Below are 377305 nucleotides of genomic sequence, written 5' to 3' on the forward strand. Positions count from 1 at the left end.
GACCTTCGGGATCAGGTGGTAGAGCGAGCCGATGGAAACCATCGCGACCCAGCCGAGGGCGCCGGCGTGTACGTGGCCGATGGTCCAGTCGGTGTAGTGGGAGAGGGCGTTGACGGTCTTGATCGCCATCATCGGGCCTTCGAAGGTGGACATGCCGTAGAACGCCAGGGACACCACCAGGAAGCGCAGGATCGGGTCGCTGCGCAGCTTATGCCAGGCGCCCGAGAGGGTCATCATGCCGTTGATCATGCCGCCCCAGCTCGGCGCCAGGAGGATCAGCGACATCACCATGCCCAGCGACTGCGCCCAGTCCGGCAGCGCGGTGTAGTGCAGGTGGTGCGGGCCGGCCCAGATGTACACCGCGATCAGCGCCCAGAAGTGGACGATGGACAGGCGGTAGGAGTAGACCGGACGCTCGGCCTGCTTGGGCACGAAGTAGTACATCATGCCGAGGAAGCCGGCGGTGAGGAAGAAGCCCACGGCGTTGTGCCCGTACCACCACTGGACCATGGCGTCGGTGGCGCCGGCGTACAGCGAGTAGGACTTGGTGAAGGTCACCGGCAGCTCGAGGTTGTTCACCACGTGGAGCATGGCGACGGTGAGGATGAACCCGCCGAAGAACCAGTTGCCCACATAGATGTGCTTGACCTTGCGCTTGACCAGGGTGCCGAAGAACACCACCGCGTAGGCGACCCAGACCACCGTGATCAGGATGTCGATCGGCCATTCCAGCTCGGCGTACTCCTTGGACGAGGTGTAGCCCAGCGGCAGGCTGATGGCGGCCAGCAGGATCACCAGTTGCCAGCCCCAGAAGGTGAAGGAGGCGAGGGTGTCGGAGAACAGTCGCACCTGGCAGGTGCGCTGCACCGCGTAGTAGCTGGTGGCGAACAGTGCGCAACCGCCGAAGGCGAAGATCACCGCGTTGGTGTGCAGCGGGCGCAGGCGGCCGAAGCTCGTCCACGGCAAGCCGAAGTTCAGGTCGGGCCATACCAGCTGGGCGGCGATCAGGACACCGACGGTCATGCCGACGATGCCCCAGACCACGGTCATGATGGCGAATTGGCGGACCACCTTGTAGTTATAGGCGGACTCTGGGTTAGTGGTGCTCATGCTATGGGCTTCCATCCACGGTTATACGCTATGGCTTTTTCCGGCAGTTGGGATGCCGGGCGTCCCCCCATTGGGGCTGGTCTAATTGGCGTAATTAGCGAGAGGAAGCATGGATAATGGGGCGTTATGAAATATTGATCGGGATCAATTGGCTTCCCGACCCCCACTGCATACGAGGTGTGGCAAGTTGTCGCTGAAATGGAACCGCCCGGCCGGCTCGCTGTCGGCCACCCTGATTCTCGCCCATGGCGCCGGGGCGCCGATGGACAGCCCGTTCATGGAGCGCATCGCCGAACTGCTCGTCGCCCAGGGCATCGCCGTCGCGCGCTTCGAGTTTCCCTACATGGCCCAGCGCCGCGAGGACGGCCGCAAGCGTCCGCCGAATCCGCAGGCGCAGTTGCTCGACTGCTGGCGGCGAGTCCATGCGCAGGTCCGCGAGACCCTGGACGGGCCCTTGGCCCTGGGCGGCAAGTCGATGGGCGGGCGCATGGCCAGCCTGCTGGCCGACGAGCTGGGCGCGGATGCCCTGGTCTGCCTCGGCTACCCGTTCTACGCCGCCGGCAAGCCGGAGAAGCCGCGGGTCGCGCACCTCGCCGGGCTGCGCACGCCGACCCTGATCGTCCAGGGCGAGCGCGACGCCCTGGGCAACCGCGAGGCGGTGGCGGGCTATGCGCTGGCGCCGACGATCCGCCTGCACTGGCTGGCCGCGGCGGACCACGACCTCAAGCCGCTGAAGGCCTCCGGCCTGACCCACGAGCAGCACCTGGCGGCAACGGCGCGGGAGGTGGCCGGCTTCCTTCGCGGGCTCCAGGGCCATTAACGGTTCCTTAAGGCATCCCCTCATAAGCTGCGGCGCAACCACCCTCGCATCGAGGCGTGGGCGACTGACTTCTCTGAGGGGGGAAGACATGAACATGCATGCCGACGGTGAGCAGATCACCGCTATCGATACCCGCGAACGCATCCTGCTGACGGGGGCCACCGGCTTTCTCGGCGGTTCGGTCGCCGCCCAGCTGATCGCCGCCGGGCACGGCGCCAACCTGTCCTTCCTGGTCCGCGCCGAATCCCGCCAGCAGGGGCTCGAACGCCTGCGCGGCAACCTGCTGATGCATGGCGTCGACGAAGCCGACTGCCTGGCACTGCGGGCGGAGCAGATCCTCTGCGGCGATTTCCTCGACACCTCCTGGCTGGCCCGCGAGACGCCGCGCCTGATGCAGGTGGAGCGGGTGATCAATTGCGCCGCCGTGGCGTCGTTCTCGAAGAACCCGACCATCTGGCCGGTCAACGTCGACGGCACTTTCGCCTTCGCCGACGTGCTGAGCCGTTCGAAGCGACTGAAGCGTTTCCTCCACGTCGGTACCGCGATGTGCTGCGGACCGCAGCGAGAGTCGCCGATCAGCGAGTCCTGGGAATTCCCGGCGGCGGAGCAGCAACTGGTGGACTACACCGCGTCCAAGGCGGAAATCGAGCGGCGCATGCGCGAGGAACTGCCGGGCCTGCCCCTGGTGGTGGCGCGGCCATCCATCGTGGTGGGCCACCGTACCCTTGGCTGCCAGGCCTCCGGCAGCATCTTCTGGGTCTTCCGCATGGGCTTCGCCCTGGAAAGCTTCACCTGCGGCCTGGACGAGCAGATCGACGTGATTCCGGTCGACTACTGCGCCGAGGCGCTGATCGGCCTGGCGCTGAAGCCGTGCCTGGGGCACAGCCTCTATCATATCTCCGCCGGCCATCGCGCGGCCTGCACCTTCGGCGAGATCGACGAGGCCTTCGCCCGCGCCAACGGGGCGGCGCCGGTAGGCGAGCGCTACCGCAAGGTGGAGGTGGACGACCTCAAGGAACTGGCGAAGAGCTTCGAGTCGCGCATCGGCCCGGCCAATCCGCGTCTGGTCCTGCGCGCGTTGCGCTTGTACAGCGGCTTTGCCGACCTCAACTACCTGTTCGACAACAGCCGTCTGCTGGAGGAGGGGATCTCCGCGCCGCCGCGCTTCACCGACTACCTCGACGTCTGCGTGCAGTCGTCAAGCGCGGTAAGCATCCCGGCGCAGATGCAATGGGACTTCAAGTGACGGCAGGTGCGGGGAGCTTCCTCCCCGCGGCCTGATCTCAGCGGTTGAAGCGCTCGACCAGGGAATACTGGCTCTGCGCGGTGGTGGTCAGTTCCTCGCTCAGTTTCGCCGTGCGCAGCGCCTCGTCGGAGGTCTGCTCGGCCAGGGCGGCGATGGTGCTGATGTTGCGGTTGATTTCCTCGGCCACCGCGCTCTGTTCCTCCGCGGCGGCGGCGATCTGGGTGGTCATCTCGGTGATGTTGCTGACCGCCTCGCTGATGCCGACCAGCGCGCTGTCGGCTTCCAGCACCCGCTGGACCCCGGCTTCGGCCTGCTGCAGGCCGCTCTCCATGGTATGTACCGCATCGTTGGCGGTGTTCTGCAACTTGGCGATTAGGTGGTGGATCTGCTCGGTGGAGGCCGCGGTGCGTTGCGCCAGCGAGCGCACTTCGTCGGCCACCACGGCGAAGCCGCGTCCCTGGTCGCCGGCCCGCGCCGCCTCGATGGCGGCGTTGAGGGCGAGCAGGTTGGTCTGGTCGGCGATGCCCTTGATCACATCGACCACGCCGCCGATCTCGTTGCTGTCCTGGGCCAGGCGACTCACCGCGGCCCCGGTCTCGCCCACCGACTCCGACAGGCGCTGGATGGCGTTGCGCGTCTCCGCGGCGATGTCGCGGCCGCGCGAGGTCAGTTCGTTGGCCTTCTGTGTCGCGTCGGCGGTCAACTGGACATTGTTCGCCACTTCCTGGGTGGTGGCGGCCATCTCGTTGACCGCGGTGGCCACCTGTTCGGGCTCTGCGCGCTGCTGTTCCAGACCGGCGGAGCTGTGGTGGGCCAGGGTGTCGGCCTGGCGCGCCTGTTCGGTGAGGTATTCGGCGGTGTCCTGCAGGCGCGTCAGGCAGGTCTTCAGGCGCGCGTCCTGGCTGAGGATGGCCATTTCCAGGCGCGCCTGGTCGCCGCGGCTGTCGGTGTACATCTGCGCGATCAGCGGGTCGGAGGTGGTCTGTTCGGCGAGCCGCATCAGGCGCTTCAGCCCGCGCTTCTGCCAGCGCAGTCCGGCCAGGCCGAGCGGAACGGCGAGCAGGCCGGCGAGGATGAAGCCCCACCAGGAGTTCAGCCAGATACCGATGAGGAAGCCGATCTGGCTGATCAGGATGAACGGCAGCCAGTCGAGCAGTACCGGCAGCCAGCGGTCGCGCCGGGGGATCGCCGGCTTGCCGGCGCCGAGGCGACGGTAGAGGGCCTCGGCGCGCTGGATCTGTTCGGCGGTCGGCTTGACCCGCACCGACTCGTAGCCGACCACCGCGCCCTGGTCGTAGATCGGCGTGACATAGGCGCTGACCCAGTAGTGGTCGCCGTTCTTGCAGCGGTTCTTGACGATCCCCATCCACGGGCGGCCGGCTTTGAGGGTGGTCCACATGTGGGCGAACACCGCCGGCGGGACGTCGGGGTGACGGATCAGGTTGTGCGGCGCGGACATCAGCTCCTCGCGGCTGAAGCCGCTGATGTCGATGAAGGCTTCGTTGCAGTAGGTGATGATGCCTTTGAGATTGGTGGTGGTGATCAGGCGTTGTTCCGCCGGATAGACGCGCTCGTGCTGGGTGATGGGCTGATTGTTGCGCATGGGCCTTCCAAAACAAGTGAAGCATTTACCTCTGCATCGGCGAAAACGCCTTTCACATGAGGGATTTGTGAATGCTTTCACGAGGAAAAACAGATAGCTATTGACCCAAAGCATGAGAACCGACCACGTGGTCGGATAGATGGCGGATTCGCTGATGGAGGTCAATGCGTTACGGTTTCGTGTCGTTCCCGGCGGCGCACATGGGTTGGGGGTAGCGCGGGCGGACTGGTGCGAGGCGGCCATCCGCCGGTCCTGCGGGGTATCGGCGGATGACGCCGGGGCGTCGTTCGCCCTGCGAAGCGCTCGCGGCCCCGGGCGCCGGAATGAAAAAGGGGTGGCCGAAGCCACCCCTCCGCGCGTACCGCCGCTGCCTCAGAGCATGCTGCGCAGCACGTAGTGGAGGATGCCGCCGGCCTTGAAATACTCGACCTCGTTGAGGGTGTCGATGCGGCAGAGGACCTTGAAGCTGTCCTGGCTGCCGTCCTCGCGGGTCACTTCCACGCTGAGCGGCATGTGTGGTTTGAGTTCGCCGCCGAGGCCGCGGATGTTCAGCACCTCCTTGCCGGTCAGCTTCAGGCTCTTGCGGTCCTGGCCGTTCTCGAACTGCAACGGCAGCACGCCCATGCCGACCAGGTTGGAGCGGTGGATGCGCTCGAAGCTCTCCGCGATCACCGCCTTCACGCCCAGCAGGTTGGTACCCTTGGCCGCCCAGTCGCGCGACGAGCCGGTGCCGTATTCCTTGCCGGCGACGATCACCAGCGGGGTGCCGTCCTCCTGGTAACGCATGGCCGCGTCGTAGATCGCCAGTTTCTCGCCGCTGGGCACGTACAGGGTATTGCCGCCTTCCTCGCCGCCGAGCATCTCGTTCTTGATGCGGATGTTGGCGAAGGTGCCGCGCATCATCACCTCATGGTTGCCGCGACGGGAGCCGTAGGAGTTGAAGTCCTTCGGTTCCACGCCGTGCTCGCGCAGGTAGCGGCCGGCCGGGCTGTCGGCCTTGATGTTGCCGGCAGGGGAGATGTGGTCGGTGGTCACCGAGTCGCCCAGCACCGCCAGCACCCGCGCCTGCTCGACGTCGGCGATGGCCGGCGGCGCCTCGGCGATGTGTTCGAAGAAGGGTGGATGCTGGATGTAGGTGGAGTCGGCCTGCCACTCGTAGGTGTCCGACTGCGGCACCTGGATCGCCTGCCATTTCTCGTCGCCGGCGAAGACCTCGGCGTACTCCTTGTGGAACATCTCGGTGTCGACCTTCTGGATCGCCTCGGCGATTTCCTTCTGGCTCGGCCAGATGTCCTTCAGGTAGACCGGCTGGCCGTCCTTGCCGGTGCCCAGCGGTTCCTCGCTGAGGTTGATCCGCACGCTGCCGGCCAGGGCGTAGGCCACCACCAGCGGCGGCGAGGCCAGCCAGTTGGTCTTCACCAACGGGTGCACGCGGCCTTCGAAGTTGCGGTTGCCGGAGAGTACCGAGGCGACGGTCAGGTCGGCCTGCTGGATGGCTTTCTCGATCGGCTCCAGCAGCGGGCCGGAGTTGCCGATGCAGGTGGTGCAGCCGTAGCCGACCAGATCGAAGCCGAGTTCGTCGAGGTAGCGGGTCAGGCCGGCGGCCTTGAAGTAGTCGGTGACCACCTTGGAGCCCGGCGCCAGCGAACTCTTCACCCAGGGCTTGCGTTGCAGGCCTTTCTCCACTGCCTTCTTCGCCAGCAGGCCGGCGGCCATCATCACGCTGGGGTTGGAGGTGTTGGTGCAGGAGGTGATGGCGGCGATCACCACCGCGCCGTTCTTCAGGCGGTGGGTCTGGCCGTCGTGCTGGTAGTCGATCTCGCCGAAGGCGGCGTTGGCGCCGACCGCGGTGCCGCCGCCGCCCTCGCTGAGCAGGCGGCCTTCTTCGGTGCTGGAGGGATGCAGTTGCAGGCCGAGGAACTCGTTGAAGGCGCTGGCGACGTTCTGCAGGGCCACGCGGTCCTGCGGGCGCTTCGGTCCGGCCAGGCTGGCCTCGACTTCGCCCATGTCCAGGTGCAGGGTGTCGGTGAACACCGGCTCGTGGCCCTTCTCGCGCCACAGGCCCTGTTCCTTGCTGTAGGCCTCGACCAGCTTGACCGTGCTTTCCGGACGTCCGGACAGGCGCAGGTAGCCGAGGGTGATCTCGTCCACCGGGAAGAAGCCGCAGGTGGCGCCGTATTCCGGGGCCATGTTGGCGATGGTGGCGCGGTCCGCCAGGGGCAGGTCGGCCAGGCCGTCGCCGTAGAACTCGACGAATTTCCCCACCACGCCCTTCTTGCGCAGCATCTGCGTGACGGTCAGCACCAGGTCGGTGGCGGTGATGCCCTCGCGCAGCTTGCCGGTGAGCTTGAAGCCGATGACCTCGGGGATCAGCATCGATACCGGCTGGCCGAGCATGGCGGCTTCCGCCTCGATGCCGCCGACGCCCCAGCCGAGCACGCCGAGACCGTTGATCATGGTGGTGTGGGAGTCGGTGCCGACCAGGGTGTCGGGGAAGGCGTAGGTCCTGCCATCCTCGTCCTTGGTCCAGACCGTGCGGCCCAGGTACTCCAGGTTGACCTGGTGGCAGATGCCGGTGCCCGGCGGTACCACGCTGAAGTTGTCGAAGGCGTTCTGGCCCCAGCGCAGGAAGGCGTAGCGTTCGCCGTTGCGCTGCATCTCGATCTCGACGTTCTGTTCGAAGGCCGATTCGCTGGCGAACTTGTCGACCATCACCGAGTGGTCGATGACCAGGTCCACCGGCGACAGCGGGTTGATCTTCTGCGGGTCGCCGCCGGCCTTGGCCATGGCCGCGCGCATGGCGGCCAGGTCGACCACCGCGGGCACCCCGGTGAAGTCCTGCATCAGGACCCGCGCCGGGCGGTACTGGATCTCGCGGTCGGAGCGGCGCTCCCTGAGCCAGCCGGCGAGGGCCTTGAGGTCGTCGCCGGTGACGGTGCTGCCGTCCTCCCAGCGCAGGAGGTTTTCCAGCAGGACCTTCAGCGACATCGGCAGCTTGCCGAGATCGCCCAGGGTCCGGGCGGCTTCCGGGAGGCTGTAGTAGTGGTAGGTCTTGCCGTCCACAGCGAGACTGCGAAGGGTTTTCAGGCTGTCCAAAGCAGGCATTTCTGATTTCCTCACGGCGGGCCCGGGGGCGGCGGGCCTGGCCTCGTCCTGACGCCAGGCCCGTCGTCGAGCCGATAGTGCCTGGCTTCGCCCGGGACCCGCGGCGTCCGCGGACGCCAGGGTGCCGTTACCTCGGTAATGCGCGGTGGCCCGATCCCATCGGTACCGGCCGCTGGCGAGAGTCAGACTTTGGGATAGCGTTGTTCGAAACCTTCAAGCTAGACCGGCTCGAGGGCTCCTGCCATATACACTGGACCGACGAACGGTCGCTGCAGTTCCCTTGAGGCATGCCCGGCACTATAGTGCGCGGCCAAGGAGACAACCCCATGAATACCCTGTTGATGCACTGCCGGCCAGGCTTCGAAGGTGAAGTCTGCGCCGAAATCGCCGAGCATGCAGCCACTCTCGAGATTCCCGGCTACGCCAAGAGCAAGCCGGCCAGCGCCCACGTCGAGTTCGTCTGCCAGGACGCCGACGGCGCCGAGCGCCTGATGCGCCGCCTGCGTTTCGCCGACTTGATCTTCCCGCGCCAGTGGGCGCGCGGGCCCGGCTTCATCGAATTGCCGGAAAGCCAGCGCATCGAGGTACTGCTGGCGGAACTGGCGAGTTATCCGGTTTGCGGCAGCCTCTGGCTGGAGGTGCTGGACACCAATGCCGGCAAGGAGGTGTCGACCTTCTGCCGCAAGTTCGAGAAACCGCTGCGCGCGGCGCTGGTGAAGGCCGGGCGGTTGCAGGAGGACCCGGCGCTGCCGCGCCTGCTGCTGACCTTCCGCTCTGGCCGGGAAGTCTTCGTCGGCCTCGCCGAGCCGCGCAACAGCGCGCTCTGGCCGATGGGCATCCCGCGCCTGAAGTTTCCCCGCGAGGCGCCGAGCCGTTCGACGCTGAAGCTGGAGGAAGCCTGGCACCAGTTCATCCCGCGCAGCGAATGGGACAAGCGCCTGGCGCCGGACATGCTCGCCGTGGACCTCGGTGCGGCGCCGGGCGGCTGGACCTGGCAACTGGTTAACCGGGAGATGCGGGTGACCGCCGTGGACAACGGGCCGATGGCGGAGAACCTGATGTATTCCGGGCTGGTCGACCACCAGAAGGTCGACGGCTACCAGTACCGCCCGCGCCAGCGGGTCGACTGGATGGTCTGCGACATCGTCGAGAAGCCGGCACGCACCGGTGCGTTGATCGAGACCTGGATCGGCGAAGGGCTTTGCCGCGAGGCGGTGGTCAACCTCAAGCTGCCGATGAAGCAGCGCTACGCCGAGGTGCGCAAGATCCTCCAGCGCCTGCGTGAGAGCTTCGACGCGCGCGGCCTGAAGGTAGCGATCGGCTGCAAGCAGCTGTATCACGACCGCGAGGAAGTGACCTGCCATCTACGCCGCCTCGAACGCTGAGGGGCGGCGGCATTCCGGCCGGGGACAGGTGACCGGCCGCGCCGCATGCGCGACAATGCGCGGATTCTGTTGCGGAGTTTCCCGATGACCCATTCTGTCGACGCCATTCTCGACGCCACCGGCCTGAACTGTCCCGAGCCGGTGATGATGCTGCACAACAAGGTCCGCGACCTGGCGCCCGGCGGCCTGCTCAAGGTGATCGCCACCGATCCCTCGACCCGCCGCGACATCCCCAAGTTCTGCGTGTTTCTCGGCCACGAGCTGGTCGAGCAGCAGGAAGAGGCGGGCACCTATCTCTACTGGATCCGCAAGAAGGCCGACTAGGCCTTCCGCGGACCCCGCCATCCCTCGCGCTTCAGCGCAGCTTCTCCATGAGCTGGTAGTACCACATCCCGGCGGCCAGCATCGGATTGCCGAAGAGGTCGCCCAGCGGCACCCTGAGGTGCTTGCAACGGGCGAAGGTGTCGAACTGCTCCAGGCTCCCGCTCATCGCCTTGGCCATGATCTCGCCCATGATGTGGCTGGTGGCCACGCCATGCCCCGAGTAGCCCTGGCAGTACCAGACGTTGTCGGAGAGCTTGCCGAGCTGGGGGATCCGGTTCATCACGATGCCCATGGCGCAACTCCACTGGAACTCGATCTCCACGCCCTTCAGGCGCGGGAAGGTGCGCTCGATGCATGGCCGCAGCTCGGCGGTGATGTCCCGCGAGTCGCGGCCCGAGTAGTTGGCGCCGCCACCGAACAGCAGGCGGCCGTCGGCGGTGGGGCGGTAGTAATCGAGGACGAAGCGGCAATCGTAGACCGCCAGCCCCTGCGGGTTGATCTCCCGTGCCAGCTCGCCCAGCGGCCGGGTGGTAACGATTCCGCCCATGGCCGGGAAGATCATCCCCTTGAGCTGCCTGCGTTCGAGCTTGTGGTAGACATCGCCGGCAAGCAGGATCTGCTGCGCCTCGATCCTTCCCTCGCGGGTAATCACCGCCGGCCGCGGGCCGTGGACGATATCCAGCACCTCGGAATGTTCGAAGATCAGCGCGCCGAGGCCGGCCGCCGCCCTGGCCTCGCCGATGCACAGGTTGAGCGGGTGCAGGTGCATGTTGCGGGTGTTCTTCAGCGCGCCGCAGTACAGCTCGGTCTCCAGGTGGGCCTGGACGCCGGCCTTGTCCAGCAGGACCACCTGGTCGCCCATGCCGCGGCGCACCGCCTCCTCGTAGGAGGCCTGCAGCTCGCCCATGTGGCTGGCCTTCATCGCCGCGTGCAGGTGGCCATGGCGAAGGTCGCAGGCGATGCCGTACTTCTCCACCCGCTGGCGGATGATCTCGTGGCCGCGCCAGCGCAGGTGCCAGATGAAGTCCTCGACCTCGGCGCCCAGCCATTGGCGCATCTGCTTGTGCATCGCCGCGTCGCCGGACAGGCTGCCGGTGACCTGGCCGCCGTTGCGCCCGCTGGCGCCCCAGCCGATGCGATGGGTCTCGACCAGGGCTACCTTGTAGCCACGCTCGGCCAGTTCGACCGCCGTGGCGACGCCGGTGAAGCCGCCGCCGATGATGGCGATGTCGACCGTCACCGCGCCCAGCAGGGTCGGATAGTCGGTTTCCTCGTTGAGCGTGGCGGCGTAGTAGGACGGCGCGCGTTCCGCGGCCGGACGGGGATGGATTGCTGCGTTCATCGGGTATTCCTTGTTCCAGTGCGGCGCGTCCTGCCGGCGCGCCGCCGTATGCGGGCGGGTCCGGGATCTCAGGCCTGGGTCAGGTACCAGCGCCAGTCCTGCTCGCCGACCTCGCCCATGAATTGCCGGTATTCCGCGCGCTTCACCGCCAGGTAGACACCGAGGAACGGCTCGCCGAAGGCTTCCCGCGCCCACTCGGAGCCTTGCAGGGTATCGAGGGCGGTCAGCCAGTCGGTGGGCAGGCGCTTGCCGGCCTGGGCGTAGCCGTTGCCCTCCACCGGCGCACCCGGATCGATGCCTTCGCGGATGCCGCGGTGGACCCCGGCGAGGAGCGCCGCGGCGGCCAGGTAGGGGTTGGCGTCGGCGCCGCAGATGCGGTGCTCGATATGCCGACTGGAGGCCGGGCCGCCCGGCACGCGCAGGCTCACGGTGCGGTTGTCGACGCCCCAGGTCTGCGCCAGCGGCGCGTAGCTGTTGGCCTGGAAGCGCCGGTAGGAGTTGGCGTTGGGACAGAACAGCAGGAGCGAGTCGAGCAGGCTGGCGAGCATGCCGCCGACCGCCTGGCGCAGCAACGGCGTGCCGGCGGGGTCGTCGCTGGCGAACAGGTTGTGGCCTTGTTCGTCGGCCAGGCTGACGTGCAGGTGCATGCCAGTGCCGGCCAGGTCGTCGAACGGCTTGGCCATGAAGCAGGCGAGCATCCCGTGCTTGTGCGCGATGCCCTTGACCAGGCGCTTGTAGCGGATCGCCTGGTCCATGGCGGCGAGGGCGTCGCCGTGGTCGAGGGTGATTTCCACCTGGCCCGGGGCATATTCCGAGATCGCCGTGCGTGCCGGCAGGCCCTGCGCCTTGCAGGCGGCATAGAGGTCGGCGAGGAACGGCTCGATCTGCTCCAGTTCGCGCAGGCCGTAGACCTGGGTCGCCCGTGGGCGGCCGCCATCGGCGTCGCGGGCCGGTTGCGGGCGGCCGTTGGCGTCGCGCTCACGGTCGAGCAGGTAGAACTCCAGCTCGGCGGCCATCACCGGGTGATAGCCCTCGCTCTTCAGCGCGTCGATGGTGCGCACCAGGAGGTGCCGCGGATCGGCGACGCTGGCGGGCAGGCCCTCGCTCGGGTGCATGCTGACCTGCACCGCCGCCGTCGGGATCTGTCGCCAGGGCAGGCGCACCAGGCTGCCGGACAGGGGGTAGGCGCGGCAGTCGATGTCGCCGACGTCCCAGACCAGGCCAGAGTCCTCGACGTCCTCGCCGTTCATCGTCAGCCCGAGGATGGTGCTCGGCAGCGGCCGGCCGCTGCGGTAGACGGCCAGCAGCTCGTCGCGGTGCAGCAGCTTGCCGCGCGGCACGCCGTTGGCGTCGAGAATGAACAGTTCGAAGAGTTCGATGTCGGGGTTGGCGGCCAGGAAATCCTGGGCTTCTTGTTCGCAGGCGAAGTTCATGGGGCTCTCTTGTCGGTCTTGTCCGGTAGCGTCGCGACGCTCGCAGCGGCGCTCCGGCGACGGCAGCGTCGCGGAACGGCATGCAAGCGGCAGGCCGGCCCCGCCGTTGCGCGGGGCCGGAGGGATATCAGGCGTGACGAGCGTCCGGCGGACGCGCGTGGCGGCAATGCCAGAGCGCCCAGAAGGCCAGTTCGAAAGGGAGGGAGAGCGGCTCCAGTTCCAGCCAGCGGCTGTGCTTGCGGGGTAGACGCGCGGGCGTTCCGACCGGGTTGGCGGAAGGCTGGTAGGGCAGGGTGCGCGTCGTCGGTAGGTGCATGAAGGAAAACTGGGCCAGGGGTTGGAACAGCCTCGCACAGGCTGACGGGTGAATTAAATGCGCTTTTTACGACCTTTGCTTGAGCGAAATCGAAACCGAAGGAAAAAGAAGGGCGCCCCCGAATGGGCTGAAGAGACGCCCGGAAAGCGGCTCAACCCTTGTCGGCCTTGCCCGCGGCGGCGGCGAACCTGGCCAGGCGTACGTCGAGATGACGCGGGCGCCGGCCGGCGTCTTCGGCGTGCTCCTTGCGACGGATCGCGTTGCGCACCATCAGCGAACCGACATAGCGGATCGGCTCCGGCGGGAAGCGGCCGAGCGGCCCCTGGGTCAGCGGCGAACGGGTCCAGGGATTGTCCAGGCCGAGCGCCAGCGAAGAAAGGATCTGCCCGCCCATGTGGCATGGACCGACGCCGCTGCCGGAGTAGCCGAAGCCGTAGAACACATTGTCGCGGCCGTCGAGCCGGCCGAAGAACGGCAGGCCGGTCACCGAGCGATCCGACGGACCGTTCCAGCTGGCCTCGATGGCGACCTCGGCGAACTCGGGGAAGAACTCCCGCAAGCTGCCACGCAGTTGTCCGAGATACGGCGAGGGGCGGTCGAACACCGGCAGCATGCGTCCGCCGTAGGCGAAGGTGTTGCCGCCCTTGCCGAGCATCAGCCGGCCGTCCGGGGTGTTGTGGTAGTAATGCACGAAGATCCGTGAGTCGAGCACGCTGACCCCGCTGGTCAGGCCGATCTCCTGCAACAGGTCCGGTCGTGGCTCGGTGATGAGCATGTCGCTGGAGACGATCGCCACGCTGCGTTCGAACTGCGGGAAGGCCCTCGCCATCCAGGCGTTCAGCGCCAGCACCACGCGGCCGGCGACGACCCGCCCGTGGGGGGTGACCACTTCCGCCGGGCGGCCGTGCTCCAGTCCTCGCATCGGCGTGCCTTCGTACAGGCGTACCCCCAGTTGCAGGGCGACCCGGCGCAGGCCGCGAACCAGCTTGCCTGGTTGCACCGTCGCGGCAGCCGGTGAGAACCAGCCCTCCAGGTGCCTGCGCGAGCCGGCCAGGCGCTGCACGTCGGCCAGCGGGCGCTTGGCGAAGGAGTTGATGCCGTGGCGCTCCAGAGCGGCGATCACGCTGTCGGTGCTGCCGACCTGGGCCGGGTTGGTGGCGGTATAGAGGGTGCCGTCCAGCCGGTAGTCGGCCTCGACGTCGTAGCGCTGGCAGAAGGCGCCGATGGCCCGGATGCTGTCCTCGGAGGCCTTGACCAGGCGGATCGCCTCGGTTAGTCCGAACAGCCGTTCCAGGGTGAAGAACTTGGCCGACCAGGACAGCGCGCAGCCGCCGTTGCGGCCGCTGGCGCCGGCGCCGCAGAGATCGGCCTCGACCAGCACCACGTCGAGCCCGGGATCGTGCTCCTTGAGCATGATGGCGGTCCACAGGCCGGTGTAGCCGCCGCCGACGATGCACACGTCGGCGCGGGTATCCCCGGCCAGCGGCGGGCAGGGTGCCGCATGTTCGGAGCGTAGGGCCTGGTCCAGCCAGAAGGGTCGGAAGGTCATGGCTGTGCTCTCACTGCGGGCGGGCGGCGACGACGATCATTTCCACCCGCCAGCGCGGGTCGATCAACTCGGCCAGGCTACAGGCGCGGGTCGGCGCCCGGCCTTCGGGAAACCACTGGTCCCAGACCTGGTTGAGACCGGCGTAGTCCTCCCGGTGGGCTAGCAGTATGCGTACCGAGAGCACCTGGCCGCGGTCGCTGCCGACGCTCTGGAGCAGCCGGTCGATGTTCTCCAGAATCTGGCGGGTCTGGTCCTGGATGTCACCGCTGGGGTCGTCTGCGACCTGGCCGCCGATGTAGACCGTGTTGCCGTGCAGGGCCATCTCGGCCCGACGCTTGACGACTTCGAAACGTTCGATATGCATGAGGGGGTTCCCGGTTCGTGGAGAAGGACGCGGCGGAGGTTCCCGCCGCGGACGGTCAGGAGCGGATGGGACGGAAGTCCGCCAGGCTGGGGATATTCCGCAGGCTTTCCCGTGCGCCGCCGGGCCGGCTGTTCCAGTGCGGGAGGAGCACCGCGGTGGCGATCAGGGCTGCGATGGTGAAGCCGATGAACACCGTGTAGGTGTCGAAATAGCCGGGCAACAGACCGCCGAGGATCGCGCCCACCGAACCGCAGCCATTGACGAAGCCGGAGGCGGTGCCGGCGGCCTCGCTGGTGCCGAAGTCGATGGCGGCGGAGCCGCAGATCATCGAGTCCGGGCCGTACAGGGTCAGTCCCATCATGAACAGCAGGCCGACCACTATCGGAATGCTGCCGGTGGTCATCGCCGGGACGAACAGCGCCAGGCAGACGGTCAGCGCCAGCAGGCTGATCACGCAGGCCGGCATGCGCCGTGCGCCGAACAGCTTGTCCGAGGCGAAGCCGATCAGGATCGGGCCGAGCAGGCCGGCTACCTCGAAGGCGGTGGGAACGATCGCCGCGCCGACCTTGCCGAGCGCCGGCATGCGTTCGTAGACGATCACCGGTCCCCACAGGAGGATCGCGTAGCGCGCCGGCTTGAGCAGGAAGTAGGCCAGGCCGAGGCAGAGCACCGTGCGGTTGCGCACCACCTTGGCGAGCACCTGCAGGCTGCCGCCGTTGCCGCCTTCCGGCCTGAAGCCGGCATAGCGCACGGCTTCGCTCGCGGCCTGCGGTTCGACGGGAGGATGGCCGACGTCTTCCGGGCGGTTGCGCTGCAACAGCAGGAACAGCAGGGCCACGCCGCCGACCACCGCGGCGCTGGAGTAGAACGCCGCGTGCCAGGTACCGAACACGCTGTACGCCCACCAGCCGGCGAACGGCGAGGCGACCAGGCCGCCGAAGGCGTAGCAGGTGCTCCACAGGCCGAGCACCCGACCGCGTTCGTGGGTGGCGAAGAAACTGCCGATGTTCTTGCACAGCCCCGACCAGCCGGTGGACTGCGCCAGTCCCTGGACCACCATGCAGGTGGCGAAGATCGGCAGGGTGGCGAAGGTGCCCATGACCAGCGCGGCCAGTGCGGAGATCAGCAGGCCGCCGAACACCACGATGCGCGGGCCGAAGCGGTCGGCCAGCACGCCCCAGGTGAACTGGCCGACGGCATAGGCGGCGAGATAGATGGCGTCGAGATCGGCCATCGCCATCTTGTCCAACTGGAAGCCCGGATCTTCGGCGATGCCGAGCTTGGCGACGGAAAAGGCCTTGCGGGTGAAATAGAAGGCGGCGTAGGCCAGCCAGGTGATCGCGAATATCTGCAGGCGCCAGCGCTGGAAGCTGGACACGGGAGAGGACGGCAGCGCCGTCCCGGGACGTTGATTCATGGTTCTGACCTCGATCTTGTTATCGGTGCCGGCAGGTGTGAGGGGAACACGCCTTGTTGTTGTTCTGATGAGCACTTCCGCACCGCCATGTCGCGGTGCCTGGTCAGAGGGATCTGGAGTCGGCTTCACCTCCTGGGTAAGGGTTGCGGATGCCCAGGCAGGGGCTGGCTGCCGAGGCGCTGGCGCGCTGTGGTGAAGCGATGGAAACAATTCCGGATAAATAAATGAAATCGATTTATCAAATTTTAAATATAAGTTTTACTTGTTTGTCCGTAGGCCTGGCGCGGCGTGGGTCGAGGAAGTTGACCGAACGGTCATTCCCGTGTGCGCCGCCCATGGCGCGGAACCCCTTGTCCTGCCTGGAGTGGTGAAGGTCCATGTCGGTATCCCATGCGCAGTTGAAGGCTTTCCATGCAGTCGCCGTGTACGGCAGCTTCACGCGCGCCGCCGAGCGCCTGTTTCTCACCCAGCCGGCGGTTTCCGACCAGGTGCGCAAGCTGGAGGAGCGTTACGGCGTGCTGCTGTTCCACCGTAACAAGCGCTCGGTGCGCCTGAGCGAACTGGGCGAGCGCCTGCTCGCGGTGACCCAGCGGCTGTTCGCGATCGAGGCCGAGGCGGAGGAGCTGTTGTCCGCCTCCAGCGCCCTGCAGACCGGCACCCTGACCCTGGCGGTGGATGCGCCGGTGCACGTATTGCCGCAGATCGCGCGTTTCTGCGAGCGCTATCCGGGCATCGCGGTGCGGGTGGAGACCGGCAATACCGACGAGTCTCTGCAGCGACTGTTCAGCTACCAGGCCGACCTGGCCCTGTTGGGCCGGGACGTCAGCGACGAGCGGTTGCTTTCGCTGACCCTGCGCAACGATCCGATCGTCGCCTTCGTTTCGCTCAGCCATCCGTGGGCCGGGCGCGAGTCGATCCGCCTCGCCGATCTCGACGACATGCCGCTGGTGCTGCGCGAGCAGGGCTCGGTGACCCGCCAGACCCTGGAGGAGGAGATGAGCCGCGCCGGCCTGCGGATCCGTCCGGCGATCCAGGTCGAGGGCCGCGAGGCCTCGCGCGAGGCGGTGGTGGCGGGGATCGGCGTGGGGGTGGTGTCGGCCGCGGAGTTCGGCGCCGACACGCGGGTCCATGCGCTACCCATCGTCGATTGCCAGCGACGCCTGACCGAGACCCTGGTGTGCCTGCGCGAACAGCGTTCGCGGCGGATCGTCGAGACCTTCCTCGACCTGGTCGGCGAGGACCTGCCGGCGCCGAGCTAGGGCGCGGCTTCGCGCAAGCGAAAAAAAGCCCGGCGGATGCCGGGCTTCGAAGTCGTGCTGGCGGGCGCTCAGGCCTGCTTCTGTTCCTGCTCCAGGGACCTGTCCAGTTCGCGGCAGGCGCGCTGGATCATCACCTCGGTGATCGGGATCTCCCGGCCCTGGGCGTCGATGATGGCGCCACCGGTGTGCTGCTGCGTATTGAAGGGGATCACGCGGCGCTTGGCGGTATCGGTGTGTTGCGAATTCATTGCCCGTCTCCTCATCAGGTTTATCGGCAGTCTAGGGAGCGCAGATGAAACCGCCGTGACAAACGGCGGATGTCGTGCCGCTCCAACGCGAAAGCCATGGACCATAGCAATCTTGCAGTCGGCGTGCCAGCTTGCCGGCTACCGCTGGGTTTTTCTGGTTATAGTGGTCCGACCGGTGTGGGCGTCCTGGAGTTCGCCCGAGGATGAGTATGGACATGTTTCGCCTGGGGTTGGTGGTCAATCCCCTGGCCGGGCTGGGTGGCCCGGTCGCCTTGAAGGGTAGCGACGGGGTGGCCGCCGAGGCCCTGGCCAGAGGCGCCGAACCACGTGCGCTGGAGCGCACCCGGGTAGCCCTGGAGTGCCTGTTGCCGCTGGTCGAGAAGATCGAGTTCCTGACCTTTCCCGGGGCCATGGGTGGCGAGTTGCTCGAGCGCATGGGCTTCCGCCATCGCCTGCTCGGCGAGTGGCAGGGAGCGGTCAGCAGCGCGGCGGATACCCGGTTGGCGATCGAGCGCCTGCAGGAGGCCGGTGTCGCCCTGATCCTGTTCGCCGGTGGTGATGGCACAGCACGGGATGTTGCCGGGGTGGTGCGCGAGCAACAGCCGGTGCTCGGCATTCCGGCCGGGGTGAAGATCCACTCCGGGGTCTATGCCATCAGTCCGCGCGCGGCCGGCGAATTGGCCAGGCGCCTGGTCGAGGGCGGCCTGGTGCGCCTGGCCAGCGGCGAAGTGCGCGACCTCGACGAAGAGGCGCTGCGCGCCGGCCGCGTCGCCGCGCGTTGGTACGGCGAGATGACAGTGCCGGAGGAGGGCCACTTCATGCAGCACGTGAAGCAGGCAGGGATGGAGTCCGAGGAGCTGGTGCTGGTGGACCTCGCCGACTGGCTGGCGGAAAACTGGGAAGACGGCGTGCGCTATGTGCTCGGACCGGGCTCGACCTTGCATGGCCTGGCGCGCAACCTCGGCCTGGAAACCACCCTGCTGGGCGTCGACGTGCTGGAGAATGGCGCGGTGATTGCCCGCGACGTCGACGAGGCGCGGCTGTTCGAACTGGTGGACGGTCATCCGGCGTACCTGCTGGTCACCGCCATCGGCGGCCAGGGCCACGTGATCGGTCGCGGCAACCAGCAGATCAGTCCCCGGGTGTTGCGCGCCATCGGCCTGGAGCGCATGCGGGTGGTCGCCACCAAGCGCAAGCTGGGGACCCTCGGGGGCCGGCCGTTGCTGGTCGACAGCGGCGACCCGGTGCTGGACGACAGCTTCCCGGACGCCATCCGGGTCTGGGCCGGCTACAAGGAAGAACTGCTGTATCCGCTGGGATACGCGAAGGACCAGGACGCGCCCGCGGGCGCTTAGGAGGAAAAGAATGGACAAGGACGTATCCGGCGCGCTGCGCCGCCTGTTGCTGCTCGCCATGCTCGGACTGCCGCTGGTGGCGGCCGCTGCGGTCGAACCGCAGCGACTGGTGGATGCGGCGCGTGCCCAGGTGGGCGTTACCCTGGGCTACGACCCGGCCTACCGGCAACTGGACTATCCGGGCGGCGACGTGCCGCTGCAGACCGGGGTCTGCACCGACGTGGTGGTCCGTGCGCTGCGCGGACAGGGGCTGGATCTACAGAAGGCGGTGCACGAGGACATGCGTCGCCACTTCGCGGCCTACCCGCAGCAATGGGGAATGAAAGGTACCGACCGCAACATCGATCACCGCCGCGTACCGAACCTGATGACCTGGTTCGGCCGCCAGGGCCTGGCCCTGGCGCCTAGCCGCGACGCTTCCGCCTACCGGGCCGGAGACATAGTCGCCTGGCGCCTGGACAACGGCCTGCTGCATATCGGCGTGCTTTCCGATCGCAGGCTGGAGGGCAGGCCGCTGGTGTTGCACAACATCGGTGCCGGCGTGCGGGAAGAGGACCTGCTGTTCCGCTACCAGGTCATCGGCCACTACCGCTTCCCGCAGGGCTGAATGGGCTGGGCAAGCCGTTCCAGCGGCGGATGAGCGCAGCTCGATTCCTCCGCCGCAGCCGCTGGACGACGGGCAAGAAAAAACCGGCCTGCGGCCGGTTTTCCTGTCTGCCCGGGCTCAGCGATATTCGCAGAGGTAGGCGGTGTCCTGGGCGACCTTGAGCTGGAACTTGCTGTTCGCCGGGACGGTGAACTGGCTGCCGCTGGCGTATTCCTGCCACTCGTCGCTGCCCGGCAGCTTGACCGTCAGCGCGCCGGCGACCACATGCATGATCTCCAGCTGGCTGGTGCCGAACTCGTATTCGCCTGCCGCCATCACGCCGATGGTGGCCGGGCCGGCGGTCATGTCGAAGGCGATGGATTTGACGGTGCCGTCGAAGTATTCGTTGACCTTGAACATGGGCTTCTCCTGAAGGGGTGAACAGGCGGGTTTGAAAAGGCCCGCCAGTATGCCCAAGCCTCGGAAAGGCGTCACTAGGCGGCGCGGGCCTCGTTCAATGCTCCACCGGCAATACCAGCGGCAGCAGCCGTGCGGTATTGCGGGCATCCTCCAGGGCGCGGTGCTGCTGGCCCTGGAAACTCATCCCGGCCAGTTGCAGGGCCGCGTTCAGGCCGACTGGGCGGGGCAACTGGCGGACTTCGCCGAAGCGTTGCTTGAGATTGACGTGCGGCACTTCGCTGAGCTGGCTGGTCAGCCCGTGCTGGCGCCATTCCTGCTCCAACTGGCGGCGGTCGTAGTCGCCCCAACTGGCCCAGCCGGCCAGTCGCGGACGATGCTGGGCGAGCCAGCGCTCGAAGGCTTCCCAGACCGTATTGAGATGGGCTGCGCCATCGACGTTGGCCTGGCTGATATGCGTGAGGTCGCGGCAGAAGTGGGTCAGCAGCGGCCGCCTGACCGGCCGTACGAAACGCTGGAAGTGGTCCAGTTCGCGGGCGTCCGCGGCGGCGACCAGGGTGGCGCCGATCTCGATGATTTCCATTTCCTCCAGGGGCCAGCCGCCTTCCGCGGTGGTGGCCTCCAGATCGATTACCAGCCAGTGAGGCATCGGAGCTATCCATACCAGGGTCCGCGCTGAGTATGGCGGGGCTTCCGGACCTCGGCAAACCGCTGTGCTAGGCTGCGGGATCGGATTTCGAGGAGATGACGGAATGACTGCGGTCGCATTTCTCGGCCTGGGCACGATGGGCTACCCGATGGCCGGGCACCTGCAACGAGAGGGCTACGACGTCTGTGTCTACAATCGCTCGTCGGCCAAGGCGCTGCGCTGGGTCGAGGAGTACGCCGGACGGCGCGCCGATACGCCGCGCGAGGCCTGTGCTGGCGCCGAGCTGGTGTTCTGTTGCGTCGGTAACGACGACGACCTGCGTGCCGTGGCGCTGGGCGAGCAGGGCGCCTTCGCCGGAATGGCGCCGGGCAGCCTGTTCGTCGACCACACCACCGCTTCGGCGGAAGTCGCCCGCGAGCTGTCGCTGCTGGCTGCCGAGCGTGAGCTGGGCTTTCTCGACGCGCCGGTCTCCGGCGGCCAGGCAGGCGCGGTCAACGGCGCCCTGACGGTGATGGTCGGTGGCGAGGAGGCCTTCTATCGACGCGCCGAACCGCTGTTGCGCAGCTATGCGCGGATGGTCCGGCGAATGGGCGACGTGGGTAGCGGGCAATTGACCAAGATGGTCAACCAGATCTGCGTCGCGGGGCTGCTCCAGGGCCTGGCCGAGGCGCTGCACTTCGCCCGGTGCGCCGGTCTCGATGGCGAGGCGGCGATGCAGGTGATCGGCAAGGGCGCGGCCCAGTCCTGGCAACTGGAAAACCGCCACCAGAGCATGCTGGCCGGAGAGTTCGACTTCGGCTTCGCCGTGGACTGGATGCGCAAGGACCTGTCGATCCTGCTCGCCGAGGCGCGGCGCAACGGCGCGCAGTTGCCGGTCACGGCGCTGGTCGACCAGTTCTACGCCGAAGTGCAGGCGATGGGCGGCGGTCGTTGGGATACCTCCAGCCTGATCGCCCGGCTGCGTTCGTGACGCGGCTCAGGCGCGGAAGATGAAGTACACCGCGCCGAGCAGGCACAGGCCGGCCCAGAGGTAGTCCAGTTTCAGCGGCTGCTGCATGAAGTAGACGCTGAACGGGACGAAGATCGCCAAGGTGATGACTTCCTGCATGATCTTCAGTTGGCCGACCGAGAGTTCGGTGTAGCCGATGCGGTTGGCCGGTACCTGCAGCAGGTATTCGAACAGCGCGATACCCCAACTGATCAGGGCGGCGATGATCCAGGGCTTGCTGTTGAGAGTCTTCAGATGACCATACCAGGCGAAGGTCATGAACAGGTTGGAACAGGCTAGCAACAAGGCGGTTTGCAGCCAGACGGGCATGATGGGTGGGCTCCGGGGGATTGGGACGGCGCCGCAGCCTAATTGGCTGCGGCGATAAATCCAAGTGGGCAGGCATCGACCGGTAGGGGCTGGTGCTCGGAAAAGGATGAAAGGTATGCGGTTGCACAAACGCTCGCTGGTCTGGGGGCTCGCCTTGAGCGGGCTGGCCGTCGTGCTGGCGGCCGCCTGGTGGGCGAGCCAGGCGTCGCGGGAGCCGGCTCTGTGGAGCGAGCTGCGGGTGCCGCCGGCGTTTGCCATCCCGCGCGATTTCGACCTGGGCGAATACCGCTTGAGCTGGGGCGGCAAGAGCCTCGCCCTGTCAGTGGCGGGTAGCGCTCGGCCGCCGTTGTGGGAGAGCGAGGGCGGTTTTCTCGGGGCCGGGCGGGAAAGCGCCGGTCGCCTGCAGTTGCGCTGCCAGGAGCAGAGCCTGGAGAGCTTCGAACTGGTCGGTCGACGCTTGTCCCTGAAGGGGCACCTGCGCTGCGCCGATGGCCGGCTCAGCGTCTACGAGCTGTCGTTCGAGCCGCGCCAGGGCGGCGTGGAGGTGCGCGTCGCGCTGGCGGACAGCGAGCTGAACCGGGTCGCCCTGTCCTGGCGGCGTGGAGCGGGGGAGCGCTTGTCCGGTATCGTCGATGACGAGGCGGAAGGTCGCTCCTGGGTCTTGCCGGCCGGGATCGCCGGCTACTGGAGTTCCGCTGGCAACGCCTTCCTCGGCCACTCGACGGCGGCGCAATCCCTCGACCTGCGCGAGCCGGGCCGCGTGCAATGGCGGGCAGCGACGGAGTCGGCCAGGGCCTGGCTGTTCGCTGCCGGCAACCGCGAGCAGTGGCAGCTTCGCAGCGCGCGTCTCGAGGCGGAAACGCGCCGCTGATCCGCCGGGCTTGGCGGCGGCCTGGCCGGTCCGTATTCTTTGCGCCCGTTTCGGACGGCTGTCCTGGCCGCTCCTCTGCCAACTTTCGGGCGAGATCCTTCCCATGCAATGTAGAGCCGGCTGCGGCGCCTGCTGCATAGCACCGTCGATTTCCTCTCCGCTGCCGGGTATGCCGGCCGGCAAGCCCGCGGGCGTACGCTGCCTGCACCTGGACGAAAACCATCTCTGCGGGCTGTTCGGCCGACCGGAGCGACCGGCCGTATGCGGCCAGTTCGGCGCCGATCCGGAAATCTGCGGCGACAGCCGTGAGCAGGCGCTAGCCCTGATCGCGGAGTGGGAAGTCATCACTGCCGCTTGAACGGGTTGGAAGTCTGGCTGTCTCACGCCATACTGCTGCGCATCCTGCGCCGAAGGCTCAGGATCGCGGCTTGCAGGGCGTCGACCGCCCGGCCGGCGAACCGAAAATAACCATAAAGAGAGGAACAGGAACGATGCGTGGCATTTTGCGTATGACCGTGCTGGCTGCCGCAGTGTTCGGGGTGGCCGGCAATGCGCTGGCCGAAGACTGGAAGCTGGCCAAGGACGAGGATGGCGTGAAGGTCTACCTCAGCAGTGTCCAGGGCTCCAAGTACAAGGCTTATCGCGGCGTTACCGACATCAAGGCCGACGTGGCGACCATCGAGGCGCTGCAGGAGGACGTCAAGGGTTCCTGCAAGTGGATCCATGCCTGCGCCGAGATGAAACTCCTGAAGCAGGAAGGCGCCGACGCCTGGACCTACTCGAAGATCGACATGCCCTGGCCAGTTACCGGTCGCGACGTGGTCATCCATGTCACCACCGAGAAGACTGCGGATGGCACCGTGATCCGTCACCTTAAGGCCGATCCGACCTATATCCCCGAGGAAAAGGGCCAGATCCGCGTGCCCAAGCTGGTCGGCGAGTGGAAGTTGCAGCCGAAGGGGCAGGGCGTGACGGAAGTGACCTACCAGGTGGAAACCGAGCCGGGTGGCAGCATTCCTTCCTGGTTGGCCAACAGCTTCGTGGTCGACGCGCCGCTGAACACCCTCAAGGGCCTGCGTAGCGCTGCCGAGAAGCGCTGAGCGCGCCTTCCCTGCAAAAAGACCGCCTCCGGGGCGGTTTTTTTGTGTCCGGCGGAAAGGGGCGGGCACAAAAAAGGCTGCCGAAGCAGCCTTTCTCGCCGGACGTGACGGGTTTCAGCCGCGATCCTTGAGGGCGGTGAAGTCGCGCTGGGTGTGGCCGGTATAGAGCTGGCGCGGGCGGCCGATCTTGTAGGGGCCGGAGAGCATTTCCTGCCAGTGCGAGATCCAGCCGACGGTACGCGCCAGGGCGAAGATCACGGTGAACATGCTGGTCGGAATGCCGATCGCCTTGAGGATGATCCCCGAGTAGAAGTCGACGTTCGGGTACAGGTTGCGTTCCACGAAGTAGGGGTCGTGGCGGGCGATTTCTTCCAGCTTCATCGCCAGTTCCAGTTGCGGGTCGTTGATGCCCAGCTCCTGGAGGACCTCGTCGCAGGTCTGCTTCATGACCTTGGCGCGCGGGTCGAAGTTCTTGTAGACACGATGGCCGAAGCCCATCAGCTTGAACGGATCGTTCTTGTCCTTGGCCTTCTCGACGAACTTGTCGATGTTGGACACGTCGCCGATCTCGTCGAGCATGCGCAGCACCGCTTCGTTCGCGCCGCCATGGGCCGGTCCCCACAGGGCGGCGATGCCGGAGGCGATGCAGGCGAACGGATTGGCGCCGGAGGAGCCGGCCAGACGCACCGTGGAGGTGGAGGCGTTCTGCTCGTGGTCGGCGTGGAGAATGAAGATGCGGTCCATGGCCTTGGCCAGCACGGGGCTGATCGGCTTGGTCTCGCAGGGGGTGTTGAACATCATGTGGAGGAAGTTTTCCGCGTAGTTCAGGTCGTTACGCGGATACATCATCGGCTCGCCCTTGGAGTACTTGTACACCATGGCGGCGATGGTCGGCATCTTGGCGATCAGGCGATGCGCGGAGACTTCGCGATGCTTCGGGTTATTGATGTCCAGGGAGTCGTGGTAGAAGGCCGAGAGGGCGCCGATCACGCCGCACATCACGGCCATCGGATGCGCGTCGCGGCGGAAGCCGTTGAAGAAGGTCTTCAACTGCTCGTGAACCATGGTGTGGTTCTTGATGGTGCCGACGAACTGTTCCTTCTGCGCGGCGGTGGGCAGCTCGCCGTTCAGCAGCAGGTAGCAGGTTTCCAGGTAGTCGGATTTCTCTGCCAGTTGCTCGATGGGGTAGCCGCGATGGAGGAGGACGCCTTTGTCGCCGTCGATATAGGTGATCTTCGACTCGCAGGAGGCGGTCGACATGAAGCCAGGATCGAAGGTGAAGTGGCCCGTGGCGGTGAGGCCCCGTACATCCACTACATCGGGACCCATGGTACCGGATAGGACGGGCAGTTCGACGGGGGCTGAGCCCTCGATGATCAACTGCGCTTTTTTGTCAGCCATGATGGCCTCCTATTTATGCTTGAAATCATCAGTACCCCCCACGCAGGGCCCGCACCACTATAGAGGGATAAATTCGAAAGTCAATTTGCGCGAATCCATGCCGTAGAGCCTTCCGTGGCGGGGTTTTCGCAGAAAAAGGGGGCTATTTACGCCTTTTATAAAAGGCCCGCAATCAACCATTTGGCGATGGGTGTTTTCGTTGTCATTAGTAGCCTAACTGTCTATACTCGGCGTCCGACCGCAAGGGGTATTCCTGGCCCGCTTTCATAGACGGTCGCCACTCCCTGGTGATGGGTACCTGACAAGTGCACTTCCCGACAACTAGCCCTGTTCGTTAGGGCTCTCAGTGTGAAAAAAGCCGTGAATAGCAAACGACCTGTAAACCTAGACCTAAGGACCATCAAACTCCCTGTCACCGCTTACACGTCCATTCTCCACCGTATCTCTGGCGTCATCCTGTTCCTCGGTATTGCCGTGCTGCTGTTCGCGCTCGACAAGTCGCTGAGTTCGGAAGAAGGCTTCGAGCAGGTGAAGGCGTGCCTGACCAGTCCCCTGGCCAAGCTGGTGATCTGGGGCCTGCTGTCTGCGCTGCTGTACCACCTGGTGGCTGGTGTTCGCCACCTGGTCATGGACGCTGGCGTCGGCGAGACGCTGGAAGGCGGTAAGCGTGGCTCCAAAATCGTCATCGCCATCGCGGTGGTGCTGATCGTTCTGGCGGGGGTATGGGTATGGTAACTAACGTCACAAACTTCTCGCGCTCCGGCCTCTACGACTGGATGGCCCAGCGCGTTTCCGCGGTCGTTCTCGCGGCTTATGTCATTTTCCTGCTGGGCTACCTCATTGCTCACCCCAACATTTCCTACGCGGACTGGCACGGCCTGTTCTCGCAGGGTTGGATGCGCATCTTCAGCCTGTTGACCCTGGTTGCCCTGAGCGTCCATGCGTGGGTCGGTATGTGGACCATCTCCACCGACTACCTGACTTCGATGGCTCTCGGCAAGGCGGCGACAGTCGTGCGTTTCCTCTTCCAGGCGGTTTGCGGCATGGCGATGTTCGCATTCTTCGTCTGGGGTGTGCAGATTCTTTGGGGTATGTGATCCATGGCTAGCATTCGTACACTTTCCTTTGACGCCATCATCGTCGGTGGCGGTGGCGCCGGCATGCGTGCCGCGCTGCAACTGGCCCAGGGCGGCCACAAGACCGCCGTGGTGACCAAGGTCTTCCCGACCCGTTCCCACACCGTATCCGCACAGGGTGGCATCACCTGCGCGATCGCTTCGGCCGACCCGAACGACGATTGGCGTTGGCACATGTACGACACCGTCAAGGGCTCCGACTACATCGGTGACCAGGACGCGATCGAATACATGTGTTCCGTCGGCCCCGAGGCCGTGTTCGAGCTCGAGCACATGGGCCTGCCGTTCTCCCGTACCGAAACCGGTCGCATCTACCAGCGTCCGTTCGGCGGCCAGTCCAAGGACTTCGGCAAGGGTGGCCAGGCCGCCCGTACCTGCGCCGCCGCCGACCGTACCGGCCACGCGCTGCTGCACACCCTGTACCAGGCCAACCTGAAGAATGGCACCTCGTTCCTCAACGAGTGGTACGCGGTCGACCTGGTGAAGAACCAGGACGGCGCGGTGGTCGGCATCATCGCCATCTGCATCGAGACCGGCGAGACCGTCTACATCCGTTCCAAGGCCGTGGTCCTGGCCACTGGCGGTGCCGGCCGTATCTACGCCTCCACCACCAATGCGCTGATCAATACCGGTGACGGCGTGGGCATGGCCCTGCGTGCCGGCGTGCCGGTGCAGGACATCGAGATGTGGCAGTTCCACCCGACCGGCATCGCCGGCGCCGGTGTACTGGTCACCGAAGGTTGCCGCGGCGAAGGCGGTTACCTGATCAACGCCCACGGCGAGCGCTTCATGGAGCGTTATGCGCCGAACGCGAAGGACCTGGCCGGTCGCGACGTGGTCGCCCGTTCCATGGTCAAGGAAGTCCTGGCCGGCAACGGCGTGGGCCCGAACAAGGACCACGTGCTGCTGAAACTCGACCACCTCGGCGAGGAAGTCCTGCACAGCCGCCTGCCCGGCATCTGCGAACTGTCCAAGACCTTCGCCCACGTCGACCCGGTCGTTGCGCCGATCCCGGTGATCCCGACCTGCCACTACATGATGGGCGGCGTTGCCACCAACATCCATGGCCAGGCCATCACCCAGGACGCCAACGGCAACGACCAGATCGTCGAAGGCCTGTTCGCCGTGGGCGAAGTGGCCTGCGTATCGGTACACGGCGCCAACCGCCTGGGCGGCAACTCGCTGCTCGACCTGGTGGTATTCGGCCGTGCCGCCGGTCTGCACCTGGAAAAAGCGCTGAAAGAGGGCATCGACGCCCGCGGCGCTTCCGAGAGCGACCTGGAAGCCTCCTTCAAGCGCCTGAACGGCGTGAACGAGCGCACCAGCGGCGAAGAAGTCGCTCCGCTCAAGCGCGAGCTGCAAAGCTGCATGCAGAACTACTTCGGTGTGTTCCGCACCGGCGAGTACATGCAGAAGGGCATCGCCCAGCTGGCCGACCTGCGCGAGCGTATCGCCAACGTCAAGATCAACGACAAGAGCCAGGCATTCAACACCGCGCGCATCGAAGCGCTGGAACTGCAAAACCTCCTCGAGGTGGCCGAGGCCACCGCGATCGCGGCCGAGCACCGCAAGGAGTCCCGTGGCGCCCACGCCCGTGAAGACTTCGAGGAGCGCGACGACGAGAACTGGCTGTGCCACACCCTGTACTTCCCGGGTGAGAAGCGCGTATCCAAGCGTTCCGTCAACTTCGCGCCGAAGACCGTTCCGGCATTCGAACCCAAGGTTCGGACTTACTAAGGGTGCCCGCCATGTTGCAAGTGAGTGTTTATCGTTACAACCCCGACAAAGATGCTGCGCCGTACATGCAGGATTTCCAGGTCGACACCAACGGCAAGGACGTGATGGTCCTCGACGTGCTGGCGCTGATCAAGGAACAGGACGAGGGCTTCTCCTACCGTCGTTCCTGCCGTGAAGGCGTCTGCGGCTCCGATGGCATGAACATCAACGGCAAGAACGGCCTGGCCTGCATCACCCCGCTGTCGGCCGCCGGCCTGAAGGGCGGCAAGCTGGTGATCCGTCCGCTGCCCGGCCTGCCGGTCATTCGTGACCTGGTCGTGGACATGAGCATCTTCTACAAGCAATACGAGAAGGTGAAGCCGTTCCTGCAGAACGATACGCCGGCCCCGGCCATCGAGCGTCTGCAGACCCCGGAAGAGCGCGAGAAGCTGGACGGTCTGTACGAGTGCATCCTGTGCGCCTGCTGCTCGACCTCCTGCCCGTCCTTCTGGTGGAACCCCGACAAGTTCCTCGGTCCGGCCGCACTGCTGCAAGCCTATCGTTTCCTGGCCGACAGCCGTGACACCAAGACCGAAGAGCGCCTGGCTTCGCTGGACGACCCATTCAGTGTGTTCCGCTGCCGCGGAATCATGAACTGCGTGAACGTTTGCCCGAAGGGTCTGAACCCGACCAAGGCGATCGGCCACGTGCGTAATATGCTGCTGCAGAGCGGAACCTGATCCTCTCGCAGTTGTTATATGAGTTGTACCTAGCAACACCTGTGGCGCCGGAGTTCTTCCGGCGTCGCAGCAACTAAGCGGGCCAAGCTCACAAAGCCATGGCCCAGATTTGAAAAATATGACCAGCAGGGGCATCCGGGCTGGTACCCGGACTATCTGCGGGATCTGTAGTGGCCATACCGATGTCGCTGCCTGAGGACTTCGGAGCCTTCAAGGTTTCGCCAGGTGGTTGTCCCCTTACCGAGGGTGACCTAGCATGCACGAAAGCGTAATGCAGCGGATGTGGAACAGTGCCCATCTATCCGGTGGTAACGCTGCCTACGTCGAAGAGCTCTACGAGCTCTACCTGCACGACCCTAACGCTGTGCCAGAAGAGTGGCGCACGTATTTCCAGAAGCTTCCCGCCGATGGCAATCCCGCCCCCGACGTCTCGCACTCCACAGTGCGCGATCATTTCGTCCTGCTGGCCAAGAACCAGCGCCGTGCCCAGCCGGTTTCCGCCGGTAGCGTGAGCAGCGAGCACGAGAAGAAGCAGGTCGAAGTCCTTCGTCTCATTCACGCTTACCGTCTCCGCGGCCACCAGGCTTCCACCCTCGACCCGCTCGGCCTGTGGCAGCGTCCCGCGCCTGCCGACCTGTCGATCGACCACTACGGTCTGACGGGTGCCGACCTGGACACCACTTTCCGCACCGGTGAGCTTTACATCGGCAAGGAAGAGGCGACCCTGCGTGAAATCGTCGACAGCCTGAAGAGCACCTACTGCGGTACCTTCGGCGCCGAGTTCATGCACATCGTCGATTCCGAGCAGCGCAAGTGGTTCCTCCAGCGCCTGGAAAGCGTGCGTGGTCGTCCCGGCTTCTCCGCCGAGGCGCGTGCGCACCTGCTCGAGCGCCTGACCGCGGCCGAAGGCCTGGAGAAGTACCTGGGCACCAAGTACCCGGGCACCAAGCGTTTCGGCCTGGAAGGCGGCGAAAGCCTGATCCCGATGGTCGACGAGATCATCCAGCGCTGCGGTTCCTACGGCGCCAAGGAAATCGTCATCGGCATGGCTCACCGCGGTCGCCTGAACGTCCTGGTCAACACCCTGGGCAAGAACCCGCGCGACCTGTTCGACGAGTTCGAAGGCAAGAAGATCGTCGAGCTGGGCTCCGGTGACGTGAAGTACCACCAGGGCTTCTCCTCGAACGTGATGACCAGCGGTGGCGAAGTCCACCTGGCGCTGGCGTTCAACCCGTCGCACCTGGAAATCGTTTCCCCGGTGGTCGAGGGTTCCGTTCGTGCTCGCCAAGACCGCCGCAAGGACAGCTCCGGCGACAAGGTGGTACCGATTTCCATCCACGGCGATGCCGCCTTCGCGGGACAGGGCGTGGTCATGGAAACCTTCCAGATGTCGCAGACCCGCGCCTACAAGACCGGTGGCACCATCCACCTGGTGATCAACAATCAGGTCGGTTTCACCACCAGCCGCCAGGACGATGCGCGCTCCACCGAGTACGCCACCGACGTGGCGAAGATGATTCAGGCGCCGATCTTCCACGTCAACGGCGACGATCCCGAAGCCGTGCTGTTCGTCACCCAGCTGGCCGTCGACTACCGCATGCAGTTCAAGCGTGACGTGGTCATCGACCTGGTCTGCTACCGTCGCCGCGGCCACAACGAGGCGGACGAGCCGAGCGGCACCCAGCCGCTGATGTACCAGCAGATCGCCAAGCAGCGTACTACCCGCGAGCTGTACGCCGACGCCCTGGTGAACGCCGGCGTGCTCAGCGCCGAGCAGGTTCAGTCGAAGATCGACGACTACCGCGACGCCCTGGACAACGGCCTGCACGTGGTGAAGAGCCTGGTCAAGGAACCCAACAAGGAACTGTTCGTCGACTGGCGTCCGTACCTGGGTCATGCCTGGACCGCGCGTCACGACACCCGCTTCGACCTGAAGACCCTGCAGGAACTGTCCAGCAAGATGCTGGAAGTGCCGGAAGGCTTCGTGGTTCAGCGCCAGGTTTCGAAGATCTACGAAGATCGCCAGAAGATGGCGGCCGGTGGCCTGCCGATCAACTGGGGCTTCGCCGAGACCCTGGCCTACGCGACCCTGCTGTTCGAAGGCCATCCGGTACGGATGACCGGCCAGGACGTCGGCCGTGGCACCTTCTCGCACCGTCACGCGGTGCTGCACAACCAGAAGGATGACTCGGTCTACGTACCGCTGGCCAATCTGTTCGACGGCCAGCCGCGCCTGGATATCTACGATTCCTTCCTTTCGGAAGAGGCCGTGCTGGCGTTCGAATACGGTTTCGCCACCACCACGCCGAACTCGCTGGTGATCTGGGAAGCCCAGTTCGGCGACTTCGCCAACGGCGCCCAGGTGGTTATCGACCAGTTCATCACCAGTGGCGAAAGCAAATGGGGCCGACTCTGCGGCCTGACCATGCTGCTGCCGCACGGCTATGAGGGGCAGGGCCCGGAGCACTCCTCCGCGCGCCTGGAGCGCTACCTGCAGCTCTGTGCCGAGCAGAACATCCAGGTCTGCGTGCCGACCACCCCGGCTCAGGTCTACCACATGCTCCGCCGTCAGGTGATCCGCCCGCTGCGCAAGCCGCTGGTGGTGATGACGCCGAAGTCCCTGCTGCGTCACAAGCTCGCCATCTCGACCCTGGAAGATCTGGCCAACGGTTCCTTCCAGACCGTGATCCCGGAAATCGACAGCCTGGATCCGAAGAAGGTCGACCGCGTCGTGCTGTGCAGCGGCAAGGTGTACTACGACCTGCTGGAGAAGCGTCGCGCGGAAGGCCGCGAAGATACCGCGATCGTCCGTATCGAGCAGCTGTATCCGTTCCCGGAAGACGACCTGGCGGAAGTTCTGGCTCCGTACAAGAACCTCAAGCACATCGTCTGGTGCCAGGAAGAGCCGATGAACCAGGGCGCCTGGTTCTGCAGCCAGCATCACATGCGTCGTGTCATCGCCGCGCACAAGAAGGGCCTCAATCTCGAGTACGCCGGCCGCGAAGGCTCCGCTGCTCCGGCTTGCGGCTACGCCTCGATGCACGCCGAGCAGCAGGAAAAACTGCTGCAAGACGCCTTTACTGTTTAACGCCTACGCGCTGAAGAAACCGAATTTAAGGAAACGCACACAATGGCTATCGAAATCAAAGCCCCAACCTTCCCGGAATCGGTCGCCGACGGCACCGTCGCCACCTGGCACAAGAAGCCGGGCGAAGCAGTCAAGCGCGACGAACTGATCGTCGACATCGAGACCGACAAGGTGGTCATCGAGGTTCTCGCCGAGGCTGACGGCGTGCTGGCCGAGATCATCAAGAACGAAGGCGACACCGTTCTGAGCAACGAGCTGCTCGGCAAGCTGAACGAAGGCGGTGCCGCCGCTCCGGCCGCTCCGGCTGCCGCTGCGCCCGCCGCCGCTCCGGCTGCACAGGCCGCCGCTCCGGCCGCCGCTGGCGGCGACGACGCCATCCTGTCCCCGGCCGCGCGCAAGCTGGCCGAGGAAGCCGGCATCGATCCGAACAGCATCGCCGGCACCGGCAAGGGCGGTCGCGTGACCAAGGAAGACGTGGTCGCTGCGGTCGAAGCGAAGAAGAACGCCCCGGCCGCCCCGGCCAAGCCTGCCGCCCCGGCTGCCGAGGCGCCGATCTTCGCCGCCGGCGACCGTGTCGAGAAGCGCGTGCCGATGACCCGCCTGCGGGCCAAGGTCGCCGAGCGCCTGGTCGAGGCGCAGTCCGCCATGGCCATGCTGACCACCTTCAACGAGGTCAACATGAAGCCGATCATGGACCTGCGTTCGAAGTACAAGGACCTGTTCGAGAAGAAGCACAACGGCGTGCGCCTGGGCTTCATGTCCTTCTTCGTCAAGGCCGCCACCGAGGCGCTGAAGCGCTTCCCGGGGGTCAACGCTTCCATCGACGGTAACGACATCGTCTACCACGGCTACCAGGACATCGGTGTTGCCGTTTCCAGCGACCGCGGCCTGGTGGTTCCGGTACTGCGTAACGCCGAGTTCATGAGCCTGGCCGAGATCGAGGGCGGCATCGCCAACTTCGGCAAGAAGGCGAAGGAAGGCAAGCTGACCATCGAAGACATGACCGGCGGCACCTTCACCATCTCCAACGGTGGCGTGTTCGGTTCCCTGCTGTCGACCCCGATCGTCAACCCGCCGCAGACCGCTATCCTCGGCATGCACAAGATCCAGGAGCGCCCGATGGCCGTGAACGGCCAGGTGGTGATCCTGCCGATGATGTACCTGGCGCTGTCCTACGACCACCGTCTGATCGACGGCAAGGAAGCGGTGAGCTTCCTGGTGGCGATCAAGGACCTGCTGGAAGATCCGGCTCGCCTGCTGCTGGACGTCTGATTTAGCGTTTCTCTTCACGGCGGCCCCCTCGTGGGGCCGTCCGGTTTCACCCGAATAAGGATTGAGATATGAGCCAGAAATTCGACGTGGTAGTGATTGGTGCCGGCCCCGGCGGTTACGTTGCCGCCATCCGCGCTGCCCAGCTGGGCCTGAAGACCGCCTGCATCGAGAAGTACATCGGCAAGGAAGGCAAGGTGGCGCTCGGCGGTACCTGCCTGAACGTTGGCTGCATCCCGTCCAAGGCGCTGCTGGACAGCTCCTACAAGTACCATGAGGCCAAAGAGGCCTTCAAAGTCCATGGTATCGAAGCCAAGGGCGTCACCATCGACGTTCCGGCGATGGTTGCGCGCAAGGCCAACATCGTCAAGAACCTGACCGGCGGCATCGCTACCCTGTTCAAGGCCAACGGCGTGACCTCCTTCGAAGGCCACGGCAAGCTGCTGGCCAACAAGCAGGTGGAAGTGACCGGTCTGGACGGCAAGACCCAGGTCCTGGAAGCCGAGAACGTGATCATCGCTTCCGGCTCCCGCCCGGTGGAGATCCCGCCGGCCCCGCTGACCGACGACATCATCGTCGACTCCACCGGCGCCCTGGAATTCCAGGCCGTGCCGAAGAAGCTGGGTGTGATCGGCGCCGGCGTCATCGGCCTGGAGCTGGGTTCGGTATGGGCCCGCCTGGGTGCCGAGGTGACCGTGCTGGAAGCCCTGGACAAGTTCCTCCCGGCTGCCGACGAGCAGATCGCCAAGGAAGCCCTGAAGGTCCTGACCAAGCAAGGCCTGAACATTCGCCTGGGTGCCCGCGTGACCGCTTCGGAAGTGAAGAAGAAGCAGGTCACCGTGACCTTCACCGACGCCAACGGCGAGCAGAAGGAAACCTTCGACAAGCTGATCGTCGCGGTCGGCCGTCGCCCGGTGACCACCGACCTGCTGGCCGCCGACAGCGGCGTGACCCTGGACGAGCGTGGCTTCATCTACGTCGACGACCACTGCAAGACCAGCGTTCCGGGCGTCTTCGCCATCGGTGACGTGGTTCGCGGCGCGATGCTCGCGCACAAGGCCTCGGAAGAGGGCGTGATGGTCGCCGAGCGCATCGCCGGCCACAAGGCGCAGATGAACTACGACCTGATTCCGTCGGTCATCTACACCCACCCGGAAATCGCCTGGGTCGGCAAGACCGAGCAGACCCTCAAGGCCGAGGGCGTCGAAGTCAACGTCGGCACCTTCCCGTTCGCCGCCAGCGGTCGTGCGATGGCGGCCAACGACACCACCGGCCTGGTCAAGGTCATCGCCGATGCGAAGACCGACCGCGTCCTGGGCGTCCACGTGATCGGCCCGAGCGCCGCCGAGCTGGTACAGCAAGGCGCGATCGGCATGGAATTCGGCACCAGCGCCGAAGACCTGGGCATGATGGTCTTCTCTCACCCGACGCTGTCCGAAGCCCTGCACGAAGCTGCCCTGGCAGTGAATGGCCATGCCATCCACATCGCCAACCGCAAGAAGCGCTGAGTGATCCGACGCCCCGGTTCACGCCAGGGGCGTCACAGCGACGCGGGACGCGTCGTCCGTCAGGCCAGGACAGGTTCCTGGCCTTGTCGGGTCCGGGTTCTGTAGAATCCACGGTTTGCCGCCTGCGTCGGGATGCCGCAGGCGGCAGACTTTCAGAAGAACCACGGCGGGTGAGCGCCGGCGACCGTTGCGAGGTGGCCGCGGGCGTATGCCGCCGGACTGTTTTTTCGCGAGCCGGGTGGTTCGCGAAACGACGGTCACAGGTGGTGGGGCGCCACGAGCGCTCCGCCGAAATGCGCAATACCTAGACGAATAACGGTAGACAAGCATGAATCTCCACGAATATCAGGGTAAGCAGCTGTTCGCTGAATACGGCCTGCCTGTATCCAAGGGCTTTGCCGTAGACACCCCCGAAGAGGCCGCAGAAGCCTGCGACAAGATCGGCGGCAGCGAGTGGGTCGTCAAAGCTCAGGTGCACGCCGGCGGCCGCGGTAAAGCGGGCGGTGTGAAGCTGGTGAAGAGCAAAGAGGACGCCAAGGCGTTCGCCCAGCAGTGGCTGGGCAAGAACCTGGTGACCTACCAGACCGACGCCAACGGCCAGCCGGTCAGCAAGATCCTGGTGGAGTCCTGCACCGACATCGACAAGGAGCTGTACCTCGGCGCCGTCGTCGATCGTTCCAGCCGCCGCATCGTGTTCATGGCTTCCACCGAAGGTGGCGTGGACATCGAGAAGGTCGCCCACGACACTCCCGAGAAGATCCTCAAGGCTACCATCGACCCGCTGGTCGGCGCGCAGCCGTACCAGGGCCGCGAGCTGGCCTTCCAGCTGGGCCTGAAGGGCGACCAGATCAAGCAGTTCACCCATATCTTCGTCGGCCTGGCGAAGCTGTTCCAGGACTACGACCTGGCCCTGCTGGAAGTGAACCCGCTGGTGATCAAGAAAGACGGCAACCTGCACTGCCTGGATGCCAAGATCAACATCGACAGCAACGCCCTGTACCGTCAGCCGAAGCTGCGCGCCATGCACGACCCGTCCCAGGACGACGCCCGTGAAGCCCATGCGCAGAAGTGGGAGCTGAACTACGTCGCGCTGGAAGGCAACATCGGCTGCATGGTCAACGGCGCCGGCCTGGCCATGGGTACCATGGACATCGTCAACCTGCACGGCGGCAAGCCGGCCAACTTCCTCGACGTTGGCGGCGGTGCGACCAAGGAGCGCGTGACCGAAGCGTTCAAGATCATCCTGTCCGACAGCAACGTGAAGGCTGTCCTGGTGAACATCTTCGGCGGCATCGTGCGTTGCGACATGATCGCCGAAGGCATCATCGGCGCCGTCAAAGAAGTCGGCGTGAAGGTTCCGGTTGTCGTCCGCCTGGAAGGCAACAACGCTGAACTGGGTGCCAAGGTCCTGGCCGAAAGCGGCCTGAACATCATCGCGGCAACCAGCCTGACCGACGCTGCCCAGCAAGTCGTCAAGGCCGCGGAGGGTAAGTAATGAGCGTCCTGATCAACAAAGACACCAAAGTCATCTGCCAAGGCTTCACCGGTAGCCAGGGCACCTTCCACTCCGAACAGGCCATCGCCTATGGCACCAAGATGGTCGGCGGCGTGACCCCCGGCAAGGGCGGCACCACCCACCTCGGCCTGCCGGTGTTCAACACCGTCAAGGAAGCCGTGGAAGCCACCGGCGCCGAAGCCTCGGTCATCTACGTTCCGGCTCCGTTCTGCAAGGACTCGATCCTGGAAGCGGCATTCGGCGGCATCAAGCTGATCGTCTGCATCACCGAAGGCATCCCGACCCTCGACATGCTGGACGCCAAGGTCAAGTGCGACGAGCTGGGCGTACGCCTGATCGGCCCGAACTGCCCGGGCGTGATCACTCCCGGCGAGTGCAAGATCGGCATCATGCCGGGTCACATCCACCTGCCGGGCAAGGTAGGCATCGTGTCGCGTTCCGGCACCCTGACCTACGAAGCCGTGAAGCAGACCACCGACGCCGGCTTCGGCCAGTCCACCTGCGTGGGCATCGGCGGCGACCCGATCCCGGGCTCCAACTTCATCGACATCCTGAAGCTGTTCCAGGAAGATCCGCAGACCGAAGCCATCGTCATGATCGGCGAGATCGGCGGTTCCGCCGAAGAAGAAGCCGCGGCCTTCATCAAGGCCAACGTGACCAAGCCGGTGGTGTCCTACATCGCTGGTGTGACTGCCCCTCCGGGCAAGCGCATGGGCCACGCCGGCGCCATCATCTCCGGCGGCAAGGGCACCGCGGACGAGAAGTTCGCCGCCCTGCAGGACGCCGGTGTGAAGACCGTGCGTTCCCTGGCCGACATCGGCAAGGCCCTGGCCGAGCTGACCGGTTGGGAAGTGAAGAAGGCCTGATTTCCCGGGTTTTCTGAGTTCCAGGACGAAGGCCACCGCCTCACAGCGGTGGCCTTCGTCGTTCTATCGCATCCGTCAAACGAATGTTGCCGCGATGCGCTATCATTGCCAACGGTTCGTGTCCGACAAAACCCCGGGCGCGCCACGCATCATCCCGCAGGCCAGTGCGCCTGCAGCTATAACGCCACATGGCCCTCAAAAGGGGTCGGGCGGCTTGACCGGTCCTCCTCATCCGGAAGGACGTTGTTTCCTAACACCCCCAAAGGGAAACCCCGAACAACCGAGACTTCTGCCAGTGGTACATCCTCCTATGACTCATTTGAAAGGGTTCGACCTGCTCGCCCTTGGCTTCATGACGTTCGCGCTTTTTCTCGGCGCGGGTAACATCATCTTTCCTCCCAGTGCCGGCATGGCGGCGGGCGAACACGTATGGAGCGCGGCTTTCGGCTTCCTCCTTACCGGTGTCGGCCTGCCGTTGCTGACGGTGGTCGCCCTGGCCCGGGTCGGAGGCGGTATTGGCCGCCTGACCCAGCCGATCGGGCGGCGCGCGGGAGTGGCGTTCGCCATCGCCGTCTATCTTGCCATCGGCCCGCTGTTCGCCACCCCGCGTACAGCCGTGGTGTCCTTCGAGATGGGCGTCGCGCCCTTCACCGGGGACGGCGGCGTGCCGTTGCTCATCTATACCGTCGCTTACTTCTCCGTGGTTCTGTTCCTGGTGCTGAACCCGGGTCGCCTTGTCGACCGGGTCGGAAAGGTCATCACGCCGGTGCTGCTGTCGGCCCTGCTGGTCCTTGGCGGCGCGGCGATCTTCGCGCCGGCGGGAGAGATCGGCAGCAGTTCCGGCGAGTACCAGAGCGCGCCCCTGGTGCAGGGCTTCCTGCAGGGCTACCTGACCATGGATACCCTCGGTGCGCTGGTCTTCGGTATCGTCATCGCCACCGCCATTCGCGACCGCGGCATCAGCGACAGCCGGCTGGTCACGCGCTATTCCATGATCGCCGGGGTCATCGCCGCCACCGGCCTGTCCCTGGTCTACCTGGCGCTGTTCTATCTTGGCGCCACTAGCCAGGGCATCGCCGGCGACGCCCAGAATGGCGTACAGATCCTCACCGCCTATGTGCAGCAGACCTTTGGCGTTTCCGGCAGCCTGTTGCTGGCGGTGGTCATCACCCTGGCCTGCCTGACCACGGCGGTAGGGCTGATCACGGCGTGCGGCGAGTTCTTCAGCGACCTGCTGCCGGTTTCGTACAAGACGGTGGTGATCGTGTTCTCGCTGTTCAGCCTGCTGGTCGCCAACCAGGGACTGACCCAGTTGATCAGCCTTTCGGTACCGGTTCTGGTGGGACTCTATCCGCTCGCCATCGTGCTGATCGCCCTGAGCCTGTTCGACCGGCTCTGGGTGTCGGCCCCGCGGGTGTTCGTGCCGGTGATGATCGTCGCGCTGCTCTTCGGCATCGTCGACGGGCTGGGGGCGGCCAAGCTGAACGGGTGGGTGCCGGACGTCTTCGCCAAGCTTCCGCTCGCCGATCAGAGCCTTGGCTGGCTGCTGCCGGTATCCATTGCGCTGGTCCTGGCAGTCGTTTGCGATCGGCTGCTGGGCAAGCCGCGCGAAGCGGTCGCCTGAGACGTCAGGCGAACCCCAGGAAGGCCGCCTCCGGGCGGCCTTTTTCATGAGCCGACGAAAGTCGTGTCCTGGCCGCGGCGAGCGGCGTCCCAACGGCGCGAAACAACGGCGGGGCGATTCCCGGCCGGCTCAAGAGGGAGTTTTCATGACCGCCGAACTCGGCATTTTCAACGGGCACCTGCTGCAACACCTGCTGGCGGCGCTCTGGTTCCTGTTCTGCTGGGTGGGCTACACCCGCTACGCCACCTGGAAGGGTCGCGACACCGCCTGCCTGGCCAGCGTCCTGCACCTCTACCGGGAGGACTGGATGCGCCGGTTGCTGCTGCGCGACAACCGTATCGCCGACGCCAGCGTGATCGGTAACCTGGAGCGTAACGCGTCGTTCTTCGCCTCCAGCACGCTGATCATCCTCGCCGGCATCCTCACCCTGCTGGGCTCCACCGATCGCGCCGTCTCGGTACTGGCCGACCTGCCGTTCGTGGAGGAGGCCAGCCGGGGACTATCGGAACTGAAGCTGCTGTGCCTGGCAGTGGTCTTCGTCTATGCCTTCTTCACCTTCAGCTGGTGCATGCGCCAATACAACTTCGCGGCGATCTTGGTCGGCTCGGCACCGATGATCGGCGAGCGCAACGTCGGCGAGCTGGAGCGCAAATCCTTTGCCGAGCGTGCCGCCCGGGTCATCTCGCTGGCGGCCAACCAGTTCAACTTCGGCTTGCGCTCGTACTATTTCGGCCTGGCCATGCTCGCCTGGTTCATCAATTCCTGGTTCTTCATGCTGGTGACGGCCGGCGTGGTGCTGGTCCTGTATCGCCGCGAATTCCATTCGGACGTGCTGGAGGTGATGGTCTACACCGAGACCGCAATCGCCGAAAGCCCGCGGGAAGGCGAGGGCGAGGTGCCCAGGGGCTGAATCCCGGGCATGAAAAAGCCCGCTTGCGCGGGCTCTTTCAGGGTACGTCAACGAGAACTTATTGCTGGTTCTGTTGCGGTTGCTCCGGAGTCGGTGCCGGAGTCTGCGGGGTTGCCGGAGTGTCGCTCGACGGCGCCGGGGCGCTGGGCTCGGCAGGGGGAGTAGCCGGAGCGCTCGGCTGGGTCTCGGTAGCCGGAGCTGCCGGGGCCGCTGCCTTGTCTTCCTCTTTCTTGTCGCAAGCGGCCAGGCCAAGGCTGGCAGCGAGCAGCAGGGCAAGAGTTACGGTCTTTTTCATCGTTTAGCCTCCATGTGCGGCTTTCCTCGTTGTAGCCCTTTGAACATTTGCGCTGGCGTGAAGTTCCACACACTTCGACTATTTCGATCGTTATGTCCAAAACCCCGGCTGCCGGGGCTTTGGCGGCAGGGTATGATTCGCCCTCCAGAAAACTCCCAGCAAGGTCGCCGTCATGTCGGAAAATCCTCTCCTCGAGCGCGCCCGGCGCTTTCTCTCGGCCTTGCGTCATTGCCAGGTGCTGGGGTTGACGGTCGAGGCCGCCGACGAGAAAGGACTGACCCTGCGCCTGCCCTACAGCCAGGCGATCATCGGCAACCCGGAAAGCGGGGTCGTCCACGGCGGCGCGATCACCACCCTGATGGACACCACCTGTGGTATTTCCACGGTCTGCGTGCTGCCGGACTTCGAGATCTGCCCGACGCTCGACCTGCGCATCGACTACATGCATCCCGCCGAACCGCACAAGGATGTCTATGGCTTCGCCGAGTGCTACCGGGTCACGCCGAACGTGATCTTCACCCGCGGCTTCGCCTACCAGGACGATCCGGGCCAGCCCATCGCCCATGTCGTCGGCGCTTTCATGCGCATGGGCGGTTCGGCCCGCGCCGGGGCGGCCAGGCCGGCCGCGCAGGGAGGTGCGGCATGAGCCCGACCAGCCTCGAGCAACTGGTCCGCGACGCGCGTCGGAACAACGACTACAGCCCGCTGGTGGAGCTGATCCCGTACGCCAAGCTGCTCGGCATCGAATGCCTGCGCCTGGGCGACGACATGGTCTTCCGCCTGCCGGCGAACAAGGACAACATCGGCAACCCGACCCTGCCGGCCATCCATGGCGGCGTGATCGCCGGCTTCATGGAGCATGCGGCGATGTTGCACCTGCTGACCTTCATGAGCATTCCGCACCTGCCGAAGATCATCGATTTCTCCATCGATTACCTGCGTGCCGGGCACTTCCGCGATACCTACGCGCAATGCCAGGTCTGGCGCCAGGGGCGGCGGGTGGCGAACGTCGCGATCAACGCCTGGCAGACCACCCAGGGCGAGCCCATCGCCACCGCGCGGGCGCATTTCAAGGTGGACGAGCCGTGAGCCGTACGCTGCGGAAAGTGGGCTGAGGATATCGCGATGGATGCCTTGCTGATTCTGGGCGGCCTGCTGCTGATGGTCGCCGGCTATATCTGGGTCATCGTCCTGGCCTTCGGTACCGGTCTGCTGTGGGGTTACGGCAGCCTTTTCCCGCCGGTGGCGCTGGCCTATATCGGCGTGCACTGGCGTACGGCGCGCAAGGGCGTCGGGCTGGCCGCGCTGGGTTGCATCCCGCTGGTGGTCGGCCTGGCGCTGCTGGCCAGTCACGACGCTGCGCGGCTGGAGGCGATCCTCAGCCTGCGCTGGCTGAAACCGGAGGCCAGGCCGCCGGCAGAACTGTCCATCGCGCTCAGCGGGGAGTTCAACGGCAAGCCTTTCGCGCCGCAGAGCGGCGAGTTGATTGGCGGCGTGCTGAGCCTGCGCCAGGGGCACGATTTCTACGCCCAGCGCGAGCTGCAGATCCGCCTTCCGGCACAGCCGCTCGGGGCGCTGCGCCTGGACGTGCTGCCCGAGGACGGCGGCGCGTTGCCAGAAGTCGAGCTGAGCTGGCTGCAACCGGATCAGGACCTGCCCGAGGCGCGTCGTCTCCTGCGTGGCTATACCTTGCACCTGGACCTGCGGCCCAAGGCGCCGAACCGCCTGGAGGGCGAGTTCCACCTGAGCCTGCCGAGCGACTACCGGACCACCCTCAGCGGCCACGTCGAGCTGTATACCGACCGGCTGCGCTATCGGCACGGCAAGGTCGACCTGGGCTACGACTCCGACGATACCCTGGCCCTGGTCTTGCGCGACTATCTGCAGCGACGTTTCGCCAGCCGCGACGTCAGCCTCGTGCGGGCGCCGTCCTGGCGCGCGGCCAGCCATGCGCGGCCGCTGCGTATCGAGGCCCTGGTGGCCGGCCAGGCTCAGGTGCTGGAGCTGACGCTGGAGAAGAACGCCCGGCGGGAGTGGACGGTGCGCGGCGACGCGTTCCCCGCCTTGCCGGCGGAGCCTGCGACCGTGGCCGCGGCGGCGGCGCCGCCCGAGCCGCAGGCGCTGCCGGCGCCGGGTAACGCCACCCTCGACCTGGAGCTGGTCCAGGTCGAACCGCAGCGCTACAGCCAGCGCCTGGTCAAGGCCACTACGGTACGCGGGCGTATCGCCGAGGGCCGTTTCACCGGCCTCGACAGCGAGGGGCGCCTGGTGATCCGCCGGGAAATGCCCGGTGCGGGGGAGGCGAGCTACCTATTGCGCCCGGCGGAGATCGCCCGTCTCGAACTGCTCGAACGCTAGTCGTCGCACGATGGTGCGCGGTTTTTTCGCATAAGCGCTTGAAAAGCCGGAAGAAGGCCCCACCTAGGGGACATCCGCCGTGGTACGCGGCTTATGTCATTGATGGAGCTTGGAGCGATGAGCGTGGAAACCCAAAAAGAGACACTGGGCTTTCAGACTGAAGTGAAGCAACTGCTTCACCTGATGATTCATTCTCTCTATTCGAACAAGGAAATCTTCCTCCGCGAACTGATTTCCAACGCCTCGGACGCCGCCGACAAGCTGCGTTTCGAAGCCCTGGCCAATCCCGAGCTGCTCGAGGGCGGCGCCGAGCTGAAGATCCGCGTCAGCTTCGACAAGGAAGCCAACACCGTCACCCTGGAAGACAACGGCATCGGCATGAGCCGCGAGGATGTGGTGACTCACCTGGGCACCATCGCCAAGTCCGGGACCGCCGACTTCCTGAAGAACTTGTCTGGCGACCAGAAGAAGGATTCGCACCTGATCGGTCAGTTCGGCGTCGGTTTCTACAGCGCCTTCATCGTCGCCGACAAGGTCGATGTCTACTCCCGTCGCGCCGGCCAGCCGGCCAGCGAAGGGGTGCACTGGTCGTCGAAGGGCGAGGGCGAGTTCGACGTCGCTACCATCGACAAGCCCGAGCGCGGCACCCGCATCGTCCTCCACCTGAAAAAGGGCGAGGAGGAGTTCGCCGATGGCTGGCGCCTGCGCAACGTGATCAAGAAATACTCCGATCACATCGCTTTGCCGATCGAGCTGCCCAAGGAATTCCACGGCGAAGAGGCCGACAAGCCGGCCGAGCCGGAATGGGAAACGGTCAACCGCGCCAGCGCGCTGTGGACCCGTCCGCGCGCCGAGGTGAAGGACGAGGAATACCAGGAGTTCTACAAGCACGTCGCCCATGACTTCGAGAACCCGCTGAGCTGGAGCCACAACAAGGTCGAAGGCAAGCTGGAATACACCTCGCTGCTCTACGTGCCGGGCCGCGCGCCGTTCGACCTGTACCATCGCGAAGCGCCGCGGGGCCTGAAGCTGTACGTACAGCGCGTGTTCATCATGGACCAGGCCGACGAGTTCCTGCCGCTGTACCTGCGCTTCATCAAGGGTGTGGTCGACTCCAACGACCTGTCGCTGAACGTCTCCCGGGAAATCCTGCAGAAGGATCCGGTGATCGACTCGATGAAGTCGGCGTTGACCAAGCGCGTGCTGGACATGCTGGAGAAGCTGGCGAAGAACGAGCCGGAGCAGTACAAGACCTTCTGGAAGAACTTCGGCCAGGTCCTCAAGGAAGGCCCGGCGGAAGACTTCGGCAACAAGGAGAAGATCGCCGGCCTGCTGCGCTTCGCCTCCACCGGCGACGATTCGGGCGAGCAGAGCGTAGCGCTGGCCGACTACATCGGTCGGATGAAGGAAGGCCAGGACAAGATCTACTACCTCACCGGCGAGAGCTACTCGCAGGTGAAGAACAGCCCGCACCTGGAAGTCTTCCGCAAGAAGGGCATCGAGGTGCTGCTGCTCACCGATCGCATCGACGAGTGGCTGATGAGCTACCTGCCGGAGTTCGACGGCAAGCAGTTCGTCGATGTCGCCCGCGGCGACCTGGACCTGGGCAGCCTGGACTCGGAAGAGGACAAGAAGGCCCAGGAAGAAGTCGCCAAGAGCAAGGAAGGCCTGATCGAGCGCCTGAAAAAGGTGCTCGACGAGCAGGTCAGCGAAGTCCGCGTTTCCCACCGCCTGACCGATTCGCCGGCGATCCTCGCCATCGGCGAACAGGACCTTGGCCTGCAGATGCGCCAGATCCTCGAGGCCAGCGGGCAGAAAGTGCCGGACTCGAAGCCGATCTTCGAGATCAACCCGCAGCATCCGCTGATCGAGAAGCTGGATGCGGAGCCGGACGAGGACCGCTTCGGCGAGCTGTCGCATATTCTCTTCGACCAGGCCGCCCTGGCCGCGGGGGACAGCCTCAAGGATCCGGGCGCCTACGTACGCCGACTGAACAAGCTGCTGGTGGAGCTGTCCGCTTAAGCAGTAGCCCCGACAAAGCCCGCTTCGGCGGGCTTTGTCTTTTCCAACTCTCGCAGGAGCAGTACCCATGAGTGAGATTCGTGTAGAGCCGGTCGCCTACGACATCGATGGGCAGCCGTACGAAGGTCAACTGGTGTACGACGCCAGCCACGCGGGGCCGCGCCCGGGCCTGCTGATGGCGCCGAACTGGATGGGCGTGAGCGCCGCCGCGCTGGACATCGCCCGGCAGGTCGCCGGCCGTGGGCACGTGGTGCTGGTGGCGGACCTCTACGGCAGGGACGTGCGTCCGCAGAACGGCGACGAGGCGGGCGCGGCGATGATGCCGCTGAAGAACGACCGGGCCCTGCTGCGCAAGCGCATGCAGGCAGCGCTGGCGGCCTTGCGCGGACAGGCGCTCGCGGCTGTCGATACGACCCGCCAGGCTGCCTTCGGTTTCTGCTTCGGCGGTTGCTGCGCGCTGGAGCTGGCTCGCGACGGCGCCGAGCTGAAGGCCTTCGTGTCCTTCCATGGCACCCTGGATACGCCGGACCCGGCGCATGCCAGGAACATCAAGGGCGCGGTACTGGTCCTCGACGGTGCCTCCGATCCGCTGGTGCCGCGCGAGCAGTTGCCGGCCTTCGCCAGGGAGATGACCGATGCTGGCGTCGACTGGCAGCTCACCAGCTACGGCGGCGCGGTGCATTCCTTCACCGATCCGAACGCCAAGGTGCCGGGCAAGATGCACTATGACGCCAGGACCTCCCGGCGTGCCTTCCAGGCGATGGACGACCTGCTGGCGGAAGTCTTCGCCTGAGACCGCCGGCTCACTCGCGCATGGCGAAGCAGTGCCTGGCCTCGGGGAAGCGCCGTTCGCGCACGTCCTCGGCGAAGCGCCGGGCCGCCTCGTCGATTTCCCGGTCGAGGCGCGCGTAGCGTTCGACGAAGCGCGGTACCTGTTCGCCGCTTAGCCCGAGCAGGTCCTCGCTGACCAGTACCTGGCCGTCGCAGGCCGGCGAGGCGCCGATACCGATGCAGGGGATCGCCAGTTCTTCGCTAAGGCGACGGGCCAGCGGCTCGCCTACGCCTTCGATGACCACCGCGAAGGCGCCGCCGCGCTGCATGGCGAGGCCGTCGCGGCGTACCCGTTCGGCGCTTTCCGGGTCACGCCCCTGGGCCTTGAAGCCGCCCATGGCGTTGACCTGCTGCGGCATCAGGCCGATATGGGCGAGCACCGGTATGCCACGGCGTACCAGGAAGTCCACGGTTTCTTCCATTTCCTCACCGCCTTCCAGCTTCACCGCCTGGGCGCCGCTGTCGGCCAGCAGGCGTGCGGCGTTGCGGAACGCCTGTCGGGGCGATTCCTGGTAGCTGGCGAACGGCAAGTCGGCCACCACGCAGGCGCGCCGACTGCCGCGCATCACCGCCAGGGTGTGGGCGACCATCATCTCCAGGCTCACTCCCAGGGTGCTGGGCATGCCATAGAGCACCATGCCCAGCGAATCGCCGACCAGCAGCAGGTCGGCATGCGGATCGAGGAGGCGGGCCATGGGCGTGCTGTAGGCGGTCAGCGCCACCAGGCTGCCGGCACCCTTGCGGCGCTGGATATCGGGAACGGACAGGCGATGTTGCGGGCGATGACTGCTCATGGCGTGGCTCCGGTTTGTCTATGGGGAGCCACACGCTACCATCGGCCGCGCACCGCTCACTCGACGGATGGGGACAACCGATGCCGCAAACGGGACAAGAACGCGACCTGCCGCGATTCCGCAGCCTGCCCTGCGCGGTGTACCTGCGCGCCTTCGAGATGCCCGCCGGGCACCGGGTGGAGATGCACGAGCACCCCTGGGGCCAACTGATGTACGCCGCCAGCGGCACCTTGCGCGCCAGCACCGAGCGGCACAGCTATCTGGTGCCGGCGCAGCGGGCGCTGTGGATTCCGCCGGGCGTCCGGCACGCCGCGGAGGCTTGCAACCCTGTGCTGTTCCGCAGTCTCTACCTGGATCGTTCGCTGCCCGGCGGTTGCCGGGTACTGGAGGTGTCCGGCCTGCTGCGCGAACTGTTGCTGCGGGCGGCGGAGTTTCCCCGTGAATATCCGCCGGGTGGCGAGGCCGAGCGTCTCATGCAGGTGGTCGCCGATGAGGTCGGGCGCCTTCGCGAGGCGCCGCTGAACCTGCCGTTGCCTGGCGACCCGCGCTTGCGCCGGATCACCGACGCGCTACAGGCGGATCCCGCCGATCCGCGCGGCATCTCGGATTGGGCGGGACTGGTGGGGGCGTCCCGACGGACCCTGGCGCGGTTGTTCCGCGAGCAGACCCAGTTGTCGTTTCGCGAGTGGCGCCAGCGCCTGCGTCTGCTCAACGCGGTCGCCGCGCTGGAGGAGGGCGCCAGCGTGACGCGGGTGGCCAGCGACCTTGGCTACGACTCCACCTCGGCGTTCATCAGCCTGTTCCAGCGTCATTTCGGCCAGACCCCCGGTTGCTTCGCCCGCTCCCTGCGCTTGCCCAACTGAGCCGCATGCTTCAGGGCGCCGCCTGTCGGCGCAGGCTTGCCGCCTTGGCCGCGAGGTCCGGCCAGGCGGGCTTGCCGGCGAAACGCTCGCGCAGGTAGTTGGCCAGGGCGGCGACTTGCCGGTCGTCGAGGCTGTGGCGGAAGCCGGGCATATAGCCGAGGTCGCCGGTGGCCGGGCTGTGGATGCCGTCGAGGATGATCCGCAGCAGGTTGTCCGGGCTGTCCGCATGCACATTGCTGTTCAGCGCCAGGGATGGACGCACGCCGAAGAAGCGCGGTCCGTCGCCGTCATGGTGGCAGGCCAGGCAGGCCCCGGCGAACAGGCGCGCGCCGCTGCCGCTGGGCGGTTGCACGCGGCCGTAGCCCTGCCGGTCGAGGCGTTGCGCCTGTTGCTGATCGGTTTCCCCGGCCGGGGCAGCGGCGTAGGACGCAAGGTAATGGGCCAGGGCCCGCAGGTCCTCGTCCGACTGCTTGGCCAGGCCTTCGCCGACCACTGGCGCCATCGGCCCGCTGGCGACCCCGTGGTAGGCCGAATAGCCGTGGCGGAGGTAGGCGTAGAGGGCCTCCTCGCTCCAGGCGATGGGCGCCGGCGAACTGGCGTTCAAGGCTGGCGCGGTCCAGCCCTCCGCCTCGCCGCCGGCGAAGTGCGCGCTGCCGGACTTTTCCGCGCCGAGCGCATTGCGCGGCGAGTGGCAGGCGCTGCAATGGCCGAGGCCTTCGGCGAGATAGGCGCCGCGGTTCCATTGCTGGTTGCGCGTCGGCTCGTCGCGGTAGGCGCCGGGCTCCAGGAACAGCAGGTTCCAGCCGGCCATCAGCTGGCGTTGGTCGAAGGGGAACGGCAGCTGGTTGGCAGGCGTTTCGCTGTGCACCGCCGGCTGGCTCATCAGGTAGGCGTACAGGGCCTTCAGGTCTTCGTCGCGAGTCCTGGTGAAGGCGGTGTAAGGGAACGCCGGATACAGGTAGCTGCCGTCGCGGGCCACGCCATGCCGCATGGCCCGCTCGAAGGCGGGGTAGGACCAGCCACCGATGCCGCTCGCGCGATCCGGCGTGAGGTTGCTGCTGTAGATCGTCCCGAACGGCGTCGGCAAGGCCCGTCCGCCGGCGTTGCGCGGGCCGCCTTCGCGAGTGTGGCAGACCGCGCAGTCGCCGAGGGCGGCGAGGCGTTCGCCGCGGGCGATCTGCTCGGTGCTGAAGGGACCGGGTGTGCCTTCCAGTGGCCCGATGGCCGGTTGCCAGGCGTAGCCGAGGGCGATGGCGGCGAGCGCGACGAGGCTGCCGGAGGCCCAGAGGCCGATGCGTGTTGCCTTCTTCATCTGTCAGTCATCCACTGCGCGGGGCGCCGCGGCGCCCCGGGGAAAAGGATCAGGCCTGCGCGCTGCGCAGCGCCGCGAGTACGCGTTCCGGAGTGAACGGCACCTGTCGCAGGCGCGCTCCGGTAGCGTCGAAGATCGCATTGACGATGGCCGCGGCGCTGGGCACCGAGGCTGACTCGCCAGCGCCCATCGGTGGCTGCTCGGGGCGGTCGAGCAGCAGTACGTCGATCTCCGGCAGTTCGGGGAAGCCGAGGATCGGGTAGCCGCCCCATTCCAGGCTGGTGACGCCACGGCGGTCGAAGGTGGCGAACTCCTTGAGTACCCGGCTGGTGGACTGGATGACGTTGCCGTGGACCTGGTGCCTGACCCCATCGGGATTGACCATCTGCCCGCAGTCATGGGCGACCCAGACCTTGGCGACGCGCACCGCGCCGTTCTCCGGGTTCACCTCGACGTCGACGATCCAGGCGGCCCAGGCGGCGCCGAAACCGGGAAACTTGCTGTGGAAGTAGCGCGCATAGGCGAAGCCGCGTCCCTTCAGCACGCCGTCCCGGCGCGCCTCTGGGTTGGGGGAGGTGCGTGGCTGCCAGCCGGCGCGGGCGACCAGGGCGTCGATCAGCGCCAGGGCGCGCTGGTCGTCCAGGTAGCGGCGGCGGAAGGCGATGGGGTCGATGCCGGCCAGGTGCGCCAGTTCGTCGGCGTAGGACTCATGGGCGAACACGTTCGGCAGCGCCGAGACGCCGCGCATCCAGGACGCGCGGACGATGGGGGCGGCGTCGTTGGCCACCACCCGCATCCGCGGGTAGCGGTATTGCGGGATCGCGGTGCGGTCGCCCATGTCGGCCACCTGCGGGGTGGCCTGGATCCGCCCGGTGAGGAGCAGGGCCAGGGTCGGCGCACCGTTGGAGGGGTAGCAGGTGGCGAAGTCGTAGGCCGCCACCCGGCCTTGCTCGTCGAGGCCGCCGCGGACCTCGATCAGTTGCGCGGTGCCTTTCGGTTCCCAGCCATGTTCCTGTTCGCGCATCAGTTGTACCCGTACCGGTCGGCCCACTGCCTGCGCCAGGAGCACGGCGTCGGCGCTGACGTCGTCGGCGCCGTTGCGTCCGTAGCAGCCGGCGGCTTCCATGCGGATCACCTCGATGTCCCCGGTCTCGCGCTGCAGCAGCCTGGCCAGGTCGTTGCGCAGGTCGTGCGGGTTCTGCGTGCCGGACCAGACGCGAGCGCGCTGCGCATCGACCTCGGCGAGGGCGCAGGAAGGGCCGATGGAGGCGTGCAACTGGTAGGGCCAGACATAGGTGGCCGACAGCGGCCGGGCGATGCCCGCGAGGTGCTGCTCGAGACCGGGTGAGTCGTGCAGCGTGCGTGGCTTCTTCGGATGCCGGCGAAGCGTGTCCTCGAGCCGGTCGGGTTCCAGCGGCGGCAGGCCCTGCCAGTCCTTCCAGCGCACCTTGAGCTGGCGCGCGGCGCGGATCGCCTGCTCCTCGCGTTCGCAGACCACGCCGACGAAGTCGCCGATCACGACCACCTTGACCAGCCCCGGCAGCCCGGCGACCGAGCTTTCGTCCACCGCCAGCAGGCCGCTGCCGAGCGGGGCGCTGACATCCGCGCCGGTATAGGGCGGGCGTACCACTCGCCCATGCAGCATGCCGGGCAAGCGCATGTCGTGGACATAGGTCAGTTGACCGGTCAGCTTCGCCGGGATGTCCACCCGACGCACCGGCTTGCCGACCAGACGGTACTCGCTGCGCGGCTTGAGCGGCGCCTTGCCGTCGATGTTCAGGTTGAAGCGCTGGCCTCGCAGCAACTCGCCGTAGCCGATCCGTCGCTGCGGATTGGCGGCGGCGAAGACCTGGCCGTTTTCGCTGCGCAGGCTGTCCGGATGCACCGGGAAATGGCTTCCGGCCTGGCGCAGGAGGAAGCGCCGGGCTTCGGCGGCGGCCTGGCGCAGCGGCACGGCGCTGACCTGGATGCTGGCGCTGGCGATGGTCGGCCCCTGGTCCGGTGTACGACGGGTGTCGCCGAGGATCATCTCGACCTGCTCGAACGCGACGTCCAACTCTTCGGCGACGATCTGCGCCAGTGCCGTGCGGATGCCGGTACCAAGGTCGACGTGGCCGCAGAAGGCGGTGACCTTGCCGTCCGCGGCAATGGCGATGAACGAGTCGACCTGGTCCAGCGGCAGGTCGGTGGCGCCCTGCTCGGCAAGGGCGAGCAGCGGGGCGGGCAGGTTGACGGTGACCAGCAGCAGGCCGCCGGCCTTGAGGAAGCCGCGTCGCGAGGGATTGGCCAGGCTCATGCCGGGTGCTCCTCCTGATGCTCCTTCAGGCTCTCGGCGGCACGCCGCACGGCCTTGAGAATCTCCACATGGGTGCCGCAGCGACACAGGTTGTAGGCCAATTCCTGGCGGATCTCGCCGTCGCTGGGGTTCGGGTTGCGATCCAGCAACGCCTTGGCGGTCATCACCATGCCGTTGATGCAGTAGCCGCATTGGGCGGCCTGTTCGTCGATGAAGGCCTGTTGCAGCGGATGGGGATGGGCGGCATCGCCGAGTCCTTCGAGGGTAACCACCCGGCGGCCTACGGCGGCCTCCACCGGGGTGATGCAGGAGCGGGTGGCGACGCCATCCATCAGCACGGTGCAGGCGCCGCACTCGCCGAGGCCGCAGCCGAACTTGGGACCGTTCAGTTGCAGGTCGTTGCGCAGGACATAGAGCAGGGGGGTATCGGGGGCGACATCGAGGCGCAGGGACTGACCGTTGACGGTCAGGGCAAGGGCATCGCTCATGGCGGTTTCTCCCCATGCCGGCGGCATGGCTGTTCATCAGGCGGATATCCCGTCAGCCGTGCCTGGTAGCATGCGGCTATGCGGGAATTTGTTTGTATACAAACATGTTATGAACGCCTGCGGTGAACTGTCAATGGCAGGCCGCTACGACGAAAGGCGCAGCTCCGGGCGACGCAACGCGGACAAAAGGATAGACCGCAATGGCCTCAGGTCAGGCGAGCGAGCAACCCGCGCAGGGTTTCCTGTTCTTGCGGGGAGAGGGGGGCCAAGGCCTGCCGGTTGATCTCGCGGGCGGCCGCCAGGCCGGCCTCGAGTTCGGCGCGTCCGGCAGGACTGAGGCTGACCAGCAGGCGCCGGCCGTCGTCCGGATCGGCGCTGCGCTGGATCAGTCCCCGTTTGTCCAGGCGCTCGACGACGCCCTTGATGGTCGCGGCGTCCATGGCGGTGAGTCGGCCGAGCTGGTTCTGCGGGCAGGGTCCGGTCTCGCCGAGGCGGACCAGGGCGGCCCACTGGGTGGGGGTCAGGCCGTTGCCGATGCCATTGGCGAACAACGCCGCATAGCGCTGGTTGGCTTGGCGCAGGATGAAGCCGATCTGGTCGTCGAGGCGGTACGGGGCGTTACGGGACATGCTGGACATCGGTGGTGGCGTGAGGGCTTCATTCTAGCTCACGGCCGGTACCAGAGCGCCTCGCGCTGAAAAGGAGTTTTTCCTGGAAGATAGGGGTTTTTCAGCTCGATTATTCTCCGCTGCCGAAGGGCAAGCTTGCCCAGCCGCGTCTTGAAATGTCGCTCGAACAGCCGTTCGAAGCTACCGTCGGCAATCGCCTTCTCCAGGCCCTGGCGAATGGCCTCGGCCAGTTCCGGGCGTTGACGCGAAACGAAGAAATAGAAGGCCGCGGGGTAGTGCAGGGCCACGTGCTGGTCGATCGCCAGGTGCAGCCCGGCGCGGGAGGCGTCCTCCAGTTCTCCGTCGATCACTACGACCTCGCGGGGGAAGACCTCGAAGCGGCCGGCATCGAGCATGCGGAACAGGCTCTCGTAGTTCTGGCTGGTCTTCACCTCCAGGCCGTTGGCGCGCAGGATCGGTGTGTCGGCCCAGTCCTGGCGCTGGCCGAAGCGCAGGCGGCGGAGATCGTCGAGGGTCCGCGCCGAGGCCAGGATATCCTTGTTGGCGGCGCTGACCAGGGGAATGCGCCAGCCGATCAGGCCGCGATAGATCGGAATGCGGATCGGCAGCAGGGTCTCTTCCAGGTCGTCGCGGGACTGCGCCCACATCACCTGCAGGCCCGGATCGTCCTGCTCCAGGCGCAGTTGCGCACGGGACTGCGGCATGGGCTGCGCGCTGGGCTCCAGGCGGTAGTCGCCGCCGCTCCTGGCCAGCGCCAGTTGCAGCAGCTCGACGACGTAGGGTTCGGGGTTGCGCCCTTCGGAGTGGCGCGGATAGATCACCCGTTCGCCAGCCCCGGCATGCCAGGCCAGCAGGCCGAACAGCAGGGCCAGCCAGCGGAGCGGCGAACCCTGGCCGAGCGGCAGCGGTCTATGTTCACTCAGGCCTATCAGGAGGAATGCCATGGCTGGCCCCCGTACGCGTGCCCTGTTTTCGACATTGTTCGCCCTGTCCCTGGTGACATCCTTGACCCATGCCAGGGATTATCGCTACAGCGACGCTCACGTGCACTATGTGGATTTTTTCCAGGAAAGCGAAGGCATGCCGCGGCTGCTGGAGGCGATGGACAAAGGCCGGGTCGACCATGTGATGCTCAGCGGCGTCGCGGTCGCCAAGAAATGGCACGAGGACGAGCCGAAGCGGCCGCGCTACTACGCTGGTGACGATGCCGGAGCCTATTGGTACAGCGCCACCGACGTGATCGTGGCGGCGGCGGTGAAATCCCTGCCAGCCGAGCAGCGGCGGCGCGTGCATCCGTTCCTGACCGGTTTCAACCCGACCGACAAGAACGCCGACGCGCACATCCGTCGCATGCTGGAGCTGGACCCGGGACTCTGGCAGGGCATCGGCGAGATCTTTACCCGTCACGACGACCTCACCGCGCTGACCTACGGCGACGTGCCGAGGGCCAACAACGAGGCGCTGGCGCGGGTCTATCACCTGGCCGCCGAATTCGACCTGCCGGTGTTGCTGCACGCCAACGTCACTTCCAAGCGCGAACGCAACCCGCTGTACCTGGCGGAAATCGAGGAGCCCCTGCGCAATCACCCGCATGTGCGGTTCATCTGGGCCCATGCCGGGACCAGCATGGAGATCCATCGCCACCAGAAGAAACTGGACTTCCTCCTGCCGACCCTTCGGCGTCTGCTACAGCGCTACCCGAACCTCTACATCGACCTGTCCTGGTCGGTGTTGCGCCCGTACCTGCTGGACGAGCAGGGCAAGCCGGATCCGCAGTGGCTGGCACTGGTCGAGCGGTTTCCGCAACGCTTCATGCTCGGTTCCGATGTGGTCGGCCAGTTCGACAGCCTGCCCGAGTTGATGGCGAGCTTCGATCCGTTCCTCGACGCCTTGCCCGAGCAGGTCGCTCGCCAGGTGGCGCGGGACAACTTCCTGGCGGTGCTGCCGCGCCAGCCCGCCGATCCGCGAGGCGAATAACCCGGATTCGTCATCAGTCTGTCATGCCGGCGTCATAGGCTCGCGCCAGTCCCATCCAGGAGTGAGTCATGTCCTTCATCCGTTCTTGCATCAGTCGTTCCGTCTTCCTGCTCGGCGCCGGCGTCGCCGTGGCGGCGCAGGCCGAGGTGCGTATCGACGGCCCCATCGAATATGGCGTGTTCGAAAGCCGCTACCAGGATTTCCAGCCCGGCGAACGGGTATTGACCCGTGGCGAGCAGAACATCCAGCAGACCACCGAAGTCCCGGCCAAGCTCGGCACCAAGTTCGGCATGCGTTATCAACTCAGCGGCAAGCAGGAAGGCGATACGCCTTTGACGCTGCTCTACCTCACCCCGGGCGTGGTCACTCCGGATGGTCAGCGGCATGACAAGTTCGAAGTGGTGCAGAAGCTGGTGCCGGGCGCGCCGACCGATGTCATGGCCTACGAATTCACCGAGCCGCACGAAGTGGTGAAGGGCGAATGGCGGTTGATGGTGTTCCAGGGCGATCGCCTGCTGGCGGAGAAATCCTTCGACGTGCGCTGAGCGCGAGCCATGCAAAGCGCTGGTTTTCTTGTGTGGCGTGGATAACGCGGGGGCGCCATTCGCTCTACCGGGCAAGGGTTGCCTGCGTGCGGTAGGGCGAATAACCGCCTGCGGTTATCCGCCGTTTGGGCGGCGTACGAACGGATGCCGTCGGTAGCCTGTTCGTCCTTCGATCAGTCCCTGCTGACCCGGGTATCTTCCGCGGCGAGCGGACTGCCGTCGCCGGCGCGTACCTGCAGGCGCGGCACCGGCTGGCCGCTGTCGCGCTCGACCAGGCGGACATGGGATTCGTCCGGGGCGAAGAAATAGTCCTCGCCCCACTGCCGAATCGCCACCAGCAGGGGGAAGAGCGCGCGTCCCTTGTCAGTCAGACGGTATTCCTGGTGACTGCCGCTTTCGGCCGGGACCGCCACCATCACGCCGTGCTCCACCAGGTTGCGCAGGCGCGCCGCCAGGATGTTCTTGGCCAGGCCGAGGCTCTTCTGGAATTCGCCGAAGCGCGTCAGTCCTTCGAAGGCATCGCGCACGATGAGCATCGACCAGCCGTCGCCGATCACGTCCAGCGGGCGGGCGACTGGACAACTGGCTTGCTTGTGGCTGGTGCGCTTGACCATCTGGGCGGCTCCGGAGGGGGAGAGGATCGGGTTTCATGGTAAAACCCGGGCTTCACGCTGGGCAACCGGAGGAAGTGCGCCGCCGTGAGACGGCGCACGGCATGGTCAGACGACGAAGCGGGTGACCATGTTGTTCAGGTCGATGGCCAGTTGCGACAGTTCCTGGCTGGCGGCGGCGGTCTGGTTGGAGCCGGCGGACGTCTGCAGCGAGATGTCGCGGATGTTCACCAGGTTGCGGTCGACCTCGCGGGCCACCTGGGCCTGCTGCTCGGAGGCGCTGGCGATCACCAGGGTACGCTCGTTGATCTGGCCGACCCGCTCCGCGATCTCGTTGAGCGCCAGGCCGGCGGCTTCGGCGATCTCCAGCATGTTGCGGGCGCGTACGCTGCTGCTGTCCATGGCGCCGACCGCGGCGCCGGTGCCTTCCTGGATGTTGGCGATCATCTGCTCGATCTCGCGGGTGGATTCCTGGGTGCGATGGGCGAGGGCGCGAACCTCGTCGGCGACCACGGCGAAACCGCGGCCCTGCTCGCCGGCGCGAGCCGCCTCGATGGCCGCGTTGAGCGCCAGGAGATTGGTCTGTTCGGCGATACCGCGGATCACGTCGAGGACCTTGGAAATGTCCTGGGCCTTTTCCGCCAGGCCGCCGACCAGCGCCGAGGTATTGTCCACTTCTTCGCTCATCAGGCGGATCGCCTGGACCGTCTCCAGTACCCGCTGGCGTCCGTTCTGCGCCGATTGCTCGGAGGCGGACGAGGCGTCCGAGGTGGAGCTGGCGTTGCGCGCCACTTCCTCGACGGCGGCGGTCATCTCGTTGACCGCGGTGGCGGCCATCTGGATTTCGTCGTTCTGCTGGGTCAGCGAGCGGTTGCCCTGCTCGGTGACGGCGCTGAGTTCCTCCGCGGCGGAGGCCAGTTGGGTCGCCGAGCTGCCGATCTGCTGGATGGTCTGGCGCAGTTGTGCCTGCATGCCCTGGAGGGCGACCAGCAGCTTGGCCGGTTCGTCGCGGCCAGAGGTGTCGATGCGGCTGGTGAGGTCGCCGGAAGCGATCACCTCGGCCACTCGCAGCGCCTCGCCGATCGGTTGGGTGATGCTGCGGGTGAACAGCCAGGCCAGTACCACGGTAGCGAGGCCGGCGACCAGCAGTACGCCGATCACTGCGGCGAAGGCGCTGTCATAGACCTCATCGGCCGTGTGGCTGGCCTGGCTGGCGCCCTTGACGTTGAAGTCGATCAGCGCCTGCAGTTGCTGCTGGGTGGCGCGGTACTGGTCGAGCAAGGTGCTTTCGGTGTACTGGCGGGTCTCTTCCAGCGGCTTGCTGCGCGACATCTGCACCAGGGTCTGCTGGCTTTGCAGGAGCGTCTGCCGGGTAGCCAGGTAGCGCTCGTAGATCGAGCGCTCGTCGGCACCACTGATCAGCCGTTGGTAGGCGCCCTCGCGATCGGTCAGTTCCTTGCCGATTTCCGTCATGCGGCTTTCCAGGAAGCGCTTGCTGCTATCGTCCGCCGCCAGCACATGGGCCAGTTGCACCTGCCGCAGTTCGGCGAGCAGAACGTTCAACTCGGCGCTTTCGCGGACGCTAGGCAGCCAGTTGTCGCTGATGTCCGAAGAGGCTTCGTTGAGCGAACCCATCCGGTTCAGGGAAAAGATGCCGGTGATGACCAGCAGAGCGGTGATCAGGGCGAAACTCAGGGCGGCACGGGTCGCGATGGGCATACTGCGCAAAGACATGATGGCGGATTCCAGGGGGCAGGAAGAGGGACGGGGCTGACCAGTACTATCGGCAGGCAGGGCGGGAGGTTTAGCCCGTTCATGCAGTCCGGGTAAAGAAACGCTGGGTACAAAAAAGCGCCCCGGAGGGCGCTTCATGCGGCGATGGAGGGAATCAACCCTGCCAGCGCTTGAGGACCAGGGTGGCGTTGGTGCCGCCGAAGCCGAAGCTGTTGCTCATGACGGTATCGAGCTTGGCGTTCTCGCGGGTCTCGCGGAGAATCGGCAGGTCGGCCACTTCCGGGTCGAGTTCGTCGATGTTGGCGGAGCCGGCGATGAAGCCGCCCTCCATCATCAGCAGGCAATAGATCGCCTCGTGCACGCCGGCGGCGCCCAGCGAGTGGCCGGACAGGCTCTTCGTCGAGCTGATGGCCGGCGCCTTGTCACCGAACACTTCGCGCACGCCTCGGATCTCGGCGACGTCGCCGACCGGGGTGGAGGTGCCGTGGGTGTTCAGGTAGTCGATCGGCGCGTCGACGGTGGCCAGCGCCTGCTGCATGCAGCGGATCGCGCCTTCGCCGCTCGGGGCGACCATGTCGTAGCCGTCGGAGGTGGCGCCGTAGCCGACGATCTCGGCGTAGATCTTGGCGCCGCGCTTGAGCGCATGCTCCAGCTCCTCGACCACCACCATGCCGCCGCCGCCGGCGATGACGAAGCCGTCACGCTTGGCGTCGTAGGCGCGGGAGGCCTTTTCCGGAGTGTCGTTGTACTGGGTGGAGAGGGCGCCCATGGCGTCGAACAGGCAGCTCTGGCTCCAGTGTTCCTCTTCGCCGCCGCCGGCGAAGACCACGTCCTGCTTGCCCAACTGGATCTGTTCCATGGCTTGGCCGATGCAATGGGCGCTGGTGGCGCAGGCGGAGGAGATCGAGTAGTTGACGCCCTTGATCTGGAACGGTGTGGCCAGGCAGGCCGATACGGTGCTGCCCATGGTGCGGGTCACGCGGTATGGGCCGATGCGCTTGACGCCTTTCTCGCGCAGGGTGTCGATGGCTTCCATCTGGTTCAGGGTGGAAGCGCCGCCGGAGCCGGCGATCAGGCCGGTGCGGGGGTTGGAAATCTGTTCCGGAGTCAGGCCGGAGTCCTTGATCGCCTGCTCCATCGCCAGGTAGGCGTAGGCGGCGGCATCGCCCATGAAGCGGAAGACCTTGCGATCGATCAGCTCTTCGAGGTTCAGGTCGACCGAACCGGAAACGTGGCTGCGCAGGCCCATCTCGGCGTAGGACGGATTGAAGCGAATGCCGGGCCGACCCGCACGGAGGTTGGCGGAAACGGTGTCTTTGTCATTGCCGAGGCAGGAAACGATGCCCAGACCGGTGATAACGACGCGACGCATGCGGATAACCCTTAGAAGCTGTCAGTGGAGGTGAACAGGCCGACGCGGAGGCCTTCGGCACTGTAGATTTCGCGGCCATCGACGCTGACGGTGCCGTCGGCGATGGCCAGGACCAGCGAACGATTGATCGTGCGCTTGATATGAATGTTATACGTGACCTTCTTCGCTGTCGGCAGAACCTGACCGAAGAACTTCACTTCGCCCGAACCCAGGGCGCGGCCGCGGCCGGGGTTGCCCTGCCAGCCGAGGTAGAAACCGACCAGCTGCCACATGGCATCCAGGCCCAGGCAACCGGGCATGACCGGATCGCCTTCGAAGTGACAGGCGAAGAACCACAGGTCCGGGTTGATATCCAGCTCGGCGACCAGCTCGCCCTTGCCATACTTGCCGCCGACATCGCTGATGTGAACGATGCGATCGATCATCAGCATGTTGGGGGCGGGAAGTTGCGCGTTACCCGGGCCGAACAGCTCGCCGCGACTGCAGCGCAGCAGGTCTTCTCGGGTGAAGGCGTGTTGTTTGGTCATGCGAGCTCCTCAAAAATCCCTGAACTGCAGGGTTGTGGCGGTTCGTCCAGCGGCCGTCGCGCCGGGTTATTGTATCGGCGTCGCAGCGGCAGCCTAGTCATAGACTGTTGCGTTGCGGTGAAAGTCACAGTGTCCGGCGAACAGATGTTCACTTTATTCCCGCGTCCGCTTGCCGCCCTTGTCGTAGATCATTCCGGCTCCCCTCGTCCGGTTTCGTTCGATGTCACGGGGAGTTCCGGCTGCGAGCCGATCCAGCGTTGCAGTATGCGTTGCAATTCCGCCCGTTTGAATGGCTTGGCCAGGTAATCGTTCATTCCCGCCTGCAGGCAGTTCTCCCGATCGCCCTGCAGGGCGTTGGCGGTCAGGGCGATGATCGGTACCTGCCGGCCGTTCTCCTGGGCCCTGATTTCCCGTGTCGCCGAGTAGCCGTCGAGCACCGGCAGGCGGCAGTCCATCAGGATCGCGTCGTAGCGCTGGCGCTCGGCGCTGCGTACCGCCTGGATACCGTCGGCGACCAGGGTGACGCGATAGCCGAGGCTGCGCAACATGGCTTCTATGACTGTCTGGTTCACCGGATTGTCCTCGACCAGGAGGATTTCCTGACCGGCGGCGACCGGGGCGGCGTCGCCGGCGGCCTGCTGCCGGTGCGCCGGCGACTGCTGGAAGGGCAGCGGAATCTCCAGGGTGAAGGTCGATCCCGAGCCTTCCTTGCTCTCTGCCTGCAGGGTGCCGCCCATCCGTTCCGCCAGGGTCCTGGCGATCGCCAGGCCGAGCCCGGTGCCGCCGTAGCGTCGGGAAATCGACGAATCCGCCTGCTGGAAGGCGTCGAACATATGTTCCAGGCGTTCCGGCGAGATGCCGATGCCGCTGTCGTGCACCGCGCAGGTCAGCCACAGTACGTCGTGATCGAGAGCCTGCCACTCCAGGCTGAGATGGATGGCGCCTTCCTCGGTGAACTTCAGCGCATTACCCAGCAGATTCACCAGGATCTGTCGGATCCGCGTCGGATCGCCGCAGACCTCGATATTCTCCAGGCCGGCCTGGATCTGCAATTCCAGCGCCAGTCCGCGTTGCTGGGCGCTGTGCTGGAACACCAGGGCGGAGCCTTGCACCAGTTCCAGCAGGTTGAAGGGGATGCACTCCAGTTCCAGCGCGCCGCGTTCGATCCTTGAGAAATCGAGAATGTCGTTGATGACCTTCAGCAGGTGTTCGGTGGACTCGGTGGCCAGCGCCGTGTACTCGGCCTGTTCGCGGGTCTGCTCGGTGGTTTCCAGCAGTTGCAGCATGCCCAGCACGCCATTCATCGGGGTGCGAAGCTCGTGGCTCATCATCGCCAGGAAGTCGGACTTCGCCCGGTTCGCCTGCTCCGCTTCCTCGCGGGCGCTGATCAATTGGCTGATCGCCTGTTCCTGTTCCCGGCTCGCGCGGTCCAGCCCGCTGGCGAGATTGTTGATGTGACGGGCCAGGTCGCCGATCTCGCCGTCGTCGAGGATCGGCAGGCTGGTCTTGTAATCGCCGCTCTGGATCGCCTCGACCGCCTGGCCCATGGTGCTGATCGGCGCCGACAGGCGCTGCGCCAGGCGGCGCGCGACGAGGAAGGTGAGGATCAGGGCGAAGGCGGCCAGCAGGGCGGCCTTCAGGAGGATTTCCTGTTGCCGCTGGCTGAAGGCGTCGTTGGACATGCCGACCACCACCCGGCCGAGGTAGTCCTCGCCGGACTGGCCGTCGCCTTCGCTGGCGCCATCCAGCAGCGGGTCGCTGGCCAGGGCGATACGCTGGCGCTGGATGGTGGAGTGGAAGATGTCGATCGGCGCGGCGTTCTGCAACGCGCCGGGCAACTGTTCGACGTACACCAGGATATTGTCGTTGCGGTCGCGTACCTCGATGAAGCGCACATGCGGGGTGTCGAGGGTGGCCTGCAGCAGCTTCTGCAGCACGGGCGTGTTGCCGGCGATCACGCCGTATTCGGCGGCCGGCGCCAACTGGTCGGCGATCAACTGGCCGGTATGGGTCAGTTCCTGGCGCAGGTCCTGCAGGCGCGAGTAGGTGAAGTAGGCGGTGAGCAACAGGGTCAGCAGCAGCGCCGGGCCCAGGCTGATCGCCAGCATGCGGGTACGGATGTCCCAGCCGTGGCGCTGGCTCATGGTTCTTCTCCTTCGGCGAGGCGCCGGCCGAGGTCGGCGTCGCTGGCCAGGTCGATACCCAGGGAACGGGCTACCTGCCGATTGCCGAGCACCTTGAAATGCCCTGGATAGAGGCTGAGGGGCCAGTGCCTGGGCGCCTGGCCGAGCAATTCGTCGAGGGTGTCCAGCCAATCCTCCTGGTCGCTGTAGCTGCTCGCCAGGCTGCCGGCCTTGACGAAGGCTGCGGTGGGGCCGAGCAGCGCGCGGTTCTTGGCGTAGCTGCCGAGCAGCAGGCTCTTGATGCTCTGCGAGTTGTACAGCTGTTTGTCGTCGATGCCGAGCAGCAGGTCACTATTGCCGAGCAGGAACTGCAGCGGGCGCGGGTCGTCGTTGCCGCTGCTGCTGGCGACGAACAGCTGGAGCCCCTGGCTGCGGGCCTCGCGGCGAAGCTCGTCGAGGAGGAATTCGCTGTCCTTGCCGTAGAGCACGCCGATGCGCTGGATGCCCGGCAGGATCAGGCGCGCCAGGCGGAGCTGGCGGGACGCCGGCGGGTCGCTCCAGAGTACGCAGAGACCTCCGACGCCGTGTCCGCCATGTCCGTTGGCGCCTGGCAGCAGGCGCTGGCCATCGACCCGGTTGAGCAGCAGCGCCAGGGTCGGCGGCGCCCGGTGCTGGCGCAGGCGCCAGGCCAGGGCCTCGGGGCCGAGCAGGAGCAGGCGGGTGTCGTCGGCGAAGACCATCCCCTCCGCCAGGGCCGCGGGCGTGCGCAGTTCCACCTGGTCCTGCGGCCGTCGCTGCGCCAGGGCATCGCGAAAGGCGTTCACCGCGGCCCCCTGGTTGGCGCTGACCAGGACCAGTTGCGCGGCCTCGCCGACATGCGGGAGACAGCAGAAGACGAGCGCGAGCAGCGCCTGGAAAGCCCGGCGGGCGGGGCGCAAGCGACGCATCTAGAACGTCACCTCGGCGCTGAAGTAGAGCAGGTGGCGGCTGTCGTAGCGGTTGTCGGGAAACGTCAGCGGTTCGTCGTCGAGACGCTGCTGGAGCACGCCGGCCAGTTCCAGGGCGGCCTTGCCCAGGGGAATGCGCTTGGCCAGGCGCAGGTCGACGCGTTCGAAACGATGTCCATTGAGCGAGTCGTCGCCATAATAGAAGAGGGCGCTGGACCAGCCTTGGCCCCAGTCGTGCATCCAGCCGGCCGAGCCGCCGTGGCGGGCGGTCAGGCGCCGGTCGTAGCGACTGGTGGCGTCGTAGTCGAGATAGGCGTAGGTGGCGCGCAGGCGGTCGCGTAGGCCCAGGCGCCAGTCGAGCTGGCCTTCCGCGCCGGAGAAGCGGATGCGATCGCCGTTGTCGGGACTGAAGTCGACGACGCTGAGCGGATCGCTGATCAGTCCGGTGATTTCCTCGTGGAACAGGCGTACATCCACGGCCAGCCCGGTCTCGCGGAAAAAACCGTTGTAGCCGATCTCGCGCGAACGGGTGTGTTCCTTGCCCAGGTCGCCGGGGCCGTGGGCGCTGGCGAAGTAGTAGGCTTCGCTCTGCCCATAGGGCGCCGGTGTCAGGTGGCGGACCCGGTAGCGCCAGTCGACGTCGTTTTCGTACATGCCCGGTGACCGCACTGCCTCCGAATAGACCGCGCGCAGGCTGTGCTGGGGGTTGAACAGGTAGTTCACCGCCAGCCGCGGGCTGAACGAACTGCCGGAGCCCTCGACGTCTTCGAGCATCCCCCCGCCCTGCAGCAGCCAGTGTTCGCCGGCATGCCACTCCAATTGGCTGAACAGCCGCCAGATCTGGCTGCTGACCCTGCCGCCGTAGAAGGTCTCGGAGTTTGCCTGGTCGTAGCGGTAGCTCAGGCCGTTCAGCAGGCGCAGGTTGTCGCCCAGGCTGAGGGTGTCCTGCATCTCCAGGTCGTAGCGGCTTTCCCGGATGTTGCGGTCGACCCGTCCGCAGACCGGACGCAGTCCGCCATTGCGTAGCTGGTCGAGGACCTGGGTCGCCAGTTGCAACTCCTGGGCGCTGCCGGGCGGCAGCCGGGTCGGATCGTCGGCGAACCTGCGCAGGTAGTCCGGGTTCAGTTCCCAGAGCTGCGCCAGTTGCGGGCTGAAGGCAATGGCCGCCTCGCAGGCGTTCCATTCCTGCCGGCGCTCCCAGTGCTGTGCGTAGCCTTGTATATAGAAGCTGTGGCGCGGGTCGAGGTCGACATTCCAGCGCAGCGAACCGGCATAGTCGTGGGCGAGCGTATCGGAGTTGTCGATGTCGTCGGGAACCTGGGGAAACGGCGAGCGATAGGCGTAGGGGTGCTGGTTCGAGCCTTCCTTGGCCGCCAGTTGCCACTCCAGGCTCTGGTTCGGCGCCAGGCTGTGGCTGGCGTTGAGGTTGAAGCGGCTGAGCCGGCGGCCGTCGCGCAGGGCGTGACCGTCGTGGTCGCGGTCGAAGCCGTCGTCTTCCTGGCCGGACAGCGACAGGCGGAAGTCGCTGTCTTCCAGGGCGATGCTCTGGCTGGCGTACCAGTCGCGGATGCCGCGCTGGCCCGCCGTGTACTTCAGGCGCGTGCCGGGCGACTCGCCGGGGGCGCGGGTGATGATGTTGATCACCCCCATCAATGCGTTGGCGCCGTAGCTGACGGTATTCGGCCCACGGAACACTTCGATCCGCTCGACATCCTCGAGGGCCAGCGGCAGGTCGCTCCAGTCGACGCTGGCAAGGCCCGGGCGGTACACCGAGCGGCCGTCGATCAGCACCTGCAGGCGCCGCGCCCCCGACATGCTGGTGCCGTGGTAGTTGACCGTGGGCTGGTTGCCGGACAGGTAGCCGACCATCATGCCCGGGACCAGGCGCATCAGTTCGGGAATGTCGCGGGCGCCGCTGGCGACGATCAGCTCGCGGTCGAGCACGCTGATGCTGCCGGGAACTTCCGCCGGGGATTGTTTCAGGCGTGTCGCGGTCAATACTTCGGGAACGCCGCTGGGATCGTTGAACAGGTCGGCGGCCGCGAGCTTGCCGCCGAACAGCAGGGCCAGCAGGGTCAGGGAGGCGGGAGCACGTGAAGCGATGGGCACGGAACGACCTTGTTCTCGATAGGTATTGTCTGGCCCGGGCATGGTAAACGAGGCGCGGGCTTTTGCCAGCGCCGGCGTCAAGACTGGTCGGCCGGCTGGCCGACCGTATAATGGCGTGATTGCCGCGTGGCGGCCAGAAATGGATGAATCATGACAGAGCAGCAACCGATTGCCGTGCTCGGCGGCGGCAGTTTCGGCACCGCCATCGCCAACCTGCTGGCCGAGAACGGCCAGGCGGTCCGCCAGTGGATGCGCGACCCGGAGCAGGCCGAGGCGATCCGCAGCCGACGCGAGAACCCGCGCTACCTGAAAGGGGTCAAGGTGCATCCCGGGGTCGAGCCGGTCACCGACCTGGAGCGCACCCTGGCCGATTGCCAACTGATCTTCGTCGCCTTGCCCTCCAGCGCCCTGCGCAAGGTGCTGCAACCACACCAGGCGGCATTGACGGACAAGCTGCTGGTGAGCCTGACCAAGGGCATCGAGGCGCACACCTTCAAGCTGATGAGTGAGATCCTCGAGGAAATCGCCCCGCAAGCCCGCATCGGGGTGATTTCCGGCCCGAACCTGGCGCGCGAGATCGCAGAGCACGAGCTGACCGCCACGGTGGTCGCCAGCGAGGACGACGAGCTGTGCGCCCGCGTCCAGGCGGCCCTGCACGGCCGCACCTTCCGCGTCTACGCCAGCCGCGACCGCTTCGGAGTGGAACTCGGCGGTGCGCTGAAGAACGTCTACGCGATCATGGCCGGCCTGGCCGCGGCGATGGATATGGGCGAGAACACCCGCAGCATGCTGATTACCCGCGCGCTGGCGGAAATGACCCGGTTCGCCGTCAAGCTCGGTGCCAACCCGATGACCTTTCTCGGCCTCGCCGGCGTCGGCGACCTGATCGTCACCTGTTCCTCGCCGAAGAGCCGCAACTACCAGGTCGGCCACGCCCTCGGCGAGGGACTCAGCCTGGAGGAGGCGGTATCGCGCATGGGCGAGACCGCGGAGGGTGTGAACACTCTCAAGGTACTCAAGGAAAAGTCCGACGAGATGCAGGTGTACATGCCGCTGGTCGCCGGTCTCCATGCCATCCTCTTCGAAGGCCGCACCCTGGCACAGGTCATCCAGCTGCTGATGCGCGGCGAGCCGAAGACCGACGTCGATTTCATTCCCACCACCGGCTTCTGACGAGGAGACCGCCATGTCCGCAGACCCGCAAGCACGCGAATCGATCGCCATCCGCATCCTCTGGATGCTGCTGTTCGTCCTGGTCTGGCAGGTCGCCGAACTGCTCCTCGGGGCGGTGGTGGTGATCCAACTGGTCTACCGACTGATCTACGGCGCGCCGAACGGCAGCCTGATGGCTTTCGGCGACAGCCTCAGCCAGTACCTGGCGCAGATCGGCCGTTTCGGTACCTTCCACAGCGACGAGAAACCCTGGCCGTTCGCCGACTGGCCGAGCGCCCGCGCCGCCGAGGGCGAGGCCGCCCACAGCGTGCCGCCCGCCGCGCACCCGGCGCGCGACGAAGAGCCGAAGTTGTGAAACTCTGGCTGTTGCGCCACGGCGAGGCCGAACCGCACGCCAGCCGGGATTCCGAGCGGCGCCTGACCGCCCATGGCCGCAAGGAGGTGCTGCAGAGCGCCGCGCGGCTGGCCGGGTTGCCGCTGGACGGGATTCTCGCCAGCCCCTACGTGCGCGCCCAGCAGACCGCCGAGCTGGTGCGCGAGGCACTGGGCCTGGTCGAGCCGGTCGGCACCGCGCCCTGGTTGACCCCCGACGACGATCCGCGCGAGGTGCTCGGTTTCCTCGACGAGCGCAGCGAGCGCAATCTCCTGCTGGTCAGCCACCAGCCCCTGGTCGGGGCGCTGGGCGGTCTGCTGGTGCATGGCAACCGGCGCGATCCGTTGCCGATGAGCACTGCCTCGCTGGCCGAGCTGGAAGGCGACTTCGCCGCCGCCGGGCTGATGACCCTGGTCTCGCTGCATCACCCGCGGCACGGCTAGGAAGCGCCTGGCACAACGACTACAAACCGAAACATTTCCCGGCTTGCCTGCGGTTGGCTGTGATGGAATATTCGACCAAGCAAGTGCTTGGTCGATCTCCCAGAACAACAACAACGGAGGCGGTACGTGGTCACTGCAAATCGTCTGCCGCTCGAAGTCTTCTTCGAGCGCGAAAAGCGTCATCCGCAACGGCGTTACCTGGTGCAGCCCATCGGTGGCGGCCGGGTCGAGGAGCTGAGCTGGGGCGAGGTGGGCGACCAGGCGCGGCGTGCAGCCGCCTGGTTGCGCAGCCTGGATCTCCCCGCCGGCAGCCGTATCGCGATCATCTCGAAGAACTGTGCGCACTGGATCGTCACTGACCTGGCGATCTGGATGGCCGGGCACGTTTCCGTCCCCCTCTATCCCAATCTCACCGCCGAGTCGGCGCGCCAGGTGCTGGAGCATTCCGAGTCGGCGGTGGTCTTCGTCGGCAAGCTCGACGATTGGCCGGCGATGGCGCCCGGAGTCCCCGAGGGCATACCGACCGTGGCCATGCCGTTGCACCCGGAAGGGCGTTTCGACCGCCAGTGGAGCGACCTACAGGCCTGCGCGCCGCTCGAAGGCGACACGCCGACCGCTGCCGAGCAACTCGCCACCCTGATCTACACCTCCGGAACCACCGGCGTGCCCAAGGGGGTGATGCACAACTTCAGCAGTTTCGCCTTCGCCGCCAGCCGCGGCGTGGAACTGTTCGGCACCCGCGAAGACGACCGGATGCTCTCCTACCTGCCGCTGTGCCACGTGGCGGAGCGGATGTTCGTCGAGATGGGGTCGCTCTACGGGGGAACCACGGTGTTCTTCGCCGAAAGCCTGGACACCTTCGTCGAGGACATGAAGCGTGCGCGGCCGACCCTGCTGTTCGGCGTGCCGCGCATCTGGACCAAGTTCCAGATGGGGGTGTATTCGAAGATGCCGGCGCAGAAGCTCGACCGCCTGCTGAAGCTGCCGATCCTCGGCCGCATCGTCGGTCGCAAGGTGCTCGCCGGGCTAGGCCTGGACGCGGTGCGCTACGCGCTCTGCGGCGCGGCGCCGGTACCCGAGGCGCTGCTGCTCTGGTATCGCCGCCTGGGCCTGGATGTGCTCGAGGTCTACGGGATGACCGAGAACAGCGGTTACTCCCATGTCTGCCGGCCCGGCAGGCAGAAGACCGGCTGGATCGGCCAGAACAGCCCCGGCGTCGAGGTACGCATCAGCGACGAGGGCGAGGTGCAGGTGCGTAGCGGCGCGACCATGGTCGGCTACTACAAGGAGCCGGAGAAGACCGCAGAGGTGCTCACCGCCGATGGTTTCCTGCGCACCGGCGACAAGGGCGAGCAGGACGCCGAAGGCAACCTGCGCCTGACCGGGCGGATGAAGGAAATCTTCAAGACCAGCAAGGGCAAGTACGTGGCGCCGGCGCCGATCGAGAACCGCCTGGCGGTACACGATCGCATCGAGCAGGTCTGCGTGGTCGGCGAGGGCCTCAGCGCGCCGCTGGGGCTCTGCGTGCTCTCCGAGGTCGGTCGCCGGGAGGCCCTCAACGGTACCCGCGGGGCGCTGGAAAGCAGCCTGCGGGCGCACCTGGAACAGGTCAACGGTGCGCTCGACAAGCACGAGCGCCTGGTCGGCCTGGTCCTGGTGCAGGAAACCTGGGCGGTGGACAACGGTTTCCTCACACCGACCTTGAAGATCAAGCGCAATATGGTGGAAGGTGCCTATGGCTCGCGCTTCCACGAATGGGTGGAACGCCGCGAGGCCGTGCTCTGGCACGAATGACTCCCACCGACGGGAAGCCCTTGGCTTCCCCCTTGCGCAAGGAATTCCCATGAGCCTCTGGCGACAAACGCCCGACCTGGAGCAACTGAACGCCTCGCAGAAGAACAGCATCGGCGACCTGCTTGGCATCCGCTTCGAAGCCTTCGACGACGAGTCGCTGACCGCCAGCATGCCGGTCGACTCGCGTACCCACCAGCCGTTCGGCCTGCTGCATGGCGGCGCCTCGGTGGTCCTCGCGGAAAGCCTGGGCTCGATGGCCAGCTACCTGTGCGTCGATACCAGCCAGTACTACTGCGTCGGCCTGGAAGTGAACGCCAACCACCTGCGCGGCCTGCGCAGCGGCCGGGTCACTGCGGTGGCTAGGGCGATCCACCTGGGGCGTACCACCCATGTCTGGGACATCCGCCTCAGTGGCGACGACGGCAAGCCGAGCTGCATCGCCCGCCTGACCATGGCGGTGGTGCCGCTGGCGGGCAGGGCGGGCTGAGCGCGGTCCGCAATTTTGTCCAAGATCGTTCCGTCCCGCTGGCGGTAGAGTAGCGGGATGGAGCAGATCACCCATCTCAGCAGCGGGATTCCCGGCGTACGCCTGATCGACGCCGAGCACAACCGCTTTTCCTTTCCCCGGCACTTCCACCTGGAGTACCACATCGGCTTGCTGCTGCAGGGCCGGCATCGCTATGCCGCCGGCGGCGAACGGCGCCTGGCCGGGGCCGGCGACGCGTTGCTGATGGCGCCGGAAAGCATCCACGACGGCAGCAGCGCCGGCGAGGAGGGCTACCGTATCCGCGTCCTGGCGCTCGATGCCGACTGGCTGGAGCGCGCCAGCCGCGACTTCAGCGACGGCCGCCGGGGGGCGCCGCGCCTGACCAGCAGCCTGGTCCGCGACGAGCGTCTGCAGCAGCGCCTGCGTCAGTTGCACCTGGGCATGCTCGGCGGAGCGGCGGCGCTGGAGAACCGTCTGGCCCTGGAAGAGCACCTCTGGCAGGCGCTGGCCTGCCTGCTCAGCCTGGGCAGCAGCCTGCGCCTGGAGGAGGGCGACCGGGAAGGCTTCGGCCAGCGCGACTGGACGCGGCTGCGCGACTGGCTGGAGTCGCGCCTGGAGTACCCGCCGAACCTGGAGGAACTGGCCGCCTTCTGCGGCCTGAGCCCCTGGCAGGTGCTGCGGCGCTTCCGCCGTCACTGCGGCCTGCCGCCCCACCAGTGGCTGACCCAACTGCGCCTGGAGCGCGCCTTGCCGCTGGTACTGCGCGGCGAGCAGCCGTTGAGCCAGGTGGCCCAGCAGTTCGGTTTCTACGACCAGGCGCACTTCAGCCGTCTGTTCCGTCGCACCTACGGGTTACCGCCGGCGCGCCTGCGCCAGCGCTGAATCGCGTTTTCCTTTCCGATCCCTTTTTCGTGGAGTAGCCATGCAGGAATTGTCTGTCTTGCTGACCCTGGCGGCGGTGTTCGCCGTCGCCCTGGTCAGCCCCGGTCCCGATGTCGCCCTGGTGGTGCGCACGTCCCTGCACCAGGGGCGGCGGGCCGGCCTGGCCAGCGCGCTGGGGCTGGCCTGCGGGATTCTCCTGCATACCACCCTGGTGCTGACCGGCGTGTCGCTGCTGCTCAGCCGTACGCCTGTGCTGTTCGCCATCCTGCAGGCGCTCGGCGCGCTGTACCTGGCCTGGCTCGGCGTCGGCGCGCTGCGCGCCTGGCTGCGGCGCGGCGACGGCCAGCCGGGCCGGCTCGACGGGGCACTGCCGCCGTCGCCCCTGGGGCCCTGGCTGCGCGGAGTGGCGACCAATCTGTTCAATCCCAAGGCGCTGGTGTTCTTCATCGCCTTGCTCGGCAGCCTGATTCCCGCGCAGATGTCGCTCGGCGGCAAACTGGCGGTGGCGGCGCTGCTGTTCGGCATGGGCGCCTGCTGGTTCGGCCTGCTCAGCCTGACCCTTACCCGCCCGGCCCTGCAGACCCGCCTGTTGCGCGCGGTGCCCTGGCTGGACGCGGCCTGCGGGGTGGTGTTCCTGCTGGTGGCGGCGGCGATCCTCGAGCATCTCGTCCGCTCTGCCTGAGGTTTTGGCCGCTTCGCCGTGCAAGGCAGCCGGCAAAGCCATTGCCGCCTCGGCGAGGCTGCCGGAGAATCCCTGGCATCAGCCCTGTCGAGACGTCGCGCATGTCGCAATCGGTTTTCTTCGCCCACGCCAACGGCTTCCCGTCGGCTACCTACGCCAAGCTGTTCGAGGCGTTGGCGCCGGAGTATCGGGTGGATCACCTGGAAATGCACGGGCACGACCCGCGTTTTCCGGTGAACGACAACTGGGACAACCTGGTGGACGAACTGCTGCACCACCTCGCCAGCCTGGAACAGCCGGTCTGGGGCGTCGGCCATTCCCTCGGCGGCGTGCTGCACTACCACGCGGCGCTGCGCCGGCCGGAACTCTACCGCGGCGTGGTGATGCTCGATTCGCCGGTGCTGACCCTCGCCGACCGCCTGGTGATCCGTGCCGCCAAGCGCTTCGGCTTCATCGACCGGATCACTCCGGCCGGGCGCACCCTGGGGCGTCGCGAGGCGTTCCCCGACCTGGAAGAGGCGCGGGCGTACTTCTCCGGCAAGGCGCTGTTCCGCCGCTTCGACCCCGATTGCCTGGAGGCCTACGTACGCCACGGGCTGGCCGACAGCGGCGGCGGTTCCGGCCTGCGCCTGCGCTTCGATCCGGCCACCGAGATCAGCATCTACCGTAGCGTGCCGCACAGCAGTCCGGGGCGTCCACGACAGTTGCAGGTGCCGCTGGCGATGGTGCGCGGGCGACACAGCAAGGTGGTGTTGCCGCACCACACCCGGCTGATCCGGGCGATGCCGCGCGGCGAGTTCATGTCGCTGCCCGGCGGCCACATGTTCCCGCTGGAGCGCCCGCGGGAAACCGCCGAACTGCTGAAAGGCGTGTTCGATCGCTGGTCGCGGGCGACCGAGGAGCGTTCGGCATGAGCCTGCAGGTCGAGGAAGTACGCATCAGCCTGCCGCACATCGAACTGGCCGCGCATCTGTTCGGTCCGCCGGACGGCAAGCCGGTGATCGCCCTGCATGGCTGGCTGGACAACGCCATGAGCTTCTCGCGCCTGGCGCCGAAGCTCGCCGGGCTGCGTATCGTCGCCCTCGACTTCGCCGGCCACGGGCATTCCGCGCATCGTGCCGAGGGCGCCAGCTACCTGCTCTGGGACTACGCGCTGGACGTGCTGATGGTGGCCGAGCAACTGGGCTGGGAGCGTTTTTCCCTGTTGGGGCACTCGATGGGCGCCATCGTCTCGGTGCTGCTCGCCGGGGCCTTGCCCGAGCGCATCGAGCGGCTGGCGTTGATCGATGGCCTGATTCCCTACACTGGCGAAGCCGACAAGGCGCCGCAGAAGCTCGGCGAAGCGCTGAAGGCGCAACTGGCGTTACGCCACAAGCGCAAGCCGGTCTATGCCGAGCTGGAAAAAGCCGTGGAAGCGCGGATGCGCGGGGTTGGCGAGATCTCCCGGGAGGCCGCCGAACTGCTCGCCCAGCGCGGCCTGGAACCGGTGCCCGGTGGCTATACCTGGCGCACCGACGCGCGCCTGACCCTACCGTCGCCGCTGCGCCTGACCCAGGCCCACGCGCTGAACTTCGTGCGCAGCGTGGAATGCCCGGTCAGCCTGGTGCTGGCCGAACAGGGCATGCTGGCGGTGGAGCCGCGCATGCGGGCGCTGCTGGAGACCCTGCCGTTCGAGCGGCACCACCTGCCGGGCGGGCATCACCTGCATCTGGACGATGAGGCCGGGGCGCAGGCGGTGGCCAGGGTCTTCGCGGCCTTCTTCGCGCGCTGAAACACCGGCTTGCCGTTGTTTCCTTGACTATTCCGGGTCCAGCCGTAAGGCTGGACGGATCGTTACGGAGAGTCACCGCATGATCGATCTCTACACCGCCGCCACGCCGAACGGCCACAAGGTTTCCATCGCCCTCGAGGAAATGGGCCTGCCCTACAGGGTGCACGCGCTGTCGTTCGACAAGAAGGAGCAGAAGGCTCCGGAATTCCTCAGGATCAATCCCAACGGCCGCATCCCGGCCATCGTCGACCGCGACAACGACGACTTCGCCGTCTTCGAGTCGGGCGCGATCCTCATCTACCTCGCCGAGAAGACCGGGCAACTGATGCCCGCCGACGTCAAGGGCCGCTCGCGGGTGATCCAGTGGCTGATGTTCCAGATGGGCGGGGTCGGCCCGATGCAGGGGCAGGCCAACGTGTTCTTCCGTTATTTCCCGGAGAAGTTGCAGGGCGCCATCGACCGCTACCAGCATGAGACCCGGCGCCTCTACGAAGTTCTCGACGGTCGCCTGGGCGAGGCCGAGTACCTCGCCGGCGACTACAGCATTGCCGATATCGCCACCTATCCCTGGGTGCGCATCCACGACTGGTCCGGTGTCGCCGTCGACGGGCTGGACAACCTGCAGCGCTGGATCGCCGCCATCGAGGCGCGTCCCGCGGTGCAGCGCGGACTGCTGGTGCCGCGGCGGGAGAAGGAGGGCGACGACGCCATCCGTACCGCCCAGTCGATGCTGACCCGTTGAGGGCCGGTATGCGAGGGTTCCTGTTGCTATCCCTGGGCGTTTTCAGCTTTTCGGCGCTGGCCGCCGACCTTCCCGGCAGCCATGACCTGGACATCCTGCCGCGCTTCCCGCGCGCCGAGATCGTCGACTTCCGTCAGGCGCCGAGTGAGGAACGGATCTACCCGCTAGGGGCGATCAGTCGCATCAGCGGTCGCCTGCGCATGGAGGGCGAGGTGCGCGCCGAAGGCGAGCTGACCGCACTGACCTACCGCTTGCCGCCCGAGCACAGCAGCCAGGAGGCGTTCGCCGCGGCGCGCACCGCGCTGCTCAAGGCCGACGCCACGCCGCTGTTCTGGTGCGAGCGACGCGACTGCGGCTCCAGCAGCCTGCTGGCCAACGCCGTGTTCGGTAATGCCAAGCTGTACGGCCCGGACGAGCAGCAGGCCTACCTGCTGGTGCGTCTGGCGGCGCCGCAGGAGAACAGCCTGGTGGCGGTCTACTCGATCACCCGTGGCAATCGCCGCGCCTACCTGCAGGCCGAGGAACTCAAGGCCGATGCGCCGCTGGCGGAACTGCTGCCGAGCCCGGCGACCCTGCTGCGCCTGCTCAAGGCCAACGGCGAACTGACCCTCAGCCATGTGCCGGCGGAGCCGGCCGGCTCCTGGTTGGAGCTGCTGGTGCGGACCCTGCGCCTGGATACCGGGGTGCGGGTCGAGCTGTCCGGCAAGCACGCCCAGGAGTGGCGCGACGCCCTGCGCGGGCAGGGCGTGCTGAACAGCCGCATGGAGCTGGGCCAGTCGGAGGTCGAGGGCCTGCACCTCAACTGGCTGCGTTGAACGCGTTCGCCCGGGCCTGCGGGCCCGGGCGATGGCGAAAATGCCTTCGGCAAGGCCGCCCGCCAGAGTAGACTGCCTTTCCCCCGCGCCCCACGCTCCGGCTGGAAACGGCGCACGCCGAGCGCTGTCTATCGGTGTATCCCCCTTTGAGGAAGGCCTGCCTTGATGTTCGATAACGATCGGCTGTTGCTTCGCGTGCTGCTGTTCGGTCTGCTCGGTGCCAGTCTCTGGGTGCTGGCGCCATTCTGGTCGGCGCTGTTCTGGGCCGCGGTGCTGGCTTTCGCCAGTTGGCCGCTGATGCGCATGCTCACGCGCCTGCTCGGTGGCCGCGAGTCGCTGGCGGCGGGCCTGCTGACCCTGGGCTGGATCGTCCTGGTGGCATTGCCGCTGATCTGGCTCGGCTTCGGCCTGGCGGACAACGTTCGCTCGCTGATGGAGCTGCTGAAGAATCTCCAGGTCGAGGGCCTGCCGCCGCCGCCTTCGTGGATGGCCGGCGTACCGCTGATCGGCGACCGCCTGATCGGCTGGTGGGACTCCATCGACCAACAGGGCGTGGCGTTCTTCTACGTGCTCAAGCCCTATGTCGGCGAGGTCGGCAACTGGCTGCTGGCGCGCAGCGCGAAGATCGGCGGAGGGATCCTGGAACTGGTCCTCAGCCTGATCCTGATCTTCTTCTTCTACCGCGACGGGCCGCGCCTGGAGTCCATCGTCCACCGTGCCCTGGAACGCCTGATCGGCAACCGCGCGGAGCACTATCGCGACCTTGTCGCCGGCACCGTACAGCGGGTGGTCAACGGGGTGATCGGTACCGCCGCGGCGCAAGCCCTGCTGGCCTGGATCGGCTTCATGATCGCCGGCGTACCGGGAGCCATGCTGCTCGGCCTGCTGACCTTCGCCTGCAGCCTACTGATGGTCCCGCCGCTGGTCTGGGGTCCGGCCACCGCCTGGCTGTTCTTCAAGGGCGACTATGGCCACGGGGTGTTCCTCGGCCTGTGGGGCTTCTTCATCATCAGCGGGGTGGACAACATCCTCAAACCCTACCTGATCAGCCGTGGCGGCAACCTGCCGCTGGTGGTGGTGCTGCTCGGGGTATTCGGCGGCCTGCTGGCGTTCGGCTTCATGGGCCTGTTCCTCGGCCCGATCCTGCTGGCAGTGGCCTACAACCTGCTCAGCGACTGGATCGCCAGCACGCCGCGGACGCCGCCCGCCGAAGGGCGCGGCCCGGATGCCTGAGTGACGAAGGAGAAAAAGCCCCGCGATGCGGGGCTTTTTGCGTCTGCGGGGCTACAGGTGTTCGCTGCGGGCCCCCACGTACTGGCTGCGCCCGGCGCCGAGGCCGAACAGGGTGGCGGCGATGGCGACGCCGATGAAGATATAGCCGACTGCGTTCCAGCCGCCGGTCAGGTCGTGGACCACGCCGACCATGAACGGCCCCATGGCCGCCAGGGTGTAGCCGACGCCCTGGGCCATGCCCGACAGATGCGAGGCGACGTGGGCGTCGCGCGAGCGCAGGACGATCAGCGCCAGGGCGATGCTGAAGGTACCGCCCTGGCCGAGGCCGAGCAGGACCGCCCAGCCCCAGATGGTCTGCAGCGGCGCATAGAGGAAGCCGAGCAGGCCGGCGAGGGTGGTCGCCATCACCAGCACCACCGCCAGGCGCTGGTCCCTGGCGCGAGCGGCGAGCCAGGGCGCGAGCAGGGCGGTGATCAGTTGCAGCATCACCGAGCCGGACAGCACCAGGCCGGCTTCCACCGCAGTCATGCCGCGGTCGATCAGGATCGACGGCAGCCAACCGAAGACGATGTAGGCCAGGGACGATTGCAGGCCCATGTACAGCGTGACCTGCCAGGCCAGCGGGTCGCGCCACAGGCCGATGACACGGAAGGCCTGGCGATGGGCGTGCTGGCCCTGGCGGGTCTGCGGCAGCCAGAAGGCGGCGGCGAGGATCGCCGGCAGCGACCAGAACGCCAGCGCCAGTTCCCAGTTGCCGAAGAGCTTCTCCAGCGGCGCGGTAGCGCCGGCGGCGAGCGCTGCGCCCAGGCACAGGGCCATGGTGTAGACCCCGGTCATCACCCCGGCCTGGCGCGGGAAGTCGCGTTTGACGATGCCCGGCAGGAGCACGCCGATGATGCCGATGCTGGCGCCGGCCAGGACGCTGCCGGCGAACAGGCCGAACACCGGGAACAGGCTGCGCAGGACGATGCCGCCGGCCAGGCAGAAGAGGATCAGCAGCACGCTGCGCTCGGCGCCGATACGCCGGGCCAGGCGCGGCGCGAGCGGCGCGAACAACCCCAGGCAGAGTACCGGCGCGGTGGTCAGCAGGCCGGCGGCAGCGGCCGAGAGGCCGGTATCGTCGCGCACCTGGTTGAGCAGGGGGGCGAGGCTGGACAGCGCCGGGCGCAGGTTCAGCGCCACCAGCACCAGGCCCAGCAGGAGCAGCCAGGGGCGTAGTGGCGGCGCCGGCGGAACTGGTTCGTCGTCGACTTCGGCATCGATCAGCAGTTCTTCCGGAGGATGGCCGGGGTGCGCTCCCGGCCGGGCATTCAAGGCGTGAGTCATGGGTCTGTCCCGGGTTCAGATCAGCAGTGCGCGGTTGGCCGCGGCGGCAGCGTCCGGGTCTCCGCGTTCTATGGCGTCGAGCAGTTGCTGGTGCAGCTCGAAGCAGGGCTGGGCCCTTTGTGGGTCGGCCATGGTGCGTTCCAGCGAGGTCCGGATGACCTGCGAGAAATAGCGGTAGAGTTCGCTGAGCACCGGATTGTGGGCGGCATCGACCATCCGTTGGTGGAAGCGGACGTCGTGCTCGATGTAGTCCTGCAGGTCGGCGCTGCCGTAGCGCTGGCGCGAAGCGTCGAGATGTTCGCGCAATGCGCTCAGGTCGCTGTCGTCGCGGCGAACGGCTGCCAGGCGCGCCGCCTCGATCTCGATCATCCCGCGTGCCTCCAGGGAGTGCTGCACCGCGCTGCGCGCCAGCACCAGCATGGTTTCCAGCGGATCGGCGCAGGCGCGCACGTAGGTGCCGTCGCCCTGGCGGACTTCCAGCACGCCGGAGAAGGTCAGCACCCGCACCGCTTCGCGCACGGTGTTGCGGCTCATGCCGAGCAGCTCGGCGAGTTCCGGCTCCGGCGGCAGGCGCTGGCCGAGCGGCCAATGGCCGGCGTCGATGCGCTGGCGGATCTGCTCCAGGGCGATGTCCACCAGGGAGCGCTTGAGGGGAATGGTCACGGAAGAAACATCCAATCATCGGATGAATTTGCGCGCAGGATACCTCGGCAGCTGCAAGCCCGGAAAGCGTCGCTCGGGGAAAAAGCGTTGGCCTGGCGGCGAGACGCATGACGCTGAGCCGCCAGGTCGCCGATGCGTCAGCCTACGGCGGCGGTTTCGCCGGCGCGCAGGGACATGCCCAGTTGCGCTCGTCGGCGCAGCCAGGGACTGGGCCGGTAGCGCGGGTCACCGGTAAGCGTCTGCAAGCGCTGGAGAATGCTCAGCAGGCGCCGCGGGCCGAGGCGGTCGCCCCATTCCAGCGGGCCGTGAGGATAACCGAGGCCGAGGTGCACCGCCTGGTCGATATCCTCGACGCTGGCAATGCCCTGCTGGGCGATGTCGCAGGCGAGGTTGACGATCATCGCCAGTACCCGCTGGACGACGAAGCCGGGACTGTCGCGCAGCACCGTGACCCCGACGCCGTCGCCAGCCAGTAGCGCGTGGGCGGCGTCGCGCATGGCCGGGGTAGTCAGTGGCGAGAGCATCAGGCAGCGCCGGCGCTCGAGGTCGCAGAGCAGGTCGATGCCGACGCTGCGCTCGGCGGGACAGGCGAAGCGCTGCACGGCGCTGCTCAGGTCCTCGCCCCAGGCGGCCAGCAGGCAGAGCGCTGCGGCGGAAGGGCGTTCGCCGGTTTCCGGCTCGACGCCGAGGCGATGCAGCAGTTCGGCGAGCGTGCGGCGGTCGTCCTCGTTTTCGCAGCCCAGCCACACCGGGGGCCGGATGGCGGCCTGCGGCACCGGTTGCGGACCGGGCTTGTCCTGCGGCTGGCCGTCGACGTAGCGATAGAAGCCCTGGCCGCTCTTGCGCCCGAGACGGCCGGCGGCGAGCAACTGGCGGGTCAGCGGGTGTGGGCGGTAGCGCGGTTCCTGGTAGTACTGCTGGTAGATCGATTCCATTACCGGGTGCGACACGTCGAGGCCGGTAAGATCGAGCAGTTCGAACGGCCCCATGCGGAAGCCGGCACACTCGCGCAGCACACGGTCGATCTCGGCGCATTCGGCGACGCCTTCGCCGAGGATGCGCAGGGCCTCGGTGCCATAGGCGCGGCCGGCATGGTTGACGATGAAGCCGGGGCTGTCCTTGGTCCGTACGCCGCGGTGGCCCAGGCGCGCGGCGAGGGCGAGCAGGGCGTCGCCGACTTCCGGAGCGCTGGCCAGGCCGTCGACCACCTCGACCACGCGCATCAGCGGCACCGGGTTGAAGAAGTGAAAACCGGCGACCCGCTGCGGCCGCTCGCAGGCGGCGGCGATGGCGGTGATCGACAGCGACGAGGTATTGCTGGCGAGGATGGTCTCCGGCGCGACTATGGCTTCCAGCCGGCGCAGCAATTCCTGCTTGGCCTCCAGGCGCTCGACGATGGCCTCCACCACCAGTTCGCAGTCGCCCAGTTGTTCCAGGTGTTCCGCCACCCGCAGCCGGTTTTGCGCGGCCGCGGCGTCGGCGGCGCTCAGCTTGCCTTTGTCGCACAGGCTCTCGAAGGTCTGCTGCAGGCGCTGGCGTGCCTCGGCGGCGGCCTCGGCGCGGCTGTCGAACAGCCATACGGTCAGGCCGGCCTGGGCGGCGATCTGGGCGATCCCGGTGCCCATCGCACCGGTACCGACCACGGCGATACAACGAATATCGGGCATCGTCTATTTCCCCTGGTAGTTCGGCGGGCGTTTCTCCAGGAAGGCCTGCATGCCTTCCTTCTGGTCCTGCGAGTCGAACAGCAACTGGAACGCCTTGCGTTCCAGGGCCAGGGCACTGTCCAGCGGCAGGTCGGCACCGGCCAGGACCACCTCCTTGATCTGCGCCAGCGCCAGAGGGGGCAGGCGGGCGATCTCCATGGCCAGTTCCAGGGCGCGCGCCAGCGTCGACTCGTCCGCCACCACTTCGCTGACCAGGCCCATGGCCAGCGCTTGCGGAGCCTTCACCAGGCAGCCGGTGAACAGCATGCGCAGCGCCTGGAACTTGCCCACCGCCCGTACCAGGCGCTGGGTGCCGCCGGCACCCGGCATCACCCCGACCTTGATCTCCGGCTGGGCGAACTGTGCCGACTCGCCGGCGACGATCAGGTCGCAATGCATCGCCAGTTCGCAGCCGCCGCCCAGGGCGAAGCCGTTGACCGCGGCGATCACCGGCTTCGGGCAGCGCGCGATGGCTTCCCAGTAGCGCTCGCCGTGGCGGCCGTACAGGCCGATCGCCGTGCTCGTCGAGAGATCGCGGAGATCGGCGCCAGCTGCAAAGCAGCGCGAGTCGCCGGTGAGCACGATGACGCGGATCGCCGGATCCGCGCCGAGCGTCTGGAAGTGGCTGGCGAGGCGCTGGCGCACTTCGTCGTTCAGCGCGTTCCTGGCTTGCGGACGATTGAGGCGAAGCAGGGCTATATCGGCTGCGGGAAATTCGAGCAGGACCACGGGCGAAGGATCGGCGGACATGGAAGCTCCGATGAATTGATATTTCGCTATGCGAAATATAGTTTCATGATTTATCGAAAATAATCAGCGCCAGCCGTGGCGTTGTAAATACTCGCGTCGGATTTCGGACGATCTACTTATACAATTTACTGTTTTAAAAGGATTTTATTTTCGTTGTTGAAAGTGCATGGGTTCTTCTATTAGTTTCGCTATGCGAAATATGATTTTGTTTTATTGATTTTTTGAAAAAGAGGTCCCTACTATGCGCGGCAACGACGAGCGCCGGAGTCCGGCGGAAGGTGCCAGTACGGAAGCGGAAGTGTCCGCCTTCGAAGCTGTGCTGATCGACCCGATGCAGGAGAAAGACGAGGAACTCAAGGACCGCCAGTTCGTCACCGCGCTGGCCCGCGGGTTGGAATTGCTGCGCTGTTTCACGCCACGGGAAAGCCTGCTGGGCAACCAGGAACTGGCGAAGAAGACCGGCCTGCCGAAGCCGACGGTGTCGCGTCTGACCCACACCCTGACCCGGCTGGGCTATCTGCGTCACCTGCCGCATAGCGGCAAGTATCAATTGGAAGTGGGGGTGATGTCGTTCGGCTACGCGATGCTCTCGAACCTGTCGATTCGCGCGCTCGCCCGCCCGTTGATGGAAGAGATGGCCGGCTACGCCAAGGCCGCGGTGGCCATGGCGGCCCGCGACCGGCTGAGCATGGTCTACCTCGACGTGGTGCATGGCGAGGCCAACCTGACCATGCGTCGCCAGGTCGGCAGCCACCTCTCGCTGCACCGCAGCGCGATCGGCCGGGCCTGCCTGGCGGCGATGCCGGAGGACGAGCGGGAATTCATCCTCGGGCACATCCGCAAGCGCCACCCGGAAGACTGGCCGGAAGTGCGCAAGGGGCTGGAGCGGGCCTTCCGCGACTGTGCCGACTACGGCTTCTGCCTGTCGCTCGGCGAGTGGCAACGCGACGTCAACGCGGTGGGCGTGGCCTTGCACCATGAGAGCCATGGGCTGCTGGCGTTCAATTGCGGCGGGCCGAGTTTCCATCTCAAGCGCGAGAAACTGGAGGACGACATCGGCCCGCGCCTGCTGCACATGGTCCACAACATCGAGGCCGCCACCCGCTGACCGAGGCCGGTGACGGAATCATGGCAACCGGCCTAGTGGCCTATTGGAGTGAGCATGATTCGTGATCCGGAAACCCTGAACCTGCTGCTGGACAGCATCCGCCAGTTCGTCCGCGAAAGCCTGGTGCCTCATGAGCAGGAAGTGGCGGAAACCGACCGCATCCCCGAGGCGATCATCGCCCGCATGCGCGAGATGGGCCTGTTCGGCCTGTCGATCCCGGAGGCCTACGGCGGCCTCGGGGTGACCATGGAGGAAGAGGTGAGCATCGCCTTCGAGCTGGGGCGGACCTCGCCGGCGTTCCGTTCGCTGCTGGGCACCAACAACGGCATCGGCTCCCAGGGCATCGTCATCGACGGCACCGAAGAACAGAAGCGGCGCTACCTGCCGCGCCTGGCGTCGGGCGAACTGCTCAGTTCGTTCTGCCTCACCGAACCGGACTCCGGTTCCGACGCCGCCTCGCTGAAGACCACGGCGGTGCGTGACGGCGAGCACTACGTGCTCAACGGTACCAAGCGCTTCATCACCAACGCCCCGCAGGCCGGCATCTACACCGTGATGGCGCGCACCGACCCGGCGATCCGTGGCGCCGGCGGAATCTCCGCTTTCGTCGTCGAGCGCGGTACGCCCGGGCTGTCCCTGGGCAAGCCGGATCGCAAGATGGGACAGAAGGGCGCGCATACCTGTGACGTGATCTTCGACGACTGCCGGGTGCCTGCCAGTCAGTTGATCGGCGGGGTCGAGGGCGTCGGCTTCAAGACCGCGATGAAGGTGCTCGACAAGGGCCGCCTGCACATCGCCGCGGTCTGCGTGGGGGTCGCCGAGCGGATGCTCGAGGATGCGTTGCGCTATGCCCTGGAACGCAAGCAGTTCGGCCAGCCGATCGCCGAGTTCCAGTTGATCCAGGCGATGCTTGCCGACAGCAAGGCCGAAGCCTACGCGGCGCGCTGCATGGTCATCGACGCCGCGCGGCAGCGCGACGAAGGCCGCGATGTCGGTACCGAGGCGTCCTGCGCCAAGCTGTTCGCCTCGGAAATGTGCGGCCGCGTCGCCGACCGCGCGGTGCAGATATTCGGCGGCGCCGGCTATATCGGCGACTACGGGATCGAGCGCTTCTATCGCGACGTGCGGCTGTTCCGCATCTACGAGGGCACCACGCAGATCCAGCAACTGCTGATCGCCCGCAACATGATCCGCGCCGCCCAGGGCTAGCGTCGATCCTTCGCCTTGTCACCGGCCGTGGCGCAGTCCCCGGCCGGTTGCTCTCCCAGGCGCTGTCCGCGCCACTCTTTACGCTTTCTTTATGCCGTCCGACGCGGCCCTGAATCGCTTCTTTACGCCCCCTTTGCGGAGACTTTCCCTCAAGCGGCAGAGGCCGCTCGAAGGAGAGATCGCACACATGACCGTTCTGGATTGGTTGTCCCTGGCCCTGGCCACGGGATTGTTCGTCTATTTGCTGGTGGCGCTGCTACGCGCCGACCGTGCCTAGGGGAGGGCACATGAACAGCCACGAGATTCTCTTGATCCTGGCCTTTTTCGCCCTGGTCCTGGTGCCTGCACCGTTCCTCGGGCGCTACTGTTTCAAGGTGATGGAAGGCCAACGCAATCTCCTCAGTGCGCCGCTGGCGCCACTGGAGCGCGTCTGCTATCGCCTGTTCGGCGTCGATCCGGCGAGCGAGCAGGACTGGAAGACCTACACCCTGGCGCTGCTGGCATTCAACCTGGCCGGCCTGGTCCTGCTGTTCTCGATCCTCATGCTGCAGGGCAGCCTGCCGCTGAACCCGCAGCACCTGCCGGGCCTGGAATGGACACTGGCGTTCAACACCGCGGTCAGTTTCGTCACCAACACCAACTGGCAGGCCTACAGCGGCGAGGCCTCGCTGAGCTACTTCAGCCAGATGGTCGGCCTCACGGTGCAGAACTTCGTCAGCGCGGCGGTCGGCCTCTGCGTGCTGGTGGCCCTGGCGCGCGGCATCAGCCGCCGCTCCACACGACAGCTGGGCAACTTCTGGGTCGACCTGACCCGCGGCACCCTCTACGTGCTGCTGCCGCTGTGCCTGCTGCTGGCGTTGCTGCTGGTCTGGCAGGGCGTGCCGCAGACCTTCTTCGACTATGTCCATGCCACCACCTTGCAAGGCGCCGAGCAGACCATCCCGCTCGGCCCGGCGGCCAGCCAGATCGCCATCAAGCAGCTGGGCACCAATGGCGGCGGCTTCTTCGGCGTCAACTCGACCCATCCGTTCGAGAACCCGAGCGCCTGGAGCAACCTGTTCGAAGTGGCCTCGATCATCCTGATCCCGGCGGCGCTGGTATTCACCTTCGGCCATTACGTGAAGGACCTGCGCCAGAGCCGCGCGATCCTCGGTTGCATGCTGCTGCTGTTCTGCCTCGGCCTGGGCCTGTCGCTGTGGGCCGAATACCAGCCGAACCCGGCGCTGGCGCAGTTGCCGATCGAGCAGGGCGCGCCGATGGAGGGCAAGGAGAGTCGCTTCGGCACCGCCGCCAGCATGCTCTGGGCGATCACCACCACCGCCGCCTCGAACGGCTCGGTGAACGCCATGCACGACAGCCTGAGCCCCCTGGGTGGCATGCTGCCGCTGCTGAACATGATGCTCGGCGAGGTGATCTTCGGCGGCGTCGGCGCCGGCCTCTACGGCATGCTGCTGTTCGTCCTGATCGCGGTGTTCCTCGCCGGCCTGATGGTCGGGCGGACGCCGGAGTACCTGGGCAAGAAACTCGAGGCGAAGGAGGTCCGCCTGCTGGTCTTCACCCTGCTGGTGATGCCTGTCGGCGTGCTGGTGCTCGGCGCCATCGCCGCCAGCCTGCCGGGGCCGGCCTCGGCGGTGACCAATCCCGGCCCGCACGGCTTCAGCCAACTGCTCTACGCCTACACCTCGGGGAGCGCCAACAACGGCTCTGCGTTTGCCGGTTTCGGTGCCAACACGCCGTTCCACAACCTGATGATCGGCCTGGCCATGCTCATCGGCCGCTTCGGCTACATCCTGCCGATCCTCGCCATCGCCGGCAGCCTGGCGGCGAAGAAGGCCAGCCCGGTGGGGCCGAACAGTTTCCCGACCCATGGTCCGCTGTTCGTCAGCCTGCTCACCGTGACCATCCTGCTGGTCGGCGGCCTGACTTTCCTGCCGACCCTGGCCCTCGGCCCGATCGCTGAACAACTGAGCCTCGGCTTCTGAAGGAATCGTACATGAACGCTCAGACCCAGGCGTCCAAGAACGCCTTGCACAAATCGCTCGAACGTCGCCACAACGCGTCCACCAGCCTCGCCGCCTTGTGGCGGCCGGCGCTGCTGCAAGCCTTCGTCAAGCTCGACCCGCGCCAGTTGCTGCGCTCGCCGGTGATGCTGGTGGTCGAACTGACCGCCGTGCTCACCACCTTGCTGTGCTTCGTCTCCGACCAGGCGGTGCCGACCTCGGTGGCGCTGCAGATCGCCCTCTGGCTGTGGTTCACCGTGCTCTTCGCCAATTTCGCGGAAGCGCTCGCCGAGGGACGTGGCAAGGCCCGCGCGGACAGTCTCAAGGCCGGCAGCCAGGGCCTCTCCGCCAATAAGCGGCGCGCCGACGGCAGTTTCGAGAGCGTCGTTGCCAGCAGCCTGCGCAAGGGCGATGTGGTACGGGTCCAGGCCGGCGAGATGATTCCCGGCGACGGCGAAGTCATCGAAGGCGTGGCGGCGGTCAACGAGGCCGCCATCACCGGCGAATCGGCGCCGGTGATCCGCGAGTCCGGCGGCGATCGCTCGGCGGTGACCGGCAACACCCAGGTGGTGTCCGACTGGCTGCTGGTACGGATCGGCGCCAACCCGGGCGAGTCGACCCTGGACCGGATGATCGCCCTGGTGGAAGGCGCCAAGCGGCAGAAGACCCCCAACGAAGTGGCGCTGGACATCCTGCTGATCGGCCTGACCCTGATCTTCCTGCTGGTGGTGGTGACCCTCAAGCCGTTCGCCCTGTTCGCCGGCGGCAACCTGCCGCTGGTGTTCCTGGTGGCGCTGCTGGTGACGCTGATCCCGACCACCATCGGCGGCCTGCTCTCGGCCATCGGCATCGCCGGCATGGACCGCCTGGTGCGCCTGAACGTGATCGCCAAGTCCGGTCGCGCGGTGGAGGCGGCCGGCGACGTCCACGTGCTGCTGCTCGACAAGACCGGCACCATCACCTTCGGCAACCGCCGCTGCAGCGCGCTGTACGCCGCGCCGGGGGTGAGCGGCAAGGAACTGGCCGAGGGCGCGTTGCTGGCCTCGCTGGCCGACGACACCCCGGAAGGCAAGTCGATCGTCGAATACCTGCGCATCCTGCATCCGATCGAGGAGCCGCGCCGCGAGGAGCTGACGCCGATCGCCTTCAGCGCGGAAACCCGCTTGTCCGGGGTCGACTGGAACGGCCAGGTGTACCGCAAGGGGGCGGTGGATGCGGCGCTGCGCTTCATCGACCTGCCGCGGGAGAAGATGCCCGAGGTGCTTTCGCGGGAGGTGGACAAGATCGCCCAGAGCGGCGGCACCCCGCTGCTGGTGGTAGCCAACGGCCGGCTGCTCGGCGCCATTCACCTGAAGGACGTGGTCAAGCCGGGCATTCGCGAGCGCTTCGCCGAACTGCGCCGGCTGGGCATCCGCACTGTGATGGTGACCGGCGACAACCCGCTGACCGCCGCTGCCATCGCCGCCGAGGCTGGGGTCGACGACGTGATCGCCGAGGCTACCCCGGAGAAGAAACTGGCGCGGATTCGTCAGGAGCAGGGCGAAGGTCGCCTGGTGGCGATGTGCGGCGACGGTGCCAACGACGCCCCGGCGCTGGCTCAGGCCGACGTCGGCATGGCCATGAACGACGGCACCCAGGCCGCCCGCGAGGCGGCCAACCTGGTCGACCTGGACAGCGATCCGACCAAGCTGCTCGACGTGGTCCAGGTGGGCAAGGAGTTGCTGGTCACCCGCGGCGCGCTGACCACCTTCTCCATCGCCAACGACGTGGCCAAGTACTTCGCCATCCTGCCGGCGCTGTTCGTCGGCATCTACCCGCAGCTCGACGTGCTCAACGTGATGCGCCTGCAAAGCCCGCAGAGCGCGATCCTGTCGGCCATCGTGTTCAACGCGCTGATCATCGTCGCGTTGATCCCACTGGCCTTGCGCGGCGTGCGGGTGCAGGCGGCGGACGCTTCGCAACTGCTGCAGCGCAACCTGCTGATCTATGGCGTCGGCGGCCTGGTGGCGCCGTTCCTCGGGATCAAGGCGATCGACCTGCTGCTGACCGCCGTCGGCCTGGCATGAACAACGGCCCTCGCCGTCGGGCGAGGGCCTGGGACTGAAGAGAGGATCTGCACATGTTCAAGCAACTCCGTCCGGCACTGGCGTCACTGCTGGTGCTGAGCATGGTCACCGGCGTGGCCTATCCGCTGCTGGTCACCGGTATCGCCCAACTGGCGTTCCCCGAGCAGGCCAATGGCAGCCTGCTGCGCGACGCCGAGGGCAAGGTGCTCGGCTCGCGGCTGATCGCGCAGAAGTTCGACGGCGAGGAGTGGTTCCATTCGCGGCCTTCGGCGGGCGACTACGCCACCGTTTCCAGTGCCGCGAGCAACCTGGCGCCGAGCAACCCAGCACTGGCCGAGCGCATCGCCAGGGACGCCGCCCAGGAGCGTATCGCCGACCAGGGGCCGGTGCCGCTGGCGCTGGTGACTACCTCCGGTAGCGGACTCGATCCGCAGCTGCCGCCGCAGGCCGCGCGTTACCAGGCGCTGCGGGTGGCCACGGCGCGCGGGCTGCCGCTGCGGCTGGTGGAAGACCTGGTGGAAAGCCACACCGAGCGGCCGCTGGTGGGGCCGGCGGTGGTCAACGTGCTGGCGCTGAACATGGCGCTGGCGGGGTTGAAGCGCTAGGTTTCCCCAGAGACCCACGCAAGGGCTTGCAATATCGCCGCATCGGCGGATGATCGCCGGCGATCGTCCGCCCTGCGCGGCGCAGAGCAACGGAGTACGACCGATCCATGACCGACACCGCACGCGCCGACGCGCTGCTGGCCGACCTGCCCGCTGACGGGCGCGGCCGCCTGAAAGTCTTTCTCGGCGCGGCGCCGGGGGTGGGCAAGACCTTCGCCATGCTGCAGGCCGCCCAGGCCCAGTTGCGCCAGGGCGTGAAACTGCGCGCCGGGGTGGTCGAGACCCACTCGCGGGCGGAAACCGAGTCCCTCCTCGCAGGCGTGCCGCAGCAGCCGCTGCGCAGCCTCGAGTATCGAGGGATGAAACTGCAGGAAATGGACCTCGACGGTCTCCTCGCCGACCCGCCGGCGCTGGCCCTGGTCGACGAACTGGCCCACAGCAACGTTCCCGGCAGCCGCCACGCCAAGCGCTGGCAGGACATCCAGGAGTTGCTGGCGGCGGGAATCGACGTCTACACAACGGTCAACGTCCAGCACCTGGAGAGCCTCAACGACCAGGTCCGCGACATCACCGGCGTGCAGGTCCGCGAGACGGTGCCGGACTGGGTGTTGCAGGAGGCCTACGAGATCGTCCTCATCGACCTGCCGCCGCGCGAGCTGCTGGAGCGCCTGCGCGAGGGCAAGGTCTACGTGCCGGAACAGGCGCGGGCGGCGATCGATGCGTTCTTCTCGCAGACCAACCTCACCGCGCTGCGTGAACTGGCGATGCAGACCGCCGCCGCGCGGGTCGACGCCGACCTCAACCACCGCTACCGCCAGCGCGGCGAGGAAGCGCCGGCGTTGCGCGGGCGGCTGCTGGTGGGCATCGACGGTGACGAACAGGCCGAACGCCTGGTGCGCCACGCCTGCCGGGTCGCCGAACGTCGGCACCTGCCCTGGAGCGTGGTACACGTCGATACCGGCGGCTTGCGCGGCGAGCAGGCGCGGATGCGCCTGCAGGGTGCGCAGCAACTGGCCGAGCGGCTCGGCGGCGAGATCGTCGTGCTGCGCGCCGGCGAGGTGGCGCGGACCCTCCTGCAACATGCCCGCGAGCGCCGCGCCAGCCTGGTCCTGGTTGGCCAGTCGCGGCGCCGCTGGTACCGCCGGGCCTTCGGCGGTGGTCTCGCCGGGCGTCTGCTGCGCGACGGCCAGGGCCTGGAGATCAGTGCCCTGGACAGCGAGGCCGACCTGCGCCCGGCGGAACCGCGGCCACGCTATCCGGTGGTGTGGAACGACTATCTGCTGGCGCTGCTGGCGACCGCCCTGGCCAGCGGCCTGGCCTGGATCGTGGCGCACCTGCTGGAGCTGCCGAACATCTCCCTGGTGTTCCTGATGGCGGTGCTGCTGGTGGCAGTGCGCAGCAGCCTGATGCCGGCACTGCTGTGCGCGGTGGCGTCGTTCCTGGCCTATGACTTCCTGTTCATCCCGCCGCATTTTTCCTTCGCCATCCATCGCCACGAAGACCTGCTGAGCCTGGCGTTCTTCCTATTCATGGCCGGCCTCACCGGCAACCTGGCGGCACGCCAGCGGCGCCAGCTGGAGGCGCTGCGCGATACCCAGGAGGAAACCAGCCTGCTGCTGGAGCTGTCGCGCAAGCTCACCGCCGCCACCGACCGCCAGGCGGTGCTGGCCGCCGCCGCCCAGCAGTTCGACGACTGGAAGGACGTCGAGGTCTGCCTGCTCGGTCAGGTCAATGGCGAGTGGAAGACCGAGGCCGGCGTGCAGCGGCAACTCGCCGACCAGGAACGGGTCGCCGCGGACTGGGCCTGGGCCCACGACCAGCCGGCCGGCCTCGGTACTGGCACGCTGCCCGGAGGACGCTGGTGGTGGTGGCCGCTGTCGGCGGAAGAGGGACCGCTGGCACTGCTCGGTGTCGCGCCGCTTGACGGCCAGCCGCTGAGCCCGCAGCGCCGGCGCCTGCTCGCCGCCCTCGGCCAGCCCCTGGCCCAGGCCCTGGCGCGGGCTCGCCTGGCCGAGGACCTGGAGGCCGCGCGCCTGCACGGCGAAACCGAGCAACTGCGCAGCGCCTTGCTCGCCTCGGTCTCCCACGACCTGCGCACGCCGCTGACGGCCATGCGCGGCTCCATCGACAGCCTGCTGGCGCTGGGCGAGGCGATCCCGCCGGCGGATCGTCGCGAACTGCTGGAAAGCACCCGCGACGAGGCCGAGCGACTGGACCGCTATATCCAGAACCTGCTCGACATGACCCGTCTCGGCCACGGTGGCCTGAAGCTGGCGCGCGACTGGGTGGCGCCGGGCGACATCGTCGGCAGCGCGCTGAACCGCCTGCGCGCGGTGCTGGCGCCGTACCGGGTGCAGGCGATCGTGGCCAACGACCTGCCGTTGCTCTACGTGCATGCGGCGCTGATCGAGCAGGCGCTGATCAACGTGCTGGAAAATGCCGCGCGCTTCTCGCCGAACCACGGCCGGTTGCGCATCGAGGTCAACCAGGATGCCGCCGAGCTGCGTTTCGCGGTGAGCGACGAGGGGCCGGGGATTCCCGAGGCCGAGCGGGAGAAGATCTTCGACATGTTCTACACCGCTGCCCGTGGCGACCGCGGTGGCCAGGGCACCGGCCTGGGCCTGGCGATCTGCCAGGGCATGATCGGCGCCCACGGCGGGCGCATCAGCGTCGGCGAAGGCCTCGACGGTCGCGGCACCACGCTGGTCCTGCACCTGCCGCTGCATCCGCAGCCGGACCTCGGGCAACTGGAGGGCGACGAATGAGCCCGGCGCACTTGCCTGGCGCCTGCGCTCGCGCTATTCCTGCCGTTTCCGCGACGCCGCCGCTGGCCTGTCGCCGTGTTCACCTGCCGTGCCGAGTGCCATGACCCAATTGCAGAACAGCATCCTGCTGATCGACGACGAACCGCAGATCCGCAAGTTCCTCCGTATCAGTCTCAATGCCCAGGGCTACCGGGTGCTCGAGGCCGGCACCGGCGAAGAGGGGCTGGCCCAGGCCGCGCTGAACCGACCGGACCTGGTGGTGCTCGACCTCGGCCTGCCGGACCGCGACGGCCAGGACATCCTTCGCGACCTGCGCGAATGGTCGCAGGTGCCGGTGCTGGTGCTGTCGGTGCGCGCCAGCGAGGGCGAGAAGGTACTGGCCCTGGACGGCGGCGCCAACGACTACGTGACCAAGCCGTTCGGCATCCAGGAGTTCCTCGCCCGCGTGCGCGTCCTGCTGCGCCAGGCGGCGCAGGGCGAAAGCCCGGAGGCGTCGGTGGCGGTCGGCCCGTTGCAGGTGGACTTCGCCTATCGCCGAGTCACCCTGGAGGGTGCGGAAGTGGCGCTGACGCGCAAGGAGTATGCAGTGCTCGCCGCGCTGGCACGCCATCTCGGACGGGTAGTGACCCAGCAGCAACTGCTCAAGGATATCTGGGGTCCGACCCATGTCGAAGACACCCATTACCTGCGGGTCGTGGTCGGCCACCTGCGCCAGAAGCTCGGCGACGATCCGGCCAGCCCGCGCTTCCTGGTGACCGAGGCGGGTGTCGGTTATCGCCTGCGCGACAGCTGACGCGCAGCGCAATTCTGCGCGAGGGGCATGCCTCCCGTGCGTTCATCGCCTATGATGCCGCGCATTCGCGCTGGCCCGGATGCGCCCGGGTCGGTGCCCCGGTGTCACCACGAAGGTCATCATGCAGCAACTGTTGAACGAGATTCTCGATGAAGTCCGCCCGCTGATCGGGCGCGGCAAGGTCGCCGACTACATCCCCGCGCTCGCCGGCGTCGAGCCGAACCAGCTGGGGATCGCCGTGTACAGCCGCGACGGCGAGCTGTTCCATGCCGGCGACGCCCTGCGGCCGTTTTCCATCCAGAGCATTTCCAAGGTGTTCAGCCTGGTCCAGGCGATCCAGCATTCCGGCGAGGACATCTGGCAACGCCTCGGCCACGAGCCCTCCGGCCAGCCTTTCAACTCCCTGGTGCAGCTGGAGTTCGAGCGCGGCAAGCCGCGCAACCCGTTCATCAATGCCGGCGCCCTGGTGATCTGCGACATCAACCAGTCGCGTTTCGCCGCGCCGGCGCAATCGATGCGCGATTTCGTCCGGCGCCTGTGCGGCAACCCGGAAGTGGTGTCGGACTCGGTGGTGGCGCGCTCGGAGTACCAGCACCGCTCGCGCAACGCGGCGGCGGCCTACCTGATGAAATCGTTCGGTAACTTCCACAACGACGTCGAGGCGGTGCTGCTCAGCTATTTCCATCATTGCGCGCTGCGCATGAGCTGCGTCGACCTGGCGCGGGCGTTCTGCTTCCTCGCCGACAAGGGCTTCTGCAAGCACAGCGGCGAGCAGGTACTCAACGAGCGGCAGACCAAGCAGGTCAACGCGATCATGGCCACCAGCGGGCTCTACGACGAGGCCGGCAACTTTGCCTATCGGGTCGGCCTGCCGGGCAAGAGCGGTGTCGGCGGCGGCATCATCGCGGTAGTGCCGGGGCGCTTCACGGTCTGTGTCTGGTCGCCGGAACTGAACGCCGCGGGCAATTCGCTGGCGGGTATCGCCGCGCTGGAGAAACTCAGCGAGCGGATCGGCTGGTCGATCTTCTGAAACCGCCGCCCGTCGTGGCGGCGCTCGAATTCCCGGCGCCGCTGCGCTATGTTCTGCGGCTACCGCTTGCCGGCGCCGGATGCGCCGGTCCACTCGCCAGGAAGGTCGCCATGTCCCGTCCGATCCCCGTTTCCCGTGTCTTCGCCTGCCTCACCGTTCTCGCCGCCTGCGCGCATGCCGGCGCCGCCGAACCGGACTGGCGTGGCTACACCAGCGAACAGCAGCAGCGCAGCGTGCTGGCCGTCGAGCAGGACGCCGAGGCCATCAACAAGCGCTACTACGACAGTGCCTTCGAGGAATTCCTGCCGGAACTGGAGCAACTGGAACTCAGCCTGGCGCAGCCCGTCGTCGCCGTCGACGAGAAAGGCCTGCTGGGCGACTGGAAGTGCCGCTCGACCCAGGCCGACCAGTACGGCATCTATCGCTATCCGAACTTCCAGTGCCGCATCCGGCGTACCGACCGCGGCCTGTTCCTGGAGAAGACCAGCGGTTCGCAGCGGGTCAGCGGCTACCTGTTCCGCGAAGGCACGCAGCGCTACGTGTTCCTCGGCGGCGCCACGGTCAACGACGAGCCCCAGGTGGCCTTCAGTGGCCTGGCCCACGGCGCGCCGGCTGAGTCCGACGTGGTCGCGCTGCTGCGCCCGCACGCCGGTGGCTTCCTCCTGCTGTTCCCGGAACGGCGCGGCGGCTACGAGGTCCTCGAGTTCAGCCGCTGAGGCTCAGGCGTTGTCTTCCTCGTAGCGGTCCAGGGTGTCGCTGGCGATCTGCCGGCCGAGGGCGATCAATTCCGGCGCCTTGTAGAACTCGAAGAAGCGGCAGACCCGCTTCGGCACGTTGATCAGGATGTCCGGCGGGTAGCCGGCGATCTTGTACTGCGCCAGCGAGGTCTGCATCACCTCGAAGCTCTGGTTGACCAGTTCCAGCAGCGATGCCGGACCGCTGCTTTCCACCACCGTGGTGCCGCTGGCCGACTTCGGCGAGTCCTTGCCTTGCGGCGCCGCGGCCGGCTGTTGCAGTTGCGGCTCGGCGGGCTCCTCGGATTCCGCCGGAACCGGATGGAGCAGGGCGTCGGCGCTCAGCTCCGGCGGGGTATTGTCGTCGCCGTGGCGGCGGAAGAACGAGAGTTTGTGACCGAGGCTCTCGATCATGCTGTCGAAGCGCCCCTTGAGCGCGGCCGGACGCTCGATCACCGGCAGGTGGTACTGCTTCTGGTTGGTGGCGTTGAGATTGACCGCGATGATCAGGTCGCTGTGGGCCGACACCACCGGCACGATCGGCAACGGGTTGAGCAGGCCGCCGTCGACCAGCATGCGGCTGCCCTGCATGACCGGTGTGAACAGGCTGGGGATTGCCGCCGAGGCGCGCATGGCCTGGTGCAGGCAGCCTTCCTGGAACCAGATTTCCTGCTGGTTGGTGAGGTCGGTGGCAACCGCCGTGTAGGGAATCGACAGGTCCTCGATGTTTACCTCGCCGAGGATCTCGTGGATCTTGCCGAACACCCGCTCGCCGCGGATCGCGCCGAGGCGGAAGCTGACGTCGAGCAGGCGCAGCACGTCGAGGTAATCCAGGCTTTCCACCCACTCGCGGTACTCGCGCAGCTTGCCGGCGGCGTAGATGCCGCCGATCACCGAGCCCATGGAACAACCGGCGATGCAGGTGATCTCATAGCCGCGTGCCTCGAGTTCCTCGATCACGCCGATGTGCGCGTAGCCGCGCGCACCGCCGGAGCCCAATACCAGGGCGACCTGTTTGCTCATCTGCAACCCCTTGCCAATACTGCGTGACGAAGCGAAAACGATACGCGTGTCGCCCGGCCGCCGCCAAGTGCGTCGCGGCGATGCGCGGCCCTTTCCCTGTCCGGAGATCGTTCGATGAAAACCTGGATCGTTCTGCCCGTCCTTGCCCTGACCCTGGCCGGCTGCGCCGGCAAGACCGCCTACCGGGAGAACTGCGCCGACCAGCTGGACGCGGCCTGGAAGGAACTCGACCTGGCCAAGGCCGAAGGCTTCGCCGGCACCGTCAGCTACTCGAAGGCCCTGACCCTGCTCACCGGGGCCAAGACCCAGCAGCAGTTCGAGGCCTACGAGGGCTGCACCAGCAAGGCCGAGAAGGCGCGCTTCTATATCCGCGAGTCGCGCGCCGGGCGCTGAGCCGGGCGCGGCGATCGGTCCTCTGGCGGCGGCGCCGGCTTTGCTAGAATGGGCACTTTTCCGACATCCACGGGAGTACACCGATGAGCGAGGCGATCCGCCTGACCCAGTACAGCCACGGCGCCGGCTGCGGCTGCAAGATTTCGCCCAAGGTACTGGAGGTGATCCTCGCCGGCAGCGGCGCGCAGAACCTCGATCCGAAGCTCTGGGTCGGCAACGCCTCGCGCGACGACGCGGCTGTCTACGCCCTCGACGAGGAGCGCGGGGTGGTCTCCACCACCGATTTCTTCATGCCGATCGTCGACGACCCCTTCGATTTCGGCCGTATCGCCGCGACCAACGCCATCAGCGATATCTACGCCATGGGCGGCGACCCGCTGATGGCCATCGCCATCCTCGGCTGGCCGGTCAACGTGCTGGCCGCGGAAGTCGCCCGCGAGGTGATCGCCGGCGGCCGCAAGGTCTGCGAGGAAGCCGGCATCCCGCTGGCCGGCGGACACTCCATCGACGCCCCCGAGCCGATCTTCGGCCTGGCCGTGACCGGCGTGGTGGAGAAGCGCTTCATGAAACGCAACGACACCGCCGAGGCCGGCTGCAGGCTGTACCTGACCAAGCCGCTGGGCATCGGCATCCTCACCACTGCCGAGAAGAAGGCCAGGCTGCGCGCCGAGGACGTCGGCGTGGCGCGTGACTGGATGTGCACCCTGAACAGGCCCGGCGCGCGCTTCGGCCGGTTGGCGGGGGTCAAGGCGATGACCGACGTCACCGGTTTCGGCCTGCTCGGCCACCTGGTGGAAATGGCCGACGGCAGCAAGCTCACCGCACGCGTGGAGTACGCCGCGGTACCGCGCCTGGCCAGTGCCGAATATTACCTGGAGCAGGGCTGCGTGCCTGGCGGCACACTGCGCAACTTCGACAGCTATGGCGAGCGCATCGCGCCACTGCCGGAAGTGCAGAAGCTGTTGCTTTGCGATCCGCAGACCAGCGGCGGCCTGCTGGTGGCGGTGGCTCCGGAAGGCGAGGCGGAGTTCCTCGCCGTGGCGGCGGAACTCGGCCTGCAACTGGCGCCGATCGGCGAGCTGGTCGAGCGACAGAGTCTCGCGGTACAGGTGCTGTAATGCGCGACAACACCCAGCACTACCGCGAACTGTTTCTCGACGATATCCCCCTGATGGATGTGCGCGCCCCGGTGGAGTACCACAAGGGCGCCTTTCCCAACACTGTCAACCGGCCGCTGATGAACGACATCGAGCGGCAGAAGGTCGGCACCAGCTACAAGCAGCACGGCCAGCAGGCCGCCATCGCCCTTGGCCACGAACTGGTCTGCGGGGCGCTCAAGGCCGAACGGCTGGCGGCCTGGAAAGCCTTCGCCGAAGCCAACCCGAACGGCTACCTGTATTGCTTCCGCGGCGGCCTGCGCTCGCAGATCGTCCAGCAGTGGCTGAAGCAGGACGCCGGCATCGACTACCCACGGGTGATCGGCGGCTACAAGGCGTTGCGCAACTTCCTTTTCGAAACCACCCGCGCGGCGGTCGACGAGTGCGATTTCGTGCTGGTCGGCGGCCTCACCGGTTGCGGCAAGACCGAGGTGATCGCGGCGCTGGACAACAGCCTCGATCTCGAAGGCCACGCCAACCATCGCGGCTCCAGCTTTGGCCGGCGAGCCACGCCGCAGCCGGCGCAGATAGACTTCGAGAACCGCCTGGCCATCGACATCCTGAAGAAGCGTCATCGTGGCGTCGGCCAGTTCGTCCTCGAGGACGAGGGGCGGATCGTCGGCAGCTGCTCCTTGCCGCTGGAGCTGTACCAGGGTATGCAGGGCTACCCGCTGGTCTGGCTGGAGGATGCCTTCGAGCAGCGTGTCGAGCGTATCCTCAGGGACTACGTGATCGATCTGCGCAGCGAGTTCGAGCGCGTGGTGGGCGTGGAGGAGGGCTTCGCCGCCTTCTCCGCCTACCTGCAGAAGAGCCTCGCCGGCATCGTCAAGCGCCTCGGCGGCGAGCGCTACCAGCGGCTGGCGGCGATCCTCGTGCAGGCGCTGGAAGAGCAGGGCCGCGACGGCTCGGTGGATACCCATCGCGGCTGGATCGAGGGGCTGCTCAAGGAGTACTACGACCCGATGTACGCCTTCCAGCGGCAGAGCAAGGAAGACCGCGTCGAGTTCCGCGGCAACCAGGCCGAGGTGATCGGCTACCTGCGCCAGCGTCAGGCGTTGCGGCCATCGTAGTGCTGTACCGGGAGCGCGCTGGCGTCGATGTCCTCCAGGCAGCGCGCGTTGACCGCGGCCATCGCCTGGCCGTCCGGGCCTATGCCTTCGCTGAACGGCGCGCAGCCGCAGGTGGGGCAGAAGTGATGCTGCAGGCGGTGGGTGTTGAAGGTGTAGGTGTGCATCGCGCTGGCCGGCGTCTTCAGCGCCAGACGGTCGCGCGGGACGAACCACAGCAGCCAGCCGCGCCGGCTGCACAGTGAACAGTTGCACTGGATCACCTGGTCGAGGTCGCCTTCGACTTCGTAGGCGATGGTTCCGCAGTGGCAGCTTCCTCGATAGTTCATGGCAGGGCTCCTGGGTGAGGGTAGGGCAAGTCTAGCCGCTGCCTCCAGGTGGCGCAGGGCTGCGGCGCAGACGGTCGCGAGAGCTGCGGGGCTGCGGCATAATCGGCGTCCCCTCCGTCGATTTCCGCGAGACCGCCATGCAACTGGACTTCACCACCATCGCTCCCGCCGAGGCCTATCGCTGGTTGGCTTCCACCGTCACCCCGCGACCGATTGCCTGGGTCTCGACCCTGTCCGCCGAGGGCGCCAGCAACCTGGCCCCGTTCAGCTTCTTCCAGGTGATCAGCGACGAGCCGCCGACCCTGATGGTCAACGTCAGCCTGCGCGACGACGGCAGCCTCAAGGACACCCTGCGCAACGTCCAGGCCACCGGGCAGTTGGTGATCCACCTGGTCGGCGCCGCCCAGGCCGAGACCATGAACGCCACCTCCGCCTGGCTGCCCCATGGCGTGAGCGAGATCGAGACGGTCGGCATCCCTACCGTGTCCAGCGTACGCGTGGCGCCGCCGCGGATCGCCGCGGCGGCGGTGGCCTTCGAGTGCGAGGTGGCGGAGATCAAGCCGTATCCGGCGGAGAACCCCAATTGCCACCTGATCTTCGCCCGCGTGCTGCTGGCCCATGTCGACGATGCCGTGCTGGCCGACGAGCGCCATGTGGATAGCGCCCGGCTCGACCTGGTCGGTCGCCTGGGCGGCAGCCACTACAGCCATACCCGCGACACGTTCAGCATGATCCGGCCCAGGTAGCCGGGCTCAGTCCGGCGCCCGCAGGCACTCGTCGACCGTGCGCCGGCACACCGGCGCCTGGCCCGCGGCCTGGCGTTCCTGCCACTGGCGATAGGCGAACTGGTAGCTTTCCGGATACACCCCGCCGCGCTTCAGCGGCGCCACGATACTCGCGCGCAGCGCCTGTTCGGTCAGCGCCAGGTGCGCGGCCAGGCGCTGGAACTGCCAGGGCTGCTGGCCCTGGCGGCGCTCCAGGACCTCGACGTGGTACAGGCCGTCGGCCGCCGCGCTCGACAGGTTGTGCACGATCAGCCAGCGCGACAGGCCCGGCGCCGCCGGCAACGACCAGAGCGGCTGCTCGATCGGGCCGCTCCAGTCGGCCAGGGTGGGGGCGCACAGACTCAGCGACAGCAACAGCGGCAATACGGGACGCATGGCAAGCTCCTTTTTCCATGGGGCGCCCAGTATGGCTCCGCGCTCGACCGACGTCAGCCCGGATATCCTGGAAACGACCTGCGCATATCTCTCCTGGCCATTATCGTGCCACTACCTTGCCCGGCCGCTCAGGTTCGGCGAAAAACGCGCGACACAGCGGGAAATGCGCACGCAGACGGCGCGTCACGGGGGAGGGGAGTCATGCTGGGGTTGCTGCGCAGGCGTCTGGCCGATCTCGGCACGGCGAAGAAACTGGCCATCGGTTTTACCCTGGTCCTGCTATTGACCGCGCTGGTGGCCGCGCTCGCGGTGCTCTCGCTGCATGCGCTGGGGCAGCGCTTCGCGCGCCTGCAGGAGATGAGCGCGATCAATCGCGACGTGCTGGAGGTTCGCCAGGCCGAGAAGGACTTTGCCCTGCACGGGGAAAAGAGCGACGCCGAGCGCTTGCGCCAGCGCCTGGCCGCGACCCTTGAACGGGTGGGCCGGCTCAAGGCCGACGGCGACGCCGATCAGGCGCTTGGCATGGCCGAGGTGGAGCAGGTGCTGGCGGCATACCTAGAAGCGTTCGGCCGCTTCGAGCAGTCCATCCAGGGACGCCAATTGGCTTGGGAAAGCGCCAGCTGGTCGCTGAACGGCGCCGCCAACAGCCTCGATATCCTCCAGTCCAGCCTGGCCGAGGATGGCGCCTATGCGCTGAAGGAGAGCCAGGGGCACGACGGCGAGCCGCTGTTGCAGCAGGCGGCCCAGGTCGCCCAGGTCAATCGCCTGGTCCTTCAGGGGCTGGACGAGGCCCGCTCGCGTCTCGAAGCGCGCGCCGCGGATGCGCAGGAGGGGCCGCCGAAATCGCTGCGCGAGGCGCTGGAGCTGGCAGCCCGGCTGGAGCAGGCGATCACCGACGATGCCTACGTGTCGGTGGTCAAGGACGTGCTGACCAATATCCGCGGTTTCGCCGACAAGCTCGCCGAGTACCGCGCCAGTCAGCTCCAGGAGCGGCAGATGTACGCCGCCATGGGCGAGCGCGCCGGGCAGGTGATGGCGCGTGTTGACCGTAGCTGGGAGGCGCAGCAGCAGGCCATGCTCCACAGCCTGCGGACAAACTCCCTGCTGATCGTCGGCGCCGCCGTGCTGGCGCTGCTGGTGGGCCTGGGCGCGGCCTTCGGCATCAGCCTGCTGATCGTCCGTCCGCTGCGCCAGGCGATGGGTGTGGCGCAGCGGATCGCCGAAGGCGACCTTGCGGTACGGGTCGACAGCGAGCGGCGCGACGAGGTTGGCCAACTGATGGCCGCGATGCGCGCCATGACCGGCAGCCTGCGCGGTATCGTCAGCCAGTTGCAGGACGGCGTCGGGCGGATTGCCGGCGCTTCCGAGGCGCTGTCCGGCGTTACCACGCGCACCCGCCTGGGAATCGACAGCCAGCGGGCGGAAACCGAACAGGTGGCCACGGCGATGAACCAGATGGCCGCCACCGTCCATGAAGTGGCGCACAACGCCGAGGAAGCCGCGGGGGCGGCGGAAAGCGCCGACGGCAAGGTCAGCGTCGGCCAGGAGGTGGTACGCCAGACCCTGGAGCGGATCGAGCGACTGGCCGAGGCGGTGCGCGCGGCCACCGCCAGCGTCGAGGCGCTGAGCGCCGACAGCCAGCGCATCGGCAGCGTGCTGGACGTGATCAAGAGCGTGGCCGAGCAGACCAACCTGCTGGCGCTGAACGCCGCCATCGAGGCGGCGCGGGCCGGCGACCAGGGTCGAGGCTTCGCCGTGGTCGCCGACGAGGTGCGGGCGCTGGCGCGGCGCACCCAACAGTCCACGGCCGAGATCGAGACCCTGATCGGTGCCTTGCAGAATGGCACGCAGCAGGCGGTGCAGCGTATGCAGCGCAGCCACCAGTTGGTGGACCAGAGCGTCGACGACGCGTTGCAGACCGAGGCGGCGCTGGGCAACATCGCCACGGCGGTGGCGCTGATCCAGCAGATGAACCAGCAGATCGCCGCGGCCTCCGAGCAGCAGAGCGCGGTCGCCGAGGAGATCAACCGCAGTGTCACGGCGATCCGCGAGGTGGCCGATCAGTCGGCCCAAGCCATGCAGTCGACGGCTTCGTCCAGCGAACAACTGGCGGAGCTGGGCCGCGAACTACAGGGCATGGTCAGGCATTTCCGCTTGTAGCCGCGGCCTGGGCGGCGAGTCTTTCCTGCTGGCGCAGCCAGTAGCGATAGGCACTGACCCCGGAGCGCACCGAGCTGAACACCAGCGGCGGCTTGATCTCGCCGAGCATGCTCGAGCGTTGCAGCAGGTCCAGCGTCTGCCCGGTCACCCGCGCCAGCGACAGGTGCACGCCCTGGGCCTTGAGGATCTGTTGCACCTCGTGGAGGGTGGCCAGGCCGCTGATGTCGAGGTTGGTCATGGCTTCGGCGTTGAGCAGCACCGCATTCGGCCGCTCGCTGCCGTCCACCACGGCAAGCACCCGCTGCTTGAAGTAGTCGGCGTTGAAGAACAGCAGGGGGGCGTCGAAGCGGTAGATCACCAGGCCGGGAAGAGTGGTGGCCTGCGGGTACTTGGCCAGCTCGACCTGGCCGTCGATGCCGTGCATCCAGCCGAGCACCGCGTCGCTCGGGCGATAGGTGTAGTAGAGCAGGCGCAGTACGGCGATGCTGACGGCGACGAAGATTCCCGGCAGCACGCCGACGCTGAGCACGCCGACGGTGGTCAGCAGGCAGAGGCTGAACTCGAAGCGGCTGAGCTTCCAGAAGCCCTTCAGCGCCTGCACGTCGATCAGGCCCCAGCCGGCCAGCAACAGGACCGCACCGAGCGCCGGCATCGGCACCCAGCCCAGGGGCTTGTTCAGCAGCAACAGGGTGGCGGCGATCACCAGCGCGGCGACCACGCCGACCAGTTGGGTCTTGCCGCCGACCATGTCGTTCACCGCGGTGCGTGAGTCGGCGCCGCTGATGGCGAAGCCCTGGGAGACCCCGGCGCCGATGTTGGCCAGGCCGAGGGCGACGAATTCGTGGTTGGGGTTGATGCTGTAGCCGTGACGGGCGGCGAAGCTGCGCGCGGTGAGCATGGCGCTGCAGAAGCTGACCACCGTGATGCCGGTGGCGTCGCGCAGCAGGCTTTTCAGTTCCTCCAGGCTGGTCTGCGGCCAGCTCAGTTGCGGCAGCCCGGCCGGTACCTCGCCAAGCAGTTCCACGCCGTAGCGATCCAGGCCCAGCAGCGCCGCGGCGAGGCTGGCCAGGAGGACGCCGCAGAGCGCCCCGGGCAACTGCGGGAAGCGCCGCGGCAGCAGCACCATCAGCAAGAGCGAGAGGCTGCCGAGGATCAGCGTCGGCCAATGGATGTGCAGCAGGTTCTCCAGCAGCGCGAGGATGCCGGCGACGAAGCCGCTGGTCGCCGCCTCGTAGCCGAACAGCTTGCCCAGTTGCCCGACCAGCAGGCTCAGGCCGATGCCGTTGAGGTAGCCGACCAGGATCGGTCGCGAGAGGAAGCTGGCGATGAACCCGGCGCGGGCCAGGCCGGCGACGATGGAGAACAGCCCGACCATGATCGCGACGATCATCGACAGGTCCACCAGGCGCTGCGGATCGCCCGCCGCCAGCGGGGTGATGGCGGCGGCGACCATCGCCGCGGTCGCCGCGTCGGGGCCTACCATCAACTGCCGCGAGCTGCCGATCAGGGCGTAGATCAGCATCGGCAGGATGCACGCATAGAGGCCTACCTGGGGCGGGAAGCCGGCGATCTGGGCGTAAGCGATGGCGGTGGGGATCTGGATTGCCGCTACCGACAGCCCGGCCTGGACATCCGGACGGAACCAGGCGCGGCGGTAGTGGAGCAGGCTATCGAGTCCGGGTACCCAGCGGGCGAGTGGCATGCGGCTGATTCCTTGCAGGCGCGGATGCCGCAGCTTAGCCCGAAGGACAGGCGGCAGGATTGCCGGGAATCATTATTTCTTCAGTGCACACGCTCTTCGAGGCGAGGCGCTATCCGCCGCTTCTTCGCGCCGGCGGCGGACCTCAGACCTTCAACACCAACTTGCCGAAGTTTTCCCCGCTGAACAGCTTGAGCAGCGTTTCGGGAAAGGTCTCCAGGCCTTCGACGATGTCCTCGCGCGATTGCAGCTTGCCTTCCGCCAGCCAGGTGGCCATCTCCTTCAGGCCTTCTGGGAAGCGCTGGGCATAGTCCATCACCACCATGCCTTCCATGCGCGCCCGATTGACCAGCAGCGACAGGTAGTTGGCCGGGCCGCGCACCGCTTCCTTGTTGTTGTACTGGCTGATCGCCCCGCAGAGGACGATGCGTGCCTTGAAGGCGATGCGGGTGAGCACTGTGTCGAGGATTTCGCCGCCGACGTTGTCGAAGAACACATCGATACCCTTCGGGCATTCGCGCTTGAGTCCGGCGGCGAGGTCTTCGTTCTTGTAGTCGATGGTGCCGTCGAAGCCCAGTTCTTCGACCAGGAAGCGACATTTCTCGGCGCCGCCGGCGATGCCCACCACCCGGCAGCCCTTGAGCCTGGCGATCTGCCCGGCAACGCTGCCCACCGCACCGGCGGCGCCGGAGATCACCACGGTCTCGCCGTTCTTCGGCTGGCCGACGTCGAGCAACGCGAAGTAGGCGGTCATGCCGGTCATGCCCAGCGCCGAGAGATAGCGTGGCAGCGGCGCGCGGGACGGGTCGACCTTGTAGAAACCCTTGGGCTCGCCGATGAAATAGTCCTGCACGCCGAGGGCGCCGTTGACGTAATCGCCGGCCTGGAAGCCGGGGTGCTTCGAAACCAGCACCTTGCCGACGCCGAGCGCACGCATCACCTCGCCGATCCCCACCGGCGGGATGTAGGAGCGGGCGTCGTTCATCCAGCCGCGCATCGCCGGGTCCAGCGACAGGTACTCGTTCTTCACCAGGATCTGGCCCTCGGCCGGTTCGCCGAGCGGGGTTTCGACGAAACTGAAGGTGTCGCGGCCGGGCAGCCCGCTGGGACGCTGGGCCAACTGGTATTGCCGATTGATCTGGGAGGTCATGGCAGGGCACTCGAATGTCGGGAAACAGGCCCCTAGGGATAGCTGGCGCCGGCGCCGGCGGCAAGCGAAGGCGAGTGCGGAAATGACCGGTCATCTATGCCGATGATTCGCCGCCATCAGTCTTATCAGCGGGCTGGATGGCCCATCCTCCAGTCCCCTGATAGTGCTATGCCTTGCGCCGGCCCTGGCTAGACTGGCGCGGCCCGGTTCCGTCGCGGTTGGCGGAAGGCGATTTTCCGAGGAGCAGCAGATGAGCAAACTTCTTTCCGGCCAGGTCGCACTGGTCACTGGCGGTGCGGCGGGCATCGGCCGCGCTACCGCGCTGGCCTTCGCCGCCGCCGGGGTCAAGGTGGTGGTCGCCGACCTGGACAGCGCCGGCGGCGAGGGCACGGTCGAGGCGATCCGCCAGGCGGGAGGCGAAGCCCTCTTCATTCGCTGCGACGTCACCCGCGACGCCGAGGTCAAGGCGCTGGTAGAGGGTTGCGCAGCGGCCTACGGCCGTCTCGACTATGCCTTCAACAACGCCGGTATCGAGATCGAGCAGGGCAAGCTGGCCGACGGCAACGAAGCCGAGTTCGACGCCATCATGGCTGTCAACGTGAAGGGCGTCTGGTTGTGCATGAAGCACCAGATCCCGCTGATGCTGGCCCAGGGCGGTGGCGCGATCGTCAACACCGCCTCGGTCGCCGGGCTCGGCGCGGCGCCGAAGATGAGCATCTACGCTGCTTCCAAGCACGCGGTGATCGGCCTGACCAAATCGGCGGCGATCGAGTACGCGAAGAAGGGCATCCGCGTCAACGCCGTGTGTCCGGCGGTGATCGACACCGACATGTTCCGCCGCGCCTACGAGGCCGACCCGCGCAAGGCCGAGTTCGCCGCCGCGATGCATCCGCTGGGTCGGGTCGGGCGGGTCGAGGAAATCGCCGCCGCGGTGCTCTATCTGTGCAGCGACAACGCAGGCTTCACCACCGGTATCGCCTTGCCGGTGGACGGCGGGGCGACGGCGATCTGAGCGGGCGGCGATACAACCGGGATGCCCCGGCGCGGGGCATTCGCATTCTGTTACAGGTCGGCGCGCGGTTTGGCGCGCCAGGCCACTGCCGGGGGACTAACCTGGGTCGAGAATCCGGGGCCTGAGCCCGTCTCCATCGCATCGGAGCAATAACAATAATGACCGCCGATCCCATCCTGACCCTGTTCCTCCCCATCGCCCTGGGCATCATCATGCTCGGTCTCGGACTGTCCCTGACCCCGGCCGACTTCCTCCGCGTGGTGCGCTACCCGAAGCCGGTGCTGGTCGGCCTGGTGTGCCAGATCGTCCTGCTGCCCCTGGCCTGTTTCCTGATCGTCCAGGGCTTCGCCCTGGAGGCGGCCCTGGCGGTCGGCATGATGTTGCTGGCGGCCTCGCCCGGCGGCACCACCGCCAACCTCTACAGCCACCTGGCGCATGGCGACGTGGCACTGAACATCACCCTGACCGCGGTGAACTCGGTGATCGCCATCCTCACCATGCCGCTGATCGTCAATCTGTCGCTGCAATACTTCATGGGCGACGGGCAGGCGATTCCCCTGCAGTTCGGCAAGGTCGTGCAGGTCTTCGTCATCGTCCTCGGCCCGGTGGCCATCGGCATGCTGCTGCGCAACCGCCTGCCGGCCGTGGCGGATCGCCTGCAGAAGCCGGTGAAGATCCTTTCCGCGCTGCTGTTGCTGGTGATCATCCTGCTGGCGCTAGCCAAGGACTGGCAGACCTTCGTCACCTACGCGCCGGTGGTCGGGCTGGCCGCGCTGGCCTTCAACCTGCTGAGCCTGGCGGTGGGCTACTGGGTGCCGCGCCTGCTGCGCCTGCCGAAGGCCCAGGCGGTGGCCATCGGCATGGAGATCGGCATCCACAACGGCACCCTGGCGATCGCCCTGGCGCTGAGTCCGAGCCTGCTGAACAACAGCACCATGGCGATTCCGCCGGCGATCTACGGAGTGCTGATGTTCTTCACCGCGGCGGCCTTCGGCTGGTGGGTCAGTCGTGGCCACCAGGCCGCGCCGGCGCCCGTGACGGCGCCGGACTGAGGTCGGTCAGCCGCGCCGCCAGTTGAGCACGAACTGAGTCAGCAGGCCGGCCACCAGGCCCCAGAACGCCGAGCCGATGGACAGCAGGGTAAAGCCGGAGGCGGTGACCATGAAGGTCACCAGCGCGGCCTCGCGCTGGCGCTCGTCGGCCATCGAGTTGGCCAGGCCGTTCATGATCGAGCCGAGCAGGGCGATGGCGGCGATGGACAGTACCAGTGCCTTGGGGAACGCCGCGAACAACGCTGCCAGGGTGGCGCCGAAGGTTCCTGCGACGCAGTTGAAGAAGCCGCACCAGAGCGCCGCGGTATAGCGCTTGTGCGGGTCCTCGTGGGCCGAGGGACCGGTGCAGATCGCCGCGCTGATCGCCGCCAGGTTGATCCCGTGGGAGCCGAACGGTGCCAGCAGGATCGAGGCGATGCCGGTACTCGAGATCAGCGGCGAGGCCGGCACCTGGTAGCCGTCGGCGCGCAGCACGGCGATGCCGGGCATGTTCTGCGAAGCCATGGCGACGATGAACAGCGGGATGCCGATGCTGATGGTGGCGGCCAGGGAGAAGCTCGGCGTGGTCCACTCCGGTACCGCCAGTTCCAGGCGGAACCTGCTGAAGTCCAGTTGGCCCAGTATCCCGGCCAGCAGCACCCCCACCAGTAGCGCAGCGAACACCGCATAGCGCGGCGAGAAGCGTTTGCACAGCAGATAGCTGAAGAACATCGCCAGCACCAGCAGGGTCTGTTGCTCGGCGGCGTTGCAGATCTCGATGCCGATGCGGAACAGCACCCCGGCCAGCAGCGCCGAGGCCAGCGAGGAGGGAACCTGGCGCATCAGGCGTTCGAAGCTGCCGGTGACGCCGCACAGGGTGATCAGGAGGGCGCAGACGATGAAGGCACCGATCGCCTCGCTGTACGGCACTCCGGGCAGGCTGCTGATCAGCAGCGCCGCGCCGGGGGTGGACCAGGCGATCACGATCGGCACCCGGTAGCGCAGGGTCAGGCCGATGGTCGCCAGGCCCATGCCGATCGACAGGGCCCAGATCCACGAGGAAATCTGCGCGCTGCTGAGACCGGCGTTCTGCCCGGCCTGGAACATCAGTACCAGCGAGCTGGTGTAGCCGGTGAGCATGGCGACGAAGCCGGCCACCACGGCGGCGGGAGAGGAGTCGGCGAACGGACGCAGACGAGGCTGGGGCTGGGTGGTTTCGGTCATGCCGGGTACTTCCATGGAGTGTGCGGGACGACCGGGCACGGCGGTGGGCGGAGCCACGGGGCAGGTTGCGCGAGGCGCGGAGTGCCGATCATCTTTTTCTGTTTTGCGCAGCCTAAACAGCCGGCCAGGGGCTGTCCCGGTACAGCCGCGGACATAGTTGGCCATACAGTCGCAGCTGCCGGAAGCTGGCGGAGCTGGTAACTTCCCGGCATTTGCCGAGGAGCTTCGCCATGGATGCAAACCCCTACGCCACGCCGCGTGTCGAATTGGTCGAGCAGGGCATACCGGATGCTTTCCGCCGGCGCTGGACGCTCGCGCAACTGCGCATCCTCGCCTGGCTCTGCCTGGCCTCGATAGCCGGCGGCGTGGTGCTGATGGTGCTCAGCCTGCTGGAGGCATTCGGCGACGGCGCCGCGTTCAGGGTCTACGCCGACTGGCTGGGCCTGCTCCTCAGCCTGCTCGGCGCCTACCTGCTGCTGCGGCTCAAGCACCTGGTCGAGTCGCGCTTTCGCGGCCCCTCGCTGGCCTGGCCGGTATGGTTGTCGATTCTCCTGACCCTGCTGGGCGAGGGCTGGAGCCTGCTGGCGGTTACCGACGATGCGCTGCAGGGCTGGAACTGGCAGGCGCTGGTGTACTTCGCGCTGCTTGCGCTGATCGGCGCTACCACCCTCTGGCTGGGCCTGCGTCTGCTCAAGCAGGAAAACCTCTATCCGTCGCTGCGGATCATGGCCTGGCTGGACATCGCCGGCGGCGCGATGCTGGCTTCGGTGCTGTTGCTGGTGCTGGCGGTACTGCCGCTGCTGGCCGCCACCGTGGCCATGGCGCTGGCCTGCTGGCGCGCGGCGCGGGAGTTGGAGCGGAGCTAGCGGGCAGCCGGTCGGCTTGTCGAGCGTCCATGCGCCAGGCCCATGGGGCGTCAGTCGGCGGCCTCCGTCGCCGCTTCGCCGCGGCTGCCTGCATGCGCCCGAGCCAGGGTGCGATTGACCGCCAGCCAGCCGGAGACCGCTTCGCCGCCGGCTTCCTCGAAGCAGCGTTGGAGCAGCCGCGACTGCTCGCGACGCAGCGCCTTTTCCAACCGCACGCCCTCGGCGGTGAGGCCGAGGAGGCGTTTGCGCTTGTCGTCGTCGGCGGTGGCGCTGCCGATCAGGTTCATCTCCAGCAACTGGCGCAGCGGGATGTTCAGCGCCTGCTTGGTCACGCCGAGCAGGGCCAGCAGTTCCTTCACGCTGAGGCCCGGATAGCGGGCGATGAAGAACAGCACGCGGTGGTGCACACGTCCCAGGCCGCGGCGGGCGAGCATCTCGTCAGGCTTGGTGGTGAAGGCCTGGTACGCGAAGAAGAAGGCTTCCATCATGGCCTGCTGCTGGACGGCGTGGTTTTTCAGGTCAGGCATATTGACGCTTCCGGGTGCGGCATCGTAGTTTCGGTCAAGCAGTTTGACTCATTTTTCCCCGCCTACGCTACCGGTGATCCCATGGCCTTCTCTGAACGCATCTCCCGCCTGAAAAGCTCCTTGATCCGCGAAATCCTTGCCGCGGCGCAGCGTCCGGAGGTGATGTCGTTCGCCGGCGGGCTGCCGGCCGAGCCGATGCTGCCGAAGGTGCAGTGGGAGCAGATGCCGGCCTCCATGGGCCAGTACGGCATGAGCGAAGGCGAGCCTGCCCTGCGCGAAGCCATCGCCGCCGAAGCGCGTGCCCTCGGCGTCCCCTGCGAGGCGAGCCAGGTGCTGATCGTCAGCGGTTCGCAGCAGACCCTCGACCTGGCCAGCAAGCTGTTCATCGATCCGGGCACCGAGGTGCTGCTCGAGGCGCCGACCTACCTCGCCGCGCTACAGGCCTTCCAATTGTTCGGCGCCGATTGCGTGACCGTGCCGCTGGGTGCCGAGGGCCCCGACCTGGTTGCCCTGCGGCAGCGCCTGGAGCGACACAAGCCGGCCTTCGCCTACCTGATCCCGACTTTCCAGAATCCGTCCGGCGTGCGCTACAGCGAGGAACGCCGCGACGCGGTGGCGGCGCTGCTAGACGAATTCGGCGTGACCCTGATCGAAGACGAACCCTATCGCGAACTGGTGTTCGACGAGGGCCGCGCAACCCCGCTGGTCAGCCGCCTGCGCAAGTCCAGCTGGATCTATACCGGCACGGTGTCGAAGACCCTGCTGCCGGGCCTGCGCGTCGGTTTCCTGATCGCCACCCCGGACCTGTTCCCCCACCTGCTGCGGCTGAAACAGTCGGCCGACCTGCATACCAACCGGGTAGGGCAGTGGCAGGCGCTGCAATGGTTCGGCAGCGAGGCCTACCGCCAGCACCTGGCCGAACTGCGCGAGTTCTACCGGGTCCGCCGCGACGCCATGCAGGAGGCGCTGCTGGAGCACTTCGGTGAGCTGGCCGAATGGAATATCCCGGAGGGCGGGCTGTTCTTCTGGCTGACCCTCAGGCAGCCGCTGGATACTCGCACCCTGCTCCAGCCGGCGCTGGCCGCCGATGTCGCATTCATGCCCGGCGAACCTTTCTTCGCCGAGCCGGAGCAGAACCTCGGGCGTCTGCGGCTGAACTTCAGCCACGTCGCCCCGGAGCGCCTGCACGAAGGCCTGCGGCGCCTGGCCAAGGTCGTCCGCGACGCCCAGGCCGCCGAAGCGGCCTGAACCCTCATCGGCGCTCCTTCCGGGGCGCCGGCCATCCGATCCGAGGAGCGACACGATGTACAAGGTCTACGGTGATTACCGTTCGGGCAACTGCTACAAGATCAAGCTGGCCATGTCGCTGCTCGGCATCGACTACCAGTGGGTACCGGTGGACATTCTCAAGGGCGAGACCCAGACCCCGGAGTTCCTGGCGAAGAACCCCAACGGCAAGATACCGGTGCTGGAGCTGGAGGACGGCAGTTGCCTGTGGGAGTCCAACGCCATCCTCAACTTCCTCGCCGACGGCAGCGCCCTGTTGCCCAGCGAACCGCGCCTGCGCACCCAGGTGCTGCAATGGCAATTCTTCGAGCAATACAGCCATGAGCCCTATGTGGCCGTGGCGCGCTTCATCAAGCTCTACCTCGGCCTCCCGGAAGCCCGCCGCGCCGAGTTCGAAGAGAAGAAGATCGGCGGCTACAAGGCCCTCGACGTCATGGAGAAACAGCTGTCGCGCACGCCATTCCTGGTCGGCGAACAGTTCTCCATCGCCGATATCACCCTCTACGCCTACACCCATGTCGCCCATGAAGGCGGCTTCGACCTGACGGCCTACCCGGCGATCCGCGCGTGGATCAAGCGAGTGGGGGAGGTGCCGGGGTATGTGGGGATGCTGGATTGAGGGGAGCTTCGATCAGCGGTTGGCGAGGCAGTGATTTCTGTCATGAGCGGGAGTTTCGGGTAGAGCGAAATTTTTATGCATCGGGCTGGATGCGCGTTTTTCCTGATTATTCGTAGCTCGCTTTCCTGGCGCTGCTGTTGGTACCCGGCGCTGCGCTGGTGGCGGGTCAGTTACTGGCCGTTGAGGTCGATGCCCAGGAGGGCATCGACCGACTGGCCGCGCTAGCCGACCCGACTACTGTCGGGCAGCTTTCTCGCCAGTAGGCGCACAGCACTGTCGAGCGGGTAAGCGGTGCGCAATTCTCTGTCGTCGCCGTACGCGGCCTACCGCATAAGTTGGTCATCGAGGGCTTGGCGATAGGCGCTGCGGCGGTCATCGAATCCTGCTTTCCTGACTGCTCGGGTCGCTATCGATTTCCGCCCAGCCGGTGCGGTACGGGCGTGTCCAGGGTAAACGCAGCGGTGCGTCCCGCCTGCAGTCGGTCACGGCGCAACTTCCTCGCCGGTGGCCATGGGACCGCCCATCTCGATTAATTTCTCTAACAATTCCCGTGCCAGTCTTTTCGTGGCTCTTTTAATCAATCTCATTCAATGGCTTATTGTTATCCATGTCTCATTCTGAAAAGAAATATAACAAGTGAATTGAGCAAGAAGTTGCGCAGTGCTGTGCAACTTTTTGCGCAGTAGTGTTCAGGCCAGTATTTTCAAGGGCTGTGGACTTTTATTGGGGATGTTTCTTGGTTTTCATTGTGCAACTTCTTGCACAATCGCTATTACGCTCTAAATCAGCTGTTGGTCCGCTTGGAAGGCCTATGTTTCGAGGCTCTCCGGAGAAATCCATACTGCCTGCCTTATTTTTTATAAATTGTTAACTACCTGTTTTGGTAGGGTTTTCCAAATGGCCATCAATGTCGTTATGATGGCTATAGCCAAGCCGTAAAGGGCATGGACGCAGACGCCTGACGTTTGGCTGAAAATCTTTCATTGATTCGTATCAATGAATAGGAAAATTCCCAAAGAGGGAATGTCCTGTTGCTTGCCAGTTTTTATGTTGTTTTCATGGAAAAGGCAAAGAGCTCTTCAGACTATTGGGATTTTCGTTCGGTTTTTATGCCAACTAGTTGAATTGTTAAGATATTCATTGGCGCACATGGTGTGCATTGAAGGGTTAGGATGACCTATTCGAGCAAGCTCTCCTCGCATTATCTGGAACTCGCGGAACAGCCGATTTCAAAGGATGTCTTTGCGGGTGAGGATGTGCGTTTTTCCAGCGAATACGAGGCGCTGGAAAATGAGCTGGGCAAGGCGCTCTCGCTCCATGAGAACGGCCAGACCGACTGGTTGAAAATCCTGGAAAACAGCGAAGCGCTGCTTCGTGCCCAATCCAAGGACCTGCGTGTTGCAGCCTGGTTGACCTGGGCCCTCTACCAACGGGAATCCTTTCCCGGTTTGCTGGCCGGACTGGGATTGCTGGAACGTCTGTGCAGCCGGCATTGGGTCGAGATCCATCCGCTCAAGGCGCGCACTCGCGCCGCGGCCATTGCCTGGCTGGTGCCCCGGTTGGAGCAGGCGCTGAACGAAAACGTACCGATCAAGGAGCAACTCCCCCTGTTCCGGCGTCTCGCCGAGCACCTGGAAAAACTCGATACCGCGCTGACCGCGCAACTGGGCGACGACGCGCCCTTGTTGCTGCCGATCAGCCGACGCCTTTCGGGCATGCTCCAGCGCGCCGCCGACAACCAGCCCGAACCTGGAGTGGTCGGCGCCGTGGTGGCCCAGGTCAAGCAGGCGGCCAGCCAGTTGCTGGCGCCGGGTGCGCCCATCGACAACGAGCGCGACGCCCACAAGGCCATGCGCGCCCAGCAGGAGGCCGCACGCCCCCTGTGCGCCTGGTGGCTGAAGCAGAAAGCCACCGATCTGCGCGCGCTGCGCCTCAACCGAACGATGCTCTGGCTGCCCATCGAGTCCATGCCCGAGCGCAATGCCGAACAGGTCACCGCGCTAAGGGGAGTGCCGGCGGACAAGCTGAAAAGCTACCAGGAGCGTTTCGCCCAGGGCCTGTACGCCGATCTCCTGGTGGAGCTGGAGGCGAGCCTGGCACGGGCGCCGTTCTGGTTCGACGGCCAGCGCCTGGTCTGGGAGTGCCTGCAAGGGCTCAACGCCGAGCAGGCGATGCGGGAAGTCGAAATGCATTTCGCCTTGCTCCTGCAGCGTCTGCCGGGGCTGGTGGAGCTGCGTTTCCACGATGGCAGCGCATTCGCCGATGCGGCCACCCGCGGCTGGATCAGCGCCCATGTCATGCCCCATCTCCAGAACGACAGTGCGCCGCGCAAGGTCGAGACCGTGGCCCTGCAGGCCGAATGGGACGTCGCCCTGGACGAGGTCCAGCCGGTGTTGCGCAAGGACGGCCTGAAGGCGGCGGTACAGGTGTTGAAGCAGGGCATGAAGCGCGCCCACGGCGGACGCGCCCGGTTCTTCTGGCAACTGAGCCTCGCGCGACTGTGCTTCCTGGCGAAGAAGTACGAGCTGGCCAAGACCCAGCTGGAGAGCCTCGACCATCAGTTGCACGAATCGGGATTGCACGCCTGGGAGCCCGATCTGGCGCTGGATGTACTGCACCTGCTGCATAGCTGCTGCGAGCTGTTGCCGCAGAACCACGCCGTGCGAGAACGCAAGGAAGACATTTATCGCAGGCTGTGCCACCTCGATCTCGAGGTGGTGCTCGAATAGGGCTTCGCGCCCTCAATTCTCAAGGAGAAAAAGCCATGGCCAAAGAAGGCTCGGTAGCCCCAAAGGAACGCATCAACGTCACCTTCAAGCCCGCCACCGGCGGTGCCCAGGAGGAAATCGAACTGCCGTTGAAGCTACTGGCGATCGGCGATTACACCCAGCGCGGGGATGAGCGCAAGGTGGAGGACCGCAAGCCGATCGGCATCGACAAGATGACCTTCGACGAGGTCCTGGCCAAGCAGGAGCTGGGGCTGACGCTGAGCGTACCCAATCGTCTCCAGGAGGAGGGCGGCAGCGACGAGCTGGCGGTGGGGCTGCAGATCAACTCGATGAAGGACTTCAACCCGGCCAGCATCGTCGAGCAGGTGCCCGAGCTGAAGAAGCTGATGGAGTTGCGCGATGCGTTGGTGGCCCTCAAGGGCCCGCTGGGCAACGCCCCGGCGTTCCGCAAGGCCATCGAAAGCGTACTCGCCGACGACGAGTCCCGTAGCCGTGTGCTGGGCGAGCTGGGGCTGAGCGCCGCCCCCTCCCAGGACGCCTGAGCCACCCCCTAGCCAAGGAAGCAGATACATGAGCACCAGTGCCGCACAGCAAGGCCGGAACCAGAACGGCGAATACAACATTCTCGACAGCATCATCGCCGAGACCCGCCTGAGCCCGGACGACGAGGCCTACGACATCGCCAAGCGCGGCGTCTCCGCCTTCATCGAGGAATTGCTCAAGCCGCAGAACGACGGCGAGCCGGTGAAGAAGGCGATGGTCGACCGGATGATCGCCGAGATCGACGCCAAGCTCAGCACGCAGATGGACGAGATTCTCCATCATCCCGATTTCCAGGCGCTGGAGTCGGCCTGGCGCGGCCTGCAACTGCTGGTCGACCGCACCAACTTCCGCGAGAACATCAAGATCGAGATTCTCAGCGTTTCCAAGCAGGACCTGCTGGACGATTTCGAGGACTCGCCCGAGGTGATGCAGTCCGGCCTGTACAAGCACATCTACACCGCCGAATACGGCCAGTTCGGTGGCCAGCCGGTCGGCGCCATCATCGCCAACTACTACATGTCGCCCAGTTCGCCCGACGTCAAGCTGATGCAATACGTCTCCAGCGTGGCCTGCATGGCCCATGCGCCATTCGTGGCGGCCGCCGGTCCGAAGTTCTTCGGCCTGGAAAGCTTCACCGGCCTGCCGGACCTGAAGGACCTGAAGGATCATTTCGAAGGCCCGCAGTTCGCCAAGTGGCAGAGCTTCCGCCAGTCCGAGGATTCCCGCTACGTGGCGCTGACCGTACCGCGCTTCCTGCTGCGCACGCCCTACGATCCGGAAGAGAATCCGGTCAAGTCGTTCGCCTACAAGGAGACCGTGGCCAACAGCCACGAGCATTACCTGTGGGGCAACACCGCCTATGCCTTCGGCACCAAGCTGACCGACAGCTTCGCCAAGTATCGCTGGTGCCCGAACATCATCGGGCCGCAGAGCGGCGGTGCGGTAGAGGACCTGCCGTTGCACCACTTCGAGAGCATGGGCGAGATCGAGACCAAGATCCCCACCGAGGTGCTGGTGTCCGATCGCCGCGAGTACGAACTGGCCGAGGAAGGCTTCATTTCCCTGACCATGCGCAAGGGCAGCGACAACGCCGCGTTCTTCTCCGCCAGCTCGGTGCAGAAGCCGAAGTTCTTCGGCATCAGCGCCGAAGGCAAGGCCGCGGAGCTGAACTACAAGCTCGGCACCCAGTTGCCGTACATGATGATCGTCAACCGCCTGGCCCATTACCTGAAGGTCCTGCAACGTGAACAGCTGGGGTCGTGGAAGGAGCGTACCGACCTCGAGCTGGAGCTGAACAAGTGGATCCGCCAGTACGTCGCCGACCAGGAAAACCCCAGCGCCGAAGTGCGCGGCCGTCGCCCGCTGCGCGCTGCACAGATCATCGTCAGTGACGTCGAGGGCGAGCCGGGCTGGTACCGCGTCAGCCTGAACGTGCGCCCGCACTTCAAGTACATGGGGGCGGACTTCACTCTGTCGCTGGTCGGCAAGCTGGACAAAGAGTAAGCGGAGCTTTCCATGACCGGATACGGCAGCCTGTTCGAGCGCCTGAACGGCGACGCGGATAAGCGCGTCAGCTGGAGCCGCGAGGTTTCCGCCAGGGCGTCGGTGGCTGCCCATCTGGGCAAGATGCTCAGCACCCGGGCGGGCAGCGTGCAGACGCTGTCCGACTACGGGTTGCCCGATCTCAACGACATGCGCCTGAGCCTGCACGACTCCCTGAGCCAGGCCCGCTCGGCCATCGAAGGTTTCATCGAGGCTTACGAACCGCGCTTGAGCGACGTGCGTGTCGTTTCCCTGCCACGCGACAACGACCAGCTCCGCCTGGCCTTCAGCATCGAAGGGTTGCTGGAGGTGGAAGGTTTCAAGCGCCAGGTGAGTTTTTCCGCATGCCTGGATGGCAGCGGCCAGGTGAAGGTCAGCTAAGGAGGTTTCGATGTCCGGCAAACCCGCAGCCCGCGTTTCCGATCCAACCGCTTGTCCGCTCCCCCGGCACGGCAGCAATCCCATCGTCGTCGGTTCTGCCGACGTGTTCTTCGACGGCCTCGCGGCGGCCCGCCAGGGTGACGCCTCGGCCTGGTGCTGTACCGCTTCGATACCTGGTTCGTCCATGAGGTCTTCTGAGATGGGCGCGAATCGGGTCGATTACGGAAAGACAACGGACACCGTGGGTTTCCGATCTTCAGGCCAGAAATGTCATTGCGGTTTTGGCGGCAGCGGTCAGACGACTGCCATCAGTGAAACGATATCCAGCAGGTAAGCCGTGTCCTTCAATCATTACTACCAGAGCGAACTCACCGCACTGCGCCAGCTGGGGCGCCGTTTCGCCGAGCGTAGCCCGGCCCTGGCCCCGTTTCTCGGGCAGGTCGGACGCGATCCGGATGTCGAGCGCCTGCTCGAGGGCTTTGCCTTCCTGACCGGGCGGTTGCGGCAGAAGCTGGACGACGAGTTGCCGGAACTCAGCCACTCGATGATGCACCTGCTGTGGCCGAACTATATGCGCCCGCTGCCGGCTTTCAGCATTCTCCAGTTCGACCCCCTGACCCGCCCGGGCGGGGCGCTGCGCGTGGAGCGCGATACGCCGGTCGAGAGCCGGCCGGTGGGCGAGGTCGCCTGTCGCTTCCGTACCTGCTACGCCACCGAAGTCCTGCCGCTGGTGCTGGAGGCGCTCAACTATTCGGTGACCGGCGAGGGTGCGCTGCTCGGCCTGCGCCTGGCGATGAACTGCGACGGGCATCTCGGCGAGCTGGGCCTGAGTCGGCTGCGCCTGCACCTGGCCGGCGAGCGCTACATCAGCCAGATGCTCTACCTGTGCCTGCTGCGCAACCTGGAGAGCATCCAGCTGATTCCGCTAGACGCCCATGGGCGGGCGCTGGATGGCGTGGCCGGCAAGCCGATGTCGTTCCGCCTGACGGGCGAGCGGGTGCAGCCGGTGGGGTTCGCCGAAGACGAGGCGTTGATTCCCTATCCGCTGAATACCTTCCGTGGCTATCGCTACCTGCAGGAATACTTCGCGTTCCAGGACAAGTTCCTGTTCGTCGACGTGGATGGCCTTGACCTGCTCGGCGCTCTGCCCGAGGAAACCCTCAAGCAGGTCCGCGGCCTCGAGTTGCGCTTCGATATCCGCAAGAGCGGCATCCAGCGCCTGCACCCGACGCTGGAGAACGTCAAGCTGTACTGTACGCCGGTGGCCAACCTGTTCCGCCACGATGCGCTGCCGATCCGCCTCGACGGCAAGCAGGACGAGTACCTGCTGATGCCGGCCGAATACAGCCTGGAGGACTGCGGGGTGTTCTCGGTAGAGGGCGTCACCGGCTGGCGGCCGGGCGGGCTCGGCTACCAGGCCTATGTGCCGTTCGAGTCCTTCGAGCACGATCCCAGCTTCGACGTCCCGGAAGCACGGCCCCACTACAGCGTCCGGCAACGGACCTCGTTGCTGCACGATGGCCTGGACACCTACCTGAGCTTCGGCATCCGCCATCCCGAGCAGATCGAGACGCTGTCGGTGGAACTGACCTGCACCAACCAGAACCTGCCCCAACGGCTGCGCCTGGGCGATATCTGCGTCGCTTGCGAAGGTACGCCGGAGTTCCTCGGTTTCCGCAATATCACCCCGGCGACGCCGAGCTACGCGCCGCCGCTGAACCGCGATTTCCTCTGGAAACTGATCAGCAACATGTCGCTCAACTACCTGTCGCTGGCCAACGTCGACGCACTCAAGGTGATCCTCGAAACCTACGACCTGCCGCGCTACTACGACCAGCATGCGGCGAAGGTCAGCAAGCGCCTGCTGGGCGGGCTCAAGGCGGTCCGCCACGAGCATGTCGACCGCCTGCATCGGGGCCTGCCGCTGCGCGGCTTGCGTACCGAGCTGACGATCGATCCGGAAGGCTACATCGGCGAGGGCGACCTGTTCGTGTTCGCTTCGGTTCTGAACGAATTTTTCGCGCTTTACGCCAGCATCAACTCCTACCACGAGTTGCGGGTGAGGAGCACACAGGGAGACGTGTACCAATGGAAACCGCGCATGGGTTTGCAGCCCCTGCTGTAAGCGCGCTGGCCCGGGGCATTCGCGAGTACTCGCTGTTCCAGGCGGTCCTGCTGGTCATGGATCGCCTGCGCCAGGAACATCCCGGCCTGGGAGACGAGGCGCTCTACGATCAGTTGGAATTCCAGGCCAATCCTAGCCTCGGCTTCCCGGGCAGCGATGTCGATCGGGTGGAGTTCTTCGAAGAGCGCGGCATGCTGCGGGCGCGGCTGCGTTTCAACCTGATCGGCTTGTTCGGTGCCAGTTCGCCGTTGCCGGCGTTCTACAGCGAGCAGGCTCTGGGCGACAGCGAGGAGGGCAATCCTACGCGGAACTTCCTCGATCTCTTCCATCACCGCCTGCATCGGCTGCTGTTGCCGATCTGGCGCAAGTACCGCTACCGGGTGAGCTTCCAGAGCGGCGCGAGCGATGCGTTTTCCGCCCAATTGTTCGCCCTCGTCGGATTGGGCGGGGAAGAGATCCGCAAGGCCAGGGAACTGAACTGGAAACGCCTGCTGCCCTACCTGGGCCTGCTCAGCCTGCGGGCGCACTCGGCGGCCTTGATCGAGTCGGTGCTGCGCTACTACTTCAAGCATGCCGAACTGGTCGCCGAGCAGTGTATCGAACGGCGCGTCGCGATCCTCGAAGAGCAGCGCAACCGGCTCGGCCTGTTCAACAGCCAGCTTGGCGAAGACGCGGTGCTGGGCGAACGGGTCCGCGACCGCAGCGGCAAGTTCCGCATTCATATCCGCCAGCTCGACTGGCAGCGCTTCCACGAGTTCCTGCCGATCGGTCCCGGCTACCAGCCGCTTTGCGCGCTGGTTCGCTTCACCCTGCGCGACCCGCTCGACTACGACATCCGGCTGGTCTTGCGCCACGAGGAAATCCGTGAGTTCCGCATCGGCGCGCAGAACGCCTGCCGCCTTGGCTGGACCAGCTGGCTGGGCCGGGAGCGCGCGGATGGCGTGGTGACGCTGGGCAGCAAGATTCATTAAGGATGGATGAGCATGATCAACGTAGACCTGCAACAACTGATTCAGGCGCTGGATGCCGACACCCGGCGCGACCTCGAAGGCTCGGCCGAGCGCTGCGTAGCCCGTGGCGGCAGCAAGGTACTGGTGGAGGACCTGTTGCTGGGCCTGCTGGAGCGTCCCCAGGGACTGCTGGCGCGCGCCCTGCAGGATGCCGCGGTGGACGCCGGCGAACTCAACGCCGCGTTGCAAGCGCGGGGCGAGCATAGTGCCTCGCGCAATCCGGTGTTCGCGCCCGAGCTGGTGCAGTGGCTGCAGGATGCGCTGTTGCTGGCCAACCTCGAACTGGGCCGTAGCCAGATCGACCAGGCGGCATTGATCCTGGCCCTGCTACGCAACCCGTTGCGCTATGCCGGCAGCCGCTACCAGCCGCTGCTGGCGCGGCTCGACATCGAGCGGTTGAAGGATTTCGCGCTCTCGCAGCCGCTGGAGGGCGCGCCCAGCGGCAAGCCGGGCGGCGGCGAGTCCCTGTTGCAGCGTTTCACCCACAACCTTACCCAGCAGGCGCGCGACGGCAAGCTCGATCCGGTGCTCTGTCGCGACGGGGCTATTCGCCAGATGGTCGACATCCTGGCCCGTCGGCGGAAAAACAACCCCATCGTGGTCGGCGAGGCCGGCGTCGGCAAGACCGCCATCGTCGAAGGCCTGGCCTCGCGGATCGCCGCAGGGGAAGTGCCGCCGGCGCTGAGGGACGTCGAGCTGTTGTCCCTCGACATGGGCCTGTTGCAGGCCGGTGCCAGCGTGAAGGGCGAGTTCGAGCGGCGCCTGAAAGGCGTCATCGACGAAGTGAAGGCAGCGCTCAGGCCGACCATCCTGTTCATCGACGAGGCCCATACGCTTATCGGCGCGGGCGGTCAGGCCGGCGGCTCGGATGCCGCCAACCTGCTAAAGCCGGCCCTGGCACGTGGCGAGTTGCGCACCATCGCGGCGACGACCTGGGCCGAATACAAGAAGTATTTCGAGAAGGACCCGGCGCTGGCCCGGCGCTTCCAGCCCGTGCAGTTGCATGAGCCGAGCGTTGCCGAGGCGGTGACGATCCTGCGTGGCCTGGCCCGGGTTTACGAGGAAAGCCACGGTATCTACCTGCGCGACGACGCGGTGGTGGCCGCCGCCGAACTGTCCGCCCGCTACCTGGCGGGTCGCCAGTTGCCGGACAAGGCCGTCGACGTCCTCGACACCGCCTGTGCGCGGGTGCGCATCAGCCTGGCGGCGGCGCCGGAGAGCCTCGAGCGCCTGCGCGGCGAGCTGGCCGAAGGCGAGCGCCAGCGCCAGGCCCTGCGCCGCGATGCCGAGGCAGGCCTGCCGATCGACCACGATACCCTGCAGGCGCTGGAGGAGCGCCTGGCCCAGGCGGAAAGCGAGCGGCACGTACAGGAGGACCAGTGGAGCCGCCAGCGCGAACTCGCCGAGCGCCTGCTCGCCCTGCGCCAGCAATTGGCCAGGGCCCGCGAGGCGAACCGGGAAGAGCAGGGCGGCGAGGCGGACGCGGAGACTTTCCCGGCCGACGAGCATGGCGGTGTCGAAGCCCTGGAAAAGGCCCTTCACGAAACCCGCCAGGCGCTCGCCGATGCCCAGGCCCAGGGGCGGCTGGTCAGCTTCGAGGTCTGCCCGCGCCTGGTTGCCGAGGTGATCGGCGCCTGGACCGGCGTACCGGTGGAACAACTGGCGCGGGAACACAACGCCAAGGTGATGGGGTTCGCCGACGACCTGCGGGCGCGGATCCGTGGCCAGGAACAGGCGGTCAGCGCCCTGGACCGCGCGATGCGCGCCACCGCGGCCGGGCTGAACAAGCCCGATGCGCCGGTCGGCGTGTTCCTGCTGGTGGGCCCGAGCGGGGTGGGCAAGACCGAGACCGCGCTGGCGCTGGCCGACCTGCTGTATGGCGGCGAGCGTTTCATCACCACCATCAACATGTCCGAGTTCCAGGAGAAGCACACCGTCTCGCGCCTGATCGGCGCGCCGCCCGGCTATGTCGGCTATGGCGAGGGTGGCATGCTCACCGAGGCGGTACGCCAGAAGCCCTATTCGGTGATATTGCTGGACGAGGTGGAGAAGGCCGATCCGGACGTGCTCAACCTGTTCTACCAGATCTTCGACAAGGGCGTGGCCAACGATGGCGAAGGGCGCGAGATCGATTTCCGCAATACCTTGATCCTGATGACCTCCAACCTCGCCAGCGAGCACATCGCCGCGCTTTGCCAGGACGGCGCGCGGCCTTCCGCCGAACTCCTGGAGGAAACCATCCGGCCGGCGCTCAGCCGGCATTTCAAGCCGGCGCTGCTGGCGCGCATGCGCGTGGTGCCTTACTACCCGGTGGGCGGCCCGGTACTGCGCGAGCTGATCGAGATCAAGCTGCAACGCCTCGGCGAGCGCCTGGCGCGCCGTCAACTGGCTTTCGACTACAGCCAGGCGCTGGTGGGCCACCTGGCCGAGCGTTGCACCCAGAGCGACAGCGGCGCACGGTTGATCGACCACCTGCTGGACACGCACCTGCTGCCGCTGGTGGCCGACCGTTTGCTGGAAGCGATGGCGCGCGACGAGCGTCTCGAGCGGGTCCATGCGACGCTGGGCGAGCACGGCCGCGTGCTCTGCGAGTTCGCCTGAGGTGGGTGCGATGTTCAGCCGCGTACCGCAACCCCTGGCCTTCGCCGAAGCCCTGCTCGCTCAGTTCGGCGCGCTGTCGCGGGAAACCGACATCACGGCCCTGCTGGGCGGTTTCGCACGCGCAGTCGGCGAACTCAGCGGCTGCGAGCTGAGCCAGTTGTATCTGCTCGACCAGACCCATACCGCGCTCACCCTCAACGCCGAATGCCGGGACGGCCTGTTGCAGGCGCTGGAGCCGTCGAGCCTGCCGGCGGACTACACCGGCGAGCAGTTGCTGCAGTTCGCCCTGTGCCAGAACCGCGTGGTCAGTCTCGTCGACCTGCCGTCGCGGCTGCACGAGACCGGCTTCCTGCCGGCAGGGGAGCAGCCCTGGCTGTCCCTGCTCTGCGTTCCGCTGGTGAGCCCGGAGAAAACGGTCGAGGGCATGGTGGTCTGCGCTACCCGGCGCCCACTGGACCTGCAGGGATTCGCCCATCCACTGGGCCAGCTGGGCTCGTTCGTGCTGGCCCAGCTGCATCTGCTGCAACGCCTCTCGCAACCCTCCGGCGAGCCGCAGGGACCGTCCAGCGCACCGGTGGTCAGCGGCTACGGGCTGATCGGCAGGAGCGCGGCGATGCGTGAGACCTGCCGCCTGATCAGCAAGGTCCTGCACAACCCCTATACCGTGTTGCTGCAGGGCGAGACCGGCACCGGCAAGGAGGTGGTCGCACGGGCGATCCACGAGTACGGCCCGCGGCGTGCACAGGCGTTCGTGGTGCAGAACTGCGCGGCGTTTCCGGAAAACCTGCTGGAAAGCGAGCTGTTCGGCTACCGCAGGGGCGCCTTTACCGGTGCCGAGCGCGATCGTCCCGGGTTGTTCGATGCCGCGGATGGCGGAACCCTGCTGCTCGACGAAATCGGCGACATGCCCCTCTCGCTCCAGGCCAAGCTGTTGCGCGTGTTGCAGGAAGGCGAGATTCGCCCGCTCGGCGGCAACGACACGCACAAGGTCGATGTACGCATCATCGCCGCTACCCACCGTGACCTCGCCCTGCTGGTACGCGATGGCAAGTTCCGCGAAGACCTCTACTACCGGCTGGCGCAGTTTCCCATCGAGTTGCCGCCGTTGCGCCAGCGCGAGGGCGACGCCCTCGAACTGGCCCGGCATTTCGCCGAGCGCGCCTGCGTGTTCCTGCGCCGCGCGCCGCTGGGCTGGTCCGCGGAAGCGCTGGAACTGCTCGACGGCTATGGCTTTCCCGGCAACGTTCGGGAGCTGAAGGGACTGGTGGAATGCGCGGTACTGCTCTGCGAAGGCGAGGTGCTGCTGGCCGAACACTTTTCCCTGCGCGCGCCCCCGGAAGCGGAGGCGCCGCTCAAGCTGCGCGAGCATCTGGAGCAGATCGAACGGGACCTGCTGCTCGCCTGCCTGCGCAGGAACGCTGGCAACCAGACCCTCGCCGCGCGCGAACTGGGTCTGCCGCGACGAACCCTGATCTATCGCATGGGACGCCTGAACATTCATTTCGGCGATCCCCGGACCTGAAGCCCATGATCGAGATTTCCTTCCAACCAGCCCAGCCGGGCGCGCGCCTGGAGCGCGGCGTCCGCGGCCCTTCCATGGAGACTCCCTGATGCCTGTTCGTCACTGGCCCGCCGTGCTTCTGGCCCTGGCCGTCCTCTGCGGCCTCGCCGGTTGCAGCGGCAACTACAAATTCAACGACGACGACTATCGCCCGCTTGGCGATCCGCAGGCGGTCAATCGCGGCAAGTGACCGCAAGGAGCGATCTCATGGAACTGGTATTGGAAATGCTCAGCGCCAAGCAATTCGTACCGACGGAGCTATGCAGCAAGACCTTCGGCAGGAACGGCGGCCTCATCGGCCGCGGCGGTGAGTGCGATTGGGCGATTCCCGATCGCAAGCGGCACCTGTCCAAGCAGCATGCGCGGGTCAGCTATCGCAACGGCGCGTTCTACCTGACCGACACCAGCAGCAACGGCATCCGCGCCGGCAACGGCAGCCGCCTGCCGCATGGCGAGCCGCAGCGCATCGAGCAGGACAGCGTCTTCCTGCTCGGCGACTTCGAGATCCGCGCGCGGTTGCTGCGCGAGCCCGACGAGCTCGCCATGGACGTCGGGCGGCCGCAGCCGGCGGGCAGCATCATTCCGGACGATGCCTTCCTGGCCCTCGATCCGTTGCAGGCGCTCGACCAGGACGGTGCAGATGCCTACGAACTCGACGACCTGAGCGCGATCGCCCAGCCCAGCCAGGAGGCCGGGGCGCGTGCGGACTACGCGCGGATCGACATGGAAAGCCTGGTCGTACCGGAGCTGGTGCCCGCCCCGGCGGCTCCGCAGGAACCTGTGGAAAGTCCGCGTCCGGGTCGCGACGAAGCCTTCTGGCAGCGTTTCGGCCAGGCCCTGGGAATGGACCTCGAAGGCCTCGACGGCGCTGCGCGCGAAGCGCTGGCGATCGACGCCGCCGGTTTGCTGCGGCAGTGCATCGGCGGCTTGCAGCAGAGCCTGCGGACCCGCAGCGAACTGAAGAACGAACTGCGCCTGTCGCTGAGCACGTTGCGCGATACCGGCAAGAATCCCTTGCGCTTCAGCGCCGATGCCGGCGAGGCGCTGGGGCATCTGCTACGGGATGGCAAGCCTGGCCAGTTGAGTGGCGAACAGGCCGTCGCACGCAGTTTCCGCGACCTCCAGGCGCACCAGGTGGCGCTGCTCGGCGCCAGCCGGGCGGCGGTGCGCGCGACCCTCGAGCATTTCTCGCCGCAGCAGCTGGCCCTGCGTTTCGAGCGCGACGGTCGCCGGCCGTTGCTGGCCACCTCGGGCAGCCGCTGGCGTGCCTACGGTCGCTACCACCAGTCGCTATGCCAGGACGACGATTGGAGCGAGCGTCTGTTGGCGCGTGATTTCGCCCAGGCCTACGAAGAGCAGGTTCGCCTGATTTCCACCCTCTACACCGAGCACCAAGGATGATCGCCATGTCTCGTCGCCCGATCCCGCCAGCCAGGGCGCTGGCCATGCTCGCCGTCCTGGCGCTGCTGGCCGGCTGTTCCACGCTGTCGCCGTATTCCAGACTAACCAAGCTCGACCTCGCCCTGAGCGCCGGCGAGCGGGTCAATCCCGACCTCAATGGCCGGCCGTCGCCGGTGGTAGTGCGGCTGTTCGAGCTGAAGCACCCGGTGGCGTTCGAGAACGCCGACTTCTTCAGCCTCTACGAACGTCCCAAGGAGACCCTGGACCCCGACCTGGTGACCAGCGAGGAGCTGGAGCTTCGTCCCGGCGAGCGGGTCGAACTCAAGCTCAGCGTGGGGGAGGGGAGCCGCTACGTGGGCGTGCTCGCCGCCTACCGTGATCTCGGCGAGGCAAGCTGGCGCTACGTGGTGCCGGTCACGGCGAAAGAGCTGACCCGGGTAGAGCTGAAGCTGGGCCAGAAGGGCATCCTGAATGCCGGCGAACTGCTCGGCAAGGCGGGTGACGCGCGATGAACGTGCACAAGATCGTCTGGCAGGAAGGCATGCTGCTGCGCCCGCAGCACCTGCAACACAACGACCGCTACTACGACAACCAGATGAAGGCCCGGACCCAGTTGCTGGGCAGCTACAACTGGGGCTTCCTCGCCCTGGAGCTGGACCGCCAGTTCCTCAACATGGGCAAGCTGGTGATCAGCCAGGCCTCCGGCGTATTGCCCGACGGCAGCCTGTTCGAACTCGGCGGCAACACCGAGCCGCTCGCCCTCGACGTGCCGCCCAATACCTCGAACGTGCCGATCTACCTGGCCCTGCCGCTGGTCACCGGCAACCACATCGAGGCGCGCCGGCCGGAGCAGGCCGAGGTCCTGGCGCGCTATACCGCCTACGACCTGGAGGTGGCGGACTCCAACGCCGGCGAGGATTCCATGGTGCAGGTCAGCTGCGCGCGGCCGGATTTTCGCCTGCTGCTCGGCGAGCAGCAGAGCGACCAGGCCTACGTCAAACTGAAGGTGGCGGTGGTGCTGGATACCACGCCGGACGGGGTGATCAGCCTCGACCCCGACTTCGTGCCGAGCTACCTCCACGCCCACGCATCCGCCTACCTGCTGTCCTGCCTGAAGGAGGTGATCAGCATGCTCGGCCATCGCGGCGACACCATCGCCGAGCGTATCCGGTCCAATGGCAAGGTCGGCGGCGCGGAGGTCGGCGATTTCATGATGCTGCAACTGATCAATCGCACCGAGTTGCTGCTGCGCCACTACCTGGGATTGGAGCAGGTGCATCCGGAGCAGTTGTACCGGGTGCTGCTGACCATGCTCGGCGACCTCGCCACCTTCGGCAGCGAGAGCAAGCGTCCGCGCCTGGACAGCCGTTACCAGCACAGCGACCAGGGCGCCAGCTTCCGCAGGCTGATGGAGGCGATCCGCCAGGTCCTGTCGATGGTGCTCGAGCAGCATGCCATCGAACTGCCTCTCCAGGCCCGCCAGTACGGCATCCTGGTCTCGCCCCTGCACGACCACAAGCTGCTCGGAAGCGCCTCGTTCGTGCTCGCCGCCAGTGCCAATTGCGAGTCGGAGGAACTGCGCCAGCGGCTGCCCGCGCATCTCAAGGTGGGTGCGGTCGAGCACATTCGCCAACTGGTCAACCTGCACCTGCCGGGGATCCGGGTCAAGCCGCTGCCGGTGGCGCCGCGGCAGATCCCGTTCCACTCCAACAAGACCTATTTCATTCTCGAACCCAACGCCGAGGACATGGCCCAGCTGGAGCGCTCCGGCGGTTTCGCGTTCCACGTATCCGGCGAGTTCTCCGAGCTTGAACTGAAATTCTGGGCCATCAGGAACTGAACATGATCAAGGAAAGGGAATACCACGAGGACGAGAAGACCGTCCTCCTCGATCACCAGGGACAGGTACCGGCCCAGGGGCCGCTGACCGATTTCGCCGAACCGCCGCGCTTCGAGCAGCTCGAGGAGCGGATGATCTACGCGGCGCGCCTGCGTCCGGGCGAGGCCTTCAACGTCAGCCTGAACCCGCTGGTGGCGGCGGCTTCCGAACTGCTTTCGGAAGTGGTCCGGCTCAAGCACAGCACCGTGCTGGAGAACCTTGCGGCGCTCAAGGAGCGGTTGACCTCCGCCATGAAGCTCTTCGAATTCCGCGCCGTGCAGGATGGCGTGGAAAACAGCCAGGTCATGGCGGCGCGCTACGTGCTGTGCACGGTGGTCGACGAGGCGGTGGTGACCACCCCGTGGGGCAACGAAAGCGAATGGTCGAAGATCAGCCTGCTGAGCAGCTTCCATAACGAGACCTTCGGCGGCGAGAAGTTCTTCCAGTTGCTCGACCGGCTGTCGAAGAACCCGGTCAAGCACCTGCCGATGCTGGAGCTGATGTACCTCTGCCTGGCCCTCGGCTTCGAGGGCAAGTACCGGGTGATGGCTCGCGGCGTGCTCGACCTGGACGGTATTTCCGATGCGCTCTACCGGCAGATCCGCCAGTTGCGCGGCGACGTGCCGCGCGAACTGTCGCCGCACTGGCAGGGGCTCAGCGACCAGCGTCGCGGCCTGGTGCGGATCGTGCCCTGGTGGATGGTGGCGCTGTTCACCCTGGTCTGCCTGGTGGTGATGTATTCGGGATTCGCCTGGGTTCTCGGCGAACAACGCGACACGGTGCTGCAGCCTTACCAGTCGCTCGATGCGGCGGCAGGACAGCCCGGTTCGTAAACACAGGGACGCGAAATGAAAAACTTCTTCAAGAAAGTCGGCGCCTTCCTGCGCAAGACGTGGGTCTGGACGCTGTTGCTGGCACTCCTGGCGGCATTGCTGGTGTGGTTCGTCGGGCCGCTGCTGGCGGTCGCCGACTACAAGTTCTGGGAAAGCCCGACCTCGCGGTTGCTGAGCATCAGCCTGATGTTCCTGCTCTGGGGGCTGGCGATGGTCTTCGTCAGCTGGCGCGCCGGAGTGCGGCGCAAGGCCGTCGAGGACAGCGACGAGGGCCAGGAGCGCTTGCGCCGCGACGGTCTGATCGAAGACGAACAGAAGGAACTGCGCAGCCGCTTCAAGGACGCCTTGCGCACCCTGAAGACCTCCAGCCTGTACCGCGGTCGTAGCGAGCGCTGGCGCAACGAGCTGCCCTGGTACCTGCTGATCGGCCCGCAGGGAAGCGGCAAGACCAGCCTGCTGGACTTTTCCGGACTGGAGTTCCCGATCAACCGGATCGACCGCAAGCTGACCCGCGATACCGCCGGCACGCGCTACTGCGACTGGTACTTCGCCGACCACGGCGTCCTGATCGACACCGCCGGGCGCTACCTGACCCAAGCCGACGGCGAGGTCGACGGGGGCGCCTGGGCGACCCTGCTCGGCCTGTTGCGCAAGCGCCGCCGCGCACGGCCGCTGAACGGCGTGATGGTGTCGATTCCGGTGGAAACGTTGCTCAGCGACGACGAGATGGCGCTGGATACGCTGGCTCGCCAGGTGCGCGCGCGCCTGCAGGAAATCCAGCAGACCCTGCACCTCGATCTGCCGGTCTACCTGGTGCTGAGCAAGGCCGACCAGTTGCTCGGCTTCGACGAGTTCTTCGACCAGTTGAGCCGCGAGGAGAGCGACCAGGTTCTGGGCACCAGCTTCGGCAAGGAGCAGAACGGCACCGATGTGACGGTCCTGCGTCAGGCGTTCGAGGACCTTCTGCGACGCCTGAACAGCCAGGTGATCATGCGCATCCACCAGGAGCGCGATACCCTGCGTCGCGGTCGCATCCTCGACTTCCCGCACCAGCTTGGCCAGATCGGCGAGCGGTTGTGCCTGTTCGTCGAACTCGCCTTCACCGGCAATCGCTACCAGCGCGCCAGCCGCCTGCGCGGCTTCTACCTGACCAGCGCGCCGCACCTGGCCCAGCAGCTGGACGAGGACACCGCCGGCATCGGCGCCAACCTGGGGATCGCCAGCGGCCTGCTGCCGACCCTGCGCAACGGGCGCTCGCGCTTCATCCACCACCTGCTGAGCCAGGTGATCTTCCCTGAGGCCAACCTGGCAGGTCTCGATCGCCGCGAACGCACGCGCATCCACTGGGGCCAGCGCGCCCTGTACGTCGGTTCGCTGGCGCTCCTTCTGCTATTCGGCCTGCTCTGGGCTGGCGGTTTCTCGGCCAACCACGAGCGCCTGGAGCGGGTCCGCGAGCTGGCGCAGCAATGGGCCCAGCAGCGCCAGGCGCTTGGCGAGCGCGACGACGCCATGGCGGCGCTGAAGACGCTGGATAGCAGCTATGCGGCGACCACCGTGTTTCCGCCCAAAGGGGAAGTCTCGCTGCACGAGCGCGCCGGGCTGTACCAGGGCAACGAGGTCAACCCGCCGCTGGCCGCGGCCTATCGCCGCGAGCTGGAGACGCAACTGCTGCCGCGCGTGGCGCGGATGCTCGAAGCGCAGATCCGCGGCAACATGCAGAATCGCGAACGCCTGCTCAACAGCCTGCGGGCCTACCTGATGCTGAATCTGCGCGAGCGCCGCGAGAACGGATGGCTCAAGGACTGGGTGGCTACCGACTGGTCGCAGCGCTATGCCGGCAACGGCACCGTGCAGAATGGCCTGAACACGCATTTCGCCCGTCTGCTCGAGCAACCGTTCAGCTATCCGCTGAACGAGACCCTGGTGGCCCAGGCACGCCAGGTGCTGCGCAGCGAGTCCCTGGCCAACGTGGTCTACCGGGTGCTGCGCGAACAGGCGCGAAGCCTGCCCGAGTATCGCTTCGGCCAGCACCTGGGGCCGCAGGCCGGTCTGTTCGTCGGCACCGACTACGTGATCCCGGGCTTCTACACCCAGCAGGGCTACCAGCAGTACTTCGTGGTCCAGGGCGCCAGCCTGGTCAACGACATCCTTCGCGACAACTGGGTCCTGGGCGAGGGCAGCGGGATCAGCGACATGGACCTGCGGCGCCTGATGGTCGAACTCGAGCAGTTGTATTTCCGCGACTACGCGAACTTCTGGAGCGAGGCGGTCGGACGCCTGGGCCTGCTGCCGTTCAACGATGCCGGCGAGGGCGCCGACCAGGTTTCCGGGCTGCTCGCCGCCAACTCGCCGATCCTCCAGTTGTTGCTGGAGGTCCGTGAGAACACCCGTTTCCCGGTCCTGGCGGAGAGCGCCGAGGCGCTGGCAGAGGCCAGCGACAAGGCCGCGGAAAAGGGCGGCAAGCTGGGCAAGGCGGCCGCCGCGGCGGCCGGCAAGGCCAGGGACGCGTTGGCGAAGAACCTGCCGGATACCGCGAAGAAGTCCCTGCAACGCCGCTTCGAGCCCCTGCATCGCCTGCTCGACGATAACAACGGCCCGGCGGCCGACCTCACCCCGTTGTTGCAGGCGCTCAACGAGTTGCAGTTGCAACTCGCCGGACTGGCGCGCGCCAGCCAGCCGGAGCAGGCGGCTTTCGACATGGCGAAGAGCCGCATGGGCGGCCAGCGCGATGCCCTGAGCAACCTGCGCAACGCCTCCGCGCGACTGCCGCGACCGCTCGGCGGATGGTTCAGCGTGCTGGCCGAAGACGCCTGGCGGCTGGTCCTCGGCGATGCCTACCTGTACCTCAACCAGCGCTACCAGAGCGAGCTGTACGGTTTCTACAGCAAGGCGATCAACAAGCGCTACCCGTTCAACGCGCACAGCGCCAGCGATGTCGCGGTCAGCGATTTCCGCGAGTTCTTCAAGGCGCAGGGCGTCGCCGAACGCTTCTTCGAAACCTACATGCGGCCCTTCGTCAGCGGCGACCCGGGCAGTTACCGCCTGCGCAGCGTGGACGGTTACAGCCTGCCGATGTCCAAGGTCTATCTCGACCAGATGGGCACGGCCCAGGTGATCCGCCAGAGCTTCTTCGCCGAGAACCCGGCCGAGCCACAGGTGCGCTTCCGCCTGGAGCCCTATACCCTCGATCCTGGCGTCAGCCGCGCCGAGTTCCGTTTCGACGGTCAGTCCATGGAGTACCGCCACGGCCCGATCGTGCCGATGTCGTTCAAGTGGCCCAGCGACGCCGACGGCGGCCGCACCAGCCTGGTGCTGGAGAAGATGGCCGGACGACCGGTGGGAATCGAACGCAATACCGGGCCCTGGTCGCTGTTCAGGCTGTTCGACCTGATGCAGACCGAGTACCTCAGCGGGCGTGACGTGATGGTGCTCAAGGCCGACCTGGGCGGCCTGCGCGCCAACTACCTGCTGCTCGCCCAGCGCACGCCGAATCCGTTCGATCTCGCGGTCCTGCGCAGCTTCCGCATGCCGGTGCAGCTCTGATGCAACGCACCGAACCCTGGCGCAGCGCGGCACGCACGGATCGCGGCAAGGTCCGCGCGCGCAACGAGGATGCCTTCCTGGACTGCCCGGATCGCGGGCTCTGGGCGGTCGCCGATGGCATGGGCGGGCACCAGGCCGGCGACCTGGCCAGCCGGATGATCGTCACCAGCCTGGCGGAACTGCCGGCCCGGGCGGGATTCGACGAGCGCCTGAACGCGATGCGCCAGTGCCTGCACTGGCTCAACCGGCGCCTGGGCGAGGAACTCACCCTCAGCGCCGAACGCGGCGACAGGATCATCGGCAGTACGGTGGTGGCGCTGGTCGTGGAGGGTTCGCGGGCGGCCTGCGTGTGGGTCGGCGACAGCCGCTGCTACCTGTGGCGCGGCCAGCGGCTGTACCAGCTGTCCCGCGACCACTCGCTGTTGCAGCGACTGGTCGACGAACGGCGGATGGATATCGAGCAGGCCCGCGCCTATCCCTCGGCGCGCGCGCTGACCCGTGCCGTCGGCGCTAGCGAACAACTGGTGCTGGACGTGTTGGAACTGGAGGTGCATCCCGGTGATGTCTTCCTGCTCTGCAGCGACGGGCTCTACGAAGAGCTGAGCGCCGATGCGCTGGGTCGCGCGTTGAGCCTGGCATCGCCGCAGGTGGCGGTGGAGCGGCTGTTCGACGGTGCCCTGAGCGGCGCCGCACGGGACAACCTGACGGCAGTGGTGATCCGCCAATGAACGAACCGCTGTCGTCGCTGGAGCTGCTGCCGGAGGAGGAGGGCGGCGCGAACCTGACCTATTTCGCCTTCGCCGCCCCGACCGCCTCGGCGCCGGACCTGCCGGCGGTGTTGCCCGGTCCGCTGCCGGACGTTCTTTCCGGGCGCTACCGTCTGGAGCGGATGCTCGGCGCCGGCGGCATGGGGACGGTCTACCGTGCCCGGGACCTGCTCCATGAGCAGTTCGGCGACCCGGCGCCGCTGGTAGCGCTGAAGCTGCTCAACGAGTCGGTCGCCGAGTCACCCGACGCCAGCGCCTTGCTCTATAGCGAGTTCGCCCTGACCCGGCGCTTGCGCCATCCGAACGTCGTGCGTCTGTTCACCTTCGACGTCGACACCGCATGCCAGCGCGCCTACATCGTCATGGAACTCATGCCTGGCCTGCCGCTCGACCGCCTGCTCTGCGAGCGTCCCGAAGGCCTGCCCTGGTCCGAGCTGAGCGCGATCGCCCGGCCGTTGCTGGATGTTCTGGCCTACGTCCACGAACAAGGAGTACTGCATGGCGACCTGAAGCCGAGCAACGTGATGCTCGGCGAAGAGGGCGTGCGGCTCTTCGACTTCGGCCTCGGCCAGGCGCAGGCAGGCATCCTGGATGGCCTGCCGCAGCTCAGCCGGGGCCGCATCGACGCCTGGACTCCGGGCTACGCCGCTCCCGAACTGCTCGAGGGCGCGCCATTGTCGCCGGCGGCCGACCTGTATGCGCTGGCCTGCGTCCTCTACGAACTGGCCGACGGTCGCCATCCGTTCCGCCGCCTGCCCTCGAACCAGGCCCGGGAGCAGGGGCTGGAGCGCCAGCTGCGCGCGCCCGGACACCTGCCTCGGCGCTGCTGGCCGGCGCTGCGTACCGCCCTGAGCCTCGACCCCGAACGGCGCTGCATCGGCGTCCGCGAATTGCAGGAAGCGCTGGGCGCGCGGCGTTCCTGGCTGGCCGGCGTTCTTGCCCGTTGAGCCGGCGGCGCTCGGTTTGCAGGACCTCTACGGCCGCTCTCCGCAAGCGCTCCGCAGGGCGATACGATTGCCTTCGCTGTCCCTGATCTCGGCGATGAACACGCCGTCGCCAAGCGGCGTCTTCGGGAAGAGGATTTCGCTGCCTTCGCCGAGGGCCCGGGCAATGACGGCATCCAGGTCCGCGACATTCAGGTAGATGATCGCCCCATGTAGCGTAGGCACGTAGACGTCGCCCTCGGCGAGTGCGCCGCTGGCACCGTCACGGCCTTCCTCGAAGGGGAAATGCGCCATTCTGCTTCCGTGCAGGGTGGCTACCTCGCCGAACGCCACTCCGAACACCGAGGCGTAGAAACGCATCGCCCTCCCCAGGTCGGACACCGGTATTTCCACGTGCGCGATCAGGTTCATTTCCTTCCTGTCCTGTCGGGACCACTGGTGACGCCGCTTTCCGGCGACGATGGCGGATGTTCAGCCGCGCGAAACCGAGCGGATCGAGCGGGCATGCCGCCGCGAGGGGGGCGAATGAATTCATGCGAAATTCATTAACATCTTGTCCCGCTTGACCGGCGTCAATACCCGTACTGCGTCACAAAAATACCCTGGCCCCAGGCCGTTCGGAAAGGCCGTTCGCTGTTCGCTTGGGGGAAGTCATCATGGCGCATCTGGTCTGGCAGGATGACCTGAATACCGGTATTCAGGTCATCGACAATCAACACAAACGCATCGTCGAGATGATCAATCACCTGCACGACGCCCAGCAAGGCAAGGAACACGCGGCGATCGCCGAGGTGATCGAGGAGCTGGTGGACTACACGCTGTCGCACTTCGCCTTCGAGGAAACCCTGATGGAGGATGCCGGCTACCAGTTTTCCCGGGCGCACAAGAAGATCCACGAGCTGTTCATCCGCCGGGTCTCCGAATACCGGGTGCGCTTCCAGGCCGGCGAGGATGTCGGCGATGAACTCAAGGGCTTGCTCTCGCGCTGGCTGTTCAACCACATCCGCAACGACGACGCCGGATATGTGGATGCGGTACGCCACAGCATGTCCGAACTGGTCAAGGACAAGAGCGAGGGCGGTTGGTTGTCGCGCTCGATGAAGCGCTTCTTCGGCTGATCGCCGGGGAAGGAAACGCAAAACCGGCCCAGTGGGGCCGGTTCTTTCGCCAGCGGACCTGGCCTCAGCGGATCAGGCTGAGGAATTCGCTGCGGGTGGCGGCGTTGTCGCGGAATTCGCCGAGCATCACCGAAGTGACCATGGACGAGTTCTGCTTTTCCACGCCGCGCATCATCATGCACATGTGCTGGGCCTGGATCACCACCGCGACGCCGAGGGCGCCGGTGACCTGCTGGACCGCCTCGGCGATCTGCCGGCTCATGTTCTCCTGGATCTGCAGGCGGCGGGCGTACATGTCGACGATCCGCGCGACCTTCGACAGGCCGAGCACCTTGCCGTTCGGGATATAGGCCACGTGGGCCTTGCCGATGAAGGGCAGCAGGTGGTGCTCGCAGAGCGAGTACAGCTCGATGTCCTTGACCAATACCATTTCGCTGTTGTCGGAGCTGAACAGGGCACCGTTGACGACTTCTTCCAGGCTCTGTTGGTAGCCGCGGCACAGGTACTTCATGGCCTTGGCGGCACGCTTGGGCGTGTCCAGCAGACCTTCGCGGTTAACGTCCTCGCCGAGCTGGGTGAGGATCGAGGAGTAGTGTTGTTCCAGGGACATGGGCGTTCCAGTCAGACGATTACCAGCGCGGAGGGTAGGACGTCGCCGGGCCGCTGGCAAGACTCGGCGCTTGCCGGCTACTCGTCGCGGCCTTCGAGCATGGTCCTGCGCAGCATCACGTAGACCGAGCCGGTGCCGCCGTGGCGTGGCAGGCAGGAGGTGAAACCGAGCACCTGCGGGTGCTGGCGCAACCAGGTATTGACGTGGCTTTTCACCAGCGGGCTGCGTCCGTCCTTGCGCGCGGCCTTGCCATGGGTCACGCGCACGCAGCGGATTTCCAGGCGGGTGGCCTCGGCAAGGAAGTCCCATAGCGTCTGCCGGGCCTTCTCCACGCTCATGCCGTGCAGGTCGAGGCTACCGTCGAAGGGCACCAGGCCCTGCTTGAGCTTGCGCAACTGGCTTTCCTGGACGCCGTCGCGGGCCCAGGACAGCTCGTCCTCGGGGCCGACGTCGATGACGAACTGGTCGGACAGGCCATCGACGCGGATTTCGTCGTTGCGCACGCTGGCATTGAGCTGGCGCTGCTTGAGTTGCTGGCGGTCGTTGCGAGGTTTGCCGGTATCGGCTCGATCGACCGAGATGCGCTTGACGCCGCGCATCTCGCTCTTGAACAGGGAAAAGTCGTCGTCTTGCATGGGAGCCTCCGCGAAGCGGCGCAGTTTACCGGATCGGCCGGACGCCGGCAGCCCGCTCAGTCGCGCTTTTTCATTAGGTTCGGCGACAGGCTCAGGTCGCTGTTGCGGCGGCTGCGGCGGCGGCTGAAACGCCAGAAGAACACGCCGAGGCAGAGCGACAGCAGGCCAAGGGCCAGCAAGACGCCGCCAGCGGCGGGTTCGATATGCAGCATGCCGACAGCCGGCTGGCGGCCGATCAAGGCCGAGGTGCCGGCCAGCGACAGCAGCACGCCCAGGCTCGCCACCAGGGCCGCGAACGCCGCCGCCAGGCGCCAGCGCCAGACTCTCGGCCGGCGCGGGCGCAGCCGGCGCGCATCGAAACTATCGGACAACTTCATCCCGACTTCCTCGTGTGTCATCGGGGCTAGGACCGGAACCTTCCGGCCGGGTTCCCGGATTCCCGGGAGCCGTGGGCAAACCGTGCGCCACTCGTCTTCTCGCCGCAAGCCATGGCCCAGCAGGCAGACTAGTCCTCCGCAGGGCGGGACGGGAGGGCGGCTGGATGGGCGGTCAGAGCAGTTCCCGGGCCTGGGCGACGATCGCCGCGAAGTTGTCGCCGAGGGCGGCGATCTCGGCGCGTTGCAGGTCCGCGGCGCTCAGGACCCCACCGTTCAGGGTGGGTATGTCGCGGGTGGCGCAGGCGCTATCGGCGAGGGTGCAGCGGTAGCCGTAGTCCTTGGCCGCGCGCACGGTGGTGCTGACGCTGGAATGGGTCATGAAGCCGCAGACGATCAGGTCGAGACGGCCGTGGTTCTGCAGCAGGTCGTGCAGCTCGGTGCCGGAGAAGGCATTGGGCAGGCGTTTCTCCACGACCTTTTCCCCGGCTTCCGGTTGCAGTTCCGGGAGGAACTGGCCGCGCGGCCCTTGCGGATCGAACAGGCCGCCCTGGATACCCAGGTGGCGTACATGCACGATGGGCGTACCGCTGGCGCGGGCCGCCTGCACCAGCACGCCGATCTCCGCGGCGGCGGCGTCGAGGCCTGGCAGGCGCAGGGCGCCGCTGCGGTACTCTTCCTGGGCATCGATGATCAGCAAGGTGCTCTGCCGAAGGGGGGCTGGCGGGTAGCCGCGTCCGCTGATCTGCAAAAGGGTGAGCGGATGAGGCATGTCACTACTCCTGAGAAGGCACATGCCTTTCATTCTGGCCCCTATCGGCGAGCCTGTGAACCTTTGCCGCATGCGCACTAAAGTGGTATGGACTTCCCGCGCTGGAGGCCAGCTCCGGCGCGATCGGCTAGAATGTCGCCCTTTTGTGCGTTGCGAGGAGCAATTCCGTCATGTCCGAGTCCCGTCTGCTCACCCTGCGCGACTACATCCGCTGGGCTGTCAGCCGTTTCCACGCCGCCGGCCTGTTCTTCGGTCACGGCACCGACAATGCCTGGGACGAGGCGCGCCACCTGGTTCTGGGCTCCCTGCACCTTCCCTGGGAAATTTCTGACAGCTACCTGGATTGCCGCCTGGAAGACGATGAACGCGCCGAGTTGGCGGAGATCCTCCGGCGGCGCATCGAGGAACGGATTCCGGCGGCCTACCTGCTGGGCGAAGCCTGGTTCTGCGGGATTCCATTCAGCGTCGACGAACGCGTGCTGGTGCCGCGCTCGCCTATCGCCGAACTTATCGAACAGCGCTTCGCGCCCTGGCTGCCGGCCGAGCCGGCGCGAATCCTCGACCTCTGCACCGGTTCCGGCTGCATCGGCATCGCCTGCGCCTATGCGTTCGAGCAGGCGGAGGTGGTGCTCGCCGACCTGTCCTTCGATGCGCTGGAGGTGGCCAACGTCAATATCGAGCGCCACGACCTCGGCGAGCGGGTCTACACCGTCCAGGGCGACGGTTTCGCCGGGCTGCCCGGCCAGCGCTTCGACCTGATCGTGTCCAATCCGCCCTACGTGGATGCCGAGGATTTCGCCGACATGCCGGCGGAGTTCCATCATGAGCCTGAACTCGGCCTGGCCTGCGGCGACGACGGCCTGGACCTGGTGCGACGGATGCTCGCCGAGGCGGCCGACCACCTCAGCGAGAAAGGCCTGCTGATCGTCGAGGTGGGCAACAGCGAGGTCCATGTGCAGGCGCTGTATCCGGAAGTGGACTTCACCTGGCTGGAGTTCGAGCACGGCGGCCACGGGGTGTTCATGCTGTCCGCCGCGCAGTGCCGCGAGCACCGGGAACTGTTCCGTTCGCGCTTGGAAAAGTGATCGGAGGCGGCTGGTGCCGCCGGTTCAGTGAGTGGCGATCCAGATCAGCAGGCCGGCCTGGAACACCGCGAAGGCGGTCAGGCAGGCGATGGTGAAGCGCAGGCTGGTGTCGTCGCGGCGGTAGTGGTTGATGCGCTGTTCCAGTTGGCGGATCTCCGCATCCTGGGCCTGCAGGGTCTGCTCGGCCTGTTCCAGCATCGCCGCGGCGTCCAGCAGCGGCACGATCTGCACCTTGTCCTTGTGCCAATCGCTGTGCAGCTCACTGACCCGGCCGGCGCTGTAGCGGGCCTTGAGCAACCGCTGGTCCTCATAGCTGACGTCGAAGCCCTGGGCGCGGATGAAATGGTCGCGGCGCAGGCGTGCGTCTTCGGTCAGGCCATCCTTCAGCGCCAGTGCGCCGCCTTCCACCTTGTAGTGGGCCCAGCGTCGTTGCGCCCAGGCGATCGCCTGGGCCAGCAGGAAACGGCCCAGCCCGCGATTCAAGGGTTCCAGGCTGAGCCCGGCGTCCGAACCGAAACGCACTTCCTTGTTGCGATGATCGGCCCAGACCTCCAGCAGGTTCTGCTCCTTGCGCAGCATCAGGCCTGGCACCTGGATGCTCAGGCGCAGCAGGCTCTGGTCCGCGCTGTGCCGTTCGACCCTGCCGAGCTGGACGAAGCGCAGGGGGCGGGCGCCGGTCGCGCGGTCGGTGGGCAGTGGCGCCAGGCGGAGCAGGCGGAAATGCTCCGGCGCCAGTTCGGCCCAGGGGTGCGGCGGTTTCTTCTCGGCTTCTTCTGCGGCCGGTTGGGTATCGCTATCGATCATCGGACATCCTCTGGCCGGCCGCCTTCACGGGCCGGCTTTCAGAACTTGTCGGCGCGGGAAGCGATTTCTGTAGCGGCTCAGCGGCCTTTTTCCGCCTCTGCGCCGCGCAGGATGAAGCGGCTGACCGCCTCGACCAGTTGCCGGGCCAGCGGCAGGTTCGGGTCGTTGTAGGCGGAAAGCTGCTGGAGACCGGTGCTCGGGGCGATCCGCAGGATGTGGTTCATGCCGTCGATGAGCACCAGTTGCGAGTCGGGCTTGGCTCGCTGGAGCGCCTCGGCGTCGGCGACGCCGACCTGGATGTCATTGCGGCCCTGGACGATCAGGGTCGGGATGCGCAGGCTGCCGAACGCGCGTGCCGGGTCTTTGCGGAACAGCGAGATCAGGTACGGCTGCACGCTGGGGCGGAGCAGGCTGGCGAGCGCCGGCGGGATATCGCCGCGGGTCTCGCCGGCCTTCAGCGAAGCCAGCACCGAGTCGGCCTGGCGCAGTTGCGCCGGCGGCAGGCGACCGCGCAGTTGCTCGCGCAGCACCCGGTCGATGGGTTGGCCGCTGCCGGCGATGGCGATCAATTCCTCGGCCGGCGTGCGAGGCGCCGCCAGGCTGGCGATCAGCGCGCCTTCGCTATGGCCGACCAGGATCAGCCGGGAGAAGCGCGGGTCGCGGGCCAGCCGTTCGCTCCAGGCGACCACGTCGTCGACATAGACGCCGACGCTGAGGTCTTCCTCGCGCGGCGCCGCCGCCAGGCTGCGGGCGACTCCACGCTTGTCGTAGCGCACGCTGGCGATTCCGCGTTCGGCCAGGGCCTCGGCGAGACGCAACAGGTAGCGGTTGTTGCCGCCGAAGGGGTTGTTGCCGTCGCGGTCGGTGGGACCGGAGCCGGCGACCAGCAGGACCACCGGCGGCGGCACGGCGCTGCGCGGCAGCAGCAAGGAGCCGCGCAGCACGCCGTGCCCGGTGTCCAGGTCGTAGGGGCGGTGCAGGATGCTGTTGGGAGCGGCGTGGGCCAGGCTGGCGAGCAGGCAGAACAGGGCGAGGAGGGCGCGCGGCATGGAGGTCTTCATGGGCCGATGATAGCGCTTTGATCGCGTCCTCCGGGGAAGGTTCGCAGGCCCGTCCTTGACGGGTATACTCCGATGTCTTTCCCTCTCGTCCTCACGCGGAGCCTCGCATGTCCGGCAACACCTACGGCAAGCTCTTCACCGTCACCACCGCAGGCGAAAGCCACGGCCCGGCGCTGGTCGCCATCGTCGATGGGTGCCCCCCGGGGCTGGAACTGTCCGCCCGGGACCTGCAACGCGACCTCGACCGGCGCAAGCCCGGCACCAGCCGGCACACCACCCAGCGCCAGGAAGCCGACGAGGTGGAGATTCTTTCCGGGGTGTTCGAGGGCAAGACCACCGGCACGCCGATCGGCCTGCTGATCCGCAACACCGACCAGAAGTCCAAGGACTACTCGGCGATCAAGGACCTGTTCCGCCCGGCCCACGCCGACTACACCTACCACCACAAGTACGGCGTGCGCGACTACCGCGGCGGCGGCCGTTCTTCGGCGCGTGAGACCGCCATGCGCGTGGCCGCCGGGGCTATTGCCAAGAAATACCTGGCGGGCCTGGGCATCCAGGTGCGCGGCTACATGAGCCAGCTCGGGCCGATCGAGATTCCGTTCAGGAGCTGGGACAGCGTCGAGCAGAATGCCTTCTTCAGCCCCGACCCGGACAAGGTGCCGGAGCTGGAGGCCTACATGGACCAATTGCGCCGCGACCAGGATTCGGTCGGGGCGAAGATCACCGTGGTTGCCGAAGGCGTGCCGCCGGGCCTGGGCGAGCCGATCTTCGACCGCCTGGACGCCGAACTGGCGCATGCGCTGATGAGCATCAACGCGGTGAAGGGCGTGGAGATCGGCGCCGGCTTCGCCAGCATCGCCCAGCGCGGCACCGAGCACCGCGACGAACTGACCCCGCAAGGCTTCCTGTCGAACAATGCCGGCGGCATCCTCGGCGGGATCTCCTCCGGCCAGCCGATCGTCGCCCACCTGGCGCTGAAGCCGACCTCCAGCATCACCACTCCCGGGCGCTCGATCGATACCTCCGGCGAGCCGGTGGACATGATCACCAAGGGCCGTCACGACCCGTGCGTCGGCATCCGCGCCACGCCGATCGCCGAGGCGATGATGGCCATCGTCCTGCTCGACCAGTTGCTGCGCCAGCGTGGGCAGAACGCCGACGTGCGCGTCGACACGCCGGTCCTGCCGCAGCTGTGAGGGCTGTGGCAGGCCGCGGTGCGGGACGGGTGAACGGCGGATCGTGACCAGCGCGGTTCCCTACTGGCGCCTGTCCAGCTTCTATTTCTTCTATTTCAGCCTGCTCGGCGCCACGGCGCCGTTCCTCGCCCTGTATTTCCATCACCTGGGCTTCCCCAGCCCGCGCATCGGCGAGCTGGTGGCGATTCCCATGCTGATGCGTTGCGTCGCGCCCAACCTGTGGGGCTGGCTGGGCGACCGCAGCGGCCAGCGCCTGGCCATCGTGCGCTTCGGCGCGGTATGCACGGCGCTGGGCTTCTCGCTGATCTTCGTCAGCCACAGCTACGCCTGGCTGGCCTTGGTGATGGCGTTGCACGCGTTCTTCTGGCATGCCGTGCTACCGCAGTTCGAGGTCATCACCCTGGCCCATCTGCGCGAGCGCAGCGCCAGCTACAGCCGGATTCGCCTGTGGGGCTCGATCGGTTTCATCTGCACCGTGGTCGGTCTCGGCGCGCTGTTCGAGCGCCTGAGCCTGGATGTCTACCCGGCGACGCTGCTGGGTATCATGCTCGGCATCGTGCTGTGCAGCTGGTGGGTGCCCAATGCCCAGCCGGCCCATCGCGAACCGCGCGAAGGCGAGGGCGGCTTCCTCGCCCAGTTGCGCCAGCCGGGCGTGCTGGCGTTCTACCTGTGCGTGTGCCTGATGCAGCTGTCCCATGGGCCGTACTACACCTTCCTGACCCTGCACCTGGAATCGCTGGGCTACAGCCGGGCGCTGATCGGTCTGCTCTGGGCGCTGGGGGTGGTCGCCGAGGTCATGTTGTTCCTCGCCATGCCACGCCTGCTGCAACGTTTCAGCCTGCGCCAGGTGCTGGCCGCGAGCTTCCTGCTGGCGTCGCTGCGCTGGCTGCTTCTCGGCAACCTGGCCGACAGCCTGGCGCTGCTGGTCTTTGCCCAGACGCTGCATGCCGCCACCTTCGGCAGTTTTCATGCGGCTGCCATCCATTTCGTGCAGCGTAGCTTCGGCCCGCGCCAGCAGGGTCAGGGCCAGGCCCTGTATGCTGCGCTGGCCGGTACCGGCGGAGCCCTGGGCGCGCTGTATTCCGGCTATAGCTGGAACAGCCTGGGCCCTGCCTGGACCTTCGCCATCGCCAGCCTGGCAGCCTTGCTGGCAGCCGCTATCATCAGTACCCGTTTGCAAGAGGTGCGGGCATGAACGACAACCGTGAACAGCTGACCCAGCAGATCATCGACGCCGGCCGGTTCCTCTACGGCCGCGGCTGGTCGCCGGCGACCAGCAGCAACTACTCCGCGCGCCTGGACGAACAGCGCGCGCTGCTCACCGTCTCGGGCAAGCACAAGGGCCAGTTGGGCTTCGACGACGTGCTGGCCACCGACCTGGCCGGCAACAGCCTGGAACCGGGCAAGAAACCCTCGGCGGAGACCCTCCTGCACACCCAGCTGTATGCCTGGAACCCGGCGATCGGCGCGGTGCTGCATACCCACTCGGTGAATGCCACCGTGCTTTCCCGCCTGGTCCGCGGCGACCGCCTGGTGCTGCAGGACTACGAACTGCAGAAGGCCTTCGCCGGGGTCACCACCCACGAAGGCCAGGTCGAGGTGCCGATCTTCGACAACGACCAGGACATCGCCCGCCTGGCCAGCCGCGTGCAGCCCTGGCTGGAGGCGCATCCGCACTGCCCGGGGTATTTGATCCGCGGCCACGGGCTGTACACTTGGGGCGCGCGCATGAGCGATGCCCTGCGTCAGGTGGAAGCTTTCGAGTTTCTGTTCGAGTGTGAACTGAAAGTACTGAGTCTGAGCCGATGAGCAGCCTTACCGTCTATCACGAGAACCAGCCGGAGCAGCCGCTGAAGCTGCTGACCCATGCCGAGGACATCGCTTCGACCCTGGCCGAGGTCGGCGTCCGTTTCGAACGCTGGGAAGCCGCCGCGCCGATCGCCGCCGGCGCCAGCCAGGACGAGGTGATCGCCGCCTACGCCCACGAGATCGAGCGGCTCAAGCGCGAGCGCGGCTACATCACCGTGGACGTGGTCAGCCTGAACAGCGACCACCCGCAGAAGGCCGAATTGCGCGCCAAGTTCCTCGACGAGCACCGCCATGGCGAAGACGAGGTGCGCTTCTTCGTCGCCGGGCGCGGCCTGTTCGTCCTGCATATCGAGGAGCATGTCTACGCCGTGCTCTGCGAGCGCAACGACCTGATCTCGGTGCCGGCCGGCACCCGCCACTGGTTCGACATGGGCGAGCACCCGCATTTCGTCGCCGTGCGCCTGTTCAACAACCCGGAGGGCTGGGTCGCCCAGTTCACCGGCGACGACATCGCCAGCCGCTTCCCCCTGCTGGAAGACTGAGCGAGGCACCGTCCCATCCGTCACCATCCGCGCCCCCGGTCCTGCCGGGGGCGGTTTCATCCGGAGTCCGCATGACCATCAAAGCCATCCTCACCGACATCGAAGGCACCACCAGCGCGGTCAGCTTCGTTTTCGACGTGCTGTTTCCCTATGCCGCCCGGCACCTGCCGGACTTCGTCCGCGAACACGCCGGAGAGACCGAGGTAGCCGCACAGTTGGCGGCGGTGCGTGCCGAGAGCGGTGAGGCGGACGCCGATGTCGAGCGGGTGATCGCGATCCTCCTGCAATGGATCGCCGAGGACCGCAAGGCGACGCCGCTGAAGGCCCTGCAAGGCATGGTCTGGGCCCAGGGCTACCGCGACGGTCAGTTGAAGGGCCACGTCTACCCGGACGCGATGCAGGCGCTGCGCGAGTGGAAGGCCCGTGGGCTGGACCTGTACGTCTATTCCTCCGGCTCGATCCAGGCGCAGAAGCTGATCTTCGGCTGTTCCGAGGCCGGCGACCTGGGCTCGCTGTTTTCCGGCTACTTCGACACTACCAGCGGGCCGAAGCGGGAAAGCGCCTCCTATGCGCGGATCGCCGGGGCCATCGGCCTGCCGGCCGCGGAAATCCTTTTCCTTTCCGACGTGGTGCAGGAACTGGATGCCGCGCGCGACGCGGGCATGCGCACGCTCGGCCTGGCCCGCGAAGGCGGCAGCCTGGACGGCCATCCGACGGTGGCCAGCTTCGCCGACATCCTCGTGGAGTGAACGCGCCGGCTATCCTGAGGGAACACTCTTGCTCGGGAGCATCGCGCCATGGGTTCCACCCTCAGCGGGCTGATCAGCCTGGTCATCCTGGCCCTGGATATCTGGGCCATCGTCAACATCCTGAAAAGCGCTGCGGAAACCGGGATGAAGATCATCTGGGTCCTGGTGATCATCGTCCTGCCGGTGCTCGGCCTGATCATCTGGGCCATCGCCGGCCCGCGCGGCAACGTCAGGCTGTAGCCTCCCGCCGCGGCGTTAGCCGCCTGCGGCGTAGTGGTTCCACAGGTGGATCGCGGCGTAGGCGCGCCAAGGCCGCCAGGCCTCGGCGCGGGCCTTCAGGCTGCGCGCATCGATGCCTTGCGGCCCCCAGACCGTGGATTTCAGCAGGCCGAGGTCGGCGGCGGGGAAGGCGTCGGCTTCGCCCATGGCACGCAGGGCTATGTATTCGGCGGTCCAGGGGCCGATGCCGGGCAACGCGCAGAGGCGCTCCACCAGGGCCTCGGGGCCGTCCGCCAGGTCCAGGCTCAGCTCTCCCGAGGCGATCGCCGCGGCGAAGCGTTGCAGCGTCTGTACCCGCTTGCCGGGCATGCCGATGCCGTCGAGGTTGGCTTGCGCCAGCGCGGCGGGCGTCGGGAACAGGTGGCTGATGCCGTCGTAGCCGAGATCTTCCAGCGGCTCGCCGAGGCGCTGGATCAGGCGCCCGGTGATGGTCACCGCGGCCTTCACCGTGACCTGCTGGCCGACGATGGCGCGCACCGCCTGTTCGAAGGGATCGAAGGCCACCGGCAGGCGCAGTCCCGGATTGGCGGCCACCAGCGGGCCGAGCAGGGGATCCCCGGCGAAATGCCGGGCGATGGCGGCCGGGTCGCTGTCCAGGTCGAACATCCGGCGGACCCGTGCCTCGAGTTCGGCGGCCAGGGCATGGGCGGACGGGCTGAGGCTCAGCGCCAGGACCTGGCGTTCCGCCAGCGGTCGCACCTCGAACCAGGCCGGGCGACCGTTGGCCCGGAAGCTGCGGGCATAGTGGTCGTCACCCAGGCTTTCGACACCGGCGAGCAGGCGCAGGGCGAAATGCTGGTGGAACTGGCGCCATTCCCAGGGTGACTGGTAGGGCAGGTGCAGGACGAGGGGAGAGGTAGGCTGGCTCATGGGCAGACGATACCTGTCCGGCGCAGCCGGCGCCATCCGCCGGCGGGGTTCGACCTGTCATTGCCGCCAGCGTAGAATGCGCGCCTTTCTTCGCGGCGCGGGCAAGTCCCGCTGCCAGATTGCAGCCTTACCAGGGAGATCCCGGCCCATGAGCGATTATCAGGAAACTCTGTACCAGGGCTACGGCCAGCGCTTCAGCATCGACAACATGCTGCATGAGGTGCGCACCGAGCACCAGCACCTGGTGATTTTCGAAAACGCCCGGATGGGCCGGGTGATGGCGCTCGATGGAGTGATCCAGACCACCGAGGCCGACGAGTTCATCTACCACGAGATGCTCACCCACGTGCCGATCCTCGCCCACGGCGCGGCCCGGCGCGTGCTGATCATCGGCGGCGGCGACGGTGGCATGCTGCGCGAGGTGGCCAAGCACAAGAGCGTCGAGCGGATCACCATGGTCGAGATCGACGGCACCGTGGTCGACATGTGCAAGGAGTTCCTGCCCAACCACTCCCAGGGCGCCTTCGACGACCCGCGGCTGAACCTGGTGATCGACGACGGCATGCGCTTCGTGGCTACCACGGAAGAACGCTTCGACGTGATCATCTCCGACTCCACCGACCCGATCGGCCCTGGCGAGGTGCTGTTCTCCGAGAACTTCTACCAGGCCTGCCGGCGCTGCCTGAACGAGGGTGGCATCCTGGTCACCCAGAACGGCACGCCGTTCATGCAACTGGAGGAAGTGCGCACCACCGCCGCACGTACCGACGGGCTGTTCGCCGACTGGCATTTCTACCAGGCGGCGGTGCCGACCTATATCGGCGGCGCCATGACCTTCGCCTGGGGTTCGACCCGCGAAGGCCTGCGTCGCCTTCCGCTGGAAACGCTGCGCCAGCGCTTCCGCGACAGCGGCATCGCCACCCGCTACTACAACGCCGATATCCACCTGGGCGCGTTTGCTCTGCCGCAGTACGTGCTGCAGGCCATCGGCAAGCAGGACAACGACTGACGCTTCACCAAGAAGGGCCGCAAGGCCCTTTTTCATGCGTCGCTCCGACATCCCCTGTTACTGCCAGCTAACATTTTTTTCACAATCGATCCGGGAAAATCTGCGCGCTTTTTTCCGTTGCCATGGCTATAAATGGCAGTTTTGTCCTTGAGTGCATCGAATGCTGACCAAACGATTGCGCCAGAGCGGCGTAGTAGTCTCCTGCCTGCTCGGTAGCGTCCTCTTCATCGCCCTGGCCTTCCTCGGCTGGCAGCGTTTCGCCCCGGCAGCCACCGTATCCGGCTGGACCTACCGGGTAGTGCTCGAGGACATTCCCCACGTCAGCGCCCTGGCCCGCGACCCGGACGGCCTGCTCTACGTGAGCCAGGAGTTGCAGGACGGCAAGGGCCTGGTGTTCCGCATCGCCGCCGATGGCAGCCGCGATACGGTGCTCGACGGGCTGTCCAAGCCCGACGGCATGGCCAGCTTCCGCGACGGCATCGCGATCAGCCAGGAGCAGGGCGCCTCGCCGGTGTTCTGGTGGCATGCCCAGCAGGCCCGGCCGCTGTTCGACGGCATCCAGGTGGAGGGCGTCGCCAGCGACGGCCGCTACCTGTACGCCGCCGAGGATCGCGACCTGGACGGGCGGATTCTCCGCTACGACCCGGAGACCGGCGGACTGACGGTACTGCGCGAGGGTTTGCAGCGCTCCGAAGGGGTGGCCGCCTGCCCGGACGGAAGCGTCTTCTACACGGAAAAGAAACGTGGCCACGTCATGCGTCTGCATGAGGGGGCCGAGGACGAGGTGGTGCTGAACGGACTGAATGCACCGAGCTTTTTGCTGTGCGACAGCGAAGGCCTGTGGATCACCGAGGACTCGACGCATAACGCGCGAGCCTTGCTGCTGCCGCCCGACGGGCCGCTGCAGGTGATCGTACGGCGCCTGCGTTCCGCACAGTCCCTACTGCCCATCGGGCCCGGCCGCTACCTGCTGGCCGAGCAGGGGCGGGACCGCATTCTCGAAATCGAACGACAGAAGAGCGAATTGTAAAAATGGACCAAACGGAAGTCCGAACCACCCAATCGCCCCCACGGCTGTTCCAGCCCACCATCCGCAGCCACCTGGCGTTCACCGCGCTCAGCGCGCTGGTGCTGCTGGTCATGTTCAGCCTGCTGCGCCTGGCCTTGCTGATCTACAACCGCGAACTGATCGGCGCGACCCCGGCGAGCACCTTCCTCGAGGCGTTCGGCAACGGCGTGCGTTTCGACCTGCGGGTCGTCGTCTATGCCGTGGCGCCGCTGGTGCTGTCGTTGTTCGCGGTACGCGCGATGGCCGCTCGCGGCCTGTTCCGTACATGGTTGACGCTGTTCGCCAGCATCACCCTGTTCCTCGGCGTACTCGAACTGGACTTCTACCGCGAGTTCCACCAGCGCCTGAACAGCCTGGTCTTCCAGTACATGTCGGAAGACCCGAAGACCGTCATGAGCATGCTCTGGTACGGCTTCCCGGTGGTCCGCTACCTGCTGGCCTGGGCCTTCGCCACCTGGGTGCTGTACCGGGTGTTCAAGGCCATCGACCTGGCGACCCGCCCGAGCCAGCGCAAGCCGCGCGAAGACAGCGTGATCGCCCGGCCGAGCGCTGCCGCGCCCTGGTACGTGCGCGGCGTGGTGCTGTTCCTCTGCGTGCTGGTCTGCGTCCTCGCCGCCCGCGGCACCCTGCGCCAGGGCCCGCCGCTGCGCTGGGGCGATGCCTTCACCACCGAGTCCATGTTCGCCAACCAGTTGGGCCTGAACGGCACCCTGACCCTGGTCAAGGCGGCCAAGGAGCGCTTCTCCGAAGACCGCGCGAACATCTGGAAGGCCACCCTGGACGACAAGGTCGCCCTGGAGACCACCCGGCAGATGTTGCTGACCCCCAACGACAAGCTGGTGGACGCCGATGAGGCCGCGGTGCGCCGCGAGTTCACCCCGCCGGCGGCGAATACCCTGCCGATCCGCAACGTGGTGGTGGTCCTGCTGGAAAGCTTCGCCGGCCACTATGTCGGCGCCCTGGGCGCGCCGGGCAACATCACGCCGTATTTCGACAAGCTGTCGAAGGAAGGCCTGCTGTTCACCCAGTTCTTCTCCAACGGCACCCATACCCACCAGGGCATGTTCGCCACCATGGCCTGCTTCCCCAACCTGCCGGGCTTCGAATACCTGATGCAAACCCCGGAGGGCGGCCACAAGTTCTCCGGCCTGCCGCAGTTGCTCAGCGCCCGCCAGTACGAGGACGTCTACGTCTACAACGGCGATTTCGCCTGGGACAACCAGTCCGGCTTCTTCAGCAACCAGGGCATGACCACCTTCATCGGCCGCAACGACTATGTCGACCCGGTGTTCTCCGATCCGACCTGGGGCGTCTCCGACCAGGACATGTTCGCCCGTGGCAACGAGGAACTGGACAAGCTGGCGAGCACCGGCAAGCCGTTCTATGCGCTGTTGCAGAGCCTCTCCAACCACGTGCCCTATGCGTTGCCGAAGGACCTGCCGGTGGAGCGCGTGACCGGCTACGGTTCGCTCGACGAGCACCTGACCGCCATGCGCTATTCCGACTGGGCGCTGGGCCAGTTCTTCGAGAAGGCGAAGAAGTCGCCGTACTACAAGGACACCCTTTTCGTGGTGGTCGGCGACCATGGCTTCGGCAGCCCCGAGCAGCTCACCGAGATGGACCTGCACCGCTTCAACGTGCCGCTGCTGCTGATCGCCCCCGGCATCCAGGAGAAGTTCGGTACCCACCTGCCGACCGTCGGTACCCAGGTCGACATCGTGCCGACCATCATGGGCCTGCTCGGCGGCGAGACCGTCCACCAGTGCTGGGGCCGCGACCTGCTGAACCTGCCGGAAGGCGACAAGGGCTTCGGCGTGATCAAGCCGTCGGGCAGCGAGCAGAACGTCGCCATCGTCTCCGGCAACCGCATCCTGGTGCGGCCGAAGGACGGTGACGTGCGCGTCTACGATTACCAACTGGGCGGCGATGCCAAGGCGGTGATCACCAAGGAAGTGCCGGACCAGGCCGAGCTGCAGAAGAAGCTGGAGTCGTTCATCCAGACCGCGACCAAGAGCCTGCTGGAGAATACCGCGGGCGTGGTACACGGGATCCCGGACAAGGACTGACCCGTAGCAAGCATGTGAAAGGGGCCTTCGGGCCCCTTTTTTTCGGCGCCAGGTCGCAGCGTCTTTCGTCGCCGGTGCCGCGGCGGCTGCCCTGCCCGATAGCGATCAGGGCGTATCCGTCTGCTGGCTTTCCAGCCAGCGCAGGACTTCGGCGGTGGCCTGGATCAGGTCCGCCGGTATGTACTGGTCGACATTGCCGTCGCGCAGCAGCGCCCGTGCCAGCGGAACTCGTTGCAGCACCGGGATTCCTTCTTCCTCGGCGATGCGCCGGACCCGCAGGGCCAGGGCGTCGGTGTGCTTCAAGGTGACCAGCGGCAGGGGTGTTTCGCCGCGTCGATAGCGTATGCCGATGGCGACGTGGGTCGGGTTGGCGACGATCACCGAGGAACGCCGAACATCCGCGCGCAGGTTGCTCGATTGCAGTTCCTGATGGAATTGCCGGCGCTTGCTCTTGATCTCCGGGCTGCCCTCCATCTCCTTGTACTCGCGCTTCACTTCGTCCTTGCTCATGCGCAACTGCTTGTAGTGCTGGTGGCGTTCGAAGGCGTAGTCGGCGACGGCAATCGCCAGGAAGCCGACCGCGCAGACCAGCATCAGTTGCCTGAGCATCAGCCCGCTCACCGGTGCCACGCAGTCCAGCCCGCAGGCGGGAATCCGCAGGAGGCTGGCCAGGTTGCCCTGCAAGGTCAGCCAGACCAGCAGGGAGAGCAGGGCGACCTTCAGGGTCGACTTGAGGAACTCCACCAGGCTCCGGATCGAGAAGATCTTCTTCGCGCCCTCCACCGGGTTGATCTTCTTCAGGTCCGGCTTGACGCTGTCGAGGCTGAGCAGGAAACCGTACTGGCCGACATGGCTGAGCACCACCACCAGCGCCGCGACCAGCAGGACCGGCGCCAGCAGGTAGAGGAGCTCCTGGAGAAGGTTCTCCAGGATGGTCTCCAGCGCCTGGCGAAACGGCAGGTCGATGTACTCGGCGGGCAGCAGGAGCAGCTTGCCGAGATGCTCCAGGTAGTAGTCGGAAAAGCCCATCAGCAGCGCCACCAGCGACAGGATCAACGCGCTGGAGACAATTTCCTTGCTCTTCACCACCTGGCCTTGCCGGCGGGCGTCGCGCAGCTTCTTCGCCGTGGGCTGCTCGGTCTTCTCGGCGCTCATGGCGTCTCCAGCACGGGACGCAGCAGGCGCAGCGGGTCGACGGCGAGCAGCAGGGCATCGTAGGCGTGCTCCATGAGGATGCCCAGGTAGAGCACCAGCAGCAGGCTGGCCACCAGGCTCTTGATCGGCATGGCGAGGATGAACACGTTCAGCGACGGGGCGAAGCGGCTGACCAGCGCCAGACCGAACTCGGCGAGGAACATGGCGATCAGCAGCGGCGCGGCGAACAGCGCGCAGAGCATCAGCATCTGCGAGAATTGCGCGTAGAAGAATGCCACCCATTGGCTGCCGAGCTGCGGGAAGAAACTGCTCACCGGCCAACTGGCATAGCTCCTGAACAGCGAGCCGACCAGCGCGAGGAAGGCGCCGCCGGAGAAGAACAGGGTGATCAGCGTCTGCGTCAGCAACAGCCCGGTGGGGCTGGTCTGGCTGCCCAGGCTGGGGTTGAAGGTCGAGGCGAGTGCCGCGCCACGCTGGTTGTCGATGATGAAGCCGGTCGCTTCCATGGCCCAGAAGGGAATGGTGGCGACGAAGCCGATGAGCAGGCCGAGCAGCACTTCCTTGCCGATCAGCAGGGCGATGTCCAGCGCGCCGAGGGCCGGCGGCAGGCTGCCGGCGACGATCGGGTAGGCGAACAGCGCCAGCGAACAGGCCACGCCGTTGCGCACCAGGCCGCCGCCCAGGGTCTGCTTGGCCAGCACCGGCAGGACCACGAAGCAACTGATGATCCGCGGCAGCAGCAGGCTGTAGGTCAGCAGCAGTTGCTGCAGGTCCTGGACGCTCATCGCACCAGCGGCACCTTCAGCAGGGTCATTTCGGCGAAACGGTACAGCTCGCCGCCCAGCCAGCCGCTGGTGGCGAACAGTACCACCACCACGGCCACCAGCTTGGCGACGAAGCCGAGGGTCTGCTCCTGGATCTGGGTGAGCGCCTGGACCAGCGATACCAGGGTGCCGATCAGGGCCGCGACCAGTACCGGCGGCAGCGACAGGACCAGCACCAGCCACAGGGTCTGGTTGGTGAAGTGGAGGATGTCGGCGCTGCTCATGGTCAGCCTCCGTAGCTGATGACCAGGCCGTGGGTCAGCCGCGCCCAGCCGTCGAGGAGGACGAACAGGAGCAGCTTGAACGGCAGGGAAATGGTCATCGGCGACACCATCATCATGCCCATCGCCAGGAGGATGTTGGAGATGATCAGGTCGATGGCGATGAAGGGCAGGTAGATCAGGAAGCCGATCTCGAACGCACGGGTCAGTTCGCTGACTGTGAAGGCCGGCAGCAGGATCAGCAGGCTGTCCGGGTCGAGCCGCTCGGCGTATTCGCTGGGCCAGACCTGGCGGGTGCTTTCCATGAAGAAGGTGTGTTCGCGCTCCTGGATCTGCCGCTTGAGGAAGTTCCGGTAGGGCGCCATGCCCTCGTCGAGAAAGCGTTCCACCGATGCCGAGTCGCTCAGGCTGACGTCGTGGTTGCGCAGGTAGTCGCGGGTGGCGAAGCCGACCGGTGCCATCACGTACAGGCTGAGGATGATCGCCAGCCCGTACATCGCCATGTTCGGCGGAATCTGCTGGACGCCCAGGGCGTTGCGCAGCAGCGAGAAGACCACGGTCATCTTGATGAAGGAGGTCGCCATCACCGCGATGAACGGGACCAGCGCGAGCAGGGCCAGGCCGAGGATCAGGCCGAGCTCGTCGGGCAACTGGATCATGCTTCGTCGTGTCCGAACAGGCGGGTTACGCGCACCCCGAGCCGATCCTGGAGCCTGACCAGTTCGCCGATACCGAGGCAGCGCTGGTTGGCGAGGATGCGCACTTCGCCGTCCAGGGCACTGTCGAGATCGAGCAGCGAGCCTGGCTGCAGGGTGGAGAGGGTATGCAGGTCCAGGGTGCGGCGGCCGACCTCGAAGCTGACCGGGATCGGCAGTTGGTCGAGTTCGTGCAGGTCCTCGCCGTCGGCGAGGGAGGGGGTGTCGTGCATGTCGAGCAGTTCCAGTTGCGTGGAGTGGAGTTGGCAGCGCGCCCAGGGGCGTCCTTCGAGAACCCCCAGCAGCGCTGCGTCGGGGCGATGACCGGCAGGCAGCAGCAACAGGTCGCCGGGCTCCAGGGTGCGCAGCTCGCTGGCGTCCAGCGGCAGGCCGGGCCATTGCAGCGACAGGCGCAGCGGTATGGCCAGGCGTTGCGCCGAGGGGCGCGGCGGCAGGCGTGCCAGCAGCGTCGCGGGATCGCCGTCGAGCCAGAGCGCCAGGCGCTGGTCGTCGCGTTCCAGGCTCAAACGCAGGCCCATCGCAGCGCGTGGTTGCGCCGGGCTCAGGCCGTACCAGACCAGGCCGGGAAAGACGTTGCCTTCGCGCTCCAGCAAGGCCAGTTGCAGGGCCGCCGGCAGGCTGGCGAAGGCTGCCTCCTGCAGGTTCGGCGCGAGCCAGTGGGCGAGCGCCGGAGCCTGGCAGAGAAAGCGCAGGGGCAGGCCGTCCCACGCCAGGCTCAGTTCGAGATCGACGTCGGGGGCGGCCTGGGCGATGTCCAGGCGCGCTTGCAAAGCGTTGCCGGCATAGTGGCGACGGCAACGCGCGAGACGTCGCTGGAGATCCAGTTCGGCGCGGCTGGCGAGCGGCAGGTCGAGGTCCGTACCGTTCATTCGGCTTGCCACTCTTCATGCAGGTAGCGACGTTGCCGCGAGCGCTGGCCGCTGTCCTGCTGCTGGTTGAAGGTGAGTTGCACCGGTTGTTCCGGATGCAGCCGTTGCAGGCGTTCGAGCAACTCGCCACGGGCTTGCTGGAGAAACGCCAGGCTGCCGGGGCTGGCACTGATCTCGACCTGCAACTGGCCATGGCCATGCAGGACCTGCACCTCCACGGCGCCGAGCTGGGGCAGTCGCACCTGCAGGCGCGCCGCATGGCTTTCGGCTGCGCTGGCGACCTGGATGCGCCCCTGCACGGCATCGAGCAGGCGCGCGAGATCGGCCAGCGGCAGTGGCCGGCTCCCGCTCGATGCCAGCAGGCGTGCCAGCAGGCGGTCGCCGGGGGTTTGCATGGCGGGCAGTGGCATAGGCGCTTGGTCGTCGGGGGGCTGTGCGGATGGATCGGTTTCTCCGGGTTGCCGACGCTCCTCTCCGTGGCCTTCGCCGCCCGCTGTCGGCGCGGGCGGCGAAGCCTGGACACTGGCCTGCGCCGTGGGCGCGACCTCGGCAGCGGTTTTCGCCGGGAAGCCGGGGCCGGGCTGTGGCCGCTCATGCGTCCGACCTGCGATTTGCGGGTGGGAGGACACCGGCACCAGCGGCGGTTCGTCGACCGGAGGCGCCGAAGCGCTGGCCGGCTCCCGGCCTTGCGTGGACGCCGCGACGCGCGCGGTGACTGCCGGCGCTTGCCGTGCTACCGATCCGGACGGCGACACTGTTGGCGTTGGCGTTGGCGTTGGCGTTGGCGTTGGCGTTGGCGTTGGCGTTGGCGTTGGCGTTGGCGTTGGCGTTGCGTCCGCGGCAACTGGCATGGGGGGCTGCCGAATGGTCGGCGGCCGGTCGGCGGCAGGCGCCGCGGGCTGGTCGGCGAGAGGCGTCGAGGTCGGCGCGTCGGCTGTCGCGGCGGTCTCCGTCGTTTCGTCGCCCTTGTCGAACGGTGGCCTGGGCGCCGGCGGTCGGTGCGCGGGCAGGGCCTGTTCGAAGGCGATCTGCTGCGCGCGCAGCGGCGGAAGGGGGGCAAGGGTGTCGGACGACACGAGCGGAGCCGTATCCACGGCGTTCAGCTTGAGCATGGCCAGGTCTCGTGGCGGGTGAATTCTTCCAGTTCGCCTTCCTCGCTGCGTTCGCGCAGCCCCTGGCGCTCGGCGTCGACGTGGCGCTCCAGTTCGGCGAACTTCTCCAGTTGCCGCTGGCGTTCCAGCAGCTCTCGCCGGCACTGCCGCAGGCGCTCGCGCTCCCCTTCGAGGCGCTGCGCGGCCTCGGCGCAGTCCTGTTCCAGGCCGGCTTCCTTTTCCCGCAGCAGCCCTACCTGCTGCTGCCAGGCTTCCAGGCGCCGGCGGTCGAGCATGGCCGCCTGGCAGGCGAGAAACAGCCGTTGCTCTTCGGCCAGTCGCCAGTCGCGGTAGTCCCGTTGCGCCGCCTGGCGCTCGGTGTGTTCCTGCGCCGCGGCGCGAACCCGTAGCAATTGGCGGCCCTGGGCGCGCTCGGCCCGGTCCAGGCGCAGGCGTCGGACGCGCAACAGCAGCGCCAGGCTCATGCGCAGAGGCTCCGCAACTGCGCGCAGGCCTGTGCGTAATCGCTGGTTTCGTGGGTACCCTGGCGCAGCCACTGGCGGATCGCCCCGATCTTCTCGATGGCCCGGTCGGCTTCACTGTCCTGGCCTTTCTGGTATTCGCCGATCTTCAGCAGCAACTCGACTTCCTCGTACTTCGCCAGCCATTCGCGCAAGCGTCCGGCCGCATGGCGCTGATCGTCGTCGACGATCTGGTTCATGACCCGGCTCACCGAGTGCAGCACGTCGATGGCCGGATAGTGGTTGGCGGCGGCCAGCTTGCGCGACAGCACGATGTGCCCGTCGAGAATCGAGCGGGTCTCGTCGGCCACCGGCTCGCTCATGTCGTCGCCTTCCACCAGTACGGTGTAGAGCGCGGTGATCGAGCCCCGCTCGGATTGCCCGGCACGCTCCATCAGGCGTGGCAGCGCGGCGAACACCGAGGGCGGGTAGCCGCGGCGGGTGGGCGGTTCACCGGCCGCCAGGCCGATTTCGCGCTGGGCCCTGGCGAAGCGGGTCAGCGAGTCCATCAGCAGCAGGACGCGGCGACCCTGATCGCGGAAATACTCGGCGATGCTGGTGGCGACGAAACCGGCCTTGGCGCGCTCCATCGCCGGTCGGTCGGAGGTGGCGACCACCAGCACCGAGCGGCGCAGCCCCTGTTCGCCGAGGTCGCTTTCGATGAACTCGCGGACTTCGCGACCGCGTTCGCCGACCAGGGCGAGTACCGTCACATCCACCTCGGCATTGCGCACCAGGCTGGCCAGCAGGGTGCTCTTGCCGCCGCCGGCGGCAGCGAAAATGCCCATGCGCTGGCCTTCGCCGCAGGTCAGCAGGCCGTCGATGGCGCGCACACCCAGCGATAGCGGCCGCTCTATCAGGCGCCGGCTCATCGGCGGCGGAGCATCCCGGTAGACCGGATACCAGGCCGCCGGCTCGGCCGGCGGGCTGCCGTCGAAGGGGCGGCCGAGGCCGTCCAGCACCTGCCCGAGCAGGTGCTCGCCAACCGCCACGCGATGCATGCCGCCGGTAGGGCTGACTTCGGTGTTGGAGGAAACCCCGAGCATCTCGCCGAGCGGGGTGAGCAGCGCCTGGTGCTGCTGGAAGCCGATGACCTCGGCGAGCAGCGCCAGGCTCTGGTCGGGATTGCGCAACTGGCAGAGTTCGCCGATGCGCACGCCGGGCACCACGGCCTTGAGCAGGGTTCCAGTGACCTGGGTGACCCGCCCGCGGATCTGGATCGGCCGGCAGCCTTCGATGGCGTGGCGCATCCGGACGATGAGAGGAGAGAGAAGCGCGGGCATGGCGGGTCGGTTCGGCTGGAGTCGGCGCGCACTATAGAGAAAGCCTCGCGCGACGAATTTCAGTGCCAGCCGGGAGTTTTTAGAAATCGGTTGCCGCCGCGGCTAAAAAAAACCGGCCGATATTGGCATCGGCGGTACCGGACCGGTTCCTATACTGCGCCGCCTTTGCAGACCAGGAACCACAGCCACGATGGACATCCTCCAGAGTTCCTCCGCCGCGCCCCTCGCGCCGCGGGAAGCGGCCAACGCCCCCGCGCAGCAGGTCGGCGGCAGCTTCCAGGGCGAGCGCGTCCACTACGTTTCCGTTTCGCAGTCGCTGGCCGATGCCGCGGAAGAGCTGACCTTCGCCTTTTCCGAGCGCGCCGAGAAATCCCTGGCCAAGCGCCGCCTGAGCGACGCCCATGCGCGCCTGAGCGAAGTCCAGGCCATGCTGCAGGAGTACTGGAAGCGCATTCCGGACCTGGAAAGCCAGCAGAAGCTCGAGGCGCTGATCGCCCACCTGGGCAGCGGTCAACTGAGCAGCCTGGCGCAGCTCAGCGCTTACCTGGAGGGCTTCTCCAGCGAGATCAGCCAGCGCTTCCTGGCGCTGTCGCGGGCGCGCGACGTCCTGGCCGGGCGGCCGGAGGCGCGGGCGATGCTGGCGCTGGTCGACCAGGCGTTGCTGCGGATGGCCGACGAGCAGGGCCTGGAGATCGAACTCGGCCTGCGCATCGAGCCGCTGGCCGCCGAGGCTTCCGCCGCCGGTGTCGGCGATATCCAGGCGCTGCGCGATACCTACCGTGACGCGGTACTCGACTACCGGGGCCTGTCGGCGGCCTGGCAGGACATCCAGGCGCGCTTCGCCGCGACGCCGCTGGAGCGGGTCGTGGCCTTCCTGCAGAAAGCCCTGAGCGCCGACCTGGACAGTCAGTCGAGCCGGCTCGATCCGGTGAAGCTGGAGCGGGTCATGAGCGACATGCACAAGCTGCGCGTGCTCGGCGGCCTGGCGGAGCAGGTGGGGGCGCTCTGGCAGGTGCTGGTGACGGGGGAGCGGGGCCATGGCATACGGGCCTTCTGAATTGACCGGCGCAGTCATCGCCTTGCTCGAGAAGCGCTGGGTCGGCGTCGCCGAGGTGCAGGCGTTGCTCGAGCCGTTGCCGCTGGCCGACGTCGCCCGGCAGATCCATTTCTTCCGCGAACTGAAGCGTCTCTACCGCCTGTTGCCGGTCGAAGTGTTCGGCGACGACGAGCAGCGCCAGAATCTTTTGAATGCCTGCCAGATGGCACTCGACCTGGCGATCGAGCGCGAAGAGGAGCAGCAGCATGGACTGGGTTGAGCTGGCCGTCGCGCAGTTCTGCCAGGACCTGCGGGTGAGCGTACCGGCGCCGCTGGCGCGCGTGGTGCAACTGGATTTCGAGGACAGCGGCACCTTGCAGCTGGAACGCCATGGCGAACAGTTGTCGCTCTGGCTGGCCTGTGACCTGGCCTGGCACCAGGCCTATCGCGGCACCCTGCGGGCGTTGCGCCTGTGCCATGCGCGCGCGGCCGGGAGCCTGCCGCTGCGTTGCGCCTGGAGCGGCGAATCGCGCCTGCTGCTGTGCATCACCCTGGAAGCCCGGCAGGTCGGCATCCCGACGCTGCACCAGGCCTTGCAGGCGCTGCGCTCGGCGCGCAGCGAAGTGCTCGCCGCATGAGCCGGGTCGGTGCCTGGCACATCGGCATCGAACGACTCGACCTGGCGCATGCCGAGCCGTTCGCGCCGCCCCTGCCGGAGCGCCATCTGCTGGCGCCCGACGGCCGGCCGGTGGAGACCCACGTCGCCAGCCTGTATCCCGCGCAGCAGGCGCAACAGCGCCTGTTCGACTACGCCCGGCCCCAGCTGGAGTTCCACGGCCTGCTGCGCCCCGGCGACTTCCGCCAGGCGCTGCGCGATCTCCGCCTGGCCCTCACGCTGCCCCGCCAGCCGGCCCTGCAGGCCGCGGCCTGCCTGCTCGGCGAGCGCGATGAAGACGAGCGACTGCTGCAAATGGCCCTGAACCTGTTGCACAAGGTATGAATCGATGACGTTGAAACCGACGCAACAGCGCCTGTTGCTGATGCTGGGCTGGTTGCACCTGCAATGCGGGCAGCCGCGACGCGCCCAGGTGTTGCTGGAGGCCTTGCTGAGCGTTGCGCCGGAGCGCCGCGACGGGCGCCGCGCCTTGCTCCTGGCGTTGCTCCAGCAAGGCCTCGGCGAGCCCGCCGTGCGCCTGTGCCGGCAGTTGCAGGAGGATGGCGAGGAGGAGCCCGGTCTGTGGCGTTGCCTGAGCCGTGCCGAACAGCTCGCCGGGCGTCTCGACGCGGCGCGTGCCGCGCACGCCCGGGCGCTGGAGCTGGAGGCGCGGGAATGAACGACCTGAGCGGGCTTCTCGGCCGGGTCGGCGAGCGCAAGGACATCCTGCTGGTGGTGTTGCTGCTGGCGGTGGTGTTCATGATGGTGCTGCCGCTGCCACCGCTGCTGCTGGACATCCTCATCGCCGTCAACATCACCATCTCCGTGGTCCTGCTGATGATGTCGGTGTACATCGGCTCGCCGTTGCAGTTCTCGGTGTTCCCGGCGGTGCTGCTGATCACCACGCTGTTCCGCCTGGCGCTGTCGGTGAGCACCACGCGGATGATCCTGCTGCAGGCCGACGCGGGGCAGATCGTCAACACCTTCGGCAGCTTCGTGGTCGGCGGCAACCTGGTGGTGGGCATCATCATCTTCCTGATCATCACCATCGTGCAGTTCCTGGTGATCACCAAGGGTGCCGAGCGGGTCGCCGAGGTCAGCGCGCGCTTTTCCCTGGATGCCATGCCGGGCAAGCAGATGAGCATCGACGGCGACATGCGTGCCGGCGTGATCGATGTCAACGAGGCGCGGGCGCGGCGCGCGGTGATCGAAAAGGAAAGCCAGATGTTCGGCTCCATGGACGGCGCGATGAAGTTCGTCAAGGGCGACGCCATCGCCGGGCTGATCATCATCGTCGTCAACATCCTCGGCGGCATCGCCATCGGCGTCACGCAGAAGGGCCTGAGCACCGCCGACGCGCTGCAACTGTACGCGGTGCTGACCGTCGGCGATGGCATGGTCTCGCAGGTGCCGGCGTTGCTGATCGCCATCACCGCCGGGATCATCGTCACCCGGGTGTCTTCCGACGAGTCGGCGGACCTCGGCAGCGACATCGGCGAACAGGTGGTGGCGCAGCCCAAGGCGCTGCTGATCGGCGGCCTGTTGCTGGTACTGTTCGGCCTGATTCCCGGTTTCCCGACCCTGACCTTCCTGGCTCTCGCGCTGCTGGTTGGTGGCGGCGGCTACTTCATGCTCTGGCGCCAGCGGGCCCAGGCCAGCGCCGGTTCCCGCGACCTGCCGGCGTTGCTCGCGCAGGGCGCCGGAGCGCCATCGGCCAAGGCGCGTGGCAAGGCTGGCGGCGGCAAGCCGAAGGCCGGGCGTCTCGCCGAGCAGGAAGAATTCGCCCTCACCGTGCCGTTGCTGATCGACGTCGATGCCAGCCTCCAGGAACGTCTCGAGGCGATGTCGCTGAACGAGGAGCTGGTGCGGGTACGACGCGCGCTGTACCTGGATTTCGGCGTGCCGTTCCCGGGTATCCACTTGCGCTTCAACGAAGCGATGGGCGATGGCGAATACCTGGTGCAGCTACAGGAGGTCCCGGTCGCGCGCGGATGCCTGCGGCCGGGCTGGTTGCTGGTGCGCGAACGCGCCGCGCAGCTGGAACTGCTCGCGGTCCCCCACGAGCCGGCAGAGCTGCAGGTGCCGGGAGAAGAGGCGAGCTGGGTGGAGCAGGCGCACCAGGATCGCCTGGAGCGTTCCGGCTGTGCCTGCCTGGGCCTGGAGCAGGTGCTCACCTGGCACCTGTCCCATGTGCTGCGGGAGTACGCCGAGGATTTCATCGGCATCCAGGAGACGCGCTACCTGCTGGAGCAGATGGAGCAGGGTTACGGCGAGCTGGTGAAGGAGGCGCAGCGGATCGTTCCCCTGCAGCGGATGACCGAGATTCTCCAGCGCCTGGTCGGCGAGGACATCTCGATCCGCAACATGCGGGCGATCCTCGAGGCGATGGTGGAGTGGGGGCAGAAGGAGAAGGACGTGGTGCAGCTCACCGAGTACATCCGCAGCAGCCTCAAGCGCTACATCTGCTACAAGTACTCCAGCGGCAACAATATCCTTCCCGCTTATCTGCTGGACCAGGCGGTGGAGGAGCAGATCCGCGGTGGCATCCGCCAGACCAGCGCCGGCAGCTACCTGGCCCTCGACCCGGCGATAACCCAGGCCTTCCTCGAGCGCGTGCGGCAGACCGTCGGCGATCTCGCGCAGATGCAGAACCGGCCGGTGCTGATCGTTTCCATGGATATCCGCCGCTACGTGCGCAAGTTGGTGGAGAGCGACTATGCCGGGCTGCCGGTGCTGTCCTACCAGGAGCTGACCCAGCAGATCAACATCCAGCCGCTTGGCAGGATCGTGTTGTGAGCGCCGATCCGCTGATTCCCTGGTTTCTCGCCCGCGGCCTGGCGGTGCGTCCGCATTGCCTGCGCGACACCTCGATCGCGCTCGGCTGGCAGGTCCTGGCCCATGGCTGCGAACTGGCCTGGCGCTGCGACGGCGAGCGGGTCTGGATCGTGATGTTGCGTCGGCGGCAGGCGCGCAGCGGATTGGCCAATCCATTCGCCGCGCTGTACCTGCTGGCGGAGGCCACGCTCGATACGCTGGGGCCGCGCCAGCGTCTCTACGGCAAGGTCCTGGCGCTGGCCGGCAGCCCACTGCCTGGCGAGCGCATGGCGCGCTTCTATCGCCGCTGGACCGGCGCCGCCGAGCCCGCCGACGGCTGGTTCGAGCTGGAGGCCGGGCGGGTGGTGACGCAGCGAAGCCTGCGAAAACGACAAAAACCCGACCGTGCCTGACAGGCTCCGGCAACGTCGATCCCTACCATGGACGACATGAACGAATACACCGAAGACACCCTGCGGGCGACCGTCCAGGCCGCCGAACTGGCGATTCGCGACAGCGAGGAACGCGGCCGCCTGCTGGCGGAAATGTGGCAAGGCCTGGGGCTTGCCGCGGACGCCGGCGAGCTGCTGTTCCAGGCGCCGGAGCGAGAGCTGGCGCGAGCCGCCGAAGAGGAGCTGCTGGCCGAACTGCGGCGCATGCGCAGTTCCCAGCCGACGCAGGGCGAGCAGGGTACCCGGCCGCGGCGTCCGACGCCGATGCGTGGCTTGTTGATCTGAGGAATCACGATGGAAGTCAGAAACCTTAATGCCGCTCGCGAGCTGTTCCTGGACGAGCTCCTGGCCGCGTCGGCGGCGCCTGCCAGTGCCGAGCAGGAGGAACTGCTGGCCCTGTTGCGCAGCGAGCGGATCGTGCTGGCCCACGCCGGCCAGCCGCTGAGCGAGGCGCAAGTGCTCAAGGCGCTCGCCTGGTTGCTCGCGGCCAATCCGTCCGCGCCTCCGGGGCAGGGCCTCGAGGTACTCCGCGAAGTCCTGCAGGCACGTCGGCAGCCCGGTGCGCAGTGGGATCTGCGCGAGTTCCTGGTGTCGGCCTATTTCAGCCTGCACGGGCGTCTCGACGAGGATGTCATCGGTGTCTACAAGGATGTCCTGCAGACCCAGGACGGCAAGCGCAAGGCGCTGCTCGACGAGCTCAAGGCGCTGACCGCGGAGTTGAAGGTCTACAGCGTGATCCAGTCGCAGATCAACGCCGCGCTGTCGGCCAAGCAGGGCATCAGGATCGACGCTGGCGGTATCGATCTGGTCGACCCCACGCTATATGGCTATGCCGTCGGCGATCCCAGGTGGAAGGACAGCCCCGAGTATGCGCTGCTGAGCAATCTGGATACCTTCAGCGGCAAGCTGTCGATCAAGGATTTTCTCAGCGGCTCGCCGAAGCAGAGCGGGGAACTCAAGGGCCTCAGCGATGAGTACCCCTTCGAGAAGGACAACAACCCGGTCGGCAATTTCGCCACCACGGTGAGCGACCGCTCGCGTCCGCTGAACGACAAGGTCAACGAGAAGACCACCCTGCTCAACGACACCAGCTCCCGCTACAACTCGGCGGTCGAGGCGCTCAACCGCTTCATTCAGAAATACGACAGCGTCCTGCGCGACATTCTCAGCGCGATCTAGAGGTATCCATGAACCAGCAAGCGACCCCTTCCGACACCGACCAGCAACAGGCGCTGGAGGCCTTCCTGCGCGACGGCGGCACCCTGGCGATGCTTCGCGGACTCAGCGAGGACACCCTGGAGCAGCTCTATGCGCTGGGCTTCAACCAGTACCAGGCGGGCAAGTGGGACGACGCGCAGAAGATCTTCCAGGCACTGTGCATGCTCGACCACTACGACGCCCGCTACTTTCTCGGCCTGGGCGCCTGCCGCCAGTCCCTCGGTCTCTATGAGCAGGCCCTGCAGAGCTACAGCTACGGCGCGCTGATGGACATCAACGAGCCGCGCTTTCCCTTCCATGCCGCCGAGTGCCATCTGCAACTGGGTGATCTCGACGGAGCCGAGAGTGGCTTCTACTCGGCCCGGGCCCTGGCCGCGGCACAGCCGGCGCACGAGGCCCTGGCCGCGCGTGCCGGCGCCATGTTGGAAGCCGTAACCGCGAGAAAGGATCGAATATATGAATCCGATAACGCTTGAGCGCGCCGGACTGCCCTACGGGGTGGCCGACGCCGGGGATATCCCGGCGCTCGGCAGGCCGGTCGCGAGGGATGTCGAGAGTCTGCGGGTGGAGCGCCTGGCGGCGCCGGCCGCGGCTTCCGCGAGCGGCACGGGGGTGGCGCTGACGCCGCCGTCCGCAGCCAGCCAGCAGCGCCTGGAGGTCGCCAATCGTGCGGAGATCGCCAGCCTGGTGCAAGCAGTGGGCGAGGATGTCGGACTGGCGCGGCAGGTTGTGCTGGCCGGCGCTTCGACGCTGTTGTCCGCCGGCCTGATGTCGCCGCAGGCGTTCGAGATCGAGCTGGCGAAAATCACCGGCGAAGTCGAGAACCAGCAGAAGAAACTCAAGCTGACCGAAATCGAGCAGGCGCGAAAGCAGAACCTGCAGAAAATGGAGGACAACCAGCAGAAGATCAGGGAATCGGAAGAAGCCGCGAAAGAAGCCCAGAAGTCCGGTCTGGCAGCCAAAATCTTTGGTTGGATCAGTGCAATAGCTTCGATCATCGTCGGCGCAATCATGGTGGCAACCGGCGTCGGCGCGGCCGCGGGTGCACTGATGATCGCGGGCGGTGTCATGGGAGTGGTCTCCCAGTCGGTACAGCAGGCAGCCGCGGACGGATTGATCAGCAAGGAAGTGATGGAAAAGCTCGGCCCGGCACTGATGGGTATCGAGATCGCCGTCGCGCTGCTGGCGGCGGTGGTCAGCTTCGGCGGCTCAGCGGTCGGCGGGCTGGCCAGACTGGGAGCGAAGATCGGCGGCAAGGCGGCCGAGATGACCGCCAGCCTGGCGAGCAAGGTCGCCGACCTGGGCGGCAAGTTCGGCAGTTTGGCCGGCCAATCGCTGTCGCACTCGCTGAAACTCGGCGTGCAGGTTTCCGACCTGACCCTGGACGTCGCCAACGGCGCGGCCCAGGCCACTCATTCGGGATTCCAGGCGAAGGCCGCGAACCGCCAGGCCGACGTGCAGGAATCGCGTGCCGACCTGACCACCCTGCAGGGCGTGATCGAGCGCCTGAAGGAAGAGCTGAGCCGCATGCTGGAAGCATTCCAGGAAATCATGGAGCGGATCTTCGCCATGCTCCAGGCCAAGGGTGAAACCCTGCACAACCTGTCCAGCCGACCGGCAGCGATCTGAGGAGACGTCACATGATCGACACGCAATATTCCCTGGCGGCTACCCAGGCCGCGATCCCCTCCGAGCCGATCGCTCCCGGCGCCGCCGGGCGTTCCGTCGGCACGCCGCAAGCGGCTGCGGACCTGCCGCAGGTGCCGGCCGCGCGGACCGACCGGGTCGAACTGAACGCTCCGCGCCAGGTGCTCGACCCGGTGCGCATGGAAGCGGCCGGCAGCGAGCTGGACAGCAGCGTCGAGCTTCTGCTGATTCTCTTCCGCATCGCGCAGAAAGCGCGCGAGCTGGGCGTGCTCCAGCGCGACAACGAGAACCAGTCGATCATCCACGCGCAGAAGGCGCAGGTGGACGAGATGCGCAGCGGCGCCACGCTGATGATCGCCATGGCGGTGATCGCTGGCGTCGGCGCATTGGCCTCGGCGGTGGTCGGCAGCCTCGGCGCGTTGAAGAACGGCAAGGCCATCAGTCAGGAGAAGACCCTGCAGAAGAACATCGATGGGCGCAACGAACTGATCGACGCGAAGATGCAGGCGCTTGGCAAGACCTCCGACGAGGATCGCAAGATCGTCGGCAAGGTCTGGGCGGCGGACCAGGTGCAGGACAGTGTGGCGTTGCGTGCGGCGGGCCGTGCCTTCGAGAGCCGCAACGGCGCCCTGCAGGTGGCCAACACGGTGATCCAGTCCTTCGTCCAGATGGCCAACGCCTCGGTCCAGGTGCGCCAGGGCGAGTCGCAGGCGAGCGCCCGGGAAGGAGAGGTCAACGCCACCATCGGGCAGAGCCAGAAGCAGAAGGTCGAGGACCAGATGAGCTTCGATGCCGGCTTCATGAAGGACGTCCTGCAGCTCATCCAGCAGTACACCCAGAGCCATAACCAGGCCTGGCGTGCGGCGGCCGGAGTGGTCTGAGCCGTCTCCGCGCGGGAGGAAAAGGCCACAGCGATGTGGCTTTTTTCTTAAAAGAAAAGTCTCTCAGTGACAAAAGCGATGCATAGCCCGGTGCTAGCATGCGCTGAGCTTTAGGAGGCGCCCCCATGGATTTAACGAGCAAGGTCAACCGACTGCTTGCCGAGTTCGCAGGCCGTATCGGTTTGCCTTCCCTGTCCCTCGACGAGGAGGGCATGGCGAGCCTGCTGTTCGACGAACAGGTGGGCGTCACCCTGTTGCTGCTCGCCGAGCGCGAGCGTCTGTTGCTGGAGGCCGATGTGGCGGGCATCGATGTGCTGGGCGAGGGGATCTTTCGCCAGCTCGCCAGCTTCAACCGCCATTGGCACCGTTTCGATCTGCATTTCGGCTTCGACGAGCTGACCGGCAAGGTCCAGTTGTATGCGCAGATTCTCGCAGCGCAACTGACCCTCGAATGCTTCGAGGCGACCCTGGCCAACCTGCTCGATCACGCCGAGTTCTGGCAGCGCCTGCTGCCGTGCGACGGTGATCGCGAGGCGGTCGCTGCGGTCGGCATGAGGGTTTGAGCGGTCCCATGAAAATCGAATCGATTTCGCTGGTGCAGCCGTCCCAAGACGCTGGAACCGAGGCGGTGGGGCATTTCGAGGGGCGTTCGGTGACCCGCGCGGCCGTTCGCGGCGAGGACCGTTCCAGCGTGGCCGGGCTGGCGCGCTGGCTGGCGCGCAACGTGGCTGGCGATCCGCGTAGTGAGCAGGCCTTGCAGCGTCTCGCCGACGGTGACGGCACGCCGCTGGAGGCGCGCACGGTCCGGCGCAGGTGAGGTGCTGGATGCTGTTGCCGCTGGCGTTGCTGCTCGGCGGTTGCGTCAGCCAGCCCGCGCCGATGTCGCCGAAGGTGACGGTGGGTGGTTCGGTGGGCGGCGTTTCCCTGCAGGCGCGCCAGGCGCAACTCAGGCTGCGCCTGTATGCCGTCGTTCAGGGAAGGATGCAAACGATTGCCGAGCGGCGCTACCGGGTGTCCGGGTTGCCGTTGCGCTATGCCTTCGATCTGGAGGTCGACAGGTTGGAGGGCGAGGCATTGTACCTGCGTACCGAGCTTTCCTGGGTGGGCGTCGCGGCGGTCCAGGCGAGTGCCTGGCAACAGGTGGCGGCGGGCGTCGATGAGCGGGTCCGGCTGGTTCGGCGCGACTGTTCTCCGAATTGTACGGCCGCTCGCCCGGAAGAAAGATCTGGCAACGATTGATACATTGCCTGCTGTTTCGGAAAGTGCGTATGGAGATTAAAGAAGTGCAAGTCTCGTTCGTTTTCAGGGAAGGCCTCGAATAATAAAACTGGTACTTTTGTTCCGCTTCTAAAGAAGGCTGGATTAATTGGCGGAAGCCGACTCGCTCTGCGAATCAGCGCACGTCGGATAATCCTGATTATTATAAAATCGACTCCGTGCTCATGGCTTTGAAAATCAATAAAACGGAGCGTATTCATGCCTCTCCGCTCGGCGGGGCATTCAAGGTACGACGGGAAGTGTTGGGGTTCTTATAATATGCAAGGAGCCAAATCTCTTGGCCGAAAGCAGATAACGTCTTGTCATTGGAACATTCCAACTTTCGAATACAGGGTAAACAAGGAAGAGGGCGTATATGTTCTGCTCGAGGGCGAACTGACCGTCCAGGACATCGATTCCACTTTTTGCCTGGCGCCTGGCGAGTTGCTTTTCGTCCGCCGCGGAAGCTATGTCGTAAGTACCAAGGGAAAGGACAGCCGAATACTCTGGATTCCATTATCTGCCCAGTTTCTACAAGGCTTCGTCCAGCGCTTCGGCGCGCTGTTGAGTGAAGTCGAGCGTTGCGACGAGCCTGTGCCGGGCATCATCGCGTTCGCTGCCACGCCTCTGCTGGCCGGTTGCGTCAAGGGGTTGAAGGAATTGCTTGTGCATGAGCATCCGCCGATGCTCGCCTGCCTGAAGATCGAGGAGTTGCTGATGCTCTTCGCGTTCAGTCCGCAGGGGCCGCTGCTGATGTCGGTCCTGCGGCAACTGAGCAACCGGCATGTCGAGCGTCTGCAGCTATTCATGGAGAAGCACTACCTCAACGAGTGGAAGCTGTCCGACTTCTCCCGCGAGTTCGGCATGGGGCTGACCACCTTCAAGGAGCTGTTCGGCAGTGTCTATGGGGTTTCGCCGCGCGCCTGGATCAGCGAGCGGAGAATCCTCTATGCCCATCAGTTGCTGCTCAACAGCGACATGAGCATCGTCGATATCGCCATGGAGGCGGGCTTTTCCAGTCAGTCCTATTTCACCCAGAGCTATCGCCGCCGTTTCGGCTGCACACCGAGCCGCTCGCGGCAGGGGAAGGACGAATGCCGGGCTAAAAATAACTGACGTTTTTTGAAAGCCCGGTAGCGGCTGCATGAGTAGAATCGGCCCAAATTGCAGGCTCTGACGAGCGCGCAATGTAGTGAGGAAGCCAAGGCAGAGAATGGAGCAGGAAGACGATAAGCAATACTCCCGAGAAGCGGTGTTCGCTGGCAGGCGGGTATCCGTGGTGGGCTCGGACGCCCGCTCGCGGGGTCGGGTGCCGGGTTACGCATCGAGCAGTTTGTATCGTGAGTCCGGAATCATCAGTGCGCGGCAACTGGCGTTGCTGCAGCGGATGCTGCCGCGCCTGCGGCTGGAGCAACTGTTCCGCTGCGAGTGGTTGCAGCAGCGCCTGGCGCGCGGCCTGGCGCTGGGGCGCGAAGAGGTGCGGCAGATTCTCCTCTGCGCGGCGCAGGACGACGACGGCTGGTGCGCCGAACTGGGCGACCGGGTCAACCTCGCCGTGCCGCAGTCGATGATCGATTGGGTCCTGCTGCCGGTCTATGGCTGGTGGGAAAGCCTGCTCGACCAGGCGATCCCCGGCTGGCGCCTGTCGCTGGTGGAGCTGGAGACCCAGTCCCGGCAACTGCGAGTCAAGTCCGAATTCTGGTCCCGCGTGGCCGAGCTGGAGCCGGAGCAGGCCCGCGAGGAACTGGCCAGGGTCGCCAAGTGCCAGGCGCGCACCCAGGAACAGGTGGCCGAACTGGCCGGCAAGCTGGAGACGGCTTCGGCACTGGCGAAGAGCGCCTGGCCGAACTGGCAGCGGGGCATGGCGACGCTGCTCGCCAGCGGCGGGCTGGCCGGCTTCGAGCCGATCCCCGAGGTCCTCGAATGCCTCTGGCAACCTCTCTGCCGGCTGGACGACGACGTCGGCGCGGCGGACGCCGTCCAGGCCTGGCTGCACGAACGCAACCTGTGCCAGGCACAGGATCACTTCTACTGGCAGAGCTGAGCGGCCGGCGAAAGCCGGCCCTACCGAGGAATCATGGATCATCTGTTGAGCGGATTGGCCACTCGCCTGGGCCAAGGGCCCTTTGTTGCCGATCGGACGGGTTCGTACCACCTGCGCATCGACGGACAGAGCGTCCTGTTGCTGCGCCAGGGCGACGACCTGCTGCTGGAAAGCCCGCTGGAGCACGCCCCCCTGGATCCGCAGCGCGACCAGCTGGGGTTGCTGCGGGCGCTGTTGTCGCGGGTCGCCAGTTGGAGCCGGCGCTATCCCCAGGCCATCGTCCTGGACGCGGACGGGCGCCTGCTGTTGCAGGCGCGGCTGGGCCTCGACGGCCTCGATCCCGAGCGACTCGAACGGGCCCTGGCCGCCCAGGTGGGGCTGCTCGAGGCGCTGGCGCCGGAGCTGGAACCGCTGCCCCGCGGGTTGCCGCCGCAGGCTCCGGTGTGGCGTCCCTGATGCGCCGCCTGCTGATCGGCGGACTGCTGGCGCTGCTGCCTGGCGCGGTCTTGCGCGCGCAGCCGCTGGACTGGCCCAGCCTGCCTTACGACTATGTGGCGCAGGGCGAAAGCCTGCGCGACGTGCTGGCCAACTTCGGCGCCAACTACGATGCCTCGGTGATCGTCAGCGACAAGGTCAACGACCAGGTCAGCGGTCGCTTCGACCTGGAAAGCCCGCAGGCCTTCCTGCAGTTGATGGCCTCCCTCTACAACCTCGGCTGGTACTACGACGGCACCGTGCTGTACGTATTCAAGACCACCGAGATGCAATCGCGGCTGGTGAGGCTGGAGCAGGTCGGCGAGGCCGAGCTGAAGCGCGCGCTGACCGCCGCCGGCATCTGGGAGCCGCGCTTCGGCTGGCGTGCCGACCCTTCCGGGCGGCTGGTGCACGTGTCCGGTCCGGGGCGCTATCTCGAACTGGTCGAGCAGACCGCCCAGGTGCTGGAGCAGCAATACACCCTGCGCAGCGAAAAGACCGGCGACCTCAGCGTGGAGATCTTCCCGCTGCGCTATGCGGTCGCCGAGGACCGCAAGATCGAGTACCGCGACGACGAGATCGAGGCGCCGGGCATCGCCAGCATCCTCTCGCGGGTGCTCAGCGATGCCAACGTGGTTGCGGTGGGCGACGAGCCGGGCAAGCTGCGCCCGGGACCGCAATCGAGCCATGCGGTGGTCCAGGCGGAACCGTCGCTGAACGCGGTGGTGGTGCGCGACCACAAGGACCGGTTGCCCATGTATCGCCGCCTGATCGAAGCCCTCGACCGGCCCTCGGCGCGGATCGAGGTCGGCTTGTCGATCATCGACATCAATGCCGAGAACCTCGCCCAGCTGGGCGTCGACTGGAGCGCCGGGATTCGCCTGGGCAACAACAAGTCGATCCAGATCCGCACCACCGGCCAGGATAGCGAGGAGGGCGGCGGCGCCGGTAACGGGGCGGTCGGCAGCCTGGTGGACAGTCGCGGGCTGGATTTCCTGCTGGCCAAGGTCACCCTGTTGCAGAGCCAGGGACAGGCGCAGATCGGATCCCGGCCGACCCTGCTGACCCAGGAGAATACCCAGGCGGTGCTCGACCAGAGCGAAACCTACTATGTGCGGGTCACGGGCGAGCGGGTGGCCGAGCTGAAGGCGATCACCTACGGCACCATGCTGAAAATGACGCCGCGAGTGGTGACTCTCGGCGATACGCCGGAGATCAGCCTCAGCCTGCACATCGAGGACGGCAGCCAGAAACCCAATAGCGCCGGCCTGGACAAGATCCCCACGATCAACCGCACGGTGATCGATACCATCGCCCGCGTGGGCCATGGCCAGAGCCTGCTGATCGGCGGCATCTACCGCGACGAACTGAGCCAGAGCCAGCGCAAGGTACCCTGGCTCGGCGACATTCCCTATCTCGGCGCGCTGTTCCGCACTACCGCGGACACCGTGCGCCGCTCGGTGCGGCTGTTCCTCATCGAGCCGCGGCTGATCGACGATGGCGTCGGCCATTACCTGGCGCTGAACAACCGTCGCGACCTGCGCGGCGGCCTGCTTGAAATCGACGAGTTGTCGAACCAGAGCCTGTCGTTGCGCAAGCTGCTCGGTAGCGCCCGCTGCCAGGCGCTGGCGCCGGCCAGGGCCGAACAGGAGCGCTTGCGCCAGGCCGGCCAGGGTTCGTTCCTCACGCCCTGCCGGATGGGTGCGCAGGAGGGCTGGCGGGTGACCGACGGCGCCTGTCCCAAAGACGGCGCCTGGTGCGTCGGCGCGGAGCGCGGGAATTAGCATGGCCTGGAAGATCCGCTTCTACAGCGGGCTGAACCAGGGCGCCGAAGTCTCGCTCGGAGAGGGCCGGGTGGCGCTTGGCAGCGATCCGTTGCAGGCCGACCTGGTGTTGCTCGACGAGGGCATCGCGGCAGTCCACCTGGTGCTCGAGGTCGATGCCCAGGGCGTGCGCCTGCTGGAGTGGGCGGAGGGCTGCGAGCCTCGCCAGGACGGCCAGGCGCAAGTCGCCGGAGCGATCCTGCAGGCGCTTGCCGGGCAGACCTGCGGCCCGCTGCGCTGGGCATTCTGCGACCCGCAGCGGAGTTTTCCCGAGCGTTTCCCCGAAGCCGAGGTGCAGACCGCGCCAGTGCGCCGCAAGTCGTCCGCCCGTGCCGGCGGGGCCTGGCTGCTCGGCGTCAGCCTGGCGCTGGCGCTGTGTCTGCTGGGCATGCTCGTCGAACCCTGGTCGGCCCGCCAGCACGGCATGGCCGGCGAGGAGCCCCAGGCGAAGGTGCGCGCCTACCTGCGCGAGCAGGGCATGAGCGAGGTGGATGTGCAGCGCCAGGGCGACAGTCTCCTGCTCGGCGGCTACCTGGAGGACAACGCCCGGCGCCTGGCGCTACAGCGCTACCTCGATGGCAGCGGCGTGGACTACCGACTGGAAGCACGGAGCATGGAAGACATTCGCCAGGGCGTGGATTTCATCCTGCAGAAATTCGGCTATCGGCAGATCCTCAGCAGCAACGCGGACAAGCCTGGCTGGGTCCGGCTCAACGGCGAACTGGCGGAACAGGACGAACGCTGGGCGCGGATCGACGCATTGCTGGAGTCCGAGGTGCCGGGCCTGCTCGGGGTGGAAAACCAGGTCCGGGTGGCCGGCTCGCACCTGCGCCGCCTCGAGCGCCTGCTGGCGGACGCCGGCCTCGACCGGCAACTGAGTTTCCGCGAGCGCGGCGAGCGCATCGAGTTGAGCGGCACGCTCGACGAGGTCCAGCTCAGCGCCTTCTACCGCCTGCAGCGCGAGTTCCAGCAGGAATTCGGCAACCGCCCGAGCCTGGAGCTGCTCAGTCGCGGCAAGCGCGCCAGCGGCGACGAACTGGAGTTCACGATTCGCTCGGTGTCGCTGGGGCGGGTGCCCTATGTAGTGCTCGGCGACGGCCAGAAATACCCGGTGGGCGCCTCGACATCCCGCGGTGTGCGAATCCTCGCCATCGAGCCGGAGTCGATCCTGGTGGCCCGCGGCAAGCAGCGTTTCATCATCAATCTCAAAGGGGAGGTGCTCCATGATGACAGCCTTGGAAACGCGACTGTCGGTCGCTGACGGCACGCATGCCGCAGCGCTCCGGCAGCGTCTGCAGGCGGCGCTGGCGGAGTGTCGCCGGGAACTGGCCAGAGGCGCCGGCCCGGAGCGCTTCCAGTTCCTGCAACAGCAGGCCCGGGCCCTCGAAGGCGGTCTCGGCATTCTTTCGCAGCTCACAGAGGACTAAGCATGGCGCAGATATTCAACCCCAACCCGGGGAATACCCTCGATACCGTGGCCAATGCCCTGAAGGAGCAGGCCAACGCAGCGAACAAGGACGTCAACGACGCGATCAAGGCCTTGCAGGGGACCGACAATGCCGACAACCCGGCGCTGCTGGCCGAGCTGCAACACAAGATCAACAAGTGGTCGGTCATCTACAACATCAACTCGACGGTGACCCGTGCGCTGCGCGACCTGATGCAAGGCATCCTGCAGAAGATCTGAACATGGACACTTCACTGATACGCCAATTGGCGGAACTGGCGCTGGCCGGCAGCGGGCAGCACTGCCACGAAGAGGCGCTGTGCATCGCCGAGTGGCTGGAGCGCCTCGGACAGGACGAAGCGGCGCGGCTGATCCGGATTTCCAGCCTGGCCAACCAGGGGCGCTATCAGGAAGCCCTGGCCTTCGCCCATGGCAATCCCTGGCCGGCGCTGGAGCCCTGGTTCGCCTTGTGCGAGTGGCACCTGGGGCTGGGCGCCGCGCTGGACCGCAGGCTGGCCGGGCTGGGCGGCAGCAGCGATCCTGCCCTGGCCGACTTCGCCGCCGGCATGCGCGCCCAGGTGCGGACATGAGCCGCATCGACACGCCGCCGGGATTCGCCGTCTATCCGTCGGCCAGTCCAAAGGCGGCGAACCTGCCGGCTGTCGATCAGGTGCTGGCTTTCGAGCAGGCCCTCGGCGGCGAGCCGCCGGCGGCCGGACGCCGCCTGGCCGGGTTGGAGAACGGCGCTCTCGGCGAGCGCCTGCTGCAGCGCTTTGCCCAGCCGCTGCAAGGGTTGGAGGCGGACCGCCTGGAGCTGAAGGCGATGCTCCGTGCGGAACTGCCGCTGGGGCGCCAGCAGCAAACCTTTCTCCTCCAGTTGCTCGGTGCAGTCGAGCATGCGCCGGGCGGCGAATACCTGGCGCAACTGGCGCGTCGCGAATTGCAGGTGCTGATCCCGCTCAACGGCATGCTCGACAACCTCGTGCGCAACAGCCACAAACTCGACCTGGAGTCATGATGGATATCTCTCGGATGGGCGCCCAGGCGCAGATCACCAGTCTCGAAGAACTCTCCGGCGGCCCGGCCGGCGCGGCCCACGTCGCCGAGTTCGAACGGGCGATGGGCGGTGCCGGCAGCCTGGGCGGCGACCTGCTCAGCGAACTGGGGCAGATCAGGGAGCGTTTCAGCCAGGCCAAGCAGGAGTTGCAGGTGGAGCTGTCGACGCCCGGCGACGATCCCAACAGCCTGATGCAGATGCAGTGGTCGCTGATGCGCATCACCATGCAGGAAGAGCTGATCGCCAAGACCGTCGGGCGCATGAGCCAGAACGTCGAAACCCTGATGAAGACCCAATGAGGCGAACGGTGAAAGATCTGTCGCGCATGGCGCTCCTGGCGCTGGTCCTGGCGTTGGGCGGGTGCAAGGTCGAACTCTATACCGGGATCAGCCAGAAGGAAGGTAACGAGATGCTGGCGCTGTTGCGTTCGGAGGGCGTTTCCGCGGACAAGCAGGCGGACAAGGATGGCACCGTGCGCCTGCTGGTGGAGGAATCGGATATCGCCGAGGCGGTGGAGGTGCTCAAGCGCAAGGGCTATCCGCGGGAGAACTTCTCCACGCTGAAGGATGTGTTTCCCAAGGACGGGCTGATTTCCTCGCCCATCGAAGAGCGCGCGCGGCTCAACTACGCCAAGGCCCAGGAGATTTCCCATACCCTTTCCGAGATCGATGGCGTGCTGGTGGCTCGGGTCCATGTGGTGCTGCCAGAGGAGCGCGACGGACTGGGCAGGAAGTCCTCGCCGGCATCGGCCTCGGTGTTCATCAAGCACGCCGCCGACGTGCAACTGGATGCCTACGTGCCGCAGATCAAGCAACTGGTGAACAACGGCATCGAAGGACTCAGCTACGACCGCATCAGCGTGGTCCTGGTGCCGTCGGCCGGGGTCCGCCAGGTCCCGCTGGCGCCACGCTTCGAGAGTGTCTTCTCGATCCAGGTGGCGGAGCACTCGCGCGGACGCCTGCTCGGTCTGTTCGGCCTGCTGCTGGCGTTGCTGCTGGCGAGCAACCTGGCGCAGTTCTTCTGGCACCGGCAACGGGGCTGAGCGGCGCGATGCCATTGACGGCCTACCAGTTGCGCTTCTGCCCGGCCCGCTACATTCACGAGTCGCACCTGCCCGCGGTATTGCTGCGGTTGCTGCCGGCGCTGCCGGACTGGAGGCGACAGAGCGTTCTCAACGCCTGGCTGCTGGAGCAACTGGAATTGGACTGCGCGTTCCGCATGCCCGCGCAACTGGGCGGGCTGGCCCTTTACCCGCAGGCGGCGCTGGAACGGACCCTGGGCTGGCTCGGCGCGCTGCTGCACGGCCAGGCCTTGCGGCAGGTGCTGGACGGTGCGCGGGTTCGGCGCATCCGCGCGCAGATCGGCGAACAGGGCCAGCGTTTCTGCCTGGAACAGCTCGACCTGCTCATCGGTCGCTGGCCGCCCGGCTGGCAGCGGGCCTTGCCGGAAAACCCGGAAGAAGGCTATTTCCGGCGCTGCGGCCTGGCTTTCTGGCTGGCCGCCTGTAGCGATGCCGACTGCGGTTTCTCGCGGCGTCTGCGCCTGCGCCTGGAGGCCATGCCGGCCCCGGCGGACTGGACCTTCGACGAACAACGGCGATCCCTGGCGCGGACCCTGTGCCTGAAGGTCGCCCGACAAGCGAGCGATGAATGCTTCCATTTGTTGAACTAGACGCCAGTCGCGTACGGCTGGCCCCCGGGCAGGCCCTGTTGCGCGCCCGCGACTACCAGGACTACCTCAGCGCCAACCGCCTGGTGGAAGCGGCCCGCGAGCGTGCCGCCGAAATCGAGCGCGAGGCCCACGAGGTTTACCAGGAGCAGAAGCGCCTGGGCTGGGAGGCCGGACTGGAGGAGGCGCGTCTGCGCCAGGCCGGGCTGATCCAGGAAACGCTACTGCGCTGCAATCGCTACTACCGGCAGGTCGATCGCCAGCTTGGCGAGGTGGTGCTGCAGGCGGTGCGCAAGGTGTTGCGCCACTACGACGCTGTCGAGCTGACCCTGGCGGCCACGCGCGAGGCACTGGCATTGGTGAGCAACCAGAAGCAGGTGATCCTGCACGTCCAGCCGGAACAACTGGCCGCGGTGCGCGAGCAGGTCGCCCGGGTGCTCAAGGATTTCCCCGAGGTGGGCTACCTGGAAGTGGTCGGCGATGCCCGGTTGGACCAGGGCGGTTGCATCCTGGAAACCGAGATCGGGATCATCGACGCTTCGCTCGACAGCCAGTTGGCGGCGTTGCAGGCCGCATTGACGGAGAGCGTGGCGCGGAGCGGCGAGGAGGAAGGGGACGCCGGTTGAGGGAACCAGGCGCCGCCCCCGGCCCGGGCGTTGGCTCCGGGCCGAGGGCTGAGACGCTGCCGTTCGCCCGCGTCGGCGACGCTGGCGGTGCGGTCGGCGCCTTCAGAGCAGGGTGAAGCTGCGGCTTTCGGTTTGCGCCGAATCCAGGCCGACGAAGACCTTGAACTCGCCCGGCTCGGCCGTGTGCCTGAGCTGACTGTCGTAGAACTTCAGGTCTGCCTCGCCGAGGCGGAAGACGATCTCCCGCGATTCGCCGGGCTCCAGCATCACCTTGCGGAACCCGCGCAGTTCCTTCACCGGACGGCTGAGGCTGGCGACCGGGTCCTGCAGATAAAGCTGGACCACCGTGGCGCCGGCGCGCTTGCCGCTGTTGCTGAGCGTGACCCGCGCTTCCAGGGTAGCGCCGCGGGCCAGCCGTTCGCTGGACAGGCGCAGGGGCGAGAGACTGAACTCGGTGTAGCTGAGGCCGTAGCCGAACGGGTAGAGCGGGCCGTTGGCTTCGTCGAAATAGCGCGAGGTGTATTTGCCGGGGTTGTCGTGGTCCATCGGCCGGCCGGTGTTCAGGTGGTTGTAGTAGACCGGTACCTGGCCCACCGAGCGCGGGAAGGACATGGTCAGCTTGCCGCTGGGGTTGTGCTCGCCGAACAGCACGTCGGCGATGGCATTGCCGCCTTCGGTGCCACTGAACCAGGTTTCCAGGATCGCATCGGCGTTTTCCTGCTCCCAGCCCAGCGACAGCGGTCGGCCGTTCATCAGCACCAGCACCAGCGGCTTGCCGGTGGCCTTCAGTGCCTTCAGCAGCCGCCGCTGGCTGGCCGGGATGCGCAGGTCGGTGCGACTGGAGGCCTCGTGGGCCATGCCCTGCGATTCGCCGACCACGGCGACCACCAGGTCGGCGTCGCGCGCGGTGCGCAAGGCCTCCTCGAGCATCGCCTCGGCGGAGCGCGGATCGACCTCGACTTCCGGGTTGTAGCTGTTCAGGTAGTCGAGGATCGCCTGGTCGCCACTGACGTTGGCACCCTTGGCGTAGAGCAGGGTGGCACGCTCGCCGACGGCATTGGCCAGGCCCTGGTAGACGGTTACCGCCTGGCGTGGCACGCCGGCTGCCGACCAACTGCCGATGACGTCGCGCTGGCTCTTGGCCAGGGGGCCGATCACGGCGATCCGCCCCTGTTTCTTCAGCGGCAGCAGACCGTCGCGGTTCTTCAGCAGGACCAGTCCTTCGCGAGCCACCTCGCGGGCGGCCTGGCGGTGCAGGCGGCTCTCGGCGTTGGTGTCGAACGGCGGGTCGTCCGGCTTGCCCAGGCGCCGGTAGGGATCGGCGAACAGGCCGAGGTCGTACTTCGCCGCCAGCACGTCGCGGCAGGCGCGATCGATGTCGGCCTGGTCGATCTCGCCGGCCGCCAGCAGCTTCGGTAGCCAGGTCGAGTAGAGATCGTCGTTCATGTTCATGTCGACACCGGCCTGGATCGCCAGGCGCGTGGCGTCCCGCTCGTTGCCGGCGAGGCCGTGCTTGATCAGTTCCTTCACCGCGCCGTGGTCACTGATGGTCAGCCCCTTGAAGCCCCACTGCTGGCGCAACAGGTCGGTCAGCAGCCAGCGGTTGGCGGTGGCGGGCACGCCGTTGATGGTGTTCAGCGAGACCATCACCGCGCCGGCGCCGGCGTCCACCGCGGCCTTGTAGGGCGGCAGGTAGTCCTGGAACATGCGCGGCAGGCTCATGTCCACGGTGTTGTAGTCGCGGCCGCCTTCGGCCGCGCCGTACAGGGCGAAGTGCTTGACCGCCGCCATGATGCTGTCCGGGGCGGCCAGGTTGGAGCCCTGGTAGGCACGGACCATCACGCCGGACAGCAGCGAGGTCAGGTAGGTATCTTCGCCGAAGCCTTCCGAGACCCGCCCCCAGCGCGCGTCGCGGGTGATGTCGACCATCGGCGAGAAGCTCATGTCGAGCCCGTCAGCGCTGGCTTCGAGGGCGGAGATCCGCGCGCTGCGGGCGACCACCTCGGGGTCCCAGCTGGCGGCGAGGCCGAGGCTGATGGGGAAGATGGTGCGGTGCCCGTGGGCCACGTCGTAGGCATGGAACAGCGGGATCTTCAGGCGGCTATGGCGGACCTGGTCCTGCATGGCGCGAATGTCCGGGCGGGTCACGGTATTGAAGATGGCGCCGACCTTGCCGGCGCGGATGTCCGCCATCAGCGCTTCCTTGGGATGGTCGGCGCCGACGCTGACCAGGCGTAGCTGGCCGATCTTTTCCGCGTTGCTCATGCGAGCCATCAGGCTGGCGATGAAACGCTCCTTGTCGGTAGCCGGTGGATTGCCGGATTCGCCCTGGCCAGCCGCCAGTGCCGGGCTCCCGCTCAGCCCGATGAGAAGCCCCAGTACACACAGCCTGTTCATGCATGTTTTCTCGTTATTGGATAGACGCTCGTCGTGGCGGCGTGACATGTCGCGGCATGCCGCCCGGCGGGCGCGACATAAGGTGTTCGCAGCGCGGGCGGAAGTCAACGAGACGGCGATGGGCGAATCTGCCGGTTCTGACAGGTCCCGTGGCGCGCCGCTGGCGGCGCTCAGGCGACGCTGGCGAGCAACTGCTCGGCCGGCATCGGCCTGCCGAGCAGGAAGCCTTGCAGCGAATTGCAGCCGAGGCGGGTCAGGAACTCCTGCTGGGCCTCGGTTTCCACGCCCTCGGCGACGATCTTCAGGTTCAGCGTGCGGCCGAGGGCGACGATCGCCGAGACGATCGCGGCGTCGTCGCTGTCGTGGGCCAGCTCGTTGATGAAGCCACGGTCGATCTTCAGTTCGCTCGCCGGCAGGCGCTTGAGATAGAGCAGGCTGGAGTAGCCGGTGCCGAAGTCGTCGATGGAGATGCCGACGCCCATCGCCGACAACTGCTCGAGGATCACCAGGCTGGCATCGGCATCGCGCATGGCGGTCGATTCGGTCACCTCGAGGATCAGGTGGCTGGGCTCCAGCCTGTGGCGCAGGAGTGCGTTGCGCACCGAGTCGACCAGGCCGGCATGGGCGAACTGCAGGGCCGAAAGGTTCACCGCGATGTTCCACTCCGCATGCCCGCCGTCCAGCCAGAGGCGCATCTGCCGGCAGGCTTCGTCGAGCACCCACTCGCCGATCTGCACGATCAGGCCGGTTTTTTCCGCCAGCGGCAGGAACTGGTCGGGGGGGATCAGTCCGTGTTGCGGATGCTCCCAGCGCAGCAGCGCTTCCACGCCGACCATCGGTCCGTTCGGCGCCAGTACCTTGGGTTGGTAGTGCAAGACCAACTGCCGGCGCTCCAGGGCCTGGCGCAGGTCATGGAGCAGTTGCAACTGTTCCTGGGCGTTGGCGTTCATCGAACTCTCGAAGAAGCAGTAGCCGTTCCGTCCCTGGTCCTTGGCGTGATACATCGCCGCGTCGGCATTGATCATCAGTTCGTGGCGGGTCTGCCCGTCGCCGGGGTAGAGCGCGATGCCGATGCTCGCCGAGATCCGCACCTCGTGGCGGGATATCTGGTACGGCTGGCTGATCCGCTTCACCAGCTTCTCGGCCAGGGTCGCGGCGTCGGCGGGCTCGCGGGCCTCGATCAGCAGGACGAACTCGTCGCCGCCGAGGCGGGCGATGGTGTCCTGGGCGCGGACGTTGGCGCGGATACGCTCGGCGACTTCGATCAGCAACAGGTCGCCGAGGTGATGGCCGTAGGCATCGTTGACCGCCTTGAAGCCGTCCAGGTCCATGAACAGCACGGCGAACCGGCGATCGTCGCGGATCGCCTGCTGGATCGCCTGCTCCAGGCGGTCGTCGAGGAGCATGCGGTTGGGCAGCTTGGTCAGGTTGTCGTGCAGGGCCAACTGGATCAGCTCGCGGTTGGCTCGTGCGAGGGAGGTGGCGAGCACCGAGGTACGCGCCTCCAGGCGCGAGTCCAGCACCGAGACGATCAGGGCGATGGCGATCACCGCCAGGGTGATCACGATGACCAGCACCGCCAGCCAGCCGTTGTCGATGCCTCGGCCGGCGGCACCGCAGAAGCTGCCCAGGGGGAACTGCGCGGCGGCCATCCCGGTGTAGTGCATGCCGACGATGGCGCAGCCCATCACCAGGGCGGCGCCGGCCCGGACCAGGACGATGCGCCGGCTGCCATGGCGCAGGCGGAAGGCGATCCACAGCGCGGCGCCGGAGGCGATCACCGCGATCAGGATGGAGAGGCCGAGCCACAGCGGGTCGTAGACGATCCCCGGCATCATCAGCAGGGCGGCCATCCCGGTGTAGTGCATGGCGGCGATGCCGCTGCCCATCAGCAGGGCGCCCAGCGCCAGGCGTTGCCAGGGGAGTTCCGCCTGGCACACCAGCCAGAGGGCGAAGGCCGAACTGCCGACGGCCAGTAGCAGCGACAGCAGGGTCAGGCCCAGGTCGTAGCCGAGCGGGATCGGCAGGCTGAAGGCGAGCATGCCGACGAAATGCATCGACCAGATGCCGAAGCCCATGGCGAAAGCGCCGCCGATCAGCCAGGAGAGCGCCTCGCGGCCTTTCGCCAGGGTCACCCGGCCGGCCATGTCGAGAGCGGTGTAGGACGCCAGGATGGCCACAATCAGGGAAAAGGCGACAAGAACCTGGTTGTAGCTGCTGATAAGCATGAAAGCGTCCGAACGGGATAGCGGGAGAGAAGTGGTTGATATCAACCTGATATTATTGCACGAGTCGCTTTCGCCAATGCCATCGGGCAGGACCAACGGTCGCCGGCGCAGGCGGAATCTTGCTCAACGGCCGGGCCTTTTGTACAGCGCTTTGTCTGCCGCCGGTCGCCGCCCGCCGGGGCAGGCGGCGGAAAGCTCGGCAGCGCTGGCAGGTTGACGCTACCCTGAAAGAAGCCATGGTCGTCCGATCCTCCTCTGGCCTGATCACAAAACTCTCATGATCGCCGACGATGGCTTCAGCTGAATGGGGAATCGGTGAATTTTCTGAATGTCTCGACAGGAGGTGCGTCTCATGGAAAAGCCCTTCTCGGATGATGTCAGCGTGAATGTCCTGCGTCGCATGAAAGAAGGCGGCTTCGACTTCGCGCGCATCCATCCCATCGACTTCTTCGCCATCTTTCCCAGTGAGCGGGAGGCCCGCCAGGCAGCGGGCCAGTTTCGCGGCGAGTCGCTCAGGGCCCAGGTCGTCGCTCGCGACGATGGCTCCTGGAACCTGCAGGTCAGCAAGGTGATGTACGCCACCCATGCCGCCATCGGTGCCTTCGAACACGACCTGGAGGAAGTCGTGGTGCCGCTGGGCGGCGTGCTGGACGGGTGGGGCGTGACCCAGGAGGTCACTTCGCTGCGTCCGTGACGGCGGCGGGACCCCGGCCGCGATCCCGGGCCGGGGCTCCTGCGTCGGGCTTTCCTTCCTCGAAGGCTTTCCTTCAGACTGGGGAAGGAGGTAAGCCATGAGCGATATTCTGATCCTGACCCATGCCGAGTTCTGTCCGCCAGGCCATCTGGGTGCCGTGCTGGCGGAGCGCGGCCTGGACTTCCGCGTGATCCGCGCCGACCTCGGCGAACTCGCCGGTCTCGACGCCGAACGCCCGCGAGCGGTGGCGATCATGGGTGGGCCGATGAGCGTCAACGACGACCTGCCCTGGTTGCGCGACGAACTGGCGCTGCTGCGTCGCTTCATCGAGCGGCGCATCCCGCTGATCGGCCATTGCCTCGGCGGCCAGTTGCTGGCCCGCGCCCTGGGCGCGACGGTGCGGCACCAGCCCTACACCGAAATGGGCTGGCAGCCCATGCAGCGGGAAAGCCGCGACAGTCCATGGCTGGCCGGGCTGCCGGAGCGCTTCTCGATCTTCCAGTGGCATGGCGATGCCTTCGACCTGCCGCAGGGCGCCGAGCGCCTGCTGTCCAGCCCGTGGTGCGAGAACCAGGGGTTTTCCTGGGGTGGTCACGTACTCGGCCTGCAAGGCCATCCGGAAATGACCGAGGAACTGGTGCGGCGCTGGATCGCCGGCTGGCCGCACCTGCTCGATCCCTCCCAGCCCAGCCAGCAATCCGCCGAGGACATGCTGGCCGGGTTGCCTGCCAGGATTGCCGGGCTGAATCGGGTGGCCGAGGGTTTCTACCGTCATTGGCTGTCGCTGATCGATTGACCTTCCCGGCCGCGGGCGCCCCCCTGGCACTACCGCCGGTCCGCTTTATCGCTCGTTCGAGCGAGACGGCTGTCTGCATGGAAGGGAGGGGATAAGCCGTCTCCCTTCCGGGTCTGTTCTAGACTTATCGGTCCCACAGGTCGCTTCGCGATCGGCAGGTCGATGCCGGTCCGTGGCCGCGGGGCGCGCATGCCGTCGAACGGGGCGCCCTTCCTCTCCCTGTGGGCAGGATGCACCAGACTGGGGCGAACCCGCCGCGCCGACCCTGCGAATCGCCGACGAGCCGTGATCCGCGCGCTGGCACGGGCTTTGCGAGTTCCCCATCGTTCGTGACGACAAGGAGTCCGGCATGGCACGCATGTTTTACGACGAGATGCACGATGCTGGCGGCGAATGCCGCTCGCATTATCGGGAATTCGCTCGCTGGCTGGCCGACACCCCTGAAGAGCAACTGCTGCAACGCCGGCGCGAAGCCGACCTGCTGTTCCACCGCGCCGGCATCACCTTCACCCTGTACGGCGACGAGCAGGGCACCGAGCGCCTGATCCCCTTCGACACCATCCCGCGCAGCATTCCCGCGGCGGAGTGGGCGCACATCGAGGCCGGCTGCATCCAGCGCGTCCAGGCGCTGAACCTGTTCCTCGCCGACCTCTACCACGAACAGCGCATCCTCAAGGCCGGGGTGATTCCTGCCGAGCAGGTCCTGGCCAACGACCAGTACCAACTGGCGATGCAGGGACTGGACCTGCCGGGCAACGTCTACGCGCACATTGCCGGGGTCGACCTGGTCCGCGACGGCAGCGGCAACTATTACGTGCTGGAGGACAACCTGCGCACGCCCAGCGGTGTTTCCTACATGCTGGAAAACCGCAAGATGATGATGCGCCTGTTCCCCGAGCTGTTCGTCCGCCAGCGCGTGGCGCCGATCGACCACTACCCGGACCTGCTGCTCGACACCCTAAAGCGGGCCAGTGACGTCGAATCGCCGAGCGTGGTGGTATTGACGCCGGGACGTTTTAACAGCGCCTACTTCGAACACGCCTTCCTCGCCCGCGAGATGGGCGTGGAACTGGTCGAAGGCGCCGATCTGTTCGTCCGCGACGAGCGGGTCTACATGCGCACGACGGCCGGACCGCAACCGGTGGACGTGATCTACCGAAGGATCGACGACGCCTTCCTCGACCCGCTGGCGTTCAACCCGGATTCGCTGCTCGGCGTGCCCGGCCTGCTGGCCGCCTACCGGGCCGGCAACCTGGTGCTGGCCAACGCGATCGGTACCGGGGTGGCCGACGACAAGTCGATCTATCCCTACGTGCCGGACATGATCCGCTTCTACCTCGGCGAAGACCCGCTACTGCACAACGTGCCGACCTGGCAATGTCGCAAGCCGAAGGAACTGGCGCACGTCCTGGCGCACCTGCCGGAGCTGGTGGTGAAGGAGACCCAGGGTTCCGGCGGCTACGGCATGCTGGTCGGACCGGCGGCCAGCCGGGAGGAAATCGAGCTGTTCCGCGAGCGCCTGAAGGCTCGCCCGGAGGCCTATATCGCGCAACCGACGCTGTCCCTGTCGACCTGTCCGACCTTCGTCGAGAGCGGCGTCGCGCCGCGCCATATCGACCTGCGGCCGTTCGTCCTGTCGGCGCCGGATCGGGTTCGCCTGGTGCCTGGCGGGCTGACCCGGGTGGCGTTGCGCGAAGGCTCGCTGGTGGTCAATTCGTCCCAGGGTGGCGGCACCAAGGACACCTGGGTGGTGGAGGAATAAGCATGCTCAGCCGGACCGCTTCCGACCTGTACTGGATGTCGCGCTACCTGGAACGCGCGGAGAACCTCGCCCGCATGCTCGACGTCAGCTACTCGCTGTCGCTGTTGCCGCAGGACCGCAACGGCGGCGGCCTGGACGAACTGGCCATGCCGCTGCTGATCACCGGCACCCTCGACGCCTACCTGGAGCGCCACGGCGAACTGGCCGCCGAGCGCCTGCTGAGTTTCTTCGCCCTCGACCCGGACAACCCGGCGAGCATCTACAGCTGCCTGGCCGCAGCGCGCGCCAGTGCCCATGCGGTACGCGGGCGGATCACCCTGGACATGTGGGAGAACATCAACGCCACCTGGCTGGAAATGCGCGGCATCGCCGCCGAGGGCATCCTGCGCTATGGCATCAGTCGTTTCTGCGAATGGGTGAAGGACCGCTCGCACCTGTTCCGCGGCGCGACCTTCGCCACCAGCATGCGCAACGATGCGTTCCGCTTCATCCGTCTCGGAACCTTCATCGAACGCGCCGACAATACCTTGCGCCTGCTCGATGCGCGCTACCAGACCCAGGGCGAAGCGGCGCTCGCCGGGGCGGACGAGGGCACCGCGCGCGGCTACTACCAGTGGAGCGCGCTGCTGCGGGCGCTATCCGCCTTCGAGGGCTACACCGAGCTGTACCGCGCCTCGCCCAACGCGCGCAACATCGCCGAATTGCTGCTGTTGCGCGAGGACGTGCCACGTTCGCTGCTGTCCTGCATCGAGGAACTGAGCGAGATCCTTTCCGGCCTGCCCGGCGTCAACGGCCGGCCGGCGCAGCGCCTGGCCGCCGAGCTGGAGGCGCGGGTGCGCTACACCGGCATCGACGAGGTGCTGGAACAGGGCCTGCATACCTGGATCACCGACTACATCCTGCTGGTTCGCCAGTTGGCCAACGCCATTCACAGCTCCTACCTGGAGGCCGCATGAGACTCTCGATCACCCACGACACCACCTATCGCTACGAAGACCGGGTGCGCGCCAGCATCCAGTACCTGCGCCTGACCCCACAGGACAGCGAGCGCCAGCACGTGGTCGATTGGCGCCTGGACCTGCCGCGCCCGGCGCGGCCGCTGCGCGATCCGTACGGCAACATCCTGCACGTCCTGACCCTGGACGAACCGCATGAGTCGGTCCTGATCGCCGCCCACGGCCTGGTCGAGATCGACGAGGAGCGCGAGGTGGAGCACGATCGCCAGTCGCCGTTGCCGTTCCTGCGCAGCACCCGCCTGACCGGCGCCGATGCCGAGATGCGCGCCTTCGCCGAACGCGCCATGGGCGGCCGCAAGGACCGCGGCGGCCTGCTCGACCTGATGCATGCGCTGCACGAGCATATCCTCTACCAGCCGGGGGCGACCCGCGTCGACAGCACCGCCATCGAGGCTTTCGGCGCACGCGCCGGGGTCTGCCAGGACCATGCGCATGCCTTCCTCGCCTGCGTCCGCAGCCAGGGCGTGCCGGGGCGCTACGTCTCCGGCTACCTCTACACCGAGGACGATACGCACCTGGCCAGCCATGCCTGGGCCGAGGCCTGGCTCGGCGACGGCTGGTACAGCTTCGACGTGACCAACCGGCTCGGCCGTCCGGAGCGCCATCTCAAGCTGGCCGTCGGCCTCGACTACCTGGATGCCTGCCCGGTGCGCGGCTTGCGCCGTGGCGGCGGTTGCGAGCAGATGCATGCGAGGGTGCTGGTCAGCGCGCCGCTGCTGCAGGTGCAGCAACAGTGACGATCCATTGCGCGCCTGGCGTTATCGGCGATTGCCTTTACGCTTGAGGGGCGGGGACGGACGGAATAAGGAAGATTCGAGATGACCTACTGTGTCGCGATGCACCTGGCCGATGGGTTGGTGTTCGCCTCCGATTCGCGGACCAACGCCGGGATCGACCATATCGCCACCTTCCGCAAGCTGTTCACCTTCGGCACGCCTGGCGAGCGCCTGCTGGTGGTGCAGACGGCCGGCAACCTGGCGACCTCGCAATCGGTGATCAACCTGTTGCAGCAGCGCATCCGCCGGGACGGCGCCAGCCTGCTCAACGTGCCCTCGGTCTACGACGCCACGGCGCTGGTCGCCGAGACCACCCGCGAGGTGCTGGCCCGCGACGGCGGCAATCTGGCCGGCAATACCGACCTGAGCTGTTCCTTCCTGGTCGGCGGGCAGATCGCCGGCGGACCGCCGGCGCTGTACAGCATCTATCCCCAGGGCAACTTCATCCAGGCCACGCCGGACACGCCTTTCCTGCAACTGGGCGAAAGCAAGTACGGCAAGCCGATCCTCGACCGCAACCTGACTTTCGACACGCCGCTGGAGCAGGCCCTGCGCTGCGCGCTGGTGTCGTTCGACTCGACCATCCGCAGCAACCTCTCGGTGGGCATGCCGCTGGACCTGCTGGTCTACCACCGCGACAGCCTGATCCTGCCGGAGGGCTACCGGGTCACCGAGGACGACGCCTATTTCAGCGCCATCCGCCGCCAGTGGAGCGCCGGCCTGCACGACTTGCTGGAGCGCCTGCCGTCGCCGCCCTCGGCGTACAACATCTGACGCCGCTTCAGCCGGCCGCGCCCGCCTTGCGGCCGGCCATGTGGCGCAGGTAGCCGATCAACTGGCGCAACTCCTGGTCGTCGATCACCCGTTCCGGGAACGCCGGCATCTTCGCCTGCGGCCATTGCCGCAGCGCCTGCGGGTCGCGGATGTAGCGGGCGAGGAATTGCGGCTGGAAGTACTCGGTGGGGTTGTACGGCAGGTTCAGGTCCGGGCCGAACTGGGCGTCGCCGGCACCGTTGAGACGGTGGCAGGCCAGGCAGTTCTTCTGGAACACGGCGAAGCCGGCGCGCACCTCCGCGCTGGCGTCGGCGGCCGGCAGCAGGGCCGGGAAGCGTTCGGCCAGAGGGGACTGGTAGCGGATGCGGACGACCTGGAAGGGCCATTGCTCCGGACCGATGCGTTTTTCCTCGGGTTTGCTCCAGACCAGATAGAACGGCCCGGCGGACGGCTTGCCGGCGCCCAGCGGCGGCCAGGGGCGCTGCGGATCCTCTATCGCCAGCCAGGCTTGCGAGCCCTGTTCGGCGAGCAGCGGGGCGGCCGGCAACTCGGCGGCGAAGCCGTCGCTGGCCACGGCCTGCAAATGGTCTTCGGGATGCACGCCTTTCAACAACGCCGCCAGTGGCACGGCGCGGTAGCGCATGTTCCGGCGGTAGGCGACGTCGGCCGGGATGTCCAGGTCGCGGGCCTGCGGATGCCTGAGCAGTTCTTCGCTGCTCCAGGTCTGCGTGCCCCCCGGCAGTTCCAGGCGGAGCTCGGCGGCCCAGGCGGCAGCCACAGGGAAGAGCAGGGCACCTAGCAACGCCAGGCGCGGGAGAGTGACAGGCATGCGGGTTCCTCGTGCATCCGCCGGTTATGGCATGGAGCGAGAGATTGGCACGGAACGGGGGCCTCGCGGTAGCATGCGGGCCATTGCATAGCTGGCTAACCAAGGGGTTCCCGTGCTCGCCGAGTTGTTCGCCGTGATGGCGCCCGTGCTGTTCGGCGCCGGTGTCGGTTACGTCTGGGTCCGTCTCGGACACGCCTATCCGACCGAGTTCGTTTCGCGCATCGTGTTCAACATCGGTTCGCCATGCCTGATCCTCGCCACCCTGGCGCATACCCGGGTGGACCTGCACAGTTTCGGCCGGATGGCCCTGGCCAGCGCGCTGATCTGCGTCTGCATGGCTGCGCTGGGCTGGGCGGCGGCGCGCCTCGGGCGCCAGGAGTGGCAGGTGCTGGTGCCGGCCTACAGCTTCCCGAATGTCGGCAACATGGGCCTGCCGGTGTGCCTGTATGCGTTCGGCGAGGCGGGGATGACCCTGGCGGTGGCGTTCTACCTGATCATGTCGATCGGCAACTTCAGCCTCGGCGTGTTCTGGATGAGCGGCGAGCGCTCCTGGCGTTCGCTGCTGGGCAATCCGATCCTGCTCAGCGTGCTGCTGGCCTTGTTGTTGATGGGGCTCGACCTGCAACTGCCACGCTGGATGGCGAATACCGTCGACCTGATGGCCGGGCTGACCATTCCGCTGATGCTGATCACCCTCGGCGTGTCCCTGGCCAGCATCCGCCCGCGGCAACTGGGCAATGGCTTTTTCTATGGCGGCTTGCGTCTTCTGCTGGGGGCGCTGGTGGGCTGGTCGGTGGCGCTGGCGTTGCAATTGCCGCCGCTGGCGCAGGGGGTGCTGGTGGTGCAGTCGTCGATGCCGGTGGCGGTGTTCAACTATCTCTACGCCTTGCGCGGCAATCGTTCGCCGGATCAGGTCGCCAGCCTGGTGCTGTGTTCGACCCTGCTGTCGTTCGCCTTCATTCCGCTGCTGCTGACCTGGTGGCTGCCTGCGCTGCGCTGACCGCGAGGCGGTGCGCAGCGTGCAGGCAGCAGGTGCCCTAACGGATCAGACTGTTAAGGTTGGGAAGGATCAGGATGACTGTGGTGGCGAAGACGATGAGGCTCGCTTGCCGCCATCTTTTTGGCTGCTCGTTCAACATGGCCTGTCTGCCTTTCTTGTTGTCGGGTGGCTGCCTGCTCCGCGCTACGGCCCGGCGGAACGGCTTGCCACGCAGTGGCGTACTCTTCGGTCGGCCCGGCATCCCCGGCGTCGACCTCCCTTTCGAACGCTTGCATGAATCAGTCTAAGCCCCGGCCTGCGCGGGCTTAGACCACTTGGATACAAGCTGCTGCGGTCTAGACATATTCCCTCTATATGACAGCGTGGTGACGGCTCTGGCGTGCGTCTCGACCGTTCGTCCGGTGTCCGGGTTTCCGGTCGAAAGATGGCATGGTGCTATCTTCCCGGCGTTGCAGGCTGAGCTGGGCGGTCAATCAGCCTGAGCGGTTCGGTCATTGTCCCGCCGGCGAGCCTGTTTAAGGTAGGCGGAGGCCCGCTCGGCCGGACGAGAACAGGATAAGAGAGACCGCCATGACCGACGCATTCATTTACGACGCCGTGCGTACTCCCCGCGGCAAGGGCAAGAAGGATGGCGCGCTGCACAGCGTCAAGCCGGTGAACCTGATGGCCGGGCTGTTGCGCGCGGTCCAGCGGCGCAACGACCTGGATACCGCCCAGGTCGACGATATCGTGCTCGGCTGCGTGACGCCGGTGGGCGACCAGGGCGCCGATATCGCCAAGACCGCGGCGCTGGTGGCCGACTGGGACGAACAGGTTGCCGGCGTGCAGATCAACCGTTTCTGCGCCTCCGGCCTGGAGGCGGTGAACCTGGGGGCGATGAAGGTACGCTCCGGTTTCGAGGACCTGGTCCTGGTCGGCGGCGTCGAGTCCATGTCACGCGTGCCGATGGGCTCCGACGGCGGCGCCTGGGCACTGGATCCGGAAACCAACCTGCACACCAGCTTCGTCCCGCAAGGGATCGGCGCCGACCTGATCGCCACCCTGGAAGGCTTCAGTCGCGCCGATGTCGATGCCTTCGCCCTGCGCTCCCAGCAGAAGGCCGCCAAGGCCCGCGCCGAAGGGCTGTTCGGCAAGTCGCTGGTGCCGGTCGCCGACCAGAATGGCATCGTCCTGCTCGACCACGATGAGTTCATTCGCGCCGACTCCACCCTGGAAGGGCTCGCCGCGCTCAAACCGAGTTTCGAGATGATGGGGCAGATGGGCTTCGACGCCACCGCGCTGCGCAAGTACAGCCAGGTCGAGCGCATCGAGCACGTGCATACGCCGGGCAACAGCTCGGGGATCGTCGACGGCGCCAGCGCCATGCTCATCGGCTCCGAGGCCAAGGGCCGCGAACTGGGCCTGAAGGCGCGGGCGCGGATCGTCGCTACCGCGGTGACCTCCACCGACCCCACCATCATGCTTACCGGCCCCGCGCCGGCGACCCGCAAGGCCCTGGCCAAGGCCGGCCTGAAGGTGGAAGACATCGACCTGTTCGAAGTCAACGAGGCGTTCGCTTCGGTGGTGATGAAGTTCATGAAGGACATGGGCGTGGCGGAAAGCAAGGTCAACGTCAACGGCGGCGCCATCGCCATGGGCCACCCGCTCGGCGCCACCGGCTGCATCATCCTCGGCACGCTGCTCGACGAACTGGAGCGGCGCAACCTGCGCTACGGCCTGGCCACCCTCTGCGTAGGCGGCGGCATGGGCATCGCCACCATCATCGAGCGCGTGTGAAGGGAGAACCGGAATGACTGACGCTATCCGTTACGAAAAAGGCCAGGACAACGTCGTCGTCCTGACCATGGACATGCCCGGGCAGAGCGCCAACACCATGAACGGTGTCTACCGCGAGGCGATGGCGAAGACCATCGCACGGCTGGAGGCGGAGAAAGAGGGGATCGCCGGCGTGGTGCTGACCTCGGCGAAGAAGACCTTCTTCGCCGGCGGCGATCTCAACGAGCTGATCAAGGTCACCAAGGCCGACGCCCCGGCCTTCTACCAGGGCATCCTCGAACTCAAGGGCCAACTGCGGCGCCTGGAGACCCTCGGCAAGCCGGTGGTCGCCGCGATCAACGGCGCTGCGCTGGGCGGCGGCTGGGAGATCTGCCTGGCCTGCCACCACCGCATCGCCCTAGACAATCCCGGCGTGCAGCTCGGCCTGCCGGAGGTGACTCTCGGCCTGTTGCCGGGCGGCGGCGGGATCGTGCGCATGGTGCGCCTGCTTGGCCTGGAGAAAGCCCTGCCGTACCTCGCCGAAGGCAAGAAGGTGCGTCCGGCGGAAGCGCTCAAGGCCGGGCTGATCCACGAACTGGCCGACAGCCCCGAGGAAATGCTGGAGAAGGCCCGCGCCTGGATCCTCGCCAACCCGGCGGCGAAGCAGCCCTGGGACAGCGCCGGCTACAAGATTCCCGGCGGTACGCCTGCCAGTCCCAACGTGGCGCAGATGCTGGCCATCGCACCGTCGGTGCTGCGCGACAAGACCAAGGGTTGCTTCCCGGCGCCCGAGAAGATCATGTGCGCGGCAGTGGAGGGCGCCCAGGTCGATTTCGACACCGCGCAACTGATCGAGGCGCGCTATTTCACCGAGCTGACCACCGGCCAGGTGGCGAAGAACATGATCGGCACCTTCTGGTTCCAGCTCAACGAGATCAACGCCGGCAAGTCGCGGCCGCAGGGGTATCCGGTGCGGGCGACGAAAAAGGTCGGCGTGCTCGGCGCCGGGATGATGGGCGCGGGCATCGCCTACGTATCGGCGGCGGCCGGCATCGAGGTGGTGCTCAAGGACGTCTCGCTGGAAGCGGCGGAGAAGGGCAAGGCTTATTCGGCCAGGCTGCTGGATAAGAAAGTTGCGCGCGGGCACCTGTCCGCCGAGAAGCGCGACGCCTTCCTCGCGCGGATCGTGCCGAGCGTCAGCGAAGCCGACTTCGAAGGCTGCGACCTGATCATCGAGGCGGTCTTCGAGGACCGCGCGCTGAAAGGCAAGGTCACCGCCGAGGCCGAGAAGCATGCCCTGGCCGATGCGGTAGTGGCGTCCAATACCTCGACCCTGCCGATCACCGGTCTGGCCCAGGCGGTGGCGCGGCCGGAGAAGTTCATCGGCCTGCACTTCTTCAGCCCGGTGGACAAGATGCCGCTGGTGGAGATCATCCGCGGCGAAAAGACCAGCGACGAAACCCTGGCGCGCGGTTTCGACTACGTACTGCAGATCAAGAAAACGCCGATCGTGGTCAACGACAGCCGCGGCTTCTTCACCTCGCGGGTATTCGGCACCTTCACCAACGAAGGCATCGCCATGCTCGGCGAAGGCGTGAGCGCCGCGATGATCGACAACCAGGCGCGCCAGGCCGGTATGCCGGTGGGGCCGCTGGCGATTTCCGACGAGGTCTCCCTGAGCCTGATGACCCACATCCGCAACCAGACCGCCCGCGACCTCGAGGCCGAGGGCAAGGCTCTGCCGACGCACCCTGCGTTCGCCGTGATCGACCTGATGGTCAATGAGTACAAGCGCCCGGGCAAGGCGGCCGGCGCCGGCTTCTACGACTACCCGGCGAACGGCAGGAAACATCTCTGGGCGGAACTCAAGAGCCGCTTCGAGAAGCCCGATGCGCAAATATCCGCCGAGGACGTACGCGACCGCCTGCTGTTCATCCAGGCCATCGAGACCGTGCGTTGCGTGGAGGAGGGGGTATTGCACTCCACCGCCGACGCGAACATCGGCTCGATCTTCGGTATCGGTTTCGCCGCCTGGAGCGGGGGCGCCTTGCAGTTCATCAACCAGTACGGCCTGAAGGACTTCATCGCCCGCGCCCAATACCTGGTCGAACAGTACGGCGAGCGCTTCGAGCCGCCGGCGCTGTTGCTGGAGAAGGCGGCGAAGGGCGAGCTGTTCTGAGTCCTGGCGTCGCATGGAGAGCCGGCCTTCGGGCCGGCTTTCTCGTGGTCGCGTACCGCGGCGGATGACGCCACCCCGGTATCCCCTGGTTCTTGCCAGCCAGGCCGCCACGGGTAGGGCGAATAGCGCCATGGGCGCTATCCGCCGATATGCCGAGGTTCGGCGGATAACCGCGATGCGGTTATCCGCCCTACGCCGTGCGTCGATACAGGCCAGCCTCCATGCTTGCCTCCAGGCCGCCACGGGCGCTTCCGCCGATGTGCCTACGCGGGACCTGGGTGTTCCTCGCCGGGGTAGCGCAGCAGATCGATCACGGCGCTCAACGCCGCCGGGTGGTTGCGGCGGTTCGGATAATAGAGATGGAAACCGGGAAAGGGAGCGCACCAATCCGCCAGGACCCGTTCCAGGCGGCCGGCGGCGAGGTGCTCGGCGACTTCCTCCTCGATGGCGAAGGCAATCCCGACATCGGCCAGCGCCGCCTGTAGCATCAGGCGCGGGTCGTCGAGGACCAGCGGTCCGCTCACGGCCACCGAAAGCGCTTTCGTGCCCTTGCTGAATTGCCATTTGTACAGCTCTCCGGAAGACACCTTGCGCCAGCCGATGCAACGGTGGCCGAGCAATTCCTCCGGGCTACCCGGCCTGCCTTGCCGTCGGAAGTAGGCCGGGGTCGCGACGATGGCCAAGCGCAGGTCCGGGCCGACCCGCACGGCGCGCATGCCGTGCTGGAGGTCTTCGCCGAGGCGGATGCCGGCGTCGAAACCGGCTTCGACGATATTGGCGAAACCCTCGTCCGCCACCACTTCCAGGGTGATGCCGGGATAGTCGCGGGCCAGTTCGCCGAAACGTGGCGCGAGGACGAGACCGATGGCGTTTCGCGGTGCGTTGATTCGTACCAGGCCGTGAGGCGTTTCGCGAAAGCGGTTAAGGCTGTCCAGCGCGGCGGCGATGTCTTCGAACGCCGGGTCCAGGTGTGCCAGCAGGTGCTCGCCGGCCTCGGTCGGCGAGACGTTGCGAGTGGTGCGGTTGAGCAGGCGGATGCCGAGCTGGGTTTCCAGTTCGCGCAGGGTGTGGCTGAGCGTCGGCGGGGTTACGCCGAGGGTGGCGGCGGCGCGACGGAAACTGCGTTCGCGAGCGATGGCGACGAAGGCGGCGAGACCGGCGAGATCGGGCTTCTTCATTGGATTATTAAAATAACTCGATCAATGAAAGAGATTTTTCCAGAATAGTTAGCTATTCGGCAGCAATATAGCATCGTCGGGAAACCTGGCTCATGAACAGGGTGGGGCCGGGGAAACCGCTCTTTTCAGAGCCTTTCGACGAGGTCGTACGATGCAGCATGTCCGTCTTGGCAATAGCGGCCTGAAAGTCTCCCGACTCTGCCTGGGGTGCATGACCTATGGCGATCCGGCGTGGCGTCCGTGGGTGCTGGACGAGGAACGGGCGCGTCCGTTCATTCGCGAGGCGCTGGAAGCCGGGATCGACTTCTTCGACAGTGCCGATATCTATTCCACCGGCGAGAGCGAGCGGATCCTCGGACGCGCGCTCAGGGACTTCGCGCAGCGCGAGGACCTGGTAATCGCCACCAAGGCGTTCTTTCCCATGAGCGACAGGCCCAACGCCTGCGGCTTGTCGCGTAAGCACCTGCTTGCCAGCGTGGATGCCTCGCTGCGGCGGTTGGGTACGGACTACCTGGATCTCTTCGTGATCCATCGCTTCGATCCGGACACCCCGATCGCGGAAAGCTGCGAAACCCTCGACAGCCTGGTGCGTGTCGGCAAGGTCCGTTACCTCGGCGCCTCGTCGATGCCGGCCTGGCGCTTCATGAAGATGCTCGCCTTCCAGCGCCACCACGGCCTGGCGCAATTCATCTCGATGCAGAGCCAGTACAACCTGATCGTTCGCGAGGACGAGGAGGACCTCGTGCCGCTGTGCCGGGAAGAGGGGATCGCGTTGACGCCCTGGTCGCCGCTGGCGCGTGGGCTGCTGGCCGGAGCGCGAAGCGCCGGCACGCTGCGGACCCGGACGGACGAACAGGCCCCGCGCTGGTACGGCGGCAGGGAGGAAGTCGAGTCGACCCTTGGCGCGTTGGAGAAACTCGCCGCTGCCCGCGGGCTTCCACCGGCGCAACTCGCCCTGGCCTGGCTGCTTGGCCGGAACGGTGTCGCCGCGCCGATCGTCGGCCTGTCCAGGCCGCATCACCTCGAGGATGCCCTCGCGGCGCTGACGCTGGACCTCGCCGAAGAGGAGTGCGCCACGCTGGAGGCGCCGCTCACGGTGCGCGCCCGGACCCCGCGCTGGTAGGGCGCACATCGACGGAGAAAGCATGATGAGACGACAGGCTTCCGTGTTGCTGCTGGTATCCATGGTATCGGCGACCGTCTTGCCGGTTTTCGCCCGTGCGCCGGGCGAGCGCGAGCCGTCCTGCGCCGCGACGAGCATCGTCCTGCCAGCGGGGGCCCGGTATCCCAACGGCATCGCCCATGCCGCCGATGGAGCGCTGTACGTCGGCCTGGTCACCAGCGGGCGCATCCTGCGCAAGCCTCCCGGGGGCGAGTGGGAAACCTTCTTCGCCGGCAGCCTGGCGATCTTCGCTGCCACCGCGCTGCGGCTGGACGAGCCGCGTGGCCTGCTCTGGGGCAATTCGCCGGACTTCCTACCCGCTGGCCGGCGCCGGCCGCATGGGGTGTTCGCCCTGGATCTCGCGACCGGTGCCGTGCGCCGATATCTGACCCTGCCCGGCGACGGGATGGGCAACGATCTCGCGGTGGCGCCGGACGGAACGGTCTACCTGAGCGAAACCCGGGATGGCAGCCTGATGCGGTTGCGGCCCGGGGAACCGGCGTTCCAGGTGTTGCTGCGCGACAGCCGCCTGGCCGGCCCCGGCGGCCTGGGCGCGGCGGGCATCGTCCGGGTGGACGACGACACCCTGCTGGTCGGCAACTTCGGTAGCGGGGCGATCCATGTCGTCGAAGGGGTCGCCTCGCGTCCGCGGCTGCGCGAGATGGAGCTGCCCCGAACGCTGGAGAATCCGGACGGCATGGCGCTGGCTCCGGACGGCTCGCTGATCGTGCTGGAGAACGCCATCCGCAGCGGCGCCGGCAAGGTGCTGCGGATCGCCGAGCCGCTCGCTCCAGGGCGGCGCGGCATCGAAGTGATACGCGAGGGCCTGGAGTCGCCGGTCAACCTGACCGTCACCGGACAGGGTTGCGCCTATGTCAGCGAGTCCCGCATTCGCCACCGCCTGTTGCCGGGGCGCGAGGGCGAGGTGCCGGCGCGTTTCCTGATCCACCGGCTGCCCCTGGACGCGGCCGGGGGCGGTTGATCGGCCGCTCAGGCGTTGGCGAAACGACCTTCCAGATAGGCGATGATCTCGCTGGATTCGTACATCCAGCGCACCTGGCCGTTTTCCTCGATGCGCAGGCACGGCACCTTGACCTTCCCGCCGCCTTCCAGCAAAGCCTGGCGGGCCTGCGGATCGTTCATGGCGTCCTTGAGTTGCATCGGCAGGTTCAGCCGGTGCATGGCGCGGCGTGTCTTCACGCAGAACGGACAGGCGCGGAACTGGTAGAGCGACAGGTTCCGCAGCGCCCGCTCGACCTCGGCCTGGGCCTCGGCGCTGCGCTGCAGCTTGCGGGGGCGGCTGACGAAGTCGGCGAGGATAATCGCCTGACCCAGTCCGTTACGTACTGCCTTGAGCAACATGGCGTGTGCCTCGCGGGAAAACCGCCAGTTTACGTGGCGGTTCCGGGCATGGGGAGTCCTTCCGTCTCCTGTGCAGATTTCTTTACGGCTGGGCGTCTCGGGAATCTTTCTGCCGGCTGCTTGTTTTTTGGCGAATCGTCCGGATATTCCTTTCGAGGCCAGGGCGACGGTTCCCTTGCCCGCGCTCCTGTGTTAATTAAATCAAACGAAAACGACAATAACCCCACTTCTTCAGAGAGTCTTTATGTCGCTCCGCATCTGTATCCTGGAAACCGATATCCTTCGTCCCGAGCTGATCGAGCGCTACGAAGGCTACGGCCGGATGTTCCAGCAACTGTTCGCCAAGCAACCGATCGCCGCCGAATTCGTCATCTACAACGTGGTGGAGGGGCGCTATCCGGCGGACGACGAGCGCTTCGACGCCTACCTGGTGACCGGCAGCAAGGCCGACTCCTTCGGTCCCGACCCGTGGATCCAGACCCTGAAGACCTTCCTCCTGGACCGCTACGAGCGCGGCGACAAGCTCCTCGGCGTGTGTTTCGGCCACCAGTTGCTGGCCCTGCTGCTCGGTGGCAAGGCCGAGCGCGCCAGCCAGGGCTGGGGCATGGGCATCCACCAGTACCAGTTGAACGAACGGGCCGACTGGATGAGCCCGGCGCTGCCGGACCTGACCCTGTTGATCAGCCACCAGGACCAGGTCACCCGGCTGCCGGAAAACGCGCGGGTGATCGCTTCCAGCGACTTCTGTCCCTATGCCGCCTACGCCATCGGCGACCAGGTGCTGTGCTTCCAGGGGCATCCCGAGTTCGTCCACGACTACTCCCGCGAACTGCTCGAACTGCGCCAGCAGCACCTGGGCGAGGAACTCTATCGCAAGGGGGTCGATAGCCTGGCGGGGGACCACCAGGGCACCGTCGTCGCCGAATGGATGATGCGTTTCGTCGCGCGCCAGCCGACCGGCGCCTGAGCCGGCTCCGCGCCATGCGAGCGCCGCCAGCCTCCCGGGGTTGGCGGCGTTTTCGTTTCAGGCCGGGCAGTCGAGGATGAAGCGCTCCGGGATCCAGCGCTGCGGGCGTGCCGGCGGGGTGCCGCTCTGCAGCTTCAGCGCCAGGTTGGCCGCCAGCGCGCGGACCATCGCCTGGTTGCATTCGATGGTGCGCGCCAGTGCGCCTGCCGAGCCTTGGGCGAGGCCGAGTAGCGAGTAGCCATTGGTCAATATCGCCAGGGCGGCGACGATCCAGAATTTCCGTGTTTGCCTTCTCATGCTGTTTCCCGGGAAAGAAGCCGGCGTTCAACCGGCGCGTCGACTGTTCAACCCCGAGAGCAGGCCTGGCAGGGCCTGGCCGATCTGGTTGGAGAAGGTCGTGGCGGTGTCGTTGTCCGGTGTGGCGTTCCTGGCGCTTTCGGCGCCGGCGACGAGGCTCAGCACGACCAGCATGAGGATGGCGTACAGACCCAGGGTGGCCAGGGCGGTGTTGCGGGCGTAATGGCGGGGGCTGCGACGTTTCATGGCGGCTTCCGTGATCGATACCTCGGATGGGCATAGGATCGCGGAGAAGAATTCGATTGGATAACGAATTTTAGCGCTATTAACTATCGACAGAAATGATGCTTTGGCCGAACGACCGGTACGGGTTGCGGGGCCCGGGTTCGGGCCCGATGGATCAGGACGAAGTCGGCGCGAGCAGGCGATCGACCACCTGCCGGGCTCGCTCGAAGGAGGGGTAGCCGCTGCGCGCGACCGGCAGCTCGGCGTAGGCCTGGCGATAGGTCTCGGCCTTGGGAATGTCGGCGCGCGGCAACAGGAAGGGCTCGGCGTAGATCTTGTAGAGCATCGCGTTGGCCAGCGGGTAGCCTCGCTCGGCGGAACGTTCGAGGAGGCGGGTGATGCGCTCGCAATCGCTGGCCTGGCCGTCGCGGCGAGCGATCAGCACGGCCTGGTAGAAGTCCGCCTCGCCGCTGCGGTCGTCGCGCGCCGCGCGCTCCAGCAGGGCCTGGGCCAGCGGCAGGCGATCGCGGTCGTTGGCGACGATGATCAGTTTCGCCTGCAGCATGTCGTTCTCGTACAGCAGTTTTTCCCTGTCGCTGTCCTGGCGGCAGGTGGCGCAGCTTGCCAACAGCGGGATCAGGCAAAGTGCAATCCATTTCGGCATGGCGGTTGTTTCCTTGTCATGGATGAGACGGCACGAGGCTGGAATCCAATGGAGAGGCGAGGCGCCTCCAAGGTTCCCTCGCATGCAGTCTAGTCGGCCCGTAGCGGATGGGACCGGCCGTTCTTGATACGCATCAACTGGCGCCGGCGGGCAAGGCGTACGGTGAAAGATGCAGGGCGGCGCACGAAGCGCCTGTCCCGAAGCCAAGAAGGAAACGCTCATGATTCGTGAAGTTGAAGGTGACATTCTGCTTTCCGGGGCCCAGGTGATCGCCCACGGCATCGCGCCCCAGGACCATTTCGACAGCGGCCTGGCCCTCGCCTTGCGCGAACGCTGGCCGTCGATGGTTCGCGACTACCGGCATGCCGCCCATGCCAGGGCGCCCGAGCCGGGCGGCATCTGGGTCTGGGCCGGGGTCGACGAGCAGGGCAAGACCCAGTGCATCGTCAACCTGATCACCCAGGGCATGCTGCACAGCGGTCGCAGCGCCAAGCCGGGCAAGGCGAGCCTGGAGGATGTCGGCCATGCCCTGCGCGAGCTGGCCCGCTATGTGCGCAGCGAAGGGGTGAGCAGCCTGGCTCTGCCCTGCGTGGCGACGGGAGTGGGCGGGCTGGACTGGTCCGAGGTCAAGCCGCTGGTGGTTCGCCACCTGGGCGACCTGGAGATCCCGGTGATTCTCTACGAGGTCTATCGCAAGGGCGTGGCGGCCGAGGAAAAGCTGGCCTGAACGAGAAGCCCGGCGTGAGCCGGGCTTTTCAGGGTTGCGGGGAAAAGAAAAACGTTCCTGGCAGGCGGCGTTCAACCCTGCGCATCGGTGTCGCTCGCGGTTGGCGCCGTGGCCTGTTGCTGCTGGGCCTGCTCGATGGCGTGCTGGTTCAGTTGGACCATGCGGTTTTCCATCAGGCTGGATTCGTCGGCGAAGCTGGCTTGCACTGCGAGGGTGGTAGCCATGCCGAGGAGAATGGCGGCGAAGACGTTGCGTTTCATGATGACCTCCGGTTTTCCTTGGGAATGTCACCAGGATAATCCGTAATAATTTTTTAAAAATAGCAGTTAGGGAGAGTTACCTTTGCGTAATAAGTAATTATTGGGCGCAAAAAAGCCCGGTACCAACCGGGCTTTCGCTGGCGCGGGCCTTAGCCCAGGTGCTTCTTGTCCAGCTCGATCGCCTGGTCGAGGGTTTCCAGCAGTGCCTTGCGCACCTTGAGCTTGGTATTGCGATGCGCGGTCATGTTGAGTTTCTTCAACTGCTGGGCCGCTGCACGCGCGCTTTCCTGCAACTGGTCGGCGCTGACCAGGGTGTCGAGGAAGCCGGCATCCACCGCAGCGGCCGGACTGAACATCTCGGCATTGATGACCGAGCGGGTGAACGCCGACTTGCGCAGGCGATCGCGGGCCAGTTCGATGCCGACATGGTGCATGGTCATGCCGATGGCGACTTCGTTCAGGCCGATCTGGAACGGCCCGTCGACGCCGATCCGGTAGTCGGCCGAGAGCAGCAGGAAGGCGCCCTTGGCTACCGCGTGCCCGGGGCAGGCGACGATCACCGGGTAGGGATGGGAGAGCAGGCGGCGAGCCAGGGTCGAGCCGGCAGCGACCAGGTTGACGGCATTCTCCGGGCCGGAGGTCATGACCTTCAGGTCGTAGCCACCGGAGAGGATGCCCGGCTGGCCGGTGACGATGACCACGGCCTTGTCCTGCAAGGCCTGGTCGAGAGCCTGGTTGAAGGCGTCGATCACCGCCGGGGAGATGGCGTTCACCTTGCCGTTGTTGAGGGTCAGGGTGGCGATGCCGTCTTCGAACTGGTAGCTGATCAACTCGCTCATGGCAGGATTCCTTTTGGTGGAGTGGCGCAGACCTTACTGATGGCCGCCGTCGGCGTAAAGCGCTTTGGCTGACCCGCGGGTCATGCGCGATTGCGCTTGCGCGGCCTCCCGGCCAGGGCTCCAGCGACGCCTGCGCGTTCCTGCCAGAAGAAACGGTTGAGTCTGACCGGGGAAGACAGCAATATGGGCCCTATCGTTAGTCCGGCCTTGCATGCGGTGCAGGCCAGCCGTTTCGAGGATGTCCGCCAGGCGCGATCCGCCACCGGGACGAGAACGGACGAAGGTCTCCGGCGGTCCGCTGGAGGCCGGTACGCGGGGGCGTCCTCGCGAGGAACCTATCAATCAGGCGCGGGTCGGGTTACGAACCCGTTGAGGAGATCCAAAGTGAGCGAGTCCCTGTCCATCCATCATGACGTGGGCGGCCATCAATTCGAGACGACGGTGGATGGCCATCGTGCCTATCTGGCCTATATGGACCTGGGCAAGCAGACGCTGGATATCTACCGGACCTTCGTACCGGATTCGCTGCGTGGTCGCGGTATCGCCGCCGCGTTGACCGAGCACGCCCTGCAGTACGCCGACCGCATGGGCTACAGCGTGATCCCGTCCTGCTCCTACGTGGAGCGTTACATCGAGCGTCGCCAGCGTCAGGCCGATCCGGCCGCCTGAGCAGGCGCGCAATGAAAACGCCGGGCATCAGCCCGGCGTTTTCGTTTCCGCCTCGCTCAGCCGCGCTGGCGTTTCGGCAGCACGTCCTTGAGCTTGGCGTGCATGCTGCGGATGCTCTTCTCGGTGGTCGCCCAGTCGATGCAGGCGTCGGTGATGGAGACGCCGTACTGAAGTTGGTCGAGATCCTTCGGAATCGGCTGGCTGCCCCAGCCCAGGTGGCTTTCCACCATCAGGCCGACGATCGAGTTGTTGCCTTCGACGATCTGGTTGCTGACGTTGTCCATCACCAGCGGTTGCAGGGCCGGGTCCTTGTTGGAGTTGGCGTGGCTGCAGTCGACCATGATGTTCAGCGGGATTTTCGCCTTGTTCAGGTCCTGCTCGCAGAGCGCGACGCTGACCGAATCGTAGTTCGGCTTGCCGTTGCCGCCGCGCAACACCACGTGACCGTAGCGGTTGCCCTTGGTGGTGACGATGGATACGCCGCCCTGCTGGTTGATGCCGAGGAAGCGATGCGGGCTGGAGACCGACTGCAGGGCATTGATCGCCACGGTCAGGCTGCCATCGGTGCCGTTCTTGAAGCCGACCGCGGAAGACAGGCCGGAGGCCATCTCGCGGTGGGTCTGCGATTCGGTGGTACGGGCGCCGATCGCCGACCAACTGATCAGGTCCTGCAGGTACTGCGGGGAAATCGGGTCGAGCGCTTCGGTGGCGGTGGGCAAGCCTTTCTCGGCGAGGTCGCGGAGCAGTTGGCGGCCGATGTGCAGGCCATCCTGGATCTTGAACGAGTCGTCCAGGTACGGATCGTTGATCAGGCCTTTCCAGCCCACCGTGGTACGCGGCTTCTCGAAGTACACGCGCATCACCAGGAACAGCGTATCCGCCACTTCGGCCGCGAGCGCCTTGAGGCGGTCGGCGTATTCGTGGGCGGCCTTGATGTCGTGGATGGAGCAGGGGCCGATCACCACGAACAGACGGTGGTCCTTGCCATCCAGGATGTCGCGCACCACCTGGCGACCATGGGCCACGGTCTGCAGGGCCTTGTCGGTCAGGGGAATTTCACGCTTGAGCTGCTCCGGCGTGATCAGGGTCTCGTTGGAGGCAACGTTAAGGTCGTCGATCTGTAAATCAGCCATCGTGGTACTCAATCAGGTCACGGGCGCCGGCCGCCGGGAGGCCCCCTGCGAAAGGGCGCAGGCATGAAGTTCGCAAACGGGGAGACGAACCTTAACGTGTCGGGCCGGGCCTAGACAATGGGCGGGACGCGGTTCGCCGGTGTTTTCCCCGCTCTGCGCACGTTTTCTTCGTTGCTCCGGGCCAAGGCTGCCAGCGGAGTTGCAGGCGAGGCCGCCGCGGACGATATTGTGCAGGTGCTGCGGAGGGGCGCGCCTTGCGCGTATCCGCTGGCCGAGGAGGGCGCCAGCGCTATCGCAGGAGCCGAAGCATACGGATGATGGTCGGGCCCCATTTCTTCCTTTCTATCGAGGTCAGCAGCGTGCCGTCCCTGGAACTCACCGATCTGGACGCCGACCGGCAGTTGCTTGCCCTGGAAGGGGTTTCGCTGTTGGTATTCACCAGCGAAGGCTGCGCGTCGTGCCGCTGGGCCCGGCGCCATCTCCCCGCGATGGACCTGCCCATCGAGCGCCTGTGCTGGGTGGACGCCGGCCGCAATGGCGGCCTGGTGGAACGCTACGGCGTCTTTCACCTGCCGGCCCTGTTCATGGTCCGCGACGGCCGCCTCCATGGCGCACTGAACGTTCCGCTGCACCAGGAAGCCTTGCGGGGTGCGGTGCTGGCGAGGTCGACCGCTTTACCTGAGGAGTTGCCCTGATGGATTCAAAGCAGCAACGGATCGGCGTCATCGGTACGGGAGCCATCGGCGGCTTCTATGGATTGATGCTGGCGCATGCCGGTCACGACGTGCATTTTCTCCTGCGCAGCGAGTTCGAGGCGGTCAATCGCGCCGGACTCAGCCTGAATAGTGCGGTGCATGGCTTCCGGCGCCTGGCGCCGGTCCAGGCCTACCATTCGGCGCAGGACATGCCGCCCTGCGACTGGTTGCTGGTGGGCGCCAAGACCACCGGCAATCACGAACTGGCACCCCTGATCCGCGCAGCGGCGGCGCCGGGAGCCAAGGTTCTGCTGCTGCAGAACGGTCTGGGCGTGGAGGAGCGGCTGCGGCCGCTGCTGCCGGAAAGCCTGCATCTGCTGGGCGGCCTCTGCTTCATCTGTGTGCATCGCGGCGAACCGGGCGTGATCGAGCACCAGGCCTACGGCGGAGTGAATCTCGGCTATCATTCCGGACCGGCCGACGAGCGACGCCGGCGCGAGATCGTCGAGGAGGGTGCCGCGCTGTTCCGCGAGTCCGGGCTGGAGTCCACGGCGATGCCCGACCTGGAGCAGGCGCGCTGGCAGAAGCTGGTCTGGAACATCCCCTACAACGGGCTGTCGGTATTGCTGAAGAGCAGCACCGCGCCGCTGATGGCCAACGCGGACAGTCGGTCGCTGATCGAGGCGATCATGGAGGAAGTCATCGGTGCTGCCGGCGCCTGCGGCTTCATCCTGCCTGAGGGCTATGCGGACCAACTGCTGGCGGCGACCGAGCGGATGCCCGACTATCGGCCGAGCATGTACCACGACTTCGCCCATGGGCGGCCATTGGAGCTGGCGGCGATCTATGCCGCGCCCCTGGCCCGCGCTGCTGCTGCGGGCTACCGGATGCCCAGGGTCGAGGCGCTGTACCAGGCGTTGCGCTTCCTCGAAGCACAACCGCGCTGAAGGGCCGAGCGCGGCGACCAGCCGGCGCCGCGCTCGCAGGGAGAAAAGGGATTTACCCCAACGGGCCGGAAAAAGCCCGAAACAGCAGGGAACGCTAGGAGAATGGATGCTTGCTGCTAATCTGCTAATGAGGCCCGCCGCGCAGGCTGTCGAGGAGGCCGCATGATTCGTTCGATTCTCTACGCCACCGATCTGGGGCTCTATGCTCCCTATGTCCTGCAACACGCCCTGTCGCTGACCCGCGCCTACAACGCCGAGCTCTATGTCGTCCATGTGGTGGAGCCCCTCGGGCTGTTCGCCGAGTCGGTCCTGCAGACCTACCTTGACACCGAGCGTCTCCAGGACCTGCGGGCGCAAGGGCTGGACAACGTCATGGAAAGCATCGAGAAGCGGGTCCTGGAAGGGTTTCGCGATGAACTCGGCGAGTTGCCCCAGGATGCGGCGCTGGTCAAGAGCGTGCGGGTGGTGCAGGGCGACCCGCCGCAGATGATCCTCGATGAGGCGGAAAAGCTGGCCGTGGACCTGATCGTCGCCGGCAGCCATAGCCACGGCACTCAACTCGACACGCCGCTGGGCCGGACTGCCGCGCGTCTGGTGCAACTGGCGGAGGTACCGGTGTACCTGGTGCCGATGTTGCAGCACCGTAGTCGCGACCTGTAGGCCAGCGGTCGGCTGGTGAAAAAGCGTGCAAAATCAAAAAAAACGTCTAATTTTATTCCTCAAACCATTAATATGGTTATATACCTTCGGTTCTTGATCGCCGGTCGCGACAACCTTTTCGAGGAATCTCCATGAAGCTTCAGCAATTGCGCTATATCTGGGAGGTTGCGCACCACGACCTCAACGTCTCCGCCACGGCGCAGAGCCTCTATACTTCGCAGCCGGGCATCAGCAAGCAGATCCGCCTGCTGGAGGACGAACTGGGCGTCGAGGTGTTCGCTCGCAGCGGCAAGCACCTGACCCGGGTGACGCCGGCGGGGGAGCGGATCATCCATACCGCCGGCGAGATCCTGCGCAAGGTCGAGAGCATCAAGCAGATCGCCCAGGAATTCTCCAACGAGAAGAAGGGCACGCTGTCCATCGCCACTACCCACACCCAGGCGCGCTATGCGCTGCCCAACGTGATCAGCGGCTTCATCAAGCAGTACCCGGACGTCTCCCTGCACATGCACCAGGGCACGCCGATGCAGATCGCCGAAATGGCCGCCGACGGCACCGTCGACTTCGCCATCGCCACCGAGGCGCTGGAGTTGTTCGGCGACCTGATCATGATGCCCTGCTACCGCTGGAATCGCTGCGTCATCGTGCCCCACGGGCATCCGCTGACCAAGCTGCCGAAACTGACCCTGGAAGCCCTGGCCGAGCAGCCGATCGTCACCTACGTGTTCGGCTTCACCGGCCGCTCCAAGCTCGACGAAGCCTTCAGCCAGCGCGGCCTGGTGCCCAAGGTGGTATTCACCGCGGCCGATGCCGACGTGATCAAGACCTACGTGCGGTTGGGCCTGGGGGTCGGCATCGTGGCGCACATGGCGGTCGATCCGAAGCTCGACAACGACCTGGTGATCCTCGACGCCAGCCACCTGTTCGAGTCCAGCGTGACCAAGATCGGCTTCCGCCGCGGCACCTTCCTGCGCGGCTTCATGTGCGACTTCATCGAGAAATTCGCTCCGCACCTGACCCGCGAGCTGCTGGCCAAGGCCGTGCAATGCCACAACAAGGCCGAGCTGGACGAGTTGTTCGACGGCATCGAACTGCCGGTCTACTGATCGCCTCGGCCCATGAAAAAGCCCGGCCTGGTGCCGGGCTTTTTCATGGCTGGCCCTCAGAGCATGTCGAGATTGTCGCGTCCGGCCAGCCTGGCCAGCGCTTCGCGATCGGCGTCCGCGGCCTGCTCTGCTCGCGGTTCGAGGACTTCATGGAGGAAGCTCATGAACACGGTGTAGACCTGTTCGCGCCCGTCGTCGTGGCGAACCACGAAGAACGGCGCGGTCTCTACGCCATACTGGGCGGCGACCATCCAGCCTGCGCTGTTCGGGTCGCGTTCGTCGGCCACCAGGGTGCGATGGATGCGCGGCAGGTAGCCGCCTTGTTCCAGGCGTTGCCGGACTTCCTTGCACTTGCGGCAGTCCTCGCCGTTGGCGAGGACTTTCTTGACCATGGTGATGCGCATGCTGGGTCTCCGCTCGGGGTTCGACCCGCACTTTACCCCGATTGCATACGCTCTATCGACGGTTTCAGGCCTTGCTGATCAGGTTGCCGGCGTGCAGCCCGCACTCCTTGTGGGTGGCTTCCTCCCACCACCAGCGGCCCTCGCGCTCGTGCTGGTTGGGCAGCACCGGACGGGTGCAGGGTTCGCAGCCGATACTGATATAGCCACGTTCGTGCAGGCTGTTGTAGGGCAGTTCGAGCATGCGGATATAGCCCCAGACCTCCTCGCTGGTCATGGACGACAGCGGGTTGAATTTGTACAGCGGCTTTTCCGGCGTGGAAAAGGCACCGTCGATTTCCAGCACCGCCACCTGGCTGCGCGTGCCGGGGCTCTGGTCGCGGCGTTGGCCGGTGGCCCAGGCGCGCACGCCGGCGAGCTTGCGCTTGAGCGGTTCGATCTTGCGGATGCCGCAGCACTCGCCGTGGCCGTCCCGGTAGAAGCTGAACAGGCCTTTTTCCTTCACCAGGGGTTCGAGCAGGCGCGGGTCGGGGGAAAGCACGTCGATGGCTATGCCGTAGTGTTCGCGGACCTGGTCGATGAAACGATAGGTTTCCGGGTGCAGGCGACCGGTGTCGAGACTGAACACCTTCACGTTGCGGTTGAGCTTCCAGGCCATGTCTACCAGGACGACGTCCTCGGCGCCGCTGAAGGAGATCCACAGCTCGTCGCCGAAGTGCTCGAAGGCGGCTTTCAGGATGTCCTGGGGGGATTTGTCGGCAAGGCTGGAGGCGAGGGCGGGAAGGTCGAAAGGCTGGCTCATCGGGCTGGGGTCCTGGTGCTGGGCGGCGCTGTTGCGCTCTGTGGCGGGAATGGTAGCAAAGGGCGGCATATGGCCCTAAATAACCATTTACCCCTGTAGACCTTGATTCCAGGAATAAGCCGGCGTTGCCTTGCCCTCGGCGAGGGGCTAGAGTGCCGCGTCCGTCGTCACCCCATCGTTCAGAAAATTTCGAGGAGAGTCCTGTGGAAATTGCCTGTCTTGACCTGGAAGGCGTGCTGGTTCCGGAAATCTGGATCGCGTTCGCGGAAAAAACCGGTATCGACGCCTTGAAGGCGACCACCCGGGACATTCCGGACTACGACGTGCTGATGAAGCAGCGCCTGCGCATCCTCGACGAACATGGCCTGAAGCTGGGCGACATCCAGGAGGTGATCGCCACCCTGAAGCCGCTGGAGGGGGCGGTGGAATTCGTCGACTGGCTGCGCGAGCGCTTCCAGGTGGTGATTCTCTCCGACACCTTCTACGAGTTCTCCCAGCCGCTGATGCGCCAGCTGGGCTTCCCGACCCTGTTGTGCCACAAGCTGGAGATCGACGACAGCGACCGCGTGGTCGGCTATCAATTGCGCCAGAAGGATCCCAAGCGGCAGTCGGTGATCGCCTTCAAGAGCCTCTACTATCGGGTGATCGCCGCCGGCGATTCCTACAACGACACCACCATGCTTTCCGAGGCCCACGCCGGCATCCTGTTCCATGCCCCGGAAAACGTGATCCGCGAGTTTCCCCAGTTCCCCGCGGTGCATACCTACGAAGACCTCAAGCGCGAGTTCCTCAAGGCTTCCAGCCGTTCGCTGAGCCTGTAGCCGCGCCGCCGATGAAAGAGCCCGCGGAACGCGGGCTCTTTTCTATTCCGGGGACGCTGTCCCGGCCATTCCTTCCAGGGTTTCCAGCAGCACCCGGACCTTGTCCAGGGTTTCCTGGTACTCGTCCTCCCAGCGCGAGTCGGCGACGATGCCGCCGCCGCCCCAGCAACTGACCTGGCCGTCCCTGACCAGCAGGGTGCGGATGGCGATCGAGCTGTCCATCTCGCCGCGCACGTCGAGGTAGAACAGGCTGCCGCAGTAGATGCCGCGTCGGCTCGGTTCCAGCTCGTCGATGATCTGCATGGCGCGAATCTTCGGCGCGCCGGTGATCGAGCCGCCGGGGAAGCTGCCTTCCAGCAGGTCGAGGGCGTCCTTGCCCGGCGCCAGTTCGCCGGTGACGCTGCTCACCAGGTGATGCACGTTGGGATAGCTTTCCAGGGCAAACAGCTCCGGTACCCGTACGCTGCCAGGTTGGCAACTGCGTCCGATGTCGTTGCGCAGCAGGTCGACGATCATCAGGTTTTCCGCGCGGTCCTTGGGGCTGGCCAGCAGCGACGCCGCCAGCGCCATGTCCTCCTCGGGCGTCTTGCCGCGCGGGCGGGTGCCCTTGATCGGCCGGGTTTCCACCTTGCCCTTGCCGAGCTTGAGGAAGCGCTCCGGCGACAGGCTGAGGATCGCGCCGTCGGCCAGTCGCAGGTAGCCGGAGAACGGCGTCGGGCAGGCCTCGCGCAGGGCGCGATAGGCCGGCCACGGCGAGCCGCTGCAAGCGGCCTGGAAGCGCTGGCTATAGTTCACCTGGTAGCAGTCGCCTGCCTGGATGTAGTCCTGGATGCGGCGGATCGCCTGCCGATAGTCGGATGCGCTGATGCTCCGTCGGAATTTTCCCAGAAGCTTGAAGTTGCCGGCCGTGCCTTGCGTTTCCTCGCTGAACAGGGCGATCAGGCGCTGGCGTTCGCGCTCGTCCAATCGCGGGTGGAATACCAGTTGGCTGGTGCCGGCCTGGTGGTCGCTGATCAGCGCCCAGGCATACAGGCCGACGGAGGCCAGCGGCAGGCCCAGGTCATCGCGGGCGTGTTCGCCGATGCGCTCGATGCGCCGACCCAGGTCGTAGGATAAATAGCCCAGCAGACCGCCGGCGAAGGGCAGTTCGTACGGCGCTGGCAGCTGCGCGGGGCCCAGGCTTCCGGCCGCTTCGCGTAGGCGGGCGAAGAAGCGGTTGGCCGATTCGTCGGGCAGCGGCGCCAGTTCTGCCAATGGCCAGGCGCTCATAAGGTCATAGCGTCCACGGGTAGCGATGGGGCGACCCGAATCGAGCATCACCGCACCGGGCGCCTCATGGATGATGGCAAAGAGACAGCTTGGGTCGCTATGGTAGGGCAGGGGGTGAACATGACAACTGGGCATGGAAAGTGGGGGTAGTGGGACAGTCAGGAATTCTAGTTCGCCGGAATCGTCGATCCTAGAGCCATTTCTTCAGTTTACGTAAGAAGGGTGATCTGCTAATTATGGAAATATCCCACGGAGATTTGGCTCCGTACCACAATGATAATGACACAGGGATACAGGCCGTGGATGCAGTACAGGATCCAGCAGCCGGCAGCCTTTCGCGCTCCAGAATAGTGCCGCCTCAGGTGCCAGCCGAATATTCTCTTCGCCCCGCGATCCGCAACCTGCTGGATCGCAATCCCCATTCACGCGTTCTGATGTTTTCCGCACCTGCCGGCTTCGGCAAGACCTGCGCGCTCGCCGCCCTGGCCAGGGAGCGCACTGTAGCAGACCAGGCGGTGGCCTGGCTGTCGCTGGCCGAAGAAGACGACGACCCCGCCCGTTTCTGCCGGCAGCTGATCGAGGCGCTGGGCGAAGCCGTGCCGCAGCTTGGCGACGACGCCCAGACCTACCTGCAGAACACCATGCGGGTCCCGGTGGTGGCGGTGATCGAAAGCCTGCTCGGCGATCTCGATCGCTATGCGCGGCCGTTGCTGCTGGTGCTGGACGACCTGCACCTGGTTAGCAACCCGGACATCTTCACCGGCCTCAACCGCCTGGTGCAGTACGCACCGCCCGGGCTGGTCCTGGCCCTGGGCACGCGTTCGCAGCCGGCGCTGAGCCTGGCTACCTGGCGGGCCAAGGGACTGTTGCTGGAAATCGGCCTCGAGGAGCTGCGCCTCGGCTTCGAGGAAACCCGCGAATACCTCGAGCGCAGCGGTCTCTATCTGGACGAGCCCTGCCTGAAGGCGCTCTATGGCCAGACCGAAGGCTGGGTGGTGGGCGTGCATCTCGTCAGCCTGTGGCTGCGCCAGCAACCGCAGGTGCAGGAAATGGCCCTGCTCGACGGCGACAAGCAGGCGGTCAGCGCCTATCTGCTGGCGGCGGTCTTCGAACGCTTGCCTGGCGACCTGCAGGAAGCGCTGCTGGCCCTTGGCGTTGCCAGCCAATTGAGCGGCGACCTGGCCAACGCCCTGACCGGGCGCCAGGACGGCCAGGCGCTGCTGGAGCGCCTGGAGTCCATGCAATTGTTCCTCCTGCCGCTGGATCGCGAACGCCAGTGGTATCGCTTCCACCTGCTGTTCGCCGACTTCCTCCGCAACCGCCTGCGTGACTCCGATCCGGACCGTTTCAAGCAACTGCATTTCAACGCCAGCCTGTGGTTCACCAACCACCACATGCCGACGTTCGCCATCGAGCATGCCTGTGCGGCGGAAGACCCGGAGATGATCGCCGCGCTGGTCGACGGATGCGGACTGGAGCTGATCAACCGCGGCCAGCTCAGCCTGATCTACCGTTGGCGCAAGCATGTGCCGGACGAAATCGCCGAGCGCTATCCGATCCTGGTCCTTACCGATGTCTGGTCGCGGGCCAGCGACCTCAGCCTGGGCGAGGCCAACCGGATCATCGACGAACTGCTGGCGCGCTGGGGGGAGAGCCGCGGCGATGGGCCGATGGGCGACCAGTACCTCTCCGCGCTGGCGGTGAAGGCGGTGGTGGCGTTGCAGAAGGACGATCTGGAACTGTGCATCGCCCTGGCTCGCCGGGTCGAAGTCCAGCTCGGGCAGAACGCTGCCTTCCTCGAAGTGGCGGTGTTGATCACTGCCGCGCTGGCCCAGGTGGTCCGTGGCCAGGGCGACCAGGCGCGGCGCCTGCTGGGGCTGGCGCAGCAGCGCAATCATTTCCTCGAAGGGCGCTACCTGGACATGCAACTGGCCAACGTCGAGGTGATCCTCGCACTCGAGCAGGGCCAGGTGAAACAGGCGCAACTGCTCATCGAGCGGCTCCGCCAGCGCGCCCGGCCGCTGTTCGAGAAGTCCAGGAGCGCGCTGGCGCTGCCGACCATCACCGAGGCCCTGACCGCCTACTACAGGATCGAGCTGGACGGGCTGGAAGAGCGCCTGGGCTGGGCGCTCGGGCATGTGGATGTGATCAATCCGATCGATTTCTATGCCCAGGGACAGATCTGCCTGGCGCGCACCCAGCGCCTGCTGGGACGGCCGAAGGAGGCGCTGGCCAGCCTGGCGGCGATGCAGGCCCTGGCCTCGCGCAATCAGTCGTGGCGCTTCTTCGCCCAGGCCATGGCCGAAGAGATCAACCTGATCCTCCAGGACAGCGGCCCCGACCGCCTGAAGCGCGCCGAGCAGCGGTTGAAGAGCGTGGACTGGAACAAGATGGCGGCACACTACCGCAACATGGCCTTCAACCCGGTCAACTGGTCGCTGGGCGTGAGCCGCGTGCGCCTGTTGCAGGGGCGAGGACATTTCAGCGAGGCGCTGCACGAGATCACTCAGTTGCGCGGCACCTTGCAGCCCGGCTGGCACGGCCTGCAGCGCCTGCGCCTGGATATCCTGGCGGCGCTCAGCTATCAGCGCCTGGGCTACCAGGAACGGGCCAACAGCCTGCTCGGCGAATGCCTGATCAATGCCGAACGGGAAGGGGTGCGCAGCCTCTTCATCGAGGAAGGCGACGGCATTCGCCAGTTGCTCCAGCAACTCGAATCCACCGAGCGCCAGCCGGCGCTACAGACCTTCATTCGCGGCCTGCTCGGCATCTGGCCCGGGCAGGGCGTGCGCAAGCCCCAGGATGCGCTCGAGGAAGGCCTGACGGAGCGCGAGCGCGAAGTGGTCTGCCTGGCCGCACAGGGCCTATCCAACGAAGAAATCGGCCAGCGCCTGTCGCTGGCCCTGGGGACCGTCAAATGGCATCTGCACAACATCTACGAAAAGCTCAAGGTGCGCAATCGCACCCAGGCGATCCGGCGAGCCCGCGAGCTGAGCCTGCTCTGACCATGGGCCATCGCGACGGGGTTCCCGCCAGCACCATCCCGCTGTTGCAGACCAAGCTGTTCCCGCCAGGCGCCGGAGGGTTGCCGCTGCTTCCCCGCCAGGCGCTGATCGACCGCCTGTACGAGGCCCGCGGGCGACGCGCGATGGTGCTCAGCGCGCCGGCCGGCTTCGGCAAGAGCACCATCCTCTGCCAGTTGCGCCTGCGCCTGCTGGAGCAGGGCGCGGCGGTGGCATGGTTGTCCTGCGACGAGACCGACAGCGAACCGCAGCGTCTGATCCAGTACCTGCTGGCGAGCATCCAGCGAGTGGTCCCGGCATTCGGCGGCAATACCGCCAATCTGCTCGGCACCGACGTCGCGGTGCCGCTGGAGGGCATCCTGGATGCCTTCCTCGCCGACCTGCGTCGCCTGGAAGGCCCCTTGTACCTGTTCCTCGACGATTTCCACCGCATCCGCCACGCCGCCTTGCCGCATGGGGTTCGCTACCTGATCGAGAACCTGCCCGATCACGTGCGGGTGGTGGCCTCGACCCGCTTCCGCCCGCGCTTCCTGGTCGACGAACCGACCCTCAAGCCCTGGACCTTCTGCCTGAGCGCGGAAGACCTGCGACTTTCGCGCGAGGAGAGCGATGCGTTTCTCCTCGACCTCAAGGGGCTGGAGCTGGGCGAGCGCGAGCTGAAGCTGCTGTTCAAGCGCACCGAAGGCTGGATCACGGCGTTGCACCTGGCGGCCCTGGCCCTCAGTCGCAATACCGACCGGGAAGGTTTCCTCCGCGGGCTCTCCGGGACCGAACGGAACATCGCCGACTACCTGGCGGAAGACGTGCTGGCCAGCCTGCCCGCCGACCTGCAGCTGTTCCTCGACCAGACCTCGGTGCTCGATGAGTTCAATGCGGAACTGTGCAATGCGCTGACCGGGCGTCGCGACGGCCTGGACATGCTCATGCGCCTGCAGAACGAGCAGTTGTTCGTCATCGCCCTGGACGACCAGCGCGAATGGTTCCGCTACCACCATCTGTTCGCCGAGTTCCTCCAGGGGCGGCTGTCCCGGCATGCCGATCCGACCCCGTTGCTGCATGCGGCGGCGCGCTGGTGCGAGGGGCGCGACCTGGCCGACCGGGCGATCAAGTACGCCCTTCGCGCCCGCGACTACCTGTTCGCCGCCGAGTTGCTGGAGCGCCAGGGCGCGCGCCTGATCGCCGGTAACCGGGTGTACGGCATCCTCGGCATGCTCAACGGCATTCCCGCCGAGGTGATCCGCGAGCATCCGGTGTTCCAGATCTTCTACGCCTGGCAACTGGCGTTCGAGCAACGCTTCGCCGAGGCCGAGGCGTTGATCGAGGAGGTCAGCCACCGCCTCTTGCAGGGGCGCGGCAAGGTCATGCACTTCGGGCTCGGCGAGTTGCTCGCCGCCGCCCAGGTGCTCAAGGCCCTGGTGTTGCTCTACCAGGACAAGCTCGAAGCCTGCCTGAAGGTCGCCCGTCACTGGCTGTCCATGGTCCCGAGCAACCAGCCGGTGTTCCGCGCCAGCCTGCTCTGCGTGCAGGCTTCGGCGCATGCGCTGCTCGGCGACTACGCCGAGGCCGCCGGCGCCATCGGTTCCGCGCGGGAGGACCTGAAAGTCGCCGACAGCGAGTACCTGCAGGTGGTGACCAGCCTGATCGAATCCCTGATCTGCAAGGAGAGTGGCGACCTGGAGCGGGGCAGGGCGATAGCCGAGTCGGCGCGCAACCGGGTCGAGCAGGTATTCGGCCGGCGCAGCCGGGTCGGCGGACCCTTGTCGCTGGCCTATGCCGACCTGCTCTACGAGCAGGACCGGCATGCCGGCGTGCTCGCCGAACTACCGCTGGCGACGGTCTGGCGGGATGTCGCGACGCCGGTGGAACTGCTCAGTCGCGGCCAGTTGGTCATGGCCAAGGCTCGCTTCTTCTCCGGCGCCGCCGAGCAGGGGCTGGCGCAACTCGACGAATGGCTGAGCGGTCTGCTCTCGCCCGGCTACGAGCGTGTCTATGCTCACGCCATGAGCTGCAAGGTGCAGTTCCTGCTGTGGCTGCGCCGTCCGAACGAAGCCGAACGGGTCTGCCTGCAACTGGAGCGGCATCTTGCCGGGCTCTCCGGCGAGCGGCATGCCGACGCACAGACCGCCCTGGTCCTGGCGGAGGCTCGGCTGGCATTGTCCGAGCGTCACGCGGAACGCGCGCAGAGCAAGCTGGAAAGCTGTCTGGCCGGCTACTCTTCCGCTTACCAGAGGGATCGGCGGCTGCGTTTGTCCTTGTTACTTTCTGTGGCGTATTGGCAGAAAGGTAACAGCGAAAAAGCCATCGGCCTGTTCCTCGCCACGCTCGAGGAAGCCTGGAATCTCGGCTACCGCCGGCTGTTCCAGGACGACGCGTTGTGGCTGTTGCCGATGTGGGAAAGCTGGAGGGAAGCGGAGCCCAAGCGTGCCGCGGCCTGGCAGGGGCTGGCCGACCTGCTCCGCGAGCAGTGCCGGAAGCTCTCCGTGGACCCGGAAAGTTTCGATGAAAATCAGGATGTTAGCCATCGCGAACGGGAAATCCTGCGGCTGGTGGCGGCGGGCTTGTCGAACCGCGATATCGCGCAGGCGGTGCACCTGTCGGAAGCCACCATCAAGTGGCACCTGCACAACCTGTTCGCCAAGCTGGGTGTGAAGAGCAGAACGCAAGCCGTACTAAAGGGTAAAAGCCTGGGACTGCTGAGCGAGGCGTGAGCGGCAGCCGCCATCGCTCCATCCCTTGGATGGGCTGGCGGCGGAAGGGGTGGCCCAGTAGCTTGGAATCCAGGACGAGAGAGCATGAGGCTCTACCGAATCCATGTCCGGGACGCCTAGGGAAGCAGTACCGGACCTGGAGACCGGCGAGATGCCGGTCGATCTGCCGGGGACAGGATGCAAACGGCAGTGCCCTGGGGCAAACCACACCTGAACACTGGAGAAATAACAATGAAAAAGCACCTGTTCCTTGCAACTGCTGTTCTGGCTGCTCCCTTGCTGGCGCATGCCGACCTGAAAGCCATGGACGATGGCGCGCTGTCCGACGTGACCGGCCAGGCAGGCATCAGCATTTCCGGTACTTTCCAGGGCTCCGTCGGGGCCGTGACCTACACCGATACCGACACCAACGGCGGCTCCCTGCGGCTGGAGAACATCAGCCTGCCGGCGCTGACCATCGACGATACCAAGCCGCTGACCATCGACGTCGTCACCACCGATATCGGCGGCAAGTCGACCCAGCAACTGGCCATCGGCCTGCCGGCCATCACCGGCGACGTGACCGTTGGCGCCATCAAGGTGGGCGACACCAGCGCCGCCAGCATCGGCTCGCTGACCGTCTCCGGGCTGAACATGGCCGGTTCCACCATCAAGGTCTGGGGTCACTGATCCAGGAACCGAGTCGAGACGCGAAGACCTCGTCGAGGCATCGGCGGGGTCTTTCTCCGAAAGAGGTACGACGGGGCGATGTTCGAGATTTTGCTGGGAAGTCTGATCGGGCTGTTCGGGTTCACCCAGACGGTCGATACCAAGCCGCAACCGCAGGGCACGGTCAACCTCAGCCAGCCTCTGACCCCCAATGGACCCTACCGCGAATCGGTGCAGCTGGAGCCGATGAGCCAGTTGCAGTTCCGCAACGTCATCCGCCAGGCCTATGACTACAGCTGCGGCTCGGCGGCGCTTACCACGCTGCTGGACTACTACCTCGGGCGCAACCTCGAGGAACGCCAGGTCATGGAAGGGCTGCTGCGCTATGGCGAGGCCGATAAGATCGTGCAGCGCCGCGGTTTCTCGCTGCTCGACATGAAGCGCTACGCCGCTGCGCTGGGCTACAAGAGCGGTGGTTTTCGCGCCGAGTTCAGCGACCTGGACGCTCTCGAGCATCCGGCGCTGGTCCCCATCCACTATGCCGGCTTCAAGCATTTCGTGGTGGTGCGCGATGTCTACAACGATCACGTCTTCGTCGCCGATCCGGCCTTGGGCAACATCAGCTTCACCCGGACGCGCTTCGAGGAAATCTGGGACCAGAACGTCCTGTTCGTGATCTTCCCGAGTGGGCAGGAGCCCCGCAACGCGCTGGCGCTGAACGATCGCGACATGCGCCTGGTGGACGACCGCACCGTCAGCCTGCTGGCGTTCCGCGAGTTTCCGCAGATCAACAAGATCACTGAAAACCAGGTCCGTGAGCTGGGCACTGGTGGCGACGTCATACACCTGCGCACCAAGTAGCAGATACCCAAAAACAAGAACAATCTCTGGGGATAGCGCCATGAGAATCAGGGGGTACACATGCGCGGCGGCGCTGATGCTGTCTATCAGCGGTTTGTCCGTTGCCGAGGAAGCCTCGGTCGACCAGGCCCGTGACGCGCTGGCCAAGAAGAATGACGATGCCGACAGCGCCAAGGCGCTGGAGGAAGTCTTCCAGGCCGCCGAGAAGAGCTACACCTTGCTGAAGAAGGGCGAGCGGACCCTGACCTACGGTTTCGACTACGCGCTGGTGCGCGACCAGCGGCTGACCCTGGTGCCGCTGACCAAGACCAGCGGCGGCACGCAGATCTACGGCCTCGCCGGCCGGCAGAGCCAGTCCCAGCACACCTTCACCAACTCCTTCACCTTCGACTACGGGATCTGGGACAACCTCACCTTCAGTTTCCGCCTGCCGCTGGTAGCCAAGTACGACACCGAGATGGATACCCACGCCTACAGCCTCGGCGACGTTTCCGCGACCTTGCGCTGGCAGCCCTGGGCGGCGGTGCGCGGGCGGCCGGTCACCACGCTGTATACCACCATCGGCCTGCCGACCGGCGACAGTCCCTACAAGACCAACCTGGACAAGGACATCTCCACCGGCAACGGCTACTACAGCCTGGGCTTCGGCGCGAACATGTCCTATGTGATCGACCCGGTGGTCCTCTACGGCTCGCTCGGCTACACCTGGAACCTGCCGGTGGACGACGTGCACCAGACCCTGGCCGACAACTCCCAGCTGGAGAAGGTCTCGCCCGGCAACACGATCAACTTCAACATGGGCATGGCCTACGCGCTGTCCTACGACGTCTCGCTGGCGACCTCGTACCAGATGGCCTACACGCTGAAGAACCGCTACCACACCACTGCCGGTACGTTCGAGTCGTCCGAACAGACCAGTAGCATCATGAACTTCTCGCTCGGCTTGCGGACGTCACCGGACTACATCGTCAACGTCAACGCCGGTTTCGGCCTCACGGAAGACTCGCCGGATGTACTGCTGGGGTTATCCGTACCCCTCGATATCAAAGGGCTGAAGGCCCAGTAACCCGCGAGCGAGGCCTGTTATGAAGATGCGCATTGCGCCGCTCTGGCTGGCGCTGGCAGGGGTGTGCCTGGCCTGGATTCCGCCGGCCGGCGCGCAGATGGCCAACGACCTGACCATCGGCAACCCGAAAGCCATGGCCCTCGGCAACGCCGTGACCGCCGACGAGACCGGCATCGATTCGGTGCACTACAACCCGGCGGCGCTGACCAGGATGAAGGGCCGCCAGGCGACCGTGAAGCTGCTCACCGGGGTAATGGACATCCGCGCCGGCTTCAAGGCGCCGCCGAACTACGGCGAAGGCACCTTCGGCCTGCGCGACGACCCGGTCGCCAACAGCCACAGCCGGACCCTGACCCCGACCATGTACCTGCCCGGCCTCGGCGGCATGACCGACGTGCCGTTGCTGGTGGCGCCGCTGGCCGGGATCTCGATCAACCCGCCGGGTTCCAAGTTCACCTTCGCCACCAACGTCTACACCCCGCAAGCGCTGGGCTACAGCCGCGATTCCGATAGCGATCCGGCGCGCTACCAGGGACGCGAGGTGTCGTTGCAGCGGCTCACCTACTTCTCGCCGACCCTGGCCTACCAGGTCAACGACGAGCTGTCGGTCGGCCTGTCGGTGGGTTTCTCCCACCAGGCAGTAGCGTTGAACGAGGATTTCCGGGCGCCGAACCAGTTGCTCGGGCTGTTGCAGCAGACCAAGGAGATCGGTTGCCTGCCGGGAATGCAGGAGATCCTCGAGGTGTTCTTCAACGTCTGCGGCGGCAACATCGGTCCGTTCCAGAACCTGGCCAATATCGACCTGGACATGCAGCAGTCGCTTTCGCCCAGCTTCAACCTCGGCGTGCTCTGGGAGCCCACCGACTGGTTCGCCTGGGGCGCGACCTACCAGAGCGAGTCGCGGATGAGGCTCAAGGGCAAGTACCGGGTCGACTACGGCCAGGGCTGGCAGGGTTTCTGGACCGGGGTGCACAAGTCGCTCGGCGGTGCGATCCTCGGCCAGATGTTCCCCTACGGGAACGTCGACGAAGAGCATGGCAACGCCACGATGAACATGGTCTATCCGGATGCCTTCTCCACCGGCGTGAAGCTGCGCCCGTTCAAGAAGTGGCAATTCAACTTCGACCTGAAATGGAACGGCTACAGCGACTGGAACGAGTTCAAGATCGAGTTCGACCGCGAGCTCGACCTGTTGCGCATCGCCAAGTACCTCGACTCGAAGGACGCCACCAGCCACAGCATCACCCTCGACCGCGGCTACCGCGATACCTGGAGCTGGGCCATGGGCGTGCAGTACGACGTCAACGACCGTTTGCAGCTGCGCGCCGGCTACGAATACCGGCCTTCGGCGATCCCCAAGGGCCAGGCGGACATCCTGGTGCCGATCGGCGATGCCAATCTCTACGGCCTGGGGCTGGGCTACCAGTGGGACAAGGACACGGTGATCGATGTCGGTTTCAACTACTTCGTCACCAAGCAGAGCGTCAAGGCCGATACCAGCTGCAACCTGAACTGCACCGGGCTCGACAACCTGGTGTACAACCCCTACGCGGGACTGGACGTGGACACCACGGTGAAGGCCTATATTTTCGCCATGACCTACCGTACGACCTTCTGAGGGCTGGAGCTTGATGCGCGCATCCATCGTACTTTGCGTCTTCTCCCTGGCGCTGCCGGCATCTTCGCCGGGCTGGGCCTCCGGCGGGCGCTACCTGACCTGGGTGGACGACAATGGCGGGGTGCACAACACCTTCGTCGACGGCCAGTTCGACCGCCAGCAGCGCCAGGCGCGACAGCGCATCGGCCAGAGCGACCAGGCGCGGGTGCTGAACAAGGCGGACAACGCCACGCAGTGGCCGGGGAACAGCAGCGGAGGGGAGAGCAAGCGTCGCTACTACACCTGGATCGATGCCAACGGCAACGTGCAGAACAGCTTCTATGCCGGCGCCCAGGTCGCCGGCCAGCGCGCCGACTACGTCCTGCCCAACGGCGAGCACTCCGCCGAATACATCGACGCCGAGGCCTTCGAGGGCAAGGGTTTCGTTCGCAGCGAGAACGGCAGTCCCTACTACACCTGGGTGGACGAGAAGGGCCGCATGCACAACTCGCAGATCCCGCCCGAGGAGCGCGCGGCGCGCTTCAAGCGGGAGGCCGCGCCTTCGTCGCAGATCGCCTTCACCGAGGGCCGGCAGATCGAGTTCAAGCAGCGTCCGGCGGCGTTGCCCGGCCTGGATGGCGCCGGCCAGCAGAGCGATGCGCTGAAGGCTTTGCTCAAGGGCACCGAGATGACCATCGACGATCTCTACCAGGACCTGCAACGGCGCTGCTGCGAGCAGATCACCGAGAGCGACTTCACCGAACTGGATGCCGACGAACCGCGCTACGAGGAGTTGAACCGCTTCTCGCCGAGCTTCGACTTTCCCATGGGCAGGAGCTTCTACGCGGCGATCCGGCTGCCGCGCTCCCAGGGGGTCTACGGCCTGCGCATCCGCAGTTTCGCCAATCGCCAGGTGGTCTACCCGTCGCTGCTGTTCCTCGACGAGCACAAGCGGCCGACCCGGCTGGTCAGCGACGCGGTGTACAAGCTGAACCCGGAAACCTGGTATCGCTACGCTTTCATCGAGGGTACGGTGCCGGTGCGGGCCAATCGCGGCGAGCGCTACGTGCTGCTGCTGACCACCGACGAGGACCGCTCGCTGCAAACCCTCGACAACAAGCCGTTCAAGCGTCCGCTACAGGGCCTGGCGGTGAACGAGGCGGGTCTGCAGGTGCATGAGCACGCCCGGCAGGGCGGCTTCGAGCTGGCCGTGGTGCGTTGAAATCCGAGACATGAAAAAGCCCGGCCGGAGCCGGGCTTCTTCATACCGGAAGCACGTCAGCCCTGTTGCTGCTGGACGTGGCCGAACAGCTGCTGGGAGAAGCGTACGCGCTCTTCCGCGGACTCTTCGATGCCTTTCGCCTTGAGTTCTTCCAGTCGCGCCTCGACGGCGTGGCAGCGGTGCACCAGGCCGCTGTCGTTGGCGATCTGGATGTTCAGGCCCGGGCGGGCGTTGAGTTCGAGGATCAGCGGGCCTTTCTCCTGGTCGAGAACCATGTCCACGCCGATGTAGCCGAGGCCCGACAACTCGTAGCAACCGGCCGCCAGCTTCATGAAGCCGTCCCAGTTCGGCAGTTGCACACCGTCCACCGCGTTGGTGGTGTCCGGGTGCTTGGCGATCTTGTTGTTCAGCCAGGTGCCGCGCAGGGTGACGCCGGTGGCCAGGTCGACGCCCACGCCGATGGCGCCCTGGTGCAGGTTGGCCTTGCCGCCCGACTGCCGGGTCGGCAGGCGCAGCATGGCCATCACCGGGTAGCCCATCAGTACGATGATGCGGATGTCCGGCACACCTTCGTAGCTGATGCTCTTGAAGATCTGGTCGGGGGTCACCCGGTACTCGATCAGTACGCGGTCGCGATGACCGCCGAGGGAGTAGAGGCCGGAGAGGATGCTCGAGATGTGGTGCTCGATCTCCTCGTGGCTGACGATCTTCCCCGACACGGTCTTGTAGCGGCCCTCGAAGCGGTCGGCGATCACCATGATGCCGTCGCCGCCGGCGCCCTGCGCCGGCTTGATGACGAAATCGTTGTGCTCGCCGATGATCTCGTTGAGCTTGTCGATGCCTTTCTCGGTCTCGATGATGCCGTACATCTCCGGCACGTGGATGCCGGCCTCGAGCGCGCGTTCCTTGGTGATGATCTTGTCGTCCACCACCGGATACAGGTGCCGCTTGTTGTACTTCAGGACGTAATCGGCATTGCGTCGGTTGATGCCCATCACGCCTTTCGCGGTCAGGTCTTTCCAGGTCTTCCAGATCGACATGGTTCAGTCCTTGAGCAGGGCCTTGAAGCGGAACAGCTCGGTCAGGCGGTAGCCGCGGTAGCGGCCCATGGCGAGCATGAAGGCGACCAGGATCAGCAGCACGGCCGGGAAGGTGAAGATGAAGTACACCAGTTCCGGGATGCGCATGAGGATGTGCGCCAGCGATGCCGCGAAAAGGGTGCCGATGGCCACCTTCATCGCATGGCCGCCGCCGCGCTCTTCCCAGGTGATCGACAGGCGTTCGATGGTCATGGTCAGGATCACCATCGGGAACAGGGCGATCGACAGGCCGCTCTCGAAGCCGAGCTTGTGGCTGAACAGGCTGATCACCGCGATCATCACCACCACGAAGGTCAGCACCACCGAGAGGCGCGGCAGCATCTGCAGCTTCAGGTGCTCGAGATAGGAGCGCAGCGACAGGCCCAGGGCGGTGATCACGGTGAACAGGGCGATACCCCATTGCAGGCCGGTCTCGCGGAAGGCCAGGGCGATCAGAACCGGGGTGAAGGTGCCAAGGGTCTGCAGGCCGATCAGGTTGCGCAGGATCAGGATCACCAGCACGCCGATCGGGATCATGATCATGATCTGGAAGGTCTGCTGGGTGGACAGCGGCAGGCCGTACAGGGAGTACTCGAGGAAGGCCGCCTCGGTGTTCTCGTCGGACAGCTTGGCCAGGCGGATGGCGTTCATCTCGCTGCTGTTCAGGCTGAAGCTGACCTGGGCCTTCTTGCCGCCGTCGATGGTCATCAGCGGCTCATCGCCAAGCCACCAGATCAGGCGATCGGAGGGCAGACCCTGTTCGCCGGTGACCACGTTGAAATACAGCCAGTTCTCGCCGTTGAAGCTGCGCAGCCACAGTTCCGGGCTCTGTTGCAGGTCGGCGACCAGACGGATGGTGTGGACCCGCTCCATCGGCACGTGGGCGATGGACAGCAGGGTCTCGACGATATGCGCTTTCTTTTCCAGGCTGGTGTCGCCGGCCATCAGCAGCTTGACGTTGTCGTCGTTGCCGTTGTTGGCGCGCTTGATGGCTTCGCTGACGAAGGTCTCGACGTCGGCCGAGTGCTGGCGAATGGGGGCCAGCAGGGCTTCTGCGGCGATCTTCTCCGGGCCTTCCAGGGGCAGGCTGTCGCGGAAGATCGGGCCTTTCTCCTTGGTCTTCTCGCCGGTGTAGCGCTTGGTCAGCACCAGGCGGTAGTACAGGGTCTGCTTGCCGTTGGCGCGGCGGGCGGACCAGGTCACCTTGCGATTGCCGTCGGCGCGATTGATGCTGACGCCGTAATTGTTGGAGACGAAGCTTTCGTTGAGGCTGACGTAGTCCTGGCTCAACGGCGGAACGAACATCTGCACCTTGACCGGGGTTTTCGGCGTGGCGACGAAGTCGACCTTGGCATCGATGTTCCAGAGGTCATCGGTTTCGGCTTCGGTAACGGGAATACCCTGGACGAAAATCTGATAGGCGGTGATCGCCACACCCAGGGTCAGCAGGATGGCGATCAGGACTTTCAGATGCAGGTTGAGAGAGCGCATGTCGTTTACTCAGCAGGTTTTGCATCAGGTTTGCAGCCGGGTTTCCCGGCCGAGTATTTCAAACTCGGATCGACCAGTGCGTCGAATTTCTTCAAGGCCTCCGAGCCGATCAAAAGCGGGTATTGGAATGCACTTCGGTCGGTCAGGTTCACTTCGATGGTGCGAATCGCCTTGCCCATGCAGACCTGCAGCTCGATCACCGGACGGGCGGTATAGGCCTTGCCCTCGTCGGGGTTGAAGTCGCCGTGGCGGCGCTTGATCTTGCTGATCCGCGCCAGGGGCTTCTCGATCGGGGTGTCGTCGGCGTTGTCGGTGGCCAGGTAGAAGCGCACCCAGGTTTCGCCGTCGCGCTTGAAACGCTTGATGTCGCGGGCGCTGAGGGAGGCGGTCTTGGCGCCGGTGTCGAGCTTGGCGGCCAGCTGGATGTCCGGGTCGTTGATGCGCGCGTATTCGTTCAGGCCGTAGACCGTCTTTTCGGCGGCTACGCTCAGGCCTGGTACGGCGATGAATAGGCAGAGCAGGGGAGCTAAGGGCTTGAGTTTCATAAGTCCTGGTTGGTGTCGCGTTCGGCGGGTCGATCTTGCGATCGCTGTCCAGTCCGTGACGGAAAACCCTGCGTCATCGACCTGCGCTCGGCAGGCCGGGCATGCCGGGCGCCCCGCCAGGCGCATGCGGGCCGCATTCTATCACGCGGTTTTTCGGCAGCGACAGCCGCTTATACCACTTGGTCGGGGTTTTGCCCCTGGGATGAAACGAAATTCCATCCAGGGGCTCGAAGCGTTACCGGAAGCGGGCAAGGGACCTTGGCGGTGCCGAGCCGCTGGCCCCGGAGCGGTTATTTGAAGCGCCGTTCCACGCCTTTTTCGACGAGGATCTTTGCGGAAATCTCCTCCACCGAGAAATGCGTGGAGTTGATGTAGGCGATGTTTTCGCGGCGGAACAGGCTTTCGACCTCGCGTACCTCGAATTCGCACTGGGCGAAGCTGGCGTAGCGACTGTTGGGCTTGCGCTCGTTGCGAATCGCGGTGAGGCGATCGGGGTCGATGGTCAGGCCGAACAGCTTGTGCTTGTACTGCTTGAGGGCGTTCGGCAGTTGCAGGCGCTCCATGTCCTCTTCCGTCAACGGGTAGTTGGCGGCGCGGATGCCATACTGCAGGGCCATGTACAGGCAGGTGGGCGTCTTGCCGCAGCGCGAGACGCCGACCAGGATCAGGTCGGCCTTGTCGTAGTAGTGGGTGCGGGCGCCGTCGTCGTTGTCGAGGGCGAAGTTCACCGCCTCGATGCGATCCATGTAGTTGGAGTTGTGGCCGATGGAGTGGGACTTGCCGACCGAATAGGACGAGTCGGCCGAAAGCTCCTGTTCCAGAGGCGAAAGAAAGGTGGCGAAGATATCGATCATGAAACCGTTGGATTGCGCCAGGACCGCCCGGATGTCGCGGTTCACGATGGTATCGAAGATGATCGGGCGGGCCCCGTCCGACTCGGCAGCATTATTGATTTGCTGTACCATGGCGCGCGCTTTTTCTTCGGTATCGATGTACGGTCTCGTCAGTTTGACGAAGCTGATGTTCTCGAACTGTGCCAGAAGGCTTTGGCCCAGGGTTTCGGCGGTGATACCGGTGCCGTCCGAGATGAAGAATGCGGTTCGTTTCATTTGCACCGAAAGCCTTAAGGTAGGAACGATTCTTGGCTATGATAGGCCGCGCGTTGTCAGAGGCCTTTCTGTCGCAGCATTGTCACTTATTTCTAAGGGCCAGGCCAGAATCCAGCGGAGCTGCTCCTGGCCCCGCTTGAGCTTTTCCAATTCAATAGTGGAGAGATCACCTTGGTAGAGTACGTAGTTTCCCTCGATAAGCTCGGCGTCCATGATGTAGAGCATGTGGGGGGCAAGAACGCATCCCTCGGCGAGATGATCAGCAACCTGGCCGGTGCCGGCGTTTCCGTACCCGGCGGATTTGCCACAACCGCCCAGGCCTACCGTGACTTCCTCGAGCAGAGTGGCCTCAACGACCGTATCCACGCGGCCCTGGACGCCCTGGACGTCGACGACGTCAACGCCCTGGCCAAGACCGGCGCGCAGATCCGCCAGTGGGTGATGGAAGCCGAGTTCCCGGCCCGTCTCGACAGCGAGATCCGCCAGGCCTTCGCCGCCCTGGCCAACGGCAACGACAACCTCGCCGTGGCAGTGCGTTCCTCCGCTACCGCCGAAGACCTTCCGGACGCCTCGTTCGCCGGCCAGCAGGAAACCTTCCTCAATATCCGCGGCGTGGACAATGTGATCCGCGCAGCAAAAGAGGTCTTCGCCTCCCTGTTCAACGACCGCGCCATTGCCTACCGCGTGCACCAGGGCTTCGACCACAAGCTGGTCGCCTTGTCCGCCGGCGTGCAGCGCATGGTCCGCTCGGAAACCGGCACCGCCGGGGTGATGTTCACCCTGGACACCGAATCCGGCTTCCGCGACGTGGTCTTCATCACTGGTGCCTACGGCCTGGGCGAGACCGTGGTCCAGGGCGCGGTGAACCCCGACGAGTTCTACGTCCACAAGCCGACCCTGGAAGCCGGGCGTCCGGCCATCCTGCGCCGCAACCTGGGTAGCAAGGCGATCAAGATGATCTACGGCGACGAAGCCAAGGCCGGTCGCTCGGTCAAGGTAGTGGACGTCGATCGCGCCGATCGCGCCCGCTTCGCCCTGAGCGACGCCGAGGTCACCGAGCTGGCCAAGCAGGCCATGATCATCGAGAAGCACTATGGCCGCCCGATGGACATCGAATGGGCCAAGGACGGTGACGACGGCAAGCTGTACATCGTCCAGGCACGCCCGGAAACCGTGAAGAGCCGCGCCAGCGCCACGGTCATGGAGCGCTACCTGCTGAAAGAGAAGGGGACCGTCCTGGTGGAAGGGCGTGCCATCGGCCAGCGCATCGGTGCCGGTCCGGTCAAGGTGATCAACGACGTGTCGGAAATGGACAAGGTCCAACCGGGTGACGTCCTGGTCTCCGACATGACCGACCCGGACTGGGAGCCGGTGATGAAGCGCGCCAGCGCCATCGTCACCAACCGCGGCGGGCGTACCTGCCACGCGGCGATCATCGCTCGCGAACTGGGCATCCCGGCGGTGGTCGGTTGCGGCAACGCCACCCAGATCCTGCAGGATGGCCAGGGGGTGACCGTTTCCTGTGCCGAAGGCGATACCGGCTTCATCTTCGAAGGCGAACTCGGTTTCGATGTGCGCAAGAACTCGGTCGACGCCATGCCCGACCTTCCGTTCAAGATCATGATGAACGTCGGCAATCCCGATCGCGCTTTCGATTTCGCCCAGTTGCCGAACGAAGGCGTGGGCCTGGCCCGCCTCGAATTCATCATCAACCGCATGATCGGCGTGCACCCCAAGGCATTGCTGAACTTCGCCGGCCTGCCGGCGGACATCAAGGAAAGCGTGGAGAAGCGCATCGCCGGCTATCCCGATCCGGTCGGCTTCTACGTCGAGAAGCTGGTGGAAGGCATCAGCACCCTGGCCGCGGCGTTCTGGCCGAAGAAGGTCATCGTGCGCCTGTCCGACTTCAAGTCCAATGAGTACGCCAACCTGATCGGCGGCAAGCTCTACGAGCCGGAAGAAGAGAACCCGATGCTCGGCTTCCGTGGCGCCTCGCGCTACATCAGCGAGTCGTTCCGCGACTGCTTCGAGCTGGAGTGCCGTGCGCTGAAGAAGGTCCGCAACGAAATGGGCCTGACCAACGTCGAGATCATGGTGCCCTTCGTGCGCACCCTGGGCGAGGCGAGCCAGGTGGTCGAGCTGCTGGCCGGGAACGGCCTGAAGCGCGGCGAGAACGGCCTTAAGGTCATCATGATGTGCGAACTGCCGTCGAACGCCCTGCTGGCCGACGAGTTCCTCGAGTTCTTCGATGGCTTCTCCATCGGTTCCAACGACCTGACCCAGCTGACCCTGGGCCTGGATCGAGATTCCGGCATCGTTGCCCACCTGTTCGACGAGCGCAATCCGGCGGTGAAGAAGCTGCTGGCCAACGCCATCGCTGCCTGCAACAAGGCCGGCAAGTACATCGGCATCTGCGGCCAGGGTCCGTCGGACCACCCGGACCTGGCCCGCTGGCTGATGGAGCAGGGCATCGAGAGCGTCTCGCTGAACCCCGACTCGGTGCTGGATACCTGGTTCTTCCTTGCCGAGGGGCAAGACCAGGCCTGATCGGTCCTCGCTGTATCCGGAAAGGGCGGGTAACACCGCCCTTTTTCGTGCCTCCTGTACAAGACAAGCATGCAAAGCAGTAGTCGCCTCTTTCCTGTCGCCCTGGTCAGCGCCGAGTTGCGCGCCGACCTTACCGAAGACATCTATCGCCTGAAGCCCGGCAACAGCCCCGATGCCAGCGTCGAGCTGGTCGTAACCCGGCTCGGACAGCAGGCCGCCGGCGAGCGGCGCGGACCGCCTGTGATCCTCCTGCACGGGAGTTTTTCCAACCGCCGCTTCTGGTACTCGCCGCGTGCGCTCGGACTAGGTCCTTACCTGGCGCGGGCGGGGTTCGATGTCTGGCTGCCGGAAATGCGCGGCCATGGCCTGTCGATTCGCAACGATGGTTACCGGGACAACCGGGTCGCCGACTACGCGCGCTACGACCTGCCGGCGCTGGCCTCCTTCATCCACGAGCAGTGCGGGCAGCCGGCGCACTGGATTGGCCACTCCCTCGGTGGGGTGGTGCTGGCGGCGGGGCTGGGCGGGGGCTACCTGGACCAGGCACGGATCGCTTCCGTGGCGTTGTTCGGTAGCCAGGTCAGCACCGCGCACTGGCTGTTCAGGTTGCCCATGGCAGGCATCCTCGCGCGCCTGCTGCTGCGCCGCGTCGACGCGCTATCCGGAAGCCGTTGGCGGCAGGGCCCGGAAGACGAGCCGGTCGGCGTGGCGCTGGAGGTCCTGCGTTGGCATGGGCTGTTCGGCCGCTTCGGCGAGCCGGGCAACGACTGGTGGAAGGGGCTCGCCGCGGTCGACGTGCCGCTATTGGCGGTCGCCGGGGCTGGGGACCGGCAGGACCCGTCCTGGGCCTGTCGCAAGTTGTTCGAGCAGTTCGCCTCGTCCGAGCGCGAATACCTGTTGCTCGGACGCGAGGCTGGCTACGCCGAGGACTACGGGCATATCGAGATGCTGATCGGCAAGGCGGCCCAGCTAGAGGTCTGGCCCTTGGTGGAGCGCTGGCTGCGCCAGCGATCGCCGGCGGGCGACGAATCCGCGTGGAGCGAGGCGCTAGACGTATCGGAAGCCGGAATCAGCGGCTAACATGTGACGCAAATGGCGGCTCCGGTCACGCCGGCGCCGCCGGGGCGGGCGGCCGATGTTCCTCCGGAGCTGCCCGAGCCGATCCCTTCACCCACAGGAGCTTCCCATGCATTACGTCACTCCCGATCTGTGCGATGCCTATCCTGAGCTGGTCCAGGTCGTCGAACCCATGTTCAGCAACTTCGGCGGCCGCGACTCCTTCGGCGGCGAGATCGTCACCATCAAGTGCTTCGAAGACAACTCGTTGGTCAAGGAGCAGGTCGACAAGGACGGCAAGGGCAAGGTCCTGGTCGTCGATGGCGGTGGTTCGCTGCGCCGCGCCCTGCTGGGCGACATGCTGGCCGAGAAAGCGGCGAAGAACGGCTGGGAAGGGATCGTCGTGTATGGCTGCATCCGTGACGTCGACGTGATCGCCCAGACCGACCTCGGCGTCCAGGCCCTGGCCAGTCATCCGCTGAAGACCGACAAGCGCGGCATCGGCGATCTGAACGTCGCCGTGACCTTCGGCGGCGTCACCTTCCGCCCCGGCGAGTTCGTGTATGCCGACAACAACGGCATCATCGTTTCTCCGCAGGCCTTGAAGATGCCCGAATAGGGCTTTTTAACAGCCGTTCCGGCCCCGGTGACGCAGGCAGCGTCCCGGGGCTTTTTGCTGGAATGAACCCGGGGTGCGCATACGGGTCTCAGGACTGGCTTTAAGGTTGTGCCGCAAGTCCATGAATTGACTGGTACCGGACTTGTGTTTTTACTGTCGAAATGGTCGTTTTACCAAGGGAAGCGCAATGCAAGCGTACGAGTCGGGTGACGAGCGCGGCCTGATCTATGGCTACGTCCTCAACGGGCGCGGCGGCGGACGCCGTGTCGGACGCAACCAGATAGCGGTGCTCGACCTGCTGCCGGAGGAAAGCCTTTGGCTGCACTGGGACCGCGGCGTGCCGGAAGCGCAGGCCTGGCTGCGGGATTCCGCGGGGCTCAGCGAGTTCGCCTGCGATCTGCTGCTGGAGGAGGCGACCCGCCCCCGTTTGCTCGATCTCGGGGCCGAAAGCCTGCTGGTGTTCCTCCGTGGAGTGAACCTGAATCCGGGCGCGGAGCCGGAAGACATGGTTTCGCTGCGGGTATTCGCCGACGCGCGCCGGGTGATCTCGCTGCGCCTGCGGCCGCTGAAGGCGGTGGCCGATCTGCTCGAGGACCTGGAGGCGGGGAAAGGGCCGAAGACGGCATCCGAGGTCGTGTACTACCTCGCGCACTACCTGACCGATCGCGTCGACACGCTGATCAGCGGGATAGCCGACCAGCTCGATGCTGTCGAGGAGCTGGTCGAGGCGGACGAGCGCGCCAGTCCCGACCAGCACCAGTTGCGTACCCTGCGCCGCCGGTCGGCGGGGTTGCGGCGCTACCTGGCGCCGCAGCGGGACATCTACTCGCAACTGGCGCGCTACAAGCTGTCCTGGTTCGTCGAGGACGACGCCGATTACTGGAACGAGCTGAACAACCGGCTGACGCGGAATCTCGAAGAACTCGAGTTGATACGGGAGCGCATCAGCGTCCTGCAGGAAGCCGAGTCGCGGCGAATCACCGAACGGATGAACCGCACCATGTATCTCCTTGGTATAATCACCGGCTTTTTCCTGCCGATGAGCTTCGTCACCGGCCTGCTGGGAATCAATGTCGGCGGCATTCCAGGGGCGGATGCACCGCATGGGTTCTGGCTGGCCTGCCTGCTGATCGGCGGGGTCGCCACCTTCCAGTGGTGGGTATTTCGTCGGCTGCGCTGGCTCTGACGTGACCTGGAGTGAGGAGAGGGCGTCACTCCCTCGTACAGACATGAGGTGCGCATGCACGATCCGTTCGAAGAGTCCCTGCGGGACCTGCTCAAGGCTTCGGCTCCCCAGCCGGACGACGACGCGCGTCTGGGACGGGTGCTGAAGACCGCCAATCGCCAGGTCGGTGCCGGTGACCTGTTCAGCCTGATGGGGCACTGGCTGCAGGCGCTGATGATCGGCATCAACAACGGTTCGCCGCATCTGGCGCCGGTTTCCCGTATTTCCGCGAAAAACGCATCTTCTGCTGACAAGGCTGAGTGAACATGCAATTCGATATCTGGACCCAGAGCTTGCTGACCGCGATGAACACCCTGTGGGGCAAGCTGGCAGGCTTCATCCCCAACCTGCTCGGCGCCCTGGTGGTCGTTCTGCTCGGCTTCGTCATCGCCAAGCTGCTCGATGCGCTGCTTTCCAAGCTGCTGGCCAAGCTGGGCCTGGACCGGCTGATGGGTGGCACCGGCCTGACCAAGCTGCTGGCCCGGGTCGGCATCCAGGTTCCGGTCTCGACGCTGGTCGGCAAGATCGTCTACTGGTTCGTACTGCTCGTCTTCCTCGTATCCGCCGCCGAGTCGCTCGGCCTGCAGCGGGTATCCGCCACGCTGGACGTCCTCGCCCTGTACCTGCCCAAGGTGTTCGGCGCGGCCCTGGTGCTGATCGTCGGCGTGCTCCTGGCGCAACTGGTGAACAGCGTCGTGCGCGGCGCGGCGGACGGCGTCGGCCTCGAATACGCGAACGGCCTGGGGCGGATCGCCCAGTGGCTGGTCATCATCATCAGCATCTCGGTGGCGGTGGGGCAGCTCGAGGTCAAGACCGACCTGCTCAACTACATCATCGCCATCGTCCTGATCACCGTCGGCCTGGCCGCTGCGCTGGCCCTGGGCCTGGGCAGCCGCGAGGTCGCCGGGCAGATCATTGCAGGAATCTACGTCCGCGAGCTGTATCAGGTCGGACAACAGGTGAAAGTGGGTGACGTTGAAGGCACTATTGAAGAGATAGGTACGGTCAAGACCATCCTGCTGACGGAAGAGGGAGAGCTTGTGTCGCTGGCCAACCGTCTACTGCTCGATCAGCGAGTTACCAGCCGCTGATCCGGGAGAGATAATGGACGTGGCTGCTCTGCAGGGCGGCCCGGCTTACGATATGACTGGCCTGATTTCACTTGAATAAGCCTCACCCCCTGTCACAGCGGTATGACCCACGCCAGCTTTCCGATGAAGAGCTGGTCCAGCGTGCGCACTCGGAGCTGTTCCACGTGACGCGCGCCTATGAAGAATTGATGCGGCGTTACCAGCGCACGCTGTTCAACGTCTGTGCCCGCTACCTGGGCAACGACCGCGACGCGGACGACGTGTGCCAGGAGGTGATGCTGAAAGTTTTGTACGGGTTGAAGAACTTTGAGGGCAAGTCGAAGTTCAAAACGTGGCTATATAGCATCACGTACAACGAGTGCATCACGCAGTACCGCAAGGAGCGCCGCAAGCGCCGATTGATGGATGCGCTCAGCCTCGACCCGCTGGAGGAGGCTTCCGAGGAGAAGTCGCCGAAGGTTGAGGAGCGGGGCGGATTGGATCGTTGGCTCGTCCATGTCAATCCGATAGATCGGGAGATTCTGGTTCTTCGCTTCGTCGCGGAACTGGAGTTTCAGGAGATAGCGGATATCATGCACATGGGTCTGAGTGCGACGAAAATGCGCTACAAGCGGGCACTGGACCGCCTGCGCGAAAAGTTTTCAGATGCGACCGAAACATAGTTGGGTAAATATTGTCTCTCTATGCGGGAAGTTCTGATAAACTTGCCACCCAAGTTGTGCGGCTGATTGTTGGACAACTAACTGACCATCAAGATGGGGATTTAACGGATGAAACTGAAGAACACCTTAGGCGTTGTCATCGGCTCGCTGGTTGCCGCTTCGGCAATGAACGCCTTTGCCCAGGGCCAGAACTCGGTAGAGATCGAAGCCTTCGGCAAGCGCTACTTCACCGACAGCGTTCGCAACATGAAGAACGCGGACCTGTACGGCGGCTCGATCGGTTACTTCCTGACCGACGACGTCGAGCTGGCGCTGTCCTACGGTGAGTACCATGACGTTCGTGGCACCTACGAAACCGGCAACAAGAAGGTCCACGGCAACCTGACCTCCCTGGACGCCATCTACCACTTCGGTACCCCGGGCGTAGGTCTGCGTCCGTACGTGTCGGCTGGTCTGGCTCACCAGAACATCACCAACATCAACAGCGACAGCCAAGGCCGTCAGCAGATGACCATGGCCAACATCGGCGCTGGTCTGAAGTACTACTTCACCGAGAACTTCTTCGCCAAGGCCAGCCTCGACGGCCAGTACGGTCTGGAGAAGCGTGACAACGGTCACCAGGGCGAGTGGATGGCTGGCCTGGGCGTCGGCTTCAACTTCGGTGGTTCGAAAGCCGCTCCGGCTCCGGAACCGGTTGCCGACGTTTGCTCCGACTCCGACAACGACGGCGTTTGCGACAACGTCGACAAGTGCCCGGATACCCCGGCCAACGTCACCGTTGACGCCAACGGCTGCCCGGCTGTCGCCGAAGTCGTACGCGTACAGCTGGACGTGAAGTTCGACTTCGACAAGTCCAAGGTCAAAGAGAACAGCTACGCTGACATCAAGAACCTGGCTGACTTCATGAAGCAGTACCCGTCCACTTCCACCACCGTTGAAGGTCACACCGACTCCGTCGGCACCGACGCTTACAACCAGAAGCTGTCCGAGCGTCGTGCCAACGCCGTTCGTGACGTACTGGTCAACGAGTACGGTGTAGAAGGTGGTCGCGTGAACGCTGTTGGTTACGGCGAGTCCCGCCCGGTTGCCGACAACGCCACCGCTGAAGGCCGCGCTATCAACCGTCGCGTTGAAGCCGAAGTAGAAGCTGAAGCCAAGTAATCGGCTGAGCCTCTAAGGAAAAACCCGGCCCAGGCCGGGTTTTTCTTTGCCTGGAAAAAGACCGCTCGTCAGGCGCTCAGGGAAATCGGTTGCGACACGATGTCGCGGGTTACTTCGCCGATCACCAGGATCGCCGGGCTTTTCAAGGCGAAACGTCCGGCGTCCCGCAGTAGCTCGCCGAGGTTGCTGCGGCATTCGCGCTGGTTGCCCAGGGTGGCGTTCTCGATCATCGCCAGCGGCGTATCCTCGGCCATGCCTCCAGCCAGCAGCCCGGCCTGGATCTCCGCGAGTCGGGCGACGCCCATGTAGACCACCAGCGTGGTACCGCTGCGTGCCAGGGCTTCCCAGGCCAGCGGGCTGTCGTCCTGGGTATGCGCGGTCACCAGGGTCACGCCGCGGCTGATGCCGCGGTAGGTCAGCGGTATACCGCAGGCAGTGGCGCCAGCCAGCCCGGCGGTGATGCCGTTCACTATCTCGCTGTCTATCCCGTGCCGGGCCAGCCATTCGGCTTCTTCGCCGGCGCGGCCGAAGATGCATGGATCGCCGCCTTTCAGGCGCACCACGCTGCGTCCCTGGCGGGCATGCCGCAGCATCAGGCGCTGGATGAAGTCCTGCGGTGTGGAGCGGCAGCCGCCGCGTTTGCCGACCCGGACCAGCCGGGCGGACGGACAGTGCTCCAGTATGCTCGGGTTGACCAGATCGTCGACCATCACCACATCCGCGTCCTGCAGGGCGCGAACTGCCTTCAGGGTCAACAGTTCCGGATCGCCGGGACCCGCACCCACCAGCCAGACCTTACCGCTCATCGTCGTTCTCCTCAGGCATTCGCCGCCATGGGCCGGGGGCCGCCAGCAGTCTCTTGATTTCCGGTACGCAGGAGCCGCAGCCGGTGCCGCAGCCGAACTCGCGCTTCAATCCGTCCAGGTCCAATCCGCGGGCGATGCCGCCGAGCACCGTGTGCTGGCTGACGTTCTGGCAACTGCACAGGGTCTTGCCGCCCGCACCCTGGCTGGGGCGTCCCGGTGCCGCGCCGAGTGGCGCGAGCAGCCAGCGGCGTAGCTCGCTATCGGCCCGGCCGGTAAGCCAGAGTTCTTTCAACCAGTCGCGGGCGAGGGTTTCGCCGGCGAGCCGGACGGCGACGATGCGCCCGTCTTCGAGGCGCACGCGCTTGCCGATGGCGCGCCGTGGGTCGTCGTAGGCGAGGATCGGTCCGTCGAGCAATTCGAGTTGGCGATCTATCCGCTCCAGCAGGTCTGCGCCAGGTGCCTCATGGTGTGCGGCGCTGACCAGCAGGGCGGGGCGCTCGCGTCCGGCGAGACTGAAGCTGGCGTGGTCGAAGACTTCGCACAGCGCACGGAGGGCCTCGAAACGCGCCTGGATATCGGTTTCCACCAGCGCGAACAGGCGCCAGGGCAGTTCGACGGATTCGACCTGAACCCCGGCGTGCTTGAGTTCGGGTTGTTTCGACAGGGGGTCGAACGCCGGCAGGGTCAGGACATTGCAGCCCAGGCCCTTGAGGAAGCGATCGCCCCAGTGCATCGGCAGGAAGGCCTGGCCGGGGCGCACCGAGTCGTCTGCACTCACCGGCAGGATCAGGGCGCCACGCCGGCTCTTCAGGCGCACGAGCTGCCCGTCCCGCAGTTGGCGGCGGCGCAGTTCCTCGGGATGCAGGTGCACCAGGGCCTCCTCTTCATGGCCGAACAGGCGTGCGCAGGTGCCGGTCCGGCTCATGCCGTGCCACTGGTCGCGCAAGCGTCCGGTATTGAGGGTCAGCGGGTAGCGCGCGTCACGTTTTTCCTGGGCGGCGCGGTAGGGTTCGGCGACCAGTTGCGCGCGTCCCGAGGCGGTAGGGAAGCGGCCGTCTGCATAGAGCCGTGCGGTGCCTTGCTCCGCGCCAGTGGGAAATGGCCATTGCTGCGGCCCCAGGCGGTCGAGCAGTGCGTAGCTGAGGCCGGAAAGATCAAGGTCGCGGCCGGCGGTAAGCAGCTTGTATTCGTCGAACAGGCTGCGGCTGTCGGCAAAGGCGAACAGGCCGGGTTTAGCGGGACGCAGGTGCCCTTCCAGGCGGCGCGCGAAGTCGCAGACGATGTTCCAGTCCTGGCGCGCTTCACCGGGGGGCGGAACGGCCCGACGGACATGACTGATCCGCCGTTCCGAATTGGTCACGGAGCCTTCCTTTTCTCCCCAGGATGCGGCTGGAAGCAAAAGGTCGGCGTATTGGCAGGTTTCCGTGCCGGCGAAGGCTTCCTGGACCACCACGAAGGGACAGCGGGCAAGGGCCTCGTGGATCTTGCGCTGGTCCGGCAGCGATTGCGCGGGGTTGGTACAGGCGATCCAGAGCGCCTTGATCCGGCCGTCGTGGACCGCATCGAACAGCTCGATGGCGCTGAGACCGGGGGACGTGGGCAACTGTTCCACACCCCAGTAGTGTGCCACTTCGGCGCGATGGCCGGGATCGGCGGCTTCGCGGTGGCCGGGCAGCAGATTGGCCAGGCTGCCGGTCTCGCGACCGCCCATGGCGTTCGGCTGGCCGGTGAGGGAAAACGGCCCGCATCCGGCGCGGCCGATCTTGCCGGTGGCCAGGTGCAGGTTGATCAGTGCGCTGTTCTTGGCGCTGCCGGCGCTGGACTGGTTGAGCCCCATGCACCAGAGCGAAAGGAAGCGCGGCGAACGGCCGATCCATTCGGCGCAGCGCTGCAGGTCGGCGCGGTCGATGCCGCAGATGTCGGCGACGGCGGCCGGGGTGTAGTCGCGCACCAGTTCCTTCAGGTCGGCGAAACCTTCGGTATGCTCGGCGATGAACGAACGGTCGATCCAGTCCTCCCAGAGCAGGATATGCAGGATGCCGTGGAACAGTGCGACGTCGGTGCCGGGCAGCAGCGCCAGGTGCAGGTCGGCCAGCTCGCAGGTGTCGGTGCACCGCGGGTCGATCACGACGATGCGCATCTCCGGCCGAGCGGCCTTGGCGGCCTCCAGGCGTCGGAACAGGACCGGGTGGGCGAAGGCCATGTTGCTGCCGGCGATCAGCACGCAGTCGGCGCAGTCGAGGTCTTCGTAGCTGCAGGGCGGTGCGTCGGCGCCCAGGCTGCGCTTGTAGCCGACTACCGCCGAGGACATGCACAGGCGTGAATTGCTGTCGATGTTGTTGGTGCCGACCAGGGCCCGCGCCAGCTTGTTGAAGGCGTAGTAGTCCTCGGTCAGCAACTGGCCGGATATATAGAAGGCCACGCTGTCCGGCCCGTGTTCGCGAATGGTCTCGGCGAAACGCCCGGCGGCATGTTCCAGGGCACTCTCCCAGTCGCTGCGAGCCCGCGCCAGTTGCTTGCCGAGGCGCAGTTGGGGGTACAGCGCGCGGGCCTGGAGGTCGCCGGTCAGGTGCAGGCTGGCGCCTTTGCTGCAGAGTCTGCCGAAGTTGGCCGGGTGCCGAGGATCGCCTTGCACGCCGAGGATGCGTTCGCCGTCGTGTTCGATCAGGACGCCACAACCCACGCCGCAGTAGCAGCAGGTCGAAGCGGTGGTGCGCAGCGGGGAATCTGTCGACATGCTCGGCTCCTGTTATCGGCGAGAGATCAGGCGCACAGCGCCACGCTGTCCAGGCCGAGCAGCACCCGCCCGTTCTCCACCCGCACCGGGTGGCGATGGGCGCAGCCCTGGTCCGGGGCCACGGCTTCGCCGCTCTCCAGTTCGATCTGCCAGTTGTGCAACGGACAGGCCACTCGCTTGCCGTAGATCAGGCCCTGGGACAGCGGGCCGCCCTTGTGCGGGCAGCGGTCATCGAGGGCGAAGACCTGGTCGTCGGCGGCGCGGAAGATGGCGATGTCGCCTTTCGGGCCGGCGACCACGCGCGAGCCCAGCGGGTTGATTTCATCGAGGGCGCAGATATCCAGCCAGTTCATCGGTTCACTCCGGTAGGGGGAGGGCCGCCGTGGGACGGCCCGGACAAGGGATTCAGACGTTTTCCAGTTGCTTGAGCGGAATCCGTTCGAACTCCTTCTTCAATTGCGGCTGTTCGATGCGCTGCTTCCATGGGTCCTGCTCGAAGGACAGGGCGAATTGCAGGCGGTCGTTGAGCGCCTTGCGGTTTTCCGCGTCCTCGACCACCGCCTTGCGGATGTGCTCCATGCCGACCCGCTGCAGGTAATGCACCGTGCGCTCCAGGTAGAAGGCTTCCTCGCGGTAGAGCTGGAGGAAGGCGCCGTTGTATTCGCGCACCTCTTCGGCGGTCTTGAGCTTGACGAAGAACTCCGCGACCTCGGTCTTGATCCCGCCGTTGCCGCCGATGTACATCTCCCAGCCGGAGTCCACGCCGATGATGCCGACGTCCTTGATCCCGGCCTCGGCGCAGTTGCGCGGGCAGCCGGAGACCGCCAGCTTGACCTTGTGCGGCGACCACATGTTGAACAGGTCGTGTTCCAGATCGATGCCCAGCTGCGTCGAGTTTTGCGTGCCGAAGCGGCAGAACTCGCTGCCGACGCAGGTCTTCACGGTGCGGATGGATTTGCCGTAGGCATGTCCGGAGGGCATGTCGAGGTCTTTCCAGATGGCCGGCAGGTCGTCCTTCTTCACCCCCAGCAGGTCGATGCGCTGGCCACCGGTGACCTTGACCATCGGCACCTGGTACTTGTCGGCGACGTCGGCGATGCGCCGCAACTCGGCGGCGTTGGTCACGCCGCCCCACATCCGCGGTACCACCGAGTAGGTGCCGTCCTTCTGGATGTTGGCGTGGGCGCGTTCGTTGATCAGGCGCGACTGCGGATCGTCCTTGGCTTCTCCCGGCCAGGTCGAGATCAGGTAGTAGTTCAGGGCCGGGCGGCAGGTGGCACAGCCGTTCGGGGTCTTCCAGTCCATGAAGCGCATGGCGGCGTCGAGACTGGTCAGCCGGTGTTCGCGAATGGCCTTGCGGATCTGCCCGTGGTTGAGGTCGCTGCAGCCGCAGATGGCCTTCTCGCTCTTCGGCTTGACGTCGGCGGCGCCGCCGACGGTGCTGATCAGGATCTGTTCCACCAATCCCGCGCAGGAACCGCAGGAGCTGGCGGCCTTGGTGTGTTTCTTGACTTCGTCGACGCTGAACAGGCCGTGTTCTTGTATGGCCTTGACGATGGTGCCCTTGCAGACGCCGTTGCAGCCGCATACTTCGGCCGTGTCGGGCATGCTCGCGGCGCTGTTCTGGCCCTGGTGGCCGACATCGCCGAGGGCGTTCTCGCCGAACATCAGGTGGTCGCGGATCTGCGCGACGTTGTGGTTCTCGCGGATCTGCCGGAAGTACCAGCCGCCGTCGGCGGTGTCGCCGTAGAGACAGGCGCCGACCAGTACATCGTCCTTGATCACCAGCTTCTTGTAGACGCCGCCGATGGGGTCGGAAAGGGTGATGGTCTCGCTGCCTTCGCCGCCGATGAAGTCGCCGGCGGAGAACAGGTCGATACCGGTCACCTTGAGCTTGGTCGAGGTCACCGAGCCCTGGTAGCGGGCGTAGCCGAGATGAGCCAGGTGGTTGGCGCAGACCTTGGCCTGCTCGAACAGCGGCGCAACCAGGCCGTAGGCGATGCCACGGTGGTTGGCGCATTCGCCGACCGCATAGATGCGTGGGTCGTAGGTCTGCAGGGTGTCGTTGACCAGGATGCCGCGGTTGCAGGGGATGCCCGCGCTTTCGGCCAGCTCGGTATTGGGGCGGATGCCGGCGGCCATTACCACCAGGTCGGCGGGAATCACGTCGCCGTCGTTGAACTGCACGGCACAGACCCGGCCGCTGCCGTTGTCCATCAGTTCCTGGGTCTGGGTGTTCAGGCGGAAGCGGATGCCGCGGGCTTCCAGCGCGCCTTGCAGGAGTTTGCCGGCGGTGCGGTCCAGTTGGCGTTCCAGCAGCCAGTCGGAGAGGTGCACGACGGTCACGTCCATGCCGCGTTGCTTGAGGCCGTTGGCCGCCTCCAGGCCGAGCAGGCCGCCGCCGATCACCACCGCGTGGCTGTGGGTCCGGGCGCAGTCGATCATGGCCTGGGTGTCGGCGATGTCGCGGTAGCCGATCACGCCCTGCAGGCGATTGCCGGGTATCGGCAGGATGAAGGGGAGCGAGCCGGTGGCCAGCAGCAGGCGGTCGTACTCGGCCTCGCTGCCGTCCGCGGCGACCACCCTGCGGCGAAGCCGGTCGATCTGCACCACCTTGCGGTCGAGGAGGAGCTTGATGCCGTTTTCCGCATACCAGTTGAGGTCGTTGAGGACGATTTCCTCGAAGGTCTGCTCGCCGGCCAGCACCGGGGACAGCAGGATGCGGTTGTAGTTGGGATGGGGCTCAGCGCCGAACACCGTGATGTCGTAGAAGTCCGAGTTGAGCTTGAGCAGTTCTTCCAGGGTACGGACCCCGGCCATGCCGTTGCCGACCATCACCAGCTTGATCTTCTTCATGCGGAGGAGCTCCTGCATAAGGTTGGCGCAAACAAAAAAGGCGTCCCGCTGTTGCCAGCAGGACGCCTTTGTCCAGGTCCCGTTCGGTCGGGAAACGCCGCCTCGTCGTTGAGGCAGGCGCTTTGTTGTCGATTGTCGGGAGAACCCAAGCAGGCGCCGTGCCAACTTGCGCTATTGCCTATCTCCATGGCCTTGCAGGGATAACGCGGGGCCTCCCCGCGGTCTTTCTGCCCCGTGCCGGGGCGTATCGCACCGGGCTGGTGCCTCTCAGCCCTTCAGCCAGATCAGGAGTAGCGCCAGGTTGGCGGCCAGGGACAGCAGGGCGATGGCGCGCCAGGTCTGCAGCGGTTCGCGCTCCAGCAATGGGCGGGTTGCCGCGGCCGGCAACGCTTCTCCCTGTTGCAGCGAGAGCAGCCATTCCTCGGCGGTCTCGAAGCGCTGTGCGGGGTCGCAGGCGACGGCGCGCAGCAGCAGGTCGTCGATCCAGGCCGGCAGGTCGGGGCGATAGCGGCTGGGCGGGACGGGGCGACCGAAGCGCGGGTGCTGGAAGGCTTCGATCTCGCCATAGGGATAGCGCCCGGTCAGCGCCTGGTAGAGGCAGACGCCGGTGGCGTAGAGATCCTGGCGCACCGAGGGCGAGGTGCCGGAGAAGCACTCCGGCGCCAGGTAGCTGGGCGTACCCGGTAGCAGATGGGGGTCTTCGCGCGACAATCCCGGACACCAGGCCAGACCGAAATCCAGCAGGCGCAGCTCGCCGTCGCGGCCGAGGTGGAGATTTTCCGGCTTGAGGTCGCGGTGCAGCAGATTGCGTCTATGCAACTGGCCAAGCCCGCGCAGCAGCTGGTTGGCCAGCCCCAGCCACTCCGGCAGCGACAGCGGACCATGGTTGCGCAAGCGCTCGGCGAGAGTCTCTCCAGGGTGCTCGCGCATCAGGTAATACAGATGCTGGCGCTGCGCCAATCCGTGCAGCTCGGGGAAATGCCGGCCCTGGACGCGGCGCAGGAACCATTCCTCGAGCAGCAGGGCCTGGGTTGCCAGCGGATCGTCGGCACGTGCGGCGGGAAGGGTCTTCAGCAGCCAGGGTTGGCCCTGGCCATCCTCGACCCGGTAGAGCAGGGACTGGCGGGATTCGCCGAGCAAGTGCCGGACCCGCCAGCCTTCGAAGAGCTGGCCGGGCTTCAGCGGCGGCGGCAGTGGCCAGTGGCCCAGTTGCGCGAGGGCGTCGCCGAGGCTGCCTGCGGGCACGGCTTCCACGCGTACCAGCAGGGCGCTGGCGTTGTCCTGGCTGCCTGCCAGGTGGGCGGCGCGAACCAGGGCCTCGGCGCTGCGCTGCGGCTCCTCGGCGTTGCGCAGGATGCTGCGGATGCCGCTGTCGCCCAGCGTCGCCCAGACGCCGTCGCTGACCAGTAGCCACTGGCTGCCGGGCTCCAGATCGCCTTCCAGATAGTCGACCACCAGATGCTGGTCCAGTCCCAGGGCGCGGGTCAGCACGTGTTGCATGTGCGGCTGTTCCCAGACGTGGTCGCTGGTCTGCCGGAGCAACTCGCCGTCGCGCCACAGGTAGGCCCGGCAATCGCCGACGTGGGCCAGGGTGTAGCGGGTGCCGCGCAGCACCAGGGCGGTGAGGGTGGTGAGCAGCGGCTGGCCGCCGCCGTTGGCCTGTAGCCAGCGGTTCTGCGCCAGCAGCAGGCGGTCCAGGGATTGCACGATGGCCCAGGTTTCCGGAGTCGCATAGTAATCCAGGGCCAGCGCTTGCAGGCTGCTGCGCGCCGCCAGGCCGCCATCGGCGCACTGGCTGACACCGTCGGCGATGGCCAGCAGGTGTCCCTTGCTGGCGGCCAGGGCCGGCGCCGGGGTGACCACCCGCAGCGCATCCTGGTTTTCCGTGCGAGGCCCGCAGGCGCTGGCCTCGCCAATGCTCAGTCGCAGCCCCACGCTCAGACCCGCGCGGCGGTGACCGCGGCCGAGCCCCAGGTGGTGCGCCAGCGCCGCTTCACCCCGTGGAGGCCGAACCAGGCCAGCACGCCGAGACTGGCGAACAGCCACAGGCCGAGCTGGTAGTCGCCGGTGCTTTGCTTGATCGCGCCGAGGCCGGCAGTCAGGCAGAAGCCGCCGATGCCGCCGGCCATGCCGATCAGCCCGGTCATCACGCCGATTTCCTTGTGGAAGCGCTGCGGTACCAACTGGAACACCGCGCCATTGCCGGCACCGAGACTGAGCATGGCGACCACGAACAGGCCGAGGGCGGCCATCGAGCTGGACAAGTGGAAACCGACCGCGGCGATGCAGATGGCGGCCAGGGTGTACACCATCAGCAGGCTGCGGATGCCGCCGATGCGATCGGCGAGGGCGCCACCGAGCGGGCGCATCAGGCTGCCGGCGAAGACGCAGGCGGCGGTGTAGTAGCCGGCGGTCACCGGGTTCAGGCCGTACTGGTCGTGGAAATAGCCGGGCAGGGTGCTGGCCAGGCCGAGGAAGCCGCCGAAGGTGACGCTGTAGAAGAACATGAACCACCAGCTGTCGCGGTCGCCGAGGGCTTTCAGGTAATCGCCCATGGCCTTGGGCGCCGGCCGCTGCGGGGCGTTGCGCGCGACCATGGCGAACACCAGGAGGGTCAGGACGAGCGGCAGCAGGGCGAAGCCGAACACGTTGTTCCAGCCGAACGCGGCGGCCAGGCCGGGGGCGAAGAGGGCGGCGAGCACGGTGCCGGAGTTGCCCGCGCCGGCGATGCCCATGGCCTTGCCCTGGTGTTGCGGCGGGTACCATTGCGATGCGAGCGGCAGGGCCACGGCGAAGGATGCCCCGGCGAAGCCGAGGAACAACCCCAGCAGCAGTGCCTGCGCATAGCTGTTCACGCCCAGCAGCCAGGCGGCCGCGAGGGCGGCGATGACGATGACCTGGGCGAGGATGCCGGCGCTCTTCGGCGACCAGCGATCGGCCAGCAGGCCGAGCAGGAAGCGCAGTACGGCGCCGGCGAGGATCGGCGTGGCGACCATCATCGCGCGCTGCTGGGTGCTCAGTTGCAGGTCGCCGGCAATCTGCACCCCCAGCGGGCCGAGCACGTACCAGACCATGAAGCTCAGGTCGAAATAGAGAAACGCCGCGAACAGGGTCGGCGCATGGCCGGCCTTCCAGAAGCTGTTGTTCATCGAACACCTCGTATCCAGCGGAATCGGGGCGGAACGGCCGCCCGGCGGAAGTTGCATCGCTACAAGGTGAGCGTCCGACAGCGGACCACCCACCCGCCCCGACGCTGGGGCGAAACGACGAAGACGCCACGGGCCTCTGCCGGGAAGGAGAGGCCGCGCGACGTCTTTGTCGGGGATGGGTAACCGCCGTTGGCTACCGTCTGGCAGGACGTAGCAAGCTCTTTGCCAAGTTGTCGAAAGCGCGGCGTAGAGCGGTTGCAGGGACAACCATGGCGTCGGGCGTGCACGCCGCGGTGGCAGGCGTCGGGGGCTTGCACAGGGCTGGGGCGGCGCGTCCGTGCGCCGTCGGCGGTTCAGCGATGGGCGGTGTTCAGGTGGTAGATGGTCACGCGGCTGCCTTCGCCGCTGTCGCCGGCGTTGTCGTTCACGTAGGCGCCGGCCTTGAAATAGAGCAACTGGTCGTTCCAGGCGCTGCCGAGGGTCTGGTAGTAGGCGTCCTCTTCGCCGTCCTGGCTGCGCGCGCGCACCGCCAACTCGCCGCTGGAGGTGACGCGCAGGCTGTAGTTGAAGCGCTCGCCCAGGCGTACCTGCTCGAGGATCGACACGTTGCGGCTATAGGAATCGTCCGGGTGGTTGCGTACCAGCGCCTCGACCCGGCCGAGGCCTTCCTCGGGCTTGTAGTAGTACTGCAGCTTCACCAGAGGTTCGCCGTCGTCGGTCTGTGGCGACTTGCTGTGGATCTGGCCGATGATCACCTTGTTCTTCGAGGGGACCTTCTCGACGCTCATGGTCACCCGCAATTCGTTGTCGGCCTGCCAGTAGTACCAGTTGTCGAGGCTGCCGTCGGCCTGGGTTTCGCGCAGTTCGGTGCGAGGATAGGTGCTGTCCTCGGTGTGCGAGCCGTCGATGGGCACCCAGAAGACCAGGCCGCCATCGTTGCCTTGCTGGAAGTACCGGCTCTGGTAGCCGTTGTTGAGTTGCTGGGTGGTGATCACCTGCGGGGTGGGTTCGGTGGGAATGGTAAGGTTCCAAGTGCTGAGATCGATCATGCTGAGCATCTCCTGACCGCTGAGTCGGCGGTGCGGTTCGGGCGGACGCCTGCGGCTCCTAGCCCTGGGCGTCCACTGCGGGCCTCCCTGGTCATGCTAGTCGAGGGTGGCGAGGGGGTAGCTCCCAGAACGGATAGGGCCGTTCCGGGCGCACGAGCATAGCCGCGCCGCTCTGCGCCGGGGGCCAGCAGGGTGGCTGGCGATATGATCGCCAGCTGCCCAGCCGGATTCAGCCGCCGAGCATGTCGTGCATGGCGATGATCTGCTCGGCGACCTGGATCAGCTTCTGCTGGCGGCTCATGGCCTGGCGTCGCATCAGCGTGTAGGCCTCCTCTTCGCCGCAATGCTTCATCTTCATCAGCAGGCCCTTGGCCAGCTCGATGCGCTTGCGCTCGGCCAGCTGCGCCTCGCGCGCCTGCAGTTGAGCGCGCAGCGCCTGGTCGCTCTCGAAGCGCGCCATGGCCACGTCGAGGATCGGTTGCAGGCGGCTGGCCTGGATGCCTTCGACGATGTAGGCGCTGACCCCGGACTGGATAGCGCGGCGCATCACTCCCGGATCGTGCTCGTCGGTGAACATCACGATCGGGCGCGGCTGGTCGCGGCTGACCAGGCAGACCTGCTCCATCACGTCGCGGCCGGGAGACTCCGTGTCGATCAGGATCACGTCGGGACGCAGCGCTTCGACGCGCGCCGGCAGGTCGATGGTCAGCCCCGACTCGTCCACCACTTCGAAACCGCTCTCGAGCAGGGCGGCCCTGAGGCGTCCGACTTTCTTCGGCGTGTCGTCGATCAGCAGGATACGCAGCATGGCGGGCGCACCAGGGTCAGAGGTCGATGCCCTGGCCGGTTTCGGCCAGGGCGTGGATCGGGAAGCTGCGGGCGTAGCCGGCGGGGTCGCTGCCGTCCCAGGTGCGCCCGTCGATCAGTGTCGAGCGGCGCATGTCGGCGCCGTCCAGGCACAGGCCAAGGGCCGTCGCGGCATCGCGGTACAGCGCGGTCTGCTGGACCCTGCGGGCGATGCCCAGGTAGTCCGGGTCTTCGCGCAGCAGGCCCCAGCGGCGGAATTGAGTCATGAACCACATGCCATCCGAGAGCCAGGGCCGGTTGACTTCGCCGTCGGCGTAGAAACGCAGCGGATGCGGGTCCTGCCAGGCGTTGCCGAGGCCGTCCTGGTAGCGGCCGAAGAAGCGCGGCTGGATCGCGCCGAGCGGAGCGTCGACATAGTCGCGGCCGCTGATCAGTTGCGCGGTGCCCAGGCGGTTCTCGGCGTTCTGTTCGATGAAGCGGCTGGCGTCGAGGACCGCCATGACCAGCGCGCGGGCGGTGTTCGGGTAGGCGTCGACGAAGGCGCGGGTAGTGCCGAGGACCTTTTCCGGGTGGTCCGGCCAGATCGCCTGGCTGGTGGCGATGGTGAAGCCCTGGCCCTGGTCCACGGCCAGGGCGCCCCAGGGACCGCCGGCGCAGAACCCGTCGATGCGCCCGGCCTGGAGATGGCCGACCATCTGCGCCGGTGGAACCACCACGCTGTGCACGTCGTGCAGCGGATGCAGACCGATGCTCGCCAGCCAGTAGTTCAGCCAGAGCGCGTGGGTACCGGTGGGAAAGGTCTGCGCCAGGGTCAGGCGTGCACCATTCTGGCGCCGCTGCCGGAGCAGTGCCTCCGCACTGGTCACGCCAGCCTGCTTCAGCGGTTCGGAAAGATTGATCGCCTGGCCGTTCTGGCACAGTCCCATGAGCACCGCCATCTCGCTTGCCGCGCTGCCGCCGAGGCCGAGCTGGACGCCGTAGACCAGCCCGTACAGGCACTGCGCGGCATCCAGCTCGCCGCTGAGCAGCTTGTCGCGCAAGGCGGCCCAGGACGGTTGGCGCCTGAGATTGAGCGTGAGGCCGTAGGGCTGGGCGAAGCCCTGGGTGGCGGCCACGATCAGCGAGGCCGAATCGGTCAGCGCCATGAAACCGATGTCCAGGGCGCTCTTTTCCGGTGCGTCGGAACCGCCGGCCCAGGCCTGGCTGCGTATCGCTCTGTCTGTCATCACCACCTCGAGTGCGGGAGGGCGGCGCGGGCCGTCCCGTTTTCCAGTGCGCCGGCGCCGTCGTCGGCGCGCTTTTCCATAGCTGCCACAGCAAGCGCTATGCCAGGCGGCGCGGGGGTTTTCGCCGGGCAAGAAAAAGCCCCGCACGGGGCGGGGCTTGTTCGACGCGTCGCTGGATCAGGCCTGGACGACCGGGATCTTGGCGTTCGCAGCCGCTTCGCGGAACTCGGCGATCTGGTCGAAGCTGAGGTAGCGGTAGACGTCGGCAGCCATGCTGTCGATGTCCTTCGCGTAGGCCATGTACTCCTCCACGGTCGGCAGTTTGCCGAGGATCGAGGAGACCGCCGCCAGCTCGGCCGATGCCAGGAACACATCGGTGGCATCGCCCAGACGGTTCGGGAAGTTACGGGTCGAAGTGGAGACCACGGTGGAACCGGTCTGGACGCGAGCCTGGTTGCCCATGCACAGCGAGCAGCCCGGCATTTCCATGCGCGCGCCAGCCTTGCCGTAGATGCCGTAGTAGCCTTCCTCGGTCAGCTGGTGGGCGTCCATCTTGGTCGGCGGAGCTAGCCACAGACGGGTCGGGATACCGCCCTTGACCTTGTCCAGCAGCTTGCCGGCGGCGCGGAAGTGACCGATGTTGGTCATGCAGGAGCCGATGAACACTTCATCGATCTTGCGGCCCTGTACGCTCGACAGCAGACGCGCGTCGTCCGGATCGTTCGGCGCGCAGAGCACCGGCTCCTTGACGTCGGCCAGGTCGATCTCGATCACCGCGGCGTACTCGGCGTCCTTGTCGGCTTCCAGCAGCTCCGGCTTGGCCAGCCAGGTTTCCATCGCCTGGGCGCGACGCTCCAGGGTGCGCGGGTCGCCGTAGCCTTCGCCGATCATCCAGCGCAGCAGGGTGATGTTGGACTTCAGGTACTCGGCGATCGCCTGTTCCGGCAGCTTGATGGTGCAGCCGGCGGCGGAACGCTCGGCCGAGGCGTCGGACAGCTCGAAGGCCTGCTCCACGGTCAGGTCGTTGAGGCCTTCGATCTCGAGGATGCGGCCGGAGAAGATGTTCTTCTTGCCTTTCTTCTCGACGGTCAGCAGGCCCTGCTGGATCGCGTAGTAAGGGATCGCATGGACCAGGTCACGCAGGGTGATGCCCGGTTGCAGCTTGCCCTTGAAGCGCACCAGCACCGACTCCGGCATGTCCAGCGGCATCACGCCGGTGGCGGCGGCGAAGGCCACCAGGCCGGAGCCGGCCGGGAACGAGATGCCGATCGGGAAGCGGGTGTGCGAGTCGCCGCCGGTACCAACGGTATCGGGCAGCAGCATGCGGTTCAGCCAGCTGTGGATGATGCCGTCGCCCGGGCGCAGCGACACGCCGCCACGGGTCATGATGAAGTCGGGCAGGGTGTGGTGGGTCTTGACGTCGATCGGCTTCGGATAGGCCGCGGTGTGGCAGAAGGACTGCATCACCAGGTCGGCGGAGAAGCCGAGGCAGGCGAGGTCCTTCAGTTCGTCGCGGGTCATCGGGCCGGTGGTGTCCTGGGAACCGACGGTGGTCATCTTCGGTTCGCAGTAGGTGCCCGGGCGCACGCCCTGGCCTTCCGGCAGACCGCAGGCGCGGCCGACCATTTTCTGCGCCAGGGTGAAGCCCTTGCCGCTATCGGCCGGTGCTTCCGGCTTGCGGAACAGGTCGGAGGCGCCCAGGCCCAGCTCGGCGCGGGCCTTCTCGGTCAGGCCACGGCCGACGATCAGCGGGATACGGCCGCCGGCGCGGACTTCGTCGAGCAGGACCGGGGTCTTCAGCTCGAAGGTGGTGACCACTTCGCCGCTGTCGTGGCGAACGACCTTGCCTTCATAGGGGTATACGTCGATGACGTCGCCCATGGCCAGGTTGGTGCAGTCGAACTCGATCGGCAGGGCGCCGGCATCTTCCATGGTGTTGTAGAAGATCGGTGCGATCTTGGTGCCGAAGCAGAAGCCGCCGGCACGCTTGTTCGGCACGAACGGAATGTCGTCGCCGAAGAACCACAGCACCGAGTTGGTGGCGGATTTGCGCGAGGAACCGGTGCCGACCACGTCGCCGACGTAGGCGACCGGGAAGCCCTTGGCCTTGACCACTTCGATCTGCTTCAGCGGACCGACCGAACCCGGCTGGACCGGCTCGATGCCGTCGCGGGCCATCTTCAGCATGGCCAGGGCGTGCAGCGGGATGTCCGGGCGCGACCAGGCGTCGGGGGCCGGGGAGAGGTCGTCGGTGTTGGTTTCGCCGGGGACCTTGAATACGGTGAGAGTCAGCTTTTCCGGGACTTCCGGCTTGGCCTTGAACCACTCGCCATCGGCCCAGGATTGCAGCACGGACTTGGCCGCGGCATTGCCCTTCTTGGCGCGCTCGGCGACGTCGTGGAAGGCGTCGAACATCAGCAGGGTGTGCTTCAGCTGTTCGGCGGCGGTGTTGGCCAGTTCGGCGTCGTCCAGCAGCTCGACCAGGGTGGCGATGTTGTAGCCGCCCTGCATGGTGCCCAGCAGCTCGGCGGCACGTTGCTTGTCGATAAGGGGGGAGGTGGCTTCGCCCTTGACGATGGCGGAAAGGAAACCGGCCTTGACGTAGGCGGCTTCGTCGACGCCCGGCGGTACGCGGTTGGTGATCAGGTCAAGGAGGAATTCTTCTTCGCCGGCCGGCGGGTTCTTCAGCAGCTCGACCAGGCCTGCGGTCTGTTCGGCGTTCAGCGGTTGGGGCACGACACCCTGGGCGGCACGCTCTTCTACGTGTTTGCGGTAGGCTTCAAGCACAGTATTTCCCTCATCAGTGGTCCCGGGGGACACGTATCCAGGAACCGACGCAGATCCGCTCGTCAGGCCCAGGTGGACGGTAATCCACCAACCTACGAGGGCATCGGCAGGTTCCAGACAGAAGCTGTTTTCAAAGTTTTACGCCGGCGGGCTGGGGTGGGGCTGGCGAGACGCTTGAGGGAGGCGCCGTCGCCAGCGTACCTGCCGGAAACTGTGCTCGTGACGCTTTGAAAACAGCTTCTAACGGACATTGGCGCCTAAAAAGGCGGGCCAATGTTACTGGAAACTCGACGCAAAGTTAAGTCGGAAACCCTAGGAACCACGGGGTGAACTTGATTAGACAAAGGGCTAAGATGCCGCTTTGTTTTCGTTGTCCCGGCCATGTCTTCGCAAAGAATCAAAACCCCCTGCGTAGGGCTTTGCTCCACGGTATACGGCGACCTGGTATGCCGTGGCTGCAAGCGTTTCCACCATGAGGTGGTCAACTGGAACCTCTACGACGCCGAGGAAAAGCGGGCTGTCTGGAGTCGCCTTGAGCAGTTGCTGGCCCAGGTGATGGCCGCCAAGCTGGAAGTCTTCGACGCCGCGCGCCTGCGCCTGCAACTGGAGCAGCGGCAGATCCGTTTCGTCCCCGAGCAGTCCCCCTATTGCTGGGCCTACCAGTTGATCGCCCGCGGTTCCCGGCTGATCAACCAGATCGAAGCCTACGGCGTGGCACTGCTGCCGGAATTCCGCGACTGGAGCCTGCCGGACCTGCGCGATGCCATCGACCGGGAATTCTTCCTGCTGTCGGAAGCGCATTACCAGCGCTACATCGCGCCCTCGTTCCTGCAGGCGATCGACAGATAGGCGGTGTCTCCAGCGGAAAAGCCGCCCTTGGGCGGCTTTTTCGTCCGACCAGCGGTCACTCCTTGCTGGCCAGCTCCTCCAGGTGGGCGATGATGTCGTCCGGCTTCAACACCAGCACGTCGCTTTCCAGGGTATCCAGCACCACTTCCGCGGTATTGCCGATCAGCGCGCCGGACAACCCTGTGCGCGCCACGGTGCCGATCACGGTGACCACCGCGTCGAGCTTCTGCGCGGTGCGCGGGATCAGCACGTCGGCCGGACCTTCCTCGATGTGCAATTGTTCGTCGCTGAAACCGTACTCGGCCTGGAAGGTGCGGCAGGCCTCGCGATAGCGGGCCTCGATGGTTTCGCTGAGCTGGAAGGTCGGGTCGGCAGAGGAGAGCATCGGCGAGGGGTGGGCGCTGATCACGTGCAGCGTGGCCTTGGCCAGGCCGGCGATGTCGTAGGCATGGCTGATGATCCCGGCGTGCAGGGAGCGGTGCTCGCCGTCGTTGTTGCCGACGTCGACCGCGGCGAGGATCTTTCCGCCCGTCCAGGGCCGGGCGGTCTTGGTCATCAGTACCGGACAGGGCGCGAAGCGCAGCAGCTTCCAGTCGTCCGGGGTGAGGATGGCCTTTTTCAGCGGGTTGTCGGGAAAGTGCTGCTTGATGATCAGCCCGCAGCCTTCGGCCTGTTGCTCGGCGATGATGGTCTGGTGCAGGGAGTCCTTCCAAGCCTGGTTGGTCGAGACGCTGTAGCCTTCCTCGCGCAGCTCCTGGGCCAGGTCGTTGAGAGCGGCGCTGTGGTCGCGGCGCTTCTCGCAGACCAGCAGGTGCAGGTGCGACTGGGTCACGCCGGCGATCAGTTGTGCCCGTTTCAGGGCGAGACCTTCCAGCTGGTCCGGTTCAATCACCACGAGGATGCTGCGAATGGCTTGCATGATCGTCTCCCTGAGTGCTTGTGGTTATCGCTGAAACAACTCTAGACGCAATCCAGCCGCTGCTCTTGATGCATATCAAACGGGTCGGCCTGCCCGACCGCCGCAGCTTCCGTATAATGCTCCGCCTTTCCTGCCCCGACCAGCGTCATGGCAGGCCCTTTCCAGAATGAGTGACCTGCACCATGTTGCCCGAGATCGACCAATTCCTTGCCTGTTCCACTCCCGCCGCCTGGGTCGAGGCGGCCCTGGAGCGCCAGGACGTCATGCTGCTGGACCACAAGGCCTGCGAGATGAAGGCCGCGGCGACGGCGATGCAACTGATCGGCAAGTACTCCGGCCGCCTGGACCTGGTGAACAAGATGAGCCGCCTGGCGCGCGAGGAGCTGCGCCACTTCGAGCAGGTGCTGGCGATCCTGAAGAAACGCGGTATCCCGGTGGTCAATGTCAGCGCCTCCCGCTACGCCTCGGCGCTGCGCGACCTGGTGCGCAAGCAGGAGCCGCAGCGGCTGACCGATACGCTGGTGGTCGGCGCCTTCATCGAGGCGCGTTCCTGCGAGCGCTTCGCCGCCCTGGTGCCGCACCTGGACGCGGAGCTGGCGAAATTCTACGGCGGTTTGCTGAAGTCCGAGTCGCGGCATTTCCAGGACTACCTGAAGCTGGCCTACCAGTACGGCGACGAGGCCGACGTGGAGCGCACGATCGAGGTGGTGCGGGCCAAGGAGGCCGAGCTGATCAGCAGTCCGGACAACGAATTCCGCTTCCACAGCGGCGACCCGGTGGACCTGGTGGCCTGAGCCGGAAACAAGAAAGCGCCCCGCGGGGCGCTTTTTTTGCTGCCTGGATCAGTCCTTGACCTTGAGGTCGAGGGCCAGGTCGCGGGCGGCCTTGGTCGCCAGAACGCCCATCAGCTGGCCGATCTCGTCCTGGCGGCTCGCCGCGCCGTTGGCGCCGGCACCCATCATTACGCTGGGGACGGGGGCCTGGGCGGCGGCTTCGGCCCAGACCTTGTTGATCGCGATCAGCGCGTCGAGCTTCGGCTGCAACGCGCCGTCCGCCTTGATCACCGCTTCGCGGGCGTAAGCCTCGGCGTCGGCGGTGATCTTGGTGGCCTGGGCGGTCACCGTGGCCTTGTCGCGCAGCAGTTCGGCGGTCTGCTTCTCGATCTCGGCGCGCTGCTTCTCGCGCTCGGCGTTGATCACCGCCAATTGCTTGTCGGTTTCCGCCTGGGTGGTGCGTTCGATCTGGTCGCGCAGGGTTTCCTGGCGCTTGGCCTCGACTTCCTTCTCGCCGCGGGCGGTGACCAGCAGCTTTTCCTCTTCTTCCTTCAGGCGGTTCTGCCGCGCCACCGCCAGCTCGGCGAGCGCCTGCTGGACCTTGACCATGCGCTGCTTGTACTGCGGGTTGGGATCGACGTTGGTGATCCGCGCTTCCACCACCTCGACGCCGAACTTGCGGAACTGCTGTTGCTTGCGTACCGGGATGCCCTTGGCATCGGTGACCTTCTCGGTGACGAACTGGCTGGCGTTGTTGTCGCCGAACGCTCCCTGCTCGGTGCCGGCCTGGAGGATCGCGGTCTGGTGCGGAATGGCGCCGCGCGGCCCACGGACTTCCTTGCGCTTGATCAGGTACAGGCCGTCGTTGAGCTGGTTCTCGAACTCGGCGGCGAATTCGCTGCGGGCTCCGGCGTAGTAGTCGTCGGCGCTCATCAGCGAAGCGGTGGCCTGGAGGGTTTCCTTGATCGCCGGCACCAGTGCGGTGCGGATGAAATTGTCCGGGTTGCGGTATTCCTGGGCCATCTTCAGGAACGGCTCGCCGCCGGGCAGGCGAAAGCGCGCGGAAGATTCGACCTTGGCGTCGACGTTGCCGAGGAACACGATCGGGAAAGCCTCGATGGTGGCGCCGAGGCCGTCGTTGTCCGGATTGGTGTCGTTATCGTCCATGACCAGTACGGACTGCACGCTGATGGCCTTCTTCCAGGTGGTGGCGCGACCGAACCACTTGGTCGCGTAGCCGACGTCATCGACGATCTTCTCGTCGCCGAAGATGGTCCTTACGTGGGTCATGAAGCCGGCTTCGTTATAGAAGAACACGCCGTTGAACAGGCCGAAGCCGAGGGCGAGCATGCCGAGGGGGGCGGCGACGAACTTGATCAGGTTTCCCTTCGAGATGATCACGATCATTCCTTGATGCGGGGTGGGGGAGCGCGATCCTGCTGAAAGGTGGCCCGCGACGTCAAGATGGACGGCGGAAAAAATGCGAATCGCATAATGCTTCGCTGAAAGGCCCGCATGGCGGGCCTGGGGTGGGTCAGAGCGGGAAGGGCGCCTGGCGATGGCCGTTGGCGTCGATCTCCAGGGCCCAGCCCTGGCGGTCCCAGTCGCCGAGCACGATGCGCCGGGCGGGCTGGCCGTCGATGTCCAGCGGGTGTTCGGCCGGCCGATGAGTGTGGCCGTGGATCAGGGTACGCACGCCATGCCCGCGCATGACCCGGGGCACTTCTTCGGGCGTGACATCGATGATGTCGACGGCTTTCATGCGGGTCTGCGCGCGGCTTTCCTTGCGCAGCTTGCGTGCCAGCTTGTGCCGGGTGGCCAGCGGCAGGTGGCGCAGTACCCAGAGCGTGAGCGGGTTGCGCAGCCAGCGGCGCAGGCGCATGTAGGCCTCGTCTCGGGTGCACAGGCTGTCCCCGTGCATCAGCAATACCGGCTCGCCGTACAGGTCGATAACGCTCGGGTCGGGCAGCAGCGTGCATCCGGCCTCGCGGCAGAACGCCTTGCCAATGAGGAAGTCGCGATTGCCGTGCATCAGGTAGATGCGCGTACCGCCGTCGGCCACCTGGCGCAGGGACTGGGCGATGGAGCGCTGGAAGGCGTCCATGCCGTCGTCGCCGATCCAGGCTTCGAAGAAGTCGCCGAGGATGTACAGGGCCTCGGCCCGGCGGGCGCGCTCATCGAGGAAAGACAGAAACGCCCGGGTGATGTCCGGGCGTTCCGCTTCGAGATGCAGGTCCGAGATGAACAGGACGCTCATCGCTTCATTCTTCGACGATTTCGGCCTTCTCGATGATCACGTCCTCGGCCGGCACGTCCTGGTGGCCGCTGCGCATGGTGGTGGCCACGCCCTTGATCTTGTTGACCACGTCCATGCCCTCGACCACTTCGCCGAAGACGGCATAGCCCCAGCCCTGGGTGGTGGGGGCGGTATGGTTGAGGAAATCGTTGTCGGCGACGTTGATGAAGAACTGCGCGCTGGCCGAATGCGGGTCCATGGTACGAGCCATGGCGATGCTGCCGACCTTGTTGGTCAGGCCGTTGTTGGCTTCGTTCTTGATCGGTGCGCGAGTGGGCTTCTGCTTCATGCCCGGCTCGAAACCGCCGCCCTGGATCATGAAGTTGTTGATCACGCGGTGGAAGACGGTGTTGTCGTAGTGGCCGCTTTTCACGTACTCCTTGAAGTTCGCCGCGGTTTCCGGGGCTTTCTCTTCATCGAGCTTCAGGGTGATGACGCCATGGTTGGTATGCAGCTTGATCATGTGGGTAATCCGCTTTGTCGTGAAAATCGAAGGCCTGTCAGGGGGTTGACAGCTTCGGCTATGATAAGCGCTTTGATTTGCCCGGCCTACCCTGGTCGGGCGAGAGCATGACCAAGGATCCCATGAGCAAGCCAGAGACCACCGCCGCCCCGAACTTCCTGCGCCAGATCGTTCAAGCCGACCTGGATGCCGGCAAGCACGCGAAGATCGTCACCCGTTTCCCCCCGGAGCCCAACGGTTACCTGCACATCGGCCACGCCAAGTCGATCTGCCTGAACTTCGGCCTGGCCCAGGAATTCGCTGGCGATTGCCATCTGCGCTTCGATGACACCAACCCGGCCAAGGAAGACCAGGAGTACATCGATGCCATCGAGGCCGACATCAAGTGGCTGGGCTTCCAGTGGTCCGGCGAGGTCTGCTATGCCTCCAACTATTTCGACCAGTTGCATGCCTGGGCCATCGAGCTGATCAAGGCCGGCAAGGCGTTCGTCTGCGACCTCGGTCCCGAGGAAATGCGCGAATACCGCGGCACCCTCACCGAGCCGGGCCGCAACAGCCCTTACCGTGACCGTTCGGTGGAGGAGAACCTCGACCTGTTCGCCCGCATGAAGGCCGGTGAGTTCCCCGACGGCGCCCGTTCGCTGCGGGCGAAGATCGACATGGGTTCGCCGAACATGAACCTGCGCGACCCGATCCTGTACCGCATCCGCCATGCGCATCACCACCAGACCGGCGACAAGTGGTGCATCTACCCGAGCTACGACTTCACCCACGGTCAGTCGGACGCCATCGAGGGCATCACCCATTCGATCTGCACCCTGGAATTCGAAGACCATCGTCCGCTCTACGAGTGGTTCCTGGCCAACCTGCCGGTACCTGCGCAACCGCGCCAGTACGAATTCTCCCGGCTCAACCTGAACTACACCGTGACCAGCAAGCGCAAGCTCAAGCAATTGGTCGACGAAGGCCATGTCAGCGGCTGGGACGATCCGCGCATGTCGACCCTGTCCGGCTATCGCCGCCGCGGCTACACCCCGGAGTCGATCCGCAACTTCTGCGAGATGATAGGGGTGAACCGTGCCAGCGGCGTGGTCGACATCGGCATGCTCGAGTTCAGCATCCGCGACCACCTGGACGCCACCGCGCCGCGTGCCATGTGCGTGCTGAAACCGCTCAAGGTGGTGATCACCAACTACCCCGAAGGGCAGGTGGAGAACCTCGAGTTGCCGCGTCATCCGAAGGAAGACATGGGAGTGCGCGTACTGCCGTTCGGTCGCGAGCTGTTCATCGATGCCGGTGACTTCGAGGAAGTCCCGCCGGCCGGCTACAAGCGCCTGATCCCCGGTGGCGAGGTGCGTCTGCGCGGCAGCTACGTGATCCGTGCCGACGAAGCGATCAAGGATGCCGACGGCAATATCGTCGAACTGCGCTGCAGCTACGATCCGGACACCCTGGGCAAGAACCCGGAAGGCCGCAAGGTCAAGGGCGTGATCCACTGGGTGCCGGCCGAGGGCAGCGTCGAGTGCGAAGTGCGCCTGTACGATCGGCTGTTCCGCTCGGCCAATCCGGAGAAGGCGGAAGAGGGCGGCAGCTTCCTCGACAACATCAACGCCGACTCCCTGCAGGTACTGGCCGGCTGTCGCGCCGAGCCGTCGCTGGGCCAGGCGAACCCGGAGGATCGCTTCCAGTTCGAGCGCGAAGGCTATTTCGTCGCCGACCTGAAGGACTCCAGGCCGAGCAAGCCGGTGTTCAACCGTACCGTCACCCTGCGTGACTCCTGGGGACAGGGCTGAGGAAAGACCGTGCTGCAGATCTACAACACGCTGAGCAAGACCAAAGAAGTCTTCACGCCGCTGGTCGGCAACCAGGTACGCATGTACGTGTGCGGCATGACCGTGTACGACTACTGCCATCTGGGCCACGGCCGCAGCATGGTGGCGTTCGACGTGATCACCCGCTGGTTGCGCCACCGTGGCTACGACCTGACGTACGTGCGCAACATCACCGATATCGATGACAAGATCATCAATCGCGCCAACGAGAACGGCGAACCGTTCGATGTGCTGACCGAGCGCATGATCGCGGCGATGCACGAGGACGAGGCCCGGCTGAACATCCTCAAGCCGGACCAGGAGCCGCGCGCCACCGATCACATCGCCGGCATGCACGCGATGATCCAGACCCTGATCGACAAGGGCTATGCCTACGCGCCGGGCAACGGTGACGTGTACTACCGGGTCGGCAAGTTCGCTGGCTACGGCAAGTTGTCGCGGCGGCGGGTCGAGGACCTGCGCATCGGTGCGCGGATCGAACCGGGCGAAGCGAAGGAGGATCCGCTCGATTTCGTGCTCTGGAAGGGCGCCAAGCCGGGCGAGCCGAGCTGGTCGTCGCCCTGGGGCGAGGGGCGCCCGGGCTGGCACATCGAATGCTCGGTGATGTCCACCTGCTGCCTGGGCGATTCCTTCGACATCCATGGCGGTGGCAACGACCTGGAGTTCCCTCACCACGAGAACGAGATCGCCCAGAGCGAGGCCGCGACCGGCAAGCCCTACGCCAAGTCCTGGCTGCACTGCGGGATGATTACCATCAACGGCGAGAAGATGTCCAAGTCGCTGGGCAATTTCTTCACCATCCGCGAAGTGCTGGAGAAATATCACCCCGAAGTGGTGCGTTACCTGCTGATCGCCAGCCATTACCGCAGTCCGATCAACTACTCGGAGGAGAACCTGCGCGAGGCCAAGGCGGCCCTGGACCGTTTCTACAACGCGCTCAAGGGGCTGCCCGAGGCGGCGCCGGCGGAAGCGGCGGAGTATGTCGAGCGCTTCGCCGCGGCGATGGACGACGACTTCAATACCGCGGGTGCCTGCTCGGTGCTGTTCGAGCTGGCGCGGGAGGTCAATCGTCTGCGCGAAAGCGACCTGTCGGCGGCGGCCGCGCTGGCCGCGCGCCTGAAGCAGTTGGCTGGCCTGCTGGGGGTGCTGCAACTGGAGCCGGAAGCCTTCCTGCAGGCGGGCGCCGAGGGCAAGGTCGATGCGGCCGAGGTCGAGGCGCTGATCCAGGCGCGCCTGGAGGCGCGGGCGGCGAAGAACTGGGCGGAGTCCGACCGGATTCGCGATCGGCTCACCGCCATGGGCGTCGTGCTGGAGGATGGCAAGGGCGGCACTACCTGGCGCCTGGCCGACTGAACCCGCAGCGATAAATGAAAAGCCCCGCGAACGCGGGGCTTTTCATTACCGGCGACCTCAGTCGTGCAGGTGTTCGGCGGCGTGCAGGGTATTTTCCAGCAGGCAGGCGCGGGTCATCGGCCCGACGCCGCCCGGCACCGGGGTGATCCAGCTGGCGCGTTGCGCTGCCACTTCGTATTCCACGTCGCCGACCAGTCGGCCGTCGGCCTGGCGGTTGATGCCGACGTCGATGACGATGGCGCCTTCCTTGATCCACTCGCCCTTGACCAGTCCCGGCTTGCCGGCAGCGACCACCACCAGGTCGGCGCGCGACACATGGTCGGCCAGGTCGCGGGTGAAGCGGTGGGTCACTGTGACGGTGCAGCCACCCAGCAGCAACTCCAGAGCCATGGGTCGGCCGACGATGTTCGAGGCGCCGACCACGACCGCATCCATGCCGTACAGGTCGGCGCCGGTGCTGGCGAGCAGGGTCATGATGCCTTTCGGGGTGCAGGGGCGCAGGAGGGGCATGCGCTGGGCCAGGCGGCCGATGTTGTAGGGATGGAAACCGTCCACGTCCTTGTCCGGGTGGATACGCTCCAGCAGCAGGGAGGCGTCCAGGTGGGCGGGCAGGGGTAGCTGGACCAGGATGCCGTCGATGGCGGTGTCGTCGTTCAGGCGGTCGATCAGGGCCAGCAGGTCGTCCTGGCTGGTTTCGGCGGGAAGATCGTAGGCCTGGGAGAGAAAGCCGACTTCCTCGCAGTCCTTGCGCTTGTGCGCCACATAGACCTGAGAGGCCGGATCGGTGCCGACCAGGATCACCGCCAGGCCGGGAACGCGCAGGCCTTGCTGGCGGCGCTCGGTCACGCGTTGGGCTATCTGCTGGCGAAGGTTGGCGGCGATCGCTTTGCCGTCGATCAGTTGTGCGGTCATGTCGGAAGGGTAACCATCGAATCGGGTGGAAAAAGGACGCGCATTTTCGCATGGACGCCGCCCGGGGCAAAGGAGGCGACCCGTGGATTTGCCGTAACTCCTTTATATAGCTGAATTTTTTTAAAAAACCCGTTGACGGCCTTTCGCCCCCTGTATAACATGCGCCCCGCTTGCCGAGCACAGCCGGACGCAGGGTAAGAGGTAAAGCAAGTCGGTTGCTGACTTTGTGATTGCCAGAGCTTAAAGTTTGCGCTCAGCATTGAATGCAGATGAATAAAGCGCCCGTAGCTCAGCTGGATAGAGCATCCGCCTTCTAAGCGGATGGTCGCAGGTTCGAGTCCTGCCGGGTGCGCCATTCGGCGAATCGGCAAGAAGCAGGCGATGTTTTACCGCAAGTCGTAATATGGTGGGCGTAGCTCAGTTGGTAGAGCACAGGATTGTGGCTCCTGGTGTCGTGGGTTCGATTCCCATCGTCCACCCCATATTCCGAAGCGCCAGGCCCGGGGCCTGGCGTTTTCATTTCCAAGCAGTGTCCCGCGGACGTGGTGGAATTGGTAGACACACTGGATTTAGGTTCCAGCGCCGCAAGGCGTGAGAGTTCGAGTCTCTCCGTCCGCACCACCTTCAGGCTCGGCTTGTCCGGCCGCTGCGGTTGAAGCCGGAACGTCCGGCACGATTCACGATATGGTGGGCGTAGCTCAGTTGGTAGAGCACAGGATTGTGGCTCCTGGTGTCGTGGGTTCGATTCCCATCGTCCACCCCATATTTCGAAGCGCCAGGCCTTGTGCCTGGCGTTTTCGTTTGCGCTTCACGATCTCTTCTCCGTTTGCCTTTCCGGTACCCAATCCGCCCTCATGGGCGCGACGGCAGGTTGAACTTGTTCCGGGTCCGGCGCTCTTAAGCGAGCCTGTCGTTCCTGGCGGGTCCGTATATGCAGTCTGGGTGAAGCGACATGTCGATGAAATGGACCGAGCAGCGCTTGCGCAAGGCTCTCAAGCAGATGGCGAACAATCATGAATCGGCTGCGGTCGAGGTCATGCGCGCCGTCGAGCGGGCGAACGATCCGAAGCTGGCGCAGCGCCTGCTCGAGGTGATCGAGCAGATGCACCAGGATGCCGATGCGCTGCGCTCCATCGACGACGAAATCGCCAGCGGCGTGATCCGTTGCCAATGAGGCCGTAGACGCTCCGCAGTTCAGGACTTCCCGGCTGAAACCGGCGCATCCGGCCGGTTCGCCAGTTTCGGGCGCAAGGTCGCGCCCTGGGCTGTGTTCCGGCGAACGGTATAAGGTTGGCGGCCGCGGAAGGCGAAGGCGGTGAACATGTTCGTATTCTCTCTCGGTGTGTTTCAGAAACGGTATTCCACCAGGGCGCTCGGGCCGATGCTGTCATGCCACTCTTCGGCGACAGCGGCGGAGCAGAGGCTGGCGAGCGTGCCGGCGAGGCGCAGGGAGGGGCTTCTCATGGGGACTCCTTCCGTTGCAGCCAGGGACGTGCCTTGGTGTCTTGCTGGGCGAAGCGGTAGCCGAGCGCGTTCAGACCGTCGAAGTCGCGACTGAAGGTGTCTCCCAGGCCCTGGCCGCTGCCGGCCAGGACGGCGTGTGCGCTGTCGATGGGTTGCAGGATGAACTCGCCGGAGCGAGTTCCTCCGGCTTGCCCGCGCACCAGCAGGAAGCCGTCTTCGATCCTGATGCTCAGGCCGTTCAGGTAGCTGTGCCGGCCCGTGCTGGCGACGCGGTAGGTGCCGACGGCTTCGTTCCAGGCCTGGGGCAGGGATGTCGGCTCGATGCGCTCGCCGAGGTAGGCGGTCTGGTCGTGGCGGCGGGACACCAGGATTCGGCGTTGGCCGTAGCTGACCACGTCCAGTTGCAACTGTCCGGCGCTGTCCACGCCGACAGGCCAGAACCCCAGCAGTCTTTTTCTCATCTGCAGCCAGCCCGAGGTGTCGCGCAACAGTTCCACGCGTTGTTCGCCGAAATCCGCGTACAGGCGACCCCTGCGCTCGTACAGGCGAATCTGGCCTTGGCGGGTTGCGTAGCGACCGTATAGCTGTCGCCGGTCCTCCGGGCTCGGCACCTTCAGTGCGGGGGCGCGCGCGGGGGTGGGCTGTACGGCGGGGCGACGAGCGCCCTGTTTGACCTGCAGCATGAGCGACGCCGCTTGCCGGGCCAGGGAGGCAGTAAGCGACCCGCTGTCATCGGCGTTGCTCATGACAATGGCGGCGAGGCGCTGTTCCGGCAGCAGAATCAGATGGGCGCTGAATCCTCGGGTGGCGCTGGCGTACTCATAGTGACGGATGCCTCCTTCCAGCGGCGCGGAGCCGCACGGGCTGAGGAACCAGGCCAGGCCCACCTGGCAGTCGAAGTCCAGGGCATTGCCGGCGTTCTGCTGGCGGAACATCTCCTCGACGGAGTGTTTCCGGAGAAGCTGGCGCTCCTTGTGGCGCCCGTTGGCGAACAGCATGCGGACGAAGCGGCTGAGGTCGACCGGGCTGCTCCACAGGTCGTTGACCGGGAGGTCGCTGGCGGCGGCGGAGCCGGGGCGACCGCCGCCGCCGCCGCTGTAGCCGTGGGCGCGTTGCGTCTGGGGCAGGGCGTTCCTGGCGAAGCTGGAGCGAGTCATCTGCAAAGGGTCCAGCAGGTGCTCCCGCATGTGCTGCTCGAAGTGCTTTCCGGTGTTGCGCTCGATAGCCGCGCCGACCAGCTCGTAGCCAAGGTTGGAATAGGCGACCTGGGTTCCCGGCGGATTGCTCAGCCAGACGCCGGATACTTTCGCCGGCAGTTGGCCGAGTGAGCTCGGGCGTTCGCCGAACAGGGGCGGCAGGTGTTCGCCAGGAAGGCCGGACTGGTGGCTGAGCAGCCGGCGGAAAGTGATCGCGCGATCCGCCTCGCTCTGGTCGGCATGGAAGCGTGAGCGTACGTAGAACTCGCGCAAGGTGTCCTGGAGCGGGGCGTCGAGAGAGAGTTGGCCGCGTTCGGCCAGTTGCAGGGTCGCGCTGGCGATCAGTAGCTTGGACAGGTCGCCGGCGTGGAATGCGGTGTGCTCGCTGGCGTTGATCCTGTGCTGTCGGTCGGCATAGCCGAAACCGCGGGCCCAGACCAGTTGCTGGTCGTCGACCAATGCCAGGGCCAGGCCGGGCACGTCCTGCCTTTCCATTTCCCGGCGGATGTGGCGTTGCAGATAGTCGATGACCTCGCCGTAGTTGCCCACGGCGGCGCTCGGCGCTGGCGGGGCGGGCGGCAGTCCGTGGCAGCCGCTGGTGCCGAGCAGGCAGCCGAGAAGGGAAAGATGCATTGCACGAAACATGGAACACCTGGCGGAAAGGCGAGGTGTCCCATGCTAGGGCGGGCCTGGCTGGCAGTCCTTACGGCTTTGTCAGCAATCTGTGAAAGATTGTTAAGCCTCCGCTGTCAACGGGGTCGCTCCCAGGTCAGGCGGAAGGAGGCGCCTCCTTGCGGCGTTTCCAGCGCTTCCGCATAGCCGCCGTGCCATTGCGCGACCCGGCGGACGATCGCCAGGCCCAGGCCGAAGCCGCCGGTGCTGCGATCGCGGCTGTCGTCCAGGCGCGAAAAGGGTTCGAAGATCTTCTGCCGGGCGTCCGCCGGTATCCCGGGGCCGTCGTCGTTGACCCGTATCTGACAGCTGTCGCCTTGATCGAGGAGGGCGATTTCGACGCGCGAGTGTGCGTGGCGAATGGCGTTGCGCAGCAGGTTGATCACTGCGCGCGCCATGAAGCGAGGCTCTATGCGGATCTGTTCGACCTGGCAGGCGCTGATCTCGCAGGTGACTCCGGCGGCTTCGGCTTCCAGGGCGACGTCGGCGACGACGCTATCCAGCCAGCTCGCGGCGTCGACGATTTCCCGGTGGCTCCCGACGTTGCCGTGCTCCAGGCGGGCGTAGGTCAGCAGTTCGGAGACCATTTCCTCCAGTTCGCCGAGATCGGCGCGCATGTCCTCTATCAGGTCGTGGCGTACTTCGGCGTCGACCTGCTTGTTCAATTGCTCGAGTTCGAAGGACAGGCGGGAGATCGGCGTGCGCAATTCGTGGGATACCGCGTTGGTCAGTTCACGCTGGTTGCTGATCAGGCTTTCGATGCGGTCGGCCATCTGGTTGAAGTGCTGGGCCAGGGTGCGGATGTCGGAGCGTCGGAAAATGCGCGTGCGCGATGACAGGTCGCCGTCGCCGAAGCGTTGCGCGGCCAGGCGCAGGGTCTCGAGGTCGCGCCAGTGCGGGCGGACCCATACCAGCAGGGCGATGCCGACCAGCACGCCGAGCAGGATGTAGGCCAGCACGGTGAATAGTGGGGTCAGCGAGGGTTCCGGCGGCAGCTTGATGTCGAGCAGTTGCGGGCCCGCGTCGATGCGGCTGATGAATTCCGTGAAGTCCTCGCGTACCACCAGCAGGTTCTTGTCGAGGAGGGCCTGCTCTTCCTGCGTCAGCTTCGCCTGCCTGGCATCCGTCAGGCTCAGCTCGAGCCCGTAGTGGGGACGCCAGTCTTCGAGCTGTCGCTGGCGTCCGGCCTGGTCCAGCGGGGCCAGCTTTTCCACCAGCGAATAGGCCTGGCCGCGAACGGCGTCGCGGTGATAGTTCTCGACGATGCTGTCGTAGAACGCGTCGATGACATGGTCGACCACGAAGATCGCGGCGGCGAACCCCAGGGCCAGCAGCAGGTAGAGGCGCAGGAACAGGCGCAGCATTCAGAGCTCCCAGCCCAGCGGGTTGAACAGGTAGCCCTTGCCCCAGACGGTCTTGATCCGGACCGGTTCGCGCGGATTGTCCTTCAGTTTATTGCGCAGCTTGCTGATGCAGACGTCGACGCTGCGGTTCAGGCCGTCGAAACCGATGCCGCGGATCTGGTTGAGGATCTCGTCGCGGGAAAGTATTTCCCCTGCCTGGCTGGCCAGCAGCCAGAGCAGCTCGAACTCCATCGTGGTCAGTTCGATGCCGAGGCCTTCGAGTTCCGCTTCGCGCCGCCGTCGGTCGATGTTCAGCTTGCCGAATGTCAGGCTTTCCGGGGAGGCGGGAAGGGGCGCGTGCCGGCGCATCAGGGCGCGCAGGCGGGCGAGCAGCACCGGTGGCTCGATCGGCTTGATCACGTAGTCGTCGGCGCCGGACTCCAGGCCGAGGATGTGATCGAGATCGTCCTCCTGGGCGGTGAGTATGAGGATCGGCAGGTTCGCGACCCGGCGGATCTCCCGGCACACCTGCAGACCATTCTGTCCGGGGAGCATGAGGTCGAGAACCACCACTTGCGGCTTGAAGTCGAGGAAGGCGGCGAACGCGGCATCACCGCGATGCACCTGGCGCACTTCGAAACCATGCTGGGAAAGGAAACTGGCGATCAGGCGGGCGAGCTTCTGGTCGTCTTCGACGAGCAATACCTTGCTGAGGGTAGGGCAGTCCATAGGGTTTCATCGGTCGGAGCGGAATCGGCTGGCATTATATGCGCCCGCTTCCGGCGAAGCTCCAGCGACTCGTTCGAGATCGGGCTGCGATCGGCGGAAGCGGCCGGAAACACCCCGGGGATCCGCCTGCACCCTGGCGGGGTGACTTCTGCTTTTCCCTCTACTAGAATGCATGCCCTTGATTCTGGGAGCCGGAAGGACCGGCTTACGTCTGTGCAACGAGGAATATCCATGCAAGTTTCTGTTGAAAGCACTTCCGCTCTTGAGCGCCGCATGACCGTTGGTGTGCCTGCCGAGCGTATCGAGACCGAAGTCAACAAGCGTCTGCAGCAGACCGCCCGTCGTGCCAAGATTCCAGGTTTCCGCCCCGGCAAGGTGCCGATGAGTGTCATTCGTCAGCGCTACGAAGCTTCCGCGCGCCAGGAAGCCATGGGCGATCTGATCCAGGAAACCTTCTACGAAGCCGTGGTCGAGCAGAAGCTGAATCCGGCCGGTTCGCCGTCGGTAGAGCCCAAGTCCTTCGAGAAAGGCAAGGACCTGGAATACATCGCAACCTTCGAAGTCTTCCCGGAATTTACCGTTTCCGGCCTGGAAGACATCAAGGTCGAGCGCCTGCAGGCCGAAGTTTCCGATGCTGATGTCGACAATATGCTCGACGTCCTGCGCAAGCAGAACACCCGTTTCGAAGTGGTCGAGCGTGCCGCCCAGAACGATGACCAGTTGAACATCGACTTCGTCGGCAAGATCGACGGCGAAGCCTTCGCCGGCGGTTCCGCCAAAGGCACCCTGCTGGTACTGGGCTCCGGTCGCATGATCGCCGGCTTCGAAGAAGGGCTGGTGGGGGCGAAGGCCGGTGAAGAGCGTGTGCTCAACCTGACCTTCCCCGAGGACTACCAGAACCTGGACCTGGCCAACAAGGCTGCCGAGTTCACCGTTACCGTCAATAGCGTAGCCGAGCCCAAGCTGCCGGAACTGAACGAAGAGTTCTTCGCTCTGTTCGGCGTGAAGGAAACCGGTCTCGATGGCTTCCGCGCCGAAGTGCAGAAGAACATGGAGCGCGAGCTGCGCCAGGCGATCAAGTCCAAGGTCAAGAACCAGGTCATGGAAGGTCTGCTGCAGGCCAACCCGATCGAAGTGCCCAAGGCCCTGATCGGCAACGAAGTGAACCGTCTGCGCGTGCAGGCCGTCCAGCAGTTCGGTGGCAACATCAAGCCTGACCAACTGCCGGCCGAGCTGTTCGAAGAGCAGGCCAAGCGCCGTGTGGTGCTGGGCCTGATCGTCGCCGAAATGGTCAAGCAGCACGAGCTGAAGGCCGACGAAGGTCGCGTTCGCGAAATGATCGAGGAAATGGCCTCGGCCTACCAGGAGCCCGAGCAGGTCGTCGCCTGGTACTTCAAGAACGAGCCCCAGCTGAACGAAGTCCGTTCTGTTGTACTGGAAGAACAAGTCGTAGATACTGTCCTGCAAAAGGCCACTGTGACCGATAAGCAGGTATCCTACGAAGAAGCGGTCAAGCCGGCCGAAGCTCCGCAAGCGGCCTGATTCGTTCCTCTCGTTCGAATCCCACAAGCCAGCCTTAGTGCTGGCTTGTGCGTCTTTGAGGCTTCACTATCTGTTAGGGAGTGATCGCAAGACATGTCTCGCAACTCTTTTATTCCGCACGTTCCCGATATCCAGGCCGCCGGTGGCCTGGTGCCCATGGTGGTGGAGCAGTCCGCCCGCGGCGAGCGAGCCTACGACATCTATTCGCGCCTGCTGAAGGAGCGGATCATCTTCCTGGTCGGCCAGGTCGAGGACTACATGGCCAACCTGGTGGTTGCCCAGTTGCTGTTCCTGGAGGCTGAAAATCCCGAGAAGGACATTCATCTCTACATCAACTCGCCGGGTGGTTCGGTGACTGCCGGGATGTCCATCTACGACACCATGCAGTTCATCAAGCCCAACGTCTCGACCACCTGTATCGGCCAGGCGTGCAGCATGGGTGCCCTGCTGCTTGCGGGCGGTGCCGCCGGCAAGCGCTACTGCCTGCCGCATTCGCGGATGATGATCCACCAGCCGCTGGGCGGTTTCCAGGGCCAGGCCTCGGATATCGAGATCCATGCCAAGGAAATCCTCTTCATCAAGGAGCGTCTGAACCAGATCCTGGCGCACCACACCGGCCAGCCCCTGGACGTCATTGCCCGCGATACCGATCGTGACCGCTTCATGAGCGGTGACGAAGCCGTCAAGTATGGCCTGATCGACAAGGTCATGACCCAGCGCGACCTGGCCGTCTAAGGCTCCGCAATACTGGCGGTCGAGACATTCGGCCGCCTCGTGGGCTTGAAAATGCCCACAATTGCCTTCATCTTGTGTTTGAAGCTACCCATTGGATCGATCGAATGACTGATACCCGCAACGGCGAGGACAACGGCAAGCTGCTGTATTGCTCCTTCTGCGGCAAGAGCCAGCACGAAGTGCGCAAGTTGATTGCCGGCCCCTCGGTCTTTATCTGCGACGAGTGTGTCGACCTGTGCAATGACATCATCCGCGAGGAGGTGCAGGAAGCGCAGGCGGAAAGTAGTGGGCACAAACTTCCGGCGCCGAAAGAGATCCGCACCATCCTCGATCAGTACGTGATCGGGCAGGAGCGGGCCAAGAAGGTTCTGGCGGTAGCGGTATACAACCACTACAAGCGCCTCAACCAGCGTGACAAGAAGGACGATATCGAGCTCGGCAAGAGCAACATTCTGATGATCGGCCCAACCGGCTCGGGCAAGACCCTGCTGGCCGAGACCCTCGCACGTCTGCTGAACGTGCCGTTCACCATCGCCGATGCGACCACGCTGACGGAAGCGGGCTACGTGGGCGAGGATGTCGAGAACATCATCCAGAAGCTCTTGCAGAAGTGCGATTACGATGTGGAGAAGGCCCAGATGGGTATCGTCTACATCGACGAGATCGACAAGATCTCCCGGAAATCGGACAACCCCTCCATCACTCGCGACGTTTCCGGCGAGGGTGTGCAGCAGGCCCTGCTGAAGCTCATCGAGGGCACCGTTGCCTCGGTACCGCCGCAGGGCGGTCGCAAGCATCCGCAGCAGGAGTTCCTGCAGGTCGATACGCGCAACATCCTGTTCATCTGCGGCGGCGCTTTCGCCGGTCTGGAGCGGGTCATCCAGAACCGTTCCGCGCGCGGCGGCATCGGTTTCAATGCCGAAGTGCGCAGTCAGGAGATGGGCAAGAAGGTCGGCGAGGCGTTCAAGGAAGTCGAGCCGGAAGATCTCGTCAAGTTCGGTCTTATTCCCGAGTTTGTAGGGCGTTTGCCGGTGATCGCGACTCTTGATGAACTCGATGAGGCTGCGCTCATGCAGATCCTGACCGAGCCGAAGAACGCTCTCACCAAGCAGTACGCCAAGCTGTTCGAGATGGAAGGCGTCGACCTCGAATTCCGTCCGGACGCACTCAAGGCGGTTGCCCGCAAGGCGCTCGAACGCAAGACCGGTGCACGTGGCTTGCGTTCAATTCTCGAAGGTATCCTTCTCGATACCATGTACGAGATTCCCTCCCAGCAGGATGTCAGCAAGGTGGTCATCGATGAGAGTGTCATCGATGGCTCGTCGCAACCCCTGATGATCTACGAGAACAGCGAAAAGCCAGCCAAGGCTGCGCCTGAGGCATGAAAGAGCAGGGGCCTTCGGGCCCCTTTTCTTTTCCGACTGGCACGCTTGTTTTTTCCCGGGCCTAACCCCATCTTAGGCTGAAAGGTCTTCCTATCTGTTTCGTGGCCAAGTGCCGCTGTAGAGCCGACATTATGAAAACACTCGTCGAATTGCCCTTGCTGCCGCTACGTGACGTGGTGGTGTACCCGCACATGGTCATCCCGTTGTTCGTCGGTCGGGAAAAGTCCATCGAGGCCCTGGAGGCAGCGATGACCGGCGACAAGCAAATCCTCCTGCTGGCGCAGAAAAACCCCGCGGACGATGATCCGGGCGAAGATGGCCTGTACCGCATGGGTACGGTCGCTACCGTGCTGCAGTTGCTCAAGCTGCCGGATGGCACCGTCAAGGTGCTGGTCGAAGGCGAGCAGCGCGGCCAGGTCGAGCGCTTCATCGAGGAGGAAGGGCACATTCGTGCCGCGGTCCAGGCCATCGATGACGCCAATGTCGGCGAGCGCGAGGCCGAGGTCTTCACTCGCAGCCTGCTGAGCCAGTTCGAGCAATACGTCCAGTTGGGCAAGAAAGTCCCCGCCGAGGTGCTTTCTTCGCTGAACAGCATCGACGAGCCGAGCAGGCTGGTCGATACCATGGCCGCGCACATGGCGCTGAAGATCGAGCAGAAGCAGGACATCCTGGAGATCACCGACCTGTCGTCGCGGGTTGAGCATGTCCTGGCGCTGCTGGATGCCGAGATCGACCTGCTGCAGGTGGAAAAGCGCATCCGCGGCCGGGTCAAGAAGCAGATGGAGCGCAGCCAGCGCGAGTACTACCTGAATGAGCAGATGAAGGCCATTCAGAAGGAACTCGGCGATATCGACGAAGGGCACAACGAAGTCGAGGAGCTGAAGAAGCGCATCGACGCCGCCGGCCTGACCAAGGAGGCGCACACCAAGGCCACTGCCGAGCTGAACAAGCTCAAGCAGATGTCGCCGATGTCGGCGGAAGCCACCGTGGTGCGTTCCTACATAGACTGGCTGCTGAACGTGCCGTGGAAGGCCGAGAGCAAGGTGCGCCATGATCTCGCCAAGGCGGAAGACATCCTCGATGCCGACCATTACGGCCTGGAAGAGGTCAAGGAGCGCATTCTCGAGTATCTCGCCGTGCAAAAGCGGGTGAAGAAGCTCAAGGGCCCAGTCCTTTGCCTGGTGGGGCCGCCCGGCGTGGGCAAGACCTCCCTGGCCGAATCCATCGCCCGCGCCACCAATCGCAAGTTCGTGCGCATGGCGCTCGGCGGCGTGCGTGACGAGGCCGAGATCCGCGGTCACCGTCGTACCTATATCGGCTCCATGCCGGGCCGCCTGATCCAGAAGATGACCAAGGTCGGCGTGCGCAACCCGCTGTTCCTCCTCGACGAAATCGACAAGATGGGCAGCGACATGCGCGGGGATCCCGCCTCGGCGCTGCTCGAGGTGCTCGACCCGGAGCAGAACCACAACTTCAACGATCACTACCTGGAAGTCGACTACGACCTGTCCGACGTGATGTTCCTCTGCACCGCGAACTCGATGAACATCCCGGCGCCCCTGCTGGATCGGATGGAAGTCATCCGCCTGCCGGGCTACACCGAGGACGAGAAGGTCAATATCGCCGCCAAGTACCTGATTCCGAAGCAGGTCCAGGCCAACGGCCTGAAGAAGGGCGAGCTGACCTTCGAGGAAGGCGCCCTGCGCGACATCATTCGCTACTACACCCGCGAAGCCGGGGTGCGCAGCCTTGAGCGGCAGATCGCCAAGGTCTGCCGCAAGGCGGTGAAGGAGCATGCCAAGCTCAAGCGTATCCAGGCGGTGGTGTCCAGCGAGACGCTGGAGAACTACCTCGGCGTGCGCAAGTTCCGTTATGGCCTCGCCGAACAGCAGGACCAGATCGGCCAGGTGACCGGGCTGGCCTGGACCCAGGTCGGCGGCGAGCTGCTTACCATCGAGGCGGCCGTGGTACCCGGCAAGGGCCAGTTGACCAAGACCGGATCGCTGGGCGACGTGATGGCGGAATCGATCACCGCGGCGTTGACCGTGGTGCGCAGCCGCGCCCAGAGCCTAGGAATCGCGGCGGACTTCCACGAGAAGCGTGACATCCATATCCACGTTCCGGAAGGCGCTACGCCGAAGGATGGCCCGAGCGCAGGCATCGGCATGTGCACGGCGCTGGTTTCGGCGATCACGCAGATCCCGGTGCGCGCCGACGTGGCAATGACCGGGGAGATCACCCTGCGTGGGCAGGTGCTGGCGATCGGCGGGCTGAAAGAAAAACTTTTGGCGGCGCACCGCGGCGGGATCAAGACGGTGATCATTCCCGAGGAAAATGTTCGCGACCTGAAGGAAATTCCGGACAATATTAAGAGTGATCTGGTTATTAAACCGGTTAAATGGATTGACGAAGTCCTGCAAATTGCGCTGCAATACGCCCCGGAGCCCTTGCCCGATGCGGCTCCGGAGATGGTTGCAAAGGATGAAAAACGCGAGCCTGATTCCAAGGAGCGAATTAGCACGCATTAGTCGGTAGGTATTCTTGACACTGTTTTTGGGCCCTTGTTATAAAGCGGCACTTGCTGAGTCAGTTGGCCTACCAGCGCAGAATTTCCTTACACCTAACACATAGAAACATACTCAACAGAAATAAGGGGACTTAGAGTGAACAAGTCGGAACTGATCGATGCAATTGCCGCATCTGCTGATATCCCGAAAGCTGTTGCCGGTCGCGCACTGGACGCAGTGATCGAGTCCGTCACTGGCGCCCTGAAGGCTGGTGACTCCGTCGTGCTGGTTGGTTTCGGCACCTTCGCTGTCAAAGAGCGCGCTGCTCGCACCGGTCGCAACCCGCAAACTGGCAAGCCGATCAAGATCGCCGCTGCCAAGATCCCGGGCTTCAAAGCCGGTAAAGCCCTGAAGGATGCTGTCAACTAAGCGTCTTTTGGGACTCGTTCTACCCAGGTCGGCCAAGGCTGGCCTGGCTGCGGAGCGGTAGTTCAGTCGGTTAGAATACCGGCCTGTCACGCCGGGGGTCGCGGGTTCGAGTCCCGTCCGCTCCGCCAGTTACGAGAAGGCGCATCCTCGGATGCGCCTTTCTTATATCCGCATCTCTTACCCACGCCGCGCCGCCCAAGACGGCTGGTCGTGGCAGTTTTTGGGGGCTGCATGCTGCAGAACATCAGGGATAATTCCCAGGGCTGGATCGCCAAGACCATCATTGGCGTGATCATCGTTCTCCTGTCGCTGACCGGCTTCGACGCGATCATCCGGGCCACCGACCACTCCAACGTGGCCGCCAAGGTCAACGGCGACGATATCAGTCTCAATGAAGTCCAACAGGCCGTGGACATGCAGCGTCGCCAGCTGCTGCAACGCCTGGGCAAGGATTTCGATCCATCCATGCTGGATGACAAGCTGCTCAAGGAAGCGGCCCTGAAGGGGCTGATCGAGCGTACCCTGCTGCTCCAGGCCGCCAAGGACGACAAGTTCGCTTTCTCCGACCAGGCGCTGGACCAGTTGATCCTGCAAACTCCCGAGTTCCAGGTCGACGGCAAGTTCAACGCGGATCGCTTCGACCAGGTCATCCGCCAGATGAACTACAGCCGCATGCAGTTCCGCCAGATGCTCGGCCAGGAAATGCTCATCGGCCAGCTTCGCGCCGGCCTGGCGGGCACCGGTTTCGTCACCGACAACGAATTGCAGTCCTTCGCTCGCCTCGAGAAGCAGACCCGCGACTTCGCCACCCTGGCGATCAAGGCCGACGCCTCCAAGAGCAGCGTGAGCGAGGACGAGGTGAAGGCCTTCTACGAAGGCCACAAGAGCGAGTTCATGACTCCCGAGCAGGTGGTCGTCGAATACGTGGAACTGAAGAAGTCCTCCTTCTTCGACCAGGTCAAGGTGAAGCAGGAAGACCTCGAGGCGTTGTACCAGAAAGAAATCGCCAACCTCTCCGAGCAGCGCGATGCCGCCCACATCCTGATCGAGGTGAACGACAAGGTCGGCGACGAGCAGGCCAAGGCGAAGATCGACGAGATCAAGGCTCGCCTGGCCAAGGGCGAGGATTTCGCCGCGCTGGCCAAGGAGTTCTCCCAGGATATCGGCTCGGCCGCCACCGGCGGCGACCTGGGCTACGCCGGCCGCGGCGTGTACGACCCCGCGTTCGAGGAGGCGCTGTATGCGCTGAAGCAAGGTGAGGTATCCGCCCCGGTGAAGACTCCGTACGGCTACCACCTGATCAAGCTGCTGGGCGTGCAGGCGCCGGAAGTACCGAGCCTGGAAAGCCTCAAGCCGAAGCTCGAGGACGAACTGAAGAAACAGATGGTCGAGCAGCGCTTCGTCGAGGCTACCAAGGACTTGGAAAGCTCCGCCTACGAAGCTGCCGACCTGAGCCAGCCGGCGCAGGAAATGGGCCTGAAGGTCCAGACCAGCCAGCCGTTCGGACGTTCGGGGGGCGACGGCATCGCTGCCAACCGCCAGATCGTGCAGACCGCGTTCAGCGCCGAGGTGCTGGAAGAAGCCGCCAACAGTGGCGCCATCGAGCTGGATCCGGACACCGTGGTGGTGCTGCGGGTCAAGGAACACAACAAGCCGAAGGAGCAACCGCTGGAGCAGGTCGCGGCGAACATCCGCGAGCGCCTGGCCGCCGAAAAGGCCGCCGAGGAGGCGCAGAAGCGTGGCGAGGCCCTGATCGCAGAGCTGCGTGAAGGCCGTACCTCTTCCGCAGCGGGGGAGTCGTGGAAAGTGGTCGAGGCGGCCTCCCGCGGCCAGGAAGGCGTCGATCCGAAACTGCTCCAGGCGGTGTTCCGTATGCAGCGTCCGGAGGCCAAGGACAAGCCTTCGCTCTCTGGCGTGACCCTGGCCAATGGCGATTACGTGGTGATCCGCCTGAATGGCGTCAGCGAGCCGGAGGAGGCTATCTCCGACGACGAGAAGGCCATGTACCGCCGCTTCCTGGCTTCGCGCAGCGGACAGGCAGACTTCGCCGCCTTCCGCCGTCAGTTGCAGGACAAGGCGGAAGTCGAGAAATACTGAGACCGAGATGCAGAGAAAAGGCCGCTTACGCGGCCTTTTCTTTATTCCTCCCATGAAAAATGGCCGCTCGAAGCGGCCATTTTTCATGGGCGGGGTGATCAGTCGTCGTCCAGCGGGCCCATGGCGGTAGTGTTGAAGCCGCCATCGACGTAGAGTATCTCGCCACTGATACCGCTGGCCAGGTCTGAACAGAGGAAGGCGCCGGCATTGCCGACTTCCTCGATGGTGACGTTGCGCCGCAGCGGCGTCTGCCGCTCGTTGGCGGCCAGCATCTTGCGGAAGCTCTTGATTCCGGAGGCGGCGAGCGTTCGGATCGGCCCGGCGGAAACCGCATTGACCCGGGTGCCTTCCGCGCCCAGGCTGCCGGCCAGGTAGCGGACCCCGGCCTCCAGGCTGGCCTTGGCCATGCCCATTACGTTGTAGTTCGGCATGGTCCGTTCGGCGCCCAGGTAGGAGAGGGTCAGCAGGCTGCCGTTGCGGCCCTTCATCATTTCCCGTCCGGCCTTGGCCAGGGCGATGAAGCTGTAGGCGCTGATGTCGTGGGCGATGCGGAAGCCCTCGCGGGTGGTCACCGCGGTGAAGTCGCCGTCGAGCTGATCGCCTGGAGCGAATCCGACGGAGTGGACGATGATGTCCAGGCCGTCCCAGTGCTTGCCCAGGGCGGCGAACACCGCTTCGATCTGGCTGTCGTCGGCCACGTCACAGGGGAAGCACAGCTCCGGCCGCGAGCCCCAGCCACTGGCGAACTCCTCCACCCGGCCCCTGAGCTTGTCGTTCTGGTAGGTGAAGGCCAGTTCGGCGCCTTCCCGGTGCATGGCGGCGGCGATGCCGGAAGCGATGGAGAGCTTGCTGGCGACTCCGACGATCAGGGCGCGTTTTCCTGTGAGAAATCCCATTGTCCGTTCCTTGTCTGCTACTCAGTTTTCCGCGCTTGCCGGGGCCATGAAGGCAGCCTCCAGCAATTGCTGCGTATAGGGATGTTGCGGCGAGGCGAAAACCGCTTCGGCGCTGCCCTGTTCCACTACCTTGCCATGTCGAACCACCATCAGCTGGTGGCTGAGCGCCTTGACCACCGCCAGGTCGTGGCTGATGAACAGGTAGGTGAGGTTGTACTTGCCCTGCAGTTGCCGCAGCAATTCCACGACCTGGCGCTGCACGGTGCGGTCGAGCGCCGAGGTCGGTTCGTCGAGCAGGATCAGTGCCGGTTTCAGCACCAGTGCCCGGGCGATGGCGATGCGCTGGCGCTGGCCGCCGGAGAATTCGTGGGGGTAACGGTAGCGGGTCTGCGGATCGAGCCCGACCTCCACCAGCGCGTCGATGATCGCCTGCTCCTGTTCGGCCTCGCTGCCGATCCTATGGATGCGCAGGCCTTCGCCGACGATCTCGCCGACACACATGCGTGGGCTGAGGCTGCCATACGGGTCCTGGAACACCACCTGCATCTCGCGGCGCAGCGGGCGCACGTCATGTTGCGCGAGACCGTCCAGCCGGGTGCCTTCGAAGCGGATGCCGCCCTGGCTTTCCAGCAGCCGCAGGATTGCCAGGCCAAGGGTCGACTTGCCCGAGCCGCTTTCGCCAACGATGCCCAGCGTCTGCCCGCGGGGTAGTTCGAAATTGACCCCGTCGACCGCCTTGACGTGGTCCACGGTGCGGCGGAACACGCCTTTGCGGATCGGGAACCAGACCCGCAGGTCGTCCACCGCCAACAGGGTTTCACCGGGCGGGTTGCTTGCCGGCGCACCGCTGGGCTCGGCGTTGAGCAGCTCGCGGGTATAGGGGTGTCGCGGGGCTGCGAAGAGTTCCTGGCAGGAAGCCTGCTCGACGATCCGCCCTTGTTGCATGACGCAGACGCGGTGGGCGATGCGCCGGACCAGGTTGAGGTCGTGGGTGATCAGCAGCAGGGACATGCCCAGGCGTGCCTGCAGGTCCTTGAGCAGATCGAGGATCTTCAACTGGACGGTGACGTCGAGCGCGGTGGTCGGTTCGTCGGCGATCAGCAGTTGCGGCTCGCAGGCCAGGGCCATGGCGATCATCACCCGCTGCCGCTGGCCGCCGGAGAGTTCGTGTGGATAGGCTTTCAGGCGCTTGGCCGGCTCGGGGATGCCGACCAGCTCGAGCAGTTCGAGAATTCTCGCGCTGGCCTTGGCGCCACCCAGGCCCTTGTGCAGGGCGAGGACCTCGGCGAGCTGCTTCTCGATGGTATGCAGCGGATTGAGCGAGGTCATGGGTTCCTGGAAGACCATGGCGATGCGGTTGCCGCGGATCCCGCGCAGGCGCCGTTCCGGGAGCTTGAGCAGATCCTCGCCCTGGTAGTGGATGCTGCCTGCTGGGTGGCTGGCGACGGAGTAGGGCAGCAGGCGCAGGATCGAGTGGGCGGTCACCGACTTGCCCGAGCCGCTTTCGCCGACCAGGGCCAGGGTCTCGCCCTGGCGGATGTCGAAGCTGACGCCTTCGACCACCCGCTGGCGTTGCTCGCCGGAGAGGAATTCGACGGCGAGGTCGCGGATTTCCAGAATGTTCTCGCTCATCTCATTTCCTCGGGTCGAAAGCGTCGCGGGCGGCTTCGCCGATGAACACCAGCAGGCTCAGCATGACCGCCAGCACCACGAAGGCGGAAATGCCCAGCCAGGGTGCCTGGAGGTTGGACTTGCCCTGGGCGACCAACTCGCCCAGCGACGGCGCGCCAGGCGGCAGGCCGAAGCCGAGGAAGTCCAAGGAGGTGAGGGTGCCGATGGCGCCGGTGAGGATGAACGGCATGAAGGTCAGGGTCGAGATCATCGCGTTCGGCAGGATGTGACGGAACATGATGGCGCTGTTGCGCATGCCGAGGGCCCGGGCGGCGCGGACGTATTCCAGGTTGCGCCCGCGGAGGAACTCGGCGCGGACCACGTCCACCAGGCTCATCCAGGAAAACAGCAGCATGATGCCCAGCAGCCACCAGAAGTTCGGCTGGACGAAGCTGGCCAGGATGATCAGCAGGTAGAGCACCGGCAGCCCCGACCAGACTTCCAGGAAACGCTGGCCGAGCAGGTCGACCCAGCCGCCGTAGTAGCCTTGCAGGGCGCCGACGGTGACGCCGATCAGAGAACTGAGCACGGTCAGGGTCAGGGCGAAGAGGATCGACACGCGGAAGCCGTAGATCACCCGGGCGAGCACGTCGCGGGCCTGGTCGTCGGTGCCCAGCCAGTTTTCCGCCGACGGCGGGGCGGGGGCGGGAACCTTCAGCTCGTAGTTGATGGTGTCGTAGCTGTAGGGGATCGGCGGCCAAAGCACCCAGCCGTCCTTCTCGGCGATCAGTTGGCTGATGTAGGGGCTCTTGTAGTTGGCTTCCAGGGGGAATTCGCCGCCGAAGGTGGTTTCCGGGTAGCGTTTGAAGACCGGGAAATACCAGCCGCCGTCGTAATGCACGACCAGCGGTTTGTCGTTGGCGATCAGTTCGGCGCCGAGGCTGCCGACGAACAGGATGAGGAACAGCCAGAGCGACCACCAGCCACGCTTGTTGCTCTTGAAGCGGGCCCAGCGGCGCTGGTTGATGGGAGACAGGCGCATCGGATTACTCCCGGTTCTCGAAGTCGATGCGCGGATCGACCAGGGTGTAGACGATATCGCTGATCAGCTTCATGACCAGCCCGAACAGGGTGAAGATGAACAGCGTGCCGAAGACCACCGGGTAGTCGCGGTTCATCGCCGCTTCGAAGCTGAGCAGGCCGAGGCCGTCGAGGGAGAAGATCACCTCGATCAACAGCGAACCGGTGAAGAAGATCCCCAGCAGCGCAGCCGGCAGGCCGGCAATCACCAGCAGCATGGCGTTGCGGAATACGTGCCCGTAGAGCACGCGGCGTTCGGTCAGGCCCTTGGCGCGGGCGGTGACCACGTATTGCTTGCCGATCTCGTCGAGGAAGCTGTTCTTGGTCAGCAGCGTGATGGTGGCGAAGTTGCCGATCACCAGGGCGGTTACCGGCAAGGCCAGGTGCCAGAAATAGTCGAGCACCTTGCCGCCGAGGCTGAGCTGGTCGAAGTTGTTCGAGGTCAGGCCGCGCAGGGGGAACCAGTCCCAGTAGCTGCCGCCGGCGAACAGCACCACCAGCAGGATGGCGAAGAGGAAGGCGGGAATGGCGTAGCCGACGATGATCGCCGAGCTGGTCCAGATGTCGAAGACGCTACCATGGCGGACCGCCTTGGCGATCCCCAGCGGGATCGACACCAGGTACATGATCAGCGTGCTCCAGAGCCCGAGCGAGATCGACACCGGCAATTTCTCGATGATCAGGTCGGTGACCTTGGCGTCGCGGAAGAAGCTCTGCCCGAAGTCCAGGTGCAGGTAGTTCTTCAGCATGATCATGAAGCGCTCGGGGGCCGACTTGTCGAAGCCGTACATGCGCTCGATCTCTTTCACCAGCTCCGGGTCCAGGCCTTGCGCGCCGCGGTATTGCGAGCCGGCCACGGCGACTTCGCCGCCGCCGCCGGAGATGCGCCCGGTGGCGCCGCCGGAAGCGGCGTCGAAGCCTTCCAGCTTGGCGATCATCTGCTCCACCGGACCGCCGGGAGCGGCCTGGATGATGATGAAGTTGATCAGCAGGATGCCGAACAGGGTAGGGACGATCAGCAGCAGGCGCCGCAGGATATAGGAGAGCATGCGGCGTTACTCCCGTTCCGGCTCGGCGTCTTGCGTGGCTTCGGCTTGCGCCTTGCTCGGCAGCGCCTTGTCGCTGGTCTGCCACCAGGTCATCAGGCCCCAGTCGTAGAGTGGCGTCACCTTCGGCCGGCCGAAACGGTTCCAGTAGGCGACCCGCCAGGTATCGACGTAGTAGTTGGGAACCACGTAGTAGCCCCACGACAGTACGCGGTCGAGGGCGCGGGTATGGTCGATCAGGCTTTGCCGCGAGTCGGACTGGATCAGGCTTTCCACCAGGCTGTCGATGGCCGGGTCCTTGAGGCCGATGAAGTTGCGGCTGCCGGCCTTGTCGGCGCTGCTGGAATGCCAGAACTCTCGCTGTTCGTTGCCTGGCGAGTTGGATTGCGGCCAGGTCGCCGAGGTCATGTCGAAATCCCGCGAGCGCAGGCGGTTGACGAACTGCGAGACGTCGACGCGACGGATCTGCATGTCGATGCCAAGTTCGGCCAGGTTGCGCTTGAACGGCAGGATGACCCGTTCCATGTTGGCCTGGAACAGCATGAACTCGAAGCTCAGTGGCTGGCCGTCGGGACCTACCATGCGGTTGTTCTCGATCCTGTAGCCGGCCTCGGTGAGCAACTGGTAGGCCTTGCGCCGCTGCTCGCGGATCACCCCGCTGCCGTCATTGACCGGATTCTGGAAGACCTGGTCGAAGGCCTCGTCGGGAATCTTGCCGCGCAGCGGTTCGAGGATCTTCAGCTCGGCTTCGCTGGGCAACTGGTGGGCGGCCATCTCCGAGTTCTCGAAATAGCTGTTGGTGCGCTTGTAGGAGCTGAAGAACAGCTGCTTGTTCGACCATTCGAAGTCGAACAGCAGGCTGATCGCCTGGCGTACCCGGCGGTCCTGGAACACCGGGCGGCGGATATTGAAGGCGAAGCCCTGCATCCCCACCGGGTTGTGGTTGTGGATGCTGGCCTTGATGAAGCGCCCGTCGCGCAATGCCGGCGACTCGTAGCCGGTGGCCCAGTCCTTCGCCGAATATTCGAGGTTGACGTCGTACTGGCCGGCCTTGAAGGCTTCCAGGGCGACCGACATGTCGCGATAGGAGTCGATGGTGATGGTGTCGAAGTTATAGAGTCCGCGGGAGACCGGAAGGTCCTTGGCCCACCAGTCCTTGACTCGCTCGTAGCTGATGGAGCGTCCCGGATCGACCTTGGCGATGCGGTAGGGACCGCTGCCTACCGGGATTTCCATGCCGGTCTTGGAAAAGTCGCGGTCGGCCCACCAGTGTTTCGGCAGGATCGCGATCTGCCCGAGGATCAGCGGCAGTTCGCGGTTGCCGGCGTGCTTGAAGTCGAAGCGCACGCGAAGCTTGTCCTCGGCGACCACCTTGTCGACGTCCGCATAGTAGTTGCGGTACATCGGGTCGCCCTTGCTCACCAGCGTCTCGAAGGTGAACACCACGTCTTCGGCGGTGACCGGCGTGCCATCGCTGAAACGGGCCTGGGGGCGCAGGTAGAAGCGCACGTAGCTGTTGTCCGGTGCCTTCTCGATCTTCTCCGCGAGCAGGCCGTATTCGGTGAACGGCTCGTCCTGCGACTGGAAGGCCAGGGTGTCGTAGATCAGGCCCAGCGAAGGGGCCGAGACGCCCTTGCCGATGAACGGGTTGAGGCTGTCGAAGCCGCCGAAGTCGGCCTGGCGGAGGATGCCGCCTTTTGGCGCATCCGGATTCACGTAGTCGAAATGCTTGAAATCGGCGGGATACTTCGGAGGCTCATCGTAGAGCGTCAGTGCATGTTTCGGGGCGGCGAGGAGCGGGCCGCAGCAGCCGAGCAGCAGGGCTGCCAGCAGAGGGGTGAAGCGGGGACGGATCATCGGGACGTCTCCAGGTTTTTCTGCCACCACGCGCGCAGGCCCAGGGTGTAGGGCGGGGTGGCGACGAAGGCGAAGCGGTTGCGGTACGCCAGACGGTGCGAATTGAGGTACCAGTTGGGAATGCTGTAGTACTGCCAGAGCAAGGTCCGGTCCAGGGCGCGCGCGGCGGCGACCTGTTCGTCGCGGCTGTGGGCGCCGAGCAGGCGGTTGAGCATGGCGTCGACCACCGGGTTGGCGATGCCCGCGTAATTCTTGCTGCCCTTGACCTTCACCTGGCTGGAGTGGAAGTACTGCCACTGTTCCAGGCCGGGACTGAGGGTCTGCGGCAGGGTCATGAGGATCATGTCGTAGTCGAACTGGTCCAGGCGCTGCTTGTATTGGGCGCGGTCGACGGTGCGCAGGCGCGCGTCGATGCCGATGCTGGCGAGGTTTTCGCGATAGGGCTGGAGAATACGCTCCAGGCTCGGATTGACCAGCAGGATTTCGAAGCGCAGCGGTTCGCCCTTTTTATTCAGCAGTCGGTCGCCGGACAGCTTCCAGCCGGCATCGGCCAGTAGACCGAGTGCATGCCTGAGGGTTTCACGGGGAATGCCGCGCCCCTCGGTGGTCGGCAGGCTGAACGGCTGTTTGAACAACTGCGCCGGCAATTGCTTGCGGTACGGCGACAGGTACAGCCATTCCTGGCCCTCCGGGACGCCGCTGGCGGCGAATTCGCTGTTCGGGTAGTAGCTGCGCGAGCGCAGGTAGGAATTGCTGAAGAGGGCGCGATTGGTCCATTCGAAGTCGAACATCTCGCCCAGCGCCTGGCGTAGCGCGCGCTCCTTGAACACGGCGCGACGGGTGTTCATGAACAACGCCTGGGTCTGGCTGGGGATCTGGTGCGGGATTTCCGTGCGGATCACATCGCCGCGCAGAACCGCGGGGAAGCGATAGTTGTTCAGCCAGTTCTTCGCCTGGTGCTCGATGTAGAAGTCGAACTCGCCGGCCTTGAAGGCTTCGAAGGCGACGCCGTTGTCCCGGTAGAAGTCCACCACGACCCGGTCGAAATTGTATTTGCCGCGGTTCACCGGCAGTTTTTCGCCCCACCAGCCCTTCACGCGTTCGAACACCAGGCGGCGCCCGGGATCGACCTCGACGATGCGATAGGGACCGCTGCCCAGCGGCGCGGTGAAGGTGGTGGCGCGGAAGTCGCGATCCTTCCAGTAATGCTGCGGCAGCACCGGAAGCTCGCCCAGGCGCAGGATCAGCAGCGGGTTGCCGGAGCGCCGCAGGACGAAACGCACCCGGTGGGAGGTGAGGATATCGACCCGCTTCACCTCCTGCAGGTAGGTGCGGTACATCGGGTGCCCCTGCTTGACCAGGGTGCGATAGGAAAAGGCCACGTCGCTGGCGGTGATCGGCCTGCCGTCGTGGAAGCGTGCTTCCGGCCGCAGGTTGAATACCACCCAGCTGCGGTTTTCCGCGTATTCCACGCTCTTCGCGATCAGGCCATAGCTGGAGGCTGGTTCGTCGCCGGACGGGTCGTACAGGCCGGTGCCCACCATCAATGGTTCGTTCAGCTCATTGACGCCGTACTGGAGGAAATCGCCGGTGCCGATCGGGCTGGTGCCTTTCAGGGTGTAGGGGTTGAGCGTGTCGAAGCTGCCCGAGGCCATCAGGCGCAAGGTGCCGCCTTTGGGGGCGTCGGGATTGGTCCAGTCGAAGTGCTGGAAATTGGCCGGATACTTGAGCGTGCCGAATTGGGCATAACCATGGCTCTGGGTAATCGCGGCGAAGCTGGGCAGGCTCACGGCCAGGCCGAGGATCAGGAAGGAGAGGCGACGCATCAGGCGTGTGTCCGGGTCCTTGGCTATTTTTGACAACGAATCGTCAGGCAACAGTAACACCTTGCCCGCACAGGAAAAAAGAGGGAGCGCGGGCCTGGCCGGCCTAGGGTCTGGGGTTCTGGCCGCGCTTGCGAAAACGCCACGCCGGCAGGAGCGGGCGTGGCGTTTCGGGACGGCCTGCAATGGGCTGTCAGCGGCTCGCGGTGTCCAGGTACAGGGTCAGGGTCTGGCCGGGCTTGAGCGCCTGCTTGCTGCGCGGGTTCCAGCGCTGCAGGTGCTTCATCTCGACATTGAAGCGCTTGGCGATCAGGTACATCGAGTCGCCTTGCTTGACCTTGTAGTAGGTGGCGCTGTCGCGCTTGCCGGCGGCGTTTCCCTTGCGGGCCGCCAGGGCCTGGGTGCCGCCTTGCAGCTTGAGGGTCTGGCCGACCTTCAGGGCGTGCTTGTCCAGGCCGTTCCAGCGCTTCAGGTCGTTGACGTCGACGCCGTTGTTGCGGGCGATCTGCCACAGGCTGTCGCCGTTCTTGACCTTATAGGAGCGGGTCCTGGCCGGGGTGGAAGCCTGTCGGGCGAGTTGCTGGTAGACCGGCTTGACGGCGCCGCCGGCGATCTGCCCGGGGATGCTCAGTTGCTGGCCCTTGCGCAGGTGGTTGCTGGACAGGCGGTTGGCGCTCTTGAGCTCCGCTACGGTGATCCGATAGCGGTTGGCGATGCTGTGCAGGCTGTCGCCGCTACGCACCCGGTATTGCTGCCAGGTGGTGACTTCCTTCGGCTTGAGGGTGTCCAGCGAGGCGGTCAGGAACGCCGCTTTCTCCATCGGCACCAACAGTTGCTGGGGGCCGTCCATGGTCACGCGGCGCTTGTAGGCCGGGTTCAGCTGGTACAGCTCGTCCTCGTCCAGGTTCGCCAGCGCGGCGACGCTGGACAGGTCGATCCCGCGCTTGACCCGGACGGCCTGGAAGTAGGGCTCGTTGTTGATCGGGTTCAGGCTGATGCCGTAGGAATCCGGCGCCATGACGATCTGTGAGAGGGCGAGCAGCTTGGGTACGTAGTCCTGGGTTTCCTGCGGCAGCGGCAGGTTCCAGTAGTCGGTCGGCAGGCCCAGTTTCTCGTTGCGTTCGATGGCGCGGCTGACAGTGCCTTCGCCGGCGTTGTAGGCCGCCAGGGCGAGCATCCAGTCGCCGTTGAACATGTCGTGCAGGCGCTCGAGATAGGTCAGGGCGGCATTGGTCGAGGCGGTGATGTCGCGGCGACCGTCGTAGAAATTGGTCTGGCGCAGGTTGAAATGCTGGCCGGTGGCGGGAATGAACTGCCAGAGGCCGGCGGCGTTGCTGCGCGACAGGGCGAAGGGGTTGTAGGCGCTTTCGATGACCGGCAGCAGCGCCAGTTCGAGCGGCATGTTGCGTTCTTCCAGGCGCTCGACCACGTAGTGCATGTAGAGGCTGCCGCGCGCGCTCGATTGTTCGAGGAACGACTGGTTGCTGAGGAACCAGAGGCGCTGGCGTTCGATGCGCGGGTTGGTGCTGATCGCATCCTGGAGCTGGAAACCGTCGCGCATGCGGTCCCAGATGTCGTTGTAGGCGGCGTTCTGGCCGGGCTGGGTATGCAGCCAGGAGGGGTTGAACTGGACGTCGACGGCTCGGGCGCCGGGACGTGCTGCTTTGGCCTGGGCCTCCCCCTTGATCTGGCCGCTGCCCTGGCAGCCGGCGAGCGCACCGGCGATGAGCAGGATGGACACCCGAACGGCGCGAGCCAGGGCGTCTAGATCGGGGGTTTTACGTGTCTGTGGCGGCATCGGCTGAGTGCTGTTCCGGGCAAAAATTCAGCCGATTCTAGAAATGACCTCAAGAGTGGTCAAGATTTCGCCAACCTTCAGAACTGGTCCTTCCAGGCCCTCAGGACGGCGAAAACCTCCTCCGGGGTGCGGTTTTGCTGGCCGCTCCGCTGGTCGGCTTTTTTCTTAACAGAATTTTCCGAAACGCGAAGAAATGGATTGGTCGACAATTCCAGCGAGATTTCCGACGGCAGGGTGATGCGGTCCCGTTCGCGCAGCCGGGTCGCTTCCTCGAAGCGTTCCCGCAGCGCCGCGTTGTCGGGCTCCACCGCCAGCGCGAAGCGCAGGTTGCTCAGCGTGTACTCGTGGGTGCAGTAGACCCGGGTGTTGGCCGGCAGCGCGGCCAGTCGCGCCAGGGAATGATGCATCTGCGCCGGGGTGCCTTCGAAGAGACGGCCGCAGCCGGCGGCGAACAGGGTGTCGCCGCAGAACAGCAGCGGCGTCTCCGCCGGGTGGTAGTAGGCGATATGGCCGAGGGTATGGCCGGGCACGTGGAAGATCTCGAAGACCAGGCCGAGCACCTCGACCCGTTCGCCGTCTTCCAGCGCCAGGTCGCGGGCCGGGATCTTCTCGTTGGCCGGGCCGAGAACCCGCGCGCCGGTCAGTTCCTTCAGGGCCGCGACGCCGCCGACGTGGTCGTGATGGTGGTGGGTCACCAGGATATCGCTCAACCGCCAGTCGGGATGGGCGGCCAGCCAGGCTTCCACCGGCTTGGCATCGCCGGGGTCGACCACCGCGCAGCGACGGCTTGTCGCATCTTGCAACAGCCAGATGTAGTTGTCGTTGAAGGCGGGCAGGGCGTCGATCTGTATCATGGGTCGATGTCGCTAAGCAGAAGTCATTGGCGCATAGTATTGCTTATTTTCCCGTCGTGCCGGCGTCCGTCGCCGCGAAGGGGAAGACGCTGGAGGTACGCATGAACGAACCGCAAGCCTTCGCCCAGACCGATGCCGAGTGGCTGGCATCGATCAACCGGGCGCGCGACTGGTTCCAGGGCCCGCTGGGCAGCCTGATGCTGGCCGAGGAGCGACGCCTGTTGTGCGACGAGCTGACCCGTTACTTCGGTGGCTACCTGGTGCACTACGGGCCGCATGCCGAACTGCCGCCGAGCACCGGGCAGATTCAGCGCGGCGTGCGCCTGGGGCCGCCGCTGCCGGGCGTGGACATCGCCTGCGAAGAGGGCGCCTGGCCGCTCAGCGAACATGCCGCGGACGTGGTCCTGCTGCAACACGGCCTGGATTTCTGCCTGTCGCCTCACCGTCTCCTGCGCGAAGCCGCGCGTACCGTTCGTCCGGGCGGCCACCTGCTGCTGATCGGCATCAACCCATGGAGCCTGTGGGGCATCCGTCATTATTTCGCCGGGGATGCCTTGCGCCAGGCCCGCTGCATTCCTCCGTCGCGGGCCTGCGATTGGCTCAACCTGCTGGGCTTCGCGCTGGAGAAACGGCGCTTCGGGTGCTATCGTCCGCCGCTTGCGTCGGCAGCCTGGCAATCGCGCCTGGCTCGCCTGGAGCGCTGGGGCGACGCCTGGCAGTCTTCGGGCGCCGGCTTCTATCTATTGGTGGCACGCAAGCTGGTCGTGGGGTTGCGCCCGTTGCGCCAGAGCAAGCGCGAACCGCGCGGTCAGCTGGTGCCCATGCCGGTGGCGAAAGTCAGCCGGCGAGATTCCGAAATTTAGGCATGACAGATAAAGAACAGGTAGTGATCTATACCGACGGCGCCTGCAAGGGCAACCCTGGGCGCGGCGGCTGGGGGGCGTTGCTCCTCTACAAGGGCGCCGAGCGAGAGCTTTGGGGCGGCGAGCCGGACACCACCAACAACCGCATGGAGCTGATGGCGGCGATCCAGGCGCTGGCGGCACTCAAGCGTTCCTGTCCGATCCGTCTGATCACCGACTCGGAATACGTGATGCGCGGCATCACCGAATGGTTGCCGAACTGGAAGAAGCGCGGCTGGAAGACCGCCAGCAAGCAGCCTGTCAAGAATGCCGACCTCTGGCAGGCCCTGGATGAACAGGTCGCCCGGCACCAGGTGGAGTGGCAGTGGGTCCGCGGGCATACCGGCGACCCCGGCAACGAGCGGGCCGACCAGTTGGCCAACCGTGGCGTCGCCGAATTGCCGCGCTGAGCGGCCACACCGAAACAAGCGTTCAGCAGCCACGGCTGCAGCGAAACAGAGAAAGGCTCTATAGATGCGTAGCGTCGTACTGGATACCGAAACCACCGGCATGCCGGTGACCGATGGTCACCGGATCATCGAGATCGGCTGTGTCGAGCTGGAGGGGCGCCGCCTGACCGGTCGCCACTTCCACGTCTACCTGCAACCCGATCGCGAGGTCGACGAAGGGGCGATCGCCGTCCACGGCATCACCAACGAATACCTGAAGGACAAGCCGCGCTTCCGCGAGGTCGCCAACGATTTCTTCGAATTCATCCGCGGCGCCCAGCTGATCATCCACAACGCGGCGTTCGATATCGGCTTCATCAACAACGAGTTCGCCCTGCTGGGCCAGCAGGACCGCTCGGACGTGACCGAGTACTGCTCGGTGCTGGATACCCTGCTGATGGCCCGCGAGCGCCATCCGGGCCAGCGCAACAACCTCGATGCGTTGTGCAAGCGCTACGGCGTGGACAACTCCGGCCGCGACCTGCACGGCGCGTTGCTCGACGCCGAGATCCTCGCCGACGTCTACCTGGCGATGACCGGCGGCCAGACCAGCCTGTCGCTGGCCGGCAGCGGCGCGGAAGGCGACGGCAGCGGCCGGCCGATGGTCAGCCCGATCCGTCGGCTCGATCCGGCGCGGGTAGCCACCCCGGTGCTGCGCGCCAACGCCGAAGAGCTGGCTGCGCATGCGGCGCGGCTGGCGGTGATCGAGAAGTCGGCAGGTGGTCCGTCACTCTGGGCGCAACTGGAAGCGCCGGTCGGCGAATAGCCTGCCCATGCACCACGGGCGCCGCGTTCAGCGCGTCGCCCGCTCCACCAGCAAGGTGTCGCAGAACTGCTCGAAACGGCGGATCCTGCCGTCCTCCACCGTCCATACGTGTGCCACGCGCGCTTCGAACGACTTGCCGCTGCGACGGTGGGTCGCTGCATATCGACCGACGGCGACCACGCTGTCGCCGCCGTCGATCAGGCGCTCGATCTCGACCCTGAAGCCCTCCCAGTCCCGCTGCAAGGCCTGGAACACACCGGCGCCGATGGCGGCCGCGCCGACATAGGTGCCGGCCAGCGGGAAACCGGCCATTTCCGTCCATTCGGTGCGTTCGTCCATGTCCGCCAGCATTCCGGCGAGGTCCCCACGGCTAGAGGCCGCATAGTGATCGCTGACGATCCGATAAGCGCTGCGCATCGTTGTCGCTCCGTAGCAGGGCAGAGAGGTCCATGCTCCTCGCTGGCGGGAGCGGAGGCAAGCGCGGCGCGCCGACTTGTGTTGCCGCGACCTTTTCTTACAAGGGCAAGCCGCCGGGGGTTACGCGCGTGCCGGCAAGTCTCTACCCTGAGCCGACCGGCGGGGTTCGCCCGCCTGCTGCTCGGGATCAACAATGTATAAAGACCTCAAATTTCCCGTCCTCATCGTCCATCGCGACATCAAGGCCGACACCGTTGCCGGCGAACGCGTGCGGGGCATCGCCCACGAACTGGAGCAGGACGGCTTCAGCATTCTCTCCACCGCCAGCTCCGCCGAGGGGCGCATCGTCGCTTCCACCCACCACGGCCTGGCCTGCATCCTGGTCGCCGCCGAAGGTGCCGGGGAAAACCAGCGCCTGCTGCAGGATGTGGTCGAACTGATCCGCGTGGCCCGCGTGCGGGCGCCGCAATTGCCGATCTTCGCCCTCGGCGAGCAGGTGACCATCGAGAACGCGCCGGCCGAGTCCATGGCCGACCTGCACCAGTTGCGCGGCATCCTCTATCTGTTCGAAGACACCGTGCCGTTCCTCGCCCGCCAGGTCGCCCGGGCGGCGCGCAACTACCTGGCCGGGCTGCTGCCGCCATTCTTCCGTGCGCTGGTCGAGCACACCGCGCAGTCCAACTATTCCTGGCATACGCCGGGCCACGGCGGCGGTGTCGCCTATCGCAAGAGTCCGGTGGGACAGGCGTTCCACCAGTTCTTCGGGGAGAACACGCTGCGTTCCGACCTGTCGGTCTCGGTCCCCGAGCTGGGATCGCTGCTCGACCATACCGGCCCCCTGGCCGAGGCCGAGGACCGTGCCGCGCGCAATTTCGGCGCCGACCATACCTTCTTCGTGATCAATGGCACTTCCACCGCGAACAAGATCGTCTGGCACTCCATGGTCGGTCGCGAAGACCTGGTGCTGGTGGACCGCAACTGCCACAAGTCGATCCTCCACTCGATCATCATGACCGGGGCGATACCGCTCTACCTGACTCCGGAACGCAACGAACTGGGGATCATCGGGCCGATCCCGCTGAGCGAATTCAGCAAGCAGTCGATCGCCGCGAAGATCGCCGCCAGCCCGCTGGCGCGCGGCCGCGAGCCGAAGGTGAAGCTGGCGGTGGTGACTAACTCCACCTACGACGGCCTGTGCTACAACGCCGAGCTGATCAAGCAGACCCTCGGCGACAGCGTCGAGGTGTTGCACTTCGACGAGGCTTGGTACGCCTATGCCGCGTTCCACGAGTTCTACGACGGACGCTATGGCATGGGCACCTCGCGCAGCGAGGAGGGACCCCTGGTGTTCGCCACCCACTCCACGCACAAGATGCTCGCCGCCTTCAGCCAGGCCTCGATGATCCACGTGCAGGATGGCGGGACCCGGAAGCTGGACGTGGCGCGCTTCAACGAAGCCTTCATGATGCACATCTCGACCTCGCCGCAGTACGGCATCATCGCTTCGCTGGACGTGGCTTCGGCGATGATGGAAGGGCCCGCCGGGCGTTCGCTGATCCAGGAGACCTTCGACGAGGCCCTCAGCTTCCGCCGGGCCCTGGCCAACGTACGGCAGAACCTGGACCGGAACGACTGGTGGTTCGGCGTCTGGCAGCCGGAGCAGGTGGAGGGCACCGACCAGGTCGGCACCCATGACTGGGTGCTGGAGCCGAGCGCCGACTGGCACGGCTTCGGCGATATCGCCGAAGACTACGTGCTGCTCGACCCGATCAAGGTCACCCTGACCACCCCGGGCCTGAGCGCTGGCGGCAAGCTCAGCGAGCAGGGGATTCCGGCCGCCATCGTCAGCCGCTTCCTCTGGGAGCGCGGGCTGGTGGTGGAGAAAACCGGTCTCTACTCCTTCCTGGTGCTGTTCTCGATGGGCATCACCAAGGGCAAGTGGAGCACCCTGGTCACCGAACTGCTCGAATTCAAGCGCTGTTACGACGCCAACCTGCCGCTGCTTGACGTCTTGCCCTCCGTGGCCCAGGCCGGCGGCAAGCGCTACAACGGCGTGGGCCTGCGCGACCTCAGCGACGCCATGCACGCCAGCTACCGCGACAACGCCACGGCGAAGGCCATGAAGCGCATGTACACGGTGCTGCCGGAGGTCGCGATGCGGCCGTCCGAGGCCTACGACAAGCTGGTGCGCGGCGAGGTCGAGGCGGTACCGATCGCTCGGTTGGAAGGGCGCATCGCTGCCGTCATGCTGGTACCCTATCCGCCGGGTATCCCGCTGATCATGCCGGGTGAGCGCTTCACCGAGGCGACCCGCTCGATCCTCGACTATCTCGAGTTCGCGCGGACCTTCGAGCGCGCCTTCCCTGGTTTCGACTCCGATGTGCACGGCCTGCAGCATCAGGACGGACCGTCCGGGCGCTGCTATACCGTTGAATGCATAAAGGAATGAGGCCGACAGGCTAAGGGGTGTCGATGGCGGGGGGAGAGAAGGCCGGCAAGCGCGGCATGGGGTTCTGGACCTGCAGCGCGCTGGTGATCGGCAACATGGTCGGTTCGGGAGTCTTCCTGCTTCCCTCCAGCCTGGCGGCGTTCGGCGGGCTCAGCCTGTTCGGCTGGCTGGTGTCGAGCACCGGCGCGGTGCTGCTGGCGCTGACCTTCGCCCGCCTGGCGCGGGTCAACCCCGGCGCCGGCGGCCCCTACGCCTATACCCGCGACGGTTTCGGCAGCTTCGCCGGCTACCTGTGCGCCTGGACCTACTGGAAAGCCGCCTGGATCGGCAACGCGGCGATCGCCGTGACCCTGGTCGGCTACCTGCGGGTATTCATCCCGGCGCTGGCGGATCCGCTGCTGATGGTCAGCGTGGCCATCGCCGCGATCTGGCTGTGCACCCTGATCAACCTGCGAGGCATCGGCACCTTCAGCGTGGTGCAGAACCTGCTGACCATCCTCAAGCTGCTGCCGTTGTTGCTGGTCGGTATCCTCGGCTGGTTCCACTTCAATCCCGAGCACCTGGCGATCCCGGCGCGCAGCGAGCTGCCGAACATGGGCTATGCCCAGGCGATCGCCACCACCGCGGCGCTGACCCTGTGGTCGTTCATCGGCCTGGAGTCGGCCACCGTGCCGGCCGACGACGTCGAGGATCCGCGCCGCACCATTCCCCGTGCGACCCTGTTCGGCACGCTGGCCGCGGCGGCCCTCTACATCCTCTCGATCACTGCGGTGCAGGGCCTGATGCCGCCGGAGGTGCTGGCCCGCTCCACCTCGCCGTTCGCCGACGCGGCGCGGATCCTGATGGGCGACTGGGGCTACTACCTGGTGGCTGCCGGGGCGGTGATCGCCTGCCTGGGCGCGCTCAATGGCTGGGTCCTGTTGCAGGGCCAGATCCCGGTGGCTCCGGCGCGCGACGGGCTGTTCCCGGAGTCGCTCGGCCAGCTCAACAAGAACGGCGCGCCGGCCCACGGCCTGCTGGCCTCGGGGCTGCTGGTGACGGCGCTGGTGATGGTCGACGGGCATGGCGACCTGGTCGATGTGTTCAACGTGATCATCCTGCTCGGCACCATGACCGGGGTGGTCCCCTACGCGTTCTGCACCGCCGCGCTGTTGCAACTGCTGGCGGTGCGACCGGACGAGTTCTCGCCGCGTTCACGCCGGCAATTGCTGGTGATCGGCTCGCTGGGCTTCGCCTACTCGCTATGGGCGCTGTATGGCACCGGCCAGCAGGCGATCTTCTGGGGCTTCCTGGTGCTGATGGCCGGTATCCCAATGTACACCTGGCGGCAATGGCGCAACCAGGTCAACGGAGTGCCGACGCTCAAAGCCAATGACTGACCGCCCACCAGCCCAGGCCGCCCATCACCAGGGTGTAGGGTAGCGCCATCCAGACCATGCGGCCGTACGACAGGCGCACCAGCGGGGCGATGGAGGAGGTCAGCAGGAAGAGGAACGCCGCCTGGCCGTTGGGCGTCGCTACGCTGGGCAGGTTGGTGCCGGTATTGATCGCCACCGCCAGGGTATCGAAATGCTCGCGGCTCATGTGGCCGGCATCCAGCGCCTGTTTCACCTCGGTGATGTAGATGGTGGCGACGAATACGTTGTCGCTGATCGCCGAGAGCAGGCCGTTGGCGATGAACAGCATGCCCGGCTGGCGTTCCGCCGGCAGCGCCAGCACCGCCTGGATGATCGGGGTGAACAGGTGCTGCTGGTGGATCACCGCGACCACCGCGAAGAACACCACCAGCAGCGCAGTGAACGGCAGGGCCTCCTGGAAGGCGCGGCCGATCTGGTGTTCGTCGGTGACGCCGGTGAAGGCAGTGATCAGCACGATCACCAACAGGCCGATCAGGCCGACCTCGGCGACATGCAGGGCCAGCCCGACGATCAGTACCAGCGCCGCCAGGGCCTGCACCAGCAGCGCGGCCTTCTGCTGCGCTCCGCGTTTGCGGCTTTCGCTGGCGGCGTACTCGGCGAGCACCTGGCGCACCGCCGCCGGCAACTGGGCGCCATAGCCGAAGCGGCGGCTCTTCTCCAGCAGCACGCAGGTCAGCAGGCCGGCCGCCAGTACCGGCATGGATACCGGCGCGACCTGGCGGAAGAACTCGACGAAATGCCAGCCGGCCTCGTGGCCGATCAGCAGGTTCTGCGGCTCTCCCACCAGGGTGCAGACGCCGCCCAGCGCGGTGCCGACCGCCGCGTGCATGAGCAGGCTGCGGAGGAAGGCGCGGAATTCCTCGAGATGGGCCCGGTGCAGCTCGGGGACCTGGCGGTCGGTGGCGGGATCGTAGTCCTCGCTGGCGCGCTGCCCCGAAGCGACCCGGTGATACACGGCGAAGAATGCCACCGCCACGCTGATCACCACGGCGGTCACGGTGAGGGCGTCGAGGAAGGCCGAGAGGAGGGCGGCCAGCAGGCAGAACAGGAGCGATAGCAGGGTCTTCGAGCGCACGCCGAGCAGCAGGCGGGAAAACAGCAGGAGCAGCAGGTCCTTCATGAAGTAGATGCCGGCGACCATGAACATCAGCAGCAGGAGCACCGGGAAGTTGTGCTGCAATTCCGCATAGAGCGCCTCGGGGGTAGCCAGGCCAAGCAGCAGCGCCTCCAGCACCAACAGGCCACCCGGCTGTAGCGGATAGCATTTCAGCGCCATGGCCAGGGTGAAGATGAACTCGCCGACCAGCACCCAGGCGCTTGTCACCGGCCCGGCCAGCCATAGCAGCAGGGGGTTGAGCAAGAGGAAGGCGAGCACCGTCAGCTTGTACCAGCGCGGCGAATGCCCGAGGAAGTTCTGTGCGAAAGCCTGGCTCAGGGGACTGCTCACGATGGACTCCACGGCAAGGAAAAGACTGAAAATGCCAGCAGGACTTTCGTTGGATCAAGCGTTTAGCGCAATCATCGAAGAGATTGCGGTATCAATGGGCGTGCCGTGCATCACATAGTGCAGCATCGACATTTGGCTCGCCCTTGTTATAGTTGCGGGATTTTCCGCACAACAAAAATCTCTGCGTTCTGACAGCGCAGTTGCTCTGCCGAGGACTATCGCCGTGACCGAGTACAACGCATTCCGTGTGGAGCTGGCAGACAAGATCGCCCACGTCCAGATCAACCGTCCGGACAAGATCAATGCCATGAACCAGGACTTCTGGCGCGAGATCATCGAGATCTTCCGCTGGGTCGACGATACCGACGAAGTGCGGGTGGTCGTGCTGTCCGGGGCGGGCAAGCATTTTTCCTCGGGGATCGACCTGATGCTGCTGGCCCAGGTCGGCAGCCAACTGGGCAAGGACGTCGGCCGCAACGCCGACGCCCTGCGTCGCAAGATTCTCGAGCTGCAGGCCTCGTTCAACGCGGTCGACAACTGCCGCAAGCCGGTGCTCGCGGCGATCCAGGGCTACTGCCTGGGCGGCGCCATCGACCTGGTCTCGGCCTGCGACATGCGCTACTCGACCGCCGACGCGCAGTTCTCGATCAAGGAGATCGACATCGGCATGGCCGCCGACGTCGGCACCCTGCAGCGCCTGCCGCGGATCATCGGCGATGGCATGATGCGCGAGCTGGCCTACACCGGGCGCATGGTCGACGGCGAAGAGGCACGGAGCATCGGCCTGGTCAATCGTACCTACGCGGACCAGGCCGCATTGATGGATGGGGTCTTCGAACTGGCGCGGCAGATCGCCGCGAAGTCGCCGATCGCCATCCGTGGTACCAAGGAAATGATCCGCTATATGCGCGACCACCGGGTCGACGACGGCCTCGAGTACGTCGCTACCTGGAACGCCGCCATGCTCCAGTCCGCCGACCTGCGGGTGGCGATGGCCGCGCATATGGCCAAGCAGAAGCCGGAATTCGCTGATTGATGCCGTTGTATATTCTTGCGCGGGAGGCGCACTAGACCGATGGTCACAGGAGCCACGTCCCTCAGTCTGGTGCGCGACGAGTTGTTCGCCACCATGGAACAGGCCGAACAGGGTCTTGAGCAGTTCATTGCCGAGCGGCAGAACGGCAGCCTGCTGCAGCACGCCGTCGAATGCCTGCAACAGATCCGCGGCACCCTCAACCTGATCGAGCTGGCCGGCGCCGAGCTGCTGGCCCAGGAAGCCCTGCAGCTGGCGACCGACATTCCCACCGGCGTCAGCGAGGAGCGCGACGGCCAGCTGGCAGCCCTGGGCAACGCCCTGTACGTGCTGCGCCGCTACCTGGAGAACGTCGAGGCCAATCGCCAGGAGATCCCCGAGCTGCTCTTGCCGGCGATCAACGAAGTGCGCTGTGCCGCAGGGCAGCCGGCGCTGCCGGAAAGCTTCTTCTTCAGCGCCCGCCTGGATATCCCGCGGCCGCCGAGCACTGCCATCGACCACCTGCCTTCCGAAGCCGAACTGGGCGAGGAAAGCCGGCGGATGCGCCACATGTACCAGATCGGCCTGCTCGGCCTGATCCGCGAACAGAACCTCTATCCCAGCCTCAAGCTGATGGGCCGCGCGCTGGCGCGCCTCGACAGCCTGCACGGCGGGGTGGCCCGTTCGCGGCTGTGCTGGATCGGCGCCGCGGCGATCGAGTCGATCGTCGATGGCCAACTGTTGCCGCGCAAGTCGCGCAAGCAACTGTTCTCGCGCATCGACCGCGAGCTCAAGCAATTGCTGATCGGCCCGGCCTACGAGGCGCCGCGCCATCTGCTCAAGGAACTGCTTTACCTGGTGGCGCTGTCCGACGGCCAGGGCCCGCGTTCGCGCGAGGTCCGCGAACTGCATGGGCTGGCGCCGCTGCCGTTCACCGACCACCTGCTGGAAGAGGAATCGCAGCGCCTGTCCGGCCCCGGCCAGTCGGTGATGCGTTCGCTGTCCACGGCGATCCGCGAGGAACTCGCCGGGGTCAAGGACATGCTCGACCTGATCGAGCGCGGCGTGGCCCAGCCGGATAGCCTGACCAACCTGCATGCGCAACTGGGCAAGCTGAGCAAGACCCTCGGCATGGTCGGCCTGAACTCGGCCGGCACCGCCCTGCAGACCCAGCTACCCACCGTGGCCGCCTGGGCTGCCAGCGGCGTCGCCGATTCGCCGCCGGCGTTGCTGCGCCTGGCCGATGCGGTGCTCTACGTGGAAAGCATGGTCGGCAACCTCGAGCGCGGCGAGCGCCGCATCATCCGGCCGACTCCGGCGGAGCCCGGGCAGGAAGCCGATGCGTTCGCCGTGCACCAGTTGGCCGAGGCGCGCATCGTGGTGATCGAGGAGGCCAAGGCCGGCCTGGCCCTGGCCAAGCGTGCGATCACCGCGTACCTGGAATCCAATGGCGACAAGCTCAACCTGGCCAACGTCCCGGCCAGCCTGCAGGCGGTCCGGGGCGGTCTCTGGTTCCTCGGTCAGGAGCGCGCCGCGCTGCTGGTCGGCGGCTGCGCCGACTACATCCAGCAGCGCATGATCGAGACCGCGCAGATGCCTTCGGAACAGATGCTGGAAACCCTCGCCGACGCCCTGACCAGTCTCGAATACTATCTCGAGGGCGGTGCCGTGCTGCGTCCGCAGGGCCAGCCGGACGTCCTCGACCTGGCCAGCGCCAGCGTCAAGGCGCTCGGACTGCCGGTGGCCGCCTGATGGCCGGCGAGTTCCGCTGGCAGGCAGGTCGGCCGGCTACCGCCCAGGTCGGCGGCTGGGTGCTCGCGCACTGTCAGCAGCGCTTCCTCCAGGACGACAACGGCCTGCTGTTCCCCCGCGAATGGCTGAAGCGCCAGGAACTCCCGCTGCTCGCCGAACATGGGGTCGGCCATTGGCAGGGCGAGCCGGTCTACGTGCTGGAACTGGACGAGCCGATCGAGCTGCCGGGCATGGCCTGGGCGCCGTTGCGGCAGTTCATGCTGCACGGCGATTTCGATCAGTTCTGCATGCTCGGCTATGCCAGCCAGATCGGCATCTGGGCACGTCACAACCGGTTCTGCGGCAATTGCGGCACACGCATGCAGGCGCAGGACCACGAGCGGGTGATGCAGTGTCCGCAGTGCGGGCTGCACCAGTACCCGCGCCTGTCGCCGAGCATGATCGTCCTGGTGACCCGGGGCGACGAGGTGTTGCTGGCGCGTTCGCCGCGCTTCGTGCCGGGGGTCTACAGTACCCTGGCCGGCTTCGTCGAGGCCGGCGAGTCGGTGGAGCAGTGCGTGGTCCGCGAGGTGCGCGAAGAGGTCGGGGTGGAGGTCGCCAATCTCGAATACATCGGCAGCCAGAACTGGCCGTTCCCGCATTCGCTGATGCTCGGTTTCCACGCCGAGTACGTGTCCGGCGAGATCGTCCCGCAGGAAGACGAGATCGAGGACGCCCAGTGGTTCTCCCTCGATGCCTTGCCGCCGCTACCGGCGCAGCGCTCGATCGCCCGGCACCTGATCGACCTGTACCTGGCGCGCCGCTCAGGCGCCGCTGAACCAGTGCTGCCAGGCTAGCCGCGCGGTCAGCGCCAGGACCACCAGGATGAACACCGGGCGAATGAACTTCGCCCCGCCGCCGATGGCGGTGCGCGCGCCGAAATAGGCGCCGACCATCAGCGACGCACCCATGCACAGGCCGAGCAACCAGATCACCTGGCCGGAGGCGATGAACACCGCCAGCGCCACTATGTTGCTGACGAAGTTCATGCTCCGCGCCACACCGCTGGCGCGGACCAGGTCCAGCGGGTACATGAGCAGCGAGCTGACGGTCCAGAACGCTCCGGTGCCCGGTCCCGCCACGCCGTCGTAGAAGCCCAGGGCGAGACCCTGCGGCCACTGGCGCTTGCGTCCGAGCGGCGCATCGGCGTCCAGCGGCGCCTTCGGCGTGCCGCCGAAGAGCATGTAGAGGCCGCAGGTGAATACCACCACCGGGAGCATCCGGTTCAGCCACTCGGCGGGCAGCAGGTGAGCCGCCCAGGCGCCTATGGCGGCGCCGATCGCGGTGGCGAGCAGACCGTTGCGCCACTTCCCGGGATGGAACAGCTTGCGCCGGTAGAAGGTGTAGCTGGCGGTCGCCGCACCGAAGGTCGAGCTCAGCTTGTTGGTACCCAGCGCCAGGTGCGGCGGGACCCCGGCGGTGAGCAGCGCAGGGATGGTCAACAGGCCGCCGCCGCCGGCGATGGCGTCGATGAAGCCGGCGAGAAAGGCCACCACGGCCAGGATGATCAGGGTGCTGGGGTCTATCGCGAGTTCGAAGGGCATGAAAAACCGGACCTGCTTCCAATCGGGAAACGGCCTCGCTGGCCGTCGGGAGGAGGGGTGCGCATAATGCCCGCAATTTCACGCAGAAGGAATCGCTTGCATGCAGTACGACGGTCTGGCCTGGGCATTCGCGTTACTGGCCTTGCTGGCCGCCCTGGTCGCGGGGCGCATCCTCTTCGAACGCACCTGGTTCCTCGGCTGGCTGCGCGGCACCTGCGGCTTGGCCTTCGTCGCCGTGGCGGCGCTGCTGCTGGTGCTCGCCTGGGACCTGCGCAGCTATTCGCTGCTCAAGCCCGAGCAGCCGATGGCCACCCTGAGCTTCCAGGCCGAAGGGCCGCAGCGCTACCGGGTGCTGATCCAGGAGGGCGCCAACGAGCGCAGCGTGGTGCTGGACGGCGAACTCTGGCAACTGGACGCGCGGATTTTCCGCTGGAAGGGGCTGGCCGCGTTGATCGGTCTGGCGCCGGGCTATCGCCTCGACGCGCTCAGCGGCCGCTTCCTGGCCCTCGAGCAGCAGTCCCGGGGCCGCCGCCTGGGCTTGTCGCAGAGTCCGCTGGGGGTCGATCTCTGGCGCTGGCTGCGGGCCGGCGAGCACGACCTGTTCCTGTTCGAGCCGCTGGCGGGGCGGGTGACTTTCCTGCCGATGGCGGACAAGGCGGTGTTCGCGGTGAACTACGGCGTCGCCGGGCTGCTTGCCGAGCCGATGAACCTGGCGGCCGAGGAGGCGCTCAGGGACTGGCGCTAGGCCATGCGAAAAGCCGGGGCGGCGGCGATCGCCTGGGCGGTTTCGCGAAAGCGTTCGATGAGTTCCGACGGCGTGCGGTAGGCCAGCGCCAGCCGATAGGGAATTCGCGCCCGCCGCCCTTGCAGGGGACGAAAGGTGACCCCCGGCGGGCGCAATGGTTGTAGCAGCGAAGGCACTAGCGCGACGCCGATGCCGCCGGCCACCAGCCCGGCGATGGTCTGCATCTGCCGCGCCTCCTGCACCACCTCCGGGACGAAGCCGGCTGCCGCGCAGGCGGCGACGATCAGGTCGTGCATGCCCGGCCCATAGTGCCGTGGAAACAGCAGCCAGGGTTCTCCGGCCAGTTGTTCCAGGCGCAGGCGCGCATGGCGTGCCAGCCGATGCCCTTCGGGCAATGCCACGCGCATGTCGCCGTCCACCAGTAGATGTGTGTACAGGCCGGGCTGGCGGTCGACCGGCAGGACGATCAGGCCGGCATCGATGCGGTCTTCGCGCAGCGCCTCCAGTTGCCCTGCGGTGGTGTCTTCCTGGAGCTGGAAGTCCAGCGCGCCATGCTGTTGGCGGAACGCCTGGAGTATGCGCGGTAGCAGAATATTGATGGTGCTGTCGACGAACGCCAGGCGCAACGTTCTGCGTCCGCTGGCGGCGCTGCGCGCGGCCGCCAGGGTGCGTTCGGCCTGGGCCAGGGTGCGCCGGGCTTCGTCGAGGAACGCGCGGCCTGCCGGCGTCAGGCGGTGGATACGGTTGTCACGCTCCAGCAGGCTGGCGCCGACTTCTTCTTCCAGCCGCCGGATCGCAGTGGTCAGCGGTGGCTGGGCCATGTGCAGGCGCTCAGCGGCGCGGCGGAAGCTCAGCTCCTCGGCAACCGCGACGAACTGGCGGAACTGGCGTAAGTCGGCCATTGCGATATCTCCCGGATATGGTGAGTTAAGAAAGACAGTATTGGATATATCGCGGCGGATCCGTCGAAAATCCATCCGTACGCTCGCTCTGGCCAGACGAGGCGTTCCATCCATTACAGAGGAAGCCCGTCATGCACACTCATTCTCCAATCCCCCGTACCGCCCTGGTCACCGGCGGCTCGTCGGGCATCGGCCTGGCCATCGCCCGGCGCCTTCGGCAACAGGGTTATCGGATCGCCCTGGTGGCCCGTGATTCCCAGCGTCTGCAACGCGCTGCCGCCGAGTTGGGCGGTGTGCCCTGGATGGCCGCCGATCTTTCCCGTCGCGAAGCTGTCGAGGCGGTGGCCGCCTGGGTTGGCGACACCTTCCAGGGGCTCGACGTGCTGGTGAACAACGCCGGGTTCACCCGAAAGATCGCCGCCACCACTCCGCTGGCTGAGGCCGAGCGGGAATGGGATGCGCTGCTGGACGGCAACCTGAAAAGCGCGTTCCTCATGTCGCTGGCGGTGTTGCCGCATTTCGCGGAAGAGGGCGGGCGGATCATCCATATCGGATCGATCGCTGCGCAGACCGGTAGCGGCAGTCCTGGTGCGCTGGGCTATGCGGCAGCCAAGGCCGGCCTGCATGGCTTCGGCGTGGCCCTGGCGCGGGAACTCGGTTCGCGCGGGATCACGGTGAACAGCGTGGCGCCGGGTTACATCGCCGACACCCGGTTCTTTCCCGGCGGCCTCGATCCGCAACGGGTCGCCGCCATCGTCGGCGAGACCCCGCTGGGCAGGACCGGCCGGGTCGAGGACATCGCCGCGGCGGTGGCCTGGCTGGCCTCGCCCGAGGCGGGGTTCGTCACCGGAACGGTGGTGTCGGTGAACGGTGGCTGGCGGGTCGGCAACTGAAGTGGAAGCGGCGGGTAACGCCTATGGGGGTACTCGTCCGGCTACCCGAGAACGCAGGTGAATAGCCGTGGGGCGCCTGTCCCGCGCTGGTGCGAGGCATTGGCAATCCTGAAATGAAAAGAGGGAGCCCTGGCTCCCTCTTCGCGCGTTCGCCGTTCCGTCAGGAAAGGAAGCCGCCGTCGACGTTCAGCGCCACGCCGGTGGTGTAGCTGGACGCTTCGCTAGCCAGGTAGAGCACGGCGCCTGCCATTTCGCTCGGCTCGGCCACGCGCTTGAGCGGGATGCGCTGCAGGGCGAGGTTGCGGATCGCGTCGTTCTTCACCAGCGCCGAAGCGAACTTGGTGTCGGTCAACCCTGGCAGGAGGGCGTTGCAGCGGATGCCGAACTGCGCGCATTCCTTGGCGAAGACCTTGGTCATGCTGATCACGGCGGCCTTGGTCACCGAGTAGATGCCCTGGAACTCGCCGGGCGATACGCCATTGATCGAGGCCACGTTGATGATGCTGCCGCCGCCGTGTTCCTTCATCAGCTTGCCGCCCTCGATGGACATGAAGTAGTAGCCGCGGATGTTGACGTCGACGGTCTTCTGGAAGGCGCCGAGGTCGGTTTCCAGTACGTTGCAGAACTGCGGGTTGGTGGCGGCGTTGTTGACCAGGATGTCGAGGCGGCCGAACTGCTCGCGGATCTGTGCGAAGACGTTCTGGATCTGCTCCATCTCGCCGATGTGGCAGGCGATCGCGGTGGCCTTGCCGCCCTCCGCGGTGATCGCGTCGGCGACCGCCTGGCAGCCATCGATCTTGCGGCTCGAGACGATCACGTGGGCACCTTGCTGGGCCAGCAGCTTGGCTATCGCCTCGCCGATGCCGCGGCTGGCGCCGGAAACGAAGGCGATCTTGCCGTCGAGGTCGAACAGGTGGGTCTTGGACATGGGCTATCCCCTTGTAGTGGTCGGTTACAGGCGGGAGCGCTCGATGGCCTGCAGGCTCATCTGCTCCAGCAGCTTGTTCATCTGCACGAACTGGGCGAAACGCTTGTCCTGGGTCTGCCCGTGGTAGTAGCGGTAGTAGATCTGCTGGACGATGCCGGCAAGACGGAACAGGCCATAGGTGTAGTAGAAGTCCAGGTTGTCGATCGGCGGGATCCCGGCCCGCTCGGCGTAGTAGTCGGCGAACTCCCGGCGGGTCAGCATGCCCGGCAGGTGGCTGGGCTGGCGGCGGGTCAGTTGCACCGGAGCCGGGTCGCCGGCTTCCACCCAGTAGGCGAGGGTGTTGCCGAGGTCCATCAGCGGATCGCCGAGGGTGGCCAGTTCCCAGTCCAGCACGCCGATGATCTGCATCGGGTTGTCCGGGTCGAGGATCACGTTGTCGAAGCGGTAGTCGTTGTGCACGATGCCCGGCTTGTGGTGATCGGCCGGCTGCTTGTCCTTGAGCCAGGCCTTGACCGGTTCCCAGAGCGGCGCGTCGGGGGTCAGGGCCTTCTCGTAGCGGTCGGTCCAGCCGGCGATCTGGCGCTGCACGTAGCCGTCCGGGCGGCCCAGGTCGGCCAGTCCGCAGGCGGCGTAGTCGACGTTGTGCAGTTCGACGAACTTGTCGATGAAGCTCTTGCACAGGCTGCGGGTCTGTTGTTCGTCGAGATTCAGCTCTGGCGGCAGTTCGGCGCGCAGGATGATGCCCTTGACCCGTTCCATGACGTAGAACTCGGCGCCGATCACCGACTCGTCGGTGCAGTAGAGGTAGGCTTTCGGGCAGTAGGGGAAGCCTGCGTTCAACTGGTTCAGGATGCGGTATTCGCGGCCCATGTCGTGGGCCGACTTGGCCTTGTGGCCGAATGGCGGGCGACGCAGGACGAACTCCTGGCGCGGATACTCGATCAGGTAGGTCAGGTTGGACGCGCCACCGGGGAACTGGCTGATCTTCGGGGTGCCTTCGAGGCCGGGGATATGGGCTTTCAGGTACGGGTCGATGACGGCGGCGTCGAGTTCTTCGCCGGCGCGGATGCGAGTGGATTGGTCGGTCAGCGACATGGGGTTCCCTTCTCGTGGTGCCACGGCGGAGCCGCGGGAGCCGGTGCGCGCATCAGGCTGCGCAATGATGGTGACCGGCGATAATTGGCTAATCTAATGCCCTGTCCCGGCCCTCACAAGCCGCCGCCGGGCGTTATGGGCAAGCGTGTTGCCGCTCCATCACGGTCCCTGATCGTCGGCCTGGAGGAATGCCGGACGAAAAAAAACCGGAGCCGCGAGGGACTCCGGTTTTCCTTCTGGCATGGCGCCGGAAACGGTCAGACCGGGAACAGTTCGCCCAGCTTCATCGCCAGCATCATGTCGCCTTCGGCGCGCAGCTTGCCGGCCATGAAGGCCTGCATGCCGTCGGTCTCGCCGCTGGTGATGCCCTTCAGGGTTTCGCTGTCCATGATCAGGGTGACGTTGGGGTTCTCGGCGTCGCCCTGTACCACTTCGCAGGTACCGTCCTTGACGACCAGGTAGTGGTTGTCGCCGTCTTCGATGTTGAACTGGAACACCAGATCCAGGCCGGCGGCCGCGCTGGCGTTGAACTTGCTTTTCATGGTGGAGACGATGTCAGCAACGGTGGTCATGGGTTCTATTCCTTTCTTCTAGGGTTTTTTCGGCGACCGGAACGGTCGCGGTAGGCCGGCTCATCGATAGGTGATGAGTTCCGGCGCCTTCAACAGTTCCAGGTGCACGTGACTGTTGAAGGAAGCCAGGGACACTTCCTCGCCGCGGAATTTCAGGCGAGTCAGCGAGGTATTGACGATCTGCCAGTTCAGCTCGAAGGCCTTGAGCGGCGGAACGCCGACGATCAGTTGGAGCAGGGCGGTAATGGTACCGCCGGAGGTGAACACGGCGACCCTGTCCTTGCCGCTGGCCTGCGCCAGCAGACGACGAAGACCGTCATGGACCTTATCGAGGAATTCCTGCCAGCTTTCCAGCCCATCTTTCTCATGGTTGCCGGAAACCCAGCGCGCGATGATGGTGGAGAACAGGCGCTGGAACTCGGCCCGATGCTCGGCCGCATGGCGAAGGATGTGCAAGGCTTCCGGCTGCTCATCGAGCAGGTCCGGCAGGTGCGCGCGGATCACCGCGTCGGCTTCGAATTCGTTGAACGCCGGATCGACTTCCAGCTCCGGCGTGGCCAGCCCGGAGGACTCCAGGCGTTCGAGGGCGGCGCGGGCGGTGTGCTGCTGGCGGCGCAAGCCGCCGCTGAGGACGCGGTCGAAACGTACGCCGAGGTTCAGCAGGTGGTCGCCGAGGATTTCCGCCTGGCGGATGCCGGTCGGCGACAGCACGTCGTAGTCGTCGGCACCGAACGACGCCTGGCCATGTCGAATCAGGTAGATGCTGCCCACGGGCGGACCTCGGCGGGTGAAAGTTCCGCGAGGGTATGAGGATCACCCAGGGCTGTCAACGAAAAAACATACGCTTGTTTGAATGTCATTCGCTGCCTTTATCGGCTGCTCCGGGCGCGCCCTGCAAAGGCTCTCCAGGCAGTGGCATCGCTGGCCGCCCGTCGGTGGCCTGGGTATGCTTGCGCAATCGTGTCGCCCGTAGACGGGTGCGTCAACAGTAGAGAGGGGGTTGTGTGGAGTTCATTGCCGAATATGCGGGCTTTCTGGCCAGGACCGTGACCGTGCTGGCGGCGATCATCGTGGTGCTGGTGGTGATCGTCGCCCTGCGCGGCCGCGGCCGGCGCGGCGCAGGCGGGCACCTCGACGTGCAGAAGCTCAACGATTTCTACAAGGACCTGCGCGAGCGGGTCCGCCACAGCGTCCTCGACAAGGCCAGCCTCAAGGCCTTGCGCAAGGAGGAGAGCAAGGCGGCGAAGCAGGCGAAGAAACATCCTGAACAGAAGTCGCGGGTCTACGTGCTCGATTTCGACGGCGACATCAAGGCCTCGGCTACCGAGCAACTGCGCCACGAAGTGACTGCGGTGCTGAGCATGGCGGGCAAGGACGACGAGGTGGTGCTGCGCCTGGAAAGCGGCGGTGGCATGGTCCATGGCTACGGCCTGGCGGCCTCGCAACTGGCGCGCATCCGCCAGGCCGGCGTGCCGCTGACCGTGTGCGTCGACAAGGTGGCGGCCAGCGGCGGCTACATGATGGCCTGCATCGGCGATCGGATCCTTTCCGCGCCCTTCGCCATCCTCGGCTCGATCGGCGTGGTGGCGCAGTTGCCCAACGTCCACCGGCTGTTGAAGAAGCACGATATTGACTTCGAGGTGCTTACCGCCGGCGAATACAAGCGTACGCTGACGGTATTCGGCGAGAACACCGAGAAGGGCCGGGAAAAGTTCCAGGAGGACCTGGAGGTGACCCACGAACTGTTCAAGAACTTCGTGGCCCACTACCGGCCGCAACTGAACATGGACGAGATCGCCACCGGCGAGGTCTGGCTGGGCCAGGCCGCACTGGGCAAGCTGCTGGTGGACGAACTCAAGACCAGCGACGAGTACCTGGCCGAGCAGGCCAGGGAGCGCGATGTCTACCAGGTGCAATTCGTCGAGCGCAAGAGCCTGCAGGAACGCGTCGGCCTGGCCGCCAGCGTGGTTATCGACCGCGTGCTGGTGACCTGGTGGGGGCGGCTCAACCAGCAGAAGTTCTGGCAATAGGCCGGCGCCGACAGGGACGAACACGCTGTCTTCAGGGTTTTCACGAGAGGAGGTCGAAATGGCTGTATTCAAGGCGTTGTGGGTGACGGAAGCGCCCCACGGCGTTTACGAAACGCAGGTGGTCGAGCGCGATACCGGCGACCTGCCGGCGGGCGACGTACTGATCCGCGTGCAGTATTCCTCGCTGAACTACAAGGATGCGCTGTCCGCCAGCGGCAACCGCGGGGTGACCCGCAAGTACCCGCATACCCCCGGCATCGATGCCGCCGGTGTGGTCGCCGAGTCCTCGGTGGCCGAGTTCGCGGCCGGTGACGAGGTGATCGTCACCGGCTACGACCTGGGCATGAACACCGCCGGCGGTTTCGGCCAGTACATCCGCGTGCCCGCGGCCTGGGTGATCAAGCGCCCGCAAGGCCTGAGCCTGCGCGAGGCGATGATCCTCGGCACCGCCGGCCTGACCGCGGCGCTCTGCGTCGAAAAGCTGGAGCGCAGCGGCCTGCGCCCCGACCATGGCTCGGTGCTGGTCACCGGCGCCAGCGGCGGGGTCGGCAGTATCGCCGTGGAACTGCTGGCCAAGCTCGGCTACACCGTGGCGGCCGCCACCGGCAAGCTGGAGCAGGCCGAGTTCCTCAACCGCCTGGGGGCCAAGCAGATCCTCGATCGCGCCACCGTGGCCGATGGCGTCGACAAGCCGTTGCTCAAGGAACAGTGGGCCGGCGCGGTGGACACCGTCGGCGGCGACATCCTCTTCAACGTGGTCAAGTCGTTGCAGTACGGCGGCAGCGTCGCCTGCTGCGGCCTGACCGCCGGCGCCGGCTTCAAGGCCTCGGTGCTGCCGTTCATCCTGCGCGGGGTCAACCTGCTCGGGGTGGACTCGGTGGAACTGCCGCTGGTGGTCAAGGCATCCATGTGGGACAAGCTGTCGCTGCAATGGAAGCTCGACAACCTCGAAGAGGTGGCGCGCGAGATCGCCCTCGAAGAGCTGCCGGGGGCGATCAACCAGATCCTCGCCGGCAAGCTGGTCGGCCGGGTGCTGGTCAACCTCGGCTGAGGGCGTTGCCGGAGCCCAGCTCCGGCAACAGGTAGCCCGCCCATAGCGATTCGGCGAACTGCGGCCGGAAGAAGCCGAAATGGCCGATGTGGCGGGCGCCGATTTCCTCGGGAGCGATGCGCCAGGCGGTTTTCGGCGCTTCGCGGTAGAAGCCCAGCAGCGACTCGATGCTGCGTCGGGACATCATTTCATCGTCGGTGAACGACAGCGACACGATGGGCGTGCGTACGGCGGAGAAGGCGCGGCGGATGGCCTCGCCATCCGCGAGGGCGTACTGCGGATGCAGGCACCAGCGTCGCCATTGTTCGATCACCCCGCGCGGCAGGTCGCCGACCATGCCCAGGCGGCGCCCGGGAAAATAGCCGAGCAGCGGCGTCAGCAGGGGCGCGACGAGGTACCAGAACAACCAGACCTTGTTGCGCAACCGCGGGCTGTTTTCCTTCCAGTAGCCACTGCCGCTGGCGATGCTGAAGACCCTATCGATACGCTCGCGCCCTTCGACGAAGGGCAGGATCTGGCCGCCCAGGCTATGGCCGATCCAGTACAGGGGCTTGCTCCCGCTCTCGGCGAGCGCGGCGGCGAGCATGGCGCTGCAGTCATGACGGGCCCAGCCCAGCACATCGACCTCGAGACCGCGCAGCGAGCCGTTGCGCGATTGCCCCATGCCCAGGTAGTCGAAGGTGATGGCCAGGTAGCCGCGCTCTGCCAGCCAGGCGGCGAAGGGCGCGTAGAAGCGCTGTTCCACGCCCATCGCCGGGACGATCAGGAGATAGCCGCGCGGCTCCCCGGCAGGCCGGTACCAATGGCTGGCCAGCGGATGGCCGTTGCCGTTATCGATGAGGCGTGGTTGCGGAGGGTTCATGCCGGTCTCCGTGGTCTGCTCATGGCTTCGAGAATAGAGCTGGCCGCCAGGGCGCCTCCAGCCGGCCGAAAGCACGGCCGGGGCGCCTTGGCGGTCAGGCCTGGCTGACGTACATGGTGATCTCGGCGCGGAATACCGGCTTGTCGTCGACATAGGCGACCACCGGCACCACCAGGTTGCCGGTGGCTTGCCAGTCGATCTGGCTGCCGTCGGCCACCGCGCGCACGTCGCCAGTGGCCTTGGCCAGGTACTCGACGGTCATGCCGCGCGGAATCCAGCGATGGCCGGCGGGAATCGAGGCGTCGGTCATGGTCCCGGCGGCCAGTTCGGCGGCATTGCACAGGGCGATGGCATGCACCGTGCCGATATGGTTCAGCACCTCGCGGCGCTTGGGGAAGGTGACTTCGGCATAGCCGGGACGCAGTTCGACGAACTGCGGGGCGATGCTGGCGAAATAGGGTGCGAACTGGCCGATCATGGCGCTGAACTGGGCCGGGCCGACCTGCTGGTACATCTGCATCATCTGACTCATGGAAAACTCCGGGCGTTTCAGGATTGAAGATGTGTGCGCACCGGGGCAGTATACGAAGTTTAGAAATTTATTCTAGAAAAATATTCTAGTCAGCGTTTCGACGATTAACGACAAGGACCGACATGGGCCGTTCTTCCCGCAAAGACGAGATTCTCCAGGCCGCCCTGGCCTGCTTCAGCGAGCATGGCGTAGACGCCACCACCATCGAGATGATCCGCGACCGTTCCGGAGCGAGCATCGGTAGCCTCTACCACCATTTCGGCAACAAGGAACGCATCCATGGCGAACTGTACCTGGCCGGGATCGGCCAGTACGCGGCGTTGCTCGAAGCCGGCTTCGCCAGGGCGCGCAGCGCCGAGGAAACGGTCAGGTTGCTGGTCACCAGCTACATCGACTGGGTCGTGGCGAATCCCGACTGGGCACGCTTCATCCTGCACAGCCGCGGGCGGGTGGAGGCGGGGGAGCTGGGCGAGCGCCTGCGGGCCGACAACCAGGCGCACTTCGCACGGATCCATGCGGCGCTGGCGGGATATCGGGCCGAGGGCCTGTTCCGCGAGATGCCGGACGACTGCTTTGCTTCGGTGGTGATCGGCCCGGCCCACGACCTTGCCCGCCAGTGGCTGGCCGGGCGAACCCGGGTGGCGTTGGCCGACTGTCGCGAACTGCTGGCGCAGGTGGCCTGGGACAGCGTGCGGGCGGCCTGAGGCGTCCGTGACCTCGGGAATGAAAAAGCCCCGCGGCTGCGGGGCTTTTTCGTCAGGGCGGGGGTCAGCCGCGGCGGCGGAACAGCGGTAGCGGCTGCTCCACCGAGGTCTGGTAGACCTCGCTGAAGTCGTCCAGGCTGGCCAGGGCGTCTTCCGGGCTGCGGTCGGCACGGATGGCATAGGCGTCGAAGCCGCAGCGGCGCATGAAGAACAACTGGTCGCGCAGCACGTCGCCGATCGCGCGGATCTCGCCCTTGTAGCCGTAGCGCTCGCGCAGCAGGCGCGCGCTGCTGAAGCCGCGGCCATCGGTAAAGGCGGGGAAGTTCACTGCGATCACCTGGAACCTGTCGAGGTCGCCGGCGATGCTTTCCGGCTCCTCGTCCGCGTCCAGCCAGACCCCCAGGCCGCCGTCGCGGCCGCGCAGGGCCGGGCCGTGCTCGAGCCACAGGGCCAGCGGGATGATCACGTCGTCGCTGTTGGGGACGCTTTCCAGGGTCGCGTCCTTGGGCAGCAAGTGCCAGCGGTCGTCGACCACCTGGCGGTCCTTAATGATTCGCTGCATATACGCGCTCCTTGAACGGGTCGATACCGATACGGCGGAAGGTGTCGATGAAGGGTTCTTCCTCGGTCCGGCGTTCCACGTAGACCTGGATGATCTTGTCGATCACGTCGGCCATCTGCTCCTGGGCGAAGGACGGGCCGAGGATCTGCCCGAGGCTGGCGTCGCGCGCCGAGCTGCCGCCGAGGGAGACCTGGTAGAACTCCGCGCCTTTCTTGTCGACCCCGAGGATGCCGATGTGGCCGACATGGTGATGGCCGCAGGCGTTCATGCAACCGGAGATGTTCAGGTCGATGTCGCCGATGTCGAATAGATAGTCGAGATTGTCGAAGCGGCGCTGGATGGCTTCGGCGATCGGGATCGACTTGGCGTTGGCCAGGGAGCAGAAGTCGCCGCCGGGGCAGCAGATGATGTCGGTCAGCAGGCCGACGTTGGGGGTGGCGAAGCCCAGTTCGCGCAGTTCGCCCCAGAGGGCGAAGAGTTCGCCCTGCTCGACGTCGGCGAGAATGATGTTCTGGTTATGGCTGTTGCGCACCTCGCCGAAGCTGTAGCGGTCGGCGAGATCGGCGATGGCCTCCAGCTGTTTGTCGGTGACGTCTCCCGGCGCGGTGCCGGTGGGCTTCAGCGAGAGCGTCACGGCGACGTAGCCGGGCTTCTTGTGGGCGAAGGTGTTGCGTGCGCGCCAGCGGGCGAAGCCGGGGTGCTCCGCGTCGAGCCGGGCGAGGGACTCGTCGAGGTCGTCGAGGGCCTTGTAGGCCGGATCGACGAAATGCGCGGCGACGCGCTGGACTTCCGCCTCGGTGAGGGTGCTCGGTCCGTCCTTGAGGTTGGCCCATTCGGCCTCGACGCGCTCGGCGAAGACTTCCGGGGTCAGCGCCTTGACCAGGATCTTGATCCGCGCCTTGTACTTGTTGTCGCGCCGGCCATAGCGGTTGTAGACGCGCAGGATGGCATCCAGGTAGCCGAGCAGGTGCTGCCAGGGCAGGAATTCATTGATGAAGCTGCCGACGATGGGGGTTCGGCCCAGGCCGCCGCCGACCGAGACGCGGAAGCCGAGCTCGCCGGCCTCGTTCTTCACCGCCTCCAGGCCGATGTCGTGCACTTCGATGGCGGCACGGTCGCTCACCGCGCCGTTCACCGCGATCTTGAACTTGCGCGGCAGGTGGGCGAACTCGGGGTGGAAGGTCGACCATTGGCGGATGATCTCGCACCAGGGGCGCGGGTCCACCAGCTCGTCGCGGGCGACGCCGGCGAACTGGTCGGTGGTGGTGTTGCGGATGCAGTTGCCGCTGGTCTGAATCGCGTGCATCTGCACGGTGGCCAGCTCGGCGAGGATTTCCGGCACGTCTTCCAGCTCCGGCCAGTTGAACTGCACGTTCTGCCGGGTGCTGATGTGGGCGTAGCCCTTGTCGTAGTCGCGGGCGATCTGCGCCAGCTTGCGCAGTTGGCGCGAGGAGAGCAGGCCATAGGGAACGGCGATGCGCAGCATCGGGGCATAGCGCTGGATATAGAGACCGTTCTGCAGGCGCAGCGGGCGGAACTCCTCACCGGTCAATTCACCCGCCAGGTAACGGCGGGTCTGGTCGCGGAACTGCTTGACGCGGTCCTCGACGATCCGTTGGTCGTACTCGTCGTATACGTACATGAATATTCCTGCTGTCAGGCTATGCGGCTTACTGCGTTAACCAGCGCGCACGGCTACGCGCTCCACGCGGAGTGGGCGCACGATACCAGTTCATATTTATGCGTAAAAGTGATGTTTGAGTATATGGTAAGAACCAAAAAGACTAAGTCGCCAGGCAAGCATAACCGCTTCGCAACGGCGCCTTTCTTGAGCGATGGGCGGCGCTGGTCTTAACTGGAGAGTGCCTTTCGATGTCTTCGTCCCGATACCCACAAGAAACAGGGGGAGTCATGAGCGAGCCGAGCAAAACCCAGGAAAACCGCGACAGCGTGGTCGACGCCCGCGCGGCCTTCGTCCTGATCCTGCTGGTGGTGGCTACCGCGGTGTTCTGGGTCAGCCACCAGTGAAAGCCCGCCTCGGCGGCGCAGAGGTCACAGGCCGCTGAGGCTCAGCACCAGTTTCACGATCCCGGCCAGCAACAGCACGAACACCAGGGTGAAGAGCAGGCCCAGCATGATGAAGTGCACGGGCTTGCCGTGGGTGAAATCGCGGGCGCGGTTTCGCCCGCTCTGTACGCCGAAGGCGGCAGCCATCACGCTATGCAGCATCTGCCAGAAGGTCGGCGGCTTCTGGTTCGGTTCTTCCGTCTCGATACCCATCGGTGGTCCTCCCTTTTCCATACCTGCCCTGAGAGTCTAGACCCTTGGCGGGAGGAGGGTGGCTTCAGGCCTGGCGGGCGGGGATGCGCCGTTCCACCGTGGCCTGCGTGGCCCTGGCGCGCAGTTGCCCGCAGCCGCCGTCGATGTCCTGGCCGGCCGAGTTGCGCACCTTGGTCAGCACGCCGCGGCTGTGCAGGTAGCGCACCAGCTCGACGATCCGCTCCCCGCTCGGGCGCCGGTAGGCGTCGCCGTCCATGCTGTTGTAGGGGATCAGGTTCATCACCGCGAAGCGGCCCTTGAGCAGGCGCAGGATGCCGTCCATTTCCTCCAGGCTGTCGTTGATCCCTTCGAGCAGGGTCCATTGGTACTGGATCGGATAGTCGACCCGGCGGGCGTAGGCCTCGCCGGCTTCCACCAGTTCTTCCGGGCTCAGCGGCGGCGCCTTGGGCAACAGTTGCCGGCGCAGTTCGGCGCGGGTGCTGTGCAGGGACAGGGCGAGGGCGGGCTTCACCCGTTGCCGGGGCAGGCGCTCGAACACGCGGGGATCGCCGACGGTGGAGAACACCAGGTTCTTGTGGCCGATGCCGCCATCGGTGCCGAGCAGGTCGATGGCTTCGAGGACGTTGTCGAGGTTGTGCGCCGGCTCGCCCATGCCCATGAACACCACTTTCTTCACCGCTCGCCGACGGCGCGCCAGGACCACCTGGGCGACCATCTCCAGGCTGCCGACCTGGCGCAGCAGGCCGCTGCGGCCGGTCATGCAGAACACGCAGCCGACCGCGCAGCCGACCTGGGTCGAGACGCACAGCCCACCGCGCGGCAGCAGCACGCTTTCCACCATCTGCCGGTCGGCCAGTTCCACCAGCAGGCGCGACGAGCCGTCGCTCGCCGGATGCTCGCTGTGCAGGCGGGCGATGCCTTCCAGTTCCGCTGCTACCTGGGGCAGACCATGGCGTACGCCCAGCGGCAGGAAGTCCTCGGCCCGCTGGCGGGCGGTGCAGGCATCGAGGGCGCGGCCCTGCAGCCAGGCGCGGACGATCCTCCCGCAATGCAGGGGCTTGGCGCCGAGATCGGCGAGGCGCTGGTGGAGGTCTTGGCTACGCATGGGGCGCGCATCCTACCATTGCCCGTCATGAGGCGGTATGGCCGGCGCCGACGTGCTATCGTTGCGCTCCGCTCCACCGCAGCAACGGAACCGTTCCATGAAATTCGTCCACCAGCGCGAACACCTCAACGAAGACGACATCGTGGTCATCGAGTGCTCGCAGCAATGCAATATCCGCCTGATGAACGACGCCAATTTCCGCAGTTTCAAGAATGGCGGGCGGCATAGCTACCATGGCGGCGCCTTCGACCGCTTCCCGGCGAAGATCAAGGTGCCCAGCACCGGGTTCTGGAACATCACCATCGATACCGTGACCCGGCGCCCGATCAGCGTGACGCGCAAGCCGAACTTCAAGTGGTCGATCAAGTTCGTGCGCCGTTCCGGTTCGCAGTTCACCTGAGGGCGCGCGTCCCATGAGTGCGAAAATGGACGAGCAGGCGCTTCTGGCGTTGCTCCGCGAGCTGGCCATCGACAGCCAGCGGGTCGAGCATCCGGCGATCGCCTCCATCGAGGAATATTACGCGCAGGGCATCGAATTGCCCGACCAGGGCATCAAGAACCTGTTCCTGCGCAACCGCAAGGGTACTCGCCACTACCTGGTGCTGCTCGACGAGCGCAAGGAGGCCGACCTGCCGGGCATCCCCGAACAGATCGGCGAAAGCCGCCTGTCGTTCGCCTCGGTCGAGCGCCTGCGCGAATACCTCGGCGTCGAACTGGGCTGCGTGACGCCTTTCGCGCTGGTCAACGATCCGCAGCACAGGGTCGAGGTGTTGCTCGACGATGCCATCCGCCAGGACCAGTTGCTCGGTTTCCACCCGTTGGTGAATACCGCCACCGAGTGCATCCGCTACGCAGACCTGCTGGCTTTCCTCGCCCACACGGGGCATGAACCGCGCCTGATCCGGGCGTAGGTCGCAGCTTCGCGCCTGCCGGCGCCGGTTTCACTCGAAGAAGTTGTGCCAGCAGTCGCTCAACGGGCCGACCTCGAAGGTCTTGCACCAGGGTTGGGCTTCCAGCCACAGGCGGGCGCTTTCCCGGTCCGCCTCGTCCAGGCTGCCGACCCGCGCCAGGCACAGGTAGCCGCTGATCTCCGCCTGTTCCGGCGAGCCGCCACCGCCGAACACCCAGCCCTGGGCCTCGACGAAGTCGATCAGATGGTCCAGCGCATCGTCGTGGGAGAGGACGTTGCGGTCGTAGGTCAGTTCGAAGCTGAAGCCGAACTCCTGGAACTCGCCCAGGCGCAGTTTCTTGCGCAGGCGGCGCTTGCGCGGCTTTTCCATCTGCTCGGGAGTGAGGAATTTCATCGTCGCCTTCCTGGTCAGTCATCGTAGCCAAGGTTCGGCGCCAGCCAGCGCTCGCTGACGCTGGCTTCCTGGCCCTTGCGCTGGCTGTAGCGTTCCACCTGGTCCTTGTCGATCTTGCCGACCGCGAAGTACTGCGCCTGCGGGTGGGCGAAATACCAACCGCTGACCGCCGCGGCCGGGAACATCGCGTAGTGCTCGGTCAGGCTGACGCCGGACAGGCCCTGCGGATCGAGCAGTTCGAACAGAGTGCCTTTCTCGGTATGGTCGGGGCAGGCCGGGTAGCCCGGTGCCGGGCGGATGCCGACGTATTGCTCCTTGATCAAGGCCTCGTTGTCGAGGTGTTCGTCGCGGGCGTAGCCCCAGTACTCCTTGCGCACCCGCTCGTGCAGCCACTCGGCGCAGGCTTCGGCGAGGCGGTCGGCGAGCGCCTTGACCATGATGCTGTTGTAGTCGTCGCCCTTGGCTTCGTACGCCTTGGCCACTTCCTCGGCGCCGATCCCGGCGGTGGTGATGAAGCCGCCGATGTAGTCGCGCACGCCGCTTTCCTTCGGCGCGACGAAATCGGCCAGCGACAGGTTCGGCTTGCCGTCCGGCTTGATCGTCTGCTGCCGCAGGTGGTGCAGGGTGGCGAGGGTCTCGCCATCGGCGCCGTAGACCTCCAGGTCATCGTGCTCGACCTGGTTGGCCGGCCAGAAGCCGAACACCGCGCGGGCCTTGATCAGCTTCTCGTCGATCAGCTTCTTCAGCATCGCCTGGGCGTCGTTGAACAACGAGGTGGCGGCCTCGCCGACCACCTCGTCGGTGAGGATGCGCGGGTACTTGCCGGCCAGGTCCCAGGAAATGAAGAACGGCGTCCAGTCGATGTACTCGGCGAGCACCGCGAGGTCGATCTCGTCGAGCACCCTGACGCCGGTGAAGGAAGGCGTCGGCGCCTGGTAGCCGGCCCAGTCGAACGCCGGCTTGTTGGCGATCGCCTGTTCGTAGCTCAGCCGCTCGGTGCGGGCGCTGCGGTTGGCCGTGCGTTCGCGGACCACCGCGTAGTCGGCGCGGGTGCGGGCCACGTAGTCGGCCTTCAGCTCCTTGGACAGCAGGCTGGTGGCCACGCCTACCGCGCGCGAGGCGTCGGTGACGTAGACCACCGCGTCGTTGCTGTACTGCGGATCGATCTTCACCGCGGTATGCGCCTTCGAGGTAGTGGCGCCGCCGATCATCAGCGGCAACTGGAAATTCTGCCGCTGCATTTCCTTGGCGACGTGGACCATCTCGTCCAGCGACGGCGTGATCAGGCCAGACAGGCCGATGATGTCGCATTTCTCGGCGATGGCGGTCTGCAGGATCTTCTCCGCCGGCACCATCACGCCGAGGTCGACCACGTCATAGCCGTTGCAGCCGAGCACCACGCCGACGATGTTCTTGCCGATGTCGTGCACGTCGCCCTTCACCGTGGCCATCAGGATCTTGCCCTTGGCTTCCGGCTTGTCGCCTTTCTCCGCCTCGATGAAGGGAATCAGGTGGGCCACCGCCTGCTTCATCACTCGCGCGGACTTGACCACCTGCGGGAGGAACATCTTGCCGGCGCCGAACAGGTCGCCGACCACGTTCATCCCGGACATCAGCGGACCTTCGATGACCTCGATGGGACGCGCACACTGCTGGCGGCATTCCTCGGTGTCCTCGACGATCCAGGTGGTGATGCCCTTGACCAGCGCATGCTCGAGGCGCTTCTCGACACTGTAGCTGCGCCATTCCTCGTCCTCGGCCTCCTTGACCGCGCCGCCGCCCTTGTAGTCGTCGGCGATCGCCAGCAGGGCCTCGGTGGCCTCGGGCGTGCGGTTGAGCACCACGTCCTCGACCCGGTCGCGCAGCACTTTCGGAATCTCGTCGTAGATTTCCAGCTGGCCGGCGTTGACGATGCCCATGGTCAGGCCGTTGCGGATCGCGTAGTAGAGGAACACCGAGTGGATCGCCTCGCGTACCGGGTTGTTGCCGCGGAACGAGAAGGACACGTTGGACACCCCGCCCGAGCTCAGGGCGTAGGGCAGGTGGTCGCGGATGTAGGCGCAGGCGTTGATGAAATCGACCGCGTAGTTGTTGTGTTCCTCGATGCCGGTGGCGATGGCGAAGATGTTCGCATCGAAGATGATGTCTTCCGGTGGGAAGCCGACTTCGTCGACCAGGATGTCGTAGGAGCGCTTGCAGATTTCTTCCTTGCGCGCCTGGGTGTCGGCCTGGCCGTCCTCGTCGAAGGCCATCACCACCACCGCGGCGCCGTAGCGCTTGCACAGGCGGGCATGGTGCTTGAAGGCCTCGACGCCTTCCTTCATCGAGATCGAGTTGACGATGCCCTTGCCCTGGATGCACTTCAGGCCGGCCTCGATCACTTCCCACTTGGAGGAGTCGATCATGATCGGCACGCGCGAGATGTCGGGCTCGGAGGCGATCAGGTTGAGGAAGGTGACCATGGCCGCCTTCGAGTCCAGCATGCCTTCGTCCATGTTGATGTCGATCACCTGGGCGCCGGCTTCCACCTGCTGCTGGGCGACCTCGAGAGCTTCCGCGTAGTTTTCCTCGCGGATCAGCCGGGCGAACTTGGCCGAACCGGTGATGTTGGTGCGCTCGCCGACGTTGACGAACAGCGAGCTGCGGTCGATGGTGAACGGCTCCAGGCCGGACAGGCGACAGGCCCGGGGAATCTCCGGGATGGCCCGCGGCGGGTACTTGGCCACTGCCTTGGCGATCGCCTCGATGTGCGCCGGGGTGGTGCCGCAGCAGCCGCCGACGATATTGAGGAAGCCGGCGGCGGCGAATTCCTCGACCACCACGGCCATTTCCGCCGGCGATTCGTCGTATTCGCCGAAGGCGTTCGGCAGGCCGGCGTTGGGGTGGGCCGAGACATGAGTGTCGGCCTTGGTCGACAGTTCCTCGATGTACGGCCGCAATTCCTTGGCGCCGAGGGCGCAGTTCAGGCCTACCGAGATCGGCCGGGCATGCCGCACCGAGTTCCAGAAGGCCTCGGTGGTCTGGCCCGACAGGGTGCGGCCGGAGGCGTCGGTGATGGTTCCGGAGATCATGATCGGCAGCTCCACGCCGAGTTCCTCGAACACGCCCTGGACGGCGAAGATCGCCGCCTTGGCGTTGAGGGTGTCGAAGATGGTCTCGATCAGGATCAGGTCGGCGCCGCCTTCGATCAGGCCGCGGGTCGCCTCGACGTAGTTCTCCACCAGTTCGTCGAAGGTGACGTTGCGGTAGCCGGGGTTGTTCACGTCCGGGGAAATCGAGCAGGTGCGGCTGGTCGGGCCGAGCACGCCGGCGACGAAACGCGGCTTGTCCGGGGTCTCGGCGGTCTTCGCGTCCGCCACCTGGCGGGCCAGGCGCGCCCCTTCGACGTTGAGTTCGTAGGCCAGCGACTGCATGCCGTAGTCGGCCTGGGACACCTGGGTGGCGTTGAAGGTGTTGGTCTCGAGGATGTCGGCGCCGGCGTCGAGGTAGGCCTTCTCGATGGCCTGGATCACGTCCGGGCGGCTCAGCAGCAAGAGGTCGTTGTTGCCTTTCACGTCGCTCGGCCAGTCGGCGAAGCGCTCGCCGCGGTAGTCGGCCTCTTCCAGCTTGTAGCTCTGGATCATGGTGCCCATGCCGCCATCGAGGATCAGGATACGTTCCCTGAGGGCGTGCTGGAGGGCTTGCAGGCGGGCGCTGCGATCGGTGAGCGGGCTGGACATGGATGGACCTGGCGTCAGTGGGCGGAAAGGTGAAAAGCATAACAAAGGCAGGGGCTTTCCGGCCGGGGGTGGTCGGACCATGAATTTCATTCAAGTTGAAGGATGTTCATTCGCGGGCCGGAAAAATCCCTGGCGCCGTTTTGTCGCAGTATACGGGCGGAATGCGGAGGTCGGAGTGCGCAGGCGGGCGGCGAAGGGACGGCCGAGTGGAGTCGGGATGCTCGTGGGGAATCGTGCTGCGAATGAGTCTGGCTCATTCGCAGCACGGCCTGAATCAACTGGCCCTGGGCAGGCTGCAACTGGCCAGGGAGTAGACGTAGTAGTTGAGGCGGTCGCGGTCGGTGCGATTCCACACCTGGCCGACCGACTTCAGGCCCTGGCTCTGGCCGACCGCGCCGGCGATGCTGCCGCACCAGCACATCGGGTACTTCTGCCGATACAGCGGACCGCTGATGACCACCGCGACGTGCCCGTAGGTGCGGCCCTTCAGGCCGGCGATCACCAGGAAGCCCTGGGCCGCCTTCTGCGCGGCCTCGGCGCCGGAGGCGAGCTTGGTCCAGCTCTGCTCCAGGCCGTCGACCATGGCGTTGGCGTTGCCGCGGGGCATCGGTACGCCCAGCTCGGCGGCCACCGACTGGACGAAGCCGGAACAGTTGTCCTTGTTCGGGGTGCCGGCCAGGTAGCTCTTGTCCCAGCTGTTCTTGCAGGCGTTGACGATGCATTGATCGAGACTGTCCATGTATCACCTATGCGTGTCGATAAGGGGCGCTCCGGCCCGGATCATTTCTTTGCGGTCTGGCAGAACGGCGCGAGCGAACGCTTCACGATCTTCGCGCAGCTGTCGACGGATTCGCCCGAGCATTTCTGACCCAGGCGCAGCCCGTCCTTGTCCACCGCCCAGCGCTGGCCGGAGATGTCCTCGCGGTGCACCACCTTGCAGGTGGCGCTGTCGTAGGACACCAGCTCGGCGCTGGAGCCGCTGAATTCATGCATCAGCACGCGCCGGCCGTCCTGGCTCAGGAACACGCCGCCGCGCGACCAGATGCCGCCGTCCTCTATGCGGCAATCGTTGCCGCTGTCGCGGTCGGCCAGGTAGACCGGCGGTTCGGGAAAGGCATCGGGGTTGTCGTCGTTGGGATCCTCGTTGCTGAACATCACGCGGACGTGCTCGTCCTCGCCGCCGAACATGTTCGGCGAGCCGAACTGGGGCACGATTTCCAGCTGGGTGAAAGTACAGTCCGCCGCCTGGGCCGAAAGGCTCAGGAAGAGAGCGGCGAAGCTGCCGGCGAGCAGTTTCATGGGGCGGGTTCTCCGTTGGGCCGCCAGGGCGGCGAAAGGATGGACCAGGCCGCGCCGGGCGCGAACGGAAGCGCCGCCTGACGACAGCAGGCGGAAAGCGGCGAAGAGGGGACGTGGGGCGCACGCGAACCGGCGCGGATGGGGCGCGGCGAGTCGAAACATATCCCTGTTTCCTCGAAGTCATCGTCCTTGATCGCCAGGGCGGGCCTGGGAGCCCGGCTAGCATACGTGGCGGCCGAAGCCGGTGGAATGCTGGCGAAATGGCGGCTCATGTCCGGGGCGCGTTCGCCCGCCGTTGTGAAAGTGCGGCGTAGAGAGGCGGGTTTGCTAGAATCGCCCGTCGCCGAGTGAGGAGTGGTTCATGTTGCCAAGACCGTTGGTTGGGTTGGCCTTCGTTTTGTCGTCTTTTATCCAGTCTGTTTCCGCTGCTGAAATTTCCTATAGCCGTGACGTCCAGCCGATCTTTACCGCCAAATGCGTCGCCTGCCACGCCTGCTACGATTCGCCCTGCCAGCTCAACCTGAGCAGCGCCGAGGGCGCGCAGCGCGGCGCCAACCAACTGCCGGTCTACGACGGCACGCGGACCAAGGCGCAGGAAACCACCCGCCTGTACCTCGATGCGCACGGTGCCGACGCCTGGCGGCGCAAGGACTTCTGGTCGGTGCTCGAATCGCAGGATGGCCAGGCCGCACTGATGGCGCGGATGCTCGAGCTTGGCCACAGCCAGCCGTTGCAGCCGAATGCGAAGATCCCCGAAGGCCTGGACATTTCGATCAACCGCGCCAACCAGTGCCCGACGCCGGCCAGCATCGATGCGTTCATCCGCAAGAACCCAGGTTCCGGCATGCCTTTCGCGGTGGCCGGGCTGAGCGACGACGAATACGCCACCTTGCAGAAGTGGCTGGCCGCGGGCGCCCCGGTCGACCAGCAGCCGTTGCGGCCGACCGCCGCCGAGGCGCGCCAGGTGGCCAGCTGGGAGCGTTTCCTCAACCAGCCTGGGGCCAAGCAGAGCCTGGTCTCGCGCTGGCTCTACGAGCACCTGTTCCTGGCGCACCTGTATTTCCCGGAGCAGGGCGCGCCCGGCCACTTCTTCCAGCTGGTGCGTTCGCGCACGCCCAGCGGCCAGCCGATCGACCCGATCCCGACCCGGCGTCCCAACGACGATCCGGGCAACAGCTTCTATTACCGCCTCTGGCCGATCCAGGGCGTGATCGTACACAAGACGCACATCACCTATCCGCTGACGGCGAAGAAGCTGGAACGCGTCCAGGAGCTGTTCTTCGGCACCCAGTGGAACACCGACAAGGTTCCCGGCTACGGCGTGCAGAGCCGTGCCAACCCGTTCGCCACCTTCGCCGCGATCCCGCCACGGGCGCGCTACCAGTTCATGCTGGACAACGCCGAATACTTCACCCGTACCTTCATCCGCGGGCCGGTGTGCCGTGGACAGATCGCCACCGACGTGATCCGCGACAACTTCTGGGTGGTATTCCAGGACCCCGAGCAGGACCTGTTCGTCACCGACGCCAACTTCCGCGCGCAGAGCGAGCCGCTGCTGGCCTTGCCGGGGCAGATCGACGAGCTGAAGAACCTGCTCGGCCTGTGGAGCGCCTACCGGGACAAGCGCAACGAGTACGAAGACCTGCGCCAGGACGTCTACGCCGACGCGCCGCCGCCGACCTGGAACACGATCTGGCACGGCAACGACAACGCCCTGCTGAGCATCTTCCGCCAGTTCGACAGCGCCTCGGTGCGCAAGGGCCTGCTTGGCGAGGTACCGCAGACCCTGTGGCTGATGGACTACCCGCTGTTCGAGCGAACCTACTACGGGCTGGTGGTGAACTTCGATGTCTTCGGCAACGTCTCGCACCAGGCGCAGACGCGGCTGTACTTCGACCTGATCCGCAACGGCGCCGAGCAGAACTTCCTCCGCCTGATGCCGGTCGACGCGCGCCAGCCGTTGCTCGACGACTGGTACCAGAACAGCGGCAAGCTGAAGATGTGGATGGACTACCAGGCCTTCGACGACGACACGCCGAGCGCGCTGGGATTGCCGGAGAAGCAGCCGAAGAAGGCCTTCGCCGAAGAACTGCTGCGTCGCTACGGCGACCTCAATGCGCGTCCCGACCCGATCAACCGCTGCCTGGACGGTAACTGCTATCGACCGGGCATCGACCGCGAACTGCAGGACGCCGAGCAGGCCTTCAGTCGCCTGGTGAGCCGGCCGGCGGCCGGCCTCAAGGTCATCGAGCGCTTCCCCGAGGCGACCATGCTGCGGATACGTACGTCCAGCGGCAAGCGCGAGGTCTATACCGTGCTGCGCAACCGCGCGCACAGCAATGTCGCCTTCATGCTCGGCGAGTCGCTGCGCTACCAGCCGGGCCTGGACACCCTGACGATCTACCCGGGCGTGCTGTCCAGCTACCCGAACTTCATGTTCGATCTGCCGGCGACGGATGCCGAGTCCTTCGTCGGCGCCCTGGAGGCGGCGAAGAGCGGCGAGGACTTCGACAAGGTGGTCAAACGCTGGGGCGTGCGCCGCAGCAATCCGCAGTTCTGGAGCTACTTCCACGATCTCGAGGCGTACATCCGCGAAACCGAGCCGGTCGAGGCGGGCGCACTGGACATGAACCGCTACGAGAACCTCTGAGTCTCGCGACCCGCTCCACAAGGGGCGGGTCGGTTATCGCGAATTATTCCTACTAATTTACTAGGGCTTTATCCGCAAGTACCGATTGGCGTAAACTGTCGGCATATTTGCGAGGAGTTGCCATGAGCGCCATCACCATTACCGAAGCTGCCCAAGCGTATCTGGCCGAGTTGCTGGAGAAGCAGAGCACCCCGGGTATCGGCATTCGTATCTTCATCACCCAGCCGGGTACCCAGTACGCGGAAACCTGCATCGCCTACTGCAAGCCGGGCGAGGAAAAGGTCGAGGACACCGCCATCGCCCTGAAGGACTTCACTGCCTGGATCGATGCGGTCAGCGAGCCCTTCCTCGAAGATGCGGTGGTGGACTACGCCACCGACCGCATGGGCGGCCAGTTGACCATCAAGGCGCCGAACGCCAAGGTGCCGATGGTCAACGAGGACAGCCCGATCACCGAACGCATCAACTACTACCTGCAGACCGAGATCAATCCCGGGCTGGCCAGCCACGGCGGACAGGTGAGCCTGGTCGACGTGGTCGAGGACAACATCGCCGTGTTGCGTTTCGGCGGCGGTTGTCAGGGCTGCGGGATGGTCGACATGACCCTCAAGGATGGCGTCGAGAAGACCCTGATCGAGCGTATTCCCGAACTGAAGGGTGTGCGCGACGTGACCGACCACAGCAACAAGGAGAACGCCTACTACTGAGGCGTTTCCGTAAGGCAGAAGAGGCGACCGCAAGGTCGCCTTTTTCGTTGCCGGCGTTTCAGCGCGACAGCGTCCGCGTTCGCCGTACCGGCCAGAGCAGTGCCAGCGCCACCAGCAGCGCCGGCCAGACCAGCAGGTTCACCGCGTTCCAGCCAAGGCTGGTGATCAGGGCGCCGGAGCCGAACGACATCAGCGCCGCCACCAGGCTGTTGCCTTGCTCCATCAATCCTTGCGCGGCGCCGCGCTCGCTTTCGGCGTGGCCCTCGCCGAGCAGGGTGGTGCCGGCGATGAGCATCAGGTTCCAGCCGCTGCCCAGGGCCAGCGAACTGAGCAGGAAATGCGTGACCGACTGCCCGTCCAGGGCGATGCCGGCACTTGCGGCGAGCAGGAACGCGCCGAGCAGGGCGACGCGACGGTTGCCGATGCGGTCGACCAGCGGTCCGGCGAAGAACGCCGGAAGGAACATTCCCAGCACGTGCCACTGGATGACCCGACTCGACTGTTCCAGCGGCAGGCCGCAGAAGCTCATGGCCAGCGGCGTGGCGTTCATGATCAGGATCATCAACCCGTGTCCGGCCGCGGTGCAGGCGATGGCCGCGCGGAGCACCGGCCGCCGCAACAGGCCGCCTATGTCGCGCCAGGCGAGTCGTGCCGGGCGTGGCGCCTGGCCTTCGCGGAGCAGGGCCATCAGCAGCAGGCCGGCGAGGGCCAGCACGGCGATCAGCAGATAGGCGCCGACGAAGGGCTGGGCCAGCGCGTTGCGCGACCACAGCGCCAGGCTCGGCGCCAGCAGCGCGGCGAGTACTCCGCCGGCGAGCACATAGGCGCTGGCGCGGCCTTTCCGCCCGGCATCCACCGCCTCCAGCGCGGCGAACCGGTAGTACATGGCCGAGGCCTGGTAGACCCCGATGCCCAGCGCGCCGAGACAGAACCAGAGGAAATCGCCAGTCCAGACACCGGCGGCGCAGACCAGGCCGCCGAGCACGCCGCCGCCGGCGCCGAGCATCAGCCCGGGACGTCGGCCGTGGCGCTGCATGAAGTGCGACAACGGCTGCACCGCCAGCAGGTTGCCCAGCACCAGCAGGGCCAGGGGCAGGGTAGCCAGGCTGTTCAACGGCGCCAGGTGGACGCCGACCAGGGCGGTCAGGGTTATGCCGATCAGCGAGCAGGACCAGTACAGGGCCTGGCCGCAGAACAGCAGGAGCAGGGTCGGGTTGCGTAGCAGCATGGCGTCACTCCGGACAACCGCCGGGCCTGACGACGCGTCGGCTGGAGGCAGGCTGACGGACCAGCGCATCCCGCGGACGCCTTGGCCGGGCCAGCAGTTCGCCGCCGCAGTTCGGGCACTGGCCGCCCAGGCGGGTCGTCGCGCAATCGCGGCAGAAGGTGCACTCGAAGGTGCAGATCAGCGCGTCGCCGCTGTCGCCGGGCAGGTCGCGGTCGCAGCACTCGCAGTTGGGGCGCAGTTCCAGCATGGGAAGGTCCTCGGTGGGAGCGTCAGGCCAGCATGCCGAAGCGTTCGGCGTATTCCTGGGGGCTGACCGAAAGATGCTTGTGGAACGTCCGCCGGAGGTTTTCCGGATGGCCGAAGCCGCACAGCCGGGACACCGTGGCGATCGACGCCTGGGCGTCCTGCAGCAGGGCGCGCGCGGCCTCCAGGCGAACCCGCTCGACGTAGCGACCGGGCGCCACGCCCAGTTCCTGGAGAAATACCCGGGACAGCGTACGCGGGCTCATGCAGGCCTGGTCGGCGAGGGCTTCCAGGGACAGGTCGCCGGCGAGGTTGGCGGGAATCCACTCCAGCAGCGCGGCCAGGCGCGGGGTGCGGCTCGGTTCCGGGGTCAGCCAGGCGCTGAACTGGGCCTGGCCGCCAGGACGCTTGAGGAACATCACCAGGCGTCGCGCGACGCTGAGCGCCAGGCTGCGGCCGAGGTCGGCCTCGACCAGCGCCAGGGCCAGGTCGATTCCCGCCGTGACGCCGGCCGAGGTGAAGATGTGGGCGTCGCCGTCGCGGCACCGCGGGTCGTAGGTGTGCAGGCGGTCGCCTTGCACATGGACGCCGGGAAACCCCTGGCGCAGCGTCGCCACGTCGGCCCAGTGGGTGGTCGCCGGGCGCCCGTCGAGAACCCCGGCGGCGGCCAGGATCAGCGCTCCCGAACACACCGAGCCGAGCCGCCGTATGCACGGTTCGGCGGCTTTCAGCCAGGCGAGCAGGTCGGCGTTGCGGGTCTGCGCCTCGACACCGAGGCCGCCGGGCACCAACAGGGTGTCCAGGCTTTCCGGCGGACAGTCGCGCCAGGCGAGGTCGGCGCAGATGCGGATGCCCGCGGAACTGGGCACCGCTTCGCTACGCTTGCCGAGCACCTGTATCCGGTAGAAAGGCGGCAGGCCCTGGCGCTGGCGTTCGACGTTGGCCGAGGCGAATACCTGCAGCGGTCCGGTCACGTCCAGGCTCATCACGTCGGGATAGATCAGGCAGGCAATCAGGCGCGGTTCGGGCATGGCACAACCTCATGGCGATGGCGGCAGTCTGGCGTCCTTCGGGCCTGGCCGCAATGCCAGTCGGCCCACGGATCTTGCCATTCGCTCGCCGGGGCGTCCCGCTGCGCCGATGGTTGGTATCGCCTCGGCACGCCGCATGCCCTATTGTCTGGTAACGGGTGATGGCTTTTTGACTCATCGCTGCAGAGGCGCCAGGGTATTGTCGTCCCGGCCTGTTTCAGCGTTCGGTCCGAGGTAGGGGAGTCAGCATGCTTGCACGCGACAGCCTGGTACAGGCTGGTCTGCCGGATAATCCGTATGCGCGCCAGTTGCGCAACGGCTTTCGTTGGTTGCGGTTCGAAAAGGAGCTGGAAAACGAGTTTCGCGAGTTTCTCAGCTGGAACTCGCTGATGCAGCGGCGCGCTGCCATCGGGGTGGCGTTCCTGATCTGGGCGCTGTTCATCGTGGCCGACTGGATGATGGTGGACATCCGCCTGCACCCCAGCCTGTTCGAGCAACTGCTGGGCGTGCGCCTGGGAATGATCGGCCTGCTGCTGGTGGTCTGGCCGGCGGCCTTCCTGCCCAGCCTGCGCAAGGTCGGCGATGCCATCGCGCCCTACTGCCTGCTGCTGATCAACCTGGCGGTGCTGGCCTGCGACGTGCTGTTCGAGTGGCATGGGGTGCCGCGCTTCACCCAACTGGGCGCGACCCTGGGTATCCTCGCGGTGTTCTTCCCGCTCGGCCTGGCGTTCTGGGCCTGCGTGCGCCTGGCGTTGCTGTGCCTGGCCCTGAACCTGGCGGTATTCCTGCTTTTCGGCGGCGAAGAGAACCTGCGTACCAACCTGCTGAATACGCTCTACAACGGCCTGGTGGTGCTGATCTGTTCGTTCGCCCTGTACCTGCAGGACTACGCCCAGCGCGAGCAGTTCCTCGGCCGGCGGCTGCTGGGCATGATGGCCGAACAGGACAGCCTCACCGGCCTGGTCAACCGGCGCTACTACGAGCTGCTCGCCCAGCGGGCCCTGGAGCAGGGCGCCCGCGAAGAAAAGGGGGTGGCGCTGATCCTGGTGGATGTCGACGACTTCAAGGCCTACAACGACCACTACGGGCATCCGGCCGGCGATGCCGCCCTGCGCCAGCTTGGCGTCGTGCTCCGGCAGGGCGCGCGGCGGCCGCTGGATATCGCCGCGCGCCTGGGCGGGGAGGAGTTCGCCGTGTTGCTCTACGACAGCGAGGAGGGCAACACCCTGGCCATCGCCGAGCGCCTGCGGCAGGCGGTGGAGGCGCTGGGCATCGAGCACCTGGGCTCCAGCGCCGGCCCCTGCCTGACCATCAGCCTGGGGGTGGCCTATTCGACCTCCGGCATGGGCCTGGACGCGCTCTATCGCGAGGCCGACCGCGCGCTCTACGAGGCCAAGGATGCAGGGCGCAACGCGGTGCGCGTGGCGTTCCGGCAGCACGACCGCCTCGAATAGAGGAAACGAAAAAAGGCGCCCGTGGGCGCCTTTCGTCGTATGGAACGGCTCAGCCTTGGCTGGGCATACTCCAGTCCTGCAGGTTGTAGCCGTTGTGGCTGAGTTCTTCGCGTGCCTGTTGCAGCAGGCCGGCAAGCTGCTCCGGATCGGAGTAGGCGGAGCTCGGAATGCGTGTACGGCCCAGCAGGCGGGTGCCAGTGCGATCGACTACGGACAGGCTCAGGCCGCCGTCACTGCCTAGCTCGGACCAGGCAACGCACTGGTATGGCTGGAAGGCGCGCCCGGTGATCAGCAAAGCCTCGTTGAAACGGAGCGTAGCGTTCATGGGAGTCGGTCTCTCTCGTTCATGTCTGTGTGGAACATGGGTGGCGCTTCCCGGCTCCACCGTGTTCGGTCACGCTAACTGATGCTTTCGAAAGCGAAAAAGTCACGGCGTGGCGCGTTTGTGCAACAGGTTGTCGCTTTTTCGAAGGGTTTTAGCGTGCCGAAGCGGCTAGGCGCGGTGTTTTGTCGCAGATTTCCAGGAGGGCGGCCAGGCCGCCTTGCGCTCGCCGCCCGCGCCTGCACAGCCTAGAATGGCGGCCCACCTGTGGCCGCGGACCGCTTCGCATGGATATCGACCTCGCCCGTACCTTCCTGGAGATCGCCCGCAGCGGTAGCTTCGTCGCTGCCGCGGAACGCCTGCACCTGACCCAGACCGCCGTCACCGCGCGCATCCAGAACCTCGAAGGGCAACTCGGCTGCCGGCTGTTCGTGCGCAACCGCGCGGGCGCGCGCCTGACCGCCGACGGCGAGCACTTCCTCGGCTACGCCAGCCAACTGGTGCAGACCTGGGATGCGGCGCGACGCGACCTGCCGCTGCCGGACGGCTTCCGCAACCTGCTCAACCTCGGTGGCGAGGTCAGCCTGTGCAATCCGCTGCTGCTGAACTGGATGCGGCGCCTGCGCGAGGCGATTCCCGGCCACGCCGTGCGGGTCGAGATCGGCCAGGGTGCCGACCTGCTCAAGCAACTGGAGCAGGGCGCGCTGGACGCCGCGCTGGTCTACCAGCCGGAATACTGGCCGGGGCTGCAGGTCGAGCAGTTGCTGGAGGAAAAGCTGGTGATGGTGCGTTCCGTGCTATCCGCGGAGCCTTATCTGTATGTCGACTGGGGCCCGGATTTCCGCAGCCAGCACGATGCCGCGCTGCCGGACCGGGCCAAGGCCGCGCTGGCCTGCAACCTCGGTCCGCTGGCCCTGCAGTACATCATGCAGAACGGCGGCAGCGGTTATTTCCGTACCCGGGTGGTGAGCAGCTACCTGGATGGCGGCACCCTGCAACGGGTCGAGCAGGCGCCGGAGTTCGCCTACCCGACCTACCTGGTGTACTCCCGCGAGCGCCTGTCGCCGACCCTGCGCCATGCGTTCCAGTTGCTGCGCGAAGTGGTCCGCGAGGACAGCGACTGGTCGCAGCGCTGGGACTACGTGATCTGATCGGCCTGGCCCAGGTGCTGCAGCCAGTTGCGGTAGAGCGCGGCGATCAGGTCGGTCTGGCTGACGATGCCGACCAGGTAGCCGGCCTCGTTGAGCACCGGCAGGCAGTGCAGGCCTTCGTCGGATAGCAGCGAGACCAGTTCGACGGCGTGGGTGTCGGCCTGTACGCAGACCACCGGGGTGGTCATGATCGTCTTCAGCTTGGTCCCGCGCAGGAAGCGCAGGCGCTTGAACGGGCTGCCGTCGGGGCGGAAGTGCTTGAGCAGGTCGCTCTGGGTGACGATGCCGGCCAGCCGCCGATGCTCGTCGAGCACCGGCAGGGCCTTCAGACGGTGTTCCTGCAACTGCTTCCAGGCGTCGTCGATGAAGGTCTCGGTGCTGGCGGTCTGCACGTCGCGGGACATGATCCGTGCCGCGGTCAGCTCGCCCATGCGCCGGCGCAAGGCGTAGCGCTCGGTATGGTGGATCAGTCGCTCGAGGTCGTCGCGGGTGATGTCGACGTATTCGCCGAAGTCCTGCAGCGCCTGGTCCAGGTCACGGGCGGAAAAGTCCGTACGCGCGCTCGGCGCCAGGTCGCTGGTGCCATGGATATTGGCCCGCGGCGGCTGGTAGGGGCGCGGGTAGGGAGAGCGCATCAGGTTGTTGTAGAGCAGCGCGCAGCCGATCAGCACCAGGGTGGAGAGCAGGATCGGCCAGACCACGTCGATGCCGAGTTCGCTCAGGGACGGGTTGAGGGCCACGCTCAGGGCCAGCGCGCAACTCGGCGGATGCAGGCAGCGCAGGGCGAACATCAGCAGCATGCCGAGGGCCATGCCGACCAGGGCCGGGGCCAGATCGTGTCCGAACCAGTAGGCGCTGAGGCCGCCGGCCAGGGCGGCGACCAGGTTGCCGCCGAGCATCGACCAGGGTTGCGCCAGGGGGCTGGAGGCGAGGGCGAACAGTAGTACGGCGGATGCGCCGAGCGGCGCTGCCAGGCGCAGCGCCAGTTCGCTGCCGAACAATGCCTGGCAGGCGAATACCGCGGCGAGCGCGCCGATGCAGGCGCCGAGTCCGGCGCGCAGGCAGTCGCGCGGTCGGGCGTTCAGGGTCAGGGGGCGGAAGCCTTTCAGCCAGGTGCGTACGGCGGTGCTGGGGGAGTCGTTCATGGAACTCTTCGAAGCGAAAGAAAGGGGCCGTTGCCGGCCCCGTAAGGCACTTTCGTGCTGGAGGCATCCATCCCTGGATGATGGAGTCGGTTCAGGCGAGGAACGGCGGGCCGGCGGCCTCGCGGGATTCCTCGAGGGGGCGGACCACCTGCCGGCAGATCTTGCCGGTATCCCGGGCGACCCGGCGGGCGGCCTCGGGATCGTCGGCGAACGGCAGCAGGGCGGCCTGTTCGCGTTCCTCGCGGGTACTGCCGGCGAGGCTGAGGGCGAGGCCGAGCGCCAGGGTGGAGAGGCACAGCAGGGACAACAGCATGTTCAGGCCCCCTGGCCGGCCGCCAGGACCGGCTGCCGCTGGTCCTGCGCGCTGCGCAGGGTCCGCCAGGTGTTGTAGGCCATCAGCAGCATGCCGCTGGCGAAGGTGGCGCCGCCGAGCAGGCGCACCACGTAGCCCGGATGGCTGGCCACCAGCGCCTCGACGAACGAGTAGGTGAGCGTGCCGTCCTCGTTGACCGCCCGCCACATCAGGCCCTGGGTGATGCCGTTGACCCACATCGAGGCGATGTACAGCACGGTGCCGATGGTGGCCAGCCAGAAGTGCGCGTTGATCAGGCCGACGCTGTGCATCCGCTCGCGGCCCCAGAGTTTCGGGATCATGTGGTAGAGCGTGCCGATGGAGATCATCGCCACCCAGCCGAGGGCGCCGGCGTGGACATGGCCGATGGTCCAGTCGGTGTAGTGGGACAGCGAGTTGACCGTCTTGATCGCCATCATCGGGCCTTCGAAGGTGGACATGCCGTAGAACGCCAGGGACACCACCAGGAAGCGCAGGATCGGGTCGTCGCGCAACTTATGCCAGGCCCCGGAGAGGGTCATCATGCCGTTGATCATGCCGCCCCAGCTCGGTGCCAGGAGGATCAGCGACATCACCATGCCGAGCGACTGCGCCCAGTCCGGCAGCGCGGTGTAGTGCAGGTGGTGCGGGCCGGCCCAGATGTAGATCGAGATGATCGCCCAGAAATGCACGATGGACAGGCGATAGGAGTAGATCGGTCGCCCGGCCTGCTTGGGCACGAAGTAGTACATCATGCCGAGGAAGCCGACCGAGAGGATGAAGCCGACCACGCTGTGCCCGTACCACCACTGGATCATCGCGTCGGTGGCGCCGGAATAGGCCGAGTAGGACTTGCCCAGGCTCACCGGCAGCAATGCGTGGTTCACCATATGGACCATCGCGGTGACGATGATGAAGGCGCCGTAGAACCAGTTGCCGACGTAGATGTGCTTCACCTTGCGACGGGCGATGGTGCCGAAGAACAGGTAGGCATAGACCACCCAGACGATCGCCATCCACAGCGCCAGCGGCCATTCCATCTCGGCGTATTCCTTGGAGGTGGTATAGCCCAGCGGGTAGCTGACGATCATCCCCACGATCGCCGCCTGCCAGCCCCAGAACACGAAGCGCGCCAGGGCATCGGAGATCAGCCGCACGCCGCTGGTGCGCTGCACCACGTAGAAGGAGGTGGCGAACAACGCGCTGCCGCCGAAGGCGAAGATCACCAGGCTGGTGTGGATCGGGCGGATGCGGCCGAAGCTGGTCCAGGGCAGGTCGAGGTTGAGCGCCGGCCAGACCAGTTGGGCGGCGATGAACACTCCGAGGCCCATGCCGAGGATGCCCCAGACCAGGGTCATCAGGGTGAACTGGCGGACGACGTCGTAGTTGTAGCCGTCCGGATCTTTTCTGCTATCCGTATCGTTCATGGTCGCTGGCACGCCGGGCCCCGGGGTCCGGCCGGCTGGCGAGCAGGCGCGACCCTCGGGTCCTCGTTGGGTTATCGGTATTTTTCTGGGTATCCCGTTGCCGGGTCGATGGAGTGCGGAGGTCGGATCTTCGTCTGGAAGGCTCGGAACAGACGGCTCATGGCACTGGTGGCCATTCTAGGAGGGGAGCTTTATTCGTCTCCAACGAATAATGTTGCTATTACAGTGCAAAATTATTGAATTGAAACGGAGGAGGACTTCCGGGGCAGGGCGCACAACCGCTTCGTGGGATGTGCGCCAGGGCGGCTATCCGCCCTCCGCGATGGCGCTGCCGGCGATGGCAGGCTCAGCCAGTCTTTTTCTTCTTCGGCAGCAGGCGCTTGACCAGCAGCACCCCCGCCAGCACCACGGCGCCGGCGACGATGCCGAACAGGAAGTTCAGCAAGGTCGGGGTGATCGCCGCCAGCAGCGGGCCCAGCGTGGCGATGCCGGCGACGCTCTGCGCGGCCTGTTCGATGGCGTGGTGGACCACCGGGATACCGTGGGTGAGGATGCCGCCGCCGACCATGAACATCGCCGCCATGCCGACCACCGACAGGCCTTTCATCAGGTATGGCGCGGTGCGCAGGATGGCGCCGCCGAGCCCTTGGGCAAAGCCGCTGTCGCGCCTGGACAGGTAGAGGCCGGCGTCGTCCAGCTTGACGATGCCGGCGACCAGCCCGTAGACGCCGATGGTCATCACCAGGGCGATGCCGACCAGCACCAGTACCTGGGTGGTGAAGCTGGACTCGGCGACGGTACCCAGGGTGATGGCGATGATTTCCGCGGAGAGGATGAAGTCGGTACGGATCGCGCCGCCGATCTTCTGCTTTTCCAGGGCGGCCACGTCGACATTGGCCGCCAGCGCTGCCTCGTCGGCGTGCTCGTCGTCATGGGGCAGGTATTTGTGGGCGATCTTCTCGAAGCCTTCGAAGCACAGGTAGGCGCCACCGAGCATCAGCAGCGGGATCACCGCCCAGGGCGCGAAGGCGCTGATCAACAGCGCGGCGGGGACGAGGATCGCCTTGTTCCGCAGCGAGCCCTTGGCTACCGCCCAGACCACCGGCAGTTCGCGGTCGGCGTTGACCCCGGTGACCTGCTGGGCGTTGAGGGCCAGGTCGTCGCCGAGGACACCGGCGGTCTTCTTCGCGGCGACCTTGGTCATCAGCGAGACGTCGTCGAGCACCGCGGCAATATCGTCGAGGAGGGTGAGGAGGCTGGCTCCGGCCATCTTGGGTTTCCTTACTGGGTGGTGGGCACCGCCATCTTGGCGGGGTGTGTATTTGACACCGGATCGCGGCGGCGGAACAGTGCCTCGCGTTGGAGCGCGGGAGCCGCCGCACAGTTCATTGCGCAGGCGTTCGAGCGAGGTTTGCCAGGGCCTGGCGGGCGATGGCCAGCTCGGCTTCGGTCTCCTCGCGGCTGCCGTCCTCGTCGAACCAGGCCGCCGAGAGTCCGGTCCAGGCCAGGATCCATTGCAGCAGGCGGCGGCGCTGCAGGCCGCTGGCGGCGATTACGATCTCCAGCTGGCGCTCGAAACGGCCGGGCGCCTGGGCGGTCTTCGCGTCGGGATTGGTGAACAGGTTGGCGTAGTCGTAGCCGCGCTCGCCGTAGAGCCGCTTGGGGTCGATGACTTGCCAGCCGCGCTCGCCGAAGTCGAGCACATTGCCGTGGTGGATGTCGCCATGCAGCGGGCGCTGTTCGCGAGCGGTCTCCAGCAGGTAGCGGGCGGCATTCGCGCAGTCGACGTAGAGCCCGCCGTAGCGGCGCTCGGCGGCATACAGCGAGTCGAACCAGCGCTCCAGCGGGGTCAGCTCTGGCAACGGACCCGGGCGCGGGGCATGGATGCGTTCGATGGCCTGGCAGAGGATACGCGTAGCCTCGTCGTCGTCGCCGCGCCTGACCATCTCCAGCAGCGAGCGCCCGCCGGTGGCACGCTCCATCAGCAGCGCCTGGTGGTCGTAGGCCAGCACCCTGGCCGCGCCCTGGCCGTCCCACCAGTTGAGCAGTACGTGGCCGAAACGCTCTTCTTCGGCACTGGATATCTTCAGCATCGCCGCTGCGCCGCGATGGCGCACCGGCAGCAGGCGGCTGCTGTGGGTGGCGAAGGGCTCGCCGTCGGGTTGCAACGCCCAGCGCTCGAGGTAGGGCGAGAAATCGAGGGATTCGTTCACGGTCGGTCTCAGGCGCCCAGGCGCTGCTGGATGAAGTCGAGGAAGCACTGGATGCGCAGCGCCAGTTGCGAGTTGCGATAGTAGACGGCGTGGATCGGTTGCCGGTATTCGCTCATCTGTTCGGCGAACAGCGGCACCAGGCGCCCGTCCTGGATATCGCGGTCGGTCATGAAGCTGGCCAGGCAGGCGATGCCCTGGTGGCTCAGGACCAGTTGGCGGAGCGTCTCGCCGCTGGAGGCAGAGATATCCGGCTGGATCTCCAGGCGATCGCCGTCGGCGTGCACCACCGGCCAGCGGTTGAGGTGCTCGGGCTGGGTGAAGCCGAGCAGGGTGTGCCCTCGCAGCCCCTCGATGCTCGCCGGCGTGCCGTGGCGGGCCAGGTACTCCGGGCTGGCGAGGATGTGCAGGCGGCTGGCGCCCAGCGGGCGCGCGTGCAGGGTGGAGTCGCTGAGCGCACCGATGCGGATCGCCACGTCGGTGCGTTGCTCCAACAGGTCGATGATCAGGTCGTTGGTGTTGAGTTCGAGCTGGATGTCCGGGTACAGCCGGCGGAACTCGCCGATGTGCGGCACCACCGCGTGCAGCATGAAGGGCGAGGCGGCGTTGATCCGCAGGCGCCCGGCGGGGCTCTGCCGGCGCAGGGCCAGGCGTTCCTCGAGCGCCTCCATCTGCTGCAGGATCTGCCGTGCCTGGTCGAGGAAGTAGCGGCCTTCCTCGGTCAGCTCCATGCGCCGGGTGGTGCGGTTGAGCAGGGTGGTGCCGAGCTTGTGCTCGAGGCGCGAGAGGGTCCGGCTGACGGCCGAGGCGGTCAGTCCCATCTGTTCCGCGGCGGCGCTGATGGAACCGCTGTCGACTACACTGACGAAGCTTTGCAGTTCATCGGAGTTGGCTTTCATTCGTGACTCCAGGGCAATCATTGCCGAAGCATAGCGATGTTTTCGGCAAGGACTGAAGAGGCACGCGTGCCCGCAGGAGGTTTTCATGCCCGGCCACCGCATTACCCTCACCGGAGAAAAGCAGACGCTCCTGATCACCCTCTACGCCAAGGCGCTGGATAGCCGCCTGGACGATTCCATCCTCCATGACCGTTTCGCCGAGGAGGCGGTGCGGCAGATCGACTTCGACTTCTCCAGGGTCGCCCTCGGCAAGGGCAACGAACGGGCCCTGGCCATGCGCTCGCATTACTTCGACCAGGCCTGCCGCGACTTCCTCGGCCGCCATCCCGAGGGGCAGGTGCTCAACCTCGGTTGCGGCCTGGACAGCCGTATCTACCGGGTCGATCCGCCGGCCGAGCTGCCCTGGTTCGACCTTGACTATCCGGAAGTCATGGACCTGCGCGAGCGACTCTACCCGCCGCGCGCCGGCGCCTATCGGGCGCTGCGCCACTCGGTGGACGACGACGGCTGGCTGCAAGGGGTGCCGCGCGAGCGGCCCGCCCTGGTCCTGGCCGAGGGGCTGATGCCCTATCTGCGGGAGTCCCAGGTGCGACGCCTGGTGGAACGCCTGGTCGACCACCTGGGTAGCGGCGAGCTGCTGTTCGACGGCTACGGCCGCCTCGGCATCATGCTGCTGCGCCGGTATCCGCCGCTGCGCGAGACCGGGGCGCAGGTGCATTGGAGCATCGACGACCCGCGCGAACTCGAGCGGTGGCATCCGGCCCTGCGCTTCATCGAGGAGGTCACCGACTATGACCCGCAGGACGTTGCCAAGCTGCCGCAGTCGTCGCGGCTGATGCTGCCGATCTACAACGGCTTCGCCTTCCTGCGGCGGATGGGGCGGCTGATCCGCTACCGTTGGCCCAGGGTCTAGGCGCCGCAGGCGAGGCCGGGGTCAGGCGAGCACCGCCACCGACTTGATCTGCGCCCACAACAGCTGGCCGGGTCGTAGTTGCAACTGGTCCCGCGAGTAACGGGTGATCCGCGCCAGCAGCGGATTGCCGCCGGCATCCAGGCGCACCAGGACGTGGGCCGCGGTGTCGGTATCGACCAATTCCAGGACCCGTACCGGCAGGCGGTTGAGGATGCTGCTCTGGGCGTCGTCGCGCAGGTTCAGGCTGACGTCGCGCGCCTGTACCTTGAAGCGCAGGCGCTTGCCGGGGGCCAGCGGGGCGTGGGCGACGCGCATTTGCAGCGCGCTGCCGGGCAGGACCAGGGTCAGCAGGCCGTAGGCCGGGTCGTGGTCGCTGACCGTGCCCTCGATCACCACCCCGGCATCGTCGTCCAGCGCCAGCGGCAGGTCGACTCGCGCCAGGGTTTCGCCGATCGGCCCGCTGGCGCGGACCTTGCCGTTCTCCAGCAGCACCAGGTGATCGGCCAGGCGCGCCACTTCGTCTGGCGAGTGGCTGACATAGAGCACCGGGATGTCCAGTTCCTCGTGCAGGTGCTCGAGATAGGGCAGGATCTCGCCCTTGCGCTTCAGGTCGAGGGATGCCAGAGGCTCGTCCATCAGCAGCAGGCGCGGGCTGGTGAGGAGGGCCCGGGCGATGCCGACGCGTTGCTGCTCGCCGCCGGAGAGGCGTTCCGGCATGCGTTCCAGCAGGTGCTCGATGCCCAGCAGGGCGCAGGCCTGTTCCAGCTCGACGCGGCGTTCGGCGGCGGCGATGCGCTTGAGACCGAAGGCCAGGTTGCGCCGCACCGTCAGGTGGCGGAACAGGTTGGCATCCTGGAACACGTAGCCGAGGGCACGCCGGTGGGGCGCGACGAAGAGGTTGCGGCGGCTGTCCTGCCAGGTCTCGCCGTTGATCGTCACCTCGCCCTCGGCGGCCTTTTCCAGGCCGGCGATACAGCGCAGGCAGGTGCTCTTGCCGGAGCCTGAATGGCCGAACAGAGCGGTCACGCCACGACCGGGAAGAGCCAGGTCGATGTCCAGTTCGAAGCCGGGGTAGGCGCGGCGGAAGCGCAGGCGCAGGCCGTCCATCTCAGGCCCAGCCCGGCCGGCGGCGCCGGCCCGAATAGAGGGCGAGGAGGACGACGAAGGAGAACGCCACCATGCCGCCGGCCAGCCAGTGGGCCTGGGCGTATTCCATGGCTTCGACGTGATCGAATATCTGCACCGAGACCACGCGGGTTTTCTCCGGGATGTTGCCGCCGATCATCAGCACCACGCCGAACTCGCCGACGGTATGGGCGAAGCCGAGGATCGCGGCGGTGACGAAACCCGGCCGGGCCAGCGGCAGGACCACGCTGAAGAAACGGTCGACGGGGCTCGCGCGCAGGGTCGCGGCAGCCTCCAGCGGTTTCTCGCCGATCGCCTCGAAGGCGTTCTGCAACGGTTGCACGACGAAGGGCAGCGAGTAGAACACCGAACCGACCACCAGACCGGCGAAGGTGAAGGGCAGGGTGCCGAGACCGAGGCTCTGGGTGAGCTGGCCGATGAAACCGTTGGGACCCATGCTGACCAGCAGGTAGAAGCCGATCACCGTCGGCGGCAGCACCAGCGGCAGGGCCACCACCGCGCCGATCGGCCCCTTCAGCCAGGAGCGGGTGCGCGCCAGCCACCAGGCGATGGGCGTGCCGATCAGCAGCAGGAGGAGGGTGGTGAGCGAAGCCAGCTCGATGGTCAGCCAGATGGCCGCCAGGTCCGTACTGTCGAGTGGCAACGCCATGCAGGTCCCGCCTTAGAGTTCGTAGCCGTAGGACTTGATCAGCGCGACGGCCTTGGCGCCCTTCAGGTAGTCGACCAGGGCCTTGGCGGCGGCGTTGTCCTTGCCCTTGTTGAGGATGACCGCGTCCTGGCGGATCGGGTCGTGCAGCTCGGCGGGAACGATCCAGGCCGAGCCGGTTGCGACTTTACCATCCTTGTAGATCTGCGACAGGGCGACGAAGCCCAGTTCGGCGTTGCCGCTGGAAACGAACTGGTAGGCCTGGCTGATGTTCTGGCCTTCCACCAGCTTCGGCCCGAGCGTGGCGGCGAGGCCGAGCTTGTCCATCGCCTGGGTGGCGGCGAGGCCGTAGGGCGCGGTCTTCGGGTTGGCGATGGACAGGTGCCTGAAGCTGCCACTCTTCAGCACCTCACCCTTGGCGTCGACGTAGCCGGCCTTGGGCGACCAGAGTGCCAGGGTGCCGATGGCATAGGTGAAGCGCGAGCCGGGCACGATCTCGCCTTCCTGCTCCAGTTTCGCCGGAGTGCTGTCGTCGGCGGAGAGGAACACCTGGAACGGCGCGCCGTTCTTGATCTGCGTATAGAACTGGCCGGTGGCGCCGTAGGCGGCGACCAGCCTGTGCCCGGTGTCTTTCTCGAATTCCTTGGCGATGGCCTGGATCGGCGCGGTGAAGTTGGCCGCGACGGCGACCTGCACCTCGTCGGCGCTGGCGGCCAGGGATACGGCGCTGGCGAGGAGGGCGAGCAATAGCTGGGGCAGGCGGGTGGTCATGGAGTGCTCCTGTGGGGGCGAACGAAGTTGGCGGACGGGGCTGGCGCAAGCTTAGGGGTTCGCTATGGCTTTTGGAATATAGCGCTACGCGGAAATTGATCCGGCGCAAGTCGCTCAGCCGGCCAGCGCGCGGAAACGCCGACGCGGCGCGGCCTCGCCGGGGAGTGCCAGGCAGCCGGCGCAGACCAGGCGGACGATGTTTTCCGCCGCCTGCCGGTAGTCGCTTGCGTCCAGCCCGGCCTGGCCGGTGAGGCGCGCCAGTTGCCAACCGCCAAGGGCATAGGACTCGGTCATCGCCCACAGGTTGAGCAGCAGGTGGTACGGATCCAGCGGCGCCAGCAGGCCTTCGTCGATCCACTGGCGGATGCGCTCGGCGTTGCGTTCCGCCTGGGCGTCGAGGCGTTCCAGCAGCGGCGCCGGCATGCGCGGCGCGCCGCGCATGATCTCGCAGGAGAAGACTCTGGCCGCGTGCGGCCGCTCGGCGCCGATGCGCATCTTGTTGTCGACGTAGGCGCGTAGCGCCTCGGCGGGCGGCTGGTCGCCGGCGAATGGCCGGGAGGCTTCCAGCAGGGGCTCGACGATGCTGTCCAGCACCGCCTCGTAGAGTTGCGCCTTGGAGCGGTAGTAATAGAGCACGTTGGCCTTCGCCACGCCGGCGCGCTCGGCGACGTCGCTGAGCCGGGCGGCGCTGAAGCCGCAGTCGGCGAAGACTTCGCAGGCGGCGTCGAGGATCAGTTGCAGGTTGCGTTGGCGGATCTTCTTCATCGGGACCGATACGGGGCAGGTTTCGTTGTTAATATTTTTATATAACGAACATCTTGTGCCTGGATAGTCGTCGTCAGGCCGGCGACGCTTGATCGGATGCGCATTGCCAAGCCGTGGGGGCGCTGGTATCTGTATGCATGAACAGTACCAGGCTCCGCTTCCCGTGAATTCCCCAGCGCTTCCCGAACCCTTCTACTACCTGCACAACTTCCGCGCGGTGCTCGCCTGGATCGGCGAACGCTATGCCGATCTGCTCGACGATCAGGAACGTGCCTTCATCGCCGCGTTCGCCGAGCTGCCCGAGGCCAGCCAGGCCCTGCTGGTGCGCATGGTGATGCGCAAGGGCACGCTGTTCCGCGAAGGCAAGCTGGCCTATGCCGAGATCGGCGACACGCGCGCCGCCGTGCAACCGCTGTTGGCATTGGGCTGGGTGGACGCGCAGCCGACCCTGGAACTGGCGCAACTGTTCGGCTTGCTGAGGAAGGACGAATTGTCGCAGCTGTTCAGGGACCATCTCGGGCGCGCGAACCTGCGCAAGGATGCGCTGCTGGAACGGCTCCAGCCGTTGTTCCCCGAGGCGCGGCGGCTCGCCGAGTGGCAGGCCGACTTCGCCGAACCGGTCTACGAGTTGCGCTGCATGGCGCTCTGCGACCGGTTGCGGTTGATGTATTTCGGCAACCTGTGGCAGGACTGGTCGGAGTTTGTCCTTGCCGACCTGGGTATCTATCGTTACGAAAGCGTCGAGTTTTCCGCCGACTCCCGCGGCTTTCGCCTGCGCGCCGACGTCGACGCCTATCTCCACCTGTTCGACTGCCGCCAGCGCTTCGACCTCGGCGAGCCGCTGGAGGAACTGCTCGCCGGCCTGCCGGGCGAACCCTACGCCAATCCCTGGCTGGAAGGGCGGCGGGTCAAGCTGCTGTTCCAGTTCGCCCAGCACTGCGAAAAGCAGCGGGATTTCGACCTGGCCCAGCGGCTCTATCGCCAATCCAGCCACCCCGGCGCGCGCCTGCGGGCGATTCGCAGCCTGGAACGCGGCGAGCGCTTCGCCGAAGCCCATGCATTGGCGCGGGAGGCCAGCTGTGCGCCGGAAAGCGACGCCGAACGCCAGGGCCTGGCCCGATTGCTGCCGCGCCTGCAAGGCAAGCTCGGCCTGCCGCGACAGGCGCGGGCGGCGGCTCCTGAAATCGACCGCCTGGACCTGTGCCTGGCGTACCCGAGCGAACCCTGTAGCGTCGAGTGGGCGGTTCGCGAGCACCTGGAAGAGCCCGGTTGCGCGGTGCACTACGTCGAGAACGGCCTGATCAATTCGCTGTTCGGGCTGCTCTGCTGGGAGGCGATCTTCGCCGCCATTCCCGGGGCGTTCTTCCATCCCTTCCACAGCGCGCCGGCGGACCTGCACAGCGCCGACTTCCGCCAGCGCCGCGCCGCCCTGTTCGAGGCCTGCCTGGGACGGCTGGAGGACGGCAGCTACCGCGACGCGATCCGCTGTCGCTACCGCGACAAGTTCGGCATGCAGTCGCCCTTCGTCTACTGGGAACTGCTTGGCGAGGAACTGCTCGAACAGGCGCTCGATTGCCTGCCGGCGGCCCACCTGCGCGCCTGGTTCGAACGCCTGCTGGAGGATATCCCGGGCAACCGCGCCGGCCTGCCGGACCTGATCCAGTTCTGGCCGGCGCAGCGGCGCTACCGGATGGTCGAGGTCAAGGGACCGGGCGACCGCCTGCAGGACAACCAGTTGCGCTGGCTGCAATTCTGCCGCGAGCGGGAGATGCCGGTGGCGGTCTGCTACGTGCGCTGGCATGTCGATGACTGAGCAGGGCGGCGAGGCGCTGTACCAGGTGGCGGTGCGCGCGCTTTGCGAGTTCAGCGCCAAGCGCGGCGACCTCGACCTGCGCTTCACCCCGTCGCCCAGCGCCCTGGAAGGCATCGCCGGACATACCCTGGTGACCTCCCGGCGCCCCGCTCACTACCAGCGCGAAGTGGCGCTGGACGGACGCTACCGTCACTTGCAGGTGCGCGGCCGGGCGGATGGCTACGATCCGCAGGCGAACTGCCTGGAGGAAATCAAGACCCACCGCGGCGACCTCGCCCTGCAACCGGCCAACCACCGGCACCTGCACTGGGCCCAGGCCAGGGTCTACGGCTGGCTGCTCTGCGCCGAACGGAAGCTGGAGGAAGTCGAACTGGCGCTGGTCTACCTGGAGGTCGGCAGCCAGAAGGAGACCCGCTTCGTCGAGCGGGTGCGGGCTGACGAGCTGCGGCTGTTCTTCGAGAGCCAGTGCCAGGCGTTTCTCGCCTGGGCCGAGCAGGAACTGGCGCACCGCCAGCGGCGCGACCGCGAACTGGCCGCGTTACGCTTTCCCCACGCCGAATTCCGCCACGGCCAGCGGCAACTGGCGGAGGCGGTGTACAAGGCCGCCTCCGCCGGTTGTTGCCTGATGGCCCAGGCGCCGACCGGGATCGGCAAGACCATCGGCACGCTGTTCCCGCAACTCAAGGCGATGCCCGGGCAGCGCCTGGACCGGCTGTTCTTCCTGGCCGCCAAGACCCCGGGCCGGGCCCTAGCGCTGCATGCCCTGCGCAGCCTGGAAGGGGAGACCGGCGGACTGCCGGTGCGGGTGCTGGAACTGGTGGCGCGGGACAAGGCCTGCGAGCACCCGGACAAGGCCTGCCACGGCGAGTCCTGTCCCCTGGCCCAGGGCTTCTACGAACGCCTGCCGGCGGCCCGCGCCGCCGCCGTGGAGGCGCGCTGGCTGGACCAGGCGCGGTTGCGCGAGGTGGCGCTGGCGCACCGGGTCTGTCCCTACTACCTGGGCCAGGAACTGGCGCGCTGGTGCGACCTGGCGGTGGGCGACTACAACTACTACTTCGATCTCGGCGCCATGCTCCATGGCCTGGCCCAGGTCAACCAGTGGCGGGTGGCGGTACTGGTGGACGAGGCGCACAACCTGGTGGAGCGCGGCCGGCGGATGTATTCCGCCGAACTCGACCAGGGCGATTTCCTCGGTGTGCGCAAAACCGCCCCGGAGGCCCTGAGGAAACCGCTGGAGCGCATCCAGCGTGCCTGGAACGAACTGGCCAAGACCCAGGCGGACGACTACCAGGCCTACGACGAGCCTCCGCAGAAGCTGCTCCTGGCCTTGCAGAACGCGGTGGCGGCGATCAACGACCTGCTCGCCGAGCAACCGCAGGCGCTGGAGCCGGCGTTGCAGGAGTTCTACTTCGCGATCCTGCAGTTCGGCCGTCTCGCCGAGCTGTTCGGCGAGCATTCGCTGTTCGACATCGAGAAGCGCCCAGGCCGCAACGGCCGCAGCCTGGCCCGGCTGTGCCTGCGCAACGTGGTGCCGGCGGCGTTTCTCGCCGAGCGCTTCGCCGCCAGCCGCTCCACCGTGCTGTTCTCCGCTACCCTCGGGCCGCGCGACTATTACGCCGACCTGCTCGGCCTGCCGGCGGGCACGCCCTGGCTGGAAGTGGACTCGCCATTCAGCGCCGAGCAACTGGAGGTGCACATACAGCGTCGGGTTTCCACGCGCTATGCGCAGCGCCAGGCATCCCTGGCGCCCATCGCAGCGATTCTCGGCGAGCAGTTTCGCCAGCGGCCGGGCAACTACCTGGCCTTCTTCAGCAGTTTCGATTACTTGCAGCAGGCGCTGGACGTCTTCCGCCAGGCATACCCGTGGGTGCCGTGCTGGAGCCAGACGCCACGGATGGACGAGGCGGAGCGCCGAGGCTTCCTTGAGCGCTTCGTCGCGGGCGGCGAGGGCATCGGCTTCGCCGTGCTCGGCGGTGCCTTCGGCGAAGGCATCGACCTGCCTGGCGAGCGCCTGATCGGCGCCTTCATCGCCACCCTCGGGTTGCCCCAGGTGAATCCGGTGAACGAGCAGATCCGCCTGCGCATGCAGCGCCTGTTCGGTGACGGCTACGACTACACCTACCTGTATCCGGGACTGCAGAAGGTGGTCCAGGCCGCCGGGAGGGTGATCCGCAGCCGCAGCGATCGCGGCGTGGTGCACCTGATCGACGACCGTTTCGCCCAGGCCAGGGTGCGCCGGTTGCTGCCGGGCTGGTGGCAACTGCGTTGACCCGTGGCGATACGCCGGCAGGTGCTGCCGGACAGCCGGACAGCCATGTATAATCGCGTCCCCACGATTTCCCCCGATCCGGATACGCCATGGCTTCCGCTCCCGACGCTCTTCCCCAGGCCCTTTCCTCCGACGACGCTCCGGCCCAGGCCGCGCCGAGCGACGCCAGCGCGTTGCTGAAGGCCGCCCTGGCGAAGAAGAACCAGGCCCAGCTCTATCCGCAGCGGAAGATCCACGACAAGGGCCAGCGTCCCGGCATGGCGCCGCGCGGTACCCGTCGTTCGATGGGCAAGCGCTGAGGCCTTTCCCGCGCCTGGCGTTTTGTGGGCCAGTTCCCGCCACGAAGGATCAAAGCGGGCAGCCTTAACAGTTTTGCCCTTTCGCGGCCGTAGGCCGCAGCCCCATCCCTTATGCTCGCCGCCCCTGGGCGAGCCGCGTCGATGCAGCGCGCCCGTTTGCCGGAATCCGCCTGCTGCATGTCGCGTCACCTTCCATCGTCTTTCGTTTCCCTGCGCAGCCTGGCCGGGCATGCGCCCGCTGTGCTTTGCGTGCTGCTGCTGGCGTTGCTCAGCGCCAGCCTGGCCAGCCAGACGCGCTCGCTGCGCCGCGAGCTGGCGGAATTGCCCGCCGCAGCGGCCCCGGCGCCGCCAGCCAACCCTTCAGCGGCCCCGCGCGCGGCGTTAGCCGGCTTGTTCGGTGGCGCTCCGTCGCCGCGCGGCGCGACGGCGGGCGAGCGTCTGCAATTGCGCCTGCTGGCCTGCTTCCTGGCGCGTCGCGAGGACCGCTCGGCGGCGCTGATCGCGGTGGCCGGGCGCTCGCAGCGCTTCCTGCCGGGCGCCGAAGTGCGCCCCGGCACCGTGCTGCTGGCGGTTCATCGCGACCATGTGGTGCTGCGCGACCAGGGTTATGAAGAACGTCTGTATTTCCCCAAAGCCGAAGGGGCAGAAACCACCCATGCCACGTTGTAGTACCCGTTCCGCCCAGCGCCTGTCTCCGCTGTTCCTGGTCCTGTCGCTGGCCGTCCTCGGCCTGGCGCCGCCGGTCCATCCGGCACCTGCCGAGACTGCCGCCGCGCAAGAGGAAGAGCAGTGGACGATCAACATGAAGGATGCCGAGATCGGCGACTTCATCGAGCAGGTATCGAGCATCAGCGGCCAGACCTTCGTCGTCGATCCGCGGGTGAAGGGGCGGGTCACGGTGGTATCCCAGGCGCGGCTCAGCCTGGCGGAGGTCTACCAGCTGTTCCTTTCGGTGCTCGCCACCCATGGCTACGCGGTGCTGCCGCAGGGCGACCAGGCGCGTATCGTGCCGAACATGGAGGCACGCCAGGACGCCGCGCAGAAGACCGTCCGCGATGGGCCGGGCAGCCTGGAGACGCGGGTGGTCCAGGCGCAGCAGACCTCGGTGGCGGAACTGATCCCGATGATCCGGCCGCTGGTCCCGGCCCATGGCCATCTGGCCGCCGTACCGTCGGCCAACGCGCTGATCGTCAGCGACCGCCGCTCCAACATCGAGCGCATCGAGGCGATCGTGCGCAGCCTCGACCGGGCCGGCGAACATGACTACAGCATCTACGACATGCGCCATGCCTGGGTCGCGGAAATCGCCGAGGTGCTCGATCGCAGCGTCACCCCGGCCGCCGGGAAGAGCGCCGCCACCGTCCAGGTCCTTGCCGACAGCCGCAGCAACCGCCTGGTCCTGCTCGGTCCGCCGCAGGCGCGAGCGCGCTTGCTGCGGCTGGCGCAGTCGCTCGACGTCCCCTCGTCGCGGTCGGCGAACAGCCGGGTGATCCGCCTGCGCCATGGCGACGCCAAGACCCTTGCCGCCACCCTCGGGGAGATCGGCGAATCGCTGCACGGCGAGCGGGGCCAGGATGGCCGGGGAAGCGGCAAGCGCGGCCTGCTGGTGCGCGCCGACGAATCGCTGAATGCCCTGGTGATCCTCGCCGACCCGGAGGATGTCGGCCTGCTCGAGGACATCGTCCGCCAGCTCGACGTGCCGCGCGCGCAACTGCTGGTGGAGGCGGCGATCGTCGAGCTGTCCGGCGAGATCGGCGACGCCCTCGGGGTGCAATGGGCGCTGCGTAGCGGGCATGTCGCCGGCGGCGCTGGCTTCGCCGACAGCGGGTTGTCCATCGGCACCCTGCTGGGCGCGTTGCAGGCCGGCAAGCCGCCGGCAGAGCTGCCCGACGGTGCGATAGTCGGCCTCGGCAGTCGCGATTTCGGCGCACTGGTCACCGCGCTGAGCCGCAATAGCCGCAGCAACCTGCTGTCGACGCCGAGCCTGCTGACCCTGGACAACCAGAAGGCGGAAATCCTGGTCGGCCAGAACGTGCCGTTCCAGACCGGCAGCTACACCACCAGCGCCAGCGGTTCGAGCAATCCGTTCACCACTGTCGAGCGCAAGGATATCGGGGTGACCCTCAAGGTCACGCCGCACATCGGCGAGGACCGCATGCTGCGCCTGGAGATCGAGCAGGAAATATCCTCCATCGCGCCAACCGCCACCCTGGCGGCGAAGGCGGTGGACCTGGTGACCAACAAGCGCTCGATCAAGAGCACCGTACTGGCTGACGACGGCCAGGTCATCGTCCTCGGTGGATTGATCCAGGACGACCTGCAGCGCAGCGATTCGCGGGTACCGCTGCTGGGCGACATCCCCGGCGTCGGCCGGCTGTTCCGCTCGTCCCGCGAGACCCGGGTGAAGCGCAACCTGATGGTCTTCCTGCGACCGAGCATCGTCCGCGATGCCGCCGGCCTGGAGCGCATCAGCCATGGCCGTTACCGTTCCATCCAGTTGCTGCGCGGTGCCGCCGGCGAACCGGCGCGCCCGCTGTTCGAGGATGCCGGCGCCATCGACCTGCGTCCCGCCGCCCAGGTCGCACCGGCACCTATTGGCTCGCCGCGCAGCTATCCGGCTCCAGCCCCGGTGCTGATGGAGAAGCCGCGCCTGGCGGACCCGGCGTCCCTGGGCGACGGTCGCGGCGGCGAGGTGCTGGAGGTTCGCCAGGGCACGCACGCGCCGCAGCCGCCGTCACCCCAGCGCTACGCCGTGCGATTGGTCGAGGGCAGCAGCGAAGCCTTCATGCGCGCGCTGATCGAGCGGCATCCGGGCCTGTCGTTGCGTTTGCGCCGCGAACTGCGCGATGGCCAGGAGCTGTTCGCGGTGGAGCGGGGCGACTACCTCGACCCGGAGCAGGCACGCCGGGCCCTGGCGGAACTGCCCGAAAGCCTGCCGCGAGGGAAGGCGCGGGTGATTGCGCATACGCCGGGAAGCGCCCTGTGACGGACTTCGAATCCTCGCGTCGCGCTCCGTCCACCGGATTGTCCGGCGCGCTGCGGCGGCCGCGCTCCAGCGCAGCGCCACTGCCAGATCTGGCAGTTGTCGCTGGCGGGGACGGAGGCTTTAGTAGCCGCACTTTTTTCCAGGGCCGGGCAGTGGGACCGCAATGCATGGACGACATCGAGACCAGAGTGAGGAAACTGGTAGCCGCCCGGTTCGGCGTGGAGGAATGCGACATCCGGCTGGACAGCGACTTCCGTAACGACTTCGGTGCCGAGTCGCTCGAGGTAGTCGAACTGGTCATGGCCCTGGAAGCGGAGTTCGGCGTCGAGATCGCCGATGACGATGCGGAACGGATCGAGACCGTGCGCCAGGCCATCGACTATCTCGAGGAAGCCGTGCCGACCTGACTCCCCCTGGACCACCGGCCGATGCCGTGGTCATTCCCTGCGAAACGCTGTGCGCCACCTCCCGCCCGTGCCGGCGGCAAGGTGCGCGACGTCCCGCGCTTCGATTACGCCGGATCGTCCAGCCCGCCCCGGGCCGATCCGGCTTTTTTTTGCCCGCCGCCGCGATTGCGAGGCGGCCGCCGTCGGTTGGATTTCCTGAATCTTCCCGCGCCTCGCCGGTCGACCGAACAAGGGCAGCGTGCCATTCCCGGCGCGTGCCCGCCATTCGTAACGGAGGTCGTCATGGCTACACGACGGAAAACAACACCCCAGGAAATCGATGATATCCAGGACCGCATGGGTTCGATGCGCGAGCTCGATTTCGACGAGCGCCGCCAGGCGCGTAAGGCGCGGATCGGCGACGAGCGGCCCGAGGCCGAGGTGGAGGCCGAATTTTCCTCGCGGCGGGTACGCGAGGCGGGCCACGCTGGCGGGCAGCCGGACGAGGACGATGGTTACCAGGATAACGTCGGCATGGACGATCTGGCGCCGGAAACCCTGATCGACGAAAGCGGCGCCCGCTCGCCGGCCGAGCGCGGCGGCGAATCGCCCGCGGACAAGCGCCTGAGGGTCGTGCATGGCAACGAGATCGGAGCCGGCCACGGCCTCGACGAGGCCGAGCTGGCGCGTCGTGATCCGCTCGACGGTTCCTCCGACGAGGAACGCTGAGCGCGCAGACTGTATCGAAGTATTTCCGACGCCTGGCGTTCTGTGATCGATTCGGCTCGGTTGGAGTGCGCTGCCGCACGCTTTACAGCCGGACGGAGCGGGGCACCGGATCTACTGCAAAAGCTGATAGTTGTCTTCCCGGGTGACGGCGTTGCACGGTCCTGCGGCGTGCAACCCGGCCTGGGCGAAATACCGGCGGAGCGGACCAGGCTATCCCGTCGGAGGCGATGTCGCCGGGCTGCTGGCTTTCAAGGTTTCCCTTCGATGACCAGGAGCTACCCATGCAGCACAAAAGATCCCGCGCGATGGCGAGTTCGCGCTCGCCGTTCCTCTTCGTCTTGCTGGCGCTCGCCGTGGGCGGTACGGCCAATGCCCATGACGATGGCCTGCCGGCCTTCCGCTATTCGGCGGAGTTACTCGGCCAGTTGCAACTGCCCAGCGTGGCCCTGCCGCTGAATGACGACCTGTTCCTCTACGGTCGCGACGCCGAGGCGTTCGACCTCGAGGCCTACCTGGCCTTGAACGCGCCGGCGCTGCGCGACAAGAGCGAATACCTGGAGCACTGGAGCGGCTACTACAGCATCAACCCGAAAGTGTTGTTGACCCTGATGGCCATGCAGTCCGGGCCGTTGGGGGCGCCGGACGAGCGCGCCTTGGCGGCGCCGCTGGGACGGCTGTCGGCGAAACGCGGCTTCGATGCCCAGGTCCGCGACGTGTTGCAGCAGTTGTCGCGGCGCTACTACGGTTTCGAGGAATACCAGTTGCGCCAGGCGGCTGCGCGCAAGGCCGTCGGCGAGGACGGCCTGAACGCGGCATCGGCCGCGCTGCTCGGTCTGTTGCGAGAGGGGGCGAAGGCCTCCGCCGTGCAAGGCGGCAATCCGCTCGGCGCCTACGCGCAGACCTTCCAGCGCCTGTTCGGCACCCCGGCCGCGGAACTCCTGCAGCCGCGCAACCGCGTGGCCCGGCAACTCCAGGCGAAGGCCGCGCTGGCGCCGCCATCCAACCTGATGCAATTGCCCTGGCGCCAGGGCTATTCCTGGCAGCCCAACGGAGCGCATTCGAACACCGGCTCGGGCTATCCGTACTCGTCCTTCGATGCGTCCTACGACTGGCCGCGCTGGGGCAGTGCGACCTACAGCGTGGTCGCCGCCCACGCCGGTACGGTACGGGTGCTGTCGCGCTGCCAGGTACGGGTGACCCACCCCAGCGGCTGGGCGACCAACTACTACCATATGGACCAGATCCAGGTGAGCAACGGCCAGCAGGTCAGCGCCGACACCAAGCTCGGCGTCTATGCCGGCAACATCAACACCGCGCTCTGCGAGGGTGGCAGCTCCACCGGACCGCACCTGCATTTCTCGCTGCTCTACAACGGCGCCTTCGTTTCCCTGCAGGGAGCCAGCTTCGGTCCGTACCGGATCAACGTCGGCACCAGCAACTACGACAACGACTGTCGCCGCTACTATTTCTACAACCAGAGCGCCGGCACCACCCATTGCGCTTTCCGTCCGTTGTACAACCCCGGCCTGGCGCTCTGAGTCGGCGCGGGGCCCGGCTCCAGCCCGGGCTCCGCCGCGAGCGAAACGGCGCTGAACAGCTGGCGCGTCGCTGCCGCCGCGCCCGGCGCCAGGCTGACCGCGTGGGCCGGCATGCTCAGCCGCGCCGGGGCAGCAGGGCGTAGGCGTCGCGAACCACATCCTTGCCGTAGTGGCGTTCCAGGCGGCGGACGACGAAGTGACCGCGCGCCATGGCCTGGAAATGGTTCATGAACACCGTGTTGATCGCCGCGCCGCCGAGGGCACCGACGATGGGCACGATCTGCGCCGCGAGCTTTTCCGAATACTGCACGCCCAGGCGCTCGGCGACCTTGCGCACCAGGGCCAGGAGCATCGGCGCGGCCTTCTTGCTGCCGGCGTCCTTGCCGAGGAAGTCGGCGGCCGCCTTGACCTGCTGGGCCAGCGCCGTACGCACCGCGTAGTAGCCGGACTCCGACGCGTCGTCCGAGGCGGATTTGCCGCCGAGGGCGAAGACTTCGATACAGGCCATCAGGGTGTCCATGTCCCTGATCGACTCGCCCTCGCTGCGCGCGATGTCGGCGATGGAACGGAAGATGATGCCGGTGGTGACCGGCACCTCGACCAGCATCGCCAGCGGCCCGAAGAAGCCGCCGACGCCACCGGAAACGGCGGCGCCGAGGGTATGCAGGCGGTTCGCCGGCTGACCGCTGGCGTTTTCCTGGAGGGTGGCGGTGGCCGAGCGGGCGACTTTCAGCAGCGCTCCCTCGATCACCGAACCGAGCTTCTCGTTGACCTTCCGTGGCAGCTTCTTCAGGCCGTATTCGATCGGCGTGCCCAGCAGGCTGGTGAGTTGCGCGGTGAGTCCAGGGTTCTCCAGCAGGTTCTTGGCGGCCTGGAGTTGCTTGAGATCGGCGGGGGAAAGGCTCATGGAAGGTCCGGCTGACGGTGGTCGGTCAACCTAACCACTGTCCGCCGGCGTTGTCCACGCTCAATAGTCGCCGCGCTTGCGGAAGGCCCAGCGGCCGGCGAGGAAGGTGAAGCTGGCGACCAGCACGAGCATGATCCAGAAGCCTTCAGGATCGTCGGCGAAGGGAATCCCGCCGACGTTCATGCCGAAGAAGCCGGCGACGATGTTGATCGGCAGGGCCAGCACCGTGACCATGGTCAGGGTGAAGAGGATGCGGTTGTTCTGTTCGTTGAGCTTGGCCGCGATCTCTTCCTGCAGCAGCTTGATCCGTTCGCCCAGGGCGGTCAGGTCGCTGATCACCAGGGAGAACTCCTCGGTGGCTTCGCGCAACTCACGCAGGTCGGCATCCTGTAGCCATTCCGGCGGTCGGTTGAGCAGGCGCAGCAGCGAACCGGGCTCCAGCGCCAGCAGGCGTTGCAGGCGTACCAGCACGCGCCGCATGGCGCCGAGGTCGGCGCGGTTGGCGGAGAGGCGCAGGGCCAGTAGCTGGTCCTCGATGCGGTCCACTGCGACGCTGGTTTCGCGGACGATCTGGGTCAGCACGTCGCCCTGGTCGCGCAACAGGTGGATCAGCAACTGCAGGGGCGAACGGAAAGGTTCGCCGTGCTTCACCGAAGAGCGCAGCTTGTCCACCGAGCGCAGCGGTTGCGCTCGTGCACTGACCAGCAGCCGGCCACGGGCGCAGACCCACAGGGTGGCGACGTCCGAAGAGACCAGGCCGAAGTTGAAGACCACGTCGTTGACCACTGCCAGCAGCGCCGAGTCGACGTGTTCGATGCGCGTCGAGCGCGACCCCTCGCGCAGGCTTTCGAAGAAATAATCCGGCAGTTCCAGATGCTTCTTCATCCAGCGCTCGCAGGCGGCATGGGCGAGGTTCAGGTGCAGCCAGAGGAACTCGTCCGGCGCCTCCTCGGGGGCCTGCCGCAGGCAGGCGAGGGCGGTGGCCGAGTCGATTTCCCGGCCCGCTTCGCCGGGACGGAAACGGAAGCCGTAGATCAGGCCGAACAGGTCGGCGTCCTGGGGCGGGGAGATACCGTGATGCATGGTCGCTCGCGGGAGAGGATCGGTTGGATAACTTGGCATCGTGACGATGACGCTTTGATTGCAGGACGATGAAGGCCGCTTCGCGGGATGCCCGGCGATGCTTTCCGTTGGAACTGTCGGGGTCGTCTTGCCGTCGCCTCGCGCCGACGAACTACGAGGTGCCGGGAAGTGCTATTTCATTTCTCCCGGTTTTTTATGAAATATGCATCGTAGAGTTCTGATATTTGCCCGCTGGGTTATTTAGTCGATTTGCCGTGCCAGGTGATGGGGGTTGTTTATAAAGTATTATAACTTTTTGATTATATATTGTTTATCAATTAGATAGGCGTGTGATGGCTAACCCGGATTTCTCATGAGGCCGGCAGGCGTGGCCGGTGAAGCCTCGGTGTATCAACAACCTGCCTTCCACCGCTAAAAATTGATCGTTTTTTATTCAATTCCCGCGTATGGGGCGCACTGCCCCCTTTCCCCCATTGAGCCGGGCCGGGGGCGCCCGCCTGTTCAGGTCGGCTTGAGGCGGGCAACCAGCCCCGCAAAGAGTTCCTGATGCGGATAGGCCTCGCTGATCAGCACGCGGATGCGCCGGCTGTTGCGAATGATCACCGCACCGATCTTGAGCAGTTTCAAGCGCAGGTTATGGATGCTCATGCGCGCCAATGCGGTGCCCTGGAGATGATCGCGTAGCCGTTCGAACAGCACATAGGCAAAGGCCGACAGCATCAGCCGCCACTGGTTGGTCCACCAGCGTGGGCTGGAGGTGCGGTCGGCGAACAGATCCAACTGTTGGTCCTTGATCCGATTCTCCATGTCGCCACGGCCGCAGTAGTCTTCGTAGTACTGCTGGGCAGCATCCTCGGCAAAGCGGGACACGACGATGAAGCGTGGATTGGCACCCTGCTCGCCATGTTCCAGGCGCGACACGACCAGGCGGCGCCTACGCCAACTACCGGCCTGATAGAGGAAGCGATACACGCCGGACATCTTCTGCCCGGTTTCTTGGTAGGCCTCGGCGACAGCTTGCATGGCCGGCGCCGCCATCCGCTGCAGGCGGGTGTTGCGGGCCAGACCCACCACATAATCCACCTGCTTGCGGTCACACCAGTCGAGCATGCGATGTCGGCAAAAACCGCCGTCACCGCGGAACACGATGCGGGTCTCTGGCCAGAAGCGGCGAATGAACTTGACCAGCAGTGCCAGGATGGCCCAACTGTGTCGGGCGCCATCGATGTTGCTCGGGCGCAAATAGCTCACCAGCAGATGGCGACCACAGAACACATAGAGCGGCAGGAAGCAGTAATGGTCGTAATAGCCATGGAAGAAGCGCCCTTCCTGATCACCATGCACCGGCACATCGGTCGCATCGAAGTCGAGCACGATCTCAGCCGGCGCCTGGTCATGCTGGGCGATGAAGTGCTCCCACAGCAGGCGATGGGCTTGCACCACCGTTTCGCGATCGGCTTGCTGTTCCAGGCGCCCCAGAGTGGATTTGCCGGCCAGCGGTTGCAGGCGGTTGACCGCAGTCTGCAGCGCGTAGTCATGGCGCAGGCCGTCATGATCGTTGAGATCCTCGTAGCCGGCGGCCAGTGCATAGATACGCTGGGCGAGCAGTGTCTGCAGTCCATGCTGGACACGCCCAGGATCACGCCGATCGGGAACGATTTTGGCCAGGCGGCGGGTCAAGCCATGTTGCCGGTCGACCTCGCGCAGCAGCAACAAGCCCGCATCCGAGGTGATGTGACCACCGGTGAAAGAGGCCTCGACGAGGCGGCGAGAGAGGGGTGAAAAGTGGAGTTTTTCTGGTAGCATTTTGTGCGCGGCTGAAGACTTATGGGGCTTTGTTTGGCGACAAGAATCATAAGGCTTTCAGCCGTTTTTGTTTATGCGGTCATGAGAAATCCGGGCTAAATGGCTGCGTGTTTTCCAGGGGTTATCTAAATTGAATTTTTCATGGGGGTTTTCTTAGTCGTTATATATAAAGTCAGACTCGCCTTTTATTTAAAAGCTGCTATTTCTGGATTACATGGTGCGGCCGTTCGGTCGCTGCTTGACAAGAGGAATGTCGGAAATGTCGATCCAGGCGAAAGTTACCCCTATCGATCAGAGTATTTCTTCTGCGGCTGCCGTCGAGGTTCCGGAAAACGGGATACTCAAACTCTCCCAGAGCAGTAATATCGCGCTCGATGTCGCACCGGAGTCGGTGGCGGGATACTCGAAGAGCGGTTCGGACCTGATCGTCCAGCTGAAGACCGGGGAAAGCGTCCGGATCGCCAACTTCTATGCGGAAGGCCAGCCTTCCAGCCAACTGTTCCTGGCCGACAAGGACAAGCTGGTGGCGGTAGATCTGCCGCCGGTCGCTGCCGACGGGCCGCTGATGGCCGGCTACATCCCGCAGGAAAGCCTGGCCGGTTTCGAGTCGCTGACCGGCGCCGGTGTGCTCGGTGGCATGAGCGCAGGGACTGCGCTGCTGGTCGGTGCGGCGGCCATCGGCGCCGGGGTGGCGATTTCCAACAGCAGCGGCGGCGGTGGCGGCGGCGGTTCTTCGGTGCCCCCGGACACCACTCCGCCGAAGGCGGCCAGCGGCCTGAAGATAGCGCCTGACGGCAGCAGCATCAGCGGCCAGGCCGAGGCCGGCGCGAGCGTCGGCATCGATACCAATGGCGACGGCAAGCCGGACCTCACCGTGATCGCCGATGCCAACGGCAATTTCACCGCTCCGCTGAACCCGCCGCTGACCAATGGCCAGACGGTCACCGTGGTGGTCACCGACCCGGCTGGCAACGCCAGCCCGCCGGCCCAGGTCACCGCTCCGGACACTACCGCCCCGGCGCCGGCTACCGACGTGCAGGTGGCGCCGGACGGCAGCAGCGTCACCGGCAAGGCCGAACCCGGCTCGACGGTGGGCGTCGATACCGACGGCGACGGCCAGCCGGACACCACCGTGGTGGTCGGCCCCGGCGGCAGCTTCGAGGTTCCGCTGAACCCGCCGCTGACCAATGGCGAGACGGTGACGGTGATCGTTACCGACCCGGCCGGCAACAACAGCACCCCGGTGACCGTCGAGGCGCCGGACACCACCGCCCCGGCGCCGGCCACCGACGTGCAGGTGGCGCCGGACGGCAGCAGCGTCACCGGCAACGCAGAGCCGGGCGCCACCGTCGGTGTCGACACTGACGGCGACGGCCAGCCGGACACCACCGTGGTGGTCGGTCCCGGCGGCAGCTTCGAGGTCCCGCTGAACCCGCCGCTGACCAATGGCGAGACGGTGACGGTGATCGTTACCGACCCGGCCGGCAACAGCAGCACCCCGGTCACCGCCGAAGCTCCCGACTTCCCCGACGCGCCCCAGGTCAATGCCAGCAACGGCAGCGTCCTCAGCGGTACGGCGGAAGCGGGCGTGACCATCGTGATCACCGACGGCAACGGCAATCCGATCGGCCAGACCAGCGCCGATGCCAACGGCAACTGGAGCTTCACCCCCGGTAGCCAACTGCCGGATGGCACCGTGGTCAATGTGGTGGCCAGGGACGCCGCCGGCAACAGCAGCCCGGCGACCTCCATCACCGTCGACGGCGTGGCGCCGAACGCGCCGGTGGTCGAGCCGAGCAACGGCAGCGAACTCAGCGGGACTGCCGAACCGGGCAGCAGCGTGACCCTGACCGACGGCAATGGCAATCCGATCGGCCAGACCACCGCCGATGCCAACGGCAACTGGTCTTTCACGCCGTCCACCCCGCTGCCGGACGGTACCGTGGTCAACGTGGTGGCCAGGGATGCCGCCGGCAACAGCAGTCCGCCGGCCAGCGTTACCGTGGATGCCGTCGCGCCGGCCACGCCCACCGTCGATCCGAGCAACGGTACGACCCTCAGCGGCACCGCCGAGCCGGGCGCTACCGTGACCCTGGCCGACGGCAACGGCAACCCGATTGGCCAGGTCACCGCCGACGGCAGCGGCAACTGGACCTTCACCCCGAGCACGCCGTTGCCCAACGGCACGGTGGTCAACGCCACGGCTACCGACCCGTCCGGCAACGCCAGTTCGCCGGCCAGCGTCACCGTGGACGCCGTGGCACCGGCCACGCCAGTGGTCAACCCGAGCAACGGCACCACGCTCAGCGGCACCGCCGAGCCGGGCGCCACCGTGACCCTGACCGATGGCAACGGCAATCCCGTCGGGCAGGTCACCGCCGATGGCAGCGGCAACTGGAGCTTCACTCCGACCACGCCGTTGCCCAACGGCACCGTGGTCAACGCCACGGCCACCGACGCCTCCGGCAACACCAGTGCGGGCAGCAGTGTCACCGTGGACTCGGTAGCCCCGGCCACGCCAGTGATCAACCCCAGCAACGGCACCACGCTCAGCGGCACCGCCGAGCCGGGCAGCAGCGTGACTCTGACCGATGGCAATGGCAACCCGATCGGGCAGGTCACCGCCGACGGCAGCGGCAACTGGAGCTTCACCCCGTCCACGCCGCTGGCGGATGGAACCGTGGTCAACGCCACCGCTACCGACCCGGCCGGCAATACCGGCGGCCAGGGCAGCACCACCGTGGACGCCATCGCGCCGGCCACGCCGACCGTCAACCTGAGCAATGGCAGCAGCCTCAGCGGCACTGCGGAACCGGGCAGCACGGTGATCCTCACCGACGGCAACGGCAATCCGATCGCCGAGGTCACCGCCGACGGCAGCGGCAACTGGACCTACACCCCGTCCACGCCGATCGCCAACGGTACTGTGGTCAACGTGGTGGCCGAGGACGCCGCCGGTAACAGCAGCCCGCCGGCGACGGTGACCGTCGATTCCAGCGCGCCGCCGGCGCCGGTGATCAACCCGAGCAACGGCGTCGTCATCAGCGGCACCGCCGAGGCCGGTGCCACCGTGACCCTCACCGATGCCGGCGGCAACCCGATAGGGCAGGTCACCGCCGACGGCAGCGGCAACTGGAGCTTCACGCCGGGCACGCCGCTGGCCAACGGCACGGTGATCGTCGCCACGGCCACCGACCCGACCGGCAATACCGGCCCGCAGGCCGCCACCACGGTGGACGCGGTGGCGCCGCCGGCGCCGGTGATCGATCCGAGCAACGGCACGACCATCAGCGGCACCGCGGAGGCCGGGGCCAAGGTGATCCTCACCGACGGCAACGGCAACCCGATCGGCGAAACCACCGCCGACGGCAGCGGCAACTGGACCTTCACGCCCGCCACGCCGCTGGCCAACGGCACGGTGGTCAACGCCGTGGCCCAGGACCCTGCGGGCAATACCGGCCCGCAGGGCAGCGCTACCGTGGACGCGGTGGCGCCGAACACGCCTGTGGTCAATCCGAGCAACGGCAACCTGCTCAACGGTACCGCCGAGCCGGGCAGCACCGTGACCTTGACCGACGGCAACGGCAACCCGATCGGCCAGACCACCGCCGATGGCAGCGGCAACTGGAGCTTCACGCCCGGCTCGCAACTGCCCAACGGCACCGTGGTCAACGTGACCGCGAGCGACGCCGCCGGCAATACCAGCCTTCCCGCTACCACGACGGTGGATTCCTCGCTGCCGTCGATCCCGCAGGTGGATCCGAGCAACGGTTCGGTGATCAGCGGCACCGCGGACGCCGGCAACACCATCATCATCACCGATGGCAACGGCAACCCGATTGGCCAGGTCACCGCCGACGGCAGCGGCAACTGGTCCTTCACTCCAGGCATCCCGCTGCCGGATGGCACGGTGGTCAACGTGGTGGCGCGCAGCCCAAGCAATGTCGACAGTGCGCCGGCGGTGATCACTGTGGATGGCGTGGCCCCGGCGGCGCCGGTGATCGATCCGAGCAACGGCACCGAGATAAGCGGTACCGCGGAGGCCGGCGCGACGGTGATCCTCACCGATGGCGGCGGCAACCCGATCGGCCAGGCCACCGCCGACGGCAGCGGCAACTGGACGTTCACCCCGGGCACCCCGCTGGCCAACGGCACCGTGATCAACGCCGTGGCCCAGGACCCGGCCGGCAATACCAGCGGTCCGGCCAGCGTCACCGTCGATGCCATCGCCCCGCCGGCGCCGGTGATCGATCCGAGCAACGGAGTCGTCATCAGCGGTACGGCGGAAGCCGGGGCCACGGTGATCCTCACCGACGGCAACGGCAACCCGATCGGCCAGGTCACCGCCGATGGCAGCGGCAACTGGAGCTTCACGCCCGGCACGCCGCTGGCCAATGGCACGGTGGTCAATCTCACCGATGGCAACGGCAACCCGATCGGCCAGGCCACCGCCGACGGCAGCGGCAACTGGACGTTCACCCCGAGCACCCCGCTGGCCAACGGCACCGTGATCAACGCCGTGGCCCAGGACCCGGCCGGCAATACCAGCGGTCCGGCCAGCGTCACCGTCGATGCCATCGCCCCGCCGGCGCCGGTGATCAATCCGAGCAATGGAGTCGTCATCAGCGGTACGGCGGAAGCCGGGGCCACGGTGATCCTCACCGACGGCAACGGCAACCCGATCGGCCAGGTCACCGCCGACGGCAGCGGCAACTGGAGCTTCACGCCGGGCACGCCGCTGGCCAACGGCTCGGTGATCAATGCGCTGGCCCAGGACGCCGCCGGCAACACCAGCGGCCCGGCCAGCACCACGGTGGACTCGGTAGCCCCGGCCACCCCGGTGCTCGATCCGAGCAACGGTACGGTGATCAGCGGTACCGCCGAAGCCGGGGCCACGGTGATCCTCACCGACGGCGGCGGCAACCCGATAGGGCAGGCCACCGCCGATGGCAGCGGCAACTGGAGCTTCACTCCGGGCACACCGCTGACCAACGGCACGGTGATCAATGCGGTGGCCCAGGACGCCGCCGGCAACACCAGCGGTCCGGTCAGCACCACGGTGGACGCGGTGGCCCCGGCCACCCCGGTGATCGACCCGAGCAATGGTGTCGAACTCAGCGGTACCGCCGAACCCGGCGTCCGGGTGATCCTCACCGATGGCAATGGCAACCCGATCGGCCAGACCCTCGCCGACGGTAGCGGCAACTGGACCTTCACACCGGGCACGCCGCTGGCCAACGGCACGGTGGTCAACGCCGTGGCCCAGGACCCGGCCGGCAATACCAGCGGTCCGGCCAGCACCACGGTGGATACGGTGGCGCCGGCCACGCCGGTGATCAATGCCAGCAACGGCAGCGTGATCACCGGCACCGCCGAGGTCGGCGCCAAAGTGATCCTCACCGACGGCAACGGCAACCCGATCGGCGAGACCACCGCCGACGGCAGTGGCAACTGGACCTTCACCCCCGGCACGCCGCTGGCCAACGGTACGGTGATCAACGCCGTCGCCGAAGACGCCGCGGGCAACGCCAGCGGTCCGGCCAGCACCACGGTGGACTCGGTGGCGCCGTCCGCTCCGCTGCTGAGCATCAGCGCCGACGGCGCGCTGCTGACCGGCACCGCCGAGCCGAACAGTCAGGTGCGTATCGTGGTCAACGGCGACACCGCCAACCCGATCACGGTCACCGTCGACGGCGCCGGCAACTTCAGCCTGCCGTTCGCGCCGCCGCTGATCACCGGCGAACTGATCGCCGGGGTTGCCGTGGACGCCGCCGGCAACGTCAGCGGGCCGGCCACCATCAACGCGCCGGACCTGGCGCCGCCGACCATCAGCGTGCCGGAAGCCGCCGATACCTGGATCAACGCCGCGGAGATCGGCGACGGCATCCAGGTCGATGTGACGGTCCGTCCGACCATGCAGGTCGGCCAGGTGGTCACGGTCAAGTTCGCCGGGCAGAACGGCTACGAGGCCGAGGTCAGCCATACCCTCACCGCCGGCGACATCGCCGCCGGCAACCTGACCCTGACCCTGACGCCTCCCGGCGGCATGGGCCCGTTCCCGGAGGGCGCCTCGACCGTCACCGCCGACATCAACGGCGGCACCGCGTCGACCCCGGTGCCGTTTACCATCGACACCATTCCGCCGGCGACCCCGGTGCTGTCCCTGGTCGGCAACATCCTGACCATCTCGGCGGAGCCAGGGACCGAGTTGACGGTGACCGTCGACGTCGGCGGGGTGACCGCCACCGCCACGGTGACCGCCGACAACAGCGGGCTGGCGTCGCTGAACCTGCTCACCGACCTGGACATCGACTTCAGTTGGGACCAGTTGCTCAATGCCCAGGTGTCGGTGGTCGGACGCGACCCGGCCGGCAACCCGAGCAACACGGCGAGCATCGGCGTCGGCACCAGCATCGAGCAACCGGTGACCATCGGCAACTTCGGCCTCGACGTCAGCCTCAACCCGCTGAACCCGCGTTTCGGTTTCAGCGGAACCACCGAGCCTGACTCCAGCGTGGTGATCCGGGTCATCACCCCGGCGTTGAACGTCGAATTGCTGCCGATCCAGGCGGATTCGTCCGGAAACTTCTCGCTGAACCTGCTGAGCCCGACCATCCTCACCCAGTTGGGGCTGAACATCACCGACATCCTCAACCTCGGCTCGCAGATCTCGTTCAACCTGGTGTCCACCGACTCCAATGGCAACGACAGCGCCGCCTACGGGATCACCCTGACCCCCAACGGACTGTCGCTCAATATCGGCCAGATCGATGTCAACGGTACTTCCGGCGACGACGTGCTGTCCGGCGCCAACGGCAGTTCGGAGCACATCAACGGCGGCGACGGCAGCGACCTGATCTTCAACGTGGGCACCGGCGATCACGTGGTGGCCGGCAACGGCAACGACACCATCCAGATCACCGCGACCGATTTCGTCAGCATCGATGGCGGCGCCGGGTTCGACACCCTGGTCCTGGCCAACGGCATCGACCTCGACTACAACGCCGTCGGCGTCGGCACGCTCAGCAACCTCGAGCGCATCGACCTCGGCAAGGGCGATTCGGGTAGCGTGCTGACCCTGACCGCGGCGGAGGTGGATGCCATCACCGATGCCAACAACACGTTGCAGATCACCGGCGAGAACAACGACACCCTGAACGTGGTGGGCGCGGTGAATACCGGTACCACGCAACTGATCAACGGCATTACCTACGACGTCTACACCTTCGGCAGTACCACCCTGCTGATCGAGGACAACACGGTACAGGTCGTGGTCTGATGCGCGGGCGCAGGCAGTACGCGCGCAAGGGACGGCGGCATGGGAAGGGAGCCATCTGGCTCCTTTCCCTGGGTCTGCCGATGTTCGCGTCGGCCATGCCCCTCGACCAGGCGGTCAGGGCAGGGCTGGCGATCCACCCGGAAGTACGATCCGCGATGGCCGAAGCGGACCGTGCAGGCACCGAGGTGGAGATGGCCAAAGGGGGGTACTACCCCTCCGTGACGATGTCCGGGGGGCCGCAGGAGTTCGACTTCGGCGAGATCGTCTACGATCTCACCGCGTCGCAGATGCTGTACGACTGGGGTCGGGTGACGAGCAAGGTCGACAGCGCCAGCGCGACCCAGCGCAAGCTGTCCGAGGCGGTGCTGGTGGCGCGCGACGATGCGGCGCTGGATATCGTCGAGACCTACCTCGATGTGCTTGCCTCGGAGCGCCGGGTGGAGGCGGTGCGCGAACACATCCAGCGCCTCGACGGCATCCGCGAGATGACCCAGGCGCGCGGCGGCGACGGCTACGCCGACCGCAGCGAGCTGGATCGCGCCAATCTGGAACTGTCGCGGGCCCAGGAGCAGTTGTCGCTGGAGAAGGGCAACCTGCAGGACGCGCGCAACCAGTACGCGATCCTGGTCGGCCAGGAGCCCGCCGACCTGGTGGAGCCCGAGCCGATGTCGCTGCAACGCTACCTGGCGGCCAGCGATATGGCGCGGGTGATCCGCGAATCGCCTTTGCAGCGCAAGGCCCTGGAGGACGCCAATGTCGCCGAGGCCGAGGTCCGCGAGGCCAAGGCGTCGCTGCTGCCGCAACTGAACCTGGAGGCCAGCGCGCTGCGCCGGGAGATCGGCGGGCATCCGGAAAGCGACTCGGTGGTATCCCTGCGCTTCCGCATGGACACCTTCCAGGGGCTTTCCAACTTCCGCCGGCCGACCGCCGCGCAGCAGCGCCTGGAGTCGGCGAAATGGAGCGCCGACGCGATGCAGCGCGACATCCGCCGGCAATTGCAGAACCTCTTCGACAACGGCGACACGCTGCGCTGGCGGGAACAGTCGCTGACCCAGCAGGTGACCGAGTCGGAGCAGGTCGGCGAGTTGTATCGCGAACAGTTCGAGGTTGGCCGGCGCGACGTGATCGACCTGCTCAACGTGCAGCGCGAGCGGTTCGAGGCAGAGCGGCAACTGATCAACCTGCGGATCGAACGCAAGCGCATCGAGTATCGGGCGGCCGCGCAAGTCGGCCTGTTGGGTCCGCTATTGGAGAACCGGCTGAATCATGGAAGCTGAGAAAACCCCGGATAACGTCGTGATCCTCAACCACGACCCCATCGTCGACCCGTTGCGCCAGGGCTTGTTGCTGCTCTGCCGGCAGCTTGGCCGACCGCTCGGCGACGCCGAACTGGTGGACGGCATGCCGCTGGAGCACGGTCGCCTGCCGTTGCACCTGGTGGCCCGCGCGTTGCGCCGCGCCGACATCACCGCCCAGGTCACCCGCCAGCCGTTGCGCCGGATCGATCGCTACCTGCTGCCGGCCCTGCTGCTGCTCGACGACGGCCGCGCCCTGGTGCTGGTGGGCAACGACGGCGAGCACGCCGAGGTGCTGGTACCGCAGAGCGACGGCGGAAGCCAGAGGATGCCGCTGGCCGAGCTGGAAGCGCTGTACAGCGGCACGGCGGTCTTCGCCAAGTGCCGCTACCGCCCGGACGGGCGGGTCGGCGACTACGCCAGCGCCTTGCCCGAACACTGGTTCTTCGGCCCGCTCAAGCGGCTCTGGCGTTCCTACGCCGAGGTCACCGCCGCGGCGTTGGTGGCCAACGTCCTGGCGGTCGCCTCGGCACTGTTCGCCATGCAGGTCTACGACCGCGTGGTGCCCAACGCGGCGTTCGACACCCTGTGGATCCTCGCCAGCGGCGTGGCCCTGGCGATCGTCCTCGACGGTGTCCTGCGGATCATGCGCGGCCACCTGCTCAACGTGCTCGGCAAGCGCCTCGACCTGCAACTCTCGACCCTGCTGTTCTCCCGCGTGCTGAGCACCCGGGTCGCCGCCAAGCCGGCGTCGATGGGCGCCTTCAGTACCCAGGTGCGGGAGTTCGAGTCGGTGCGCGAGTTCTTTACCTCGTCCAGCGCGGCGCTGATCAGCGACCTGCCGTTCGTGGCGATCTTCCTGCTGATCATCGCCGTGATCGGCGGCCATGTGGTCTGGGTGCCGCTGGTGGCCTGCGTGCTGATGATCCTGCCGGGGCTGCTGACCCAGCGCCTGCTCGGCCACCTGTCGCGGCAGAACCTGCGCGAAGGGGCGATGAAGAACGGCGTGCTGCTGGAAGCCTTCGAGCACCTGGAGACGGTCAAGGCGACCCGCGCCGAAGGCCGCTGCCTGCACCAGTGGGAAACCCTGACCGGCGAACTGGCCGGTACGGCGATGAAGACCCATACCCTGGCCTCGACCCTGAGCTACTCGGCGAGCATCGTCCAGCAGCTCTGCTACGTCGGCGTGGTGGTCTTCGGCGTCTATCGGATCAGCGAGGGCGCGATGACCGTCGGCGGCCTGGTGGCCTGCTCGATCCTCGCCTCTCGGGCCATCGCACCGCTGTCGCAGGCGGCCGGCATCCTCGGTCGCTGGCAGCACACCAAGGTGGCGATGGAAGGCCTCGACCAACTGATGAGCGCCGAGCAGGAGCGACCCCAGGGCAAGCGCTTCGTGCACAAGGAGCGCCTGCAGGGACATTACCGCCTGGAGGGCGTGCGCCTGGCCCACGGCGACAGCCCGCCGGTGGTCGACGTGCAGGCCCTGAACATCCGCGCCGGCGAGCGGGTGGCGCTGCTCGGCGGCAACGGCGCCGGCAAGTCGACCCTGCTGCGCCTGCTCAGCGGCCTGCTCGACGCGCAGGCGGGACGCCTGCTGCTGGACGACGTCAGCCTGACCCAGATCGACCCGGCCGACCGCCAGCGCGGTATCGGCTACCTGCCGCAGGACGTGGCGCTGTTCCATGGCAGCCTGCGCGACAACCTCAACCTGGAGAACGCCGCGCTGGGCGACGAGGAACTGCTGGAGACCCTCGACGGGGTCGGCCTGGGCGCTTTCGTCCGCGGCCACCCGCTGGGGCTGGACATGCCGATCCAGGGCAACGCCAGCCTGTCCGGCGGCCAGCGCCAGGCCGTCGGGCTGGCCCGGGTGCTGCTACAGGACCCTCCGATCCTGCTGCTCGACGAGCCGACCGCGGCCTTCGACCAGGGCAGCGAGAAACAGGTCATCGACTACCTGCAGCAATGGTTGGGCAAGCGCACCCTGGTCATCACCACCCACAAGAAAAGCATGCTCGCCCTGGTCGAGCGTGCGGTGGTCCTGCGCCAGGGCAGGGTGATCATGGACGGCCCGCTGGAGCAGGTGGTGCAGGGCAACCAGGTACAGGCACCGCAGGCCGCCGAAGGAGGCAACCATGGACTCTGACCGCGACGCCGCCGCCCTGCGCCGGCAACTGGCCGACCCGTTGCTGGCGGCTACCCACCCGGTCTACCGGCCGCTGCTCTGGACCCTGCTCGGTTGCGTGCTGCTGTTCATCGGCTGGGCGGCCTGGGCGCAACTGGACGAGGTGACCCGCGGCGACGGTCGGGTCGTGCCGTTCAGCCGCATCCAGAAGATCCAGAGCCTGGAGGGCGGCATCCTCGACCGCCTGCTGGTGAAGGAGGGCGACCTGGTGGAAGTCGGCCAGCCGCTGGTGCGCCTCGACGAGACGCGCTTCCTCACCAACTTCCAGGAGTCGGCGAACCAGGCCAGCGTGCTGCGCGCGGCCATTGCCCGGCTCGACGCCGAGGTGCTAGGCAAGAAGAGCATCGAGTTCCCGCCGGACGTCGATCCCGAGGGGCCGCTGGCGCGTTCCGAACGCGAGCTGTTCAAGTCGCGCCGCGACAAACTGGTGGAGGGCACCCAGGCGATCCAGCGGCAGATCCACCTGGCGCAGAGCCAGCTCGACCTGGTTCGCCCGCTGGTGGCCAAGCGTGCGGTGAGCCAGATGGAGGCGCTCAAGCTGAGCCAGGACATCGCCACCCTCAGCGGCAAGCTGACCGAGCTGAAAAGCACCTATTTCCAGGATGCCTATACCGAGCGCGCCCAGCGCAAGGCCGATCTCAGCGCCCTGGAACCGATCGTCCAGCAGCGCCAGGACCAGTTGCGCCGCACCGAGATCCTGTCGCCAGTGCGCGGGCGGGTGAACACCGTGCTGATCAACACCCGCGGCGGGGTGATCCAGCCCGGCGAGCCGATCATGGAAGTGATCCCGGTAGAGGAGCGTCTGCTGGTGGAGGCGAAGATCAAGCCGCGCGACGTGGCCTTCCTGGTTCCCGGCATGCCGGCCAAGGTGAAGATCACCGCCTACGACTACACCATCTACGGCGACCTCAAGGGCACCCTGGAGCAGATCAGTGCCGACACCATCGAGGAGGACACCCCGCATGGCAAGGAGTCCTACTACCAGGTGCTGATCAAGACCGATGGCAGCCAGTTGAAGCGCGGCGAGGAGGTATTGCCGATCATTCCGGGGATGGTCGCCGAGGTGGACATCCTCAGCGGCAAGCGCAGCGTGCTCAACTACCTGCTGCGGCCGCTGATCAAGGCGCGCCTTTACTGAGGCGTGCAGGACAGGCCCCGGTCGGTGGAAACGTGCCAGCCGCTTCCCTGTAGCCATGGCGAGCTACGTAGGCGGTGGCGCTGGTAACGCTGCCCGGGCGGGCGCACGCTAGGCGTCGCGCCGAGCTGCGAGGCGCTGTCGGGTCCTGGCGTCGAGTAGCTCGCGCAGGGTCTTGAACAGCGGTGCGCGGTCGGTATAGCGACGGCCGTAGTCGAGGTTGAAGGCATAGTCGAAGTCCGCCGGATTGTCGCCCTGGGTGTGCTGGAGCAGGGTTTCCAGCTTGTCCAGGGCCTTCACTGCCAGGGCTTCGGCGGACTCGCCGCGCTCGTATTCGTCCCACAGGGCGAGCAGGCGGTCGCGCAGCGGCGCGTCGAGGTGACGGGTCAGCTGCAACAGGTCGGCGCGTTCCTGTTCGCCTTTGTCCGGGTGCGCGGCCTGCTCGACGGCGGGGATGTCGCCGTGGATCGCTTCGCCGAGGTCGTGGACCACGCACATGCGCAGGACCTTGCCGAGGTCCAGGCCGGCCAGTTGGTCCTCGAAGGCCAGTGCCATCAGGCACAGCCGCCAGCTATGTTCGGCGGTGCTTTCCGGGCGGCCGGAGGAGGTGTGCGCGGAGCGCAGGACGTCTTTCAGGCGTTCGGCTTCGCGGAGGAATTCGAGGCGGTTGCTCAGCAGTTCGAGGGACATGGCGCGGGCTCCGCTACCGGTGAAACGAGCCTGCAAGCCTAGGCGCGGCGGTGCTGAAGGTCCATGGATAAAATATCCGCGGCGACGTTCAGAGGGTTTCCACCAGGCGCACCGCGCGTCCGTCCGAGAGGGTCATGCGGGTCCAGCGGCAACGGCTGCGCCGGATCGGCACGATGGCCGAGGCGTTCGCTCCGCTGGCGAACTCCAGCGCCGGCGGTGCCAGCAGTTCGCGCCAGCCGAGTTCCTCGAGGGTGGCTTCCTGGCGGAGGATTTCCTCGCTGCAATAGGGCCACAGCGAACGGTCGAGCAGTTCGCCGAGAGGCACGCCGAATTGCGCGGCGCGTGCCGGCGAACAGGCCAACAGGCGATGGGTGAGGTCGCAGATCAGGTGCACGGGTTGCGGGTTGGCCTCGACCAGGCGGGCCAGTGCCTGGTCGGCGGCGGCTTCCAGGCGGGCGCCGAGCAGACGCTCCAGGCGTGCCCGTTCCTCCACCAGCAGCGCCTGGGTACCGGACTCCCAGCGCGAGATGGTCGATTGCGCCACGCCGAGCAATTCGGCGGCATGCGTTTGCTTGACCCGGTGCAGCAGGCGCCAGCGACGCAGGGCGGGGCCCAGGGACGAAGAAGGGAGAGGCTCGGTCATGCTTGGCTACGCGGGCGAATGGACGCTGAAGTCTGCGCCCGACGCCGGGCGGAGGCAAATCGGCGCGACACCGGGGGGACCCGTATGGTCGGCGGCGATCCTCGGAGGGCCGCCCGCGCCGCGCCGGCAGCCGTGGAGCTGCCGGCGGGCGTCTCGCTCAGGCCTTGGCGAAGGAGGTGGGGAAGGGCAGGTTGTACAGGCGTTGCCCGGTGGCGGCGAAGATCGCATTGGCCAGCGCCGGGCCGATGGGCGCCACACCGGGTTCGCCGACCCCGGTGGGCGCTTCGCCGGAGGGCACGATGTGCACTTCGACCTTGGGCATCTCGGCGATCCGCAGCACCTGGTAGCCGTCGAAGTTGTTCTGCTCGACCTTGCCGTCCTTCAGGGTGATCGCGCTGTGCAGGATCGCGCCGAGGCCGAAGCCGATGCCGCCCTCCATCTGCGCGGCGATCACGTCCGGGTTGATCGGGATGCCACAGTCCACCGCACAGACCACCCGCTCGACCTTCAGCTTGCCGTCCTTGTCCACCGAGACCTCGACCACCTGGGCGACGAAGGTCTTGAATGCCTCGGTCACCGCGATCCCGCGCCCGCGCCCGGCGGGCAGCGGCCTGGACGGGTCCCAGCCGGCCTTTTCCGCAGCCAGTTCGAGCACGCCGCGCAGGCGCGGCTGCTCTGCCAGCAGGTCGTGGCGGAACAGGTAGGGGTCCTTGCCGGCGGCCTGCGCCGCCTCGTCGATGAACGCCTCCACCGCGTAGACCGTGTGCGAGCTGCCGACCACCCGCCACCACAGGACCGGCACGCCGACCTGGGTGGTGCTCAGCTCGACCGAGACATTGGGCACCGCATAGGGCAGGTTGGCGGCGCCTTCCACCGAGGTGGCGTCGATGCCGTTCTTGACCATCACCGCGGCGAACGGCGTGCCTTCCAGGATCGACTGGCCGACGATGCGATGTTGCCAGCCGACCAGCTTGCCGTCGGCGTCGAGCCCGGCTTCGAGCCGGTGGTAGTACATCGGCCGGTAGAAACCGCCGTGGATGTCGTCCTCGCGGGTCCATTGCAGCTTCACCGGCACGCCGTTGGCGCCCAGCGCCTTGGCGATCGATACCGCCTCGACGATATAGTCCGACCAGGCGTTGGCGCGCCGGCCGAAGCTGCCGCCGGCGTAGAGCGTATTGATCTTCACCTGCTCCGGCTTCAGCCCGGCGGTGCGCGCCGCGTTGCCCTGGTCGACGGTCTGGAACTGGTCGCCGGCCCAGATCTCGCAGCTGTCGGCGGTCAGCCTGACCACCGCGTCCAGCGGCTCCATCGGCGCATGGGCGAGGAACGGGAACTCGTAGCTGGCGGCGATCCTGCGGGTCGCCCCGGCCACCGCCTTGGCGGCGTCGCCGTCCCTGCGCGCGGGCTTGCCGGGTTGCTCGGCGAGCTTGCGGTACTCCGCCATCAGCGCCTCGGAACCACGCTTCTCGGCCTTGCTCTCGTCCCACTCGACCTTGAGCGCGTCGCGGCCTTGCTTCGCCGCCCAGAAGCCCTTGGCGACCACCGCCACGCCGTGCGGCACCTGGACCACCTCGACCACCCCCGGAATCGCCCTGGTCGCCGTGGCGTCGAACGATTTCACCGTGGCGCCGAACAGCGGCGGGCGCTGGAGCAGGGCGACCAGCATGCCGGGCAGGCTGACGTCGAGGGTGAATTGCGCACTGCCGTCGGTCTTGCCGGGAACGTCGACGCGCGGCGCCTGGTGACCGATCAGGCGGAAGTCCTTGGGATCCTTCAATTGCACTTTTTCCGGCACCGGCAGTTCCGCCGCCGCAGCGGCCAGCGAACCGTAGCTGGCCTTGCGCTGGCTGGCCGGATGTTCGACGAAGCCGTCGCGGGTGCGCAGTTCGGTGGCCGGCACTCGCCACTGGCGGGCGGCGGCCTCGACCAGCATCGCGCGCGCCTTGGCCCCGGCCTCGCGCAATTGCATCCAGGAGTTGGCCATCGCCGAACTGCCGCCGGTGCCCTGCATGGTGCCGAAGGCCAGGTTGGCGTAGCGCTTGGCGTCGGCGGGCGCGCTTTCCACGCGGACCTTGCTCCAGTCCGCGTCGAGTTCCTCGGCGACGATGGTGGCGATACCGGTATAGGCACCCTGGCCCATCTCCACGTGCTTGGCGATCACCGTGACACTGTCGTCCGGGGCGATCCGCAGGAAGGCGTTGGGCGCGAAGCCGGCGTCCGGCAGGGCCGCGGCGAGGGCACGCCGGGCTCCGCTCCACTGGAAGCCGATGGTCAGGCCGACCACCGCGGCGCCTTTGAGGAAGCCGCGGCGCGAGCCGGGCAGGGCGTTGCTCAGATCGATCTTGCTGTTCATGGCGTCAGGCCTTCAGGGTGTCGGCGGCTTCGTGGATGGCGGCGCGGATCCGCACATAGGCGGCGCAGCGGCAGATGTTGCCGTTCATCGCGGCATCGATGTCGGCGTCGCTGGGGCTGGCGTTCTGCTCCAGCAGCGCGGTGGCGGACATGATCTGGCCGGACTGGCAGTAGCCGCACTGCGGTACCTGGAGCTTGACCCAGGCGTCCTGCACGGCCTTGCCGGGCTTGCTCTGGATACCCTCGATGGTGGTGACGCGCTTGCCGGCGACCGCGGAGACCGGCAGCACGCAGGAACGTACCGCGGTGCCGTCCAGCTGCACGGTGCAGGCACCGCACTGGGCCATGCCGCAGCCGAACTTGGTGCCGTGCAGGCCGGCGCTTTCCCGGATGGCCCAGAGCAGGGGCATGTTGGGATCGACGTCGAGGGTGACGTTCTTGCCGTTCAGGACGAGCGAGGTGGGCATGCTGATTCTCCACGGAAAGGCCCGGGCAGGGCGTTATCTCTTATCAGGCAGGGATGCATCGGGCGAAGTGTGCGCGAAGGACGAAACGGACGCCTTGCACGATCCTGCGAAAGTCTAGATCAATCCTGCCGAGCGTCCCGGCGGGCACGGCGCGGAAACGCGGCGAAACAACTCCGTCGGCGCAGGCGTTCACCCGGCATCGGCAACGCGCTAGGATCGCTGCCGTCGGTGACTGACGCCCGCCCGGGCGGCACGCACTTTCAGCCGGAAGCGGGACGACCCGTTTTCCCTCTTTCATTGCGCGGGGACGACCCTGCAGAGAGGCTGAAAATGGCGTGGATCTATCTCTTGCTCGCCGGTGTCTTCGAAATCGTCTGGGCCACGGCCATGAAGGAGTCGGCCGGCTTCACCCGCCTGTGGCCAAGCCTGGTCACCCTGCTGTTCATGATCCTCAGCTTCGGCCTGCTGGCCGTTTCCATGAAAACCCTGCCCCTCGGCACGGCCTACACCATCTGGGTCGGCATCGGTGCGGTCGGCGCCTTCGCCCTGGGCATCCTGCTCTTCGGCGAAAGCCCGAGCCCGTTGCGGCTGCTGGCGGTGGGGCTGATCGTGGCCGGCATCGTCATTCTCAAGCTGGCGACCCGTCAGGGCTGAGGGGCGACCATCATGTACGCATCCTTCGCTCCCGCGACCTGGGCCTTGCTCGCCTACCTCTTCGGCGCGCTCGCCCTTTGCCTGCTCATGCTGGGGTTGGGCCGGGTGCTGGGCGGCCGATCGCATGGCCGGGCGAAGAACCTGCCGTTCGAGTCGGGGGTGGATTCCACCGGCTCGTCGCGCTTGCGCTTCTCGGTCAAGTACGCGTTGGTCGCCATGCTGTTCGTGATCTTCGGCATCGAGATGCCGTTCCTCTACCTCTGGGCGGTGTCGCTGCGGGAGAATGGCTGGGCGGGTTTCGTCGAGGCGACGCTGTTCGTCTCCCTGCTGCTGGTCGGACTGTTCTACCTGCACCGGGTCGGCGCCCTCGACTGGTCGCCGGAGCGCCGGCGGAAAAAGCCGCACGACTAGTCGTGGAGGATCACCAGCAGGTAGCGGCAGGCTTGCCCGGCGGTGGCGAAGGTCACCGCGCGGTCGACGCCGAAGTCCAGGCGGTCGCCGCGTTGCAGGTGGAACGACTGCTCGCCGTAGTCCACCCGCAGCGCACCCTCGACCAGCCACAGGCGCTGCCGGTAGGGCCGGCCGCCCCAGCGGGGATAGTCGAGGCGGGTGGTCGCCGGGATCTCCACTTCCACCATCTCGCAGCCGCTGCGCGGATCGCGAGCGCCGACCTGGCGGCGGCGGTAGCCGCTGACCGGGTCTTCCCACACTTCCTGCTGCGCGCGCCGGCAGAGCGGTTCGGCCGGCACCTGCGCGTCGCCGAGCAGCTCGGAGAGGGCGACCCCCAGGCCGCCGGCGAGACGGCCGAGGACGCTGGCGGTGGGGCTGCTTTGGTTGCGCTCGATGCGCGAGATCATCGCCTTGCTCACCGCGCAGCGTTCGGCCAGTTGGGCGAGGGTCAGCTCGCGCTCCTTGCGCAGGGCGGCTAGGCGTCGGGCAATCAGTTCGTCGATATCCATGAGTGGCCCTGGCGGATTTTTCTCGTCCATGATAGTCACTGTCCAATATATTGGAAATTCGACCTTGCATTGGAGCTTGCCCGCGATGACCGAACCGACGATTCGCCGCCTGGCTGGCGAGGAGATCCTGGCGCGCCTGGACGAACTGGCCGAGGTACTGCTGGACTGCGTGGAAGGCGGGGCTTCGGTCAGCTTCATGTGGCCGTTGCCGCGGGAGCGGGCGCTGGCTTTCTGGCGCGGCGTCGGCGAGAGCGTGGCGGGCGATGAACGCCTGCTGCTGGTGGCGGAAGCGGAGGGGCGGATCGTCGGTACCGTGCAACTGCTCCTCGACCAACCGCCGAACCAGCCGCACCGCGCCGACGTGGCGAAGATGCTGGTGCACCGGCGTGCGCGTCGGCGCGGCATCGGCGAGGCGCTGATGGGCGAGCTGGACCGGCTCGCCCGGGCCTGCGGCAAGTCCCTGCTGGTGCTGGACACGGTCAGCGGCAGCGCCGCCGAACGGCTGTACCTGAAGACCGGCTGGACACGGGTCGGGGAAATCCCGGACTACGCCCTGATGCCGGACGGCACGCCCTGTCCCACCACCTATTTCTACAAGCGCCTGGCTGCTGCCGGCTGACCGAAGATGCCGGCGTTCCCAGGGCGGGCCGGGTAGAATCGGCGGATGCGAGAGATTCGGGGTCGATGGTGGAGTTACTGCAAGGGTTCGTCCTGACCCGGCACTGGCGCGATACGCCGGCCGGCACGGAAGTCGCGTTCTGGCTGGCCACCGAGCAGGGCCCGCGGCAGGTGCGGCTGCCGCCGCAGCCGTCGGTGGCGTTCGTCCTCGCCGAGCAGCGCGGGCGCGTCGAGTCCCTGCTCGCCGGGGAGACTGGCGCCGAGCTGCGGCCGCTGGCGCTGCGCGACTTCCAGCAGCGGCCGGTGCTCGGCCTGTACTGCCAGCAGCATCGCCAGCTGATGAATCTGGAGAAACGCTTGCGCCAGGCCGGCGTCGAGGTGTTCGAGGCCGATATCCGGCCGCCGGAGCGCTACCTGATGGAGCGCTTCATCACCGCGCCGGTCAGCCTGGAGGCGAGTGTCGAGGCTGACGGCAGCCTGCTCGCCCGGCGCCTGAAGCCGGCTCCGGACTATCGCCCGCGCCTGCGCCTGGTGTCGCTGGACATCGAGACCAACGCCCGCGGCGATCTCTACTCCATCGCCCTGGAAGGCTGCGGCCAGCGCCAGGTATACATGCTCGGCCCGGCCAACGGCGATGCCGCGGCCGTGGATTTCCGCCTTGACTATTGCGACAGCCGTGCCGGGCTGCTTGAACGCCTCAACCAGTGGCTGGCCGAGCACGATCCCGACGCCATCATCGGCTGGAACCTGGTGCAGTTCGACCTGCGCGTCCTGCATGAGCATGCCCAGCGCCTGAAGGTGCCGCTGCGCCTGGGGCGTGGCGGCGACGAAATGGGCTGGCGCGAGCACGGCAGCCGCAACAACCACTTTTTCGCCGCGGCGGCCGGCCGCCTGATCATCGATGGCATCGAGGCGCTGCGCTCGGCGACCTGGAGTTTTCCCTCGTTCAGCCTGGAGAACGTCGCCCGGACCCTGCTCGGCGAAGGCAAGGCGATCGACAATCCGTACCAGCGGATGGACGAGATCGATCGCATGTTCGCCGAGGACAAGCCGGCCCTGGCGCATTACAACCTGAAGGACTGTGAACTGGTGACGCGGATCTTCGCCCGTACCGAACTGCTCGACTTCCTCCTCGAACGGGCCACTGTCACCGGCCTGCCGGCGGACCGCAGCGGCGGCTCGGTGGCGGCCTTCACCCACCTGTACATGCCGTTGATGCACCGTGCCGGCTTCGTCGCCCCGAACCTCGGCGAGAAGCGCCCGGAAGCCAGTCCCGGCGGCTTCGTCATGGACTCGCGGCCGGGCCTCTACGAATCGGTGCTGGTGCTCGACTACAAGAGCCTGTATCCGTCGATCATCCGTACCTTCCTGATCGACCCGGTCGGCCTGGTGGAAGGCCTGCGCCAGCCGGACGACGAGCACTCGGTGGAAGGCTTTCGCGGCGCCCGCTTCTCGCGTACCCGGCATTGCCTGCCGGCCATCGTCGCACGGGTCTGGGAGGGCCGCGAGGCGGCCAAGCGCGAACGCAACCAGCCGCTCTCGCAGGCGTTGAAGATCATCATGAACGCCTTCTACGGGGTGCTGGGTTCCAGCGGCTGCCGCTTCTTCGACCCGCGCCTGGCCTCGTCCATCACCCTGCGCGGGCATCGGATCATGCGCCGTACCCGCGAGCTGATCGAGGCCGAGGGCTATACGGTGATCTATGGCGATACCGACTCCACCTTCGTCTGGCTCGGCAGCCCCCGCGCCGAGGAGGAGGCCGCGGCCATCGGCCGGGCGCTGGTGGCGCGGGTCAACGACTGGTGGCGCGAGCACCTGAAAGAAGAATTCGGCCTCGACAGCGCCCTCGAGCTGCAATTCGAGACCCATTACCGGCGTTTTCTCATGCCCACCGTGCGCGGCGCCGAGGAGGGCAGCAAGAAACGCTACGCCGGCCTGGTGCGCCGCGCCGACGGTGGCGAGGAGATGGTCTTCAAGGGCCTGGAGACCGTGCGCACCGACTGGTCGCCGCTGGCCCAGCGCTTCCAGCAGGAACTCTACCTGCGCATCTTCAATCGCCAGCCCTACCAGGACTACGTGCGCGATTACGTACGACGGACCCTGGCCGGCGAGCTGGACGACCTGCTGGTCTACCGCAAGCGCCTGCGCCGGCGCCTCGACGATTACCAGCGCAACGTGCCGCCGCATGTGCGCGCGGCGCGCATCGCCGACGACTACAACCTCGAGCGCGGGCGCCCGCGGCAGTATCAGAGCGGCGGCTGGATCAGCTACGTGATCAGCGTCGCCGGTCCCGAGCCGCTCGAGGCGCGGCGTTCGGCCATCGACTACGAGCACTACGTGGGCAAGCAGTTGCAGCCGGTGGCCGACGCCATCCTGCCGTTCGTCGGCGATGATTTCGCCACTTTGGTCGACCGGCAGATGGCGCTGTTCTGAGGCTGCCGACGCCTAGGCGAGCCGCGCCGGGATCTCCGCGAGCAAGCTCCCGAGCCGTTCCGCCAGTGCCGCGCCGCAGCCCAGCAAGGGCGCGCGCAGCTCGTCGCCGATCAGTCCCTGGCGCGCCAGGCCGGCCTTGACCGGCGCCGGGTTGGGTTCGGCGAAGGCCGCACGGATCAACGGCAACAGCGCGAAGAAGTTGGCCCGGGCCGCTTCCAGCCGGCCCTCGACGACCTGCCGGTGAAGCGCGACGAAGCGCTGTGGGTGCAGGTGCGCGGAGGCGGCGATGGCACCGCTGGCGCCCAGGCAGAAGGCGTTGAACATTTGCAGGTCTTCGCCGGCGAGCACCGCCACCTGGCCGTCTGCCAGCAATGCCAGGGTGTTTTCCAGGCTGCCGCCGCAGTCCTTGATCGCGGCGATGCGCGGGTGGTCGACGATCCGTCGCAGGGTTTCCAGTTCCATGCGCACACCGGTGCGATAGGGAATGTCGTAGACGATCAGCGGCACGCTGGACGCGTCGGCGACCCCATGGAAGAAGCGCACCAGCGCCTCCTGGGAGGGGCGGATGTAGTAGGGCGCCGGCACCAGCAGGCCGGCGAGCGGACGCTCTAGCACTTCGCGCTGGAAGGCCAGCAGTTGCGCCTGGTTGTTGCCGGCCAGCCCCATCGCCACGCGCTCCGGCGCCACCCGTTCGAGCACGGCGTCGAGCAATTGCAGCTGTTCGCCGTGTTCGAGCGCCGCGGCTTCGCCGGTGGTACCGCAGACCACGACCCCGGCGACACCGGCATTCAGCAGGTGGTCGAGCAGGCGCGGCAGCGCGGCGAAGTCGATCTCGCCATGGCTGAACGGCGTGACCAGCGGGACCCAGATACCTTGGAACGATGACATGACTCTCTCCTGGTGGCTGACCGTCTTGTCGGCGTCAGGAGGGCGGAAGGGGTTCGGCGGGAGGCGGGAGCGCCTGCGTGTCCTGTCAGCTCACCTGACGGGACAGCACGCCCCGGTCAAATGAGCGACTGTTTCTTCGATTTCTTCGCGGCAACGGCACGGCCCCGAGCCTTGGCGCCGGGGCCAAGCGGAAAACGCTCGAAGTCGAAGGACAGGGACATGCCGTGGAATACCGGAAAAAGGGGGACGGGCAATTTCTACGGGCTGCGCGGCGCGCTGTCAACCGCGTCGCGGGTTCAGGCCAGTTGCGCCGGGTCGAGCATGTCGCTTTCGAAGGTCATCCAGCCGCCGTTCTCGCTGGCCGCGCCGTCGAGGATCGGGCCGTAGTAGGTGAGGCCGATGGTCAGGCTGAAGCAGATGTGGGTAGCGTTCTCCGGGGCGTCCAGCTGGCCTTCGAAGTGCAGCTTGAGCACGCCCGGCTCGACGCTTTCCAGGCCGATGGCGACGTTCGGGTTGTCCACGGCCTCGCTTTCGCGGCCGCGTTGCTCGGCGCTGACGGTGAGGGTCACGGTGTCTCGGTACATGTCTTGCTCCAGTTGGCGTGGGGCCGGCGTCGCCAGCGCGGCGGGCAGACTACTGGCAGACGCGCCGGCTGGCCAGTGCTGGCTGCGGCAGGCGCCGCGCGGGGCCTGGGAATCATTCGCCGGCGGCGCAGTCCAACTGCGCATCACCAACCAACCCCCGAGGGGATGATGAAGCTACCCGTGCTCGCTGTATTGGGCGCCGCGCTGCTGTTGAGCGCCTGCGCGAAGAAGGAGGCCGAGGCCTGTGCCTCGCCGGACGTGAAAGACCAACTGATGCGGATCTTCCTCCAGGGCGCGATCACCGAGCGCTCGCCGGAGTTCAAGGACAGCGCGTTGCGCGACGTGGCGATCCTCGAGAAGGATCCCGACAGCGGCGTGCTGTCCTGCGTCGGCACCCTCAGCGTGCCGGCCGGCCAGCAGGTGGTCGAGGGCGTCCTGCAATACCGCATCGCCCCGGTGGCCAAGTCCGACTACGACTACCTGCTGCTGGATACCGCCGGCGCCAACACCACCGCCCTGGCGCAGCGCCTGAACAAGGCGCTCGGCCAGTAATCGCGCGCCTCGCTCAGGGTACGCCGTTGCGGCCGTGGGCGAGGAAGCCGGGACGGGCGCCGAGGCGCTCGTAATAGGCGCGCACCGCTGGCAGCGACGGATGCTCGAACGGCGTCTCGTACCAGCGGTTGACCGACAGGCCGATGGCGATGTCGGCCAGGCTGAAGGTCTCGCCGGCGACATAGGCGCCGGTGCGTAGCAGTTGTCCCTCGAGGATTTCCATGAAGCCCGTCCAGCCGCGCAACGAAGCCTCCACCTGGGCCGCGTCGCGGTGCGCCGGCGACTGCCGGACCAGGCTCATGAAGGCATAGCTCCACGAGCGGTTGAGGTCGGAGGCCTGCCAGTCCAGCCACTGGTCGACCCGCGCGCGCGGCGCCGCCTGCTGCGGATAGAGGCGTTCGCCGGCATAGCGGTTGGCCAGGTAGCGGATGATGCTGTTGGATTCCCAGAGCACCAGTTCGCCGTCGCGCAGCACCGGCACCATGGCGTTCGGGTTGAGGGCGAGGAATTCCGCCGCGTGGGTGTCGCGGAAGCCGCTGCCCCAGTCTTCGCGGCGGTAGGGCAGGTCCAGTTCGGCGCAGGTCCAGAGCACCTTGCGCACGTTGATCGAAGAGGCCTTTCCGAGAATCTCCAGCATGGCGATGGCGCGTCCTTGGGCGGATAGGAAGGCTCCGAGTATACGGGCCGATCCCGCCGACGGGGAGCGGCTCGAGCGGGGGCGCCGGCTAGGCGCGGCTGGTTTGCCGGCGGCCCGGGCGGTGGCGCGCCCAGAGGGCGAAGTAGAGCCAGCCGATGACGAACGATGGCGCCACGCTCGCCAATGGATGCGGCGTGCCCGAGAGCCAGTGCAGCGCGGCCATCGGCGCGGTCAGCAGGAGCACCACCAGCAGGGGCGCCTGGCGTTGCGCAAGGCCGTGGCGGCGGCCGAGACATTGCAACAGGTACAGGCCGAAGCGCGTCGCCAGGAGACTCGCGGCGCCCTGGAGCAGGGCGGCGACGCCCATCCCGGCCAGGCCGCCGTCCTGGTTGGCATAGGCCGCCCAGGCGCCGTAGAGCACCGCGGCCGGCAGCGCCGCCAGCCACGGGTCGTCGGAGCGCTGCGCGAGTCCGCTCACCGGATGATCCTCTGCTGCACGTAGGGTTCGGCACCGGGCGCGAGGCGGACCATGCAGAGGATCTGGTCGCTGCTGCCGACGTGGGCGACGAAGTGGTCGTTGGTCCTGGCGTGGCTGGACATCGCCATGCGCGGGAAGAAATCCGGGGCGACGCTGCGTTGCCCGCCGGGTATCAGGCCGGTTTCCGCATCCAGACGCAGGTTGGCGGACAGCGTGCCGACCACGTCGAGGGCCAGGTCGACCATGTCCGGGTTCTGGCGCGGCGCTTCCAGGTCCGGGTACAGCGTCGCTCCCGGAATCCGCGCGCTGAGGGCGCGGAACATGTTGTAGACCACCGGGTTGTAGGTCTTCGCCACGATCAGCGGCGGCAGCCCGCCGTTGCGCTCGCTGACCTGGCGCAGGAAGAACTGGTTGATCCGCTTGAACAGGCTGGTGCGGTGGTAGCGGTCGACCACCATCGCCGTCCACAGGTAGAGGAAGCGCGTCGAGCCGCGGACGAAGTCCTTCGCGCCCAGGATGCCAATGATCCGTTCGCCCTCCGGGTCGGTCGCCAATACCAGGTGGTCGTAGGTCTCGAAGATATCCGGCTGGTTGCCGAAGTATTGCAGCACGTCGAACTGCGGCATTCCCTCTTGCAGGTCGGCGACTATCTTGCGCTTGAAGCCCTCGGGGAACTGCCGTTCGCGGCTGGAGTAGTCGAGGTCGAAGGCGTTTTTCTGCGGATCGCTGGTCATGGTCGTGGCTCGCCGGAGGAAGAGGCTGAAGGGCGCAGGACCAACTGGCGGTCCGTCGCGTCGGGGGCGTCGTCGGCGATACGGATGTACGCGCCGCGGGCCCAGAGTTCGTTGAGGTCGGTGGCGCCGTCGAACGGCAGGCCGGAGTTGCGGGTGGACAGCGCGTAGCGCGAGTTGTCGAAGTCCGCCAGGTCGATGACCATCCGCAGGGTCGCGGCGATCCGGGTGTTGAACGGGTTGGCCGGGTCGCTGTAGTCGAAGCGCCCGACGTTGACGCTGAAGTTGTCGCCGCCCTTGTTGTTCTTCAGGTCGAACAGCGCGCGCAGCGGGGTCTTGTGGAAGGGCACGTGCTCGGCGAGGGCGGCGTGCGCCTCGCCCCACTTCCAGCCGCTCGGCGCGCTTCCGTGGGCGGCACGCAGTTCGTCGAGGGCGCGGCGCAACGACTGGTTCAGCTTGAGGTCGCAGCCTTGTTCCTGGCCGCACCAGAAGCGCAGGTCGGCCTGGCCGTCGAGGATCAGCCGGAGGAATCCGTCGTAGTTGCGCTGGTTCCAGCCGCTGGCCAGCAACTGCGTGCCGATCCTCGGTTGCAGCAGCTCGCGGGTGAAGGCGCGTACCCAGTAGCCGGCGATCAGTGGCGCGGCCAGGTCGGCGGCGGCCTGGTGGTTCCAGCCCTGGAGCAGGGCGAAGGCCTCGCTGGCGCGCAGTTCGGGGTCGCTGACCTGCTCCAGCATCTCCGGCAACAGGCTCGCCATCACGCTGGAGAACTCGTCGTTCTGCAACTCCAGGCTGTCTTCCAGGGTGCGCTGGCCGGGGCCGCCGAGCCACTCGCGGATGCGGTCATAGCGGTAGGGCAGGACCCAGTCGTGGCCGAAGTCGAAGGCATTGTCGGGCGGCACGATGCGCTGGTTCGCCGTGGCGATGAACCCTTCGCGGGGGTTGAGGCTGCGTGGCTTGGCGCTTTCCGGAACGTAGCCGACCCAGTCGTAGCGGCTCTCCCAGCCGGGCGAGGGGGCCAGGCCATGGAGGTCGTCGTCGGCGCCGCGGAGCGGTACGCGACCGGCGGAGACGTAGCCGATGTTGCCCTCGACGTCGGCATAGACCATGTTCTGCGGCGGTACGCCGAAGTCGGCGGCGGCGTCGAGGAACTGTTCCCAGCCTTCGGCCCGGTTGATCGCCAGCAGGCTCGGGAAGGTCTTGTCGTGACGGTCGAGGCCGGTCCAGGCGAGGGCGATCACCAGCCGGTCGCGCTGCGCCTGCGGCAGCCGCGCCGGTTCGTAGATGTCGCTGATCACCGGGCCGTGGCGGGTGCTGCGGACCTCCAGCGAGACCGTCTCGCCGTCGCGCACGGCGATGCGTTCCAGGCGCGTCTCGAAGGGCCGGTAGCCGTCCGGGGTCAGGTAGCGCCGCGGGTCCTGGGGATCGACGCGCTCCAGGTAGGCGTCCTGGATGTGCGAGCCGGTATTGGTGTAGCCCCAGGCGATGCGCTGGTTATGGCCGATGACGAACAGCGGGGCGCCGGCGAAGTTGGCGCCGGTGAGGCTCAGGCCGGGGATCTTCAGGCTGGCCAGGTAGAAGGCCGCCGGGTTGGTCAGGCGCAGGTGCGGATCGTTGGCCAGCAGCGGCTTGCCGGTGGCGCTGCGGCTGGCGGAGACCACCCAGTTGTTCGAACCGATGCCCTCGACGTTGGAACCGGGCAGTTGCCCCAGCAGCTTGCCGGCGTCCGGCGTGCCGTGCAGGGAGCGGTACAGGCTGGCGTAGTCGCGGGTGGCCGGCGGCAGCTCGCCCGGATAGGGGGCGAACACCTCGTTGATCCGCGCCAGGTCCAGGTGCTCGGCCAGCGCCAGGCGCTGCAACTGCATGCCCAGGTTGGCGCTCAGGGTCCAGGAATAGAGCAGGTGCAGGGACAGGCTGTCCACCGGCCCCCAGGGCCCCGGCCGCTCGTGGCGCACCAGGCTGAATTCCAGCGGCAGCGCCGCCGGGGCCAGCTCCAGGTAGGCGTTGATCCCGTCGCTGTAGCGTTGCAGCAGGACGCGCGTGGGCGCGTCCAGGTTGGCGTAGATGCCCTCGGCGGTGCGCCGGAAGCCCAGGGTGCGGGCGAACCTGTCCATCGGCAGGGTCTTGGCGCCGAACACTTCGGAGAGCGTCCCGCCGGCATAGCGGCGGGCGAACTCCATCTGCCACAGGCGATCCCTGGCGTGGCTGTAGCCGAGCAGGAAATAGCCGTCCTCCAGGCTCTGCGCGCGGATATGCGGGACGCCGGCGGCGTCCCAGGCGATCCGCCCCTCGTGTTCCAGGCCATGGCCGACCTGGATCTCGCCGTACTTGAAGCCCAGCGGGACGGCCAGCAGGTAGACCGCGCAGGCCAGTAGCCCCAGCAGCAGGCCGCCGAGGGACAGGCGCCAGGCGTAACGTGCGTTCTTCGACATCGCTTCGAGTCTCCACGCCGACGGGTCAATAGACCCGCCGGTTCCGGTCCGCATGGCGACTGACGAAGAACACCAGCGAGACGCGCTCGCCGGCGGTCACCTGCTGGACCTCGTGGGGATAGCTGCAGTCGCTGATGATCACCGAGCGCGGCTCCGGCTTGATGTCGTTGCGCAGGTTGCCGTCGCGGTCGTAGACCACGAACTGGCCGCCGGAGAAGTAGGTGCCGAGCTGCAGGACGATGGAGTACTGGTAGTCCGGGTTGCTGTCGGTATCCAGGTGCCGGCCGATGAACGAGCCGGCCTTCATCCGGTTCACCTGCATGCGCCGGACGTAGAAGGCGTCGTCGCCCATCAGCTTGCGGAACAGGCTCATCACGTTGTCGTTGCAGACGCGCGGGATGATCAGCTCCGACAGCGCATGGTTGACCACCGTGGGACGGTCGCGGTCGGTCATGAAACGGGCCACGTAGAGGTCGTTCTCCTCGTCGGCGTCGCCGATCAGGATCTTCTCCCACGGCAGGGTCGAGTTGGCCAGGACCTGGTTCATCAGTTCCCAGTCCTGCTCGTCGTAGAGCGCGTCGCTGGGGGTGATATAGGCGCAGCCGTTGGCTGCCAGGCTCTGGGTGATCTGGGCAATCTGAGTATTCATGGGGTTTCCTGTGTGATCAGGCGGTAGCCTGGGATGCGGGTTGGTTGGTGTGGGGCTGGTTGGCGGCATCGGTCTCCGGAGCGAGCCGGGCATGGTTCTCGCGGTACCAATCGACGATTCCGAACGGGTCCGACTGGCCGCGGCAGAGGTGGTCGCGCAGGATCAGGAAGTTCTCCCACATGCCCCAGGTCTCGGTCATCGGGCCGAACTTCGAGGGGCGCGCCTCGTTGGCCGCGCGCTCCGGCGCGATGCGCCAGAAGTTCACCCCCGGCTTGCGGTGGTGGAAGTCGTGGCTGGGCAGGTCCTGCATGAAGGAGAACACCCGCAGCGGGATGTCGATCAGCAGCACGCCCAGGCTCCAGCGAACGAACGCCAGGGCGAAGGCCAGGCCCTGCTTGTCGGCCGGATAGGGGCGGCCGAGGAAGCGTCCCCAGCTCAGCGAGCCGTAGTGCAGGAAGCGCGGCAGGCCGTGCTCGTTGCGGGCGAACCAGAGGTGCTCGGAGACGTGCTGGATCCACGACGAGTACTGGGTGAGGATGAAGATCGGGAACAGGTAGAACAGCGCGAACGCCTCCAGGTAGCCGCTGGCGTACACCAGGCCGAGCAGCGCGGCCCAGTAGAGCGCCCGGCTGACGCGCTCGTGGCGCGGGGCGGAGACGAAGCTGACGTCGAAGCGGAATTTCAGGTGCTCGAGGATCCGCGCCGGATGGAAGGGCGCGAGCACCAGGCGGGTCCAGAAGGCGCTCTCGGACATGCCCTTGTAGAAGCCGTGCTGCTTCATGAAGACCAGGTCGACGTCGTGCTCGGTATTGAAGGTGCGTACGCTGTGGTGTTCGTTCACGTGCAGCTTCACGTACTCGTCGCGCGGGGTGTGCAGGATCGGGATCGACAGGATCCACTTGCAGGTGAAGCGGGCCAGCGCCTTGTTCTCCAGGCTGGCGCCATGGGTGGTGTAGTGGAAGGTATGGAGGAAGCCGCGCTGGCGGTTGACCACCAGGCACATGATCAGCGCGCCCAGCAGGCACTTCAGCCACAGCGGCTGCTGCGAGGCGAGCAGTTGCTGGCCGTAGATCACCGCGAGGAAGAACACCGCGTAGCCCCAACTGATGTGCAGGTAGAGCTGCCAGGGCTTGAGCAGGGTGTCTTTCGGTCGCCGCGGCGGGCGGTCGTTCAGCGACTTGCCGGTGACCCAGGTCCAGAACGGCTGGCAGGGCAGGTCCTTGTAGGTACGGCGCACGTCGATGCCGTATCCGTACTTGGAGTATCGGGTCTTGAACAGTTCATCTTGCATGGCGCAGGCGCTCCCTGGTTACAGGTAGTCGGTTCGGATGTAGAGCGTCGGGACGGTCGCGAAGAACGAGTAGAACGGCTCCATCCGGTAGTGATCGACGGCCAGCACGACGAAGTTGTCGAAGCGCTCGCCGAAGAGTTTTCCCATCAATGCGTACTCGGCGGCCTGGGAGACGAAGCTGGCCCAGATCTGCTCGCGCGACTGGCTGGCGAACCATTTCTCGTAGAGCGGCAGGCGCGACAGGAAGATCGATTCCAGGGCCGGGTAGTCCAGCCCGGTCTGGCCGTAGTCGCCCTGTTCCAGGCGCTGGACGATCTCGCCGTGGGCCCGGTGCCAGCCGTCCTCGCCGCCGCACATCTCGAAGAACGAGCAGGTCGCGGCCGGGCAGGGCAGGGCCCCGGCGATCCGCTCGAGCTGGCGCTCGACCTTGCCGAGGAAACCCTCGCGGGTCTCGCCGGTGGCGGGGTTGCGGTTGAACGACAGGTATTCGAACTCGCCGCCGAGGATCGCGTGGCGGATTTCCACCTGGCGCGCCCTGGCCAGCTCCGCCACCGCCTGGCCGGCGCTGACCAGCTTGGCGCCGGCCAGGCCGGGCTGGTCGCCGACTCGCTCGAAGGTGTAGCGCGGCTTGCCCTCGGCATCGCTGGAGTGCGAGTAGTCCGGGCATACCGCGCTCACCAGGTGCAACGGACGGCCTTCGCCAGCGGCGCGCTCCAGCGCCTCCACCAGGCCGCGCAGGGCCCGCTCGCTGGGCGGCATGACGTTGCCGGCGGCCAGCCAGCGCTCGATGTCGCGGGCGTGGCGGTCGAGCTGCGGGATGTCCGGATGCTTGAGTTCCAGCTCGCTCTTGGCGTTGACCGCATCGGCCAGGAGCAGGGTGGTCAGGGACGGGATGCGTCCCTTGCTCTTGAAGCGGTGGATGTTGGTGACCACCGAGTTGCCCTGGCGCAGCTTGAAGTCGAATTCCTGGTGGCGCGACTGGAGGATCAGGTAGAACAGGTAGTTGCTGAACGGCAGCTCGCGCGCGCCGTGGGAGATGCGCAGCTCCAGATACCTGCGTTTCAGTTCGCCGAGGCGCGTTTCCAGTTGCGCATAGGTATGGTCGGGGACCACTTCGGCGAGGGGGAGGCCATACGAGATGGATTTCAATATGTTCCGGCTGAGACGGGAATCGATGTCTGGAATCATGGCGTTCACCTGACGTCGGGCTTGACCAGGACGGGAGCGGGCTGGGTTTTTCCGGGGAGGCTGTGCACGTCGCGGAACAGCAGCATGTCGACGAACTGCTGCTCCTTGTCGCCGGCGAAGCCCTGCGGCTCGTCGATGCGGCGGGGGTTCTCGTAGGTGCCGAACAACATGTCCCAGATCGGGAAGTCGCTGTAGTTGCACTCGTGGCGGTCGCGCTGGTGGTGGATGCGGTGCATCTCCGGGCGCTGGAACAGGTAGCCGAGGACGTGCGGGGTGCGCAGGTTCGAGTGGTAGAACATCTCGCCGAGCGCGGCGAACATGATGTAGTAGGCGCCGGCCTCGATGCTGATGCCCATCACCACGTAGGCGACGAAGCTGCCCAGCAGCGAGTTGAAGACCATCTCGGTCGGATGCTTGTAGAAGGAGGTGAATACCTCGATGCGTTGCGGCGCGTGGTGCAACTGGTGGAACAGCCGCCAGAGCGTGTCGTTGGCGTGGCGCGCGCGATGCCACCAGTAGGTGACGAAGGTGTTGACGAAGTAGGCGGCGAAGCCGGCCAGCAGTGGTGGCAGGACATCCGAGGTGTGCAGCAGGCTGTGCCCCATCATCCATTTGTTCCAGGTGATGCCGGCGAGCAGGGCGATCGACACCTGGACGATGTTGAGGAAGATCACCCGGGCCACCCAGGTGCTCACCTTGGGCAATTTCCAGCCGGGAACCAACTGTTCCAGCATGAAGATGAATAGCGCCACTCCGATCAAGTAATAAATCATATTTATCTCCTCTTCCTTAGGGGCGGACGCCATGCGGAACTTTCATCGATACGAAAGGCCAGCGTCCTGTTTATTGTCTGAAGCACTTCTCGGCAGGCTGCGGTTATCGCTTCGCTATATTCGGAAGGCGATCTCGGTCAGGCGTGGATAGCTTGTCCATGGTCGAATGGAGCGCTCTTTTTAATTGCCTCAGAATGCGCTTCGTGAAAATCGGCACGGACAATGAAATGCCTGGTCGAATTAAATTGTCACAGCCCGGTAGGGACAACCTGCCCTTCCGGGCAGGTATCTGCGGAGAGATAGGGGGGGAAGTATGTAGTTGCCATTTCTGGTCCCCGGGGAGCCTCGTCGACGAGGCCCGCCATGGGCCAAGGTTTGTTGTCGGGAGGCTCTCCCGACGACGATGGAGCGTGCGAGAAGAACAATGAGAAAGACCGCCGTGAGGCCCATCGGAGAGCCGTTCTACGGTTTCCGCAAAGATCCGGGGCGCCGTCCCCTCCAGCCCAGCGCAGTTCCTGCGCGGCGCTTCGTGTCCGTGCTCATCGAGAAGTTCTCTTCAGCCTCGTTTCGTCGTCGCCCGGCGGGCGGCGAATGGGCTAGACCTCGTCCGGAACACCCGCACAGGGCCGGTGGCGATATGTACTTCCAGGTCCGGCTTGATAAAGGGAATTGTCATGAGTGGATAAGACGGAAACAAAAAAGAATAAAAACGCTGAAGAACCGAATCCTGCCGGGATCGATTGTTGACTGGTGAAGCTGGCATGCATGATGAGAGAGAGGGATATCTCGAGATTTTGTCAAGAATAACAACCGAGGAAGAGTTCTTCTCCCTGGTTCTCGAGATATGCGGTAATTATGGATTCGAATTCTTTTCATTCGGTGCGCGGGCGCCTTTCCCGCTGACCGCACCTAAATATCATTTCTTGTCCAATTACCCAGGGGAATGGAAAAGCAGATATATCTCCGAAGACTACACATCCATCGACCCGATCGTGCGCCATGGTCTCCTGGAATACACCCCGCTGATCTGGAATGGCGAAGACTTCCAGGAGAACCGTTTCTTCTGGGAGGAAGCGCTGCATCACGGCATCCGTCACGGCTGGTCGATCCCTGTCCGCGGCAAGTACGGGCTGATCAGCATGCTGTCCCTGGTGCGTTCCAGCGAGAGCATCGCCGCCACGGAAATCCTGGAGAAGGAATCCTTCCTGCTCTGGATCACCAGCATGCTGCAGGCTACCTTCGGCGACCTGCTGGCGCCGCGCATCGTCCCGGAAAGCAATGTGCGCCTGACCGCCAGGGAAACCGAGATGCTCAAGTGGACCGCGGTGGGCAAGACCTACGGCGAGATCGGCCTGATCCTGTCGATCGACCAGCGCACGGTGAAGTTCCATATCGTCAATGCGATGCGCAAGCTCAACTCCAGCAACAAGGCGGAGGCCACCATGAAGGCTTACGCCATCGGCCTGCTCAACTGAATCGACGCCTCGTCGCCTAGCGAGGCCGCCGCGCAAGCGTCCGGCCATTCACCGAATGGCCGGATAGCGTTTGCGCCGGTCGCCTGAGCGCAGCCTTCCCACCGGCAGCGTTTCCCCGCTGCCCCCTTCGCCATTGCGCCCGTCCTCCTGTTGTCCGGCACGCTAGTGCAACTTTCCGGGCGCTTGGCAAACCGGCCAAAGAATAGAACGGAATCGTTGCCCCACACCTGTAATTTTTAAGGGGTTATGGCTATTGCAAAAAAGCGTTTATAAGTTTGTCCCCTGTCAAATCTGGTTACAACTGGGTTTCAGGCGAAACATTCGGTCATGGCAATTCGGCATTAGTTGAAACTTTGGAGACGCTCCGAAGCGGGCAACTTTTGCCCGGAAAAAGCTTCACGGCAATTTCTCCGGCCTGTCATCCCGATGTCTTCTTTCCGGTATGGATGCCAGTCGATTCGAACTGGCGGAGATTCGCACCATGCGAGAGTACCAACGGTTGAAAGGGTTTACCGACAACCTGGAATTGCGTCGGCGCAACCGTGCCACGGTCGAGCACTACATGCGCATGAAGGGGGCCGAACGGTTGCAGCGGCACAGCCTGTTCGTCGAGGACGGCTGCGCCGGCAACTGGACCACGGAAAGCGGCGAACCCCTGGTTTTCCGGGGCCATGAGAGCCTCAGGCGGCTCGCCGAGTGGCTCGAGCGCTGCTTCCCCGACTGGGAGTGGCACAACGTGCGGATCTTCGAGACCGAGGATCCGAACCACTTCTGGGTCGAGTGCGACGGGCGCGGCAAGGCGCTGGTCCCGGGGTATCCGGAGGGCTATTGCGAGAACCACTACATCCATTCCTTCGAACTCGAGAACGGCCGGATAAAACGCAATCGCGAGTTCATGAACCCGATGCAGAAATTGCGTGCATTGGGAATAGCCGTTCCACAAATAAAACGTGACGGTATTCCCACCTGATTAATGTTTATTCCAATTCAAGAGGAGATATGACGATGCTCGATAATGCCATTCCCCAAGGTTTCGAAGACGCCGTGGAGTTGCGCAGGAAGAATCGCGAGACGGTGGTCAAGTATATGAACACCAAAGGCCAGGATCGCCTGCGCCGCCATGAACTTTTCGTCGAGGACGGCTGTGGCGGTTTATGGACCACCGATACCGGCTCGCCCATCGTCATTCGTGGCAAGGACAAGCTGGCCGAGCACGCGGTGTGGTCGCTGAAATGCTTCCCGGATTGGGAGTGGTACAACATCAAGGTCTTCGAGACCGACGATCCCAACCACTTCTGGGTCGAGTGCGACGGCCACGGCAAGATCCTCTTCCCCGGCTATCCCGAGGGCTACTACGAGAACCACTTCCTGCATTCCTTCGAGCTGGACGACGGCAAGATCAAGCGCAACCGCGAATTCATGAACGTCTTCCAGCAATTGCGCGCCCTGAGCATTCCGGTCCCGCAGATCAAACGCGAAGGCATTCCCACCTGAGGCCATCCTGGAAGGGGTGAACTATGGACGATCTATTGCAACGCGTACGGCGCTGCGAAGCGCTGCAGCAACCCGAATGGGGCGATCCGTCGCGCCTGCGCGACGTGCAGGCGTACCTGCGCGGCAGTCCGGCGCTGATCCGCGCCGGCGACATCCTGGCCCTGCGCGCGACCCTGGCGCGGGTCGCCCGCGGCGAGGCGCTGGTGGTGCAGTGCGGCGACTGCGCCGAGGACATGGACGACCACCATGCCGAGAACGTGGCGCGCAAGGCCGCCGTGCTGGAACTGCTGGCCGGCGCCCTGCGCCTGGCCGGCCGGCGGCCGGTGATCCGCGTCGGGCGCATCGCCGGGCAGTACGCCAAGCCGCGTTCCAAGCCGCACGAGCAGGTCGGCGAGCAGACCCTGCCGGTCTATCGCGGCGACATGGTCAACGGCCGCGAGGCCCATGCCGAGCAGCGCCGGGCCGATCCGCAGCGGATCCTCAAGGGCTATGCGGCGGCGCGCAACATCATGCGCCACCTGGGCTGGGACGCCGCGTCCGGGCAGGAGGCGAATGCCTCGCCGGTCTGGACCAGCCACGAGATGCTGCTGCTCGACTACGAGCTGTCGATGCTGCGCGAGGACGAGCAGCGCCGGGTCTACCTCGGTTCGACCCACTGGCCGTGGATCGGCGAGCGCACCCGCCAGGTCGACGGCGCCCATGTGGCGCTGCTGGCCGAGGTGCTCAACCCGGTGGCCTGCAAGGTCGGCCCGGAGATCGGCCGCGACCAGTTGCTGGCGCTCTGCGAGCGCCTCGACCCGCGCCGCGAGCCGGGGCGCCTGACGCTGATCGCGCGGATGGGCGCGCAGAAG

General features: G+C 66.2%; 351 protein-coding genes, 5 tRNA genes and 2 pseudogenes (1 of these 358 cut by a window edge). 209 read left to right on the forward strand and 149 right to left on the reverse strand.

The window, feature by feature from the left end; translation table 11 throughout:
* Window positions 1–1110 carry the 5' portion of a cytochrome-c oxidase, cbb3-type subunit I gene (gene ccoN / locus HMPREF1224_RS38495; protein ID WP_003087322.1) on the reverse strand. 318 nt of this gene lie to the left of the window's left edge, so the window shows 1110 of its 1428 coding nt (coding positions 1–1110); it begins with the start codon at window positions 1108–1110; its stop codon lies off the left edge, out of view.
* Window positions 1111–1297: 187 nt separating this feature from the next.
* Between ccoN (HMPREF1224_RS38495) and HMPREF1224_RS38500 the strand changes: the two genes are divergently transcribed.
* Window positions 1298–1930 (forward strand): alpha/beta hydrolase family protein, encoded by a 633-nt coding sequence (locus tag HMPREF1224_RS38500; protein ID WP_010794001.1) that lies wholly within the window; start codon window positions 1298–1300, stop codon window positions 1928–1930.
* An 88-nt stretch (window positions 1931–2018) separates the two neighbouring features.
* Window positions 2019–3176, forward strand: a complete 1158-nt coding sequence (gene cprA / locus HMPREF1224_RS38505) for a cationic peptide resistance protein CprA (protein ID WP_003087328.1) — start codon at window positions 2019–2021, stop codon at window positions 3174–3176.
* A gap of 37 nt (window positions 3177–3213) precedes the next feature.
* Here the strand turns inward: cprA and HMPREF1224_RS38510 are convergent, their stop codons facing one another.
* Window positions 3214–4779, reverse strand: a complete 1566-nt coding sequence (locus tag HMPREF1224_RS38510) for a methyl-accepting chemotaxis protein (protein ID WP_010794002.1) — start codon at window positions 4777–4779, stop codon at window positions 3214–3216.
* Between the two features lie 372 nt (window positions 4780–5151).
* Complete coding sequence (gene acnA / locus HMPREF1224_RS38515) at window positions 5152–7884, reverse strand: aconitate hydratase AcnA (protein ID WP_003105996.1); 2733 nt, start codon at window positions 7882–7884, stop codon at window positions 5152–5154.
* Between the two features lie 326 nt (window positions 7885–8210).
* Here acnA and rlmM point away from each other — a divergent pair, with 326 nt between their 5' ends.
* Entirely contained in the window at window positions 8211–9269 is a 1059-nt protein-coding gene (gene rlmM, locus HMPREF1224_RS38520; protein ID WP_003087345.1) for a 23S rRNA (cytidine(2498)-2'-O)-methyltransferase RlmM, read from the forward strand.
* 84 nt (window positions 9270–9353) lie between these two features.
* The gene (tusA, locus tag HMPREF1224_RS38525) at window positions 9354–9593 is read left to right on the forward strand and encodes a sulfurtransferase TusA (RefSeq protein WP_003105999.1); all 240 of its coding nucleotides are present in this window, start codon (window positions 9354–9356) and stop codon (window positions 9591–9593) included.
* 31 nt (window positions 9594–9624) lie between these two features.
* Here tusA and HMPREF1224_RS38530 read toward each other — a convergent pair whose 3' ends face one another.
* The 6 genes from HMPREF1224_RS38530 to HMPREF1224_RS38550 form a co-directional block, all read right to left on the reverse strand.
* Complete coding sequence (locus tag HMPREF1224_RS38530) at window positions 9625–10935, reverse strand: NAD(P)/FAD-dependent oxidoreductase (protein ID WP_003114273.1); 1311 nt, start codon at window positions 10933–10935, stop codon at window positions 9625–9627.
* Window positions 10936–11003: 68 nt separating this feature from the next.
* A complete protein-coding gene (locus HMPREF1224_RS38535; RefSeq protein ID WP_003106001.1) occupies window positions 11004–12368 on the reverse strand; it encodes a glutamine synthetase family protein in 1365 nt (454 codons plus the stop codon).
* A 127-nt stretch (window positions 12369–12495) separates the two neighbouring features.
* On the reverse strand, window positions 12496–12684 hold the full coding sequence (locus HMPREF1224_RS44805) for a hypothetical protein (RefSeq protein ID WP_071536050.1): 189 nt from the start codon (window positions 12682–12684) through the stop codon (window positions 12496–12498).
* Between the two features lie 151 nt (window positions 12685–12835).
* On the reverse strand, window positions 12836–14233 hold the full coding sequence (locus HMPREF1224_RS38540; RefSeq protein WP_003114272.1) for an FAD-dependent oxidoreductase: 1398 nt from the start codon (window positions 14231–14233) through the stop codon (window positions 12836–12838).
* 10 nt (window positions 14234–14243) lie between these two features.
* Window positions 14244–14597, reverse strand: coding sequence for a RidA family protein (locus HMPREF1224_RS38545; protein ID WP_003104412.1), 354 nt, complete (start codon window positions 14595–14597; stop codon window positions 14244–14246).
* A gap of 55 nt (window positions 14598–14652) precedes the next feature.
* The gene (locus HMPREF1224_RS38550; protein ID WP_003122903.1) at window positions 14653–16014 is read right to left on the reverse strand and encodes an MFS transporter; all 1362 of its coding nucleotides are present in this window, start codon (window positions 16012–16014) and stop codon (window positions 14653–14655) included.
* A 377-nt stretch (window positions 16015–16391) separates the two neighbouring features.
* Here HMPREF1224_RS38550 and HMPREF1224_RS38555 point away from each other — a divergent pair, with 377 nt between their 5' ends.
* Window positions 16392–17273, forward strand: a complete 882-nt coding sequence (locus tag HMPREF1224_RS38555; RefSeq protein WP_003104408.1) for a LysR substrate-binding domain-containing protein — start codon at window positions 16392–16394, stop codon at window positions 17271–17273.
* 68 nt (window positions 17274–17341) lie between these two features.
* On the opposite strand, the gene HMPREF1224_RS38560 is transcribed toward HMPREF1224_RS38555, so the two are convergent.
* Window positions 17342–17521: a PA1571 family protein gene (locus tag HMPREF1224_RS38560; protein ID WP_003104406.1), complete on the reverse strand. Its 180-nt coding sequence runs from the start codon at window positions 17519–17521 to the stop codon at window positions 17342–17344.
* Window positions 17522–17730: 209 nt separating this feature from the next.
* On the opposite strand from HMPREF1224_RS38560, the gene HMPREF1224_RS38565 reads away from it, so the two are divergent.
* Together HMPREF1224_RS38565 and HMPREF1224_RS38570 are read left to right on the forward strand one after the other, a co-directional pair.
* Window positions 17731–18876: an ATP-NAD kinase family protein gene (locus HMPREF1224_RS38565; protein WP_003122902.1), complete on the forward strand. Its 1146-nt coding sequence runs from the start codon at window positions 17731–17733 to the stop codon at window positions 18874–18876.
* A 10-nt stretch (window positions 18877–18886) separates the two neighbouring features.
* Window positions 18887–19483 carry a DUF1287 domain-containing protein gene (locus HMPREF1224_RS38570; RefSeq protein WP_003122901.1) on the forward strand — a complete coding sequence of 199 codons (597 nt, stop codon included), beginning with the start codon at window positions 18887–18889 and terminating at the stop codon, window positions 19481–19483.
* Window positions 19484–19600: 117 nt separating this feature from the next.
* Here the strand turns inward: HMPREF1224_RS38570 and HMPREF1224_RS38575 are convergent, their stop codons facing one another.
* The gene (locus HMPREF1224_RS38575) at window positions 19601–19882 is read right to left on the reverse strand and encodes a pyrimidine/purine nucleoside phosphorylase (RefSeq protein WP_003087375.1); all 282 of its coding nucleotides are present in this window, start codon (window positions 19880–19882) and stop codon (window positions 19601–19603) included.
* Window positions 19883–19976: 94 nt separating this feature from the next.
* Complete coding sequence (locus HMPREF1224_RS38580; protein WP_003104398.1) at window positions 19977–20528, reverse strand: 3'-5' exonuclease; 552 nt, start codon at window positions 20526–20528, stop codon at window positions 19977–19979.
* A gap of 103 nt (window positions 20529–20631) precedes the next feature.
* On the opposite strand from HMPREF1224_RS38580, the gene HMPREF1224_RS38585 reads away from it, so the two are divergent.
* On the forward strand, window positions 20632–21498 hold the full coding sequence (locus HMPREF1224_RS38585; protein WP_003104396.1) for an NAD(P)-dependent oxidoreductase: 867 nt from the start codon (window positions 20632–20634) through the stop codon (window positions 21496–21498).
* Between the two features lie 6 nt (window positions 21499–21504).
* Here the strand turns inward: HMPREF1224_RS38585 and HMPREF1224_RS38590 are convergent, their stop codons facing one another.
* Window positions 21505–21846, reverse strand: coding sequence for a DMT family protein (locus HMPREF1224_RS38590; RefSeq protein WP_003104394.1), 342 nt, complete (start codon window positions 21844–21846; stop codon window positions 21505–21507).
* A 115-nt stretch (window positions 21847–21961) separates the two neighbouring features.
* Here HMPREF1224_RS38590 and HMPREF1224_RS38595 point away from each other — a divergent pair, with 115 nt between their 5' ends.
* The 3 genes from HMPREF1224_RS38595 (at window position 21962) to HMPREF1224_RS38605 (ending at window position 23817) form a co-directional block, all read left to right on the forward strand.
* Window positions 21962–22717, forward strand: a complete 756-nt coding sequence (locus HMPREF1224_RS38595) for a hypothetical protein (protein WP_010794003.1) — start codon at window positions 21962–21964, stop codon at window positions 22715–22717.
* A 103-nt stretch (window positions 22718–22820) separates the two neighbouring features.
* Complete coding sequence (locus tag HMPREF1224_RS38600) at window positions 22821–23075, forward strand: YkgJ family cysteine cluster protein (protein ID WP_003087397.1); 255 nt, start codon at window positions 22821–22823, stop codon at window positions 23073–23075.
* Between the two features lie 133 nt (window positions 23076–23208).
* The gene (locus tag HMPREF1224_RS38605; RefSeq protein ID WP_003104390.1) at window positions 23209–23817 is read left to right on the forward strand and encodes an START domain-containing protein; all 609 of its coding nucleotides are present in this window, start codon (window positions 23209–23211) and stop codon (window positions 23815–23817) included.
* Between the two features lie 114 nt (window positions 23818–23931).
* Here the strand turns inward: HMPREF1224_RS38605 and gltA are convergent, their stop codons facing one another.
* Complete coding sequence (gene gltA, locus HMPREF1224_RS38610) at window positions 23932–25218, reverse strand: citrate synthase (RefSeq protein WP_003087400.1); 1287 nt, start codon at window positions 25216–25218, stop codon at window positions 23932–23934.
* A 348-nt stretch (window positions 25219–25566) separates the two neighbouring features.
* On the opposite strand from gltA, the gene sdhC reads away from it, so the two are divergent.
* The 11 genes from sdhC to HMPREF1224_RS38665 all read left to right on the forward strand — a co-directional run bounded on the left by sdhC (window position 25567) and on the right by HMPREF1224_RS38665 (window position 39591).
* Window positions 25567–25953, forward strand: coding sequence for a succinate dehydrogenase, cytochrome b556 subunit (gene sdhC / locus HMPREF1224_RS38615; RefSeq protein WP_003104388.1), 387 nt, complete (start codon window positions 25567–25569; stop codon window positions 25951–25953).
* A complete protein-coding gene (sdhD, locus tag HMPREF1224_RS38620) occupies window positions 25947–26315 on the forward strand; it encodes a succinate dehydrogenase, hydrophobic membrane anchor protein (protein WP_003104386.1) in 369 nt (122 codons plus the stop codon). The genes sdhC and sdhD overlap by 7 nt, the downstream gene beginning before the upstream one ends.
* A 3-nt stretch (window positions 26316–26318) precedes the next feature.
* Window positions 26319–28091 (forward strand): succinate dehydrogenase flavoprotein subunit, encoded by a 1773-nt coding sequence (gene sdhA, locus HMPREF1224_RS38625; protein WP_003087407.1) that lies wholly within the window; start codon window positions 26319–26321, stop codon window positions 28089–28091.
* Window positions 28092–28102: 11 nt separating this feature from the next.
* A complete protein-coding gene (locus tag HMPREF1224_RS38630) occupies window positions 28103–28810 on the forward strand; it encodes a succinate dehydrogenase iron-sulfur subunit (RefSeq protein WP_003087410.1) in 708 nt (235 codons plus the stop codon).
* A gap of 256 nt (window positions 28811–29066) precedes the next feature.
* Complete coding sequence (locus tag HMPREF1224_RS38635) at window positions 29067–31898, forward strand: 2-oxoglutarate dehydrogenase E1 component (protein ID WP_003087413.1); 2832 nt, start codon at window positions 29067–29069, stop codon at window positions 31896–31898.
* A gap of 42 nt (window positions 31899–31940) precedes the next feature.
* Window positions 31941–33170: a 2-oxoglutarate dehydrogenase complex dihydrolipoyllysine-residue succinyltransferase gene (gene odhB, locus HMPREF1224_RS38640; RefSeq protein ID WP_003114264.1), complete on the forward strand. Its 1230-nt coding sequence runs from the start codon at window positions 31941–31943 to the stop codon at window positions 33168–33170.
* 68 nt (window positions 33171–33238) lie between these two features.
* Window positions 33239–34675 (forward strand): dihydrolipoyl dehydrogenase, encoded by a 1437-nt coding sequence (lpdA, locus tag HMPREF1224_RS38645; RefSeq protein ID WP_003087422.1) that lies wholly within the window; start codon window positions 33239–33241, stop codon window positions 34673–34675.
* Between the two features lie 328 nt (window positions 34676–35003).
* Window positions 35004–36170, forward strand: a complete 1167-nt coding sequence (sucC, locus tag HMPREF1224_RS38650; RefSeq protein WP_003087425.1) for an ADP-forming succinate--CoA ligase subunit beta — start codon at window positions 35004–35006, stop codon at window positions 36168–36170.
* Entirely contained in the window at window positions 36170–37057 is an 888-nt protein-coding gene (gene sucD, locus HMPREF1224_RS38655) for a succinate--CoA ligase subunit alpha (protein WP_003087428.1), read from the forward strand. Before sucC ends, sucD begins: the two co-directional genes overlap by 1 nt.
* Window positions 37058–37367: 310 nt before the next feature.
* On the forward strand, window positions 37368–38681 hold the full coding sequence (brnQ, locus tag HMPREF1224_RS38660) for a branched-chain amino acid transport system II carrier protein (protein ID WP_003114263.1): 1314 nt from the start codon (window positions 37368–37370) through the stop codon (window positions 38679–38681).
* A 145-nt stretch (window positions 38682–38826) separates the two neighbouring features.
* A complete protein-coding gene (locus HMPREF1224_RS38665) occupies window positions 38827–39591 on the forward strand; it encodes a DUF599 domain-containing protein (RefSeq protein WP_003106486.1) in 765 nt (254 codons plus the stop codon).
* Window positions 39592–39649: 58 nt separating this feature from the next.
* Here HMPREF1224_RS38665 and HMPREF1224_RS38670 read toward each other — a convergent pair whose 3' ends face one another.
* Window positions 39650–39886, reverse strand: a complete 237-nt coding sequence (locus HMPREF1224_RS38670) for a hypothetical protein (RefSeq protein WP_003087435.1) — start codon at window positions 39884–39886, stop codon at window positions 39650–39652.
* Between the two features lie 172 nt (window positions 39887–40058).
* Here HMPREF1224_RS38670 and HMPREF1224_RS38675 point away from each other — a divergent pair, with 172 nt between their 5' ends.
* The 5 genes from HMPREF1224_RS38675 to HMPREF1224_RS38695 all read left to right on the forward strand — a co-directional run bounded on the left by HMPREF1224_RS38675 (window position 40059) and on the right by HMPREF1224_RS38695 (window position 45059).
* Complete coding sequence (locus HMPREF1224_RS38675; protein ID WP_003106488.1) at window positions 40059–40532, forward strand: PaaI family thioesterase; 474 nt, start codon at window positions 40059–40061, stop codon at window positions 40530–40532.
* The gene (locus tag HMPREF1224_RS38680) at window positions 40529–40975 is read left to right on the forward strand and encodes a PaaI family thioesterase (RefSeq protein WP_003087441.1); all 447 of its coding nucleotides are present in this window, start codon (window positions 40529–40531) and stop codon (window positions 40973–40975) included. The genes HMPREF1224_RS38675 and HMPREF1224_RS38680 overlap by 4 nt, the downstream gene beginning before the upstream one ends.
* Before the next feature lie 36 nt (window positions 40976–41011).
* Window positions 41012–42244, forward strand: a complete 1233-nt coding sequence (locus HMPREF1224_RS38685; protein ID WP_003120441.1) for an MFS transporter — start codon at window positions 41012–41014, stop codon at window positions 42242–42244.
* A gap of 117 nt (window positions 42245–42361) precedes the next feature.
* Window positions 42362–44266 (forward strand): molecular chaperone HtpG, encoded by a 1905-nt coding sequence (htpG, locus tag HMPREF1224_RS38690; RefSeq protein ID WP_003087446.1) that lies wholly within the window; start codon window positions 42362–42364, stop codon window positions 44264–44266.
* Window positions 44267–44333: 67 nt separating this feature from the next.
* A complete protein-coding gene (locus HMPREF1224_RS38695; RefSeq protein WP_003087448.1) occupies window positions 44334–45059 on the forward strand; it encodes a dienelactone hydrolase family protein in 726 nt (241 codons plus the stop codon).
* Window positions 45060–45069: 10 nt separating this feature from the next.
* On the opposite strand, the gene panB is transcribed toward HMPREF1224_RS38695, so the two are convergent.
* Window positions 45070–45891 carry a 3-methyl-2-oxobutanoate hydroxymethyltransferase gene (gene panB / locus HMPREF1224_RS38700; protein ID WP_003087450.1) on the reverse strand — a complete coding sequence of 274 codons (822 nt, stop codon included), beginning with the start codon at window positions 45889–45891 and terminating at the stop codon, window positions 45070–45072.
* Between the two features lie 80 nt (window positions 45892–45971).
* Between panB and HMPREF1224_RS38705 the strand changes: the two genes are divergently transcribed.
* Entirely contained in the window at window positions 45972–46754 is a 783-nt protein-coding gene (locus tag HMPREF1224_RS38705; RefSeq protein WP_003117756.1) for an AraC family transcriptional regulator, read from the forward strand.
* Between the two features lie 10 nt (window positions 46755–46764).
* Here the strand turns inward: HMPREF1224_RS38705 and HMPREF1224_RS38710 are convergent, their stop codons facing one another.
* The 5 genes from HMPREF1224_RS38710 to HMPREF1224_RS38730 form a co-directional block, all read right to left on the reverse strand.
* On the reverse strand, window positions 46765–48066 hold the full coding sequence (locus HMPREF1224_RS38710) for a cytochrome c (RefSeq protein WP_010794004.1): 1302 nt from the start codon (window positions 48064–48066) through the stop codon (window positions 46765–46767).
* Between the two features lie 49 nt (window positions 48067–48115).
* On the reverse strand, window positions 48116–50362 hold the full coding sequence (locus HMPREF1224_RS38715) for a xanthine dehydrogenase family protein molybdopterin-binding subunit (protein ID WP_010794005.1): 2247 nt from the start codon (window positions 50360–50362) through the stop codon (window positions 48116–48118).
* Window positions 50359–50850, reverse strand: coding sequence for a (2Fe-2S)-binding protein (locus HMPREF1224_RS38720; RefSeq protein WP_003097907.1), 492 nt, complete (start codon window positions 50848–50850; stop codon window positions 50359–50361). The genes HMPREF1224_RS38715 and HMPREF1224_RS38720 overlap by 4 nt, the downstream gene beginning before the upstream one ends.
* 206 nt (window positions 50851–51056) lie before the next feature.
* On the reverse strand, window positions 51057–51479 hold the full coding sequence (locus tag HMPREF1224_RS38725; RefSeq protein WP_003120438.1) for a MarR family winged helix-turn-helix transcriptional regulator: 423 nt from the start codon (window positions 51477–51479) through the stop codon (window positions 51057–51059).
* Between the two features lie 38 nt (window positions 51480–51517).
* The gene (locus HMPREF1224_RS38730; RefSeq protein WP_003097899.1) at window positions 51518–52423 is read right to left on the reverse strand and encodes a substrate-binding periplasmic protein; all 906 of its coding nucleotides are present in this window, start codon (window positions 52421–52423) and stop codon (window positions 51518–51520) included.
* On the opposite strand from HMPREF1224_RS38730, the gene HMPREF1224_RS38735 reads away from it, so the two are divergent.
* Complete coding sequence (locus tag HMPREF1224_RS38735) at window positions 52422–53456, forward strand: amidohydrolase family protein (RefSeq protein WP_003097898.1); 1035 nt, start codon at window positions 52422–52424, stop codon at window positions 53454–53456. The genes HMPREF1224_RS38730 and HMPREF1224_RS38735 overlap by 2 nt on opposite strands.
* Before the next feature lie 68 nt (window positions 53457–53524).
* Window positions 53525–54001 (forward strand): DUF3859 domain-containing protein, encoded by a 477-nt coding sequence (locus HMPREF1224_RS38740; RefSeq protein WP_003449891.1) that lies wholly within the window; start codon window positions 53525–53527, stop codon window positions 53999–54001.
* A 173-nt stretch (window positions 54002–54174) separates the two neighbouring features.
* On the opposite strand, the gene HMPREF1224_RS38745 is transcribed toward HMPREF1224_RS38740, so the two are convergent.
* From HMPREF1224_RS38745 to HMPREF1224_RS38775, 7 genes are all read right to left on the reverse strand, one after another.
* Window positions 54175–54615 carry a biofilm oxidative stress transcriptional regulator BosR gene (locus tag HMPREF1224_RS38745; RefSeq protein WP_003087468.1) on the reverse strand — a complete coding sequence of 147 codons (441 nt, stop codon included), beginning with the start codon at window positions 54613–54615 and terminating at the stop codon, window positions 54175–54177.
* A gap of 105 nt (window positions 54616–54720) precedes the next feature.
* Window positions 54721–56346: a methyl-accepting chemotaxis protein gene (locus tag HMPREF1224_RS38750; protein ID WP_003097894.1), complete on the reverse strand. Its 1626-nt coding sequence runs from the start codon at window positions 56344–56346 to the stop codon at window positions 54721–54723.
* Between the two features lie 154 nt (window positions 56347–56500).
* Window positions 56501–57718, reverse strand: a complete 1218-nt coding sequence (gene fabB / locus HMPREF1224_RS38755) for a beta-ketoacyl-ACP synthase I (RefSeq protein ID WP_003097892.1) — start codon at window positions 57716–57718, stop codon at window positions 56501–56503.
* An 11-nt stretch (window positions 57719–57729) separates the two neighbouring features.
* The gene (gene fabA, locus HMPREF1224_RS38760; protein ID WP_003087475.1) at window positions 57730–58245 is read right to left on the reverse strand and encodes a 3-hydroxyacyl-[acyl-carrier-protein] dehydratase FabA; all 516 of its coding nucleotides are present in this window, start codon (window positions 58243–58245) and stop codon (window positions 57730–57732) included.
* 188 nt (window positions 58246–58433) lie between these two features.
* Complete coding sequence (locus tag HMPREF1224_RS38765; protein WP_003097889.1) at window positions 58434–60389, reverse strand: ATP-binding protein; 1956 nt, start codon at window positions 60387–60389, stop codon at window positions 58434–58436.
* Window positions 60386–61144, reverse strand: coding sequence for an ABC transporter substrate-binding protein (locus tag HMPREF1224_RS38770; protein WP_003120435.1), 759 nt, complete (start codon window positions 61142–61144; stop codon window positions 60386–60388). Before HMPREF1224_RS38770 ends, HMPREF1224_RS38765 begins: the two co-directional genes overlap by 4 nt.
* A gap of 171 nt (window positions 61145–61315) precedes the next feature.
* On the reverse strand, window positions 61316–63424 hold the full coding sequence (locus HMPREF1224_RS38775) for a TonB-dependent receptor plug domain-containing protein (protein WP_003097885.1): 2109 nt from the start codon (window positions 63422–63424) through the stop codon (window positions 61316–61318).
* Window positions 63425–63574: 150 nt separating this feature from the next.
* Here HMPREF1224_RS38775 and HMPREF1224_RS38780 point away from each other — a divergent pair, with 150 nt between their 5' ends.
* The 12 genes from HMPREF1224_RS38780 to HMPREF1224_RS38835 all read left to right on the forward strand — a co-directional run bounded on the left by HMPREF1224_RS38780 (window position 63575) and on the right by HMPREF1224_RS38835 (window position 73819).
* Window positions 63575–64597, forward strand: coding sequence for an NAD(P)H-dependent glycerol-3-phosphate dehydrogenase (locus tag HMPREF1224_RS38780; protein ID WP_003097883.1), 1023 nt, complete (start codon window positions 63575–63577; stop codon window positions 64595–64597).
* 13 nt (window positions 64598–64610) lie between these two features.
* Window positions 64611–64952, forward strand: a complete 342-nt coding sequence (locus HMPREF1224_RS38785; RefSeq protein ID WP_003097882.1) for a DUF4389 domain-containing protein — start codon at window positions 64611–64613, stop codon at window positions 64950–64952.
* On the forward strand, window positions 64949–65413 hold the full coding sequence (sixA, locus tag HMPREF1224_RS38790) for a phosphohistidine phosphatase SixA (protein WP_003117751.1): 465 nt from the start codon (window positions 64949–64951) through the stop codon (window positions 65411–65413). Before HMPREF1224_RS38785 ends, sixA begins: the two co-directional genes overlap by 4 nt.
* A gap of 126 nt (window positions 65414–65539) precedes the next feature.
* On the forward strand, window positions 65540–67207 hold the full coding sequence (locus HMPREF1224_RS38795) for an AMP-binding protein (protein ID WP_003097876.1): 1668 nt from the start codon (window positions 65540–65542) through the stop codon (window positions 67205–67207).
* 49 nt (window positions 67208–67256) lie between these two features.
* Window positions 67257–67694: a hotdog fold thioesterase gene (locus tag HMPREF1224_RS38800; RefSeq protein WP_003087490.1), complete on the forward strand. Its 438-nt coding sequence runs from the start codon at window positions 67257–67259 to the stop codon at window positions 67692–67694.
* 57 nt (window positions 67695–67751) lie between these two features.
* Window positions 67752–68576 (forward strand): AraC family transcriptional regulator, encoded by an 825-nt coding sequence (locus tag HMPREF1224_RS38805; RefSeq protein ID WP_003097872.1) that lies wholly within the window; start codon window positions 67752–67754, stop codon window positions 68574–68576.
* 40 nt (window positions 68577–68616) lie between these two features.
* Window positions 68617–69258, forward strand: coding sequence for a LysE family translocator (locus HMPREF1224_RS38810; protein WP_010794006.1), 642 nt, complete (start codon window positions 68617–68619; stop codon window positions 69256–69258).
* 101 nt (window positions 69259–69359) lie between these two features.
* On the forward strand, window positions 69360–70172 hold the full coding sequence (locus tag HMPREF1224_RS38815) for an alpha/beta fold hydrolase (protein WP_003097869.1): 813 nt from the start codon (window positions 69360–69362) through the stop codon (window positions 70170–70172).
* Window positions 70169–71029: an alpha/beta fold hydrolase gene (locus HMPREF1224_RS38820; RefSeq protein ID WP_003097867.1), complete on the forward strand. Its 861-nt coding sequence runs from the start codon at window positions 70169–70171 to the stop codon at window positions 71027–71029. The genes HMPREF1224_RS38815 and HMPREF1224_RS38820 overlap by 4 nt, the downstream gene beginning before the upstream one ends.
* A 79-nt stretch (window positions 71030–71108) precedes the next feature.
* On the forward strand, window positions 71109–71771 hold the full coding sequence (locus HMPREF1224_RS38825; protein ID WP_003087500.1) for a glutathione S-transferase family protein: 663 nt from the start codon (window positions 71109–71111) through the stop codon (window positions 71769–71771).
* 8 nt (window positions 71772–71779) lie between these two features.
* Window positions 71780–72586: a DUF4892 domain-containing protein gene (locus tag HMPREF1224_RS38830; protein ID WP_003097863.1), complete on the forward strand. Its 807-nt coding sequence runs from the start codon at window positions 71780–71782 to the stop codon at window positions 72584–72586.
* A 165-nt stretch (window positions 72587–72751) separates the two neighbouring features.
* Window positions 72752–73819 carry an AI-2E family transporter gene (locus HMPREF1224_RS38835; protein WP_003097861.1) on the forward strand — a complete coding sequence of 356 codons (1068 nt, stop codon included), beginning with the start codon at window positions 72752–72754 and terminating at the stop codon, window positions 73817–73819.
* A gap of 51 nt (window positions 73820–73870) precedes the next feature.
* Here HMPREF1224_RS38835 and HMPREF1224_RS38840 read toward each other — a convergent pair whose 3' ends face one another.
* The 4 genes from HMPREF1224_RS38840 to HMPREF1224_RS38855 all read right to left on the reverse strand — a co-directional run bounded on the left by HMPREF1224_RS38840 (window position 73871) and on the right by HMPREF1224_RS38855 (window position 78264).
* Window positions 73871–75145: a CynX/NimT family MFS transporter gene (locus tag HMPREF1224_RS38840; protein ID WP_003114593.1), complete on the reverse strand. Its 1275-nt coding sequence runs from the start codon at window positions 75143–75145 to the stop codon at window positions 73871–73873.
* A gap of 15 nt (window positions 75146–75160) precedes the next feature.
* Complete coding sequence (locus HMPREF1224_RS38845; RefSeq protein ID WP_003097856.1) at window positions 75161–75808, reverse strand: FadR/GntR family transcriptional regulator; 648 nt, start codon at window positions 75806–75808, stop codon at window positions 75161–75163.
* A 137-nt stretch (window positions 75809–75945) separates the two neighbouring features.
* Complete coding sequence (locus HMPREF1224_RS38850) at window positions 75946–77475, reverse strand: 3-hydroxyacyl-CoA dehydrogenase (protein WP_010794007.1); 1530 nt, start codon at window positions 77473–77475, stop codon at window positions 75946–75948.
* Between the two features lie 3 nt (window positions 77476–77478).
* On the reverse strand, window positions 77479–78264 hold the full coding sequence (locus HMPREF1224_RS38855) for an enoyl-CoA hydratase (RefSeq protein WP_003124891.1): 786 nt from the start codon (window positions 78262–78264) through the stop codon (window positions 77479–77481).
* 241 nt (window positions 78265–78505) lie between these two features.
* Here HMPREF1224_RS38855 and HMPREF1224_RS38860 point away from each other — a divergent pair, with 241 nt between their 5' ends.
* The 10 genes from HMPREF1224_RS38860 to HMPREF1224_RS38905 all read left to right on the forward strand — a co-directional run bounded on the left by HMPREF1224_RS38860 (window position 78506) and on the right by HMPREF1224_RS38905 (window position 90556).
* The gene (locus HMPREF1224_RS38860) at window positions 78506–79372 is read left to right on the forward strand and encodes an IclR family transcriptional regulator (RefSeq protein WP_010794008.1); all 867 of its coding nucleotides are present in this window, start codon (window positions 78506–78508) and stop codon (window positions 79370–79372) included.
* 54 nt (window positions 79373–79426) lie between these two features.
* Window positions 79427–80581, forward strand: a complete 1155-nt coding sequence (locus HMPREF1224_RS38865) for an acyl-CoA dehydrogenase family protein (protein WP_003097850.1) — start codon at window positions 79427–79429, stop codon at window positions 80579–80581.
* 187 nt (window positions 80582–80768) lie between these two features.
* Entirely contained in the window at window positions 80769–80858 is a 90-nt protein-coding gene (locus tag HMPREF1224_RS38870) for a K(+)-transporting ATPase subunit F (RefSeq protein WP_003097848.1), read from the forward strand.
* A gap of 10 nt (window positions 80859–80868) precedes the next feature.
* Window positions 80869–82563, forward strand: a complete 1695-nt coding sequence (gene kdpA, locus HMPREF1224_RS38875; RefSeq protein WP_003097846.1) for a potassium-transporting ATPase subunit KdpA — start codon at window positions 80869–80871, stop codon at window positions 82561–82563.
* Between the two features lie 11 nt (window positions 82564–82574).
* Window positions 82575–84647: a potassium-transporting ATPase subunit KdpB gene (kdpB, locus tag HMPREF1224_RS38880; RefSeq protein WP_010794009.1), complete on the forward strand. Its 2073-nt coding sequence runs from the start codon at window positions 82575–82577 to the stop codon at window positions 84645–84647.
* 53 nt (window positions 84648–84700) lie between these two features.
* Complete coding sequence (gene kdpC / locus HMPREF1224_RS38885; protein WP_003120424.1) at window positions 84701–85252, forward strand: potassium-transporting ATPase subunit KdpC; 552 nt, start codon at window positions 84701–84703, stop codon at window positions 85250–85252.
* Between the two features lie 107 nt (window positions 85253–85359).
* Complete coding sequence (locus tag HMPREF1224_RS38890) at window positions 85360–88017, forward strand: sensor histidine kinase (RefSeq protein WP_010794010.1); 2658 nt, start codon at window positions 85360–85362, stop codon at window positions 88015–88017.
* 100 nt (window positions 88018–88117) lie between these two features.
* Complete coding sequence (locus tag HMPREF1224_RS38895) at window positions 88118–88810, forward strand: response regulator (protein ID WP_003114598.1); 693 nt, start codon at window positions 88118–88120, stop codon at window positions 88808–88810.
* A 121-nt stretch (window positions 88811–88931) separates the two neighbouring features.
* Window positions 88932–89840, forward strand: coding sequence for a glutaminase B (gene glsB / locus HMPREF1224_RS38900; protein ID WP_003087537.1), 909 nt, complete (start codon window positions 88932–88934; stop codon window positions 89838–89840).
* Window positions 89841–89950: 110 nt separating this feature from the next.
* Window positions 89951–90556, forward strand: coding sequence for a DUF4893 domain-containing protein (locus HMPREF1224_RS38905; protein ID WP_003097837.1), 606 nt, complete (start codon window positions 89951–89953; stop codon window positions 90554–90556).
* Window positions 90557–90559: 3 nt separating this feature from the next.
* Here the strand turns inward: HMPREF1224_RS38905 and HMPREF1224_RS38910 are convergent, their stop codons facing one another.
* Window positions 90560–91597, reverse strand: coding sequence for a patatin-like phospholipase family protein (locus tag HMPREF1224_RS38910; protein WP_003087542.1), 1038 nt, complete (start codon window positions 91595–91597; stop codon window positions 90560–90562).
* A 114-nt stretch (window positions 91598–91711) separates the two neighbouring features.
* Between HMPREF1224_RS38910 and HMPREF1224_RS38915 the strand changes: the two genes are divergently transcribed.
* The 3 genes from HMPREF1224_RS38915 to mnmH all read left to right on the forward strand — a co-directional run bounded on the left by HMPREF1224_RS38915 (window position 91712) and on the right by mnmH (window position 94217).
* Window positions 91712–91990, forward strand: a complete 279-nt coding sequence (locus tag HMPREF1224_RS38915; RefSeq protein WP_003097836.1) for a hypothetical protein — start codon at window positions 91712–91714, stop codon at window positions 91988–91990.
* Window positions 91991–92073: 83 nt separating this feature from the next.
* On the forward strand, window positions 92074–93108 hold the full coding sequence (gene selD / locus HMPREF1224_RS38920; protein ID WP_003087546.1) for a selenide, water dikinase SelD: 1035 nt from the start codon (window positions 92074–92076) through the stop codon (window positions 93106–93108).
* Complete coding sequence (gene mnmH, locus HMPREF1224_RS38925; RefSeq protein ID WP_003087548.1) at window positions 93108–94217, forward strand: tRNA 2-selenouridine(34) synthase MnmH; 1110 nt, start codon at window positions 93108–93110, stop codon at window positions 94215–94217. The genes selD and mnmH overlap by 1 nt, the downstream gene beginning before the upstream one ends.
* Here mnmH and HMPREF1224_RS38930 read toward each other — a convergent pair.
* Window positions 94196–94543 carry a GFA family protein gene (locus tag HMPREF1224_RS38930; RefSeq protein ID WP_003087550.1) on the reverse strand — a complete coding sequence of 116 codons (348 nt, stop codon included), beginning with the start codon at window positions 94541–94543 and terminating at the stop codon, window positions 94196–94198. The two genes, mnmH and HMPREF1224_RS38930, sit on opposite strands and share 22 nt — an antisense overlap.
* Window positions 94544–94680: 137 nt before the next feature.
* Here HMPREF1224_RS38930 and HMPREF1224_RS38935 point away from each other — a divergent pair, with 137 nt between their 5' ends.
* On the forward strand, window positions 94681–95289 hold the full coding sequence (locus HMPREF1224_RS38935) for a flavin reductase family protein (RefSeq protein ID WP_003097831.1): 609 nt from the start codon (window positions 94681–94683) through the stop codon (window positions 95287–95289).
* A gap of 6 nt (window positions 95290–95295) precedes the next feature.
* Here HMPREF1224_RS38935 and HMPREF1224_RS38940 read toward each other — a convergent pair whose 3' ends face one another.
* On the reverse strand, window positions 95296–95703 hold the full coding sequence (locus HMPREF1224_RS38940; protein WP_003117744.1) for a DUF5086 domain-containing protein: 408 nt from the start codon (window positions 95701–95703) through the stop codon (window positions 95296–95298).
* Window positions 95704–95904: 201 nt separating this feature from the next.
* Between HMPREF1224_RS38940 and HMPREF1224_RS38945 the strand changes: the two genes are divergently transcribed.
* Window positions 95905–97863 carry a methyl-accepting chemotaxis protein gene (locus tag HMPREF1224_RS38945; protein ID WP_003114601.1) on the forward strand — a complete coding sequence of 653 codons (1959 nt, stop codon included), beginning with the start codon at window positions 95905–95907 and terminating at the stop codon, window positions 97861–97863.
* On the opposite strand, the gene HMPREF1224_RS38950 is transcribed toward HMPREF1224_RS38945, so the two are convergent.
* Both HMPREF1224_RS38950 and HMPREF1224_RS38955 read right to left on the reverse strand, forming a co-directional pair.
* On the reverse strand, window positions 97844–99565 hold the full coding sequence (locus HMPREF1224_RS38950; protein ID WP_003097828.1) for a SulP family inorganic anion transporter: 1722 nt from the start codon (window positions 99563–99565) through the stop codon (window positions 97844–97846). The genes HMPREF1224_RS38945 and HMPREF1224_RS38950 overlap by 20 nt on opposite strands.
* A 142-nt stretch (window positions 99566–99707) precedes the next feature.
* A complete protein-coding gene (locus HMPREF1224_RS38955; RefSeq protein ID WP_010794011.1) occupies window positions 99708–100712 on the reverse strand; it encodes an NADP-dependent oxidoreductase in 1005 nt (334 codons plus the stop codon).
* Between the two features lie 250 nt (window positions 100713–100962).
* Between HMPREF1224_RS38955 and HMPREF1224_RS38960 the strand changes: the two genes are divergently transcribed.
* Together HMPREF1224_RS38960 and HMPREF1224_RS38965 are read left to right on the forward strand one after the other, a co-directional pair.
* A complete protein-coding gene (locus HMPREF1224_RS38960) occupies window positions 100963–101724 on the forward strand; it encodes an SDR family oxidoreductase (protein ID WP_003087566.1) in 762 nt (253 codons plus the stop codon).
* 158 nt (window positions 101725–101882) lie between these two features.
* Complete coding sequence (locus HMPREF1224_RS38965) at window positions 101883–102776, forward strand: bile acid:sodium symporter family protein (RefSeq protein ID WP_003163430.1); 894 nt, start codon at window positions 101883–101885, stop codon at window positions 102774–102776.
* Window positions 102777–102782: 6 nt separating this feature from the next.
* Here HMPREF1224_RS38965 and HMPREF1224_RS38970 read toward each other — a convergent pair whose 3' ends face one another.
* The gene (locus HMPREF1224_RS38970) at window positions 102783–103979 is read right to left on the reverse strand and encodes a benzoate/H(+) symporter BenE family transporter (protein ID WP_003087572.1); all 1197 of its coding nucleotides are present in this window, start codon (window positions 103977–103979) and stop codon (window positions 102783–102785) included.
* A gap of 230 nt (window positions 103980–104209) precedes the next feature.
* Here HMPREF1224_RS38970 and HMPREF1224_RS38975 point away from each other — a divergent pair, with 230 nt between their 5' ends.
* Window positions 104210–104845, forward strand: coding sequence for a hypothetical protein (locus HMPREF1224_RS38975; protein WP_003163429.1), 636 nt, complete (start codon window positions 104210–104212; stop codon window positions 104843–104845).
* 50 nt (window positions 104846–104895) lie between these two features.
* On the opposite strand, the gene HMPREF1224_RS38980 is transcribed toward HMPREF1224_RS38975, so the two are convergent.
* The gene (locus tag HMPREF1224_RS38980) at window positions 104896–105372 is read right to left on the reverse strand and encodes a MarR family winged helix-turn-helix transcriptional regulator (RefSeq protein ID WP_003097819.1); all 477 of its coding nucleotides are present in this window, start codon (window positions 105370–105372) and stop codon (window positions 104896–104898) included.
* An 81-nt stretch (window positions 105373–105453) separates the two neighbouring features.
* On the opposite strand from HMPREF1224_RS38980, the gene HMPREF1224_RS38985 reads away from it, so the two are divergent.
* The 19 genes and pseudogenes from HMPREF1224_RS38985 (at window position 105454) to HMPREF1224_RS39070 (ending at window position 129140) form a co-directional block, all read left to right on the forward strand.
* Complete coding sequence (locus HMPREF1224_RS38985) at window positions 105454–106620, forward strand: aminotransferase-like domain-containing protein (protein ID WP_003097818.1); 1167 nt, start codon at window positions 105454–105456, stop codon at window positions 106618–106620.
* A 55-nt stretch (window positions 106621–106675) separates the two neighbouring features.
* Window positions 106676–107278: a glutathione S-transferase family protein gene (locus HMPREF1224_RS38990; protein ID WP_003097816.1), complete on the forward strand. Its 603-nt coding sequence runs from the start codon at window positions 106676–106678 to the stop codon at window positions 107276–107278.
* 1172 nt (window positions 107279–108450) lie between these two features.
* Complete coding sequence (gene tssA, locus HMPREF1224_RS38995; RefSeq protein WP_003097814.1) at window positions 108451–110007, forward strand: type VI secretion system protein TssA; 1557 nt, start codon at window positions 108451–108453, stop codon at window positions 110005–110007.
* Between the two features lie 35 nt (window positions 110008–110042).
* The gene (gene tssB / locus HMPREF1224_RS39000; RefSeq protein WP_003087592.1) at window positions 110043–110549 is read left to right on the forward strand and encodes a type VI secretion system contractile sheath small subunit; all 507 of its coding nucleotides are present in this window, start codon (window positions 110043–110045) and stop codon (window positions 110547–110549) included.
* 28 nt (window positions 110550–110577) lie between these two features.
* Entirely contained in the window at window positions 110578–112053 is a 1476-nt protein-coding gene (gene tssC, locus HMPREF1224_RS39005) for a type VI secretion system contractile sheath large subunit (protein ID WP_003087596.1), read from the forward strand.
* A 12-nt stretch (window positions 112054–112065) separates the two neighbouring features.
* Complete coding sequence (gene tssE, locus HMPREF1224_RS39010) at window positions 112066–112473, forward strand: type VI secretion system baseplate subunit TssE (protein ID WP_010794012.1); 408 nt, start codon at window positions 112066–112068, stop codon at window positions 112471–112473.
* 10 nt (window positions 112474–112483) lie between these two features.
* A pseudogene (locus tag HMPREF1224_RS45435) lies at window positions 112484–112621 on the forward strand (PAAR domain-containing protein); the annotation flags it as partial.
* A 189-nt stretch (window positions 112622–112810) separates the two neighbouring features.
* On the forward strand, window positions 112811–114598 hold the full coding sequence (gene tssF / locus HMPREF1224_RS39015) for a type VI secretion system baseplate subunit TssF (protein WP_010794013.1): 1788 nt from the start codon (window positions 112811–112813) through the stop codon (window positions 114596–114598).
* Window positions 114562–115569, forward strand: a complete 1008-nt coding sequence (gene tssG / locus HMPREF1224_RS39020; RefSeq protein WP_003097804.1) for a type VI secretion system baseplate subunit TssG — start codon at window positions 114562–114564, stop codon at window positions 115567–115569. Before tssF ends, tssG begins: the two co-directional genes overlap by 37 nt.
* 6 nt (window positions 115570–115575) lie before the next feature.
* On the forward strand, window positions 115576–118209 hold the full coding sequence (tssH, locus tag HMPREF1224_RS39025) for a type VI secretion system ATPase TssH (protein WP_012614304.1): 2634 nt from the start codon (window positions 115576–115578) through the stop codon (window positions 118207–118209).
* Between the two features lie 10 nt (window positions 118210–118219).
* Window positions 118220–119731: a sigma-54 interaction domain-containing protein gene (locus tag HMPREF1224_RS39030; RefSeq protein WP_010794015.1), complete on the forward strand. Its 1512-nt coding sequence runs from the start codon at window positions 118220–118222 to the stop codon at window positions 119729–119731.
* A gap of 88 nt (window positions 119732–119819) precedes the next feature.
* The gene (locus HMPREF1224_RS39035; protein ID WP_010794016.1) at window positions 119820–119960 is read left to right on the forward strand and encodes a hypothetical protein; all 141 of its coding nucleotides are present in this window, start codon (window positions 119820–119822) and stop codon (window positions 119958–119960) included.
* 17 nt (window positions 119961–119977) lie between these two features.
* A complete protein-coding gene (gene tagH, locus HMPREF1224_RS39040; RefSeq protein ID WP_010794017.1) occupies window positions 119978–121171 on the forward strand; it encodes a type VI secretion system-associated FHA domain protein TagH in 1194 nt (397 codons plus the stop codon).
* A gap of 5 nt (window positions 121172–121176) precedes the next feature.
* A complete protein-coding gene (tssJ, locus tag HMPREF1224_RS39045) occupies window positions 121177–121683 on the forward strand; it encodes a type VI secretion system lipoprotein TssJ (RefSeq protein ID WP_003122875.1) in 507 nt (168 codons plus the stop codon).
* Window positions 121680–123011 carry a type VI secretion system baseplate subunit TssK gene (gene tssK / locus HMPREF1224_RS39050; protein ID WP_003097790.1) on the forward strand — a complete coding sequence of 444 codons (1332 nt, stop codon included), beginning with the start codon at window positions 121680–121682 and terminating at the stop codon, window positions 123009–123011. The genes tssJ and tssK overlap by 4 nt, the downstream gene beginning before the upstream one ends.
* 2 nt (window positions 123012–123013) lie before the next feature.
* On the forward strand, window positions 123014–123883 hold the full coding sequence (gene icmH / locus HMPREF1224_RS39055; protein ID WP_003087622.1) for a type IVB secretion system protein IcmH/DotU: 870 nt from the start codon (window positions 123014–123016) through the stop codon (window positions 123881–123883).
* Window positions 123884–123898: 15 nt separating this feature from the next.
* Window positions 123899–127426 (forward strand): type VI secretion system membrane subunit TssM, encoded by a 3528-nt coding sequence (gene tssM / locus HMPREF1224_RS39060; RefSeq protein ID WP_010794018.1) that lies wholly within the window; start codon window positions 123899–123901, stop codon window positions 127424–127426.
* A complete protein-coding gene (locus HMPREF1224_RS39065; protein WP_003087627.1) occupies window positions 127426–128154 on the forward strand; it encodes a PP2C family protein-serine/threonine phosphatase in 729 nt (242 codons plus the stop codon). The genes tssM and HMPREF1224_RS39065 overlap by 1 nt, the downstream gene beginning before the upstream one ends.
* A complete protein-coding gene (locus HMPREF1224_RS39070) occupies window positions 128151–129140 on the forward strand; it encodes a serine/threonine-protein kinase (RefSeq protein ID WP_003097784.1) in 990 nt (329 codons plus the stop codon). The genes HMPREF1224_RS39065 and HMPREF1224_RS39070 overlap by 4 nt, the downstream gene beginning before the upstream one ends.
* A 27-nt stretch (window positions 129141–129167) precedes the next feature.
* Here the strand turns inward: HMPREF1224_RS39070 and HMPREF1224_RS39075 are convergent, their stop codons facing one another.
* Window positions 129168–129548 carry a VOC family protein gene (locus tag HMPREF1224_RS39075; RefSeq protein WP_010794019.1) on the reverse strand — a complete coding sequence of 127 codons (381 nt, stop codon included), beginning with the start codon at window positions 129546–129548 and terminating at the stop codon, window positions 129168–129170.
* Between the two features lie 245 nt (window positions 129549–129793).
* On the opposite strand from HMPREF1224_RS39075, the gene HMPREF1224_RS39080 reads away from it, so the two are divergent.
* The gene (locus tag HMPREF1224_RS39080) at window positions 129794–130255 is read left to right on the forward strand and encodes a bacteriohemerythrin (RefSeq protein WP_003087637.1); all 462 of its coding nucleotides are present in this window, start codon (window positions 129794–129796) and stop codon (window positions 130253–130255) included.
* Between the two features lie 64 nt (window positions 130256–130319).
* Here HMPREF1224_RS39080 and folE read toward each other — a convergent pair whose 3' ends face one another.
* The 4 genes from folE to HMPREF1224_RS39100 form a co-directional block, all read right to left on the reverse strand.
* Window positions 130320–130865 carry a GTP cyclohydrolase I FolE gene (folE, locus tag HMPREF1224_RS39085; protein ID WP_003087639.1) on the reverse strand — a complete coding sequence of 182 codons (546 nt, stop codon included), beginning with the start codon at window positions 130863–130865 and terminating at the stop codon, window positions 130320–130322.
* 77 nt (window positions 130866–130942) lie between these two features.
* Window positions 130943–131500, reverse strand: a complete 558-nt coding sequence (locus HMPREF1224_RS39090; protein WP_003087642.1) for a Smr/MutS family protein — start codon at window positions 131498–131500, stop codon at window positions 130943–130945.
* A 56-nt stretch (window positions 131501–131556) separates the two neighbouring features.
* The gene (locus tag HMPREF1224_RS39095; RefSeq protein ID WP_003087644.1) at window positions 131557–131877 is read right to left on the reverse strand and encodes a hypothetical protein; all 321 of its coding nucleotides are present in this window, start codon (window positions 131875–131877) and stop codon (window positions 131557–131559) included.
* Window positions 131878–132049: 172 nt separating this feature from the next.
* A complete protein-coding gene (locus HMPREF1224_RS39100; RefSeq protein WP_003103179.1) occupies window positions 132050–132646 on the reverse strand; it encodes a cysteine hydrolase family protein in 597 nt (198 codons plus the stop codon).
* Window positions 132647–132816: 170 nt separating this feature from the next.
* Here HMPREF1224_RS39100 and prmB point away from each other — a divergent pair, with 170 nt between their 5' ends.
* On the forward strand, window positions 132817–133731 hold the full coding sequence (gene prmB, locus HMPREF1224_RS39105) for a 50S ribosomal protein L3 N(5)-glutamine methyltransferase (RefSeq protein ID WP_003087648.1): 915 nt from the start codon (window positions 132817–132819) through the stop codon (window positions 133729–133731).
* A gap of 24 nt (window positions 133732–133755) precedes the next feature.
* Here prmB and HMPREF1224_RS39110 read toward each other — a convergent pair whose 3' ends face one another.
* Both HMPREF1224_RS39110 and HMPREF1224_RS39115 read right to left on the reverse strand, forming a co-directional pair.
* Complete coding sequence (locus HMPREF1224_RS39110; protein WP_003087649.1) at window positions 133756–134535, reverse strand: hypothetical protein; 780 nt, start codon at window positions 134533–134535, stop codon at window positions 133756–133758.
* 77 nt (window positions 134536–134612) lie between these two features.
* A complete protein-coding gene (locus HMPREF1224_RS39115; RefSeq protein WP_010794020.1) occupies window positions 134613–135596 on the reverse strand; it encodes an alpha/beta hydrolase in 984 nt (327 codons plus the stop codon).
* Between the two features lie 107 nt (window positions 135597–135703).
* Between HMPREF1224_RS39115 and aroC the strand changes: the two genes are divergently transcribed.
* The 6 genes from aroC (at window position 135704) to HMPREF1224_RS39145 (ending at window position 140135) form a co-directional block, all read left to right on the forward strand.
* Window positions 135704–136795 (forward strand): chorismate synthase, encoded by a 1092-nt coding sequence (gene aroC / locus HMPREF1224_RS39120; protein WP_010794021.1) that lies wholly within the window; start codon window positions 135704–135706, stop codon window positions 136793–136795.
* A gap of 43 nt (window positions 136796–136838) precedes the next feature.
* Window positions 136839–137990 (forward strand): MFS transporter, encoded by a 1152-nt coding sequence (locus HMPREF1224_RS39125; protein WP_003087654.1) that lies wholly within the window; start codon window positions 136839–136841, stop codon window positions 137988–137990.
* Complete coding sequence (locus tag HMPREF1224_RS39130) at window positions 137987–138604, forward strand: methylthioribulose 1-phosphate dehydratase (protein WP_003103182.1); 618 nt, start codon at window positions 137987–137989, stop codon at window positions 138602–138604. Before HMPREF1224_RS39125 ends, HMPREF1224_RS39130 begins: the two co-directional genes overlap by 4 nt.
* Window positions 138601–139146, forward strand: a complete 546-nt coding sequence (locus HMPREF1224_RS39135) for a 1,2-dihydroxy-3-keto-5-methylthiopentene dioxygenase (RefSeq protein WP_003087656.1) — start codon at window positions 138601–138603, stop codon at window positions 139144–139146. Before HMPREF1224_RS39130 ends, HMPREF1224_RS39135 begins: the two co-directional genes overlap by 4 nt.
* Before the next feature lie 71 nt (window positions 139147–139217).
* A complete protein-coding gene (mtnC, locus tag HMPREF1224_RS39140; protein WP_010794022.1) occupies window positions 139218–139895 on the forward strand; it encodes an acireductone synthase in 678 nt (225 codons plus the stop codon).
* Between the two features lie 48 nt (window positions 139896–139943).
* Window positions 139944–140135, forward strand: coding sequence for a PLDc N-terminal domain-containing protein (locus tag HMPREF1224_RS39145; protein WP_003103184.1), 192 nt, complete (start codon window positions 139944–139946; stop codon window positions 140133–140135).
* 15 nt (window positions 140136–140150) lie between these two features.
* Here the strand turns inward: HMPREF1224_RS39145 and HMPREF1224_RS39150 are convergent, their stop codons facing one another.
* Window positions 140151–141044: a DNA-3-methyladenine glycosylase family protein gene (locus tag HMPREF1224_RS39150; RefSeq protein WP_003449989.1), complete on the reverse strand. Its 894-nt coding sequence runs from the start codon at window positions 141042–141044 to the stop codon at window positions 140151–140153.
* 148 nt (window positions 141045–141192) lie between these two features.
* Between HMPREF1224_RS39150 and speE the strand changes: the two genes are divergently transcribed.
* The 3 genes from speE to HMPREF1224_RS39165 all read left to right on the forward strand — a co-directional run bounded on the left by speE (window position 141193) and on the right by HMPREF1224_RS39165 (window position 145188).
* A complete protein-coding gene (gene speE, locus HMPREF1224_RS39155) occupies window positions 141193–142053 on the forward strand; it encodes a polyamine aminopropyltransferase (RefSeq protein WP_003103196.1) in 861 nt (286 codons plus the stop codon).
* Window positions 142054–142213: 160 nt separating this feature from the next.
* Window positions 142214–143083 carry an NHL repeat-containing protein gene (locus HMPREF1224_RS39160; protein WP_003087664.1) on the forward strand — a complete coding sequence of 290 codons (870 nt, stop codon included), beginning with the start codon at window positions 142214–142216 and terminating at the stop codon, window positions 143081–143083.
* Window positions 143084–143085: 2 nt separating this feature from the next.
* Window positions 143086–145188 (forward strand): LTA synthase family protein, encoded by a 2103-nt coding sequence (locus tag HMPREF1224_RS39165; protein WP_003103200.1) that lies wholly within the window; start codon window positions 143086–143088, stop codon window positions 145186–145188.
* 105 nt (window positions 145189–145293) lie between these two features.
* Here HMPREF1224_RS39165 and pscU read toward each other — a convergent pair whose 3' ends face one another.
* Genes pscU through pscN form a run of 8 tightly spaced genes read right to left on the reverse strand, consistent with a single transcriptional unit; the run spans window position 145294 to window position 151868 of the window.
* Window positions 145294–146343: a SctU family type III secretion system export apparatus subunit PscU gene (gene pscU / locus HMPREF1224_RS39170; RefSeq protein ID WP_003144783.1), complete on the reverse strand. Its 1050-nt coding sequence runs from the start codon at window positions 146341–146343 to the stop codon at window positions 145294–145296.
* Window positions 146340–147128, reverse strand: a complete 789-nt coding sequence (pscT, locus tag HMPREF1224_RS39175) for a SctT family type III secretion system export apparatus subunit PscT (protein ID WP_003114621.1) — start codon at window positions 147126–147128, stop codon at window positions 146340–146342. The genes pscU and pscT overlap by 4 nt, the downstream gene beginning before the upstream one ends.
* A complete protein-coding gene (pscS, locus tag HMPREF1224_RS39180; protein WP_003087672.1) occupies window positions 147125–147391 on the reverse strand; it encodes a SctS family type III secretion system export apparatus subunit PscS in 267 nt (88 codons plus the stop codon). Before pscS ends, pscT begins: the two co-directional genes overlap by 4 nt.
* 2 nt (window positions 147392–147393) lie before the next feature.
* Entirely contained in the window at window positions 147394–148047 is a 654-nt protein-coding gene (gene pscR, locus HMPREF1224_RS39185; RefSeq protein ID WP_003087674.1) for a SctR family type III secretion system export apparatus subunit PscR, read from the reverse strand.
* Entirely contained in the window at window positions 148044–148973 is a 930-nt protein-coding gene (pscQ, locus tag HMPREF1224_RS39190) for a SctQ family type III secretion system cytoplasmic ring protein PscQ (RefSeq protein WP_003120343.1), read from the reverse strand. The genes pscR and pscQ overlap by 4 nt, the downstream gene beginning before the upstream one ends.
* Window positions 148970–150085: a type III secretion system needle length determinant PscP gene (gene pscP, locus HMPREF1224_RS44825; RefSeq protein WP_079278718.1), complete on the reverse strand. Its 1116-nt coding sequence runs from the start codon at window positions 150083–150085 to the stop codon at window positions 148970–148972. The genes pscQ and pscP overlap by 4 nt, the downstream gene beginning before the upstream one ends.
* Window positions 150073–150549 carry a type III secretion system central stalk protein PscO gene (pscO, locus tag HMPREF1224_RS39200; RefSeq protein ID WP_003087688.1) on the reverse strand — a complete coding sequence of 159 codons (477 nt, stop codon included), beginning with the start codon at window positions 150547–150549 and terminating at the stop codon, window positions 150073–150075. The genes pscP and pscO overlap by 13 nt, the downstream gene beginning before the upstream one ends.
* Window positions 150546–151868: a SctN family type III secretion system ATPase PscN gene (gene pscN, locus HMPREF1224_RS39205; RefSeq protein WP_010794023.1), complete on the reverse strand. Its 1323-nt coding sequence runs from the start codon at window positions 151866–151868 to the stop codon at window positions 150546–150548. The genes pscO and pscN overlap by 4 nt, the downstream gene beginning before the upstream one ends.
* Window positions 151869–152058: 190 nt before the next feature.
* Between pscN and popN the strand changes: the two genes are divergently transcribed.
* From popN to pscL, 28 genes are all read left to right on the forward strand, one after another.
* Window positions 152059–152925 (forward strand): SctW family type III secretion system gatekeeper subunit PopN, encoded by an 867-nt coding sequence (gene popN, locus HMPREF1224_RS39210; RefSeq protein WP_010794024.1) that lies wholly within the window; start codon window positions 152059–152061, stop codon window positions 152923–152925.
* The gene (pcr1, locus tag HMPREF1224_RS39215) at window positions 152906–153184 is read left to right on the forward strand and encodes an Acr1 family type III secretion system gatekeeper subunit Pcr1 (protein ID WP_003087693.1); all 279 of its coding nucleotides are present in this window, start codon (window positions 152906–152908) and stop codon (window positions 153182–153184) included. The genes popN and pcr1 overlap by 20 nt, the downstream gene beginning before the upstream one ends.
* The gene (gene sycN / locus HMPREF1224_RS39220; protein WP_003087694.1) at window positions 153171–153542 is read left to right on the forward strand and encodes a type III secretion chaperone SycN; all 372 of its coding nucleotides are present in this window, start codon (window positions 153171–153173) and stop codon (window positions 153540–153542) included. The genes pcr1 and sycN overlap by 14 nt, the downstream gene beginning before the upstream one ends.
* Window positions 153539–153904 (forward strand): type III secretion system protein PscX, encoded by a 366-nt coding sequence (pscX, locus tag HMPREF1224_RS39225; protein ID WP_003100794.1) that lies wholly within the window; start codon window positions 153539–153541, stop codon window positions 153902–153904. Before sycN ends, pscX begins: the two co-directional genes overlap by 4 nt.
* Window positions 153905–153908: 4 nt before the next feature.
* Entirely contained in the window at window positions 153909–154238 is a 330-nt protein-coding gene (pscY, locus tag HMPREF1224_RS39230) for a type III secretion system chaperone PscY (protein ID WP_003113547.1), read from the forward strand.
* A complete protein-coding gene (gene pcrD, locus HMPREF1224_RS39235) occupies window positions 154235–156355 on the forward strand; it encodes a SctV family type III secretion system export apparatus subunit PcrD (RefSeq protein ID WP_003100792.1) in 2121 nt (706 codons plus the stop codon). Before pscY ends, pcrD begins: the two co-directional genes overlap by 4 nt.
* Window positions 156352–156786, forward strand: a complete 435-nt coding sequence (gene pcrR, locus HMPREF1224_RS39240; protein WP_003100791.1) for an LcrR family type III secretion system chaperone PcrR — start codon at window positions 156352–156354, stop codon at window positions 156784–156786. Before pcrD ends, pcrR begins: the two co-directional genes overlap by 4 nt.
* A gap of 27 nt (window positions 156787–156813) precedes the next feature.
* The gene (gene pcrG / locus HMPREF1224_RS39245) at window positions 156814–157110 is read left to right on the forward strand and encodes an LcrG family type III secretion system chaperone PcrG (RefSeq protein ID WP_003120339.1); all 297 of its coding nucleotides are present in this window, start codon (window positions 156814–156816) and stop codon (window positions 157108–157110) included.
* Window positions 157111–157119: 9 nt separating this feature from the next.
* Window positions 157120–158004, forward strand: coding sequence for a type III secretion system needle tip protein PcrV (gene pcrV, locus HMPREF1224_RS39250; RefSeq protein ID WP_003100789.1), 885 nt, complete (start codon window positions 157120–157122; stop codon window positions 158002–158004).
* Window positions 158005–158012: 8 nt separating this feature from the next.
* Window positions 158013–158519: a SycD/LcrH family type III secretion system chaperone PcrH gene (gene pcrH / locus HMPREF1224_RS39255; protein WP_003120337.1), complete on the forward strand. Its 507-nt coding sequence runs from the start codon at window positions 158013–158015 to the stop codon at window positions 158517–158519.
* Window positions 158500–159672 (forward strand): type III secretion system translocon subunit PopB, encoded by a 1173-nt coding sequence (gene popB, locus HMPREF1224_RS39260; RefSeq protein ID WP_004342870.1) that lies wholly within the window; start codon window positions 158500–158502, stop codon window positions 159670–159672. Before pcrH ends, popB begins: the two co-directional genes overlap by 20 nt.
* An 11-nt stretch (window positions 159673–159683) precedes the next feature.
* Window positions 159684–160571, forward strand: a complete 888-nt coding sequence (gene popD, locus HMPREF1224_RS39265) for a type III secretion system translocon subunit PopD (RefSeq protein ID WP_010794025.1) — start codon at window positions 159684–159686, stop codon at window positions 160569–160571.
* Between the two features lie 125 nt (window positions 160572–160696).
* A complete protein-coding gene (exsC, locus tag HMPREF1224_RS39270; protein WP_010794026.1) occupies window positions 160697–161134 on the forward strand; it encodes a type III secretion system regulatory chaperone ExsC in 438 nt (145 codons plus the stop codon).
* Between the two features lie 8 nt (window positions 161135–161142).
* Window positions 161143–161388 carry a T3SS regulon translocated regulator ExsE gene (exsE, locus tag HMPREF1224_RS39275; RefSeq protein ID WP_010794027.1) on the forward strand — a complete coding sequence of 82 codons (246 nt, stop codon included), beginning with the start codon at window positions 161143–161145 and terminating at the stop codon, window positions 161386–161388.
* A gap of 8 nt (window positions 161389–161396) precedes the next feature.
* On the forward strand, window positions 161397–161810 hold the full coding sequence (exsB, locus tag HMPREF1224_RS39280) for a YscW family type III secretion system pilotin ExsB (RefSeq protein ID WP_010794028.1): 414 nt from the start codon (window positions 161397–161399) through the stop codon (window positions 161808–161810).
* 297 nt (window positions 161811–162107) lie between these two features.
* A complete protein-coding gene (exsA, locus tag HMPREF1224_RS39285; protein ID WP_003120334.1) occupies window positions 162108–162944 on the forward strand; it encodes a T3SS regulon transcriptional activator ExsA in 837 nt (278 codons plus the stop codon).
* 97 nt (window positions 162945–163041) lie between these two features.
* The gene (gene exsD, locus HMPREF1224_RS39290) at window positions 163042–163872 is read left to right on the forward strand and encodes a T3SS regulon anti-activator ExsD (RefSeq protein ID WP_003124833.1); all 831 of its coding nucleotides are present in this window, start codon (window positions 163042–163044) and stop codon (window positions 163870–163872) included.
* A gap of 33 nt (window positions 163873–163905) precedes the next feature.
* Entirely contained in the window at window positions 163906–164328 is a 423-nt protein-coding gene (gene pscB, locus HMPREF1224_RS39295; protein WP_003100754.1) for a YscB family type III secretion system chaperone PscB, read from the forward strand.
* On the forward strand, window positions 164328–166130 hold the full coding sequence (gene pscC, locus HMPREF1224_RS39300; protein WP_003109511.1) for a SctC family type III secretion system outer membrane ring subunit PscC: 1803 nt from the start codon (window positions 164328–164330) through the stop codon (window positions 166128–166130). Before pscB ends, pscC begins: the two co-directional genes overlap by 1 nt.
* Window position 166131: 1 nt before the next feature.
* Complete coding sequence (pscD, locus tag HMPREF1224_RS39305) at window positions 166132–167430, forward strand: SctD family type III secretion system inner membrane ring subunit PscD (RefSeq protein WP_003120331.1); 1299 nt, start codon at window positions 166132–166134, stop codon at window positions 167428–167430.
* Entirely contained in the window at window positions 167393–167596 is a 204-nt protein-coding gene (gene pscE / locus HMPREF1224_RS39310) for a YscE family type III secretion system co-chaperone PscE (protein WP_003100751.1), read from the forward strand. The genes pscD and pscE overlap by 38 nt, the downstream gene beginning before the upstream one ends.
* A gap of 2 nt (window positions 167597–167598) precedes the next feature.
* Entirely contained in the window at window positions 167599–167856 is a 258-nt protein-coding gene (pscF, locus tag HMPREF1224_RS39315; protein ID WP_003087729.1) for a type III secretion system needle filament protein PscF, read from the forward strand.
* 2 nt (window positions 167857–167858) lie between these two features.
* Window positions 167859–168206 carry a YscG family type III secretion system chaperone PscG gene (gene pscG / locus HMPREF1224_RS39320; RefSeq protein WP_004342902.1) on the forward strand — a complete coding sequence of 116 codons (348 nt, stop codon included), beginning with the start codon at window positions 167859–167861 and terminating at the stop codon, window positions 168204–168206.
* Complete coding sequence (gene pscH, locus HMPREF1224_RS39325) at window positions 168203–168634, forward strand: YopR family T3SS polymerization control protein PscH (protein ID WP_003100725.1); 432 nt, start codon at window positions 168203–168205, stop codon at window positions 168632–168634. Before pscG ends, pscH begins: the two co-directional genes overlap by 4 nt.
* Window positions 168634–168972 (forward strand): SctI family type III secretion system inner rod subunit PscI, encoded by a 339-nt coding sequence (pscI, locus tag HMPREF1224_RS39330; protein WP_003120330.1) that lies wholly within the window; start codon window positions 168634–168636, stop codon window positions 168970–168972. Before pscH ends, pscI begins: the two co-directional genes overlap by 1 nt.
* Window positions 168969–169715 (forward strand): SctJ family type III secretion inner membrane ring lipoprotein Psc, encoded by a 747-nt coding sequence (gene pscJ / locus HMPREF1224_RS39335; RefSeq protein ID WP_004342903.1) that lies wholly within the window; start codon window positions 168969–168971, stop codon window positions 169713–169715. Before pscI ends, pscJ begins: the two co-directional genes overlap by 4 nt.
* 8 nt (window positions 169716–169723) lie before the next feature.
* Window positions 169724–170344, forward strand: coding sequence for a SctK family type III secretion system sorting platform protein PscK (pscK, locus tag HMPREF1224_RS39340; protein ID WP_003100720.1), 621 nt, complete (start codon window positions 169724–169726; stop codon window positions 170342–170344).
* On the forward strand, window positions 170323–170967 hold the full coding sequence (gene pscL, locus HMPREF1224_RS39345) for a SctL family type III secretion system stator protein PscL (protein ID WP_003120328.1): 645 nt from the start codon (window positions 170323–170325) through the stop codon (window positions 170965–170967). The genes pscK and pscL overlap by 22 nt, the downstream gene beginning before the upstream one ends.
* Window positions 170968–171069: 102 nt before the next feature.
* Here pscL and bglX read toward each other — a convergent pair whose 3' ends face one another.
* Together bglX and HMPREF1224_RS39355 are read right to left on the reverse strand one after the other, a co-directional pair.
* Window positions 171070–173364, reverse strand: coding sequence for a beta-glucosidase BglX (gene bglX / locus HMPREF1224_RS39350; protein WP_003113557.1), 2295 nt, complete (start codon window positions 173362–173364; stop codon window positions 171070–171072).
* Between the two features lie 170 nt (window positions 173365–173534).
* Window positions 173535–175592, reverse strand: coding sequence for a putative bifunctional diguanylate cyclase/phosphodiesterase (locus tag HMPREF1224_RS39355; protein ID WP_010794031.1), 2058 nt, complete (start codon window positions 175590–175592; stop codon window positions 173535–173537).
* A 352-nt stretch (window positions 175593–175944) separates the two neighbouring features.
* On the opposite strand from HMPREF1224_RS39355, the gene HMPREF1224_RS39360 reads away from it, so the two are divergent.
* The 6 genes from HMPREF1224_RS39360 (at window position 175945) to HMPREF1224_RS39385 (ending at window position 181410) form a co-directional block, all read left to right on the forward strand.
* Entirely contained in the window at window positions 175945–176286 is a 342-nt protein-coding gene (locus HMPREF1224_RS39360; protein ID WP_003087738.1) for a ribonuclease E inhibitor RraB, read from the forward strand.
* A gap of 97 nt (window positions 176287–176383) precedes the next feature.
* Window positions 176384–177082, forward strand: coding sequence for a type 1 glutamine amidotransferase (locus HMPREF1224_RS39365; protein WP_003117716.1), 699 nt, complete (start codon window positions 176384–176386; stop codon window positions 177080–177082).
* Window positions 177083–177431: 349 nt separating this feature from the next.
* Window positions 177432–178844, forward strand: coding sequence for a circularly permuted type 2 ATP-grasp protein (locus HMPREF1224_RS39370; RefSeq protein WP_003087741.1), 1413 nt, complete (start codon window positions 177432–177434; stop codon window positions 178842–178844).
* 2 nt (window positions 178845–178846) lie between these two features.
* Window positions 178847–179800 (forward strand): alpha-E domain-containing protein, encoded by a 954-nt coding sequence (locus HMPREF1224_RS39375; RefSeq protein WP_003087742.1) that lies wholly within the window; start codon window positions 178847–178849, stop codon window positions 179798–179800.
* Window positions 179797–180597, forward strand: a complete 801-nt coding sequence (locus tag HMPREF1224_RS39380; protein WP_003100717.1) for a transglutaminase family protein — start codon at window positions 179797–179799, stop codon at window positions 180595–180597. The genes HMPREF1224_RS39375 and HMPREF1224_RS39380 overlap by 4 nt, the downstream gene beginning before the upstream one ends.
* A gap of 81 nt (window positions 180598–180678) precedes the next feature.
* Window positions 180679–181410 carry a proteasome-type protease gene (locus HMPREF1224_RS39385; protein ID WP_003120324.1) on the forward strand — a complete coding sequence of 244 codons (732 nt, stop codon included), beginning with the start codon at window positions 180679–180681 and terminating at the stop codon, window positions 181408–181410.
* A gap of 7 nt (window positions 181411–181417) precedes the next feature.
* On the opposite strand, the gene HMPREF1224_RS39390 is transcribed toward HMPREF1224_RS39385, so the two are convergent.
* The gene (locus HMPREF1224_RS39390; RefSeq protein WP_003100707.1) at window positions 181418–182239 is read right to left on the reverse strand and encodes a cytochrome c; all 822 of its coding nucleotides are present in this window, start codon (window positions 182237–182239) and stop codon (window positions 181418–181420) included.
* Between the two features lie 112 nt (window positions 182240–182351).
* Between HMPREF1224_RS39390 and HMPREF1224_RS39395 the strand changes: the two genes are divergently transcribed.
* The 3 genes from HMPREF1224_RS39395 (at window position 182352) to HMPREF1224_RS39405 (ending at window position 187173) form a co-directional block, all read left to right on the forward strand.
* Window positions 182352–183239 carry an AEC family transporter gene (locus HMPREF1224_RS39395; RefSeq protein WP_003087746.1) on the forward strand — a complete coding sequence of 296 codons (888 nt, stop codon included), beginning with the start codon at window positions 182352–182354 and terminating at the stop codon, window positions 183237–183239.
* A gap of 570 nt (window positions 183240–183809) precedes the next feature.
* Window positions 183810–185015 (forward strand): acetyl-CoA C-acetyltransferase, encoded by a 1206-nt coding sequence (locus tag HMPREF1224_RS39400; RefSeq protein WP_003087747.1) that lies wholly within the window; start codon window positions 183810–183812, stop codon window positions 185013–185015.
* Between the two features lie 13 nt (window positions 185016–185028).
* The gene (locus HMPREF1224_RS39405) at window positions 185029–187173 is read left to right on the forward strand and encodes a 3-hydroxyacyl-CoA dehydrogenase NAD-binding domain-containing protein (protein ID WP_003100703.1); all 2145 of its coding nucleotides are present in this window, start codon (window positions 185029–185031) and stop codon (window positions 187171–187173) included.
* Window positions 187174–187436: 263 nt separating this feature from the next.
* On the opposite strand, the gene HMPREF1224_RS39410 is transcribed toward HMPREF1224_RS39405, so the two are convergent.
* Window positions 187437–188351 (reverse strand): LysR family transcriptional regulator, encoded by a 915-nt coding sequence (locus HMPREF1224_RS39410; protein ID WP_003087749.1) that lies wholly within the window; start codon window positions 188349–188351, stop codon window positions 187437–187439.
* Between the two features lie 151 nt (window positions 188352–188502).
* On the opposite strand from HMPREF1224_RS39410, the gene HMPREF1224_RS39415 reads away from it, so the two are divergent.
* Both HMPREF1224_RS39415 and HMPREF1224_RS39420 read left to right on the forward strand, forming a co-directional pair.
* Window positions 188503–189474, forward strand: a complete 972-nt coding sequence (locus HMPREF1224_RS39415; protein ID WP_010794032.1) for an aldo/keto reductase — start codon at window positions 188503–188505, stop codon at window positions 189472–189474.
* 22 nt (window positions 189475–189496) lie between these two features.
* Entirely contained in the window at window positions 189497–190495 is a 999-nt protein-coding gene (locus tag HMPREF1224_RS39420; RefSeq protein ID WP_010794033.1) for a Vgb family protein, read from the forward strand.
* Between the two features lie 8 nt (window positions 190496–190503).
* Here the strand turns inward: HMPREF1224_RS39420 and HMPREF1224_RS39425 are convergent, their stop codons facing one another.
* Window positions 190504–190875, reverse strand: coding sequence for a glutaredoxin family protein (locus HMPREF1224_RS39425; protein WP_003087752.1), 372 nt, complete (start codon window positions 190873–190875; stop codon window positions 190504–190506).
* Between the two features lie 244 nt (window positions 190876–191119).
* Here HMPREF1224_RS39425 and HMPREF1224_RS39430 point away from each other — a divergent pair, with 244 nt between their 5' ends.
* Complete coding sequence (locus tag HMPREF1224_RS39430; RefSeq protein WP_003098093.1) at window positions 191120–191842, forward strand: amidotransferase; 723 nt, start codon at window positions 191120–191122, stop codon at window positions 191840–191842.
* 57 nt (window positions 191843–191899) lie between these two features.
* Here HMPREF1224_RS39430 and HMPREF1224_RS39435 read toward each other — a convergent pair whose 3' ends face one another.
* From HMPREF1224_RS39435 to HMPREF1224_RS39445, 3 genes are all read right to left on the reverse strand, one after another.
* A complete protein-coding gene (locus HMPREF1224_RS39435) occupies window positions 191900–192139 on the reverse strand; it encodes a hypothetical protein (protein WP_003087754.1) in 240 nt (79 codons plus the stop codon).
* 27 nt (window positions 192140–192166) lie between these two features.
* Window positions 192167–192385 carry a hypothetical protein gene (locus HMPREF1224_RS39440; protein WP_003098091.1) on the reverse strand — a complete coding sequence of 73 codons (219 nt, stop codon included), beginning with the start codon at window positions 192383–192385 and terminating at the stop codon, window positions 192167–192169.
* Window positions 192386–192539: 154 nt separating this feature from the next.
* Window positions 192540–193028, reverse strand: coding sequence for a hypothetical protein (locus HMPREF1224_RS39445; RefSeq protein WP_003117708.1), 489 nt, complete (start codon window positions 193026–193028; stop codon window positions 192540–192542).
* A gap of 220 nt (window positions 193029–193248) precedes the next feature.
* On the opposite strand from HMPREF1224_RS39445, the gene HMPREF1224_RS39450 reads away from it, so the two are divergent.
* Window positions 193249–193755 carry a macro domain-containing protein gene (locus HMPREF1224_RS39450; protein ID WP_003087757.1) on the forward strand — a complete coding sequence of 169 codons (507 nt, stop codon included), beginning with the start codon at window positions 193249–193251 and terminating at the stop codon, window positions 193753–193755.
* Window positions 193756–193826: 71 nt separating this feature from the next.
* On the opposite strand, the gene HMPREF1224_RS39455 is transcribed toward HMPREF1224_RS39450, so the two are convergent.
* Window positions 193827–194015 carry a hypothetical protein gene (locus HMPREF1224_RS39455; RefSeq protein WP_003087758.1) on the reverse strand — a complete coding sequence of 63 codons (189 nt, stop codon included), beginning with the start codon at window positions 194013–194015 and terminating at the stop codon, window positions 193827–193829.
* A gap of 149 nt (window positions 194016–194164) precedes the next feature.
* Window positions 194165–194854, reverse strand: coding sequence for a crotonase/enoyl-CoA hydratase family protein (locus HMPREF1224_RS39460; RefSeq protein ID WP_003087759.1), 690 nt, complete (start codon window positions 194852–194854; stop codon window positions 194165–194167).
* Between the two features lie 384 nt (window positions 194855–195238).
* On the opposite strand from HMPREF1224_RS39460, the gene HMPREF1224_RS45705 reads away from it, so the two are divergent.
* Complete coding sequence (locus HMPREF1224_RS45705) at window positions 195239–195523, forward strand: GNAT family N-acetyltransferase (protein ID WP_003087762.1); 285 nt, start codon at window positions 195239–195241, stop codon at window positions 195521–195523.
* A gap of 56 nt (window positions 195524–195579) precedes the next feature.
* Here HMPREF1224_RS45705 and HMPREF1224_RS39470 read toward each other — a convergent pair whose 3' ends face one another.
* Complete coding sequence (locus HMPREF1224_RS39470) at window positions 195580–196656, reverse strand: 3-deoxy-7-phosphoheptulonate synthase (RefSeq protein WP_003087765.1); 1077 nt, start codon at window positions 196654–196656, stop codon at window positions 195580–195582.
* Window positions 196657–196973: 317 nt separating this feature from the next.
* Between HMPREF1224_RS39470 and HMPREF1224_RS39475 the strand changes: the two genes are divergently transcribed.
* The 4 genes from HMPREF1224_RS39475 (at window position 196974) to cysB (ending at window position 200064) form a co-directional block, all read left to right on the forward strand.
* The gene (locus HMPREF1224_RS39475) at window positions 196974–197351 is read left to right on the forward strand and encodes a thioredoxin family protein (RefSeq protein WP_074198742.1); all 378 of its coding nucleotides are present in this window, start codon (window positions 196974–196976) and stop codon (window positions 197349–197351) included.
* Complete coding sequence (locus HMPREF1224_RS39480; protein WP_003117707.1) at window positions 197351–198298, forward strand: putative 2-dehydropantoate 2-reductase; 948 nt, start codon at window positions 197351–197353, stop codon at window positions 198296–198298. Before HMPREF1224_RS39475 ends, HMPREF1224_RS39480 begins: the two co-directional genes overlap by 1 nt.
* A 162-nt stretch (window positions 198299–198460) precedes the next feature.
* Window positions 198461–198958, forward strand: coding sequence for a universal stress protein (locus tag HMPREF1224_RS39485; protein ID WP_003087770.1), 498 nt, complete (start codon window positions 198461–198463; stop codon window positions 198956–198958).
* A gap of 131 nt (window positions 198959–199089) precedes the next feature.
* The gene (gene cysB, locus HMPREF1224_RS39490; protein WP_003087775.1) at window positions 199090–200064 is read left to right on the forward strand and encodes an HTH-type transcriptional regulator CysB; all 975 of its coding nucleotides are present in this window, start codon (window positions 199090–199092) and stop codon (window positions 200062–200064) included.
* A gap of 56 nt (window positions 200065–200120) precedes the next feature.
* Here the strand turns inward: cysB and HMPREF1224_RS39495 are convergent, their stop codons facing one another.
* Entirely contained in the window at window positions 200121–200468 is a 348-nt protein-coding gene (locus HMPREF1224_RS39495) for a hypothetical protein (RefSeq protein WP_003087777.1), read from the reverse strand.
* Window positions 200469–200532: 64 nt separating this feature from the next.
* The gene (locus tag HMPREF1224_RS39500) at window positions 200533–201336 is read right to left on the reverse strand and encodes a phosphoadenylyl-sulfate reductase (protein ID WP_003120317.1); all 804 of its coding nucleotides are present in this window, start codon (window positions 201334–201336) and stop codon (window positions 200533–200535) included.
* 134 nt (window positions 201337–201470) lie between these two features.
* Between HMPREF1224_RS39500 and thrH the strand changes: the two genes are divergently transcribed.
* Window positions 201471–202088, forward strand: coding sequence for a bifunctional phosphoserine phosphatase/homoserine phosphotransferase ThrH (gene thrH / locus HMPREF1224_RS39505; RefSeq protein WP_003098078.1), 618 nt, complete (start codon window positions 201471–201473; stop codon window positions 202086–202088).
* A gap of 42 nt (window positions 202089–202130) precedes the next feature.
* On the opposite strand, the gene pabB is transcribed toward thrH, so the two are convergent.
* The gene (gene pabB, locus HMPREF1224_RS39510; protein ID WP_010794035.1) at window positions 202131–203492 is read right to left on the reverse strand and encodes an aminodeoxychorismate synthase component I; all 1362 of its coding nucleotides are present in this window, start codon (window positions 203490–203492) and stop codon (window positions 202131–202133) included.
* Window positions 203493–203656: 164 nt separating this feature from the next.
* On the opposite strand from pabB, the gene HMPREF1224_RS39515 reads away from it, so the two are divergent.
* The 7 genes from HMPREF1224_RS39515 (at window position 203657) to HMPREF1224_RS39545 (ending at window position 214482) form a co-directional block, all read left to right on the forward strand.
* Entirely contained in the window at window positions 203657–206362 is a 2706-nt protein-coding gene (locus tag HMPREF1224_RS39515) for a winged helix-turn-helix domain-containing protein (protein ID WP_003120314.1), read from the forward strand.
* A gap of 2 nt (window positions 206363–206364) precedes the next feature.
* Complete coding sequence (locus tag HMPREF1224_RS39520) at window positions 206365–209088, forward strand: winged helix-turn-helix domain-containing protein (protein WP_003087788.1); 2724 nt, start codon at window positions 206365–206367, stop codon at window positions 209086–209088.
* Window positions 209089–209319: 231 nt separating this feature from the next.
* Window positions 209320–209757, forward strand: coding sequence for a DUF6160 family protein (locus tag HMPREF1224_RS39525; protein WP_003098074.1), 438 nt, complete (start codon window positions 209320–209322; stop codon window positions 209755–209757).
* Between the two features lie 78 nt (window positions 209758–209835).
* Entirely contained in the window at window positions 209836–210597 is a 762-nt protein-coding gene (locus HMPREF1224_RS39530) for a C39 family peptidase (RefSeq protein WP_003098072.1), read from the forward strand.
* A 40-nt stretch (window positions 210598–210637) separates the two neighbouring features.
* Window positions 210638–211663: a transporter gene (locus HMPREF1224_RS39535; protein WP_003120313.1), complete on the forward strand. Its 1026-nt coding sequence runs from the start codon at window positions 210638–210640 to the stop codon at window positions 211661–211663.
* Between the two features lie 19 nt (window positions 211664–211682).
* Window positions 211683–213281 (forward strand): outer membrane protein transport protein, encoded by a 1599-nt coding sequence (locus HMPREF1224_RS39540; RefSeq protein WP_003098070.1) that lies wholly within the window; start codon window positions 211683–211685, stop codon window positions 213279–213281.
* A gap of 13 nt (window positions 213282–213294) precedes the next feature.
* On the forward strand, window positions 213295–214482 hold the full coding sequence (locus HMPREF1224_RS39545) for a MalM family protein (protein ID WP_010794036.1): 1188 nt from the start codon (window positions 213295–213297) through the stop codon (window positions 214480–214482).
* Between the two features lie 56 nt (window positions 214483–214538).
* Here HMPREF1224_RS39545 and HMPREF1224_RS39550 read toward each other — a convergent pair whose 3' ends face one another.
* The 4 genes from HMPREF1224_RS39550 to HMPREF1224_RS39565 all read right to left on the reverse strand — a co-directional run bounded on the left by HMPREF1224_RS39550 (window position 214539) and on the right by HMPREF1224_RS39565 (window position 218706).
* On the reverse strand, window positions 214539–215522 hold the full coding sequence (locus HMPREF1224_RS39550) for an alpha-L-glutamate ligase-like protein (protein ID WP_003120311.1): 984 nt from the start codon (window positions 215520–215522) through the stop codon (window positions 214539–214541).
* A 3-nt stretch (window positions 215523–215525) separates the two neighbouring features.
* A complete protein-coding gene (locus HMPREF1224_RS39555; protein WP_003087809.1) occupies window positions 215526–217052 on the reverse strand; it encodes an osmotic stress tolerance membrane protein RloB in 1527 nt (508 codons plus the stop codon).
* Window positions 217053–217057: 5 nt separating this feature from the next.
* Window positions 217058–217597 carry a retropepsin-like aspartic peptidase RloA gene (locus HMPREF1224_RS39560; RefSeq protein ID WP_003087811.1) on the reverse strand — a complete coding sequence of 180 codons (540 nt, stop codon included), beginning with the start codon at window positions 217595–217597 and terminating at the stop codon, window positions 217058–217060.
* Between the two features lie 290 nt (window positions 217598–217887).
* On the reverse strand, window positions 217888–218706 hold the full coding sequence (locus HMPREF1224_RS39565; protein ID WP_003087813.1) for a posphoenolpyruvate synthetase regulatory kinase/phosphorylase PpsR: 819 nt from the start codon (window positions 218704–218706) through the stop codon (window positions 217888–217890).
* A 171-nt stretch (window positions 218707–218877) separates the two neighbouring features.
* Here HMPREF1224_RS39565 and ppsA point away from each other — a divergent pair, with 171 nt between their 5' ends.
* From ppsA to oprF, 8 genes are all read left to right on the forward strand, one after another.
* Entirely contained in the window at window positions 218878–221253 is a 2376-nt protein-coding gene (gene ppsA, locus HMPREF1224_RS39570) for a phosphoenolpyruvate synthase (protein WP_003098065.1), read from the forward strand.
* A gap of 69 nt (window positions 221254–221322) precedes the next feature.
* A complete protein-coding gene (locus HMPREF1224_RS39575) occupies window positions 221323–222333 on the forward strand; it encodes an alpha/beta fold hydrolase (protein ID WP_003087820.1) in 1011 nt (336 codons plus the stop codon).
* Window positions 222334–222439: 106 nt separating this feature from the next.
* Window positions 222440–222928 carry a ribonuclease E activity regulator RraA gene (rraA, locus tag HMPREF1224_RS39580; RefSeq protein WP_003087823.1) on the forward strand — a complete coding sequence of 163 codons (489 nt, stop codon included), beginning with the start codon at window positions 222440–222442 and terminating at the stop codon, window positions 222926–222928.
* 187 nt (window positions 222929–223115) lie between these two features.
* Window positions 223116–224114 (forward strand): zinc transporter ZntB, encoded by a 999-nt coding sequence (locus tag HMPREF1224_RS39585; RefSeq protein WP_003098062.1) that lies wholly within the window; start codon window positions 223116–223118, stop codon window positions 224112–224114.
* Window positions 224115–224162: 48 nt separating this feature from the next.
* Entirely contained in the window at window positions 224163–224417 is a 255-nt protein-coding gene (locus tag HMPREF1224_RS39590; RefSeq protein ID WP_003120308.1) for a hypothetical protein, read from the forward strand.
* A gap of 2 nt (window positions 224418–224419) precedes the next feature.
* Window positions 224420–225244, forward strand: coding sequence for a mechanosensitive ion channel family protein (locus HMPREF1224_RS39595; RefSeq protein WP_003087830.1), 825 nt, complete (start codon window positions 224420–224422; stop codon window positions 225242–225244).
* A 71-nt stretch (window positions 225245–225315) separates the two neighbouring features.
* Window positions 225316–225906, forward strand: a complete 591-nt coding sequence (gene sigX / locus HMPREF1224_RS39600; protein ID WP_019396284.1) for an RNA polymerase sigma factor SigX — start codon at window positions 225316–225318, stop codon at window positions 225904–225906.
* A 108-nt stretch (window positions 225907–226014) separates the two neighbouring features.
* The gene (gene oprF, locus HMPREF1224_RS39605; RefSeq protein ID WP_003087843.1) at window positions 226015–227067 is read left to right on the forward strand and encodes an outer membrane porin OprF; all 1053 of its coding nucleotides are present in this window, start codon (window positions 226015–226017) and stop codon (window positions 227065–227067) included.
* A gap of 68 nt (window positions 227068–227135) precedes the next feature.
* Here the strand turns inward: oprF and cobA are convergent, their stop codons facing one another.
* The 10 genes and pseudogenes from cobA to acnB all read right to left on the reverse strand — a co-directional run bounded on the left by cobA (window position 227136) and on the right by acnB (window position 242484).
* Complete coding sequence (gene cobA / locus HMPREF1224_RS39610; RefSeq protein WP_003087845.1) at window positions 227136–227873, reverse strand: uroporphyrinogen-III C-methyltransferase; 738 nt, start codon at window positions 227871–227873, stop codon at window positions 227136–227138.
* Window positions 227874–227884: 11 nt separating this feature from the next.
* Window positions 227885–230610: pseudogene (locus HMPREF1224_RS39615) on the reverse strand (molybdopterin-dependent oxidoreductase).
* 26 nt (window positions 230611–230636) lie between these two features.
* Window positions 230637–230963, reverse strand: a complete 327-nt coding sequence (gene nirD / locus HMPREF1224_RS39620; protein ID WP_003098054.1) for a nitrite reductase small subunit NirD — start codon at window positions 230961–230963, stop codon at window positions 230637–230639.
* Window positions 230964–231015: 52 nt separating this feature from the next.
* A complete protein-coding gene (nirB, locus tag HMPREF1224_RS39625) occupies window positions 231016–233466 on the reverse strand; it encodes a nitrite reductase large subunit NirB (RefSeq protein ID WP_010794038.1) in 2451 nt (816 codons plus the stop codon).
* A 267-nt stretch (window positions 233467–233733) separates the two neighbouring features.
* On the reverse strand, window positions 233734–235329 hold the full coding sequence (locus HMPREF1224_RS39630; protein ID WP_010794039.1) for a bifunctional protein-serine/threonine kinase/phosphatase: 1596 nt from the start codon (window positions 235327–235329) through the stop codon (window positions 233734–233736).
* 74 nt (window positions 235330–235403) lie between these two features.
* Entirely contained in the window at window positions 235404–236615 is a 1212-nt protein-coding gene (locus tag HMPREF1224_RS39635; protein WP_010794040.1) for a NarK family nitrate/nitrite MFS transporter, read from the reverse strand.
* Window positions 236616–236968: 353 nt separating this feature from the next.
* The gene (locus HMPREF1224_RS39640; protein ID WP_003087865.1) at window positions 236969–237664 is read right to left on the reverse strand and encodes a polysaccharide lyase family 7 protein; all 696 of its coding nucleotides are present in this window, start codon (window positions 237662–237664) and stop codon (window positions 236969–236971) included.
* Window positions 237665–237893: 229 nt separating this feature from the next.
* The gene (locus tag HMPREF1224_RS39645) at window positions 237894–238472 is read right to left on the reverse strand and encodes an ANTAR domain-containing response regulator (RefSeq protein WP_003087868.1); all 579 of its coding nucleotides are present in this window, start codon (window positions 238470–238472) and stop codon (window positions 237894–237896) included.
* A 16-nt stretch (window positions 238473–238488) separates the two neighbouring features.
* Window positions 238489–239697: a CmpA/NrtA family ABC transporter substrate-binding protein gene (locus HMPREF1224_RS39650; protein WP_010794041.1), complete on the reverse strand. Its 1209-nt coding sequence runs from the start codon at window positions 239695–239697 to the stop codon at window positions 238489–238491.
* Between the two features lie 177 nt (window positions 239698–239874).
* The gene (gene acnB / locus HMPREF1224_RS39655; protein WP_010794042.1) at window positions 239875–242484 is read right to left on the reverse strand and encodes a bifunctional aconitate hydratase 2/2-methylisocitrate dehydratase; all 2610 of its coding nucleotides are present in this window, start codon (window positions 242482–242484) and stop codon (window positions 239875–239877) included.
* Window positions 242485–242865: 381 nt separating this feature from the next.
* Here acnB and HMPREF1224_RS39660 point away from each other — a divergent pair, with 381 nt between their 5' ends.
* Complete coding sequence (locus tag HMPREF1224_RS39660) at window positions 242866–243333, forward strand: DUF1289 domain-containing protein (protein ID WP_003098041.1); 468 nt, start codon at window positions 242866–242868, stop codon at window positions 243331–243333.
* Between the two features lie 55 nt (window positions 243334–243388).
* Here HMPREF1224_RS39660 and HMPREF1224_RS39665 read toward each other — a convergent pair whose 3' ends face one another.
* Entirely contained in the window at window positions 243389–244252 is an 864-nt protein-coding gene (locus HMPREF1224_RS39665; RefSeq protein WP_003087881.1) for a universal stress protein, read from the reverse strand.
* 170 nt (window positions 244253–244422) lie between these two features.
* Between HMPREF1224_RS39665 and HMPREF1224_RS39670 the strand changes: the two genes are divergently transcribed.
* On the forward strand, window positions 244423–245046 hold the full coding sequence (locus tag HMPREF1224_RS39670; protein ID WP_019396286.1) for a tRNA isopentenyl-2-thiomethyl-A-37 hydroxylase MiaE: 624 nt from the start codon (window positions 244423–244425) through the stop codon (window positions 245044–245046).
* 48 nt (window positions 245047–245094) lie between these two features.
* Here the strand turns inward: HMPREF1224_RS39670 and HMPREF1224_RS39675 are convergent, their stop codons facing one another.
* The 3 genes from HMPREF1224_RS39675 to HMPREF1224_RS39685 form a co-directional block, all read right to left on the reverse strand.
* Window positions 245095–246426 carry an SPFH domain-containing protein gene (locus tag HMPREF1224_RS39675; RefSeq protein ID WP_003120298.1) on the reverse strand — a complete coding sequence of 444 codons (1332 nt, stop codon included), beginning with the start codon at window positions 246424–246426 and terminating at the stop codon, window positions 245095–245097.
* A gap of 133 nt (window positions 246427–246559) precedes the next feature.
* Window positions 246560–247282, reverse strand: coding sequence for a UDP-2,3-diacylglucosamine diphosphatase (gene lpxH, locus HMPREF1224_RS39680; RefSeq protein WP_003113585.1), 723 nt, complete (start codon window positions 247280–247282; stop codon window positions 246560–246562).
* Window positions 247283–247286: 4 nt separating this feature from the next.
* Entirely contained in the window at window positions 247287–247784 is a 498-nt protein-coding gene (locus HMPREF1224_RS39685; RefSeq protein WP_003087890.1) for a peptidylprolyl isomerase, read from the reverse strand.
* 122 nt (window positions 247785–247906) lie between these two features.
* On the opposite strand from HMPREF1224_RS39685, the gene HMPREF1224_RS39690 reads away from it, so the two are divergent.
* Window positions 247907–249577, forward strand: a complete 1671-nt coding sequence (locus HMPREF1224_RS39690) for a glutamine--tRNA ligase/YqeY domain fusion protein (protein ID WP_010794044.1) — start codon at window positions 247907–247909, stop codon at window positions 249575–249577.
* Between the two features lie 9 nt (window positions 249578–249586).
* The gene (gene cysS, locus HMPREF1224_RS39695; RefSeq protein WP_003120296.1) at window positions 249587–250969 is read left to right on the forward strand and encodes a cysteine--tRNA ligase; all 1383 of its coding nucleotides are present in this window, start codon (window positions 249587–249589) and stop codon (window positions 250967–250969) included.
* A 57-nt stretch (window positions 250970–251026) separates the two neighbouring features.
* Here cysS and folD read toward each other — a convergent pair whose 3' ends face one another.
* Window positions 251027–251881 (reverse strand): bifunctional methylenetetrahydrofolate dehydrogenase/methenyltetrahydrofolate cyclohydrolase FolD, encoded by an 855-nt coding sequence (gene folD / locus HMPREF1224_RS39700; RefSeq protein ID WP_003450083.1) that lies wholly within the window; start codon window positions 251879–251881, stop codon window positions 251027–251029.
* Between the two features lie 278 nt (window positions 251882–252159).
* On the opposite strand from folD, the gene HMPREF1224_RS39705 reads away from it, so the two are divergent.
* The 5 genes from HMPREF1224_RS39705 to HMPREF1224_RS39725 all read left to right on the forward strand — a co-directional run bounded on the left by HMPREF1224_RS39705 (window position 252160) and on the right by HMPREF1224_RS39725 (window position 253055).
* A tRNA-Arg gene (locus HMPREF1224_RS39705) sits at window positions 252160–252236 on the forward strand.
* A gap of 51 nt (window positions 252237–252287) precedes the next feature.
* Window positions 252288–252363 (forward strand) — tRNA-His (locus tag HMPREF1224_RS39710).
* A gap of 54 nt (window positions 252364–252417) precedes the next feature.
* Window positions 252418–252502 (forward strand) — tRNA-Leu (locus tag HMPREF1224_RS39715).
* Window positions 252503–252568: 66 nt separating this feature from the next.
* Window positions 252569–252644: transfer RNA gene (locus HMPREF1224_RS39720), tRNA-His, on the forward strand.
* Window positions 252645–252833: 189 nt separating this feature from the next.
* Entirely contained in the window at window positions 252834–253055 is a 222-nt protein-coding gene (locus HMPREF1224_RS39725) for a hypothetical protein (protein ID WP_003087901.1), read from the forward strand.
* 286 nt (window positions 253056–253341) lie between these two features.
* On the opposite strand, the gene HMPREF1224_RS39735 is transcribed toward HMPREF1224_RS39725, so the two are convergent.
* The 3 genes from HMPREF1224_RS39735 to parR form a co-directional block, all read right to left on the reverse strand.
* Window positions 253342–255186 carry a serine hydrolase domain-containing protein gene (locus tag HMPREF1224_RS39735; protein WP_010794046.1) on the reverse strand — a complete coding sequence of 615 codons (1845 nt, stop codon included), beginning with the start codon at window positions 255184–255186 and terminating at the stop codon, window positions 253342–253344.
* Between the two features lie 104 nt (window positions 255187–255290).
* Window positions 255291–256577, reverse strand: coding sequence for a sensor histidine kinase ParS (gene parS / locus HMPREF1224_RS39740; RefSeq protein WP_003087912.1), 1287 nt, complete (start codon window positions 256575–256577; stop codon window positions 255291–255293).
* The gene (parR, locus tag HMPREF1224_RS39745; RefSeq protein ID WP_003098126.1) at window positions 256578–257285 is read right to left on the reverse strand and encodes a response regulator transcription factor ParR; all 708 of its coding nucleotides are present in this window, start codon (window positions 257283–257285) and stop codon (window positions 256578–256580) included.
* 231 nt (window positions 257286–257516) lie between these two features.
* Here parR and tig point away from each other — a divergent pair, with 231 nt between their 5' ends.
* From tig to HMPREF1224_RS39780, 7 genes are all read left to right on the forward strand, one after another.
* On the forward strand, window positions 257517–258827 hold the full coding sequence (gene tig / locus HMPREF1224_RS39750) for a trigger factor (RefSeq protein WP_010794047.1): 1311 nt from the start codon (window positions 257517–257519) through the stop codon (window positions 258825–258827).
* A gap of 93 nt (window positions 258828–258920) precedes the next feature.
* A complete protein-coding gene (gene clpP / locus HMPREF1224_RS39755) occupies window positions 258921–259562 on the forward strand; it encodes an ATP-dependent Clp endopeptidase proteolytic subunit ClpP (RefSeq protein WP_003098129.1) in 642 nt (213 codons plus the stop codon).
* Window positions 259563–259666: 104 nt separating this feature from the next.
* Window positions 259667–260947, forward strand: a complete 1281-nt coding sequence (gene clpX / locus HMPREF1224_RS39760) for an ATP-dependent Clp protease ATP-binding subunit ClpX (RefSeq protein ID WP_003087924.1) — start codon at window positions 259667–259669, stop codon at window positions 260945–260947.
* A 131-nt stretch (window positions 260948–261078) separates the two neighbouring features.
* Window positions 261079–263475 carry an endopeptidase La gene (lon, locus tag HMPREF1224_RS39765; protein ID WP_003087926.1) on the forward strand — a complete coding sequence of 799 codons (2397 nt, stop codon included), beginning with the start codon at window positions 261079–261081 and terminating at the stop codon, window positions 263473–263475.
* A gap of 135 nt (window positions 263476–263610) precedes the next feature.
* Window positions 263611–263883 carry a nucleoid-associated protein HU-beta gene (hupB, locus tag HMPREF1224_RS39770; protein WP_003087931.1) on the forward strand — a complete coding sequence of 91 codons (273 nt, stop codon included), beginning with the start codon at window positions 263611–263613 and terminating at the stop codon, window positions 263881–263883.
* Window positions 263884–263934: 51 nt separating this feature from the next.
* Window positions 263935–264011 (forward strand) — tRNA-Asp (locus tag HMPREF1224_RS39775).
* Between the two features lie 103 nt (window positions 264012–264114).
* On the forward strand, window positions 264115–265980 hold the full coding sequence (locus HMPREF1224_RS39780; RefSeq protein ID WP_003120291.1) for a SurA N-terminal domain-containing protein: 1866 nt from the start codon (window positions 264115–264117) through the stop codon (window positions 265978–265980).
* A gap of 98 nt (window positions 265981–266078) precedes the next feature.
* On the opposite strand, the gene fabI is transcribed toward HMPREF1224_RS39780, so the two are convergent.
* The 8 genes from fabI to gloB all read right to left on the reverse strand — a co-directional run bounded on the left by fabI (window position 266079) and on the right by gloB (window position 276945).
* Window positions 266079–266876 (reverse strand): enoyl-ACP reductase FabI, encoded by a 798-nt coding sequence (fabI, locus tag HMPREF1224_RS39785; protein ID WP_003087936.1) that lies wholly within the window; start codon window positions 266874–266876, stop codon window positions 266079–266081.
* A 21-nt stretch (window positions 266877–266897) separates the two neighbouring features.
* On the reverse strand, window positions 266898–268508 hold the full coding sequence (locus tag HMPREF1224_RS39790; RefSeq protein ID WP_003087940.1) for an ABC transporter ATP-binding protein: 1611 nt from the start codon (window positions 268506–268508) through the stop codon (window positions 266898–266900).
* Between the two features lies 1 nt (window position 268509).
* On the reverse strand, window positions 268510–269529 hold the full coding sequence (locus tag HMPREF1224_RS39795) for an ABC transporter permease (protein ID WP_003087942.1): 1020 nt from the start codon (window positions 269527–269529) through the stop codon (window positions 268510–268512).
* 4 nt (window positions 269530–269533) lie between these two features.
* Window positions 269534–270616, reverse strand: coding sequence for a microcin C ABC transporter permease YejB (locus HMPREF1224_RS39800; RefSeq protein ID WP_003098134.1), 1083 nt, complete (start codon window positions 270614–270616; stop codon window positions 269534–269536).
* A gap of 6 nt (window positions 270617–270622) precedes the next feature.
* On the reverse strand, window positions 270623–272470 hold the full coding sequence (locus HMPREF1224_RS39805) for an extracellular solute-binding protein (RefSeq protein ID WP_003098136.1): 1848 nt from the start codon (window positions 272468–272470) through the stop codon (window positions 270623–270625).
* The gene (locus HMPREF1224_RS39810; protein ID WP_003098137.1) at window positions 272467–274296 is read right to left on the reverse strand and encodes an extracellular solute-binding protein; all 1830 of its coding nucleotides are present in this window, start codon (window positions 274294–274296) and stop codon (window positions 272467–272469) included. The genes HMPREF1224_RS39805 and HMPREF1224_RS39810 overlap by 4 nt, the downstream gene beginning before the upstream one ends.
* A gap of 190 nt (window positions 274297–274486) precedes the next feature.
* Window positions 274487–276091 (reverse strand): lytic transglycosylase domain-containing protein, encoded by a 1605-nt coding sequence (locus HMPREF1224_RS39815; RefSeq protein ID WP_010794048.1) that lies wholly within the window; start codon window positions 276089–276091, stop codon window positions 274487–274489.
* Window positions 276092–276168: 77 nt separating this feature from the next.
* Window positions 276169–276945, reverse strand: a complete 777-nt coding sequence (gene gloB / locus HMPREF1224_RS39820; RefSeq protein ID WP_003087949.1) for a hydroxyacylglutathione hydrolase — start codon at window positions 276943–276945, stop codon at window positions 276169–276171.
* 101 nt (window positions 276946–277046) lie between these two features.
* Here gloB and HMPREF1224_RS39825 point away from each other — a divergent pair, with 101 nt between their 5' ends.
* The 3 genes from HMPREF1224_RS39825 to dnaQ all read left to right on the forward strand — a co-directional run bounded on the left by HMPREF1224_RS39825 (window position 277047) and on the right by dnaQ (window position 279062).
* Window positions 277047–277808, forward strand: a complete 762-nt coding sequence (locus tag HMPREF1224_RS39825; protein WP_003087952.1) for a methyltransferase domain-containing protein — start codon at window positions 277047–277049, stop codon at window positions 277806–277808.
* A 2-nt stretch (window positions 277809–277810) separates the two neighbouring features.
* The gene (rnhA, locus tag HMPREF1224_RS39830) at window positions 277811–278257 is read left to right on the forward strand and encodes a ribonuclease HI (protein ID WP_003087954.1); all 447 of its coding nucleotides are present in this window, start codon (window positions 277811–277813) and stop codon (window positions 278255–278257) included.
* Between the two features lie 64 nt (window positions 278258–278321).
* A complete protein-coding gene (gene dnaQ, locus HMPREF1224_RS39835; protein WP_003087958.1) occupies window positions 278322–279062 on the forward strand; it encodes a DNA polymerase III subunit epsilon in 741 nt (246 codons plus the stop codon).
* 27 nt (window positions 279063–279089) lie between these two features.
* Here the strand turns inward: dnaQ and HMPREF1224_RS39840 are convergent, their stop codons facing one another.
* Window positions 279090–279479, reverse strand: coding sequence for a nuclear transport factor 2 family protein (locus HMPREF1224_RS39840; protein WP_003132809.1), 390 nt, complete (start codon window positions 279477–279479; stop codon window positions 279090–279092).
* Window positions 279480–279672: 193 nt separating this feature from the next.
* Here HMPREF1224_RS39840 and ldcA point away from each other — a divergent pair, with 193 nt between their 5' ends.
* Together ldcA and HMPREF1224_RS39850 are read left to right on the forward strand one after the other, a co-directional pair.
* Window positions 279673–281928: a lysine-specific pyridoxal 5'-phosphate-dependent carboxylase LdcA gene (gene ldcA / locus HMPREF1224_RS39845; RefSeq protein ID WP_003113592.1), complete on the forward strand. Its 2256-nt coding sequence runs from the start codon at window positions 279673–279675 to the stop codon at window positions 281926–281928.
* Window positions 281929–281951: 23 nt separating this feature from the next.
* A complete protein-coding gene (locus HMPREF1224_RS39850; protein WP_003117687.1) occupies window positions 281952–283307 on the forward strand; it encodes an amino acid permease in 1356 nt (451 codons plus the stop codon).
* Here HMPREF1224_RS39850 and nhaB read toward each other — a convergent pair.
* Window positions 283291–284793 (reverse strand): sodium/proton antiporter NhaB, encoded by a 1503-nt coding sequence (gene nhaB / locus HMPREF1224_RS39855; protein ID WP_003113594.1) that lies wholly within the window; start codon window positions 284791–284793, stop codon window positions 283291–283293. The genes HMPREF1224_RS39850 and nhaB overlap by 17 nt on opposite strands.
* Before the next feature lie 223 nt (window positions 284794–285016).
* Here nhaB and HMPREF1224_RS39860 point away from each other — a divergent pair, with 223 nt between their 5' ends.
* The 3 genes from HMPREF1224_RS39860 to nudC are packed head-to-tail and all read left to right on the forward strand — an operon-like array spanning window position 285017 to window position 288393.
* Window positions 285017–285829 carry a crotonase/enoyl-CoA hydratase family protein gene (locus HMPREF1224_RS39860; protein WP_003087972.1) on the forward strand — a complete coding sequence of 271 codons (813 nt, stop codon included), beginning with the start codon at window positions 285017–285019 and terminating at the stop codon, window positions 285827–285829.
* A 39-nt stretch (window positions 285830–285868) separates the two neighbouring features.
* A complete protein-coding gene (gene fimL, locus HMPREF1224_RS39865) occupies window positions 285869–287557 on the forward strand; it encodes a type IV pilus/biofilm regulator FimL (protein ID WP_003098159.1) in 1689 nt (562 codons plus the stop codon).
* Window positions 287557–288393 (forward strand): NAD(+) diphosphatase, encoded by an 837-nt coding sequence (nudC, locus tag HMPREF1224_RS39870; protein WP_003113595.1) that lies wholly within the window; start codon window positions 287557–287559, stop codon window positions 288391–288393. Before fimL ends, nudC begins: the two co-directional genes overlap by 1 nt.
* Here the strand turns inward: nudC and HMPREF1224_RS39875 are convergent.
* The gene (locus tag HMPREF1224_RS39875) at window positions 288361–289140 is read right to left on the reverse strand and encodes a TSUP family transporter (RefSeq protein WP_003113596.1); all 780 of its coding nucleotides are present in this window, start codon (window positions 289138–289140) and stop codon (window positions 288361–288363) included. The genes nudC and HMPREF1224_RS39875 overlap by 33 nt on opposite strands.
* Before the next feature lie 100 nt (window positions 289141–289240).
* Between HMPREF1224_RS39875 and HMPREF1224_RS39880 the strand changes: the two genes are divergently transcribed.
* Window positions 289241–289885 (forward strand): hypothetical protein, encoded by a 645-nt coding sequence (locus HMPREF1224_RS39880; protein ID WP_003113597.1) that lies wholly within the window; start codon window positions 289241–289243, stop codon window positions 289883–289885.
* Here the strand turns inward: HMPREF1224_RS39880 and HMPREF1224_RS39885 are convergent.
* Entirely contained in the window at window positions 289882–290787 is a 906-nt protein-coding gene (locus HMPREF1224_RS39885; protein WP_003098166.1) for a LysR family transcriptional regulator, read from the reverse strand. The two genes, HMPREF1224_RS39880 and HMPREF1224_RS39885, sit on opposite strands and share 4 nt — an antisense overlap.
* A 131-nt stretch (window positions 290788–290918) precedes the next feature.
* Here HMPREF1224_RS39885 and HMPREF1224_RS39890 point away from each other — a divergent pair, with 131 nt between their 5' ends.
* Window positions 290919–291680, forward strand: a complete 762-nt coding sequence (locus HMPREF1224_RS39890) for an SDR family NAD(P)-dependent oxidoreductase (protein WP_003113599.1) — start codon at window positions 290919–290921, stop codon at window positions 291678–291680.
* Between the two features lie 160 nt (window positions 291681–291840).
* On the opposite strand, the gene HMPREF1224_RS39895 is transcribed toward HMPREF1224_RS39890, so the two are convergent.
* From HMPREF1224_RS39895 to HMPREF1224_RS39910, 4 genes are all read right to left on the reverse strand, one after another.
* The gene (locus HMPREF1224_RS39895; RefSeq protein ID WP_003087987.1) at window positions 291841–292608 is read right to left on the reverse strand and encodes an SDR family oxidoreductase; all 768 of its coding nucleotides are present in this window, start codon (window positions 292606–292608) and stop codon (window positions 291841–291843) included.
* Between the two features lie 24 nt (window positions 292609–292632).
* Window positions 292633–293703 (reverse strand): phosphotransferase family protein, encoded by a 1071-nt coding sequence (locus HMPREF1224_RS39900; RefSeq protein WP_003087989.1) that lies wholly within the window; start codon window positions 293701–293703, stop codon window positions 292633–292635.
* Window positions 293704–293960: 257 nt separating this feature from the next.
* Entirely contained in the window at window positions 293961–294275 is a 315-nt protein-coding gene (locus HMPREF1224_RS39905; RefSeq protein ID WP_003087993.1) for an SCP2 sterol-binding domain-containing protein, read from the reverse strand.
* 60 nt (window positions 294276–294335) lie between these two features.
* Entirely contained in the window at window positions 294336–295046 is a 711-nt protein-coding gene (locus HMPREF1224_RS39910; RefSeq protein ID WP_003098172.1) for a histidine phosphatase family protein, read from the reverse strand.
* Between the two features lie 233 nt (window positions 295047–295279).
* Here HMPREF1224_RS39910 and sohB point away from each other — a divergent pair, with 233 nt between their 5' ends.
* Both sohB and HMPREF1224_RS39920 read left to right on the forward strand, forming a co-directional pair.
* On the forward strand, window positions 295280–296305 hold the full coding sequence (sohB, locus tag HMPREF1224_RS39915) for a protease SohB (protein WP_003087997.1): 1026 nt from the start codon (window positions 295280–295282) through the stop codon (window positions 296303–296305).
* 58 nt (window positions 296306–296363) lie between these two features.
* On the forward strand, window positions 296364–297356 hold the full coding sequence (locus HMPREF1224_RS39920; RefSeq protein ID WP_003087998.1) for a YhdH/YhfP family quinone oxidoreductase: 993 nt from the start codon (window positions 296364–296366) through the stop codon (window positions 297354–297356).
* On the opposite strand, the gene HMPREF1224_RS39925 is transcribed toward HMPREF1224_RS39920, so the two are convergent.
* Window positions 297343–298218 (reverse strand): alpha/beta hydrolase family protein, encoded by an 876-nt coding sequence (locus HMPREF1224_RS39925; RefSeq protein WP_003117684.1) that lies wholly within the window; start codon window positions 298216–298218, stop codon window positions 297343–297345. The two genes, HMPREF1224_RS39920 and HMPREF1224_RS39925, sit on opposite strands and share 14 nt — an antisense overlap.
* Before the next feature lie 94 nt (window positions 298219–298312).
* Complete coding sequence (locus HMPREF1224_RS39930; RefSeq protein ID WP_003098177.1) at window positions 298313–298750, reverse strand: hotdog fold domain-containing protein; 438 nt, start codon at window positions 298748–298750, stop codon at window positions 298313–298315.
* Between the two features lie 122 nt (window positions 298751–298872).
* Between HMPREF1224_RS39930 and HMPREF1224_RS39935 the strand changes: the two genes are divergently transcribed.
* Window positions 298873–299454: a TetR/AcrR family transcriptional regulator gene (locus HMPREF1224_RS39935; RefSeq protein ID WP_003098179.1), complete on the forward strand. Its 582-nt coding sequence runs from the start codon at window positions 298873–298875 to the stop codon at window positions 299452–299454.
* Window positions 299455–299518: 64 nt separating this feature from the next.
* On the opposite strand, the gene HMPREF1224_RS39940 is transcribed toward HMPREF1224_RS39935, so the two are convergent.
* The 4 genes from HMPREF1224_RS39940 to HMPREF1224_RS39960 form a co-directional block, all read right to left on the reverse strand.
* Complete coding sequence (locus HMPREF1224_RS39940; protein ID WP_003088003.1) at window positions 299519–300016, reverse strand: DUF934 domain-containing protein; 498 nt, start codon at window positions 300014–300016, stop codon at window positions 299519–299521.
* A complete protein-coding gene (locus HMPREF1224_RS39945) occupies window positions 300000–301658 on the reverse strand; it encodes a nitrite/sulfite reductase (RefSeq protein WP_003098180.1) in 1659 nt (552 codons plus the stop codon). Before HMPREF1224_RS39945 ends, HMPREF1224_RS39940 begins: the two co-directional genes overlap by 17 nt.
* A gap of 410 nt (window positions 301659–302068) precedes the next feature.
* Window positions 302069–302296 carry a DUF2970 domain-containing protein gene (locus HMPREF1224_RS39955; protein WP_003098182.1) on the reverse strand — a complete coding sequence of 76 codons (228 nt, stop codon included), beginning with the start codon at window positions 302294–302296 and terminating at the stop codon, window positions 302069–302071.
* A 64-nt stretch (window positions 302297–302360) separates the two neighbouring features.
* A complete protein-coding gene (locus HMPREF1224_RS39960; protein WP_003161610.1) occupies window positions 302361–303401 on the reverse strand; it encodes an RNA methyltransferase in 1041 nt (346 codons plus the stop codon).
* A 37-nt stretch (window positions 303402–303438) separates the two neighbouring features.
* On the opposite strand from HMPREF1224_RS39960, the gene HMPREF1224_RS39965 reads away from it, so the two are divergent.
* Both HMPREF1224_RS39965 and HMPREF1224_RS39970 read left to right on the forward strand, forming a co-directional pair.
* Window positions 303439–303801, forward strand: a complete 363-nt coding sequence (locus tag HMPREF1224_RS39965) for a DUF1883 domain-containing protein (protein WP_003122824.1) — start codon at window positions 303439–303441, stop codon at window positions 303799–303801.
* A 13-nt stretch (window positions 303802–303814) separates the two neighbouring features.
* Entirely contained in the window at window positions 303815–304312 is a 498-nt protein-coding gene (locus HMPREF1224_RS39970) for a prolyl-tRNA synthetase associated domain-containing protein (RefSeq protein ID WP_044261848.1), read from the forward strand.
* A gap of 30 nt (window positions 304313–304342) precedes the next feature.
* Here HMPREF1224_RS39970 and HMPREF1224_RS39975 read toward each other — a convergent pair whose 3' ends face one another.
* The 4 genes from HMPREF1224_RS39975 to tsi1 all read right to left on the reverse strand — a co-directional run bounded on the left by HMPREF1224_RS39975 (window position 304343) and on the right by tsi1 (window position 309723).
* Window positions 304343–304705, reverse strand: coding sequence for a YggL 50S ribosome-binding family protein (locus HMPREF1224_RS39975; RefSeq protein ID WP_003144702.1), 363 nt, complete (start codon window positions 304703–304705; stop codon window positions 304343–304345).
* 14 nt (window positions 304706–304719) lie between these two features.
* The gene (gene metH, locus HMPREF1224_RS39980; protein ID WP_010794050.1) at window positions 304720–308424 is read right to left on the reverse strand and encodes a methionine synthase; all 3705 of its coding nucleotides are present in this window, start codon (window positions 308422–308424) and stop codon (window positions 304720–304722) included.
* A gap of 274 nt (window positions 308425–308698) precedes the next feature.
* Window positions 308699–309163, reverse strand: coding sequence for a type VI secretion system effector peptidoglycanhydrolase Tse1 (gene tse1, locus HMPREF1224_RS39985; RefSeq protein ID WP_003088027.1), 465 nt, complete (start codon window positions 309161–309163; stop codon window positions 308699–308701).
* 41 nt (window positions 309164–309204) lie between these two features.
* Window positions 309205–309723 (reverse strand): type IV secretion system immunity protein Tsi1, encoded by a 519-nt coding sequence (gene tsi1 / locus HMPREF1224_RS39990; protein WP_003113603.1) that lies wholly within the window; start codon window positions 309721–309723, stop codon window positions 309205–309207.
* A gap of 361 nt (window positions 309724–310084) precedes the next feature.
* Here tsi1 and HMPREF1224_RS39995 point away from each other — a divergent pair, with 361 nt between their 5' ends.
* Together HMPREF1224_RS39995 and nfuA are read left to right on the forward strand one after the other, a co-directional pair.
* Window positions 310085–312373: a fatty acid cis/trans isomerase gene (locus HMPREF1224_RS39995; protein ID WP_010794051.1), complete on the forward strand. Its 2289-nt coding sequence runs from the start codon at window positions 310085–310087 to the stop codon at window positions 312371–312373.
* A 122-nt stretch (window positions 312374–312495) separates the two neighbouring features.
* Window positions 312496–313080, forward strand: a complete 585-nt coding sequence (gene nfuA / locus HMPREF1224_RS40000) for a Fe-S biogenesis protein NfuA (RefSeq protein WP_003088034.1) — start codon at window positions 312496–312498, stop codon at window positions 313078–313080.
* A gap of 58 nt (window positions 313081–313138) precedes the next feature.
* On the opposite strand, the gene HMPREF1224_RS40005 is transcribed toward nfuA, so the two are convergent.
* The 3 genes from HMPREF1224_RS40005 to HMPREF1224_RS40015 are packed head-to-tail and all read right to left on the reverse strand — an operon-like array spanning window position 313139 to window position 315582.
* Window positions 313139–314308: an MFS transporter gene (locus tag HMPREF1224_RS40005; protein WP_010794052.1), complete on the reverse strand. Its 1170-nt coding sequence runs from the start codon at window positions 314306–314308 to the stop codon at window positions 313139–313141.
* 4 nt (window positions 314309–314312) lie between these two features.
* Entirely contained in the window at window positions 314313–314555 is a 243-nt protein-coding gene (locus HMPREF1224_RS40010; protein ID WP_003088038.1) for a DUF1272 domain-containing protein, read from the reverse strand.
* A 22-nt stretch (window positions 314556–314577) separates the two neighbouring features.
* Complete coding sequence (locus HMPREF1224_RS40015; RefSeq protein WP_010794053.1) at window positions 314578–315582, reverse strand: GlxA family transcriptional regulator; 1005 nt, start codon at window positions 315580–315582, stop codon at window positions 314578–314580.
* Window positions 315583–315830: 248 nt separating this feature from the next.
* On the opposite strand from HMPREF1224_RS40015, the gene HMPREF1224_RS40020 reads away from it, so the two are divergent.
* On the forward strand, window positions 315831–317036 hold the full coding sequence (locus tag HMPREF1224_RS40020) for a GGDEF domain-containing protein (RefSeq protein WP_003098203.1): 1206 nt from the start codon (window positions 315831–315833) through the stop codon (window positions 317034–317036).
* Window positions 317037–317085: 49 nt separating this feature from the next.
* Here HMPREF1224_RS40020 and HMPREF1224_RS40025 read toward each other — a convergent pair whose 3' ends face one another.
* Window positions 317086–317361, reverse strand: coding sequence for a hypothetical protein (locus tag HMPREF1224_RS40025; protein ID WP_009876269.1), 276 nt, complete (start codon window positions 317359–317361; stop codon window positions 317086–317088).
* 284 nt (window positions 317362–317645) lie between these two features.
* Here HMPREF1224_RS40025 and HMPREF1224_RS40030 point away from each other — a divergent pair, with 284 nt between their 5' ends.
* Window positions 317646–318509, forward strand: coding sequence for a LysR family transcriptional regulator (locus HMPREF1224_RS40030; RefSeq protein ID WP_003098205.1), 864 nt, complete (start codon window positions 317646–317648; stop codon window positions 318507–318509).
* On the opposite strand, the gene HMPREF1224_RS40035 is transcribed toward HMPREF1224_RS40030, so the two are convergent.
* The 6 genes from HMPREF1224_RS40035 to HMPREF1224_RS40060 all read right to left on the reverse strand — a co-directional run bounded on the left by HMPREF1224_RS40035 (window position 318497) and on the right by HMPREF1224_RS40060 (window position 324521).
* A complete protein-coding gene (locus HMPREF1224_RS40035; RefSeq protein ID WP_003144686.1) occupies window positions 318497–319654 on the reverse strand; it encodes a CBS domain-containing protein in 1158 nt (385 codons plus the stop codon). The two genes, HMPREF1224_RS40030 and HMPREF1224_RS40035, sit on opposite strands and share 13 nt — an antisense overlap.
* Window positions 319655–319745: 91 nt before the next feature.
* Window positions 319746–319967 (reverse strand): hypothetical protein, encoded by a 222-nt coding sequence (locus HMPREF1224_RS40040; protein ID WP_003098206.1) that lies wholly within the window; start codon window positions 319965–319967, stop codon window positions 319746–319748.
* A gap of 2 nt (window positions 319968–319969) precedes the next feature.
* Window positions 319970–321412 carry a cytochrome-c oxidase, cbb3-type subunit I gene (ccoN, locus tag HMPREF1224_RS40045; protein ID WP_003144684.1) on the reverse strand — a complete coding sequence of 481 codons (1443 nt, stop codon included), beginning with the start codon at window positions 321410–321412 and terminating at the stop codon, window positions 319970–319972.
* A gap of 346 nt (window positions 321413–321758) precedes the next feature.
* Window positions 321759–322682, reverse strand: coding sequence for a DUF808 domain-containing protein (locus HMPREF1224_RS40050; RefSeq protein ID WP_003098208.1), 924 nt, complete (start codon window positions 322680–322682; stop codon window positions 321759–321761).
* Window positions 322683–322797: 115 nt separating this feature from the next.
* The gene (locus HMPREF1224_RS40055; protein ID WP_010794054.1) at window positions 322798–323625 is read right to left on the reverse strand and encodes an aminoglycoside phosphotransferase family protein; all 828 of its coding nucleotides are present in this window, start codon (window positions 323623–323625) and stop codon (window positions 322798–322800) included.
* Between the two features lie 8 nt (window positions 323626–323633).
* Window positions 323634–324521 carry a LysR family transcriptional regulator gene (locus HMPREF1224_RS40060; RefSeq protein WP_003120221.1) on the reverse strand — a complete coding sequence of 296 codons (888 nt, stop codon included), beginning with the start codon at window positions 324519–324521 and terminating at the stop codon, window positions 323634–323636.
* Between the two features lie 85 nt (window positions 324522–324606).
* Between HMPREF1224_RS40060 and HMPREF1224_RS40065 the strand changes: the two genes are divergently transcribed.
* On the forward strand, window positions 324607–325434 hold the full coding sequence (locus HMPREF1224_RS40065) for a class I SAM-dependent methyltransferase (protein WP_010794055.1): 828 nt from the start codon (window positions 324607–324609) through the stop codon (window positions 325432–325434).
* Window positions 325435–325455: 21 nt separating this feature from the next.
* Here HMPREF1224_RS40065 and modC read toward each other — a convergent pair whose 3' ends face one another.
* The 4 genes from modC to HMPREF1224_RS40085 all read right to left on the reverse strand — a co-directional run bounded on the left by modC (window position 325456) and on the right by HMPREF1224_RS40085 (window position 328762).
* On the reverse strand, window positions 325456–326541 hold the full coding sequence (gene modC / locus HMPREF1224_RS40070) for a molybdenum ABC transporter ATP-binding protein (protein ID WP_003120220.1): 1086 nt from the start codon (window positions 326539–326541) through the stop codon (window positions 325456–325458).
* A 1-nt stretch (window position 326542) separates the two neighbouring features.
* Window positions 326543–327229 carry a molybdate ABC transporter permease subunit gene (gene modB, locus HMPREF1224_RS40075; RefSeq protein ID WP_003088068.1) on the reverse strand — a complete coding sequence of 229 codons (687 nt, stop codon included), beginning with the start codon at window positions 327227–327229 and terminating at the stop codon, window positions 326543–326545.
* A gap of 12 nt (window positions 327230–327241) precedes the next feature.
* Window positions 327242–327997: a molybdate ABC transporter substrate-binding protein gene (modA, locus tag HMPREF1224_RS40080; RefSeq protein ID WP_003098213.1), complete on the reverse strand. Its 756-nt coding sequence runs from the start codon at window positions 327995–327997 to the stop codon at window positions 327242–327244.
* A gap of 114 nt (window positions 327998–328111) precedes the next feature.
* Entirely contained in the window at window positions 328112–328762 is a 651-nt protein-coding gene (locus HMPREF1224_RS40085) for a TetR/AcrR family transcriptional regulator (protein ID WP_003098214.1), read from the reverse strand.
* A 133-nt stretch (window positions 328763–328895) separates the two neighbouring features.
* Between HMPREF1224_RS40085 and fan1 the strand changes: the two genes are divergently transcribed.
* From fan1 to lasA, 8 genes are all read left to right on the forward strand, one after another.
* On the forward strand, window positions 328896–330575 hold the full coding sequence (gene fan1 / locus HMPREF1224_RS40090; RefSeq protein WP_004343071.1) for a nuclease Fan1: 1680 nt from the start codon (window positions 328896–328898) through the stop codon (window positions 330573–330575).
* Window positions 330568–332844 carry an ATP-dependent DNA helicase gene (locus HMPREF1224_RS40095; RefSeq protein WP_010794056.1) on the forward strand — a complete coding sequence of 759 codons (2277 nt, stop codon included), beginning with the start codon at window positions 330568–330570 and terminating at the stop codon, window positions 332842–332844. The genes fan1 and HMPREF1224_RS40095 overlap by 8 nt, the downstream gene beginning before the upstream one ends.
* Window positions 332845–332933: 89 nt before the next feature.
* A complete protein-coding gene (locus HMPREF1224_RS40100) occupies window positions 332934–333143 on the forward strand; it encodes a hypothetical protein (RefSeq protein WP_003088087.1) in 210 nt (69 codons plus the stop codon).
* Window positions 333144–333284: 141 nt separating this feature from the next.
* Window positions 333285–333812 (forward strand): type VI pilus biosynthesis protein, encoded by a 528-nt coding sequence (locus HMPREF1224_RS40105; protein ID WP_003113617.1) that lies wholly within the window; start codon window positions 333285–333287, stop codon window positions 333810–333812.
* Entirely contained in the window at window positions 333799–336129 is a 2331-nt protein-coding gene (gene gspD, locus HMPREF1224_RS40110) for a type II secretion system secretin GspD (RefSeq protein ID WP_003106682.1), read from the forward strand. The genes HMPREF1224_RS40105 and gspD overlap by 14 nt, the downstream gene beginning before the upstream one ends.
* Before the next feature lie 167 nt (window positions 336130–336296).
* Window positions 336297–336536, forward strand: a complete 240-nt coding sequence (gene acpP, locus HMPREF1224_RS40115) for an acyl carrier protein (RefSeq protein ID WP_003106681.1) — start codon at window positions 336297–336299, stop codon at window positions 336534–336536.
* A gap of 282 nt (window positions 336537–336818) precedes the next feature.
* Window positions 336819–337244 (forward strand): hypothetical protein, encoded by a 426-nt coding sequence (locus tag HMPREF1224_RS40120; protein ID WP_003120217.1) that lies wholly within the window; start codon window positions 336819–336821, stop codon window positions 337242–337244.
* A gap of 281 nt (window positions 337245–337525) precedes the next feature.
* Window positions 337526–338782: an elastinolytic metalloprotease LasA gene (gene lasA / locus HMPREF1224_RS40125; protein WP_003144675.1), complete on the forward strand. Its 1257-nt coding sequence runs from the start codon at window positions 337526–337528 to the stop codon at window positions 338780–338782.
* Window positions 338783–338897: 115 nt separating this feature from the next.
* Here lasA and HMPREF1224_RS40130 read toward each other — a convergent pair whose 3' ends face one another.
* The 3 genes from HMPREF1224_RS40130 to HMPREF1224_RS40140 form a co-directional block, all read right to left on the reverse strand.
* The gene (locus HMPREF1224_RS40130; RefSeq protein WP_003106675.1) at window positions 338898–339689 is read right to left on the reverse strand and encodes an EcsC family protein; all 792 of its coding nucleotides are present in this window, start codon (window positions 339687–339689) and stop codon (window positions 338898–338900) included.
* 60 nt (window positions 339690–339749) lie between these two features.
* On the reverse strand, window positions 339750–340772 hold the full coding sequence (locus tag HMPREF1224_RS40135) for a transporter (protein ID WP_010794057.1): 1023 nt from the start codon (window positions 340770–340772) through the stop codon (window positions 339750–339752).
* Window positions 340773–341273: 501 nt separating this feature from the next.
* Window positions 341274–342578 carry an IS1380-like element ISPa33 family transposase gene (locus HMPREF1224_RS40140; protein ID WP_010793081.1) on the reverse strand — a complete coding sequence of 435 codons (1305 nt, stop codon included), beginning with the start codon at window positions 342576–342578 and terminating at the stop codon, window positions 341274–341276.
* Between the two features lie 259 nt (window positions 342579–342837).
* Between HMPREF1224_RS40140 and HMPREF1224_RS40145 the strand changes: the two genes are divergently transcribed.
* The 4 genes from HMPREF1224_RS40145 to HMPREF1224_RS40160 are packed head-to-tail and all read left to right on the forward strand — an operon-like array spanning window position 342838 to window position 354472.
* A complete protein-coding gene (locus HMPREF1224_RS40145) occupies window positions 342838–349857 on the forward strand; it encodes an Ig-like domain-containing protein (RefSeq protein ID WP_010794058.1) in 7020 nt (2339 codons plus the stop codon).
* Window positions 349857–351134: a TolC family protein gene (locus tag HMPREF1224_RS40150; protein ID WP_003102743.1), complete on the forward strand. Its 1278-nt coding sequence runs from the start codon at window positions 349857–349859 to the stop codon at window positions 351132–351134. The genes HMPREF1224_RS40145 and HMPREF1224_RS40150 overlap by 1 nt, the downstream gene beginning before the upstream one ends.
* The gene (locus HMPREF1224_RS40155; RefSeq protein WP_003114950.1) at window positions 351124–353295 is read left to right on the forward strand and encodes a type I secretion system permease/ATPase; all 2172 of its coding nucleotides are present in this window, start codon (window positions 351124–351126) and stop codon (window positions 353293–353295) included. Before HMPREF1224_RS40150 ends, HMPREF1224_RS40155 begins: the two co-directional genes overlap by 11 nt.
* Complete coding sequence (locus HMPREF1224_RS40160; protein ID WP_003102741.1) at window positions 353285–354472, forward strand: beta-barrel domain-containing protein; 1188 nt, start codon at window positions 353285–353287, stop codon at window positions 354470–354472. The genes HMPREF1224_RS40155 and HMPREF1224_RS40160 overlap by 11 nt, the downstream gene beginning before the upstream one ends.
* A gap of 108 nt (window positions 354473–354580) precedes the next feature.
* Here the strand turns inward: HMPREF1224_RS40160 and HMPREF1224_RS40165 are convergent, their stop codons facing one another.
* From HMPREF1224_RS40165 to HMPREF1224_RS40180, 4 genes are all read right to left on the reverse strand, one after another.
* Window positions 354581–355159 carry an HD domain-containing protein gene (locus HMPREF1224_RS40165; protein WP_003102740.1) on the reverse strand — a complete coding sequence of 193 codons (579 nt, stop codon included), beginning with the start codon at window positions 355157–355159 and terminating at the stop codon, window positions 354581–354583.
* 88 nt (window positions 355160–355247) lie between these two features.
* On the reverse strand, window positions 355248–355802 hold the full coding sequence (locus HMPREF1224_RS40170; protein WP_003088112.1) for a helix-turn-helix domain-containing protein: 555 nt from the start codon (window positions 355800–355802) through the stop codon (window positions 355248–355250).
* 157 nt (window positions 355803–355959) lie between these two features.
* Complete coding sequence (locus tag HMPREF1224_RS40175) at window positions 355960–358155, reverse strand: xanthine dehydrogenase family protein molybdopterin-binding subunit (protein ID WP_010794059.1); 2196 nt, start codon at window positions 358153–358155, stop codon at window positions 355960–355962.
* 4 nt (window positions 358156–358159) lie between these two features.
* Entirely contained in the window at window positions 358160–358621 is a 462-nt protein-coding gene (locus HMPREF1224_RS40180; protein WP_003102736.1) for a (2Fe-2S)-binding protein, read from the reverse strand.
* A gap of 330 nt (window positions 358622–358951) precedes the next feature.
* Here HMPREF1224_RS40180 and HMPREF1224_RS40185 point away from each other — a divergent pair, with 330 nt between their 5' ends.
* Both HMPREF1224_RS40185 and ndhC read left to right on the forward strand, forming a co-directional pair.
* Window positions 358952–359275, forward strand: a complete 324-nt coding sequence (locus HMPREF1224_RS40185; protein WP_003102734.1) for a DMT family transporter — start codon at window positions 358952–358954, stop codon at window positions 359273–359275.
* Between the two features lie 12 nt (window positions 359276–359287).
* A complete protein-coding gene (ndhC, locus tag HMPREF1224_RS40190; RefSeq protein WP_003088123.1) occupies window positions 359288–359686 on the forward strand; it encodes an NADH-quinone oxidoreductase subunit A in 399 nt (132 codons plus the stop codon).
* Here the strand turns inward: ndhC and HMPREF1224_RS40195 are convergent.
* A complete protein-coding gene (locus tag HMPREF1224_RS40195) occupies window positions 359683–360234 on the reverse strand; it encodes a helix-turn-helix domain-containing protein (RefSeq protein ID WP_004343115.1) in 552 nt (183 codons plus the stop codon). The genes ndhC and HMPREF1224_RS40195 overlap by 4 nt on opposite strands.
* 85 nt (window positions 360235–360319) lie before the next feature.
* Between HMPREF1224_RS40195 and HMPREF1224_RS40200 the strand changes: the two genes are divergently transcribed.
* On the forward strand, window positions 360320–360853 hold the full coding sequence (locus HMPREF1224_RS40200; protein WP_003102722.1) for a GNAT family N-acetyltransferase: 534 nt from the start codon (window positions 360320–360322) through the stop codon (window positions 360851–360853).
* Between the two features lie 68 nt (window positions 360854–360921).
* Entirely contained in the window at window positions 360922–363285 is a 2364-nt protein-coding gene (locus HMPREF1224_RS40205) for a DNA polymerase II (protein WP_003122806.1), read from the forward strand.
* Between the two features lie 12 nt (window positions 363286–363297).
* On the opposite strand, the gene dapA is transcribed toward HMPREF1224_RS40205, so the two are convergent.
* Both dapA and HMPREF1224_RS46105 read right to left on the reverse strand, forming a co-directional pair.
* Entirely contained in the window at window positions 363298–364173 is an 876-nt protein-coding gene (gene dapA, locus HMPREF1224_RS40210; RefSeq protein ID WP_010794060.1) for a 4-hydroxy-tetrahydrodipicolinate synthase, read from the reverse strand.
* A 296-nt stretch (window positions 364174–364469) separates the two neighbouring features.
* Window positions 364470–364757, reverse strand: a complete 288-nt coding sequence (locus HMPREF1224_RS46105) for a hypothetical protein (RefSeq protein ID WP_003088136.1) — start codon at window positions 364755–364757, stop codon at window positions 364470–364472.
* Between the two features lie 165 nt (window positions 364758–364922).
* Here HMPREF1224_RS46105 and HMPREF1224_RS46110 point away from each other — a divergent pair, with 165 nt between their 5' ends.
* Entirely contained in the window at window positions 364923–365309 is a 387-nt protein-coding gene (locus HMPREF1224_RS46110) for a hypothetical protein (RefSeq protein WP_003115740.1), read from the forward strand.
* A 13-nt stretch (window positions 365310–365322) separates the two neighbouring features.
* Here the strand turns inward: HMPREF1224_RS46110 and HMPREF1224_RS40225 are convergent, their stop codons facing one another.
* From HMPREF1224_RS40225 to HMPREF1224_RS40260, 8 genes are all read right to left on the reverse strand, one after another.
* Complete coding sequence (locus tag HMPREF1224_RS40225) at window positions 365323–365946, reverse strand: glutathione S-transferase family protein (RefSeq protein ID WP_003088140.1); 624 nt, start codon at window positions 365944–365946, stop codon at window positions 365323–365325.
* A gap of 88 nt (window positions 365947–366034) precedes the next feature.
* On the reverse strand, window positions 366035–366424 hold the full coding sequence (locus HMPREF1224_RS40230) for a hypothetical protein (protein ID WP_003118963.1): 390 nt from the start codon (window positions 366422–366424) through the stop codon (window positions 366035–366037).
* Complete coding sequence (locus tag HMPREF1224_RS40235) at window positions 366421–367158, reverse strand: hypothetical protein (RefSeq protein ID WP_003102703.1); 738 nt, start codon at window positions 367156–367158, stop codon at window positions 366421–366423. Before HMPREF1224_RS40235 ends, HMPREF1224_RS40230 begins: the two co-directional genes overlap by 4 nt.
* The gene (locus tag HMPREF1224_RS40240) at window positions 367155–369584 is read right to left on the reverse strand and encodes a penicillin acylase family protein (RefSeq protein WP_010794061.1); all 2430 of its coding nucleotides are present in this window, start codon (window positions 369582–369584) and stop codon (window positions 367155–367157) included. The genes HMPREF1224_RS40235 and HMPREF1224_RS40240 overlap by 4 nt, the downstream gene beginning before the upstream one ends.
* 25 nt (window positions 369585–369609) lie before the next feature.
* Complete coding sequence (locus HMPREF1224_RS40245) at window positions 369610–370233, reverse strand: 2OG-Fe(II) oxygenase (protein ID WP_003102697.1); 624 nt, start codon at window positions 370231–370233, stop codon at window positions 369610–369612.
* Between the two features lie 16 nt (window positions 370234–370249).
* Entirely contained in the window at window positions 370250–371524 is a 1275-nt protein-coding gene (locus HMPREF1224_RS40250) for a fatty acid desaturase (RefSeq protein WP_003102695.1), read from the reverse strand.
* Between the two features lie 18 nt (window positions 371525–371542).
* On the reverse strand, window positions 371543–372712 hold the full coding sequence (locus HMPREF1224_RS40255) for a hypothetical protein (protein WP_003088150.1): 1170 nt from the start codon (window positions 372710–372712) through the stop codon (window positions 371543–371545).
* Window positions 372713–372717: 5 nt separating this feature from the next.
* On the reverse strand, window positions 372718–373485 hold the full coding sequence (locus tag HMPREF1224_RS40260; RefSeq protein ID WP_010794062.1) for a sterol desaturase family protein: 768 nt from the start codon (window positions 373483–373485) through the stop codon (window positions 372718–372720).
* Between the two features lie 761 nt (window positions 373486–374246).
* On the opposite strand from HMPREF1224_RS40260, the gene qscR reads away from it, so the two are divergent.
* From qscR to phzC, 4 genes are all read left to right on the forward strand, one after another.
* Window positions 374247–374960, forward strand: a complete 714-nt coding sequence (gene qscR / locus HMPREF1224_RS40265) for a quorum-sensing transcriptional repressor QscR (protein WP_003118960.1) — start codon at window positions 374247–374249, stop codon at window positions 374958–374960.
* Window positions 374961–375441: 481 nt separating this feature from the next.
* Window positions 375442–375930, forward strand: a complete 489-nt coding sequence (phzA, locus tag HMPREF1224_RS40270; RefSeq protein WP_003450170.1) for a phenazine biosynthesis protein PhzA — start codon at window positions 375442–375444, stop codon at window positions 375928–375930.
* 35 nt (window positions 375931–375965) lie between these two features.
* Window positions 375966–376454, forward strand: a complete 489-nt coding sequence (phzB, locus tag HMPREF1224_RS40275; RefSeq protein ID WP_003115119.1) for a phenazine biosynthesis protein PhzB — start codon at window positions 375966–375968, stop codon at window positions 376452–376454.
* 23 nt (window positions 376455–376477) lie between these two features.
* Window positions 376478–377305, forward strand: an 828-nt coding sequence (phzC, locus tag HMPREF1224_RS40280) for a phenazine biosynthesis protein PhzC (protein ID WP_010794063.1), incomplete at its 3' end; no start/stop codon positions are given.

Origin of the sequence: Pseudomonas sp. P179 (genome assembly GCF_000478485.2) — a bacterium.
Classification (GTDB): Bacteria; Pseudomonadota; Gammaproteobacteria; order Pseudomonadales; family Pseudomonadaceae; genus Pseudomonas; species Pseudomonas aeruginosa.

Excerpts from the sequence above, each read along its gene's own strand:
- cprA (WP_003087328.1), top strand. The coding sequence starts at position 2,019 with ATGAACATGCATGCCGACGGTGAGCAGATCACCGCTATCGATACCCGC.
- HMPREF1224_RS38510 (WP_010794002.1), bottom strand. The coding sequence starts at position 4,779 with ATGCGCAACAATCAGCCCATCACCCAGCACGAGCGCGTCTATCCGGCG.
- acnA (WP_003105996.1), bottom strand. The coding sequence starts at position 7,884 with ATGCCTGCTTTGGACAGCCTGAAAACCCTTCGCAGTCTCGCTGTGGAC.
- rlmM (WP_003087345.1), top strand. The coding sequence starts at position 8,211 with ATGAATACCCTGTTGATGCACTGCCGGCCAGGCTTCGAAGGTGAAGTC.
- tusA (WP_003105999.1), top strand. The coding sequence starts at position 9,354 with ATGACCCATTCTGTCGACGCCATTCTCGACGCCACCGGCCTGAACTGT.
- HMPREF1224_RS38530 (WP_003114273.1), bottom strand. The coding sequence starts at position 10,935 with ATGAACGCAGCAATCCATCCCCGTCCGGCCGCGGAACGCGCGCCGTCC.
- HMPREF1224_RS38535 (WP_003106001.1), bottom strand. The coding sequence starts at position 12,368 with ATGAACTTCGCCTGCGAACAAGAAGCCCAGGATTTCCTGGCCGCCAAC.
- HMPREF1224_RS44805 (WP_071536050.1), bottom strand. The coding sequence starts at position 12,684 with ATGCACCTACCGACGACGCGCACCCTGCCCTACCAGCCTTCCGCCAAC.
- HMPREF1224_RS38540 (WP_003114272.1), bottom strand. The coding sequence starts at position 14,233 with ATGACCTTCCGACCCTTCTGGCTGGACCAGGCCCTACGCTCCGAACAT.
- HMPREF1224_RS38545 (WP_003104412.1), bottom strand. The coding sequence starts at position 14,597 with ATGCATATCGAACGTTTCGAAGTCGTCAAGCGTCGGGCCGAGATGGCC.
- HMPREF1224_RS38550 (WP_003122903.1), bottom strand. The coding sequence starts at position 16,014 with ATGAATCAACGTCCCGGGACGGCGCTGCCGTCCTCTCCCGTGTCCAGC.
- HMPREF1224_RS38555 (WP_003104408.1), top strand. The coding sequence starts at position 16,392 with ATGTCGGTATCCCATGCGCAGTTGAAGGCTTTCCATGCAGTCGCCGTG.
- HMPREF1224_RS38560 (WP_003104406.1), bottom strand. The coding sequence starts at position 17,521 with ATGAATTCGCAACACACCGATACCGCCAAGCGCCGCGTGATCCCCTTC.
- HMPREF1224_RS38565 (WP_003122902.1), top strand. The coding sequence starts at position 17,731 with ATGGACATGTTTCGCCTGGGGTTGGTGGTCAATCCCCTGGCCGGGCTG.
- HMPREF1224_RS38570 (WP_003122901.1), top strand. The coding sequence starts at position 18,887 with ATGGACAAGGACGTATCCGGCGCGCTGCGCCGCCTGTTGCTGCTCGCC.
- HMPREF1224_RS38575 (WP_003087375.1), bottom strand. The coding sequence starts at position 19,882 with ATGTTCAAGGTCAACGAATACTTCGACGGCACCGTCAAATCCATCGCC.
- HMPREF1224_RS38580 (WP_003104398.1), bottom strand. The coding sequence starts at position 20,528 with ATGCCTCACTGGCTGGTAATCGATCTGGAGGCCACCACCGCGGAAGGC.
- HMPREF1224_RS38585 (WP_003104396.1), top strand. The coding sequence starts at position 20,632 with ATGACTGCGGTCGCATTTCTCGGCCTGGGCACGATGGGCTACCCGATG.
- HMPREF1224_RS38590 (WP_003104394.1), bottom strand. The coding sequence starts at position 21,846 with ATGCCCGTCTGGCTGCAAACCGCCTTGTTGCTAGCCTGTTCCAACCTG.
- HMPREF1224_RS38595 (WP_010794003.1), top strand. The coding sequence starts at position 21,962 with ATGCGGTTGCACAAACGCTCGCTGGTCTGGGGGCTCGCCTTGAGCGGG.
- HMPREF1224_RS38600 (WP_003087397.1), top strand. The coding sequence starts at position 22,821 with ATGCAATGTAGAGCCGGCTGCGGCGCCTGCTGCATAGCACCGTCGATT.
- HMPREF1224_RS38605 (WP_003104390.1), top strand. The coding sequence starts at position 23,209 with ATGCGTGGCATTTTGCGTATGACCGTGCTGGCTGCCGCAGTGTTCGGG.
- gltA (WP_003087400.1), bottom strand. The coding sequence starts at position 25,218 with ATGGCTGACAAAAAAGCGCAGTTGATCATCGAGGGCTCAGCCCCCGTC.
- sdhD (WP_003104386.1), top strand. The coding sequence starts at position 25,947 with ATGGTAACTAACGTCACAAACTTCTCGCGCTCCGGCCTCTACGACTGG.
- sdhA (WP_003087407.1), top strand. The coding sequence starts at position 26,319 with ATGGCTAGCATTCGTACACTTTCCTTTGACGCCATCATCGTCGGTGGC.
- HMPREF1224_RS38630 (WP_003087410.1), top strand. The coding sequence starts at position 28,103 with ATGTTGCAAGTGAGTGTTTATCGTTACAACCCCGACAAAGATGCTGCG.
- HMPREF1224_RS38635 (WP_003087413.1), top strand. The coding sequence starts at position 29,067 with ATGCACGAAAGCGTAATGCAGCGGATGTGGAACAGTGCCCATCTATCC.
- odhB (WP_003114264.1), top strand. The coding sequence starts at position 31,941 with ATGGCTATCGAAATCAAAGCCCCAACCTTCCCGGAATCGGTCGCCGAC.
- lpdA (WP_003087422.1), top strand. The coding sequence starts at position 33,239 with ATGAGCCAGAAATTCGACGTGGTAGTGATTGGTGCCGGCCCCGGCGGT.
- sucC (WP_003087425.1), top strand. The coding sequence starts at position 35,004 with ATGAATCTCCACGAATATCAGGGTAAGCAGCTGTTCGCTGAATACGGC.
- sucD (WP_003087428.1), top strand. The coding sequence starts at position 36,170 with ATGAGCGTCCTGATCAACAAAGACACCAAAGTCATCTGCCAAGGCTTC.
- brnQ (WP_003114263.1), top strand. The coding sequence starts at position 37,368 with ATGACTCATTTGAAAGGGTTCGACCTGCTCGCCCTTGGCTTCATGACG.
- HMPREF1224_RS38665 (WP_003106486.1), top strand. The coding sequence starts at position 38,827 with ATGACCGCCGAACTCGGCATTTTCAACGGGCACCTGCTGCAACACCTG.
- HMPREF1224_RS38670 (WP_003087435.1), bottom strand. The coding sequence starts at position 39,886 with ATGAAAAAGACCGTAACTCTTGCCCTGCTGCTCGCTGCCAGCCTTGGC.
- HMPREF1224_RS38675 (WP_003106488.1), top strand. The coding sequence starts at position 40,059 with ATGTCGGAAAATCCTCTCCTCGAGCGCGCCCGGCGCTTTCTCTCGGCC.
- HMPREF1224_RS38680 (WP_003087441.1), top strand. The coding sequence starts at position 40,529 with ATGAGCCCGACCAGCCTCGAGCAACTGGTCCGCGACGCGCGTCGGAAC.
- HMPREF1224_RS38685 (WP_003120441.1), top strand. The coding sequence starts at position 41,012 with ATGGATGCCTTGCTGATTCTGGGCGGCCTGCTGCTGATGGTCGCCGGC.
- htpG (WP_003087446.1), top strand. The coding sequence starts at position 42,362 with ATGAGCGTGGAAACCCAAAAAGAGACACTGGGCTTTCAGACTGAAGTG.
- HMPREF1224_RS38695 (WP_003087448.1), top strand. The coding sequence starts at position 44,334 with ATGAGTGAGATTCGTGTAGAGCCGGTCGCCTACGACATCGATGGGCAG.
- panB (WP_003087450.1), bottom strand. The coding sequence starts at position 45,891 with ATGAGCAGTCATCGCCCGCAACATCGCCTGTCCGTTCCCGATATCCAG.
- HMPREF1224_RS38705 (WP_003117756.1), top strand. The coding sequence starts at position 45,972 with ATGCCGCAAACGGGACAAGAACGCGACCTGCCGCGATTCCGCAGCCTG.
- HMPREF1224_RS38710 (WP_010794004.1), bottom strand. The coding sequence starts at position 48,066 with ATGAAGAAGGCAACACGCATCGGCCTCTGGGCCTCCGGCAGCCTCGTC.
- HMPREF1224_RS38715 (WP_010794005.1), bottom strand. The coding sequence starts at position 50,362 with ATGAGCCTGGCCAATCCCTCGCGACGCGGCTTCCTCAAGGCCGGCGGC.
- HMPREF1224_RS38720 (WP_003097907.1), bottom strand. The coding sequence starts at position 50,850 with ATGAGCGATGCCCTTGCCCTGACCGTCAACGGTCAGTCCCTGCGCCTC.
- HMPREF1224_RS38725 (WP_003120438.1), bottom strand. The coding sequence starts at position 51,479 with ATGTCCCGTAACGCCCCGTACCGCCTCGACGACCAGATCGGCTTCATC.
- HMPREF1224_RS38735 (WP_003097898.1), top strand. The coding sequence starts at position 52,422 with ATGGCTGGCCCCCGTACGCGTGCCCTGTTTTCGACATTGTTCGCCCTG.
- HMPREF1224_RS38730 (WP_003097899.1), bottom strand. The coding sequence starts at position 52,423 with ATGGCATTCCTCCTGATAGGCCTGAGTGAACATAGACCGCTGCCGCTC.
- HMPREF1224_RS38740 (WP_003449891.1), top strand. The coding sequence starts at position 53,525 with ATGTCCTTCATCCGTTCTTGCATCAGTCGTTCCGTCTTCCTGCTCGGC.
- HMPREF1224_RS38745 (WP_003087468.1), bottom strand. The coding sequence starts at position 54,615 with ATGGTCAAGCGCACCAGCCACAAGCAAGCCAGTTGTCCAGTCGCCCGC.
- HMPREF1224_RS38750 (WP_003097894.1), bottom strand. The coding sequence starts at position 56,346 with ATGTCTTTGCGCAGTATGCCCATCGCGACCCGTGCCGCCCTGAGTTTC.
- fabB (WP_003097892.1), bottom strand. The coding sequence starts at position 57,718 with ATGCGTCGCGTCGTTATCACCGGTCTGGGCATCGTTTCCTGCCTCGGC.
- fabA (WP_003087475.1), bottom strand. The coding sequence starts at position 58,245 with ATGACCAAACAACACGCCTTCACCCGAGAAGACCTGCTGCGCTGCAGT.
- HMPREF1224_RS38765 (WP_003097889.1), bottom strand. The coding sequence starts at position 60,389 with ATGAGCCAGCGCCACGGCTGGGACATCCGTACCCGCATGCTGGCGATC.
- HMPREF1224_RS38780 (WP_003097883.1), top strand. The coding sequence starts at position 63,575 with ATGACAGAGCAGCAACCGATTGCCGTGCTCGGCGGCGGCAGTTTCGGC.
- HMPREF1224_RS38785 (WP_003097882.1), top strand. The coding sequence starts at position 64,611 with ATGTCCGCAGACCCGCAAGCACGCGAATCGATCGCCATCCGCATCCTC.
- HMPREF1224_RS38800 (WP_003087490.1), top strand. The coding sequence starts at position 67,257 with ATGAGCCTCTGGCGACAAACGCCCGACCTGGAGCAACTGAACGCCTCG.
- HMPREF1224_RS38805 (WP_003097872.1), top strand. The coding sequence starts at position 67,752 with ATGGAGCAGATCACCCATCTCAGCAGCGGGATTCCCGGCGTACGCCTG.
- HMPREF1224_RS38810 (WP_010794006.1), top strand. The coding sequence starts at position 68,617 with ATGCAGGAATTGTCTGTCTTGCTGACCCTGGCGGCGGTGTTCGCCGTC.
- HMPREF1224_RS38815 (WP_003097869.1), top strand. The coding sequence starts at position 69,360 with ATGTCGCAATCGGTTTTCTTCGCCCACGCCAACGGCTTCCCGTCGGCT.
- HMPREF1224_RS38820 (WP_003097867.1), top strand. The coding sequence starts at position 70,169 with ATGAGCCTGCAGGTCGAGGAAGTACGCATCAGCCTGCCGCACATCGAA.
- HMPREF1224_RS38825 (WP_003087500.1), top strand. The coding sequence starts at position 71,109 with ATGATCGATCTCTACACCGCCGCCACGCCGAACGGCCACAAGGTTTCC.
- HMPREF1224_RS38830 (WP_003097863.1), top strand. The coding sequence starts at position 71,780 with ATGCGAGGGTTCCTGTTGCTATCCCTGGGCGTTTTCAGCTTTTCGGCG.
- HMPREF1224_RS38835 (WP_003097861.1), top strand. The coding sequence starts at position 72,752 with ATGTTCGATAACGATCGGCTGTTGCTTCGCGTGCTGCTGTTCGGTCTG.
- HMPREF1224_RS38840 (WP_003114593.1), bottom strand. The coding sequence starts at position 75,145 with ATGACTCACGCCTTGAATGCCCGGCCGGGAGCGCACCCCGGCCATCCT.
- HMPREF1224_RS38850 (WP_010794007.1), bottom strand. The coding sequence starts at position 77,475 with ATGCCCGATATTCGTTGTATCGCCGTGGTCGGTACCGGTGCGATGGGC.
- HMPREF1224_RS38855 (WP_003124891.1), bottom strand. The coding sequence starts at position 78,264 with ATGTCCGCCGATCCTTCGCCCGTGGTCCTGCTCGAATTTCCCGCAGCC.
- HMPREF1224_RS38860 (WP_010794008.1), top strand. The coding sequence starts at position 78,506 with ATGCGCGGCAACGACGAGCGCCGGAGTCCGGCGGAAGGTGCCAGTACG.
- HMPREF1224_RS38865 (WP_003097850.1), top strand. The coding sequence starts at position 79,427 with ATGATTCGTGATCCGGAAACCCTGAACCTGCTGCTGGACAGCATCCGC.
- HMPREF1224_RS38870 (WP_003097848.1), top strand. The coding sequence starts at position 80,769 with ATGACCGTTCTGGATTGGTTGTCCCTGGCCCTGGCCACGGGATTGTTC.
- kdpA (WP_003097846.1), top strand. The coding sequence starts at position 80,869 with ATGAACAGCCACGAGATTCTCTTGATCCTGGCCTTTTTCGCCCTGGTC.
- kdpB (WP_010794009.1), top strand. The coding sequence starts at position 82,575 with ATGAACGCTCAGACCCAGGCGTCCAAGAACGCCTTGCACAAATCGCTC.
- kdpC (WP_003120424.1), top strand. The coding sequence starts at position 84,701 with ATGTTCAAGCAACTCCGTCCGGCACTGGCGTCACTGCTGGTGCTGAGC.
- HMPREF1224_RS38890 (WP_010794010.1), top strand. The coding sequence starts at position 85,360 with ATGACCGACACCGCACGCGCCGACGCGCTGCTGGCCGACCTGCCCGCT.
- HMPREF1224_RS38895 (WP_003114598.1), top strand. The coding sequence starts at position 88,118 with ATGACCCAATTGCAGAACAGCATCCTGCTGATCGACGACGAACCGCAG.
- glsB (WP_003087537.1), top strand. The coding sequence starts at position 88,932 with ATGCAGCAACTGTTGAACGAGATTCTCGATGAAGTCCGCCCGCTGATC.
- HMPREF1224_RS38905 (WP_003097837.1), top strand. The coding sequence starts at position 89,951 with ATGTCCCGTCCGATCCCCGTTTCCCGTGTCTTCGCCTGCCTCACCGTT.
- HMPREF1224_RS38910 (WP_003087542.1), bottom strand. The coding sequence starts at position 91,597 with ATGAGCAAACAGGTCGCCCTGGTATTGGGCTCCGGCGGTGCGCGCGGC.
- HMPREF1224_RS38915 (WP_003097836.1), top strand. The coding sequence starts at position 91,712 with ATGAAAACCTGGATCGTTCTGCCCGTCCTTGCCCTGACCCTGGCCGGC.
- selD (WP_003087546.1), top strand. The coding sequence starts at position 92,074 with ATGAGCGAGGCGATCCGCCTGACCCAGTACAGCCACGGCGCCGGCTGC.
- mnmH (WP_003087548.1), top strand. The coding sequence starts at position 93,108 with ATGCGCGACAACACCCAGCACTACCGCGAACTGTTTCTCGACGATATC.
- HMPREF1224_RS38930 (WP_003087550.1), bottom strand. The coding sequence starts at position 94,543 with ATGAACTATCGAGGAAGCTGCCACTGCGGAACCATCGCCTACGAAGTC.
- HMPREF1224_RS38935 (WP_003097831.1), top strand. The coding sequence starts at position 94,681 with ATGCAACTGGACTTCACCACCATCGCTCCCGCCGAGGCCTATCGCTGG.
- HMPREF1224_RS38940 (WP_003117744.1), bottom strand. The coding sequence starts at position 95,703 with ATGCGTCCCGTATTGCCGCTGTTGCTGTCGCTGAGTCTGTGCGCCCCC.
- HMPREF1224_RS38945 (WP_003114601.1), top strand. The coding sequence starts at position 95,905 with ATGCTGGGGTTGCTGCGCAGGCGTCTGGCCGATCTCGGCACGGCGAAG.
- HMPREF1224_RS38950 (WP_003097828.1), bottom strand. The coding sequence starts at position 99,565 with ATGCCACTCGCCCGCTGGGTACCCGGACTCGATAGCCTGCTCCACTAC.
- HMPREF1224_RS38955 (WP_010794011.1), bottom strand. The coding sequence starts at position 100,712 with ATGACCTCCCAGATCAATCGGCAATACCAGTTGGCCCAGCGTCCCAGC.
- HMPREF1224_RS38960 (WP_003087566.1), top strand. The coding sequence starts at position 100,963 with ATGAGCAAACTTCTTTCCGGCCAGGTCGCACTGGTCACTGGCGGTGCG.
- HMPREF1224_RS38965 (WP_003163430.1), top strand. The coding sequence starts at position 101,883 with ATGACCGCCGATCCCATCCTGACCCTGTTCCTCCCCATCGCCCTGGGC.
- HMPREF1224_RS38970 (WP_003087572.1), bottom strand. The coding sequence starts at position 103,979 with ATGACCGAAACCACCCAGCCCCAGCCTCGTCTGCGTCCGTTCGCCGAC.
- HMPREF1224_RS38975 (WP_003163429.1), top strand. The coding sequence starts at position 104,210 with ATGGATGCAAACCCCTACGCCACGCCGCGTGTCGAATTGGTCGAGCAG.
- HMPREF1224_RS38980 (WP_003097819.1), bottom strand. The coding sequence starts at position 105,372 with ATGCCTGACCTGAAAAACCACGCCGTCCAGCAGCAGGCCATGATGGAA.
- HMPREF1224_RS38985 (WP_003097818.1), top strand. The coding sequence starts at position 105,454 with ATGGCCTTCTCTGAACGCATCTCCCGCCTGAAAAGCTCCTTGATCCGC.
- HMPREF1224_RS38990 (WP_003097816.1), top strand. The coding sequence starts at position 106,676 with ATGTACAAGGTCTACGGTGATTACCGTTCGGGCAACTGCTACAAGATC.
- tssA (WP_003097814.1), top strand. The coding sequence starts at position 108,451 with ATGACCTATTCGAGCAAGCTCTCCTCGCATTATCTGGAACTCGCGGAA.
- tssB (WP_003087592.1), top strand. The coding sequence starts at position 110,043 with ATGGCCAAAGAAGGCTCGGTAGCCCCAAAGGAACGCATCAACGTCACC.
- tssC (WP_003087596.1), top strand. The coding sequence starts at position 110,578 with ATGAGCACCAGTGCCGCACAGCAAGGCCGGAACCAGAACGGCGAATAC.
- tssE (WP_010794012.1), top strand. The coding sequence starts at position 112,066 with ATGACCGGATACGGCAGCCTGTTCGAGCGCCTGAACGGCGACGCGGAT.
- tssG (WP_003097804.1), top strand. The coding sequence starts at position 114,562 with ATGGAAACCGCGCATGGGTTTGCAGCCCCTGCTGTAAGCGCGCTGGCC.
- tssH (WP_012614304.1), top strand. The coding sequence starts at position 115,576 with ATGAGCATGATCAACGTAGACCTGCAACAACTGATTCAGGCGCTGGAT.
- HMPREF1224_RS39030 (WP_010794015.1), top strand. The coding sequence starts at position 118,220 with ATGTTCAGCCGCGTACCGCAACCCCTGGCCTTCGCCGAAGCCCTGCTC.
- HMPREF1224_RS39035 (WP_010794016.1), top strand. The coding sequence starts at position 119,820 with ATGCCTGTTCGTCACTGGCCCGCCGTGCTTCTGGCCCTGGCCGTCCTC.
- tagH (WP_010794017.1), top strand. The coding sequence starts at position 119,978 with ATGGAACTGGTATTGGAAATGCTCAGCGCCAAGCAATTCGTACCGACG.
- tssJ (WP_003122875.1), top strand. The coding sequence starts at position 121,177 with ATGTCTCGTCGCCCGATCCCGCCAGCCAGGGCGCTGGCCATGCTCGCC.
- tssK (WP_003097790.1), top strand. The coding sequence starts at position 121,680 with ATGAACGTGCACAAGATCGTCTGGCAGGAAGGCATGCTGCTGCGCCCG.
- icmH (WP_003087622.1), top strand. The coding sequence starts at position 123,014 with ATGATCAAGGAAAGGGAATACCACGAGGACGAGAAGACCGTCCTCCTC.
- tssM (WP_010794018.1), top strand. The coding sequence starts at position 123,899 with ATGAAAAACTTCTTCAAGAAAGTCGGCGCCTTCCTGCGCAAGACGTGG.
- HMPREF1224_RS39065 (WP_003087627.1), top strand. The coding sequence starts at position 127,426 with ATGCAACGCACCGAACCCTGGCGCAGCGCGGCACGCACGGATCGCGGC.
- HMPREF1224_RS39070 (WP_003097784.1), top strand. The coding sequence starts at position 128,151 with ATGAACGAACCGCTGTCGTCGCTGGAGCTGCTGCCGGAGGAGGAGGGC.
- HMPREF1224_RS39075 (WP_010794019.1), bottom strand. The coding sequence starts at position 129,548 with ATGAACCTGATCGCGCACGTGGAAATACCGGTGTCCGACCTGGGGAGG.
- HMPREF1224_RS39080 (WP_003087637.1), top strand. The coding sequence starts at position 129,794 with ATGGCGCATCTGGTCTGGCAGGATGACCTGAATACCGGTATTCAGGTC.
- folE (WP_003087639.1), bottom strand. The coding sequence starts at position 130,865 with ATGTCCCTGGAACAACACTACTCCTCGATCCTCACCCAGCTCGGCGAG.
- HMPREF1224_RS39090 (WP_003087642.1), bottom strand. The coding sequence starts at position 131,500 with ATGCAAGACGACGACTTTTCCCTGTTCAAGAGCGAGATGCGCGGCGTC.
- HMPREF1224_RS39095 (WP_003087644.1), bottom strand. The coding sequence starts at position 131,877 with ATGAAGTTGTCCGATAGTTTCGATGCGCGCCGGCTGCGCCCGCGCCGG.
- HMPREF1224_RS39100 (WP_003103179.1), bottom strand. The coding sequence starts at position 132,646 with ATGCCTCATCCGCTCACCCTTTTGCAGATCAGCGGACGCGGCTACCCG.
- prmB (WP_003087648.1), top strand. The coding sequence starts at position 132,817 with ATGTCCGAGTCCCGTCTGCTCACCCTGCGCGACTACATCCGCTGGGCT.
- HMPREF1224_RS39110 (WP_003087649.1), bottom strand. The coding sequence starts at position 134,535 with ATGATCGATAGCGATACCCAACCGGCCGCAGAAGAAGCCGAGAAGAAA.
- HMPREF1224_RS39115 (WP_010794020.1), bottom strand. The coding sequence starts at position 135,596 with ATGAAGACCTCCATGCCGCGCGCCCTCCTCGCCCTGTTCTGCCTGCTC.
- aroC (WP_010794021.1), top strand. The coding sequence starts at position 135,704 with ATGTCCGGCAACACCTACGGCAAGCTCTTCACCGTCACCACCGCAGGC.
- HMPREF1224_RS39130 (WP_003103182.1), top strand. The coding sequence starts at position 137,987 with ATGAACGACAACCGTGAACAGCTGACCCAGCAGATCATCGACGCCGGC.
- HMPREF1224_RS39135 (WP_003087656.1), top strand. The coding sequence starts at position 138,601 with ATGAGCAGCCTTACCGTCTATCACGAGAACCAGCCGGAGCAGCCGCTG.
- mtnC (WP_010794022.1), top strand. The coding sequence starts at position 139,218 with ATGACCATCAAAGCCATCCTCACCGACATCGAAGGCACCACCAGCGCG.
- HMPREF1224_RS39145 (WP_003103184.1), top strand. The coding sequence starts at position 139,944 with ATGGGTTCCACCCTCAGCGGGCTGATCAGCCTGGTCATCCTGGCCCTG.
- HMPREF1224_RS39150 (WP_003449989.1), bottom strand. The coding sequence starts at position 141,044 with ATGAGCCAGCCTACCTCTCCCCTCGTCCTGCACCTGCCCTACCAGTCA.
- speE (WP_003103196.1), top strand. The coding sequence starts at position 141,193 with ATGAGCGATTATCAGGAAACTCTGTACCAGGGCTACGGCCAGCGCTTC.
- HMPREF1224_RS39160 (WP_003087664.1), top strand. The coding sequence starts at position 142,214 with ATGCTGACCAAACGATTGCGCCAGAGCGGCGTAGTAGTCTCCTGCCTG.
- HMPREF1224_RS39165 (WP_003103200.1), top strand. The coding sequence starts at position 143,086 with ATGGACCAAACGGAAGTCCGAACCACCCAATCGCCCCCACGGCTGTTC.
- pscU (WP_003144783.1), bottom strand. The coding sequence starts at position 146,343 with ATGAGCGCCGAGAAGACCGAGCAGCCCACGGCGAAGAAGCTGCGCGAC.
- pscT (WP_003114621.1), bottom strand. The coding sequence starts at position 147,128 with ATGAGCGTCCAGGACCTGCAGCAACTGCTGCTGACCTACAGCCTGCTG.
- pscS (WP_003087672.1), bottom strand. The coding sequence starts at position 147,391 with ATGAGCAGCGCCGACATCCTCCACTTCACCAACCAGACCCTGTGGCTG.
- pscR (WP_003087674.1), bottom strand. The coding sequence starts at position 148,047 with ATGATCCAGTTGCCCGACGAGCTCGGCCTGATCCTCGGCCTGGCCCTG.
- pscQ (WP_003120343.1), bottom strand. The coding sequence starts at position 148,973 with ATGAACGGTACGGACCTCGACCTGCCGCTCGCCAGCCGCGCCGAACTG.
- pscP (WP_079278718.1), bottom strand. The coding sequence starts at position 150,085 with ATGCTCAAGCTGAACGCCGTGGATACGGCTCCGCTCGTGTCGTCCGAC.
- pscO (WP_003087688.1), bottom strand. The coding sequence starts at position 150,549 with ATGAGCCTGGCGCTGCTGTTGCGCGTCCGACGCCTGCGCCTGGACCGG.
- pscN (WP_010794023.1), bottom strand. The coding sequence starts at position 151,868 with ATGCCCGCGCTTCTCTCTCCTCTCATCGTCCGGATGCGCCACGCCATC.
- popN (WP_010794024.1), top strand. The coding sequence starts at position 152,059 with ATGGACATCCTCCAGAGTTCCTCCGCCGCGCCCCTCGCGCCGCGGGAA.
- pcr1 (WP_003087693.1), top strand. The coding sequence starts at position 152,906 with ATGGCATACGGGCCTTCTGAATTGACCGGCGCAGTCATCGCCTTGCTC.
- sycN (WP_003087694.1), top strand. The coding sequence starts at position 153,171 with ATGGACTGGGTTGAGCTGGCCGTCGCGCAGTTCTGCCAGGACCTGCGG.
- pscX (WP_003100794.1), top strand. The coding sequence starts at position 153,539 with ATGAGCCGGGTCGGTGCCTGGCACATCGGCATCGAACGACTCGACCTG.
- pscY (WP_003113547.1), top strand. The coding sequence starts at position 153,909 with ATGACGTTGAAACCGACGCAACAGCGCCTGTTGCTGATGCTGGGCTGG.
- pcrD (WP_003100792.1), top strand. The coding sequence starts at position 154,235 with ATGAACGACCTGAGCGGGCTTCTCGGCCGGGTCGGCGAGCGCAAGGAC.
- pcrG (WP_003120339.1), top strand. The coding sequence starts at position 156,814 with ATGGACGACATGAACGAATACACCGAAGACACCCTGCGGGCGACCGTC.
- pcrV (WP_003100789.1), top strand. The coding sequence starts at position 157,120 with ATGGAAGTCAGAAACCTTAATGCCGCTCGCGAGCTGTTCCTGGACGAG.
- pcrH (WP_003120337.1), top strand. The coding sequence starts at position 158,013 with ATGAACCAGCAAGCGACCCCTTCCGACACCGACCAGCAACAGGCGCTG.
- popB (WP_004342870.1), top strand. The coding sequence starts at position 158,500 with ATGAATCCGATAACGCTTGAGCGCGCCGGACTGCCCTACGGGGTGGCC.
- popD (WP_010794025.1), top strand. The coding sequence starts at position 159,684 with ATGATCGACACGCAATATTCCCTGGCGGCTACCCAGGCCGCGATCCCC.
- exsC (WP_010794026.1), top strand. The coding sequence starts at position 160,697 with ATGGATTTAACGAGCAAGGTCAACCGACTGCTTGCCGAGTTCGCAGGC.
- exsE (WP_010794027.1), top strand. The coding sequence starts at position 161,143 with ATGAAAATCGAATCGATTTCGCTGGTGCAGCCGTCCCAAGACGCTGGA.
- exsB (WP_010794028.1), top strand. The coding sequence starts at position 161,397 with ATGCTGTTGCCGCTGGCGTTGCTGCTCGGCGGTTGCGTCAGCCAGCCC.
- exsA (WP_003120334.1), top strand. The coding sequence starts at position 162,108 with ATGCAAGGAGCCAAATCTCTTGGCCGAAAGCAGATAACGTCTTGTCAT.
- exsD (WP_003124833.1), top strand. The coding sequence starts at position 163,042 with ATGGAGCAGGAAGACGATAAGCAATACTCCCGAGAAGCGGTGTTCGCT.
- pscB (WP_003100754.1), top strand. The coding sequence starts at position 163,906 with ATGGATCATCTGTTGAGCGGATTGGCCACTCGCCTGGGCCAAGGGCCC.
- pscC (WP_003109511.1), top strand. The coding sequence starts at position 164,328 with ATGCGCCGCCTGCTGATCGGCGGACTGCTGGCGCTGCTGCCTGGCGCG.
- pscD (WP_003120331.1), top strand. The coding sequence starts at position 166,132 with ATGGCCTGGAAGATCCGCTTCTACAGCGGGCTGAACCAGGGCGCCGAA.
- pscE (WP_003100751.1), top strand. The coding sequence starts at position 167,393 with ATGATGACAGCCTTGGAAACGCGACTGTCGGTCGCTGACGGCACGCAT.
- pscF (WP_003087729.1), top strand. The coding sequence starts at position 167,599 with ATGGCGCAGATATTCAACCCCAACCCGGGGAATACCCTCGATACCGTG.
- pscG (WP_004342902.1), top strand. The coding sequence starts at position 167,859 with ATGGACACTTCACTGATACGCCAATTGGCGGAACTGGCGCTGGCCGGC.
- pscH (WP_003100725.1), top strand. The coding sequence starts at position 168,203 with ATGAGCCGCATCGACACGCCGCCGGGATTCGCCGTCTATCCGTCGGCC.
- pscI (WP_003120330.1), top strand. The coding sequence starts at position 168,634 with ATGGATATCTCTCGGATGGGCGCCCAGGCGCAGATCACCAGTCTCGAA.
- pscJ (WP_004342903.1), top strand. The coding sequence starts at position 168,969 with ATGAGGCGAACGGTGAAAGATCTGTCGCGCATGGCGCTCCTGGCGCTG.
- pscK (WP_003100720.1), top strand. The coding sequence starts at position 169,724 with ATGCCATTGACGGCCTACCAGTTGCGCTTCTGCCCGGCCCGCTACATT.
- pscL (WP_003120328.1), top strand. The coding sequence starts at position 170,323 with ATGCTTCCATTTGTTGAACTAGACGCCAGTCGCGTACGGCTGGCCCCC.
- bglX (WP_003113557.1), bottom strand. The coding sequence starts at position 173,364 with ATGAACAGGCTGTGTGTACTGGGGCTTCTCATCGGGCTGAGCGGGAGC.
- HMPREF1224_RS39355 (WP_010794031.1), bottom strand. The coding sequence starts at position 175,592 with ATGCTTATCAGCAGCTACAACCAGGTTCTTGTCGCCTTTTCCCTGATT.
- HMPREF1224_RS39360 (WP_003087738.1), top strand. The coding sequence starts at position 175,945 with ATGGAAAAGCCCTTCTCGGATGATGTCAGCGTGAATGTCCTGCGTCGC.
- HMPREF1224_RS39365 (WP_003117716.1), top strand. The coding sequence starts at position 176,384 with ATGAGCGATATTCTGATCCTGACCCATGCCGAGTTCTGTCCGCCAGGC.
- HMPREF1224_RS39370 (WP_003087741.1), top strand. The coding sequence starts at position 177,432 with ATGGCACGCATGTTTTACGACGAGATGCACGATGCTGGCGGCGAATGC.
- HMPREF1224_RS39375 (WP_003087742.1), top strand. The coding sequence starts at position 178,847 with ATGCTCAGCCGGACCGCTTCCGACCTGTACTGGATGTCGCGCTACCTG.
- HMPREF1224_RS39380 (WP_003100717.1), top strand. The coding sequence starts at position 179,797 with ATGAGACTCTCGATCACCCACGACACCACCTATCGCTACGAAGACCGG.
- HMPREF1224_RS39385 (WP_003120324.1), top strand. The coding sequence starts at position 180,679 with ATGACCTACTGTGTCGCGATGCACCTGGCCGATGGGTTGGTGTTCGCC.
- HMPREF1224_RS39390 (WP_003100707.1), bottom strand. The coding sequence starts at position 182,239 with ATGCCTGTCACTCTCCCGCGCCTGGCGTTGCTAGGTGCCCTGCTCTTC.
- HMPREF1224_RS39400 (WP_003087747.1), top strand. The coding sequence starts at position 183,810 with ATGACCGACGCATTCATTTACGACGCCGTGCGTACTCCCCGCGGCAAG.
- HMPREF1224_RS39405 (WP_003100703.1), top strand. The coding sequence starts at position 185,029 with ATGACTGACGCTATCCGTTACGAAAAAGGCCAGGACAACGTCGTCGTC.
- HMPREF1224_RS39410 (WP_003087749.1), bottom strand. The coding sequence starts at position 188,351 with ATGAAGAAGCCCGATCTCGCCGGTCTCGCCGCCTTCGTCGCCATCGCT.
- HMPREF1224_RS39415 (WP_010794032.1), top strand. The coding sequence starts at position 188,503 with ATGCAGCATGTCCGTCTTGGCAATAGCGGCCTGAAAGTCTCCCGACTC.
- HMPREF1224_RS39420 (WP_010794033.1), top strand. The coding sequence starts at position 189,497 with ATGATGAGACGACAGGCTTCCGTGTTGCTGCTGGTATCCATGGTATCG.
- HMPREF1224_RS39425 (WP_003087752.1), bottom strand. The coding sequence starts at position 190,875 with ATGTTGCTCAAGGCAGTACGTAACGGACTGGGTCAGGCGATTATCCTC.
- HMPREF1224_RS39430 (WP_003098093.1), top strand. The coding sequence starts at position 191,120 with ATGTCGCTCCGCATCTGTATCCTGGAAACCGATATCCTTCGTCCCGAG.
- HMPREF1224_RS39435 (WP_003087754.1), bottom strand. The coding sequence starts at position 192,139 with ATGAGAAGGCAAACACGGAAATTCTGGATCGTCGCCGCCCTGGCGATA.
- HMPREF1224_RS39440 (WP_003098091.1), bottom strand. The coding sequence starts at position 192,385 with ATGAAACGTCGCAGCCCCCGCCATTACGCCCGCAACACCGCCCTGGCC.
- HMPREF1224_RS39445 (WP_003117708.1), bottom strand. The coding sequence starts at position 193,028 with ATGCCGAAATGGATTGCACTTTGCCTGATCCCGCTGTTGGCAAGCTGC.
- HMPREF1224_RS39450 (WP_003087757.1), top strand. The coding sequence starts at position 193,249 with ATGATTCGTGAAGTTGAAGGTGACATTCTGCTTTCCGGGGCCCAGGTG.
- HMPREF1224_RS39455 (WP_003087758.1), bottom strand. The coding sequence starts at position 194,015 with ATGAAACGCAACGTCTTCGCCGCCATTCTCCTCGGCATGGCTACCACC.
- HMPREF1224_RS39460 (WP_003087759.1), bottom strand. The coding sequence starts at position 194,854 with ATGAGCGAGTTGATCAGCTACCAGTTCGAAGACGGCATCGCCACCCTG.
- HMPREF1224_RS39470 (WP_003087765.1), bottom strand. The coding sequence starts at position 196,656 with ATGGCTGATTTACAGATCGACGACCTTAACGTTGCCTCCAACGAGACC.
- HMPREF1224_RS39475 (WP_074198742.1), top strand. The coding sequence starts at position 196,974 with ATGGTCGGGCCCCATTTCTTCCTTTCTATCGAGGTCAGCAGCGTGCCG.
- HMPREF1224_RS39480 (WP_003117707.1), top strand. The coding sequence starts at position 197,351 with ATGGATTCAAAGCAGCAACGGATCGGCGTCATCGGTACGGGAGCCATC.
- HMPREF1224_RS39485 (WP_003087770.1), top strand. The coding sequence starts at position 198,461 with ATGATTCGTTCGATTCTCTACGCCACCGATCTGGGGCTCTATGCTCCC.
- cysB (WP_003087775.1), top strand. The coding sequence starts at position 199,090 with ATGAAGCTTCAGCAATTGCGCTATATCTGGGAGGTTGCGCACCACGAC.
- HMPREF1224_RS39495 (WP_003087777.1), bottom strand. The coding sequence starts at position 200,468 with ATGCGCATCACCATGGTCAAGAAAGTCCTCGCCAACGGCGAGGACTGC.
- HMPREF1224_RS39500 (WP_003120317.1), bottom strand. The coding sequence starts at position 201,336 with ATGCCGCCCTTTGCTACCATTCCCGCCACAGAGCGCAACAGCGCCGCC.
- pabB (WP_010794035.1), bottom strand. The coding sequence starts at position 203,492 with ATGCCCAGTTGTCATGTTCACCCCCTGCCCTACCATAGCGACCCAAGC.
- HMPREF1224_RS39520 (WP_003087788.1), top strand. The coding sequence starts at position 206,365 with ATGGGCCATCGCGACGGGGTTCCCGCCAGCACCATCCCGCTGTTGCAG.
- HMPREF1224_RS39525 (WP_003098074.1), top strand. The coding sequence starts at position 209,320 with ATGAAAAAGCACCTGTTCCTTGCAACTGCTGTTCTGGCTGCTCCCTTG.
- HMPREF1224_RS39530 (WP_003098072.1), top strand. The coding sequence starts at position 209,836 with ATGTTCGAGATTTTGCTGGGAAGTCTGATCGGGCTGTTCGGGTTCACC.
- HMPREF1224_RS39535 (WP_003120313.1), top strand. The coding sequence starts at position 210,638 with ATGAGAATCAGGGGGTACACATGCGCGGCGGCGCTGATGCTGTCTATC.
- HMPREF1224_RS39540 (WP_003098070.1), top strand. The coding sequence starts at position 211,683 with ATGAAGATGCGCATTGCGCCGCTCTGGCTGGCGCTGGCAGGGGTGTGC.
- HMPREF1224_RS39545 (WP_010794036.1), top strand. The coding sequence starts at position 213,295 with ATGCGCGCATCCATCGTACTTTGCGTCTTCTCCCTGGCGCTGCCGGCA.
- HMPREF1224_RS39550 (WP_003120311.1), bottom strand. The coding sequence starts at position 215,522 with ATGTCGATCTGGAAGACCTGGAAAGACCTGACCGCGAAAGGCGTGATG.
- HMPREF1224_RS39555 (WP_003087809.1), bottom strand. The coding sequence starts at position 217,052 with ATGCGCTCTCTCAACCTGCATCTGAAAGTCCTGATCGCCATCCTGCTG.
- HMPREF1224_RS39560 (WP_003087811.1), bottom strand. The coding sequence starts at position 217,597 with ATGAAACTCAAGCCCTTAGCTCCCCTGCTCTGCCTATTCATCGCCGTA.
- HMPREF1224_RS39565 (WP_003087813.1), bottom strand. The coding sequence starts at position 218,706 with ATGAAACGAACCGCATTCTTCATCTCGGACGGCACCGGTATCACCGCC.
- HMPREF1224_RS39575 (WP_003087820.1), top strand. The coding sequence starts at position 221,323 with ATGCAAAGCAGTAGTCGCCTCTTTCCTGTCGCCCTGGTCAGCGCCGAG.
- rraA (WP_003087823.1), top strand. The coding sequence starts at position 222,440 with ATGCATTACGTCACTCCCGATCTGTGCGATGCCTATCCTGAGCTGGTC.
- HMPREF1224_RS39585 (WP_003098062.1), top strand. The coding sequence starts at position 223,116 with ATGCAAGCGTACGAGTCGGGTGACGAGCGCGGCCTGATCTATGGCTAC.
- HMPREF1224_RS39595 (WP_003087830.1), top strand. The coding sequence starts at position 224,420 with ATGCAATTCGATATCTGGACCCAGAGCTTGCTGACCGCGATGAACACC.
- oprF (WP_003087843.1), top strand. The coding sequence starts at position 226,015 with ATGAAACTGAAGAACACCTTAGGCGTTGTCATCGGCTCGCTGGTTGCC.
- cobA (WP_003087845.1), bottom strand. The coding sequence starts at position 227,873 with ATGAGCGGTAAGGTCTGGCTGGTGGGTGCGGGTCCCGGCGATCCGGAA.
- nirD (WP_003098054.1), bottom strand. The coding sequence starts at position 230,963 with ATGAACTGGCTGGATATCTGCGCCCTCGATGAAATCAACCCGCTGGGC.
- nirB (WP_010794038.1), bottom strand. The coding sequence starts at position 233,466 with ATGAAGAAGATCAAGCTGGTGATGGTCGGCAACGGCATGGCCGGGGTC.
- HMPREF1224_RS39635 (WP_010794040.1), bottom strand. The coding sequence starts at position 236,615 with ATGAACAACAGCTTCTGGAAGGCCGGCCATGCGCCGACCCTGTTCGCG.
- HMPREF1224_RS39640 (WP_003087865.1), bottom strand. The coding sequence starts at position 237,664 with ATGATCGATCTCAGCACTTGGAACCTTACCATTCCCACCGAACCCACC.
- HMPREF1224_RS39645 (WP_003087868.1), bottom strand. The coding sequence starts at position 238,472 with ATGCTGCGTATCCTGCTGATCGACGACACGCCGAAGAAAGTCGGACGC.
- HMPREF1224_RS39650 (WP_010794041.1), bottom strand. The coding sequence starts at position 239,697 with ATGACAGACAGAGCGATACGCAGCCAGGCCTGGGCCGGCGGTTCCGAC.
- HMPREF1224_RS39660 (WP_003098041.1), top strand. The coding sequence starts at position 242,866 with ATGTCTTCGCAAAGAATCAAAACCCCCTGCGTAGGGCTTTGCTCCACG.
- HMPREF1224_RS39665 (WP_003087881.1), bottom strand. The coding sequence starts at position 244,252 with ATGCAAGCCATTCGCAGCATCCTCGTGGTGATTGAACCGGACCAGCTG.
- lpxH (WP_003113585.1), bottom strand. The coding sequence starts at position 247,282 with ATGAGCGTCCTGTTCATCTCGGACCTGCATCTCGAAGCGGAACGCCCG.
- HMPREF1224_RS39685 (WP_003087890.1), bottom strand. The coding sequence starts at position 247,784 with ATGATCAAGCTGCATACCAACCATGGCGTCATCACCCTGAAGCTCGAT.
- HMPREF1224_RS39690 (WP_010794044.1), top strand. The coding sequence starts at position 247,907 with ATGAGCAAGCCAGAGACCACCGCCGCCCCGAACTTCCTGCGCCAGATC.
- folD (WP_003450083.1), bottom strand. The coding sequence starts at position 251,881 with ATGACCGCACAACTGATCGACGGCAAAGCGATCGCCGCCAACCTTCGC.
- HMPREF1224_RS39725 (WP_003087901.1), top strand. The coding sequence starts at position 252,834 with ATGTCGATGAAATGGACCGAGCAGCGCTTGCGCAAGGCTCTCAAGCAG.
- HMPREF1224_RS39735 (WP_010794046.1), bottom strand. The coding sequence starts at position 255,186 with ATGTTTCGTGCAATGCATCTTTCCCTTCTCGGCTGCCTGCTCGGCACC.
- parS (WP_003087912.1), bottom strand. The coding sequence starts at position 256,577 with ATGCTGCGCCTGTTCCTGCGCCTCTACCTGCTGCTGGCCCTGGGGTTC.
- parR (WP_003098126.1), bottom strand. The coding sequence starts at position 257,285 with ATGGACTGCCCTACCCTCAGCAAGGTATTGCTCGTCGAAGACGACCAG.
- tig (WP_010794047.1), top strand. The coding sequence starts at position 257,517 with ATGCAAGTTTCTGTTGAAAGCACTTCCGCTCTTGAGCGCCGCATGACC.
- clpP (WP_003098129.1), top strand. The coding sequence starts at position 258,921 with ATGTCTCGCAACTCTTTTATTCCGCACGTTCCCGATATCCAGGCCGCC.
- clpX (WP_003087924.1), top strand. The coding sequence starts at position 259,667 with ATGACTGATACCCGCAACGGCGAGGACAACGGCAAGCTGCTGTATTGC.
- lon (WP_003087926.1), top strand. The coding sequence starts at position 261,079 with ATGAAAACACTCGTCGAATTGCCCTTGCTGCCGCTACGTGACGTGGTG.
- HMPREF1224_RS39780 (WP_003120291.1), top strand. The coding sequence starts at position 264,115 with ATGCTGCAGAACATCAGGGATAATTCCCAGGGCTGGATCGCCAAGACC.
- fabI (WP_003087936.1), bottom strand. The coding sequence starts at position 266,876 with ATGGGATTTCTCACAGGAAAACGCGCCCTGATCGTCGGAGTCGCCAGC.
- HMPREF1224_RS39790 (WP_003087940.1), bottom strand. The coding sequence starts at position 268,508 with ATGAGCGAGAACATTCTGGAAATCCGCGACCTCGCCGTCGAATTCCTC.
- HMPREF1224_RS39795 (WP_003087942.1), bottom strand. The coding sequence starts at position 269,529 with ATGCGCCTGTCTCCCATCAACCAGCGCCGCTGGGCCCGCTTCAAGAGC.
- HMPREF1224_RS39800 (WP_003098134.1), bottom strand. The coding sequence starts at position 270,616 with ATGCTCTCCTATATCCTGCGGCGCCTGCTGCTGATCGTCCCTACCCTG.
- HMPREF1224_RS39805 (WP_003098136.1), bottom strand. The coding sequence starts at position 272,470 with ATGATCCGTCCCCGCTTCACCCCTCTGCTGGCAGCCCTGCTGCTCGGC.
- HMPREF1224_RS39810 (WP_003098137.1), bottom strand. The coding sequence starts at position 274,296 with ATGCGTCGCCTCTCCTTCCTGATCCTCGGCCTGGCCGTGAGCCTGCCC.
- HMPREF1224_RS39815 (WP_010794048.1), bottom strand. The coding sequence starts at position 276,091 with ATGCCGCCACAGACACGTAAAACCCCCGATCTAGACGCCCTGGCTCGC.
- gloB (WP_003087949.1), bottom strand. The coding sequence starts at position 276,945 with ATGATACAGATCGACGCCCTGCCCGCCTTCAACGACAACTACATCTGG.
- HMPREF1224_RS39825 (WP_003087952.1), top strand. The coding sequence starts at position 277,047 with ATGAACGAACCGCAAGCCTTCGCCCAGACCGATGCCGAGTGGCTGGCA.
- rnhA (WP_003087954.1), top strand. The coding sequence starts at position 277,811 with ATGACAGATAAAGAACAGGTAGTGATCTATACCGACGGCGCCTGCAAG.
- dnaQ (WP_003087958.1), top strand. The coding sequence starts at position 278,322 with ATGCGTAGCGTCGTACTGGATACCGAAACCACCGGCATGCCGGTGACC.
- HMPREF1224_RS39840 (WP_003132809.1), bottom strand. The coding sequence starts at position 279,479 with ATGCGCAGCGCTTATCGGATCGTCAGCGATCACTATGCGGCCTCTAGC.
- ldcA (WP_003113592.1), top strand. The coding sequence starts at position 279,673 with ATGTATAAAGACCTCAAATTTCCCGTCCTCATCGTCCATCGCGACATC.
- HMPREF1224_RS39850 (WP_003117687.1), top strand. The coding sequence starts at position 281,952 with ATGGCGGGGGGAGAGAAGGCCGGCAAGCGCGGCATGGGGTTCTGGACC.
- fimL (WP_003098159.1), top strand. The coding sequence starts at position 285,869 with ATGGTCACAGGAGCCACGTCCCTCAGTCTGGTGCGCGACGAGTTGTTC.
- nudC (WP_003113595.1), top strand. The coding sequence starts at position 287,557 with ATGGCCGGCGAGTTCCGCTGGCAGGCAGGTCGGCCGGCTACCGCCCAG.
- HMPREF1224_RS39875 (WP_003113596.1), bottom strand. The coding sequence starts at position 289,140 with ATGCCCTTCGAACTCGCGATAGACCCCAGCACCCTGATCATCCTGGCC.
- HMPREF1224_RS39880 (WP_003113597.1), top strand. The coding sequence starts at position 289,241 with ATGCAGTACGACGGTCTGGCCTGGGCATTCGCGTTACTGGCCTTGCTG.
- HMPREF1224_RS39885 (WP_003098166.1), bottom strand. The coding sequence starts at position 290,787 with ATGGCCGACTTACGCCAGTTCCGCCAGTTCGTCGCGGTTGCCGAGGAG.
- HMPREF1224_RS39890 (WP_003113599.1), top strand. The coding sequence starts at position 290,919 with ATGCACACTCATTCTCCAATCCCCCGTACCGCCCTGGTCACCGGCGGC.
- HMPREF1224_RS39895 (WP_003087987.1), bottom strand. The coding sequence starts at position 292,608 with ATGTCCAAGACCCACCTGTTCGACCTCGACGGCAAGATCGCCTTCGTT.
- HMPREF1224_RS39900 (WP_003087989.1), bottom strand. The coding sequence starts at position 293,703 with ATGTCGCTGACCGACCAATCCACTCGCATCCGCGCCGGCGAAGAACTC.
- HMPREF1224_RS39905 (WP_003087993.1), bottom strand. The coding sequence starts at position 294,275 with ATGACCACCGTTGCTGACATCGTCTCCACCATGAAAAGCAAGTTCAAC.
- HMPREF1224_RS39920 (WP_003087998.1), top strand. The coding sequence starts at position 296,364 with ATGGCTGTATTCAAGGCGTTGTGGGTGACGGAAGCGCCCCACGGCGTT.
- HMPREF1224_RS39925 (WP_003117684.1), bottom strand. The coding sequence starts at position 298,218 with ATGAACCCTCCGCAACCACGCCTCATCGATAACGGCAACGGCCATCCG.
- HMPREF1224_RS39930 (WP_003098177.1), bottom strand. The coding sequence starts at position 298,750 with ATGAGTCAGATGATGCAGATGTACCAGCAGGTCGGCCCGGCCCAGTTC.
- HMPREF1224_RS39935 (WP_003098179.1), top strand. The coding sequence starts at position 298,873 with ATGGGCCGTTCTTCCCGCAAAGACGAGATTCTCCAGGCCGCCCTGGCC.
- HMPREF1224_RS39940 (WP_003088003.1), bottom strand. The coding sequence starts at position 300,016 with ATGCAGCGAATCATTAAGGACCGCCAGGTGGTCGACGACCGCTGGCAC.
- HMPREF1224_RS39945 (WP_003098180.1), bottom strand. The coding sequence starts at position 301,658 with ATGTACGTATACGACGAGTACGACCAACGGATCGTCGAGGACCGCGTC.
- HMPREF1224_RS39955 (WP_003098182.1), bottom strand. The coding sequence starts at position 302,296 with ATGGGTATCGAGACGGAAGAACCGAACCAGAAGCCGCCGACCTTCTGG.
- HMPREF1224_RS39960 (WP_003161610.1), bottom strand. The coding sequence starts at position 303,401 with ATGCGTAGCCAAGACCTCCACCAGCGCCTCGCCGATCTCGGCGCCAAG.
- HMPREF1224_RS39965 (WP_003122824.1), top strand. The coding sequence starts at position 303,439 with ATGGCCGGCGCCGACGTGCTATCGTTGCGCTCCGCTCCACCGCAGCAA.
- HMPREF1224_RS39970 (WP_044261848.1), top strand. The coding sequence starts at position 303,815 with ATGAGTGCGAAAATGGACGAGCAGGCGCTTCTGGCGTTGCTCCGCGAG.
- HMPREF1224_RS39975 (WP_003144702.1), bottom strand. The coding sequence starts at position 304,705 with ATGAAATTCCTCACTCCCGAGCAGATGGAAAAGCCGCGCAAGCGCCGC.
- metH (WP_010794050.1), bottom strand. The coding sequence starts at position 308,424 with ATGTCCAGCCCGCTCACCGATCGCAGCGCCCGCCTGCAAGCCCTCCAG.
- tse1 (WP_003088027.1), bottom strand. The coding sequence starts at position 309,163 with ATGGACAGTCTCGATCAATGCATCGTCAACGCCTGCAAGAACAGCTGG.
- tsi1 (WP_003113603.1), bottom strand. The coding sequence starts at position 309,723 with ATGAAACTGCTCGCCGGCAGCTTCGCCGCTCTCTTCCTGAGCCTTTCG.
- HMPREF1224_RS39995 (WP_010794051.1), top strand. The coding sequence starts at position 310,085 with ATGTTGCCAAGACCGTTGGTTGGGTTGGCCTTCGTTTTGTCGTCTTTT.
- nfuA (WP_003088034.1), top strand. The coding sequence starts at position 312,496 with ATGAGCGCCATCACCATTACCGAAGCTGCCCAAGCGTATCTGGCCGAG.
- HMPREF1224_RS40005 (WP_010794052.1), bottom strand. The coding sequence starts at position 314,308 with ATGCTGCTACGCAACCCGACCCTGCTCCTGCTGTTCTGCGGCCAGGCC.
- HMPREF1224_RS40010 (WP_003088038.1), bottom strand. The coding sequence starts at position 314,555 with ATGCTGGAACTGCGCCCCAACTGCGAGTGCTGCGACCGCGACCTGCCC.
- HMPREF1224_RS40015 (WP_010794053.1), bottom strand. The coding sequence starts at position 315,582 with ATGCCCGAACCGCGCCTGATTGCCTGCCTGATCTATCCCGACGTGATG.
- HMPREF1224_RS40020 (WP_003098203.1), top strand. The coding sequence starts at position 315,831 with ATGCTTGCACGCGACAGCCTGGTACAGGCTGGTCTGCCGGATAATCCG.
- HMPREF1224_RS40025 (WP_009876269.1), bottom strand. The coding sequence starts at position 317,361 with ATGAACGCTACGCTCCGTTTCAACGAGGCTTTGCTGATCACCGGGCGC.
- HMPREF1224_RS40030 (WP_003098205.1), top strand. The coding sequence starts at position 317,646 with ATGGATATCGACCTCGCCCGTACCTTCCTGGAGATCGCCCGCAGCGGT.
- HMPREF1224_RS40035 (WP_003144686.1), bottom strand. The coding sequence starts at position 319,654 with ATGAACGACTCCCCCAGCACCGCCGTACGCACCTGGCTGAAAGGCTTC.
- HMPREF1224_RS40040 (WP_003098206.1), bottom strand. The coding sequence starts at position 319,967 with ATGCTGTTGTCCCTGCTGTGCCTCTCCACCCTGGCGCTCGGCCTCGCC.
- ccoN (WP_003144684.1), bottom strand. The coding sequence starts at position 321,412 with ATGAACGATACGGATAGCAGAAAAGATCCGGACGGCTACAACTACGAC.
- HMPREF1224_RS40050 (WP_003098208.1), bottom strand. The coding sequence starts at position 322,682 with ATGGCCGGAGCCAGCCTCCTCACCCTCCTCGACGATATTGCCGCGGTG.
- HMPREF1224_RS40060 (WP_003120221.1), bottom strand. The coding sequence starts at position 324,521 with ATGAAAGCCAACTCCGATGAACTGCAAAGCTTCGTCAGTGTAGTCGAC.
- HMPREF1224_RS40065 (WP_010794055.1), top strand. The coding sequence starts at position 324,607 with ATGCCCGGCCACCGCATTACCCTCACCGGAGAAAAGCAGACGCTCCTG.
- modC (WP_003120220.1), bottom strand. The coding sequence starts at position 326,541 with ATGGACGGCCTGCGCCTGCGCTTCCGCCGCGCCTACCCCGGCTTCGAA.
- modB (WP_003088068.1), bottom strand. The coding sequence starts at position 327,229 with ATGGCGTTGCCACTCGACAGTACGGACCTGGCGGCCATCTGGCTGACC.
- modA (WP_003098213.1), bottom strand. The coding sequence starts at position 327,997 with ATGACCACCCGCCTGCCCCAGCTATTGCTCGCCCTCCTCGCCAGCGCC.
- HMPREF1224_RS40085 (WP_003098214.1), bottom strand. The coding sequence starts at position 328,762 with ATGAAGAAGATCCGCCAACGCAACCTGCAACTGATCCTCGACGCCGCC.
- fan1 (WP_004343071.1), top strand. The coding sequence starts at position 328,896 with ATGCATGAACAGTACCAGGCTCCGCTTCCCGTGAATTCCCCAGCGCTT.
- HMPREF1224_RS40095 (WP_010794056.1), top strand. The coding sequence starts at position 330,568 with ATGACTGAGCAGGGCGGCGAGGCGCTGTACCAGGTGGCGGTGCGCGCG.
- HMPREF1224_RS40100 (WP_003088087.1), top strand. The coding sequence starts at position 332,934 with ATGGCTTCCGCTCCCGACGCTCTTCCCCAGGCCCTTTCCTCCGACGAC.
- HMPREF1224_RS40105 (WP_003113617.1), top strand. The coding sequence starts at position 333,285 with ATGCAGCGCGCCCGTTTGCCGGAATCCGCCTGCTGCATGTCGCGTCAC.
- gspD (WP_003106682.1), top strand. The coding sequence starts at position 333,799 with ATGCCACGTTGTAGTACCCGTTCCGCCCAGCGCCTGTCTCCGCTGTTC.
- acpP (WP_003106681.1), top strand. The coding sequence starts at position 336,297 with ATGGACGACATCGAGACCAGAGTGAGGAAACTGGTAGCCGCCCGGTTC.
- HMPREF1224_RS40120 (WP_003120217.1), top strand. The coding sequence starts at position 336,819 with ATGGCTACACGACGGAAAACAACACCCCAGGAAATCGATGATATCCAG.
- lasA (WP_003144675.1), top strand. The coding sequence starts at position 337,526 with ATGCAGCACAAAAGATCCCGCGCGATGGCGAGTTCGCGCTCGCCGTTC.
- HMPREF1224_RS40130 (WP_003106675.1), bottom strand. The coding sequence starts at position 339,689 with ATGAGCCTTTCCCCCGCCGATCTCAAGCAACTCCAGGCCGCCAAGAAC.
- HMPREF1224_RS40135 (WP_010794057.1), bottom strand. The coding sequence starts at position 340,772 with ATGCATCACGGTATCTCCCCGCCCCAGGACGCCGACCTGTTCGGCCTG.
- HMPREF1224_RS40140 (WP_010793081.1), bottom strand. The coding sequence starts at position 342,578 with ATGCTACCAGAAAAACTCCACTTTTCACCCCTCTCTCGCCGCCTCGTC.
- HMPREF1224_RS40145 (WP_010794058.1), top strand. The coding sequence starts at position 342,838 with ATGTCGATCCAGGCGAAAGTTACCCCTATCGATCAGAGTATTTCTTCT.
- HMPREF1224_RS40150 (WP_003102743.1), top strand. The coding sequence starts at position 349,857 with ATGCGCGGGCGCAGGCAGTACGCGCGCAAGGGACGGCGGCATGGGAAG.
- HMPREF1224_RS40155 (WP_003114950.1), top strand. The coding sequence starts at position 351,124 with ATGGAAGCTGAGAAAACCCCGGATAACGTCGTGATCCTCAACCACGAC.
- HMPREF1224_RS40160 (WP_003102741.1), top strand. The coding sequence starts at position 353,285 with ATGGACTCTGACCGCGACGCCGCCGCCCTGCGCCGGCAACTGGCCGAC.
- HMPREF1224_RS40165 (WP_003102740.1), bottom strand. The coding sequence starts at position 355,159 with ATGTCCCTCGAACTGCTGAGCAACCGCCTCGAATTCCTCCGCGAAGCC.
- HMPREF1224_RS40170 (WP_003088112.1), bottom strand. The coding sequence starts at position 355,802 with ATGACCGAGCCTCTCCCTTCTTCGTCCCTGGGCCCCGCCCTGCGTCGC.
- HMPREF1224_RS40175 (WP_010794059.1), bottom strand. The coding sequence starts at position 358,155 with ATGAACAGCAAGATCGATCTGAGCAACGCCCTGCCCGGCTCGCGCCGC.
- HMPREF1224_RS40180 (WP_003102736.1), bottom strand. The coding sequence starts at position 358,621 with ATGCCCACCTCGCTCGTCCTGAACGGCAAGAACGTCACCCTCGACGTC.
- HMPREF1224_RS40185 (WP_003102734.1), top strand. The coding sequence starts at position 358,952 with ATGGCGTGGATCTATCTCTTGCTCGCCGGTGTCTTCGAAATCGTCTGG.
- ndhC (WP_003088123.1), top strand. The coding sequence starts at position 359,288 with ATGTACGCATCCTTCGCTCCCGCGACCTGGGCCTTGCTCGCCTACCTC.
- HMPREF1224_RS40195 (WP_004343115.1), bottom strand. The coding sequence starts at position 360,234 with ATGGATATCGACGAACTGATTGCCCGACGCCTAGCCGCCCTGCGCAAG.
- HMPREF1224_RS40200 (WP_003102722.1), top strand. The coding sequence starts at position 360,320 with ATGACCGAACCGACGATTCGCCGCCTGGCTGGCGAGGAGATCCTGGCG.
- dapA (WP_010794060.1), bottom strand. The coding sequence starts at position 364,173 with ATGTCATCGTTCCAAGGTATCTGGGTCCCGCTGGTCACGCCGTTCAGC.
- HMPREF1224_RS46105 (WP_003088136.1), bottom strand. The coding sequence starts at position 364,757 with ATGTACCGAGACACCGTGACCCTCACCGTCAGCGCCGAGCAACGCGGC.
- HMPREF1224_RS46110 (WP_003115740.1), top strand. The coding sequence starts at position 364,923 with ATGATGAAGCTACCCGTGCTCGCTGTATTGGGCGCCGCGCTGCTGTTG.
- HMPREF1224_RS40225 (WP_003088140.1), bottom strand. The coding sequence starts at position 365,946 with ATGCTGGAGATTCTCGGAAAGGCCTCTTCGATCAACGTGCGCAAGGTG.
- HMPREF1224_RS40235 (WP_003102703.1), bottom strand. The coding sequence starts at position 367,158 with ATGACCAGCGATCCGCAGAAAAACGCCTTCGACCTCGACTACTCCAGC.
- HMPREF1224_RS40240 (WP_010794061.1), bottom strand. The coding sequence starts at position 369,584 with ATGTCGAAGAACGCACGTTACGCCTGGCGCCTGTCCCTCGGCGGCCTG.
- HMPREF1224_RS40245 (WP_003102697.1), bottom strand. The coding sequence starts at position 370,233 with ATGAATACTCAGATTGCCCAGATCACCCAGAGCCTGGCAGCCAACGGC.
- HMPREF1224_RS40250 (WP_003102695.1), bottom strand. The coding sequence starts at position 371,524 with ATGCAAGATGAACTGTTCAAGACCCGATACTCCAAGTACGGATACGGC.
- HMPREF1224_RS40255 (WP_003088150.1), bottom strand. The coding sequence starts at position 372,712 with ATGATTCCAGACATCGATTCCCGTCTCAGCCGGAACATATTGAAATCC.
- HMPREF1224_RS40260 (WP_010794062.1), bottom strand. The coding sequence starts at position 373,485 with ATGATTTATTACTTGATCGGAGTGGCGCTATTCATCTTCATGCTGGAA.
- qscR (WP_003118960.1), top strand. The coding sequence starts at position 374,247 with ATGCATGATGAGAGAGAGGGATATCTCGAGATTTTGTCAAGAATAACA.
- phzA (WP_003450170.1), top strand. The coding sequence starts at position 375,442 with ATGCGAGAGTACCAACGGTTGAAAGGGTTTACCGACAACCTGGAATTG.
- phzB (WP_003115119.1), top strand. The coding sequence starts at position 375,966 with ATGCTCGATAATGCCATTCCCCAAGGTTTCGAAGACGCCGTGGAGTTG.